Source organism: Microbacterium maritypicum (assembly GCF_008868125.1).
GTDB classification, from domain to species: Bacteria; Actinomycetota; Actinomycetes; order Actinomycetales; family Microbacteriaceae; genus Microbacterium; species Microbacterium maritypicum.
Window position 1 is genome coordinate 1 of the sequence record NZ_WAAQ01000003.1, and the last position, 421,538, is coordinate 421,538.

Annotated in this window: 393 protein-coding genes, 3 tRNA genes and 3 pseudogenes; 208 read left to right on the top strand and 191 right to left on the bottom strand. The window is 68.0% G+C overall.

From position 1 onward, the window contains the following. Nucleotides 1–382: 382 nt before the first annotated feature. On the bottom strand, nucleotides 383–925 hold the full coding sequence (locus tag F6W70_RS15715; protein WP_318278922.1) for a hypothetical protein: 543 nt from the start codon (nucleotides 923–925) through the stop codon (nucleotides 383–385). A gap of 157 nt (nucleotides 926–1,082) precedes the next feature. Here F6W70_RS15715 and F6W70_RS15720 point away from each other — a divergent pair, with 157 nt between their 5' ends. Both F6W70_RS15720 and F6W70_RS15725 read left to right on the top strand, forming a co-directional pair. Then, nucleotides 1,083–2,012, top strand: a complete 930-nt coding sequence (locus F6W70_RS15720) for a G5 domain-containing protein (protein WP_082531426.1) — start codon at nucleotides 1,083–1,085, stop codon at nucleotides 2,010–2,012. Nucleotides 2,013–2,074: 62 nt separating this feature from the next. Then, complete coding sequence (locus F6W70_RS15725) at nucleotides 2,075–3,580, top strand: SulP family inorganic anion transporter (protein ID WP_151487272.1); 1,506 nt, start codon at nucleotides 2,075–2,077, stop codon at nucleotides 3,578–3,580. Between the two features lie 43 nt (nucleotides 3,581–3,623). Here F6W70_RS15725 and F6W70_RS15730 read toward each other — a convergent pair. Next, a pseudogene (locus tag F6W70_RS15730) lies at nucleotides 3,624–5,075 on the bottom strand (DUF6119 family protein); the annotation flags it as partial. 601 nt (nucleotides 5,076–5,676) lie between these two features. Here F6W70_RS15730 and F6W70_RS15735 point away from each other — a divergent pair. The 5 genes from F6W70_RS15735 (at nucleotide 5,677) to F6W70_RS15755 (ending at nucleotide 13,878) form a co-directional block, all read left to right on the top strand. After that, nucleotides 5,677–7,647, top strand: coding sequence for a type I restriction-modification system subunit M (locus tag F6W70_RS15735; RefSeq protein ID WP_151487274.1), 1,971 nt, complete (start codon nucleotides 5,677–5,679; stop codon nucleotides 7,645–7,647). A 410-nt stretch (nucleotides 7,648–8,057) separates the two neighbouring features. Then, the gene (locus tag F6W70_RS15740) at nucleotides 8,058–9,041 is read left to right on the top strand and encodes a restriction endonuclease subunit S (RefSeq protein WP_151487275.1); all 984 of its coding nucleotides are present in this window, start codon (nucleotides 8,058–8,060) and stop codon (nucleotides 9,039–9,041) included. Next, nucleotides 9,025–11,961: a type I restriction endonuclease subunit R gene (locus tag F6W70_RS15745; protein WP_151487276.1), complete on the top strand. Its 2,937-nt coding sequence runs from the start codon at nucleotides 9,025–9,027 to the stop codon at nucleotides 11,959–11,961. The genes F6W70_RS15740 and F6W70_RS15745 overlap by 17 nt, the downstream gene beginning before the upstream one ends. Nucleotides 11,962–12,126: 165 nt before the next feature. Next, complete coding sequence (locus F6W70_RS15750; protein ID WP_151487277.1) at nucleotides 12,127–12,732, top strand: hypothetical protein; 606 nt, start codon at nucleotides 12,127–12,129, stop codon at nucleotides 12,730–12,732. Between the two features lie 72 nt (nucleotides 12,733–12,804). After that, entirely contained in the window at nucleotides 12,805–13,878 is a 1,074-nt protein-coding gene (locus tag F6W70_RS15755; RefSeq protein ID WP_151487278.1) for a reverse transcriptase family protein, read from the top strand. Nucleotides 13,879–14,011: 133 nt separating this feature from the next. On the opposite strand, the gene F6W70_RS15760 is transcribed toward F6W70_RS15755, so the two are convergent. Further along, nucleotides 14,012–14,626 (bottom strand): MerR family transcriptional regulator, encoded by a 615-nt coding sequence (locus F6W70_RS15760; protein ID WP_151487279.1) that lies wholly within the window; start codon nucleotides 14,624–14,626, stop codon nucleotides 14,012–14,014. Between the two features lie 72 nt (nucleotides 14,627–14,698). Here F6W70_RS15760 and F6W70_RS15765 point away from each other — a divergent pair, with 72 nt between their 5' ends. Then, nucleotides 14,699–15,208, top strand: coding sequence for a DUF4188 domain-containing protein (locus tag F6W70_RS15765; RefSeq protein ID WP_151487280.1), 510 nt, complete (start codon nucleotides 14,699–14,701; stop codon nucleotides 15,206–15,208). Here the strand turns inward: F6W70_RS15765 and F6W70_RS15770 are convergent. Next, nucleotides 15,205–15,825, bottom strand: a complete 621-nt coding sequence (locus tag F6W70_RS15770) for a hypothetical protein (RefSeq protein WP_151487281.1) — start codon at nucleotides 15,823–15,825, stop codon at nucleotides 15,205–15,207. The genes F6W70_RS15765 and F6W70_RS15770 overlap by 4 nt on opposite strands. A gap of 161 nt (nucleotides 15,826–15,986) precedes the next feature. Between F6W70_RS15770 and F6W70_RS15775 the strand changes: the two genes are divergently transcribed. The 3 genes from F6W70_RS15775 (at nucleotide 15,987) to F6W70_RS15785 (ending at nucleotide 19,271) form a co-directional block, all read left to right on the top strand. Then, the gene (locus tag F6W70_RS15775; RefSeq protein WP_170287939.1) at nucleotides 15,987–18,107 is read left to right on the top strand and encodes a GmrSD restriction endonuclease domain-containing protein; all 2,121 of its coding nucleotides are present in this window, start codon (nucleotides 15,987–15,989) and stop codon (nucleotides 18,105–18,107) included. A gap of 81 nt (nucleotides 18,108–18,188) precedes the next feature. Further along, entirely contained in the window at nucleotides 18,189–18,617 is a 429-nt protein-coding gene (locus F6W70_RS15780) for a phosphatase domain-containing protein (protein ID WP_127481555.1), read from the top strand. Nucleotides 18,618–18,791: 174 nt separating this feature from the next. Continuing rightward, on the top strand, nucleotides 18,792–19,271 hold the full coding sequence (locus F6W70_RS15785) for a DUF2087 domain-containing protein (protein ID WP_170287940.1): 480 nt from the start codon (nucleotides 18,792–18,794) through the stop codon (nucleotides 19,269–19,271). A gap of 24 nt (nucleotides 19,272–19,295) precedes the next feature. On the opposite strand, the gene F6W70_RS15790 is transcribed toward F6W70_RS15785, so the two are convergent. Then, nucleotides 19,296–19,865, bottom strand: coding sequence for a TetR/AcrR family transcriptional regulator (locus tag F6W70_RS15790; protein WP_318278923.1), 570 nt, complete (start codon nucleotides 19,863–19,865; stop codon nucleotides 19,296–19,298). A gap of 86 nt (nucleotides 19,866–19,951) precedes the next feature. Between F6W70_RS15790 and F6W70_RS15795 the strand changes: the two genes are divergently transcribed. Together F6W70_RS15795 and F6W70_RS15800 are read left to right on the top strand one after the other, a co-directional pair. Next, nucleotides 19,952–20,953 carry an SDR family NAD(P)-dependent oxidoreductase gene (locus F6W70_RS15795; protein ID WP_151487284.1) on the top strand — a complete coding sequence of 334 codons (1,002 nt, stop codon included), beginning with the start codon at nucleotides 19,952–19,954 and terminating at the stop codon, nucleotides 20,951–20,953. Nucleotides 20,954–21,230: 277 nt separating this feature from the next. Beyond that, the gene (locus tag F6W70_RS15800) at nucleotides 21,231–23,609 is read left to right on the top strand and encodes a M1 family metallopeptidase (protein WP_170287941.1); all 2,379 of its coding nucleotides are present in this window, start codon (nucleotides 21,231–21,233) and stop codon (nucleotides 23,607–23,609) included. A 137-nt stretch (nucleotides 23,610–23,746) separates the two neighbouring features. Here the strand turns inward: F6W70_RS15800 and F6W70_RS17870 are convergent, their stop codons facing one another. From F6W70_RS17870 to F6W70_RS15820, 5 genes are all read right to left on the bottom strand, one after another. Further along, nucleotides 23,747–23,905 (bottom strand): hypothetical protein, encoded by a 159-nt coding sequence (locus tag F6W70_RS17870; protein WP_017830110.1) that lies wholly within the window; start codon nucleotides 23,903–23,905, stop codon nucleotides 23,747–23,749. A 35-nt stretch (nucleotides 23,906–23,940) separates the two neighbouring features. Next, nucleotides 23,941–24,711, bottom strand: coding sequence for a 3-keto-5-aminohexanoate cleavage protein (locus F6W70_RS15805; RefSeq protein ID WP_151487286.1), 771 nt, complete (start codon nucleotides 24,709–24,711; stop codon nucleotides 23,941–23,943). Continuing rightward, on the bottom strand, nucleotides 24,708–24,938 hold the full coding sequence (locus F6W70_RS15810; protein ID WP_151487287.1) for a hypothetical protein: 231 nt from the start codon (nucleotides 24,936–24,938) through the stop codon (nucleotides 24,708–24,710). The genes F6W70_RS15805 and F6W70_RS15810 overlap by 4 nt, the downstream gene beginning before the upstream one ends. A 95-nt stretch (nucleotides 24,939–25,033) precedes the next feature. Beyond that, on the bottom strand, nucleotides 25,034–26,230 hold the full coding sequence (locus tag F6W70_RS15815) for a MalY/PatB family protein (RefSeq protein WP_151487288.1): 1,197 nt from the start codon (nucleotides 26,228–26,230) through the stop codon (nucleotides 25,034–25,036). Between the two features lie 274 nt (nucleotides 26,231–26,504). Further along, nucleotides 26,505–27,437, bottom strand: a complete 933-nt coding sequence (locus tag F6W70_RS15820; RefSeq protein WP_151487289.1) for a hypothetical protein — start codon at nucleotides 27,435–27,437, stop codon at nucleotides 26,505–26,507. Between the two features lie 294 nt (nucleotides 27,438–27,731). Between F6W70_RS15820 and purL the strand changes: the two genes are divergently transcribed. The 4 genes from purL (at nucleotide 27,732) to F6W70_RS15835 (ending at nucleotide 32,512) form a co-directional block, all read left to right on the top strand. After that, nucleotides 27,732–30,062: a phosphoribosylformylglycinamidine synthase subunit PurL gene (gene purL / locus F6W70_RS15825; RefSeq protein ID WP_151487290.1), complete on the top strand. Its 2,331-nt coding sequence runs from the start codon at nucleotides 27,732–27,734 to the stop codon at nucleotides 30,060–30,062. Continuing rightward, nucleotides 30,059–30,214: a hypothetical protein gene (locus F6W70_RS17875; RefSeq protein ID WP_170287942.1), complete on the top strand. Its 156-nt coding sequence runs from the start codon at nucleotides 30,059–30,061 to the stop codon at nucleotides 30,212–30,214. The genes purL and F6W70_RS17875 overlap by 4 nt, the downstream gene beginning before the upstream one ends. A gap of 132 nt (nucleotides 30,215–30,346) precedes the next feature. Beyond that, complete coding sequence (locus F6W70_RS15830; RefSeq protein WP_055875838.1) at nucleotides 30,347–30,697, top strand: TraR/DksA family transcriptional regulator; 351 nt, start codon at nucleotides 30,347–30,349, stop codon at nucleotides 30,695–30,697. 363 nt (nucleotides 30,698–31,060) lie between these two features. Beyond that, nucleotides 31,061–32,512, top strand: a complete 1,452-nt coding sequence (locus F6W70_RS15835) for a VaFE repeat-containing surface-anchored protein (protein ID WP_151487291.1) — start codon at nucleotides 31,061–31,063, stop codon at nucleotides 32,510–32,512. A gap of 23 nt (nucleotides 32,513–32,535) precedes the next feature. Here F6W70_RS15835 and F6W70_RS15840 read toward each other — a convergent pair whose 3' ends face one another. Beyond that, nucleotides 32,536–32,868 carry a Dyp-type peroxidase domain-containing protein gene (locus F6W70_RS15840; RefSeq protein ID WP_318278941.1) on the bottom strand — a complete coding sequence of 111 codons (333 nt, stop codon included), beginning with the start codon at nucleotides 32,866–32,868 and terminating at the stop codon, nucleotides 32,536–32,538. A gap of 129 nt (nucleotides 32,869–32,997) precedes the next feature. Between F6W70_RS15840 and F6W70_RS15845 the strand changes: the two genes are divergently transcribed. Next, nucleotides 32,998–33,405, top strand: a complete 408-nt coding sequence (locus F6W70_RS15845; protein WP_151487293.1) for a response regulator — start codon at nucleotides 32,998–33,000, stop codon at nucleotides 33,403–33,405. Nucleotides 33,406–33,419: 14 nt separating this feature from the next. Next, the gene (locus F6W70_RS15850; protein ID WP_151487294.1) at nucleotides 33,420–33,710 is read left to right on the top strand and encodes a helix-turn-helix domain-containing protein; all 291 of its coding nucleotides are present in this window, start codon (nucleotides 33,420–33,422) and stop codon (nucleotides 33,708–33,710) included. A 76-nt stretch (nucleotides 33,711–33,786) separates the two neighbouring features. Here the strand turns inward: F6W70_RS15850 and F6W70_RS15855 are convergent, their stop codons facing one another. Then, on the bottom strand, nucleotides 33,787–35,565 hold the full coding sequence (locus F6W70_RS15855) for an RNA polymerase sigma factor (protein ID WP_151487295.1): 1,779 nt from the start codon (nucleotides 35,563–35,565) through the stop codon (nucleotides 33,787–33,789). Between the two features lie 223 nt (nucleotides 35,566–35,788). Between F6W70_RS15855 and F6W70_RS15860 the strand changes: the two genes are divergently transcribed. The 3 genes from F6W70_RS15860 (at nucleotide 35,789) to F6W70_RS15870 (ending at nucleotide 38,279) form a co-directional block, all read left to right on the top strand. Next, a complete protein-coding gene (locus F6W70_RS15860; protein WP_055867036.1) occupies nucleotides 35,789–36,604 on the top strand; it encodes a hypothetical protein in 816 nt (271 codons plus the stop codon). A gap of 71 nt (nucleotides 36,605–36,675) precedes the next feature. After that, nucleotides 36,676–37,434, top strand: coding sequence for a polyamine aminopropyltransferase (locus tag F6W70_RS15865; RefSeq protein WP_151487296.1), 759 nt, complete (start codon nucleotides 36,676–36,678; stop codon nucleotides 37,432–37,434). Beyond that, complete coding sequence (locus F6W70_RS15870; protein WP_151487297.1) at nucleotides 37,431–38,279, top strand: SMP-30/gluconolactonase/LRE family protein; 849 nt, start codon at nucleotides 37,431–37,433, stop codon at nucleotides 38,277–38,279. The genes F6W70_RS15865 and F6W70_RS15870 overlap by 4 nt, the downstream gene beginning before the upstream one ends. Before the next feature lie 97 nt (nucleotides 38,280–38,376). Here the strand turns inward: F6W70_RS15870 and F6W70_RS15875 are convergent, their stop codons facing one another. Both F6W70_RS15875 and F6W70_RS15880 read right to left on the bottom strand, forming a co-directional pair. After that, complete coding sequence (locus F6W70_RS15875; RefSeq protein WP_151487298.1) at nucleotides 38,377–39,231, bottom strand: fumarylacetoacetate hydrolase family protein; 855 nt, start codon at nucleotides 39,229–39,231, stop codon at nucleotides 38,377–38,379. Between the two features lie 13 nt (nucleotides 39,232–39,244). Next, nucleotides 39,245–40,219 (bottom strand): C-terminal binding protein, encoded by a 975-nt coding sequence (locus F6W70_RS15880; protein ID WP_151487299.1) that lies wholly within the window; start codon nucleotides 40,217–40,219, stop codon nucleotides 39,245–39,247. Nucleotides 40,220–40,307: 88 nt separating this feature from the next. Between F6W70_RS15880 and F6W70_RS15885 the strand changes: the two genes are divergently transcribed. Next, a complete protein-coding gene (locus tag F6W70_RS15885) occupies nucleotides 40,308–41,057 on the top strand; it encodes an SDR family NAD(P)-dependent oxidoreductase (RefSeq protein WP_055867011.1) in 750 nt (249 codons plus the stop codon). Beyond that, nucleotides 41,050–41,394, top strand: coding sequence for a nuclear transport factor 2 family protein (locus F6W70_RS15890; protein WP_151487300.1), 345 nt, complete (start codon nucleotides 41,050–41,052; stop codon nucleotides 41,392–41,394). The genes F6W70_RS15885 and F6W70_RS15890 overlap by 8 nt, the downstream gene beginning before the upstream one ends. Nucleotides 41,395–41,407: 13 nt before the next feature. Here F6W70_RS15890 and dinB read toward each other — a convergent pair whose 3' ends face one another. Continuing rightward, entirely contained in the window at nucleotides 41,408–42,604 is a 1,197-nt protein-coding gene (gene dinB / locus F6W70_RS15895; protein ID WP_151487301.1) for a DNA polymerase IV, read from the bottom strand. A gap of 103 nt (nucleotides 42,605–42,707) precedes the next feature. On the opposite strand from dinB, the gene F6W70_RS15900 reads away from it, so the two are divergent. From F6W70_RS15900 to F6W70_RS15910, 3 genes are all read left to right on the top strand, one after another. Further along, the gene (locus tag F6W70_RS15900; protein ID WP_151487302.1) at nucleotides 42,708–43,538 is read left to right on the top strand and encodes a putative endonuclease domain-containing protein; all 831 of its coding nucleotides are present in this window, start codon (nucleotides 42,708–42,710) and stop codon (nucleotides 43,536–43,538) included. A gap of 156 nt (nucleotides 43,539–43,694) precedes the next feature. After that, nucleotides 43,695–44,204, top strand: a complete 510-nt coding sequence (locus F6W70_RS15905; protein WP_127483316.1) for an excisionase family DNA-binding protein — start codon at nucleotides 43,695–43,697, stop codon at nucleotides 44,202–44,204. Between the two features lie 39 nt (nucleotides 44,205–44,243). Beyond that, entirely contained in the window at nucleotides 44,244–44,816 is a 573-nt protein-coding gene (locus tag F6W70_RS15910; protein WP_151487303.1) for a PIN domain-containing protein, read from the top strand. A 110-nt stretch (nucleotides 44,817–44,926) separates the two neighbouring features. On the opposite strand, the gene F6W70_RS15915 is transcribed toward F6W70_RS15910, so the two are convergent. From F6W70_RS15915 to F6W70_RS15940, 6 genes are read right to left on the bottom strand one after another with little or no spacing between them, the layout of a single operon-like run. After that, complete coding sequence (locus F6W70_RS15915) at nucleotides 44,927–45,724, bottom strand: SDR family NAD(P)-dependent oxidoreductase (RefSeq protein WP_318278924.1); 798 nt, start codon at nucleotides 45,722–45,724, stop codon at nucleotides 44,927–44,929. Nucleotides 45,725–45,764: 40 nt separating this feature from the next. Next, complete coding sequence (locus F6W70_RS15920; protein ID WP_151487305.1) at nucleotides 45,765–46,841, bottom strand: enolase C-terminal domain-like protein; 1,077 nt, start codon at nucleotides 46,839–46,841, stop codon at nucleotides 45,765–45,767. Then, nucleotides 46,838–47,599, bottom strand: a complete 762-nt coding sequence (locus F6W70_RS15925; protein ID WP_151487306.1) for an SDR family NAD(P)-dependent oxidoreductase — start codon at nucleotides 47,597–47,599, stop codon at nucleotides 46,838–46,840. Before F6W70_RS15925 ends, F6W70_RS15920 begins: the two co-directional genes overlap by 4 nt. Nucleotides 47,600–47,652: 53 nt before the next feature. After that, nucleotides 47,653–49,044, bottom strand: coding sequence for a hypothetical protein (locus F6W70_RS15930; protein ID WP_151487307.1), 1,392 nt, complete (start codon nucleotides 49,042–49,044; stop codon nucleotides 47,653–47,655). Between the two features lie 34 nt (nucleotides 49,045–49,078). After that, complete coding sequence (locus F6W70_RS15935) at nucleotides 49,079–51,262, bottom strand: peptidase C14 (protein WP_151487308.1); 2,184 nt, start codon at nucleotides 51,260–51,262, stop codon at nucleotides 49,079–49,081. Further along, a complete protein-coding gene (locus F6W70_RS15940; RefSeq protein ID WP_151487309.1) occupies nucleotides 51,262–52,626 on the bottom strand; it encodes an MFS transporter in 1,365 nt (454 codons plus the stop codon). Before F6W70_RS15940 ends, F6W70_RS15935 begins: the two co-directional genes overlap by 1 nt. 150 nt (nucleotides 52,627–52,776) lie before the next feature. On the opposite strand from F6W70_RS15940, the gene F6W70_RS15945 reads away from it, so the two are divergent. Continuing rightward, nucleotides 52,777–53,427 (top strand): GntR family transcriptional regulator, encoded by a 651-nt coding sequence (locus F6W70_RS15945; protein ID WP_055866975.1) that lies wholly within the window; start codon nucleotides 52,777–52,779, stop codon nucleotides 53,425–53,427. An 8-nt stretch (nucleotides 53,428–53,435) separates the two neighbouring features. Beyond that, nucleotides 53,436–54,278, top strand: coding sequence for an SDR family NAD(P)-dependent oxidoreductase (locus F6W70_RS15950; protein WP_318278925.1), 843 nt, complete (start codon nucleotides 53,436–53,438; stop codon nucleotides 54,276–54,278). Between the two features lie 228 nt (nucleotides 54,279–54,506). On the opposite strand, the gene F6W70_RS15955 is transcribed toward F6W70_RS15950, so the two are convergent. The 9 genes from F6W70_RS15955 to F6W70_RS15995 all read right to left on the bottom strand — a co-directional run bounded on the left by F6W70_RS15955 (nucleotide 54,507) and on the right by F6W70_RS15995 (nucleotide 64,898). Next, nucleotides 54,507–56,672 carry a putative phage tail protein gene (locus F6W70_RS15955; protein WP_151487311.1) on the bottom strand — a complete coding sequence of 722 codons (2,166 nt, stop codon included), beginning with the start codon at nucleotides 56,670–56,672 and terminating at the stop codon, nucleotides 54,507–54,509. Nucleotides 56,673–56,780: 108 nt separating this feature from the next. Continuing rightward, nucleotides 56,781–57,698, bottom strand: coding sequence for a GNAT family N-acetyltransferase (locus tag F6W70_RS15960; protein ID WP_151487312.1), 918 nt, complete (start codon nucleotides 57,696–57,698; stop codon nucleotides 56,781–56,783). Continuing rightward, nucleotides 57,695–58,651 carry a Gfo/Idh/MocA family oxidoreductase gene (locus F6W70_RS15965; protein WP_151487313.1) on the bottom strand — a complete coding sequence of 319 codons (957 nt, stop codon included), beginning with the start codon at nucleotides 58,649–58,651 and terminating at the stop codon, nucleotides 57,695–57,697. The genes F6W70_RS15960 and F6W70_RS15965 overlap by 4 nt, the downstream gene beginning before the upstream one ends. Continuing rightward, complete coding sequence (locus F6W70_RS15970; protein WP_151487314.1) at nucleotides 58,648–59,661, bottom strand: hydroxyacid dehydrogenase; 1,014 nt, start codon at nucleotides 59,659–59,661, stop codon at nucleotides 58,648–58,650. The genes F6W70_RS15965 and F6W70_RS15970 overlap by 4 nt, the downstream gene beginning before the upstream one ends. Then, a complete protein-coding gene (locus F6W70_RS15975) occupies nucleotides 59,658–60,719 on the bottom strand; it encodes a dihydrodipicolinate synthase family protein (RefSeq protein ID WP_055875767.1) in 1,062 nt (353 codons plus the stop codon). Before F6W70_RS15975 ends, F6W70_RS15970 begins: the two co-directional genes overlap by 4 nt. After that, on the bottom strand, nucleotides 60,719–61,753 hold the full coding sequence (locus tag F6W70_RS15980; protein ID WP_055875765.1) for an NAD-dependent epimerase/dehydratase family protein: 1,035 nt from the start codon (nucleotides 61,751–61,753) through the stop codon (nucleotides 60,719–60,721). Before F6W70_RS15980 ends, F6W70_RS15975 begins: the two co-directional genes overlap by 1 nt. 19 nt (nucleotides 61,754–61,772) lie before the next feature. Then, on the bottom strand, nucleotides 61,773–62,678 hold the full coding sequence (locus F6W70_RS15985) for a carbohydrate ABC transporter permease (protein WP_047523747.1): 906 nt from the start codon (nucleotides 62,676–62,678) through the stop codon (nucleotides 61,773–61,775). Beyond that, nucleotides 62,675–63,580 carry a carbohydrate ABC transporter permease gene (locus F6W70_RS15990; RefSeq protein ID WP_047523748.1) on the bottom strand — a complete coding sequence of 302 codons (906 nt, stop codon included), beginning with the start codon at nucleotides 63,578–63,580 and terminating at the stop codon, nucleotides 62,675–62,677. Before F6W70_RS15990 ends, F6W70_RS15985 begins: the two co-directional genes overlap by 4 nt. 76 nt (nucleotides 63,581–63,656) lie before the next feature. Next, a complete protein-coding gene (locus tag F6W70_RS15995; RefSeq protein WP_017830075.1) occupies nucleotides 63,657–64,898 on the bottom strand; it encodes an ABC transporter substrate-binding protein in 1,242 nt (413 codons plus the stop codon). A 189-nt stretch (nucleotides 64,899–65,087) separates the two neighbouring features. On the opposite strand from F6W70_RS15995, the gene F6W70_RS16000 reads away from it, so the two are divergent. The 5 genes from F6W70_RS16000 to F6W70_RS16020 all read left to right on the top strand — a co-directional run bounded on the left by F6W70_RS16000 (nucleotide 65,088) and on the right by F6W70_RS16020 (nucleotide 71,637). After that, nucleotides 65,088–66,272, top strand: coding sequence for an ROK family transcriptional regulator (locus F6W70_RS16000; protein WP_151487315.1), 1,185 nt, complete (start codon nucleotides 65,088–65,090; stop codon nucleotides 66,270–66,272). Next, nucleotides 66,269–67,282 (top strand): Gfo/Idh/MocA family protein, encoded by a 1,014-nt coding sequence (locus tag F6W70_RS16005; protein WP_127481498.1) that lies wholly within the window; start codon nucleotides 66,269–66,271, stop codon nucleotides 67,280–67,282. The genes F6W70_RS16000 and F6W70_RS16005 overlap by 4 nt, the downstream gene beginning before the upstream one ends. Beyond that, a complete protein-coding gene (locus tag F6W70_RS16010; protein ID WP_151487316.1) occupies nucleotides 67,279–68,301 on the top strand; it encodes a Gfo/Idh/MocA family protein in 1,023 nt (340 codons plus the stop codon). Before F6W70_RS16005 ends, F6W70_RS16010 begins: the two co-directional genes overlap by 4 nt. 206 nt (nucleotides 68,302–68,507) lie before the next feature. Further along, nucleotides 68,508–70,160: an AIPR family protein gene (locus F6W70_RS16015; RefSeq protein ID WP_151487317.1), complete on the top strand. Its 1,653-nt coding sequence runs from the start codon at nucleotides 68,508–68,510 to the stop codon at nucleotides 70,158–70,160. Nucleotides 70,161–70,632: 472 nt separating this feature from the next. Further along, on the top strand, nucleotides 70,633–71,637 hold the full coding sequence (locus F6W70_RS16020; RefSeq protein ID WP_031205899.1) for a magnesium and cobalt transport protein CorA: 1,005 nt from the start codon (nucleotides 70,633–70,635) through the stop codon (nucleotides 71,635–71,637). Between the two features lie 54 nt (nucleotides 71,638–71,691). Here the strand turns inward: F6W70_RS16020 and F6W70_RS16025 are convergent, their stop codons facing one another. Both F6W70_RS16025 and cuyB read right to left on the bottom strand, forming a co-directional pair. Continuing rightward, nucleotides 71,692–73,290: an amidase family protein gene (locus F6W70_RS16025; RefSeq protein WP_318278926.1), complete on the bottom strand. Its 1,599-nt coding sequence runs from the start codon at nucleotides 73,288–73,290 to the stop codon at nucleotides 71,692–71,694. A 178-nt stretch (nucleotides 73,291–73,468) separates the two neighbouring features. After that, nucleotides 73,469–74,257: a cysteate racemase gene (gene cuyB / locus F6W70_RS16030; protein ID WP_082531553.1), complete on the bottom strand. Its 789-nt coding sequence runs from the start codon at nucleotides 74,255–74,257 to the stop codon at nucleotides 73,469–73,471. Nucleotides 74,258–74,529: 272 nt separating this feature from the next. Here cuyB and F6W70_RS16035 point away from each other — a divergent pair, with 272 nt between their 5' ends. After that, nucleotides 74,530–75,051 carry a hypothetical protein gene (locus F6W70_RS16035; protein ID WP_151487318.1) on the top strand — a complete coding sequence of 174 codons (522 nt, stop codon included), beginning with the start codon at nucleotides 74,530–74,532 and terminating at the stop codon, nucleotides 75,049–75,051. A gap of 28 nt (nucleotides 75,052–75,079) precedes the next feature. Next, nucleotides 75,080–76,066, top strand: coding sequence for a hypothetical protein (locus tag F6W70_RS16040; RefSeq protein ID WP_151487319.1), 987 nt, complete (start codon nucleotides 75,080–75,082; stop codon nucleotides 76,064–76,066). A 55-nt stretch (nucleotides 76,067–76,121) separates the two neighbouring features. Here the strand turns inward: F6W70_RS16040 and F6W70_RS16045 are convergent, their stop codons facing one another. The 5 genes from F6W70_RS16045 to F6W70_RS16065 all read right to left on the bottom strand — a co-directional run bounded on the left by F6W70_RS16045 (nucleotide 76,122) and on the right by F6W70_RS16065 (nucleotide 81,309). Beyond that, nucleotides 76,122–76,589, bottom strand: coding sequence for a hypothetical protein (locus tag F6W70_RS16045; protein WP_151487320.1), 468 nt, complete (start codon nucleotides 76,587–76,589; stop codon nucleotides 76,122–76,124). After that, complete coding sequence (locus F6W70_RS16050; protein ID WP_151487321.1) at nucleotides 76,586–77,494, bottom strand: LssY C-terminal domain-containing protein; 909 nt, start codon at nucleotides 77,492–77,494, stop codon at nucleotides 76,586–76,588. Before F6W70_RS16050 ends, F6W70_RS16045 begins: the two co-directional genes overlap by 4 nt. A 67-nt stretch (nucleotides 77,495–77,561) precedes the next feature. Continuing rightward, entirely contained in the window at nucleotides 77,562–79,388 is a 1,827-nt protein-coding gene (locus F6W70_RS16055; RefSeq protein ID WP_151487322.1) for a glycoside hydrolase family 15 protein, read from the bottom strand. A gap of 198 nt (nucleotides 79,389–79,586) precedes the next feature. Continuing rightward, on the bottom strand, nucleotides 79,587–80,138 hold the full coding sequence (locus tag F6W70_RS16060; protein ID WP_151487323.1) for a cytochrome C5: 552 nt from the start codon (nucleotides 80,136–80,138) through the stop codon (nucleotides 79,587–79,589). A gap of 37 nt (nucleotides 80,139–80,175) precedes the next feature. Continuing rightward, a complete protein-coding gene (locus tag F6W70_RS16065; RefSeq protein ID WP_151487324.1) occupies nucleotides 80,176–81,309 on the bottom strand; it encodes an MFS transporter in 1,134 nt (377 codons plus the stop codon). A gap of 182 nt (nucleotides 81,310–81,491) precedes the next feature. Here F6W70_RS16065 and F6W70_RS16070 point away from each other — a divergent pair, with 182 nt between their 5' ends. From F6W70_RS16070 to F6W70_RS16085, 4 genes are all read left to right on the top strand, one after another. Beyond that, nucleotides 81,492–82,229, top strand: a complete 738-nt coding sequence (locus F6W70_RS16070; RefSeq protein WP_151487325.1) for an SGNH/GDSL hydrolase family protein — start codon at nucleotides 81,492–81,494, stop codon at nucleotides 82,227–82,229. A gap of 103 nt (nucleotides 82,230–82,332) precedes the next feature. Next, a complete protein-coding gene (locus F6W70_RS16075) occupies nucleotides 82,333–83,073 on the top strand; it encodes a Type 1 glutamine amidotransferase-like domain-containing protein (RefSeq protein ID WP_151487326.1) in 741 nt (246 codons plus the stop codon). Beyond that, on the top strand, nucleotides 83,070–84,425 hold the full coding sequence (locus F6W70_RS16080; RefSeq protein WP_055875729.1) for an anaerobic C4-dicarboxylate transporter family protein: 1,356 nt from the start codon (nucleotides 83,070–83,072) through the stop codon (nucleotides 84,423–84,425). The genes F6W70_RS16075 and F6W70_RS16080 overlap by 4 nt, the downstream gene beginning before the upstream one ends. A 70-nt stretch (nucleotides 84,426–84,495) precedes the next feature. Further along, nucleotides 84,496–87,015: a helix-turn-helix transcriptional regulator gene (locus F6W70_RS16085; RefSeq protein WP_318278927.1), complete on the top strand. Its 2,520-nt coding sequence runs from the start codon at nucleotides 84,496–84,498 to the stop codon at nucleotides 87,013–87,015. An 84-nt stretch (nucleotides 87,016–87,099) separates the two neighbouring features. On the opposite strand, the gene F6W70_RS16090 is transcribed toward F6W70_RS16085, so the two are convergent. The 3 genes from F6W70_RS16090 to F6W70_RS16100 all read right to left on the bottom strand — a co-directional run bounded on the left by F6W70_RS16090 (nucleotide 87,100) and on the right by F6W70_RS16100 (nucleotide 95,827). Continuing rightward, nucleotides 87,100–92,298: a beta strand repeat-containing protein gene (locus F6W70_RS16090; protein ID WP_318278928.1), complete on the bottom strand. Its 5,199-nt coding sequence runs from the start codon at nucleotides 92,296–92,298 to the stop codon at nucleotides 87,100–87,102. A gap of 230 nt (nucleotides 92,299–92,528) precedes the next feature. After that, entirely contained in the window at nucleotides 92,529–95,060 is a 2,532-nt protein-coding gene (locus F6W70_RS16095; RefSeq protein WP_170287943.1) for an ABC transporter permease, read from the bottom strand. Next, a complete protein-coding gene (locus F6W70_RS16100) occupies nucleotides 95,060–95,827 on the bottom strand; it encodes an ABC transporter ATP-binding protein (protein ID WP_151487329.1) in 768 nt (255 codons plus the stop codon). The genes F6W70_RS16095 and F6W70_RS16100 overlap by 1 nt, the downstream gene beginning before the upstream one ends. 108 nt (nucleotides 95,828–95,935) lie before the next feature. Between F6W70_RS16100 and F6W70_RS16105 the strand changes: the two genes are divergently transcribed. From F6W70_RS16105 to F6W70_RS16130, 6 genes are all read left to right on the top strand, one after another. Then, nucleotides 95,936–97,168, top strand: a complete 1,233-nt coding sequence (locus F6W70_RS16105; RefSeq protein WP_318278929.1) for a sensor histidine kinase — start codon at nucleotides 95,936–95,938, stop codon at nucleotides 97,166–97,168. Beyond that, complete coding sequence (locus F6W70_RS16110) at nucleotides 97,156–97,794, top strand: response regulator (RefSeq protein WP_151487330.1); 639 nt, start codon at nucleotides 97,156–97,158, stop codon at nucleotides 97,792–97,794. The genes F6W70_RS16105 and F6W70_RS16110 overlap by 13 nt, the downstream gene beginning before the upstream one ends. Nucleotides 97,795–98,019: 225 nt before the next feature. Next, on the top strand, nucleotides 98,020–98,382 hold the full coding sequence (locus F6W70_RS16115) for a PadR family transcriptional regulator (RefSeq protein ID WP_055871877.1): 363 nt from the start codon (nucleotides 98,020–98,022) through the stop codon (nucleotides 98,380–98,382). A gap of 2 nt (nucleotides 98,383–98,384) precedes the next feature. After that, nucleotides 98,385–98,753 carry a DUF1048 domain-containing protein gene (locus tag F6W70_RS16120; RefSeq protein ID WP_017830056.1) on the top strand — a complete coding sequence of 123 codons (369 nt, stop codon included), beginning with the start codon at nucleotides 98,385–98,387 and terminating at the stop codon, nucleotides 98,751–98,753. Beyond that, complete coding sequence (locus F6W70_RS16125) at nucleotides 98,750–99,523, top strand: ABC transporter ATP-binding protein (RefSeq protein ID WP_151487331.1); 774 nt, start codon at nucleotides 98,750–98,752, stop codon at nucleotides 99,521–99,523. The genes F6W70_RS16120 and F6W70_RS16125 overlap by 4 nt, the downstream gene beginning before the upstream one ends. After that, the gene (locus F6W70_RS16130; RefSeq protein WP_055875710.1) at nucleotides 99,520–100,287 is read left to right on the top strand and encodes an ABC transporter permease; all 768 of its coding nucleotides are present in this window, start codon (nucleotides 99,520–99,522) and stop codon (nucleotides 100,285–100,287) included. Before F6W70_RS16125 ends, F6W70_RS16130 begins: the two co-directional genes overlap by 4 nt. 116 nt (nucleotides 100,288–100,403) lie before the next feature. On the opposite strand, the gene F6W70_RS16135 is transcribed toward F6W70_RS16130, so the two are convergent. The 4 genes from F6W70_RS16135 to F6W70_RS16150 are packed head-to-tail and all read right to left on the bottom strand — an operon-like array spanning nucleotide 100,404 to nucleotide 104,096. After that, nucleotides 100,404–101,591 carry an ABC transporter permease gene (locus F6W70_RS16135; RefSeq protein WP_170287944.1) on the bottom strand — a complete coding sequence of 396 codons (1,188 nt, stop codon included), beginning with the start codon at nucleotides 101,589–101,591 and terminating at the stop codon, nucleotides 100,404–100,406. 17 nt (nucleotides 101,592–101,608) lie between these two features. Then, complete coding sequence (locus tag F6W70_RS16140; protein ID WP_151487333.1) at nucleotides 101,609–102,319, bottom strand: ABC transporter ATP-binding protein; 711 nt, start codon at nucleotides 102,317–102,319, stop codon at nucleotides 101,609–101,611. Further along, the gene (locus F6W70_RS16145) at nucleotides 102,316–103,371 is read right to left on the bottom strand and encodes a peptidoglycan-binding protein (protein WP_151487334.1); all 1,056 of its coding nucleotides are present in this window, start codon (nucleotides 103,369–103,371) and stop codon (nucleotides 102,316–102,318) included. The genes F6W70_RS16140 and F6W70_RS16145 overlap by 4 nt, the downstream gene beginning before the upstream one ends. Beyond that, complete coding sequence (locus F6W70_RS16150) at nucleotides 103,368–104,096, bottom strand: hypothetical protein (RefSeq protein ID WP_127481471.1); 729 nt, start codon at nucleotides 104,094–104,096, stop codon at nucleotides 103,368–103,370. The genes F6W70_RS16145 and F6W70_RS16150 overlap by 4 nt, the downstream gene beginning before the upstream one ends. A 172-nt stretch (nucleotides 104,097–104,268) precedes the next feature. Between F6W70_RS16150 and F6W70_RS16155 the strand changes: the two genes are divergently transcribed. Together F6W70_RS16155 and F6W70_RS16160 are read left to right on the top strand one after the other, a co-directional pair. Further along, nucleotides 104,269–104,934: a response regulator transcription factor gene (locus F6W70_RS16155; protein WP_055871851.1), complete on the top strand. Its 666-nt coding sequence runs from the start codon at nucleotides 104,269–104,271 to the stop codon at nucleotides 104,932–104,934. 5 nt (nucleotides 104,935–104,939) lie between these two features. Continuing rightward, complete coding sequence (locus F6W70_RS16160; RefSeq protein ID WP_170287945.1) at nucleotides 104,940–106,208, top strand: sensor histidine kinase; 1,269 nt, start codon at nucleotides 104,940–104,942, stop codon at nucleotides 106,206–106,208. A 121-nt stretch (nucleotides 106,209–106,329) separates the two neighbouring features. Here F6W70_RS16160 and F6W70_RS16165 read toward each other — a convergent pair whose 3' ends face one another. The 4 genes from F6W70_RS16165 to F6W70_RS16180 all read right to left on the bottom strand — a co-directional run bounded on the left by F6W70_RS16165 (nucleotide 106,330) and on the right by F6W70_RS16180 (nucleotide 111,059). Then, nucleotides 106,330–107,235 carry a glycine betaine ABC transporter substrate-binding protein gene (locus tag F6W70_RS16165; RefSeq protein WP_055871845.1) on the bottom strand — a complete coding sequence of 302 codons (906 nt, stop codon included), beginning with the start codon at nucleotides 107,233–107,235 and terminating at the stop codon, nucleotides 106,330–106,332. A gap of 53 nt (nucleotides 107,236–107,288) precedes the next feature. Continuing rightward, nucleotides 107,289–108,290 carry an ABC transporter permease gene (locus F6W70_RS16170; protein ID WP_127481466.1) on the bottom strand — a complete coding sequence of 334 codons (1,002 nt, stop codon included), beginning with the start codon at nucleotides 108,288–108,290 and terminating at the stop codon, nucleotides 107,289–107,291. Then, entirely contained in the window at nucleotides 108,290–109,591 is a 1,302-nt protein-coding gene (locus F6W70_RS16175) for a quaternary amine ABC transporter ATP-binding protein (protein WP_017830050.1), read from the bottom strand. The genes F6W70_RS16170 and F6W70_RS16175 overlap by 1 nt, the downstream gene beginning before the upstream one ends. Before the next feature lie 337 nt (nucleotides 109,592–109,928). Continuing rightward, nucleotides 109,929–111,059, bottom strand: coding sequence for a class I SAM-dependent methyltransferase (locus F6W70_RS16180; protein ID WP_151487336.1), 1,131 nt, complete (start codon nucleotides 111,057–111,059; stop codon nucleotides 109,929–109,931). Between the two features lie 90 nt (nucleotides 111,060–111,149). On the opposite strand from F6W70_RS16180, the gene F6W70_RS16185 reads away from it, so the two are divergent. The 7 genes from F6W70_RS16185 (at nucleotide 111,150) to F6W70_RS16215 (ending at nucleotide 117,688) form a co-directional block, all read left to right on the top strand. Continuing rightward, the gene (locus F6W70_RS16185; RefSeq protein ID WP_151487337.1) at nucleotides 111,150–112,142 is read left to right on the top strand and encodes an ABC transporter ATP-binding protein; all 993 of its coding nucleotides are present in this window, start codon (nucleotides 111,150–111,152) and stop codon (nucleotides 112,140–112,142) included. After that, the gene (locus F6W70_RS16190; RefSeq protein ID WP_151487492.1) at nucleotides 112,142–113,764 is read left to right on the top strand and encodes an ABC transporter permease; all 1,623 of its coding nucleotides are present in this window, start codon (nucleotides 112,142–112,144) and stop codon (nucleotides 113,762–113,764) included. Before F6W70_RS16185 ends, F6W70_RS16190 begins: the two co-directional genes overlap by 1 nt. Before the next feature lie 11 nt (nucleotides 113,765–113,775). Next, nucleotides 113,776–114,303: a GbsR/MarR family transcriptional regulator gene (locus F6W70_RS16195; RefSeq protein WP_151487338.1), complete on the top strand. Its 528-nt coding sequence runs from the start codon at nucleotides 113,776–113,778 to the stop codon at nucleotides 114,301–114,303. Between the two features lie 123 nt (nucleotides 114,304–114,426). Beyond that, nucleotides 114,427–114,816, top strand: coding sequence for a GntR family transcriptional regulator (locus F6W70_RS16200; RefSeq protein WP_055875682.1), 390 nt, complete (start codon nucleotides 114,427–114,429; stop codon nucleotides 114,814–114,816). Further along, a complete protein-coding gene (locus F6W70_RS16205) occupies nucleotides 114,813–115,727 on the top strand; it encodes an ABC transporter ATP-binding protein (protein WP_151487339.1) in 915 nt (304 codons plus the stop codon). The genes F6W70_RS16200 and F6W70_RS16205 overlap by 4 nt, the downstream gene beginning before the upstream one ends. Beyond that, the gene (locus F6W70_RS16210; RefSeq protein WP_151487340.1) at nucleotides 115,727–116,413 is read left to right on the top strand and encodes a hypothetical protein; all 687 of its coding nucleotides are present in this window, start codon (nucleotides 115,727–115,729) and stop codon (nucleotides 116,411–116,413) included. The genes F6W70_RS16205 and F6W70_RS16210 overlap by 1 nt, the downstream gene beginning before the upstream one ends. A 165-nt stretch (nucleotides 116,414–116,578) precedes the next feature. Continuing rightward, a complete protein-coding gene (locus tag F6W70_RS16215; protein WP_151487341.1) occupies nucleotides 116,579–117,688 on the top strand; it encodes an FUSC family protein in 1,110 nt (369 codons plus the stop codon). Nucleotides 117,689–117,707: 19 nt separating this feature from the next. On the opposite strand, the gene F6W70_RS16220 is transcribed toward F6W70_RS16215, so the two are convergent. After that, a complete protein-coding gene (locus F6W70_RS16220; protein WP_055871813.1) occupies nucleotides 117,708–118,298 on the bottom strand; it encodes a winged helix-turn-helix domain-containing protein in 591 nt (196 codons plus the stop codon). Nucleotides 118,299–118,372: 74 nt separating this feature from the next. Between F6W70_RS16220 and F6W70_RS16225 the strand changes: the two genes are divergently transcribed. Then, complete coding sequence (locus F6W70_RS16225; RefSeq protein WP_151487342.1) at nucleotides 118,373–119,668, top strand: MFS transporter; 1,296 nt, start codon at nucleotides 118,373–118,375, stop codon at nucleotides 119,666–119,668. A gap of 33 nt (nucleotides 119,669–119,701) precedes the next feature. Here the strand turns inward: F6W70_RS16225 and F6W70_RS16230 are convergent, their stop codons facing one another. Continuing rightward, complete coding sequence (locus tag F6W70_RS16230) at nucleotides 119,702–119,920, bottom strand: SCO4848 family membrane protein (protein ID WP_055871807.1); 219 nt, start codon at nucleotides 119,918–119,920, stop codon at nucleotides 119,702–119,704. 123 nt (nucleotides 119,921–120,043) lie between these two features. Here F6W70_RS16230 and F6W70_RS16235 point away from each other — a divergent pair, with 123 nt between their 5' ends. From F6W70_RS16235 to F6W70_RS16250, 4 genes are all read left to right on the top strand, one after another. Further along, nucleotides 120,044–120,670, top strand: coding sequence for an RNA polymerase sigma factor (locus tag F6W70_RS16235; protein WP_318278930.1), 627 nt, complete (start codon nucleotides 120,044–120,046; stop codon nucleotides 120,668–120,670). After that, nucleotides 120,667–121,122, top strand: coding sequence for a hypothetical protein (locus F6W70_RS16240; RefSeq protein ID WP_151487343.1), 456 nt, complete (start codon nucleotides 120,667–120,669; stop codon nucleotides 121,120–121,122). The genes F6W70_RS16235 and F6W70_RS16240 overlap by 4 nt, the downstream gene beginning before the upstream one ends. Nucleotides 121,123–121,179: 57 nt before the next feature. Beyond that, the gene (locus F6W70_RS16245) at nucleotides 121,180–122,751 is read left to right on the top strand and encodes a S8 family peptidase (RefSeq protein ID WP_151487344.1); all 1,572 of its coding nucleotides are present in this window, start codon (nucleotides 121,180–121,182) and stop codon (nucleotides 122,749–122,751) included. Between the two features lie 274 nt (nucleotides 122,752–123,025). Further along, nucleotides 123,026–125,476 (top strand): CHAT domain-containing protein, encoded by a 2,451-nt coding sequence (locus F6W70_RS16250; RefSeq protein WP_151487345.1) that lies wholly within the window; start codon nucleotides 123,026–123,028, stop codon nucleotides 125,474–125,476. A gap of 247 nt (nucleotides 125,477–125,723) precedes the next feature. Here the strand turns inward: F6W70_RS16250 and F6W70_RS16255 are convergent, their stop codons facing one another. From F6W70_RS16255 to F6W70_RS16275, 5 genes are read right to left on the bottom strand one after another with little or no spacing between them, the layout of a single operon-like run. After that, entirely contained in the window at nucleotides 125,724–126,500 is a 777-nt protein-coding gene (locus tag F6W70_RS16255; protein ID WP_151487346.1) for a DeoR/GlpR family DNA-binding transcription regulator, read from the bottom strand. Next, complete coding sequence (locus F6W70_RS16260) at nucleotides 126,500–127,354, bottom strand: class II fructose-bisphosphate aldolase (protein ID WP_055871788.1); 855 nt, start codon at nucleotides 127,352–127,354, stop codon at nucleotides 126,500–126,502. Before F6W70_RS16260 ends, F6W70_RS16255 begins: the two co-directional genes overlap by 1 nt. Then, nucleotides 127,351–128,295 carry a 1-phosphofructokinase family hexose kinase gene (locus F6W70_RS16265; protein ID WP_151487347.1) on the bottom strand — a complete coding sequence of 315 codons (945 nt, stop codon included), beginning with the start codon at nucleotides 128,293–128,295 and terminating at the stop codon, nucleotides 127,351–127,353. The genes F6W70_RS16260 and F6W70_RS16265 overlap by 4 nt, the downstream gene beginning before the upstream one ends. After that, nucleotides 128,292–129,284 carry an ROK family protein gene (locus F6W70_RS16270; RefSeq protein WP_082531548.1) on the bottom strand — a complete coding sequence of 331 codons (993 nt, stop codon included), beginning with the start codon at nucleotides 129,282–129,284 and terminating at the stop codon, nucleotides 128,292–128,294. The genes F6W70_RS16265 and F6W70_RS16270 overlap by 4 nt, the downstream gene beginning before the upstream one ends. A 24-nt stretch (nucleotides 129,285–129,308) precedes the next feature. Next, nucleotides 129,309–130,205, bottom strand: a complete 897-nt coding sequence (locus F6W70_RS16275) for an SIS domain-containing protein (RefSeq protein ID WP_017830030.1) — start codon at nucleotides 130,203–130,205, stop codon at nucleotides 129,309–129,311. 326 nt (nucleotides 130,206–130,531) lie between these two features. On the opposite strand from F6W70_RS16275, the gene F6W70_RS16280 reads away from it, so the two are divergent. The 4 genes from F6W70_RS16280 to F6W70_RS16295 all read left to right on the top strand — a co-directional run bounded on the left by F6W70_RS16280 (nucleotide 130,532) and on the right by F6W70_RS16295 (nucleotide 134,315). Further along, on the top strand, nucleotides 130,532–131,776 hold the full coding sequence (locus F6W70_RS16280) for an extracellular solute-binding protein (RefSeq protein ID WP_055871776.1): 1,245 nt from the start codon (nucleotides 130,532–130,534) through the stop codon (nucleotides 131,774–131,776). Between the two features lie 31 nt (nucleotides 131,777–131,807). Continuing rightward, nucleotides 131,808–132,779, top strand: coding sequence for a carbohydrate ABC transporter permease (locus F6W70_RS16285; RefSeq protein ID WP_055871773.1), 972 nt, complete (start codon nucleotides 131,808–131,810; stop codon nucleotides 132,777–132,779). A gap of 2 nt (nucleotides 132,780–132,781) precedes the next feature. Continuing rightward, complete coding sequence (locus F6W70_RS16290) at nucleotides 132,782–133,708, top strand: carbohydrate ABC transporter permease (protein WP_017830027.1); 927 nt, start codon at nucleotides 132,782–132,784, stop codon at nucleotides 133,706–133,708. A gap of 172 nt (nucleotides 133,709–133,880) precedes the next feature. Next, nucleotides 133,881–134,315 (top strand): DUF3995 domain-containing protein, encoded by a 435-nt coding sequence (locus tag F6W70_RS16295; RefSeq protein ID WP_017830026.1) that lies wholly within the window; start codon nucleotides 133,881–133,883, stop codon nucleotides 134,313–134,315. A 99-nt stretch (nucleotides 134,316–134,414) separates the two neighbouring features. Here the strand turns inward: F6W70_RS16295 and F6W70_RS16300 are convergent, their stop codons facing one another. From F6W70_RS16300 to F6W70_RS16310, 3 genes are all read right to left on the bottom strand, one after another. Then, nucleotides 134,415–137,753: a family 20 glycosylhydrolase gene (locus F6W70_RS16300; RefSeq protein WP_151487348.1), complete on the bottom strand. Its 3,339-nt coding sequence runs from the start codon at nucleotides 137,751–137,753 to the stop codon at nucleotides 134,415–134,417. Between the two features lie 271 nt (nucleotides 137,754–138,024). Continuing rightward, nucleotides 138,025–139,191: an ROK family protein gene (locus F6W70_RS16305; protein WP_151487349.1), complete on the bottom strand. Its 1,167-nt coding sequence runs from the start codon at nucleotides 139,189–139,191 to the stop codon at nucleotides 138,025–138,027. A 164-nt stretch (nucleotides 139,192–139,355) separates the two neighbouring features. Beyond that, nucleotides 139,356–139,655, bottom strand: a complete 300-nt coding sequence (locus F6W70_RS16310; RefSeq protein WP_055871763.1) for a chorismate mutase — start codon at nucleotides 139,653–139,655, stop codon at nucleotides 139,356–139,358. Nucleotides 139,656–139,717: 62 nt separating this feature from the next. Between F6W70_RS16310 and F6W70_RS16315 the strand changes: the two genes are divergently transcribed. Next, nucleotides 139,718–140,935, top strand: a complete 1,218-nt coding sequence (locus tag F6W70_RS16315) for an AI-2E family transporter (RefSeq protein ID WP_017830022.1) — start codon at nucleotides 139,718–139,720, stop codon at nucleotides 140,933–140,935. Between the two features lie 60 nt (nucleotides 140,936–140,995). Here F6W70_RS16315 and F6W70_RS16320 read toward each other — a convergent pair whose 3' ends face one another. The 9 genes from F6W70_RS16320 to F6W70_RS16360 all read right to left on the bottom strand — a co-directional run bounded on the left by F6W70_RS16320 (nucleotide 140,996) and on the right by F6W70_RS16360 (nucleotide 148,759). Beyond that, a complete protein-coding gene (locus tag F6W70_RS16320) occupies nucleotides 140,996–141,910 on the bottom strand; it encodes an ABC transporter substrate-binding protein (protein WP_151487350.1) in 915 nt (304 codons plus the stop codon). Nucleotides 141,911–141,974: 64 nt separating this feature from the next. Then, the gene (locus F6W70_RS16325; protein ID WP_151487351.1) at nucleotides 141,975–142,700 is read right to left on the bottom strand and encodes an ABC transporter permease; all 726 of its coding nucleotides are present in this window, start codon (nucleotides 142,698–142,700) and stop codon (nucleotides 141,975–141,977) included. Then, nucleotides 142,697–143,380, bottom strand: a complete 684-nt coding sequence (locus tag F6W70_RS16330; protein ID WP_017830019.1) for an ABC transporter permease — start codon at nucleotides 143,378–143,380, stop codon at nucleotides 142,697–142,699. Before F6W70_RS16330 ends, F6W70_RS16325 begins: the two co-directional genes overlap by 4 nt. Next, nucleotides 143,377–144,249 carry an ABC transporter ATP-binding protein gene (locus F6W70_RS16335; RefSeq protein WP_151487352.1) on the bottom strand — a complete coding sequence of 291 codons (873 nt, stop codon included), beginning with the start codon at nucleotides 144,247–144,249 and terminating at the stop codon, nucleotides 143,377–143,379. Before F6W70_RS16335 ends, F6W70_RS16330 begins: the two co-directional genes overlap by 4 nt. Nucleotides 144,250–144,309: 60 nt before the next feature. Then, complete coding sequence (locus tag F6W70_RS16340) at nucleotides 144,310–144,612, bottom strand: DUF427 domain-containing protein (RefSeq protein ID WP_151487353.1); 303 nt, start codon at nucleotides 144,610–144,612, stop codon at nucleotides 144,310–144,312. 161 nt (nucleotides 144,613–144,773) lie between these two features. Further along, the gene (locus F6W70_RS16345) at nucleotides 144,774–146,210 is read right to left on the bottom strand and encodes a dihydrolipoyl dehydrogenase family protein (protein WP_151487354.1); all 1,437 of its coding nucleotides are present in this window, start codon (nucleotides 146,208–146,210) and stop codon (nucleotides 144,774–144,776) included. A 115-nt stretch (nucleotides 146,211–146,325) separates the two neighbouring features. Next, nucleotides 146,326–146,613: a hypothetical protein gene (locus F6W70_RS16350; RefSeq protein WP_151487355.1), complete on the bottom strand. Its 288-nt coding sequence runs from the start codon at nucleotides 146,611–146,613 to the stop codon at nucleotides 146,326–146,328. Nucleotides 146,614–146,673: 60 nt separating this feature from the next. Next, the gene (locus F6W70_RS16355; protein WP_144052991.1) at nucleotides 146,674–146,898 is read right to left on the bottom strand and encodes a hypothetical protein; all 225 of its coding nucleotides are present in this window, start codon (nucleotides 146,896–146,898) and stop codon (nucleotides 146,674–146,676) included. Continuing rightward, nucleotides 146,891–148,759 (bottom strand): colicin D domain-containing protein, encoded by a 1,869-nt coding sequence (locus tag F6W70_RS16360; RefSeq protein WP_170287946.1) that lies wholly within the window; start codon nucleotides 148,757–148,759, stop codon nucleotides 146,891–146,893. Before F6W70_RS16360 ends, F6W70_RS16355 begins: the two co-directional genes overlap by 8 nt. A 130-nt stretch (nucleotides 148,760–148,889) precedes the next feature. Here F6W70_RS16360 and F6W70_RS17880 point away from each other — a divergent pair, with 130 nt between their 5' ends. Next, nucleotides 148,890–149,078, top strand: coding sequence for a hypothetical protein (locus F6W70_RS17880; RefSeq protein ID WP_170287947.1), 189 nt, complete (start codon nucleotides 148,890–148,892; stop codon nucleotides 149,076–149,078). Nucleotides 149,079–149,299: 221 nt separating this feature from the next. Here the strand turns inward: F6W70_RS17880 and F6W70_RS16365 are convergent, their stop codons facing one another. After that, nucleotides 149,300–149,890 carry a biotin transporter BioY gene (locus F6W70_RS16365; RefSeq protein ID WP_055875632.1) on the bottom strand — a complete coding sequence of 197 codons (591 nt, stop codon included), beginning with the start codon at nucleotides 149,888–149,890 and terminating at the stop codon, nucleotides 149,300–149,302. Between the two features lie 48 nt (nucleotides 149,891–149,938). Between F6W70_RS16365 and F6W70_RS16370 the strand changes: the two genes are divergently transcribed. Then, nucleotides 149,939–151,474, top strand: a complete 1,536-nt coding sequence (locus F6W70_RS16370) for a class I adenylate-forming enzyme family protein (protein WP_318278931.1) — start codon at nucleotides 149,939–149,941, stop codon at nucleotides 151,472–151,474. Then, complete coding sequence (locus F6W70_RS16375; protein ID WP_151487357.1) at nucleotides 151,471–152,715, top strand: beta-ketoacyl-[acyl-carrier-protein] synthase family protein; 1,245 nt, start codon at nucleotides 151,471–151,473, stop codon at nucleotides 152,713–152,715. Before F6W70_RS16370 ends, F6W70_RS16375 begins: the two co-directional genes overlap by 4 nt. A 143-nt stretch (nucleotides 152,716–152,858) precedes the next feature. On the opposite strand, the gene F6W70_RS16380 is transcribed toward F6W70_RS16375, so the two are convergent. From F6W70_RS16380 to F6W70_RS16405, 6 genes are all read right to left on the bottom strand, one after another. Next, nucleotides 152,859–153,965, bottom strand: coding sequence for a lactonase family protein (locus tag F6W70_RS16380; protein ID WP_151487358.1), 1,107 nt, complete (start codon nucleotides 153,963–153,965; stop codon nucleotides 152,859–152,861). A gap of 8 nt (nucleotides 153,966–153,973) precedes the next feature. Next, on the bottom strand, nucleotides 153,974–155,260 hold the full coding sequence (locus F6W70_RS16385; RefSeq protein ID WP_031205880.1) for an adenylosuccinate synthase: 1,287 nt from the start codon (nucleotides 155,258–155,260) through the stop codon (nucleotides 153,974–153,976). Nucleotides 155,261–155,600: 340 nt separating this feature from the next. Next, nucleotides 155,601–156,083: a hypothetical protein gene (locus F6W70_RS16390; protein ID WP_151487359.1), complete on the bottom strand. Its 483-nt coding sequence runs from the start codon at nucleotides 156,081–156,083 to the stop codon at nucleotides 155,601–155,603. 137 nt (nucleotides 156,084–156,220) lie between these two features. Beyond that, nucleotides 156,221–156,787: a barstar family protein gene (locus F6W70_RS18010; RefSeq protein ID WP_151487360.1), complete on the bottom strand. Its 567-nt coding sequence runs from the start codon at nucleotides 156,785–156,787 to the stop codon at nucleotides 156,221–156,223. Further along, nucleotides 156,784–158,058 carry a hypothetical protein gene (locus F6W70_RS16400; protein WP_151487361.1) on the bottom strand — a complete coding sequence of 425 codons (1,275 nt, stop codon included), beginning with the start codon at nucleotides 158,056–158,058 and terminating at the stop codon, nucleotides 156,784–156,786. Before F6W70_RS16400 ends, F6W70_RS18010 begins: the two co-directional genes overlap by 4 nt. Nucleotides 158,059–158,156: 98 nt before the next feature. Further along, the gene (locus F6W70_RS16405) at nucleotides 158,157–159,293 is read right to left on the bottom strand and encodes a hypothetical protein (RefSeq protein WP_151487362.1); all 1,137 of its coding nucleotides are present in this window, start codon (nucleotides 159,291–159,293) and stop codon (nucleotides 158,157–158,159) included. 145 nt (nucleotides 159,294–159,438) lie between these two features. Between F6W70_RS16405 and F6W70_RS16410 the strand changes: the two genes are divergently transcribed. Together F6W70_RS16410 and F6W70_RS16415 are read left to right on the top strand one after the other, a co-directional pair. Next, entirely contained in the window at nucleotides 159,439–160,371 is a 933-nt protein-coding gene (locus F6W70_RS16410; RefSeq protein ID WP_151487363.1) for a DMT family transporter, read from the top strand. 46 nt (nucleotides 160,372–160,417) lie between these two features. Further along, nucleotides 160,418–161,125, top strand: a complete 708-nt coding sequence (locus F6W70_RS16415) for a Pr6Pr family membrane protein (protein ID WP_151487364.1) — start codon at nucleotides 160,418–160,420, stop codon at nucleotides 161,123–161,125. Between the two features lie 64 nt (nucleotides 161,126–161,189). Here F6W70_RS16415 and F6W70_RS16420 read toward each other — a convergent pair whose 3' ends face one another. From F6W70_RS16420 to F6W70_RS16430, 3 genes are all read right to left on the bottom strand, one after another. Then, a complete protein-coding gene (locus F6W70_RS16420; protein ID WP_318278932.1) occupies nucleotides 161,190–162,614 on the bottom strand; it encodes a trimethylamine monooxygenase in 1,425 nt (474 codons plus the stop codon). Nucleotides 162,615–162,812: 198 nt separating this feature from the next. Then, the gene (locus F6W70_RS16425) at nucleotides 162,813–163,361 is read right to left on the bottom strand and encodes a YbhB/YbcL family Raf kinase inhibitor-like protein (protein WP_151487365.1); all 549 of its coding nucleotides are present in this window, start codon (nucleotides 163,359–163,361) and stop codon (nucleotides 162,813–162,815) included. A 77-nt stretch (nucleotides 163,362–163,438) separates the two neighbouring features. After that, the gene (locus F6W70_RS16430; RefSeq protein WP_017830003.1) at nucleotides 163,439–163,801 is read right to left on the bottom strand and encodes a winged helix-turn-helix transcriptional regulator; all 363 of its coding nucleotides are present in this window, start codon (nucleotides 163,799–163,801) and stop codon (nucleotides 163,439–163,441) included. A 117-nt stretch (nucleotides 163,802–163,918) separates the two neighbouring features. Here F6W70_RS16430 and F6W70_RS16435 point away from each other — a divergent pair, with 117 nt between their 5' ends. From F6W70_RS16435 to F6W70_RS16480, 10 genes are all read left to right on the top strand, one after another. Then, on the top strand, nucleotides 163,919–164,230 hold the full coding sequence (locus tag F6W70_RS16435) for a putative quinol monooxygenase (RefSeq protein ID WP_017830002.1): 312 nt from the start codon (nucleotides 163,919–163,921) through the stop codon (nucleotides 164,228–164,230). Nucleotides 164,231–164,312: 82 nt separating this feature from the next. After that, nucleotides 164,313–164,615 carry a DUF4190 domain-containing protein gene (locus F6W70_RS16440; protein ID WP_127481415.1) on the top strand — a complete coding sequence of 101 codons (303 nt, stop codon included), beginning with the start codon at nucleotides 164,313–164,315 and terminating at the stop codon, nucleotides 164,613–164,615. A gap of 258 nt (nucleotides 164,616–164,873) precedes the next feature. Beyond that, a complete protein-coding gene (locus tag F6W70_RS16445) occupies nucleotides 164,874–165,839 on the top strand; it encodes an AAA family ATPase (RefSeq protein ID WP_055871986.1) in 966 nt (321 codons plus the stop codon). A 5-nt stretch (nucleotides 165,840–165,844) separates the two neighbouring features. Beyond that, nucleotides 165,845–166,732, top strand: a complete 888-nt coding sequence (locus tag F6W70_RS16450) for a DUF58 domain-containing protein (RefSeq protein ID WP_055875611.1) — start codon at nucleotides 165,845–165,847, stop codon at nucleotides 166,730–166,732. Next, entirely contained in the window at nucleotides 166,719–167,210 is a 492-nt protein-coding gene (locus tag F6W70_RS16455; RefSeq protein WP_055875608.1) for a hypothetical protein, read from the top strand. The genes F6W70_RS16450 and F6W70_RS16455 overlap by 14 nt, the downstream gene beginning before the upstream one ends. Continuing rightward, on the top strand, nucleotides 167,201–168,187 hold the full coding sequence (locus F6W70_RS16460; RefSeq protein ID WP_229778768.1) for a VWA domain-containing protein: 987 nt from the start codon (nucleotides 167,201–167,203) through the stop codon (nucleotides 168,185–168,187). The genes F6W70_RS16455 and F6W70_RS16460 overlap by 10 nt, the downstream gene beginning before the upstream one ends. After that, complete coding sequence (locus F6W70_RS16465) at nucleotides 168,184–169,236, top strand: VWA domain-containing protein (protein WP_141385574.1); 1,053 nt, start codon at nucleotides 168,184–168,186, stop codon at nucleotides 169,234–169,236. Before F6W70_RS16460 ends, F6W70_RS16465 begins: the two co-directional genes overlap by 4 nt. Before the next feature lie 2 nt (nucleotides 169,237–169,238). Beyond that, on the top strand, nucleotides 169,239–169,976 hold the full coding sequence (locus tag F6W70_RS16470) for a hypothetical protein (protein ID WP_241244684.1): 738 nt from the start codon (nucleotides 169,239–169,241) through the stop codon (nucleotides 169,974–169,976). Further along, nucleotides 169,973–171,076, top strand: a complete 1,104-nt coding sequence (locus F6W70_RS16475; RefSeq protein ID WP_235562657.1) for a DUF4064 domain-containing protein — start codon at nucleotides 169,973–169,975, stop codon at nucleotides 171,074–171,076. Before F6W70_RS16470 ends, F6W70_RS16475 begins: the two co-directional genes overlap by 4 nt. A 206-nt stretch (nucleotides 171,077–171,282) precedes the next feature. After that, entirely contained in the window at nucleotides 171,283–171,690 is a 408-nt protein-coding gene (locus F6W70_RS16480) for a pyridoxamine 5'-phosphate oxidase family protein (protein WP_055875585.1), read from the top strand. A 33-nt stretch (nucleotides 171,691–171,723) separates the two neighbouring features. Here the strand turns inward: F6W70_RS16480 and F6W70_RS16485 are convergent, their stop codons facing one another. Further along, nucleotides 171,724–172,431, bottom strand: coding sequence for a ZIP family metal transporter (locus tag F6W70_RS16485; protein WP_055871679.1), 708 nt, complete (start codon nucleotides 172,429–172,431; stop codon nucleotides 171,724–171,726). A gap of 136 nt (nucleotides 172,432–172,567) precedes the next feature. Further along, the gene (locus F6W70_RS16490) at nucleotides 172,568–173,053 is read right to left on the bottom strand and encodes a hypothetical protein (RefSeq protein ID WP_055871676.1); all 486 of its coding nucleotides are present in this window, start codon (nucleotides 173,051–173,053) and stop codon (nucleotides 172,568–172,570) included. 84 nt (nucleotides 173,054–173,137) lie between these two features. On the opposite strand from F6W70_RS16490, the gene F6W70_RS16495 reads away from it, so the two are divergent. The 5 genes from F6W70_RS16495 (at nucleotide 173,138) to F6W70_RS16520 (ending at nucleotide 179,094) form a co-directional block, all read left to right on the top strand. After that, nucleotides 173,138–173,368, top strand: coding sequence for an AbrB/MazE/SpoVT family DNA-binding domain-containing protein (locus F6W70_RS16495; protein WP_229778774.1), 231 nt, complete (start codon nucleotides 173,138–173,140; stop codon nucleotides 173,366–173,368). Further along, on the top strand, nucleotides 173,352–173,768 hold the full coding sequence (locus F6W70_RS16500; RefSeq protein WP_055871673.1) for a PIN domain-containing protein: 417 nt from the start codon (nucleotides 173,352–173,354) through the stop codon (nucleotides 173,766–173,768). The genes F6W70_RS16495 and F6W70_RS16500 overlap by 17 nt, the downstream gene beginning before the upstream one ends. A gap of 62 nt (nucleotides 173,769–173,830) precedes the next feature. Then, a complete protein-coding gene (argG, locus tag F6W70_RS16505; RefSeq protein ID WP_017829985.1) occupies nucleotides 173,831–175,276 on the top strand; it encodes an argininosuccinate synthase in 1,446 nt (481 codons plus the stop codon). Nucleotides 175,277–175,605: 329 nt separating this feature from the next. Next, nucleotides 175,606–178,272 (top strand): penicillin acylase family protein, encoded by a 2,667-nt coding sequence (locus F6W70_RS16515; protein WP_151487496.1) that lies wholly within the window; start codon nucleotides 175,606–175,608, stop codon nucleotides 178,270–178,272. 60 nt (nucleotides 178,273–178,332) lie between these two features. After that, nucleotides 178,333–179,094 (top strand): alpha/beta fold hydrolase, encoded by a 762-nt coding sequence (locus F6W70_RS16520; protein ID WP_141385580.1) that lies wholly within the window; start codon nucleotides 178,333–178,335, stop codon nucleotides 179,092–179,094. Between the two features lie 15 nt (nucleotides 179,095–179,109). Here the strand turns inward: F6W70_RS16520 and mnhG are convergent, their stop codons facing one another. The 6 genes from mnhG to F6W70_RS16550 are packed head-to-tail and all read right to left on the bottom strand — an operon-like array spanning nucleotide 179,110 to nucleotide 185,467. Continuing rightward, nucleotides 179,110–179,499, bottom strand: coding sequence for a monovalent cation/H(+) antiporter subunit G (gene mnhG, locus F6W70_RS16525; RefSeq protein WP_046748040.1), 390 nt, complete (start codon nucleotides 179,497–179,499; stop codon nucleotides 179,110–179,112). Then, nucleotides 179,496–179,765, bottom strand: coding sequence for an MrpF/PhaF family protein (locus F6W70_RS16530; RefSeq protein WP_017829980.1), 270 nt, complete (start codon nucleotides 179,763–179,765; stop codon nucleotides 179,496–179,498). Before F6W70_RS16530 ends, mnhG begins: the two co-directional genes overlap by 4 nt. Further along, nucleotides 179,762–180,352, bottom strand: coding sequence for a Na+/H+ antiporter subunit E (locus F6W70_RS16535; RefSeq protein ID WP_017829979.1), 591 nt, complete (start codon nucleotides 180,350–180,352; stop codon nucleotides 179,762–179,764). Before F6W70_RS16535 ends, F6W70_RS16530 begins: the two co-directional genes overlap by 4 nt. Next, entirely contained in the window at nucleotides 180,352–181,902 is a 1,551-nt protein-coding gene (locus tag F6W70_RS16540; RefSeq protein ID WP_017829978.1) for a Na+/H+ antiporter subunit D, read from the bottom strand. The genes F6W70_RS16535 and F6W70_RS16540 overlap by 1 nt, the downstream gene beginning before the upstream one ends. Then, complete coding sequence (locus F6W70_RS16545) at nucleotides 181,899–182,498, bottom strand: Na(+)/H(+) antiporter subunit C (protein ID WP_127481404.1); 600 nt, start codon at nucleotides 182,496–182,498, stop codon at nucleotides 181,899–181,901. The genes F6W70_RS16540 and F6W70_RS16545 overlap by 4 nt, the downstream gene beginning before the upstream one ends. Then, nucleotides 182,498–185,467, bottom strand: a complete 2,970-nt coding sequence (locus F6W70_RS16550) for a Na+/H+ antiporter subunit A (protein ID WP_151487366.1) — start codon at nucleotides 185,465–185,467, stop codon at nucleotides 182,498–182,500. The genes F6W70_RS16545 and F6W70_RS16550 overlap by 1 nt, the downstream gene beginning before the upstream one ends. Nucleotides 185,468–185,586: 119 nt before the next feature. On the opposite strand from F6W70_RS16550, the gene F6W70_RS16555 reads away from it, so the two are divergent. Next, a complete protein-coding gene (locus F6W70_RS16555) occupies nucleotides 185,587–187,086 on the top strand; it encodes a hypothetical protein (RefSeq protein WP_151487367.1) in 1,500 nt (499 codons plus the stop codon). Between the two features lie 21 nt (nucleotides 187,087–187,107). Here the strand turns inward: F6W70_RS16555 and F6W70_RS16560 are convergent, their stop codons facing one another. Beyond that, nucleotides 187,108–188,169 carry a LacI family DNA-binding transcriptional regulator gene (locus F6W70_RS16560; protein WP_055875561.1) on the bottom strand — a complete coding sequence of 354 codons (1,062 nt, stop codon included), beginning with the start codon at nucleotides 188,167–188,169 and terminating at the stop codon, nucleotides 187,108–187,110. A gap of 60 nt (nucleotides 188,170–188,229) precedes the next feature. On the opposite strand from F6W70_RS16560, the gene F6W70_RS16565 reads away from it, so the two are divergent. Further along, nucleotides 188,230–189,468 (top strand): MFS transporter, encoded by a 1,239-nt coding sequence (locus F6W70_RS16565; RefSeq protein ID WP_151487368.1) that lies wholly within the window; start codon nucleotides 188,230–188,232, stop codon nucleotides 189,466–189,468. Between the two features lie 3 nt (nucleotides 189,469–189,471). Here the strand turns inward: F6W70_RS16565 and F6W70_RS16570 are convergent, their stop codons facing one another. After that, entirely contained in the window at nucleotides 189,472–190,119 is a 648-nt protein-coding gene (locus F6W70_RS16570; RefSeq protein WP_055875555.1) for a response regulator, read from the bottom strand. Beyond that, on the bottom strand, nucleotides 190,116–191,312 hold the full coding sequence (locus tag F6W70_RS16575) for a sensor histidine kinase (protein ID WP_151487369.1): 1,197 nt from the start codon (nucleotides 191,310–191,312) through the stop codon (nucleotides 190,116–190,118). Before F6W70_RS16575 ends, F6W70_RS16570 begins: the two co-directional genes overlap by 4 nt. 115 nt (nucleotides 191,313–191,427) lie before the next feature. Here F6W70_RS16575 and F6W70_RS16580 point away from each other — a divergent pair, with 115 nt between their 5' ends. After that, nucleotides 191,428–192,303: a GAP family protein gene (locus F6W70_RS16580; protein ID WP_151487370.1), complete on the top strand. Its 876-nt coding sequence runs from the start codon at nucleotides 191,428–191,430 to the stop codon at nucleotides 192,301–192,303. 57 nt (nucleotides 192,304–192,360) lie between these two features. Further along, nucleotides 192,361–193,056 (top strand): endonuclease NucS, encoded by a 696-nt coding sequence (nucS, locus tag F6W70_RS16585; protein ID WP_055871644.1) that lies wholly within the window; start codon nucleotides 192,361–192,363, stop codon nucleotides 193,054–193,056. Nucleotides 193,057–193,067: 11 nt separating this feature from the next. On the opposite strand, the gene F6W70_RS16590 is transcribed toward nucS, so the two are convergent. Then, nucleotides 193,068–193,427 (bottom strand): response regulator, encoded by a 360-nt coding sequence (locus tag F6W70_RS16590; RefSeq protein WP_151487371.1) that lies wholly within the window; start codon nucleotides 193,425–193,427, stop codon nucleotides 193,068–193,070. 145 nt (nucleotides 193,428–193,572) lie between these two features. On the opposite strand from F6W70_RS16590, the gene F6W70_RS16595 reads away from it, so the two are divergent. Beyond that, nucleotides 193,573–194,238, top strand: a complete 666-nt coding sequence (locus tag F6W70_RS16595) for an HAD hydrolase-like protein (RefSeq protein ID WP_055871637.1) — start codon at nucleotides 193,573–193,575, stop codon at nucleotides 194,236–194,238. 134 nt (nucleotides 194,239–194,372) lie between these two features. On the opposite strand, the gene F6W70_RS16600 is transcribed toward F6W70_RS16595, so the two are convergent. After that, nucleotides 194,373–194,579 (bottom strand): cold-shock protein, encoded by a 207-nt coding sequence (locus F6W70_RS16600; protein ID WP_017203899.1) that lies wholly within the window; start codon nucleotides 194,577–194,579, stop codon nucleotides 194,373–194,375. Between the two features lie 624 nt (nucleotides 194,580–195,203). Here F6W70_RS16600 and F6W70_RS16605 point away from each other — a divergent pair. The 3 genes from F6W70_RS16605 to F6W70_RS16615 all read left to right on the top strand — a co-directional run bounded on the left by F6W70_RS16605 (nucleotide 195,204) and on the right by F6W70_RS16615 (nucleotide 197,342). Then, on the top strand, nucleotides 195,204–196,028 hold the full coding sequence (locus tag F6W70_RS16605; RefSeq protein WP_318278933.1) for a shikimate 5-dehydrogenase: 825 nt from the start codon (nucleotides 195,204–195,206) through the stop codon (nucleotides 196,026–196,028). An 88-nt stretch (nucleotides 196,029–196,116) separates the two neighbouring features. Beyond that, nucleotides 196,117–196,362 (top strand): hypothetical protein, encoded by a 246-nt coding sequence (locus tag F6W70_RS16610; RefSeq protein ID WP_055871634.1) that lies wholly within the window; start codon nucleotides 196,117–196,119, stop codon nucleotides 196,360–196,362. Continuing rightward, a complete protein-coding gene (locus F6W70_RS16615; RefSeq protein ID WP_151487372.1) occupies nucleotides 196,359–197,342 on the top strand; it encodes an SRPBCC family protein in 984 nt (327 codons plus the stop codon). Before F6W70_RS16610 ends, F6W70_RS16615 begins: the two co-directional genes overlap by 4 nt. Nucleotides 197,343–197,399: 57 nt before the next feature. Here the strand turns inward: F6W70_RS16615 and F6W70_RS18015 are convergent, their stop codons facing one another. Further along, nucleotides 197,400–197,534, bottom strand: coding sequence for a hypothetical protein (locus F6W70_RS18015; protein WP_017829963.1), 135 nt, complete (start codon nucleotides 197,532–197,534; stop codon nucleotides 197,400–197,402). Nucleotides 197,535–197,790: 256 nt separating this feature from the next. On the opposite strand from F6W70_RS18015, the gene F6W70_RS16620 reads away from it, so the two are divergent. From F6W70_RS16620 to F6W70_RS16635, 4 genes are all read left to right on the top strand, one after another. Continuing rightward, nucleotides 197,791–198,942 (top strand): calcium:cation antiporter, encoded by a 1,152-nt coding sequence (locus F6W70_RS16620; RefSeq protein ID WP_151487373.1) that lies wholly within the window; start codon nucleotides 197,791–197,793, stop codon nucleotides 198,940–198,942. A 54-nt stretch (nucleotides 198,943–198,996) separates the two neighbouring features. Then, entirely contained in the window at nucleotides 198,997–199,500 is a 504-nt protein-coding gene (locus tag F6W70_RS16625; protein ID WP_151487374.1) for a MarR family winged helix-turn-helix transcriptional regulator, read from the top strand. Beyond that, nucleotides 199,497–200,300, top strand: a complete 804-nt coding sequence (locus F6W70_RS16630) for an SDR family oxidoreductase (RefSeq protein WP_151487375.1) — start codon at nucleotides 199,497–199,499, stop codon at nucleotides 200,298–200,300. The genes F6W70_RS16625 and F6W70_RS16630 overlap by 4 nt, the downstream gene beginning before the upstream one ends. Before the next feature lie 311 nt (nucleotides 200,301–200,611). Continuing rightward, nucleotides 200,612–200,872, top strand: coding sequence for a hypothetical protein (locus tag F6W70_RS16635; RefSeq protein ID WP_151487376.1), 261 nt, complete (start codon nucleotides 200,612–200,614; stop codon nucleotides 200,870–200,872). 30 nt (nucleotides 200,873–200,902) lie between these two features. Here the strand turns inward: F6W70_RS16635 and F6W70_RS17890 are convergent, their stop codons facing one another. Next, nucleotides 200,903–201,055, bottom strand: a complete 153-nt coding sequence (locus tag F6W70_RS17890; RefSeq protein ID WP_170287949.1) for a hypothetical protein — start codon at nucleotides 201,053–201,055, stop codon at nucleotides 200,903–200,905. Between the two features lie 636 nt (nucleotides 201,056–201,691). Here F6W70_RS17890 and F6W70_RS16640 point away from each other — a divergent pair. Beyond that, nucleotides 201,692–202,660, top strand: a complete 969-nt coding sequence (locus F6W70_RS16640) for a GNAT family N-acetyltransferase (protein WP_151487377.1) — start codon at nucleotides 201,692–201,694, stop codon at nucleotides 202,658–202,660. Nucleotides 202,661–202,684: 24 nt separating this feature from the next. Here the strand turns inward: F6W70_RS16640 and F6W70_RS16645 are convergent, their stop codons facing one another. After that, complete coding sequence (locus tag F6W70_RS16645; protein WP_151487378.1) at nucleotides 202,685–203,128, bottom strand: winged helix-turn-helix transcriptional regulator; 444 nt, start codon at nucleotides 203,126–203,128, stop codon at nucleotides 202,685–202,687. Nucleotides 203,129–203,206: 78 nt separating this feature from the next. Here F6W70_RS16645 and F6W70_RS16650 point away from each other — a divergent pair, with 78 nt between their 5' ends. Further along, nucleotides 203,207–204,400 carry an MFS transporter gene (locus tag F6W70_RS16650; RefSeq protein WP_151487379.1) on the top strand — a complete coding sequence of 398 codons (1,194 nt, stop codon included), beginning with the start codon at nucleotides 203,207–203,209 and terminating at the stop codon, nucleotides 204,398–204,400. Between the two features lie 80 nt (nucleotides 204,401–204,480). Here the strand turns inward: F6W70_RS16650 and F6W70_RS16655 are convergent, their stop codons facing one another. From F6W70_RS16655 to F6W70_RS16670, 4 genes are all read right to left on the bottom strand, one after another. Then, nucleotides 204,481–205,272: a DNA alkylation repair protein gene (locus F6W70_RS16655; protein WP_318278934.1), complete on the bottom strand. Its 792-nt coding sequence runs from the start codon at nucleotides 205,270–205,272 to the stop codon at nucleotides 204,481–204,483. After that, nucleotides 205,265–205,741 (bottom strand): MarR family winged helix-turn-helix transcriptional regulator, encoded by a 477-nt coding sequence (locus F6W70_RS16660; protein ID WP_151487380.1) that lies wholly within the window; start codon nucleotides 205,739–205,741, stop codon nucleotides 205,265–205,267. The genes F6W70_RS16655 and F6W70_RS16660 overlap by 8 nt, the downstream gene beginning before the upstream one ends. A gap of 21 nt (nucleotides 205,742–205,762) precedes the next feature. Then, nucleotides 205,763–205,948 carry a hypothetical protein gene (locus F6W70_RS16665; protein WP_151487381.1) on the bottom strand — a complete coding sequence of 62 codons (186 nt, stop codon included), beginning with the start codon at nucleotides 205,946–205,948 and terminating at the stop codon, nucleotides 205,763–205,765. Between the two features lie 128 nt (nucleotides 205,949–206,076). Continuing rightward, on the bottom strand, nucleotides 206,077–208,188 hold the full coding sequence (locus tag F6W70_RS16670) for an MMPL family transporter (protein ID WP_151487382.1): 2,112 nt from the start codon (nucleotides 208,186–208,188) through the stop codon (nucleotides 206,077–206,079). Between the two features lie 79 nt (nucleotides 208,189–208,267). On the opposite strand from F6W70_RS16670, the gene F6W70_RS16675 reads away from it, so the two are divergent. After that, nucleotides 208,268–208,765, top strand: coding sequence for a MarR family winged helix-turn-helix transcriptional regulator (locus F6W70_RS16675; protein WP_127481387.1), 498 nt, complete (start codon nucleotides 208,268–208,270; stop codon nucleotides 208,763–208,765). Nucleotides 208,766–209,152: 387 nt separating this feature from the next. On the opposite strand, the gene F6W70_RS16685 is transcribed toward F6W70_RS16675, so the two are convergent. Both F6W70_RS16685 and F6W70_RS16690 read right to left on the bottom strand, forming a co-directional pair. Further along, entirely contained in the window at nucleotides 209,153–209,884 is a 732-nt protein-coding gene (locus tag F6W70_RS16685) for a hypothetical protein (protein WP_151487384.1), read from the bottom strand. Nucleotides 209,885–210,821: 937 nt separating this feature from the next. Beyond that, nucleotides 210,822–210,904: transfer RNA gene (locus tag F6W70_RS16690), tRNA-Leu, on the bottom strand. A 144-nt stretch (nucleotides 210,905–211,048) separates the two neighbouring features. Between F6W70_RS16690 and F6W70_RS16695 the strand changes: the two genes are divergently transcribed. The 7 genes from F6W70_RS16695 to pknB are packed head-to-tail and all read left to right on the top strand — an operon-like array spanning nucleotide 211,049 to nucleotide 219,903. Next, nucleotides 211,049–211,774 (top strand): FHA domain-containing protein, encoded by a 726-nt coding sequence (locus F6W70_RS16695; RefSeq protein ID WP_031205859.1) that lies wholly within the window; start codon nucleotides 211,049–211,051, stop codon nucleotides 211,772–211,774. Beyond that, a complete protein-coding gene (locus tag F6W70_RS16700; protein ID WP_055875493.1) occupies nucleotides 211,771–212,289 on the top strand; it encodes an FHA domain-containing protein FhaB/FipA in 519 nt (172 codons plus the stop codon). The genes F6W70_RS16695 and F6W70_RS16700 overlap by 4 nt, the downstream gene beginning before the upstream one ends. 7 nt (nucleotides 212,290–212,296) lie before the next feature. Then, nucleotides 212,297–213,598, top strand: a complete 1,302-nt coding sequence (locus F6W70_RS16705; RefSeq protein ID WP_017829948.1) for a PP2C family protein-serine/threonine phosphatase — start codon at nucleotides 212,297–212,299, stop codon at nucleotides 213,596–213,598. Then, the gene (locus F6W70_RS16710) at nucleotides 213,595–214,980 is read left to right on the top strand and encodes an FtsW/RodA/SpoVE family cell cycle protein (RefSeq protein ID WP_151487385.1); all 1,386 of its coding nucleotides are present in this window, start codon (nucleotides 213,595–213,597) and stop codon (nucleotides 214,978–214,980) included. Before F6W70_RS16705 ends, F6W70_RS16710 begins: the two co-directional genes overlap by 4 nt. Nucleotide 214,981: 1 nt before the next feature. Then, nucleotides 214,982–216,436 carry a peptidoglycan D,D-transpeptidase FtsI family protein gene (locus F6W70_RS16715; RefSeq protein ID WP_055871591.1) on the top strand — a complete coding sequence of 485 codons (1,455 nt, stop codon included), beginning with the start codon at nucleotides 214,982–214,984 and terminating at the stop codon, nucleotides 216,434–216,436. Then, nucleotides 216,433–218,169, top strand: a complete 1,737-nt coding sequence (locus tag F6W70_RS16720; protein ID WP_318278935.1) for a protein kinase domain-containing protein — start codon at nucleotides 216,433–216,435, stop codon at nucleotides 218,167–218,169. Before F6W70_RS16715 ends, F6W70_RS16720 begins: the two co-directional genes overlap by 4 nt. Before the next feature lie 45 nt (nucleotides 218,170–218,214). Then, nucleotides 218,215–219,903: a Stk1 family PASTA domain-containing Ser/Thr kinase gene (gene pknB / locus F6W70_RS16725; RefSeq protein WP_151487386.1), complete on the top strand. Its 1,689-nt coding sequence runs from the start codon at nucleotides 218,215–218,217 to the stop codon at nucleotides 219,901–219,903. Between the two features lie 30 nt (nucleotides 219,904–219,933). On the opposite strand, the gene F6W70_RS16730 is transcribed toward pknB, so the two are convergent. The 3 genes from F6W70_RS16730 to F6W70_RS16735 are packed head-to-tail and all read right to left on the bottom strand — an operon-like array spanning nucleotide 219,934 to nucleotide 221,541. Next, nucleotides 219,934–220,566: an anthranilate synthase component II gene (locus F6W70_RS16730; RefSeq protein ID WP_151487387.1), complete on the bottom strand. Its 633-nt coding sequence runs from the start codon at nucleotides 220,564–220,566 to the stop codon at nucleotides 219,934–219,936. Next, nucleotides 220,563–220,718, bottom strand: a complete 156-nt coding sequence (locus F6W70_RS17895; RefSeq protein ID WP_017829942.1) for a hypothetical protein — start codon at nucleotides 220,716–220,718, stop codon at nucleotides 220,563–220,565. Before F6W70_RS17895 ends, F6W70_RS16730 begins: the two co-directional genes overlap by 4 nt. Before the next feature lie 28 nt (nucleotides 220,719–220,746). Then, nucleotides 220,747–221,541 (bottom strand): class E sortase, encoded by a 795-nt coding sequence (locus F6W70_RS16735; protein ID WP_055871585.1) that lies wholly within the window; start codon nucleotides 221,539–221,541, stop codon nucleotides 220,747–220,749. 103 nt (nucleotides 221,542–221,644) lie between these two features. Here F6W70_RS16735 and F6W70_RS16740 point away from each other — a divergent pair, with 103 nt between their 5' ends. Then, nucleotides 221,645–221,884 (top strand): cell division protein CrgA, encoded by a 240-nt coding sequence (locus F6W70_RS16740; protein WP_017829940.1) that lies wholly within the window; start codon nucleotides 221,645–221,647, stop codon nucleotides 221,882–221,884. Nucleotides 221,885–222,036: 152 nt separating this feature from the next. Here F6W70_RS16740 and F6W70_RS16745 read toward each other — a convergent pair whose 3' ends face one another. Together F6W70_RS16745 and F6W70_RS16750 are read right to left on the bottom strand one after the other, a co-directional pair. Beyond that, nucleotides 222,037–222,927, bottom strand: coding sequence for a rhomboid family intramembrane serine protease (locus F6W70_RS16745; RefSeq protein WP_151487388.1), 891 nt, complete (start codon nucleotides 222,925–222,927; stop codon nucleotides 222,037–222,039). A gap of 21 nt (nucleotides 222,928–222,948) precedes the next feature. Next, nucleotides 222,949–223,506, bottom strand: a complete 558-nt coding sequence (locus F6W70_RS16750; RefSeq protein ID WP_021201367.1) for a peptidylprolyl isomerase — start codon at nucleotides 223,504–223,506, stop codon at nucleotides 222,949–222,951. 147 nt (nucleotides 223,507–223,653) lie between these two features. Here F6W70_RS16750 and F6W70_RS16755 point away from each other — a divergent pair, with 147 nt between their 5' ends. Both F6W70_RS16755 and F6W70_RS16760 read left to right on the top strand, forming a co-directional pair. Then, nucleotides 223,654–224,154, top strand: a complete 501-nt coding sequence (locus F6W70_RS16755) for a hypothetical protein (protein ID WP_055871970.1) — start codon at nucleotides 223,654–223,656, stop codon at nucleotides 224,152–224,154. A gap of 56 nt (nucleotides 224,155–224,210) precedes the next feature. Then, nucleotides 224,211–224,666, top strand: a complete 456-nt coding sequence (locus tag F6W70_RS16760) for an aminoacyl-tRNA deacylase (RefSeq protein WP_318278936.1) — start codon at nucleotides 224,211–224,213, stop codon at nucleotides 224,664–224,666. Between the two features lie 51 nt (nucleotides 224,667–224,717). On the opposite strand, the gene F6W70_RS16765 is transcribed toward F6W70_RS16760, so the two are convergent. Beyond that, nucleotides 224,718–225,140, bottom strand: coding sequence for an NUDIX hydrolase (locus tag F6W70_RS16765; RefSeq protein WP_055871579.1), 423 nt, complete (start codon nucleotides 225,138–225,140; stop codon nucleotides 224,718–224,720). A 44-nt stretch (nucleotides 225,141–225,184) separates the two neighbouring features. Then, on the bottom strand, nucleotides 225,185–226,780 hold the full coding sequence (locus F6W70_RS16770) for an amidohydrolase (RefSeq protein ID WP_151487389.1): 1,596 nt from the start codon (nucleotides 226,778–226,780) through the stop codon (nucleotides 225,185–225,187). A 121-nt stretch (nucleotides 226,781–226,901) separates the two neighbouring features. On the opposite strand from F6W70_RS16770, the gene F6W70_RS16775 reads away from it, so the two are divergent. The 4 genes from F6W70_RS16775 to F6W70_RS16790 all read left to right on the top strand — a co-directional run bounded on the left by F6W70_RS16775 (nucleotide 226,902) and on the right by F6W70_RS16790 (nucleotide 229,423). After that, nucleotides 226,902–227,348 (top strand): DUF1801 domain-containing protein, encoded by a 447-nt coding sequence (locus F6W70_RS16775; RefSeq protein WP_055871574.1) that lies wholly within the window; start codon nucleotides 226,902–226,904, stop codon nucleotides 227,346–227,348. A gap of 20 nt (nucleotides 227,349–227,368) precedes the next feature. Beyond that, nucleotides 227,369–228,493 (top strand): M24 family metallopeptidase, encoded by a 1,125-nt coding sequence (locus tag F6W70_RS16780; protein ID WP_151487390.1) that lies wholly within the window; start codon nucleotides 227,369–227,371, stop codon nucleotides 228,491–228,493. A gap of 77 nt (nucleotides 228,494–228,570) precedes the next feature. Next, complete coding sequence (locus tag F6W70_RS16785; protein WP_151487391.1) at nucleotides 228,571–228,945, top strand: HNH endonuclease; 375 nt, start codon at nucleotides 228,571–228,573, stop codon at nucleotides 228,943–228,945. Between the two features lie 31 nt (nucleotides 228,946–228,976). Next, a complete protein-coding gene (locus F6W70_RS16790) occupies nucleotides 228,977–229,423 on the top strand; it encodes a GNAT family N-acetyltransferase (RefSeq protein WP_055871564.1) in 447 nt (148 codons plus the stop codon). Nucleotides 229,424–229,477: 54 nt separating this feature from the next. Here F6W70_RS16790 and F6W70_RS16795 read toward each other — a convergent pair. The 5 genes from F6W70_RS16795 to F6W70_RS16815 form a co-directional block, all read right to left on the bottom strand. After that, nucleotides 229,478–229,550, bottom strand: a tRNA-Ala gene (locus F6W70_RS16795). 26 nt (nucleotides 229,551–229,576) lie between these two features. Continuing rightward, nucleotides 229,577–229,650 (bottom strand) — tRNA-Ile (locus tag F6W70_RS16800). An 85-nt stretch (nucleotides 229,651–229,735) separates the two neighbouring features. After that, nucleotides 229,736–230,659: a hypothetical protein gene (locus tag F6W70_RS16805; protein WP_151487392.1), complete on the bottom strand. Its 924-nt coding sequence runs from the start codon at nucleotides 230,657–230,659 to the stop codon at nucleotides 229,736–229,738. Next, nucleotides 230,656–231,345 carry a LuxR C-terminal-related transcriptional regulator gene (locus F6W70_RS16810; RefSeq protein ID WP_055875456.1) on the bottom strand — a complete coding sequence of 230 codons (690 nt, stop codon included), beginning with the start codon at nucleotides 231,343–231,345 and terminating at the stop codon, nucleotides 230,656–230,658. The genes F6W70_RS16805 and F6W70_RS16810 overlap by 4 nt, the downstream gene beginning before the upstream one ends. Further along, the gene (locus F6W70_RS16815) at nucleotides 231,333–232,601 is read right to left on the bottom strand and encodes a sensor histidine kinase (protein WP_017829927.1); all 1,269 of its coding nucleotides are present in this window, start codon (nucleotides 232,599–232,601) and stop codon (nucleotides 231,333–231,335) included. Before F6W70_RS16815 ends, F6W70_RS16810 begins: the two co-directional genes overlap by 13 nt. Before the next feature lie 125 nt (nucleotides 232,602–232,726). On the opposite strand from F6W70_RS16815, the gene F6W70_RS16820 reads away from it, so the two are divergent. Next, nucleotides 232,727–233,437: a VIT1/CCC1 transporter family protein gene (locus F6W70_RS16820; RefSeq protein ID WP_055871553.1), complete on the top strand. Its 711-nt coding sequence runs from the start codon at nucleotides 232,727–232,729 to the stop codon at nucleotides 233,435–233,437. A 72-nt stretch (nucleotides 233,438–233,509) separates the two neighbouring features. Here the strand turns inward: F6W70_RS16820 and F6W70_RS16825 are convergent, their stop codons facing one another. The 7 genes from F6W70_RS16825 to dnaA form a co-directional block, all read right to left on the bottom strand. Beyond that, the gene (locus F6W70_RS16825; protein ID WP_017829919.1) at nucleotides 233,510–233,914 is read right to left on the bottom strand and encodes a DUF3566 domain-containing protein; all 405 of its coding nucleotides are present in this window, start codon (nucleotides 233,912–233,914) and stop codon (nucleotides 233,510–233,512) included. Continuing rightward, complete coding sequence (gene gyrA / locus F6W70_RS16830) at nucleotides 233,911–236,466, bottom strand: DNA gyrase subunit A (protein WP_055875450.1); 2,556 nt, start codon at nucleotides 236,464–236,466, stop codon at nucleotides 233,911–233,913. The genes F6W70_RS16825 and gyrA overlap by 4 nt, the downstream gene beginning before the upstream one ends. Nucleotides 236,467–236,509: 43 nt before the next feature. After that, complete coding sequence (gene gyrB, locus F6W70_RS16835) at nucleotides 236,510–238,579, bottom strand: DNA topoisomerase (ATP-hydrolyzing) subunit B (RefSeq protein WP_318278937.1); 2,070 nt, start codon at nucleotides 238,577–238,579, stop codon at nucleotides 236,510–236,512. Between the two features lie 118 nt (nucleotides 238,580–238,697). After that, on the bottom strand, nucleotides 238,698–239,201 hold the full coding sequence (locus F6W70_RS16840; protein ID WP_055871548.1) for a DciA family protein: 504 nt from the start codon (nucleotides 239,199–239,201) through the stop codon (nucleotides 238,698–238,700). Beyond that, nucleotides 239,194–240,387 carry a DNA replication/repair protein RecF gene (recF, locus tag F6W70_RS16845; protein ID WP_055875445.1) on the bottom strand — a complete coding sequence of 398 codons (1,194 nt, stop codon included), beginning with the start codon at nucleotides 240,385–240,387 and terminating at the stop codon, nucleotides 239,194–239,196. The genes F6W70_RS16840 and recF overlap by 8 nt, the downstream gene beginning before the upstream one ends. A gap of 220 nt (nucleotides 240,388–240,607) precedes the next feature. Continuing rightward, the gene (gene dnaN, locus F6W70_RS16850) at nucleotides 240,608–241,750 is read right to left on the bottom strand and encodes a DNA polymerase III subunit beta (RefSeq protein WP_055871541.1); all 1,143 of its coding nucleotides are present in this window, start codon (nucleotides 241,748–241,750) and stop codon (nucleotides 240,608–240,610) included. Between the two features lie 496 nt (nucleotides 241,751–242,246). Continuing rightward, the gene (dnaA, locus tag F6W70_RS16855; protein ID WP_017829913.1) at nucleotides 242,247–243,638 is read right to left on the bottom strand and encodes a chromosomal replication initiator protein DnaA; all 1,392 of its coding nucleotides are present in this window, start codon (nucleotides 243,636–243,638) and stop codon (nucleotides 242,247–242,249) included. Nucleotides 243,639–243,954: 316 nt separating this feature from the next. On the opposite strand from dnaA, the gene rpmH reads away from it, so the two are divergent. The 11 genes from rpmH (at nucleotide 243,955) to F6W70_RS16915 (ending at nucleotide 253,098) form a co-directional block, all read left to right on the top strand. Next, a complete protein-coding gene (gene rpmH / locus F6W70_RS16860; RefSeq protein ID WP_013584598.1) occupies nucleotides 243,955–244,092 on the top strand; it encodes a 50S ribosomal protein L34 in 138 nt (45 codons plus the stop codon). Nucleotides 244,093–244,098: 6 nt separating this feature from the next. Further along, nucleotides 244,099–244,455 (top strand): ribonuclease P protein component, encoded by a 357-nt coding sequence (gene rnpA, locus F6W70_RS16865; protein WP_031205843.1) that lies wholly within the window; start codon nucleotides 244,099–244,101, stop codon nucleotides 244,453–244,455. After that, entirely contained in the window at nucleotides 244,452–244,802 is a 351-nt protein-coding gene (gene yidD, locus F6W70_RS16870) for a membrane protein insertion efficiency factor YidD (protein WP_151487393.1), read from the top strand. Before rnpA ends, yidD begins: the two co-directional genes overlap by 4 nt. Before the next feature lie 3 nt (nucleotides 244,803–244,805). Continuing rightward, nucleotides 244,806–245,876: a membrane protein insertase YidC gene (gene yidC / locus F6W70_RS16875; RefSeq protein WP_055871533.1), complete on the top strand. Its 1,071-nt coding sequence runs from the start codon at nucleotides 244,806–244,808 to the stop codon at nucleotides 245,874–245,876. Beyond that, a complete protein-coding gene (locus F6W70_RS16880) occupies nucleotides 245,873–246,364 on the top strand; it encodes a Jag family protein (RefSeq protein ID WP_017829909.1) in 492 nt (163 codons plus the stop codon). Before yidC ends, F6W70_RS16880 begins: the two co-directional genes overlap by 4 nt. 36 nt (nucleotides 246,365–246,400) lie before the next feature. Next, nucleotides 246,401–247,024, top strand: a complete 624-nt coding sequence (gene rsmG / locus F6W70_RS16885) for a 16S rRNA (guanine(527)-N(7))-methyltransferase RsmG (RefSeq protein WP_151487394.1) — start codon at nucleotides 246,401–246,403, stop codon at nucleotides 247,022–247,024. Nucleotides 247,025–248,865: 1,841 nt separating this feature from the next. Next, entirely contained in the window at nucleotides 248,866–249,741 is an 876-nt protein-coding gene (locus F6W70_RS16895) for a ParA family protein (protein ID WP_318278938.1), read from the top strand. Next, on the top strand, nucleotides 249,741–250,712 hold the full coding sequence (locus F6W70_RS16900) for a ParB/RepB/Spo0J family partition protein (protein WP_082524311.1): 972 nt from the start codon (nucleotides 249,741–249,743) through the stop codon (nucleotides 250,710–250,712). Before F6W70_RS16895 ends, F6W70_RS16900 begins: the two co-directional genes overlap by 1 nt. Before the next feature lie 60 nt (nucleotides 250,713–250,772). Further along, nucleotides 250,773–252,221, top strand: coding sequence for a sugar porter family MFS transporter (locus F6W70_RS16905; protein ID WP_200942495.1), 1,449 nt, complete (start codon nucleotides 250,773–250,775; stop codon nucleotides 252,219–252,221). A 9-nt stretch (nucleotides 252,222–252,230) separates the two neighbouring features. After that, nucleotides 252,231–252,566 carry a hypothetical protein gene (locus F6W70_RS16910; protein ID WP_017829903.1) on the top strand — a complete coding sequence of 112 codons (336 nt, stop codon included), beginning with the start codon at nucleotides 252,231–252,233 and terminating at the stop codon, nucleotides 252,564–252,566. 1 nt (nucleotide 252,567) lies between these two features. Further along, nucleotides 252,568–253,098, top strand: a complete 531-nt coding sequence (locus F6W70_RS16915; protein WP_170287950.1) for a GrpB family protein — start codon at nucleotides 252,568–252,570, stop codon at nucleotides 253,096–253,098. Between the two features lie 89 nt (nucleotides 253,099–253,187). Here the strand turns inward: F6W70_RS16915 and trxA are convergent, their stop codons facing one another. The 4 genes from trxA to F6W70_RS16935 all read right to left on the bottom strand — a co-directional run bounded on the left by trxA (nucleotide 253,188) and on the right by F6W70_RS16935 (nucleotide 258,465). Continuing rightward, nucleotides 253,188–253,511 (bottom strand): thioredoxin, encoded by a 324-nt coding sequence (trxA, locus tag F6W70_RS16920; RefSeq protein ID WP_017829901.1) that lies wholly within the window; start codon nucleotides 253,509–253,511, stop codon nucleotides 253,188–253,190. 64 nt (nucleotides 253,512–253,575) lie between these two features. Further along, nucleotides 253,576–254,556, bottom strand: a complete 981-nt coding sequence (gene trxB, locus F6W70_RS16925) for a thioredoxin-disulfide reductase (protein ID WP_055875423.1) — start codon at nucleotides 254,554–254,556, stop codon at nucleotides 253,576–253,578. Between the two features lie 119 nt (nucleotides 254,557–254,675). After that, on the bottom strand, nucleotides 254,676–256,292 hold the full coding sequence (murJ, locus tag F6W70_RS16930) for a murein biosynthesis integral membrane protein MurJ (protein WP_151487397.1): 1,617 nt from the start codon (nucleotides 256,290–256,292) through the stop codon (nucleotides 254,676–254,678). After that, nucleotides 256,285–258,465, bottom strand: a complete 2,181-nt coding sequence (locus F6W70_RS16935; RefSeq protein WP_151487398.1) for a DUF6049 family protein — start codon at nucleotides 258,463–258,465, stop codon at nucleotides 256,285–256,287. Before F6W70_RS16935 ends, murJ begins: the two co-directional genes overlap by 8 nt. A gap of 97 nt (nucleotides 258,466–258,562) precedes the next feature. Here F6W70_RS16935 and F6W70_RS16940 point away from each other — a divergent pair, with 97 nt between their 5' ends. From F6W70_RS16940 to F6W70_RS16965, 6 genes and pseudogenes are all read left to right on the top strand, one after another. Continuing rightward, nucleotides 258,563–260,074, top strand: a complete 1,512-nt coding sequence (locus F6W70_RS16940; protein ID WP_151487399.1) for a DUF7059 domain-containing protein — start codon at nucleotides 258,563–258,565, stop codon at nucleotides 260,072–260,074. Between the two features lie 28 nt (nucleotides 260,075–260,102). After that, nucleotides 260,103–261,159: pseudogene (locus F6W70_RS16945) on the top strand (LLM class flavin-dependent oxidoreductase). A gap of 402 nt (nucleotides 261,160–261,561) precedes the next feature. Further along, nucleotides 261,562–262,572, top strand: coding sequence for a YaaC family protein (locus F6W70_RS16950; RefSeq protein WP_170287951.1), 1,011 nt, complete (start codon nucleotides 261,562–261,564; stop codon nucleotides 262,570–262,572). Between the two features lie 104 nt (nucleotides 262,573–262,676). Then, a pseudogene (locus F6W70_RS18020) lies at nucleotides 262,677–262,799 on the top strand (LLM class flavin-dependent oxidoreductase); the annotation flags it as partial. Between the two features lie 99 nt (nucleotides 262,800–262,898). Next, nucleotides 262,899–263,549 carry a dihydrofolate reductase family protein gene (locus F6W70_RS16960; RefSeq protein ID WP_055875418.1) on the top strand — a complete coding sequence of 217 codons (651 nt, stop codon included), beginning with the start codon at nucleotides 262,899–262,901 and terminating at the stop codon, nucleotides 263,547–263,549. A 36-nt stretch (nucleotides 263,550–263,585) separates the two neighbouring features. Beyond that, complete coding sequence (locus F6W70_RS16965) at nucleotides 263,586–264,014, top strand: GNAT family acetyltransferase (protein WP_151487401.1); 429 nt, start codon at nucleotides 263,586–263,588, stop codon at nucleotides 264,012–264,014. A gap of 1,567 nt (nucleotides 264,015–265,581) precedes the next feature. On the opposite strand, the gene F6W70_RS16970 is transcribed toward F6W70_RS16965, so the two are convergent. The 12 genes from F6W70_RS16970 to F6W70_RS17025 all read right to left on the bottom strand — a co-directional run bounded on the left by F6W70_RS16970 (nucleotide 265,582) and on the right by F6W70_RS17025 (nucleotide 278,976). Further along, nucleotides 265,582–265,899 carry a hypothetical protein gene (locus F6W70_RS16970; RefSeq protein WP_151487402.1) on the bottom strand — a complete coding sequence of 106 codons (318 nt, stop codon included), beginning with the start codon at nucleotides 265,897–265,899 and terminating at the stop codon, nucleotides 265,582–265,584. Nucleotides 265,900–266,092: 193 nt separating this feature from the next. Continuing rightward, nucleotides 266,093–267,859, bottom strand: a complete 1,767-nt coding sequence (locus tag F6W70_RS16975) for an alkaline phosphatase family protein (protein ID WP_151487403.1) — start codon at nucleotides 267,857–267,859, stop codon at nucleotides 266,093–266,095. Nucleotides 267,860–267,925: 66 nt separating this feature from the next. Next, complete coding sequence (locus F6W70_RS16980; RefSeq protein WP_151487404.1) at nucleotides 267,926–268,969, bottom strand: ABC transporter ATP-binding protein; 1,044 nt, start codon at nucleotides 268,967–268,969, stop codon at nucleotides 267,926–267,928. Next, the gene (locus tag F6W70_RS16985) at nucleotides 268,969–269,769 is read right to left on the bottom strand and encodes an ABC transporter permease (protein ID WP_031205837.1); all 801 of its coding nucleotides are present in this window, start codon (nucleotides 269,767–269,769) and stop codon (nucleotides 268,969–268,971) included. Before F6W70_RS16985 ends, F6W70_RS16980 begins: the two co-directional genes overlap by 1 nt. Before the next feature lie 2 nt (nucleotides 269,770–269,771). Beyond that, complete coding sequence (locus F6W70_RS16990) at nucleotides 269,772–270,599, bottom strand: ABC transporter permease (protein ID WP_055875410.1); 828 nt, start codon at nucleotides 270,597–270,599, stop codon at nucleotides 269,772–269,774. Beyond that, nucleotides 270,596–271,675, bottom strand: coding sequence for an extracellular solute-binding protein (locus F6W70_RS16995; RefSeq protein ID WP_055875407.1), 1,080 nt, complete (start codon nucleotides 271,673–271,675; stop codon nucleotides 270,596–270,598). The genes F6W70_RS16990 and F6W70_RS16995 overlap by 4 nt, the downstream gene beginning before the upstream one ends. A 40-nt stretch (nucleotides 271,676–271,715) precedes the next feature. After that, on the bottom strand, nucleotides 271,716–272,186 hold the full coding sequence (locus F6W70_RS17000; protein WP_017829890.1) for a DUF3830 family protein: 471 nt from the start codon (nucleotides 272,184–272,186) through the stop codon (nucleotides 271,716–271,718). Next, nucleotides 272,183–272,941, bottom strand: a complete 759-nt coding sequence (locus F6W70_RS17005; RefSeq protein ID WP_151487405.1) for a gamma-glutamyl-gamma-aminobutyrate hydrolase family protein — start codon at nucleotides 272,939–272,941, stop codon at nucleotides 272,183–272,185. The genes F6W70_RS17000 and F6W70_RS17005 overlap by 4 nt, the downstream gene beginning before the upstream one ends. Beyond that, complete coding sequence (locus tag F6W70_RS17010) at nucleotides 272,938–274,428, bottom strand: aldehyde dehydrogenase family protein (protein ID WP_055871477.1); 1,491 nt, start codon at nucleotides 274,426–274,428, stop codon at nucleotides 272,938–272,940. Before F6W70_RS17010 ends, F6W70_RS17005 begins: the two co-directional genes overlap by 4 nt. Before the next feature lie 115 nt (nucleotides 274,429–274,543). Further along, on the bottom strand, nucleotides 274,544–275,569 hold the full coding sequence (locus F6W70_RS17015; RefSeq protein WP_151487406.1) for an Lrp/AsnC family transcriptional regulator: 1,026 nt from the start codon (nucleotides 275,567–275,569) through the stop codon (nucleotides 274,544–274,546). A gap of 87 nt (nucleotides 275,570–275,656) precedes the next feature. Next, complete coding sequence (locus F6W70_RS17020; RefSeq protein ID WP_151487407.1) at nucleotides 275,657–276,298, bottom strand: hypothetical protein; 642 nt, start codon at nucleotides 276,296–276,298, stop codon at nucleotides 275,657–275,659. A 134-nt stretch (nucleotides 276,299–276,432) separates the two neighbouring features. Further along, nucleotides 276,433–278,976, bottom strand: coding sequence for a purple acid phosphatase family protein (locus tag F6W70_RS17025; protein ID WP_151487408.1), 2,544 nt, complete (start codon nucleotides 278,974–278,976; stop codon nucleotides 276,433–276,435). Nucleotides 278,977–279,127: 151 nt separating this feature from the next. Between F6W70_RS17025 and F6W70_RS17030 the strand changes: the two genes are divergently transcribed. After that, the gene (locus F6W70_RS17030) at nucleotides 279,128–280,555 is read left to right on the top strand and encodes a CCA tRNA nucleotidyltransferase (protein WP_151487409.1); all 1,428 of its coding nucleotides are present in this window, start codon (nucleotides 279,128–279,130) and stop codon (nucleotides 280,553–280,555) included. Nucleotides 280,556–280,561: 6 nt separating this feature from the next. On the opposite strand, the gene F6W70_RS17035 is transcribed toward F6W70_RS17030, so the two are convergent. Next, nucleotides 280,562–281,131 (bottom strand): dihydrofolate reductase family protein, encoded by a 570-nt coding sequence (locus F6W70_RS17035; protein WP_055871466.1) that lies wholly within the window; start codon nucleotides 281,129–281,131, stop codon nucleotides 280,562–280,564. A 70-nt stretch (nucleotides 281,132–281,201) separates the two neighbouring features. On the opposite strand from F6W70_RS17035, the gene F6W70_RS17040 reads away from it, so the two are divergent. The 4 genes from F6W70_RS17040 (at nucleotide 281,202) to F6W70_RS17055 (ending at nucleotide 285,300) form a co-directional block, all read left to right on the top strand. Further along, nucleotides 281,202–281,768, top strand: a complete 567-nt coding sequence (locus F6W70_RS17040) for a TetR/AcrR family transcriptional regulator (protein ID WP_055871463.1) — start codon at nucleotides 281,202–281,204, stop codon at nucleotides 281,766–281,768. A gap of 77 nt (nucleotides 281,769–281,845) precedes the next feature. Further along, nucleotides 281,846–283,174, top strand: a complete 1,329-nt coding sequence (locus F6W70_RS17045; protein ID WP_055871460.1) for a GAF domain-containing protein — start codon at nucleotides 281,846–281,848, stop codon at nucleotides 283,172–283,174. 110 nt (nucleotides 283,175–283,284) lie between these two features. After that, nucleotides 283,285–284,835, top strand: a complete 1,551-nt coding sequence (gene exaC / locus F6W70_RS17050) for an acetaldehyde dehydrogenase ExaC (protein ID WP_151487410.1) — start codon at nucleotides 283,285–283,287, stop codon at nucleotides 284,833–284,835. Nucleotides 284,836–284,901: 66 nt separating this feature from the next. Next, nucleotides 284,902–285,300, top strand: coding sequence for a DUF779 domain-containing protein (locus F6W70_RS17055; RefSeq protein WP_151487411.1), 399 nt, complete (start codon nucleotides 284,902–284,904; stop codon nucleotides 285,298–285,300). Nucleotides 285,301–285,312: 12 nt separating this feature from the next. On the opposite strand, the gene F6W70_RS17060 is transcribed toward F6W70_RS17055, so the two are convergent. From F6W70_RS17060 to F6W70_RS17085, 6 genes are read right to left on the bottom strand one after another with little or no spacing between them, the layout of a single operon-like run. After that, on the bottom strand, nucleotides 285,313–286,068 hold the full coding sequence (locus F6W70_RS17060; RefSeq protein ID WP_151487412.1) for an ABC transporter ATP-binding protein: 756 nt from the start codon (nucleotides 286,066–286,068) through the stop codon (nucleotides 285,313–285,315). Then, the gene (locus F6W70_RS17065) at nucleotides 286,065–286,862 is read right to left on the bottom strand and encodes an ATP-binding cassette domain-containing protein (RefSeq protein WP_151487413.1); all 798 of its coding nucleotides are present in this window, start codon (nucleotides 286,860–286,862) and stop codon (nucleotides 286,065–286,067) included. The genes F6W70_RS17060 and F6W70_RS17065 overlap by 4 nt, the downstream gene beginning before the upstream one ends. Further along, entirely contained in the window at nucleotides 286,859–287,719 is an 861-nt protein-coding gene (locus tag F6W70_RS17070) for an ABC transporter permease (protein ID WP_151487414.1), read from the bottom strand. The genes F6W70_RS17065 and F6W70_RS17070 overlap by 4 nt, the downstream gene beginning before the upstream one ends. Further along, nucleotides 287,716–288,678: an ABC transporter permease gene (locus tag F6W70_RS17075; RefSeq protein ID WP_151487415.1), complete on the bottom strand. Its 963-nt coding sequence runs from the start codon at nucleotides 288,676–288,678 to the stop codon at nucleotides 287,716–287,718. Before F6W70_RS17075 ends, F6W70_RS17070 begins: the two co-directional genes overlap by 4 nt. A gap of 52 nt (nucleotides 288,679–288,730) precedes the next feature. Further along, a complete protein-coding gene (locus F6W70_RS17080; protein WP_151487416.1) occupies nucleotides 288,731–290,227 on the bottom strand; it encodes an ABC transporter substrate-binding protein in 1,497 nt (498 codons plus the stop codon). Nucleotides 290,228–290,255: 28 nt separating this feature from the next. Further along, nucleotides 290,256–290,951: a DUF1684 domain-containing protein gene (locus tag F6W70_RS17085; protein ID WP_151487417.1), complete on the bottom strand. Its 696-nt coding sequence runs from the start codon at nucleotides 290,949–290,951 to the stop codon at nucleotides 290,256–290,258. Between the two features lie 119 nt (nucleotides 290,952–291,070). Between F6W70_RS17085 and F6W70_RS17090 the strand changes: the two genes are divergently transcribed. Together F6W70_RS17090 and F6W70_RS17095 are read left to right on the top strand one after the other, a co-directional pair. After that, a complete protein-coding gene (locus F6W70_RS17090) occupies nucleotides 291,071–291,355 on the top strand; it encodes a type II toxin-antitoxin system TacA family antitoxin (protein ID WP_017829871.1) in 285 nt (94 codons plus the stop codon). After that, the gene (locus F6W70_RS17095) at nucleotides 291,348–291,851 is read left to right on the top strand and encodes a GNAT family N-acetyltransferase (protein ID WP_151487418.1); all 504 of its coding nucleotides are present in this window, start codon (nucleotides 291,348–291,350) and stop codon (nucleotides 291,849–291,851) included. Before F6W70_RS17090 ends, F6W70_RS17095 begins: the two co-directional genes overlap by 8 nt. 39 nt (nucleotides 291,852–291,890) lie before the next feature. Here the strand turns inward: F6W70_RS17095 and F6W70_RS17100 are convergent, their stop codons facing one another. After that, a complete protein-coding gene (locus F6W70_RS17100; protein ID WP_151487419.1) occupies nucleotides 291,891–292,802 on the bottom strand; it encodes a LysR family transcriptional regulator in 912 nt (303 codons plus the stop codon). A 106-nt stretch (nucleotides 292,803–292,908) separates the two neighbouring features. On the opposite strand from F6W70_RS17100, the gene F6W70_RS17105 reads away from it, so the two are divergent. Together F6W70_RS17105 and F6W70_RS17110 are read left to right on the top strand one after the other, a co-directional pair. Next, entirely contained in the window at nucleotides 292,909–294,270 is a 1,362-nt protein-coding gene (locus tag F6W70_RS17105; protein ID WP_031205827.1) for an MFS transporter, read from the top strand. Nucleotides 294,271–294,289: 19 nt separating this feature from the next. Next, nucleotides 294,290–295,036: a 3-hydroxybutyrate dehydrogenase gene (locus F6W70_RS17110; protein WP_151487420.1), complete on the top strand. Its 747-nt coding sequence runs from the start codon at nucleotides 294,290–294,292 to the stop codon at nucleotides 295,034–295,036. 245 nt (nucleotides 295,037–295,281) lie between these two features. Here F6W70_RS17110 and F6W70_RS17115 read toward each other — a convergent pair whose 3' ends face one another. Further along, nucleotides 295,282–296,367: a hypothetical protein gene (locus F6W70_RS17115; RefSeq protein ID WP_170287952.1), complete on the bottom strand. Its 1,086-nt coding sequence runs from the start codon at nucleotides 296,365–296,367 to the stop codon at nucleotides 295,282–295,284. Between the two features lie 11 nt (nucleotides 296,368–296,378). Then, entirely contained in the window at nucleotides 296,379–297,347 is a 969-nt protein-coding gene (locus F6W70_RS17120; protein ID WP_151487422.1) for a hypothetical protein, read from the bottom strand. Nucleotides 297,348–297,427: 80 nt separating this feature from the next. Between F6W70_RS17120 and F6W70_RS17125 the strand changes: the two genes are divergently transcribed. From F6W70_RS17125 to F6W70_RS17140, 4 genes are all read left to right on the top strand, one after another. After that, the gene (locus tag F6W70_RS17125) at nucleotides 297,428–298,093 is read left to right on the top strand and encodes a Pr6Pr family membrane protein (protein ID WP_318278939.1); all 666 of its coding nucleotides are present in this window, start codon (nucleotides 297,428–297,430) and stop codon (nucleotides 298,091–298,093) included. A gap of 82 nt (nucleotides 298,094–298,175) precedes the next feature. Then, the gene (locus tag F6W70_RS17130; protein WP_151487423.1) at nucleotides 298,176–299,189 is read left to right on the top strand and encodes a hypothetical protein; all 1,014 of its coding nucleotides are present in this window, start codon (nucleotides 298,176–298,178) and stop codon (nucleotides 299,187–299,189) included. Further along, complete coding sequence (locus tag F6W70_RS17135) at nucleotides 299,186–299,776, top strand: GNAT family N-acetyltransferase (protein ID WP_151487424.1); 591 nt, start codon at nucleotides 299,186–299,188, stop codon at nucleotides 299,774–299,776. The genes F6W70_RS17130 and F6W70_RS17135 overlap by 4 nt, the downstream gene beginning before the upstream one ends. 23 nt (nucleotides 299,777–299,799) lie before the next feature. After that, nucleotides 299,800–300,156, top strand: a complete 357-nt coding sequence (locus tag F6W70_RS17140) for an avidin-fold protein (RefSeq protein ID WP_229778785.1) — start codon at nucleotides 299,800–299,802, stop codon at nucleotides 300,154–300,156. Nucleotides 300,157–300,166: 10 nt separating this feature from the next. On the opposite strand, the gene F6W70_RS17145 is transcribed toward F6W70_RS17140, so the two are convergent. Then, on the bottom strand, nucleotides 300,167–300,703 hold the full coding sequence (locus tag F6W70_RS17145) for an Lrp/AsnC family transcriptional regulator (RefSeq protein WP_055871410.1): 537 nt from the start codon (nucleotides 300,701–300,703) through the stop codon (nucleotides 300,167–300,169). Nucleotides 300,704–300,907: 204 nt separating this feature from the next. Between F6W70_RS17145 and F6W70_RS17150 the strand changes: the two genes are divergently transcribed. Genes F6W70_RS17150 through F6W70_RS17170 form a run of 5 tightly spaced genes read left to right on the top strand, consistent with a single transcriptional unit; the run spans nucleotide 300,908 to nucleotide 306,131 of the window. Next, on the top strand, nucleotides 300,908–302,491 hold the full coding sequence (locus F6W70_RS17150; protein ID WP_055871407.1) for an ABC transporter substrate-binding protein: 1,584 nt from the start codon (nucleotides 300,908–300,910) through the stop codon (nucleotides 302,489–302,491). Between the two features lie 11 nt (nucleotides 302,492–302,502). Then, nucleotides 302,503–303,564, top strand: a complete 1,062-nt coding sequence (locus tag F6W70_RS17155) for an ABC transporter permease (RefSeq protein ID WP_055871404.1) — start codon at nucleotides 302,503–302,505, stop codon at nucleotides 303,562–303,564. After that, a complete protein-coding gene (locus F6W70_RS17160; RefSeq protein ID WP_055875340.1) occupies nucleotides 303,561–304,469 on the top strand; it encodes an ABC transporter permease in 909 nt (302 codons plus the stop codon). Before F6W70_RS17155 ends, F6W70_RS17160 begins: the two co-directional genes overlap by 4 nt. After that, complete coding sequence (locus F6W70_RS17165) at nucleotides 304,466–305,299, top strand: ABC transporter ATP-binding protein (RefSeq protein ID WP_151487425.1); 834 nt, start codon at nucleotides 304,466–304,468, stop codon at nucleotides 305,297–305,299. The genes F6W70_RS17160 and F6W70_RS17165 overlap by 4 nt, the downstream gene beginning before the upstream one ends. Then, nucleotides 305,292–306,131, top strand: a complete 840-nt coding sequence (locus tag F6W70_RS17170) for an ABC transporter ATP-binding protein (protein ID WP_055871395.1) — start codon at nucleotides 305,292–305,294, stop codon at nucleotides 306,129–306,131. The genes F6W70_RS17165 and F6W70_RS17170 overlap by 8 nt, the downstream gene beginning before the upstream one ends. Before the next feature lie 106 nt (nucleotides 306,132–306,237). On the opposite strand, the gene F6W70_RS17175 is transcribed toward F6W70_RS17170, so the two are convergent. Then, a complete protein-coding gene (locus F6W70_RS17175; protein WP_151487426.1) occupies nucleotides 306,238–307,491 on the bottom strand; it encodes an NAD(P)/FAD-dependent oxidoreductase in 1,254 nt (417 codons plus the stop codon). Then, nucleotides 307,484–309,037 carry a cryptochrome/photolyase family protein gene (locus F6W70_RS17180; RefSeq protein WP_151487427.1) on the bottom strand — a complete coding sequence of 518 codons (1,554 nt, stop codon included), beginning with the start codon at nucleotides 309,035–309,037 and terminating at the stop codon, nucleotides 307,484–307,486. Before F6W70_RS17180 ends, F6W70_RS17175 begins: the two co-directional genes overlap by 8 nt. Nucleotides 309,038–309,275: 238 nt before the next feature. Between F6W70_RS17180 and rpsF the strand changes: the two genes are divergently transcribed. From rpsF to rplI, 4 genes are read left to right on the top strand one after another with little or no spacing between them, the layout of a single operon-like run. Continuing rightward, on the top strand, nucleotides 309,276–309,644 hold the full coding sequence (rpsF, locus tag F6W70_RS17185; RefSeq protein ID WP_151487428.1) for a 30S ribosomal protein S6: 369 nt from the start codon (nucleotides 309,276–309,278) through the stop codon (nucleotides 309,642–309,644). Nucleotides 309,645–309,649: 5 nt separating this feature from the next. Continuing rightward, a complete protein-coding gene (locus F6W70_RS17190) occupies nucleotides 309,650–310,165 on the top strand; it encodes a single-stranded DNA-binding protein (RefSeq protein ID WP_021201451.1) in 516 nt (171 codons plus the stop codon). Nucleotides 310,166–310,221: 56 nt separating this feature from the next. After that, on the top strand, nucleotides 310,222–310,476 hold the full coding sequence (gene rpsR / locus F6W70_RS17195; RefSeq protein ID WP_017829850.1) for a 30S ribosomal protein S18: 255 nt from the start codon (nucleotides 310,222–310,224) through the stop codon (nucleotides 310,474–310,476). 11 nt (nucleotides 310,477–310,487) lie between these two features. Beyond that, on the top strand, nucleotides 310,488–310,940 hold the full coding sequence (rplI, locus tag F6W70_RS17200; protein ID WP_017829849.1) for a 50S ribosomal protein L9: 453 nt from the start codon (nucleotides 310,488–310,490) through the stop codon (nucleotides 310,938–310,940). Between the two features lie 72 nt (nucleotides 310,941–311,012). Here the strand turns inward: rplI and F6W70_RS17205 are convergent, their stop codons facing one another. After that, the gene (locus F6W70_RS17205; protein WP_151487429.1) at nucleotides 311,013–311,711 is read right to left on the bottom strand and encodes a helix-turn-helix transcriptional regulator; all 699 of its coding nucleotides are present in this window, start codon (nucleotides 311,709–311,711) and stop codon (nucleotides 311,013–311,015) included. A 70-nt stretch (nucleotides 311,712–311,781) separates the two neighbouring features. Between F6W70_RS17205 and F6W70_RS17210 the strand changes: the two genes are divergently transcribed. Further along, complete coding sequence (locus F6W70_RS17210; protein ID WP_151487430.1) at nucleotides 311,782–312,522, top strand: alpha/beta fold hydrolase; 741 nt, start codon at nucleotides 311,782–311,784, stop codon at nucleotides 312,520–312,522. A gap of 144 nt (nucleotides 312,523–312,666) precedes the next feature. Here the strand turns inward: F6W70_RS17210 and F6W70_RS17215 are convergent, their stop codons facing one another. Continuing rightward, nucleotides 312,667–316,284, bottom strand: coding sequence for an efflux RND transporter permease subunit (locus tag F6W70_RS17215; protein ID WP_151487431.1), 3,618 nt, complete (start codon nucleotides 316,282–316,284; stop codon nucleotides 312,667–312,669). 337 nt (nucleotides 316,285–316,621) lie between these two features. On the opposite strand from F6W70_RS17215, the gene F6W70_RS17220 reads away from it, so the two are divergent. After that, nucleotides 316,622–317,353: a GntR family transcriptional regulator gene (locus tag F6W70_RS17220; protein ID WP_055875316.1), complete on the top strand. Its 732-nt coding sequence runs from the start codon at nucleotides 316,622–316,624 to the stop codon at nucleotides 317,351–317,353. 120 nt (nucleotides 317,354–317,473) lie between these two features. Here F6W70_RS17220 and kynU read toward each other — a convergent pair whose 3' ends face one another. The 9 genes from kynU to F6W70_RS17265 are packed head-to-tail and all read right to left on the bottom strand — an operon-like array spanning nucleotide 317,474 to nucleotide 325,867. Then, the gene (kynU, locus tag F6W70_RS17225) at nucleotides 317,474–318,748 is read right to left on the bottom strand and encodes a kynureninase (protein WP_151487433.1); all 1,275 of its coding nucleotides are present in this window, start codon (nucleotides 318,746–318,748) and stop codon (nucleotides 317,474–317,476) included. A 27-nt stretch (nucleotides 318,749–318,775) separates the two neighbouring features. After that, on the bottom strand, nucleotides 318,776–319,768 hold the full coding sequence (locus F6W70_RS17230) for an amidohydrolase family protein (RefSeq protein ID WP_151487434.1): 993 nt from the start codon (nucleotides 319,766–319,768) through the stop codon (nucleotides 318,776–318,778). A 6-nt stretch (nucleotides 319,769–319,774) separates the two neighbouring features. Beyond that, the gene (locus F6W70_RS17235; protein WP_055875308.1) at nucleotides 319,775–320,299 is read right to left on the bottom strand and encodes a 3-hydroxyanthranilate 3,4-dioxygenase; all 525 of its coding nucleotides are present in this window, start codon (nucleotides 320,297–320,299) and stop codon (nucleotides 319,775–319,777) included. Further along, complete coding sequence (locus F6W70_RS17240) at nucleotides 320,296–320,775, bottom strand: RidA family protein (protein WP_151487435.1); 480 nt, start codon at nucleotides 320,773–320,775, stop codon at nucleotides 320,296–320,298. Before F6W70_RS17240 ends, F6W70_RS17235 begins: the two co-directional genes overlap by 4 nt. Beyond that, nucleotides 320,772–321,575, bottom strand: coding sequence for a 2-keto-4-pentenoate hydratase (locus F6W70_RS17245; protein WP_151487436.1), 804 nt, complete (start codon nucleotides 321,573–321,575; stop codon nucleotides 320,772–320,774). Before F6W70_RS17245 ends, F6W70_RS17240 begins: the two co-directional genes overlap by 4 nt. Next, nucleotides 321,572–322,606 carry a 4-hydroxy-2-oxovalerate aldolase gene (dmpG, locus tag F6W70_RS17250; RefSeq protein WP_151487437.1) on the bottom strand — a complete coding sequence of 345 codons (1,035 nt, stop codon included), beginning with the start codon at nucleotides 322,604–322,606 and terminating at the stop codon, nucleotides 321,572–321,574. Before dmpG ends, F6W70_RS17245 begins: the two co-directional genes overlap by 4 nt. Next, nucleotides 322,603–323,541 carry an acetaldehyde dehydrogenase (acetylating) gene (locus F6W70_RS17255; protein ID WP_151487438.1) on the bottom strand — a complete coding sequence of 313 codons (939 nt, stop codon included), beginning with the start codon at nucleotides 323,539–323,541 and terminating at the stop codon, nucleotides 322,603–322,605. Before F6W70_RS17255 ends, dmpG begins: the two co-directional genes overlap by 4 nt. Further along, complete coding sequence (locus tag F6W70_RS17260; protein ID WP_318278940.1) at nucleotides 323,538–324,362, bottom strand: 2-keto-4-pentenoate hydratase; 825 nt, start codon at nucleotides 324,360–324,362, stop codon at nucleotides 323,538–323,540. Before F6W70_RS17260 ends, F6W70_RS17255 begins: the two co-directional genes overlap by 4 nt. Continuing rightward, entirely contained in the window at nucleotides 324,359–325,867 is a 1,509-nt protein-coding gene (locus F6W70_RS17265) for a 2-hydroxymuconic semialdehyde dehydrogenase (protein ID WP_235563220.1), read from the bottom strand. Before F6W70_RS17265 ends, F6W70_RS17260 begins: the two co-directional genes overlap by 4 nt. 83 nt (nucleotides 325,868–325,950) lie before the next feature. On the opposite strand from F6W70_RS17265, the gene F6W70_RS17270 reads away from it, so the two are divergent. From F6W70_RS17270 to F6W70_RS17325, 12 genes are all read left to right on the top strand, one after another. Continuing rightward, on the top strand, nucleotides 325,951–326,919 hold the full coding sequence (locus tag F6W70_RS17270; protein ID WP_055875290.1) for a LysR substrate-binding domain-containing protein: 969 nt from the start codon (nucleotides 325,951–325,953) through the stop codon (nucleotides 326,917–326,919). Nucleotides 326,920–327,043: 124 nt separating this feature from the next. Beyond that, nucleotides 327,044–328,657: an LVIVD repeat-containing protein gene (locus F6W70_RS17275; RefSeq protein ID WP_151487440.1), complete on the top strand. Its 1,614-nt coding sequence runs from the start codon at nucleotides 327,044–327,046 to the stop codon at nucleotides 328,655–328,657. Nucleotides 328,658–328,754: 97 nt separating this feature from the next. Then, nucleotides 328,755–330,245 (top strand): DHA2 family efflux MFS transporter permease subunit, encoded by a 1,491-nt coding sequence (locus tag F6W70_RS17280; RefSeq protein WP_055875284.1) that lies wholly within the window; start codon nucleotides 328,755–328,757, stop codon nucleotides 330,243–330,245. A gap of 56 nt (nucleotides 330,246–330,301) precedes the next feature. Continuing rightward, nucleotides 330,302–331,426: an ABC transporter ATP-binding protein gene (locus F6W70_RS17285; protein ID WP_055875280.1), complete on the top strand. Its 1,125-nt coding sequence runs from the start codon at nucleotides 330,302–330,304 to the stop codon at nucleotides 331,424–331,426. 75 nt (nucleotides 331,427–331,501) lie between these two features. Then, entirely contained in the window at nucleotides 331,502–332,662 is a 1,161-nt protein-coding gene (locus F6W70_RS17290; protein WP_151487442.1) for an ABC transporter substrate-binding protein, read from the top strand. Between the two features lie 2 nt (nucleotides 332,663–332,664). Next, nucleotides 332,665–334,527 carry an ABC transporter permease gene (locus F6W70_RS17295; RefSeq protein ID WP_151487443.1) on the top strand — a complete coding sequence of 621 codons (1,863 nt, stop codon included), beginning with the start codon at nucleotides 332,665–332,667 and terminating at the stop codon, nucleotides 334,525–334,527. A gap of 113 nt (nucleotides 334,528–334,640) precedes the next feature. Beyond that, the gene (locus tag F6W70_RS17300) at nucleotides 334,641–335,633 is read left to right on the top strand and encodes a TIGR03557 family F420-dependent LLM class oxidoreductase (RefSeq protein WP_151487444.1); all 993 of its coding nucleotides are present in this window, start codon (nucleotides 334,641–334,643) and stop codon (nucleotides 335,631–335,633) included. After that, nucleotides 335,630–336,445, top strand: coding sequence for a coenzyme F420-0:L-glutamate ligase (gene cofE / locus F6W70_RS17305; protein ID WP_151487445.1), 816 nt, complete (start codon nucleotides 335,630–335,632; stop codon nucleotides 336,443–336,445). Before F6W70_RS17300 ends, cofE begins: the two co-directional genes overlap by 4 nt. Then, nucleotides 336,442–337,476, top strand: a complete 1,035-nt coding sequence (gene fgd / locus F6W70_RS17310) for a glucose-6-phosphate dehydrogenase (coenzyme-F420) (protein ID WP_151487446.1) — start codon at nucleotides 336,442–336,444, stop codon at nucleotides 337,474–337,476. The genes cofE and fgd overlap by 4 nt, the downstream gene beginning before the upstream one ends. A gap of 10 nt (nucleotides 337,477–337,486) precedes the next feature. Continuing rightward, nucleotides 337,487–338,158, top strand: coding sequence for a 2-phospho-L-lactate guanylyltransferase (gene cofC / locus F6W70_RS17315; RefSeq protein WP_151487447.1), 672 nt, complete (start codon nucleotides 337,487–337,489; stop codon nucleotides 338,156–338,158). Then, nucleotides 338,155–339,288 carry a 2-phospho-L-lactate transferase gene (gene cofD, locus F6W70_RS17320; RefSeq protein ID WP_151487448.1) on the top strand — a complete coding sequence of 378 codons (1,134 nt, stop codon included), beginning with the start codon at nucleotides 338,155–338,157 and terminating at the stop codon, nucleotides 339,286–339,288. The genes cofC and cofD overlap by 4 nt, the downstream gene beginning before the upstream one ends. A 149-nt stretch (nucleotides 339,289–339,437) precedes the next feature. Next, the gene (locus F6W70_RS17325; protein ID WP_055875251.1) at nucleotides 339,438–339,908 is read left to right on the top strand and encodes a hypothetical protein; all 471 of its coding nucleotides are present in this window, start codon (nucleotides 339,438–339,440) and stop codon (nucleotides 339,906–339,908) included. A gap of 22 nt (nucleotides 339,909–339,930) precedes the next feature. On the opposite strand, the gene F6W70_RS17330 is transcribed toward F6W70_RS17325, so the two are convergent. From F6W70_RS17330 to F6W70_RS18025, 3 genes are read right to left on the bottom strand one after another with little or no spacing between them, the layout of a single operon-like run. Continuing rightward, nucleotides 339,931–340,740, bottom strand: a complete 810-nt coding sequence (locus tag F6W70_RS17330) for an ABC transporter ATP-binding protein (protein WP_151487449.1) — start codon at nucleotides 340,738–340,740, stop codon at nucleotides 339,931–339,933. Further along, complete coding sequence (locus F6W70_RS17335; protein ID WP_373695320.1) at nucleotides 340,737–341,807, bottom strand: putative F420-0 ABC transporter permease subunit; 1,071 nt, start codon at nucleotides 341,805–341,807, stop codon at nucleotides 340,737–340,739. The genes F6W70_RS17330 and F6W70_RS17335 overlap by 4 nt, the downstream gene beginning before the upstream one ends. Next, the gene (locus F6W70_RS18025; protein ID WP_151487451.1) at nucleotides 341,804–342,784 is read right to left on the bottom strand and encodes a putative F420-0 ABC transporter substrate-binding protein; all 981 of its coding nucleotides are present in this window, start codon (nucleotides 342,782–342,784) and stop codon (nucleotides 341,804–341,806) included. Before F6W70_RS18025 ends, F6W70_RS17335 begins: the two co-directional genes overlap by 4 nt. A gap of 232 nt (nucleotides 342,785–343,016) precedes the next feature. Between F6W70_RS18025 and F6W70_RS17345 the strand changes: the two genes are divergently transcribed. The 7 genes from F6W70_RS17345 to F6W70_RS17375 all read left to right on the top strand — a co-directional run bounded on the left by F6W70_RS17345 (nucleotide 343,017) and on the right by F6W70_RS17375 (nucleotide 349,412). Next, nucleotides 343,017–343,982 carry an alpha/beta hydrolase gene (locus tag F6W70_RS17345; protein WP_151487452.1) on the top strand — a complete coding sequence of 322 codons (966 nt, stop codon included), beginning with the start codon at nucleotides 343,017–343,019 and terminating at the stop codon, nucleotides 343,980–343,982. Next, complete coding sequence (locus F6W70_RS17350) at nucleotides 343,979–345,385, top strand: dihydroorotase (RefSeq protein ID WP_151487453.1); 1,407 nt, start codon at nucleotides 343,979–343,981, stop codon at nucleotides 345,383–345,385. Before F6W70_RS17345 ends, F6W70_RS17350 begins: the two co-directional genes overlap by 4 nt. Before the next feature lies 1 nt (nucleotide 345,386). Continuing rightward, complete coding sequence (locus tag F6W70_RS17355; protein ID WP_055875239.1) at nucleotides 345,387–346,361, top strand: LLM class flavin-dependent oxidoreductase; 975 nt, start codon at nucleotides 345,387–345,389, stop codon at nucleotides 346,359–346,361. Nucleotides 346,362–346,401: 40 nt separating this feature from the next. Next, nucleotides 346,402–347,229, top strand: coding sequence for an ABC transporter ATP-binding protein (locus tag F6W70_RS17360; RefSeq protein ID WP_151487454.1), 828 nt, complete (start codon nucleotides 346,402–346,404; stop codon nucleotides 347,227–347,229). Continuing rightward, complete coding sequence (locus F6W70_RS17365) at nucleotides 347,226–348,059, top strand: ABC transporter permease (protein ID WP_055875232.1); 834 nt, start codon at nucleotides 347,226–347,228, stop codon at nucleotides 348,057–348,059. Before F6W70_RS17360 ends, F6W70_RS17365 begins: the two co-directional genes overlap by 4 nt. After that, entirely contained in the window at nucleotides 348,056–348,889 is an 834-nt protein-coding gene (locus tag F6W70_RS17370) for an ABC transporter permease (RefSeq protein ID WP_151487455.1), read from the top strand. Before F6W70_RS17365 ends, F6W70_RS17370 begins: the two co-directional genes overlap by 4 nt. A 79-nt stretch (nucleotides 348,890–348,968) precedes the next feature. Continuing rightward, nucleotides 348,969–349,412 carry an NUDIX domain-containing protein gene (locus F6W70_RS17375; RefSeq protein ID WP_151487456.1) on the top strand — a complete coding sequence of 148 codons (444 nt, stop codon included), beginning with the start codon at nucleotides 348,969–348,971 and terminating at the stop codon, nucleotides 349,410–349,412. On the opposite strand, the gene F6W70_RS17380 is transcribed toward F6W70_RS17375, so the two are convergent. The 3 genes from F6W70_RS17380 to F6W70_RS17390 all read right to left on the bottom strand — a co-directional run bounded on the left by F6W70_RS17380 (nucleotide 349,403) and on the right by F6W70_RS17390 (nucleotide 351,107). Beyond that, complete coding sequence (locus F6W70_RS17380) at nucleotides 349,403–349,660, bottom strand: type II toxin-antitoxin system RelE family toxin (protein ID WP_028501117.1); 258 nt, start codon at nucleotides 349,658–349,660, stop codon at nucleotides 349,403–349,405. The two genes, F6W70_RS17375 and F6W70_RS17380, sit on opposite strands and share 10 nt — an antisense overlap. Further along, nucleotides 349,657–349,926, bottom strand: coding sequence for a type II toxin-antitoxin system Phd/YefM family antitoxin (locus tag F6W70_RS17385; RefSeq protein WP_055871358.1), 270 nt, complete (start codon nucleotides 349,924–349,926; stop codon nucleotides 349,657–349,659). The genes F6W70_RS17380 and F6W70_RS17385 overlap by 4 nt, the downstream gene beginning before the upstream one ends. A gap of 104 nt (nucleotides 349,927–350,030) precedes the next feature. Beyond that, the gene (locus F6W70_RS17390) at nucleotides 350,031–351,107 is read right to left on the bottom strand and encodes an ABC transporter substrate-binding protein (RefSeq protein WP_151487457.1); all 1,077 of its coding nucleotides are present in this window, start codon (nucleotides 351,105–351,107) and stop codon (nucleotides 350,031–350,033) included. 193 nt (nucleotides 351,108–351,300) lie between these two features. Here F6W70_RS17390 and F6W70_RS17395 point away from each other — a divergent pair, with 193 nt between their 5' ends. From F6W70_RS17395 to F6W70_RS17415, 5 genes are read left to right on the top strand one after another with little or no spacing between them, the layout of a single operon-like run. After that, nucleotides 351,301–352,305: an alcohol dehydrogenase catalytic domain-containing protein gene (locus tag F6W70_RS17395; RefSeq protein WP_288968446.1), complete on the top strand. Its 1,005-nt coding sequence runs from the start codon at nucleotides 351,301–351,303 to the stop codon at nucleotides 352,303–352,305. Between the two features lie 30 nt (nucleotides 352,306–352,335). Beyond that, nucleotides 352,336–353,514 (top strand): CaiB/BaiF CoA transferase family protein, encoded by a 1,179-nt coding sequence (locus tag F6W70_RS17400; RefSeq protein ID WP_055875214.1) that lies wholly within the window; start codon nucleotides 352,336–352,338, stop codon nucleotides 353,512–353,514. Further along, entirely contained in the window at nucleotides 353,514–354,377 is an 864-nt protein-coding gene (locus F6W70_RS17405; protein ID WP_055875211.1) for an amidohydrolase family protein, read from the top strand. Before F6W70_RS17400 ends, F6W70_RS17405 begins: the two co-directional genes overlap by 1 nt. A gap of 21 nt (nucleotides 354,378–354,398) precedes the next feature. Next, the gene (locus F6W70_RS17410; RefSeq protein WP_151487459.1) at nucleotides 354,399–355,241 is read left to right on the top strand and encodes a DODA-type extradiol aromatic ring-opening family dioxygenase; all 843 of its coding nucleotides are present in this window, start codon (nucleotides 354,399–354,401) and stop codon (nucleotides 355,239–355,241) included. Next, the gene (locus tag F6W70_RS17415; RefSeq protein ID WP_151487460.1) at nucleotides 355,238–355,585 is read left to right on the top strand and encodes a hypothetical protein; all 348 of its coding nucleotides are present in this window, start codon (nucleotides 355,238–355,240) and stop codon (nucleotides 355,583–355,585) included. The genes F6W70_RS17410 and F6W70_RS17415 overlap by 4 nt, the downstream gene beginning before the upstream one ends. A gap of 357 nt (nucleotides 355,586–355,942) precedes the next feature. On the opposite strand, the gene F6W70_RS17420 is transcribed toward F6W70_RS17415, so the two are convergent. After that, nucleotides 355,943–357,457: a hypothetical protein gene (locus F6W70_RS17420; protein ID WP_151487461.1), complete on the bottom strand. Its 1,515-nt coding sequence runs from the start codon at nucleotides 357,455–357,457 to the stop codon at nucleotides 355,943–355,945. A 102-nt stretch (nucleotides 357,458–357,559) separates the two neighbouring features. Then, entirely contained in the window at nucleotides 357,560–358,555 is a 996-nt protein-coding gene (locus tag F6W70_RS17425; RefSeq protein ID WP_151487462.1) for a hypothetical protein, read from the bottom strand. A gap of 559 nt (nucleotides 358,556–359,114) precedes the next feature. On the opposite strand from F6W70_RS17425, the gene dnaB reads away from it, so the two are divergent. Both dnaB and F6W70_RS17435 read left to right on the top strand, forming a co-directional pair. Continuing rightward, complete coding sequence (dnaB, locus tag F6W70_RS17430; RefSeq protein WP_082524306.1) at nucleotides 359,115–360,488, top strand: replicative DNA helicase; 1,374 nt, start codon at nucleotides 359,115–359,117, stop codon at nucleotides 360,486–360,488. Between the two features lie 92 nt (nucleotides 360,489–360,580). Continuing rightward, complete coding sequence (locus F6W70_RS17435; RefSeq protein ID WP_151487463.1) at nucleotides 360,581–362,596, top strand: serine/threonine protein kinase; 2,016 nt, start codon at nucleotides 360,581–360,583, stop codon at nucleotides 362,594–362,596. Between the two features lie 776 nt (nucleotides 362,597–363,372). Here the strand turns inward: F6W70_RS17435 and F6W70_RS17440 are convergent. After that, a complete protein-coding gene (locus F6W70_RS17440; RefSeq protein ID WP_061683897.1) occupies nucleotides 363,373–363,690 on the bottom strand; it encodes a hypothetical protein in 318 nt (105 codons plus the stop codon). Between the two features lie 227 nt (nucleotides 363,691–363,917). On the opposite strand from F6W70_RS17440, the gene secA2 reads away from it, so the two are divergent. The 5 genes from secA2 (at nucleotide 363,918) to F6W70_RS17465 (ending at nucleotide 372,612) form a co-directional block, all read left to right on the top strand. After that, nucleotides 363,918–366,239 carry an accessory Sec system translocase SecA2 gene (secA2, locus tag F6W70_RS17445; RefSeq protein WP_170287954.1) on the top strand — a complete coding sequence of 774 codons (2,322 nt, stop codon included), beginning with the start codon at nucleotides 363,918–363,920 and terminating at the stop codon, nucleotides 366,237–366,239. A 295-nt stretch (nucleotides 366,240–366,534) separates the two neighbouring features. After that, nucleotides 366,535–367,263, top strand: a complete 729-nt coding sequence (locus F6W70_RS17450) for a TnsA-like heteromeric transposase endonuclease subunit (RefSeq protein WP_151487465.1) — start codon at nucleotides 366,535–366,537, stop codon at nucleotides 367,261–367,263. A 377-nt stretch (nucleotides 367,264–367,640) separates the two neighbouring features. Further along, a complete protein-coding gene (locus tag F6W70_RS17455; protein ID WP_170287955.1) occupies nucleotides 367,641–369,416 on the top strand; it encodes a TnsB C-terminal domain-containing protein in 1,776 nt (591 codons plus the stop codon). Further along, a complete protein-coding gene (locus tag F6W70_RS17460; RefSeq protein ID WP_151487467.1) occupies nucleotides 369,413–370,504 on the top strand; it encodes an ATP-binding protein in 1,092 nt (363 codons plus the stop codon). Before F6W70_RS17455 ends, F6W70_RS17460 begins: the two co-directional genes overlap by 4 nt. Beyond that, the gene (locus F6W70_RS17465) at nucleotides 370,501–372,612 is read left to right on the top strand and encodes a TniQ family protein (RefSeq protein ID WP_151487468.1); all 2,112 of its coding nucleotides are present in this window, start codon (nucleotides 370,501–370,503) and stop codon (nucleotides 372,610–372,612) included. The genes F6W70_RS17460 and F6W70_RS17465 overlap by 4 nt, the downstream gene beginning before the upstream one ends. A 459-nt stretch (nucleotides 372,613–373,071) precedes the next feature. Here the strand turns inward: F6W70_RS17465 and F6W70_RS17470 are convergent, their stop codons facing one another. The 3 genes from F6W70_RS17470 to F6W70_RS17480 all read right to left on the bottom strand — a co-directional run bounded on the left by F6W70_RS17470 (nucleotide 373,072) and on the right by F6W70_RS17480 (nucleotide 374,841). Then, complete coding sequence (locus F6W70_RS17470) at nucleotides 373,072–373,857, bottom strand: hypothetical protein (RefSeq protein WP_061683262.1); 786 nt, start codon at nucleotides 373,855–373,857, stop codon at nucleotides 373,072–373,074. Nucleotides 373,858–373,890: 33 nt separating this feature from the next. Beyond that, entirely contained in the window at nucleotides 373,891–374,331 is a 441-nt protein-coding gene (locus tag F6W70_RS17475) for a zinc ABC transporter ATPase (RefSeq protein ID WP_151487469.1), read from the bottom strand. A 105-nt stretch (nucleotides 374,332–374,436) separates the two neighbouring features. Further along, the gene (locus F6W70_RS17480) at nucleotides 374,437–374,841 is read right to left on the bottom strand and encodes a response regulator transcription factor (protein WP_051498749.1); all 405 of its coding nucleotides are present in this window, start codon (nucleotides 374,839–374,841) and stop codon (nucleotides 374,437–374,439) included. A gap of 26 nt (nucleotides 374,842–374,867) precedes the next feature. Between F6W70_RS17480 and F6W70_RS17900 the strand changes: the two genes are divergently transcribed. The 3 genes from F6W70_RS17900 to F6W70_RS17490 all read left to right on the top strand — a co-directional run bounded on the left by F6W70_RS17900 (nucleotide 374,868) and on the right by F6W70_RS17490 (nucleotide 377,481). Then, a complete protein-coding gene (locus F6W70_RS17900; protein ID WP_275587390.1) occupies nucleotides 374,868–375,194 on the top strand; it encodes a tyrosine-type recombinase/integrase in 327 nt (108 codons plus the stop codon). Then, nucleotides 375,184–375,519 (top strand): helix-turn-helix domain-containing protein, encoded by a 336-nt coding sequence (locus F6W70_RS17485; protein ID WP_060960789.1) that lies wholly within the window; start codon nucleotides 375,184–375,186, stop codon nucleotides 375,517–375,519. Before F6W70_RS17900 ends, F6W70_RS17485 begins: the two co-directional genes overlap by 11 nt. Nucleotides 375,520–376,251: 732 nt before the next feature. Next, nucleotides 376,252–377,481 (top strand): hypothetical protein, encoded by a 1,230-nt coding sequence (locus F6W70_RS17490; RefSeq protein ID WP_223849007.1) that lies wholly within the window; start codon nucleotides 376,252–376,254, stop codon nucleotides 377,479–377,481. Nucleotides 377,482–377,555: 74 nt separating this feature from the next. Here F6W70_RS17490 and F6W70_RS17495 read toward each other — a convergent pair whose 3' ends face one another. After that, a complete protein-coding gene (locus F6W70_RS17495; RefSeq protein ID WP_017828519.1) occupies nucleotides 377,556–377,945 on the bottom strand; it encodes a heavy metal-responsive transcriptional regulator in 390 nt (129 codons plus the stop codon). 115 nt (nucleotides 377,946–378,060) lie between these two features. On the opposite strand from F6W70_RS17495, the gene merA reads away from it, so the two are divergent. The 3 genes from merA to F6W70_RS18070 are packed head-to-tail and all read left to right on the top strand — an operon-like array spanning nucleotide 378,061 to nucleotide 380,241. Continuing rightward, entirely contained in the window at nucleotides 378,061–379,485 is a 1,425-nt protein-coding gene (merA, locus tag F6W70_RS17500) for a mercury(II) reductase (RefSeq protein WP_151487470.1), read from the top strand. Beyond that, entirely contained in the window at nucleotides 379,395–379,892 is a 498-nt protein-coding gene (merB, locus tag F6W70_RS17505; protein WP_025104814.1) for an organomercurial lyase, read from the top strand. The genes merA and merB overlap by 91 nt, the downstream gene beginning before the upstream one ends. Before the next feature lie 28 nt (nucleotides 379,893–379,920). After that, nucleotides 379,921–380,241 carry a MerC domain-containing protein gene (locus F6W70_RS18070; protein ID WP_081603833.1) on the top strand — a complete coding sequence of 107 codons (321 nt, stop codon included), beginning with the start codon at nucleotides 379,921–379,923 and terminating at the stop codon, nucleotides 380,239–380,241. A gap of 154 nt (nucleotides 380,242–380,395) precedes the next feature. Here the strand turns inward: F6W70_RS18070 and F6W70_RS17515 are convergent, their stop codons facing one another. Genes F6W70_RS17515 through F6W70_RS17535 form a run of 5 tightly spaced genes read right to left on the bottom strand, consistent with a single transcriptional unit; the run spans nucleotide 380,396 to nucleotide 385,516 of the window. Next, nucleotides 380,396–382,309 carry a heavy metal translocating P-type ATPase gene (locus F6W70_RS17515; protein WP_174524677.1) on the bottom strand — a complete coding sequence of 638 codons (1,914 nt, stop codon included), beginning with the start codon at nucleotides 382,307–382,309 and terminating at the stop codon, nucleotides 380,396–380,398. Then, a complete protein-coding gene (cmtR, locus tag F6W70_RS17520; protein ID WP_060960787.1) occupies nucleotides 382,306–382,665 on the bottom strand; it encodes a Cd(II)/Pb(II)-sensing metalloregulatory transcriptional regulator CmtR in 360 nt (119 codons plus the stop codon). Before cmtR ends, F6W70_RS17515 begins: the two co-directional genes overlap by 4 nt. A gap of 26 nt (nucleotides 382,666–382,691) precedes the next feature. Then, nucleotides 382,692–383,234: a type II glyceraldehyde-3-phosphate dehydrogenase gene (locus F6W70_RS17525; RefSeq protein ID WP_081767967.1), complete on the bottom strand. Its 543-nt coding sequence runs from the start codon at nucleotides 383,232–383,234 to the stop codon at nucleotides 382,692–382,694. A gap of 39 nt (nucleotides 383,235–383,273) precedes the next feature. Further along, complete coding sequence (locus F6W70_RS17530) at nucleotides 383,274–384,929, bottom strand: ABC1 kinase family protein (protein ID WP_151487471.1); 1,656 nt, start codon at nucleotides 384,927–384,929, stop codon at nucleotides 383,274–383,276. Further along, complete coding sequence (locus tag F6W70_RS17535) at nucleotides 384,929–385,516, bottom strand: AAA family ATPase (protein ID WP_151487472.1); 588 nt, start codon at nucleotides 385,514–385,516, stop codon at nucleotides 384,929–384,931. The genes F6W70_RS17530 and F6W70_RS17535 overlap by 1 nt, the downstream gene beginning before the upstream one ends. A gap of 60 nt (nucleotides 385,517–385,576) precedes the next feature. On the opposite strand from F6W70_RS17535, the gene F6W70_RS17540 reads away from it, so the two are divergent. From F6W70_RS17540 to F6W70_RS17565, 6 genes are all read left to right on the top strand, one after another. Beyond that, nucleotides 385,577–385,861, top strand: a complete 285-nt coding sequence (locus F6W70_RS17540) for a metal-sensitive transcriptional regulator (protein WP_151487473.1) — start codon at nucleotides 385,577–385,579, stop codon at nucleotides 385,859–385,861. Between the two features lie 46 nt (nucleotides 385,862–385,907). Then, the gene (locus tag F6W70_RS17545; RefSeq protein WP_051498747.1) at nucleotides 385,908–386,267 is read left to right on the top strand and encodes a heavy-metal-associated domain-containing protein; all 360 of its coding nucleotides are present in this window, start codon (nucleotides 385,908–385,910) and stop codon (nucleotides 386,265–386,267) included. After that, the gene (locus F6W70_RS17550) at nucleotides 386,264–388,543 is read left to right on the top strand and encodes a heavy metal translocating P-type ATPase (RefSeq protein ID WP_060960785.1); all 2,280 of its coding nucleotides are present in this window, start codon (nucleotides 386,264–386,266) and stop codon (nucleotides 388,541–388,543) included. Before F6W70_RS17545 ends, F6W70_RS17550 begins: the two co-directional genes overlap by 4 nt. Nucleotides 388,544–388,568: 25 nt before the next feature. After that, entirely contained in the window at nucleotides 388,569–388,847 is a 279-nt protein-coding gene (locus F6W70_RS17555; protein ID WP_005049577.1) for a YHS domain-containing protein, read from the top strand. 30 nt (nucleotides 388,848–388,877) lie between these two features. Further along, complete coding sequence (locus F6W70_RS17560) at nucleotides 388,878–389,495, top strand: hypothetical protein (protein WP_135948657.1); 618 nt, start codon at nucleotides 388,878–388,880, stop codon at nucleotides 389,493–389,495. Between the two features lie 114 nt (nucleotides 389,496–389,609). Next, nucleotides 389,610–390,386, top strand: coding sequence for an alpha/beta fold hydrolase (locus tag F6W70_RS17565; protein ID WP_223849539.1), 777 nt, complete (start codon nucleotides 389,610–389,612; stop codon nucleotides 390,384–390,386). Between the two features lie 28 nt (nucleotides 390,387–390,414). Here the strand turns inward: F6W70_RS17565 and lnt are convergent, their stop codons facing one another. The 3 genes from lnt to F6W70_RS17580 all read right to left on the bottom strand — a co-directional run bounded on the left by lnt (nucleotide 390,415) and on the right by F6W70_RS17580 (nucleotide 393,753). Further along, nucleotides 390,415–392,022 carry an apolipoprotein N-acyltransferase gene (gene lnt / locus F6W70_RS17570; protein ID WP_151487474.1) on the bottom strand — a complete coding sequence of 536 codons (1,608 nt, stop codon included), beginning with the start codon at nucleotides 392,020–392,022 and terminating at the stop codon, nucleotides 390,415–390,417. Further along, nucleotides 392,019–393,038, bottom strand: coding sequence for a flavin-containing monooxygenase (locus tag F6W70_RS17575; protein ID WP_060960843.1), 1,020 nt, complete (start codon nucleotides 393,036–393,038; stop codon nucleotides 392,019–392,021). Before F6W70_RS17575 ends, lnt begins: the two co-directional genes overlap by 4 nt. Before the next feature lie 268 nt (nucleotides 393,039–393,306). Next, nucleotides 393,307–393,753, bottom strand: a complete 447-nt coding sequence (locus F6W70_RS17580; protein WP_036286063.1) for a hypothetical protein — start codon at nucleotides 393,751–393,753, stop codon at nucleotides 393,307–393,309. Nucleotides 393,754–394,177: 424 nt separating this feature from the next. Here F6W70_RS17580 and F6W70_RS17590 point away from each other — a divergent pair, with 424 nt between their 5' ends. Next, nucleotides 394,178–396,091, top strand: a complete 1,914-nt coding sequence (locus F6W70_RS17590; protein ID WP_060960784.1) for a multicopper oxidase domain-containing protein — start codon at nucleotides 394,178–394,180, stop codon at nucleotides 396,089–396,091. 183 nt (nucleotides 396,092–396,274) lie between these two features. On the opposite strand, the gene F6W70_RS17595 is transcribed toward F6W70_RS17590, so the two are convergent. The 9 genes from F6W70_RS17595 to F6W70_RS17635 all read right to left on the bottom strand — a co-directional run bounded on the left by F6W70_RS17595 (nucleotide 396,275) and on the right by F6W70_RS17635 (nucleotide 404,580). Next, nucleotides 396,275–397,786, bottom strand: a complete 1,512-nt coding sequence (locus F6W70_RS17595; protein ID WP_060960783.1) for a hypothetical protein — start codon at nucleotides 397,784–397,786, stop codon at nucleotides 396,275–396,277. A 96-nt stretch (nucleotides 397,787–397,882) separates the two neighbouring features. Next, complete coding sequence (locus F6W70_RS17600; protein ID WP_005049586.1) at nucleotides 397,883–398,611, bottom strand: cytochrome c biogenesis CcdA family protein; 729 nt, start codon at nucleotides 398,609–398,611, stop codon at nucleotides 397,883–397,885. Further along, the gene (locus F6W70_RS17605; protein ID WP_005049587.1) at nucleotides 398,611–399,240 is read right to left on the bottom strand and encodes a TlpA family protein disulfide reductase; all 630 of its coding nucleotides are present in this window, start codon (nucleotides 399,238–399,240) and stop codon (nucleotides 398,611–398,613) included. The genes F6W70_RS17600 and F6W70_RS17605 overlap by 1 nt, the downstream gene beginning before the upstream one ends. A gap of 19 nt (nucleotides 399,241–399,259) precedes the next feature. Then, nucleotides 399,260–399,535, bottom strand: coding sequence for a hypothetical protein (locus F6W70_RS17610; protein WP_005049588.1), 276 nt, complete (start codon nucleotides 399,533–399,535; stop codon nucleotides 399,260–399,262). Nucleotides 399,536–399,562: 27 nt separating this feature from the next. Further along, nucleotides 399,563–400,561 (bottom strand): c-type cytochrome biogenesis protein CcsB, encoded by a 999-nt coding sequence (ccsB, locus tag F6W70_RS17615; RefSeq protein WP_151487475.1) that lies wholly within the window; start codon nucleotides 400,559–400,561, stop codon nucleotides 399,563–399,565. Then, nucleotides 400,545–402,191 carry a cytochrome c biogenesis protein ResB gene (gene resB, locus F6W70_RS17620; protein ID WP_005049591.1) on the bottom strand — a complete coding sequence of 549 codons (1,647 nt, stop codon included), beginning with the start codon at nucleotides 402,189–402,191 and terminating at the stop codon, nucleotides 400,545–400,547. Before resB ends, ccsB begins: the two co-directional genes overlap by 17 nt. Further along, nucleotides 402,169–403,059 carry a prolipoprotein diacylglyceryl transferase gene (gene lgt / locus F6W70_RS17625; RefSeq protein ID WP_005049593.1) on the bottom strand — a complete coding sequence of 297 codons (891 nt, stop codon included), beginning with the start codon at nucleotides 403,057–403,059 and terminating at the stop codon, nucleotides 402,169–402,171. The genes resB and lgt overlap by 23 nt, the downstream gene beginning before the upstream one ends. Beyond that, a complete protein-coding gene (locus tag F6W70_RS17630; protein ID WP_170287956.1) occupies nucleotides 403,059–403,901 on the bottom strand; it encodes a M23 family metallopeptidase in 843 nt (280 codons plus the stop codon). The genes lgt and F6W70_RS17630 overlap by 1 nt, the downstream gene beginning before the upstream one ends. Before the next feature lie 223 nt (nucleotides 403,902–404,124). Continuing rightward, nucleotides 404,125–404,580: a DUF6153 family protein gene (locus tag F6W70_RS17635; protein WP_056207388.1), complete on the bottom strand. Its 456-nt coding sequence runs from the start codon at nucleotides 404,578–404,580 to the stop codon at nucleotides 404,125–404,127. A gap of 164 nt (nucleotides 404,581–404,744) precedes the next feature. On the opposite strand from F6W70_RS17635, the gene F6W70_RS17640 reads away from it, so the two are divergent. The 6 genes from F6W70_RS17640 to F6W70_RS17665 all read left to right on the top strand — a co-directional run bounded on the left by F6W70_RS17640 (nucleotide 404,745) and on the right by F6W70_RS17665 (nucleotide 413,560). After that, on the top strand, nucleotides 404,745–405,215 hold the full coding sequence (locus tag F6W70_RS17640; RefSeq protein ID WP_151487477.1) for a DUF6153 family protein: 471 nt from the start codon (nucleotides 404,745–404,747) through the stop codon (nucleotides 405,213–405,215). A gap of 100 nt (nucleotides 405,216–405,315) precedes the next feature. Further along, on the top strand, nucleotides 405,316–405,930 hold the full coding sequence (locus F6W70_RS17645; RefSeq protein WP_151487478.1) for a DUF305 domain-containing protein: 615 nt from the start codon (nucleotides 405,316–405,318) through the stop codon (nucleotides 405,928–405,930). A gap of 117 nt (nucleotides 405,931–406,047) precedes the next feature. Then, the gene (locus F6W70_RS17650) at nucleotides 406,048–406,908 is read left to right on the top strand and encodes a F510_1955 family glycosylhydrolase (RefSeq protein ID WP_151487479.1); all 861 of its coding nucleotides are present in this window, start codon (nucleotides 406,048–406,050) and stop codon (nucleotides 406,906–406,908) included. 58 nt (nucleotides 406,909–406,966) lie between these two features. Then, nucleotides 406,967–409,420 (top strand): phosphoketolase family protein, encoded by a 2,454-nt coding sequence (locus tag F6W70_RS17655; protein WP_151487480.1) that lies wholly within the window; start codon nucleotides 406,967–406,969, stop codon nucleotides 409,418–409,420. Then, nucleotides 409,417–412,038, top strand: a complete 2,622-nt coding sequence (locus F6W70_RS17660; RefSeq protein WP_151487481.1) for a heavy metal translocating P-type ATPase — start codon at nucleotides 409,417–409,419, stop codon at nucleotides 412,036–412,038. The genes F6W70_RS17655 and F6W70_RS17660 overlap by 4 nt, the downstream gene beginning before the upstream one ends. Beyond that, complete coding sequence (locus F6W70_RS17665) at nucleotides 412,031–413,560, top strand: multicopper oxidase family protein (RefSeq protein WP_151487482.1); 1,530 nt, start codon at nucleotides 412,031–412,033, stop codon at nucleotides 413,558–413,560. Before F6W70_RS17660 ends, F6W70_RS17665 begins: the two co-directional genes overlap by 8 nt. 186 nt (nucleotides 413,561–413,746) lie before the next feature. Here F6W70_RS17665 and F6W70_RS17670 read toward each other — a convergent pair whose 3' ends face one another. After that, on the bottom strand, nucleotides 413,747–414,259 hold the full coding sequence (locus tag F6W70_RS17670) for a hypothetical protein (protein WP_151487483.1): 513 nt from the start codon (nucleotides 414,257–414,259) through the stop codon (nucleotides 413,747–413,749). 521 nt (nucleotides 414,260–414,780) lie between these two features. On the opposite strand from F6W70_RS17670, the gene F6W70_RS17675 reads away from it, so the two are divergent. Further along, nucleotides 414,781–415,173: a hypothetical protein gene (locus tag F6W70_RS17675; RefSeq protein WP_151487484.1), complete on the top strand. Its 393-nt coding sequence runs from the start codon at nucleotides 414,781–414,783 to the stop codon at nucleotides 415,171–415,173. A gap of 20 nt (nucleotides 415,174–415,193) precedes the next feature. On the opposite strand, the gene F6W70_RS17680 is transcribed toward F6W70_RS17675, so the two are convergent. Beyond that, nucleotides 415,194–417,713 (bottom strand): helix-turn-helix transcriptional regulator, encoded by a 2,520-nt coding sequence (locus F6W70_RS17680; protein ID WP_170287957.1) that lies wholly within the window; start codon nucleotides 417,711–417,713, stop codon nucleotides 415,194–415,196. 631 nt (nucleotides 417,714–418,344) lie between these two features. Next, nucleotides 418,345–419,661, bottom strand: coding sequence for an RICIN domain-containing protein (locus F6W70_RS17685; protein WP_151487486.1), 1,317 nt, complete (start codon nucleotides 419,659–419,661; stop codon nucleotides 418,345–418,347). A 416-nt stretch (nucleotides 419,662–420,077) separates the two neighbouring features. On the opposite strand from F6W70_RS17685, the gene F6W70_RS17690 reads away from it, so the two are divergent. After that, nucleotides 420,078–421,538: CLIPPER-2 domain-containing protein (locus F6W70_RS17690; RefSeq protein WP_170287958.1), on the top strand; the 1,461-nt coding region annotated here is incomplete at its 3' end.

The window sequence follows — 421,538 nt, forward strand, 5'->3', positions numbered from 1 at the left end:
CGAGGATAATTTGGCATTTGACAAGTGCACGCTGTTGAGTTCTCAAGGATCGGATGCTCCCACGACCCAGCCATCACAGCCAGGCCCGAAGGGCAACTTCTCTATCTTACCGATCTCGTTTCCGTTGTCAAGTCCGAGTTTTTCTCGGCCTGACCGTGGGAACGGATCAGCACCGTCATCCTGTTCACTCAGTGAGTGTCTGGGATTCGGGAGGTGTTAGCTGCTTGACGGGAGCCGGTCCGAGGACCTCCGCTCAACCGTTTGGGGCGAACAAGTAATAAGTTACGCGGATCCCGGGGATCGGGCAAATCTAGGCCGACCGCCGGGCGTGTCGCGGTCCTGCGCCTGCGTATCCGCGCGACTCTCCTACCCCTGTCGCGCCTCACTCCGTGGTCATGGGTGTGGTCGTGACGTCGATGTTGCCGAAGGGGAACGGGCTGAAGACCGTCCAGGAGCCGGAGGTGAACCCCTCCGTCGGGATCATGAAGAACCAGACGCGTGAGACGACGATCGCGACAATCACGAGGGCCCCGACTCCGATCGCTGCCCGGTTCAGAACCTTGAGGGCACCGTGTTCGTCGCTCGCCTTCATCACGCGGCCGAGAGCGACCAGAACGATCGCAGCAATACCGACGTAGACCAGCGGGGTGGGACCGAGGGTCAGCTGCACGCATAGGGGAGCCTCATCCACCGGCTGCCCCGACGCATCGATGAACCCGCCGCTGCCATCGATGCCACCAGGGCAGGTCGCTCTACTCGCGACCATGAGGGTGGGATACACCAGCGCGGCGATCACGGCGAGGATCAGAAGGCGACGGATCCTCGCGATGACCAGCACTCCGGGGAGTCCAGCGGCAGCAGTGGTCTCCGACGGGGTGTGCGGAAGCGACAAGGCGATCTCGTCTGTGGGGGGGGTCGTCTTCATGATGGCTCAGTGCTCGGCGTGGGGGAAGAGGTGAAGCGGGACCCAGAACTGGAGTCCTCCGTGTTCCTGGCCGCGATCTGGAGCAACACCACTCCGCCCACGGGTCTCCGGAATATCGGTAGTGTTCGGCGAGAGCCCGAGTAGAAGGACGGCAAAGATGCCCGAAGCACCTCAAGGTTGGTACGCCGATCCCGAGCACCCCGCCCAGCAGCAGCGCTGGTGGGATGGCACCCAGTGGACGATTCACACCGCGCCTGTGGGCCATGCGCCGGCAGCGACCGCCGCGGTGGCTCCCTCCCAGACGAAGTCTTCGCGGTTGAAGATGATCCTCATCGTGGGAGCAGTAGTTCTGGCAATCCTGCTGCTCACCCGCAGCCTCGGCATCATCATGATGTTCGCCGGCCTGACCCTCTTCTTCGTCGCGATCTACGCGATCGTCCGCGGGTCGGCGAAGCTCTTTCGCGTACGCTCGCGCGGTGCTGCATGGGCTGCCCTGGGGCTCGCCTTCGTGCTGATGTTCGTGGGGACCGGTGCGAACGCCGCTCTCGGCGGCCCGGGTTCGGACTCGACGAGCTCAGGCTCATCCTCGTCCGACGCCAAGCCGTTCGCGTCCACCCAGACCGAGAAGCCGACCCCCTCTCCGAAGCCCACCACCTTCGAAGAAGTAGAAGAGTCGACGGTCGTTCCGTTCGAGCGCACGACAGCTGACGATCCGCAACTCGATGTCGGGCAGACCGCCATCACGACGGCGGGCGTCGACGGAACCAAGGTCACCACCTACCGCGTGACCTACGTCGACGGAGTAGAAGTGTCGCGCGAGGTCGTCGGCGAGATCGTTACCGTCGTTCCAGTGAACGAAGTCACGTCGAACGGGACGCGACAGCCTCCTCCCGCGCCCGTGCCTTTGGTGCAGCCCGCGGCTGAGTGCCACTCGAGCTATTCGGGAGTCTGTGTGCCCATCGCGTCGGATGTCGACTGCGCGGGTGGCAGCGGTAACGGGCCGGCGTATGTTCGCGGACCACTGCAGGTGGTCGGGCCGGATGTGTACGACCTCGACCGCGACGGTGACGGGATCGCCTGCGACTGAGACGGCTCCGCCCTACGCTGGAGCGTCTGCCTCATTCTCGAGGCGCCTTCCCCTGGAGCTCCATGTCTGCAACGACGGTCGATGATCGTGCCCGCTACCGGGCGAACCCCTCTGTACTGACGGCGCTGAAGAATCCGCGGATGCTGACCCGCGAGGTGCTGGCAGGTCTCGTCGTCGGACTCGCACTCATCCCCGAGGCCATCGCGTTCTCGGTGATCGCGGGCGTGGATCCCAAGGTGGGGCTGTTCTCGTCGTTCATCATGGCCGTGTCGATCGCGTTCCTCGGCGGGCGGCCGGCGATGGTGACCGCGGCGACCGGAGCCGTCGCGCTCGTGATCGCGCCGGTCGCGCCGATGTACGGGCTGGACTACTTCATCGCGACAGTGATCCTCGCCGGCATCTTCCAAGTGATCCTCGGAGTGGTCGGCGTCGCAAAGCTCATGCGCTTCATCCCCCGCAGCGTCATGGTCGGGTTCGTGAACGCGCTGGCGATCTTCGTGTTCAGCTCGCAGTTCCCGCAGCTGATCGACGTGCCGTGGCTGGTGTATCCACTGGTGGCGCTCGGGATCGTCGTGATGCTGGTGATGCCGAAGATCACCAAGATCGTGCCGGCGCCGCTGGTGTCGGTGGTCATCGTGACGGGAGTGGTGCTCGCGTTCGGCATCACCGTGCCGACGGTCGGCGATCAGGGCGAGCTGCCGCGGAGCCTGCCCTCTCTCTTCTTGCCGGATGTGCCGTTCACGTGGGAGACGTTCACGATCATCGCGCCGTTCGCGCTCGGGGTCGCGGTGGTCGGGCTGTTGGAGTCGCTGCTCACCGCGAAGCTCGTCGACGAGATCACCGACACCCACTCGCGCAAGAGTCGTGAGGCGTGGGGGCAGGGCGTGGCGAACGTGCTGTCGGGGATCTTCGGCGGCATGGGCGGCTGCGCCGTGATCGGTCAGACGATGATCAACGTGAAGGCTTCGGGTGCGCGGACCCGCATCTCGACGTTCTGCGCCGGCCTCTTCTTGTTCTTGCTGGTGGTCGTGTTCGGCGACTTCGTCGGGACGATCCCGATGGCAGCGCTCGTGGCCGTGATGATCATGGTCGCGATCGGGGCGTTCGACTGGCACAGCGTGCGTCCGTCGACGTTGAAGCGGATGCCGAAGAGCGAGACCTTCGGGATGGTCGCGACCGTTTTGTTGGTCTTGGTGACGCACAATCTGGCGGTCGGGGTTGTGGGTGGGGTGCTGGTCGCGTCGGTGCTGTTCGTGCGGCGGGTGGCGCACTTCGTTTCCGTTACGCGCGTGCTGTCTGCGGCGGGTGATGTGGTGACGTACGTCGTGGAGGGGGAGTTGTTCTTCGCGTCGAGCAACGACCTGACGACGTTGTTCTCGTACTCAGACGATCCGCCTCGCGTTGTCGTCGATCTGTCGGGGTCGCATGTGTGGGATGCGTCGACCGTGGCCGCGTTGGATGCGATCGAGACGAAGTACCAGGCGTTGGGGAAGACGGTGGAGATCGTCGGGATGAATGAGAGCAGTGAGCGGATGCGGGGGCGGTTGACGGGTGGGTTCGAGTCGTAGGAACTAGATCGAGATCAGAAACCCATTGAGGCAGCGAATGGGGCTACTTCTTCTGCGTAACGTTCGCAATCTCAAGCTTGAACCCCAGGTTGCGGACTTGGCGCCCGTGCTGCATGAGATTCAGTTTGCTAAAGAACGGCAGCCATTTTGAGGCCGTCCCGCTTCCGCTAGCGATCACGACGTAGACGACGGTGTACCGCGCGGGGTCAGGGACAGTTCTCTCGTCGGGGATCAGTTCCAGCCAACGGGCTTCATCCATCAAGCGCATGTCGACGATCTTCTGCCGGAGCTGACGGCGATACTCGCCGTCCTCAACGAACGTCCGACCAGACACAGAGCCTTGAGCGAAAAGGTGACTCAGCGTTGATGATCTCGCCTTCCTCTTCACATGAATTATGTGTCGTTGCGCCGAGAGAACGTCACAGAACTCAACCCCCGAAGGAGAACCCCCTGGTCGAGGAATCTTCGCATCGAGGAGGAGGAGATCCGGCGACCGCCCGGCAAGAGCCGCATTGTAAGCCGCTTCAGTCCGTCCGGGCTTGTTCTTGATCAGTTGGATCGATGCAGTCGCGATTCCGTCCACGAACTGATCTACCTGTTCTTTGATCGACGTCGAGAATTCGAACCAGGCGCCTTCCAAGAGGACATAGTGTCGACCGTTTAGCTCCTGCTCAGAGATGAGACACTTGTGGACCGTCCATTGCTTCGACCAATCATCGGCGGAGCGATTAAAACTCACCATCACCCCCCGCTGTCGGAGTTGGTCCACGGTCAGCGCCCGCCGCTTTTTCTTTCCCATCTTGTCTAGGTACTGATCAAGATCTAGATCGTCGTATGCCGCGTCTCGCGTCGGAGAAATACGGAACGCATCGATCTCGCCCCAGTCGAGTGCATCGGGCATCGCCATGTATGTGCGGCTAGTGTCAGCGCCTTTCAACTGCTGAACCATCTGTTCCTCCAGCGCGCTCACTATCGTGGGATCTCGCATCATGCTGAGGTTGTCAACCCACTCGAAGTCGGCAAGGTAAGCCTGCTCCGCGTGCGCCGATCGCAACTCCTTGAGGATGCCGGTGAGACTGTGCGTCGTCGTATCGATGGTGAGAACCACCGGGTCTGATCCTGAAATGCGAGAACCGAGGCGGTTGTCGCGCGCTTCCCCTGTGACAGCTCTGAGAATATCGCTCGTGACGTCGAGACCGAAGATGGGTAGCGATGCAGACCTGCTCGCTTGCGCCGACGTTGCCACTGCGATGTCCTCGAACTTCTTGGAGTCCATGCTTCTCAATTGCGACGGGTCCACCCGGTTGAGCACCACCCGCAACCCAAATCGAGATACGACTCTTTCCTGATTCAACAAGCTTCGCCCGTACCCGAAAGTGATTGCAAACCAAGTTCGCTCAACTTCCACGACCAATAGCCCTGACGCAGAGGCTGAGCTCAAGTGCGACGGCATCGTCGCAACATATTTGCCGACGAAGTTGGTCCACGCAGGCGGCTTCGGCGGGCGCGAGACTTAGAAAAACTCGCCTTCTAACCCGGACATCAGCGGACTTGACTGGTATGAAGCGGCGGAATCGATCGCATCAGCTGCGATCGAAACACCATGCAGCATGTAAATCGTCAACCGTTGCCTCATGGCTTCTCCTCGTCGAGTCGAACATCGTGACCCAGCGCCGTATCAACGAGACGGGTCAGCTCGGACCGTTCTCATTTATCGGACATTTATCGAGACGATAGCTGAACCTGACGATGATTGCACGGCTTAATCCTCACCATGAGTTAGGCATACTCAACGCCCGCGTGTTGGAGGACTCGCAGCCATCCGGAAGCCAGGGCAAACGAGCGCCGATTTTCTTCACCGCGCCTAGACCGGACGCCGGGCGCAAGGGGGCGCGGCGAATCCGCGTGCGAACCTTCACAACGATCGCAGCGCCCTGGCAGTAGATCCCTCCTCACATCTGCCCAGCCCTCTAATTGGGAACCCGCGGGCGCTCCGCTGGGGATGCACGGAGGCGGCCGCTTCAACGCGTTCGACACAGTTGGCTGAGAGGATGTCAGTGGCGTGGGCTGCCATCGCGCCAACCGAAGGAGCTGCTGTGCCGAACACCTCGATCAACCACGCGCGAATCGTCTCGCTCATCTGGAGTATCGCCGATGACGTGCTGCGAGACCTCTACGTCAGGGGCAAGTATCGGGACGTGATCCTCCCGTTCACCGTGCTACGCCGACTCGACAGCGTGCTGGGCCCGACGCGCGATGCCGTGATGGCGATGAAGAAGATGCTCGACGATGCGGGCATCGCCGATCAAGACGCGCCCCTCAGGGACGCAGCCAAGCAGGACTTCTACAACACGTCCGGGTTCTCGCTGCAGGAACTTCGGCACACATCAAACTCAACGCGGCTGAGGCAGAACTTCGAGGCCTATCTCGACGGGTTTTCGCCCAACGTGCAGGAGATTGTGGACAACTTTGAGTTCCGTAACCAGCTGCCACGCCTGACGAAGGCCGATGCGCTCGGCGCTTTGATCGAAAAGTTCCTCGCTCCCGATCTTGATCTGTCGCCGAGTGGCCTTGACAACCACGGGATGGGCACCGTCTTCGAAGAGCTCGTCCGCCGTTTCAATGAGGAGAACAATGAGGAGGCCGGTGAGCATTGGACTCCTCGCGATGCGGTGCGACTGATGACCCGGTTGATGTTCGAGCCGATCGCTGACGAGATTCCGTCAGGTACGTACCGGCTCTACGACGGGGCGATGGGCACCGGCGGAATGCTCACCGTCGCCGAGGAGACGCTGAAGCACTTGACGGAGGCCTCCGGCAAAAGAGTGTCAACTCATCTGTACGGCCAGGAGATCAATGCTGAGACCTATGCCATTGCGAAGGCCGACCTGATCCTCAAGGGCGACGGTAAGGCAGCTGACAACATCGTCGGCGGCCCGGAGTACTCGACCCTCTCAAACGACGCGTTCGCGGGCCAGGAGTTCGACTTCATGCTCTCGAACCCGCCGTATGGCAAGAGCTGGAAGACCGACCAGGACCGGCTCGGCGGCGCAAAAAAGATCATCGACCCGCGGTTCATCGTCGCGCACGACGGCGACAGTGAGTACTCGCTCGTCACTCGGAGTAGTGATGGTCAGCTGATGTTTCTGGCGAACCTGATCTCAAAGATGAAGCAGGGGACCGAGCTGGGCACTCGGATCGCATCTGTTCACAACGGGTCCTCACTTTTCACGGGTGACGCGGGGCAGGGTGAGAGCAACATCCGGCGATGGATTATCGAGAACGACTGGCTCGAGGCGATCGTCGCGCTGCCCCTCAAGATGTTCTACAACACCGGCATCGCAACCTATGTTTGGGTTCTCAGCAACCGGAAAGAGGCGCGACGTAAAGGCAAGGTGCAGCTCATCGACGCAACGGGATGGTCCACACCGCTGCGAAAGAACTTGGGCGAAAAGGGCGTGGAGGTCAGCGCGGACGATGCCGACAAGATCCTCCAAGCGTTCACGGCATTCGACCAGTACGAAGACGCCGACCGTTCAAAGGTCTTCGCCGGGGCGGACTTCGGCTATCAGAAGATCACCGTAGAGCGACCGCTCCGCATCGTAGGCATCGATCAGGACCGCGTCTACTCTGCGAAGGAAATTCGGCAGCTGAAGGACACGGGCGTGCGGGACGAGAGCGCACCCCCCGTCATCAAGAAGGTGCTCCCATACGGGGCTGTTCCTGATCCGCTGCATGGGCGGTACGAGGCGGTCATTGACGGCCGCGCCCGCGTTGTCGAGTACGAACCAGACACCGACCTCCGCGACACCGAACAGGTGCCACTGACCGAGCCAGCCGGTGACTACGCCGATGGCATCGAGGCGTTCTTTCGTCGCGAGGTCACGCCCTACGCCCCGGATACGTGGATCGATGAGGCGAAGACGAAGATTGGCTATGAAATTTCTTTCGCGCGCCACTTCTACAAGCCGGTTCCGATACGCACTCTCGCCGAGATCCAAGCAGATATCCGCATCCTCGAAGCCGAAACCGAAGACTTGATCACCGAGATCGCGGGTGAAGACTGATGTTCCGGGACCTAGCCGGCTACACGACCTATCAGCAGGCACCGGCCTCGAGCTTGCCGCGACTCCCGGCCGACTGGCAGTGGAATCGATTGGCGGCGGTTGGTCGACAAGTCAGGGAGACTGGTCGACCCGATTTGCCGCTTCTATCAGTTTATCTCGGCAGAGGTGTTATTCCGTACAATGAAGGCGGAGCGCGAGTTCATGCACCTAGCGAACGTCTCGACGCTTACCAGGTAGTCCGCCCCGGCGACCTCGTGCTGAATAATCAGCAGGCTTGGCGAGGTTCTGTTGGCGTATCGCCCCACCATGGGATCATCAGTCCGGCATATATTGTTTGGCGAAATACTGGCGCTATTACCGCCCAATATGCCGAACACCTATTCCCGGCCTCGGTTATGGTGGATCAGTTTGTGACCGCGTCGCGCGGCGTGGGAGATATTCAGAGAGACCTTCACCGACCGTCGTTGCGGAATGTGCTGGTGCCTCTGCCCCCTCTTGACCACCAAGCTGCTATCGCGGCGTACCTCGCCTACGCGAACGCCCGCATCGAAAAGGCTATCGCCGCGAAGCGCCGCCTTGTCAGGCTTCTGGACGAGATGGATCGGTCGATCGACAATAACCTCGCTGGCGCCATTGATACGAGAGCTGATTCCAATTCTGATATCGAATGGCTTGGATCGATTCCCCCCAGCTGGGACGCGGTGCCCGCGAAACGCCTGTTCGTTGAGGTTGATCGAAGAAGCTCTACCGGAAGCGAGGGCCTTCTGTCGTTGCGCATGCGTGAAGGTCTGGTCGACGCAAACGAATTCACGGAGACACCTATCCCCAGCACAGACCTCGTGGGATACAAGATCGTTCGGCCTGGTGAAATCGTTATGAATCGCATGCGTGCCGCGATTGGTCTTTTCGGAGTTGCGAAGAAAGAAGGCCTGGTAAGTCCAGACTACTCGACGTTGAAAGTCACGCGGGGCGTAGACCCCGATTTCTACTTGCATCTTTTCAAGACCGACGCGGCAATGGCCGAGTTCCGCCGAAGATCGAACGGCCTGGGTACAGGATCATCCGGATTTATGCGCCTGTACTATGAAGACTTTGGTCCGATGTCACTCCCCCTTCCGTCGATTGATGAACAACGGATGGTGGTCCGCACCATCCGTAGACAACGCTCGGAGACAATGCCCCTCCGTTCACGTGCGCAACGAGAGGTCGCGCTGCTCCAAGAGTTCCGCAACCGCCTCGTTGCCGACGTTGTAACTGGTCAGATCGACGTCCGCGCGATTGCCGCATCGCTGCCCAGCACCCCTGAGCCGGGTGACGACCTTGGCGCATTGACGGATGATAATCTCCAGGAACTACCGAGAGAAGCGAGGATTGAGCATGCAGCGTCTCAATGAGGAGAGCTTAGAAACGCTCATCGTCGCGCAGATGACTGAGGGGAGCTGGGCTGAGGGTTCACCTGGCGATTATGTAGCTTCTTATGCACTCGATCTCGGTCATTTCACCGCGTTCATCGAGTCGACCCAGCCCGATCTCGCAGAGCCACTCGGGCTAACTATGGAAACTTCAACTCGTCACAAGTTTCTCGCGCGACTTCAGGGAGAGATCACGAGGCGTGGGGTCGTTCATGTGTTACGCAATGGCGTCGACCATCACGGCCTCCACATCGACCTGTACTACCCCTCGCCTGTGGGTGGGAACGCGAAAGCGGCTGATCTGTTCCGCGCGAACCGGTTCGTGATTACGAGGCAGGTACATCACAGCGTCAGCAACTCGGGCGACGCCGTCGACCTTGTCGCGTTCATCAACGGCCTGCCAGTCTTCACGTTCGAACTGAAGAACAACATAACGAACCAAACCGTCGAAGACGCGGTTCAGCAGTACCAGCGCGACCGAGACCCGCGCGAGCCGCTGTTCGCGTTCGGTCGGACGATCGCGCACTTCGCACTCGACGATCAGCGTGCGCGGTTCTGCACCGAGCTCAAGGGCGCTTCGTCGTGGTTCCTACCCTTCGATCAGGGATTCAACGATGGTGCAGGCAACCCGCCGAACCCTGATGGGGTCATGACGGACTACCTGTGGCGGCGGGTGCTCGCGCCGTCGAGCTTGGCGGGAATCATCGAGAACTACGCGCAGGTCGTGATCGAGAAGAGCCCGAAGACTGGCAAGAAGGTGTCAAAAGCGATCTTCCCTCGTTACCACCAACTCGAAGTGGTGCGCCGTCTCCTTGCTGACGTCGAGGTGAACGGGGCTGGCCGTCGCTATCTCATCCAGCACTCGGCGGGCAGTGGCAAGTCGAACTCGATCGCGTGGTTGACCCACCAGCTCACCGAAGCCACACATCAGGGCCGCATCGCGTTCGACTCGATCATCGTCGTGACGGACCGCATCATCCTCGACAACCAGCTCACGCAGACCATCAAGTCGTTCTTGCAGGTGGGGTCGACCCTCGTGCACGCCGACCGGTCTGGAGATCTGCGGCGGGCGATCACAGCGGGCAAGAAGATCATCGTCACCACGGTGCAGAAGTTCCCGTACATTCTGGACGACATCGGAGCCGACCACCGCGACCGTACCTTCGCGATCGTGATCGACGAGGCGCACTCGTCCCAAGGGTCCAAGACCTCAGCGGCGGTCTCGCGGGCACTCGCCGGCGTAGAAGCCGAAGATGACGACACCGTCGAGGACCGGATCAACCGGATCATCGAGGGCAAGAAGTTGCTGACGAACGCGAGCTACTTCGCGTTCACCGCGACGCCGAAGAACAAGACCCTCGAGATGTTCGGTGAGCCGGTTCCCAACGCTGAGGGCGGCACCGGGTTCCGGCCGTTCCATTCGTACACGATGAAGCAGGCGATCCAGGAGGGCTTCATCGTCGACGTGCTCTCCAACTTCACGCCCGTGGGCAGTTACTACAAGCTCATGAAGACCGTCGAGGACGATCCCGAGTTCGACGCGAAGCGCGCCTCGAAGAAGCTTCGTGCGTACGTCGAGGGAAACGAGCACGCGATCGGGCAGAAGGCCGCCATCATGGTCGATCACTTCCTCGCGCAGGTGGTCGCGAAGCGTAAAGTCGGTGGTCAGGCGCGGGCGATGGTCGTGACCTCGTCGATCGCACGATGCATCGAGTACTTCCACGCGATCCGTGATGCACTCGCCGCGCGGAAGAGCCCGTATAAGGTGATCGTCGCGTTCTCCGGTGAGCACGAGTACAAGGGCATGAAGGTCACGGAGGCGAGCTTGAACGGCTTCCCCTCCAACGCGATCGCGGAACAGGTGAAGACCGAACCGCATCGGATCCTCATCGTCGCGAACAAGTTCCAGACTGGCTACGACGAGCCGCTCCTCCACACGATGTACGTCGACAAGACTCTCTCAGGGGTGCTGGCCGTGCAGACGTTGTCTCGACTCAACCGGGCGCACCCGTCCAAGCACGACACGTTTGTGCTCGACTTCGCCAACGATGCCGAGGACATTCAGCGCGCGTTCGAACCGTACTATCGCACCACGGTGCTGGCGGAGGAGACTGACGCCAACAAGCTGCACGACCTGGTGAACGACCTCGATACCTTTGGCATCTATACCCTCGAGCAGGTCGATGAGTTCGTCGCCCGATACCTGGCGGGGGAGAGCCGCGACCGGCTCGACCCGTTACTTGATGTCAGCGTGGCCGAGTACATCGAGCTCGTTGACGAAGACGATCAGGTGATGTTCAAGGGCAATGCAAAGGCGTTTCTGCGCACCTACAACTTCCTCTCCACGGTCCTGCCCTATGGGAGCAGCGAGTGGGAGAAACGTTCGATCTTCCTTGATCACTTGGTGCCGAAGCTTCCTGCCCCCAAGGAGGAAGACCTCTCGGCCGGCATCCTGGAGAACATCGATCTGGAGTCGTATCGGGCTGAGAAACTCAACGCGATGAAAATCGTGCTCGACGACGAGGACGGCACGCTCGACCCAGTCCCGGCCGCGGGCGGAGGCCATCGCGCCGATCCTGAACTCGAGAGGCTCTCGACGATCGTCAGGAGTTTCAATGACCACTTCGGCAACATCGAGTGGAACGATGCCGACCGTGTCGAGCGGTTTATCACCGAGGAGATCCCGCGTCTCGTCTCTGAGGATGAGGCCTACCGGAACGCACAGGTCAACGACGATCCGGTGAATGCCCGCGTGGAGAGTGATCGTGCACTTGGTCAGGTGATGCTGCGTCTCATCGCTGATGACACCCAACTCTTCAAGGAGTTCCAGGACAACAGCAGCTTCAAACAGTGGCTAGCAGAAGCTGTGTTCAGATCCACCTATAGGAAGAGGAGCGATTAGCGGCGCGGCCAATGTCGCACCTCGAACGACCACGCCTGAACTAGAGGACCGATCACATTGTCGTCGCCAAACTCAACGCACCTCAATACGCCCGATGAAAGCCGCGCGCCCATCTATCTGTTCGTCGATGAGTCCGGGACCTCCGCTTCCGACCCACTCACACTCGTGGGAGTAACTGCATTTCGCGACATCGAACGCGCCGAGTCCGAGATCGCATACGCGTACCAACGTGCTCTAGGTGACGTCTCGCTGTGGCCGAACGTCGAGAAGCGCCGGACGTTCGCATCTGTGGGGTTCCACTTCACCGAAGACAGCGAGTCGGTAAGGGCGTCGATGCTTGGCGCGCTCGGTTTGCTCGAGTTTCGAGCATACGTCGCGTACTCGACGAACGACCCCTCGCAGTCGACGAGCGACAAGCTCACCACTATGTACGGCACCCTGTTGTCTAGTGTGCTTGCCCGATATCGCGACTCTGACATCACACTCGTCTTCGAGGAGAACAGCGAGATGGATCCGCTGTACGGAAAGATCTGGCAGTCGCTCCTGGAATCCGTTGAAGGGCTTGATTCGGCCCGAGCATACGTCGGCACCAAGGCCGCCCCCTGTCTAGCGGCTACCGACTACGTTCTGGGAGTGACCCGTGTGTATCTGCGCGGCGCACCTCGCGACTTCGAGGAGAATCGCTATGTGGCCCTCGGTGCCAATCTCGCGTACCTCATAGATTTCGACGACGATGTCCACCTTGGTGGCACCCGGCACCCTATCCTGTAGTCAGGGTCAGGGGTCCGCAGTTTTGGAGACGAGTCGTCTCCGTAACCATGTGATCTAAGAGAATGAGCCACTATGGCACCCCTGACCCGTCAACTTGAGTTCACCTTCCACGAAACAGCCGCATCCCTCGAGTCGGTGCTGGGAAAACCCAGCTCGGCGATAGAGGCTCTTGCTTCGTCATGCGATGCAGGTACCGCGTATGAAGTCGGCGTACTGTCCATCCGTCGTAAGTTGCGAGTCATCCGGGTGCCAGAACGAGAGCTCGATGCCGTTCATCGTCGAATCAACATGTTCTTGTTCCCTGTCGATTTGTCAATGAATCCCCATGCGCACGGCTACGTCGCGCGCCGCTCCACTCTTTCGAACGCCTCACCGCACGTCGGCGCGACGTTTCTTCAGAAGTTCGACGTCAAGGACTTCTTCTCCAGCGTCTCGCGCGAGCAGATTGCGGGAGCCCTGACAAGGATCGGTTTGGGGCAAGACGCCGCACAACTACTGAGTCGTCTCGTCACTTGCCAAGGTGAGCTTCCTTTGGGGGCCCGGACCAGTCCTCGGATCTCCAACCTTGTGCTCGCCGATTTCGACGAGTCGATAGGGGCGGTCGCTTCGGACGCGGGATTGACTTATACCCGGTACGCCGATGATCTCACTTTTAGCTCCCAGAGCGCATTCGATGTCTCACACGAGGTGAGGACTCAGCTGGAGCTGCGCGGGTTCGAACTCAATCTGGCGAAGTCAAAGAGCTTTCGTTACGGACAGCCCATGTTCGTCACGGGGCTCTCAATCTCAGACAAGACGCGAGCGCGAGTGCGGAAACGGTTCAAGTCGCGTCTGCGGAAGGAGTTCTACTTCGTCGAGAAGTTTGGGATCGAGGGCCACGCTGAAGCCATTGACGAAGACGAGCATCACGCCAGCGCCCGGATCATGGGTCAGTTCCACTACGTACGTGCGATTGAGCCAGACTTTGCGGCTAAACTGGCGGCCACTTATCCGACCGCGTTTCAGACGTTGATCCCAGAGCGATACGACGACCGGATCGCCCGCGTGCAGCGCAAGCGGGATGAGTTTCTCACAGACGTTGCTCGACAGCCCGGCCTGCATCTGCCCGTCTACCTGCCAACCACACCCCTCACCGTTGGACGATAGCAACGTGGCTGCTCTGATCTCCCGAGACGCTGACGCAACCATGTGACGCGCCTCGACCGGCCGAGTTTTCCCTCCGATGTACCCCGTTCTGCGCGCACGATGGGCCCCGTCTCAGTCGCTCCCCTAGCAAGAGTCAGCCCTCACGCCCACCAAACCGCTCCCCCGAACTAACCTGCTGAGCCACCCGCCGCAGCGCCAGCAACAACGGCTCCACCAGCACCGACCCCAGCACCACGTACCGCACGGCAGCTTCCGCAGACTCCCCCGGCACCCCGGCGATCTCCGCATCCGCAATCCGCCGCATGCTCGCGAGGTACTCGGCCATCACCGCATCCTGCACACTGAACCCGACGCGCTCCAGCCCCTGCAGCGCTCGCGCCACCGCATGCAGCACGGCCGGGTCGCACATCCCTGGCTTCCACCCGAGCCCTGCGACCAGGCGCTCAGCCTCCGTCAGATCCAGCGACTCATCCACCGGGGGCGTGATCGCCGCATGCGCTGTTCCGAGCAGGTCGTTCGCACTCGCCGGCGGATCATCCAGCGCGCCGAGCACCCGCCGCGTCTCGGCGATGCTCACACCCGCGTCGAGCAGCGCGCGGATCACCCGCAGCCGCTCCACGTGCTTCTCGCCGTAGGCGGCCTGAGTCGCGGAGCTGCGCTCACCCTCGGGCAGCAGCGCCTCACGCAGGTAGTACTTGATCGTCGGCACCGTCACGCCGGTCTGCGCGGACAGTTCGGAAATTCTCATGGCCACCTCTTGACTTCGATAGTAGCGCTATCCATTATGGATAGTGACGCTATCCAATCAAGAGGAGTCCTCATGTCGAAGGTCATCACGGGCCGCATGACCCACCGCCACGAGGGCGAGCTCGTCGTGTTCCACATCGGGATGCAGATCAACCGCTGGTGGCGCCCCGACCTGTGGATGCCGGCCTTCTTCGCCATGCCGCGGATGCTGCGCGAACTCTCCATCGACCCCGACTCGGGCATGCTCGGCTACCACCTGCTCTTCGGCGCGGGCGGCCCCTACGTCGTGCAGTACTGGTCATCCGTCGACAAGCTGTACGCCTACGCGTCCAGCCCGTCGCAGGAGCACCGCCCCGCCTGGACCGCCTTCAACCGCGCCGCCCGCAAGGCTCCGGGAGCGGTGGGCGTGTGGCATGAGACTTTCCGCGTCGACACCGCCGAGAGTGTCTACGTGTCAACGAAGCCGATGGGGCTGCCGAAGGCCACGGAGCTCGTCGAGGTCGGACGCCGTCAGGACCGGGCGCAGGCGCGGTTCGCGGAGGGGCGGACGCAGGCGACGCACTCTGAGGCCATGGAGAGCTAGCCGCTTCCTTCCACCCGGTCGTCGCTCACCGAGCGAGCACCAGCTTGCCGCTCAAGGCCGCGCTCGGGTGTCCAACACCACGCTTGCTTCATCGGATCCTCGAACGTAATGCACGTCACGGCGTATCGCTGGGCCTTGAGGAGCGGCTCGTAGGCGACGTCCGGACGGGTGACCTGCGGATCCCCCCACGGCTGCTCCGAACCCGCAGCGTTGCTCATGAGCACGTACGAACCCGGCGGCAACGATGTGAAGGCGATAGCCCCACTCGCGCTCCTCACGTTCGAGTTGCCACGCGTCTCGATCCGCACGTCCCGGAAGACCGTGGCACCCTCTCCAGCATTCGTCACAAACACACCGAAGCGCTTGTCCTCGCCCTCGGCCCAGACAACCCACCACGCTTGCAGTTGCCGCGCGATACCCGCGTGCTCCCGAGACTGTTCTCGCGCCCGGGTCTCATCGGCAAAACTCTTGGCGTCCCTGCGCGTCTGATCCGCCGTGGCATTGGCAGCAAGCGCTGATCTCAGGGCAAAGACACTCACCAACGCCGCGGCAACAGCACCGATCGCCCCAAGCCCTTCGAACCAGCTACCAAAGGGGAGGCCTGCCAAAACTGTCATGTGCCGACCATAAACCAAGCTACGCGACGGCTTTAGAGGGCACCGATATGAAGCAACGTTCCAGTTCTCCCGGATGGACAGAGCCACAAGCCGCTGAGAAGATCCCAGCGCTCATAGAATGCAATCGACCACGCCTGATTGGTCCAGCAAGGGAGCACTGGGTGAAGACCGACCTCACGACGCCTCAGGGAATCTTCGGCATGCCGCAGCACCTGACCGTTCCCATCTATCAGCGCCCGTATGTGTGGACCCAGGAGGACCAGTGGGCACCCCTCTGGGGCGACATCAGACGCCTGACTGAGCATCGGATGGACAACCCCGGTTCGAACGCGACGCATTTCCTCGGAGCGGTCGTCACACAAGACGCACCGACCGGTCCTGTAGGTATGCAGGAGTTCCAGATCGTCGATGGCCAGCAAAGGCTGACGACGCTGCAGCTCGCTCTCGACGCGACAGCGGCAGCCTTCGCCGCACGCGATCTGCATGCGCTCGCCGCACGCCTCAACTTCCTGACGCACAACGACAGCAACTTCGTCGGAGACGGAGAGACGGCATTGAAGCTGCGCCACACGAACAGAGATCGACCCGCGTTCGACGAGGTGATGGTCGCCGAGCCGCCGGTCGATCATGCGGCACTGAGTCACCGCAGCTCACTCCTCACGCAGGCGCACGAGTACTTCGCCTCGCACGTCGGCGCCTGGCTTGACTCCGATCCCGACACTCTGAGTGCGAGAGCAGACGCACTCGCTATCTCACTCCAGACGGCACTGCAACTCGTAGTCATCCGTCTGACGTCCGACGAGGACTCGCAGGAGATCTTCGAGACGCTGAACGCCCGTGGCACTCCGCTGACTGCAGCCGACCTCATCAAGAACTTCGTCTTCCAGCGGCTGAAAGCAGAAGGCAAGGACACGGCGGAGGCGTACCGGAGTTGGCCGTTCGAGACGAAGTTCTGGGAGGCCGAAGTCAGCGTAGGGCGCTTCCCCACGACCCGCAGCGCGCTCTTCCTCGGGCAGTGGCTGATCTCACGAGTCGGCAAGGAAGTGAGCCCTCGCTCCACATTCGCGCGCTTCAAGTTCTTCACCGAACACGAAACCGACCACACGATGTCGGAGCTCCTCGAACTCATCACGGCCCAAGCCGCCACTTACCAACAACTCACCGAGCGCGCCGCCGAAACGCATGCTGACCTCAACCGCGTGGAGCTCCACGTCTATCGGATGTCGGTGGCCCAGGTGGAGATCACCAAGCCCGTCGTGCTCTGGCTCACCGAACCAGGCAACCCTTATGGACCTGGAACGATCGCTGGTGTGGTCGATGCTGTTGAAAGCTGGATCGTCCGCCGACGCCTGCTGCGGCTGCAGAACGGCGATCTTGGCCGAGTTGCCGCCGAGCTGATCTCGGCCGCACGTGGGGCATCCGACGAGGACGTCGTCGACAAGGTCCAGAGACACCTGACGCGCCAACAGTCCACCAGCACGTACTGGCCCGGCGACGAAGAACTCACTGAGACGTTGCGCTCCGTGCCGTTCTATCGGCGCTTTCCCCAACCGATGCAGCGGATGCTTCTCCAAGCGATCGAAGACTGGTACCGGGGCTACACGCAGATCGGCCCGTCGAAGACAGGCATCAGGATGCACCGAGACAAGAACCAGGTCGAGCATCTACTGCCTCGAGCATGGCAGTCTCACTGGCCTGTTTCGGATGCGGCCGCAGAGGCCGACCGCGACGAGCACGTGCACCGGCTCGGAAACCTCACCCTCATCACTGGTTCGCTCAACGCCTCGGTTTCTAATGGCCCTTGGCTCGGGGACGACGGCAAGCGCGCCGCCATCCATCGCCACGATGTTTTTCTCATGAACCGCGCAATCGTCGATTCGTCTGCCGATGGCTGGGCCGAGCGGCGCATCGATGAGCGCACGGAAGAGATGATTACGGCCGTCGCGGCCACCTGGCCAGTTCCACAAGGCCACGAAGGCAAGACCATCGACCGATCGTCGCGATTGTCGAAGGCGACGGCGTCATACTCGGACGTGATTGCGGCAGGCCTGATAGAGGTCGGCGCCACCCTTCAATGCACCGACGGACGGTGGCCCGACGCGCGGGGAACTCTGCTCGCCGGCGGGAGAATGCTCTACGAGGGCAAGACCTACGAGAGCCCGGCTGGGGCGGCGAGGGAAGTACGCGGCGGCAAGAGCGGCAACGCATGGTACTTCTGGCGCGTCGAGGGAGGACCCGTGATCAACGACCTCCGCGAGGAGCTCCTGCGCTTGCCGTCCTGACATCAGCGAACCGTCGGACCTGCCCGAGGCGTGCTTCAGGAGACCCCGACTTCTCACCGAAGAACCCACTACCCTCGCACCATGCCCACAGATCGCCCCCGCGCCTGGATCTTCGACGTCGACGGCACCCTCGCCCTCATCGGCGACCGCTCGCCGTACGACATGCGCAACGTGGCGGTCGACACTCCGAACCACCCCGTCGTCGTCGCCGCTCAGGCGTTCGCCGCGCATCCAGACGTCGACGCGCTCATCGTCGTCTCGGGCCGCGATGAGACCGCTCGCCGCGCCACCGAAGCCTGGCTGACGTTCAACGAGATCCCGTTCGACCGCCTCCTGCTCCGACGTACGGGCGACCAGCGCGCCGACAACATCGTCAAAGCCGAGATCTACGACGCCCACATCGAACCGCACTTCACCGTGATCGGCGTCGTCGACGACCGCCGCAGCGTGGTCGAGATGTGGCGGTCTCGCGGGCTGACCTGCTTCCAGGTCGCCGAGGGCGACTTCTAGTCCGCGATTCACCGGCCGTGTGACCTCGCCTGTTCGGCATCAACGAAATGCCGGAATGCAACATCACCGTGGGGAATGACGTTCGAGCTCGGGCGCCCCGTATGCGCTCTGCGTGCTCCTCCTCGCAGAACCGATGAGACGATCTCAACGCGAACCTGCGATCCTGGAGGCATCATGAGCGACGTGAGAGCAATGTTGGCGTGTCTGGCAAACGAGGAGGTGGCTCGCGTCTTCGCGAGCATCGTCCTGCACGTCGACCCCGACGATATCCCTCAGGCGAGGAAGGAAAAGGCCGTTGAGGCCTTGTCTCGAAGCGGACTCATCACAGCAGAGACCGAAACCCTTGCGCTCAACTCCGCAGGAATCAGGGCAGAGCTGGCAGGTATTGGTGGCAAGGTGACGTCAGATCCCCTGCAGCGGTGGCTTGACGAAAGCGGTCGGATACGACAGTACCCACGGCGCGCAAACGAGCGAGAAAAGTTGCTGACGACGATTGGCGATCAGGCGATCAACGCGGGTGAACGGCTCACTGAAGCGGAAGTGAACAGCCGCCTAGAACGGTATACCTCCGATGTCCCGACACTGCGTAGGTATCTAGTCGTCCACCGGATTCTCGCCCGCGAGAACGATGGCTCGCGGTACTGGCGACCCTAGCTCGAGACCACGGAGCACCCGCCTTTACGCCGCAATCCCCCGCAGCAACCGCACCACCGTCTCCTCGACCCGCCCCGCGCTCAACGGCTGCCCGATCAACGCGGAGTACGACGCCATCGCGATGAACTGATCCGCGATCACGGCAGCATCCACATCCGCCCGCACATCCCCCGCGGCACGCCCGCGCGACACCCGCTCGGCCACCCACTCACGGATCGGCGCCGCCAACCGCTCGTTCAAGACGAGCCCCAGCTCGGGGTCAGCCGCCGTCACCTCGATCAGCGCCCGCGCGAGCGCCACACCCTCGGGCCGGGCCAACCCGTCGGACATGGCCGAGAACCACGCCCGCAGATCAGCCCCGAGGTCATCCGTCATCGGCACCGACACCTCGGCACCCGGCAGCGATCCTTCGAGCAGTGCCTCGCCGAGGATCGCGGCCTTCGACGGCCACCACCGGTAGATCGTCTGCTTCGACACCTCCGCAGACTCGGCGAGGCCCTCGATCGTCACGGCCTCGTATCCGTCTGCGGCGAGCGCGCGCCGCATCGCCTCCAGCACGGACTGGCGGGCTTTCTCACTGCGAGGACGGGGCACCATTCGAGCGTACCCAGGCGTAGACTCGAACATAAGTAGACGCACCGTTGCGAAACTACAGCGAAACCCGAACAAGGAGAACGAGCATGGCCCTCACCGCACACTCCACCATCGGCGACTGGATGAACGACCCGACCGGAGGGCCCCTCATCCGCGGACTCTTCGCGCAGACGGGCGCCGACCCCGAGCTGCTCACCCCCGTGCTCGGCCTTCCCCTGCAGCAGCTGGTCGCGATGAGCCAGGGCCAGCTTCCCCAGTCGGTGGTCGACGACCTCGTGCGCGCGGCCAACGGCGGCGAGATCCCCGAAGACCACACCTCCGAGGGCTGGACCGAGAAGCCCACCTCCGGCCGTTTCGCCGGCAAGACCGTGATCGTCACGGGTGCCGCCTCCGGCATCGGCAAGGCCACCGCCTCGCGCATCGCCCGCGAAGGCGGACGCGTGATCGCGAGCGACATCGCCGCCGAGAAGCTCGACGCTCTCAAGGCGGAGCTGCCGGATGCCGACATCGTCACGGTCGCGGGCGACCTCACGCAGCAGGAGGCGATCGACGCCGTCCTCGCTGCCGCGGGCGACCGCATCGACGGTTTGGCGAACGTCGCCGGCATCAACGACGACTTCTCTCCCGCGGGCGAGACCCCCGACGCCGTCTGGGACCGCGTCATCGCGATCAACCTGACCGCTCCGTTCAAGCTCATGCGCGCGGTCATCCCGGTGATGGAAGCCGCGGGCCAGGGCTCGATTCTCAACGTCTCGAGCGAGGCCGGCCTGCGCGGCAACGCCTCGGGCAACGCCTACACGGCCAGCAAGCACGGCATCGTCGGCGTGACCAAGTCGGCGGCCTTCATGTACGGGCCGAAGGGCATCCGCGTGAACTCGGTCGCCCCGGGCGGCGTCGCCACCGGCATCCCGATGCCCCCGCACATGTCCGAGTACGGCTCGGGCCGCCTGGCCCCGTTCCAGCAGGCGATCCCGACCGTGGCGACGGCCGAGCACCTGGCCGCATCCATCACGTTCCTGTTGTCGGACGACGCCGTGAACATCAACGGCGCCATCCTCGCCTCCGACGGCGGATGGTCGGTGCAGTAAAACCGCACCCGCGAAGCCGACGCCCCCGCCGACCCGAACGGCGGGGGCGTTTCGCATCTCCGGGCGGATGATGCACGGTGGGCGGCATCCTGGACAGGGTCGAACAATTCCCCCGGTCAGCGAACAGAAAAACTCGCCGCAACCGAACCGTGAACGGCACGATATATTGCAGAAACATACGTTCCATACGTTTCATACGCATCCCCAGGGCCACAAGCCTCCCCCGCACCACGACGACGTGACCGGTCGCCCGCGTTCTGCCTACCTGAAAGCCCCCATGCCTCGACTGACCTCCCCCGCCCGTCGACGATTGATCGCGACTCTTCCGATCACCGCTCTCCTCGCCGGCTCCCTTCTCGCCACCTCTCTTCCCGCGGCAGCGGCCGACGACTCCGTCGCCGGGCCCCGCACCTCGGGCGACCCGATGTTCCCGAACATCGGCAACGGCGGCTACGACGCCCTCGACTACGACGTCTCCCTCAGCTGGAGCCCGACCGGCGTCGCCGACGGACTGGTCACCGGCGACATCACCACTGCCACGACGACGATGACCGCCCGTGCCCTCGCTCCGCTGCACCAGTTCTCCCTCGACTTCGAAGGCATGACGGTCGAGGGGGTGACCGTCAACGGCGTCCCTGCCAGCTGGTCGCGCGACATCGACCCGGCTGCGGAGAAGTTCAAGCTCATCGTCACCGTGCCGACCCCGGTGGAAGGGGAGTTCACGGTCGCCGTCACGTACAGCGGCACACCCGTGCGCCACGTCGACAGCGACGGCGCCTTCGAGGGCTGGAACGGCACGAACGACGGCGCGATCCTCCTCGGACAGCCGATCGGCACCATGGCCGGTTTCCCCCACAACAACACCCCGAGCGACAAGGCCACGTACACGATCTCGGTGGATGCCCCTTCGGTTCTCGCCAACGTCTCCGGCGTGCAGGGCGACGCGGCCGTCGCCAGCAACGGCGAACTGCAGTCGAAGACCGTCTCGGGCGAGCGCACCACCTGGGTGTGGCGACAGGACAAGCAGATGGCCTCTGAACTCGTGGTCATCGCGATCGGGCGCTTCGAGGTGATCGAAGGCTCGGTCACCCTGAGCGACAACCGCGTCATCCCCTCGTGGTCCTTCATGGACGCGGGGCTCAGCGACACGAACAAGACCACCATCCGCAACCGGGTCGCGCAGCTCGAGACCATCACCCGCAACCTCGAGAGCATCTACGGCCCCTACCCCGGCAACAGCACCGGCGTGATCGTCGACACCGTGCCCAGCGGGGTCAACTACGCCCTCGAGACGCAGGACCGGTCGTTCTTCCCGAGCACGAACTCCGTGAACGGCAACACCCTCATCCACGAACTCGTCCACCAGTGGTACGGCAACAACGTCGCACCGACCACCTGGACCGACATCTGGATCGGCGAAGGGATGGCCACCTGGGGCCCGACCTACTACAACAGCGCCGCAGCCTTCGGCTCGGGAACCAGCACCGAGCAGAGCTACTTCAACTCGTGGAACAACAAGGCCTCGTCGAGCGCGGACTGGAACATCCCCCCGGGCGCCCAGACCGCCTCGAACGAGCTCTACGGCTACCAGACCTACACCCGCAGCGCCCAGTTCTGGGAGGCGCTGAAGATCTCGATCGGCGACGACGCCTTCTTCGCCCTGATCAAGGAATGGCAGACGCGCTTCGCCGGCCAGAGCCGCACGAGCGCCGACCTCAAGGCTCTCGCCGAAGAGCTCTCCGGCCGCGACATCACGGCACTATGGAACGACTGGATCCTCGAGCCTGGCAAGCCCGCCTGGCCCGACAAGCTGTCCGTCTCGCTGACAGCGACCCCGGCTGCCGCGGAACCGCTCGACATCGGCGACGCCGCCACCTACACGCTCAGCGCCACCAACACGGGCCGGGTGGCACTCGCCTCCTCCGTGGTGACGGTCGATCTCAGCGACGTGCTCTCGCGCGCGACGCTGGTGGCTGTGCCGACGGGCACTGTCCTCGACGGCACGACCCTCACCTGGAACGTGCCCGCGGGCGTCGCAGCGGGGGCCTCCACCGAGGTGCAGTTCACGGTCGAAGTGGCTGAGGATGCACCGAGCGGTGCCTTCTCGTCGACCGCGCGCGTCGCTACTCTCGGCGGCACCTGCGCCACCTGCGTCGCGGAGCTCTCGATCATGGAGGTGCTCGCGCCGACCAGCGCTCCGATCATCACGGGCACCGCGGCGGTCGGACAGACCCTGACCGCGACCTCGGACGGCTGGCCCGCCGGAACCGCGCTCAGCTACTCCTGGGCGATCGACGGCGCGCCCGTCGTGAGCGATGCACCCGTCCTGCGGATGGCCCGCGCGGCCGCGCCGGGCGCCCAGTTCGTCGTTCCGGCAGACGCCCTCGGCAAGCGGATCACGGTCACAGTGACCGGGACGCTCGACGGATTCCGTGCCGGTTCCGTCACGAGTGCGGCCACCGCAGCCGTCGGTCCCGCCCTCAGCCAGGGCGGCGGAGTTACGACCCCCGGCGGCGGCACCACTCCCGGCGCCGGCCAGCTGGGACAGACGGGTGCGGAACTGCCCATCGGCGGCGCAGCCCTCGGCCTGGTGCTGCTCCTGCTTGGCGCGGCATTCGTCGCTCGACGTCGTCGCCACCGCATCGACGCCGCCTGAGACATCGGCGGCTGCCGCGGCCCGCTCGCGGCATCCGCCGAGTGCCGCTCGCACTCACCATGACGCCCCGCCGGCGATGTCGGCGGGGCGTCGTGGTTCTCACCGCGCGTCGGCCAGCATCCACCGGCACCCGCCGGTCACTCCTGGCCGGGACGCGCCTCCCGCGCCATCGCCTGTCGGTGCGAGGTCAGCGCCGCCCGCACGGCCGAGTAGATCACCAGCCACGCGATGGCGATCCCGATGAAGACGTATACGAGATTCGCGAGAAGGAAGACGAGAAGTGAGTCAGCGAACATCGCCCCAGGATGCCGCAGCGCAGGTCGCAGGGCGGTCAGACTCCCCGTAGCCTCGCCACAGCCGCCCGCACGAGCGCGGCGTTGCCCGGTGCCGTCGCACCGTCGGGGAGCAGCAGGGTGTCTTCCAACCCGATCCGCGACGCCACGCCGAACTCGACCGCGAGGTCGAACACCGGCCACGTCGAACCCTCTTCCCCGTGGAGCAGGATCGGCAGGTCGGGCTCCTCGAGCTCGACGTGGGCGATCATCCCCTCGGCGTGGTCGCGCAGCGTGTCGGTCGGCTCGTCGGGAAGCTCGATGAGCACCCGCAGGCACTCCCCTCTGACGGGCGAGCGTTTCCACACCTCGAAGCCGGCCGCATCCCACAGCCCCGCCTCGACCGCGACACCTCGCTTCAGCAGCAGCGCGGCCACCTCGTCGGCGCCGGCCTCGTGCCAGTTGACCGACGCGTGATCAGGCAGCTCCGTCCACCTCTCGATGGCCGCGAGACGACGCTCGACATCGGGCTCGGCCCACGCCCCCGTAGTCACGCCGACCGGCACGCCAGGGCTCGCGGAGCGCATCGCCCGCACCCACCGTGCGACATCGTCGGCGGCGAGACTGTCGCGTCCCGTGGCATCTTTCGGATGCACATGCACCTCGTGCGCGCCCGCCGCCACAGCTCTGGCGGCGTCGTCGGCCACGACCGAGGCATCCGCGCTCAGCCACGGGTGTCCGACCGCATCGCGGGCGCCGTTGACGCATGCCTGCAACAGCATGCGTCGCTCGGGCCCGGGAACGTGATCGGCATCGAAAGTCGCGCTCATCGGCCGATCAGCTCACGCGGGTGCAAGTCGAAGGAGAAGGAGTCGACCGAAGGGCCCTCGTCGCTGCGCACCGTGTGCTCGACCTGACGCGCGACCGCGGCACTGCGACCCACCTTCACCGCCTCGGCCTCGCTCATGAAACTGCTGCCCAACGTCTGCGATTCGCCCTCGATGCGGTTGAACCAGATGCCGTTGCGGTGGAACGTCTCGATGTCGCCTGCAGCCATGGGGATCCCTTCTCTCGTCTCCCTTTCTACGTCAGGCCACCGACATCGAGGAGACCCTTGACAGCCTCGACAGCATCGCTCGAGAGCGCCGGATGTCAGGCCGCGAGACCGGCCCGACGCACGGCAGCGCCCATCGCCGCGAACGCCTCGTCGAGCACCGGACGAGGCGTCGCGAACACGATCCGCGCATGGTCCTCCGCACCACGCCCGAGCAGGCGTCCCTCGGTCAGCACGACCCCGGCCTGCTCACGGAAGAACGCTGCCGGGGAACCCGTGATCCCGAGCGCGGACATGTCTATCCACCCGATGTATGTCGCCTCGGGCACGCGATACACGGCGCCGGGAAGATGCTCGTCCACCAGCGACGCGAGCTGCCGCCGCGACCCGTCGAGGTACTCGATCACGTCCGTCAGCCACGGCTTTCCCGACCGATACGCCGCCGTCGAGGCGACGACGCCGAGGGTGGCCGCGCCGTGCTGCACCGCGAACCCGAACCGCGTGTAGAGCTGCTGATCCGCATCGTTCGAGGTGATCAGCTGCGCGGTCTTCAACCCCGGGATGTTCCACGCCTTCGATGCGCTCGTCCCCGTGACCGTATGCGCGGCCGTCGCCGGCGACACCGACGCGTAGGGCACGAACGGCGCACCGTCGTACCGCAGCGGGGCGTGGATCTCATCCGCGAACACCCGCCCGCCGTGCCGCTCCACGATCTGAGCGATCGCCTCGAGCTCCTCCCGACCGACGATCGTGCCGGTGGGGTTGTGCGGGTTGCAGAGCACGAGTGTCCGCGCCCCCGCGGCGAAGGCCTCGTCGATGCGCTGCAGGTCGTGCTGCCAGCGCCCGTCGATCTCGACACCTGGCACCTCGATCACCGGATGCCCGATCGCCGGCAGGTATGTCAGGAACGGCATGTACGCAGGAGTCGGCACGATCACGGGCGAACCCGCCGGCGCATACTCCTGCACCGCGACCCCGAGAGCCGCCATCACATCCGATACCGGATGCACCCGCTCCGGGTCGACCACCCAGCCGTACTCGTCGCGCATCCAGTCAGCCGTCGCCTCTCCCAGCTCCGTCGCCTGCGGGGGCGAGAGGTAGCCGAGGTTCTCGCCATCGATCGCCCGGTGCAGCGCCTCCGCGATCTCGGGAGCGACCCCGAAGTCCATCTCCGCCACCCACGCCCCGATGTGGCCGGGATGCAGACTCCACTTACGACTCTGCGGCCGATCGAGGAAGAGACGGGTACGCGCATCGAACGGATGCAACGCGTGCGAGGAACGGTCCGCGGTCATGATCTGGGTTCCCGCCGGTTCAGCCGACGGCGTCGGTACAGGAGGGGCGCAGGGCGCGGATCTCGGACACAGGAAACTCCATTCACAGCGGGGTCCGACCAATCTACGGACGGCCCCGCGCCGTCGCATTTCACGTTTCCGTGCGTGACGGCGATTCCCGGCGGTTCATCCGTCGGGAGATCGGACGGATGCAGGAGCAGAACGCGGCGAGTCTTCCTGCATCCGTCCCCGCTCCCTGCATCCGGCACATCCGTCGTGCGGACCCCACAGGGAATCACTGCGGGGCGGGACGGCCCCGGGTCAGATGCTCGATGGTCGCCTCCGCGACGGACGTGACGGAGGATGCGTCTTCCCCGACGGGAACGGTGAACCGCAGCCAGTCGGCACCGACACGAGCGTCGAGCACCGTCCGGCCGTAGAAGTCGACTCCCGTGAGGGCGGAGTCCGCGCCGGTGAGGGAGACCGGGCTCCCGGCATCGAGCTTCTCGAACGCCCACGCACCGGAGGGAAGGGTGGTGAGTGCGACCAGCGTGGGATCGCCGTACGGGTCCGGCCCCGTCGCGTACATGCAGTACTGCGCTCCTTCACTCGCGAAGTAGATCTCCGCGGCCGTTCCCCACCCCCCGAGCTCGGTGTAGTCCATGATCACGACTTCCCTGCCCAGGATCTCGGACGCCTCCTGCGCGGTGAGCAGCGTCTCGCATCGTGCCCCCGCGATCTTGCTCTGACCGGGCTCGAAGTCGCGAAGGGTTGCGACGGCCGATGCCAGAACTCCCGCCATCGCCTCGCGAACACGGTCGGCATCGCTCTCGACCAATGCGGAGGACCGCAACGAACCGGTCATGAGCACGTCGCCGTCGCGAAGTTCGATGGTGCACGAGCCCGTGTAGCACCGGATGCCGTCTCCGGGGATGTCGCTCGCGCCACGCTCCGCCGCACCGTCGATGATCGCCTGCGCACCAGGCACGACCGCGAGACTCCAGTCCGCGGGGGAGGTCGAGTTGGGGTCCAACTGCACGGGGTCGCCCGCCGAGCACGCTATCCCTCCGGCCTGCTGCATCATGTACTGCGCCGGCCCCGGATACCAGATCGGTGTGGATGTCAGGCCCAGGACGTCTTTCTCCCCGCCGACAGACGCACCCAGAACGCCCGCGACGGCGCTGTTCACGTCGGAGCACGTCACATCGAACGCCGCCTCGGGAGCCACGATGGGTTCCTCTGTGGGTGTCGGCGTCGGATCCGGCGCGGAGGCGGAGGGACTCGGCGATACGTCGGGGACAGGAGTGCATCCGGCCATGACCAAGACGGTCGCGAGGCCGAGAGGAGCAAGGAGACGCAGGCGCATATCGCCACCCTAGGATCACCAGGGCGGAAAGCCTGGGTGTTTCATACAACGATTCGATGAAGGCGGCGGGTTCACGTGCTCCTTCAGCCGAAATCCTGTCGGACGCCGCGCCGGTAGACTGAACCTGCCCCGCCGGCCCCTTCCTTTGGAGTGCGCGTGACCACCGCCCCTGCACCTTCCCACCAGCACGTCCCCGACTCTGTCGAGAACGCGATCGCGACGCCCGAGAAGGAGCAGCCGTACGCGGCTCTCGGACTCAAGCCCGACGAGTACGCGCGCATCAAGGAGATCCTCGGACGCCGCCCCACTTCGGGCGAGCTGGCGATGTACTCCGTCATGTGGTCGGAGCACTGCTCCTATAAGTCGTCCAAGAACTACCTGCGTCGTTTCGGCCAGAAGGTCTCCGACGAGATGAAGGAACGCCTCATGGTGGGCATGGGCCAGAACGCGGGCGTCGTCGACGTCGGCGAGGGCTGGGCCGTCACCTTCAAGGCCGAGTCGCACAACCACCCGTCGTTCATCGAGCCCTTCCAGGGCGCGGCGACCGGTGTCGGCGGCATCGTCCGCGACATCATCTCGATGGGCGCCCGCCCGGTCGCGGTCATGGACGCCCTGCGCTTCGGTGCGATCGACCACCCCGACACCGCCCGCGTCGTGCACGGCGTGACCAGCGGCATCAGCTTCTACGGCAACTGCCTGGGCCTTCCGAACATCGGCGGCGAGACGGTGTTCGATTCCGTCTACCAGGCCAACCCCCTCGTGAACGCGCTCGCGGTGGGCGTGCTGCGTCACGAAGACCTCAAGCTCGCCAACGCGACCGGCGTCGGCAACAAGGTCGTGCTGTTCGGCGCTCGCACGGGTGGCGACGGCATCGGCGGCGCGAGCATCCTGGCCTCCGACTCCTTCGACTCCACCGGTCCGACCAAGCGTCCCGCCGTGCAGGTGGGCGACCCGTTCGCCGAGAAGGTGCTCATCGAGTGCTGCCTGGAGCTGTACCGCGGCGAGCTCGTCGAGGCGATCCAGGACCTGGGCGCGGCCGGCATCTCCTGCGCGACCAGCGAGCTCGCGGCCAACGGCAACAGCGGCATGAAGGTCTCCCTCGACAACGTGCTGCTGCGCGACCCCACGCTCACGGCCGAGGAGATCCTCATGTCGGAGTCGCAGGAGCGCATGATGGCGATCGTCGCCCCCGAGAAGCTCGACGCATTCCTCGAGGTCGTGAACAAGTGGGAGGTCGAGACCTCCGTGCTCGGCGAGGTCACCGGCGACGGACGCCTCATCATCGACTGGCAGGGCGAGCGCATCGTCGACGTCGACCCCTCGACCGTCGCGGTCGACGGCCCCGTCTACGACCGCCCGGTCGCCTACCCGACGTGGATCGACGCACTGCAGTCGGATGCCGCGGAGAACCTTCCCCGCTCGAACGACCCGGAGACGCTGCGCGAGCAGTTCCTGAACCTCGTCGCGTCGCCGAACCTGGCCGACACGAGCTGGATCACCAACCAGTACGACTACTACGTGCTCGGCAACACCGCCCTGAGCTTCCCCGACGACGCCGGCATGATCCGCGTCGACGAGGAGTCGGGTCTCGGCTTCGCCGTCTCGACCGACGCCAACGGCCGCTACTGCCAGCTCGACCCCTACGCGGGTGCGCAGCTGGCCCTCGCCGAGGCGTACCGCAACGTCGCCGTCACCGGCGCCGTTCCCACCGCGATCACCGACTGCCTGAACTTCGGCTCTCCCGAGAACCCCGAGGTCATGTGGCAGTTCGGTCAGACGGTCGACGGCCTGGCCGACGGATGCTACGAGCTGGGCACCCCGGTCACCGGCGGCAACGTCTCGTTCTACAACCAGACGGGCGACGTGCCGATCCACCCGACTCCGCTCGTGGGCGTGCTCGGCATCATCGACGACGTCTCGCGCCGCATCCCCTCCGGATGGCAGGACGAGGGCCAGAACATCTACCTGCTCGGCACCACCTCGACCGAGCTCTCGGGTTCGGCCTGGGCCGATGTGGTGCACCAGCACCTCGGCGGCCTGCCCCCCAAGGTCGACCTCGCTGGTGAGAAGCGTCTCGCCGGTCTGCTGTCGGCGGCTCGCGACGAGTGGTTGATCTCCTCGGCCCACGACCTCTCCGAAGGCGGCCTCGCGCAGGCTCTCGCCGAGGGCGTCATGCGCTTCGGTGTCGGCGCCCGCGTCTGGCTGAACGAGATCATCGAGCGCGACGGTGTGGATGCTGCATCCGCCCTGTTCTCGGAGTCGACCGGCCGCGTGCTGGTGACCGTGCCCCGCGAAGACGACGTGAAGTTCCGCGGTCTGTGCGAAGGACGCGACTACCCGGTGATGCGCATCGGCGTGACCGACAGCGAAGGCGCGAAGCTCGAGGTTCAGGGCGTCTTCACCGTGACGGCCGCCGAACTGCGCGAGCGTTCGCAGGCCACCCTCCCGTCGTACTTCGGCCCGACCGTCACCGAGGTCAGCGCATGAGCGACGTGAGCCGTCAGGACTCGAACGACGAGGACTACGGCGACCTCGGCGAGAAGCGCAACCGACGCATGCGCATCGTGGCGTGGACCGTCATCATCGCGCTCATCCTCGGCGGTGGCGGCGCGACCGTGATCACGCTGCTCCTCGGCTGAGACGCCCGCTGCCTTCGGGAGGACTTTCGCCTTTCGGGCGCATGAACCCCCGCGGTGCCTCCTCCCGGGGCGGAGATCTCCTCCCGAGGTGATGCCTCCTCCCGAAGAGGTGACCGTGCATAGAGTGGGCGGATGACCACCGACCTTCGCGCCCTCCTCACGGGCCTCCGTGCGCGGGCCGAGGCGCGCGTAGCATCCACGTCGCTGATGCTGGCCGAGCTCACGCATGACCGGGCGGGCTCGAACGACGACGACGAGCACGACCCCGAGGGCGTAACACTCTCGTCGGAGTGGTCGCGCCTGACCGGGCTTGCCGAGGCCGCAGCATCCGAACTCCACCAGGTCGACGACGCGCTGGCCCGGATGGATGCCGGCGCCTACGGCAGGTGCGCGAACTGCGGGAAGCCGATTCCCGCGGAGCGCCTGGCCGTGCGCCCATTCGCCGAGCACTGCGTCGCGTGCGCGGAGAAGCTCGGGCACTGAGTCGGGTCGCGGCCGCGCGCGTTCACGTGTGGCGCGCACAAGCTTCGGAGATCGACCTGGACACGCCGAGGCGGGGCGGCATCCGTCAAAGTGTGGGCGCGCAGATCCGGAGCTGTGCACGCGGCGCGCCGATCGAAACCTGCTGACCAGGAAAGAAGGCTGCTGAACGCCGTCACCTTTCGCCGGTCCCGCACTCCTTAAGAAGGAATCGCGGAACACTCCCCCTGTTCTCCGATGACCGTCAATTAGGAATGCCCCTGAACTGACCCGCCCGGGAGAGCTCAGGGGCGCGATCGCAGGGAGTGCAGCGTGAAGGAACATAAGAAGATTCGGGGCCGACTCGGAAGTTGGATCGGTGCGAGCGTGCTCGCCTTGGGCGGGCTGATCGCCCCCCTGGCGGCTTCAGCATCGGTCGACGCAGGGGATTCGGTCTACATCGGCAGCAAGCAGGGATACTCCGGTACGGGGATGTTCCCGATCTGGGCCGAGGTCCCAGCCGTCGGCGACCCCGACTTCTGGGCGTATTGCATCGAGAACCCCGTCTCTTCAAGGACGCAGCTCGAGGGGTACGTCGGCAACGCCGAGGACTACCTCGGCAGCAACTACTTCACCGATCCCGTGATCCAAGGGAAGGTGCTCTGGGTGCTGGCCCACGGTTACCCCGCACTGAGCCTCGAGGAGTTCGGCGCTGCGGCGGGTGCCCCCGGCATCTCCCGCAATGACGCGATCGAGGCCACCCAGTACGCGGTCTGGCGCTACACCGACCTCAACTTCGACGCGGCGTGGGCGTGGGAGACTCCGGATTCGGAAGCCGCCTACTGGCACCTGGTGAACGGTGCGAACGCGAGCACGGGGATGACCCCGGCCGATTTCGCAGTCACTGCCAGCATCGACGCCCCCAGCGCCCCGCAGACCGCCGACTCACTGGTCGGCCCCTTCCTGGTGACCACCGACCAGCCCACCGTCAGTGTGACGGCCGACCCTGCGGTGTCACTCGTGGATGCGAGCGGGAACGCGATCGACGCGAACGCCGTCGTCGACGGTCAGACGCTGTACCTCGACCTTCGCGGGTCGACCGCCGCAGGTTCGGCGACCGTGTCCGTGGTGGCGGAGGGCTTGAGCGGCACCGGGAAGATCGTCTCGGTACCGACGAGCAACTCACCGACGCCCACGGCGGATGACCACGCGCAGACGATCATCCTGGTCGCACCGAGCACGGCGACGACCACCGACGATGCCACCGTCGAGTGGGTCACCACGGCAGTACCGGCCCCCTCCATCGGGACCTCACTGGTCGACTCCGCTGACGGCGACCGGATCCTGCCCTGGAACGGCGGCACCGTCATCGACACCGTCGCCTACCAGAACCTCACCCCCGGCACCGAGTACACCGTGACCGGCGAACTGCAGAACAAGGCCGACGGCACCGCCACCGGCATCACCGGGTCCATCACCTTCACCCCGGAGACCGCGAACGGCTCCATCGACGTCACCTTCACCGTCCCGGTCGGCTACGCCGGCGGCACGCTCGTCGCCTTCGAGCGCCTCTACGAAGGAACCGACACCACGGGCGACCCGATCGCCGTGCACGAAGACATCGACGACGCCGCACAGACCGTCACCATCGAGAAGGCGCCCGTGACGCCGACGACCCCGACGACGCCGACGGCGACCCCGGGCGCGAAGGGACAGCTGGCCACGACCGGTGGCGACCTTCCCGGCATCGCCGTCGGCGCGGCCGGCGTGCTGCTCGCCCTGGGCGCGATGATCCTGCTCGTCGGACGCGCACGGCGGAAGACCATCGACGCCGACTGACGAGCCGTGTCGGCCTCGCCTCTCTACGGAGTGGCGAGGCCGACAATCGGCCCTGAGGCGACCGGGACGCCGCGTCCCTCGAGATCGATCTCGTCCCGCTCGCCTCCCCCGGACAGAGGTGCGCCGGTGTCGCGCCGGCGACCGACAGCGCGCTCCTGCCGACCAGACGGCATCCGCCCGAAGTCTCCCGACACACGCATGCGGCGCAGCACCCAATGCGTGTCGAGATACTGCGAATCGCTCCAGACCCGGGCGTCGAGGTCCTCGGCGGTGCTCGGATTCATGATGCCGTCGATGAATCCGAGCCCGCCGAGGACCTGTCGCCGCGCGAACCCCGTGCGTGGATGGCTGTCGATCCCGAAAGGACGTCAATCTCGGCGTCACTTTTTGCGACTCTCGCACACCTTCTCTGTGTGAGAGTTCTTGATCGGCGCACGACGACAGCCGACTCGACGGTTGCCTCGACGCTGAACGAGCTCGAGAGCATGAGCCATACACGTCGCGCCGCAGTCGTCGACGAGCTCGTCTTGCAGCGCTCCCGCATCGAACAGCTGCTGTCGGGGATCTCAGGCCTCGACGTCGTTGAGGTCTGCCCCACGCTCCGCGGTTTCCTGGGGTGGCTGCGCCACACCGAAAGAACTCGATGGCCTCATCTACTCGTGCTCTCGCTCCCCTTCGATCCGCTCGCGTCGAACGATCTGTCCGCGCTCACGGCTCTGCGCGAGGCCGGCATCCGCGTGCTCGCTCTCACATCGCCGGGTACGCGAACGACTGCCCGGCGTGTCGCGGCCGCAGGCACCGACGGGTTCGTGTCCACCGCCGACTCGGAAGACGACTTCGTCGTCGCCGCCACCATCGTCCTGACGGGAGGCACGATCATGACGTCCCCCTGACGGGAGGCACGATCATGACGTCCCCCGCGCACGACATCGTCGAACCCGGCTCCCCGGGAACGCGTCTGAGCGCCCAGGAGGCGCGAGTGCTCGCGCTCTACGTGAACGGCATGACCATCGGTCAAGCGGCCGATGCCATGGGCATCCGCCACGACACGGCAAGGAAGTACCTCAATCGCGTGCGCGACAAGTTCACATCGGCGGGTCGCCCTGCCCGCTCGAAGCTCCAACTGGCGCAGATCGCCTGGGCTGACGGGTACGCGGATCCTTCGCCACACGAGGGGCCCTGCATGATCACCGAATGAGCCGGGGTCGTGGAGCCGGAGAGGACCCCACGATCCCGCCGAGAAGGAGTGCAGATCCCCGGAATCGTGGCGCGACTCACGGATCGACGAAGTCGAAGGTCATGCTGTCCGGCCCCTCGCCCCAGGGGTCGAAGATGACGTCGGGGTCGTACACATCCACGGCCTTCTCATACGCCGGCCCCCAGTACCCGTCGCTGTCGAGCACCCGCATGGTGAAGTAGTACCACCCCGCTGCATCCATCAGGAGTCGCTTGCGCGTGTATCCGTTCTGATCCAGGTCGATGGTCGCGGAGTGCCCCTCCATCGAGGTGATGAACACTCGCCCGTTCGGCGGCCCCGTGACCGCGATGACCACACCGGTGGTCTGTGCCTCTTCGACCCTCATGTCTTCGAATCCGGTCAGCTCTTCGAAGCCCTGCACCTGAATCGGGAGCACGGTGAAGGTGCCCGATGTGACGGCCGACTGCGAAGTCTCGTCGTATGACCACACCTCGTAGGCGTAGGTTCCTGCGTCGAGTTGCAACGCGCGGGTGTCGAAGCTCCAGGTGCCGTCGTCGGCGACCGTGGGTGTGTAGCGCTGAGAGTCCAGGGAGACGACGATGCTCTCGCCCGGCGTTGTCTGTCCCGCGATGACAGGGGAGAGGTGACCTGAGAAGGTGGTGGGGTTGGCAACCCCCGGAGACAACGGGGACTCTGGATCAGTGCCAGGTCCCGGCGTACGCGGATCGGCGGGCTGCGGCCGGGTCGGAGCCGTGGGGAAGTACTGATCGGGGTCGTCGGAGAGCCCCGCTGAGGGGACGGTCGGGTCGAGGATCCGACGCCCGGTGGTCGGTTCCTCCGGGGCCGAAACCGGCGGAGCAGCGACCAGCAGATCCGGGCCCGAAGCGCGGACAGGGTCTGGCTCGGATGCCGCGGCACTGACGGCGTCCGAGCTCGCCGGCAGCACGTCCGCCTGAGAGGGCGCCGGGCCGGGCCCGGCGATCAGCGCCGCGACGATGATCCCGCCGACTGTGGCCGCACCCAGGGACCCGGCGAGGAGCCATCCGGAGAACCCGGCGAACGCCGCAGCGGCGGCCGTACCGGACGACAGTGAGGCGGCTGTAGGCGCCCCGAGCCCCGCCGCCCCCAGCAGCACGGCGAGGGTCCTGCCCTGCAGCCGTGCCGCGCCACCCCGCGTCGACTGCAGCAGATCTCTGCATTCCCCGCACTCTGAGAGGTGGTCAGCCACTTCCCGCTCCACGGCGACGTTGTTCGGTTCGGTCAGGTACTGAGGGATCAGACGCGCCACATGCGCCGTGTCATCGCGAAGAGCGACGGGAATCTGTCGGCTCAGCCACTGGAATTTCAACCCCGTGCGCGCACGACGCTGCAGCGCCGACACCGCGTTCGGCTTGATCCCCAGCTCTTCGGCGATCTCCGGCCGGTCGACGTCATCGACCTCCGCCAGCCACAGCACGCGCTGCCACCGTTCGGGAAGGGCCTGGAAGGCTGCGAGCACATCTGCCGAACTCGCCTGCTGCTCGAGTACGCTGAGCCCGTCGCGCAGCTCCAACTGATCGACATCATCGCTGGTCAGGACGCGCGCCGCGTCCTTCCGCCAGGCGATGGCGGTGTTGCGGATCACCGTCTTCAGGTAGGAGCGGAAGGCGAACTGCGGACCTCTGTCGGTCGTGGTGACCTGCTGATAGATCGTCAGGAACGATTCCGAGACGAGGTCATCGGCACGGGCCGGAAAGAGCCGATAAGCGTAGCGGTGCGCCGCCTCCGCGTGGCGGCGCCAGAGGGCTTCGTAGCTGCCCCGATCACCGGCCCGTAGCGCGCTCAGCAACTCCGCATCACTGCGGGGATCGATCATGTTCCCTCCCCGGACCACAGGTCTCTCTTCCGACGTCAGAATAGGGCACCGGGGTGCCGAACTTTCGTCGCGTCACTTTCTGGGGGTCGGCGACTCTTCTGGTGTGGCTGTCTTGCGCCTCATTGCCCCGTCGTCCGTGCTCGACTTGGGAGACGCCGCACGACGCACCGACGGATCGGTCGGCCCCGCGGGCGGCTACCTCGAGAAGTAGGCTGAACTCATCATGGACGAGTTCATCCAGGGCTTCTGGAACTTCGCGCAGCACTACTGGTGGCTCATCTTCCCCATCATGGGAATGGCCGGTGGTATCGCGAAGGGCTGGGAACGCAGCTCCAAGCGCCGACACGAGCGCCGTCTGGAGACTCTCCGCATGAAGGCGCAGCTGAAGACCGCCGAGATCGAGGCGCGTGCGCTGACCCAGCAGGCCCGGCGCCGCGGGCCCTCCGTCGTCGACACGACGGCATCCGTCGCCCCGAACGACCTGGTCGCGCGCCTGTTCAGCGAGCACGACGAGATCACCGCACGCTGGCTCGACTACGAACTCGACGTGGCGAAGCTCATCGCCTTCCCTGCCATGAGCGATGGTCGCCAGCCCCTGACCGCCGCGTTCCTGCGCGCCAAGAAGACGGCGGATGCCCTGCGCCCGGCCTCGGCAGACGCCAGAGTGTCGGAGCAGCAGGTCACCGAGTATCTGCAAGCCGTCGGCGACTACGCGGTCGCGTTCGAGATCGCCGAGAAGGACGCCAGACGCCTGCGCGATTCGACCTTCACCGAACCGGAGCGCAAGCGCCTCGACCGCGCGCAGCAGCTGCTGAAGGTCGCCGTCGACGAATCGGCCACACAGGCCGAACGCAACGTCGCCTACAAGCGCGTGCGTGAAGAGCTCGACGGGCTCATCCTGCTCTCCGACGACGCGGTCACCGTGCTCGAGAAGCAGGTGGCCAGAGAGATCTCCGCGCCGGCAGCACCCTCAGTGTCTGAGCCCACCACCCCTGAGCCCGAGCGGATCCGGCTCCCCCGCCGCGACGAACAGTCCTGAAGCACAGGTACATCCGCGGGTTCTGCCCGCACCCCGCCCACCCGGGCGGACGACGACGGAGGCATGCCGCAGTGATCACTCGGTTCGAAGAGCTCGACTGGCAGTCCACCCCGATCGGCGACCTCACTCTGCGCCGGCGCACCGAGCCCGCGGTGGGACAGGAGATCTACGAGGTCAAGCTCGGCGACGAGTACCTGATGTCGAGCCTGTTCACCGTGGCGGAGGAAGAGCTCGCCGACCTGGGGTTGGCAGCGGTCGACGGCGACAACCTCTCGGTGCTGGTCGGCGGGCTCGGGCTCGGCTACACCGCCGTCGCGGCCCTGCGGGATGAGCGGGTGAGCGCCCTCACGGTGATCGACCGGCTGGGCGCCGTGATCGGGTGGCATGAGCGCAAGCTCCTCCCGGTGTCGGCGGAACTCGTCGACGATCCGCGCACGACGCTGCTCGAAGACGACTTCTTCGCGGTGATGCGCTCCTCTCCCGTCGAGGGTCACACCGGGTACTCGGCGATCCTCTTGGACGTCGATCACTCTCCGCGGCACCAGCTGGATCCGACGCACGCCGACCTGTACGACGCCGCCGGTCTGCGCGCGCTCGACCGTCATCTCGCCCCCGACGGCGTCTTCGCCCTGTGGTCGGATGACCCGCCCGACGAGGAGTTCATGGTCGAGTTGACGGCCGTGTTCGATGACGCCGTCGCTCATGTCGTCGACTTCGAGAACGCCGTCACGGGCGGCACGTCGTCGAACACCGTGTACGTGGCGCGCAGTCGCGGAACGGGTGCCGAGGCGCTCGATGCCTCCGCCCCGCACGCGGGCGAGGACGCATGACCCCGGAGAACGTCACCGGTCCGATCGCCCACCACGCCGAAGCACTCGTCTGGTGGGCGGGCTGGGGCGGCTTGCGCTGGGTCGACGGAAGCGCGGGCGACCTGCTCGCGCTGCGTCCCGAGGGTGTGACCCGCCAGCACATCGACGACGAGTACCTGGCCTTCGCTCGCCCCCGATCCGGTGGCGGCCTGGTGGCGGTCGGCGCCCGCACGCTCTACCTCGCGGACGACGTCGACGGCGACACCAGGGCCGTGGCCTCGCTGGGCGACGACCCTCGTGTGCGCATGAACGACGGCTGCTGCGATCCTCGCGGCCGACTGCTGGCCGGTTCGATGGCCTACGACGCCGCGGCCGATGCCGGAAGCCTGCTGCGCCTCGACGCCGACCTGAACATCGCGACCGTGCTGGCGCGGGCGACGATCTCGAACGGCGTCGGCTTCTCGCCCGACGGACGACGCGCGTACTACGTCGACACCGCGACGCACCGCATCGACGTGTTCGACGTGACCGAGGGGGAGCTGCGCGGGCGACGCGCCTTCGTCGTGATCCCCGAGGAACAGGGGTCACCCGACGGCCTCACGGTCGCCGCCGACGGCAGCGTGTGGGTCGCCCTCTGGGGCGGCAGCGCCGTGCACGGCTACGACGCCGCCGGACAGCGCATCGCGACGATCGATCTCCCGGTACCCCAGGTCAGCGCGTGCACGTTCGGTGACGACGACCTCGGCACGCTCTACATCACCACCTCGGCGCAGGACCTCGGTCCCGACCACGGCACCGAGGCGGGTTCGCTCTTCGCCGTGCAACCGGGCGTGCGCGGCCTCCCCGTCATCCCCTTCGCCGGCTGAGACCTCGCGGCAGCACCGACGGCCTCTGCCCGAGGCACGGTGCACTCAGCGAAAGGAACCGTGCCCCGGACACAGGCCGCCGGGTGGATGACGCAGGTCAGCGCAGGTGCACCCGCTCGGTGCGCTGGTGCTGGCGACCGAGGCCCTCGATCTCGATCGTCATCTCATCGCCGTCCTGGAGGTACGGGAACCGGCCGGAGAGCGCGACGCCCTGCGGGGTGCCGGTGTTGATCACGTCGCCGGGCTCGAGCACCAGGTAGTGGCTCAGCTCGTGCACGACCTGCAGCACCGGGAAGATCATGTCGGCGGTCGACGAGTCCTGCCTCGGCTCGCCGTTCACGAACGACCGCAGCCGCAGCGCCTGCGGGTCGACCTCGTCGGCGGGGACGAGCGCCGGCCCGAGCGGGTTGAACGTCTCGGAGCACTTGCCCTTCGACCACTGCCCGCCCGACACGTCGAGCTGATAGGCGCGCTCGGACACATCGTTCGAGATCGTGTAGCCGGCGATGACCTCGCGGGCGGCATCCGGAGACGACAGGTAGCGCGCGGTCTTGCCGATCACGACCGCCAGCTCGACCTCCCAGTCGACCTTTTCCGCACCGGGCGGCAGCAGCACGACATCCTCCGGGCCGACCACCGTGTTGGGGTGCTTGAAGAAGACCACCGGATGCTCGGGCGGCACGGATCCGGACTCGGCCGCGTGGGCGGCGTAGTTCTGGCCGATGCAGATCACCGCGGTCGGGCGGGCGACCGGAGCGCCGATGCGCAGCCCGTCGACAGTGGCGGCGGGAAGCTCGCCGCGACCGAGGGCCTCGCGCACGCGGTCGATGCCGTCGGTGGCGAGGAAGGCACCGTCGATCTCGGCGGTGAGGGGCGACAGGTCGTAGGTGATGCCCGCCTCCCGCGCGTAGGGACGCTCGTGGCCGACGGGGCCGAGTCGCAGGAGTTCCATGGTGTTCCTTCCGTCAGCGCGCAGCGGCGAAGGTCGGGTTGACGATCGGCACGGATTCGCCGGCGAGGTAGCGGATGATGTTCTCGGCCGCGTGCACCGGCAGGTCCGCCAGCGCCTCGGGTGAGTACCAGGCGGCGTGCGGGGTGAGCAGCACGTCGTCGAGGTCGCGCAGCGGCGAGTCGACGGCGAGGGGCTCCCCCGCGAACACGTCGAGTGCCGCGGCGCCCAGGTGCCCGGCACGCAGCGAGGCGGCGAGCGCCTCCTCGTCGATGAGCGGACCGCGGCAGGTGTTCACCACGACAGCGCCCCTCTTCATGGTCGCGAGGGCCGCGGCATCGATCAGATGGCGGGTCTCCGCGGTCAGCGGCACGTGCAGGGTGAGGATGTCGGCCCGGGCCACGGCATCCGGGATCTCGACGAGCTCACATCCGGCGTCGCGCACTGCGTCGGCGGAGGCATACGGGTCGGCGACGAGCACGCGGAACCCGAGCGCACGGCAGCCGCGCGCGACCATCGAGCCGATACGGCCGAAGCCGAGCACCGAGACCGTGGTGGCCGAGGGGCGCACGGCGAGCGGGCGGGGATCGACGGCCTTCCAGGCGCCGGCGCGCACGGCACGGTCGTAGGCGGGGAGGCCGCGGGCCTGCGTCATGATCATCGCGATCGTGTGCGCGGCGACCTCTTCGATGCAGTAGCTCGGGGTGTTCGCGACCGCGATGCCGCGGGCGGTCGCCGCCTCGACGTCGACCATGTCGTAGCCGATGCCGACCCGGCTGATGATGCGCAGGTTCGGCATCCGATCCATCACCTCGCCGGTGATCTGCGCCCACTGCACGACCAGACCCTCGGCGTCGGAGCCGATGGTGGCGAGGTCGTCGATGCTGCCGGAGGCGGCGCGTTCGGCACGCAGCCCGGCCTGTCGGAGGGTGTCTTCGATGACGGTTCCCGGCAGGTCGCAGTCGCTGACGAGGATGAATGGCTCGGTCATGGATGCGATGCTATAGCATCTAGCAGATGGATGCACGACGTCAGATCGATCGCTCGCCCTCACCGGAATTTGCTATAGCATCGATCTCATGACTGCTCGCCGCGCACTGATCACGGGGGCCAGTTCCGGTATCGGAACCGCCGCCGCCCTCGAACTGGCCCGCGAGGGTGCCGCCCTCTGGATCACCTACACGGGGCGGGAAGCCGAAGCCCTCCGCGTCGCCGAGGAGTGCCGCGCCGCGGGGGCGCCCGAAGTGCACGTCTCGCGCCTCGACCTGCGCGAGCGCGCATCGATCGACGCCCTGATCGCCGAGGTCGCGGCCGCATGGGGCTCGCTGCATGTGCTCGTCAACAACGGCGGCGTCTGCCCGTACACCCCCTACGACGACATCGAGTTCGACGAGTGGGACATGGTCCTGGAGACCAACGCTCGCGGCACCTTCTTCCTGACCCGCGGCGCTCTCCCGCTACTCCGTGCCGCCGAGGGCGACCGCTCGGTGATCAACATCGCCTCGATCGCCGGCCAGGTCGGCGCGCTGCAGACCGGCATCCACTACGCGGCCAGCAAGGGGGCGATCCTCGCGATCACCCGCAGCTTCGCGCGGCATCTCGCCCCCGAGGGCATCCGCGTGAACGCCGTCACCCCTGGTCCCGTCGCGAGCGCGATCACCGACCAGCTGCAGGGCGCGGGCCGCGAGAAGCTCGAAGCAGGGATCCCGCTCGGCGCGTTCGGACAGCCGGAAGACGTCGCCTGGATCATCGCATCGCTCGCGTCGGAGCGCGCCCGCTTCATCACCGGCGCCACCTACGACGTCAACGGAGGAGTACGCATTGACTGACCGCACCGCCCGTTCTGCCCTCGATACCGTGCAGGCACAGCTCGACGCCTTCAACGCGCACGACCTCGACGCGTTCGTAGCGACCTACGCCGAGGACGCCGTGATCACCGGTGTCGCGCCCGAGCCCGTGGTCGGCTCCGCCGCGATCCGCGCGTTCTACGAGCCTCGACTGCAGAACCCCGAGCTGTCGTGCGCCATCGAGACCAGCGTGCTGTTCGGTACCCGGTGGGTCGTCGCGCAGGAACAGGTCATCAACGCAGGCGTCGCCACCGAGACCATCGCGACGTTCGACGTGGTCGACGGGCTGATCGCGCGGGCCTCGATGCTCAAGGCCTGACGCCGCAGAGCGCTCACTCGTGCTCCGAGAGGATCGGGGACGACCATCCAGGGTCGCGCCCGAGCTGCGCCGCCCGCGAGACGGAAGTCGCACCGTAGCGATCCCGCAGAGTGTCGAGCACGGTGTCGAGGCGGGCCTCGTCGCCCCAGTCGATCGGCAGTTCGGGCTGCACACGGTCGGTGTGGTCGAGCTGCGACAGCGAGATGCCGATCAGGGTGATGCCGCGGGCGGTGATCTCGGCGTGCGCGGCGGCGAGCAGTGTGCGCGCGAGGGTGAGCAGCACGGCGGTGCGATCGGTCGGCGCGCGGAGCGAGCGGGAGCGGGTCGCCTTCGAGAAGTCGCCGAAGCGCAGGCGCAGCACGACGGTGCGGCAGACGCGATCGCCGTCGCGGAGGCGCCGCCCCAGCCGGTCGACGATCTGCGTGAGGATGAGATCGAGTTCTTCGGCAGATCGGGGGCGGGTGCCCAGAGCGCGCTGCGAGCCGATGGAGCCGCGTCGCCGAGTACTGTCGACCGGCCGCGGATCCCGCAGACGAGCGAGCGCGTGCACGTGCGCGCCCGTGGCCTTGCCCAGCATCCGCTCGGCGGTCGCCGCCTCGAGCTCGGCGAGCTCTCCGACCGTGCGGATGCCGTAGCGGTGGAGCTTCTCGGCCGTCACGGCGCCCACACCCCATAGGCGTTCCACGGGAAGAGGGAGAAGGAACTCCTCCTCCCGGTCGGGCTCCACGACCAGCAGCCCGTCGGGTTTGCTCACGGCGCTGGCGACCTTGGCCAGGAACTTGGTGCGCGCGACCCCGACCGAGATGGCGAGTCCCGCCTCCGCCCGCACGCGTTCACGCAGCCGTGCCGCGATCTGCTCGGGGCTGCCGGCGATGCGTCTGAGACCCCCGACCTCGAGGAACGCCTCGTCGATCGACAGCCCCTCCACGAGAGGGGTGGTGTCACGGAAGATCGCGAACACGTCTTTGCTCGCCGCGGAGTAGGCATCCATGCGCGGCGGGACGACGACGGCATCAGGGCAGAGCTCTCGCGCCTGTCGGCCGCCCATGGCGGTGCGCACCCCGCGTGCCTTCGCCTCGTAGCTCGCCGCCAGCACGACCCCGCCGCCGACGATCACGGGACGGCCACGCAGTTCGGGCGCATCGCGCTGCTCGACCGACGCGTAGAACGCGTCGAGGTCGGCGTGCAGCACCGTCGCTTCCCCACGCATCCCGTTCTCCTGTCGACGTGCGGATCGTCGCACGAACCGGGGACACCGGCAGCGACTTCGAGAGGCGAGACGGGGTGTCTGTGGCGGCCGGTATGGTCGGCGCGTGCCGGAACCGGTGAAGCAGTGGTGGGCGCGACGGCAGTTCTCCCGCGGTCGCGCTGTTCCGTATGACGTGGGCACCTATCGCGCCGGGTGGGCGGCGTATCCGGAACTGGTGCGGCAGTACCACCCCGAGCTGAACCACGGCATCGTCCTGTCGCAGATCCCGCTGGCAGCCGACGTGCTCCTGTGCTGGGAGTGCGCGGTCGGGCACCGGTTCGCCGCGACGCCGACCGAGCAGCGCGAGCGTCCTGGACAAGTGCGGCGCCGCTCCGCGTGGTGCCCCGAGTGCTCTGCCCTCGCCCGTCCGCAGCCGGTCGTGCTCGGCGAAGCACGCGCCCGCCCCCGCGCACCCCGTCGCCCCGCGCCCGCGCTCTGCACGAAGACCCCTGACCTGCGCGCGGGCACCGCGTTCGTGAGCGAGTGCGCCCCGCGGCCCGCTTCGGCAGCAGAGGGCCGCCTGCGAACGGAGCTCGGCGCGGTGATCGACTTCGACCCGACCATGAACGCCGTGAAGGTCTCGCGCCCGTTCTTCCGCCACACCGAGGTCTGGCCCGACATCGTGTTCCCGGAGCTCCGGATCGCGCTCGAATACGACACCGTCGGCCGTCACGGTCTGGAGCACGTGGGCAAACGCCAAAACGCCGACCTGCGCAAAGACCGTGCGCTCCGTGCCGCGGGCTGGGAGGTGATCCGCATCCGCACAGGGAAGCTCGAACCCCTCGGTCCGCACGATCTCGCGCTGTCTTCGGTGAGTGGGAAGAGCATCGCCCGCATCCTCGACGAGCTGCGGGTCATTCGTGGCGCGCTGCTTGTGGATGCCTATCTGCGGTAGCTCGCGCTGGCTCGCGCCTTATCGGTCGTCCACACGACTTCCGATGGCCCAGTCCCAACCAAGTCGCTTCACTACTTTCGTTTCTTTCGTTTCTTTCGTTTTGGCGATACTCTGTAAATGTCAGGTTCATAACAAGAGGCGGCAGAGGAGACGATCATGAGTGCAGTACGTGCCCAGGACACGACTGTTTCTCCCGCACCCGAGCAGGCTGATCAGATCGCCACACTGCTCAGCTTCATGGAAGCACACGAGGCGCACCGCGGCGGAGCGCCGGAGCCGAGCTTCTTCCTCAGCGGCGCGGGCGAACACGACCGTGTCGAGCTCAGCGAACAGCTCTACACCGTCCTCAGGCAAACAGCGGCTGCATTGAGTCAGGGACAATCCGTCAGCATCTCCGCTCGCGATCAAGAGCTCACGACACAGCAAGCTGGCGAGATTCTCGGCATCAGCCGTCCTACTGTCGTGCAACTGATCGAGTCGGGTGAACTTCCGGCACACGTCCCGGGAACGGTAAGACGAAAGCTCTACCTCTCGGACGTCCTGTCTTACCGGGATGAGATCCAGTCCCGTCGCAACGCCTTCATCACGGAGAGCTCCGCACGGTATGGCGACGCGGATGTCGACGACATCTCGGAACTGCTCGCCGAAGCCCGCAAAGTTCGCTGACGCCGAATATGGTCCCGGTGGCTGTGCGACACTCATCAGGTGTATAAGGCCGTCCTCGATACCTGCGCCCTCGTGCCAGGCCTCCAGCGCGACTTCCTGCTCCAACTCGCCGCAGAGAGAGCCTACGCACCCCTATGGGGCACCGGGATTCTGTTCGAGCTCGACTACGTTCTCGCGCGGATCGATAGCCGGCGAGGCATCAATCCGAAGGACAGCGATCACGCCCGCACGCACCTGTTCGAGACGATGCAGAAGGCCTTCCCGGGCGCGACCATCGATGCGCCAAAGGACAGAGAGTACGACTACCAGCTCGATGATCGCGACGACGGGCATGTCGCACACGCCGCGATCATGGGCAAGGCGGACGCCATCGTGACGAACGACGAGGGAGCCGGATTCCGAACTTCTCGAACCCTCAGCGACGCTAGCATCGAGACACTAAACCCGGCAGAGTTCGCGACGAATACGGTCGCGGCGCACCCACAAGCGGGAGCTCGAGCTCTCCAGCAGCTGTCGATGCGACGCGCCACAACAACTAGGGCGGTCCTCGACGAGCTTCACGACCGCTACGCCATGACCGGAGCCCATGCGGTCTTGTTCCCTCTCCTCTGAGCGAGACTCCCGAGGTCACATCCAACGTCACCTCGACCCGTCGCGCAAATTGCGCAGGACCGGGGCCACGGAGCCTCCGCATCACCTCAGCTTGTCGCAGCATCCGTGCATCAGCGCTGGAAGCGCTCGCGCAAACCCGGGTCGATGGCGATGTCGCCGAACGATGCCGTCCACGCGCCGTCGACGGCGATCGACTGCCCCGACAGATACGGGGCCTCGTCCGACAGCAGGAACGCCGTGAGCGCTGCCACCTCTTCGGCTCGGGCGATGCGGCCCATCGGCGGTCCCTCTGCGAGCGCCCGCTCTTCAGCCTCGGGGTCGGCCGCGCGGGCGATCTGCGCCTCCAGGTGCGGGGTGCGCACCCCGCCGGGAGCGACGGTGTTGGCGCGGATGCCGAGGGCGCCGTACGACACGGCCACGCTGCGGGTGAGGGCGTCGATGCCGCCCTTGGTGAACTCGTAGGCGGCATGGTCGGTGAAGCTGGAGCGTCCGTGGATCGAGCCGATGTTCACGATTGCGCCCGGCACGCCCTGGTCGACGAAGGCGGAGACGGCGGTCGAGCAGCCCCAGATGTACCCGAAGCCGTTGATGTCGAGCACCTCGCGCACGGTGTCTTCGTCGAGCTCGTGCAGCGGGGTGCGCTTGGTGATCCCGGCGTTGTTGACCCAACCGGCGAGCGGCGCCCTGACACGAGCGGCAGCGGCGGCACGCTCGTGCGTCGCGCGATCGGCGGCATCTCCGAGCACGACCTCGGCCACGATGCCATCTTCGAGCGTGCCGGAGCCCGGGGAACGCTCGAGCCCGACCACGATCCAGCCGTCGGCGGTGAGACGTTCCGCGATCGCACGGCCGATGCCCTTGCCGCTGCCGGTCACGACGACGCTGCGGTTCACAGAGCTGCGGTTCACAGAGCTGCGGTTCACAGAGCTGCGCGGGGAGTCTGGCATCTCAGTCCCTCTCGAATGGGAAGACGGTGGGATCGAGCGCGAAGCCGAGGCCCGCGGCATCCGTCGGCCGCACCCGGCCCTCGAACGATGGACCGCCGAGGATGAACGACGGCGCAGGATCGTACGGATTGACGCCGCGGGCGAAGGTCTCGACGCCGATGCCCAGGTGCGCGGTGACCTCAGGATAGACGTGCCCCGACACCGGCACACCGCGCTCGGCCGCCCACGCGATCATCTCGCGGGCCGGTGTCACGCCGCCGATCGCGACCACATCGATCCGCAGCACGTCGACACCGCCCACCTCGACGAGCGCCTTCAGCACGGCCGGATCGGTGACCTCATCTCCGACCGAGACCGGGAGCCCTGACTCCCGGCGGATGCGCGCGACGCCCTCGGCGTCTTCGGGAAGCAGCGGGTCTTCGAGCCACGCGAGCCGAGGGTCGCCCCACTGCGCGATCTCGGTCAACGCCGTGTCGGCATCGGGCCAGCCGAAGCCCACGTCGACGACCAGGCCGGTCGTATCGGGCAGCTCGGCGTTCAGCATCGCGAGCAGATCGCGCATATATGCCGGATCCGGAATGCGGGAGATCTTCACGTTGGTCCAGCCGTCCGCCTGCGCGAGAACCTCGTCTCCCACCTCGCGGGGAGTCCGGTCCGTAGAGGGATACGCGGCGACCAGCATCGATTCGCGAGGCCCGTCGCCCGTGCCGAGCAGCGTCCACAGCGGCAGGCCCGCACGCCGCGCGGCGATGTCCCACAGCGCGATGTCGACCAGGCCGATCGCCCGCCGCACCAGGCCCACACGTCCGACGATGGCGCTGCCGCGCAGCATCCGCTCCCAGGTCGCGGCGGGGTCGTCGGCATCCGCCCCCACCGCGTGCACCGCAACGAGACGGTCGACGATCTCGGCCATCGGCGCTTCCCGCGAGAGGCAGTAGGCCACACCGGTCAGGCCGTCGTCAGCGGTCGCCCGCACCGCGCTGTACTCGCGGCGGGTCACGGTCATCGCCCCCAGGTGCAGGGGTGCGGGGAGCGGCAGCACGGCCGTGGCCGTGTCGATGCGAGCAATCGTCGTCATTCGGGCTTCTTCGCCAACGGCACGCCGTAATCGACCATGAACCCGCCGTCGACGTAGAGCGTCTGGCCGTTCATGTACCGCGACTGGTCGGAGACGAGGAAGCTGACCGCGGCGGCGATCTCGCTCGCTTCGGCCAGACGCTTCGCGGGGATGCGCGACAGGATCGTGTCGAGGCTGAGCGTGCCCGCCTCGACACCCTGGCGGAAGACGCCCGTGTCGACGTACCCGGGTGCGACCGCGTTGACCCGCACCCCGCGCGAGGCCCACTCGGCACCCGCGGTCGAGGTCAGACCGATCACCGCGGCCTTCGTCGTGGCGTAGGGGGCACGTCCCGCAGAGCCGCGCGACGAGATGGAGGAGATGTTCACGATGCGGCCCTCGCCACGCTCCAGCATCCGCTTTCCTGCGGCCTGCAGCGCCGAGAACACCCCGTGCAGGTTGACGTCGACCACGGCCGACCACTCGTCCCAGCTGAGGTCTTCGATGCCACGATGGCGCTGGATGCCGGCATTGTTGACGAGCACCTCGATCGGTCCGAGCTCCGCCTCGATCTCGCCGAACACGCGGTCGACACCGGCATGGTCGGTCACATCGAGCTCGCGCCACAGGATGCCGGCCGGGTTGTCGGCGGCGGTGAGCCCGGGAACACGGTCGGCGGCGACCACGAGGTAGCCGTCGGTGGCGAGGCGCTGACCGATCTCCCAGCCGATCCCGGCGGATCCTCCGGTGACGATGGCGACAGGGCGCTGGGCGGTCATTGCTCTCCTCAGAGTGGTCGAGATTTGCTATAGCAAGTGTATCGGGAGTGCCGTCAGCGGTCGAGCAGATCGGCCACGACAGCCACCGCATGCTCCTCGAGCAGGTCGAGCGCCCCGGGCGCGAGAGGCGTCTGCCAGGCCTGATACGCCCCGCGGTCATAGGCGTCGCGCGTCGGCAGATACACGAAACCTGGGCCGTTCGTGAGGTTCATCACCACGATCGGCGTCTCGGGGAATCGGCGGCGCAGCGTGGTCTGCAGCCGCGAGTAGGCCTCGCCCGGATGCCCCACGATCACCGCATCCCCGAGCCGCCAGGCCCAGATCGGATGCTGCACGGTGGGACCTTCGATGTAGCCGTCGCGCAGGTTGCGAGCACGTCCCAGACGTTCCTCGCGGGAGCGCGGATCGATGTCCTTCCACTCCTCGGCGAGCTCGTCGAGCGTCGGGAGGTCACGCAGCGGCAGTTCCACACTCGTCAGCGAAGAGGCAGCCCCCTCCCCTCCAGCGGCTGCCCGCCCGGTCCAGATCGCGAGCGGAGCACCCGACTCCACGACACCGTCGAGCGTCAGCTCCTCCCCCGGGGCGGGCAGCGCATCGAGAGCGGCGAGCACCGCGTGTCCGAGCGAGCGTCCGTGCCGGTCGGCGACCGCGACGTCGCCCGTGTACTGCTCGCGCGGAGCCAGCTCGCCCGATGCGCCCTGCACGAACAGGCACGGAGCGCCAGCGGCGGACTCGACGATCTCGCGCATCGCCCCGACGTAGTCCGGCGACACCTCTCGGCTCTGCCAGGCGAGCGTGGTCGGATGGCAGGCGTAGTTCACGAGAGTGGCGCACACGATGCCGTCGACGCTGAGGCGCCCGATCGTCACGGTGTCGTCGGCCTCGCCCGCGGGGTTGTAGCCCACGAGGGGTCGACCGTCGACGTCGAGCTCGCGATCGGCCGCCAGGGTGCAGCGCCCGGTGGTCCACTCGATGAGTCCGGGGACCGCGCTCTCCAGCGCCTCGCGCCCGGCGGCGATCCCCGCAACGGCGAGCGCTTCAAGATATCCCGGGATCAGCTCGCCGCCCGGAAGATGCGCATCGGCGGCGCACAGCACCGCACCGGCATGGGTGTGCGAGAGCGAGAGCATCAGCTGGTCGGGGTCGAGCCCCAGCCCGTCGAGGATCGCCCCGCGCACGCCCTGCTCATCGGCGACGCGACGCCACCACGTGCCATCCACCGCGAGCAGCACGCGCGGGCGCTCGTCGGCGGAGACCACGGCGAGCGCGGTGAGCTCGAACGGACGGTGCGCCCCCTCGGAGCGCTCCCAGTCGGCGGGGCCCCAGTTCTTCGCCCGGATGCCGGTGGGCGGGGTGATGTCGCGCCGGGCGACGCCGATGCGCGCCCGGGTGCGGGGGATGCGGATGCGATCGCCGAGTTTCGTGGCAGATGCGGTGTCGTTCACGCGTGGTCCTCCCTGTTCTCCATGATGCCGCCGCTCAGGCGGTTTTCAGCACGTCGGCGATCAGGACACGCTCACCGTCTGCGGGGAGATCGGTCTCGACGCCGCGCTCGACCGTGTCGCTGTAGAGCAGCGTCGACGGCTCGGAGAAGCCCGCGGCCAACCGCAGCCGTCCTCCGACGAATTGTGCGCCGGTGACGCGCGCGTGGTTGATGCCCGCGCCGATGTCGACGTGCGCCGCGCCCTTCGGCACCGTGGAGGTCACACCGCTCAGCCGCCAGGTGATCACGCCCGCGCCGCCGGCCCGCGACAGCATGGCGCCCTCGCCGCGCTCCGTGCTCAGCTCGACACCCTCGAGCACGATGGCCTGGTCGCGCACCGCGGTCGCCGTGAGCACGACGTCACGGACCGTGCCGCCCCGGATGGTCACCCTCGACCCGCCGAGCTCGGCGGGGGCGCCGGTCGCCGGACCGCTCAGCCGGCAGTCGACGAACTCGACCGCTCCGGATCCCCGAGCCTTCATCCCGTCGATTCCGGTGATCGTGCAGCGTGCGAAACTCACGGGGACCGTGACGGGGGTCTGGATGAGCACCTGGTCCTTGGGGAGCGCGAAGGTGCAGTCCTCGATGGTCGTCGGCCGCGACGACCTGGTCGATCGCTGGCCGATGGCCAGCAGCCCCGCGGTGCACCCTCGCAACTGGGCGCCGTCGGCGTTGATCGTCATGGTCGCCTGGGGGTCGAAGGTCGATCGCCCGATCACCCGGACGTTCTCGAGCGTCAGGTCGCTGATCTTGGTGCCCGCGACGAACCACGAGCAGACGTGGTCGCGTATCGTGATGCGCTTGGCGGCGGTGCCCCATTGCGCGCCGGAGTTGGCGATGTCCATCAGCCCCGAGCACCCGATGAAGGTGAGGTCGTGCTCGTACTGACCGTGCGTGGTGAACGGGTTCCCGCCCTGGTCGTCACCGTCGCCGTGGCAGTTCTCGACGATGCAGTACGCACTGGCGGTCAGATCGTTGAGATGCCGCGCGTTCGACGATGTGCAGTCGCTCACCCGTCCGTAGAGGCTGTAGATCTGCTGCGTGAGGTAGCCCGCGCCGCCGTAGAAGACCGTGGGCGGGTTCTCGACGGAGCAACGTTCTGTCGTGAAGTGCGTGTTCCACCGCCGCATGATGACCGGCCACCAGGTGCGACTGGCGTGCACGTCGGCGACATCGCAGTGGATCGCGTACTCGAAGGCGATCGGGTGCGATCCGGTGAGCTCGCGAGAGTCCGGGAAGGAGCCGTCCGTCGGTCCGTCGAAGGGACCGGCCCCGAGGAACCGCATGTTCGAGATGCGCACGCCCTCGACCGGATCCATCCGACGCCAGATGAGCTTTCGCCCCGTGTCGAGCGGCCAGCCGTTCAGGTAGTCGATCCGGATGTGCGTTCCGTCGATCTGCTGCGTCACCCGGACGAATCGCTGGATCTCGCGCTCATCGGCTCCGCCTCCGGCGACCGTGTCGCACTGTAGCGCCCACCAGGAGTCCACGGGGAACGCCGCCGCATCAGGCACAGTCACCGCGTCCGTCAGCTCGGGCCAGGCCTCTGCCAGGCGGTGCTCGACCACCACGTCCCGCGACACCCCGGTGAAGAACATCACCGCACCGAAGGGGTTGTCGTGGGTGTTCGCCTCGATCCCGTCCGTCGTGATGACGTGGCCCCCGAAGTCGATCTCGATGTGGGAGCGGGTGAAGCGATGCCGTCGCTGGAACAGCAGGTCGGTGCTCGCCGCGATCCGCTTGACGCGGACGTCGTTCACCATCGCGGCGAGCGCGTCATCGGCCGCCGTCTCGGGCCCGGTGATGCCGAAGACCCGGAAGTCGACGGTGCCGTCGTGCTGCAGCAGCCATCTGCTGCCGCGCTTTCCGGCGATCACCGTGCCGCCGTTGGCCTCGATGTCCGCAGCCTCGACCCCCACGTAAACGAGCAGTCCGGCGTCGCCGGGCGTCCGGTAGCCGGCGACGATCGCCACCTCGCCGTCGCGCGCACGGCGCCGGGACAGCTCGGAGACCGAGTCCGCCCTGGTGATGTCCTTCGCCCCCGCCGCGGTGGGAGCCGCCTGCGCGGGTGACGCAGCGGCCAGGGAGCCGGCCGCACCGAGCGCGACCGCACCGAACCCCGCCACGAGGGCGCGTCGACTCGCCGAACGCACACGCGCATCCGCATCGCTGCGGGACATCACCGCACCCCGGACTTCGCGTCTGCGGCCAGCAGCGCTTCGGCCGGAACCGTGAAGTCCGCCCGTCGGCTGAGCGCGAAGGCGATGGTCGCACCGAGCAGCGTGAGTCCGGCGATCAGGAGCAGACCCCAGATCGCCGACCCCGTGGTCTCGCTGATCCAGCCGATCGCGTACGGACCGGCGAATCCGGCGAGGTTGCCGACCGAGTTGATGAAGGCGAGTCCGGCAGCCGCCGCCGTGCCGGTGAGCACCATGGGCGGCAGACTCCAGAACAGCGGCGTCGTCGAGAACAGCGCCGACATCCCGACGCACAGCGCCGCGAGCGCGAGGACCGGCGTGCCCTGCGCCGCGACCGCCGCGATGAGCGAGAGCGCGGTGATGGTGAGCGTGATGCCGATCTGCAGCGGGATGTTGCCCTGTTTGCGGGCGGCACGCTCCCACGGGAGCATGACGAGCGTGGCGCACAGATTCGGCAGCGCGACGATCCACCCCGTCGTGGAGTTGGAGAAGTCGCCCATGCTCTTCACGATCGTGGGCAACCACATGCCGAGCCCGTACGCACCGAACACCACACCGAAGAACAGCACGATCAGGGTCCACAGGCGTCCGTTGCTGAACACCTCGCGCAGGCGCAGACGCCCGTGCTTCTGCTCGGTCGCCGCTGTCTCGGCCGCCAGGGTGTCGTTGATCCACCGCTGCTCGGTCGGGTCGAGCCAGCGCGCATCCTGCGGACGGTCGGGCAGCCAGAAGAAGACGACGAAGGCGAGGAGCACAGCGGGGAGGCCCTGCAGGAGGAAGACCAGCTGCCAACCGTCCAGACCCCACATGCCGTGGAGCTCGAGCATCCAGCCGGAGAGGGGCGCGGCGACGGCGTTCGCGATCGGGTTCGACAGCACGAACACTGCGAGCACCTGGGTGCGGTACTGCCGCGGGAACCAGAGCGTGAGGTAGAGGAGCACGCCGGGGAAGAAGCCGGCCTCGGCGATGCCGAGCACGAACCGGGCGATCGCGAACTGGGTGGCATCCTGCACGAAGGCGGTGAGGGCGGCGACGAGTCCCCAGGAGACCATGATGCGGGCGATCCACTTACGGGCGCCGAAGCGCTCGAGCAGGAGGTTGCTGGGCACTTCGAACAGCAGGTACCCGATGAAGAAGATGCCGGCGGCGAACCCGAAGGCGGCCTCGGTGATCTGCAGTGCCGCCGTCATCTCCAGCTTGGCGAAGCCCGCGTTGTTGCGGTCCATGTAGGCGACGAGGTACAGCAGCCCGAGGAACGGGCCCAGACGCCAGATCGCCTTCTTCATGGCGGAGGCTCCGACCTCCTCCGGCGTTCGCGTATCGGGTGCGGATGCGTTCCCGGCCATGGACAACTCCTTCGTCATCGTTCGAGTGGGCTTGCTATAGCATCTAGCAAATCCCTGGCCGTGTCCACTCATCCGGAAAATGCCATAGCATCGAGCGAACGAATTCGCGCCTCTCGACGAGACGGAACCGCGGATCGAGAAGGGCACCGAATGCGCAGCGTCTCGGATCAGAACATCGCCGAACAGGTCGCAGACGAACTGCGCGCGGCCATCCACTCCGGAGAGCTCGCTCCCGGCGAGCGCCTGGTCGAGCGCAAGCTCGCCGACCGGCTCGGTGTCAGCCACATCCCGGTGCGCGAGGCCCTGACCCGGCTCGCCGAGGAGCGCCTGATCACCCGCGAGCCCCGCCGCGGCGCTCGTGTCGCCCAGCTGAGCGCGCAGGACCTGGAAGAGATCTCCAGCCTGCGGATCGTGCTGGAGCAGTTCATGGCGATCCGTGTGCAGGAGCGATGGAGCGAGGAATCCGCCGCCCGGCTCGGAGCCATCATCCAGGACATGGCGGATGCGGCCCCCGGCGACATCGACGAGGTGCTGCGCCAGGACCGCCTCTTCCACGAGACGCTCGCCGATCTCGCCGAGCACCGCTTCCTCGACGAGCTGAGCGGACAGTTGCGCGGCCGGATCACCGGATTCCTGCATGCCGCCAACGCGGCCCTCGACCCCGCGGAGCAGGAGGAGCACGTGCGCAGCCACCAGCAGATCGTCGACGCCATCGCGAGCGGCGACCCCGAGCGCGCGCAGGCCGTGATCGCCGAGCATGTGACCAGGGCCGTCGAGCGCATCACCCCCACGGCCGAGTGATCCGCGCCGTGACCCCGCAGACGATCGTCCTCACCGGAGCCTCCGACGGGATCGGCGCAGCGGCCGCCCGCCAGCTCGCCTCCTCCCCGCATCGCCTCATCCTCGTCGGCCGGTCGGTCGAGAAGACCCGCGCCATCGCCGAGGAGACGGGCGCTGCGTGGTTCACCGCCGACTTCGCGCGCCTCGACGACGTGCGAGCACTGGCCGCGAAGATCAGCGATGCCGTCGGCGACAGCGGCATCCACGTGCTGGCGAACAACGCCGGCGGCATCTTCGGGGATCAGACCCCGACGGTCGACGGCTTCGAGAAGACCATGCAGGTCAACCACCTGGCGCCGTTCCTGCTCACGAACCTGCTGCTCCCCCACGTGCTGAAGGCCGAAGGCGCGGTCATCAACACCTCCAGCATCGCCCACCGCCTGTTCGGACATCTCGACGTGGACGACCTCGACAACCGCCGCCGCTTCAGCCCGAACAAGGCCTACGGCGATGCCAAGCTCGCGAACGTGCTGTTCGCCAAGAGCCTGCACACGAAGTTCCACGCCCAGGGGCTGAGCGCGGTCGCCTTCCACCCCGGCACCGTGCAGACGAACTTCGCGTCCGACTCGTCGAGCATCATGCGGCTGCTCTACCGCACCCCGCTCAAGCACCTCATGCTCATCGGTGCAGACAAGGGCGGTGCGACACTGCGCTGGTTCATCGAGGGAACCCCCGGTGCGACCTGGTTCTCCGGCGCCTACTACGACGAGCGCCAGCTGACCACGAAGATCAATCCGCAGGTGAACGACGCCGCCCTCGCCGAGGCCCTCTGGCAGCGCAGCGCCGAGCTCGTCGGCATCCCTGCCACGTAGCCCGAACGCATCGAACGGCCCCGGCTCGCCTGCCCGGTTCGCGTTCCCCGGTTCGTCTCCCCGGAGTGCGCACCTGTCGGGAGATCTCACGGATGTCGGACCGGAACAGGCTTTCCGGTCCGACATCCGGACACCCTCCCGACGGACGCACCTCCCGACGGATGCACCTCCCGACGGATGCACCTCCCGACGGATGCTCCGCCCCGGAGGCCCGCGCCCGGGAGAGCGTCAGACCACGAGATTCGCGGTATCCACCACACGCGGGCCCGCGGCGGGGAAGGCCGTGCGGGTCACACCCGACTCGACGTTGCCGGTGTGCAGCAGCGTGGACGATGCGCCGAACGCGGCATCCGCCAGCTCGATCGCGCCGCCTTCGAAACGGTTGCCGACGGCGCGGTAGTGGGTCGCGCCCTTCGTGACCGCGACATGCGTGGCCGACCCCTCCGCACGGAAAGTGCTGTCGGACAGCGTCAGGTGCAGCTCGCCGTCGCCGGCGCGCGAGACACCGGTGCCGCCCTTGATCGCGACATCCGACCCCGCGATCTCGACCGCCTGCCGCTCCCCTCGTGCCGCGGCGATGCGGGCGTTGCGGAGCGTCGATCCCTCGAACCGCAGCCGCTCCGACGATGTCACGACCGGCGCCGCGTCGTCGGCGGCCGTGAGCGTCGAGCCGCGGAACGTGACTGCTCCGGCCCCCGCGATCTTCATGCCGCCGACCCGGTCGAGCACGGTGTCGACGAACGTGACCGGCGTCTTCACCGTGGCGTTGGTGAGCTCCCCCGGTGCGACGAAGGTGAAGTGCGAATCGGCGATCACGGTCGGTCGCGCGGAGTTGTCCGAGGCCTGCGTGATCACGAGGGTGTCGGATGCCGTGCAGCCGCGCAGCTGCGCGCCGTCGGCGTTGATCCACAGCATGCCCGATCCCGCGAGCGACGGCTTGCCGATCACCTGCACGTCTTCGAGGGTGAGGTCGGTGATGCGCACGCGGGCGACGAACCACGAGCACACGTGCTTGCGCACCGTGATGCGCTTGGCCGCCGATCCCCAGGCCGCCCCCGAGTTCGCGAAGGTCATCAGCCCCGAGTTGCCGGTGTATGTGAGGTCGTGCTCGTACTGTCCGTGCGTGACGAACGGCCCCTGGTCGTCGCCGTCGCCGTGGCAGTTCTCCACCAGGCAGTAGGCACTCGCGGTGAAGTCGTTCAGGTGCCGGGCGTTCGCGGTGTGGCAGTTGGCGACGTATCCGTAGAGGCAGTAGATCTGCTGCGTCAGGTAGCCGGCCCCACCCCAGGTGACCGAGGTCGGGTTCTTCAGCATGCAGCTCACGGTCGAGTAGTACGTGTTCCACCGGCGCTGGATCAGCGGCCAGAAGGTGCCGGTGCCGTCGATGTGGTCGACGTCGCAGCGCACCGCGTACTCGAAAGCCAGCGGGTGCGATCCGGTGTACTCGTCGGTCCCGGTGCCGAGGAACTTCAGGTTCGACACCGTCACGTCATGCACCGGAACGACGCGACGCCAGGTCATCGTGCGGTCCTTGCCGAGCGGCCAGCCGTTCTTGTAGTTGATGCGGATGTGCGTGCCATCGACGATCTGCGTGACCTGCACCATCCGCTGCAGCTCGCGCTCCCAGCGGCCCGACAGCGCGTTCACCTCAGCGGCGTACCAGTCGCCGACCGCGAAGAACGAGGAGTCGGCGACCGGGAAGATGTCACCCAGATCGGGCACCACCTCGCCGAGCTTCGCCTCCTGCACGGCATCCGTCACCTCGCCGCGGAAGAACATGACCGCCGCGAAGGGGTCGTCCTTGCCCGCATTCTCGATGCCGACGGTCGTCATGAGGTGCCCGCCGAAGTCGAACGCGATGTTCGACCGCGAGAACCTGTGGCGACGCACGAAGTTGAGGGGGCTGTGCCCCTCGATGCGGTGGATGCTCGCATCGTTCACCATGGCGTCGAGCGCGTCGTCGGCGTTGACGCTCGCATCCATGATCCCGAACATCCGGAAGTTTACGACCCCCTCGTGCACGAGCACCCATGCCCCGCCCTTCGGAGCGGCGAGCACGGTGCCGCCGTTCGCCGCCGGAGCGTTCTTCTTCACGAAGCGGTACAGCCCGCCGCCCCCGTCACCGGCCGCGGCGTATCCGGTCGTGCGGACCAGATCGCCGTCCTTGCCCTTGCGTGTGACGAGATCGGTCGCCGTGCCGCCGTTCGCCACAGACGAGGAGCCCGAGTTGCCCTGCGCGACGATCGGGCCGGCGGCCTGCGCGGGGGTCTGCGCGCTGACGGCCGCCACGCCGCCGATGGCTGCCGCTCCGAAACCGGCGAGCAGCATGCGTCTGCTGCGCAGAGCGGCGGTGTCGGTCTTCTCCTGCGGGGTCGTGCTCGTCTTCTGGGTCATGCTCATCCTCCTTGCGGCGTCATCGCCGCGGTCAGGCGTCCGGTCGTTCGGCCGGGCCGCATCATCCGATCGATCCCCAGTCCCCAGTGCTTTCTCCGAGCGGGTCGCTCAGAAGTAGTCGCCCGCCGTGAAGTGGCGGATGCCGCGCAGCCGCGCCTCACGCCGCAGCGGACGGATCATCCCGGTGCGGTCGTCCTGCCGCACGGCCGCGGGAGCGAAGGCGCGGAGCGCGCGTTCCTCATCCTCGAGAGCGGGGACAGCGAGATCGCACGACGTCACCCCGGTGGATGCCCAGTCCGCGCCGATGGCGGAGAGCAGGTGATCGCGCGCAGCACCGCGCCCTGGGAGCACGGCGCTCTCCAGGAGCATGCCGACGTCGCCGCGGCGCTCGGCGATCGCGTAGCCGACCGGCGCCGATCCGTCGACCCGGAGGTACAGGGTCGCGCCCCTCATGCGCACCTCGGCCATCGCCCGGTCACGGTCGCCGCGCACCGGGGCCAGGACCACTCGACCTGCGCGCGAACGCTCGTAGACCTCCCGCAGTGGGCGGAGGCTCCCGAGCCCGACGGTCTCGCGCACGACCAGCCCCTCGGTCTCGGCCGACACGGGAGGGCTCCACGGCCCGACCAGGGTGCGCGGCATGGAGAAGATCTCGAACCCGCTCGAGCGATACACCTCCGGGGTGCCGGTGAACAGCAGCGCCCAGTCGGCGTCGCGCCCGGCCTGCAACGTCGCGGTGACGAGCCTGCGGGCGAGGCCCTGTCCCCTGGAGCGCTCGGCGACCGCGACGCTGCCGATCGCCTGCACCTCGGCGATGCCGCCGTCGGATTCGCGCAGCCGCTTGGGCAGACCGTAGATCGACCCGCACAGGCCCTCATCGTCTTCGGCCACGATCGTGTGGGCGAACCGTTCATCGTCGATGAGCCACTGGTCAGGCGTGAGCGCAGGGGCGAACGCGGTCGCCCACAGCGCGGTGAGCGCGGGCTCGTCCTCGACGCGCGCGGCCCGGATGCGCTGGTCGCTCATGCGTCGCCCCGCGCGATCTCGGCGGCACGGATGCTGTTCGCCACGACGCTCCGCGCCTCGTGCCAGGGCGCCACGGTCGCCCCCGCGGGCGCCGCATCGAGCAGCGCGCGGATCAGGCCGCGGAACCCGAGCTCGTCGTTCGCGTCCGCACCTCCCTCCGCACCGACATCGAGCGCGACCGAGCGGATGCCGGTGGTCGTCACCACATCCACCCCGTAGGCGTCCACACCGGGCGCGCCGGTGATCAGCACCTGCACCGGCACCTCGCGCTCCGCACCGGGCATTCGCACCATGCCCTCGACGCCGGCGGCATCCTCGGACGCCGTGGCCGATCCGTGGCGCGAGCGCGTCCAGCCCGATCCCGAGACGAGAGCAGCACCAGGCAGCAGCACGTCGAGCATCTCCCAGGCGTGCACCCCCACCGTCACCGCCGTGCCTCCGCCGCGCTTTGGGTCGTCCTGCCATGCGCGCTCCGGCAGCTGGAAGGCTGCATTGTCGTGCTGGGCGTGCACACGGAGCGCGAGCACATCGTGACCCGCGACCTCCTCGGCGAGAGCTCTGAGCGCAGGCGCGAAGCGGAGGACTGAGCTCGTGCCGACGGGGACGGAGGATGCCACGAGCGCGCGGTCGACCTCGACGAGCTGCGCAGCCGTCGCCGCCATCACCTTGTTCACGAAGACCGGAGCGGCTCCGCTGCCGAGCGCCTGCAGGAAGGGTCTGACCTCGTGCGGACGCGGTGTCGCGATGACGAGGTCGGGTCGGAGCGCCGCGAGCTCGCCGACCGAGGCCGCCGTGACCCCGCCGAAGCGTGCCGCGAACGCGCTCGCCGCTGCCGCGTCCGCATCGTGCACCCCGACGACCTCGGCGCCGAGCGCTCGGACGTTCGCGGCGTCGGTGTGCGGATGAGAGTGCGCGAGCCCGGCGAAGGCCACGCGCAGCGGCGTCCCGGTCATGCCATCGACGACAGCTGGTCGCGGGAGACGGTGTGTGCGAGGGAACGCCCCGCGGCGAAGGCCTCGACCTCGTCGGCGACGATCCGTCCCTGACGCCGTCGTCCCTGACTCGTGCCGGCCGCCCGATGCGGGGTCACCAGCGCGCCGGGCAGCGTCCGGAACGGACTGTCCGCGGCGAACGGCTCCTCGTCGAACACATCGATCGCGGCGCTGAGCCTGCCGCGCTGCAGCTCCTCGATCAGCGCGGCCTCGTCGACCAGCCACGAGCGCGCGGTATTCACGAGCCCCGCGCCGTCACGCATCAGGGCGAGCTCGCGGCGACCGATGAGGTGGTGGGTCTCGGGCAGCGTGGGAGCATGCACGGCGACGATCTGCGCGCGCCGCAGCGCCTCGTCGAGCGGCACGAGCTCGGCTCCGAGAGCCGTCGCCGCGTCGGCATCGATCGTCGGGTCGACCAGCAGCGCTTCGGCCCCGAGCGCACGGATCAGTTCGAGGTAGGCCCGCCCGGTGCGGGAGGCGCCGATCACGGCGATGGATGTGCCGAGGATCTCGCGCTGCACGCCCACGGCATCCGCGTCGTACCAGCCGTCGCCGGAGCGCAGGGCGTTGTGCATCTCGGGCACCCGGTGCAGCAGCGCGAGCGTGAACGTCAGCGACACCTCGGCCACCGGCCGCGCCATCCCCGCACCGGCCTGGGTGACCAGGATGCCGCGGTCGAACAGCTCGTCGGTCGCGAAGGGCTTGATCGTCGCACCGGTGTGCGCGATCAGTGCGAGCGCGGGCAGCGATGCCAGCACCGCGGCGTCGAACGGGCCGACGCCCCAGCTCGTGATGACGATGCGCGCCTCGGCGAGCTCCGCGTCCGCGAGGCGGTCGACACGCAGGAAGGTGCCCCCGAGACGAGCCGCGACCGCACGCAGGCGCTCCGCATCCTCGTCGGAGAAGAACTCCGTGAAGAGCTCTTCCGAGACGACCGCGACCACGGTCGGCACACTCCTCCGCGCGCTCATCTCAACCAGGCCTCGAGGTTCTCGGCGATGAAGGCGTCGTCGTTCAGGTCGGGGTAGGCGTGACGCACCCGCGCGATCTCCTCGGCCTGTCCCGGCGAGAGACCCTCCGCGGGGTCGAGGCACCAGACGCCGTCGAGCAGACCCTGCTGACGCAGCATCTCGTGCACGCCGGCGATCACGCCGTCGAAGTCGTTGCCGGGATCGAACACGGCCTGGTTGACGTCGACCATGTCGGAGGCGACGAGACCGAGTTCGCGGTAGGCCTGCGCATCGCCGGCCATCGCCCGCTGCGCGCGTTCGAGGAGAGCGACGGCGGCGCGTGTGCCGACCGCCCACTGGCCGAGCAGCCCGCCGACGAAGCGCAGCGTGCGCGCACCCGAGGGCGACTCCACGTGGAACTCGGAGAGCAGGTCGGCCACGATCGCATCGTCGTTCCCGGTGTAGAGCGCGATCTCGTCGGCGCGTCCCGAGGCCGCGACGCCGCGCACCAGCTCGAGCGTGCGGTAGCGGTCGAAGGGGGCGGCCTTGACCGCGACCACGGCCGGGATCGAGGCGAACTCGCGCCAGAAGTCGCGGTCGAGCACGGGACCGCCGATCGCGGTCTGCAGGTAGAAGCCGACCACCGGCAGCACGTCGCCCACGGCCCGGGCGCGCTCCAGCAGGGCGCGCTCGTCGGCGCCGGCCACGCGAGGGCTCACCAGTACGGCGTCGTAGCCCAGGTCACGGGCGAGCTCGGCCTCGGCGACCGCCTGAGCCGTGCCGCCGGCGACACCGGCGATGCGTACGACATCGGCGCTCGCCCGCGCGTCGAGCTCTTCCGCGGCGAGCGCGAGCACGGGCTCGAACAGGGCGTGCTCCGGATCGCGGATCTCGAACTGTGTGGTGTGCACTCCCACGGCGATGCCCCCGGCACCGGCGTCGAGGTAGTAGCGGGTGAGGGCGCGCTGGCGGCGTTCGTCGATGCGCCGATCGGCGGTGAGGGCGAGCGGATGCGCCGGGATCACGGCACCGCGGGCGAGGGTCGCCGCAGCCTCCGGTCGCAGGGTGGGAACCGCCATCAGAACTTCCCGTCCCGCACGGCCCACTTGGTCGGCTTGGCGATCATCGGTAGGCCCTTCTCGATCCAGTCCGCCTGCAACCCGATCAGCGTCTCGGCCGAGACGGACGGGTAGCCGAACAGGGCCATGCAGCGCCGGGCATCGCTGAGCAGCGCGGTGGGCTGGGGCTCGTCGACGATCGTGACCTCGCGGTCGAACAGGGTGCCGAATCGACGGGCGATCGACTCCACGCTCAGCAGCTCGGGGCCGGTGAGGTTGATCGCGAACGGAGCGGTCGAGGCGTGCACGAGGCTGCGCAGCACGACCTCGTTCGCATACCCCTGCCAGATCACGTTGACGTTGGCCGTCGCGACCGACACGGGCTGGCCCGCATGCACGGCGCTGCCGATGTCGGCGAGCACCCCGTAGCGCAGGTCGACGGCGTAGTTCAGGCGGATGATCGCGACCTTCGTACCGCGCTCCTGGGCGCCGAACTCGAAGACCCGCTCGCGCCCGAGGCACGACTGCGCGTACTCGCCGATCGGTGCGGGCTGCACCTCTTCTGATGCTCCGCCGGAGGACGCGGGCAGGAACGGGTAGACGTTGCCCGTCGAGAGCACCGAGATGGCACTGTCGCGGTAGCGGCGGGCCACCCGATCGGGCAGGGCGGCGTTGACCTCCCACGCCCACGAGGCGTTGGTCGCGGCTCCGAACTTCGCCCCGACCATGAACACCACGTTGGGGGCGTCCGGCAGCGATGCGAAGTCGTCGTTCTCGATCAGGTCGAACGGGACGACCTTCACCCCCGCGGTCTCCAGACGCTCGCGGATCGCCGCGTCACCGAAGCGGGAGACGGCGTAGACCGCGTCGCCCTGGCGCCCGGCGGCATCCATCCCGCGGCGCGCGAGCATGGCCAGCGTCGGGCCCATCTTGCCCCCGGCGCCGAGGATCACGAGGTCGCCCGCACCCCGTGCGAGGTCGTCGATCAGGCCGGCGCTCGGAGTGGCGAGTGCCTCCTCGAGCTCCGCCTCGGAAGTGAACTGGTGCTGAGTCATGTGGTGCTTTCCCTTCTTCTCAGCCCTTGATGCCCGTACCGGCCACGCCCTCCTGCACGTACCGCTGAGCGATGAGGTACGCGAGGAAGATGGGCAGCAGCGCCACGACGGATCCGGCGAGCATGGTGCTCAGCGGGACGTTCTGCTGCTGCAGCGACGAGATGCCGACGGTGAGTGTGAACATCGCGTTGGACTTCGCGATGATGAGCGGCCACAGGAAGTCGTTCCAGTGCCACAGGAAGACGAAGATGCCCAGCGTCGCCAGGATCGGCTTGCACAGCGGGAGCACGATCCGCAGGAAGATGCGGAACTCCCCCGCGCCGTCGATGCGGGCGGCCTCGAACAGCTCATCCGGCAGTCCCTGGATGAACTGCCGCATCAGGAACACGGCCTGCGCGTTCGCGAGCGACGGCAGGATCAGACCCCAGTACGTGTCGACGCCGCCGAGGTTTGCCATGAGGATGAACGTCGGGATGAGGGTGACGTGGAACGGCACCATGACCATCGCCAGGAACGACCAGAACATCACCTCCTTGCCGCGGAAGCGCTTCTTCGCGAAGGCGTAGCCGGCGAGCGCCGAGAGGAACAGCACGGCGACGACCGAGACGAGGGAGTAGATGAGGGTGTTGCCGAGCCAGCCGAGGATGTTCTGTCCCGCGAGCACCTGCTCGTAGGCCTCGAACGAGATGTCCTGGAAGGGCAGCAGGGAACCCGGGAGCTCGACGACCATGCCGGGCTTCAGGCTCAGCACGACCATCGCGTAGAACGGGAAGAAGCTGAGGATGCCGGCCAGGCTCAGCCAGATCCACCGGCCGACGATTCCCCATCCGGTGGGCTGGAGCGCACGGTAGGCGCGACGCTGCTTCGTCGACATCTTCGGCGGCGTCGCCGGTGCCTGGGTCGGAGGCTGCAACAGAGCGGTCATTTCTGCTTTCCGATCACCAGGCGCTGGATGAGCGCGACGACGAGGGTCATGATGAACAGGGCCACACCGATCGCGGCCGCGTAGCCGTAGTCGAAGTAGCGGAAGCCCTGGTCGTAGAGCATGTACACGAGCGAGTAGCTGGCGTTCGCCGGCCCGCCCTGGGTCATCACGTAGATGACGTCGAACACCTGGAAAGCGGCGGTCGTCTCGATCACCGCGAGGAAGAAGAAGGTCGGACGCAGCACCGGGAGGATGATGTACCGGAAGCGCTGCCAGGCGTTGGCGCCGTCGACCAGCGCCGCCTCCTCGAGCTCGCGGGGAACGTCCTGCAGCGCGGCGATGAGGATCATCATCCCGTAGCCGAAGCGCGACCAGACACCGACGACGACGATCGCGGGGATCACGAGCACGGTGCTGCCGAGCCAGGATCCGCCGAGCCCCAGCGGCGCCATCAGCGCCGACCACGGACCGTTCGCGGAGAAGATCCAGACGAAGATCGACCCGGCCAGCACGAGAGAGGTGATGACGGGGAGGAAGAAGATCGAGCGGAAGAAGCGCGCGCCCCGGAAGGCACGGCGCACACCCAGTGCCATCACGGTGGACAGCACGAGCGCGATCGGCACGGCGCACACCGTGTAGATGAGGGTGGTGCCCATCGCCCGCCAGAACAGCGGATCGGCGATCATGCGCTGGAAATGGTCGAGACCACGCCACGAGATCTCACCCGTGATGTCGTAGTCGAAGAAGCTCAGGGCCACGCCGGCGATGCTCGGGCCGAAGCGGAAGGCGATGAAAAGGAGGAAGGCGGGGAGCACGAACAGGAACGCGATCCGCGCCTCTCGTCGTGCGAGCACCCGGGTGACCCGCCCTGCGGGCCTCTTCGCCGTGGTTGCCGTCGTCATCAGTGATACCTCACGTGGGGGGAGTGAAGGGGTGCGGGGGCATGCGGAGTTCGGGCTCCGCATGCCCCCGATCGTGTTACTTCTTGATCAGCGGTGCCGCGGCTGTCGCGGCATCCTTCAGCGCAGCCTCCGGGGTCTTGTCCCCGAGGAGGGCTGCCTGGATCTCCGGCGCGAGCACGCCCATGAGCGCGCGGGACGAGGCGTTGAGCTCGCCCACCGTGGTGTCGGGGACGTACTTCTCGACCTCGCCGAGCAGCGGGTCGTCCGCGTACAGCGGGGCGGTGGTGCTGAGCGCCGAGAAGTAGCCGGCCGCCTTGAGGTACGGCTCGACGACGTCGGCGCCGGTGGCGTACTCGACGAACTTCGCCGCAGCATCCTGCGCCTTGGAGCCCTTGAGCACCGAGAGCGATCCGACCGTGCCGTAGGCCACGGACTCCTTCTCGGTCAGCGGCGCCATCACCTTGACGTTCTCCTCGCCCCAGAAGGGCACGACCTCGTTGACCGCGTTGTTCCAAGTGCACGCGACCTTGCCCTGGGCGACGGCGGTCTGCTCGAGCGGGACGTTGGTGGTGAGCGCCTCGGGGTCGAGAGCGCCCGCCTCGGCCAGGTCGGTGAGGAAGGTGAGCGCCTGCACGCCCTCCTTGCTGTCGAACCCGACGTCGCCGTCCTTCGTGTAGACCTCGCCACCGGCCTGCCACAGCAGCGGGTAGTACGTGAGGTTGAGGGTGTTCTCCGCGGATGCCGGGTAGTTCAGGGCGTACATGCCCTTCTCCGTGAAGGCGGGGGCCATCGCGGTGACGTCATCCCAGGTCTCGGGGTACTCGGTGACGCCCGCGGCCTCGAACGCGGCGGCGTTGCAGATGAGGGGCTGGGCGCTGGTGAGAATCGGAGCCCCGAGGATGTCTCCGTCGAGCGTGACCGACTTCTTCACGTTCGGCAGCAGATCATCCTGGCGCTCGGTGCTCAACAGATCGTTGAGCGGGGCGATCGACTTCTGGTACGCCGCGAGCTGGTCGGGGATGAGGTAGACGACGTCGGGGCCCTTGCCGGCCGCGATCGCGGTCTGGAGAGCTTCGTCGCGGTTCGCCCACGGGAAGATCTCGTACTTCACGTTGATGTTCTCGTTCTGCTTCTCGAAGTCGGCGATCGTCGAGTCCCAGAAGTCCTTGTGCACCGCCTCGTCGGCGATGACCGGGTAGAGCCAGACCGTGATGTCCTGCTCACCCTCTGCGGTGTTGCCTCCGCCGGCCGAACATCCGGCCAACAGGGTGGCGGCCGCGAATCCCGCGACGACGCCGGTGATCTTGCTGACGCGCATGGTGCTCCTTTGCTTATACCGTGCTGAGTACGGTTCATTATGACACTGCAATGGGATAATTCGTCAAGTACAAGTTCTCAGACCCGTGTTACAGCCGTGTTTCCCGTTCGAGAACATCAAAGCTTGATCTGAGAATTGGGTGTGCTAATTTGATCGCACCCGACGACGGAGAAGAAGGAAGGACCGCACATGGCCGTGACCAGTCCGCTCTCGATCGTTGCGCGATCCGCTCTGCAGCTGCGCGATGTCGGGCCCGCGACCGTGAACGACCTGTCTCGTTCGCTCGAGATCTCGCGCACCTCGGTCGAGAACGCCGTGACCGTCCTGGCCGAGTCCGGGCTGATCGTCGACGCTCCTGCTCAGAACGGCGGCGGCGCCGGACGCCCCGCCCGCCGCTACTCCTTCCACGGCGCCGCTGGCACCGTGGTGGGGGTCGACATCGGGGTCGCGAGCGTGCGCGTGGTGCTCGCCGACCTGTCCGGACTCGTGATCGCGCAGCGCAGCTACTCCGGTGTGGCCGCGCAGCCCGACGGCGCCTCCAAGCTCGCCGCCGTGATCGACGATGTGCGCCGCACCCTCTCCGCCGTCTCCATCCCCGCCTCGAAGGTGCGCGCGGTCGGCGTCTCGCTCCCCGGCATCGTCGACGATGCGGGGCGCGTGACCACCTCCGTCGTCATCCCCGAATGGTCGGGCATCGACATCGGCTCACAGCTGCGGCAGGCCTTCGGCTGTCCGGTCGCCGTCGACAACGGCGTGCGCCTCGCAGCTGTCGCGGAACACCACCTCGGTGTCGCGCAGCTGGTCGACGACGTGATCTACCTCTCGGTCGGCAACCGCATCGCGATGGGACTGATCCTCGGCGGACGCCCGCGGCGCGGCATCCACAACGCCGCCGGCGACATCGGCCGGCTCGCCTTCCGGGGGCTGAACACCGAGACGGGTCAGATCTCGTGGCGCACGGCGCCGACCGCAGCCGAGGTGTTCGCGAAAGCCCGCGGTGGCGATGAGGCCGCCCAGCGGGAGCTCGACGGCTTCATCGACGAACTCGCCCACGGGATCGCCACCCTGACCATGACGGTCGACCCGGCCATGATCGTGATCGGCGGCGGACTGTCCGCAGCGCACGAGCAGCTGCTCGACCCGCTTCGGGCCGCCCTGCCCGGCCACCTCGGCCTGCCGTTCCAGGTGCCGATCGCCGAAGCGCGACTGGGCGCCGAGGCCGCCGCGCACGGAGCGGTCGTGCACGCGTTCCAGCGCCACGCCGCCGAGATCTACGGCATCGAGGACATGCCGGCCCCGCCGATCACCCCGCTGCCGATCGAGGCGGCCGGCACCGACGACACCACCGTCGAGAACACCGAGGAGAAGCAGTGAGCACGTTGAAGGTCGGACTCATCGGCGCCGGGGGAATCTCCCGCGTGCACGCCGACGCCTGGCGGGCGCTCGGCGCCGAGGGGTACGTCACCTCTCTCGTGGGAGCCGAGGCGATCGCCGAGGAGTACGGATTCGAGCTGGTCCCCGATGTCGACACGCTCATCGGTCTGGTCGACATCGTCGACATCGTGACCCCGAGCAGCACCCACGCCGACTTCGCGCAGCGGGCCATCGCTCGCGGACTCGACGTGATCTGCGAGAAGCCGCTCGCGGCGACCGCCGAGGCCGCTGCGACCATCGCCCGCGCCGCAGAAGAGGCCGGTGTGCGGCTCTTCCCTGCCCACGTCGTGCGGTACATGGGTGAGTACGCCCAGATCAAGGCGGGCATCGACGCCGGTCGCATCGGCACGCTCGCCGTGCAGCGGTTCAGCCGCGCCGGCTCCGCCCCGCAGACCCCGTGGTTCTTCTCGGAGAGCGCCGGTGGCGGCGTGATCCGCGACCTGATGATCCACGACATCGACCAGGCGGTCTGGTTCGCCGGTCCCGTCGCGACGGTCTATGCGGTGCAGAACCCGCCGACGGTCGATGACCGCGTGCCCGCCCCCGTGACCTCGCATGTCGTGCTGACGCACCGCAACGGCGTGATCAGCCACATCCACGGCAGTTGGGTCGCGCCGGGCATGCCCTTCCGCACGAGCGTCGAGGTCGCAGGTTCCGAGGGACGCCTGCGCTACGACAGCGCCGAGGACAACGCGCTGCGCACCGACGCCGTGCTCCCCGAGGGTGACACCGACTATCTGCCGCCGATGTCTCCGCAGGAGAGTCCGTACTACGCCGAGATCGCCGACTTCGTCGCCGCTGTGCGCGAGGGCCGTGACGCGAGGGTCAGCCCCGCCGACGGCATCGAGGCCGTGGCCGTGGCCGAGGCCGCGTACGCCTCGATCGCCGGCGGAGCCCCGATCACCCTGCCCGAACGCTCCGCCGCCGACGCCGAGGAGGCCGCCCGATGAACACTCCCGTCCCGCTGCGGATCGCCGTGCTCTCGTTCGCGCACACGCACTCGCTCAGCTACGTGCACGCGCTGAAAGCGATGCCGGGCGTCGAGCTGGTCGCCGCCGATCCCGACGGCGCCGCGGCTGCCGACGACGCGCTCCGGGGCGCGGCCCTGGCCGCCGAGCTCGGCGTCGCGTACGTCGACACCTACGACGAGGCCTTCGCCTGGAAGCCCGACGCCGTGGTGATCGCCGCCGAGAACTCCCGCCACCGCGCCCTCGTCGAGCGCGCGGCCGCTGCCGGGGTGCACGTGCTGTGCGAGAAGCCGCTGGCCACCACGGTCGAGGATGCCGCCGCGATGCAGGAGGCCTGCGAGCGTGCCGGCGTGATCCTCATGGTCGCCTACCCTGTGCGCTTCGCGCCGAGCGTGCGCGACGCGATCACCGAGCTGCGCAGCGGGCGCCTCGGGAAGGTCCTCGGCGTCACCGGCATCAACAACGGGAAGCTCCCGCAGGACCGCGCCTGGTTCACCGATCCGGAACTGGCCGGAGGCGGCGCGCTGGTCGACCACGTCGTGCACTGCGCCGACCTGCTCGACGAGCTCCTGGGCGAGCGGGCCCAGTCGGTGCGCGCCGTGTCGAACAGCATCCTGCACGCCGAGCGCGAGCTCGAGGTCGAGACCGGCGGACTCGTCTCGATCCGGTACCCGAGCGGCGTCATCGCCACGATCGACTGCTCCTGGAGCTGGCCGATGAGCTCGGCCACCTGGGGAGGGCTGACCCTCCAGGTCGTCGCCGAGCGCGGCACCGTCACCGTCAGCCCCTTCGCCAAGGGCGTCGCCGGGCATGATGCGCACGGCGAGACCTGGAGCCCGGTGGGCGCCGACCTCGACGCGCTGCTGCTCGACGAGTTCGTGCACGCCGTGCGCGAGGGCCGGCAGCCGCAGCCCGACGCCGGCGTGGGCATCCGCACGGTCGAGATCGCCACGGCCGCCCAGGCCTCTGCCTCCCGCGGTGGCGAGGTCGTCACGCTCTGATCACCTGGATCGGCCCCTTGAAGTTGCCTTACCGCTCCTCGCGTATGATGGGCGACTCCTTTCCTGATCGGTCATATCACGTCTGAGTCCCGCCTCTCGGCCGTTCGGGAGCTGGCCGATGAGCCGTGGTTGCACTCGCGCATCGGGGCCTAGCGCTCAATTCCTCGCACAGGCACCGATATATATTGATCCCAGGAGGGCAACCAATGAGTAGATTCCACGTCAGCCAGATCGAGACATTTCTGAGGGCGGGGTACGAGGCCGACCACTGGGACGCGGCGCTCGACGATGTCAATAATCTCTCCCGCCTTCTTGCGTTGTGGGCAACAGATTTGGTGATTGGGGATACAGATGCCTCCCTGGTCGAGCTGACGGATGGTGGGGCTGATCGGGGCATCGACGCGGTGGGTCTCAACACGACCACAAAAGAAGTGACGTTTGTGCAGTCGAAGTGGCGCCAAGACGGAAGCGGCTCAATGGGGTTGGGCGATGTCCTGAAGTTCCTCAATGGCGTACGCGCTCTCCTTGGGATGAAGGCAGAAGGCGAGCCAGTGCACGCGAGCGCAGAGATGCGAGAGTCTATTCAGACTCTCCTTCGCACACCCGGCGCTCGGATTCGGCTGGTGACTGCCACGACTGCATCGGAAGCGTTGAGCGACGACGTCACTGCACCGATCGATGAGCTTCTGTCTTCGTTGAACGACTTGCCGGGCACCGAGCCAATGGCGCTGCACAGACATCTAGCTCAGTCCGACCTATTCAACGCAATCGCCGAGAACGATCGACCCTCCGTTGACCTTGACCTCCAGATTCTGGATTGGGGCAAGTCGGCCGATCCGCAGAAGATGTACTACGGGCGAGTGAGCGCAGCTCAGATCGCGAACTGGTTCCAGACCCATGGGGCTGACCTGTTCGCCGAGAATATTAGAGTCGTGATCCCCAGGTCGGACATCAACGATGGGATTCAACAGACGATCCATGCGGAGCCTGACAACTTCGCGTTCTACAACAACGGAATCACAATCCTGGCAAGTTCTATCGAACTCGCACTTGGTGGCGCGCTCGCACGAGACGTCGGCTACCTGAAGTTGAAAAACGCGAGCGTCGTCAACGGCGCCCAGACCGTCTCGACACTCGGAGCGGTTCTTGGCACTGAGTTCGAGGCCAATCTTGGTAACGCGTTCGTTATTGTCCGATGCATCGAAGTGCCGGTTGGAGAGGAAGGGCTCGGTCAGAGCATCACTCGATTCGCGAACACGCAGAACGAGGTTTCCAGTCAAGATTTTGCATTCCTCGATGAACAGCAGCATCGCCTCGTTCGCGAGCTCCAGGTTCTGGGCTTCGAGTACATTGTTCGGTCAGCGGAGCTCCCGCGTTCCACTGACCGAACAAAGGTCATTGAAATTAGGGATGCGGCCGTGGCGCTAGCATGCGCGCACCCGAAGATCAACTACTCAATCATCGCCAAGCGCGAGGTATCCCGCCTATTCGCAGAGCGAGGCGTGTACTCGGCACTTTTCAATCCGAATACTGACCCCCTTGCACTCGCCCGAGCCGTCATGGTCGTCGACGAGGTAGACAGTGCATTCGATGTGCTCGAAGCTGAGGGCATCGAAGCGGGAGTGGCCGTTCACGGCCGTCGCGTCATCTCGCACATCATCATGCGACATATCGGTACTAAAGCGATGACCGACCCCACCGTCGATTTCGATGTGCTCCTCGCCGCGGTCGCCACTGATGCGATGAAGTATCTGGCCGCAATCGTTGCGGTCTTCCCCGAGAATGCATATCCGGGAAATGTATTCAAGAACCAAGCGCGAGTCGTCGAACTTATGCGCGACGCCGGCTTGGACTCATAACACCCGCGCCGCTCTTGACCTTGGGGGGGGTCGATCCCACCCTGGGGGGGGTCGATCCCACCCTGGGGGTCACCGGTACTTTCTCCGCGCCAATCTTGGCGTGGGCATCCGCACGGTCGAGATCGCCACGGCCGCCCAGGCCTCTGCCTCCCGCGGTGGCGAGGTCGTCACGCTCTGAGCCCGCTCCGGGCGGGAAGGCGCGACGGGCCGGACACCTGACTCCCAGCAGACAGGGGTATGCTGACCCGTTGGGTCGTCCGACCCCGAAGAGTCCCGAAAGGCGGTGATGGCGATGTCCGGTGATAGTTACGACGCCGCCTTCGCTGCGTCGAGACTCCCTGCGCTCACGCGTTGACCTTCCGGTCCGCTTTCGCACGTCCTCCCTCGCAGCCGTCGGCGGCGTCATCCGCCCCTGACGAATCCGCGCACGGTGCTCTCTGCCGCCGTGCCCCTGCGAGAACGGAGCCGCATCATGGCGCTCATCGACAACGGCGTGTACGTCCACGGACGTCGCGTGGAGACCCCCAAGAACCTGGACGAGACCTACCGGCTGCTGGATGCAGCCGGCGGCATCGCCTGGATCGGCCTGTACCGACCCAGCCCCGAGGAAGTGGCGTCCGTCGCTCGCGAGTTCGACCTGCATCCGCTCGCCGTCGAGGATGCGCTCTCCGGGCACCAGCGTTCGAAGGTGGAGCGCTACGGCGACACCCTGTTCGCCGTGCTGCGCCCCGCGCGCTACCGCGATGAGCAGGAGTCGATCGAGTTCGGCGAGCTGCACCTGTTCGTCGGCCCCGACTTCGTGGTGACGATCCGGCATGCCGAGTCGCCCAACCTCGCCGCCGTGCGCGCCCGCATGGAGGCGAACCCCGCGCTGCTCGCGATGGGCCCCGAGGCCGTGCTGTACGCGATCCTCGACGAGGTCGTCGACGGGTACGAGCCGATCGTGGCGGGGCTCCTCAACGACATCGACGAGATCGAGGACCAGCTCTTCGGCGACGGCGACGACGACAGCGCTCTCTCCCGCCGCATCTACGAGCTGTCCCGCGAGGTCATCAACTTCCAGCGCGCCGTGCACCCCCTGAACGGGATGCTGGAGTGGCTGCGCCGCGGTTCCGAGAAGTACCGCATCGACGAGGAGCTGCAGCGCTCCCTGCGTGACGTGCTCGACCACACGATCCGCGTGAACGAGAAGATCGACTCCTTCCGCGCGATCCTCGAGAACGCGTTGACCGTGCACTCCGCGCTCGTCGCCCGTCGGCAGACCGAGGCCGGGCTCGCGCAGAACGACGAGATCAAGAAGATCTCCTCCTGGGCCGCGATCATCTTCGCGCCGACGCTGGTCGGCACGGTGTACGGCATGAACTTCGACGTGATGCCCGAGCTGCATTGGGCCTTCGGCTACCCGATGGCCATCGGTGCGATGGTCGCCTTCGCCGTCGGTCTGTTCGGGGTGTTCAAGTACAAGAAGTGGCTCTGATCGCCAGGCGTCAGGGGAGGACCATACGGTCCTCCCCTGACGCCTTCTCTTGGGCTACAGCGCCGGTGCGCGACGCGCGCCCGTCGCCTGCTCGTACGCGTACGCGAAGGAGAGAAGCGACGCATCGCTCAGGCGTGTGCCGATGAAGGTGAGCCCGATCGGCAGACCGGAGTCGGTGAAGGCACTCGGCACAGTGATGTTCGGATACCCGGCAAGCGAGGTGTTGCGCGTGCTGCTCTGGAACGACGGGGGCTTCTGAGCCTGCAGTGAGGCCGCGGGCAGATCGGAGATCGTGACGATCGCGTCGAGGTCATGCTTCCTCAGGACATCGTCCACACTCTCCTGAGCGCGCGTGGCCACCATCTCACGATGTGCGCGATACTCGGGATCCTCGACGTTCCCATCGGTCCTGTCCGCCATGACGAAGTAGTCCTGTTCGAGCGGGATCGGCAGTTCGACATCGGCGTGCTCCTGGTTATAGGCGATGAGTTCGGTCAGACTCCGCGGGTGATCGCCAGGAGTCGTCTCCAGATACCGGTTGAGATCGTGCTTGAACTCGGTGAGCACAGCAGGAAGGAGATCCGTCGGCACCAGCGACTCGATGTCGGGCACGTCGGCGCCTTCGATCACGGTCGCGCCCAGGCCACGCAGCACCTCGACAGACATGTCGAACGCGTCGTCCGCTTCATCATCGACGCCCTCATGACCCTCGCGCCATACCCCAATGCGACTGCCGTGCAGTGCGCCCTGGTCGAGGAGGTCGTCGAGATCCTGGGGAAGACGCCCATCGACGGAGTCAGCGTCTGCATCGTCGTGTCCTGCGATCACCTGCAGCGTGATGGCCGCATCCGTCACGGTGCGGGCGATCGGGCCGGGCGAATCGTGCTTGCTCGTGATGGGAATGACGCCCGAACGACTGACGACTCCGAGGGTGGGCTTCACGCCGACCGTCGATGCGGATGCGGCGGGGCAGGTGATCGAGCCGTCGGTGTCCGTGCCGATCGAGACCGTGGCGAGCGCTGCGGCCGCCGCGACGGCCGCGCCGCTCGACGAGCCACAGGGCGTCCGCTCCCTGTCGTAAGGGTTACGGGTCTGCCCACCCACGGCGCTCCACCCGGCCGGCTGCTTCGACGAGTAGAAGTTGGCCCACTCGGACATGTTGGTCTTACCAAGGATGATCGCCCCCGCCTCACGCAGCCGTTGCACGAGGAAGGCATCCTGCGCCGGCTTCGATCCGGCGAGCGCGGTCGAACCAGCCGTGGTCCTCTGCGCATCGGCGGTGTCCATGTTCTCCTTCAGCAGCACAGGGATGCCCTCCAGCGGCCCGCGGGACTCATCGGACCGGCGGCGCTCATCGCTCTCCTGCGCGAGGTCGAGCGCGTCGGGGTTGGTCTGCACGATGGCGTGGAGGGTCGGGTTCAGCTTCTCGATCCTGTCGAGGTAGGCCTGTGTCAGCGCCTCGGCATCCAGCTCCTCCTCGTCCATGGCGTGCTGCAGCTCCGGGATGGTCATCTCATCGAGGAACGTCGACATGTCCGCGCCGGGTTCGGGCGCTTTCACGCCGACCGTGCAGGCCGTGAGTGGTGCGGCCAGGCACGCGACTGCCATCAGGGCCACGAACCCGCGCCGTCGATGTCGGTTCGAGTTGTGCATCTTTCATCTCCTGTCACAGCGTCGGCATGGCGACACCGGGTGCGAATCGGTTGGTGTGCTGCCCCGCTTCTCAGCGCGGGGAAGAGCGCTTGAGCGGCGCCTCTATCGACGCTAGGTTCGCGGGGCGACGACCACGAGGGAGCCTGTCACCGCATGGGGGTGTAGCAGGCTGCACCGTTCAGAGGATGGCGGATGCGACCTCTTCGTCGTCGCGGTCGCTGTCGCCGCCCGCGACGTATGTCAGGCACGCGCGCACGCACGCGGATGCGAGACACTCCAGGGAGTCCACCACTGTGGTCAGCAGAGAGGCCGGCCCAAGCACGAGCGGGAGTTCCGTGCATGCGGCGACCAGCACGTCGGCGCCGCCCCTGTGCAGGCGCGAAGCCGCGGATGCCACCCGGTCCTCGGCCAGGGAGAGTCGTCGTCCGCTCTTCACGAGCCCGATGGCCTCGTCGATCAACCGGGACTGGTCACAGTCCGAGGGGTACATGACGCGAAGGCCACGACGCGATGCCGCCGCGTCGTACAGTGCCGCCGCCCTGGTGCCGCGTGTACCCAGGACCCCCACCCGCTCCGCTCCGCTGCGAGCAACCAGGTCCAGCGTCTCGCCGACCATGTCGATCCAGACCAGCCGCGTGGAGGCGCGCAGTTCTGGCAGGAAAGCATGCGCGGTGTTGCACGGGATCGCCAGGATCTCCGCCCCCGCTGTTTCGAGCTTTCTGGCGCCATCCACCATCGCGGGCACCGGCGACGGCCCGCCCGCCAGGATCGCGGCCGTACGATCCGGAATCCGCGGATCGCTCCAGATCACCGTCGGAATGTGACCCTGATCGTGGCCCGCCGGTGTCGCTCGAACCACCGCGTCGTAGAAGCGGGCCGTGGCGAGCGGCCCCATCCCGCCGAGCACGCCGAGGACCCGAGGCTCGCCTGGTGCGCGCAGGCGCACGGAAGCGGGCGACGGATTCATGAGTCGATCGTCCCCCTTGGGGGCAGCGGGACGTCGGTGCTGATGGACGAAAGTGCGTCGCCGGTTCGTCCGAGTGCGGTGGACGGCATACGTCACCCGATCCGCGAGGCCGAGAAGATCAGCTGGTCGGCATGAACGCCGAGGCGATGCCCGGGCTACAGTGGCCTTCGGCTACCCGATGGCCATCGGTGCGATGGTCGCCTTCGCCGTCGGTCTGTTCGGGGTGTTCAAGTACAAGAAGTGGCTCTGATCGCCAGGGCGGATCCGGGGGGATGATGCACGTGCGAGGCCGATGGACGGTCGATGCCGCGCGCGAGGGTCGCGCGATTTTCGACTACGTGTGGGGCCTGCGCCCGCTGTTCCTGCGCTGGCCGTTCCTGGCCGCCCTGGCCGTCGTCGCGGCGGTGGCGATCGGGCTCGTCATCGGGACCGGTTCCGTTCTGGGGTGGATCGTCCTGGGCCTGCTCGGGTCGCTGCTCCTGCTCGTGCTCGTTCTTCGTCTGGTGCTGGTGCGCTCCTTGCGGGCGGGTCTGAAGCCGGGCGTTCCCGACGGTTCGACGGTCGAGGTCGCTCTCGACGACACGGCGTGGACCTCGACATCCCCCGGCCAGAGCCACACCTTCCCGTGGGAGGCGTACGACCGTGTCGCGGTCTCGGACGGATACCTGATCCTGACCGCGGCACGGAAGGGCACGTGGATTCCGCACTCGCTCGTCTACGCACCCCTCGCCGCCTTCGACGCCGACCCGGAGTCCGTCGTGGGGTTCGTCACCGCCGCACGGAAACGGCGGTGACCGCCTGCTGCTTCCGGCAGCAGACCTGATGGAGACTGGGTTCACGCAGAAGGATTCCGAGGGGTTGTCAGTGATCACCGCCACGTACAGGCAGCAGTACATGAAGGCCTATGCCGACGACAGCGCGAAAGATCGAGGCCACTACCGGGATGTGACCGCGTATCTGGATGCCTGCCGCAAGATCTTCGACGACTACTGCGACGGCAAGCCGGCAGATCAACAGGTCCACACGTGGCGCGGGCTGCTGCGGGTGCCGTGGAAGCTGGCCGCGCACGACGCGCTTCTGGCTGAGGACATGCCTGCCCTGAACGATGCCCTGTTCCACTTCGCCGTCGCCGAGGGCTGCCGGAACTGGACCGGTTCCACCCCCGACTACGCCTACCCCACGGTCAAACGCGTCTTGGCGGCGGGGATGTTCGATCGCGTGCCGCTTCTGCTGCCCGAGGAGTTCCTGGACCGCGGCACGTGGGCACCCATGGCCTCCGTTGTCATGGTCCTCTGGCACGGGCGTGAAGACCTCGCGCCGTCGGTGCGGGTGCGCGCTCACCGCCACCTGGAGCGAAAGCAGCCGAAGCTGTACGAGGCGGAGTTGAGGTACCTGCTCGCGCTGCTCGACGAAGACCCGGAGGAGGCTTCCATCCAGCTGAACAACTACGTCAACGCGGTCTCGCGTGTCTCCGAATCGGGCGTCGGAGCGTTGGAGAAGCTGTTCTGGCCCTTCGCTCACGGACTGTACAACCTGGCGTGGAAGGTCTGGCCGGAAGACGGGGCCCGTTCGATCCGGCTCCCCGAGCACAAGCGCTTCTGCGACGACCTGGCTCTCTGGCAGAGCGAGAACGGCTTCCCGGCCGGCACCGTGCGCATCAGCTACCCCGAGCCGCTCGGGCTCGTCAACACACTGCTGGCCATCACCCCGCCGCCGCTGCATCTGCTCCCCCACGAGGATGCGTTCGACGAGGCCCGGTATCGCGCCGAGCTGACCACGGCGGTCCTCGCCTCGCACGGCCGGAGCTGAGCGACGCGGGCGCACCGTCGCTCCTCCCCTCACGAAGCGGGCGCGATCGGCAGCATCACTCGAGTGGCTCGCCGGTGCTGGCGAACCGAGGATCGTTCCGTCTGGCGAAGCTCCGGGCGCTCTGCGCCGACAGGGCGAGCAGGACGAGGATGTCGAGGGCGACGCTGGCGAGCGATGTCTGGAACGTGACGGGGATCCCGGCGTTCCACCAGTCCAGGAAGACGACGATGATGCTGAGCGAGGCGAAGCTCATCGCCACGATGCGGGCCCAGTTCGCCCCCGCGAAGACGAGGCCGGCGAGCACGCCGTAGAACACGTACCAGACGCCGAGCGCGCTCAAACCGATGACGAGGAGGAGATCGGCGACGTCTGCGGGCACCAGCAGGCCACCATCGGCGGAGGCGAAGACATCCTCCCTGATCGCGTTCCAGTTCAGCACGTAGATGAGGATCGAGATGAACCCCCAGATCACGCGGAGCGACATCAGCACGGCACCGAGCCCGGTGGCCAGCGGACGCCTCACGACAGCCCCCGCAGCTCAGTGACCGGCGCCTGGTCGTCGGGCTCCGTCATGGCGGCTGTCGGCTGCGCCTTCGTGACGTGGCGGAGATCGATGACCGGCAGGTCGCCGTCGGTGTGGATGCTGTCACCACCCCCGTTTCGGGAGTGATAGCCCGTGGAGAAGTCGCGGATGATGACGATGCGCACCCCGGCGTGGGCGTCCCGCAGCGTGCGGACGATGTGATCGCGTTCGATGTCGATGTCCGCATCGATCTTGTGCGTGACCTGCAGGGTGAACAGCGAGAACCCGACAGCGCGGTCGAAGGTGCCGGCGGCCACCCAGTCCACGCGGTGCCCGCCGGGCAGCATCCACCCCTCGGGACAGCGCCAGAACCTCACGTGGTGCCGCTTGGACGGGTTGCCCTCGACCTCCTGCTGATACGCGAGATCCTGTCGACGACCGAACAGGAAGAGCGGGCTGACGGGCGCCTCGTCGTAGCTGCGCCGCAGCACGGTCGACTGCACGATGCGCCAGGTCGACGCGGCGGTGATCTCGTCGGCGCGCGTCCATCCGGCCTCGGCCATGCATCGGGTGAGCTGCTCCTGCGTGCCGAGGACCGCGAGGTTCACCGGATCGCCGAGCAGGCCGTCGCTGGTTCGGGCGCGCCCGATGAAGTAGCTGGGCACGTAGATGCGCGTGAGGATGGAGTGCAGTCTCGGCAGCACGAGGTACGCGAGGAGCAGCCAGAAAGCGATCGCGAAGGCGATGGCCCACCAGCCCCACGAGAACGCCTCGGTGATGAGGAGGTAGGCGAGCCAGATCGCGGCGACACCGGCGAAGACGAAGAAGGCATCGTCGAGAGCCGCGTTGACGGAGAACCGCCGACGCTGGACCAGAGGATCCCGCCTCTTGACTGGTTCCGCCATGTCCACATCCTAGGAAGTGCCCGCACCGGTGAGAAGACGCTGATCGCGCACCGCTCGACGCGGCTGTTCAGCGCGTCCGGGATTCCGTCATGGCCAGGGCATCGGCGGCGCGCACGAGCGCGAGATGGGAGAACGCCTGCGGGGTGTTGCCGAGCTGCCGCTGCGCCACCGGGTCGTACTCCTCGGAGAGCATCCCCACGTCGTTCGCCAGCCCGCACAACCTCTCCATGAGGTCAGCCGCCTCCCCGCGCCGTCCGGTCAGGGCATACTGCTCGACGAGCCAGAACGAGCAGGCGAGGAACGCCCCCTCGGTTCCGGAGAGTCCATCCACTCCCGTCGCGGTGCGATACCGACGCACCAGCCCGCCCGACATCAGTGTCTGCTCGATGCGCTCGACCGTCGCCAGCATCCGCGGATCGTCGGGTGGGCAGTAGCCCACCTGCGGAAGAAGCAGCAGCGAGGCGTCGACCTCGGTCGTCGCGTAGTGCTGCACGAAGTGGCCGTCGACGACGCCGTCGCGATCGATCTCCTCGCGCATCCGATCGCGCAGCCCACGCCAGCGCTCCACGGGGCCTTCGAGGCCGTACTCCTCGACCGCGAGCACCGCGCGGTCGAACGCCGCCCACATCATCACCCGAGAGTGGGTGAAGAGACGGGGCTCACCACGGATCTCCCACAGCCCCTGATCGGGGCGATCGAGCTGCTCGGAGGCGAACCGCAGCAGCTCGCGCTCCAACGGCCAGGAGAAGCCCGACTCGTTGAGCCCCGCCGCCCGCGCCGCCGACAGCGTCACCAGCACCTCGCCGACGACATCCGCCTGATACTGGTCCGCCGCGCCGTTGCCGATCCGCACCGGCGTCGACCCCTCGTATCCGGGGAGATTCGGCAGAGCCCGCTCCGGAAGGTCTCGCTCGCCCGCCGGGCCGTACATGATCTGGAGATCGGCGGGGTCTCCGGCGACGCCCCGCAGCAACCATTCCCGCCACTGCCCGGCCACGCCGAGGAAGCCGTGGGCGAGCAGCGCCTCGAGCGTGAGGGCGGCATCGCGCAGCCAGACGTAGCGGTAGTCCCAGTTGCGCACACCCCCGATCTCCTCGGGCAGCGCCATCGTCGCTGCGGCGGCGATACCGCCGGTCTCGTGGTTGGTCAGCGCCCGCAGGATCAGCAGCGACCTGACCACCTCGTCGCGGTGCGGACCATCGTGCGAGATCCGATCCGCCCAGTCCTGCCACCAGGCCTTGGTGTGGCCGAGCTCCTTCTCCACCTCGAGCACCGGCGGGACCTCGAGGTGCGAGGGGAACCAGGTCAGCTGCAGGTCGCGCACCTCTCCGGCGGCCACCGTCAGCTCACCCCGGTGCTGATGGTCGATCGGCTTCAGGGGTGCACCGCGCAACGCGACGGCATCGGGTCCGCCCATCGCGACCAGACACGGCTCGCCGGGCGATCCGACCTGACGCACCCACGGCATGACCCTGGCGTAGTCGAAGCGGATGCTCAGCCGCTGCTCGAAGCGCATCGACCCCTGCACGCCGACGACCCTGCGGATCAGGTCGGTGCGCCGGATCGCGGTGTCGGGGTCGAGTCCGATCGGCATGAAGTCGTGCACCTCCGCCACTGCTCCCGCGCTCTCCCAGCGGGTCACGAGAACGAAGGTGTCGTCGTCGTATCGTCGGGTGCTCAGGGCAGCAGGGGCGGTCGGGCGCAACAGCCATCGGCCATGGGACTCGTCTCCGAGCACGGCCGCGAACGTCGACGCCGAGTCGAGCCGCGGCAGGCACAGCCAATCGATGCTCCCCGCGCGGGAGACGAGCGCCGCCGTGCGGCAGTTGCTCAGCAGGGCATAGTCCTCGATGCGTGCGCGCACCTCGAGGTCGGGGGTATCGATCCTGTCCATCGCCTGCTCGTCCTCCTCCGTGTCCGCCTCAGCGTTCCTGCCCGCGGATCGTCGTGCAACGGGCCGACGCTGATCCACCACGTCACCACGACGCCGACCGCGGCGGACCCGAGCACCGACAGCACGGTGCTCGGGTTCGCCGCTCCACGCCGCTTCGGCGGATCGGAACGAGGGCTCGCGGTCTCCACGGGAGCGGGCTTACGCCGGCGCTGCGCTCTCGTCGGGACCGCTGATGTGGTCGAGCAGGTCGTCGAGCGTGTCGAACGCGATGGTCTCCGAGCCGTCGAGCTCTCGCATCTCGACGCCGTCGACCTCGAGATCGTCGTCCAGCTGCACGAGGATCCGCGAGTCCGGGAACTGCTTCGGTGCGAGGAAGGCGAGCAGCACGGCGTCTGCGAACACCACGACCGACGTGGCCTCGAGGTCGTCGCGCAGGTCGATCTGCTCGACCACGGGCTCGTCGTCCACCGCGTCGTCGATGTCGGCGGCCACCTCGTCGATGATCGCGCGCCAGCGCGACTCCCCCACCGAGAGGATGCGCGAGACCGCGGCGATCAACGCATCGTGATCGACGTCGTCGCCCTGTTCGTCATCGTCTTCGAGCTCCGGGTCGACGTTGACGTTGACCACGGTGCCCGCGGCGTCGATGCTCGCGCGCCCGTAGACCAGGCCGTTCTCCGCGAGAGGATCTTCGAGCAGTCCGCTCTCGACGATGCGGGCCAGGAGGGTGTCGAGCGCAGGCGAAGTCATGCCTCCAGTCTTTCGCATCGAGCGCGGTCGTGGGCGGTCATCGCGCACGGAGCAGCGGAGCCAGGAGCACCCCGATGGCCGCCAGGATCGCAGCCACCACCAGCACCCCGGCCGCCCCGTTCTGTGCGTAGGCCATGCCGGCGACCACAGGACCGGCGAAGGCTCCGAGATTCAGTGCCGCGGTGGCGTAGGCGCCCCCGAGCACCGGAGCACCCGACGCCTGCCCGACGATGCGAGCGATCAGCGCCGAGCCGACGGCGAACGACAGCATGCCGCCGGCCGCCGCACCGATGAAGACGCCGGGCACCGCGTCGACGCACGCGGCGAAGACGATCCACACCGCGGTCGTCGCCACGGCACCGACCCGGATCCAGGTTCGTTCGATGCCGGCGGCCCACCGACCGGTCGCGGACACCCCGAGGAAGGCCCCCACACCGAAAGTGGCGAGGAGCAGAGGGATCCAGGAATCACCGACGCCGGCATCGGTGCCGATGACGGCGAGGAATGTGAAGACGCCGAAGGTCGCGGCGTTCACCACGACGGCCATCACCACGGCGACGAGCACCGGACGACGCCGAAGCTCGGCGAGCTCCCCGCGCACAGCGATCCGCGGCGAGTGCGCGACGGCGACGAGGGTGCGATCACGCAGCAGGGCCACCACGGCGGGCAGACACAGCAGCACGACGGCCCAGAAGGTCGAACGCCATCCGTGGGCGTTCGCCAGCACCGCGCCGGCAGGAACTCCGACGATCGTGGCCAGAGTCGTGCCGGCGAGCAGCACCGCGACGGCACGTGTCGTCTGCGCCGGCTCGACGATGACCCGCACGGTCGCCAATGCGATCGCGAGGAACCCGGCATAGGCCAGCGCCGCGAACACCCGGCTGACGAGCAGCACCCAGAAGGACGAGACGAGGGCGCCGACCGCATGCGCGGCGATGAAGGCGAGGAGCAGCAGCACGAGAGTGCGCCGCGGTGCCCAGCGGTTGGCGAACACCGCCATGATCGGGGCGCCGATCACCATGCCGACCGCGAATGCCGACGTCAGCAGCGCAGCGGTGGACGGATCGACGTCGAGGTCGGCCGCAAGGGGAAGGAGAAGGCCGGCGAGCATGAACTCGCTGGTGCCCTGGGCGAAGATCGCCAGGGCCAGGACAGGGACGAGCAAGGGCATGGAGCATCCAGACACGAAGACGCCGCTCGAATCGCTCAGGGCGAGGAACAGCGGGCGAGAGAAGGGTCGACAGGGATGCGGGGAGCGCACGACGTGCACTCGACCCGCGATCTACGGTCTGTCGGACTCAGGGCTCACCCCTCCACGGTAACCCACGCCACGCGGCCGATAGGCTCGGAGCCGTGTCGAACGCCGAATCCCCCGCCTCCGCCTCCGCCGCATCCGACCTCCGCCGCATCGCCGCATCGCTCGCAGCACCCGCACCGCTGAACTGGGTCATCACGGGCGACTCGATCACGCACGGCCTGGTGCACACCCAGGGCGGGCGCAGCTATCCGGAGCACCTGCACGAGCTGATCCGCGGTGAACTGGAGCGCGTGCGCGACGTCGTGCTCAACACCGCGATCAGCGGCAACCGCATCGTCGACCTCCTCGACGACTGGGATCGCCGCGTCGCGTCATGGCAGCCCGACGTCGTCACCCTGATGATCGGCACGAACGACGCCTCCGACGGCGGACCGCGCGAGGTCATCACCGCCGACGACTACGCGGCTTCACTGCGTGACTTCGTCGCGCGGGTGCGCGAGCTCGGCGCCGTTCCCGTCCTGCAGACACCACCGGCCATCGACGTCCGCAACGCCCCGGAGCGTGCCCGCATCGGAGAGTTCGCCGAGGCCGTGCGTCAGGTGGCCGCCGGCGAAGACGTCATCCTCGTCGACCAGTACGCCCGCTTCGCCGAGCTCGGCGCCGGCGGAGTGCCGTGGGGACTCATGAACGACCCGTTCCACCCGAACACCGAAGGCCACGCGGCCCTCGCCCTCGAACTCGCCCACGCCATCGGTATCCGCCCCGAAGGCCCTCGCGCACGCACTTTCGCGCTGCTCGAAGGACTCGTGGCGACCGCTCGACAGAACGCATAGGCGGCCCGGACCCCCTCACCCGTCGTGGACGAAAGACCTCTGGACGCAGCCGCAGGCCCGCAACTAGGTTGAGCGCATTCACACTCGTCGGAGAGGTGGGGGCATGTCTCACGTGGTGGCAACAGGGGCCGGCAAGGCCATGATGGAGCGGCGGAACGATCCGACGCACGACTACATCCTCGGACTCACCGGCAAGGAGCGACCCCGGGTGCTCTTCGTCGGCACCGCCACGGGTGACGACGCCGCGTACATCGTGAGCTTCTACGCCACCTACGACTCCGACAGGTGCGCGCCGCATCACCTGCCCCTCTTCCACCGAGCGGTCGACGACCTCGCCGGTTTCGTGAAGGGATTCGACGTGATCCACGTCGGCGGGGGCAACACCGCGAACATGCTCGACGTGTGGAAGCGCCAGGGTCTCGACGAGATCATGCGCGAGATGTGGGAGGACCCCGACTCCAACGTGGTCTTCACCGGGGGCAGCGCCGGCGGTATCTGCTGGTTCGAAGGCGGGACCACCGACAGCTACGGCCCGACGCTTCAGGTGCTGCCTGAGGGACTCGGGTTCCTGCACGGCAGCTTCTGCCCGCACTACGACGCCGAGGACCAGCGCCGCCCGCTCTTCCACGCCTCCCTGTTGAGCGGTGAGCTCTCCACCGGGTACGCGGTCGGCAACCTCCAGTCGCTGCACTTCGAGAACTCCGCGTTCTTCACCGCGGTCAGCCCGGTCGAGAACCCCCTCGCCCTGCGCGTCGAGGCCGTCGACGGGAAGATCGTCGAGACCGAGCTTCCCACCACGCTGCTCACCGGGAGCGCCCCGATCGTGAGGGGGCCCTCGTCATGAACGACAACGTGTGGATCCTCATCGCCGAGCTGCTCGTCGTCATCGGCGCCATCTACATGGGCACTCGCACGAGCGGGATCGGATTGGGCGTCTGGGGACTGGTCGGCGTGGCCGTGCTCATCTTCTTCTTCGGAGAGGCCCCGGGCAACGCCCCGGTCGATGCGGTCTTCATCGTCATCACGGTGATCACCGCGGCCTCGACCATGCAGGCGGCCGGCGGCATCGACTGGATGGTGTCGGTGGCGGCGAAGGTCATCAGGCGTCGGCCGAGGTCGGTGGTCTTCCTCGCCCCGGCGATGTCGTTCCTGTTCACGGTCGGCGCCGGCACGGGCAACATCTTCTATCCGCTGCTTCCCGTCATCTACGACGTCTCGTATCAGCAGAAGATCCGCCCGGAGCGGGCACTCTCGGTCTCGGCCGTCGCCTCGCAGGTCGGCATCCTCTGCTCTCCTGTCTCGGCCGCGACCGCCTCGATGGTGGTGCTGCTGGCCCCGCAGGGCGTCGATCTCGGCGGGCTGCTGCTCATCATGTGGCCGGCGTCGATCGTCGGGCTGTTCGTCGCGGCGCTCGTCATGATGCGCCACGGCAAGGACCTGGAAGACGACCCCGAGTTCCAGCGGCGTCTCGCCGAGCACCAGATCACGCCGCCCGAGACCGACGCACACGAGAAGAAGCTGCCCCCCACCGCCGTGCTCTCGGCCTCGCTGTTCCTCGCCGGCGTCGGCGTGATCGTGCTCTTCGGCCTGTTCGAGAACCTGCGTCCGGTCATCGGCACCGACGACGCGGGCGATCCGGTGCGCCTGAGCGTCACGGTCATCATCGAGGTCGTGATGGGCATCATCGCCGCCCTCATCTTCGTCTTCTGCAAGGTGAAGGCGGCAGACGTGCCCAAGCAGCCCACCTTCCCCGCCGGTATCGTCGGCGCCATCGCCCTCTTCGGCATCGCCTGGTTGGCCAACACCTTCGTCGCCGCGAACCAGACCCTCATCGTCGATGGGCTCGGAGCCGTGGTCTCCGGATCGTCGGCGTTCCTGGGTGCACTGCTGTTCGCGCTGGCCCTCTTCGCGGTCGCGATGCTCACCACCAGCCAGTCGAGCGCGACGAACGCGATCGTGCCGATCGGCATCACGATCGGCCTGCCCGCCCCGCTCCTGGTGGGCCTGTGGCCGGCCGCGATGGGCATCTACACGCTGCCGGCCAACGGCAGTCAGGTCGCCACGGTGGCCTTCGACCAGACCGGCACGACCAAGATGGGGAAGTTCGTCTTCGACCACTCGTTCCAGCTGCCGAACCTCATCTACGTGGCTGTCGCGATCATCATCGGCGTGCCTCTGTCGTTCCTGTTCGCCTGAGCCGCCCCCGAAGACGTCACCTCGACGAGCCGCCGGGCGATATCGTAGGGACGGGACCTGGGGAGGTGCAGTGTCGTCTTTTGCCGTGCAACGGGACGGGTATCTGCCGCGGGTGTCGGCGCATGCGGTCAGCCGCCCCCGCCTGACGGCCGCGCTCGAGACCGCGTCACCGCTGACGCTGATGCGCTCCGCATCCGGGTCGGGCAAGACGACCGCCCTCGTGGAATGGGCGTCCGCCACCGCGTCCCACGTCGTGTGGATCACCGTCACCCCCGCCATCGCGACCGGAGACGCCCTCGCCGGCGCCCTGCTGCGGGCCCTGCCGGAGGCGGATCCCGCGCGCTCAGCCGCCGGAGAGGAAGGCTGGGCCGCCGTGACGGCACGGCTGCGCGCCGTCGATGCTCCTCTGGCCCTGGTGCTCGATGACGCGGCCGCGGTCGACCGCGAGGGCGTGTTCGCCCTGTGCCGTGCCGTGGCCACCGCCGCGATGACCCGGCTGATCGTCGCCACCAACCGCCCCAGTCCCTTCGACAGCGAGGGCCTCGACCTCGTGATCGACACGACGCTCATCTCCCCGAGAGCGCTCATGTTCGACACCGACGAGATCCGTCGTGCTCTCGACGTCGACGAGCACACGGCCGCCGCAACGCGAGAGGCGACGGGCGGCTTCCCCGCCCTCATCCGGGCTCTCGCGCTGCGCGGCGCCGCGGTGGATGCCTCATCGCTGCGCGCCGCGACCACCGTGATCGAGGACTACCTGCAGGATCGGCTCGCCGAATGCGCCTTCGATCCTCAGGCCCTGCAGGGACTGCTGCGGATCAGCGTCACCGACTCGGTCGACCTTCCCCTCGCGGTGGCGCTCACCGGCGACTCCGCGATCGCGAAGGCCCTCGACCAGGCCGAGATGTTCGGCTTCGGCCGCTGGTCTGCCGACGGACGCAGCAGCTTCGCCCTCACCCCCCTCACCCGAGGCATGCTGCGCCGTGAACTGCGCCGGACCTTTCCGGACGAGGTCGCTCTGCTGCGACGCGTCGCGGCAGAGGGGGCGGTGCGCCGCGACATGCCGCTCGAGGGGCTGCGCCTCGCGATGGAGGACGACGACCTGCGCCTCGCCACGCATGTGACGATGTCGGGGTGGAACCGCCTGCTCCACCGCGACCGGCATGCCGTCGTCGACCTGCTCGGCGACGTGCCGGTGTCACGGCTCAAGGAGGAGCCTCTCGTGGCCATGCTGCTCGGGATGTGTCTCAAGCCCAATCGCCTCCGCCGCCAGCGCGGGCTCCAGCTCCTGCGCATCGCGGTGGCGGCGGCGGACGCCCGTCGGACCACGCTCTCGGCGACGGAGCGGATCTTCATCTGGGCCGCCGAGAGCGCATCGCTGCGCGCCATCGGCCGACCCGAGCGCGCCGCCCAGGTGGCCGCACGCGCACTGGCCCTGTTCACCGAGACACCCGAGTCGCAATGGCAGCAGTACGCCTGCGACATGCCCCTCCTGTGCACCCACCTCGGCATCTCGCTCTATGACGGCGGACGACGAGACGACGCCGTTCACATCTGGGAGCAGGCGACGGCGCTCGCCGCCGCGCACGGCAACAAGAACGCCTTCCACGGCATCTGCCTCCTGGGCGGGGTCCACGCGCTGAACGGAGACCTGCCGGAGGCCAGGCACTATGTCGCCCTCATCCGCGACGGCGACTGGGATCCGGCGCTCCTCGACAGCTATCGGAGCACGTTCTACCATGTGGCCGAGGCGATGCTCGCGGTGGAGGACGGTGATCTCCCCGCGGCCAAGCAGCACATCCGCTTCTTCGAGCCGTACCGGGCGACGAGCGAGCACTGGACGACGATGGCCGCTGTCGAAGCATGGGTCGCTCTGCACGACGGTGAGCCCGCAGCGGGACTGGAGCGTCTGGAATCGTTCGTGCGTCTCCGGGGCAAGGAGGCGGCTACAGCCCACGTGCGCCAAGCGCTGTCTCAGCCGCGCGTTCTGCTGCACCTCGCCCTCGGTGACGTGAGCTCGGCCCGGAGCATCCTGCAGCGGGACGCGGTCGCCGATCGTTTCGGCACGGTCCTCAAGCGGGCGCGCCTGGCTCTCATCGACGGCAAGGCCGCCGACGTATCCCGGCTTCTGGGTCAGACCCGCCTGCGGCCCTCCACCGCCAGAGAACGCGCGGAAGCAGCGGCTGTGCACAGTGCCGCCCTGCACCGCGTCTCCTCCGCGGCCGCGCAACCCTCGAGCGAGGCGCTGAGCGTGCAGCTCATCGACCGGGGACTCACCACCCCGCTCGTGCTCCTGAGCGCCGAGGACTTCGGCGCCGTGCGGGCCGACCTCGACCCGACGGGCCGTGGGGCCTTCCCCCTGCGATCGGCGCTGCCGTCGTTCGCGACGCGGCCACGGCTGTCGTCTCGCGAGCAGATCGTGCTGCGGGCCCTGACCTCGGGCGCGTCTCTGCCGGCGATCGCGGACGAGCTGAACGTCTCGCAGAACACCCTCAAGACCCAGCTCCGCAGCATCTACCGCAAGCTGGGCGCCCACAACCGCGCCGAGGCGATGGAGCAGGCAGCGCGCCACGGTCTGCTCCCCGAGTGAGAGGGCGACCGAGCGAGACACCGCCCGGGAGACACAGAAGGCCTCGTCCGTCGCACGCGACAGACGAGGCCTTTCCTGTGACCGCTAGGACTGCGACCGGCGTCGACGCACGATCAGCAGCACGGCACCGCCGAGCAGCAGAGCGAACGCGAGCGCCAGCACCCACGGCGCCAGCAGTCCGCCGGTGAGGGCGAGCGGCGTCAGCACCGGGTTCTCGGTCGAGCTCTTCGGCGGCGTGATCGTCTCACCGCCGGGAGGTGTGGCCGAGCCCACGGCCGCGTTGCGCAGCGTCGCCCCTGCCGCGTCGGCGTGCACCGTCACGGAGTAGGTGATCGTGACACTCTCGCCCTCGGCGAGGCTGCCGGACCAGCGCAGCTGCGTTCCGTCCACGACGGGTGCGGCCACCGTGCGGTCGCCGATGACGGCGGTCGCACCGGGGCGGAGGTCGGCGTGCCGCAGCACTCCGGAGAGGTCATCCGCGATGGCGACGTCGCCCAGGCCCGTCTCACCGGTGTTGGTGCCGACCAGCGTGTAGGTGACGGTGCTTCCCGTGGCGACGGCCGTGCCCGAACCGGGATCGGCGGTCTTCGCGAACGTGAAGCCCGGGGTGCCGACCGGGTTCTCGGTCGTCACGGGCGGGGGCGTGATCTCCGCGCCACCGGGCGGGGTGGCGATTCCGGCGACCGTGTTCGCGATCGTCGCACCGCCGGCATCGCCGTTCACGGTCACCGAGTAGGTGATCGTGACGCGCTGACCCACGGCGAGCACGCCGGACCAGGTGAGCTCGTCACCCTCCACGACAGGCTCCAGAGCGGGTCCGTCGATCACGGTCGCTGCGGCATCGTCGTTGTAGGCGGCGTGGGCGAGAACACCCGACAGGTCGTCGGTGATGCGCACGGGCGACAACGCCGTCTCACCGGTGTTCACACCGGTCACCGTGTAGGTGATGACGCTGCCGGGGTCGACCCGGGTCCCCGAGGCGGGGTCTGCCGTCTTGCGCAGCTCGAAGCCGGGCTCGTTGACAGGGTTCTCGGTCGTCGCGGGAGGCGTCTCGATCGGAGGCACCCCACCCGGCGGGGTCGCCGAGCCGGAAGCCGAGTTCTCGAGGATCGTCCCGCCGGCATCCGCGTGCACGGTCACCGAGTACGTGACGGTGACGGTCTCGCCGACCTGGAGGACGCCCGTCCACGAGAGGCGATCGCCGGCCACCGCGGGAGCGGTCGTCTCGGCGGCACCGATCGTGGCGGTCGCGTCGCCGTTGTAGTCGGCGTGAGCGAGGACGCCGGAGAGGTCGTCCGTGATCGCGACAGGATCGAGGACCGTCTCGCCGGTGTTCACACCGGTCACCGTGTAGGTGATGACGCTGCCGGGGTCGACTGCCGTACCCGCTGCCGGGTCGGCGCTCTTCGACACCGAGAATCCGGGCACATTGACGGCGTTCGTCGTGGTGCCGGGCGGCGGGGTGATGACCGAGCCTCCGGGCGGGGTCGCGGTCGCACTCGCGCTGTTCTCGATCACGGAGCCCACACCGTCGGCCCCGACCGTCACGGAGTACGTGACGATGACGGTCTGACCGACCGCGAGTGCGCCGGACCAGCCGAGCTTCGCGCCGTCGACAGCCACCGCACCGGCGGGCTGCCCGCCGATCACGGCCGCGGCATCGCCGTTGTACGACGCGTACGGCAGCACCTGGGAGAGGTCGTCCGTGATCTCGACCGGGTCGAGAACGGTCTGGCCGGTGTTGACGGCGGTCAGCGTGAAGGTGAGCACGTCACCGGGATCCACGGCCGTGCCCGCTTCCGGGTCGACCGTCTTCGCGAACGTGAAGCCGGGCTCGTTGACCGGGTGCTCCGTGGTCGACGGCGGCGGCGTGATCGGCGTGCCCGGCGTGGTGGGGCTGTCGGGGTCGCTCGGGTCCGTCGGGATCAGCGGAGTCGCCGAACCGGTCGCGGTGTTGGCGATCGTCTCGCCGCCGGCGGTCGGGTCGACCTTCACCGAGTAGGTGATGACCACGTCCTGGCCGGGAAGCAGCACGCCGCTCCATGCGAGGGCACCGTCTGCCACGCTGACGTCGCCGCGGGTGGCCGTCACGTCGTCGTTGTACGACGCGTGCGCCAGCGCACCGCGCAGGTCATCGGCGATCGAGGCCGGGTCGAGCACGGTGTCACCCGTGTTGCGGCCGGTGACGGTGTAGGTGATCACGCTGCCGGGGTCGACGCGCGTACCCGTCTCGGGGTCGGCCGACTTCGTGACCGTGAAGCCGGGGGTGGCCACCGGGTGCTCCGTGGTCGAAGGCGGCGTCGTCACCGGGGTGCCGGGCGTGGTGGGGCTGTCCGGGTCCGTCGGGTCGGTCGGGATGAGGGGCGTTCCCTCGCCCGTGACGGTGTTGCGCAGCAGCACGCCGGTCGCGTCCTCGTCGACCGTCACCGTGTAGGTGATGTCGACGCGGGCGCTGGGCGCGAGCGCTCCTGTCCAGGTGAGCGTGGTGCCGGCGAGGTCGACCGCACCGGTCGAGGCCGACACATCGCCGCCGTACTGGGCGTGTGCGAGCACCGCCGACAGGTCGTCGACGATCGTCGCCGGGTCGAGTGTCGTGTTACCGGTGTTGACGCCCGAGATCGTGTACGTGATCGTGTCACCCGCGCGCACGGCGGTGCCGGAGGCGGGGTCGGCGGACTTCGTCACCTCGAAGCCGTTGTCGACGACCGGGTGGTTCGTCTCCACGGCCGGCGGGACGATCGGCGTTCCGGGGGTCGTGGGGCTGTCGGGGTCGCTCGGGTCGACCGGGATCCGAGGAGTGGCCGTACCGGTGGCGACGTTGTTCAGCAGCGCCTGCTTCACGCCCGCGTCGACGGTCACCGTGTAGCGGATGGTGACCGACTCGCCCCGGGGCACATCGCCGGTCCAGGTCAGCGTGTTGGCGGTGACGGCGACCGAGCCGCGGTCGGCGGTGACGTCGTCGTTGTAGGCGGCGCTGTCGAGCACGCCGGAGAGGTCGTCCACGATCCGGGCCGGGTCGAGGTCGGTGTCGCCGGTGTTGGTGCCGGTGATCGTGTACGTGACGGTGTCTCCAGCGGAGACGGCCGTGCCCGAGGCGGGATCGGCGGACTTGCTGATCGTGAAGCCCGACCCGATGACCGGGTGCTCGGTGGTCGCGGTCGGCGGGACGATCGGCTCGCCCGGCACCTGCGGCCCGGTGGGGTCGCCCGGGTTCGGTGTCGTCGGAGTGGCCGTGCCGCTGACGGTGTTCTGCAGGACCTCACCCGAAGACGCCGCATCCACGGTCACGGAGTAGGTGATGGTCACGGTCTGCCCGGGCTGGAGCGCGCCGGTCCAGGCGAGGTCGTCGCCGGTGATGGTGGCCGCCCCCGTGGTGACGGGCGTGCCGTCGATCGAGGTGGTGACGTCGGAGTTGTACGCGGCGTGCGCGAGCACACCCGAGAGGTCGTCGGCGATCGAGGCCGGGTTCAGCACGGTGGCGCCGGTGTTGGTCCCGGTCACCGTGTACTCGATGGTCTGTCCCGGCTCCACGACGGTGCCGGCGGCGGGGCTGGAGCTCTTGGCGACGGTGTAGCCCGCGACGGGGTGCTCGGTCGTGACGGCGGGGGGATCGATCGGGGGGAGACCGCCTGGAGGGGTTCCCGAGGCGGTGACGCTGTTGGCGATCCGCTCTCCTTCGACACCGGCGTCGACGATCACCGAGTAGGTGACGGTGAGCACCTGACCGGGCTCGAGTGCGCCGGTCCAGGCGAGGTCGTCGCCCGTGACGGTCGCAGCGCCCGAGGCGACGGGCTGTCCATCGATCTTCGTGGCGACATCACCCTGGTACTCGGCGAACGCGAGCACGCCGGACAGGTCGTCGGTCACGCTGACGGGGTCGAGGCGCGTGTTGCCCGTGTTCTCCGCCTCGACGGTGTAGGTGAGGCGCTGACCGGCGTGCACGGCGACGCCGGCTGCGGGGTCGGACGTCTTGCGCAGCGCCAGGTCGGGCGCGAGGCGCACGTTCGTGAACGTGCAGGTGACATCCGTGCCGAGCGAACCGGCAGGCTGCTTCACCTCACCCGATGCCGTCACGGCCACCGGGATCGTGGAGCCGTTGGAATTGACCTGCACGCAATCCAGGGACTCGGCGTAGCGGGTGCGGTCCGTGGTTCCGGATGCGGCCTCGGAGAGGCGGAAGGTGTCGCCCTGGTTGGTGAACACCGGTCCCGCGTAATCGGGCTGCAGCCCCGTGCGCTCACCGCGCGTGGTGGCGTCGGTCTGCGCGACCTGGTATCCGGCCGGCGACTGCACGCGCAGCGCGAACTGGTCGGTGGCGGCGTGACGCCCCTCGGGAAGGTCCTTCTTCAGGGTGAGGGTGTTCGGGAAGGTGCAGCTCGCCATGTCGGTGGGCGAGAAGCCGGGGGTCGACGTCGAATTGACGGTCAGCCCGCGCGGAAGATCGACCTCGATGATCCTCGGATCGCTACCGGCGACCGACACGAAGATGTGCCCGAGGTTACCGAAGGCGATGCCGTTGCCCTGCACACCGGCACCCATGTTGTGGACCTGCTTGGCCTCGATGGTCGCGTTGCTCGGCACGAGCGAGGTGGGAAGGTCGGACGAGTAGATGACGTTGTCCGCCACGAGCACGAGCTGACCCGAGGCACTGAAGGCCATGTCGCCGTTGGCGCCGAACGCGGTGCTGTCAGCGGTCGGGCGGAGCGTGCCGACCTGCACGTAGGCCTGCGGCGTGACGCTCTCGTTCCAGGCGTACAGGTTGATGGCGCCGTCGACGGAAGTACCGCTGGCGAAGTAGTAGACGCCGGTCACCGGGTGCACAGCACCACGGAGCACAGAAGAGTTGAGCGTGAACGTCGTGCGGCTCGTGGAGTCGGTCACGCGATCGTGCTTGGCGAGCACCTTCGAGCCGGCGGCGTTGGTGACCGTGTACGCGTACCGGCCGCTGGACGAGATACCGAGAGCGTTGTTGGAGTAGTCGAGCCCGATCGTGGAGGAGCCCAGCGTGCCGCCGTCGCCCGGTGCACCCTGCTCCTTCACCGTGAACTCGCGCACCTCGGTGGCGTTCTGCACGTACACCGCGCCCGGTGTGCACAGGAACGGACTAGCCGCGGCCGCAGGCGCGGCCGTCAGCGTCCCGCCGACGAACACCATCGACGACGCGACGAGCGCCGTGCTCACGGCGCCGCCGATCAGTTTCCTTGCACGGCCCCGCCAGCGGCTCTGCCGCTCGGACGGAAGGCCATCGGCTGTGTGGTCCTTGCGGGCAACACGAAACCCCATGACTGTCTCCCCATTCATCGCTTCACCGCTGCGCGTTCGCACGCGGAAGCCCCCGCCCCCTCAGGCGACCGCCGAGCGTCATTCGGGCATGACGAACTCGATCCGGGACAAGTCCAGCCTGCCCGGCCCCCGACACGCGGCCCCGCCGATCCCGGAGAATTCACCCCGCCTTTTCACCCCACGCAGAAGGGGCGCACCGATGACTCGGTACGCCCCCGGCCCCGAGGGGCCTACTGGCGCGAGCCGATCTCGTCTATCGGACGCGTGCGCATGGTCGCCGTGGTCCCGATCCACATCGCCACGAGGGCCAGCGCGCCCATCCCTGCGATGATCGCCAGTGATCCGAGCCCGGGCAGCACGGGCAGCGGCTGCCCTGAGATGCCCATGCTCATGCCGATCAGCGGAGGCAGGGCGACGACCACCCCGAACACCATGGCGATCACCGCGACGAGCACGGCTTCGATCCGCATCATCGAGCGCACCTGCCCTCGCGACGACCCGATCAGCTGCAGCAGTGCCAGTTCGCGCGAGCGCTCGCCCGTCGCCATCACGAGGGTGTTCACCACGGCGATCGCGATGTACCCGAGGATCACCAGCAGCGCGATGAGACCCGTCCACCCGTTCTGGGACTGCGTGGCCGCGCCGGCGGCCTCCTGCACCGAGCGGTCGCTCACCAGCAGGCCGCGCGCGCCCAGCACAGCACGCACCTCGTCCGATGCGCCCTCTTCGACCGTGACGAGTGCGAAGGAATCGAGACCGGTGGTGGTGTGCGCCCTGACCGCGTCGGCGGCCATGGCGAGATCGCCGAATCCGAGACCCCGCTCGTACACCGCGACGACCGTCGCCTCGAAGGGCGAGCCGTCGCCGAGATGCCCGACGACGGTGCCGCCGATGCCGACCCCGAGCACCTGCGCGGCATCCGTGCTCACCGCGACCGTGGTGGTGCCGTCGAGTTCCGCCAGCGACCCCTCCCGCACGCGCAGATCCAGGGCGTGCGCGACGCTTCGGGGATCCAGGCCCTGCAGCACGTGCTCCGTGCGCTCGAGCTTGCCCTCCAGGTCGTGCGAGTCGAGCACCGCCGTGCTCAGCGCGACCCCCGATGCCTCGCCCACCCCCGGGGTCTCGCGGATCGCGTCGACGGCCTCAGGCGAGAGACCCGTGGGTGCCGTCACGCGCAGGTCGGCGATGACACCGGCACTGGCCTGCGTCGCCGCCTCCGCCGCGATGATCGACGGCGCACCGATCTGCACGAGCCCCAGCCCGATTCCGAGGGCGATCGGCAGGATAGCGGAGGCGAGGCGCCTGCTGTTCGCCGCAGCGTTCGCGGAGGCGAGGAATCCCGCGGATGACATCCGGCGCAGCACGGTTCCGATCAGTCGGACGCTCAGCGACACCAGCCACGGTCCGAGCACCGCGAGTGCGATGATCAGCAGCATGACAGCGCCACCGGCAGCACCGGCGGCGATCTGCCCGCGCACCACGAGCGGCACGGTCGACACCGAGATCCCTGCGGCGGCCAGCACGATTCCGGTGATGATGCGCGGCAGGCCGATGGCCGGAGCACCCGTCGTCGACTCCCGCAGAGCCTCGACGGGATCGAGCTTCGCCACCCGAGACGCCGCGATGCGCGCGGCGCCCCAGGCGGAGGCGAGCACGAGCAGCACGGCTCCGACCGCGGGGAGCGGGCCGACGGCCAGCGCGAAATCGCCGGGGATCACGCCGGCTGCCACGAAGGCCGACTGCAGCACGCTCGAGAGCAGGTATCCCGGCGCGAGTCCCAGCAGCACGGCGACCACCGAGACCCACAGCACCTCACGGGCGACGAGCGCATGCACCTGGGACGGACTCGCCCCGACCGCCCGCAGCAGCGCGTAGTCACGACGTCGCGACTGTACCGACAGCGACAGGGTGCCCGCCACGATGAACATCGCCACGAGGATGCACGTGCCGACGAATGCGCTGCCGATGGACACGAGCGTCGACCGAGCGGCACCGGAGTCGAGGAACTCGACGTCTCCTCGACTGTCGCCGGTGCGGGCGCTCAGGCCGGGGAATGCCTCGCGGATCGCGGTCGCCGTCTGCTCGGGATCTGCCCCGGAGACGAAGACGCCGAGCGCCTGTGCAGCGCCCTCGTGCGGGTCGAGCTCGTCGATGCGATTCTCGCTGAGGAACACGTGCGAGGCCCGCTCCGGCGCCTGGGGAGCGACGACCTCGCCGACGACGCGATACTCCGACGGCACGCCACCGTGAGCCAGGACGACCGTGTCGCCCACGGCATGCCCGCTTCCGGCGGTGACGACGACCTCGTCCGCTGCGGCGGGCTCCTGCCCTTCTCGCAGCTCGAAGCCCGTGAGTGCAGTGGCCGGCCAGGGGTGCGCCTCGATCACCGCGGATCCGGCATCCGCGGCATCCGCTCCCGCATCCTGCCGCACGAGCGGGATGGTGACATCGACAACGACGCGGTCGACTCCGGGGAGGGCGGCGATGTCGCGCACCGCGTCAGCGGGCAGCGGCACGCGCTCCCGCAGCGGAACCGGCAGATCCTCCGGCACATCCACCTGCTGCGGTGCACCGACCACCACGTCGACCGCGGCGTAGCGCTCGGGTGCCAGCCCTCCGCGCATGCCGGACTCGACGAGCACCCCGAGCCCCGTCACGAGCGCGCTCGCGACGAACACGGCCACCGCCACCCCGACGAAGCTGCCACGGTGGTGACGAAGGTCAGCACCGACGAGTCGACCCAAGCCCAGAGACGCCGACATCACCATTCCCCCAATGCGCTCATGCGGTCGTTGATCTGGGCCGGGTCGGCGCCGTCGAGGTATCCGGCGAAGGCTCCGTCGGCGAGGAAGATCACCCGATCGGCGTGCGAGGCGACCACCGGGTCGTGCGTCACGACCACGACCGTCTGGTCCAGCTCCCTCGCGGTGTGGGCGAGCAGGTCGAGAACCTGCTTGCCGGAGCGCGAGTCGAGCGCGCCGGTCGGCTCGTCGCCGAACACCACGTGGGGCCGGGTGATGAGCGCGCGTGCGATCGCCACCCGCTGCTGCTGACCGCCGGAGAGCTCGGAAGGACGGCGACGACGGTACTCGGTGAGGCCCACGGCGTCGAGGAGGAAATCGAGCCACCGGGCTTCGAGCCGGCGATTGCCGAGCCGCAACGGCAGGGTGATGTTGTCCTCGACGTCGAGGGCCGGCAGCAGGTTGTACGCCTGGAACACGAAGCCCACGTGATCGCGCCGGAAGGCTGTGAGCTGTCGCGCCTTCAGCCCCGAGATCTCGGTCCCGCCGAGGTGCACGGTGCCGTTGCTCGGCCGGTCGAGTCCGGCGGCACTGTGCAGCAGCGTGCTCTTGCCCGACCCGGAGGGGCCCATGATCGCGGTGAACGTGCCCTTCGCGATGGCGAGGTCGACGCCCCGCAGAGCCGTGACGCGGCTGGCGCCTGAGCCGTAGGTCTTGACGACGGACTGCAGCCGCAGCGCTTCGGAGGGCCGCGCGTCGACGGCGGGGGCGAGTGTTGTGAAGGTCATGATTCGACGCTAGGGACGGCCGATGCCGCACCCCATCCCGCCCGCTGCCGCATCGATGGTGGTGCTGGCTATACCGTGCCGCCACGAGCCCTCGGGCAGACTGTGAGAGTGAAGGACGGATGGATGCGCCGCTGGCTGCGTGCGTGGGGGTATCTGGCCGTCGAGGCCGGAGTCTCGATCGCCTCGGTGGTGTTCCTCTGCCTGGGGATCGTCCTGCTTCCCTTCATGGCCCTCACCGGCGGCGTGCTGGTGATGCCCGAGGCCGTGCAGGGCCTGCACCGATGGACGGATCTGAACCGTCGCCGCGTCGGCGCCTACCGGGGCGTGGAGCTGGCGCCGATCGGCCATGTGCTTCCGCCGGGGTCGACCATCGACGATCGTCTGCGCTTCGCGTTCTCGCGCGCCACCGGCCGCGACGTGCTGTGGCTCGCGGTGCAGGGGCTGCCCGTGCTGTTCGTGTCACTGCTGACGATCTCGCTCCCCATCGCCGCGGTCAACACCCTCGCCATCACCTACTACTGGCAGTTCGCACCCGCCGATGATCCGGTCGGTTCGGTCTATCCGGTCACATCGTGGGAACTCGCGGCGACGCAGCCTCTGCTCGCGCTCGGGTATGCGATCGTCGCGGCGTTCCTGATCCCCGCGGTCGCAGGGCTGGTGTCGTTCGTGTCGGCGAAGCTCCTCGCGACCCCCGAGAAGTCGCGCCTCGCCGCCCGTGTCGATGCCCTGACCCTCAGCCGTGCCGCGGCGCTCGACGCCCACGCGGCCGAGCTGCGCCGCATCGAGCGCGACCTGCACGACGGCGCGCAGAACCGCCTGGTGAACGTGGTGATGATGCTCGGGATCGCCGAGCGCGCCCAGGAGACCGGGGGCGACGTGCTCGAACCGCTGCGGCGAGCGCAGGATGCGGCGACCGATGCGCTCGCCGGGCTCCGCCGCACGGTGCATGACATCTACCCGCCGATCCTCGACGAGCTGGGTCTGGAAGGGGCGCTGACCTCGCTCGCCGGGCGCAGCGTCGTGCCGTGCACGATCGAGGCGGACGAGGTCGGACGCGTGCCCGCGGCCGTCGAATCGGCCAGCTACTTCGTGGTGGCCGAGGCCCTCACGAACGTCAGCAAGTACAGCGAGGCGACGCGCGCCGCGGTGCGGGTCGTGCGCGAGGGCGAGATCCTGCGCATCACGGTCGAGGACGACGGCGTGGGCGGAGCCGTCGAGCGTCCCGGTGGCGGGGTGGCCGGCATCCGTCGCCGCATCGAGGCCTTCGAGGGTGCGCTGGAGCTGACGAGCCCTGTCGGCGGACCCACCATCCTGAGAGCGGAGCTGCCATGCGGATCGTGATCGCCGAAGACGACACCCTGCTGCGCGAAGGGCTGGCCCTGCTGCTGCGCAGCGAGGGGTTCGAGGTGGTGGCGGCCGTCGACAACGCCGAGGCGTTCCTCGCACGGCTCGACGAGGCGGATGCCGCGGTGGTCGATGTGCGCATGCCGCCCACCTTCACGAGCGAGGGGCTCAAGGCTGCCGCCGAAGCCCGTGCCCGCCGCCCCGGCTTCCCCGTGCTGGTGCTGTCGGCGTATGTCGAGGACCGCTACGCCGGTGAGCTGCTGGCGGCCGGAGCCGACGGACTCGGCTACCTGCTCAAGGAGCGCGTGGGCAAGGTCGCCTCCTTCGTCGACGCCCTGCATCGCGTGGCGGCCGGCGGCACGGTGATGGATCCCGAGGTCATCTCGCAGCTGATGAGCAGGCGTCGCGCCGACGACCCGGTGCAGACGCTCACCCCCCGCGAGCGCGAGGTGCTCGGGCTCATGGCCGAAGGCCTCGACAACGGCACCATCGCCGAGCGACTCTTCGTGACCGAGACCGCGGTGAGCAAGCACATCGGCAACATCTTCGCCAAGCTCGGCCTCGCCTCCAGCGACAGCGGCCACCGGCGCGTGCTCGCCGTGCTCGCCTACCTGCGCAGCTGACCGCGTCCCGCGCCCCGCGCCCCCAGCCTCGAGACCCACGCCCATCGCCGATACCCACCGGCGCGGACGCACGCGGGCGTGGGTCTCGACGCGCGCGATGGGTCTCGATGCTTGCTCTCGGAAAAACAAGCCCAGTAATCGGTGTTGCTAAGTACTGGTACTCAGTGTTACTTTGTACCGGTACTCGGCAACACTGAGTACCAACCGACACGAAAGGGGAACCCGATGGGCAAGCAGATGACCGAGATGCTCAAGGGCACTCTGGAGGGCATCGTCCTGGCCCTCCTCGCCGAGCAGCCCGCGTACGGGTACGAGATCACCACACGGCTGCGCGCGCACGGGTTCACCGACACCGCCGAGGGCACCATCTACGCGCTCCTCGTGCGCATCGAGCAGAAGAACCTCGTCGACGTCGAGAAGGTCCCGAGCGAGAAGGGGCCGCCCCGCAAGGTGTACACCCTGAACGCGCAGGGCCGGCAGGAGCTCGAGGAGTTCTGGAAGACCTGGGACTTCCTCGCGCAGCGCATCGCGCAGCTGAAGCAGACCCACACCGACAACAAGAGCAACACCCAGAGCAAGGAGAACTGATCATGGCCGCGAAGTGGATCGAAGCGCTCACCGGATCGCTCGAGGAGAAGAAGCAGTACAAGCAGGCCCAGGCCCGCATCAACGCCCTGCCCGAGCCCTATCGCGAGGTCGCGAAGGCCCAGCAGCGCTACAACATGTACTACGGCGGCGTCACCGACGGCGACATCATCGTGCAGATGTTCCTCGACATCGCCGACCTGTGGGAGCGGGCCGCGATCGATGGCACCCCCGTCAGCGCGATCGTCGGCGACGACCCGGTCGAGTTCGCCGAGAACTACGCGGCGGCCTACGGCGGGCGGCAGTGGATCGACAAGGAGCGCACGCGTCTCATCAAGGCGTTCGACGACGCGAAGAAGAAGGAGCAATCATGACGGATGCAGCCATCTCGGTGCGCGGCATCGAGAAGTCGTACAGAGATCTGCACGTGCTGCGCGGCGTCGACTTCGAGGTGGAGAAGGGCAGTATCTTCGCCCTCCTCGGCTCGAACGGCGCCGGCAAGACCACCGTGGTGCGCATCCTCTCCACCCTGCTGAAGTCGGATGCCGGAACCGCGACCGTGCAGGGCATCGATGTCGCCGCGAACCCGGTGGGCGTGCGTGAGCGCATCAGCCTCACCGGACAGTTCGCCGCGGTCGACGAGATCCTCACCGGACGCGAGAACCTCGTGCTGGTCGCGAAGCTGCGGCACCTGCCAGACGCCGGGAAGGTCGCCGACGACCTGCTGGAGACCTTCCGCCTGACGGATGCCGGCGCCCGCAAGGTCGGCACCTACTCCGGCGGCATGCGTCGCCGCCTCGACATCGCGATGAGCCTGGTCGGACACCCCGAGGTCATCTACCTCGACGAGCCGACCACGGGCCTCGACCCCGAAGCCCGCATCGAAGTGTGGGGCGTGGTCAAGGAACTCGCGAACACGGGCACGACCGTGCTGCTGACCACGCAGTACCTCGACGAGGCCGAACATCTGGCCGACCGCATCGCGATCCTGCACGAGGGCCGCATCATCGCCGGCGGCACGCTCGCCGAGCTGAAAAAGCTGCTCCCGGCCGCGAAGGTCGAGTACGTCGAGAAGCAGCCCACTCTGGAGGAGATCTTCCTCACCCTCGTCGGCACCACGTCCAAGAAGGAGGATGCGGCATGACCATGCACTTCGCCGCCGACACGGCGACACTCACCGGCCGCTCCATGCGGCACATCTTCCGCAGCCCCGACACGATCATCACCACGGCGGTCACCCCGATCGCGCTGATGCTCCTCTTCGTCTACGTCTTCGGCGGTGCGCTCCAGCAGAGCACCGGCACCGACAACTACGTGAACTACCTGCTCCCCGGCATCCTGCTCATCGCGATCGCCTCGGGCATCGCGTACACGGCGTTCCGGCTGTTCACCGACATGCAGAGCGGCATCTTCGAGCGGTTCCACTCCATGCCGATCGCCCGATCGAGCGTGCTGTGGGCGCACGTGCTCACGTCGCTGACGGCGAACGCCATCACGCTGGCGATCATCTTCGGCGTCGGATTCCTGATGGGTTTCCGCACCGGGGCGAGCTTGTGGGCCTGGCTCGGAGTGATCGGCATCCTGATGCTGTTCACCCTGGCACTCACCTGGCTGGCGATCATCGCGGGTCTGAACGCCAAGACGGTCGACGGCGCGAGTGCGTTCTCCTACCCGCTGATCTTCCTGCCGTTCATCAGCTCGGCGTTCGTGCCGACCGACACCATGCCGGCTCCGGTGCAGTGGTTCGCCGACAACCAGCCCGTCACCTCGATCGTCAACACCGTCCAGGCGTTGTTCGCCGAGAAGCCCGTCGGCTCCGACATCTGGGTAGCCCTCGCCTGGTGCGTCGGCATCCTCGTGGTCGCCTACGTGTTCGCGATCATCTCCTACCGGAAGAAGGTCAGCTGATCTTCACCCAGCGAGACGGGACGCTCCGACCGGGTCACTCGACCCGGCCGGGGCGTTTCGCCGCGCTCGGATGCTCCTCCCGACGCCGAGAGCTCCGCTCCGGAGTGCGCTGACGCTCAGACCGTGCGCAACGCCGAGGTGGGCGACAGCCGCGCGGCACTGATCGCCGGATACAGCCCCGCGATCACGCCGACCACCAGCGCCACGAGCGGGCCGCCGACGAGCACCACGAGGGGTATCGTCGCCGCCTGCCCCTGGATGCCGGCGTAGACGAACACACCCGCGGCACCGAGCAGCAGCCCGGCCAGGCCCCCCAGGCCGCCGAGCACGATCGCCTCCGCCACGAACTGACCCGCGATCTGACCCGAGCGCGCGCCGAGCGCCCGTCGGAGTCCGATCTCGCCGCGCCGCTCCAGCACCGCCACCACCATGGTGTTCGCGATGCCGATCCCTCCGACCAGCAGAGCGATCGCCGCAAGTCCGACCGCGAGGCCGGACAGCGAGTCATCCGCGGTGTCCCGCGCCCCGGCGAGGTCGCCGAGTCCGGTCACCTGCACATACGGGGACGACGGATTCGCCGCACGGGCGATCGCATCACGGACCTTCTCGCCCGTGCCCCCGTCGGTCATGCGCACGTAGATCGAGGCGATCGTGTCATCGTCCTTCGCCGACACGTGCTCGGCCGCCCAGTGATCGCCGAGGAACGCGCTCGCGTCGATCGATTCGGCGAGTCCCGCCGAATCGAGGATCCCGATCACGGTGTACCACTGCTCGCCGATCCACACCCGCACACCCGGCTCCGTGATGCCCATGCGCGCAGCCGCAGCCGCCCCCAGCACGGTCACCGGCAGCGAGCGGTCGGTCTCGTCGAACCACGACCCCTTCGCCACCGATCCCTCCACCGACGACAGGAAGTCGGGACTCGCCGCATACGCCGTCAGTCCGTTGCCCTGGCTCTTCGGCATGAGGTCGTTGCGGTACACGCCCGTGCCGTCCGGCACCTTCTCGAGCACCCCGACCTGCTCGACCCCCTTCACCCGTTCGATCATGCCCGCGGCCGTCTCCGGCAGCGCGACCGGCTTGTTGTCCGGCCCGTAGCCCGGCTGCACCACGATCATGTTGGCGCCGAGCGCATCGAGCTTCGCCAGCAGCTCGGCCTGATTCGAGGCGGCGATGCCGGTGATCGCGGTGAGTGCCGCGATGCCCACAGCGACGCCGAGCGCCGACAGTGCCGTACGCATCTTGCGGCTGCGTGGTCCGATGAGCGCCGTGCGGATGCTGTCCGCAGCGCTCAGCCGCGGCATCCGCTCTCCCCTCCGCCTCATGCCGCGACCTCTTCCTTCTCTGGTGAGCCGGTGTCGCTCACGATGCGCCCGTCGTGGATGCTGACCTGCCGCTGCGTGCGCTCGGCGATGTGCGGATCATGCGTGATGATCACGACCGCGGTACCGGCGCCCGCGATCGAGGTGAGCAGCTCGAGGATGTGCTCGCCCGTCGTCGAGTCGAGCGCGCCCGTGGGCTCATCGGCGAAGAGCACCGACGGGTTCCCGACGATCGCCCGGGCGATCGCGACCCGCTGCTGCTCGCCGCCCGAGAGCTGACCCGGCCGGTGCTTCATCCGAGCGCCGAGGCCGACCCGCTCCAGGGCCGCAGCCGCCCGCACCGAGCGCTCCGTCGCGGGGACTCCCGAATAGAGGAGCCCGAGTGCGACGTTGTCGAGCGCACTGAGCGCCGGCAGCAGGAAGAACTGCTGGAACACGAATCCGATGCGGCGAGCGCGCAGGACCGCCCGGTCTCGTTCGGCGAGGACTGCGGCATCCGTCCCATCGATCAGCACGGTGCCACTGGTGGGGTCGTCGAGGGTTCCCATGATCGAGAGCATCGTGCTCTTTCCCGATCCGGATGCTCCGACCACGGCCACCAGCTCGCCGCTCTCGATCGCGAGGCTCATGCCGTGCAGCACGCGCAGCGGCGGGCTGCCCGGGTACTCCTTGATCACGTCGACGAGCTCGACCACGGTGTCCGGCGTCATCGCGCCACCACCACGGCATCGCCGGCGGCGAGGTCGCCGCCCGTGACCTGCACCTTGGTGTCGGCGATCAGTCCGACCTCCACGGCGACGCGCACGATCTTGCCGCCCTTGCGCAGCACGTCGACCGCGTAGCCTCCGTCGGTCGTCGCGACCAGGGCGGTCACCGGCACGACCAGGGCGTCCTTCACCTCGGAGGTGGCGAACACGACCTTGACCGCACGCAGCCCGATCCCCTCCGCCACAGCTGGGTCGTCGAACTCGACGTTCGCGGTGGCCGGCGTGGTCTCCCCCTCCTTCTCGGTCGGCTGACCGCCCGGGTCGACGGCGGTCACCGTCGCCGGCACCTCCGTGCCGTCCGGGAGGACCACGGTCACCCGGGTCGCGGGCAGGATCTCACGCGCTTGCGCATCGGTGAGCTTGGCGACGACCCGCAAAGTGGTGCTGGTGTACTTCAGTGGACTCGTGCCCGCCGGGTCGCCCAGCTGCGCCGTGACCGACTCGACACGCACCGAAGAGGCGGTGATCGCGACGACGTCGCCCAACTTCACGATGCCGTCCTGCGGCACGCCGAGCGACTTCTGCCAGGCCTTGACGTTGGTCTCGGTGACCGCGGTGAACTCGTCGTCCACCGTCAGGTTCCTGCCGAAGCCGAGGTCGGCGAGAGCCTGCTCGAGCTGTCGGACATCGGGACCCTTGTCGACGCCGACGCCGAGGTCGCGCCAGAATGGGCGGTCGCCGCGCATCGCGATCACGGGCCTCCCGTCGACCTCGTAGATCGCCTGGCCGACACCGATCACATCTCCCGCAGTCGGCAGGCGCGTGATCGTTCCACCACGACCCGGCAGGGCGATCGACGCGCCGTAGCTCAGGGTTCCGTTCAGTCGCAGATCGGAGGTGAGCGTCGTGAGCTCGGCCTTCGCGGTGACCGGCTTCTTGCCGTCATCCGGAGACTCGGCGACCGAGCTCCACGGCTGCAGCACCGCCAGCGCCACTGCGGCGGCCACGAGCAGGACCCCGACCGGCACCAGCACCTTCGTCAGTCGGCGGCTCATTCGTCGCCTCCGGAGGGGATGGTGGACGCTGCCGCGAACATGCCGTCGAAGAACTCCCCCATCAGCGCGAACCAGTCGAAGTCAGCCGCCTCGATGCTCTCCTGCGTGAACATGGGCGGCATCTCTCCCGTGGTCTCCGCGCACGCCTCGAGAAGGGTGCGCGCCTCGTCTTCGGTGATGCCCGTGGGCAACGTGAGCATGCCGTCGGCGTCGGGATCGGCGAAGTCGGTGAAGCCGTTCTCCCTGGCGCACGAGGCGAACGCGAGTCCTGCCTCGGTGAGCTCCTCGGGAGAGATCATCTGGGTCTGCGCCCCTTCCTTCATCGAGACGTCGGGCTCCGGCTGGGTGAACTCGGGGACCTCCTGCTCGCAGGTCTCCCAGGCGGCGCGCTGGCCACCCTCCTCCGGATAGCCGGATGCCGCGGTCGAGGCGAGCCACGCGCCGTCGTCGTCGGAGAAGAACATCGTCATGGGCATCTCCTCGCCTTCGCCGACGCTGATCGAAGCGGAGCTGTCGCTGAGCGTGCCCATGGATCCCCCGCCGTCGACATCCGGCATCAGCAGACCCACCTGGCCGCCTTCGAGGATCTTCGCCGTCTGGCCTTCGTCGGTCAGGCAGGTCACGAACCGGGCAGCGGCCGCATCGTTCGCGCCGTCCTTCGCCTTGTCATCTCCGGAGGGGGCGCTGCAGGCCGAGAGCGCGAAGAGCGCGAAGACAGCGGGCATCACCACCATGGAACGGCGTGCTTTCGAGTCGAACATGACTTTCCCTTTCTCGCGGTCGCAGTTCATCCGCGACGTGCAGTCAGTTCTACGGATGCGCTGGTTTGCTGGGGGTATGACGCCGCCTAACCGGAAACTAACCGCGCAGCGCGCACCCTCGGAGACGGGAGGTGCCATGCGACTGCTGCTGGTGGAAGACGAGGTCGATCTGGCCGACACCCTCGCCGATGGCCTGCGCCGCGAGGGCTACCTGGTGGATGTCGCACGCGACGGGGCGAGCGCCCTGACCGCCGCCGCGTCGAACGATGTGGACGTGATCGTGCTCGACCGTGACCTACCGGTGCTGAGCGGCGATGCCGTATGCCGCACACTCGTGGCGCAGGAGTATCCGGCGCGCATCCTCATGCTCACCGCGGCCGGCACTCTCAACGACCGCGTCGAGGGTCTCGATCTCGGCGCCGACGACTACCTCGCCAAGCCGTTCGCGTACGTCGAGCTGCTGGCCCGCCTGCGCGCTCTCGGTCGCCGCGGACAGTCGACGCGGGCGAGTGCGGTCCTGGAGTTCGCGGGCGTGCGCCTCGACGTCGTGCGCCGCATCGTGGAGCGGGACGGCAGCCCGATCCGGCTCACGCTCAAGGAGTTCGGGGTGCTCGAGACGCTGCTCGCCGCGGAGGGCGGCTACGTCAGCGCCGACGATCTGCTCGACGAGGTGTGGGACGAACCTCTCGAGCGCACCCGTGGCGTGGTCAAGATCGTGGTGCACACGCTGCGACGCAAACTCGGCTCACCCGCGGTCATCCACTCCGCGGCGGGGCACGGCTATCGAGTGGGGACGCAATGAGACGCATGAGCTTCCGCACCCGACTGGTGATCATCATCGCCGGAGTCTTCATCGCCGCGGGCGCCGCCCTGCTCACGGTGCAGTATCTGGTGGTGCAGTCGCTGTTCGCCTCCGCGATCAACACGACCGCAGCGACCTGCGTGCCGTCGATGTCGATCACTCAGATCTCGCAGGAGGCAAGCGCGACCGACCCCGAGGGCGTCTCACCCTTCACCGGCAGCAGCACGCTCCTCTACGGGGACAGCAGCACCGGATGCGCGTACTTCGCAGAGACCGCCGATGCCGCCGGGCTCCCGGCGGCCACTCCGATGCAGACGGTGACGATCGACGCCGTCGAGGGCGCGGTGCTGCAACAGTCGACGTTCCTCGCGGATGAGGTCGGCGGCGGGCTGCTGTTGTGGTCGGTCGTGGTGCTCGTGGCCTTCACCGGTGTCGCCGCCGCGATCGCGTTCTGGCTCGCGCGACGCTCCCTCGACCGGATCGGGGAGGTCACCGCCGCGGCGCGGGACATCTCGGAGCGCGACCTCGGGCGCCGCCTCGACCTGCCTGGTCCCGACGACGAGATCAAGGAGCTGGGCGACACGATCGACGGGATGCTGGACCGGCTGCAGTCGGCGTTCACCGCGCAGGATCGCTTCGTGGCGAACGCCTCGCACGAGTTGCGCACCCCGCTCACCACGACCAGGACGGCCCTGGAGATCCCGCTCGAACAGGGCGCGGTGCCGGCAGACCTGCAGGCGAACATGCAGCGCGCCCTCCGCGCCACCGAGCAGAGCGAGCGCCTCATCACAGCCCTGCTCTCCCTCGCCCGAGCCCGCACCGGGCTGGACGAGGTCGAACCCGTCGAGCTGCGCACCCTCATCGAGGACGAGGTCGAAGACCTCGGCGCCGGGGAGATCGCGGTGCACGCGAATCTGCGCGAGCTCACGGTCGATGGCGACACGGTGCTGCTGGCCAGGGCCGTGCGCAACCTGCTCGAGAACGCCATCCGCCACAACGTGCCGGATGGCGAACTGTGGGTGCGGTGCCGACGCGAGCGTGGTCGTGCCATCATCGAGGTCGAGAACACCGGGGCGCCGATCACTCCCGCCACCGTGGAGCTGCTCACCGAGCCGTTCTATCGTGGCGACGCGAGCCGCACCTCCACCGGCCCCGACGGCACCGGGCTGGGGCTCGCGATCGTGCAGAGCATCGCGAAGACCCACGGCGGCGAAGTTCGCCTGCGGGCCCGCAAGGGCGGCGGCCTGATCGCCGCGATCGTCCTCCCGCTCTGAGACCGTCGTACCGGCGCCGGAACGCAGAAGCTCCGGTCGCACTTCCTGCCGCCCGGCGGACCGGGAAGCGGCAGCACGTGCGACCGGAGCGAACCTCTGAGAGGCGTGTGCGTGAGGCCGGTCAGCTGGTGACGGTCCAGTCGAACTGGTCGCCGTACTGCTTCAGCCATGCGTCGACGGCATCCGCTTCCTTGCCCTCGCCGTACTCGTTGACCACGAGGTCCTCGAGCGCGCCATACTGCTCGTCGTCGAGCTTGATCTTCTCGATCAGCTCTGCAGCCTCGGGGAACTCCTCGGCGAAGCCCTTGGTACCCAGGAAGTGCAGGCCCTCGGCCTTGCCCATCGCGCCCTTCGGGTCTTCGAGGTCCTTCACGGGGAAGGCGTCGTTGGCCCAGAACGGACGCCACAGCGTGACGACGATGTCCTCCTGCTTGTCGGTCGCGGTCTTCAGCTCGGTGAGCATGGCCGCGGTCGACGAGGTGACCAGCTCGTACTCGCTGTCGAGTCCGTACTCGGGCATCATCTTCTGGGTCTGCGCGGTGAGTCCCGCACCCGGCTCGATGCCGTAGATCTTGCCGTCGAACTCGGAGCCCTTGCCCACGAGGTCCTCGATCGAGGTGAGCTCGGAGTACTCCGGCACCGCGAGCGTGAGCTTGGCGTTGTCGTAGTACTTGCCCAGGTCCTCGATGTCGTCGCCGTACTTCTCCATGTACGTGGCGTGGGTGAGCTCGGGCCAGGCCGACGGGTACATGTCGACGTCACCCTGCGCGAGGCCGGTGTAGAGCGGGCCCGCCTCGGTGAGCGTCTTCATCTCGACCGTGTAGCCGATCTTCTCGAGCTGGTCCTGCAGCAGGTATGCGGTGCTCAGGCCGTCGGTCCACGAGGGCAGGAAGCCCAGGGTGATCGTGCCCTTGTCGTCGGCGTTGCTGTCGCCGCCCGTGCCACCGGCGCCGTCACCGCTGCATCCCGCGAGGGTGAGGGATGCCGCGATGCCGACTGCTGTGATTGCGAGGATCTTCTTCTTCATGTGATTTCTCTCTCTCGGTTCCGTATGTGTGTTGTTCCGTAGGGGTGAAACTCTCAGTGCACTCCGCCGCCGACGGCGTTGCGGCGAGGCGAGGTCGCAGCGCGCTCCGCCTCGTCCGCGGCATCCTGCTGCGCGGTGACCTCGGGGGCGGGGGCGGATGCTGTTCCGCCACCACCGTCGCGCGGCGTGCGGCGCCGCGCGAGCATGCCCAGCAGCGAGGAGCGGTTCTCGCCCGGTGCGCCCAGCGCTGCGGTGACGCGATCGAGGAAGACGGCGATCAGCACGACGCCGAGACCGGCCTCGACACCCTTGGGGATGTTGATGGTCGAGATCGCCTCGACCACCATCTTCCCGAGGCCGTCCGCACCCGCCATTCCGGCGATGACCGCCATCGACAGGGCGAGCATGATGACCTGGTTGACGCCGGCCATGATGGTCGGCATCGCGAGGGGGAGCTGGATGCCGCGCAGGATCTGACCCGGCTTGGCACCGAACGCGTGTCCGGCCTCGACGGTCTCGGAGTCGACACCGCGGATGCCGAGCTCGGTCAGTCGCACGCCCGGGGGCAGCGCGAAGATCACGGTGGCCACGAGGCCCGGCACCACGCCGATGCCGAAGAACACGATCGCCGGGATCAGGTACACGAACGCCGGCATGGTCTGCATGAAGTCGAGCACGGGCTTGAGCACCGCGCGCACGGTCGCGTTGCGTGCCGACCAGATGCCCAGCGGCACGGCGATCAGCACCGCGATCACGGCGGCGACGAGCACGAGCGCGAGGGTCTGCATGGCGGGGACCCACAGATCCATCGCCACGATCAGGCCGAAGGAGACGACCGTTCCGATCGCGAGCTGCCACGAGCGCACGACCCAGGCGATGAGCGCGGCGATCACGATGATGACCGCGAAGTGCGGGGTCAGCAGCATGCGCGTGAGGCCGTCGACGAGGAAGCTCATCACGAACGAGATCACGTCGAGCAGACCGTCGAGGTTGTCCTTGATCCAGTCGACGCCGGATTCGATCCAGGTTCCGACGGGGATGCGGAAGTCATCCATCAGCGCACCTCCTCCGTGGTCGGGGCATCGGCCGGGTCGGCGGTCCACCCGTCATCGAGCACGGCATCGATCTCGGCCTGCGGCATCGGCATCAGCGGGAGGGTGATCTCCTCGGTCGCTCCGGGGCCGGGGCCGAGGGCGGCGAGCAGGGTCACACGCGGGATCACGCCCACCAGGCGGCCGTCGGCATCGGTCACCGCGAGCGGCAGCGGCGACTCGACGGCGGGGACGAACAGGTTCATCAGCACCTCGTCCTCGCGCACGCTCTGCAGCACGGGCTTGAGGATCGAGTCGAGAGTGGTCGCGCCGTTGCGCACGAGCTTGACCGCATCCCGGTCGGTGACGACACCGACGAGCTGGCGGTCGCGACCGACCACGTAGGTCGCCGACATGTACGCATCGCGCATCTGGCGCAGCGCGGTGCGCGGACCTGCGGTGTGCGGCACGACGGGGCGCGGGCGCTCCATCACGTTCGCGGCGGTGAGCACGCGAGCGCGGTCGACGTCCTGCACGAACTGCTCGACGTAGTCGTTGGCCGGGTCCATCAGGATGTCCTCGGGGGTGCCGATCTGCACGATGCGGCCGTCGCGCATCACGGCGATCCGGTCGCCGAGGAACATGGCCTCGTTCAGGTCGTGCGTGATGAAGACGATCGTCTTCTGCAGCTTCTGCTGCAGTTCGAGCAGCTGCTCCTGCATCTCGCGACGGATCAGCGGGTCGAGCGCACTGAATGCCTCGTCCATCAGCAGGATGTCGCTGTCGGCGGCGAGCGCGCGGGCGATCCCCACGCGCTGCTGCATGCCACCGGAGAGCTCGGACGGGAGCTTCTCGCCCTGGCCCTCGAGACCCACCAGGGAGAGGATCTCCTCGGCCTTGGCCAGGCGCTCGACCTTGCCGACGCCCTTCAGCTCGAGCGGGTAGGCGACGTTCGCGGCGACGGAGCGGTGCGGCAGCAGGGCGAAGTGCTGGAACACCATCGAGATGCGGTCGCGACGGATCTCGCGGAGCTTCGACGACGGAATGCCCGTGATGGGATCGCCGTTCACCGTGACGGTTCCGGAGGTGACATCGTGCAGCCCGTTGAGCATGCGGATGATGGTGGACTTGCCCGATCCGGACAGCCCCATGATGACGAAGATCTCACCGCGGTTGACGGTGAAGCTGGCGTCGATGACCGCTGCGGTACCGGCATCCGCGACGGCGGCGCGGCTCTCACCGGCTTTCAACCGACGGACGGCGGTGCTCGGATTCTTACCGAAAACCTTGTACAGATTGCGCGCTTCGAGAGCGATTTCGGACACGTTTCCCCCGCGGCTCGCCTTCGGGTGGCTGAGCCTGCTTCGGTTACGCCCGGGTGAGCTCTCGGGGCCGTTCGACATGATCGCTGTGGCGGCACAGGCGGCGGATTTCGGATCCGCCGCGATAGAGCATCGACCGTACGTCCACGCCTCTTCGCAGCACAGCTCATCGAAAGAAGGACGTGGTCGCGGACTGGTCTTCGGGCCGTCAGGCCCACGTTCCAACGTAACGAAATGGCCGATCAGGGGCAAATCCCGGGCGCTCGACCTGCACGAGTTTCAGCGGCTGACCGGGGAATTGCACGGGTATTCAACAATCCCCCTGACGAGGGCCCCGGCGTCAGGAATCGGGCGTGTCGGAACGGCGGATGCTGCGCGTCACGGTGAACTTCGCCGTGCGTGTCACCTGCGTGGTCGCACCGATCAGCCGGGTGAGTTCCGGACGATACGCGAGCGAGGAGTTGTAGACCGTGAAGAGCTCTCCGCCGGGTCGGAGCACGCGCGCCGCGGCCTCGAACAGGCGGGTCGCCGCCCCCGTGTGGACGCTCGCCCCGAGGTGGAACGGCGGGTTCAGCAGCACCACGTCGACGCTCGCATCCGGGACGTCCGAGGCAGCATCGTCGAGGGTGACCACGACCCGGTCGGCGACCCCGTTCACGGCCGCCGTCGCCCGCGCGGAGGCCACGGCCGCTGCCGACCGGTCGGTCGCCGTCACGCGCGCCTCGGGATGGGCGAGCGCGTACGAGACCGCGAGCGCCCCGGTGCCGCAGCCGAGGTCGAGCACGTCGACCGCCGCCCCCGTCGCCTGAGCGCCGAGCGCCTCCAGCAGCACCCGGGTGCCGATGTCGAGGCGCGCGCCCGCGAAGGCCCCGCCGTGCGCCACCAGAGTGAGCCCGTCGTGCTGCGCGCTCACGGGGAACGGCGGTGTCGACGGGGCGGGGAGCGGCTCCGACGCCACGATCAGCCGCGACTTGCGCTCCGCGCGCTGGGCCTGCACCTGCGCGAAACGGCGCCCGAGCACCTCGTTCTGGGTGAGGGTCATGTGCTTCACGCGACCTCCCGCGATGAGCACGACGTCGGGCGCCGCCCAGCGGACCACCGCATCCGTGATCTCCTCGAGTTCCGCGAGCGCCTTCGGCAGCTGCAGCAGCACGACCTTCGCCCCGGCGAGCAGCTCGGCGTCGAGCTCGTGTGCGGTGAAGCCGGCGAGCCCGAGCACCTCGGCGTTGCGGCTCAGGGCCCGACGACCGGTCGCGAGGTCCTGATGCACCCGGATGCCGCGTCGTCCGGCAGCCGTCAGCGCCAGGGTGATCGCGCCGTACTCGTCACCGATCACGACGGTCTCGGAACCTGGAGCATCGAGGGCGAGCGCCCGTTCGACGAGCAGCAGATCGGTCGCGTCATACGCCTGGAGGTTGTCCGCCTCGACGTCGGGCCAGCGGCGCAGGCGGCTGTAGGGGAACTCCGGCACCAGCCCACTGTACGCGGGGGCCGTGAGGATTTCGCATGCGTCGTCTTCGCCCGATTCACAACTTCATGAATCGGGCGTACGCTCCCGCGCATGACCACCGTCATCGCCACCCAGGACCTCGCCAAGCACTACGGCACCGTGCATGCGCTCGACGGTCTCGACCTCACCGTCGAGCACGGTCAGGTGCACGGCTTCCTGGGGCCGAACGGGGCAGGCAAGTCGACCGCGATCCGCATCCTGCTCGGCCTCGCCCGGCGCACCTCCGGCCAGGCGACCGTGTTCGGCGAAGACCCCTGGGAGCGTGCCGTCGACCTGCATCGACGCATCGCGTACGTTCCCGGCGACGTCAGCGTGTGGCCGAACCTGTCCGGAGGCGAGGCCGTCGATCTGCTCGCCCGTCTGCGGGGGGCCCGCACGAGCGACCCCGGGTACCAGCGCGAGAAGAAGCGGCTCCTGGACGCCTTCCAGTTCGACCCACGCAAGAAGGGCCGCGCCTACTCGAAGGGCAACCGGCAGAAGGTCGCGTTGATCGCGGCGTTCGCGGTGCCCGCCGACCTCTACATCTTCGACGAGCCCACCAGCGGACTCGATCCGCTGATGGCGGTCATCTTCCAGCACGAAGTCGCCCGCGCCCATGCGAACGGCGCGACCGTGCTGCTGTCGAGCCACATCATGAGCGAAGTCGAGCAGCTGTGCGACCGGGTGTCGATCATCCGCGCCGGCCGTATCGTCGAGACCGGCACGCTCACGCAGCTGCGACACCTCACCCGCAGCGACGTGTCGTTCACCCCCGCCGGGGCCACCCTCGACCAGGTGTCCCGCATCCCCGATGTGCACGACGCCCAGCAGCAGGGCGACCGCATCCGCCTCGCCGTCGACAGCGACCGCACGGCCACCGTGCTCCCCGCCCTCGCCGCGCTCGGCATCGATGACCTCCGGGTCGCCCCGCCCTCGCTCGAGGAGCTGTTCCTGCGCCACTACGGCGACGACCTCGCCACACTCGAAGCCGCAGAAGAGGGCGGCCGCGATGACACGGCACCCACCACCCGTCGCGAGCGTCGCGCCCTGAAGGGTCGCGCGTGATGTCCGCATTCGGCGTGCTGCTCCGACAGCGGCTGCGACGAGACCGGCTGCAGCTGACGCTGTGGATCGTGGGCACCGCGCTCATGGCTTTCGCGGGATACGCCGGCGTCAGCCAGTCGTACGCGACCGTCGCCGATCGGCAGAGCATCCTCGCCGCGGCACTCGCGAACCCCGTGATCCTGATGTTCCGCGGGCTGCCGTCCGGCACGTCCGAAGGAGCCTTCCTCGCCTTCGCGGTCCTCCCGTGGCTGGCACTGCTCGCCGCCCTTATGAGCACGTTCCTGGCGGTGCGGCACACGCGCGGCGATGAGGAGGCGGGACGGGCGGAACTCGTATGGGCCACTCCGGCCGGACGCCGACTGCCAACCATCGCGACCGTCGTGCACGGCCTCCTGGCGAACGTGGTGCTGGCCGCGCTCACCGCGCTCGCGTTGATCGCCACCGGACTTCCGGCCGCAGGCGCGCTCCTCGCGGGGGCGGCGGCCGGCGCGACCGGGATCGCGTTCCTCGGCGTCGGCCTGCTCGCCGCGCAGCTCATGCGCACATCGCGCGGGGCGAACTCCCTGACGATCTGGGTACTCGTGGCGACCTTCCTGATCCGCGGCATCGGCAACGCGGCGGGAACCCCGAGCGACGACCTGACCCGCATCACGAGCGCCTGGCCCGCCTGGCTCTCGCCGTTCGGCTGGGCCGAGCAGACGCGCCCCTACGACACCGATCTGGCCTGGCCGGTGCTGCTGGGCATCGCGTTCGGCCTCGTGCTCGCCGTCGCATCCGTCGCCCTGCAATCCGTGCGCGACGTCGATGCCGGCTTCGTCGCGGAGCGCCCGGGCCGGGTCTCGGCACGACCGGCGCTCGCGTCGCCGCACGCGCTGGTGTGGCGGCTCACCTCGGGTTCGATCGTGGGATGGGCGATCGGCGGGGCGATCACGGGCATCCTCGCCACGACGCTGAGCGGGGTGGTCGACCGGATCTCGGGCGAGAACCCCGCCGTCGCCGACATCCTGAAGAAGATCGGCGGCGCCTCGGGAGGACTCGACGAGGTCGTGGTGACCGTGTTCTTCACGCTGCTGGGCATCCTCGCCGCCTGCGCGGCGGTACAGACCGTGGTGCGCGCCCGCCAGGAAGAGGCGCGTGGCACCGCCGAGGCCGTGCTCGCCACCCCGGTCGGACGCGTGCGCTGGCTCGCCGACTACATGATGGTCGGCGTGGCCGCGGTGCTGATCGTCGTCGCCGCCGCCGTGCTCGCCGGGTGGGTCGGCGCCTGGTCGAACGGCGGCGACGAGTCGCTGTATCGCATCGTGGCGGTGGCCGGATTCGGGCAGGCGGTCGCTGCCTCGATCTTCGCGGTGCTGACCGCCCTGGTGTTCGTGCTGCTCCCGCGGGCGACGACCGCCGTGGCGTGGAGCCTCGTGCTGCTGGCGGCCCTGCTCGGCATGTTCGGGCCGCTGTTCGGACTGCCCGAGTGGAGCGCGAACCTTTCGCCGTTCGCGGTGACCCCGGTGGTCGACGGCGGCGGAGTGGACGTGCGCGGCCTGTGGTGGCTCGTGCTCGCCCTGGCCGCAGGAGGCGCGGCAGCACTGACGTTGATGCGGCGACGCGAGCTCGCCCTCGGCGCGTAGGAGGAGCCGGGATGCCCGACGACAGCGCCGAGAGCCTCGACACCACAGACATCGACACCGCCGACCTCGAGACCGCCGCGGTGCATCGAGGGATCGAACCGGCGGAGAAGGCGGCGGCCATGATGACCGCTGCGGGAATGCCCCGCATGCCGGCGCGGGTGATGATGGCGCTGATCGCCGCGCCCGCGGGCGGGTACACGGCCTCCCAGCTCGGCGAGCGTCTCGGCGTCTCGGCTGCGGCCGTCTCCGGTGCGGTGCGCTACCTGCAGCAGCTGCACTTCGTCCAGCGCCGCTCACGGCCGGGGGAGCGCCGCGACCGCTACGAGTTCGTGCACGACCCGTTCACGATTTCGATCGCGGGGAACATGCCCGTGTACTCCCGCCTGTCCGCGTACATCGACGACATCGCCGCCGCGCACACCGACGACCAGGGCGCCCACGACCGGGCCGTCGAGCTCGCCGAGTTCTTCCGCTTCCTCTCCGCGCGCATGCTGCAGATCGTCGATGACTGGCACGAGCAGCGCCGCGAACGCGACTGACGGGCTCACTCGGTCATCCGTCGGGAGCCGGTGAGCTTCGCCGTCCGCCTCACCTCTTGACACTCGTCCGGGTTATATGGTTACTTAGTCAAGTAAGTAACCCACTAACCACGCGGAGGACTCGTGATCGAAGAAGGCAAGCCGCTCTTCGTCCAGATCGCCGAGCAGATCGAGGACTCGATCGTCGACGGCTCACTCGCCGAAGAGGCCCAGGCCCCCTCCACGAACGAGCTGGCCGCGTTCTACCGGATCAACCCCGCCACCGCAGCGAAGGGAGTCGCCGTGCTCACCGACAAGGGAGTGCTCTACAAGCGCCGAGGCATCGGCATGTTCGTCGCGGAGGGCGCCAGGGATCTCCTCCTCGGCGAGCGCCGCGCCGCGTTCGCCGACCGCTACATCGACCCGCTCCTCGCCGAAGCCCGGACGCTCGGGCTCGGCGCCGAAGACCTCGCGGCCCTGCTCCGGCAGCGTGCCGCACTGACCACTGACGCAGAAGGGAAGACCTCCGCATGACCGCCGTCATCGAGGTGCACAACCTCAGCAAGCGCTACAAGGAGAAGCGAGCGCTCGACAACGTGTCGCTCGCCATCGAGGGAGGCGCGATCTACGGCCTCCTCGGCCGCAACGGTGCGGGGAAGACGACACTCATGTCGATCCTCACCGCTCAGAACTTCGAGTCGTCCGGCACCGTGAAGGTGTTCGGTGAGCACCCGTACGAGAACGCGCACGTGCTCAGCCGGATCTGCTTCGTCCGCGAGAGCCAGAAGTACCCGGACGACGCCCACCCCAAGCACGCGTTCAAGGCCGCGAGCCTGTTCTTCCCGAACTGGGATCAGGCCCTCGCCGACGAGCTCATCGCCCAGTTCCAGCTGCCGATGAAGCAGACCATCAAGAAGCTCTCCCGCGGTCAGCTCTCCGCGGTCGGGGTGATCATCGGACTCGCCTCGCGCGCCGAGATCACCTTCTTCGACGAGCCCTACCTCGGCCTCGACGCCGTCGCCAGGCAGATCTTCTACGACCGCCTGATCGAGGACTACGCCGAGCACCCGCGCACCGTCATCCTCTCGTCGCACCTGATCGACGAGGTCTCGAACCTCATCGAGAAGGTCATCGTGATCGACAACGGCCAGATCCTCCTGAACGAGGACACGGATGCGGTCCGCGACCGCGCCGTGACCGTGGTGGGCGACGCCGCGAAAGTCGACGCCTGGGTCGGCACCCGAGAGGTGCTGCACCGCGAGGCGCTCGGGCGCGTGGCATCCGTCACCGTCCTCGGCGCCGTATCCGCGGAGGAGCGCGCGGAGATCGCGGCAGCAGGGCTCGACCTCGCGCCGGTCTCGCTGCAGCAGCTGATCGTGCGTCTCACCCAGAAGGTCGAGGCCGACGCCACGAGATCCGCCGCCACGAAAGAGGAGGTGCGCTGATGCGACGCACACTCAACGTCATCCGCCTGCAGCTGATCAACCGGCAGACCTTCATCTGGGTGCCGCTGATCATCCTCGGCGCGGCGACGGCGATCTCGATACTGATCTACGGGATGATCCCCGACGACATCGCGATCTACGGCGGCGGAGGACAGGCGCCTCTGTGGTACTTCTTCGCCATCGGCATCTCTGCGATGACGCTCACGTTCCCCTTCTCTCAGGCGATGAGCATCACGCGACGGGAGTTCTTCCTCGGCACCATGCTCACCGCCATCATCGCCAGCACCCTCATGGGGATCCTGTTCCTGATCGGTGGGGGGATCGAAGTCGCCACGAACGGCTACGGCGTGAACGGATGGGTGTTCTACATCCCGTGGCTGTGGGAGGCGGGTCCGCTCGGGGCCTTCGTCGTCTACTTCACCCTCGCGCTGTTCTTCTTCGTGGTCGGGTTCACCGGCGCCACCATCTACAAGAGCTGGGGTCTGATGGTGCTCACGATCGGGTGGGTCGCGCTGGCGCTCGTGCTGGTCGGGCTCTCGTATCTCGTGACGCGGTTCGAGCTGTGGGGGCAGGTCTGGACGGGGATCGGAAGCCTCGGCGCCCTCGGTCTCGCCCTCTGGGGCCTCGTGGTCACGGCGGCCCTCATGGGCGTCTCGTTCCTCGCCTTCCGCAGAGCCATCCCGTAGACCCACCGCAGATCCATCCCTCTCGCCGACGCCGGTCGCCCTCCTGGGCGGCCGGCGTCGCGTGTGCGCGCTACCGGTACGTCGCCGAGCACGCAACCCGCTCGCCTCCTGCGCACCGGAGCGCCTACGCTCGCGGAACCCCCTGCCCCCGACAGAGAGGATGCCGTGACGCAGACCCGCACCCGGCTCCGGGTACGACGAGCGGGCGCCCGACGCGCGCTCCACGACGCCGTCCGTCCTGCCCGGCTGCTGCTCGTGGCCAAGACGACCCTCGCCGTCGGACTGGCCTGGATGATCGCTCCGCACATGCCCGGGGTCACCGACCAGTACCCGTACTACGCGCCCCTCGGGGCCCTGTTGAGCATGTACCCGACGCTGATGGGTTCGGCGAAGTCGAGCCTGCAGACGCTGCTCGGCCTCGCCACGGGAATCGGTCTCGCCACGATCGTGGTGCTGACGGTCGGCCCGACCTGGTGGACGATCCCCCTCGTGGTCGGCGTCGGAGTGCTGCTCTCGGGCACGGGCTGGTTCGGCGTCGGCCGCGAATACGTGCCGATGGCCGCCCTGTTCGTGCTGATCATCGGCGGACAGAACGCCGACGACTATTCGCTCGGCTACCTCACACAGACGGCGGTCGGCGTGGTCGTCGGGCTGGTGGTGAACCTGGTGATCGCACCCGCACCACTCACCGTCGCCGCGGCGGGACGGGTGGCGGCGTTCCGGGAGCAGTTGGCCGCGCACCTGCACGACATCGGATCCGCGGTCTCGGAGGCATGGCCGCCCGAGCACGAGCAATGGGCCGACGATGCGGCCTCTCTCGCCGACACCTCCTCCGAACTACGAGCGGCACTGACGGAGGCGGACGAGAGCCGACGGGGCAACCCGCGCGCCAGGGGGCATCGCACGCGGATCCAGCAGAGCCACGACGAGCTCGCGGCTCTCGATCGCATCGCCCACCTCATCCGCGACATCTCCGACGAGATCGCCGACACGATCTGGGACCGGCCGTCGGCACTGGCGCTCGACCCCGCTCTGCCTGCGCCCCTCTCTGCGGCCTGTCACGCGGTCGCCGATGTGATCGCGCGGGGGGATGCCTCCTCGAGCGACGATCATCGCGCCCGCGGTGAAGCGGCGCGCGCGATCCGGCTGCTTCTCGAGACGGTCGACGACCGCACCATCGATGTGCGGCGTTCGATGGGACCCGGTGTGCTCACCGCGATGCACCTGCGTCGCATCCTGATCCTGAGCGGTACGCGCCCTCCGACCGAGGATTGATCCGACCGGGGCCGCCGCCTCAGATGGTGTCGTCGGCGACGACCAGGTCCATCTGCCAGTAGCGGCCGTCCGGGTCCGCACTGTCGTGCGCGTCGTCGGCCGCACTCAGGATGTCGTTGATCTTCACCATCACGTCGTCGAACTCGGACTCCGTGAGCCGGATCGTGCGCTGGGTGAAGGCGGCGTGCACCTCCCTCGTGCGTCCGGCGACGTACTCCGGGGTCCAGGCCATCACCCGACGGATCAGATCCTGATGGTCTTCGACGAGCGCGGCGACCACCGCGACGCCGAGGGCCTCATCCGGGACGGGGCTCTCCGGACCGCCGACGTTGAGCGCGCCCTTGTGCCCCGTCCACACACGATCGCGTCGGTCACGAGCTTTGTCCGGCGCCTCTTCGATGAGCCCGGCATCGGCGAGAGCGCGCAGATGGAAGCTGGCGCTGTTCGCCGGAACGCCGAGCTCGGCGGCGATGTCGGCGGCGCGGAGGAAGTCCCGCCGTGAGAACAGCCGGATCATCTGGCGTCGCAGGGGGTGCGAGTAGGCCTTGAGCATGGCCGAGGTCATCCAGACGGGATCGGTGCTCGTGCTCTTCGCGCTGTCCTCCGTCATGTGCCGATCCTACTCGCACCCACAATTGCGCAATAAGACTTGCGCAATAGTTCTTGCGCATCTACTCTCTTCCCATGACCACCGTCACCGAGCCCCACCGTCTGTGGCGCAACACCCGCTACCTCACCTGGTTGGTGAGCGACACGAGCAAGGGCCTCGCGGCCTCCCTGTTCGGCTTCGCCATCCCGCTGCTCGCCCTGATCGTGACGAACGACCCCGCCCAGGCCGGCATCATCGGCGGAGCCGGAATGGTCGCGCGACTGCTCATGACCCTGGCCGGCGGCGTGCTGGCCGACCGTCATCGCCGCATCGCGCTGATGCTCCTCGGCTCGCTCATCGGCATCGTGCTCGCCGGCGGCTTCACCCTCCTCGCCCTCGGCGACGCGATGACGTTCGGATCACTGCTCGTGATCGACGTGCTGCTCGCCGCGCGCAGCGGACTCTTCGACGTCGCCGGTGAGAGCGCGATCAAGGAGATCGTGCCCGACGACGCGATGGGCCGAGCGCAGGCGGCGAACCAAGGGCGCGACGCTGCGCTCCAGCTCGCGGGCGGACCGCTCGGCGGTCTGCTGCTGGGCGTCGGCGGATGGCTCGTGGGCGCGGTCATGACGCTGTGCCACGCGATCGCAGCCCTGACCGCGTGGATGCTGGGGCGTCAGACCCGTCGTGCAGGAGTGGTCGATGCGGGCGCGGACGACGACGTCGCTCCGGCCCCGACGACGAAGCCCAACGCCTGGGCGGAGCTGCGCGAGGGATTCGGCTGGCTGCTCTCCCGCCCCGACCTCGGCGGTGTGCTGCTCATCACGACGGTCATCAACCTCGGCTTCAACGCCACGATCACGACCGTCATCTACGCCCTCCAGCAGGACGGGTACTCCGAGCTGTTGATCGGCACCCTGAGCGCATCGATCGGGGCCGTGATGCTCGTGGGCGCCGTGTGCGCTCCGCTGCTCGTCCCGCGGATCAAGACCGGGATCCTGACCATCGCCGGACTCTCGGTCGTCTCGGTCGGCGCGATCGTGCTGTCGATGGTCACCGGGCCCTGGGCCATCGCGGTGGTGCTCGGCGCCTCGGTCCTGCTCGTGCCCGCGCTCAACGCCGGCATGATGGGCTACTTCATGGTCGCCACCCCGAGCCACCTGCTCGGTCGAGCCAACAGCGCCGCCGGAGTGCTCGGCATGGGTGCGATGCCACTCGCTCCCCTGATCGCCGGCTTCGGACTCGCCTGGATCGGCCGCGAAGGCACCATCCTGATCTGCGCCGCGCTGTGCCTGGTCGCGGTCCTCCTCGCCGTGGGCAACAGTGCGCTGCGGGCACTGCCGGTCGAAGCGCGCTGGGCCGCGCACGCGAAGCAGTACGAGACGGCTTGATGCCGCAGAGGTGTGCGCCGGCAGCCGTACGGGCTAGAGCGCGCCGGTCAGTGCCGCGATGCCGGCGAGCAGGGAGACCAGGGCGAGCACGAGAGCGATCGCGATGAGGACGGCGTGCACCTTGAGGAATGCCGTGGCCCTGCCGTTCTCGTCGCGCGCCCGCGGATCCTTGGCGACGCGCGTGTAGAACCGCGGCCAGACGAGGGCGTTGAAGGCGGCGTTGAGCAAGAGCAGGACGGCGAGCGGGATCACCCCTCAACGCTATCGACATCGCCTGTGGCTGCCGACCGCCGCCGGGATGCGGAATTCTTGGATGCGGACTTGTATCAGAAAGCCCTTGCCGCGCTCCTGGTAGGTGTGATCACAATGGGCTTCATGATCGACGGTGCACCCGGCGCCGGTCTCGATCATGCCTCGGATGACGGGCGTGCACGCTGGGAGCGCGCCGCAGATCTGTTCGACGCATGGCGCGAGAGCGACAGCCGCGCGATGGACGAGCTCGTACGGCTGATGACGCCCGTGCTCTGGCACGTCGTGCGCGCCTACGGACTCGAACGCACCCTCGCCGAAGACGTCGTGCAGACCACCTGGCTGCGGCTGGTGCGCGGTCACGGATCGATCAGCGATTCGCGGGCCGTGTCGGCCTGGCTCACCACCACAGCACGCCGCGAAGCCTGGAAGGTCGCGAAGGCACACGGCAAGGTCGACACGACCGATGTCGACGACCTCGACACCCTGCTCCCCGAGCAGGCTTCGGCCGAGGAGCACGCGACCATCGGCGACGAGAACCGTCGGCTGTGGTCGGCCGTCCGCCGCCTGAACGACCGCTGCCAGAGGCTGCTGCGCGTGATCGCCTTCGAGGACCGCCCGGACTATGCGCACATCGCCAGCGACCTCGCGATGCCCATCGGCAGCATCGGCCCCACACGGAACCGGTGCCTCGCGAAGCTCCGCGCCCTGCTGGACGGACCGCCGACAGCGCCGGCGGGGGGACTCGCATGACCGACCACGAAGACGCCAGGATGCTCGCCCGGCTCCGCACGCACTGGAGAGCGGTCGACCCGGTGCCCGCGGGCCTGATCGACCGCATGGTCGCCGCAGTCGCTTCGGACGGCCTGAACAGCGAGTATGCGCTGCTGACCCTGGTCGAGGGACAGCTCGGCGAGGTGCGCGGCGAGGCGGATGCACTCACCCTGCAGTTCAGCGACGGCTCCACCAGCATCCTGCTGCATGTGACGACCACCGCTTCCGGCCGCCGCCGCGTCGACGGCTGGGTCGACACGGCGGCCGCCGAGATCGTCCTGACGCAGGGAGAGAAGGCCAGGTCGGTCTCGCCGGAGGAGACCGGACGCTTCGTGTTCGACGAGGTGCCGTCCGGTCTCACGCGCGTGCGCCTGACGACCGTGGTCGGGGACGAGACGCGCACGCTCGCGACCCCGCAGTTCGAGCTGTGACCACGGGCGCCGCCCGTCGATGAGGACGCGGGGCGACCCGCAGGGAGAGGATGACGCATGGATCAGCCCAAGGGATGGACCTGGCAGGACCGCGCGGAGGGATCGATCCGCCGGGGAACCGCGCTCGATCCGAGCACGGAGCCGGTGGACGGCATCCGCGCGTTTCCGACGGCGTATCTGCCGGAGCGGCTGCTGATCACCCGCACCCTCGGCGACGGGGAGGCCTACGACCGCGAGGTGCGCACTCTGCGTGATGCCGCCGACACCTTCGGATGGCAGCTCGAGATCGAGGACGGCACCCGCTCGGCGGTCGACGGCGAGCTGGTTCCGGGGGTTCCCGGCTTCCTGCGCGCACGGCTGCGGACTCCTGACGAACCGGTCAGGGGCGAGTCACCCGTCGCACCCGACGCCTGGCGAGTGCTCCAGCGCGCACGCCGCATGTCGCGCTCGACGATGCCGCGGACGAGCCTCGACCACGTGCTGTCCATCGATCCGGTCGGGCTCAATCCCTTCACCAGGACGAACCCCTTCACACGCACCAACCCGTTCACCCGCACGAACCCGGTGCGCGGCGCCGGAGGGGGCGCGGGCGGCAGCGACGACTACCTCGAGCCCGGACGCGGCGCACGGCAGCCCGTGAGCTGGTTGGGCCCCGCCCCTGTGCGCGGACCCGCGCCGAAACGCGGACGGCGCCCCGTGGTCGCGGTGCTCGACACCGGTTGCGGCGAGCACGCCTGGCTGCCTGCCGACATCGTCACGCGCACGGTCGACCTCGACGGCGTGCCGGTCGGGCTGACCGACGACGCCGATCCGGAACGCTACCCCGATCTGTACGGGCAGCTCGACGGTGAGATCGACGCGGTCGCCGGACACGGCACGTTCATCGCCGGCATCGTCAGACAGGCGGCTCCGGAGGCGGACATCCTCTCGATCCGGGTGGCGGGAGCCCTCGGGGTGGTCGACGAGAGCACGCTGCTCGAGACCGTGGCCCAGGTCGTGACCCTGCTGGCGCGCCACCGGGAGGATCCGAAGACCGGCTTCCCGATCGATGTGCTGAACCTGTCGCTCAGCTACTACCACGAGACGCCGATCGACGGATTGTTCAGCCTCACGCTGTACCAGCTGCTGGCCAAGGCACGCGAGCTCGGCTGCGTGGTCGTGTGCTCGGCCGGCAACGACGCGATCGACCGCCCCTCGTTCCCGGCGTCGCTCTGGTCCTGGCCCGGCGCCGACAACGGCATCCGTCGGGACAGAGACGCGCCGCTCGTGTCGGTCGGAGCGCTGAACCCCTCGGCGCAGTCGGTCGCCCTCTTCTCGAACATCGGCCCGTGGGTTCAGGCCTACGCGCCGGGGGCCGCCGTGGTGAGCACATCCCCCGCGTTCGTGGGCGGCACCCAGGCGGTCACGAGGGCCGACGTCGAGGGCCTCCGCCGCGAGACGATCGATCCCGACGACTATCGGGGCGGGTTCGCGGTGTGGAGCGGCACCTCGTTCTCGGCCCCGTACGTCGCAGCGCGCATAGCCGCCCAGCTCGGCACCGTCCCCGTCGGCGGCGTCAGCCCCGCCGCTGCGGCGAAAGCCGTCGCCGCCGTCCTGAAGTCGCTGCCGACCCCGGTCGACCTCGACTGACGCACCCCCGGGACGAGCCGTCCGTACCGATGCGGGCGGCTCGTCCTGGTGTCGAGCGCCGCCGCCCTCGTGGTCCGCAGGGACACGCTCGGGGCGGCTCTTCCGGCGCACCTGTCGGGCGGATGTTCGGCTGTCGGATCCGAACGCGGCGTGTCGCCCGACACGTGCTCTTCCTCCCGACAGGTGTCCACTGCCTCACCCGAGCGATCACGCACCGCTCCCGCTCGGAATACGCGCTCTTCCCTGCAGCCCCGACGCAGGGCATTCTGAAGGGATGCCCCTGTCCGCGATCGAGCTGCACCGGCGCGGGGTCGAAGCGGCCAACGCCCGGCGATTCACGCAGGCGCAGCGCGCTCTCGACGCGGCATCCGCCCGCACCGACGATCCTGACCTGCGCGCGCGCATCGACGGCACGACCGCCTACGTCCTCGCCCAGACCGGCCAACCCGCCGCCGCCGAGCAGCTGTGCCGTGAAGCTCTGCGGCGAACGGGTCTGCGCGCCGAGACGATCACACTGCTCAGCGGGCAGCTCGGCACGCTCCTCATGCACGGCGGCAGACTGGCGGAGGCCGAGGCCGAACTCACCCGTGCGATCGAGACGCTCACGGCGGTCGGAGACGAGACGACCGAGCTCGCGAACTGCCTCATGAACCGATCCGTGGTGCGGATGCAGCAGCGCGAGCTCGACTCCTGCATCGCGGATCTGCGGCGCGCGGTGGCCGTGTACGAGGCGAACGACGACGAGGAGCCGCTGGCGGAGGCCCGGCACAATCTCGGGTACGCGGCGCTGCTCGGCGGAGACCTCGTCACCGCGCTCACCCTGATGACCCGCTCCCGACCGAAGCTCGCCGCGATCAGCGACCTCGCGGCGGCGATCAGCGACCTCGACCGGGCGGAGGTGCTGCGCGACGCGGGTCTCACGACCGAGGCCGAAGCGCTGCTGGAGCAGGTCGCCACCCAGTTCGGCGCGCAGCGGATGCGGCAGGCCAGAGGCGAGTCCGAGTTCCACCTCGCCCGCTCGCTCCTGCGCCACGATCCCGCCGCCGCCGAGCGCGCAGCCCGCACCGCAGCGCGACGGTTCACGGCACTCGCGAACCACGGGTGGGCGGCGCGAGCCGAGGCGGTGCGTCTCGAGGCGCAGCAGCGGGCGAGACCGCACCGCCCCATCGACGAAGCGGAGTTCGCCCGCACAGCGAAAGCCCTGGACCGGGGAGGTTTTCGCACCGAGGCGACAGGACTGCGCCTGAGTGCTCGACGCGACGGCACCGGACGCCTCCCGCGACTGGACGACGCCGCCCCCACGCCTCTGCGCCTGCGCGCCCAGGAGGTGCGTGCTGCGCGCGCCGCGGCTGCCGGCCGTGACCGCGACGCGCTGCGTGCGGCCGCTGAAGGCCTCGACCTGCTCACCGCCTGGCAGCAGTCCTTCGGTGCACTCGACCTGCAGGCATCCGTCGCGATGCACGGCAGCGACCTGATGTTCGCCGGCCTCGCCGCTGCTGCCCGGCTGCGCGACCCCGCGATCCTGTTCGAGTGGTCCGAACGCGCGCGCCACCTCAGCCAGCAGGTCGCCCCGGTGCGGCCCCCGCGTGACGAATCCCTGGCGGTGGATCTGGCGGAGTTGCGAATGCTGCGCGCCGAGCTGGCCGGCGCCGATTGGACGACGGATGCCAGGGTGCGCACCCTCCGCGACCGCGTGCGCGAGCGGCAATGGGCGGCCACAGGATCCGGCGGCACCCGCGAACGATGGGGACTCGCCGAGGCGACCTCGATGCTCGACGCCGACGTCGTCGTCCTGTCCTACGTGTTCACCGGTGCGACGCTGCATGCCATCGTGGTCACCTCGTCGGGGGCGACCATCGTCGACCTGTCATGGGAGCGGGTGCAGTCGGCTCTCGACGGCCTCCGCGCCGACCTCGACATGGTCGCACTGACCCGTGGCGGGCTGATGGGGGAGGTCACCGCGCGGGCGCTCGCGTCACGGCTGGCGATCCTCGACGCCGAGCTGCTCACCCCGCTGCTGCTGGCGGCGCCGACCGCGGCGCGTCTCGCGATCACCGTGCCAGGAGCGCTGGGCGGCGTGCCGTGGGCGATGCTCCCCGGCATGTCCGGCATCGCGTTCACCCTAGCGACATCCGTGTCGCGTCTGCTGGCCGCGCCCGCCCGCGACCGGACCCGGCCGGCGACGATCGGATTCGCCGCAGGTCCCCGTGTCCCGCGCGCCGGAGACGAGGTCGCGCGTGCGGCTGCGGCCTGGCGTGAGGCGGGCCGCGCACCGCGGATCCTGGAGTCCTCCGCGGCGACGGTCGCGGCGGTCACCGAGCTCGCCGCCGCCACCGACGTGCTCCACATCGCCGCCCACGGCCGGCACGCGGTGGACAACCCGCTGTTCTCGGGGTTCGAGCTCACCGACGGCATCCTCTTCGGCTACGACGTCGACCTGATACCGCGCGTCCCGACGACCGTGATCCTCTCGGCCTGCGAACTCGGGCGCTCCTCTGTGCGCTGGGGAGAAGAAGCGCTGGGCATGACGCGGGTGTGGTTGCACGCCGGAGCCGACTGCGTCATCGCCGCCCCCGTCGTGGTCCCCGACGATGTGGCCGGGGAGCTGCTCAGCGCCGTGCACACCGGTCTCTCCGAAGGCGCAGCGCCCGCTGTCGCGCTCGCGAGGGCAGGCCTCGACACCGGTCTGAGCGCGCCGTTCCAGTGCCACGGCGACGGATTCTGAACTTTTTCCTCCATTCGGTGTATCAGAACGGATGCCGCACGCTCCTGTTCTTCGGAAGGTGCCAGGCGAAGGGCCTCGAAGGGTGAGGCGCGAGGGAGGCGCTGTCGGATCTGGGGATCATGCGCACTGGGGAGCGCGAACACGACACGGACACCATCTGCTCGGGGGCATCGCGGCGCACAGCCGTGACGCCCTCAGAGGGCCTCGACGTTGTGGGGACGTCGAGGCCCTCGGGGTGTCCGGGGCGTCAGGCGACCAGCACTGCGTATCCGGCCGCCCGCAGCGACGCGAGTGCTTCGGCGTCCGCTCCGGCGTCGGTGATCACGGTCGGGAAGAGGTCGACCCCGCCGACGGCCGTGAACGCCTCGACACCGAGCTTGCTGGCGTCGGTCACCACGACCGCGCGGCGGGCACGCTCGGCCATCATGCGGTTCACCGCAGCCTCGCGCTCGTCCTGCGTGGTCGCACCGGCGAGGGCATCCATCCCGTTCACGCCGATGAAGGCGATGTCGAGCCGCACCCCGCGCAGCAGCTGCTCCACGAACGGACCGACGAGTTCGTAGCTGCGCGAGTGGATGACGCCGCCGGTGACGACGACCTTGATCTCGGGCCGCGTGGCGAGCTGGGCGGCGATGTTGACGGCGTTGGTGACGACGGTGATGCCGCCGTTCGCTGCGAGATCGTCGCGCGCGGCGAGGGCTGCCGCGATGGCCGTGGTGGTCGTGCCACCGGAGAGCCCCACCACCATGCCGGGTGCGACGAGGCCGGCGGCGGTCTGCGCGATGCTCTCCTTCTCGTGCGTGCGCAGGTGGCTCTTGTAGCGGATGGGCAGCTCATAGGCGACGGTCTGCGCCACCGCACCGCCGTGGGTGCGGGTGAGCAGGCGCTGCTCGGCGAGCGTGTCGAGGTCTCGCCGCGTGGTCGCGGACGACGCCTCGAACCGATCGACCAGTTCTTCGACCGTGACCTCGCCCTTCGCGGCCAGCAGGTCGAGGATCGCGTTCAGCCGGGCGGCCCGCTTCATCAGGAGACCGGTTCCGCAGGCTGCAGTGCGAAGAGTCGGAGCATGCGGGCGGCCTCTTCTGCGAGTGCCTCCCGGGCGGGCGCGAGGTACTTGCGGGAGTCGACCAGACGCTCGTCGGCGTCCAGCTTGTCGCGCACCGCCCGCGTGAAGAAACCGTTCAGGTGGGTGGAGACGTTGATCTTCGTCATCCCGGCGCGCACGGCGTCGGCGATCACGGCATCCGCGACGCCGGACGATCCGTGCAGCACCAGCGGAACCGGGAGCGCTTCGTGCAGGCGCCCGATCAGGTCGAGGTCCAGCGACGCCGTGCGATCGGTCATCGCGTGCGAGGAGCCGACCGCGACCGCGAGGGCGTCCACTCCCGTGGCGGCCACGAACGCGCGCGCCTCTTCGGGGTCGGTGCGCACACCCGGAGCGTGCGCCCCGTCCTTGCCGCCCACCTCTCCGAGCTCGCCCTCGACGTAGACCCCGGCCTCGTGTGCACGGGCGGCGACCGCCGCCGTCAGGGCCACGTTGTCGTCGTAGGGCAGTGCGCCCCCGTCGAACATGACCGAGCCGAAGCCCAGCGCGATGGCCTCGTCGACCAGCTCGGGCCGCTCGGCGTGGTCGAGATGCACCGCGACGGGTGTCTGCGCGCGCCGCGCCACCGCGAGCGTGGCCAGGGCGATGGGCTCGAGCCCGCCGTGGTAGTCGGCGCAGTTCTGCGAGATCTGCAGGATGACCGGCAGCTGCGCCAGAGCGGCCGCCCGCACCAGCCCTTCCGCGGTCTCGAGGTGGATCACGTTGAAGGCGCCGATGCCGGTGCCGGCAGCGGATGCGGCGGAGACGAGGTCACGAGCGGAGACGAGGGTCACGAAGGGTCCTTCCGGAACGATTCAGGGTCGGGATGCGAGATGCGCAGCTGCTGCTCGATCTCGGGCCAGCGCGGGGAGATGTCGCCGGCGAGCGGGGTGAGCACGGCGGCGGCGGACCACGCCGTGGCGCGGCGGAGGATCTGCTCGGGGTCGCGCACCCCGTCGGCGTACAGCACGGCACAGGCGGCGACACCGGCATCGCCCGCGCCCGTGGGGTTGCCGGCGAGCGGTTCGTCGAGACGCGCATGCACGAGAGCGGTCGCCGTGACCGCGAGCATGCCCTCGGCTCCGAGGGAGAGCAGCACGAGCTCGGTGCCGCGGGCGATCAGCGAGCGGGCGCCCTCGACCGGGTCGGCCACACCCGTGGCCTCGACCAGCTCGGCGGCGTTCGGCTTGAGCACGGTGGCGCCGGCATCCGCCGCACGCAGCAGGGCGGGACCGGAGGTGTCGACGATCACCGGCACACCGGCATCCTTGCCCACCGCGATGAGCATGGGGAGGAGCGATTCCGGCGCTCCGGGGGGCACGCTGCCGGACACGACCAGCACACGCGCGCCCGAGAGCCGCTCGACGACTTCGGCGAGCACGGCAGCCCATTCGACGTCGGTCGGGTTCACGCCCCGCTCGTTGATGATCGTGGTGTCTCCGAGGGTCTCGTCGACCACCGCGATGCTGCGACGGGTCTCGGCGGCCACCGGGACCAGAGCGTGCGGCACCCCGCTCGCGATGAGCTCTGCGGCGAACTCCTCGCCGACCCGACCGCCCAGAGTGGTCACCGCGAGCACCTCAGTGCCCTCGGCGTGCGCCACGCGCGCGACGTTGAGCCCCTTGCCGCCGGCGCGTGCGGCCCCGGCATCCGCCCGGTGCGTTCCGCCTTCGACGAGCCGTTCGACACGCCAGGTGAGGTCGAGTGCGGGATTGGGGGTGACGGTGAGGATCACGTGAGCTCCCGCGCGCGGAGGGCCGCCCCGAGCAGTCCCGCGTTGCCGGAGAGCTCGGCGGGCACGAGGGCGGGGATGCGGTGGAAGCTGAGCCGTGCGGCCAGGCGGGTGCGCAGCTCGTCGAAGAGTGCGCCTCCGGCGCGCGACAGGCCGCCGCCGATGACCACGGCCTCCGGAGCCACGACGGCGGTGAGCTGAGCCAGCGACATCGTGAGCGCGTCGAGCGCCGAGTTCCAGATATCCGCGGCGATCCGGTCGCCGGCCGCCGCACGGGCGATCACGTCCTTCGCGCCGTCGGGAGCGATCCCGGTCGCCTCGCGGTAGCGCCGGGCGATGGCACCGGCGGATGCGACGGCCTCCAGGCAGCCTCGGGCGCCGCACGCGCAGATCGGCCCGTCCGCGATCGGGGAGTGCCCGATCTCGCCCGCGTATCCCCCGGCGGTGTAGGGCACGCCACCGACGAGCAAGGCGCCGGCGATCCCGGTGCCGATCACGAGCACCACCGAGTCGGCGTAATCCCGCGCGCCGCCCAGGCGACGTTCCGCCCAGCTCGCGGCGCGGACGTCGTGGTCGAACGCCACGGGCAGCCCGAGGCGATCGGCTGCGAGGTCGCGCAGCGGGGAGTCATGCCAGCCGAGGTTGCTCGCGAAGACACCCAGTCCGGCATCCGCATCGACGATCCCCGGTACGACGAGACCCACCGCCTGCGGTACGACCTCGGGGTGAGCGGCACGGAGTTCCTCCGCCAGCACCTCGAGGCGTTCGAGAAGCACCTGTGTGCGGTCGCCCTCGGCGATCGGCGTCGGCGTGCGGCGCAGCCCGAGAGCGGTGCCGTCGGCGTCGAACAGCGCCGACTTGATGTCGGTGCCGCCGACGTCGAAGGCCAGCACGGGCGCGCCGATACCGAGGGTGCGCACGGCGGCGAGCTTCTCCCCGGTGGCGTCACGCTCGACGTCGGGAACGGCGGCCGTCCCGTCAGCTCGGGTCATGGTCAGCTCCGGCGGCGGGTTGCGTCATGCATCCAGGATGACGGATCGCGTGAGGTTGCGGGGCTGATCGGGGTCGAGGCCTCGCGCGACGGCGCGGTCGAGCGCGGTGCGGTGCAGGCGCACGAGGTCGGCGAGCGGGTCGATCGTCCGCTGCTCGAACCGGGCACCGGTGGCCTCGACCTGCGCCGCGAGCCCCTCGGGAGCCTGGCCGAACTGCCAGGTGACGCGCCCCGGTGCGGCGATCGCGATCGGGCCGTGGCGGTAGTCCATCGACGGGTACGCCTCGGTCCACGACTGCGACGACTCCCGCAGCTTCAACGCGGCCTCGTGGGCGAGACCGATCGTCCAGCCGCGACCCAGGAACGTGTACTGCTCGGCGTCACGCAGCTCGTCGTCGCCGTCCTCGGCGAGCACGGCCTCGGCATCGGCGATGGCTCCGGTGAGGTCTTCACCGAGCGAAGCGCGGAAGAGGGCCAGCGCCGTGGTCGCGAATCGCGTCTGCACGACGGACTTCTCGTCGGCGAACGGCAGCAGCACGGCCTCGTCGACGAGCGAGACGAGCGGCGAGTCCGGGTCGCCGATCACGCCGACGGTCGGGATGCGCCCCTTGATGCGGTCGACGAGCTCGAGCACCTCGCTGGTCGTGCCGGAACGGGTGAGGGCGACGACGGCGTCGTATCCGCGGTCGAGGAACGCCTCGGATGCCGCGTACGCGTCGGTCTCACCGTGGCCGGCGGACTCGCGCAGGGCCGCGTACGACTGCGCCATGAACCACGAGGTGCCGCAGCCGACGACGGCGATCCGGGCGCCGGAGGCAGGCAACAGCGCCTGCTCGGCCTTCAGATCTGCGGCCGTGGCCCACGTCTGAGGCTGTGAGTTGAGCTCTTCGCGCATGTGTGCGCCGGGCAGCGATTCGGTCATCGATGTGCCTTTCTGGCGATAAGTTGCAGACTTGTGATTGTTTGAAGCTTGATTCGATCATAGTATGGCGTCAGATCGATGCAACACCAGCTTTACCTTGATTTGTTTGTTCTCCTGACAAATAATCAGACGAGTTCCACCCTCGATGCCGACCCCGGCCGACGTCGAGAGCCCCGAGCCCCGGCTTGAACGATCGCGGTAGCCCTCCCGGCGACGCGATCACCACGCACTGTCGCGTGATGTGCTTGCGACTGTGCACCACACCCCCCTCCCGAAGCGGCCCCGCCGCCGAGGGTTCGGACATCACAGTGAGGAATGCAATACACATGAAGAAGTCACTGCGGTTCGGCGCCGCCGCCATCGCGGCCGTCGCCACGCTCTCGCTCGCTTCGTGCGGGTTCGGCGGTTCTTCCGGCGACAGCGGCGATGCCGATGGAGCGACCACGCTCGATCTCCTCGTCCCCAGCTACTCCGACGGCACCAAGGCCAACTGGGAGACGGTGATCGACGGTTTCGAGAAGGCGAACCCCGACATCAAGGTCAAGCTCGAGGTGCAGTCGTGGGACAACCTCGAGAAGGTCGTCTCCACCAAGATCCAGGCCGGCGAGGCTCCGGACATCTACAACGGCGGACCCTTCGCGGGCTTCGTCGGCGATGAGCTGCTCTACCCGACGAAGGACGTCGTCTCCGAAGACACCTTCTCCGACTTCCAGGACTCGTTCATCAAGAACGCCGAGATCGACGGCACCGCGTACGCTCTCCCGCTGATCGCGTCGGCTCGCGCCCTGTTCGTCAACAACGCCCTGCTCGACCAGGCCGGCGTCGAGGCGCCGACCGACTGGGACTCGCTGCTGGATGCCGCCACCAAGGTGTCCGCGCTCGGCGGCGGCGTCGCCGGTTACGGCATGCCGCTCGGATCCGAAGAGGCTCAGGCCGAAGCGGCCGTGTGGCTGTGGGGCGGCGGCGGATCGTTCGGCGACGCATCCGAGATCACGATCGACACCCCCGAGAACCTGGCGGGTGCCGAGCAGATCAAGAAGATGATCGACGCCGGTGCGACCCAGGCCGACCCGGGTTCGACGCAGCGCTCCCCGCTGATGGACATCTTCATCCAGGGCAAGATCGGCATGCAGGTCGGCCTCCCGCCGACGGTCGGCCAGATCGCAGAGGGCAACCCCGACCTGGACTACTCGATCGTCCCGATCCCGACCAAGGACGGCTCGCCGTTCACGCTCGGCGTCATGGACCAGCTGATGGCGTTCCAGAACGACGACGACAAGAAGGAAGCGATCACCAAGTTCTTCGACTACTACTACTCGGCAGACGTGTACGTGCCGTGGGTGCAGGCCGAGGGCTTCCTGCCCGTCACCAAGTCCGGTGCCGAGCAGCTCTCCGGCGAGGAGGCTCTCAAGCCGTTCCTCGACGTGCTGCCCGACGCGCAGTTCTACCCGTCGACGAACCCGCAGTGGTCTGCCGCAGACGGTGCGTTCAAGTCCCTGTTCGGTCAGATCCAGACGAAGCCGGCTCAGGACGTGCTGACCGAGATCCAGGCGCAGGTCGACGCGGGCTGAGCCCGCTGAACGGAGAGGTTCGGGTACCCGAATGAACCAGAAGACAGAGTCCTCGAACCTCGCGGGGGCGGCCACCGGCCGCCCCCGCACCCGGAAGACCCCGGATGCCCTTCGGGGCAGGCCGGGCGGAAAGGACCTCCTCCAGGCGCTGCCCTGGATCGCCCCCGCACTGCTGCTCATCATCGGCGTGGTGTTCTTCCCCGCCGGGGTGATGTTCTTCAACTCGACACGCGACATCTCGCTGTCGGGCCTCGACAAGGGATCGGTCGGCTTCGACAACTTCGTCACGGTCTTCACGTTCGCCGAGTTCTGGCCGATCTTCTTCCGCACGATCCTCTGGGTCGTGTCGGTCGTGGTCTTCACGGTCGTCATCTCGCTCGGCCTCGCCCAGATCCTGAACAAGGCCTTCCCCGGACGCCAGCTCGTCCGCATGGCCGTCATCGTGCCGTGGGCGGCATCGGTCGTCATGACCACGATGGTGTTCTACTACAGCCTCGAGCCGTACTTCGGAGTCTTCAACAAGTTCCTCTACGACATCGGGCTCTCGGATGACGCGGTCGGATACGGGTGGACGAAGAACCCGACGACGGCCTTCATCTGGTCGATCGTGATCGCGATCTTCGTGTCACTCCCCTTCACGACCTACACGATCCTCGCCGGTCTCCAGTCGGTACCGGCCGATGCGATCGAGGCCGCGAAGATGGACGGGGCCAGCCCCGCCCGCACCTACTGGTCGATCGTGCTGCCGCAGCTGCGCAGCGCTCTCGCCGTGGCCGTCCTCATCAACATCATCAACGTCTTCAACTCGCTGCCGATCCTGAAGGTGATGACCGGATCCATCCCCGGCTACGGCGCCGACACGATCATGACGCTGATCTTCAAGTACATCGAGCTGCAGAAGAAGGTCGATGTCGCGAGCGCCCTCTCGGTCGTCGCATTCCTCATCGTCATCCTGATCGTCGCGGCCTACGTGAAGATCGTCAAGCCCATGAAGGAGGTCTGATCATGACCGTGACCGAGACCGCCCTCGTGACCACCGCCGGTGGCCGCGGCCGTCGCACACCGCCGACTCCCGGCCGCAAGCGCCGCTACACCGAAGACCAGGTGACGCTGCCCCGCGTCATCCTGCGCACCGCCGCCGGGTTCCTGGTGCTCGCGATCTTCGTGCTGCCGTACCTGATCATGTTCTTCGGCTCCGTGAAGACCAAGCCGCAGATCCGGTCGGTCGACCCGACGTACCTGCCGACGGAGTGGCACTGGGAGAACTACATCACGATGTGGTCCACCCCCGAGACGCCGTTGCCGTACAACCTGATCTCGACGATCGTGATCGCGGTGTTCGCGACGCTGCTCGTGCTGCTGGTGTCGCTGCCGGCGGCGTACTACACGGCACGGTTCAAGTTCCCCGGCCGCATGGTGTTCCTCTTCCTCGTGATCGTCACGCAGATGCTGCAGCCGGCGGTGCTGACCTCGGGTCTCTTCCGTCAGTTCACGGTCCTCGGACTCGGTGACACCTGGGTGGCGATGATCTTCATCAACGCCGCGTTCAACCTGTCGTTCGCGGTGTGGATCATGCACTCGTTCTTCGCGGGCATCCCCAAGGAGGTCGACGAGGCCGCCCAGATCGACGGGGCGGGACGCTTCACGGTGCTGTTCAAGATCAACCTGCCGCTCGTGTGGCCGGGCATCGTGACCGCGATCGTGTTCACGTTCGTCGCCTGCTGGAACGAGTTCGCGGCATCCCTCGTGATCCTGTCGACCGACAAGAACCAGCCGCTGTCGGTCGCTCTGACCAAGTTCGTCGGTCAGTACGAGACCAGCTGGCAGTACGTGTTCGGTGTCTCGATCGTCGCGATCCTGCCGGTGGTCATCCTGTTCATGCTCATCGAGAAGCGACTCGTCGGCGGACTGACCGCCGGCAGCGTGAAGTAGCGCTCCTCGCCGCGCTTCGCCATCCGCCCGACAGCACACCTGTCGGGCGGATGTGCGTTTGCAGGACCGACCTGCGGCGTGTCACCCGACATCCGTCCGTTCTCCCGACATCCGCGCCGGGCGCGGCACCGGTGAACTCGGCGGCTGATCCGGCTCAGAGGACAATGGGGGCATGACTCCTCTCGGACGGATCGGTCAGGTCGTCGCGACGACATCGCTCGGCGCCATCGGAGCCATCCATCTGCTGTGGGCCTCCGGCGCCTCCTGGCCGGCACCGAACCGGAAGCGGCTGGCGCGACAGGTCATCGGCAGCGACGAGATGCCTTCGGCCGGCGCATGCCTCGTGGTCGGTGGAGGAATGCTCGCCGGGAGCGCGATCGTCGCGGGCGCAGGGGGCACCCGCACGCTCGCCATCGCCGCCCGCGTGGCGGCGGCACTGGCGTTCCTCCTCCGCGGCGCGATGGACGGGGCTCGAGTGACCGCGCTTCTCGGGCGTCCGGGGCCCCATCGCCGATTCGTCGCGCTCGACAGGCGCATCTACCGTCCGCTGTGCCTCATCACCGGCGCCGCGATCGCCCTCGCGGTGCGTGGCGACCGACGAAGCTGACGTCGCGGGGTCGGCTACCGAGGGGCGGGAACCTGGAGCCCTGCCCGCGGCCGCTCCAGGTTCCCGCGCGCACCGACCACCGGCGGCGGAGCGCCCCACTCAGATCCCGAGGCTCCGTCGCCTGATCGCGACCGCACCACCCGCGAGGAGCAGCGCTGCAAGCAGCAGTCCGCTGGTGATGAGGATCGGGTCCGCTCCGGTTCCGGCGAGCCCGGCGGGGCCCGACGATCCGGCGCCCGAACCCGAACCGGAACCGGATGCCGCACCTCCACCGGCACCTCCCCCCGTGCCGGGATCGCCTCCCGGCACGGCCGCGGCGGTGACGGTCAGCGGCACGGCGATCGTGGTCGTGTCGGCCCTGGTCATCACGACCTCGTGCGCCCCGGCCGGCGTGCCCGTCGGCACCTTCCAGGTGAGCGAGACCGCACCGTCGTCATCGGCGACGGCCGCACCCATGTCGACCGGATCCGAGTGGAGCGCGAAGGACACCCGCTCCCCCGGGGTCAGGCCGGTCGCATCGACCGTGACCGTCGATCCGGCCTGGATGGTGGAGGCGGAGAGCGCGATCACGGGAGGTGCGGCGACCTCGGCCTCGACGATGAACGGTGCCGTGATGTCCAGACCCGCCGGCCCCGTCACCCGCACCGAGCCGGTGCCGGCCGCAGCGGAGGGAGCACTGGTGTGGCTGCCGGTCACGGTGAAGAGCGAGGCCGCATCCGCACCGACCGCATCCTTGCCGTCGATCACCCCTGCCGACGTCTGCCCGTCCGGCCAGGTGATCGTCGCGTTGAGCTGACCCTTCGGCAACCGGGGCGAGGCGATCTGTGCGACGACGCCGGCGACTTCGCCCTCGGAGCCCGCGGCGACTCGCGTGCCGACGAGCTCGCTGACCCAGGCCAGCTCGGGGTCGTTCCAGAAGTTCTGCCCCTGCACCAGCATCCGTGCGCCCTGCGCCCCTGCGCGCTGGGAGAAGTCGGCGAACGAGGTGGTGTCCGCCTTGGTCGACCAGCCCTTGTCGGCGATGCCGAGCGTGCGCGGCCAGAGCATGTACTCCACGTCCTCGCCTCCGCGGAGGAAGGTCTCTCCCCACGCTGCCGCTTCGACGCCCTGCACATCGTCCTCGGTGAGACCGAAGGAGGTGTTGAGGTTCTTCTTCGTCGTGGCGTCGACGACACGGCTGGGGTCCCAGTCGTACTGGTATTTGGTGCTGTAGATCGCCTCCCGGAAGCCGAGCGGCGATCCGGGGAACTTGTAGTCCATGTAGGCGTTGTTCACGGGGGAGAGGATGACGTCGCGTCCCTCGAACCAGCTGGTCGCGAGGTGGTTCTTGCGATCAGCCCAGTACTGATGCACGGCGTCCTTGGAGACTCCGGCCTGCGGCATCGGGGTCCAGCCGATGATCTTCTTCCCGTTCTCGGCTGCGATCTGCTCGACCATGCGGATGAACGATGCGTACTGCTCTGTGCTCACACCCTCCACCTCGTCGGCGCCGATGTGGAGATAGTCGCCGGGGGTGATCGCGGCGAGCTCGCCGATCACGTCGCGCATGAACGTCTCGACGATCGGCTTGCCGATGCACAGCGAGTTGGTGGAGATGCCGCCGGTGGTGCGGATCGGGATGCTGCGCTCGGCGCAATCGAGCACGGGGTAGGAGGACAGTGCCGCGTCGACGTGCCCCGGCACGTCGATCTCGGGGACGACCGTGACCTGGCGAGCGGCCGCATAGGCGACGAGGTCGCGGAACTCGGCCTGCGTGTAGAAGCCGGACTGCCCGTTCTTCATCGACGACGATGCGCCGTGCGCGGTGAGATTCGGCCAGGAGGCGATCTCGAGCCGCCAGCCCTGGTCGTCGGTGAGGTGCATGTGCAGCCTGTTCATCTTCGCCTGCGAGGCCTGGTCGATGATGGCCTTCACCGCGTCGACCGTGATGAAGTTGCGTGCCGGATCGATCATCAGTCCGCGCTGCTCGAGCCGAGGGTGATCGACGACCTCGGTCGCCGGCACCGTCCAGTCGACGACGACGTCGGGGCCGCCGGCGAGCACCCAGGAGGGCAGCAGCTGCAGCAGGGTGCGCGTACCGTTCCACGCTCCGGCCGCGGCCTGCGCAGTGATGGTCACGCGCGAGGCATCGGCGTTCAGCCGGTACCCCTGCTCCTTCTGGTACGCCTTCGCGCCGCCCGTGGCCGGGTCGCCCTCGACGAGCACGATGTCGCCGTCTCGCGGCGGGTTCGCGACGACCGGGAGAGCGTAACCCGTGCCGCTGCGGAGGGTCGCCGCGAGCTGCTCGGCGATGCCGGAGAAGGATGCGGGCGCGACCACGCGCGCATCCGCTCCCAGGGTGAACGCGGCGCCTTCGGCGTCGTTCCGGCTCACGGGCTTCGGGACGATGTCACCGCCCTGCGGGTCGGGCACCTCCACCGGAGGCTTGGCCGCTCCCCAGATCTCGAAGTCGAACAGCGAGTACCCGTAGATTCCGGCCGTCTCCACACCCTGCATGCGCACGAACTTCCAGGCGTCCGCGGTATCGACGACGATCTCCTGCACACCGGCCTTCGTGGCGGCGCCTTCATGGATCGTCGTCCACGCCGCACCGTCGCCGGAGACCTGGAGCAGGTACTTCTTGCCATAGGCCGCTTCCCAGTTCAGGACGATCGTGTGCACGCGAGAGGCTTCTGCGAGCTCGACCTGGATCCAGTCGGACCTGTTGTCGTAGGCGGGAGTGCCGCGCGTGTAGTGCGAGCCCCAGCGCGATGCCGAATCACCGTCCGTGGCGTTCGCGGGAGCGAAGGTCGTGGTGTTGTACGAGGACTTCGCCGTGGTGGTGCCGTCGAGGGCAAGGTCCCTGGCCTCCCCCGGAGGGACGCTGACGGGCTGGTCCCAGACCTGGAACGAGTACAGCGACAGGCCGTACTTCGTCGCGACGCTGTGGGACAGGATGCGCACGTACGACCAGGCGTCGGACGTGTCGACATCGCTCTGCTGCACGAGGCGGCCTCCGACGGCCTGCCCGGTGGGAGTCGTCACCCGGCGCAGGGACGTCCACTCCACCCCGTCCTGGGACACCTGGATCTCGTAGTCGGTGGAGTAGGCGGCCTCCCAGTCGAGCACGACCTTGAGGATGTAGGTGGGCTCGGCCAGGGCGATCTGCACCCATTCACCGGCCGTGTCGTAGGTGTCGTTCGGGTTCGTGCGCGTATACCTCGATCCCCAGCGCGTCGCTGCGTCGCCGTCGTTCACGTGCGCCGCGGCGAAACTGCCGCTCAGCGAGTACGTGGATCGCGCCGTGGCGGTGCCCTCACGGGCGACGTCGCGGCTGTCTGCGGCGCTGGCCGGAGCGGCGGAGAAGGCGAGACCGCCGAGCGTCACGAGCACGGCGAGCGCGCCGGCGAGACTGCGAAGGAGCGATCGGGGACGGTCACGGTGTGCGTCGTTGCGCATCTTGATCTCCAGTTCGAGCTGGTGCGGGGCCGTCTCGACACATTCCGGGAGCGTGCTTGCGACGAGGCGACTCGCGTCTACGGCGTCGTTCCACAGTGAAGCTGACGCCGGGACACTTAATTTGTTAAGTATCCATTCATTATTGGATGGGTAAAGAGTATCCAGAGGATCGGCGAGAGCACAAGGACGCCGGCGAAATCCGTCACGACCGTCTCTCCCTCACCTTGAGGGACTCCACGCCTCGCCTTCCGCGAGAGAAGGCGCGAGGCGCTCAGAGGCTCGACGCGGATGCGGCGCGCAGCTGCTCCGGGTTCCAGCGCACGCCGAGCGCCGCGGTCAGGGCCGCCTGGGCGGCTCCGGCCGCGAGCGATACGCGAGGGTCGGCGTAGCGGACGGGCACCTGCGCCGTGCCGCGGGCGGGGTACTCGGTCTCCCGACGGACACGGTCGAGGAAGCGGGGCCCGAGTTGCGTCGCCGGTCCGCCGATGACGACCTCGATCGGGTCGAGCAGCGCGCCGATGAGCTTGACGGCCCTGGCCAACGCGCGAGCGCCCTCGTCGAGCTGCTCCTCATCGGCCTGGGCGGCGAGCTCACGGATCTCCGGCGCATCCATGGCGTCGGAGAACTCCTCGCCGAGCATCGCCCCGAGCGCGGCGGCCGACTCGAGGCATCCGCGCTGACCGCATCGGCAGGCGCGCGCGGCCTCGCCGAAGACGACCTGCACATGCCCGATCTCGCCCGCCCGATCGCGCGGCCCCGGCGCCAGTTCGCCGTCGAGCGTGACAGCCGCACCGACACCGCCACCGAGGTGGATGAAGAGCCGATAGCCGGACGGCGACTCCTCCATGCCTGCTTCGGCGATGGCCTCGGCGTCGACGTCGTTGATCAGCAGCACGGGCGCACCCAGCACGCGCTCGAACCGTTCGGCGAGAGGCACGTCCTCCCACTTGAGCTGCACGCTCTCGAGCACCGACCGCCCATCCGTCGTGCCCGGCAGCTGCACACCGGCGGCGAGGAGTCGTCCCCCGAATTCCTCGGCCACCGCGGACACCGCCTCATCGAGGGCGAGATCGCGGTTCTCGACGGAGTAGCTCACCCGCCGGATGTCGACTTCGGTGCCGTCGAGGGCGACGAGGGCGATGTCGACGTGCCGGGGCTGGATCACCAGCACCAGGATCAGGTGGTGGCTCGCGTCGACGCTCAGCGTGGTCGCCCGCTTGCCGCCTGTACTCGCCGCCTGCTCCCCCTCGATGATCAGTCGGTTCTCGATGAGTTCGGCCACCAGAGACGATGCAGTGGCGGCCGTCAGACCGGTCGCCCTCGCGATGCCGGCCCGCGTCTGCGTCCCCGGATTCAGGAAGACCAGCTGCAGCGCCCGCCGAAGGTTCGCGCGCCGGACCGACGCCTGGGTGTCGAAGCCATCATCCGTGCTGAGCATGCGTTTCCGTTCCGACGCTCGTCCGTCGCGAGCAGTTGACAGATCGTGACGCGATCCGTAGTCTCTCCCTAAGTTTATTCATTGAACTTAGTTGGTCAACCGACCTCACAAAGCTCCGGACGGGCGAGTGCTGCACACACCGTCGCCCGTCCGGCTCCTCCTCCTCATCGACTCTCGGCCGCTTCGGTGTGATGACGGATGACCTCCGCCACCACGAAGTTGAACCACTTCTCCGCGAACTCCGGATCGAGATGCGCCTCTTCGGCGAGAGCCCGCAGGCGCGCGACCTGCTGCTCTTCCCGACCAGGGTCGGACGCCGGCATCTCGTGCTCGGCCTTCAGATGCCCGACCTGCTGGGTGGCGCGAAAGCGCTCGGCCAGCATGAAGATCAGTGCGGCGTCGATGTTGTCGATGGTGGCGCGAAGCCGGAGCAGTTCGGCCTTCGGATCCTCGGCGGCGGTCATGCCCCTACTCTAGAGCCGCGTGACATCCTGGTTTCGATCCGTGGCACCGCTATCGTGAGCACATGAGCAACGAAGAGTCGCCGGAATCCGCGCCCCACGACGACGACGCATCCGCCGCAGCTCCCGCCGCATCCGCGACCGCCCGACGCACAGCTCGCCGGGCACCCGTGACCGCCACGACAGACGCTCCGCTCCCCGTCGTGATCGAGCCGATGACCCCGAGCCGGTCGTTCTGGACACGCATCGACCGCCCGTTCGTGTTCGGCTTCCTGGTGACGCTGGGAGGACTCGGGGCGATCGTGATCGGCCTCGCGCTGTCGAACCTGTCGACCGTGCTCATCTACATCGCTCTCGCACTGTTCGCTGCGCTCGGCCTCGATCCCGCCGTGCGGTTCCTGGAACGTCGCGGCCTCTCGCGCGTCATCTCGGTGGTCATCACGATCCTCGCGCTCCTCGTGGTGTTCGCCCTCGTGCTGTGGATGATCGTTCCCGTGGTGATCGACCAGATCGTGAGCTTCGTGCAGTCCGTTCCCGGCATGATCAGGGACTTCACCCGCAGCGACCTCTACGCGACCCTCGAAGCCCAGTTCGGCGAGCAGTTCCAGGAGCTCGTCTCCCAGGTGCAGTCGTTCCTCACCGACTTCGGCAACCTGGCCACGATCGGCGGCGGCGCTCTGGCTGTGGGCGCCTCGATCGCCACCAGCATCTCGGGCGCCATCGTGGTGCTCGTGCTCACGCTGTACTTCCTCGCATCTCTCCCTTCCATGAAGCAGGGGATGCTGCGTCTGGCTCCCGCCCGCGACCGCGCTCGCGCCGGAGACATCGTCGAGCAGATCACCGACTCGGTCGGCGGCTACGTGATGGGGATGGTGGTGCTCGCGTTCTGCAACGCGACGCTCGCCTTCCTGCTCTACTTCTTCCTCGGACTGCCGTTCCCCCCGCTGATGGCGGCGATCGCATTCTGCGTCACCCTGATCCCCCTGGTGGGCTCGGTGCTGTTCTGGATTCTGGGCACGTGCCTCGCGTTGTTCTCCAACCCGATCGCGGCGCTGATCTTCGCGGCCATCTACCTCGTCTACATGCAGATCGAGGCCTACGTGATCACGCCGCGCGTCATGAACCGCGCCGTCTCGGTCCCGGGGTCACTCGTCGTGATCGGTGCCCTCGCCGGCGGCACGCTGCTCGGCCTGCTCGGTGCTCTCGTGGCCGTGCCGGTCACCGCCTCGATCCTGATCATCATCAAGCAGGTGCTCGTCCCGAAGCAGGACGCCCGGCTCTAGCGTTCCTGAAATGACGAAGCGCCCGGACCCTCAGGGGCCCGGGCGCTTCTGTCATTCGACTCAGCTGAGGTCGTTGTCGGCCAGCCACTTCTTGGCGATGTCGCCCGCAGACTTCTGGTCGACCGTGCTCTGCACGTTCAGACCGACGAGCTCTTCGGCGGTGAGCTTCTTGCTGACCGCGTTGATGACGTCGGAGATCTTGTCGGCGACGTCGCTCGAGACGATCGGCACGACGTTCGAGGCCAGGATGATGTTCTCCGGGTCTTCGAGCGCGACGATGTCTTCGGTCTGGAACGCGGGGTCGGCCGAGTAGATGTCAGCGACCTGGATCTCGCCGGCGAGCAGCGACTCCAGCGTGGTCGGGCCGGTGGCCGAGAAGCCGAGGTCGACGCCGTAGACCTCCTTGGCCGCAGCCGGGCCGTACGGACGCTGCTCGAACTCCGGCGCGGCACCGATCGTGACCGGGGTGGTCACCTTCGAGAGGTCGCCGATCGAGGTGAGACCGTTCTCCTCGGCGAAGCTCTTCAGCACCGTGTAGGTGTCCTGGTCAGAGGCCTCGGCGTAGTCGAGAGCGGTCAGGCCGTCCGGCAGCGCTTCCTTCAGAGCGGCGTAGACGTCGTCAGAGCTGGTAGCCGTGGCGTCTTTGTCGAGGTACTCGAGCAGGTTGCCGGTGTACTCCGGGAACAGGTCGATCGCGCCGGACTCGACGTCGGGCATATAGGCATCTCGCTGTCCGATGTTGAACTGACGGTCGACCTTGATGTCGGCACCCTCGAGAGCCTGGGCGTAGATCTCGGCGATGATCTCGTTCGAGTAGTAGGCCTGCGAGCCGATGACGATCGTGTCGCCGTCGGAGCTCGAGCCCTCGCTCGGGGCATCGAGCGGGTTGCTGTTCGCGCAGCCGCCGAGGACGAGCACCGCGGCGAGCGCGGCACCACCGGCAAGGGCGAGTCGTGATTTACGTGCTGTGAACATGAGGACTTCCTCTTCTCTGGGACAACAGGGATGGTGCTGTGGAACTCTGTCGGGGCTGTGGATGTCAGGCTGTAGCGGGCGACGGAGACGAGGCTGCGGCTCGCGACCGGCGTGTGGTGGTCGGCGCTCGCACCCCGGCGGGGACGGCGGCGTGCTGGAGGAGGGCGAAGATCAGGTCGACAGCGAGGGCGAGGACGGCGACGAGGATCGCCCCACCGAGCACCTGATCGAACTTGCGCAGCGGAATGCCCTGGATGATCGGCCATCCGAGCCCGCCGAGATTCACATAGGCCGCGATCGTGACCGTGGCGATCACCTGCAGGAGCGCCGCCCGGATGCCGCCGACGAGCAGGGGCAGTCCGAGGGGAACCTCGACCTTCCAGAACACCTGCCACTCGGTCATACCCATCGAACGCGCGGAGTCGAGCACTCGACGGTCGATGGCCTCGAGCCCGGTGTAGGCGCCGGCGAGGAGGGAGGGGATCGCGAGGAGCACGAACGTGATGACGGCGGCCTCGGGAATGCGCAGGACGCCCAGGATCAGCACGAGCAGCACCATGAGACCGAACGACGGGATGGCGCGCGCTGCCCCGGAGACGGCGACCGCGATCTCGCGTCCCTTGCCGGTGTGGCCGATGAGCCAGCCCAGAGGAATCGCGATGACCCCGGCGATCAGCACCGAGATCAGCGTGTAGTACATGTGCTGGCCGAACAGGATGGGCAGCGAGTACGGCCCCTCCCACCGGTCGGGGGAGAAGAGCCAGGCGAAGGCCTCGGTGAACACGTTCATGCGGCGGCTCTCAGGGTGGCGGTCTGCCGTGCGGCGGACGGTGTCTTCGCTGCGCGCGTCCACGGCATCAGCGCCCGCCCGAGAAGCAGGAGCAGCAGGTCGATCACGAGAGCGATCACGACGACGGCGATCACTCCGGCGAAGACCTCGGCGAGGATGCGCCGCTGCAGTCCGTTGGTGAACAGATAGCCGAGGTTGGTCACACCGACGAGGATGCCGACCGTGGCGAGGGAGATCGTGCTGACGGCCGCGACGCGGAGACCGGCGAGCACGACGGGACCTGCGAGCGGAAAGTCGACGGTCCAGAACCGGCGGAAGCCACCGTAGCCCATCGCGGTGGCCGATTGCCGGATGGCGGGATCGACCGAGTCGAGGCCGTCGGACACGGCGCGCACGAGGATCGCGACCGCATAGATGGTGAGGCCGATGATGAGGTTGACCGGGCTGCGGGCCGGATACCCGGCGACGGAGGGGAGAAGAATCAGCAGTGCCAGCGAGGGGATCGTGTAGAGCAGCCCGGTGAGGACGATGACCGGCCCCTTCACGAGCTGATAGCGCCAGGCGACCCAGCCCAGCGGCACCGACAGCACGAAGCCGAGCACGATCGCGATCGCACTCTGCTGAAGGTGGATCCCGGTCAGCTCGAGGATGAGGCCGAGGTTGTCGACGATCCAGTTCACGGAGCGCCCTTCGTGACGCTCTCCTCGCTCAGGAGAGCATCGGTCACGGCATCCGGCACATCGACGATCGAGCCCTGGGTGCGGCCATCGGCGTCGACCACCACAGTGCCGCGCGGTGTCTGCTTGAGGTGCAGGGCGCGGCGACCCCGATCGGCGCCGATGAAGGCTGCGACGAAATCGTCTGCCGGATTCTCGATGATCTCGCTGGGGCTGCCCACCTGCACGATGCGCGCGCCCTTGTCGAGGATCACGACCTGGTCGCCGAGCAGGAACGCCTCGTCGATGTCGTGCGTGACGAACACGACGGTCTTGTCGAGTTCGCGCTGCAGCCGCAGGGTCTCCTGCTGCAGGTCGGCCCGCACGATGGGGTCGACCGCGCCGAACGGCTCGTCCATGAGCAGGATGTTCGGGTCGGCGGCGAGCCCGCGGGCGACACCGACGCGCTGCTGCTGCCCACCGGAGAGCTGGCTGGGGTAGCGGTCGGCGAGCGCCTGGTCGAGGCCCACCGTGTCGAGCAGCTCACGCGCCCGCTTGTGGGCAGCCGTCTTCTTCACGCCCGTCAGCCGCAGCACCGTGGCCACGTTGTCGATCACCGTGAAGTGCGGCATGAGGCCGGAGTTCTGCATGACGTAGCCGATGCGGCGGCGCAGAGCCACCGGATCGCCCTGGAGCACGCTCTCGCCGTCGATCTCGACCTCGCCGGAGGTGGGCTCGACCATGCGGTTGATCATGCGGAGCAGGGTGGTCTTGCCACAGCCGGACGAACCGACGAACACGGTGGTCTTGCGCGACGGCAGCACGAGGCTGAAGTCGTCGACGGCGAGGGCGCCACCGGGGAACCGTTTGGTGACGTTGCGGAACTCGATCATGGGCTGGTCTCCAGTCGGTCGATCGATGTGCGAGCGGACGAGTCTTGGCTCTTCAGATGGCTACGGGCCGACCTCGACGCGGGGATCGAACGCGACGTACCCGGAGAAGTCCTTGCCCACGCGATCGAACGCGGAGGGGTAGGGGTTCGGGTACGACCAGGCGTAGTCGGTGTAGAGCTCTCCGTCGGTCTGCACCGAGAAGTACTGCGCCGCGCCCTTCCACGGACAGGTGTACGGCGTGCGACTCTCGACGAGCGCCCCGGGTGTGATGGATGCGGGCGGGAAGTACCAGTTCCCTTCGATGCGGGCGAGATCGCTCTCGTCGGCCTCGGCGATGACGGTTCCTGCGAGTACAGCCTTCATGGTCCTGCCTCCTCGGATGTGAGTTCGAGCGTATAAGACGGCTGCGACATCGGGGATGAGGGTTGCGTCGCGGCCGTCAATATGAGAAACAATCCCGTTCCTGTTCGGCACGATCACGCGAACGGATTGCTCCCGATGTCGGGATCGACTCCCTCCACGGATCAGGCGGAGTCGCGGCCGTATCCCTCGAGCAGCCGCAGCCAGATCTCGCTGATCGTGGGGTACGACGGCACCGCGTGCCAGAGGCGGGCGATCGGGACCTCGCCGACGATCGCCACGGTGGCCGCATGCACGAGCTCCGCCACCTCGGGACCGACGAAGGTCGCACCGACCACGACGTCGCGCTCGGTGTCGATCACGAGTCGCGCGTGTCCTTCGAAGCCGTCTTCGTAGAGGCTCGCCCCGGCGACCCAGCCCAGGTCGTAGTCGACGGCCTTCACCGCGATACGGGCCTTGACCGCCTGGGCCTCGGTGAGCCCGACGGAGCCGACCTCGGGAATCGAGAACGTGACCTGCGGGACGGCAGCCTGGTCGGCGGTCGCGACGTGACGGCCCCACGGGGCATCGTCGACGTCTTCGCCCTGAGCGCGGGCCACGATCACGTCGCCCGCGGCGCGCGCCTGGTACTTGCCCTGATGGGTGAGGAGCACACGCCCGTTGACGTCGCCGACCGCGTAGAGCCAGTCCGATCCGGGAACGCGGAGCGTGTCATCCGTCTCGATCCAGCGGCCGGGTTCCAGCCCCACGACGTCGAGGCCGATGTCACCGCTGCGCGGCGAGCGACCGGTCGCGGCGAGCACCTCGGTCGCAGTGATCTCCTCGCCACCGTCGAGAGTGATGGTGACGCCGTCCGCGTCGCGGTGCACGGATGTCGTTCCCACACCGGTGCGCACATCCACGCCGAGTTCCTTGAGCCCCGCGGCGACGCGCTCGCCCGCGAAGGGTTCCATCCCGCCGAGCAGGCCGCTGCGGGCGATCACGGTGACCTTCGAGCCGAGTGCGGCGTAGGCGGTCGCCATCTCGACGGCCACGACGCCTCCGCCGATGATGGCCAGGCTCTCGGGCAGCTCTTCGGCGCTGGTGGCCTCGCGGCTGGTCCACGGGGTGGCCTCGCGCAGGCCTTCGATGGGCGGGATGACGGCATCCGATCCGGTGCTGATAGCCACCGCGTGCCGAGCTTTGAGCACACGCTCTGCGCCGTCGGCATCCGTCACCGTCACCTCGCGCTCGCCCGTGATGCGGCCGTGGCCGCGGGCCAGGTCGATGCCGGCCGAATCGAGCCACTTCACCTGGCCGTCATCCGACCAGTTGCTGGTGAACGAGTCCCGGCGGTCGAACACCGCGCGCACATCGAGCTTTCCGGTCACCGCCTGCGAAGACCCGCCCACGTGTTGCGCGGCCCTGAGCGCCTGCGCCGAACGCAGCAGCGCCTTCGACGGCATGCACGCCCAGTAGGAGCATTCGCCTCCGACGAGCTCGCTCTCCACGATGATCGCGGTGAGTCCGCCCTGTACGGCTCGGTCGGCGACGTTCTCGCCCACCGGCCCTCCGCCCAACACGATCAGGTCGTACTCGTCGGTCTTCTCCGCAGCGTTCATGCGTCGCACCTCTCCATGAGCCGGTTACGTGGCCCAGTCTCGCTCATGAGCAACGCCGAGTCACGGGTGAGTTGTTCCCTGCGGCGTGGCGCGGGGGAGGTGTGGAGACGCGGATCTAGGTGAAGTGCTGAACCATTCCTATCGTCGCGCCGGTCAGCATGAGCAGCCCGATGAGCACGCCGAATACGCCGACGACGCCCATCATGAACGGCTTCTGGCGGCCTGCGGATGCCTGAGCGATTCGCTCACCGAACATCGATCTCTGCGTTTTGAAGACGGCCTCATTGAGCGGGCGGCGATAGCGGATGATGAGTATCCCGAGAGCCACGGCGAATAGACCGACAATAAGGTTGGGCAGGACCGTTCCTGCCTGAATATCAGGCAAGCGAATTCCCACCGGCATATCTGCACCAGGCTAAGGAGGAGTCGCTGCCACGTCGCCCAGAAACAAGCGGCTCCTCGCTCATTGACCGCTACTCACCGCCTTCTTGGCAGCCGCTACGCGCTCGGCATAGTGCGAGTCGAAGACCATCGGCAAAAGTGATTCGAGTTTGGCTTCCAGGTCCCACAGCACTCTCCGCTGTGCGGGATCAGCGACAGCCGCTTCTGTCTCGTTTATTGCTCCGAGCCACTCGAATAGGACAAGCGCCTCTTCCTCGCTCAGAACCACGGTGACGTTGTTACCCACCACCCAACCTCCCAGTCGTCAGCAAGTTCTCGACTTGCGTTGAACTCAACTTCCACCCCGATAGGAAGTCATCTCCTTGGAGAATAACGTTGATGCCTGACTGCGGGTTGTAGTAGTGAGTCACGGAAGCACCGCGGTACTCCCCGGTGATGCTAATTGTGTTCGGTGATCGGACGTGCGCGACGATTGCAGATGCGAAGCTCTGCGCGTTGGTGGGGCTGTAGTTCCCAGCAACTCCAAAGTCATTCGCATGCTTGAACTTCTTTTGCGCCTGCACTGTTCTGACGGTCACCGACCGGTGGACAGTCATCGGGTTCTGGGCTTGCACGTTCGCCCGTGGCGCGACGACCGGAGTCATCCGCCGCCATGTGTAGATCCCCATCGGTGTGGTGTACCCGCGCATATTCGAAGGCATCCCCCGCGAAGTCACATAGTTGCCGCCCTGTGAACCGCCAGCCCAAGGGTTCCACCACTTCTTCCCGCTGAGGTCGTGTCCGTTGATGGGCTCGGTGGGCCAGGCGTAGTCGTTCGCTCCGCCCCCTTCGATGGGGTCGACCTGCAGGAACCTCCCGAGGGCGGGGACATACAACCGCACCCCCATCTCCACCACCAACGCCGACCCTGCCGACTCCGCCGGCTTCAACGCCCCCTGATGCCACAGCGTGTTCCCTGCCACCTGACCCGTGTCATCCGACGCCACCGTCCCGACCGCGAATGACACAGGGTCCACGGGCTGACCGAACGGATCCCACAACAACAACGCACTCGCCGTGGTGCCGGTGCGGGTCACCAAGCCGTGTCCACCCAAACCGGGGAACGACCACGTCACCACCCCGGCCTGGTTCGTCCACGACACCCCACCCGGCAACCCGACACTCCGGGTCAGCTCCGCACCCGACTTTTGACCCCACGCGGCATCACCACCCGCCGCATACAGATAGTTGGTGGTGGCCGCGGGGGCATCGCCGGTCGGGTCGATGGTGCGTGTGGCGATGCGTCCCGACGCATCCCGCACGATCCGCACCGCCGTGCCATCGTCATACGTCGTCCCGACATGCCGGTTCGCGGCGTCGTACGAGAACTGCATATCGCCCAGGCGAACCGTGTTCCCCCGCGCGTCATACACGATCTCCGACGCCGCCAGGCCATCGGCGACTGTCGTCGCACCCGGGATCGCTCCCGTCACCGATGACGACAACAACCTGTCCGCCCAGTCATAGCAATACGACGTCGACGTGGTCACCGGAGCCTGCCCCGGAGCCGTCCACACATCCGTCAGACCCGTCCGGTTCCCCGACATCCCCGCCGCCGCATTCGGACCACACCCACCCGACGACCCGAACCCATACGTGAACTCATGCCCCGGAATCACCGCCGACACCAAACGCCCAGCCGTGTCATACCCGTACGTCGACGAATACGACGTCGAGCCCATCGACGACTGCTGCTTCACCACACGACCCGACTGCGAACGCACCACAACATCCGACACGACCTGACCGCCGACCAGCCACTCCTGACCGACCACGCGCTCCGCCGCATCCCGACCCACACTGCTCAGCGCAGAACCATCCGGATACGTGATCTGCTTCAGCCGCTGCAGCGCGTCATACGTCACCGACGCGAGCTGCTGCCCATCGACCGCGACCGTCTTCACCTTGCCGTCCGCGTCATACGTGTACGCGGTCACCGACGCCGCACCACCGGCCGGAGTCGTCGAGATCTGCGTCACCCGACCGGAAGCCGGATCGTACGTGGGCGTAGTCACCGTGCCCCACACGTCCGTGTAGCTCACGGTGCGGCCGAGCAGGTCGCTGACCGTCGTGATCGTCGAGTCGTTCGGCGAACCCGCGACCGACACCCCGCCGGTGACAGACGTGTACCCACCGCCCGTGACCCGGGTCGTCTCGGTCGTCGAGCTGGAGATCGTCGCGACCCCCGACCCTCCGAAAATCTTCGACGACACCACCTTGCCGCGGGCGTCGTAACCCGTGCACGACCAGTCCGTGTCGCCGGTCGACTTCGTCGCGACAGCACGGCCCCACGCGTCATACGCGTACTCGGTCGTGATGGCCCCGCCCGAAGCCGGAGTCGGCCCCGTGGTCGACTTCGCCATGCCGTACTACTTCGTCCCCGAGGGGATGCCACACACCGCCGGCGCGTTCTCGAGGTCGCCGTAGTAGGTGCTCGTGGTCTTCGCCGTCGCCGGAGCACCGGCCACACCACCGGCCGGGAGCGTTCGCGTCAGACGCCGCAACCACCCCGCCGCACCGGGCTGCTCGAACGTCGTCGACGTCGTCAGCGCGAGGCCATCCGGGTCGACTGTTCCGGCCGTCGCCTGACCCAGCCACGGGTGCTGGTACGTCGTCGTGGACGGGCGGTCAGAACTCGAACGTGATACCTACACCGCCGCCACCGCGGCCTCCCGCACCCGCCGGTTGTCGGCGAAAGCACGAGGGTAGGCACGACGGAGCGCGACAACGACCAGCGTCGCTGCTGTCACCTTGATCAGATCCCCCGGGAGGAACGCCAGGCTCGACAGAGCCGTCGGCCCGAGCGGCACTGCCGTCACGAGGGCCTGCACGGGGATGCCGAACGCGTAGACCACGAACACTCCGCCGATGAGCGCGGCGCCAGCGGAACGCCACCACGTGAAGCGCCCGGTGCGCATGAGGAGGCCGATCACCACGACACCGGCGATCCAGCCGAGGAGGTACCCGGCGCTGGGGCCGACGAACACGCCGAGCCCTCCGCGGCCACCCGCGAGCACCGGAAGCCCCACCGCGGCGAGCGCCAGCACGAGCACGACGGCGAGCGGTGCGAGGCGCGGTCCCAGCACGAGACCGGCGAGCATGACCCCCAGAGTCTGCGCGGTGATCGGCACGCCGCTGGGCAGGGGCACGATCACGGTGCCGAGCACGACGATCAGTGCGGCGAAGACCGCGATGCGGCCGAGTGCGGCGCTGGTTTCGGTGGTGCGGGACGTGGTCATGTTTCCTCCTGAACACCGTTCACCTGAACGGTGTTCATTAGAATAGGGATGCCCTCGTCCCCACGCAAACCCGCCCCAGGAGTCCTCACGTCCCTCTCCCCGATGCTGCGTCGCATCGCCACCGAAGACCCCGACCGGCCGGCGATCGTCGGCCGCGACGCCCGCATGACCTATGGCGAGCTCCACGCCGATTCGCGCCGTACCTCCACGGCCCTGGCGCACGCCCTCGCGGATGCCTGCGCGACGGCGACTTCAGGAGCTCACCCACCGCTGCCGCCGGTCATCGCCATCTGCCTGTCCACCGCGTTCGACACCGCGCGCGCCGTCGTCGCGGTGGAGGCGGGCGCGCGCATCCTCACCGTCGTCGACGCGCACTGGCCCGTCGCACTCCAGATGCAGCTGATCGTCACGACCGGAGCGGCCGCCGTCATCACGGATGTTCCGACGATCCGGGCCGCTCTGCATTCGGCCGGATGGTCGGGACTCGTCGTCGGACTCGACGATCTCGCACGAACCCCCTCCCTCGCCTCGACCCACGCAGAAGCATCGGCCGACGATGCGCCGTTCCTGATGCTCACCTCTTCGGGGACGACGGGCCCACCGAAGGCCTTCCTCAAGACGCGCAGGCAGTACGCGGCGAACATCGACGTCTCCCGCGACCACCTGGGCGCGCAAGACGGGGTGGCGACCTTCGCCCCGGGCCCGATGTCGTACAGCCTGACCCTGTACACGCTGTTCGAGGTGCTCGCCACAGGCGGTCGGATGCACGTCGCGGACCGCCTCGACGAGCTCTGGCTCAGCTCGCGGGTGCACGACGAGCGCATCACACGCCTGGTCGCGGTTCCTGCGGCGGTGACGGCTCTCACCGACGCGGCGCGGCGCCACCCGGCGCGGTACGACGGCATCGATCTGATCGTCACCGGGGGTGCGGGGTTCCCGGCATCGGCGCGAGCGGCCGTCGCCGAAGCCCTCCCCCATACCCGGACGATCAGCTACTTCGGCACCGGCGAACTCGGCTTCATCGGTGACGACCGCGCCGGCCACGACAGCATCCGGCTCTACCCGCAGGTGGAGGCGCGGGTGCGCGGCGACGACGGCAGTGAGCTGGCACCGGGCGAGCTCGGCAGCCTCTGGGTGCGCTCCCCCTCATGCTCGGCCGCCTACCTGGCGGGCACGACCTCGACGCCGTTGACAGACGGCGACGGCTGGGCGAGCGTGCACGATCAGGGGCGGCTGCGCGGCCGGGACTTCACGTTCGTCGGCAGAGCAGGAGACGTCGTCACCACCGGCGGGCACACCGTCGCGCTCGACGAGGTGGAGCGCGCCTTCGACGGCATGCCGGGCCTCAGCGCGTGGTGCGCCATCGCCGAGAGCGACGATCGCCTGGGTCTGCGGATCGCGCTGGTGACCGAGGGCGATGCACCGCCGGCCGCAGAGCTGCGCCGATGGGCGCGCGAGCGTCTCGCTCCGGCCGCCCGGCCCCGTCGCTGGCACACGGTGACGGAGCTCCCCCGGACAGCGGGTGGGAAGATCCGCCGCGCCGCGGTCGCGGATCTCGTGGCAGTCGGGCGGGGACGATCGTGAGCGCCGGGCGCTCCGTGGTCGTCACCGGCGTCGGAGCGGTCACCCCCAGCGGCCTCACGGCACCGGAACTGTGGACGTCTGTGCGCGCGGGACGCAGCGGCATCACGCGGATCCCCCGGGAGATCGCCGGGTCAGGGCCGGTGCAGGTCGGCGGAGTGGTGCGTGGATTCACCGGCGCCTCCGACGTGTCGGCATCTCTCGCGCGTCGCCTCACGCCGATGCAGCAGTGGGCGATCGCCGCGGCCGATGAAGCACTCGCCGATGCGGACCTGGGCGCGCCATCGGGGATCGCGGACGTCGCGCAGGTGATCATCGCGACAGGGTCGGGCCCGGTGGATGCGACGGTGCAGGCGGCAGGCGCGCTGCGAGATCGCGGACCCCGCCGGGTACCGCCAGGGCTCACCGTCTACGGAACCGCGGACGCGATCGCGACAGTGCTCAGCAGACGATACGGATTCCTCGGCCAGACCCACGCGATCGCCGCGGCGTGCGCGAGTGGCGCGGTCGCGATCGGAGAAGGTCTCCGGAGGATCCGTCACGGCTACGCCGACGCAGTGCTGGTCGTCGGGATGGAGGATTGCCTCGGCCCGCTGCACCTGGCGTCGCACACCAACCTCCGCTCGCTCGCCACGGGCTTCGGCGACGACCCCTCGGCGGCCTCGCGCCCTTTCGACCGCGCACGTACGGGCTTCGTGATGGCACAGGGCGCATCCGCCGTGCTGCTGGAGGCCGCGGACCTCGCACGGGAGCGCGGCGCTCGACCCCTCGCGACCATCGCCGGGTTCGGTGCGACCAGCGACGCGCATCACGCCACGGCACCGGACCCGGACGCCGCCGGGGCGACCAGGGCGATCGATGCATGCCTCGCCGACGCCGACATCCGCGCCGCGCAGATCGACCATGTGAACACCCACGGCACGGGCACGGTTCTCGGCGACGAAGCCGAGCTCGTCGCGCTCGCACAGGCGCTGGGATCGGGAGCGCCATCCGTTCCACTCACCGCGACGAAGTCGACCACCGGGCATCTGCTCGGCGCAGCGGGCGTCACCGAAGCCGTCATCGCCGCGATGACTCTTCGCGATCAGGTGCTGCCTCCGACCATCAACCTGTCGCATCCGTGCGCGGACGGGTGGGATTTCGTCCGCGACCGGGAGCGACCGCATCCGGTCCGCACGGTGCTGTCGACCTCGTTCGGATTCGGAGGTCACAACGCGGCGCTGCTGCTCACGGCGTGCGAGTGAGCCCGACCGGCGCCCGTACCCGTGCCAGGTGTCGGGAGAGCGGACGGATGTCGGAGCAGGACGCGGCGTGTCGCCCGACATCCGCTCCCACTCCCGACAAGTGTCCCGGGCAGGCAAGGCCGACCCGGCCGCACGAGCCGCGGTCAGCGCACCGGCAGGAAGTGCGTGGGGGTCGGAACCTGCGCCTCGTGACGGATGCCGAGGGGCGCGCCCGTGCGCTCGTCGAGGTCGATCAGCGTGATCGTGTCGGAGCGCTGCCCCGCGACGAGCATCTTGCCCTCGTGGACGAGGTGGTGCCGCGGCCAGTCGACCCCCGCGTCGGCGAGCGCCACGGACTCCAGAGACTCGCCGCCGCCGCGCACCCGCAGCGCCGCGATCGTGTTGCTGCCGCGCAGGGCCGTGTACAGGAACTGTCCGTCGCGCGTGCGGGCGAGCTCGGCGGGGAAGTCCGTGCCCACCTCGGCGATCGGGCTCGTCAGCGTCACCGACACGACGCTCCAGGTGCCATCCGCCACCGGCGCGAGCGTGAACACTTCGCACGAGTACTCGGTGACCACGTGCAGGTGCCCGCTGGGGTGCAGCACCATGTGCCGCGGACCGGTGCCGAGCGGGAGCACCACCTCGTGGTCGAGGGTGAGCCCGCTGCCGCTCTGCCGCCAGAACCGCACGAGGTCGAACCCGAGGTCGGTGGTCGCGACACGGCCGTCGGGGAGGAACGTCGCCGCGTGCGCGTGCGAGACGCGGTCACCGCCGACCCCGTACGGATCGACCGCCGCGACGCCGTCTCCGGGAGGAGTCGCGACCGGAGCATCGGGGTCGGCGTCACCGAACAGGGCCGCGCGAAGCGCCGCCGCGGCATCCGGCTTCGGGGCGACGATGCGACCGTCCGCATCCAGATCGAACCGCACCACGCGGCCATCGCCGTAACAGCTGGCGATCAGGGCCGAACCGTTCGGGGCGACCGCGACATGACAGACGTACTGGCCGACCGCGGCGGGCGGCCCCAGAGGCGTGAGAGCGGCTTCGCCCGCGCGGAAGAACGCCTGCACCGCGGAGTCACCTTCGAGTGCCGCATAGACGACGTCGAGGGTCGGGTGCTGCGCGAGCCACGAGGGCGAGGGCGTCTCGACCACGGCGCCGCGGTAGGCGAGAGTGGAAGCCTCGCGCCCTTCATCCCCCGCGAGCAGGCCGATTCCCTCGGCCGAGCCGTCCATCGCGGCCCCGTAGCCGCCCAGCCAGAAGCGCGTCACGACGCGGGTCAGTCGAGCAGGTCGTGACGGACGACGACCTGATCGCGCTCGGGCCCGACGCCGATCACCGAGATGCGTGTGTTGCTCATCTTCTCGAGCGCCAGCACGTAGTCCTGTGCGTTCTGCGGCAGGTCCTCGAAGGTGCGCGCGACGGAGATGTCTTCACTCCAACCAGGGAAGTACTCCAGGATCGGCTTCGCGTGGTGGAAGTCGGTCTGGTTGACCGGCACCTCGTCGAACCGCTCGCCGTCGACGTCGTAGGCGACGCACACCGGGATCTGCTCGAGGCCCGTGAGGATGTCGAGCTTGGTGAGCACCAGGTCGGTGATGCCGTTGATGCGCGTGGCGTAGCGCGTGATGGGCGCGTCGTACCAGCCCACACGGCGCGGACGACCGGTGGTGGTGCCGAACTCGAAGCCCTGCTTGCGCAGCCACTCGCCCTGCTCGTCGAAGAGCTCGGTCGGGAACGGACCGGAGCCGACGCGGGTCGTGTACGCCTTGACGATGCCGACGATGCGGTCGAGCGCACCGGGGCCCACGCCCGCGCCCGTCGCTGCGCCGCCGGCGGTTGCCGACGAAGAGGTGACGAACGGGTAGGTGCCGTGGTCGATGTCGAGCATCGTGGCCTGGCCGCCCTCGAACACGACGACCTCGCCGCGGTCCAGAGCCTGCGCGATCAGGTAGCCGGTGTCGGCGACCATCGGCCGCAGCCGCTCGGCGTACGAGAGCAGGTCTTCGACGACCTCGTCGGCGGTGATCGCACGACGGTTGAAGATCTTCACCAGCAGGTGGTTCTTCTGATCGAGGGCACCCTCGACCTTCTGGCGCAGGATGTTCTCGTCGAACAGGTCCTGCACGCGGATGCCCACGCGGTTGATCTTGTCGGCGTATGCCGGGCCGATGCCGCGACCGGTCGTGCCGATCATGCGCTTGCCGAGAAAGCGCTCGGTGACCTTGTCGAGCGTGCGGTGGTACTGCGTGATGATGTGCGCGTTGGCACTGACCTTGAGGCGCGAGACGTCGATGCCGCGGGCGGCGAGCGCCTCCAGCTCGAAGAAGAGCACCTCGAGGTCGACCACGACCCCGTTGCCGATCACGGGCGTCACGCCCGGAGACAGGATGCCGGAGGGCAGCAGGTGCAGCGCGTACTTCTCGTCGCCGACGACGACGGTGTGCCCGGCGTTGTTGCCGCCGTTGAACTTCACCACCCAGTCGGTGCGCTCACCGAGAAGATCGGTGGCCTTGCCCTTTCCTTCGTCGCCCCACTGCACGCCGACGATAACGATTCCTGGCATGGGTAACCCCCTGGCTTTCGCCGGGTTTGCACCGGCCGATGAGCTGGCCCTCTTCGGGCGGTCCCATCCTATCGGGAGGGCTTCGGTGCGCCCTTTCGGGGACGCTCAGTGTGGCTGTGCCGGGGTAGATCCAGAACGCCCCGGTCGTCTGGCGCGCGAGGATGTCGGCGATGCCGTCGCCGGTGTAGTCGAGGCCACCGGTGATCACGGTCATGATGTTCCGGCCGTTGCCGACCTGCGTGGGTGTCTCGAGGTTGACACCATGCCGAGGAACCGCCACAGCAGGCGTTGGAGTCACGAGCGACGAGGTCACCCTTTCCGTCGCCGTGAAGCTGAGCCGCTATGTTTGTGGCGACCGGTGCGTGCGCAACACATGAACGAGAGCCTGCCGCATCTGGTCAGCCTCGCTCGGCTCCATCCCGACCAACGATGAGAACTCCCAATCGTCAATGGCCAGGCGCGATTGCACGATGGCGTTCGCGAGGACAGCAATCTCATCTAAGGTAACGACGAATGCCCCAACGGCATCTGGGGAAACTTCGTCGATTCGAAGATCGGGAAGTGTCAAGAACTGCATGTTTCGTCCCATCAGTTGATGTCGTTGAGAAAAGTAGTCGTACTCATCCTCAGGCCGGAACGCCGTACCTGAATCGCCGCACCTCGGATCGATTTCGGATTGCCCGAAATGCGCATACGCCGCATCGTTCAGCTCCACGGTCGCCCCAGAAAGGGCAGTTTGCCAGCCCTCCGGAACATCTTCTCCTTCGATGTCAAACGGTCCGTCGAGGGTGAGGCAGTGGCGCTCCGAGTTGGCGTGGCGCACAGCCACAATGCTCGTTCCCTCTGCATCCCAGTCGGCGACGAGGCCGCGCCCACCGACACGATGACTTCCGCGATCTGATCCGATGAGAGCGAGTGCTCGCCATACACCTCAAGGTCAAACGACACGAAGACCTCCATTCATCGATGGCCGCGCAGGGGAATGTCGGTCCGCGCCTCGGCGGCAGCGCGCGCGAATCGGTCGATGCCTTCCGGGTGCTCATCACTGACGTTCAGCAGCACGTGGAAGGGAATGGGCGGGCGCGCAAACATCTCGGGGCTGTCCACCGCTTCGGACCAGGATTCTCCGGCGGAATGAAGTGTGCGCAAGAACGCTTGGAGATCGAGGGGATCGTCGACGAGCACCTCCTCGGCGCGCTCGACGACGAGCACATAGGTCTTGGCCGGCAGCCACTCGTCCAGAGATCGGAGGCAGTCGCTCAGCGCCGACCAGTTCTCCCCGAACTCTTCGAAGAACTGGAGCGCGGCCCCGAACTCGTTCATCAGTCCTTCGTACGAACGCATCTTCCACCCGCGGAGCGTCCGCACGCACACGTCATCCAGCTCGGCCGTCTTATAGAAGGACGACGGAATCCACTTCTCGCGCCCCTGCTCGCCGTGCCCGACGTACACCCACGGACCTTCCGTCGTCCAGAGGAAGCCCCTCGCGGTCGACGTCGGGCCGGCCTCTCCCCCTTCGAGCGTCATCGACGCCCCTCGGCGGCTCGGTTCCGTGCGTTGGCCTCGATCTCTCGCACCCGCGCGTAGTGCGCCTCGATGCGCAGGGCTTGCGGTGATTCGGGGACGGGATACCTCAGAGACGCCGGCATGACCGCGGCCGCCTGGGCGCACCGCCCGTCGCCCGCGGGATCGAGCACCCCTCGGAAGCCGGCGGGGATCCACGGATCGCCGCTCAGCCGAAGGAGCTCATCCGCCCCGGCCGGGTGCTCCGTCCAGCGGTGCAGTGTCCCCTGGCCGTTCGCCTTCGTGCGGATCGGATCGAGATGCGGAGCGACCATCTCGGCGTACTCCGGCTCGAACCAGGTCAGCCATTGCGGCGCAGTCGGCAATCCGCTCCACGGGTCTTTGAGCTTGACGTCCATGAGCGGGTGAGCCGTTCCGTACCGACTCGTGTTGACCTCGGCGAACGCGAAGAAGGAGCCGGTCCGTTCGGCAAGCGCGACGAAGAACGGTTCGATGGCGTCCAGGGCTTTGACCTTCTCGAGCCGATCGAGCTCGAACTTCAGTCGGATCGATTGAGTTCGGCGCTCCAGGTCGTTCGTCCAGCCGTCGATGGTCCCGTGCTCGATCGGCTTGCCCGCCAGAATGAGATCGCTGAGGTAGCAGTCCTCGCGGTACATCGCGTCGAACTGCGCATCATCGTCGCGGGGGAACCGTCCCTGGAAGGGCTCGTGGGTGCCGAATCGCGGAGGCACCCCGGGCTTGAAGAACTCGCGAGCGGTGCGGAGATAGATCTCGGCGAGGTCCTTGTCGTTCGCGTCGTCGAGCAGGCGGTACCAGCGCAGATGCAGGAAACGCGGTCGCGGGGGTTCCGGATCAGGTGCGGGCTCGGGGTCCGGCTCACGCTCAGGAGGCTCGTAGGTCTGCGGGTCGATCACCGTGCCGCCGATGCGCTCCGCCAACCGTGCCGCGAATGCCGTCGCCACCGACAGCTTCGCCTCATCGACGCTGAACGAGAACCCTCCGGCGCCCGACTGCACGTCGTACGACACGTGGATGCTGTACAGCACCGTCGCATCCGCGACCTCGGTCCACTCCTCCGGAATATCCTCGGACTCCACGAGATCAGGACCGTCGAGCTCGAACGCCATCTCACGCGTGCGCTTGTGCACGATCGACGAGATCGTCTGCGATCTCCGATCGACCGCGGCCTTCAGCCCCCGCACCGACGAGACCACCTTCGCCAGCTCCTTCGTCGTCAGCGCGACCTTTCCGTACACCTCGAGGTCATATGACATCAACCGCTCCCCTCCGAGTCATCTGCTCCCATCCTGTCGGATGGAACGGACACCAGAAGGACACGACTACATCGGGCGCGGCACCGGGGATGCGGCCATCACCGAATGCGAATCAGATCGTTCGTCGACCGGAGGCGTTCCGGCATGATCCTCGCGGTGGCCGTCGCCAATCGGCGATGATCAGGGTCGTCCTGAAGGGGAAGGAAGTCCTCGGGGATCCACGGTTCCCGCTCGGTCGATGCTGAGGCGGGAATCGCGGGCGAAGGGCGGCTGACGTGGAGAAGCCCCCGGTCGGATTCCCGAAGCTCCCCCGTCGTCAAGTGCGGCTGCACGAGGGCGGCGTAGTCGGGGGCGAACCAGCTCAACCAAGGCGCCTGCCGGGGCAGGCCCGTCCATTCTCCCCATCTTGCCATTGCGACAGGAGGGCCGTACCTCGATCGTCGGACGTCCGCGCACGCGAAGAAGCTGTCCGTGCGCCGAGCAAGGTCGACGAAAAAGGCCTCGACCGCACCGGCGAGACGGGGCTTGAGCAAAGTGGACGCGTCGAACACGAGCCCCAGGCGTTGACGCTCGCTGATCTGATCTCGGGACCACTCATCGAGGAATCCGTACAGCAGCGGTTTGCGCCCACTTATCTGCATCCGCTGGGAGGCGCACTCTTCCCGGTACAACCTGTCGACTCCCGTTGCACCTTCCTTCGCGAACGTCGCAAACGGGGACCAGCGCCCGAAGGTCCTCGGCAGAGCACGGGGGAAGAACTCCTCCGCCGATGCGACGTAGTGGGCGGCGAAGGCGTCACTGTCGTCGTCCAGGCTCCGGAACCATTCCAGATGCAGGAAGTACTCGGGTTCCGGAGGGGGCGGAGGCGCGTCCGCCGGCTCCGGTTCGGTCTGCCAGTCGACTACCGTCCCCTTGACACGCTGGGCGAGCCGGTCGGCGAAAGCGAGCGCGAGCGCTGTATTCGACTCCGCCTGGCCGTCGTAGGTCACGTAGATGCTGTACTGCACCCGCTGCCGGGTGAGATCCGGTCTCCCCTCGGGAAGATCCTCGCGTTCCAGCCGAGTCGGGCCGTCGAGGATGAAGCAGTGCTCTCCCGAGTCCGCCCGCACGACGGCCGAGATCCCCCCGGATCCCGGGTCGACCTGAGCATGCAGAGCCCGGTCCTCCACCAGCACGTCGACCAGCTGACGCGCACTGAGCGACAGCGTTCCGAAGACATCGAGGTCGTATGACACCAGACATCACCTCTCCTTCAGGCAGAGCTTGTTCGTCCAACCGTAGAGCTCGAGCGGACACCGGTCGGCACCCTGGCCGAAAAGGTGCGGATCATGGCGCTGCGGCAGCTCGCCCGATGTCGGACGCCACTGCCAGGATCGAAGGATGTCAGCAGCCGCATCCGGCGACCCCGGGATCCGCACCGATACCGGGGCGCCGAAGAAGCAGGGCGCACTCGTGCTCGCCGCCGCGCTGGTCACCGTGGTGCTGTGGGCCTCGGCCTTCATCGGCATCCGCGGCGCGGGCCCGCACTACGACCCTGGCGCTCTGGCACTGCTGCGCATGGCGGTCGGCACCGTCGTGTTGACGTTCATCGCGCTGCGGCACGGCATCCGCATCCCGGACCGTCGCCACTGGCTCCTCATCGCGGTGTGGGGCGTCGGCTGGTTCTGCGTCTACAATCTTGCCCTCAACAGCGCCGAGCTCACACTCGACGCCGGCACCGCCGCGATGGTGGTCAACCTCGCGCCCCTCATGGTGGTCGTCTTCAGCGGACTGTTCCTGCGGGAGGGATTCCCGAAGCCGCTCGTCATCGGGGCGCCCATCGCGTTCGTCGGCGTCGTGCTGATCGGCATGAACTCCTCCACCAGCGCCGGCCCCGACATCACGGGCCTGCTCCTCGCCCTCCTCGCGGCGGTCATGTACGCCGGGTGCACGCTCGTGCAGAAGCGCCTGCTCACCTCGGGGGTCGACCCGACCACCCTGACCTGGCTCGGCGCGGGCGTCGGCACCATCGCGCTGCTGCCGTGGATCGGCAACCTCATCGGCTCACTTCAGACGGCACCGCTGGATGCCACGCTGTGGGTCGTCTACCTCGGCATCTTCCCCACCGCGATCGCCTTCACGACCTGGGCCTACGTGCTGCAGCGCAGCACCGCGGGGCAGACGTCGGCCACCACCTACGTCGTGCCGGCGATCGCGATCCTCATGTCCTGGGCGATCCTCGGCGAAGTGCCGACGCCGCTCATGTTCCTCGGTGGAGCGCTGTGTCTTCTCGGCGTGCTCATCACGCGCCTGCGGTGGCACAGACGCGCCTGACGCTCGCGAGCATCCGGAGGTGACTACAGTTGCGACCGGAGGCGAAATGACGACCTGGTGGCCCTATCTGCGCATCGCCGCAGCCCTGCTCGCGCTCGCGGCTGTCATCGCGCAGCTGAACCGCTCGGTGCAGAACGCCCTTGATGCGACGACCGAGTGGGGCGGGCATCTGCCGACAGTGGCGGCCAACTTCCTCAGCTTCTTCACGATCGAGTCGAACATCCTCGCTGCGATCGTCCTGCTCATCGCTGCGATCTGGGCACTGCGCCACCGCCGCACCACCGACGCCGAACCGCGCTGGCTCGCGGTGCTTCTGGTGTGCGTCAGCACGTACATGATCGTGACCGGCATCGTCTACAACACGCTGCTGCGAAACGTCGAGCTCCCCCAAGGCGTCACCGTCCCCTGGTCGAACGAGGTGCTACACGTCGTCATCCCGTTGTTCCTGCTGGCCGACGTGCTGCTCGCCCCGCGCCGCCGGGCACTGGGCTGGAGCACGATCGCGGTGACGGCGATCTTCCCGCTGGTCTGGGCGGTGTACACGCTGATCCGCGCGAACCTCATCATCGCTCCGGCGACCGGTGAGCCCTACTGGTACCCGTATCCGTTCCTGAACCCGTACGACGTTCCCGGAGGCTACCTCGGCGTCTCGGGGTACATCGTCGGCATCGCGATCGCGATCATCGTCGTGGCGGCCGGCGTCGTCTGGATCGGTCGCCGCCGCGGAGCCGTGCCGCGTCCCGTCCTCTCCTGATCTGCACGGCGACGCCCCTCGCACCCGGGAACGGGCGGAGGGGCGTCGTCGATTCACACGATGCTCAGGCGGTCGCGAGCGCCTCACGGTCGTCGTCATGCGGCCGACCCGCGATCATGCGCGCCGTCTCGGTGGCATCCGGATCCACGTCGAGGTAGCGCTCGAGGGAATCGTCAAGCTCTTCGAGCCACGGCGTGTGGTGAACGACGGCGATGGTCCCGGTCATGACCGACTCGTAGGTGCGGTCGCGATAGCCCATGATGTCGTCCTTCTTGTCGCGCTTCCACGCGAGGAAGATCTCGACGACCCGGTCGATGTCGAACTCCGGATAGTCGGTGAGCTCGAGCAGGTCACGGATGTAGTCGGCCTGGAAGCGAATCTCCGCCGCGGCCGAATCGATCCGGCCGAAGCGGGCGCGCCACTCGGCGATGGATTCCGCGCGCTCCTGTTCGGCGGGCAGCGCGAGGCGACCGAGGATCAGGTCGCGCACGTACCAGGCCTGCGCGTCGAACATGTTGAACGTGAACCACTGGTCCTGCGCGCCGAGGTAGGTCAGGCGCGGATTGCCCTGCCAGACCACACCGCGGTACAGACCGTCGGGGTACACGTTGTTCGGCGAGGAGAGGGCGAGGTCGTCGGGGAGGAACGGGTACTTGTGCAGGTATCCGGTGCACAGGATGACCGCGTCGATGTGCTTCGAGGTGCCGTCGGCGAAGAACGCGGTGCTGCCCTCGAAGCGCTCGACGACCGGGCGCTCCTCGATGCCGTCAGGCCAGTCGTACCCCATCGGTGCCGACCGGAAACTCGCCGTCACCGAGCGGGCGCCCATCTTGAACGCCTGACTGCCGATGTCCTCCGCGGAGTAGCTCGCGCCGATCACGAGCACATCCTTGTCCTCGAAGGCCTCGGCGCCCCGGAAGTCGTGGGCGTGGCTGATGTAGCCCGGGAACGTCTCGATACCGGGGAAGTCCGGCACGTTCGGGAAGGAGAAGTGCCCGCTGGCGATGATGACCCGGTCGAACTCCTCCACGGTCGACTGGCCCGTCGGCAGGTCTTCGCTGGTGAGGGTGAAGACCTCGCGCTCGCTGTCGAACTCGACCCAGCGCACCACGGTCTGGAAGCGGATCAGCTCCCGCACATCGCTCTTCTCCAGGCGGCCGGCGATGTAGTCCCACAGCACGGGGCGCGGCGGGTAGGACGAGATGGGACGCCCGAAGTGCTCGTCGAAGCTGTAGTCCGCGAACTCCAGCGCCTCCTTCGGACCGTTCGACCAGAGGTTGCGGTACATGCTGGAGTGCACCGGCTCACCGAATTCGTCCAGCCCGGTGCGCCAGGTGAAGTTCCACTGTCCGCCCCAGTCCGCCTGCTTCTCGAAGCAGACCAGCTCGGGGATCTCCGCCCCCGCGCGGGCCGCGGACTCGAAGGCCCGCAGTTGCGCCATGCCCGAGGGGCCGGCGCCGATGATCGCTACTCGTTCTCTGCTCGTCACGTATTGTCCTCATACTCTTCAGTCATGTATCGGCACGGCCGCATCCGAGCGAGGAACAGTTCTGTCCCGGTGGGAGCGGAATGCTCGACCTGCCCGGAAAGCGGCTGCTCTTCGACGTTAGCAGGGTCGGCCACCGGGACCGGAGGCGAGGACTCGGAGTGCGGACCCGACCGGGGGTCCGCACTCCGCACCCGGCGTCTACTCCCCCGCATAGGCGACGAGCGTGGCCCGCGCGATCGTGTGCGGGCCGGCGTTGAAGCCCAGGAACGCCGGGGATGCACCCGCATCCAGCTCGAGCCGCGCGACATCCAGCGCACTCACGGTGATGTAGTACCGGTGCACGCCCGATCCGGCGGGCGGCGCGGCACCGATGTAGCGTGCGAGCCCGGCGTCGTTCGGGAACGCGACGGCACCCGCAGGCAGCAGCTCCTGCGTCTCGGATCCGGCGTTCTCGACGAGATGGGTCGTGCTCACGGGGATGTTCCCGACGGCCCAATGCCAGAACCCCGATCCGGTGGGGGCATCCGGGTCGAAGACCGTGACGATGAAGCTCCGGGTCTCATCAGGGAAACCCGACCAGGTGAGTTCGGGAGAGATGTCCTGCCCGCCGGGGACGCCGAACACCCCGGAGTACTGTGCCGGCGCGAAGGGGGTTCTGTCGGTGACGGTGGAGCTGCGCAGCTCGAAGCCCGGCACCTCCGGCAGTGCGTAGTAGGGATCGTTGTTCGCCTGTGTCTGATCTGTCATGCGAGGACGGTACCGACGGGCACGTGGTTTCCCGCAAGGGGTGCAGGTCACCCTCAGGTAACCACCCTGGCGCGCTCTCAGATGTCGGGGAAGCGCTGGATGTTCGACTCGACCCAGTCGCGAAGGCTCTGCAGCGGCTTCGCCGCATCGGCGCCGAGGCCGGTCAGCGAGTACTCGACGCGGGCCGGCACCTCGGCGAAGATCTCGCGGGCGACGAGGTCGCGGTCTTCCAGCCGTCGAAGGCACGAGGTCAGGACCTTCGGGCTGATCCCCTCGAGCTTGCGCTTGAGCTCACCGAACCTCATCGGTCCGTCCTCGAGCGCGCCGAGGATGAGTGCGCTCCACTTGTCGGCGAGCAGATCGAGGATCCCGCGGCACGGGCACTGCGCGTCGTAGACATCGTGGGGCCTGCCGGCGGCGCAGGTGCTGAGGGTGGTCATCCCCTGATGGTATCCGAAAGTTACCAGCACTCCTTGCGGGTAACTGCTCCCTTTCGAGTAGTAATGGGAGCGCGGCGGTCCCGTCGCACTCGACATCCCCGAAAGAAGGACCCCACCATGGCCTCACGCTCGTCAGACCCGCTGTACAGCCTCGCGATCCTGCGCGCGCTTCCCGACCGCCGAGACGAACTGCTCGCGGCCCTGCAGGGGCTGATCGAGCCGACCAGGGCGGAGCCCGGCAACCAGGACTATGTGCTGTTCGAATCGCGCAGCGAGCCCGGGACGTTCTACATGCGCGAGGCGTTCGACGACCAGGCCGCGCTCGACACCCACTTCGCCACACCGCACTTCCAGGCGTTCGCGAAGGGAGTCGATGCGCTGCTCGCCTCACCGCTCGAACTGCTGTTCCTCGACCGACGGTCGGAGTAGTCGCACAATCATCCGCTGGGAGTACGAGCCGGGTACTTCCGACGGATGCCCGTCGACAGGCCCCCGCCATAGCGTGGATGACATGTCAACCACCGTCTCCGCGTCAGCCACAGCCACGCCGTCCGATCCCGCGATGTCGACCGCGAAGGGCACCGCCAGCCTCGTGCTCGGAATCTGCTCCGTGTTCGCCGGCTGGACCTTCTTCGCGCCCGCCGTCGGGCTCATCCTCGGGATCGTGTCGCTGCGAGGAGAGCCCCGTGCACGTACGCAGGCGGTGTGGGGGATCACGCTCAACGCGATCGCTATGAGCATCTGGATCATCCTGACGCTCCTCGCCCTCACCTTCGGCTGGATCGCGGCCACCTCGGCGATGTTCGGCCAGTGACACAACTCTGTTCGCCGGGGGCTGCGCCCGGGTGAACGTGTCGGCTCTCGACGGGGCCGCGTTCGGGGAGGATCCGGATGCGGCGACTACCCTGGCCTGGGGGGAGAAGCACCGTGCTCCCCAGGAGGAGAGAGCATGCACGATCTGAACGCCGCAGCCCCGCAGCCCGCGGCACCGCCGCCTCCGCCCGCCCCTGCGCAGGCCCCAGCGCCGGCAGCCCCGCCCACCGCGACGAACGGCGCACCGACCGACGCCGAGATGGCCAGGGCCTCCGAGGTGCTGCGGATCATCTCCGCCTCGTACTCCGCGAAGATGGTCGGCCAGGACCGGTTGCGCACGAGCCTGCTCGTCTCGCTCATCGCCGGCGGCCACATCCTGCTCGAGAGCGTGCCGGGGCTGGCGAAGACCACCGCCGCCAGCACCCTCGCCGACACGGTGAAGGCGCAGTTCAAGCGCATCCAGTGCACGCCCGACCTGCTGCCCAGCGACATCACGGGCAACCAGATCTATGACGCGGCGACCGGATCCTTCCGCACCGTGCTCGGCCCCGTGCACGCGAACTTCGTGCTGCTCGACGAGATCAACCGCTCCAGCGCCAAGACCCAGAGCGCCATGCTCGAGGCGATGCAGGAGCATCAGACCACGATCGGCGGGGAGATCCACCACCTGCCGAAGCCGTTCCTCGTGATCGCGACGCAGAACCCCATCGAGCAGGAGGGCACATACGAGCTGCCCGAGGCGCAGATGGACCGGTTCCTCCTCAAGGAGATCGTCGAGTATCCGAGCCCCGCCGAAGAACTCGAGGTTCTCAGCCGCATCGACTCGGGAGTGCTCGACCCCGACCGGCACGTGGCCAGCGCGGTCAGCCTCGACGACGTGCGCCTGCTGCAGGATGTGGCCAGCCGCATCTACGTCGACCCCGCGATCCGCAACTACATCGTGTCGATCGCCTACGTCACCCGGAACCCGGCGCCGTACATCGGCGAGGAGCGGGCCCGCTTCATCAAGTACGGCGCGAGCCCGCGTGCGAGCATCGCGTTCCTGCAGGCTTCGCGAGCGCTGGCCCTGCTCAAGGGGCGCTCGCACGTGCTGCCCGAAGACATCCGGGAGCTGCGGCACCTGGTCCTCCGCCACCGCGTGCTGCTGACGTTCGAGGCCGACGCCGAGGGCGTCCGCAGCGAGGAGATCATCGACCAGATCTTCGCGTCGGTCCCCACGCCCTGATCCCCATGCCGAGCCTGATCACGCAGGTGAAGAGCAAGCTCTTCATCCACTCGACGCGAAAGTCGCTGCACGCGCTCGACGGCGCCTACGCGTCGTTGCTGCGCGGGCGGAGCCTCGACTTCGAAGACCTGCGCAAGTACGAGTACGGCGATCAGGTGCGCGACATCGACTGGCGGGCGACCGCGCGACTGGGAACGCCCCTGGTCAAGCGTTCGCGCGCGACGCGCATGCACACCGTGCTGTTCGTGGTCGACACAGGGCGCTCGATGTCGGCCCTCGCCGCCGACGAGCGGTCGAAGAAGGAGCTGGCGATCCTCGCGACCGGGGTGCTCGGGGTGCTGACGCTGCGCCACGGCGACGACTTCACCACGGTCTACGGCGACTCCGCGAAGGTGCGCCGGCTCGCGCCCGGCCGCAGCGAGGGTGCGCTCGAACATGCGCTGCGCACGATCGACAGGGCCATCGACGACAGCAGTGCTCCGAGCGACCGTGACGCACTGCTGTCGTTCGTCACACGCACGATCGCCCGCCGCATGATCGTGGTGGTGATCACCGACGAGGCCCCGGTCACGAGCGAGACGGAGCGGATGCTGCGCCGACTGCGCGTGCAGCACGACGTGCTCTGGCTCACTCTCCGCGACGCCGAGCCCGTGCTGGACCACGCCACCGGACGCATCCGCTCAGATGTCGACAGCCGTTGGCAGGTGCCGGGTTTCGTGCAGGGCGACCGCGAGATCGTGCAGGAGCTGACCGCGCAGCGCGAGGCCGATGCCGCGCACCTCACCGAGCTCCTCACCCGCATGGAGATCAGCCACTCCACGCTGGACGGGCAGGACGACGCCGTCGCCCAGCTGCTGACGCTGCTGAACCGGAGGTCGAATGCCCGGCTCTGACGACCTCTACCCGCCGGCGCAGTACGGCTGGGGCTGGATGCTGCTGGCGATCGGCATCCTTGCTCTGCTGGTGCTGGGCGCCTGGCTGCTGATCGTGCTCACCCGCCCGCGCCGCACGCTGGCGACCGCCGACGCGAATGCCGGCCAGGCTCCGCTGATCATCGACGTGCTCTCGCAATTGCGCACCGAATACCAGGCGCGCATCCAGCAGATCGAGACCGAGTACCTCGAACGCCGCATCTCCGCCCGACAGGCGAACCTCGAGCTGAGCCGGGTCGTCCGTGCCTTCGTGAACGAATACAGCGGCCTGGAGGCTCCGGTGCTCGCGCTCGACGATCTCGTGGCGCGCGGCGTGCATCCCGCCCTGATCGACGCACTGGGCAGGCACTACTACCCGAGCATCTTCCGTCAGGGACCGGTGATCGACCCGGTGGCCGGCGCTGATGCGGCCAGGACGGTGGTGCGCACGTGGCACTAGCCAACATCTGGATGCTGGTGGCCGCCGTCGCTGTCGTGCTGATCGCGCTGACGATCGGCCTCGTCGTCGGACTCCGACGGAGCGGGCGCACCAGCGGTGGGGACGCGGCGCGCATCGCCCGAGCCGAGCGCCTGCGCACGCTGCCCTCCTTCCGCCGGGCACTGGCTCGACGGGCGCTCGCCCTCTCCGGAATCCTCGCCCTCGGCGCGACCACCGCGATCGTCGCGGGCGTTGTGGCCGCACGGCCGATGTCGGCGCAGACCGTGCAGCCCGTCGACACGAGCCGCGACATCATGCTGTGCCTCGACGTCTCCGGCTCCATGACCGAGGTCGACGTCGAGGTGCTGACCGTCTTCGACGAGCTGCTCGACAGCTTCGAGGGCGAGCGGATCGGCCTGACGATCTTCAACAGCTCGCCGGTGCAGATCTTCCCCCTCACCGACGACTACGACTTCGTGCGCGAGCACCTGGCGAGCATGACCCAGAGCTTCGACTACGTCGACCGGGTCCCGGAGCACTGGGTCGGCACCCTCAACGGCGACGGCGCCTCCCTGATCGGCGACGGGCTGGCCGCGTGTGCGATGGGCTTCGACCACCCGGACGACGACCGCTCGCGCTCGGTCATCTTCGCCACCGACAACGAGGTCAACGGCGCCTCGATCGTCACCCTCGAAGAGGCTGCCGCCTACGCGGCCTCGAAGAACGTGCGCGTCTTCGCGCTGAATCCGGTGCAGGGCAAGGATGCCGACGTCAGCGCCGAGCTGAGCGCCGCGGCCGAGGCGACGGGCGGTGCCGCATTCGGCCTGCGCGACACGACGACTGTCTCGGACATCGTCACCCAGGTGCAGGAGCAGGAGGCGACCGAGCTGCGCGGCGAGGCGCAGGTGGTCTGGACCGACACCCCGAACCTGTGGATCGTGCTGCTCTCGATCTGCCTGCTCGGTCTCGTCGTGGTGCTGTGGAGGGTGCGACTGTGATCTTCCAACCCGTGCTCAACCCCCTCCTGATCGCGCTGCTGTGCGCGCCGGTCGCCGTCGTCGCAGCCTGGGCGCTGGTGCGTCCGCCGAAGTCGGCCGGAGTGCCGATCACCGATCGTCGGGCGCTCGCCGGGCATCGTGGCCTGTGGGCCCTGCGCCTGCTGCTCGTGCTCGCCTGCTTCGCGATGCTGCTGCGCCCGGGCATCCCCGGCGGTGCCACCCAGACCCTCGCGACGGACACCGACATCGTGCTCGTCGTCGACACCACGGCGAGCATCGTGGCCGAGGACTGGGGCGACGGCGAACCGCGGCTCGACGGCATCCGCGACGACGTACGCGCGCTCGTCGAGGAGTACCCGGGGGCACGTTTCGCCCTCATAACCTCGGATGCGGCGGCCCAGCTGCGCATGCCGCTGACCACCGACACCACCGCGCTCATGAGCTCGCTCGAAGTGCTGCGCCCCGAGGTCACCAGCCAGTCCCGAGGGAGCTCCATCGGGATCGCGGCTCCGCTGCTGTCGGAGACCCTCGCCTCGGCGGCAGAATCCTCCCCCGACCGCTCGCGCATGGTCTTCTACTTCGGCGACGGCGAGCAGACGGTCGACACACCACCGGAGTCCTTCCGCTCGAGTGAGAAGTACACCGATTCGGGAGCGGTGTTCGGGTACGGCACGGCCGAAGGCGGACCGATGCGCATCACCACGGGCGGCGTCTCGGATCAGGGTGGCGGCTACATCCAGTACCAGGGCACCGACGCGCTCTCGGTGCTCGACGAGGCGAACCTCGAAGCGATCGCCGACGAGCTCGACGTCGAGTACGCACGTCGGACGGCGGATGCCGCGCCCGTGCTTCCCGAGGCGCCGTCGACCACCACCGATTACACCGATTCGGGCGAGGTCGGCAACGTCGCCGAGCTGTACTGGATCGCAGCGCTCGTCATCCTCGGCATCCTCGGCGTGGAGCTCACGCGCGCCACGGTGCTGATCGCACGGCTCCGGCGGTTGCGCGCACCGCGGCGGCCCGACGCACGCCAGGGAGGCATCTCGTGAGCATGCCGAACGAGGCGGCCGCCCTCCTCCGGTCCAACCGCCGTCGCCGACGCATCCGTCGCTGGGTCGCGATCGGCACCATCCCGCTCACCCTGGTGGCGCTCCTCTTCGTGGGCAAGCTGCTGAGCATGTACGCCTTCGCGCATCAGGCCATCACCGCCTACGTGGTGGACGATTTCGCCGGGTCGGAGGCATCCGCACGCGGACAGGGCTTCCTGAACTGGTTCGAGCCGTACAAGGCGCCGTTCAACATCGGCACGGCACTGGGCGCGGCGGAGCAGCTGCCGCACGCACGAGCACAGCTCGAAGAGGCGCTCGACCTCGCGACCGGGCTGGAGGTCTGCGGGGTGCGGATCAACCTCGCCCTCGTCGTCGAGCGCATGGGCGATGCCGCCCGCGCAGACGGCGACGGCGCGGGCGCGGCCGAGCTCTATGGCGAGGCGCTCACGATCACGATCGAGACTCCCGAGGCGTGCCGCAGCAAGGAAGCCCAGCTGCAGTCGTCCGACCCGCAGCGTGACATGGCGGACTCCCTCGACGGCACAGCAGATCGGTTGAAGCAGAAGCAGCAGGAGGAGCAGCAGCAGCAACAGCAGCCCCAGCCTCAGCCCGGAGAGAAGGAGCAGCCCTCCGAGGACAAGCTGAAGGGGCTCCAGGACAAGCTCGAACAGGGCACGCAGGAACGCGATCAGCAACAGGGCGACGACCAGGGCGGTTCGGGAACGGAGAAGCCGTGGTGAGCGATCACGAAAGGCAGCGAGCGCGGTACATCGCGGGCACGGAGGGGGCTCCTCCCGTTCCACCGCCCGGGGGCTACCGCGGCGCGCGGCGCGAGGCGTTCGGATCGACGCCGAGCCCGACCGTCGTGAGCAGTGCGCTGCCGGAGGAACCGAAGAAGCCGGCGAACGCCCTCGGGTGGATCGCCCTCACCGTGTCGATCCTGTTCGCCCTGATCCTGCTCGGCACGCTCATCGCCGGCGGCACCGACATCCTCTACGGCGTCACGATGCTCACACTGCAGCTCGTGGTGGTCGGCACGATCGTCGCTGCGCTGTTCTCGGCACGTGGCCGCACGCTCGGGGCGATCGCCCTGGTCGTGACGGTCCTGTTCAACGTCGCCACCGTCGGCGGCATGAGTGCGCTGCAGACCTCGGCCTCCGGCAACTACGAGGGCACGAAGACGGCCGCGCAGAAGCACGCGGAGGCCTATCCCGCCATCAAGGGCACCGATCCGCAGAAGACGCTCTCGCAGGAGTCGCTCGAGGAGGTGCGCGCGCAGGCGGAGACGATGTTCGCCGACATCCGCACGCGGCTGACCGCGGAGTTCGGCTACACCTGGGTGCAGGTGGGCGACGAAGACCTTCGACCCGAGCGCAACGGCTACGGCGGGGAGTCGATGCTGGTCGAGTTCACCTCTGCGTCGTGGGCGACCGTCGAGCCCATCCAGGACTACGAACGCAAGCTCGAGGTGATGGCCGCGATCAGCGAGGTCGTCACCGATCACGGGCTGTGGGCTCTGTACTCGTTCAACGATCCGACCGCGTCGGGCATCGACCCCGCGATGATCGCCAAGCTCTACGGCAGCGACGACCCGCGCACGCAGACCACGTGGGAGTACTACACCGAGAACTTCCCCGGTCCGCTGCGCTTCTACGCCACCATCAACGACCTCTCCAACGATCCGGACGGCGGATTCCTGGCCGCCCGCGAAGCGCAGAACGCCCGCACCGGCGAGCCTCTCGAAGGCCTGCAGCTGACCGTGATCGCGAGCGCCGTGCTCAGCGAAGCCGATCGCGAGGAGTTCCAGACGAGACTGCAGGACTACCCCGGCTTCGAGTGACCGGCGTCAGCGCCCCGGATCGGGCACGGTTCAGGAGCCGAGCGTCAACAGCATCCGGGCCAGCACGTAGCGGGCATGACCCCGCGACGTGCGCGGGTCGTACCCCAGGGTCTCCACGAGCGCGGTCAAGCGATCCTGCAAGGAGAACCCCTTGAGGGCGTGTGCCGCGCTGGATAGCCTGGCGCCAGAGGGAAGGAGTGCGCGAAATGATTCGAGTGCTCGACGAGCAGCAGTCCTATGAGTTGCTGACCACCACCACCATCGGCCGCGTCGGTTTCGTCCATGAGGGACGAGTGCAGATCCTTCCCGTGAACTTCGCCGTCTCGGGGCACGATCTACTTCTTCGCACCACGCCCGACGGCGTGCTGGGCGCCCTGAGCAGCGAGCCGCTGGAGGTCGCGTTCGAGGTCGACTACCACGACCCCCTCGGCAGCACGGCCTGGAGCGTGCTGATGCACGGCTCGCTCACGCGGGTGCCGGACGACGAGGCCGCGGGCGACGCCGCTCGCGTGCACCCGTGGGCGGGCGACGACCGGAGCCTTCCGCTGAGCCTGCACATCGACACCATCACGGGTCGCAGTGTGAAACGGGACCAGTTCCGCGGCAAGGACTGACCCGGGGCCGGATCTCGGCTCACGGATCTGCTCTCACGACGCGAGAGCCAACCCCGCGGCGAGCGCGAAGCCCAGCACGGTCGCGAGTCCTGTCGACTCCTTGGCCTTGGACTGCGCCTCGGGGACCATCGAGTCGACCAGCATCACCAGCAGCGCCCCGGCAGCGAAGCCGCTCGCCGCCGCACGGAACTCGTCGCCGGTGACACTCGCGAGACCGAATCCCGCAACCGTCGCGACAGCGCAGATCACGGCCACGCCCGCCCAGAGCAGCAGCACCCGCGACTTCGCCATGCCGCCTTCGAGCAGGTCGGCGGCCGAACCGATCGACTCCGGCAGGTTCGAGACCAGGATGGCGACCACGAGCGCGATGCTGACGGGCTCGCCGGATGCGAGCCCGATGCCGAGGACCAGCTGCTCAGGGATGCCGTCGAGCAGTGCCCCCACGGCGAGCTGGCCTCCGCCCGCCTTCTCCTTGGCCTTCGCGGCTCGGGCGTCGAGGATGCGGTCGGCGATGTAGTAGCTGATCGCTCCCGCCGCGACGCCGATCACGAGAGGGATGGGACCGGCGAGGTCGAGTCCCTCCTCCCAGAGTTCGAAGGCGATCGAGGCCATCAGCGCGCCGGCGCCGAAACCCAGCACGATGCCGAGCCAGCGCGGCGGCCAGGTGCGCAGCAGCGCGAGCACCGCACCGACGAACAGCGGCGCCGCCGCGACCAGACCCCACAGGATCGCTCCACCCATGTCCGACCTCCGTGCGCCCTACTCTCCCACTTCTGCGGGACTCCGCCACCCTGGCGTCGCCGAGGACGGCGACGTGTCGCGTGACGGCGACGGGAGTTCCTTCCCCACTGCGCCTGGCGCGCCACGAAGATGTCGTTCAGTCGGAGTAGTCGGCGTTCGGGGTGACGAACGTCGCCGTGTACTCCTCGGTGCAGGGCGTCAGGACATAGACCTTGCCCCAACCCCAGCCCATGAGCATCGGATCGTCCTGGCTCAGACGCGTCTGCCGGTCGCCTGCCTCGATGACGACCCACCCCGCATCGTCCGTCCGCCAGCTGGCCTTCCCGACGACCGGGGTCACGTCGCCGTCGAGGCACACCCGCCCGTCGTCGAGCTCCCGTTCCTCGGTGCCGAGCATCAGCGCCGAGACCTCGGCTGTGCCGTCATCGTTGAGTGTGAAACCGGCGAGTTCCGAGGCCTCTTCGAAGCCGTGATACGTCGCGGGGAACGACAGGTGCGCCGCCATGTCCTGCCGCGCGAGCGTCGACCCGCGGAAGGTCTGAAACGCCGCGACGAGAAGCACGGCGAGGATCACGCCTCCCGCGACGAACCACCACAGTCCACGCAACCGTGCTCTCTGCATGCGGGCACTGTATCGATGCGTCCTGCGCGTATGCCGCCGATATGAAGCACTCCGCATCCGCCTTTCAAATGGTACCGTCATGGCATGAGGGCAACCATGGACAAGGCAGGCCGGATCGTGATTCCGGCCGCGCTTCGCGAGCGGGTCGGATTGATCCCCGGCCCGGTCGATCTCATCCTCGACGGCAACGGCATTCGCATCGAGATCGATGCCCCGGACAACGTCGTCGAGAAGGATGGCCGTCTGGTCATCACAGGAGGACCGACACTCACCGTGGATGAGATCCGGGAGCTCCGACTTGCCGATCAGCGCTGATCTCCTCCTCGACACCAGCGCCGCGATCGCGCTGGTCCACGACCAGAATCCGGCACACGAACGCATACTCCAACTCACCCACGGTCGCGTCATCGGCCTCGCCGGGCACGCCTCCGTCGAGATGTACTCGGTACTGACGCGGATGCCGGGCGCCGCGCGCGTCAGTCCCGGTCGCGCGCAGGAGATCATCGAGCGGTCGTTCCCCGCTTCCGCACCGCTCTCGCCGACGTCGGCGGAGGCCGCGATCGCCACCTTCGCCGACGCGGGAATCGCAGGAGGATCGGTATACGACGGACTCGTCGGCCTCGCCGCACGTGATGCCGCCGTCACGCTTCTCACGTGCGACCGCCGCGCCATGGGCACGTATGCCGCGTTGCGGGTGGAGGTCCTCCTCGCCTGACGGGCTTTCGTCACTGTCATGCGAGACAGGGCGACACGCCGCCCGCGGATAGACTGGGAGCCATGTCCAAGGTCCTCCAGTCCCTGCCCGTCGGCGAGCGCGTCGGCATCGCCTTCTCCGGAGGACTCGACACCTCCGTCGCCGTCGCCTGGATGCGCGAGAAGGGCGCCGTGCCCTTCACCTACACCGGCGACCTCGGTCAGTACGACGAAGACGACATCGCATCGATCCCGGGTCGCGCGCTGGAGTACGGCGCCGAGGCCTCGCGGCTGATCGACTGCAAGACCGCCCTGGTCGAAGAGGGCTTCGTCGCCCTCTCCTGCGGCGCCTTCCACATCCGCTCCGGCGGCAAGACCTACTTCAACACGACGCCCCTCGGGCGCGCAGTCACCGGCACCATGCTGGTGCGCGCCATGAAGGAGGACGGCGTCGACATCTGGGGCGACGGCTCCACCTACAAGGGCAACGACATCGAGCGGTTCTACCGCTACGGTCTGCTCGCCAACCCGCGCCTGCGCATCTACAAGCCGTGGCTCGACGCCGACTTCGTCACCGAGCTCGGCGGCCGCAAGGAGATGAGCGACTGGCTCGTCGCCCGCGACTTCCCCTACCGTGACTCCGCCGAGAAGGCCTACTCGACCGACGCCAACATCTGGGGTGCGACGCACGAGGCCAAGACGCTCGAGCACCTGAACGTGTCGCTCGAGACCGTCGACCCCATCATGGGCGTCAAGTTCTGGGACCCGTCCGTCGCCATCGAGACCGAAGACGTCACCGTCACCTTCGAGGCCGGTCGCCCCGTGGCGATCAACGGCGTCGAGTACAGCGACCCGGTGGCCCTGGTCATGGAGGCCAACACGATCGGCGGACGCCACGGCCTCGGCATGAGCGACCAGATCGAGAACCGCATCATCGAGGCGAAGTCCCGCGGCATCTACGAGGCCCCGGCCATGTCGCTGCTGTTCATCGCCTACGAGCGCCTGGTCAACGGCATCCTGAACGAAGACACCCTCGCGACGTACCACGAGCAGGGTCGCCGCCTCGGTCGCCTCATGTACGAGGGACGCTGGCTCGAGCCGCAGTCGCTCATGCTGCGCGAGTCGATCCAGCGCTGGGTCGGCCTCACGATCTCGGGCACCGTCACGATCCGTCTGCGCCGCGGCGACGACTGGACCATTCTCGACACCGTCTCGCCGAACCTCTCTTACGGGCCCGAGAAGCTGTCGATGGAGCGCGTCGGCGACGCGGCCTTCGGACCGGTCGACCGCATCGGCCAGCTCACGATGCGCAACCTCGACATCGCCGACTCGCGCGCACGCCTCGAGCAGTACGCGGGCCTCGGTCTCGTCGGAGGTGCAACCGGTGAGCTCGTCGGCCGCGTGACGGCGGGCGAGTCGAGTGAGATCACCGACTCGGTCCCCGGTTCGATCTCCGAAGCCGACGAGACTCTGGCCGGCGCCGTCGACTCCGCATCCGAGGGCGCGGCCTTCGACTCCGGCACCGACTGACCCGACGAACGCACGACGGATGCGCCGACGCCCTGAGGGTGTCTGCGCATTCGTGCGTCAGGCCACTCTTCTCGCCTCGGCGATCCGCGTCGCAGAGCGATCGATGATGCCCGGGAGCACATCGTCGAACAGGAACAGGAGCGCGGCACGCCCCCATCGCGCAACGCATGACACCACACGACGCGGACGGAGCCGGCGGGGCACCCGTCGCCGAACGCCTCGCGGCGAGCGCCGGTGCGGATATGATGCGAAGGCGCGACCCTGAAACGCGCACTGGGGCTCGGTGGGACTGAGTTCCACCTGTCTACCCGAAAGAGTTCTCGACGATGATGACCGATTCGCAGGAATCCGCCGTACCTTCTCGCCCCTCGCTGGGCGTTCGCATCGGACGCATCGCGTTCCTCGTGGTCGCCGGAATCATCGTGATCGCCGTGGCTGCGGCGTTCTTCGTCACGTGGACGATCCAGCGCTCGTTCCCGCAGACCGGCGGATCCGTCGAGCTCGACGGACTCACGGCCGAGGTCACGGTGCAGCGCGACGACCGCGGCATCCCGACCATCACCGCCGACTCGACCGACGACCTGTTCTACGCTCAGGGGTTCGTGCACGCACAGGACCGCTTCTTCGAGATGGACTTCCGTCGCCATGTCACCGCCGGCCGCGTCGCCGAGATGTTCGGGGAGTCGCAGGCGGGGACCGACGCGTTCCTGCGCACGCTCGGCTGGCGCAAGGTCGCCGAGGCCGAGGTCGAGGCGATGGACGACACCACCCGTAGCTACTACGAGGCGTACGCGGATGGTGTGAACGCCTATCTGGCCTCGCGGTCGGGCGCCGAACTGTCGCTCGAGTACGCCGTGATCGGCCTGCAGAATCCCGACTACGCGCCCGAGCCCTGGGAGCCCGCGGATTCCGTGGCCTGGCTCAAGGCCATGGCCTGGGACCTCCGCGGCAACATCGAGGACGAGACCGAACGATCGCTCCTGGCAGCCGAGCTGAGCGGCGACACGGATGGCGAGGGCACGGATCCCACGGCGACCGAAGACACTCTCGCCAAGCTCTACCCCGACTACCCGTTCGACGAGAACCCCGTGATCGTCCCGAAGATCTCGACCGTTCCGACGCTCGGCACCGACGCGGAGCCTGCGGCGTTCACCCCCACCGAGACCGAGGGAGAAGTCCAGCAGGCCTCCACGACCATCGAATGGGAGGAGACGTCGAGCGTCATCGAGGCAGCGAGCGTTCTGGTGGGCGACGTCGGCGAGGGCATCGGCTCGAACTCCTGGGTCGTCTCCGGCGCCCTCACCGAGACCGGGATGCCCCTGCTCGCGAACGACCCGCACCTCGGAGCATCCCTCCCCTCGGTCTGGTACCAGGTGCAGTTGAAGTGCTCGACGGTGGACGAGGCGTGCCCGTTCGATGTCGGAGGCTTCTCGTTCTCAGGGCTCCCCGGCATCGTGATCGGCCACAACCAGAAGGTCGCCTGGGGGTTCACGAACCTCACCACCGACGTCACCGACCTCTACATCGAGCGCGTCGAAGGCGACCAGTACTGGCGCGACGGGGCACTGGTACCCCTCGAGGAGAGCACCGAGACGATCAAGGTCGCGGGCGGTGACGACATCGAGCTCACCATCCGCTCGACCGTGCACGGGCCCCTCATCTCGGGCCTCACCGACGACTTCACCGCGATCGCCGGCGACCCCGAACCCGCGCTCGAGGCTGAGGCCGCCGCCCCGACCGCCCCGGTCCCCGGTTCCGAGGACGACGCCGAGTACGCCGTGAGCCTCCGGTGGACGGCCCTGGACCCCGGCACCGCGGCGACCGCGATCTTCGCGCTCTCCACCGCGCAGGACTTCGAGGACTTCCGCTACGCCGCCTCGCTCTTCGATGTGCCGGCCCAAAACCTCATCTACGCCGACACCGAGGGCAACATCGGGTACCAGACGCCCGGTCGCCTCCCGATCCGCGGCGCCGGGGACGGGTGGATGCCTCAGCCCGGGTGGGACAGCAGCTACGACTGGACGGGCTTCATCCCGTTCGAGGAACTGCCGGTGTCGTACAACCCGAACTCCGGGTACATCGTGACCGCGAACAACGCGATCGTGACCGACGACTACGAGTACTTCCTCTCCCGAGACTGGGACTACGGCTACCGAGCGGCACGGATCGCCCACCTCATCGAACGGCGGGCGGCCGTCGCGCCCCTGACCGCGGAAGACATGCGCGAGATCCAGATGGACAACGAGATGTGGATCGGCACGCAGCTGGCGAGCGTCATGGGCGACGTCGACGTGTCCGGCGCCGGTCCGACCGAGGCCGTCGAACTCCTGCAGGGATGGGACGCCCAGAACACGGCATCGTCGCCTGCCGCGGCCTATGCGAACGTGCTGTGGTCGAACCTGGTGCAGAACATCTTCGCCGAGCGCGCCCAGCCCCTCCCCATCGACGGTCAGGCCCGCCTCTTCACGGTCGTCTCCGCGATGCTGGCCGATCCCTCCGACCCGCTCTGGGTCAACGAGCAGATCGACGTCGACGGGATGGAGCAGATGCTGGCGCTGTCGGCGCAAGAGGCCTACGACGAGCTCGCGGCACTGCAGGGAACCACCGTCTCACGCTGGAACTGGGGCGACCTGCACGCGATCACCCTCACCAGCGACACGCTCGGCTCGTCGGGCATCGCGCCGATCGAAGCGCTCTTCAACCGAGGGCCGTTCCCGGTGGGCGGAGGTGCGTCCGTGGTGAATGCGACCGGGTGGGAGCTCGGCGTCTCGTACGCGACCACCACCGTGCCGTCGATGCGCATGGTGATCGATCTGTCGGATCTCGACGCGTCGACGTGGAACCACCTCACCGGTGCCTCCGGCCATGCCTACAACGAGCACTACACGGATCAGACGGCGGACTGGGCAGCAGGCATCCAGAAGCCGTGGGCGTACTCGGCGAAGGCGGTGAAGGCGGCTGCCGTCGACAGTCTGGTGCTGACTCCGGCCGGCTGAGCGAAGGGCGCGCGACGGCGTCCCGAGCGGCGCCTCAGGATGCTCGGCTACCGTTGGTGGGTGCCATCCAGCTATCTCGCCCCCAAGGGCACCTCCGTCACGCTCCTGGAGTTCGAGCACGGAGGTGCGACGCTCATCGCCGAGACGTTCGGCGACGGACCGCACACGTACCTTCTCCTGCACGGCATCGGCATGGGTCGCAGCGTCTACCTCGACGTCGTGCAGCGCCTGGAGGGGCGGGTCATCGCGGTCGATCTGCCCGGCTTCGGCGAAGCGCCCGAGCCCACGCGGACCCTCACGATGGAACGGCACGCCGACCTCGTCGCCGCCTACCTCCGACACGTGGACTCAGGCCCCGTCGTGGTGATCGGTCACTCGATGGGCAGCCAGATCGCGGCCGAGCTCGCCGCGCGGCATCCGTCCCTCGTCGAGGCGGTGGTGCTCGCCGGCCCGACCGTCAACAAGGCGGCACGCAACATCGGCGCGCAGGCGCGGTATCTGCTGACCGACCTCGTCGGAGAACGACCGCTCGTCCTCTGGCGCGGAGCCAGGGAGTACCTCCGCGGCGGCCCCCACCTCTTCCGCAAGATGCGCGCCACCATCGTGCACGAGCCCGAAGACGCCTTCGTGCGCATCGAGTGCCCCGTGCTCGTGCTGCGGGGAGAGAGCGACCCGCTCGCCCCGATGAGCTGGTGCCGCGAGATCATCGACGCCATCCCCGGCGCCGACCTCGAGGTCATCCCCGACCACGGTCACGGCACGCTCATCAGCGACTCCGAGCCGGCGGCGCGCCTGATCCACGAGTTCACCGCCCGCCTCTGAGACGGTGGCCGCGGGTCAGCCTGCGGCGGGCGGGGTCTGCTTCGACTCGGCAAGCTCGTCCACGACGAGGCCCCGCTGTTCGATGGTGCCGTTGCGGTAGGCCTGCCGCCCGACCATGTGCGCCGAGAGCGGGGCGGTCGCGAACTGCATGAGCACGACCGGGGCGACGAGCACGAAGCCGAGCAGGATGCCGCCGATCGAACGTTGCGACAACGCGATCGCGATGCAGATGAGCAGCAGTCCGAGCACCTGGGGCTTGGTCGCCGCGTGCAGACGGGACGGCACATCCCGGAAGTGCAGCAGCCCGACGGCCGCCGACAGGCACAGCACGGCGCCGAGCAGGATGAGCACCAGCACCGCCACGTCGATGACGGCATCGGGGATCATGAGACCGAACACGTTCATGGTGTCGTGTTGTCCCTTCTCGCGACGAACCGGGCGACGGCGATCGACCCGAACACTCCGACGGCCGCGATGATCAGGAGCACGGGGATGTTGCGGGTGTGGCCGTTGATGGCCATCTCGGCACCGATCACGCACATCACCTCGGTGAGGAGCACGTCGGAGGCGACGGCGCGGTCGAGGATCGACGGCCCGCGCACGATGCGGATCAGGGCGAGGACGGCGGCGAGGCCGAACACCACCATGATCAGCAACAGCAGGATGTTCATCGGGCACCGCCCTTCGTCGCTCCGACGCCCGCACGCTCGTCAGCCTTGAGGGCGCGGTACTGAGCGGGGTCGCCGAGGGCTCGCACGACGCGTCGCTCCCAGCGGAGCACCCCGGCGCGCTGCTTCTCGACGTCGTCGAGGTCGCGCACGCCGATTACGTGCAGATAGAGGATCTGCCGATCGCGATCGGTGTCGACGACCAGGGATCCGGGGATCAGCGAAGACACGACAGCGACGTGCGTCATCACCAGGTCGTCGGCGTAGCGCAGCGGCACCGCGATGATGGCCGTGCCCGGCTGACGACGGAAGTCGAACACCTGCACCGTGACCGAGAGGGCGCCCCTCAGCACGGCGAACAGGAACTGCACCACGAACAGCGCGGCGTACCAGAGGTTGATCCGGCCCGAGAGCGCGACGGTCGGCAGGCGGAAGACGCGGGTGACGAAGATCGCGACGACGAGTCCGGTGAGGAACGACAGCACGGTGAACTGCGCCCACAGCAGCATCCAGAGCACGACGAGCCACGCGAGGAACGGCAGCTGCACGCGGATGTCGCGCCAGAGGTGACGTCGGGTGTCACGCGCCATCAGCCCACCTCCTGTTCCAGCTGCACGAGGCTCACGGGCTGCAGCAACGAGGCGCCGATGCGGTCGCACAGTGCGTAGAGAGGGCCGGCGAAGATCGTCAGGGCCAGTGTGACCGCGACCATGCCGCCGGTCGCCAGGGTCATGATCTTCGGTATGCGGCGACGCTCCTGCTGCTCATCGGCGGCCGGTGCGTTGCCGAGGTACGAGATGCGCCCCTCGGTCTCGGTGGAGTCCTCCTCCTCGCGCCAGAAGGCGAGGTTCCAGGCGCGCATCAGGGCGTACAGGGTCAGCAACGACGTGACGATGCCGCCGAAGATCAGCACGATCATGATCGGAGTGCCGACCGACGCCGCCGCCTCGAACAGCGCGAACTTGCCGATGAACCCCGAGAAGGGCGGCAGGCCGCCGAGGTTGATCGCGGGCACGAAGTAGAGGATGGCGATCAGGGGCGCGACCTTCAGCAGTCCCTTGACGCGCAGGATCGACGTGCTTCCCGCTCGGCGTTCCACGAGCCCCACGGCGAGGAAAAGAGTCGTCTGCACCACGATGTGGTGAACGATGTAGTACACCGTGGCGCCGATCGCGGCGGGCGTCGCGATCGCGAGACCGAAGATCATGTAGCCGACGTGGCTCACCAGAGTGAACGACAGGATTCGTTTGAGCTCGGCCTGCGCCACGGCGCCGAGCACACCGACGATCATGGTCGCGAGGGCGATGATCAGCAGCACGGTGTCGATGCTGTTCGAGGCGAACAGCTGCGTCTCCGTGCGGATCAGCGCGTACACGCCGACCTTCGTCAGCAAGCCGGCGAACACCGCCGTGACCGGAGCCGGTGCGGTCGGATACGAGTCCGGCAGCCAGAACGACACCGGGAAGATGGCCGCCTTGATGCCGAACGCCACCACGAGCATGAGGTGCAGCACCAGCTGCGTCTCCTGCGGGAGTTCCGACATCCGCTCGGCGATCTGAGCCATGTTGACCGTGCCGAGAGCCCCGTAGATCATCGCGATCGAGGCGAGGAACAGGATCGACGAGACCAGCGAGACGACGATGTAGACGGCGCCGGTGCGGATGCGGGATTCGGTGCTGCCGAGCGTGATCAGCACATACGAGGCCACGAGCAGGATCTCGAAGCCGACGTAGAGGTTGAAGAGGTCGCCCGCGATGAAGGCGTTGAAGATGCCGGCCGCGAGGATCAGGTACGAGGGGTTGAAGATCGAGATCGGGGTCTCGTCGGTGCCGTCCGCGGCGCCCTGGCCGATGGAGAAGAGCAGCACCGCGAGCAGCACGATGCTGGAGATGAGCACCAGGAGCGCGGCGAGCCTGTCGACGTAGAGCACGATGCCGAAGGGCACGGGCCAGCCGCCGACCGACACCGCCAGCGGCGCACCGGAGTCGACCACGACCAGGAGCACGGCGGCGATCACCGAGACGGCAGCGAGGGTCGCGACCGTGACGACGACCTGCAGGCGCGGGTTCCGACCGAACACGAGCGTGACGGCGGCCCCGAGCAGAGGTAGCGCGACCAGGAGCGGGACGAGGGCGGTCATGGCCTGCCCTCCTCGTTCTCGTCGCGGTCATGGGGTTCGTCGGGGCTCGGTTCACGGCCCTCGTCTGAGGGCGCAGCGGGTTCGCTCCCCCATCCGGTCGGGGCGTCGAAGGGAGCGTCGTCATGGATCGACGGGTGGTCGCGCATGTGCAGAACCGTGATCGGCGCGGTCTGCACGCCGACGAAGTCCGTCGTCGCCTCGTCGTCGTCGGTCTCGGACTCGTCGTCCATGAGGTCTTCGTCGGCGTCGGTGCGCTCGCGGAGCGCGATGTCGGCCTCGTCGTCCTCGACCGTGTCGGCCTGGCCCAGCTGCCAGGAGCGGTAGATCAGGGCGAGGAGGAATGCCGAGACCGCGAACGTGATCACGATGGCGGTGAGGGTGAGCGCCTGCGGGAGCGGATCGCTCATCTCGCCCTCCGTGCCGAAGAACGGGGCATTGCCGGGGACGCCCATCACGATCAGCAGCAGCAGGTTCGTGGCGTTGCCGAGCAGCAGGAAGCCGATCAGCACGCGGGTCAGGCTGCGCTCCAGCATCGCGTACACGCCGCATGCGAAGAGGATGGCCATGATGACGATGAGGGTGAGGGAGACGTCCATCAGCTGCTCCTCCCGCCCCGGGAGAGGAATCCTTCAGGACCCGGCGTGGTGCGAAGTGCCGCCTGACGGTCGACCTCGGCACCGAGGCTGCGCAGCACGTCGAGCACGAGTCCGATCACGACGAGATACACGCCCACGTCGAAGATGGTCGAGGTGACGAACTCCATGTGCCCGATGCCGGGGATCTCCCACTCCCAGAAGGTGCTGGTCAGGGGCGCCAGGCCGAAGAACAGCGGGACGACGGCGGTGCCGACGGCGAGGATGAGGCCGGTGCCGAGTAGCCGACCCGCATCGGTGGGAGCCGCGGCGCCCAGCTCCCAGCGACCGCCGGCGATGTAGCGCATCACCAGGGCCATGCCGGCGACGAGACCGCCGGCGAAGCCGCCGCCGGGCAGGTTGTGACCGGCGAACAGCAGGAAGATCGACACCACGATGATGGTGTGGAACAGGATGCGGACGATCACCTCGAGCAGGATCGACCTGTTCTCGGGCTTCATCTTCTGCCCGCCGACGAGCCAGGCCCGGGGGCTGCTCTCGTTCTCGGAGGTCTGGAAGCGGATGCCCTCGGTGGTCTCGACGAGCGGACGGCTGCGCGCGGCCTTGCGCGTGGCGCGCGGGAGGTTCTTGGTGGCGGCGAGCAGGTCGGCGCGGTGCGTGACGAACACGAGGGAGGCCACACCGGTCGCGGCGAGCACCAGCACCGAGAGCTCGCCCATGGTGTCCCAGCCACGCAGGTCGACCAGCGCCACGTTGACGACGTTCTTGCCGTGGCCGATCTCGTACGCGAGCCTCGGGAAGGCCTCCGAGATCGGGGTGGCCACACGGGACTGGGTGGCGACGACCGCGACGAAGGCCATCGTGACGCCCACCCCGATGGCCAGCAGCGCCCGGGGGATGCGTCCGACCGAGGCGTTGTGCTCACCCATGCGTGCGGGGAGGCGACGGAGCACGAGCGCGAAGGTGACCATCGTCACCGTCTCGACGAGGATCTGCGTGAGCGCGAGGTCAGGGGCGCCGCTCGTCGCGAACAGCACCACCATGCCGAGGCCGGTGACCGAGACCAGCACCACCCCGGTGTACCGCTTCTGCGCGCGGACGGCGAAGACGCCGGCGATCGCCATGATCGGCGCGACCACGATCTGCGCCGGGGTGTGCCAGGCCGACAAGTGGTACCGATCGATGTCGCTCGCGATCAGCGCCGTGACCTCGGCGGCGACGAACACGACGAAGATCGTGCCGACGTAGACCGGCAGCGAACCGCGCTGCGTGAGCGTGGTGCTGAGCACCGAGAGCCGGTCGACCCCGCGCATGACGAGGTAGTACACGTCGGCCGCGGTGAAGCGCAGGAACCGCGCCTTGCGGTCCCAGCCGGTCTTCCGAGTGAGCAGGAAGAGCCCGATGCCGAGGACGATCGACAGGATCGAGATGCCCAGCGCGGGTTCGAATCCGTGCCAGAGCGCGAGGTGGCCGGGGCCCTCGACGGCCTCACCGGCGTGGTCGAGCCCGGGTGTCGCGGTGAGGGCGTAGCCCTGCAGAGCCGTGTCGAGTGCGGGGGCGCCGATACCCGCGGCGAGTGTGACGCCGGCGAGGATGATCGGTGCGGACAGGAAGCCGACCGGCGGGTCAGGCCACGCCGTGTCCGGCAGCTGCCCACCCTGTTCGTCGCGCTTCTTCCAGAACGCCCCCCAGAGGAAGCGCACGCCATATGCCGCAGTGAGCATGGATCCGAGGACGATCCCGATCAGGGCGACGAGGCCCCAGGGAGAACCGCCCTGCGCGTCGTCGAGGAGGGCCGTGAGAGTCGACTCCTTGGCGACGAAGCCGATGGTGGGGGCGATGCCGGCCATCGAGGCGACCGAGATGAATGCCGCTGTCGCCATGACCGGCGCCTGTCGCCCGACACCGGAGAGCTCGTTGATGTCACGCGTCGACAGCTGACGGTCGATGACGCCGACGATGAGGAACAGCGCCGACTTGAACAGCGCGTGCCCGATGACCAGGGCGAGTCCCGCGAGCGCGGTGGCCTGCGTGCCGTAGCCGACCACGATGGCGAAGAAGCCGAGCTGGCTGACCGTGCCGAACGCGAGGATGCGCTTGAGGTCGGTCTCGCGCAGTGCCTGGATGCCGCCGAGCAGCATCGTCACGATGCCGAGGGTGATGACGATCGGGCGCCACGTCGTGCTGAAAGCGAAGATCGGTGCGAAGCGGGCGATGAGGTAGATGCCGGCCTTGACCATCGCGGCCGCGTGCAGATAGGCGCTCACCGGCGTGGGAGCGGCCATGGCGCCGGGAAGCCAGAAGTGGAAGGGGAACAGCGCCGACTTGCTGATCGCTCCGATCAGGAGCATCACGATCGCGGCATCCACGAGGGGCCCGCTGGGCGCGATCGCGAGGATCTCGCGGATGCTCGAGGTTCCGGTGTCGACCACGAGCAGCACGACGCCCACGAACATGACGAGGCCGCCGAGCGTCGTCACGAGCAGGGCCTGCAGCGCCGCACGACGGCTGGCCGCGCGACGGCGGTAGTGACCGATGAGGAGATAGGAGAGGATGCTCGTGACTTCCCAGAACATCACGAGGATCACCAGGTCGTCGGTCAGGACGAGTCCGTACATGGCGCCCGCGAAGCCCAGCAGCACCCCGGCGAACTGCCCGACGCCCGCCGAGTCCTCGTAGAAGTACCAGCGGCAGTAGAGGAGAACCAGTGCGCCGACGCCCGTGACGATCAGGGTGAGCACCCACCCGAGCACGTCCATGTTCATGGAGAGGTTCAGACCCAGTTGGGGGATCCACTCGACCGATTCGAACGGTACCGGCCCGTCGAGCACCTGCGGCGTCATGACCAGCGCGTGCACGAAGGCGGCGGTCGGAACGAGGGCGGCGATCGCGAAGGCCTGAGCCCCGAGCCAGCGCACCAGAACGGGCATCAACAGCGACCCGAGGAGGAACACAGCGAGGAGCATCAGCATATACGCGGCTCCCTCAGGGCTCGTCGGCCGTTTGGCTCAGGCGGGCGGGTGTACATACAGTTTACCGGCGCGAGAGGTTCCTGAGGTCCACCGTTGCACGATCGTGCGAGAGTAGGCCCATGCGGCGGGTCTGGGTTCGAGAGCTCGCGGGCTGGTCGGGGGCGCTGGCCGTCGCGCTGATCACGGCGGCACAGATCGCTTCGTCTGCTCGCTCTGAGCTGCTGTTCCGTGACGGGGATTCCCTGATCGTGGCTCTTTTCGCGAGATCCGTCCTCTCAGGTGCACCCCTCGACTGGGCGATGTCGAGCGTGCTGTTCCTGCCAGAGTCCGCGGTGTTCGCCGGCCTCGACACGCTGCTTCCGCTCGACGTGAACGGATTGCTCGCCGTCAATGCCGTCATCAACATACTCGCGCTCTACGGTGCCCTCCGGCTGGTCGCGGGCCGGCGGCGGAAAGGTACGGCTCCGGTCGCGTGGGCTCTCGTGGGACTGGTGACCTTCGGCGTCCTGGCCATGACCGACGTGTCGGGATCGAGGGACGCTCTGGACCTCGCATCCCTCGTGCTGACGACGACCTACTACTCGGCGACCGTCGTCGCCGTCGTGCTGTCGGTCGGCCTGGTGCGGCGGCTCGTCGACCGGGATCGATTCGGTGGAGCGCTCCTGGTCGTCCTCGGTGCCACGGCCGCGATCGCCACGCTCTCGAACCCGCTCTACGCCGTCTGGGCTACGGTTCCGATCACCCTGGTCCTCGCCCTGATGCTCCCTCGCGCGCCCCACCGCAGCCGCCCGACGATGATCCTCGTCGCTCTCATCACCGGCACCGCCCTCGGCTTCCTGGGTCGCATTCCGCTTCGGGCATGGATCAGCAACACCGGAGCCGACTACATCCAGCCCGAGCAGTGGACGGAGTCGGTGGGGTATTACGGAGCCCTCCTCACCACGCGCGCGGGGACGCCGGCCGGGGTGATCGGCATTCTGATCGTGATCGCGCTCATCGTGCTCGCGGTCGTGGGCACGGCACGGGCGGAAGACTTCGGGTCGCGGTTCGTCTCCACCGTCGCGTGGACCATGCCCGTCCTCGTGATCATCGGCGCGATCGTCCTGGGCACGCACGCCGCCCGCTACCTGCAGCCCCTCGCGTTCGCCCCGGTGCTCGCCCTGGTGGCGGCGCCGCGTTCCTGGCGAGCGCCGTTCCGGGTGCAGTCCGTCGTCGCGGCCACCGTGTCCGCGCTTCTCTTGATCGGCGGCGCGCTCAGCGTTCCCCGGCTGGTCGGCGCGAGCGCGAGCCCCGATCCCGATCTGACGTGCGTGACCGATTGGGTGAACGCCTCGGGTCGCACCGGTGCCGGCCAGTTCTGGACGGTGCGCCTGCCCAAGCTGCATGTGGAGGATCCCGCCCGTCTCGTGCAGGTCGATCATGAGCTCAACGACTATGCATGGCTCGTGAACCGAGAGGACTTCGAGGCCCGCGAGGTGTCGTTCCTCGTGGAGGATGCGCAGACCGTCGAGTGGCGTCTTCCCACATCGGAGATCCCCGACGAGGTGATCGACTGCGGTCGATATCGCATCATCGACTTCGGCGACGCCACTGTGCCGCTCGGCCCGCAGCACAGCTGAGGCGACGGTCGTCGCAGCCGCTCAGCGGGGAACGGGGCCGGTCGTCGTGCCGGCGCGGAACACACACGTGAGGTGCTGCGTCATCCCGGGCTCACCGCCGAGCATGCGGGCGACCTGCTCCCCCGCCGCGCGGCCCTTCTCGACGGCCGGCTGCACGCTGGTGGTGAGGGTGAGACCGCCGAGTCCGTCGACCTCGATGCCGTCGAAACCGGCCACGGAGAGATCTTCGGGCACGCGCAGCCCGAGTTCCTCCGCCGCGCGGATCACCCCCACGGCGAGCAGGTCGCTCTGTGCGAGCACGGCGGTCGGTCGAGTGGCGGGGTCCGTCAGGAGCATCCTGCCGACCAGCACCCCCTCGTCGATGAGGCTGCCGGATGCCGAGATCGCCGGGGCGTCGGGGAACACCTGGCGCATCCCCTCGAGTCGATGCACGGTGACGTCGACGGTGGCGTTCGCGATCCGCTCCGGGCTCACCGCGGCCCGCTCCCGCTCGCTGTCGAGCGGGAGCGTGACCAGGGCGACATCGCGGTGGCCGAGATCGTGAACGTGTCGCGCGACGTCGGCGGAGGCGGCGACGTTGTCCAGGGTGATGCGCGGGATCTCCCCTCCGGCATCGCCTTCGATCACGACGACAGGCAGACCACGACCGACGACCACTTCGAGCGAGGCCTTCGTCCGCCCGGAGCAGCCGATCAGCACGAAGGCATCGACGGGTGCGTGCGTGATCGCGGCACCCTCCTCCCCCGGCTCGTCCCGCATCAGAAGGATGCCCGCGCTGAGGTCGGCGAGCCCGTCGGTGAGCCCGTCCATCATGGCCGTGGTCACCGGGTCGAGGAATGCCGCGCGCAGATGCCCTTCGAGAACGACGGCGACGATGCCGCTGCGTCCGCGGCGCAGGGATGCCGCGCGAGGATCCGGACCGGCGTAACCGAGGTCGGCAGCGGCGGCGAGCACACGCTCTCGTGTGGCAGCCGCCACGTTCGCCTTGCCGCTGAAGACGACCGAGGCGGTGGATGTCGCCACGCCCGCCTCGCGTGCGACGTCGGCGATCGTGGGCCGACGCGGCGTCTCCTGACTGCTCATACTTCGAGGATAGCTCCCTTCGCTTCCCTCGGGTCGAATCGATTCGATAGGCTGTCCGACATGGAAACAGCCCTCTCCCGTTCGCAGTTCGTGCGCTGGCGCGCCGCGATCTTCGCCATCTTCCTCGCGAGCGGCCTCTCGATCGCGACCTGGGCGTCACGCGTCCCCGGGATCAAAGAGGCGCTGGGTCTGGACAACGCGCAAGTCGGTCTCATCCTTCTCGGCATGGGCGTGTCGTCGATCGTCGGCATCTCGACGGGCCCGGCCGTGATGGCGCGCCTGGGTGCTCGACGCGGGATGCTGCTGACGATGCTGACGTTCGCGCTCGGCATCGTGCTCGTCGGGCTGGGCGCCAACGTCTTCGGTTCGGTCCCCGTCGTCCTCATCGGCATGGTGCTCTTCGGCTTCGGCAACGGATCGGTCGACGTCATGATGAACGTCGAGGCGACCGCGATCGAACAGCAGATGGGCCGGACGATCCTCCCGGTCTTCCATGCGTTCTTCAGCTTCGGCACGGTCATCGGCGCGGGGATCGGAGCCCTCGCGGCACAGCTCACGATCGACGTCGCCACCCACGCCGCGATCATGGGCGCACTGATCGCCGTGATCGCCGTCGTCTGCTTCTTCCAGGTGCCCGTGCGCGAGGCCGCCCTCGACCCGGCGCCCCACGAGAAGCCGGCGTTCCGCGCACGCATGCACACCGCGCTCGAAGCCTGGCGCGAACCTCGCACCTACCTGATCGGCGTGGTCATGCTCGGCATGTCGTTCGCCGAGGGCGGCGCCAACGACTGGATCGCCCTGGGCACAGAACAGGGTCACGGCTTCGCCGAGGGCACCGGCGCCGTCTCGCTCGCCGTGTTCTCGGTCGGCATGACCATCGTGCGCCTGTTCGGCGGACCCCTCGTCGACCGGTTCGGACGCGTCCTGGTGCTGCGCGTCCTCGCAGTGGCGGCGGCCTCGGGCATCCTGCTGTTCATCCTCGCTCCCACCTTCCCGCTCGTGCTCGTCGGGGCGGCGCTCTGGGGTATCGGCGCATCGCTCGGCTTCCCGCTGGGCATGTCCGCCGCGGCGGACGATCCCGCGAAGGCGGCCGCCCGGGTGAGCGCTGCGGCCACGATCGGCTACATCGCGTTCCTCGGCGGACCGCCCGTCCTCGGAATCATCAGCGAGCACATCGGCCTGCTGAACACCCTGTTCATCCTGGTCGCTCTGGTCGTGATGTCCGGACTGTTCTCAGGTGCAGCGCGTCCGCTGCGCGAAGACGAGAAGATCCCGGTCACGACGGCGTCACAGGACTGACGTTCAGCCCTCGCGACCCCGCACGAGGGCCGCGGCGTGCGAGCGGCTGCGCGCTCCGAGTTTGGTGAGCACGTTCGAGACATGCGTCTTGACCGTGGGCACCGAGATGCGCAGCCTCGCGGCGAGCTGGGCGTTGGACCACCCCTGCAGTATCCCGTCGAGCACCTCCTGCTCCCGCACCGTCAGGTCGGAGAAATCCCCCCGACGCGAGACGGGCACCGACGGCATCGCACTCTGGGCGACCGCGGCGAGCGCGCGTCGGGTCACCCGCGGATCCAGCGCGCCCTCCCCCGCCGCGACCGCCCGCACGGCCTGTGCGAGAGCGGGAGCGTCGACCGTCTTCAGCAGGAAGCCCACCGCGCCGGCACGGATCGCTCCGAACACGAGGTCGTCCTCGTCGAAGCTCGTCAGGACCAGGACATCGCCCAGACCGCGCTCGACGATCTCCCTGGTCGCCGAGATCCCGTCTCGCCCCGGCATCCGCAGGTCCATGAGGACGACGTCGGGACGCAGCGCCGCGGCATTGCGCACAGCGACGTCGCCGTCGGCGGCCTCCCCGACCACGGTGATCCCCTGCGCCTCGAGCATGATGCGCAGCCCCGCCCTGATCGCGCCGTGATCATCCGCCAGCAGCACAGTCGGAGCCGTCATGCCGTCGCCTCCCTCGGGATCCGGGCGTGGACCGACCATCCGCCGGCGACCGGACCCGCTGCGAAGACACCACCCAGTGCGCCGACGCGTTCCCGCAGCATCTGCAGCCCCCAGCCCTCGTCGCCGTGGGCGGCTGCACGGCTGGCGACGCCACCACGCGAGCGCACCTCCACCCGCACCTCGGCGCTGCTCCCACGGATCCCGACCTCGACGTCGGCACCGCTCGCATGGCGGACGCAGTTGTTCAGCGCCTCCCGCACGATGCGGATGACGGCTTGTTCGCGTGCCGCTCCGAGATCGTCGACGTCATCGACGACCAGGCGCACCACCAGCCCTCCACGTTCCGCCTCCTGCACGATTGCCGCGAGATCCGCCCACCGCGGCGTGGGGGCGAGGGTGCCGTCGCCTCGCCGAAGCACCGAGATCATGGATCGCAGCGCCCCATGGGCATCGAGCCCCGCATCACGCACGGCCTGCAGGGCTTCTCGGTCCGCCGTGCGGTCGGGCACGGTCGACAGTGCGGCCTCGGCCCGGATCGCCATCGCCATCACGTGACCTGCGACCACGTCGTGCAGCTCCCTCGCCATCGTCTCGCGCTCCCGCTGCACCGCCTCGGCGCGGTCACGCTCGGCGACGGCAGCCGCGGCCTCCGCACGCTGGCGGTGCAGCTCGGCGAGCTCGTGCGCCTGGGAGACGGCCACCGCCCACCAGTAGTCGGTACCGAAGATCGCACCGAACTGGACCCCGATGAGAAAGGCCACGGCGAGCGACACATCGGTGAAGAGCCAGGCGACGAGGAACAGCACGGCCGTCGACAGGGCCAGCGCGATGAGCAGCACCCGTCGCCCCTGCGGCCCCGCGAGGAAAGACGCCGTCCACAGCACGTCCAGGAGCACCACCAGGGTGCCGATGCCCCCGACGGTGAGCAGATCGACAACGAACAGGAGCGTGACGAGCACGAGAACCGTCACGGGCAGGCGCCTCTTGACGAGGGCGAGGGCGCAGGCGGGCAGGGCGAGCGCCAGCGACCACCACGGGGAGACGGCTTCCTGGAGGATCGAGAACGGACCCCAGATCCCGCGGAACCCGAACCAGGCCATGACGACCGACAGGAACGCCATCCCCAACGGGTCCGCCCACCAGCGGTGCCGACGGTACCAGGCGCCGAATCCGCCTTCGACCTGCTCGTGCATGCCCTCATGCAATCACGGTGCGCGCCACCGCGCATCCGACGAAGGGATGAGCAGGTCGGAGGGAACGGTACTTTCGCCCGATCCGCCGCGGCCCCGGCTCGGCGAGCGTGGAGACATGGAACTCTTCGGCGGACTGCCGCTCCCCTTCTCTCTCGCTCTCCTGGCGCTGATCGACGGGCTGAGCGTCGGCACACTCCTCATCCCCGTCTTCCTGCTCCTGCATCCGGGGCGGGTGCACGCCCGACGCATCCTGCTGTACCTGGTGACGATCGCCGCGTTCTACCTGCTCGTCGGCCTCCTGTTCCTCTGGGGGTTGGTGAACCTCGTCGACGTCGCGTCCGACTTCCTGGCCTCGCCCGCCGGACTGATCATCCGCCTCCTCGTGGGCGGAGCGCTCCTCATCACCGCCTTCGTGATGCCGACCGGTGACAAGAGTGCCGCAGCGGCCTCCCCGTCCGCCTCGCTGCCCGCCTCCGCGTCGGTCCTGCCGGGAACGGACCTGCCGACCGCACACGAGGCGAGCGGATCGTCGATCACGACCCCGCCTCCTGCGCCAGCCGCAGTGGCGGAGCCTCGGGCGCGCGCCGGTCGCATCACCCGGTGGCGGGAGCGACTGCTCGACCCCCGCACCCGCGGCACCGCGGTGATGGCCGTGGCTGTCGCGGCAGGGCTAGTCGAGGTCGCCACCATGCTTCCCTACATCGTCGCGATGACGATGCTCGCGGATGCCGGAATCGACACCCCGCTGCGCGTGCTCTCGCTCGTCGGCTACTGCGCGCTGATGATCCTGCCCGCTGTCGTGCTGCTCGTCCTCCGCCTGGTCGCCGCCCCGCTGGTGCAAAGGCCGCTCGAACGATTCGCCGCCTGGATGGAGCGCACCGGCGCCGAGAACACCGCATGGATCATCGGCATCATCGGATTCCTCATCGCGCGCTCCGCCGCCACCGAGCTCGGGCTCTTCCAGGCGATCGGATCCTTCCTCGACCGATGACCGCCGCGCCCGCGGAGTGCGACCGCGGCGCACCCCCCGACGAAGTAGGCTCGACGGGTGCGTCTCGTCATCGCCCGCTGCTCGGTCGACTACACCGGTCGGCTCAATGCCCATCTCCCGCTCGCCACGCGTCTGCTCGTGCACAAGGGAGACGGGAGTCTGCTCGTGCACTCCGACGGCGGCAGCTACAAGCCGCTCAACTGGATGAGCCCGCCGTGTTCGCTCTCGAGCGAAGAGCCGGGCGAGGAAGAGGCCAGCGCCGGCGTGGTCGAAGTCTGGCGCGTCACGCACAAGAAGACCGGCGATGCGCTGCGTGTGCAGATCTACGAGATCATCCACGACACCTCGCACGAGTTGGGCATCGATCCCGGGCTCCAGAAAGACGGCGTGGAGGCCGACCTGCAGCGACTTCTCGCCGAGCAGGTCGAGCGCATCTCCGAGGGCGCCACGCTCGTGCGCCGCGAATACCCGACGGCCATCGGCCCCGTCGACCTTCTGGTGCGCGATGCCGACGGCGCCGCGATCGCGGTCGAGATCAAGCGACGCGGCGACATCGACGGCGTGGAGCAGCTGACCCGCTATCTCGAACTTCTGGGTCGCGACCCGCACCTCTCCCCCGTGCAGGGTGTGTTCGCCGCGCAGGAGATCAAGCCGCAGGCACGCGTGCTCGCTGAGGACCGCGGAATCCGCTGCCTGGTGCTCGACTACGACGACATGAAGGGCATCGAGTCGGGCATCCCCCGCCTGTTCTGAGGCGTCGCCCGTCAGCGCGCGGCGATGAGCCGGGGTGTCGGGCCCTCAAGGCGCGCGATCGCGATCTTCACCTCGACGATCTCTTGCTCGATACGGTCGAACCGTGCATCGAGCTTCGCGTCCTGCGCTTCAAACCGCGCATCGAGCTTCGCGTCCTGCGTTTCGAACCGCGAATCGAGCTTCGCGTCCTGCGTTTCAAACCGCGAATCGAACTTCGCGTCCTGCGTTTCGAACCGCGCATTGAACGTCGCCAGCACCTCCGCGAATCGCGCGTCCATCCGGTTGATCATCCAACCGAAACCGCTGATGATCGCCACCAGTAGCGTCACTGCTGTCGCCAGCATCGTGATGACTTCCACCGACACGTACATGCCCCCTATTCTCGCCCGCGAATCCACCGTTGTCACGACCTTATATGTGGACACTAGGCGTTCACATGAGGCGTGCAGAAGTGACTCAGTTGCACACCTGTGCAGGAAGAGCGGCCATCGCCGTCCCGGCCCATAGGCTGGAGAGATGCCTCACTCCCCCTACTCCTGCGTGCTGTGGGACGTCGACGGCACCATCGTCGACGCGTCCGTCGGCATCCTTCGCCGGCTGAATGTCGCGCTCACCCACTTCGGGCGTCCGGCACCGACACGCGAGGAACTGGTGCACTGGATCGGCCCGCCCATGTTCCAGTCCTTCCAGGACCAGGCGGGCATGACGCCGGAGCAGTCCGCCGAGGCGGTCGCCTTCTACCGCACGCTCGGCAAGGCCGACGGCTACACGACCGACGCCGCGACCTACCCCGGCGTGGTGGACCTCATCAACGAACTGCACGCTACGGGAATGCCGCAGGCGACAGCCAGCTCGAAGCCCGAGAACCAGGTCGACGCACTGGTCGACCACTTCGGACTCCGGCCCGCATTCCTGACGACCGTCGGGGCAACGCCCGACGAGTCGACCCTCGCCTCGAAGACCGACATCGTCGCCGAAGCTCTTCGTCGGCTGCGCGAGCACGGCGCCGACACCTCACGCCCCGTCCTCATCGGCGATCGGCACCACGATGTCGAGGGTGGCAACGCCAACGACGTCCCGGTGATCTTCGTCGAGTGGGGCTTCAGCGACGCCCACGAGGGTGACGAAGCCGCGTTCCGGGTGGCCTCCGTGGCCGAACTCCGCTCTCTGCTGCTGACCTGACCGGCGCGCTGGTGCGCGACCTGCAGACCACACGCCACGTGCAGGGAGCCGAATCGGACCCGGAAAGCACAGAACTCCCCGCCGGATGACGCATCGGGACGCGATCCGGTGGGGAGTTCTGTGTCTCGCCCGTCTCAGACGGGGCGAATGTTCTCTGCCTGCAGGCCCTTCGGGCCCTGCGCCACATCGAACTCGACTCGCTGGTTCTCTTCGAGAGACCGGTAGCCGGATGACTGGATGGCGGAGTAGTGCGCGAAGACGTCAGCGCCTCCGTCGTCGGGGGAGATGAAGCCGAAGCCCTTCTCCGAGTTGAACCACTTAACCGTGCCCTGGGTGCTCATGTACTGCCTGTTCTGCTGGTGAAGAAGCCGACGCAGGGATGCCCCGACATCGCTAACGCTAGTGGAGGAGGCCCCGAGCGGAATAGCACCTGCAAGAAGGTAATCCAAATGTTGCACGAGCGGCACGCGGCCGTCATCCGGCGCGTTCGGAGGCGCACGGCCCAGAAGGCGCCCAGAAAATGGTGTGGCCCTCACCGCGGGGGGAGCGATGAGGGCCGAAGACGACCGGAGGGTGCGTCAGAGACAGCTTAGCTCCTTTTCGACGTCCTTGTCCCCCTTTTGGGGGACAAATCTGAACTTCGTCGCGAGGGCGAACGATAGCGGCCCCCTCGAGTAGCCCATTGGGGACTGAACTACTCGAGAGGGCCCAATCGCACGCACAGATCGTCTGCCCCTGGGGTGGGCCGCCGCCTCGTGGGGAGAGACGTAGACGATCAATCCCCTCGTGCATGCACCTTCACCATAGGGGAGGAAGCGCCGTCCCGTCACGGAATTTCCACCCGGGCGAGACCGGCGCGGTCGGGGCCTGACCCTGAGGAGTCCGCGGGTCTCGTCCAGGTGTGTCACGGATGGTCACGTTGGCGACATCGCACGCGACGACCGGCTCGCGAGTAGCCTGATCCGGTGACTCTGCTCAACAAGGACATGACGCTGTGCATCTCGCTTTCGGCACGGCCGAGCAACAACGGCACGCGCTTCCACAACCACCTCTACGAGGCGCTCGGGCTGAACTGGATCTACAAGGCCTTCGCCCCCACTGACCTCTCCCAGGCGATCGCAGGCGTGCGCGGACTCGGCATCCGCGGATGTGCGATCTCGATGCCTTACAAGGAGGACGTCATCGCCCTCGTCGACCGGATGGACCCCTCGGCGAGCGCGATCGACTCCGTCAACACCATCGTCAACGATGACGGCGTGCTCACCGCACACAACACCGACTACTCCGCGATCGCGCAGCTCATCGAACGTGATCGCCTCGATTCCGCGGCCTCGGTGCTGCTGCGTGGGTCGGGAGGGATGGCGAAGGCCACCGCCGCCGCGTTCCGCGACGTCGGATTCACGCGCGTGACGATCGTCGCCAGGAACGAGCGGAACGGCCGTATGCTCGCCGACCTCTACGGCTTCTCCTGGCTGGCCGAGGTCGGAGACGCCACCGCAGACATCCTCGTCAACGTCACCCCGATCGGCATGGCCGGTGGCGCGGAGGAGCACACGCTCGCGTTCTCGGAAGAGGCGATCGCCGCGGCATCCGTGGTGTTCGATGTCGTGGCTCTTCCCGCGGAGACGCCGTTGATCGCCGCCGCGCGCTCCGCAGGCACCCCCGTGATCACGGGGGCCGAGGTCGCGACGTTGCAGGCACTGGAGCAGTTCGTGCTGTACACCGGCATCCGGCCGTCGGCGGAGCAGGTGCGCGAGGCCGAGGAGTTCATGCGCGCCGGGAACGCGTGAACGGAGCGTTCTGATCGCGGAGACCTCGTCTGACGCACTCGTAGCAACGTAAGTTGACAGCGCCTCGTTAGCAACGTAGGTTGACGACATGGAATCCCTCGATGTCGCACAGATCGCCGCGGACACGACCGACCCGCGTGCGGGCCTGCGTGCGGTGGCATCGCTGCGCACGCTCGCGGACGCACTCGAATTGCGCCAGGTCGAAGCCGCACTGCGGTCCGGCATGAGCTGGCAGGCGATCGCCGATGCCCTGGGCGTCACCCGCCAGGCAGTGCACAAGAAGCACGCGAAGCGGATCGATCCGACCATCGCCGTTCCCCGGAGGAGCTCATGAGCAGATTCACCCACGCCGCCGCCACGATGCACACCCTGTCGCTGGCCGCCATGGAGGAGGCCTCACGCTTCGGAGTGCGCGACGCCGACATCGATCATCTGCTCCTCGCCCTGACCATCGATCCCGACACGGGAGGGCAGATCCTGCGCGGCATGGGCGCCGGTCTCGATGCGGCCCGCGCGGCGGTCGCGGCACAGCACGCAGCTCAACTCGAGCTCGTGGGCATCGCCTCAGACACCGACGGTCTCGGTCGCATCGTCTTCCACGAGACCTCGGGATACGAGTGGACGGAACGGGCGCTCGCTGTGTGGACCGAGGCATCGAGCGGAGGCCGTCGCGGTAACTCCGCCGCAGTGCTGCGTGCACTCGTCGACGAACCAAGCGGTCTTATCGATGAGATCCTACGACGACTCGGCCTCGACCCCGACGCACTGAAGTCCCGCCTGGATGATGCACAGAACCTCGGCCTCTCGCGGCCTGCGATGTTCGAGAAGAACAGCTTCTCCGGCAAGCGATCGATCTTCGTTCCCGCCCCCGTTGATGACGTATGGGAGCTGCTGTCGTCCGCGACGCGCATCCCCGAGTGGGACCACGTGGTCGACGAGGTGCATGCAAGCGCCACGGGTGTCGGCCCTTGGGAGGCGGCGACGGCCACCAGTCGCAACGGAAAACCGGTAGCAGTCAGGGATTCCAGCCGTCGTCAGCAGATTTACCTTGATCGGTTCGAAGACAGCGCGTACGTGACCTGGCGCTTCACTTATCCGGACTCTAGCAACGACACAGCAAGGGTCGTCACCTTCGCACTCGAACATGCCGCGGGTGGAATGCAACTTCATATGACTCTTACTTGGGCGGGCACCCGGCGTCGCCGTCGTGTCGTGCGTCAGGTTCTCCGCGCTGTACTGGGCCCGACCCTTCGTCTCCTCGTCTACATCCAGCTCACCCAGATGGAGAGTGGGATCACCCGCGTCTTCCGTTGACCCTGCGACCCCCATGGCGGGCGCACCACGCGGATGCGCCCGCCGGACCGAATCCGATCAGCCCTTCGCGCCCTTGCGGGGCTTGATGAACTCGGCCGGGGCGTTCTTCTCCCGCTTCGCAGCTCGCTTCTCCTTGAGCGAGAGCTGCGGCGCCTTCTTGCTGTCGCGACCCTGGATGGACTTTCCGGACATGGTTACTCGCTTCCCCTTCGGTGGCTGGCGTAACCTCCGACCATAGCCCGGAACCAGGGGAAGTCAAATTTCCGTTTGACCGGGAAAAAACACATAGCTCTTCGCACTCGCGGCTTTCATGCCGTTTTCGGAATGTTCCCGCCGCAACACCACAGCGCCGACGCGGTTTGCTACCGTGGGGCGGGAAACGACGACGGAGGACGACCTCCGACGGTGAGGCAGATCGGGGACGGCCCCACCTCGAAGGAGTCCGGCGATGTCACGCACGGAGCTTAAGCAGTTGATCGGCGTCACCGAGGCCGTCCGCGTCGCATTGGGATGGGGAGCTTTCGCGGCCCTCCTCCTCTTCCACCCGGTTCTGGAGCCCCCTGTGCCCGTGCCGGTACTCGTGATCGCGCTCGGGGCGATCATCGTCGTGATCCTCGTCTGCGCGTTCGGTGTCGTCAAACAGGCCGAGGCTCTCGCCCACAGGCTCGGCGACCCGTACGGCTCGCTCGTGCTGACCCTGTCTATCGTGCTGATCGAGGTCATCCTCATCTCCGCGGTCATGCTCGGTCCTGGTGAGCACGCGACCATCGCCCGCGACTCGGTCATGGCCGTCGCGATGATCATCCTCAATCTCGTCATCGGGCTCGCGCTCCTCCTCGGCGGACTCCGCCACCGCGGCATGGCGCACAACCGCACCGGCACGTCGGCGTATCTGTCGATGCTGGTGGTGCTGGTCGCGCTCGCGTTCGGCCTCCCCGCTCTGATCGGAACGGACGGCTCGTACACGACGGCGCAGGAGATCCCGATCATCGTGCTCACCCTCGTGCTCTACGCCTTCTTCCTCTACCGGCAGATGGGCGCGCAGGCGAGCGACTTCACCGAGGTCGATCCGCGTCTTCTCCAGACCGTGGAGGACCAGGAGAAGGGCGAGGCCAGCGGCGGGATCCGCCAGGTGCTGTCCGCGCACCGCACGGAGGTCGTCGTGCGCCTCGCGCTACTGGTGGTCACCGTGATCCCCATCGTGCTGCTGTCGCACGACATGGCGGCGCTGCTCGACGACGGGCTGGGCCGCCTCGGCGCCCCGGTCGCCCTCGCCGGTGTGCTCATCGCGGGCATCGTGTTCCTTCCGGAGTCGATCACTGCGGTGCGCGCCGCGCTCGGCGGTGAGGCCCAGCGCGTGAGCAACCTCTGCCATGGCGCGCTGGTGTCGACCGTGGGCCTGACCATCCCGGCGGTGCTGATCATCGGCATGTTCACCGGCCAGGCCGTCGTGCTCGCGGAATCGCCGGCGAATCTGCTGATGCTCGGCGTCACGCTGCTGCTGTCGGTGACGACCTTCGCCGCGAAGAGGGTGACCGCGATGCACGGCGCTGCACACCTCGTGACATTCGCGGTCTACCTGGTGGTCCTCTTCAGCTGAGCGCGGCCCATCCGGATAGTTGCCCCACGCAACTGAACTGATATCCTTTGTCTTATGGCGGTCGATGACGAGATCGAAGACATCCGCGAAGCGTTGGTTCGCGTGGTCGCGGAGTGGACGCAGGGCGAGCTGCAGACACAGGTGGCCGCGAGCGTCGGAGGATCCCTCGACGTCGTCGAGGTACGAGCCCTGTACGTGGTCGGCATGCACGGCGGTTCCCTCGGGTTCAGTCGACTGGCCGACCGAGCGGCGATGTCACGCCCGACGACGTCGAAGCTGGTGTCGCGCATGTCGGCGTGGGGGCTCTTCGATCGCGTACGAACGGGGCGGACGGTCGAGGTGCGCTTGACGGATGCGGGCCGAGACGCTTACGCCCGCCTCGTCGCCTCCGGGCAGCAGATGGTCGGCGGCGCGCTCACCGGCTGGTCCGCGCACGAGATCACCCAGTTCCAGGCCCATCTCAGCCGCTTCGTCGCCGCCCTTCCCGAATCGACATCCAGGGCCACCGCATCCCCGTCGTCATCCGACCACGTCTCATCACCCCAGGAGGAAACATGACCCGCACCTACGTCGTCACCGGCGCCGCATCCGGCATCGGTGCCGCGACCGCCGAACTGCTTCGCGCCCAGGGACACACCGTGATCGGGGTCGACCTGGGCGGAGTGGAGGTCACGGGTGATCTTTCGACACCCGCCGGCCGGATCGCTGCGGCGGACGCCGTTCTCGCCGCAGCAGACGGCGGCATCGATGCGATCATCGCCTGCGCCGGAATTGCCGCACCGATCGCCAAGACCATGGCCATCAACTACTTCGGCGTGACAGAGTTCCTCACCGCGCTGCTGCCGAAACTGAGTCTGGCGGACCAGCCGCGCGCCGCCGTGGTCTCATCGATGGCATCGCTGCAGCCGGTGTCTCCAGACCTCGTCGATGCGGCCCTGGACGGCGACGAGAGCCGAGCCCTCGAGATCGGCGATCAGCTCGCCGTCACGGCCGAGGGCGGGTTCCTCAACTACTCCTCCAGCAAGCGCGCCCTGTCACGCTGGGTCCGCCGCGAATCCGTCTCCGAAGCCTGGGCCGGCGCCGGGATCCCCCTCAACGCCGTCGCCCCCGGCACCGTCACCACGCCGATGACCGCCGGATTGCTGGCCAGCCCGGAGGGTCTGGCGCAGGTCGACGCCGCCGTGCCGATGCCGCTGAACTACCACCAGCCGGCATCCTCGATCGCCGAGTTGCTGGTGTGGTTGACGAGCCCGGCCAACACCCACATGGCCGGCCAGACCATCTACTGCGACGGCGGCGCCGACGCAGTGCTGCGCGGTGACGACATCTGGTCCTGGAACGACGTCCCGCGCGACTGACCCGCCACGCCACGCCACGCGACGAAAAGGCCCGATCCCGCTGCGGACCGGGCCTTTTCAGCATCTTCCTCCTGTCCCGTCGTCTCCCTTATTTTTAGCGACTCAAAATAAGGTGTACTCTCGAAGAGAACCGGACGACCACATCCCCTTCTTCCCACCGGCATCCGGCCTCACTGGGGAAGGGCCTGGCCGCCGGACAGCGCGTCGTCCATCGGGGGCAGCATCGCCACCCCGGGTGTGTTCGGCGTGCCCGCGCACAGGACCGAGTGCGCCCGCATTCAGGGGCACCCGAAGACAGGAGAGAATCGCTGATGGAGGAGAACCGAAACGACTGGAAGCCCAACCCGGTGTTCAGCTCGATGCCGCATTCGATGGGCCGCGGCTCCCGCGAAGACATCGTCTGGGAGGCGCTGGACCGGGTGAACGGCAAGCCGGCACCCACGATGGACGCCATGCGGGCCGCGATGGGGAACGAAGCACAGATCCGCATCGTCCACGAGACGATCCGCGCCTACCTCGACGCGCACGGGCTCCGCGACACCAGCGAGCTGGGTGTGCACACCTCGCCCTGAGCGGGTTACGAGCGGGTGCCGTGAGGACGGTCATCCTCCGAACACGGCCACCGAGCCCGCCCGTGCGCGAGCAGCCCTGAGCGCAACGGCACCCAGCGCCCCGGTGGCGAGGATGCACGTCAGGATCAGCACATTGGAGACGAGGATCATCGCGTTCTGGTCGGAGACACTGCCCGACATCATCGCGACCTCCATCAACGACCCCAGCACCACGGCGGCGAGCGCGATCGCAGGGATGAACCGCCACGGCTTCGCCAGCGAACTGGCGGAGCACCCCGGCGACGATCACACCGCACAGCCCCAACTTCACGAGGGCGTTCACGTAGACCGGCACCGCCGAGGTGAAGTCGAACGAAACCATCAGAAGTGGCGGCCCCACAGGGATCCAGCCGGCGAGGAGGAACAAGGCGACGATCCCCCCTCTGGAAAGTCGAAGAGTGCCATCGCGGCGCGCAGCTCCGATACCAGCGGCGACCAGCGCGAGGCAGAAGGCCAAGGTCGATGCGGTCGAGATGATCGCGAGGGCATCGACGTCGAGCGTCCCGGGAAGACTGCGGAACGCGGCCAACAGGGCCGCCGTGATGAACAGCGCTCCGGATGCCAGCCACCACGTCGACCACCGTGATGACGCGCCCTCGACCCCGATCACCGGGAGATCAGGTCCGCTCATCGCTCACCCTTTCGTCACTCAGGGGCACATCCCGCATCCACCATCTCAGATACCCCGCGGCCGCACGAGAGGGGAGAACGACTCGGCGGTATGGCAACCTGGATCGTGCACCTGTCCGTCTGCGAACACCGAGAGCGTCGTGACCTTTGATGAGCATCCGGATCAGGGATGTCGATCCTCGCGACGTCGCAGAGCTTCTGCGGTGGAACGGCATCCTCCGAGACGGCTACTCGGCCGGGCGGCAGAAGGTGTGGTCGCGCAGCGACGAGGCGACGCGCCTGCAGTTCCAGAGCCCGCATCCGACTCGCCGCTCAGTGCTGCTGCTCGCGGAGATCGACGAGGTGCCGGTCGGGGCGGCCGAAGCGCACGTGCATCCTGGCGAACCTGCCGACGTCGAGATCGCGGTTCTCGACGCCTTCCGCCACCGCGGCGTCGCACGTGCGCTGCTCCACGCCATCCGAAACGCGCTGCGCGGCACCGCCACGATGATGCGCACCGAGACGTACTCCGATGCCGGGGTCTCGTTCGCACGCTCCGAAGGGCTCCAGGTGGGCGTCCGCGAGAGTCGCCAGGTGGTCGATCTCCCGGTCTCCACGAAGACACTCGACCGGCTCCCGACTGCACTCGCAGACGTCGACATCGTCTCCTGGGTGGACGCGTGTCCGGATGAGCTGCTCGAGGACTGGGCGAGGCTTCGCGCTCACATGTCGGAGGACGTGCCGATGGGCGACCTGACACGGACCCCCGCGCCCGCCGACGTCGCGGCCGTTCGCCGGAACGAGGAGCGCATGTCCGAACAGGGGTATGCCCTGGTGCGGAGCGTGGCGCGCGCGGACGGGGAGGCCGTGGGGTACACCGAGATCCTGCTGTCACGGCCGGATCCGAAGATCGTCCTTCAGGACGACACCTTCGTCGCGCAACGGGTTCGTGGTCGTGGGATCGGCCGCGCGTTGAAGGTCGCCAACCTCCGTCGTCTCATGAGCCTCCCGGAGAGCTCGGACTCACGGTTTCTGCAGACCTACACGGCCCTGACGAACGCGCCGATGCTCGCCCTCAACAGATCGGTCGGATTCGAAGAGGTCGATGTGCTCACCATCCTCGAGGGTCCGCTGGGCTGACGATCTCCCCGGTTCAGGACGCACTCACCTCACGACGCGGGTGTTCCGGCTCGTCAGCGGGTTGCCGTCTGTACCGACTGGCTCAGTCGCAGCCACGGTCGCACCGGCGGCATCGACCAGGACCGAATGCGCCTCTCCTTCGGCGAAAGCATGCTCCTCTCCCCAGTGTCGCAGGGCGAGGATGACAGGGAAAAGCTCCTCTCCGGCAGCGGTCAGCTCGTAGTGCTTCCGCTTGCCGGCCGGGGCCTCGACGCGAGTCATGATCCCGTACCCGGCGAGTCTGCGGAGGCGATCGGCGAGCATGTTGCGCGCGATACCCGTGCGCTGCTGGAAGTCGGTGAACGTGCGGGCTCCGTCCATCGCATCCCGGATGATCAGCATGCTCCATCGGTCGCCGACCAGGTCGGTCGCCCGAGCGACCGGGCAGTTCGAATCGGTCCACTGCGGAATTCCGGTGGATTCACCCATGACATCTCCAAGAGTTGCGATTTGAAACCATTATGCCCTACGGTTCATTCGGTAGCAATATGCAACCAAAGGACACCTGTGTACCTCAAGACCAAGATTCTGCTGGCCGCGATCTGTGCCGTCGCCGTCGCGACCGTGTACGCCGCGCAGCCCATCCTCACCGAGATCGGGCGCGATCTCGGCGTTGCGCCCGACACGCTGGGCTGGCTCGTCTCCGTCGGACAGCTGGGTTACCTCGTCGGACTCGTCGTGCTCGTCCCACTCGGCGACCGACTCGACCGACGACGACTGATCGCATTCCATCTCGGCCTGGTGGGGATCGGCATGATCGTGGTCGCCGCCGCCCCGATGGCATGGGCGGCCTACGCCGGGCTGGCGTTCTCCGGACTCTTCGCGGTCGTGGTCCAGACGACCGTGGCCTATGCCGCGGCGGTCTCCGATCCCGCGGAACGAGGGCGCAACCTGGGATTCGTGACATCGGGGGTCGTGGTCGGCATTCTCGGCTCGCGACTGATCGCCGGGGCGCTGACCGACATCTGGGGATGGCGCAGCGTCTACCTCTCTCTGGCGCTGCTGGCCGTGATTCTGGGAACCATGGCCCTCCTCGCCCTTCCGAGTGATGCGCGCCGGCCCGCCCGTCCGTACACAGAGCTCGTCAGCGGTCTCGGTCGCCTCCTCAGCGACCCTGTCTTCGTCAGTCGCGGCGCGATCGCGTTCTTCCTCTTCGCATCGTTCGGAACACTGTGGAGCGGGATGGCGCTTCCGTTGACATCTGCGCCCTGGCATCTCACCGAGACCCAGATCGGACTCTTCGGCCTCGCCGGCCTGACGGGCGCCCTGGGTGCCGTGCGCGCGGGCCACTGGGCAGACGCCGGCAAGGCCAACAGGGTCACCGGTCTCGCACTCCTCGCCCTGGTCGCATCCTGGGCGCTGATCGGGCAGCTCCCCTGGTCGTTGACCATGGTGATCGTCGGCATCGTCGTGCTCGATTTCGCCGTGCAGGCCGCCCATGTGAGCAACCAACACATCTTGACCGTGCTGCACCCCGACCGCGTTTCGACGGCCATCGGCGGGTACATGATCTTCTACTCCCTGGGATCAGCCGTCGGCGCGGCCACGACCACCTTGGCCTTCAGCACATCGGGGTGGACGGGTTCCGTGGTTCTCGGCGCGGCCTTCGCTGCCGCAGGCCTCGCGGCCTGGGCTCTCGGCACCCTCTCTGTGCACGGCACTCGACGGGGTGAGTCCGAGTCGGCTCGGGCATCGCGCTGATCGCGTTTCGTGCACGACTCCGGCCACAGCGGGGAGCGGCACGTAACGAATCGGTCGGATTCGAAGAGGGCCCTCGCCGTTCACCCCGCGGAAGAACGAGCGAGAGAGCGCAGCGCGCGCGTGATGATGCGAGCGGTGGCGGCATCGTCGCTCGCGGCGCCCCAGCGGTCGCAGAGTTCGACGGCCCAGTCCGGACGGGTCTTCGCCGCGTCGTTGATCCAGTTGGCGACGGAATCCTGGACGTAGCGGGAAGGATCGTCGCGCAGAGGATGCAGGATCGGCTCTCCGCGCTCCGGCTGCTTCTTGAGCGCAGCGATGTGGGCGGCCCACACGCCTCGCGGACGCAGCGCTTCGCTGGCGAATCGGCGAACGCGCTCGGAAGGGTCGCCGGTCCACGCGGCGAGCATGTCGATGCTGGCGTCGAGGTCGGTGACGAGCACCGGGCGCGCTGCCATCCACACCCACTCGCGGACCGCGAAGTGCTCATCGTCGGCGAACCGTCGGAGTCGATCGAGCACCACGACGGGAGTGGCGGACGGCTGCGCAGCGATGAGGAAGCACGCCCACCCGCGCACGGTGTCGGACGGGTGCACGGCCATGTCTTCGATCTCGCCGGAATCACAGCGGGTCGCGAGGGCGGCACCGATGCGGGTCATCCGCTTGAGGATGCCCAGCTGCTGTGCCTCGGCGACTTCGGCGCGCAGGGCAGCGTCGGAGTCGGGGAAGACGTTGCGGAACAGAATCGTGTGATCGATCGCAAGAGCGTCGGACAGCGTCCTCGACGCTGCCAGGCCCGCGTCGAGTGCGCTCAGGTGCTCCGCGTCGACCCCGGGCGATGTGCGGGCCGCCCGTCCTCCCACCTGTCTACTCATCGCCGAGGTTCCGCTGCATCGCCGCCAAGACGAGGGCAGCGTGGTCGCGATCGGCGGCACTGATCCCGGTCCCGAGCTGACGGAGCCATTCGGCGTAGACCGGGACCAGCTCGGCGATGAGCCGCTCCCCGGCGAGGGTCGTCACGAGCGTGTGCGTGCGCCCGTCTGTCGGGTGCGGGTGTCGCTCGATCAACCCGTCGCGGTCGAGTCGATCCAGAAGTCCCGTGACGGTCGCCGAGGTCACGGCGAGCCGGGTCGCCAGCAGCCGTGGCGTGATCCCCTCCTCAGCGGAGACCGCGAGGAGGGCCGCCATCCGCCCCTCCGACAGATCGTGTCGAGCGAGCAGCTCCGCGCAGGCCGCGTCGATCCGTCGCGCGGTCGTGAGCACCGTCATCACCAAGCGCGCAGCCTCGTCGTCGCCGAGTCGCGACAGCAGGAGCGCCTGCTTGGTCCCCACTGCATCCGTCATCCCCCCAGATTACTAGGCGGCTTACGAAATCTCGGACCGCGCCTCTTCCGGCGAGTTCCCGACCGTCTCGGCATCGAACGATCCGACACCCGCAGGGGAGGTTTCGGCAGGGGTGGGGGAAGCACAGGCGGCGAGCGCGAGCGCCGAGGTGCTGAGACCGACGGCGGCGAGCGCGAGCGAATCGAGGGCTGGGGTGCGTGAGGTCACGGGACGCCTTCTCTAGGGGAGGGGACACTCCCATCGTCGCCGGGCCGACTGTTCGACGCATCGGTCTGAGGGAGGGGCGTCGTCGTGCCGCAGGCGGATGTTCCACCACCGCGCATGGGCGTCCTCCGTCACCGCGAGAGCGCGTGGGGCTGTTCAGGCGCGAGCGCGTCGGCGCCCTGTCGGGCGGCCTCGGCATCGGTCAGAGCGGGCCGGCGGGGCCACCAGAACCTGTCACGAGTGATGAACGCGAGTGCGGGGACGATGACCGTCCGCACGAGGAGTGTGTCGATGAGCACGCCGATGCAGACGATGACGCCGATCTGCGTCAGCGTGATGAGGGGGAGAACACCCAGGACGGCGAACACCGCGGCGAGGAGGATGCCGGCGCTGGTGATCACGGCGCCCGTCGCGGCGAGAGCACGAATCATGCCCTGGCTTGTGCCGAGTCGGGCGGCCTCCTCTTTCGCACGGGTGACGAGGAAGATGCTGTAGTCGACACCGAGCGCGACGAGGAACAGGAAGCTGAACAGCAGCACGTTCGTATCGATGGCGGGGAATCCGAAGAGTGGCGACTGGAACAACCACCAGCTCACCCCGATCGCCGAGAAGAAGCTGGCGACGACGGCGATCAGGAGTAGCAGCGGCGCGACGAAGGCCCGAAGAAGGAGCACGAGCACGACGAAGACCAGCGCGAGGATGAGGGGGATGAGGAGAGCCTGATCCCGCGCCTGGGCTTCGGCGACATCGAGCGCCTGCGAGTCGAGCCCTCCGACGAGCCCTTCGCCCGATCCGACGTCGTCGAGCGCTTCGCGCATGCGTTCGACGGTGGCGAAAGCCGCGTCGGTCTCGGCGCTGGCGTCGAGGGTGACATCGATCCGCGCGAACTCATCCGTCGTCTCTCCCGGCCTCGCCGCGTCGACACCGTCGAGATCCGCGAGAGCGGTGGTCGCCGCCTCGACGTCCTCGAGAGGAACGAGGACGATGGCCGGGGAGGTGGTTCCGGCGGAGAACGCCTCGGCGAGGACCTCCTGGCCCTGCACCGCTTCGGGCTTCTGCAGGAAGCGGTCGTTCTGGGAGAGTCCGGTCTGCACGAACAGCAACCCGCTGGCCATCGCGCCGAGAACGACGAATCCGACCGTCGCCACCACGACCGGACGCTTCGACACTCCGCGACCGAGCTTCCCCCAGACGCTGCGGGAGATCGCGTCGGGCGACTGGAATCGGGGGATGTAGGGCCAGAACAGGCCGCGGCCGAAGAGCACGAGAGCAGCGGGCAGCACGAAGAGCGCGAAGAACATCGCGACGACGATGCCGACGGCGCAGGCCAGCCCCAGCGCACGGTTGCCCGCGATCTCGGCGAGGAGCAAGGTGAGCAGTGCCAGTGCGACCGTCGAGCCGCTGGCGATGATGGCGGGACCGGCTCCGCGAAGGGCCCGCTGCATAGCCTCTCTGCGACTCTCATGCAGACGCAGTTCGTCACGGTAGCGGGCGATCAGGAGGAGCGCATAGTTCGTCCCCGCACCGAAGACGAGCACAGAGAGAATGCCCGTGATCGACGCATCGAGCTGGATGCCGACGGCGCTGGCAACCTGTCGTGCGACGATCCCCGCGAGTGCGTCGGCCAGGCCGATGACGACGAGGGGGACGATCCACAGCCATGGACTGCGGTAGGTGATGAGCAGCAGAACGGCGACGACGATGACGGTGGTGAGGAGAAGGGTGAAGTCCGCCCCGTCGAACACGGCGGCGATGTCGACCTCGAAGCCTTCAGCGCCCGTGAGATAGACGCTAACTCCCTCCAGGTCCGCAGCGGCGATGTCGCGGATCTCCTGCGCGCGCGCAGTCTGCTCCGCAACGTCGGGCTCCGGCTCGAGAGGCACCACCACGAGGGCGACCGTTCCGTCGTCGGAGACCTGAGCGGGCGGTACGGCGCCGTCGAGGGCGAGCGCGGCGAGATCGCCGAATGCCCTCTGATCGATGAGGGAGAGCGTTTTCTCGTCGAGCACGCCGTCTTCGGAGGCGAAGACCAGCAGCGCCGAGGTCGCGTCGGCGCTGGGGAACTCTTCGAGCAACTGATCTACCTTGACGGATTCGGCGGAAGAGGGCAGACCGACCGACGGGGCTGTCTCGGACTCCTCGCTGCCGGCGAGGGCGAACAGCGCGGTTGCGGCGAGCGCCGTGATCACGAGAATGATCCACGATGTCTTCGCCGACGTCAGGAACCGTGTGAGTGCGCCCATGAAAAGTCCCAACCTTGGATAGTAGTTTGATCATCAAACTATATGACTATCGAAAGATAGTAGCGATATCGTGGAGGTCATGCAATCGAGCGGGGTGCCACCTTTCGACGCCGACGGGGCGGACTTCATCCCTGCCCGTCCGGCGACGGCCCTGCTTCGGGACTTCATCGAACTCAGCGAACTCTTCGAGTCCTCCCTCGCGGATGAACTCGGGGTCAACCCCACCGATCTGCAGGTGATGGAGCACCTGCTCATGAGCGGTCCTCTGGCCCCGACCGAGCTCGCGCGGAGAGTGGGGCTCTCTGCGGGCGCGACCACCACGTCCGTCGACCGCCTCGTCGCGCTCGACCACGTCTCCCGAGAACCCCACCCGAACGACCGCCGAGGAATCCTCGTAGCTCCGCGGCGCGCGTCGCGTGACAAGGCGATGGGTCGCCTGATCCCCATGATCATGGGGATCGACGCTGAACTGGACGCCTTCACGCCTGCCGAACAAGACGTGATCACCCGCTACCTGCGGCAGGTCAGCGAGTCTCTGCGGCGGCACGCCCATTCGGGATCATCGGACTCCGAATGAAGGGCACCGAAGCCGCAGGGTGACCCCGCTCGATCGGTTTCGGCAAGGAAGACCCGAACACCAACGCACGCGAGAGCAGCGATCGAACTCCATCCGCATACGAGAAGAGCCGGTCAGATTGACAACCTGACCGGCTCTTTCGATCGCAGCAGCTGTGAAGCGGAGGCCCCTGCGGCGTGCTCAACGGTTCTACTCGTCGGCGTCCTGCCGACCCCGCGGCTTCGTGTACCACCCCCGCGTAAGGAAGGTGAGGATCAATACTGCCACTGCTCCTCCGACGTTCCACCACGTGATCGGGTTGCCAGACAGCAGCGGCACCAGCAAGATGAAGAGCGCTATCAGCAAGTTGACTATCAGTCGGCCACGGAACGATTCCATCAGAATTACCTACCTTGTGCAGTTCACGGTGGTGACGCTAATGCCGACCCACCCGATCTGAGGGGTAGACAATGCCGTCCATGGGTAGTTGATTGCAACACACTTGCCCGCGCTGTTGGCCCTGTTGACCGGATCTACGAACTTGAAGTACGCGAGCGCCACCGCTGCTCCACACCCGAGAGCTGCGGGTCCTGGCAGTGCGCCACAAGCCACTCCCGCCAGTACAGCCGGGCCCTGATTGTTCGCGATGATGTTGGCTGCGGTCCTAGTCTCGCCCCGGGTAAGGCGCACCCAGTGACCCCACCACTCCACGCCCAAGTCAGGATCAGCCACCACGGGGAAAACCGTACTGGCGTTGAACTCCACAACCTGGACGAGCTCCTGGCCCTCTAGCCGGAACGAAGTAGGGACGGCGTTTCCCTCTGCATCGACTGCCCACGGTGCTCGGAAGCCGCTCACCGGTTCACCGTCGGCGTCAAGGATCATGACAGCGCCATCGCTGCTGAGCACCGGTTCCCCGCCCTCTGGAAGATCTAGGGGGAAGCGATACTCGCTCGGAGACGAGGCATCGGGGATCTGGATGAGCGTCTGCACCCCATCCTGGGTTGCGAAGCTCGTCACAGTGGAACCCGCAACGGCGGTCGATAGCAGCGGGTCACCCTCACCCCGGAACAGCCCCGACGGAATGCTCGACGTCTCAACCGGTGCGTCTGTCACTGCACCGGGAAGTTCTTCGTACACGCATTTTGAACTCCCTCCCGTGGATAATCCAGCGATCTCACCCTAAATTGCCCCCGACAGTCCTGTCTGTCGGGCATTTGGAGGACAGACGAAAGTCACCCGTGCCCATCGACGGAGGGCAGCCCTCCCGAATGGACACACGTCTGCGGCATGAACCTCTCCGGGCGCTGCATACAGCCGGCGATCGCGCTCATGAGCCCTGCGCCGCCCGCTCCCTCCGAACCTTCGGGACGCGGCCGAAACTCCCAACCGCACGGCCTCCGGTTGCGTGAGCGACCACCAGATTGCCGGCACATACGCATGACCGTCTGGTTCAGCGAGGTGACCCCGTGCCCAGGCATCGATATGCGCGTCGCCATCGACCGCGGTCTGGTCAGCTCGCGGATCGGCATCGTGCTGGTCACGCTGGCGATGCTGGACAAGCTCCGCACCGACCGCTCGTGGTGGGTTCAGCACCGCCGAGGAGCCGATGGCGGACATCGCGGTAAATGTGGCCGAGCTCGTCGCGATGCTGGACGAGGAAGAGGCCGACGAAATCAGCATGAAGCGGGCGACGGCCTAAGCGGAAGAAAGTGATGGCGGTGCGAGTTCGCTCGCACCGCCATCACTCTGTCCAGTAGGCGGCGGGACAGCAACCCCGGGGCTCTACCGGGTGACTCGATACGGTTCGCGGCAGGTCCCAGTGGATCCCACCAGATTTTCGGCGCACGTGAAAGACGAAACCCGGGAGAGGGCATAGCTAGGTTCCAACTGTCGTCGATGCCCCGGGATTGGCGAACGCGGGGCAGCCTGACCGCTGGCGACGCCGATCCGGCGCTGATGAGCAGATCAAGGCCGCGCATCCGCGGCGAATGAAAAAACCGGCCAGAAACATGTCCTGACCGGCTCTTTCAATTTACGAACAGATTGCCCTGAATAAACGAACAGGGCCTCGCTGTGCGCGAGGGGGGACTTGAACCCCCACGTCCTTACGGACACTGGCACCTGAAGCCAGCGCGTCTACCATTCCGCCACTCGCGCGAGTGTCTCGTTCCGAAGAACTCAACTTCCCAAAGATATCATGCGTTTTCGGCCTCGTTGCACATGCCTGGAGGGCCATCGGCGGCGTTCCCCCAGGACACCTGGCTACGATGTGTCTACCAGTCGGCATGCCAGAGGAGCCCAGTGGGACTACTTGACAGCTTTGAGAAGGGTCTCGAACGCGCAGTTAACAGCGCGTTCGCCAAGACCTTCCGTAGCGGCATCCAGCCTGTGGAGATCGCTTCGGCGCTGCGGCGTGAAGCCGACACGAAGGCCGCGGTCGTGAGCCGCGATCGCATCATCGCGCCCAACAGCTTCGTGGTGCGTCTGAGCGCCGACGATGCGGAGCGGATGCGCGGGCTCGGCGGCGCTCTCACGGACGAGCTGCACGCTCTTCTCACCGCGCACGCCACGTCGCAGGGCTATAGCTTCGCGGGACCGCTCTCGATCAGCCTCGAAGCCGACGAGAAGGTCGCGACCGGCACGGTGCGCGTGAGCTCGGGCACCGTCGAGGGCCGCGTCAGCTGGCAGGCCGTGGTCGACGTCGACGGTCGTCGCCACTCCATCTCCCGCGCCCGCACCGTGATCGGTCGAGGCTCGGATGCCGACATCACGATCGCTGACGCGGGGTCGAGCCGCAAGCACGTCGAGATCCTGTGGGACGGCGAGCGCGCCATGATGCGCGACCTCGGTTCCACCAACGGCACGAAGGTCAACGGGCAGAAGCTGCGCGAAGCCGCCCTCCCGACAGACACGACGATCACGATCGGACGCACCGACCTGGTGTTCCGCATCGTCCCCGTGGCCGCACCCTCGCGTCCCGCGGCCAGGGGCGATGACGCCACCCGAGCGTTCGGAGCCCTCGGTTGAGTGAACTGATCCTTCTTCTCCTGCGCATCGGGTTCCTCCTCCTGATGTGGTTCTTCGTGTTCGGTGTCGTGTACTCGCTGCGCGCCGACCTCTTCGGTGTGCGAGTGCGCAAGCTCCCCGTCGAGGCGACGGCAGGGGCACCTGCGGCCGCGGGTGCACCCGCGGCCCCCGTTTCGAAGCCGGCATCCGCCCGCCCGTCGACCGGACCGGCGACGGTCGCGACCGCCAAGCGTCTCGTGATCACCTCAGGCCCCAAGGCGGGTCTCGAGCTGCCGCTCAGCGCCGACTCCCTCACGATCGGCCGCTCCAGTGAGTCCGCTCTCGTGATCCGTGACGACTACACGTCCAGTCACCACGCGCGCCTGATGCTGCGCGGCGACAGCTGGGCGATCCAGGACCTCGACTCCACCAACGGCACCTTCGTCGCGGGCCAGCGCGTCTCCGGCTCGCCCGTCGCCCTCTCGCTCGGCACGCCCATCAAGGTGGGCGCCACGACCTTCGAGCTGCGAGCCTGACGCCGGCATGGTCTTCGAAGGCTCGAGCGTCGCGATCTCCCACACCGGGAAGGTCCGCTCCAACAACCAGGATTCCGGTTACTCCGGAGCGAACCTCTTCGTCGTCGCCGATGGCATGGGCGGCCACGCCGGTGGTGACGTCGCCTCGAGCATCGCGATCCAGCGTCTGGAGCCCCTCGACCAGCCGTATGCGTCGACGGAAGACGCGCAAGCCTCACTGCAGGCCGCGGCCACCACGGCAGCGGGCGACCTCATCCGTGCCGCGAAGGATCGACCGGAGCTCGCCGGTCTCGGAACCACCGTCAGCGCGATCATCATGGTCGACGAGTACGCGGTCATCGGCCACATCGGCGACTCGCGCATCTACCTCTACCGCGACGACGCCCTGACGCAGATCACCGCCGACCACACCTTCGTGCAGCGCCTGGTCGACTCGGGCCGCATCACCCCGGAAGAGGCGCGCTACCACCCCCGCCGCTCCGTGCTCATGCGCGTGCTCAGCGACATGGACTCCGACCCCGAGCTCGACATGTTCGTCATGCACACGCAACCCGGCGACCGCTGGCTGCTCTGCTCCGACGGACTCTCCGGCGTGGTCGACGAACCCCACATCCTCAAGGCCATGCAGCTCGGCCTCGCTCCGGGACGCACCGCCGACAACCTCCTCAAGCAGGCGCTCGACGGCGGAGCGCCCGACAACGTCACGATCGTCCTGGTCGACGTCGGCGGTCAGCACCCGATCCACTCGGGCACGCCCACGATCGTGGGCTCGGCCTCGAACCCCGACGGCGTGTACGTACCCCCGGTGCGCCCTCCCCGCGGCAACTGGCTGCACCCGGTGCGCCAGGCCGCGAACGAGCCGAGCCACTTCGAGCCGGCCCCCGAGTACCTCGAGGAGCTCATCGAAGAGGATCGTCGTCGTGCCAAGCGCCGTCGACTCGGTTGGATCGCCGGTGCTCTCGTGGTGATCGCGATGCTGGGCGTGACCGCCTTCGCCGCGTACAGCTGGACCCAGACGCGCTACTTCATCGGCGCCGACGAGGACAGCGTGGTGATCTTCCAGGGCGTGCAGCAGAACATCGGACCGATCACGCTGTCGACCCCGATCCAGGACACCGACATCCTCCTTGCGAACCTGCCGCCGTACCAGCGGGCATCGGTCGAGCGCACCATCACCGCGCGCTCCCTCTCCGACGCGATGGCGATCGTGGACCGGCTCAAAGCGGGTGCCGACGCGAACACGATCGAGACCCCGCTGCCCACGCCCATGCCGACACCTGTCGACACCCCCGAAGGCGGTGAGGGATGAGCACCGACGTCGCGGCCGACACCAGTGTCATCAAGGCCCTCAAGCGCATCCGGATGCCGCAGAACCAACGCAACCGCGAGTTCTGGCTGCTGCTGTTCGCGTGCGCGATCAGCGGCGCCGCCCTGACGCTCGTGCAGCTGGGCGCACTCGGCGTGATCGACCCGATGATCCTGGCGATCGGTGGCGGCCTCGCCGCGCTCGCCTTCACCCTGCACATCGTGCTGCGCTTCGTCGCGTCAGACGCCGACCCGTTCGTCGTGCCCATCGCGACCCTGCTCACCGGCCTCGGAATCGCGATGATCTATCGGATCGACATCGCTTTCAAGAACACCGGCTGGAACGCCTACTCGACCAAGCAGCTCGCGTGGACCGCGATCTCGCTCGCGGGTGCGATCGCGGTGGTCATCCTGCTGCGCAACTACCGCATCCTGTTCCGGTACACCTACATCTTCGGCCTCGCCGGAATCCTGCTCCTGCTGCTGCCGTTCGTGCCCGGCCTGCGCATCCCGGACGCGAACGCGGCGGTCTGGGTGTCGCTCGGCGGCGCCTTCGCCTTCCAGCCGGGTGAGCTCGCAAAGATCTGCCTGGCCATCTTCTTCGCCGGCTATCTGGTGCGCACCCGCGAGAGCCTGACCTCCGTCGGCAAGCGCGTGATGGGCATCACCTGGCCCCGCATGCGCGAGCTCGGCCCCGTGCTCGTCGTCTGGCTCATCTCGCTGGGGATCATCGTGTTCCAGCGCGACCTCGGCACGGGAACGCTGATCTTCGGCATGTTCGTCGCGATGCTCTACGTCGCGACGGGCAAGACCAGCTGGGTGCTCATCGGCCTCGCCCTCGTGGTCGCCGGTGTCGCCCTCGCGACGCAGATCCTCAGCTATGTGCAGGGCCGCTTCATCAACTGGCTGTTCCTGTTCGATGCCGATCAGGTCGACCCCGACGGCGCCGGCTACCAGCCCATGCAGGGGCTCTTCGGGCTTGCACGCGGTGGACTCATGGGCACCGGCTGGGGCCAGGGCCGCCCGGAGGTCACGCCTCTGGCCCACAGCGACTACATCATCACCAGCCTCGGCGAAGAGCTCGGACTGATCGGGCTGTTCGCGATCCTCTGCCTGTACATGGTGTTCGTCAGCCGCGGCATGCGCATCGGCCTCGCGGGACAGGACGACTTCGGCAAGCTGCTGGCCACCGGGCTCTCGTTCACGATCGCGCTGCAGGTGTTCATCATGGTCGGTGGTGTCACCCGCCTCATCCCGCTGACCGGTCTGACCACACCGTTCCTCGCGGCGGGCGGCTCCTCCCTCGTGGCCAACTGGCTCATCGTGGCGCTGCTGCTGCGCATCTCCGACGGGGTGCGCCGTCAGCCCCGGGTGGTGATCGGCTGACATGACCAAGGAACTCCGCCGTCTCAGCATCATCATGCTGTTCATGTTCATCGCCCTCTTCGCCGCGACCAGCTGGATCCAGGTCGTCGAGGCGGACGCGCTGGCCCAGAACAGCAACAACAAGCGCACCCGGCTCGACAGCTACGAGATCCAGCGAGGGTCGATCATCGTCGACGGTGTCGCGATCGCCAGCTCGGTGCCCAGCGACGACCGGTACCAGTTCCAGCGCGTCTACACCGATGCCCCGATGTGGGAGCCGGTGACCGGGTACTTCAACCCGGCTCTGGGCTCGAGCACCGGCATCGAGAGGGCCATGAACGCCGAGCTCTCCGGCACCGGCTCGAACGCGTTCCTCGGCGAGGTCGAGCGCATCCTCTCCGGCCAGCCGCAGCGCGGCTACAGCGTGGAGCTCTCCCTGAACACCGCGGCGCAGCGGGCTGCCTACGAGGCCCTCGACGGGCTCAAGGGCGCGGTAGTCGCGATGGACCCGAAGACGGGACGCATCCTGGCGATGGTCTCGACGCCGGGTTTCGACGCCAATCTGATGGCGACGCACGACGCGGATGCGGCGAACGCGACGTACGACCAGCTGGTCGCCGATGCGAACAAGCCGCTGTCCAACCGGGCGATCGCGGGCGATCTGAACCCTCCCGGTTCGACGTTCAAGGTCGTCGTCGCGGCCGCTGCCTACGCGACAGGCAACTGGACTCCCGACTCGACGCTGCCGAACCCGATCTCCTACACCCTGCCCGGTTCGACGAACCGCGTCTCCAACGCCTGGGGCGGCACCTGCGGCCCCGGCGAGACGGTCACCATCGCCGAGGCGATCAGGCTCAGCTGCAACATCCCGATGGCCGAGCTCGCCGTGGAGCTCGGCGACGACACCATCCGCGAGATGGCGGACAAGCTCGGTTTCAACCAGACGTTCGACACGCCGTTGACCTCGACGGCCTCGAGCTACCCGCGCGCCCTCGATGACGCCCAGACCGCGCTGACCGGATTCGGCCAGGGCAAGGTCACCGCGACCCCGCTGCAGATGGCCATGGTCTCTGCCGGACTCGCAAACGACGGCGTCGTGATGAACCCGCGCATGGTCGACGCCGTGATCGGGAACGACCTCTCCGTCATCAAGGCGTTCCAGGACAGCGAGTTCGGACGGGCGATGGAGGCCGACGTGGCGAACAACGTGACCGCGGCCATGGTCGCGAGCGTCGCTACGGGCGCGGCCCAGGGTGCAAGAATAGACGGGATCGACGTGGCCGGTAAGACGGGCACCGCAGAGAACGGAAACAGGCCGCATACGTTGTGGTTCACCGGCTTCGCGCCGGCGAACGACCCCGCGGTCGCAGTAGCGGTCGTCGTCGAAGACGGCGGCGGACAGGGACAATCAGGTAGCGGCGACACCATCGCCGCTCCGATTGCGAAGAAGGTCATAGAGGCGGTGCTGGGCAGATGAGGCCGACGCAGGGTGTGTCGTTCGGTGGTCGTTACGAGCTGCAGTCGCGTATCGCGATCGGTGGCATGGGCGAGGTGTGGGAAGCGACGGATCACGTCATCGGACGTACCGTCGCCATCAAGATCCTCAAGGACGAGTACATGGGGGACCCCGGGTTCCTCGAGCGTTTCCGGGCCGAGGCCCGTCACGCCGCTCTCGTGAACCATGAGGGCATCGCCAGCGTGTTCGACTACGGCGAGGAGAACGGCAGCGCCTACCTCGTGATGGAGCTGGTGCCCGGCGAGGCGCTCTCGACCGTGCTCGAGCGCGACGGCGCGCTGAGCGCCGACAAGACGCTCGACATCGTGGCCCAGACGGCTTCCGCTCTGCAGGCGGCTCACGCCGCCGGCCTCGTGCACCGCGACATCAAGCCGGGCAACCTGCTGATCACGCCCGACGGCCGCGTCAAGATCACCGACTTCGGTATCGCCCGCATCGCCGACCAGGTGCCGCTCACCGCGACCGGTCAGGTCATGGGCACCGTGCAGTACCTCTCGCCCGAACAGGCATCAGGACACCCGGCATCGCCCGCGACCGACACCTACTCGCTGGGCATCGTCGCGTACGAGTGCCTGGCAGGCAAGCGTCCGTTCACCGGCGAGTCGCAGGTGGCGATCGCGATGGCGCAGATCAACGAGCAGCCGCCGCCTCTGCCCCCCACCGTTCCGATCCCGGTGCAGAACCTGGTCATGGCCATGATCGCCAAGAAGCCCAGTGACCGTCCGTCGTCATCGGCGACGGTGGCACGCGCGGCCCAGGCCCTGCGTCGCGGAGATCTGAACTCGGCGGCCATCGCCGTTCCCGCCATCGCGACCGGCGGCATCGCCGGCGGCGACGACGCGACCAGGCTTCTGAACGCTTCCGGCGACGACGGCACCACGCGCATCCTCCCCACCACCGCTCAGCTGCCCACCGAGGACGCTGCGGAAGAGGAGAAGAAGAAGAAGAAGCGCAGCCCGTGGACCTGGCCCCTGATCGCCCTGATCGCGTTGCTGGTCATCGTGCTCGGCGGCACGGTGTGGGCGATGCTGGCGAACCAGGGCAACGGAGACGACGAGCCCTCGGCCTCGCCCACCACCTCGGTTTCTCAGACCCCGACGCCGACTCCCACTCCGACACCCGAGGTGACCCGCGTCGATGTGACCGCGCTGAACCTGAACGGCAAGGACTGCGGGGCGGCCACCGCCACGCTGACCGAGGCCGGCTTCAACAGCGAGATCACCTGCGTCGACGGCGACCCGGCGCCCACCGATGCCGAGGTCGGCACGGTGTACCGCGTCGCGCCCTCCGGCAACGTCGAGACCACCCAGCCGATCACCCTCACGGTCTACGCCGCTCGCGCCGGTCTGCCGACGCCGAGCGATGCCCCGACCATCACCGGCGACCCCGTCGCCGGCTCCACGGTGACGATCTCCTGGGGCACCGGCTTCACCTGCCCCAGCGGCACCACCCTCTCCGGCTACGTCGTCTCGGTACAGAACGGCTCCTTCGTGTCGGGCGGACCGAACTTCCAGCCGACCCAGCGCAACACGCAGGTGAAGATCGCCGACGCCGAGGGCCAGCAGCTCATCGTCACCTACCAGGGCATGTGCTCCGGTGGCGACCAGCGCACCTCGGCCGCATCTCCGCCGCTCTCGGTCACGATCACTGCGGCAGCGAATCCCGGCGATGGGAACACCGGCACCGACGGGTAACCTGTAGTTCAGTTTCAGCAAGAGTAGTTTCCAGGGGGGTCATCCGTGTCCACAGAGCCACGAGTCATCGCGGGCCGGTACCGCGTCGACGAGCTCATCGGGCATGGCGGAATGGCGAAGGTGTACCGCGGGTACGACCTGACGCTCGGGCGCGAGGTCGCGATCAAGGTCCTCGACCCCGAACTGGCGCGTGACACCGCCTTCCGCAACCGATTCCGGCTCGAGGCGCAGGCGGCCTCGCGCATGTCGCATCCGTCGATCGTCCGCGTCTTCGACGCCGGCGACCCGTCGACGAGTGAGATCGGCTCCGATGAGCCGCCGTACATCGTCATGGAGCTCGTCAAAGGCACCCTGCTCAAGGACATCATCTCCGCCGGCCCCGTGCCGGTGGCCGACGCGGTGCGTTACGTCGACGGCATCCTCGAGGCGCTCGACTACTCGCATCGCGCCGGTGTCGTGCACCGCGACATCAAGCCGGGCAACGTGATGGTGACCGACAAGGGTCAGGTCAAGGTGATGGACTTCGGGATCGCCCGAGCCGTCTCCGACTCGTCGTCGACCGTGGCGGAGACCACCCAGATCATCGGGACCGCCGCCTACTTCTCGCCGGAGCAGGCGAAGGGCGAGCCCGTCGACGCTCGAGCCGACCTCTACTCCACCGGTGTCGTCCTGTACGAGTTGCTGACGGGCCGCCAGCCCTTCCGGGGCGAGTCACCGGTGGCCGTCGCCTACCAGCACGTCAGCGAGACCCCCGTTCCTCCGACCGAGGTGAACGAGGAAGCTCCCCGCACCCTCGACCCGATCGTGCTCCGCGCGCTCGCGAAGGACCCGTACCAGCGATACCCGGATGCCGCGCACTTCCGCGCGGCCTTGGATTCCGCCATGACGGGAAACGCTCCGACCCGCAAGGAACTCGGAGCGCTGACCAGCGAGCTCTACGGCGCGAGCCCGCGGCAGGCGCAGGAGACCGCGCGGTCGCTGCGTCAGCTCAGCACCGACACGACCATGACCAGAACCCAGTCCGGTCCGCCGGTCGCGTGGATCTGGGCGGGCGTGGCTCTGCTCGCCGTGCTGCTCGCCTCCGTGCTGTTCTGGGTCGTCACGATCAGCATGCGGCCCCCTGAGGTGTCGAGCAGCTCACGGATCATCCCGAACCTCGTCAACGTCTCGTCGGAACGCGCGCAGGACGACCTCGCAGGGCTCGACCTCTCGTCGAAGATCGTGATCGAGACGAGCTCCGAGGTCGCCGAAGGCAACGTGATCCGCACCGACCCCGAAGCGGGCGTCTCGGTGGAGGAGGGATCCACGGTCACGCTGTACGTCTCCGCGGGCGAAGAGACCGTGGTCATGCCCAAGATCGAGGGCATGGCGCTCAGCGATGCCACGAACGCGCTGAAGGCGGCGGGGCTCGAGCTCGGCACCGTCATCCAACGCAACGACAAGGCCCTGGCGGCGAACACCGTCATCTCCGCCAGCGAGAAGGCCGAGACCGAACTGGATCCGGGAACCGTCATCAACCTGGTCGTGGCCAGCGGCAAGGTGACGCTGACCGACCTCGTCGGCTGGACCGTCGATGCCGCCACGACCAACCTCGGCGATCTCGGTCTGGTCGCCGTGCCGGCCGAGACGGCGGAGTGCCCGGCCACACAGCCGACGACCGTCCACTCGATGTCGGTGGCTCCGGGTGACGTTCCCGTCGGCTCGTCGGTGCAGATCTTCTTCTGCACCGGATAGCGGTCGCAGGTCGGGGAGCCGACCCCGCCGTCACCTCGACAGCGGGTGCAGGTCCTCTGCGCGCGCCACGGCGTTCACGTCACCGCACAGCTCCAGCCAGTTCGCCAGGAGCCGGTAGCCTCCCTCGGTGAGCACGCTCTCCGGATGGAACTGCACGCCCCACAGCGGCAGGTCACGGTGCGCCAGGGCCATCACCGTGCCGTTCTCGCTCCAGGCGGTCACGATGACATCGGGGGGCAGGTCGGACGCTGCGAGTGCCAGCGAGTGATAGCGACCCGCGTCGAACGGAGAGGGGATGCCGTCGAACAGCGGGGAGCCGTCGTGCGTGACCGCCGACACCATGCCGTGCATGAGCTCCGGTGCGGCGATCACCGGTGCCCCGAAGGCCTCACCGATCGTCTGATGCCCGAGGCACACACCGAGGGTCGGTATGCGCAGCCGCGTGGCGATGCGCACCGCGTCGAGCGAGGCACCGGCGTCGGCCGGGGTGCCCGGCCCGGGTGAGAGCATCACCGCGTCGTATGCGGGGAGCATGTGCTCGAGCTGTGCGGCGTCGGTGGCGTCGGACTCGATCATCACGGTCTCGGCGCCGAGCTCGCTCAGGTATCCAACCAGGGTGTGCACGAAGCTGTCGTGGTTGTCGACCACGAGCACTCGCGTCATTCGACGTCGACCTCGCCCGGAGCGATGATCGGGCTCACCCAGGGGAAGACGTACCAGAACAGTCCGTAGAGCACGGCGGCGATGACGACCACGAGGATGAGCACACGCAGCCACCACGGACCGGGCAGCAGGCGCCAGATTGCGGCGTACATCAGTCTTCTCCCTTGTCGACGTCCACGATCACACCGATGGTGCGGCCGGCGGGGGCGGCGGGTCGGTCAGAGCGGTCGGCGGGCCCTCAGCGCGCGGCTGGAAGCTCTCGAAGACCCCGTAGGCGACGATGCGCTCGGCGAGGGAGTAGAGCGGGGAGCAGGCGGTGAGGGTGATGTACTGCTCTCCGGTCTGCTGCTCCGGCATCTGCGGCACATCCGCGAGCACGTCCGTCTGCGTGGGCTTCACGTATTCGAGGGTGCGGAAGCGGTAGGTGTACCAGCCGTCGGGCGTCTCCACGACGATGGCGTCGCCGAGCTGCAGCTTGTCGAGCTGGTTGAACGGCTTGCCCCAGGTGGTGCGGTGTCCGGCGAGAGAGAAGTTGCCGACCTCGCCGGGCATCTTCGAGTTCGTGTAGACCCCGATGCCCTGCTGATCCAGGGTGCGTGCGCGGCTCGTGCCCCCGAAGATCCCGAAGTTGTAGTCCGCGCCGAATCGAGGGATGTGCATCTGTCCGAACCACTGGGCATCGGCCGGAGCTGCGGGCACCGGCGGGACGTATGTGGTGACACCGTCTTCACCCTCGACGACCGGCGGGAGCTCTGGTGCCTCGGCCTGTGCGAGGGCTTGCGAGACAGCGGCCCCCTCATCGTTCTTCTGGGCGCTGATGATGATGTCGCCGATCCACATCTGCCAGGCCACGAAGAGGAGGACCACCACGCCGGCGGTGAGGAGGAGCTCGCCGAGTACACTCGCGAACGTCGCGCGAGAGCGTGGTCGCTGCCGCCGCGGACGTCGCCCCCCAGGCACGACGGATGCAGTCATGCGGTGATCATATCCGGGAACGCTGGGCGGACGCCGAGGCCTCCCCGTCTGTGCGGGCATATGTGCCTCGGCGGAGGACAGCTCTGATGGGTACAATGACGGAATGGCACGTGACCGCAAGACTGAAGAACCCGCCGTCGAGCGCGCCGAAGGCGAGGCCGCTCCCAACGCCGTGTGGTTCAAGCCGGTGATGATCGGCTTCATGCTGCTGGGCCTCGTGTGGATCCTGGTCTTCTACATCTCCGGCATGCAGTACCCGATCCCGGGTCTGTCGAACTGGAACCTGGCCATCGGCCTCGGCATCGCGCTGATCGGCTTCCTCATGACCACCCGCTGGCGCTGACCCTCCCCCCTTCTTCCAGAAAGGCCCTCTCGCATCGCGAGAGGGCCTTTCTCATACCTGGAGCGAAAGTTATCCACAGGTCCATCCACAGCCTGGGGAGAATTACACCGGTGTTATTCACAGGGGTTAACAACCCTGTTAACAACTCGGGATCAGGACAAAAGGATGAGCGGCGGCACGAACGCCACGACGACGATCAACAGGACGACCACCCCGGACAGCAGCACGATCTGCAGGGTGCGCTGTTCTCGGCGCTTCGTCTTGACGTAGATGAAGGCGACGAGGGCCCCGACGATGGCTCCGCCCAAGTGGGCTTGCCATGAGATGCCTCCGGCAAAGAAGCCGAAGGCGAAGTTGATGCCGAGGATGACGAGGATCCCGGTGACGTTCGCGCCGATGTGGCGGCCGATGATCAGCAGAGAAGCCAGGAGTCCGAAGATCGCCCCGGAGGCTCCCACGGTCCACGAACCCGGCGCGAGGATGGCGACCATCACCGATCCCCCGAGACCGCTGATCAGATACAGAGCGAGGTACCGGGTGCGGCCGAGCATGGGCTCAAGGCTCTGACCCAGCATCCACAGGGCGAGCATGTTGAGCGCCAGGTGGATGAAGCTCCCGTGCACGAGCAGCACGGTGAGAAGACGCCAGGGCTCGAAGGGCACGGCGAAGAGATTCGGGTACAGGAACGGGGCGAAGAATCCCAGAGCCTGAATGATCGGTTCCTTGAACCCCGGGATCAACTGAACCAGGCCGATGAACGAGGTGACCGCGAGCAGCGCGTAGGTCACGACCGGCTTGCCGCCGCGGGTCATCGCCATGGTGGCGCCGCCGCCGCGCCAGCGTCGTGCCGCCTTCTTCTGCGCGGGAGTGCGGTTCTTGCGATCGGCGCTCATGCACTCCGGGCAGATGACGCCCACGGGCGCCTGTGTCTGGCACTCGGGGCAGATGGTGCGCATGCACCGCTGGCAGAGCACGAAGCTCTGCCGATCCGGATGCCGGTAGCAGAAGTTGTCGCGATTGCTCGTGAACTCAGGCGTGGTCATCCGGATCGGCCGCAGCTGTCGTCAGGCCGCGACGATGTCGATCGACTGCAGCACGACCGGCTCGACGGGGCGGTCGCCCGCACCGGTCTGCACAGCGCCGATCGCGTCGACGACGGCCTTGGAGGCGTCATCGGCGACCTCGCCGAAGATCGTGTGCTTGCCCTGCAGCCACGGGGTCGGGTCGGTCGTGATGAAGAACTGCGACCCGTTGGTGCCCTCGGGCTTGCCCGTGATGGCGTTGCGACGCAGGCCCGCGTTGGCCATCGCGAGGATGTAGGGCTCGTTGAAGTTGAGCTCCATGTTGATCTCGTCGTCGAAGTTGTAGCCGGGTCCGCCGACGCCCTGTCCGAGCGGGTCGCCGCCCTGGATCATGAAGTTCGGGATGATGCGGTGGAAGATGACGTCCTTGTAGAGAGGTCCCTCGCCGGGCTTGCCGGTGGCGGGATCGGTCCACTCCTGGGTGCCGTCGGCCAGGCCGACGAAGTTCTTGACCGTCTTCGGGGCGTGGTCACCGAAGAGGTTGATGACGATGTCACCGTGGTTGGTGTGCAGGGTTGCGACATGAGAAGCGTGAGCCATGTCAACATTCTCGCAGAGCTTCCGGTGAGTTGGCCGTGGTGACTACCCCTGTTCGGTCGAAGAAGCAAGGGGCGGGCGATTCCCGCCCGGCTTCCAGCCTCTCGTGGCAAGATGGGGAACCCGTACTCCAATGGACAGGAGAGCATCGTGAGCCTCAGCCGCAAGCGGAAGAAGGAACTGCGTCGTCTTCAGAACGACGCGAACCAGCTCTGGGAGAACCAGCAGGTGCTCGTCGGTCACGCCGCCGATGTCGCCCGTGAGGCCGGCCGTCAGCTCGGCAACCTCAATCGTGAGCAGGTCGTGCCGGTCATCCAGGACACGTACAACCGCCGTGTCGCCCCGGTCGTCGACCGCGGCGTGAAGATCGGCAAGCACGTCGTCGACGACAAGTTCGTGCCGATCGTGGGCGGAGTGGTCGGTACTGCTCTCACCGCGTGGGACGTCGCCAACGCCAAGCGCCACGGCGTCGCCGTGAAGGTGCGCAAGGCGACCGCGCCGCAGAAGTCGGGCCCGGGCCTGGGCTCCATCATCGCGATCATCCTCGGTGCTGCCGCGGCGGTCGGTGTGCTCTACGCCGCATGGCAGACGCTGCGCGCGGACGATGAGCTCTGGGTCGCGGACGACCCGCTCGCCGCACCCGACGCGTGAAGCCGTCTGACCCCGCCTCCGTCGCCCCTGGTGACGGAGGCGATCAGCATGCCCGGGTGAAGGAGGCGGCCGCGGCCCGGGGACTCGAGATCGAGATCCGCGAACGACCCGCCGCTGGCAGCCTCTTCGAGGCAGCAGAACTGCTCGGCATCCCGGCGTCGGGCATCGTGAAGACCCTCGTCGTGAAGCGGTCGGATGACACCTTCCTGTTCGCGCTCGTGCCGGGTGGTCGATCGATCTCGTGGCCCAAGCTGCGTGCTCTGGTCGGTGTGAACAAGCTGCGCCTGCCCGAGCCCGAGTTGGCGCTCGCGGCGACCGGCTACGAACGGGGAACCATCGTCCCGATCGGCAGCACCACGGATTGGCCGATCTACGCCGACGAGTCGATCGTCGGTGAGCGGATCGCCCTGGGCGCGGGTGCCCACGGGTACAGCCTGTTCGTCGAGGCGGACGACCTGATCGCCGCGTACGGCGCCATCGTCGCCGACATCTCGGTGCCCGAAGAGCGCTGATCCTCATCGCCGCGTTCGCGGCACGAGCGCCGCACGTCGACAGAGGGCCGGTCAGAGGATGCCGGCCATCCTCAGCGCGATGTCGACCAGTTTGACGCGCTGCAGCTCCGCGACCGTCTTCAGGGGGAACCACTCGGCCATGTCGGTCGAACCGCCGGTCTCGAACCGGAGCTTGCCGCCCGTCACCTCGGCGCGATACACGATGCGCAGGGTATGCAACGGATCCGCGGCCTTCTGCACGCGACGACCGGCGGGGATCACCCGGGAATGGATACCGAGCAGTTCGCCGACCTTGACCGTGTAGCCGGTCTCCTCGCGAAGCTCGCGACGCACCGCGTCCTCCGGCGATTCACCGGCCTCCAGCCCGCCGCCCGGCATCGTCCACGCTACGCGGCGGCCCTCGGTCCAGCGCGCGAGCAGCAACCGCCCGTCGTCATCGGTGACGACCGCGTACGCCGCGACACGCAGGTCCATGGATCACACACTATCCGTCGGCGAAGACGCTCGATGACAGCGCGTCAGACCACTCGCACCCCGGCCACGTACGTGGACTTCACCTGCGTCGCGGCGAGGTCTTCGGAGGACACCGTGACCGGGTCGCGATCCACCACGATGAAGTCCGCGAAGAGGCCGGGGGCGAGGGCACCCACCTCGTGCTCGCTGAAGAGCTGCCAGGCTGCGTTCACCGTGTGCGCGAGGAGCGCCTGATCCCTGGTGACCGGTGTGCCGCCGGGCATGCGATACCCGTTGCGGGTGGTGCGGGTCTCGGCGACTGCCATGTTGCGGAAGGGCTCGTCGGGGGTGACCCACCCGTCGTTGTGGAACGTCACGCGGTGGCCGGCTGCGAACGCGGCGCCGGCATCTGCCCATGCGCCCCCGTGTTCCGGACCGAAGAGGTCATCGACGAGCACCTCGCCCCAGTACGTGATGTGGTCGACGAACAGGCTGACCGTGACTCCCAGAGACGCCGCGCGCTCGAACTGCGCCGGGGTCATGGCGCCGCAGTGCTCCAGCCGGAACCGATGATCGGTGAGTCCGTGCCGCGCGATGATCTGCGCGTAGACGTCGAGGGTCGCATCGATCGCGCGGTCCCCGTGCGCGTGACAGGCCAGCTGCCAGCCCGCGGCGGCATAGGGCTCGGCGATGGCCGAGAGCTCGTCCGAGGTGTAGTTCGCCCGCCCGATGTGGTGGGGCTCGAGTCCGAGCGCACGGGTCGCCGGGGTGTCGAGATAGGGGAAGGACGTGGCGATGTTGCCGACCCACGGAGAGCCGTCCGACCACGTCTTCACGCCCGTCTGGCGGAAGTACGCATCGCCGCCGCCTCGTGCGGAGGGAATCCCACCCGGACGGGACATCTCGTACCACCGCAGGCGCACCGGCATCGCACCCGTCGCGCGCAGGGCGTCGATGAGCGGATCGAGTCCTCGATTCCACGACAGGTCGGACACGGTGGTGATGCCGCGCGCGGCCAGATCGCGCAGGTGCGCAGGAAGGATGCGGGGGAGATGCTCCTGCGCCGTGGCGAGCATCGGGGCGACGACCATCTCGACCGCAGCCGCCTCGAGCGCGACGCCGGTGAGCTCCCCCTCGGCATCACGACCGAACGAGGCGCCGACCGGATCGGGTGTGGTGCGGTCGATGCCTGCAGCGAGCGCGGCGGCGGTGTTGAAGTAGACCGAGTGCCCGGAGTTGTGGATCACGACGAGAGGAACACGGCCGGCGAGGTCGTCGAGGAAGCGGATGTCGGGGTCGGGGAGTCCGCGCTGCAGCAGCGAGTCCCATCCGTTCGCGAAGACGGGTTCCCCGTCGGCCTCCGCGACCGCCGTGCGCAGAGCTGCGAGGACATCCTCGGCCTGGGGCACGACCACGGGCCGGAGGTCGACGACCAGATCGGAGAGCAGGATCGCGGCGAACCCGGGATGCCCGTGCGGCTCGATCAGCCCGGGCATGACCCATCCGTCGAGTGCGACCATCTCGGCGTCGGGGTAGGTGCGGCGAATCTCCTCCGCCGAACCCACGGCCACGATCGTGGCGTCCTCGACCGCCATGGCTTCGACTTCGATATCGGTGCTCGGCGCGAACGGGCGGATGCGGCCGGTGAAGACTGTCGTCATGGCGTCAGTCTGGCACTCGGGTGCGGCGCGGCGGGGGGAGCGATCAGGAATCGAGAAGCGCATCCGTGTCCTTCCTCCGTAGTGTGAGCACCACACCGGCAGCACATCGAGAGGACCGATCATGGCCGAGAACGAGAAGAACTTCAGCGCCGAAGAACGCGAGGCTATGCAGGCTGCCGCGAAGGAGGCCCGCACACGGCGTTCCCGGGCGAAGAAGTCACCGGAAGAGCTGCGGGCAGCGGGGGAGGCCGACCTCAAGGAGGCCATCGAGAAGCTCACTCCCGAAGACCAGGCTCTGTCGAACAAGCTGCACGCTCTCGTCTCCGAGGTCGCCCCCGAGCTCGTCCCTCGCACGTACTACGGGATGCCGGCGTGGGGTCGTGACGGGAAGGTGCTCTGCTTCTTCCAGCCGGCGAGCAAGTTCAAGGTGCGCTACGGCACCTTCGGCTTCGAGCCGATCTCGAACCTCGACGACGGCACCGTCTGGCCGACCGCGTATGCGGTGACCGATCTCACGGAGGCAGACCTCGCTTTCCTGGCCGAGCGCATCCGTGTCGCGATCAGCTGACGCGCAGTAGCGTGGAGCGCGTGAGCACACTGCCCTTCCCCGCCGCCGTCTACGCCGCCCGCCTCGCCCGTGCCGCCTCCCTCGCCGCCGAGGCCGGGCTCGACGCCATCATCGTGGGACCCGGCCCCGATCTGCAGTATCTGGTCGGCGTCGAGGGCGACACGATCGAGCGACTCACCGCTCTGGTGCTCGGACCCGGCGTCACCCCGACGGTCGTGGTGCCGAGGATGGAGCTGGCGAAGGTGCGCACCACCGCGGTGGGCGAGCTCGGACTCGCCATCGCCGACTGGGTCGACGGTGAAGACCCGTATGCACTGGTAACCGCAACCGTGGGCACCGCATCGCGCGTGGGTGTCTCCGACGCCCTTCCCGCCCTGCACGTCATCCCGATCGGCGAACGACTGGGCGTGCGCCTCGAGCTCGCGACTCCGGTGCTGCGGGAGGGGCGGATGATCAAGGACGCCGAAGAGATCACAGAACTGCGTCGAGCAGCCGACGCCATCGACGCGGTGCACCGCCGCGTGCACGAGTGGCTGCGGGCAGGACGCACCGAGCGCGAGGTGGCCGCCGACATCGCCGAGGCCATCGTCGCCGAGGGCCACCGCACGGTCGAGTTCGTGATCGTCGGGTCGGGCCCGAACGGCGCCGACCCGCATCATGAGGTCTCGGACCGGGTGATCGAGAACGGCGATGTGGTCGTCGTCGACATCGGCGGTGCGGTGCCGAGCGGCTACAACTCCGACAGCACCAGGACCTACGCCGTCGGCGCCCCCGACCCCGCAGCGGCTGAGCGCATCGCGGTTCTCGTGCGAGCGCAGCAGGCGGCCGTGGATGCCGTGCGTCCAGGAATCACCGCAGCCGAGGTCGATGCCGCGGCGCGTAGCGTGCTCGCCGAGGCGGGACTGGGTGAGGCCTTCCTGCACCGCACGGGGCACGGCATCGGCGTCTCGGTGCATGAGGAGCCCTACATCGCCCCGGGCAACGATCTGGTGCTGCGCGAGGGCATGGCGTTCAGCATCGAGCCCGGCATCTACTTCGCCGGCGAGTGGGGTGCCCGCATCGAGGACATCGTCGTGGTCACAGCCGACGGGGGAGAGCGGTTGAACCTCGCGCCGCACGAGCTCACCTCGGTCGGCCTCGGCTGACGCCCCGCATGTCCTCCGGGGCGGTGGGGGAGGCGGAACGCGCTGACCGCCGCTCCCTACCGCGATAACATCGGGCCATGCGCCGCCGCCGCAAGGTCTCTTCCGCCAATGTGTCGCCGGCGACCCGTGCACGCTATGCCAAGCGCCGACAGAATCGGCTCGCGCGCGTCGACAACGACCTCACCGACGAGCAGTGGTACGACCTCATGGAGGCCTGGGGCGGATGCGCCTACTGCGGCGGCGAAGGCGCCGCTCTGCAGCGCGACTGCATCCAGCCCGTGTCGCGCGGCGGCCGCTACACGCTCCAGAACGTGGTCCCGGCGTGCGCCTCCTGCAATGCGAGCAAGCACAACGACGAGGTCACCGGCTGGCTGCGTCGCAAGAAGCTCGATGAGCGCACCTTCCTCGTGCGGCACGCCACGATCCTGCAGGCACTGCGTCCTGTCGAATGACGTCTCCGCCCACACTCGCTACTCTCGAATCATGACGACGATCGCGCCGATCACTGCCGACGACCGCGCCGAATGGGACGCCCTGTGGAGGGGATACCTGGCCTTCTACGAGACCGACTTGGATGACGCGACCACCGCGGCGACCTTCCGAAGGCTCGTCGACCCCGGGTCCGGCATCCGCGGAGCGATCGCGCGCGACGACCGCGGCGCCGCGGTCGGTATCGTGCACTGGCTGACACACCAGGGAACGTGGACGATGACGGACTACTGCTACCTCGAGGACCTCTTCGTCGCTCCCGGGGTTCGTGGCGGCGGAGTCGGCCGGGCACTGATCGCCCACGTACGCGCCTGGGCCGAGCAGCACGGCTCGGCGAAGCTCTACTGGCTCACGGCGGAGTCGAACACCACCGCCCGCGGCCTCTACGATCGCGTCGCCTCCCGGTCGGGGATGATCCACTACGAGATCGATCTCGACTGAGAGCTGAGCAAAAAGAAGAAGCCCCCGGCAGGTGCCGGGGGCTTCTCGATCCTGTGGAGCCTAGGAGATTCGAACTCCTGACATCCTGCTTGCAAAGCAGGCGCTCTACCAACTGAGCTAAGGCCCCGTGAGGGATTTTCTTGAGTTAAGGAGTGGGGCTACCAGGACTTGAACCTGGGACCTCTTCATTATCAGTGAAGCGCTCTAACCGCCTGAGCTATAGCCCCGTCAACCTCCAAGACTTTACCGGAGAAACACGGAAAATCCGAATCGAGGGGGAGCACCCGGGAGTGTCTTCCCCCTCGACCGTGTTCAGCGGCCCGGTCTGATGGTCGCGGTACCCGCCGAGAGCGAGACGTCGATGCTCCTGCGCGAGCTCGATGCCTCCTCGATCTCGGCGTTCAACGTGCCGGCACTGATGTCCTGAGTGATCGCGTACTCGACGTCGGGAACCGTCAGATCCAGAGTCCCGGCGCTCACGTCGACTGCCGTCTGCGTCGGAGGGGTCCCCGTCAGCTCCACCGTGAGATCACCCGCGGAGACACCCAGATCGGCCATGGTGACGCCGTCCAGGAGGATGTCGGCGCGACCCGCACTCATCTGCACGTCGAGTTCCTTCGCGGCTCCCTCGACATCGAGCGCACCGGCGCTCACGCTCACATCGAGCACTCCGAAGTCGCCGACCACGTCGAGGCTGCCGGCATCGAGGTTCAGGTCGGCATCGAGTCGCGCGTCACGCAGGCTCTCGGGGAGGGTGAGCACCGCGATCTCCTCGTCGCCGAACCAGCCGCCGATCCACCAGCCGAACACCCCCTGGGGGCTCCGCACCACCAGCTCATCGCCGTCGCGTTCGAACGTCCACGGCGTACCGCGGCCATTCGTGATGGCGAGCGTCGCCTCGTCGACATCGCCGAACTCGACCCGCATGCTGCTGGCGTCGGCAGAGACGTCGACGCTCTCGAGTCCGTCGACCTCCACGCTCTGCACGGAATCAGGACGGCTCGAGGAGACGATGGTCCCGGCCGCCGCGGCTGCTGCCGTTCCCCCGGCCCCGAGCAGGGCGAGCCCGCCGACGACCGCGGTCACGACCATGACCGCGGTGGCCCCCGACGATCGTCCACCCCCCGAAGGAGGAGGCGTCGGAGCGGACGGCGATGCCGGCGCCTGGGGAGGGGATGCGGGCGGAGGGGTGAGCGGGGTGTGCTCGCCCTGGGCGCCGTTGTTGTCGGTGGTCATCGTGCCACTCCTGTCTGGCCGGTCGGCGGCGTCGGGCCACCAGTGTTCTCGATGTGGGCGAGGGCGGCGAGCACGCGGCGGTTTCCCGACTCGTCCTGCTCGAAGCCCAGCTTCTGGAAGATGGAGGTGATGTGCTTTTCGACACTGGCCTCCGAGAGGAACAGGATCCCGGCGATCGCCTGGTTCGACTTCCCCTCCGCGATCAGAGCGAGCACGGTGCGTTCGCGCTCGGTGAGCCGCAGCATCCGGTCGTCCCGGTTGCGACGGGTCAGCAGCTGCGCGACGACCTCGGGGTCGAGCACGGTGGCCCCCTCGGAGATCCGCTGCACGGAGGCGAGGAACTCGGAGACATCGGCGACGCGGTCCTTGAGCAGGTAGCCCAGCGGACCCCCCTGCGCTGCGATCAGATCCGAGGCGTACCGCTCCTCGACGTACTGCGAGAGCACGAGGATCGCGAGCGTCGGATGCGTCGAGCGCAGACCGAGCGCGGCACGGATGCCCTCGTCGGTGAATGTCGGCGGAAGGCGTACGTCCAGGATGCACAGGTCGGGCGTCGTGGTGGCGACGGCCTGGTCGAGACCTTCGATGTCGGGGAGGGCCGAGACCACGTCGTGGCCGGCGTCTTCGAGAAGACGGACCAGACCTTCTCGAAGCAGGACCGAGTCCTCACAGATCAGGATGCGCATGGGACGTTCACCTCCAGGCTGGTCGGTCCGCCCTGCGGACTGTCGAGACGGAAGGTTCCCCCCGCGGCGAGGATGCGGTTGGCGATCCCGTCGAGTCCGCCTCCCGGCTGCACCTGCGCGCCACCGATGCCGTTGTCCTCCACGCGTGCCCAGAGGGTGTTGCCCTCGCGGAGCCGCACGATCACCCGCGCTTCACTGGCCCGCGAGTGCTTCGCCGCATTGGTCAGGGATTCGGCGATGGAGAAGTACACGGCGGCCTCGGCCTCGCGACTGCAGCGACCCTCCATGCGCACATCGAGGTGCACGGGGATGTGCGAGCGTCCGGCGAGTGCCGACAGAGCAGCGTCGAGACCGCGGTCGTCGAGCACCGAAGCGTGGATGCCGCGGGCCAGCTGACGCAGCTCGGTGATGGCTGCCTTGGTGGAGGTGTGGGCCTCGTTGATCAGTTCCTTCGCGGCGTCGGGATCGCTGTCGATCTTCTGCTGCGCGAGTCCGAGGGTCATGCCGACCGAGACCAGTCGGGGCTGAACGCCGTCATGCAGGTCGCGCTCGATGCGGGTGCGCTCCACGTCGGCGGCCCGCACGGCGCCTTCCCGCTGCGCCGTGGAGGTACGCACGCGTTCGGTGAGCTCGGTCTCCTTGCTGCGGATCACGATCGCGAGCGACAGGGTGCGATGCAGCAGGGCCAGCCCGATCATGCCGACGACGCACGCCGCGATGCCGAGGATGCCGACCAGGGGAGCCCAGGCGACGGGGATGCCTCCGCCGCCGAACGGCCCCATGACGGAGTCTGCCGCGGTGAGGGGAGCGAACGAGATGATGATCGACCACACCAGGCCCCAGAACAGACGGAGGACGACCCAGCCGAGCAGTGCGGAGATGGCGAAGTTGGCGATCGCACGCCACATGCGCCCATCGATCGCCTGACGTCCGAGCGCACGCAACCAGCCGACGAACCCGGGGCGGTCGCGCGGCTGCAGGCGCAGCGGAGCGATCGGCGTGCGGTACAGCGTGCCGACGCGCGCGACCTCGAACCAGCCGAGTCCGTACAACGCGTAGACCAGTCCCACCAGCAGGACGAGCCCGATGCCCGCGGCGAAGAGGAGGCCGAGGCCGGTGCCGAGGAGCCCGCCGAGCATGCTGAAGATGGCACCGCCGAGGATGCCGACGCCTGCCAGGTGCAGGATCGTGAGGAAGATGCGCAACGGCGGCTTCACCGCCGTTGCGGGAGCCGGGGTCGCAGTCTGAGTGGTCATGATTCCAAGGTACGGCGGGCCGGGTGAGCACGACACCGAGTCAACCGGACACTCCGATTCGGGTTTTCCGTAAGGCGTCTCGAGTGGTTCCCGCATCGCCCGCTCCGATCTGCTTCACTGGGGGCATGACGACACACGAAGGGGAGCCGCACGGCGCCGGGCTCGGTCAGCGACTGAACTGGTTGCGCGCGGGGGTGCTGGGCGCGAACGACGGCATCGTCTCGGTCGCCTCGCTCGTGGTCGGAGTCGCCGGCGCGACGACCGACAACGCCGCACTCCTCACCGCGGGAATCGCGGGCCTCGTGGGTGGAGCCATCTCGATGGCGCTCGGGGAGTACGTCTCGGTGAGCAGCCAGCGCGACAGTGAGCGTGCCCTCATCGCGAAGGAGAGCGAAGAGCTGCGCACGATGCCCGCAGCGGAGCTCGACGAGCTCACTCAGCTCTACCGCGACCGTGGACTCTCCGACGAGACGGCGCGTCAGGTCGCGGAGGAGCTCACGGCGCACGACGCCCTGGCTGCGCACCTGGAGGTCGAGCTCGGCATCGACCAGGACGACCTGGTGAATCCGTGGCACGCGGCGATGTCGTCGGCGATCGCCTTCACTCTCGGCGCGCTGCTGCCCTTGCTGGCCATCCTGCTTCCGCCCCCGGAGTGGCGGGTCCCGGTCACGTTCGTGGCCGTCCTCCTGGCTCTGGCCGTGACGGGCACGCTGTCCGCGAAGATCGGAGGTTCGGCGCCGGTGCGCGCATCGATCCGACTGGTCATCGGCGGCGGGCTCGCCCTGGCCGCGACCTGGCTCATCGGCACCCTTCTCGGCACCACGGGCGTCGTCTAGCGACCACCGCGACGAGGAACGACGAAGGGCGGATGCCGCAGCATCCGCCCTTCGTCTGATCCGTTCCGAGGATCAGTTCGACATGAAGCCGACGAGCAGTCCGCCCGTCACCTTCACCGCGAGGTTGTAGATTCCGGCAACCACGGCGCCGAGCACCGTGAAGACGATCAGGTTCAGGATGGCGACCACAGCCGCGAAGGCCATCACCTGGGGAAGACCGACGACCTCGGAGAGAACGAAGGTGTTGTCGGTGATGCCGAGCAGGAAGCTCTCCGCCGTCGTCATGATCCCCGTCGCCTGGAACACCAGGAAGATGAGGAAGAACGACACCATCGTGACGACCGCGAGGGCGACCGCTCCGAGGAACGAGAGCTTCACGGCCGACCAGAAGTCCACGTAGACCAGTCGGAGGCGTACCTGCTTGCCACTGGTCTTGCGGGTCGACTTCTTCGCCAGCTTGTCGGCCACTGTGCTCATGCGTCTGTATCCTCGGGGGTCTGTGTCGTCTCGGGGGCCTGGGTCTCGGCATCCTCCGCTTCCGCCTCGTCTTCGGCGAGGCCACGCTCGCCGTTACGGGCGATGGCGAGGATGCGGTCGGCCTCCGTCGTACGGGCGAACACCACTCCCATGGTGTCTCTACCCTTGGCGGGGACCTCGGCCACGGCAGAGCGTACCACCTTGCCGCTGGAGAGAACCACCAAGACCTCGTCGTCCTCGGAGACGATCAGACCACCCGCGAGAGTGCCCCGATCGTCGTTGAGCTTGGCGACCTTGATGCCTGTTCCGCCGCGCCCCTGCACGCGGTATTCCTCCACCGCGGTGCGCTTGGCGTACCCACCGTCGGTGACGACGAAGACGAATTTGCCGGGCGCTGCGACGGAAGCCGAGAGCAGGCAGTCCTCGTCGATCTTGAACTTCATGCCCCGGACACCGGCCGTGGCACGACCCATCGGACGCAGTGCCTCGTCGGTCGCCTCGAAGCGCACCGACATGCCGCGACGGCTGATGAGGAGGATGTCGTCCTCGGCGTTCACCAGGAGCGCGCTGACGAGTTCGTCCTCCTCGTTCAGGCGGATCGCGATGACGCCGCCCTGACGGTTGGTGTCGTACGCCTCGAGTCGCGTCTTCTTGACCAGACCCTCGCGCGTCGCCAGCACCAGGTAGTCCGCCACCTGGTAGTCGCGGATGTCGAGCACCTGCGCGATGTTCTCGTCCGGCTGCAGGGCGAGCAGGTTCGCGACGTGCATGCCCTTCGCATCGCGCCCGGCCTCGGGCACCTCGTAGGTCTTCGCACGGTAGACGCGACCCTTATCGGTGAAGAACAGCAGCCAGTGGTGCGTGGTCGTCACGAAGAAGTGCTCGACGATGTCGTTCGCGCGCAGCTGCGCACCCTTGACGCCCTTGCCGCCGCGGTGCTGCGAACGGTAGTTGTCGCTGCGCGTGCGCTTGATGTAGCCCTCGCGGGTGACGGTGACGACCATCTCCTCCTCGGCGATGAGGTCTTCCATCGAGACATCACCGTCGAAGCCGTGCAGGATGTGCGTGCGACGCTCGTCTCCGAAGCGGTCGACGATACCGGTGAGCTCTTCGCGGATGATCGTGCGCTGACGACCCTCATCGGCCAGGATCGACTTGTAGTCGGTGATCTGGGCCTCGAGCTCGTTGGCCTGGTCGATGATCCGCTGACGCTCGAGAGCGGCGAGGCGGCGCAGCTGCATCTGCAGGATCGCGTCGGCCTGGATGTCGTCGATGTCGAGGAGCTTCTGGAGTCCCTCGTTCGCATCCGCGGTGGTCTGCGAACGACGGATCAGCGCGATGACCTCGTCGAGCGCGTCGAGCGCCTTGAGGTATCCGCGCAGGATATGCATGCGCTTCTCGGCCTCGCGCAGACGGAACTCCGTGCGACGGACGATCACATCGATCTGGTGCGAGATCCAGTGCGTGATGAAGCCGTCGATCGCGAGGGTGCGCGGCACACCGTCGACGATCGCGAGCATGTTCGCGCCGAAGTTCTCCTGCAGCTGGGTGTGCTTGTACAGGTTGTTCAGCACGACCTTCGCGACGGCGTCGCGCTTGAGCACGACGACCAGACGCTGTCCGGTGCGGTCGGAGGACTCGTCGCGGATGTCGGCGATACCGGTGATCTTGCCGTCGCGGGCGAGGTCGCCGATCTTCACGGCCACGTTGTCGGGGTTCACCTGGTAGGGCAGCTCGGTGATGACGAGGCAGGTACGACCCTGGATCTCCTCCACGTTGACGACCGCGCGCATCGTGATCGAGCCGCGACCGGTGCGGTACGCCTCGTGGATGCCCTTGTTTCCGAGAATCTGCGCGCCGGTCGGGAAGTCCGGTCCGGGAACACGCTGGATCAGACCTTCGAGCAGCTCCTCACGGGAGATGCCGGGGTTGTCGAGGGCCCAGAGGGCGGCGTCGGCCACCTCGCGCAGGTTGTGCGGCGGGATGTTGGTGGCCATGCCGACCGCGATGCCGACCGAGCCGTTGACGAGCAGGTTCGGGAACCGGGCCGGCAGGACCGTCGGCTCCTGCGTCTGGCCGTCGTAGTTGTCGGTGAAGTCGACGGTGTCTTCTTCGATGTCGCGCACCATCTCGAGCGCGAGCGGGGCCATCTTGGTCTCGGTGTACCGCGGCGCCGCGGCACCCATGTTGCCGGGCGAGCCGAAGTTGCCCTGGCCGAGGGCGAGCGGATACCGCAGCGACCACGGCTGCACCAGTCGCACGAGGGCGTCGTAGATCGCCGAGTCGCCGTGCGGGTGGTACTGGCCCATGACCTCGCCCACCACACGGGCGCACTTCGAGAACGACTTGTCGGGGCGGAACCCGCCGTCGTACATGCCGTAGATCACACGGCGGTGCACGGGCTTGAGCCCATCGCGCACATCGGGGAGCGCGCGCCCCACGATGACGGCCATCGCGTAGTCGAGGTAGCTGCGCTGCATCTCCGACTGCAGGTCGACCTGATCGATCTTGCCGTGATCGTGTTCCGGTTCGGTGCGTTCTTCGTCAGTCATGAATCAATCTCTCTGTCACACATCTGGTCTGAGCCCGCGGGCATCAGATGTCGAGGAAGCGGACGTCCTTGGCGTTGCGCTGGATGAAGCTGCGTCGGGACTCGACGTCCTCGCCCATCAGCACGCTGAAGATCTCGTCGGCCGCGGCGGCGTCCTCGATGGTGATCTGCTGCAGGGTGCGCGTGGTGTGATCCATCGTCGTCTCCCACAGCTCCTTCGGGTTCATCTCGCCGAGACCCTTGTAGCGCTGGATGCCGGCATCCTTCGGGATGCGCTTTCCGTTCTCGATGCCGTGCTTGAGCAGGGCGTCGCGCTCGGCGTCGCTGAACACGTACTCGTGCGCGGAGTTCGACCACTTCAGGCGGTACAGCGGCGGCATCGCGAGGTACACGAAACCGGCCTCGATGAGTCCGCGCATGTAGCGGAAGAGCAGCGTGAGCAGCAGCGTGGTGATGTGCTGGCCGTCGACGTCGGCATCGGCCATCAGCACGATCTTGTGATACCGCGCCTTCTCGATGTCGAACTCTTCACCGATGCCCGTGCCGAAGGCCTGGATCATCGCCTGGACTTCCTTGTTGCCCAGGGCCTTGTCCAGACGCGCGCGCTCGACATTGAGGATCTTCCCTCGCAGCGCCAGGATCGCCTGCGTGTGCGGGTCGCGACCCTGCACCGCGGAACCACCGGCCGAGTCACCCTCCACCAGGAAGATCTCGCTGATCGACGGGTCCTTGCTCGTGCAGTCCTTGAGCTTGTCGGGCATCGCCGCCGACTCGAACACGCTCTTGCGACGGGCGGTCTCTCGCGCCTTCCGCGCCGCGAGGCGGGCGGTCGCGGCGTCGATCGCCTTGCGGATGACGTTCTTCGCCTGGTTCGGGTTTCGCTCGAACCAGTCGCCGAGCTGATCGCCGACGACCTTCTGCACGAAGGCCTTGGCTTCGGTGTTGCCGAGCTTGGTCTTCGTCTGGCCCTCGAACTGCGGTTCTCCGAGCTTGATCGAGATGACCGCGGTCAGTCCCTCGCGCACGTCGTCGCCGGAGAGGTTGTCGTCCTTCTCCTTGAGGAGGTTGTTCGCGCGGGCGTACTTGTTGACCAGGGTGGTCAGTGCCGCGCGGAAGCCCTCTTCGTGGGTTCCACCCTCGTGGGTGTTGATCGTGTTGGCGTAGGTGAACACGTTCTCGGTATACGACGTGGTCCACTGCATCGCGACCTCGAGCGAGATCTTGCGCTCGGTGTCTTCCGACTCGAAGGCGATGATCTCGTCGTTGACGACTTCGGCGTGACGCACCTTGTTGAGGTACTCGACGTAGTCGACCAGGCCGCGCTCGTAGAAGAACACGTCTCCCGGCTGCTTGGTGACGGTCGAGCCGTCTTCCTCGACCTCGTAGGCGGAGGAATCGCGCTCATCGCGCAGCTCGATGCGGAGGCCCTTGTTGAGGAAGGCCATCTGCTGGAACCGCGTGCGCAGCGTGTCGTAGTCGAACTCGATGGTCTCGGTGAAGATCGAGGAGTCCGGCCAGAACGTGATGCTCGTTCCGGTCTCGTCCGTCGCCTCGCCCTTCTCGAGCTTCTGCTGCGGGATGCCGCCGTCGGCGAAGCTGTGCCGCCAGACGAATCCCTTCTGCTTCACCTCGACGTCGAAGCGCGTCGACAGCGCGTTCACGACGGAGGATCCGACACCGTGCAGACCACCGGAGACGGCGTAGGCGCCGCCACCGAACTTTCCGCCGGCGTGCAGGATCGTGAGCACGACCTCGACCGTCGACTTGTTCGGGTCGGAGGAGTGCGGATCGACCGGGATGCCTCGACCGTTGTCGACGACGCGCACGCCGCCATCGGCGAGCATCGTGACGAAGATCGTGTCGGCGTAGCCTGCCAGAGCCTCATCGACCGAGTTGTCGACGATCTCGTAGACCAGGTGGTGGAGTCCTCGAGGCCCGGTGGACCCGATGTACATACCGGGGCGCTTGCGCACAGCCTCGAGGCCTTCGAGGATCTGGATCGAATCCGCACCGTACTCACCAGGCTGCTTCGCCTTGGGTGCAATGGTGCCCTCGGTTGCGGGGGTTCCCCCGGTGTTCGATTCCGTCTCGTCAGCAGGGGATTCAGGCGTCATCAGAGGGCATTCTCCACATCGATATCACGAACTCCCATTCTAGCGGAGTTTCGTCGGGAAATGCCGCTCAACGGCCGTGTGTGGGCCTGTGAGCGTTTCGACCCCCTTGCGTGGTGCCCTACCCGTAGGTATCGCGCGGGCCCCGTCCTGGAACGGCTCTGGGACCCCATTTCCACGAGGGAACGTCCGGTCCGATGAAGCGAAGATTCTCGACCCCTGCGTCGGGATACCGTCGGCCGATCTCCGTGAGAATCGTGGCCCGCATGAACTGCAGGTTCTTCGCCCACGCGGTCGAGTCGCACTTCACGGTGAGCAGGCCGCGCTCCAGGGAGACGGGTTCGGAGTGCTTCGCTGTGTCGGCGCCGGCGAGATCGGCCCACTGACGGACGAGATCTTCCCGAGCGAGGGTGATCTGCCAGCCGGAGTCACGGCTCAGCTTGTCGAGCACCGCGCCGAGAGCACCAGGATCGCGCCCAGGAGTGAAGGGAGCGTTGTCATCGTCGTTGGCGATGCGCCGCTTGCGCTTCCAGCTTTTGGAGCTCGGCTGCAGGCCCCGAAGGCGCAGGTACGTGCCGATCGTCTCGGGAACTTCGGCCGCGGGAGTCGAAGCCGCGTCAGTCATCCGCCGCCTCCCGTTCGTCGCTGATCGTTCCGGCGCTGATGCGCACCACGTGGGCATGCAGCACCTCAGGGATATCCTCCTCCACCGCCGCCGTCACCACCACCTGCTCGTAGCCGGCCGTGAGGGCCGCGAGTCGCTGACGCCGATCGGCGTCGAGCTCGGCGAAGACGTCGTCGAGGATGAGCACCGGGTCGCCGGCGGGAGATTCGCTGCGCAGCAGCTCGGCCGAGGCCAGCCGGAGAGCGAGGGCAACCGACCAGGACTCGCCGTGAGAGGCATAGCCCTTCACGGGGAGATCGCGAACACGCAGAACCAGGTCGTCCCGGTGCGGCCCGGTGAGGGTCAGCCCGCGATCGAGCTCGTTCGACCGCTTCGCTGCGAGCGACGCGCGGAAGAGATCGGCGATACGGTGCGGATCGCTGAGTCGGTCGATGGCCGATGCGCCGTCGGCTCCTTCGCCACCGTCTTCTCCCTCTTCGGGGTCGCCGCCGCCGACGGAGAGCGCCCACTCCAGTTCCGGACGATGATCGGCACCGGCGATCGCCTCGTAGGCATCAGCGACCGGCTGCTGCAGATCCGCCGCGAGACGCTGACGTGCCGTGATGATCTCCGACCCGAGCGAGACGAGCTTGTCGTCCCACACATCCAGCGTGCTCAACCCTTCGCCGCGGACACCGCGAGCTCGGGCAGACTTCAGCAGCGCATTGCGCTGTTTGAGCACACGGTCGTAGTCGGCGAGGACGGCCGCGAGCCTCGGAGTGCGTTGGATGAGGAGCTGATCGGTGAAGCGGCGGCGAGCCGAGGGGTCGCCGCGCACGATCTGCAGATCTTCCGGAGCGAACAGCACCACATGTGCGTAGCGGGGGAGTTCGTTCGGCTTCGAGGGCGATCCGTTGATGCGAGCCTTGTTCGATCCCTGCCTGTTCACCTGGACCTCGGCGAGCACGCGACGCTCGCCATGCGAGAGTCGCGCGCGGATCACCGCGAACTCCTGCCCGTCACGGACCATCGGCGCATCCGAGGAGACACGGTGCGATCCGAGCGTCGCGAGGAACACGATGGCCTCGGCGAGATTCGTCTTTCCCTGACCGTTGCGACCGACAAGGACGTTCGGTCCGCGATGCAGGGTGAGTTCGGCGGTCGCGTAATTGCGGAAATCGACCAGACTCAGGTGCTCCACAATCACGGAGTCAGCCTACCTTCGGGGTCTGACACAGGTTCTTCTCTGGTTTTCATGTGGGGCGCAGACGATGACGCGCCCTTCGCTCGCAGAGCGGGTTCCCTCCCGCTTCGCGGGCCCCTCCTGATGCTCATTCCGGGAGCACCACATCTCCCAAAGGATCTACGTGAGCGCCAAGGCGCCGGCCGAACCGGGAACGTTTCGGGTAGGGAGGTAGCGGAGAGGATCAGCGCAGGAGCAGGTTGGGCTGAAGCAGGTACTTGAACGAGTCGAGGCCGGCCTGGTCCACGGAGGTCTGACTCGTGATCAGCACCGGGCTGAGCTTGTTGGCGTTGTCGCTCGAGGTGAACGTCACGCGGACGAACTCGCTCTTCACGGCGCCGAGCGCCTCGATGAGGTACTGCGGGTTCAGGCCGAGCGTGACCTCGTCGCCGCCGGAGAGGATCGCATCGACGGACTCGGAGGCGCGTGCGTGGTCTCCCCCCGAGGCATCCATGGTCACGCTGTCGCTGGAGAACGTGAAACGCAGTGGAGCAGCGCGATCGAGAACGAGAGAAACTCGGCGGACGGCCTCGACCAGGTCAGCCGTATTGACGACCGCGTAGTGATCCGTCTGCTCCGGGAAGAGTCGGCGAACAGGCGGGAAATTGCCCTTGATCAGGAGAGAAGTGACGGTCTTGTTTCCCGCGGTGAAGGCGATGATCTCTCGGTCGCCTGCTCCGGAGAAGGCCACCTGGATCGTGCCGGCGTGACCGAAGGTCTTACCCACTTCGAGGAGCGTGCGTGCGGGAACCAGTGCGGTGGCCTCGACGGCTTCGCCGTCCCACGGCACATCCCGAAGCGAGACGCGGTAGCGGTCGGTCGCGACGAGGCTGAGGTTGTGTCCGGAGACTTCGAGCTGCACACCGGTGAGCACGGGGGTCACGTCGTCACGCGACGCGGCGAATCCGACCTGGGAGATGGCGGTGCCGAAGTCGTCGGCGGGAACCACACCGGAAGAACCCGTCACCTCGGGGATCGACGGGTATTCCTCGACCGGCATGGCAGCGAGTGTGAACCGTGCGGAGCCGCAGGTGACGGCGATGCCGCCGTCTTCCTCGACCGCGATCTCGATCGGAGCGTTCGGGAGGCGGCTCGCGATGTCGGAGAGCAGCCGGCCGTGGACCAGAATCGTGCCGGGTGTCTCCACCGTGGCTTCGATGGTCGTCCGCGCGGACGCTTCGTAGTCGAAGGCGGAGAGCGTCAGACCCGAACCATCTGCTTCGATCAGGACTCCGGCCAGGATCGGCTGGGGGTTGCGCTGCGGCAGAAGCTTGACGACGAACGAGACAGCCTCGCTGAAGACATCGCGGTTGACCTGAAACCTCACTGGTGCTCCCTTGTCGTCGAACTGTGACGCGTTGTCGTCTGCCCTGCCTGTGCAGGGCTTCCCATGCTAGCCCCACACTCCGGCGTATCCCTACGCCGAGGTTCTTGTCGTTCGTCCGGCGGTTCTCCCCACCGTCTGGTGATCGGATCGCGCCTTGAATGACTTAACTCCTTAACGGTGTTAACAGCTGTGGATACTGTGGATAAGTCGGTGGATAGCAAGAGCGAGTAGGGAACTACACAGTTGTCAGTTGTGGAAACCCTGAGGAATCCGCGGGCTGGGGGCTTGTGGGCCGAGGAGCGCCCTCCCAGAGTTATCCACAGGTTTGGGCGATCAACCCACATTCGTCCCGACCGAATCCACTTTCATCCACAAGTTATCCACATGTGCATAGAGGCATCTATCCGAGGGTCAGAACCCCTGTCCGTGTCACAAAAATGGGGAGGACGGCACCCGATCAGGTGCGGTCCTCCCCATTTCTCGGAGACGCGGCGTGTCAGCGTCGGCCGAGCTGCGTGGTGATCTCTGTGACCTGGTTGTAGATGGAGCGTCGCTCTTTCATGAGCTCGCTGATCTTCTTGTAGGCGTACATGACCGTCGTGTGATCGCGGTTGCCGAAGAGTTGCCCGATCTTGGGCAGGGAGAGGCTGGTGCGCTCACGGCACAGGTACATCGCGATCTGTCGGGCGGTGGCGATCTGCTGCGAACGGCTGGAGCCGTACAGGTCGTCGACGGTGAGCTTGAAGTACTGCGCGGTGGCCGTGATGATGTCGGTCGGCGAGATGATGTTGTCCTCGGCCGTGTCGATGATGTCTCGGAGCACGGTCTGCGCGAGGGAGATGTCGAGCGCGGAGCGGTTCAGGCTGGCGAATGCCGACACACGGATGAGTGCGCCCTCGAGCTCGCGGATGTTCGACGACACCACGGTCGCGATGTACTCGAGGACCTCGTCGGGGATGTGGAGCGCCTCGCTCTGTGCCTTCTTCCGGAGGATCGCGATACGCGTCTCGAGGTCGGGCGCCTGCACATCGGTGATGAGACCCCACTCGAAGCGGCTGCGCATCCGGTCTTCGAACCCGGTCAGGTGCTTCGGGGCGACATCGCTGGTGATGACGACCTGCTTGTTGTGGTCGTGCAGCGTGTTGAAGGTGTGGAAGAAGGCTTCCTGGGTCTCGGCTCGTCCCTGGAGGAACTGGATGTCGTCGATCAGGAGGATGTCGACGTCGCGGTATCGCGCCTGGAACGCGGCACCGCGGTTGTTCGCGATCGAGTTGATGAAGTCGTTCGTGAACTCCTCGCTCGAGACGTACCGCACCTTCACCCCTGCATAGAGGGACTGTGCGTAGTCGCCGATCGCGTGGAGGAGGTGCGTCTTGCCGAGGCCCGAGTCGCCGTAGATGAACAGAGGGTTGTACGCCTTGGCCGGCGCTTCGGCGACAGCGACCGCCGCGGCATGAGCGAAGCGGTTGGACTGCCCGATGACGAAGTTGTCGAAGGTGTACTTCGGGTTCAGGCGGGACTCATGGCGCAGCTGCGTCGGCTGCTCCATCGGGGACTCGACGCGCACCTGCTCGTGCCGGCCGAAGTCGCCGACGGCGATCGGTGCCGTCTGCTGCTCGGCCAGTTCGTGATTCACGACGACGCGGTAGGAGGTGACCTCTTCACCGATGTGGGAGAGGGCCTCCATGATCGGCAGGCGCAGTCTCTTGTTGATCTGCGCGGCTGTGAGGTCGTTCGGCACCTCGAGGTAGAGGGTGGCCGACATGACACCGGCCGGGACGGCCAGGCTCAGGAAGCCCTGCAGTTGCGGGGTGACTCGATCGTCGTCGACCAGAAGCTCCTGCACCGTGGTCCAGATGGGGACGTCGGGCTGGGCAGGTGATGACATGACGCTCCGGACGAGTGATCGAGGCGGGGTCGACGTGCCGTGCCCCCTGTGGATAACTTAGGATGCCACGGTAGTCATCCCGGCTGTGAACGGCAACCTGCCCTTGAAAATACGCGCGCGTGTTGCACCTGCCGGGCGTGGTCCGGTTGTGGATAATGGCTGTGCGGTTCGTACCGGGAGACCACCACGTGAGCGCGCAGATTTGCTCTGTGCGTCGGTAAGACGTACCCTTACTTGGTTGACTTATGCCATTTTTGGCAGTACCCCATGTCTCCGGTCGCAGTGAACCCGGTGGCAGCATTCCCGGAGTGATTCCATGAGCAAGCGCACCTTCCAGCCCAACAACCGTCGTCGCGCCAAGAAGCACGGCTTCCGTGCCCGCATGCGTACGCGTGCAGGCCGCGGCATCCTCGCTGCCCGCCGCGCGAAGGGCCGCACCGAGCTCTCTGCGTAGTCTGCTGTGCTCGCCCGCCCGTATCGGCTGACCCGCGGGAGCGACTATCGTCTGGTCGTTCGTCGCGGTTCCCGTTGTGGCGGGGCGCGCGTCATCACCTCGATGTTGACGACGGGCGAGAGCAGAGCCGCGAGGTTCGGATTCATCATCAGCAAGCAGGTGGGCACCGCTGTGGTGCGCAACACCGTGCGTCGTCGGCTCAAGGCCGTGTGCGCGGAGGCGCTCCCGCGAGTTCCCGAGGGCACGGATGTCGTCATCCGTGCCCTTCCTGCGTCTGCCACCGCATCGTTCGCCGAGCTTCGTGCCGATGTCGATCGCTGTCTGAGCAGGCTGACGCCGGCGTCCGACGCGGTGTCGGCATGAGCGCCCTTCCGGCTTCGTCGATCGGGACTGCGCATCTTCGCTCGCAGGACCTGGTGCGCAGCATCCCCGTGATCCCCCGCAATCTGGTGCTGGGGTTTCTGACCGCGTATCGCAAGGTGATCTCCCCGATGTATGGAGATGTCTGTGCGTACTACCCCAGCTGTTCCGCCTACGCTGTAGGTGCGGTGCAGCAGCACGGCGCAGTGAAGGGAGCGGCGCTCTCGGCATGGCGCATCCTCCGCTGCAACCCCTGGACCACCGGCGGCGTCGATGACGTCCGTCCGCACGACCACTTCCGCTACGACCTGACCGCACACGGTTTCGTCGTCCCTTCCCGAAAGGACTGAACGGTGGGTCTTGACCTTCTGCTCGCCAGCACCACCCCCAGCGATGCGCCCGCGGCGGGTGGCTTCGACCTGATCGGCACGATCCTGTGGCCGCTCAAGTGGGTCGTCGAGATGATCCTCGTCGCCTGGCACTGGCTTCTCACCGCTGTCGGTCTGCCCGCGGCATCCGGTCTGACCTGGGTACTCTCGATCGTCGGTCTCGTCATAGTCGTCCGTGCCGCTCTGATCCCGCTCTTCGTGAAGCAGATCAAGAGCCAGCGCAAGATGATGGAAATCGCTCCTGAACTGCGGAAAGTCCAGGAGAAGTACCGCGGCAAGAAGGATCAGCTCTCTCGTGAGGCCATGAGCCGCGAGACCATGGGCCTCTACAAGAAGCACGGCACGACGCCGATGTCGAGCTGTCTTCCGCTGCTGGTCCAGATGCCGATCTTCTTCTCACTCTTCAGTGTGCTGAGCGATGTGAAGAAACACGCCGTCGATGGTGTCGGTGGAGTCGGTTTGCTGAGCGCTGAGCTGACAAAGGAGTTTTACGACGCGAAGCTCTTCGGTGTGGCGTCGTTGCACGAGACACTGGGCGACGCGGTCGATGCGCAGAACACCACGGCGATCATCATCCTGGTCACCCTCGTCGTTCTGATGATCGGCTCGCAGTTCTTCACTCAGCTGCAGATCATCTCGAAGAACCTGTCTCCGGAAGCTAAGACCGGCCAGGCGTACCAGATGCAGAAGATCATGCTCTACGTGCTGCCGCTCGGCTTCATCTTCTCGGGCATTTTCTTCCCGCTCGGTGTCGTCGTGTACTGGTTCATCTCGAACCTCTGGACCATGGGCCAGCAGTTCCTCGTCATCCGCGAGATGCCGACTCCCGGTTCGGAAGCCGCCAAGGCTCGTGAAGAGCGTCTGGCACGCAAGGGCAAGGCGCTCGACTCCTCGGGCAAGGTCGTCCCGATGGCCGCCTACGAGGCAGAGCAGCAGCGTCTGCTCGAAGAGGCTGAGAAGGCGAAGGCAGAAGCACCGAAGCGCCAGCAGCCGGTGGGTAAGAAGCGCGCGAAGAAGAAGGGGAGCGGTTCATGAGCGAAACCATGACCGACAACGCCGAGCCCACCGTGGCTCAGCTCGAGAACGAAGGCGACGTCGCCGCGGACTACCTCGAGGAGCTCCTCGACATCGCCGATATCGACGGTGACCTCAACCTGGATGTTCGTCAGGGACGTGCCTATGTCTCGGTCGAGGCCGAAGGCGATGCGCTGTCAGTGCTCTCCGCTCCGGAGACGGTCCAGGCGCTGCAGGAGCTGACGCGCCTCGCCGTGCAGAGCAAGACCGGCTCGTTCTCGCGACTGATCCTCGACATCGCCGGCTCCCGCGACACTCGTCGCCGTCAGCTGGAAACCCTGGTCGACGCCGCTGCCGCGAAGCTCGATGAGGGCTCGTCCCAGGCATCCCTGCCTTCGATGTCCAGCTACGAGCGCAAGCTGGTGCACGATATCGCTGCGGAGCGCGGTCTGGTCTCCGAGTCCTACGGTGAGGGTGCTGACCGTCACACGGTTCTTCGCCGTCGTTGATGTTTCACGTGAAACATCGCTCGATCGGAGCCACGCATGAGTGAGCTGGAGCCTGAACCTTCTGTCGCCGCAGATCTCTTCGGAGACCGCATCGATGTGGCGCGATCGTTCACTGCAGCTCTCGCTCGCGAGGGCGAGGAGCGAGGACTCATCGGGCCGCTCGAGCTGCCACGGCTCTGGACACGACACATCCTCAACAGTGTGATCGCTGCTCCTCTCTTCCACGGCTCTGTCGCTGATATCGGCTCCGGTGCTGGACTTCCTGGGCTGGTGCTCGCGATCGCCCGCCCGGATGTGCAGTGGACGCTGGTCGAACCGATGGAGCGGCGGATCACCTGGCTCAACGAGCAGGTCGATGCCCTGGAACTCGCCAACGTCACTGTTCTTCGCTCTCGTGCGGAGGACGTGCAGCCCGGGGATGGCTTCGATGTCGTGACTGCTCGAGCCGTCAGCGCGCTGCGTACCCTGATCCCGTTGACTGCTCCGCTGGTACGAGACGGCGGCGAGCTCGCGCTCCTCAAGGGGATGAACGCACCGAACGAGATCGATGCGGCTCAGAAGCAGATCAAGAAGTTCCGGCTGTCAGACGTGAGGGTCGAAGTGTTGGGGGAAGGTGTCCTCCCCGAGACCACTCGGGTGGTTCGCGCCCGCGTTCGCTAGCTTCGTTGTGACAGGTAGGCGGGGTGTTTCACGTGAAACACCTCGCTTTCCGTGTCTAGGGGATGGGTGTCAGGGAATCGCACGGCGCTGATGACGAGTTTTCGACCTGATTGTTCGTCGGATGCTGGATCCTTCGTCTAGCTTCGTTCGCCCGGGCCGATGAGACCTCACCCTGCAGAGTTCATCGCCATCGGCGCCGGATCAGGCGCTCTCCTGCGCTGGGCGGGCTTCAATGGTCTCCATGGCAGGTTGGTTCGTCTGCACTGCCCCATTCGCAGGTCGAGGTCGTTTGGCATGTTTCACGTGAAACATGGGCACCATGCTGCTTCCAGCCGTGAGCCTGGGTGTGTGGAGGTGCATCGCCGGTCGATCGAAACGCGCGCGAGGGCGATGCCATCGCCAGGGTGGGATTCCGTCAGGAACGAGTTTAGGAGGGATGCGGGTCTGCGTAACCGCTGCTGGTGCTGGTGCTGGTGCTGGGTTGCTGCCGCTCCAGACGTTGCTGTTGCGGTGGACGTTGCTGGTCGTACGGACAGGGTTCGTCGGATTGATGCGCGTTAGCGGGCTCTGTGAAGGGAGGTCACTGCGAGATCGGACGCGTGTCATGTTCGGTTTCACGTGAAACACTGACGTACCTGACGTACCTGACGTACCTGACGTACCTGACGTACCTGACGTACCTGACGTACCTGACGTACCTGACGTACCTGACGTACCTGACGTACCTGACGTACCTGACGAGCCGGACGTGCCCGACGTGGTCTGCATGGTGTGCGGTGCGATCTGGTGCCATGGGCGTTTCGGAGATTTCTGCGGCTGGAGAACCCCTGTGTACGGGCTACCCCGCTCGCCTCCACTGCTTTCGAGCATCAAGGGATGCATGTTTCACGTGAAACGTACCCATCCGATCGCCGTCTCTTGGTGTGAATGACCCCTCTACGCAAGGCCGCCGCAAATAGGAGCGTGGAGAGTGATGCAGACGTGGCGGGAAGGTGGGGGAGGGGTGGCTGTACCGATTCCATGAGCGGTAGAGGCCAGCGGCTGCGGCGACAGCCGCCTCCTAGGTGCGCCTCTCTTGCGTGCGCTGCTCCTACGTTCAGGCGACTCCTGATCACGGGTCTTGTGCAGCGCGGTCAGCTTGGGGAGGGTGACGCGTCGTCAGCTTGCAACGCCAGAGCGACGGGGCCGGCTCGGATCTCGTGAGAGCTTGTTAAACGGCGCGAGTGGACACCGTCCAGGAGTCATGTCGGTGGCTGTGGGGATCCCCTCGGGCGTGTACGGCCACCCAACACATGTTTCACGTGAAACGGCGTCGATGGTGCCATGGGTGTTCCTACGTGTTCTCACTGCGGCCAGTATCCCTTCGGTTGTCAGCCGGCATGAAACGCGCACTTCGGTACGAGTGTGTGGCGGCCCGATCGGCAGAGGTGTGTGGCGAGCCGTGTGTGCAGTCCGCAAAGGGTGATGTGGGGGAGGAGGGATCAGGACCAGAGGAGCACAAGCGCTCGGGTCACGCCGCGGGCCCAGCGTCATGGGAGGTCCGACGTGAACGGGCGTCTCACGCACCGCTTGTCGCATGGACGCGGCGTACCTACGGGGGTAGACACCCCCAGAACGCGACCGTTTCACGTGAAACATCGACGTTCCTGCTCCAAGCAACCGCCATCCGGACGCAATTTCCAGTGGTGCTCCGCGCCCCGGCTGTCCGGGGATGGAGCGCACCGTGCGCCCCTCCGTCATCGGACGTCACTCCCAGCGATTAGAGTGGAACGCGGCCCCGAAAGGAGTGGATGTTTCACGTGAAACAATCCGAGAAGACGTCATCGAACGGATCGTTCGGGATGGATACACCGCTTGCGCGGGAACTCGCTGACCTCTCCGCCCGTAGGCGTGCACTCGAGGCCGCCACCGTCGAGTTCACCGGGGAAACCCGTGTGCTGACCGTGTCGAATCAGAAGGGCGGTGTGGGGAAGACCACCACCGCCGTGAACATCGCCTCGGCCCTGGCGGGAATGGGCGCGAAGGTCCTGGTCATCGATCTGGATCCGCAGGGCAACGCCTCCACAGCATTGGGTGTGCCGCATAGCGCCGAGGTCCCCAGCGTCTACGACGTGTTGATCGATGAGTTCCCGCTCGCGGACATCGTCCAGGAGAGCCCGGAGGACTCGAACCTCTTCTGTGCGCCGAGCACCATCCACCTCGCGGGTGCAGAGATCGAGCTGGTTGCACAGGTTGCTCGAGAGCATCGCCTGCGTCGTGCCCTCGAGGTGTATCTCGCCGACCACCCGATGGACTTCGTCATCATCGACTGCCCTCCATCACTGGGGCTGCTCACGATCAACGCCTTCACGGCGGCGACGGAGGTCTTCATCCCCATCCAGTGCGAGTACTACGCACTCGAGGGACTGAGTCAGCTGCTCGGGAGCATCCAGATGATCCAGAAGCACCTGAATCCCGTCCTTCATCTCTCCACGATCCTGCTGACGATGTTCGACGGGCGCACACGCCTCGCGCAGCAGGTTTCGGAAGAGGTCCGCACACACTTCCCGGAACAGGTGCTGGAGACGGTCATCCCGCGTTCGGTCCGGGTATCGGAGGCCCCGAGCTTCGGGCAGACCGTGATCGCGTACGACGGTCAATCCGCTGGCGCGATCGCCTACCGTGAGGCTGCCGTTGAGATCGCATCGCGCACAGCGACGCAGAGCAAGGAGAAATGATGGCGAAGCGCACTGGGCTGGGCCGGGGTATCGGCGCCCTCATCCCCACGACTGATCAGTCGGAGCGTCCTGTCGACGTGTTCTTCCCTGGCGCGAGCCTGCGACAGGCGAATGCGGAGGCAGTACCCGAGGTCGAAGCCGACGCCGCCGAACTCGAGGTCGTCCCCGGCATCCACCTGATCCAGGTCGATCCGAACACGATCGTCGCCAACCCCCGTCAGCCGCGAACGCACTTCAACCCCGAAGATCTCGCTGAGCTCGTCCACAGCGTTCGTGAGTTCGGTGTGCTCCAGCCCGTCGTCGTCCGCAAGAACAGCGAGGGCCAGTACGAGCTCATCATGGGGGAGCGACGTACCCGTGCTGCTCGTGAGGCCGGGCTCGAAGTGATCCCCGCGATCGTTCGCGAGACCGCCGACGAGGATCTCCTCCGTGACGCCCTGCTGGAGAACCTCCACCGTTCCGAGCTGAACCCGTTGGAAGAGGCCTCGGCTTACCAGCAGCTCCTCGAGGACTTCGGAATCACTCAGGAGGAGCTGGCCACACGCATCGGTCGCTCACGTCCGCAGATCAGCAACACGATCCGGCTCCTGAAGCTCCCTGTACCCGTGCAGCAGCGGGTTGCGGCCGGGGTGCTGACCGCGGGGCACGCGCGAGCCATCCTCAGTCTCGAGACTCCGGAGTCGATGCAGCGTCTCGCGGACAAGGTCGTGAACGAGGACCTCTCCGTGCGCGCCACCGAGGAGGCCGCCAAGTCGCAGCCCAGCGCCGGCAAGTCCGTGAAGCCGACCCCCGGTGCGCGCCGCGCATACCTTGACGAGGTGGCCGGCAAGCTCGGTGACCGACTCAACACCCGCGTGAAGATCGCTCTCGGCGCACGGAAAGGCCAGGTCACGATCGATTTCGCTTCCATCCAGGATCTCAATCGCATCCTGGAGGAGATCGGAGAGAGCGGTTACGGCTCGTCGAAGTGAGGCCCCGGCCACGGCAGCGCTAGCCTAGACTCGCGTCATCGTGACGACGAGGGGGATGTCATGTCGAGTACAGCCGGTCCAGTAGCCATCAAGCGCCGTGTGATCGCGGTGAGCATCGCGGCCGCGTTGGGTGGTTTCCTCTTCGGATTCGACACGGCCGTGATCAACGGCGCCGTGGATGCCCTGGCCGGTGACGTCTCCGGGTTCGATCTCGGCACGGCCCTGAAGGGCTTTGCCGTCTCCTCCGCTCTCATCGGTTGCGCGGTGGGTGCCTGGTTCGCAGGACCGGTCTCCAACAAGTACGGACGCATTCCCGTGATGGTCGTCGCAGCGGCGATGTTCTTCATCTCCGCTATCGGCTCTGGTCTCGCCTTCAGCGTCGTCGACCTCATCATCTGGCGAGTGATCGGTGGACTCGGTGTCGGCGCGGCCTCGGTCATCGCGCCGGCATACATCGCTGAAGTGTCACCGGCAGCCGTGCGGGGTCGCCTCGGATCCCTGCAGCAGCTCGCCATCGTGACCGGTATCTTCGCTGCGCTGCTCTCAGACGCGCTGCTCGCCGGTCTCGCCGGTGCCGCAGATCAGCCACTGTGGGGTCTCACGGCCTGGCGGTGGATGTTCATGGTCGCGGCTATCCCCGCGTTGGTCTACGGGCTCATGTCCCTTCGGCTCCCGGAGTCTCCGCGGTACCTGGTGCGCAAGGGGGAGCTGAAAAGGGCGGCTGAGGTTCTCGAAACCGTCACCGGTACCGTCGACGTCCAGGGGAAGATCGACGAGATCACCGGAACCATCGACACCGAACGCTCCGAGTCTCTGCGCGACCTGCGCGGCAACCGTCTGGGACTGAAGCCGATCGTCTGGATCGGCATCCTGCTGTCGGTCTTCCAGCAGTTCGTGGGCATCAACGTCATCTTCTACTACTCGACCACGCTCTGGCAGTCGGTGGGTTTCGACGAGTCCAGCGCATTGCTCACCTCTGTCATCACCTCTGTCACGAACATCGTCGTGACGATCGTGGCGATCCTGCTGGTCGACAAGATCGGTCGACGGATCATGCTGCTGGTGGGCTCGGTGGGGATGACCGTGACCCTCGGCCTCATGGCTGTGGCTTTCTCGTTCGGCACGCTGGACGCGCAGGGGACCGCGACACTCCCCGACCCCTGGGCCACCATCGCGCTGGTCTGCGCGAACGGATTCGTCGTGTTCTTCGGCGCGAGCTGGGGCCCGCTCGTGTGGGTTCTGCTCGGCGAGATCTTCCCGAACTCGATCAGAGCCGGCGCCCTCGCGGTGGCCGCTGCGGCGCAGTGGGTCGCGAACTTCTTCATCTCCACGACGTTCCCGGCCTTCGCGGAGATCGGACTCACCTTCGCCTACGGCTTCTACGCGTTCTTCGCGCTTCTGTCGTTCTTCTTCGTCTTCTTCAAGGTGCCGGAGACCAAGGGGAAAGAGCTCGAGGAGATGACAGAGAACATGAAGGTGCAGCGCCGGAGGGGTCCCCAGCCGACGTAGGCTTGAAGCATGACCGAGTCCGTACAGCGTCGCGCCAGCCTGGAAGTGCTGCGGGCCGAAGCGGCCGACGAACTCGCGGTCCTCATCCAGGAGCGCCTGCTCGGAGGCGAGGATCCGTGGGAGTTCATGGAGGAGCTCCCGAGCGTCGACGAGCTCGTCGTCTACCTTCTTCGCGCCGACAACATCAATGCGAATGACGGCGTGCGTCCCAACGCGGCCCGCCACTATCGTGTGCTGCGACAGATCGCACTGGAGTACCCGGAGCTGACCTCGGCCGTCTGGGGCCTGTTGGACGAGAAGCAGCGCCACCGCCGCTGGGATCCGTCCGTCGCCGACGCCTCCTGACGTGGAGGCCGTCCTCGATCCGTACGATCCGGCCTGGCCGGACGCCTTCCGGAGGGTCGCGGCAGAACTGCGGACGCAGGGGAACCCGAGCTGGATCGTCGAGCACATCGGCTCGACCAGCATCCCGGGGATGAGTGCCAAGCCGATCATCGATGTCGCGGTGCGGATCGCCGACGAGGAGGACCTCGACCGGCATCTGCCCGCCCTCGAGACCGTCGGGTGGCGGCTCGGGAGCGGAGTGCGAAGCCACCAGGTCATGGTCTTCGAGGAGGACGGCGTGCGCACCCGAATCGCCCACTTCTTCGAGGCGTCCAGGTGGGATGAGGTGAACCAGAGGATCCTTCGGGACTGGCTGCTGCAGAACCCGGAAGATGCCGAGCTCTACGAACGCGCGAAGCACGCTGCTGTCGATGCCTCGCGAATGGGCGAGGAGTCATACAACGCGGGCAAGACCGCAGTGATCCAGCTCCTCGTCGATCGAGCCCGTGCTGCCCGTGGACTATTACCCGTCTCGGTGTACGACAAAGACTGACGGAGAGGCGCATCGCGCACGACACGGGGCACGGAGACGAAGAAAGGGCCGTACCTCCCCGGGAGGTACGGCCCTTTCGAATCGCAGGATCAGCCGATGAAAGCGGCGAGGTCCTTCTCGAGAGCGAACTTGGGCTTGGCGCCGATGATGGTCGTCTTGACCTCACCACCGTGGAACACCTTCATCGCCGGGATCGACGTGATCTGGTACTTCATCGCCAGCTCGGGGTTCTCGTCGACGTTGAGCTTGAGGATCGTGATCTTGTCGGGGTTGTCGGCCTGGATCTCGTCCAGAACCGGCGCGACCATGCGACACGGACCGCACCACTCGGCCCAGAAGTCCACCAGCACGGGACCTTCGGCCTGCAGAACGTCCTGCTCCCAGGTCGCCTGGCTCGTAGCCTTTGCACTCATCAGAGTTCTCCTTGATTCGAGGTTCGTCTGCTACAACAGCCGACGAGGGAAAAGTGTTCCCGGCCTATGCCCTGGCGGTGAGGACCTCGGCGGCCTCGGCGGCCGGGACCTCCACGGACGCGTCCTCCAGGTCTGCGAGGAAGTGCTCCGCATCGAGCGCGGCGACCGTGCCGCTGCCGGCAGCCGTGATGGCCTGACGGTAGGTGGGGTCGATGACGTCACCCGCAGCGAAGACACCCGGAACCGAGGTCTTCGACGAGCGTCCGTCGACCCAGATGGTGCCCTCGGGCGTCAGCTCGAGCTTGTCGTGCACGAGGTGCGTGCGCGGGTCGTTGCCGATCGCGATGAAGAGCCCGTCGAGCGGGAGGTCACGGAGCGTGCCGTCGACCGTGGAGCGCAGCTGCACACCCGTCACGGAGTCGCCACCGAGGACCTCGGCGACCTCGCTGTTCCACACGAACTCGATCTTCTCGTTCGCGAAGGCGCGCTCCTGCATGATCTTCGAGGCCCGCAGGGTGTCCTTGCGGTGGATGACGTAGACCTTGTCGGCGAAGCGCGTGAGGAACGTGGCCTCTTCCATCGCGGAGTCGCCGCCGCCGACGACGGCGATCGTCTTCTCGCGGAAGAAGAAGCCGTCGCACGTGGCGCACCAGGACACGCCGTAGCCGGAGAGGCGCTCCTCACCGTCGATGTTGAGCTTGCGGTAGGCCGAGCCCGTCGCGTAGATCAGCGACTGAGTCTCGTGCTCCGCACCGCTGCCGAGGATGACTTTCTTGACGGGGCCGTCGAGCTGCAGCTCGGTGACGTCGTCGTAGACGACCTCGGTGCCGAACTTCTCCGCCTGCTCCTGGAACTTGGCCATGAGCTCCGGTCCCTGGATGCCCTCGGGGAAGCCCGGGTAGTTCTCCACCTCGGTGGTGTTCATCAGCTCGCCGCCGACCTCGACCGAGCTCGCGATGAGCAGCGGCTTGAGGTTCGCCCTGGCGGCGTAGATGGCAGCCGTGAATCCGGCGGGGCCGGAGCCGATGATGATGACCTGACGCATGTGCTCTCCGTCTTTGAAACTGCAGTCGAATGACCTTCGAGTGCTTCAACCCATGGTAACCGCGAGGCATTCCCAGCACACTGTGTGCCGCCGGACTGGGAGAAGGCTCTGTGCGCCGATCAGCGACCGGGGAGGAAGCGACGGACCAGCGCGCGGCCGGCCGTGAGCTCGGGGGCACGCATGATGGCGAGGATCGCGATGTAGACGATCACGACGGCGAGGCCGACCATCGCGGTCGCGAGGGTGGCGGGGATGACGCCGGAGGTGGCCCAACCCGTGGTGCCGCCGAGAAGCTGGAACGTTCCCCATCCGGCGGATCCTGCCGGGATCGCGGCGATCGTGAAGCGACCGATGGCCGTGATCCACGAACGAATCCTCAGACCGCCGATCTTCTTGTGCAGCAGCCAGGTGGCGACGATCGTCTGCAGGATGCTCGCGATCGACTGGCCGAGGGCGATCGCCGCGGCGAGAGAGGTGAGAGGGATGATCCCGGCTTCGCGCAGACCGAGCGCGGCCAGGGCGGTGACCACGATGAGGACGCACTGGAAGATCGTGAACCAGAACGGGGTCTTCGTGTCGTCGTAGGCGTAGAAGGTGCGCTGCACGATGAAGAGGATCGTGAGAGGAATGAGCCCGACGAGGTAGGCGAGCAGCACCATTGCGGCGGCTTGGGCGTCTTCGGCGGACTCGGTGAACACCCGAGATGCCGGGATGGCCGCGGCGGCGACGGCCGCGGTGGCCGCGACGATGAAGAAGAGCAGCGTGCGGATGCTCTGCGCGATGTCGGCGCGGACGTCGTCGTCGCGACCGGCAGCCGCGTGCGCGCTGATCTGGGTGAAGTAGGGGGTTCCGATCGAGAGCACGATGACGGAATACGGGAGCATGAAGATCAGCCACGCGTTCGCGGTCACGGTGGCGGAGGCACCGAGACCGGCGACCTCACTGACGATGTAGCCCTGGAGAACTCCGGCAGACAGGCTCGCGAAAGCCATGAGGAAGGTCCAGCCGGCTAGGCGGCCGACGTTGCCGAGACCGACACCGCGCCAACGGAAGTCGGGCTTGAGAGCGAGGCCCGTGCGACGCCAGAAGATGAGCAGGACGACGGCCTGCAGCGCGATGCCCAGCGTGGCCGTGCCGCCGAGCAGGGTGATCATCTCCGGCGTCCAGTCGGTGGCCTTCGTGGAGACGGGACCGAACAGCGCGCCGAGCGCGAGGAAGCCGACGATCGAGACGATGTTGTTGACGACAGGCGCCCAGGTGAAGGGACCGAAGATCTTCCGCGCGTTGAGGGCTTCGCCCAGCATCGCGTAGAGACCGTAGAGGAGGATCTGAGGCAGGCACCAGTAGGCGAGTGCCGTGGCGAGGGCGAGGGTGGCCTCGGTCGCTCTACCGGCGACCAGGTGCACCAGCCACGGTGCCGCCGCCGTTGCGATTCCCGTCACCACGACCAGGACGACAGTGCCCAGGGTGAACAGCTTCGAGATGAAGGCATTGCCGCCGTCGGCATCCGCGGTCGCCTTGACGATCTGGGGGACGATGACCGCCGTGAGGATTCCGACGGAGATCAGGGAGAAGACGCTGTTGGGCAGCTGGTTCGCGTAGGTGAACGCATCAGCCGCCTGCGACCCGAGAGAGCCGATGACTCCGACGAGCACGATGCTGCGCAGCAGACCGGTCAGGCGGGAGACGAGGGTGCCCGCGCCGATGACGGCGCTGGCACGGCCGAGGCTACTCATTCTTGTCTTCGGTCGCGGTGGCATCCGGTCGTGTGTGCACGGCACCCTCTTCGAGCGTCTCGATCTCGGCTTCGACGGCGGCCTCTTCGGCTGCTTCGTGGCGCTTGCGGCGCACGGTGCGGATCACGCCGAGCGCGATCAGGACGACGGCGAGCCCTCCGAAGACGATCAGGCCGATGGTCTCCCACTCGGCACGGACGGCGACCCGGATCTCCTCCTGGCCTTGGATCTGCACGCCGGTGGGGCTGTACAGGCTGAGTCGCAGATCGACCTCGCCACTGCCGACGCGTGCCGACACAGGGACCTTGACCCGCTTGGTGGAGTTGGCCTCGACCACCGTCTCCGTCATCGGTGTGACCTCGAGACGAGGGTCGGTCGGCGAGACGAAGAGCTGCACCGTCACCGGCCACGGAAGGTCGTTGCGCACGGCGATGGGCAGGTCGGCATTGGCGGTCAGCAGCTGGATGGTGCTGGACGGCGGTGTGCTCACAGCGCTCAGCGTCTGCGTGGTGCGCTTCTGGTGCTTCTCGACGTTCTTGGCGAAGGCGCTCGCCGGTGTCCCGACGGCCAACGTGCGCAGGATGCGGATGCGCTCGGGGCTCAGCAGGACCTGCGGATCACTGAGCATCGATGAGAAGGCGGTGAGTGCTGCTTCGTCGGCGAGGAGATCCGTCACCGCCGTTGCCCGTGCCGGGTCGGCTTGGGCTGTGACGGAGGCGGGGATCGCCGGAGTCGCACGCAGCGCCGAGACCTCGAAACCGATCGAGTCGGCGGAGGAGATCGCATCGCGCAGCGCATCGGCGTCACGGTTCTCATCACGGTCGAGACCGATCAGCAGCGGAGCACCGGCCACGCGATCCGCTGCCAGCATGAGCAGGGCGGATGCCTCGGCGAGCAGACGCTGGCGATCCACCTGATCGGACTCGGCCGCAACCTCCGACAGGGACTCGGACAGAGCGGTGTCCGTGACCAGCAGGTCGTTTCCGCCGGCAGTGGCGTGCGCCGCGCTCTGTCCGCCTACGGCGGTGGAGGAGACGATCGTGGTCGTGCCCACACCGAGATACCTCGTGAAAGCGGCCAGGTCATCCTCGCTGAGCTCGTCGTCCGGCCACAGGATCTGAGCGAGCGCGCCGTCGATCGCGGTGAGCTCCTTATCGTCGGGCAGCTGTGGTGTCCCGGTCGGGCCGGGCGTCGGCTCGGGTGTCGTGGCCGGGGTGCCGGTCGGCGCAGGCGTGGCCGGGGTCTGCGAGAAGTTCGCCGCATTGAGGAACGGGGCCAGCGTCGTCGGCTGCAGGAGTTCGGGCAGACCCGCCTGCGCCTGGGCCGCGGCATCAGCATCGCCGAACTGCAACGCGAACCGCGCATTGGGCAGGGCATCGAGGCGACGCAGCCAGTCCTGGGCGCTCTCGGGCGCCGCGGAACCGAGAGCGCGGATGGCGGCGACGATGGCGGGATCGATCGCAAGGACCGCGGTGGTGCCCGCCACACCGTCGAGCTGAGCGGTGAGAGCGCCCTCGGGGCCGGTGAGGGCAGCGAGCTCGTCCGAACTGAGCAGAGCACCGCCCTCGGGCGTCGCCGTGATGGGGACGAGCACCCCGACCTGAGTGGTCTGAGAATCGGCGACGACCAGCACACTGGTGGCGGTGGTCGCCGCTGCGTCATCGTCGTCGGTGTTCTGCGTCTTCGCGCCGGTGAGCTCCGCCCGTAGCGGGTAGACGCCCGGAGCGAGGGCCCCGAGGGTCTCGGCCGGCACGAAGACCGTGGTCATGGCCGACTCTCCGGCATCGAGGGCTGCCGTCGTGTCGGAGCCGATGGCGTCGAACTCGCCCGGGGCCGTGCCGTCGTCGAGCCAGCTCGCGACAGAGGCCTCATCCGTCAGCGGCGTCCTGCTGAGCTCCACTTGCACCTGACCGCCGGAGAGCTTCGACTCGGTGTCGTTCTGCACCGTGAGCATCGCCGTGGTCGCGGAGCCGGGGGCGACGAGGCCGCGCAGGCCCGCGGAGATGTGGAAGCCCACGCGTGCATCGTCGTCCGCACCCGATGTCCCGGCTGCACTGGCCGCGCTCGGTACGACGACCGCGCAGGCGCCCAGCGCGATCGCGAGAACAGCGGTCCTGCTTGCGAGCCTTCGAAGGCGCGCACGGAGGCCGTGCTCGGGGGTGATCGCGGTCATGGAGGTCTTCCTCGAACGCCCGGAGACGGGCTGATCGTGAGTACTGACCTCCCGATTCTAGGAGGCGCTGGGAAAGAGAACCCTGAAGACGCGTAGAGTGACGGCCGTGTCCGACACCCCCGCACCGCTCCCAGACCCCCTTCGCTGCGCCGCGCTCGCCGCCGATCTCGACGCCGCCGACCTCCGTTCCGAGCCGCTTCGTCGTCTATGGGGGGAGGAAGCGGACGACGCTCTCGCGCGCGGCATGCACGAGCCGATCCTGCGCGCCATCGCCGGTGACTCCGGCGTGCTGGCGACGCTCGGGCGACTGCTCGTGCTCGGGAAGCCGCAGCCGCGGGGGGCCGTCGCCGCCGCGTTGCCGCACCTCGGAGTGGACGGGCTAGTGGCTCTCGGACTGGGCACGTCCGACGCCGAAACGGTGACCCCGACCGCGCTGCTGCGCCCGCAGTCTTTCGTCGATGCGGATGGTGTCGGGGAGTGGTGGATCGCCAGCGACCTGGACGAGGTGGCGCTCGATGGCCCTCTTCCTGCCGACCATGTGCTCGGGGTCGGGGGAGCGTCGCGCACGCTCGCCGAGACGATCGTTCCCATCCAGGTCGATCGGGCTCTCGATCTGGGCACCGGCTGCGGTATCCAGGCGCTCCTCGTCGCCCGTCGCGCCGGCACGGTGATCGCGACCGACATCTCGCAGCGCGCCCTGGCCTTCGCGGAACTCAACGCCCGCCTCAACGGGGTGGTCAACATCGAGTTCCGGCACGGCAGCATGTTCGAGCCCGTCGCGGGAGAGGCCTTCGACCTGATCGTCTCCAACCCGCCGTTCGTCATCACGCCGCGGGTGGAGGGGGTCCCGGCCTACGAGTACCGAGACGGCGGACTGGTGGGCGATGCGCTGGTCGAGCAGTTCGTGCGGAGCGCGCCCGCGTATCTGACGCAGAACGGCATCGCGCAGCTGCTCGGCAACTGGGAGTCCAGGTCCGGCATCACCGGCCTCGCCCGTCTCGAGGCCTGGGTGCCGAGCGAGCTCGACCTCTGGGTGATCGAACGCGAGGAGCTGACCCCGCTCGGCTATGCCGAGCTGTGGATCCGTGACGGGGGGACGACGCCGCGCGACCCGGCCTTCACGCCGCTGCTGACCGCCTGGCTCGACGACTTCGCCGCCCGAGGCGTGACGTCGATCGGCTTCGGCTACGTGCTGATGCGCCGCGGGGCGCCGGAGCATCCGCTTCGGCGCACGGAGAGGATCGCCCAGCAGGTCTCGAACGTCGGGACCGCTCTGGGCACGGGCCTTGCCGCCCACGACGTGCTCGCCGAGGGTATTCCCTCGACGCTGGTGACGGCTCCGGACGTGACCGAGGCGCGGCACCTGCTGCCGGGCAACGACGATCCCAGCGTCATCGAGCTGCGACAGGGCGGTGGTTTCGCCCGCACGGTGAACGTCGATCCCGCGCTCGCCGGGTTCGTCGGCGCCTGCGACGGCGAACTCACCGTCGTGCAGATCGCCTCGGCGCTGGCCGACCTCTTCGAGGTGCCGTTGCCGGATCTGTGGGCCGAGCTCGAGCCCCGCATCCGCTCCCTGGTGCTCGACGGCATTCTGGTGCCGGGGGAATAGTCCCCAGATCTATGCGTTGGAATGGATCATGAAGGCTTTCGGATTCCTCTCCTTCGGGCACTACGCGGATGTGCCCGGCTCAGCGACCCGCACGGCGGGCGACATGCTGAAGCAGACCATCGAGATCGCCGAGGGCGCCGACGAGATCGGTGTGAACGGCGCCTACGTGCGCGTGCACCACTGGGCGCGTCAGGCCGCCTCGCCGATGCCGCTGCTCGCGGCCATGGCGGCGCGCACGAAGCGCATCGAGGTCGGCACGGGCGTGATCGACATGCGCTACGAGAACCCGTTCCAGTTCGCGGAGGAGGCGGCCGCTCTCGACCTGATCTCCGACGGTCGCATCGCGCTCGGCGTGAGCCGTGGTTCACCCGAGACGGCTCTGCGCGGATACGAGACGTTCGGCTACGTCGATGAGGAGGACACCGAGCGCGGAAGCGTCATCGCCCGGGAGAAGTTCGACCTGTTCCTGCGTGCGATCGACGGGGGAGGGAATCGCCCCCGGCGACCCGCGCGTGGTGGGGGCTGGGCGCTATCTCGCGATCGAGCCGCAGTCGCCGACACTCCGCGATCACATCTGGTGGGGATCGGGTTCGCGCCCGACCGCGATCGAGACGGGTCGCAAGGGTCTCAACATGATGAGCTCGACCCTCGTCACCGAGGCCACGGGGCAGCCGTTCCACGAACTGCAGCGTGAGCAGATCGACCTCTTCCGGTCCGCATACAAGGAGGCCGGACACACCGGCACCCCGCGCGTCTCGGTCAGCCGCAGTGTGTTCCCGCTGGTCTCCGACATGGACCGCGCCTACTTCGGCCTTCAGAGCGAGGAGAACGCCGATCAGATCGGCATCATCGACGGGTTCCGCTCCACGTTCGGCAAGACCTATGCGGCCGAGCCCGACGTGCTGATCGAGCAGCTTCGACAGGACGAGGCGGTGATGGCCGCGGACACCCTGATGCTGACGATCCCGAACCAGCTCGGACCGGAGTACAACCTGCACGTGCTGGAGTCGTTCGCGAAGCACGTGGCCCCGGCGCTGGGCTGGAAGCCGAACACCGAAGGGCCGGTCCAGGGCGATCCGGTCTGATCACGACCCGTGTGCTTGACAAGGCACGTCTGGTTCGCTCTGCAACAAAGATGCGATCGTCAATTAGGTGCGAGGGCGACGTAACGCAGCATTGAGGAGTGGCATGGCCGCCTCTCAGTGCGTGCTGTTATGTCTTGTGAGTCGAGCGCGGCACGAGCAAACCACTGCTTTCGTCTCGGGTGCGCCTTCCGTGCGACCCGCCTAGTAGCGCTACTGTCAACGAAGCAGTGTGTTAGAAGACGACACTTCGGGGGCGGAAAAATGTCGAGCGTCACACCTACCGCGGTCGCGCGAGCAGGCCGGCCTCCCGCTGCGCGTCCAGGTGAGCCCACCGCATACAACGGACGCCCGATAGCGGCTGGTGTTGGGTCGTTTCGTCACCCCGTCTCGCCTCGAGCATCGGTGGCCGACCTTTGGTCAACGATGGAGATAGCGGCTGCTGCTGGCGAAACTGCCTTGCAGAAGACAGGAGCGCTTTCGCTCGACGCTCCAGCCAAGCTTCGGTTGAGCGCGTATGTACAGCAGGCCCGTCAGTACTATGAGGCCGCCATTCGCGCCGAGCCGATTGCCAAACCCCTCTTGGGGTACTATTTCGTACTCAATACCACTAAGGCGTATCTCACCCTTCGAGACCATCCGAGCACCGTTACACCTGGCATCAAGCACGGCATCGGCCAGGAGAACGGGCGCCTCGTTGGGCAGTACGACTTCTCTCAAGAGCACCTGCAAATCCAACAGGATGGTGTCTTTCACCTACTCGCTCGAAGTTCGGGCCGCGGCCACGTGTGGAGCCCGGGGATAATGCAGATCTCGCGACTCATCCCCTACCTGAACGAGAGCGTCGATCTATACGCCAGCGCCTTCAACAAGCGCCCCTCACTGATACCCATTGAGAACACGTACATTCGAGCCAGCGGCAAGAGACCGAATCGCCTTGCGTGGCTGGTCGTGGAAGTATCGCGCCTAGCTCTACGCGAGGCTGACCTCTCACCGAGAAAGTTGCTCGATGAAGCTGCGGCGTTTGCGAAATCCTTCGATCACGTAGAAAGTGATCGCGACGACGTGGTCAAGTATGAGTCGAAGCCCGCGGTGCCATACTCGGCCATGCCTCTCGCGTTGCCGGGGCTTCGTGAAGCTTTCGATCGTTCCTTGATCTCTCGTAACCGGACGCTCGCACACCCTCGCGACAACATCGTTTTATCTCCCCACCTCGGGCTGCTGTCAGCGGAGGCTCTGACATTCGCGGTCATGCTCCACCTGAGCAATATGGTGCGATATCGTCCCCACCACGTTGAGCAACTTCGGGGAAGCAGCCAGTGGTGGCTCTTCACGAGTTGGGTAGATCGCGCGTGCGAGAACTTTCTGCTCGCGATGTCGTCGCGAATATCGCTAGAGGAGCACCTCATCGAATGACGCATAGCCGATGCAGGCGGCATCCGCAGCACGCGAGGGTGCGCTGTGTGCGGCGCTCTGCTGTTCACGGCGAGTCTCAAAGCCTGGTTGCTCACTATTGCCATATCCCGAACCAGCTCGGACCGGAGTACAACGTGCACGTGCTGGAGTCGTTCGCGAAGCACGTGGCCCCGGCGCTGGGCTGGAAGCCGAACACTGAAGGGCCTGTCCAGGGCGATCCGGTCTGATCACGACCCACATCCTTGACACGGCGTCGTGGAACCCTGACGCTGGGTGACGGCGCGTCGATGGACGCACCGTCACCCCGCGCAGCTCCGGAGGCAGCGATGACCCGTGTTCGCGTCGATCTCAACATCTCGCTCGATGGCTTCGCCACGACGACCGATCAGACCCCGGAGAACCCCTTCGGTGAGGACTGGGGAAGACTGACCGCTGCGTACACGGCCACCCGCACCTTCCACGAACGCGTCTTCCTCGACACCAGTGGCGCCGGCACCACCGGTGTCGATGAGAAGTACGCCGCGCACTACTTCGAGAACATCGGCGCCGAGATCATGGGCGCCGGGATGTTCGGGCTCCACGCGAACCCCGACGACCCCGACTGGCGTGGGTGGTGGGGAGAGGAGCCGCCGTTCCACGCTCCGGTGTTCGTGCTGACCCACACACCGCGACCGTCGATCGAGTTCGCCAACGGCACGAGCTTCCACTTCCTCTCGGCCGCGCCGGACGAGGCGCTGCGCACGGCGGTGGCTGCTGCGGATGGACGCGACGTGCGCGTCGGAGGCGGGCCGACCACGGTGCGCGAGTATCTGCGTGCCGGTCTCGTCGACGAGCTGCACGTCGGCATCACCCCCATCCTCATCGGGAGCGGGATCCGTCTGTGGGACGACCTGCGCGGGTTCGAGTCCGGCTATCGCGTCACCTCGGAGGTCGCCGAGTCCGGCGTCACGCACATCACGTTCTCCCGCGAGGGCTGACTCTCGCGGGAGAATCGGATCTGGGAGGCTGGACCTGTGCGCATCCGACCGTTCCAGCCTGAAGACACCGACGCCGTCGTCGCCCTGTGGGCGGACGCAGGGCTCACACGACCGTGGAACGATTCTCGGAAGGACATCGCGCGGAAGCTGACGGTGCAGCCCGAGCTCTTCCTCGTGGCGGAGGACGAGACCGGGCGCATCCTCGGCGCGGTCATGGCGGGCTACGACGGGCATCGCGGGTGGATGAACTACCTCGCCACGCAGCTCGACTCCCGTGGGCTCGGGGTGGGCAGGGAGCTCGTGACCCACGTCGAGACCCGTCTGCGCGACCTGGGCTGCCCGAAGGTGAATCTGCAGGTGCGTGCGGGCAACGCGCAGGTGGTCGACTTCTACCGGCGGCTCGGCTACGAGATCGATGACACGGTCGATCTGGGCAAGAGGCTCATCCCCGACCTGAAGTCGTGAGGCCGCCGCGCAAGAGATCGACCGATACCTGGCTGAGGTCGCGCGGGAGATCGACCCTCGGTGCCGAGTACAACACCATGCACCTGGTCGCCGGCGACGCCGATGAAGCCCGACCCATCTTCACGGATGGCCTGCGGCGTGAGTCTGGAAACCGCGGAGTCGAAGCTTGGGCGAGTGTCGGGCACTCGGTTGGAGCTAACCACCGGGAGACCTAGAACGCCGAGGACCCGTGAGGACCCTCGGCGTTCTGCACGCTACGTCCGGCGACGGCGACCGGATCGTAGCAATCGTGCGATGCCGTGGCTGGCGGCAGCCGGAGCGTTCACCGAGCGCGACCCGGCATACCGTTCACTCCCCCCGCATGCTCGCGGCTTCAGTGCGCCGGTTCGCGGGGAACTTTGGGAGTGAGGGTGGCATTCGGCTCTTTGCAGCGATTGCTCAGCGCATCCTGAGGTCGAGTAGTCCTCTAACCACACTGGAGCTTGTAGTCACCTGGGCTATGCGGAGCCTCCGCAGCGATGACATCCTTCGCCCCGGAGGCTTTGAAGTACGACACAACGCGGAACGTGTGCTGCCCAGTCCCATTGCATTTGTAAAGGACACTCTTCTGCTCCATATTCCCGGTGCCAAAACTCTCGAAGGCCGCGGTTACAGCAACCTAAATCCACCCATTGGGCATGAAGACGATTGACCTGATGAACGTCTTTGTTACCGCTCCCCAACAACTAGAAATAGCTGGCTTCGCGCCAACCCCGCCGTGGGGAAGCCCTTTTGCGGAGGATCGTTTCCACATATTTCCCACGGCAAAATGGCGTCAGCCGGAAGTGGCGTTCCTTTCTGGGTAGACGAGATATTCGTCCGGGACATTCTCCGAACTTGTCGCTGTGAGCGGCGGGAGATCGAGTTCATCGCTCCCCGAAGAGGCTGCGTAGGCCGGGCCACCGGCTGCCATCATCCCGAGGATCAGCGATCCCGTGATAAGAAGACCGACCCTACGGTCGTGGAGTTGAAATTGCTTCAAGATAGTCGCCGAATGAAGCGCGTTGCGCACTTATGGCGTCTATTGTGAGTAGAGAGACGCATTTTTTCCTGTGGCCCGGTAGGGCACAGTAACAGGGGTAAGCAGAACGGAGAGGCCGCTGTCAGCTGCGTATCTCTCCTGGAATTCGTACGCGTCATCTTCGGCGTCGAACACGCCGATGAAACCAGGAGTATTTTCCAAGTACACGATCCACACCACCATAGATGGAACGTAGCACTTGCGGCTCGATCATCGGGAGATCTGGTTTTCAATGCTCCTGATGATCACCCTGGCCTATCACCGTTGTGGCCCCGCCTGACAATGCCGTCAAGAACTTCCTCGTCATGACCTCCTCTCATTGAAGAACCGGAAGCCTCAGTGTCTCCGACCCGTTAGCTCCGTGTCTGTAGGGTGTCTGGCCGACAGACAAAGCCCTGGCGACCGACTGAGATTTCCGCCGCTCCGTCCAGCGATCGAGCTCGTCACCGCGAAGACCGTCAACATAACGCGTGCGGTGCGCGAGCCGGCGGAAGGGAGCGGTTCCCGTTATCGAATACGGTTCGGCAGCTGCGACTGGTCTGCCAGGTCGCCGCCCTCATTGATCGAAGCGGGGGTGACGGTGTCGCTGCCACCTGGTTCCAGGGAATGAAACCTCAGCTCAGAGAACTCTCCCCGGTCCGAGTGCTGAATGAAGAGCGCACAGACGATGCCCGGCTTCGGGTGCTCCGCGTCGCCCTGGGTTTCGTCGCGCGTGCTGGGATCCTTGGAGCTGGTCGACGCGGTCTGCATGCCCGTATGGCGGGTCGGCTGCGCCCCAGAGATCCGTGGGCATGGATCGATTGCGCCCCAGAGATCCGTGGGCATGGATCGATCGAGACTACGCCTGCAACCCACGCTGGGATGATCCCTTCGTGTCGTTCCGCACACCTACACGGCCGATTCGCTGTGGGCTCGCGATTTGAAACGTCGAGACCGTTTTCGGTCGCCGATGAGGTCGGACATGTTGCGGTAGAGCGATGCGGATGAGTTTCCGCCCGGTGCACCCTTGGAGCGCGGGTCAGCTGCCCGTCGGCGGGCCGAACAGCTCCTCGCCGTGCTCGTGCAGGAGCTTGTAGGCGTCGGCGAAGGTCTCCGGCTCCGGTTCGCCGGGCTTGCCGTATCGCGCCAGGAGCAGACCCAGCAGGCCACGCGCGGGCGGCGTGAGCGGCTTCAGCTGGTCCTTCTCCCCGGGCTGCGGTGCGGAGTCCTCCGGATTCGGCGGTGTGTAGGCCGGGGTGGTGACCGGCCAGTCGGACGGATGCCGCGGCTTGTCGAGGTTCACGACGTTCAGCAGCGTGTTCGCGGACTGATCGCGGTCGTTGAGCGGCTCGAGACCGTGCAGGCGCGACAGGGTGGCGGTGACCGAACCGTGGTGCATCTCGTCGTGGATGATGCTGCCGCGCTTGGTGTAGGCCGACACGGCGATCGCCGGCACCCGGCACCCGAGTCGATCGAACGTGAAACCCATCTCGCCCGGTCCGGTCTCGGGTGTGGGCTTGGTCACGGCAGGGGGCGGCACATGGTCGTAGCAGCCACCGTGCTCGTCGAACGTGATCAGCAGCAAGGTGTTGACGGCGTTGGAACCCTTCGGGGAGGAGCTCGTGCGCACCGCCTCGTAGATGTCGTGGATGAGGCGGTCGCCTGCCCGCACATCTGAGATGGCGCTGTCGAACACAGCCTCGCCGTCGACCTCGCTCTCTCGGGGCGATCCGAACGGGGGATGGAAGTCGTTGTGGTCGTAGACCATCCGCGGCTCGATGAAGGCATACGCGGGGAGCTTCCCGGCCTTCGCCTCGGCGTAGAAGTCCTCCATCGTGCCGAAGTGCTCGGTGCGCCAGTACTTCTCCAGCACCGCCGCATGCAGCATCCCGGTGAACGAGACGAGCTGGAGCTTGTCGATGTAGATCTTCCAGCTCACCTTCTTGTCTTCGAGCCGGTTGAACACCGTGGGCGCTGCCGGCGCATCCAGCCACTTGCGGTAGCCGCCGCCCGCCTGATTGGTCACGAACCCGTGAGATGTGGAGGCGTGGAAGAACGAGCGGTTGCAGAAGGTCTGGGAGGGGACGCCGGCGTACCAGTGGTCGAACACCGCGAACTCCGCAGCGAGCGTCGACAGCACCGGCAGCATCTCGGGGGAGAAGGAGCCCATGATGTGCGCGGCCTCTTCGGGCTTCGGGGCGACGCCTTTGCGCAGCCGACGGAAGTTGATGATGTAGTCCTCGAGGAACCCCGACATCGTGGCCTTCTCGCCGTGCGTCGGGGCATTGAAGGGCGCGGTCATCTCGTCGACGAAGAGGTCGGCGTTCGTCGGAGGGTCGACCGTGCCGAAGATCTGTGTGTTGACGTGCGGATACTCCTCGCCCGGATCCGGATCGGGGAGGCTCATGATGCGGTCGGTGTCGCCCTCGTACACATGGGTGTCGACGACCGTGCCGTCGGATGCGGTGTTGCTGTAGGAGCCGAAGGCGAGGCCCTCGAACTTCTCCCCCTGCGGCAGGCTCTCCTTCGAGTACAGATATCCGAGGAGGTTGTCGAACGAGCGGTTCTCGCCCATCACGACGACGAGGTGGTCGAAGCCCGGTTCGCTGCGCGGGGTGAGGGCGGCGAACTGATCGGGTTCGGCCGCGAATCCGTCACGCGTGTTGCCGGCGATCGATGCTCCGATGGCCGCACCCCCGGCTCCACCGATCACGGCGCCGGCGAGGGCGGCCCCGCCCACCTTGAAGAAGCCTCGGCGGGAGGAATCGCGGGGAGCGTCGGGGGAGGAGGATACTTCTTCGGCCATGCCGCGATCCTATGACCGACTGCTCCTCGTCGGAGGACGACCTCCGACGAGGAGCGGATCCTGCCCTCAGGCGGCGGCGATCCAGAGCACGGCACCCTCACGCCAGCCGAGACCGGCCGTGCCCTCGGGGATCGGCTCCTCGTGCCGCGGACGCACGACGCGCATCCGCTTGCCCGCGAGCTCGACGATGTAGACGATGTCCGCTCCGCGGTAGACGTGCGTGACGACCTCGACGCTCACCGGGGCGTCGGGGCCGACGACGGGGGAGAGGCGCAGGTCTTCCTGACGGAGCACCACTTCTCCTGCGCCATCGGGTCCTGCGCCGGTCATCGGCACTGAGATCGCGGTGCCGTCGAGCGTGGCGACCGCACCGGAGCGGGTGGCCGGGAGCAGGTTGGCGGCACCGATGAAGTCGGCGGCGAACGGGGTGCGCGGCGCGCCGTAGAGCTCGGCCGGTGCGCCCTCCTGCTCGATCACACCGCCGTTCATCAGGACGATGCGGTCGGAGAGGCTCATCGCCTCCTCCTGGTCGTGGGTGACGAACACGGTGGTCAGGCCGAGCGTGCGGTGCAGCTCCTTCAGCTCGACCTGCATGTCCTCCCGCAGGCGGGCGTCGAGGTTCGACAGCGGTTCGTCGAGCAGGAGCACGCGGGGCTCGAACGCGATCGCACGGGCCAGCGCGACGCGCTGCTGCTGCCCGCCCGACAGCTGTGCCGGCATCCGATCGGCCAGGTGGCCCATCTGCACCCGCTCGAGCGCGCGGACGGCGAGTTCCTTCTGCTCGGACTTGGACTTCTCGCCCGACATGCGCAGACCGAAGCGCACGTTCTCGACCACGCTCATGTGCGGGAAGAGTGCGTAGCTCTGGAACATCATGCCGAGATGGCGCTTCTCGGGCGGAAGGTCGGTGACATCCTGTCCCGCGATCTCGATGGTGCCGCCGCTGGGCGATTCGAGGCCGGCGATGCAGCGCAGGAGCGTGGTCTTGCCGCAGCCCGAGGGGCCGAGCAGCGAGACGAACTCCCCGGACTGCATCGAGAGGTCGATGCCCTTGAGCACCGAGGTCCCCTTGAAGTCCTTGGTGAGAGCAGTGATGGTGAGTGTTGTCATCAGACGAACAACCTTCCCAGGCCGATGATGCGTTCGAGGACGATCATGAGGACGACGGTGAGCAGGACCATGAGAGTCGAGACCGCCGCCACGGTGGGCGACGTGCTGAACTCCAGCTGGCCGTAGATGGCGATGGGGAGCGTCTCGAGCTGCGGGGTGCGCAGGAAGAGGGCGATGACCGCATCGTCGAACGAGATGTTGAAGGCGAAGAACGCTCCGGCCGCGATGCCGGGGCGGGCGATCGGGAGCACCACCAGGCGGTAGCGGTTCCAGGCGCTGGCGCCGAGGGTGCGCGCGGCCTCCTCGGTGAAGTGGTCGGCCCTGGTCATCACGCCCGTGACGGTGCGCATGACGTACGGGATCGCGATCACCACGTGGATCGCGATCAGGACGCCGACGTTCGGCGCCCCGATCGTGAGGGACGAGATCGACAGCGCACCGATGGCGAGGATGATCGTGGGGATCGTCAGCGGCGACATCAGCAGCCCCTGGATGGCGGCACCACCCGGAACCTTGAACCGGGTGAGCGCGAGTGCGGCCGCGGTGCCGATGGATGCGGCGACGATCGCGACCGTGATGCCCACCAGCAGGCTCAGACGGAACGGCTCGAGGTAGGTGTCGGAGGTGAGCGCCTCGACATACCAGTCGAGAGTGAAGCCCTGACCCGGGAAGGTCAGGAAGCGGTTCTCGCCCACCGATGCACCGGCGACGACCATGAGCGGCACGAGCATGTAGAGCGTCACCACGACGCCGAGGACGATGGCGAGGACCCTGCCGAGGATCGGAACGGAACGGACCATGGTCACACCTTCTGCTTCCCGAGTCGGGACGTGGCTGCGAGCACGAGCATGACGCCGGCGAACAGCAGCACGGCCTGTGCGGCCGCGAACGACCAGTCGAGGTTGGTGGTCGCGTCGATGTAGATGGTCTGGGCGAACACCGGGATCTGCGCCCCGCCGATGAAGCGCGGCGTAATGAACGAGCTGACCGACAGGACGAAGACGAGCGAGGCTCCGGCGACGATGCCGGGGATCGCGAGGGGGAGGACGACGTGCCACAGCGTGCGCCAGAATCCGGCGCCGAGCGTGCGTGCGGCCTCTTCGAGCTGCGGCCGGATGCCCGACACGACGCCGAGGATGCTCAGCACCGCGAATGGCAGGAGCACCTGCACCATCGCGATCACGACACCGGTCTCGGTGCCGAGGAAGCCCTGTGTGCCGCCGACGAGGAACTCGGCTCCGGGGATCTTCATCAGCAGACCCGACGGGCCCATCAGCACCACCCAGCCGAAGGTGCGGACCACGACGCTGGTCATGAGGGGGAGGATCACGACGATCAGCAGGAAGGAGCGCACCTTCGAGCCGGCGCGGGCCATGACGTAGGACAGCGGGATCGCGATGATCAGCGTGATCACCGTCTGGATCACCCCCAGGCGGAGCGAGCGCAGCGCCGCCTGGAGGTGATATTCACTCGTGAACAACCGGGTGAAGTTGTCGAGGGTGAACCCGCCTGCCGACGATTGCACGCTCATGAGGAGCATGCCAGCCACCGGGGTGATGAAGGCGAGCGCGAGCAGCACGATCGCCGGCAGGAGCAGGAGCCAGGGCTCCCTACGGGTTCGCACACTCATTTGGTGATCAGCGCATTCCACTCATCGGTCCAGGCCGGTCGCGAGGCCGCGACATCGCCCGGAGCGTAGACGACGACCGTCTCGAGCTCGTCACCGGTCAGCACGGCGTCCGCAGCCTCGTCGGAGAGCTCGGTCTTGGTGTTGACCGGCGAGTACCGCATGCTCTCCGCGAAGACGGCCTGCGCTTCGGGGCGCAGTTCGAAATCGATGAAGAGCTTCGCGAGGTCGGGGTTGTCCCGGCCCTCGACCACGTTCGCCGTGATGAGAGAGGCGGTGACGCCTTCTTCCGGGACGATGAACTCTACCGGAAGGCCCGCGTCCTGCAGCGTGCCGGCGTAGTCCATCGCGTACGGTGCGAGCCAGGTGTCGCGCTGGGCGAAGGCGGTCTGCAGATCGGGCGAGGTGGGGACGACGATCGCGTCACCCGAGGAGGCGAGGGCACCGAGGTCGGTGATCGCCTGCGACGGGTCGTCGATGCCCCCGCCGAGCGCGTCGGCGACACGGAGCATCGAGAGCACGCCGTACGTGTTCGAGAAGTCCGTGAGCGCGACGTGGCCCGCGTAGGCCTCGTCGAACAGGTCGAGCCACGAGGTGGGCGCCGGAGCGTCCGCCTCGGTGTTGTAGACCAGCCCGATCGGGGCGAGCTGGATGACCGGACCTTCACCGCGCTCGAGCCCGGCGGTCGCCAGGTCGATCAGGTTGCCGGACTCGGACAGCTCGTCGGCCGCGATCGGCGCGATGAGACCATCCGCGGCGGCGGTGAACTCCTGCCCTCCGGAGAAGTGCACGACATCGATCTGCGGGCTCGCCTTCTGAGCGGTGACCTGCGCGAGGGCATCGGCGCTGTAGAGCGTGATCAGCTCCACCTTGGCGCCGGTCTCCTCCTCGAAGGGATCGACGACGGCCTCGATGAAGGCCTTCTCCCAGTCGCCGCCGAACGAGGTGACGACGATGGTCTCGCCGGCGAACTCCTTGTCGCCGGACGAAGCGCTGTCGTCACCGGCAGCACAGCCGGCGAGGACGAGGGCGCCGGTGGCGACGAGCGCACCGGTGGTGAGGATTCTTCGGGTATTCATGCACTGCTCCTTCGGGATGGGTCCAGCACTGAGTAGACGCCTAGACCAGGCGTCCGATGGTGAGCTGCTTCGCTCCGTCGATGCGGATCGCCGCGCTCTCCTTGGCGAACTCCGCGAGTCCTTCGGTGATGCCGCCCCAGATGTTGACGGGTGTCCATCCGAGCGGGCCGAGAGTACGGGCACCACGATCGTAGAAGACCCCGATCTCGTACCACTCGAACGGCAGGCCGCCCATCTGCATAGGGCGCTGCCAGTACCACTGCAGATCACCCGGCGCCGGCACGACCTGCTGGTTCTCGAACGGCACCTTCTCGGGGTCGAAGTTCTGCGCCTCTTCGGGGAGGCCGACCATGACCTCGGGGCCGGCGTACATCGCGTGCATCGCCTGCATGGTGACCGGCTTCTCCAGCGCACCCCACATGGCCTCGCAGGTGCGAGGGGCGAGGTCCTCGAACAGGGTGGCGACGGCGCGGACGCCGTTCTCGTACTCGAGGAAGACCTGCTTGGTCATCGTGTTCCTTTCTCCGCAGCGGGGTGTTCCGCTGCTCGTTCACGGGCGGCCGAGACGAACGCCGCGAACAGCGGCATCTCCTCTGCGGCCTCATCGGGGGCGATCATCTTCTCGGGGTGCCACTGCACCGCCCAGAAGGGCCAGTCGTCGTCGGCCTCGACGGCTTCGACGATGCCGTCCGGTGCCCACGCGACCGGGTGGAGGCCGGGGGCGGGGACGTCGATCGACTGGTGGTGGATGGTGTTCACGATCCGCTGCCTGGTGCCGTAGAGCGCGGCGAGACGGCTGCCCTCGCTGAGGACGATCGGATGCCGAGCCGAGAGCTGCTGGTCGGCACCGCGGACGGGTTCGTGGTGCTCGGTGGACGGGATGTCGACGACGAGGGATCCACCGAAGGCGATGTTGCTCACCTGGAGTCCGCGGCAGATCGCGAGCACGGGGATCCCCCGGCGGCGCGCACCGAGGGCGAGCGCGATCTCGAACCCGTCGCGGGAGGGGTCGTAGCTCTTCCCCTCCTGCGCCTGGGCGCCGTAGCGCGACGGGTGCACGTCTTCTCCGCCGGAGAGGACCAGCCCGTCGAGACGGTCGAGCACGTCGTCGACCCCTGCCGTCGGGGGCAGCAGCACGACCGCGCCGCCGGCTGCCTCGATGGGGGCGACATACTCCGTGCCCAGGCTGTGCGCCGGGCGGCCGCTGCCCAGGTCGGTGTCGATGAAACGGCGCCAGGTGGTGATGCCGATGAGCGGTCGGGTCATGAGAGCTCGATCCAGGTGGTCTTCAGATCGGTGAACTTCTCGAGCGCGTGCAGGCTCTTGTCCCGGCCGAAGCCCGAGCCCTTGACCCCGCCGAAGGGGATCGTCATATCGCCCTCTTCGAAGCAGTTGACCCACACGACACCGGCGCGCAGGCGGCGTGAGAGGGTGTGCACGGCGTTGAGGTCGGTGCTCCACAGGGCAGCAGCGAGGCCGAACTCCGTGCCGTTGGCGATCGCGAGTGCGTCCTCGACATCGTCGTAGGCGATGACCGAGAGCACGGGGCCGAAGACCTCGCGCTGCGCGACCTCGTGCTGGGGCGTGACGCCGAGCACGACGGGCGCGAAGTAGCTGCCGCCGTCGACGGCGTGGAATCGCTCGGCGCTGCCGGCCGCGAGTTCGCCGCCCTCGGCCTGGGCGCGCTCGACGAAGCCGGTGATGCCCGCGAGCTGTCTCTCACTGACGATCGCGCCCATCGAGGTGGAGACCTCGAACGGGTCTGCAGGCAGGCTGGTGCGTGCGACGTCGGCGGCGATCTCCAGCGCGCGGTCGCGCTGGGCGCGCGGGACGAGAAGGCGGGAGGATGCCGTGCACATCTGGCCCTGGTTATAGAAGCAGCCGTCGGCGGTGGCCCGCACGGCGCGCTCCAGGTCGGCATCCGGCAGCACCAGACTCGCGGTCTTGCCGCCGAGCTCCGGCCAGACGCGCTTGCCGTTGGAGGCGGCCGAGTAGCCCAGGAACTTGCGGCCCACTTCGGGCGAACCCGTGAAGGTGACGACGTCGACGTCGTGGTGCTCGCCCAGAGCGCGGCCGGCGACCTGTCCGGTGCCCGGCGTGACGTTGAGGACGCCGGCGGGGATTCCGGCCTCGTGTGCGAGCTCGGCCAGACGGAGCGCGGAGAAGGTGGTGTGCTCGGCGGGCTTGAGCACGACGCTGTTGCCGACGGCGAGGGCGGGGGCGAGCTTCCAGGCGGTCATGGTCAGCGGGAAGTTCCACGGCACGACGGCCGCGACCACGCCTGCCGGCTCTCGCGTGACGAGGGCCAGGCTGCCCGGGGCGGTGACCGGGATCTCGTCGAGGACCTTGTCTGCGGCCTCGCCGTACCAGCGGAAGCAGTTCACGACGGCGCGGAGTTCTGTCTGGAGCGCCTCGCGGACGGGCTTGCCCATCTCGAGCGAGATGGTGAGCGCGAGTTCTTCGGCGTTGTCGTGGATCCTCTGGGCGAAGGCGATCAGCAGCTGGCCGCGTTCACGAGGGGCGATTCGCGACCACACGCCGGAGTCGAAGGCTGCGCGGGCGGAGCGGACGGCGCGATCGACATCGCCCACCGAGGCGGCGCTGATCTTCGGGAGCGCACGTCCGTCTCGCGGAGCCACCGGAGTCAGGGGCTCGGCCGAGCCCTCCTCCCACGCGCCGCCGATGAACATGCGCGTGTGCAGGGGCAGGGTCGCCGCGCGATCCGCCCAGTCGTCTCCAGTAGCCGTGAACACGTTCGTCCTCTCCAGGGGTGATGGCCCTGGAGAGGATACTTGCTCTATTTCGCCACTAGGTCAAGCTGTTAAGAACGATCTCGCCATTTCGTTACATGCCAGTAACAGAATCAGACTACAAACGGATGGCTCCGGTGGGCATGTCATTCGCCAGCGCCTCGGGGGCCTCGTCCACGATCAGAGATCCGCGCAGCACCGGTGTGATGACCACCAGCGACTCCACGACCTCCAGGCCCTCGTGGCCTGCCACGGCCGGCCCGGTGAGGAATTCGTAGAACTCGTCGGCGTCCTTCACGAGCACGTTGGCGAGCAGTTGCGAGGTGCCGGTGGTCGCGGCGATGAACTTCACCTCGGGCGCCGCCGCCAGAGCGGTACCCACCTTCTCGAGGCGCGCCATCGGCACGCGGAGCCAGACGAGCGCCTCCAGTCCCAGGCCGAACAGGCTCGGTACGACCTCGGTGCGCGGATGCATCAGGCCGCGGCGATTCAGGGACTCCATCCGCCGCCGGGTGGTCGTGACGTTCAGGCCGAGCGAACGCGCCAGCTGGGCGACCGGCATGCGCCCGTCCTTCAGCAGCAGCCGGATGAGTGCCTCTTCGTCTTCGCTCAGCGAATCGGCCGGGTCGACCTCGGAGCCGGACGACTCGTCGAGCAGACGCGCCTGTTCGTCGGTGAGCACTCCCGCGCGCCAGTCATGCCCCGAGCGGAAGAACTTCAGCACCGTCGTGACGTTGATCGAGTCGATGCCCTCGAGCTCGGGGAAATCGGTGAAGAGCAGCTCTCGGATCGAGGCGTCGTCGTGGGGGAGCAGCATCCCGGCGATGTCGCTGCTGCCTTCGAGCACCGATACCGACGAGGCATCGGCTCGCCGTGCCAGGGTGCGCGCCACGTGCCACAGGGCGTGCGGCTCGGTGGTGATGCGGAAGAGCACGGCTCTGGCATGGAGAACGCGCGAAGGATCGACGTACGTGGAGACACGCACCAGGCCTCGGTCGAGCAGCCGCTGGCCGCGACGGGCGACCGTGCGCTCCGGCAGATCGACCACGCGGCCGATCTCCCCCCAGGACGCACGGCCGTTCACCTGCAGGGCCGCGGCGACGATCCGATCGGTCTCGTCGGCCATCACATCGTTCGCGGGCACTTGCTCTCCTTCACCGGGGACGGACTCGGTGGAAGGTTATCCCAGTACGGGGTGCCGTCGAGGCGTCGGTGAATCTGCCGATGTGCCTCAGATGTCGCTGAAGTCGTTGCCACCGGTGCTGAGGCGGCTCACGACGTCGCCGGTGACCTTGAGGTCGATGTACTCCACACCGACCTCACCGGGATTCACGAGAGACGAGGTGCCGGGAACTTCTCGCACGCCGATGCTGAGGTAGTCGGCGACGCCATCTCCGTCCTCATCCCACCCGTCCACTGCCCCTGCGGCCATCGCCTCGGCGCGCGTCGAACCGATGCCGATGCCCTCCGGGGTACGGACGATCACCCCCGGCGCATCCGCCGACACGACCAAGTCGATACGGGTCTCACGGACCGTCGCCTTCGTTCCCTGCCAGTCGTATCCGGCGTACACCGAACCGTACGGGCCCTCGACGGGCGCTTCCGTCGGCGCGGCCCCGAAGGCGGCGGTGAGGGCCGCGACAGCGCCGTCCGGGTCGTCGTACGCGAGCACAGGGCCGTCGTCGATCGAAAGACCGTCGACCGAGATCTCCACCACACGGTCCGCGGGCGTCGCCGACGGAGAGGCGACGGGCGACGATGACGGCGACGGTGTCGCTGTGCTGTCCGTGCTCGCGGGTGCGCAGGCGGTGAGCGAGAAACCCAGGAGGGCGGCTGCAGCGGAAGCGAGGGCGAGGCGAGAGCGATTGCGCATGTCCCGAGCCTAGGGTGTGCGCCGGGAGGGGGCCGCCCCGCCGCTCGGCGGAATCTACATCGTTTCGATGAGATGTCCGGGCCAGTGAAGTGGGCGTCGTCCGGGCCGAAACCCGCACGACGCCCACTGGCGGCCTACTCCGCCTCGGTCGTCTCCATCGAGGCGTGCTGGCGACGGCGGCGCATCGCGAACAGACCGAGGCCCGCCGCGAGCAGGACCACCGCGGCGATCACGTAGGGCGCGCTGTCGGCGCCGGTCGTGGCGAGGTCGCCGCCGGTCGACCCTCCGGTGCTCGTACCCGGGGTTGTGTTGCCCCCACCGGCTGCCGCGATGACGGTGAGCGAGGTGGTGATCTCGGTGCCGTCGGCGCGGATCACAGCGAGCGTGTGCGCGCCGGCCGGGGTGTTCGCGGGGATCGTCAGCGTGCGCTGGAACGAGCCGTCCGTGCCGGCGGTCGCCGTGCCCAGCTGCACCGGGTCGGACCGCAGCTCGAACCGCAGCTGAGCGCCCTCCGCGAAGCCGCTTCCGGACACCGTGACGGTGCCGCCGGCCTTCACGGAGGCCGCGCCGAGCTCGACCTTCGCCGGGACCTCGGGCTCCGGAGGCGTGACGCCGTCTTCGGTGACCCACTTCTCACCGGCATCCGACTTGGTCACGGTGAACGTGTCGTAGACGGCGCCGAGGGGAAGGTCGGTCGTGGCGCCCGGCTGCTTCTCGGCGAGGTACGAGCGGTAGACCAGCTGGTTCTTCGACACGTCGATCACCTGATAGGTCGTGACGCCCTGGCCGCGCAGCACCTGGGTGGCGCCGTTGTTGGTCCAGACGTTCTTCTCGGGCGTCTCCAGGTCGTAGTGCTTCGCACCCGAGTTCGACACGACGTAGACCGGGCCGGTGGTGAGTCCCGGGGTCTCGGTCGCATCGGTGTTCACATAGCCGCGGGCGTACGTGTGGTCGTGACCCATGAGCACCAGGTCGATGTCGTTGCGCTGGAAGACCGGCAGCCACTCGGCGCGCAGCACCGGCTCGTCACGACCCTCGGAAGCCGAGAACACCGGCTGGTGGAACGTGACGACATTCCACTTCGACGGGCTGTTCTGCAGCAGCAGGTCGAGCCAGGCGCCCTGGAAGCGGGTCCAGAGCACGCCGATCTGCGAGGAGGGGCACTCCGCGCCGGTGCAAGAGGGGAGGCCGGCGGGGGTGAGGAAGGTGGTGTCGCGGGTCGCGTTCAGCGTGATGAACCGCACGCCCTGGTAGTCGGTGTAGTACGCGGTCTCCGCGGCGAACGAGCTCCAGTGGTCGAAGAACGCGCGGTACTGCTGTGCGACCGCGGAGTCGCCCTTCGCGAGCTCGGCCAGCTCGCCCACCGAGCTCGTCGACGGGTTGTTGTGCGGGTACTCGAACGCGGCCTTCCATGCCGTCAGCAGCTTGTCGCCCGAGTACTCGTGGTTGCCGGGGGCGGCCATCACGTTGGTGCGGACGGCCGAGTCCTTCATGCCCTTGAACCAGTTGACCCATTCGTTCTCGTTGCTCGACGAGTTGATCAGGTCGCCTGCGTGCACCGAGCCGATGGAGCGAGGCGCCTTGGCCTCGGCCTGCTTCACGACGCTCGGCCACGTGGTGTCGAGGCCGATCTGCGCGTCGCCGTAGTAGATGAACTGGAAGTCCGTGGCCGCAGGATCGGCGGTGCGGAAGGTGAACCAGTCGCTCCAGCTGCCGGGGAGGCCGACACGGTAGCGGTACTCGGTCGCGGCGGTGAGTCCGGTCACGGTGGCCGAGAAGTGCTTGTTCGGGTTGCCGTTCACCACACCCGCGTCGTAGGCGTCGACCGTGCGGGAATCGCCGCCGGCGGACGGAGCGATCTCGACCTGTCCGACCGTGTGCGAGGCGTCGCCGGCGAGCCAGGAGAACGACTGTGAGACGGCGGGCTGCTCGGTCGGTGTGAGGATCACCCGGGTCGGCGGCGCGACGACGGGGGTGCCGGGAGCGGATGCTTCGACGAGGGTCAGCGACGACATGTCGAAGAAGATGTCCGAGCTGGTCTCGCGGTCCTGGAACAGCGACACGGCGATGGTGTTCGTGCCGTCGTGCAGCAGGTCGCCTTCCGCGCTGAACGTGCTGGTGAGCGGGCTGCCGTTGCCGTCGCCGGCATACTCGACGTTCACCGTGTCGGTGATGCGTCCGTCGACGTAGCGGGCGACCTCGGTGCCGTTGATCCAGACGATGATCGCGTCGTCGTACGTGATGGTGCTCTGCAGAGCCGCGACCTGCTCGGCGACGCCGGCTTCGAGCTCGAACGTCGTGCGGAAGAAGTAGGTGGGAACGGTGGGGGCGGCCGCACCGTCGAGGTAGTGGTTCAGAAGCGTCTTCGGCGTCTGCGAGCCCACAGGCGCGAGCTTTCCGCCCTTGGCTCCGAACGAGCCCGCTGCCGACTTCCATGCACTGTCGTCATAGGCGGGCAGGGTCCAATCGCGCAGAGCCGCCGGAGCGGGAGACGGGTCGGAGCCGTCGTCGAGGTAATGCCAGGCCGTGTCGCCGGTGATCAGCGATCCCGTCGGCACCTCGGGGTCGGGAGCGGCGAGGGCCGCGGGGGCGACGACAGCGCCGGCGAGCAGGGCGAGCAGCGCGACGGAGGTCAGTCCGCGACGTCGCCACCGCACCGCAGGGGTGGGGGAGGTCATGTCAGTCCTTCAGGGTGGGGGTTTCCGTGCGCAGTCGCACGATGCCCCTCCACCCCATCGAAGACGGATGACCGGGGGTTGGCCTTCGGGCGACCGGGAGGTGAACGGGCGTCGCGGGATCGGGCGCATCCGCCCCGGTACGCTGGAACCCATGCTCAACATGGCTGACGGCCTCGCCCGTCTCGGTGCGCTCGCCGAGAATCCGGTCGTCCGCACCCTCGCGACGGCGTTCGAGGATGCCGGGTTCGATCTGGCCGTCGTCGGTGGCCCGGTGCGCGACGCGTTGCTGGGACGCACGACGCACGACCTCGATTTCACGACGAACGCCTCGCCGGACGAGATCCTGTCCATCGTCACGCCGATCTCGACCGCGCAGTGGGACATCGGCCGTGCGTTCGGCACGATCGGCGCACGCGTGCAGCGTGAGCAGGTCGAGATCACGACCTATCGAGCCGACAGCTATGACGGCGTGACCCGCAAACCCACCGTGGAGTTCGGCGACACGATCGACGGCGACCTCGTGCGCCGTGACTTCACCGTCAACTCCATGGCACTGCAGGTGCCGGCCGTGAAGCTCGTCGACCCGACCGGCGGCGTCGAAGACCTCATCGCGGGAGTGTTGCGCACGCCCACCGATCCTCGGGTCTCGTTCGGCGACGATCCGCTCCGGATGCTGCGGGCGGCTCGCTTCAGCGCGCAGCTCGGCTTCCGTGTCGAGGACGCCACCGCCGAGGCGATCACCGAGTTGCGCGAGACGCTGAAGATCGTGAGCCCCGAGCGCATCCAGTCCGAACTCGTGCGCCTCATGCAGACCGACGACCCGGTGCGCGGCATCCGCGTGCTGGTCGACACCGGACTGATCGACGAGTTCCTCCCCGAGGTCACCGACCTGCGCCTCGAAGTCGATGAGCACCACCACCACAAGGACGTCTACGAGCACTCGCTCACGGTGCTCGCCCAGGCGATCCAGCTCGAGCACTCCCGGCACCCCGGCGCCGCCCCCGACGTGCCGCTGCGCATCGCTGCTCTGCTGCATGACATCGGCAAGCCGCGCACCCGCAAGCTCGAGGCCGGGGGAGTGGTCACCTTCCACCACCACGACGTGGTCGGCTCGCGCATGGCCCGCAAGCGACTGCAGGCGCTGCGCTTCGACACCGACACCACCGACGCCGTCGCGACGCTCATCGAGCTGCACCTGCGCTTCTTCGGTTACGCCGAGGGGGCGTGGACGGATGCGGCCGTGCGCCGCTACGTGCGCGATGCCGGCGACCTGCTGGAGCGTCTGCACATCCTCACCCGCGCCGACGTGACCACCCGGAACAAGCGCAAGGCCGGTCGCCTGGCCAGCGCGTACGACGACATCGAGGCGCGCATCGCCGCACTGCGCGAGCAGGAGGAGCTCGACTCCATCCGTCCGGAGATCGACGGCAACCGCATCCAGCAGGTGCTCGGCATCAGCCCGGGGCGCGAGGTCGGCGAGGCGTACCGGTTCCTGCTCGATCTGCGTCTGGACGAGGGCGTGCTCGGAACCGAGGTCGCCGAGCAGCGGCTCCGGGAGTGGTGGGCCGCACGCGGCTGACCCGGCTCACCCCTCTCGTCGGCGTTCGAGCTCGGTGAACACCACGCCGCTGTCGTAGGTGACGGTCTCGACCGCGTCGAACTGTTCGGGGCGATAGGGGCGCTCGCCGAACAGGGGGATGCCCGAGCCGAACAGCAGGGGCTGCCGCTTGAGGACGAGGCGGTCGATCTCGTCGGCGAGTGTGGCGGCCAGAGCGCCGCCGCCGCAGAGCCAGATGGCGGCGCCTTCCTCGAGTTTCAGCCGGCGCACCACAGCGATCGGGTCTTCGGACGTGACCTCGAGGTTCTCTCCCTCTGCGGTGCGCGAGCGGCTGAAGACGATCTGGCGCAGGTGCGCGTAGGGGCTGGGCACACCGCCCACCTGATACGTGTTCCACCCCATCAGCACGGTGTCGAAGAGCGCGCGCTTCTGGGGGATGCCGAGCGCTGCGGCCGCGACGGTGGGGAGGGTGTCGGCGAACCGGGCGTTGATGCCCTCCATGTGGTCGCCCTCGATGAGGAATGCGTCGAACTCGCCGTTCGGGCCGGCGATGTAGCCGTCGAGGGTGACGGCGGCGTAGTACACGAGCTCTCGCATGATTCTCCAATCACTACATCTGTCGCAGTTACGGTACAACAGGCGTAGTGATTGCGCTAGTGTTCCGTGCATGGTGAAGAACGACTCCCGGCGACGGCTCATCGCGGATGCAGGACTCACGGTGCTCGCACGAGAGGGATCGCGAGGTCTCACGCACCGCGCGGTCGATACCGCCGCGCAGGTTCCGACGGGCACCACCTCGAACTACTTCCGCAGCAGGGACGCCCTGATCGAGGGTCTGGTCGAGCGGATCGGAGAGCGTCTCGCCCCCACCTCCGAAGACCTGGAGCGTCGTGCGACGGCGGAGCCCGGGCCCGCCCTGTTCGCCGACTACATCCGCGACATCGTGCGGCGACTGACCGAGGACCGCGACGTGACGCTCGCGCTGTTCGAGCTGCGACTCGAAGGCGGTCGGCGTCCCGAGGTCGCCGCCGTGCTCGCTGCCTGGCAGCGCGCCGGCTTCGACGGCGATGTGGCGTTCAACACCGCGGCCGGGCTCCCGGGCGGACGCCGCGAGATCGCGCTGTTCCACTACGCGATCGACGGGTTGCTGCTCGACAGGCTCACGACGCCGATCGATCCGGACACCTCCACCGACGAGGTGATCGACGACCTGGTCGCCGGGCTCCTGCGCTGACACGGTGAGGTGTTCCCTCCGGGGCAGTGCTCCTCGTACACTGAGGCAACGCACGCTCTCGACGATCGGAGACCGCTGTGTCTGCGCCGTGGCAGGTATCCCGCGAGTCCCTTCCCCCGACATCGCGACTTCTCATCGAGCGTGCGCACGAGGAACTGCTCGCCGGAAACCTCGACGATCGGCGTCTGCAAGAGGTGCGACCCCTCGTCCGTGAGTCGTGGGAGAGGTCCTGGCGCGGGCGGGTCGGGCCTGAGGGCGCTCCGCCGCTCGACCTGGTCAGCGACGAGCTCGACGCCTACCGTCTCGCACATCCGCTCGCCTCGGTGATGGACATGATCCGTGCGCTGCTGCTGCCTGGTGAGGCGGAGGACACGGGAGTGATCATCGCGGTCGGCGACCAGGCGGGTCGCCTGTTGTGGATCGAGGGCGACAGCCAGCTGCGCTCGCTCACCGACGGCATGGGTTTCGTGGCCGGGGCGAACTGGTCGGAGGACGCCGTCGGCACGAGCGCGCCGGGAACCGCCCTCGCGCTCGGGCAGTCGGTGCAGATCCGCGGCGCGGAGCACTACAACCGGCTCGTGCATCCGTGGTCGTGCACCGCGGCCCCCGTGCGCGACCCGGAGACGCAGCGCGTGCTCGGCGTTATCGACATCACGGGCGGCCCCGAGGTCGTCTCGCTGCAGGCACGACTGCTGGTCGATGCGACGGCCCGCGCCGTCGAGTCGGAGCTGATGGTCGCCCGGCTCCGGCAGCGGAGCGAGGGATCCCGACCCCGATCCGCCGCGACGAAGGGACGCACCCCGGCGACCGCCAGGGCGACGCTGCACGTGCTGGGCCGCGACAGGGCGCGGCTGGAGACCGAGTCCGCGCACGACGAGTCGATGATCGAGCTCAGTGCGCGCCACGCTGCGATACTGCTCATGCTCGCCGTGCATCGCCAAGGCCTCTCGGCCGAGCGCCTGTGTGAGCTCGTCTATGGCCCCGGTGTCTCGCCCGACACGCTCCGCCCGGAGATGGTGCGCCTGCGCAAGGTGCTCGAGCGCACCGCCCCCGACCTCGTGCCGGAGTCGCGTCCGTATCGCCTTCCCGTCGCCCTCGACACCGACGCGCACGACGTGCTGTCCCTGCTCGATCGCGGCGCGCACCGGGTGGCGCTCACGGCCTATCGGGGTCCGGTGCTGCCCGAGTCGACGTCGCCCGGTGTCGAGGAGTTCCGCGAGTCGGTGAGGGCAGCGCTGCGTGAGGCGATGCTGTCCGAGGCAAGTCTCGACGTGCTGCTCTCCTACGCCGAGATCCCCGAGGGTCAGGGCGACGCCGAAACCCTCCGACTGGCGCTGGAGATGCTCCCCGCCCGGTCGCCGAAGCGCGCGGGACTGGTCGCCCGTATCGAGCGTCTCGAGGCCTGACCGAGCCTTGCAACCCGGCGCAACGTTGCGCACCGGGGTGCAACCTCGTGCGACCTACCTTCGAAGGACAGCCGCTGCACCGATGCGCGGCCCCGTCGAAGGAGACTCCCATGAGCATCGTCGAAGAAGACGTGTCCCTCGCCTACGCGGCCCCGGGCCGGCCGGGCGCCCTCGCGAACTACCGGCCGCGCTACGGCCACTACATCGGCGGCGAGTTCGTCGAACCCGTCAAGGGCCAGTACTTCGAGAACGTCAGCCCCGTCAACGGCAAGGCGTTCACCGAGGTCGGCCGCGGCACCAGCGAAGACATCGATCGGGCCGTCGAGGTCGCGTGGCAGGCGTTCGCGGGCTGGGGCAAGACGAGCCCGGCCGAGCGCTCGGTGATCCTCAACAGGATCGCGGACCGGATCGAGCAGCACCTCGAGGAGATCGCCGTCGCCGAGACGTGGGAGAACGGCAAGCCGGTGCGCGAGACGCTGGCCGCCGACATCCCCCTCGCCGTCGACCACTTCCGCTACTTCGCTGGTGTGCTGCGGGCGCAGGAGGGCGGCATCAGCCAGCTCGACGAGAACACGGTCGCGTACCACTTCCACGAACCGCTCGGTGTGGTCGGGCAGATCATCCCCTGGAACTTCCCGATCCTGATGGCGGTCTGGAAGCTGGCGCCCGCGCTCGCCGCAGGCAACTGCGTCGTCATCAAGCCGGCCGAGCAGACCCCGGCATCCCTCCTGTTCCTGTTCGACATCATCGGCGACCTGCTGCCGGCGGGTGTCGTCAACATCGTGAACGGGTTCGGGATCGAGGCGGGCGCCCCGCTCGCGCAGCACAAGCGCATCCGCAAGGTCGCCTTCACGGGTGAGACCACGACCGGTCGTCTGATCATGCAGTACGCCTCGCAGAACCTGATCCCAGTCACGCTGGAGCTCGGAGGCAAGAGCCCGAACGTGTTCTTCGAAGACGTCGCCCGCTCGACCAGCGACCCGTTCTACGACAAGGCGCTCGAGGGCTTCACGATGTTCGCGCTGAATCAGGGCGAGGTGTGCACCTGCCCCTCGCGGGCGCTCATCCAGCGCTCGATCTACGACGGGTTCCTCGCGGACGGACTCGAGCGCGTCGGCAAGGTCGTGCAGGGCAACCCGCTCGACCCCGCGACGATGATCGGCGCGCAGGCGTCGAACGACCAGCTGGAGAAGATCCTCAGCTACATCGACATCGGCAAGCAAGGCGGCGCGCGCCTGCTGACCGGTGGTGAGCGGGTCGACCTCGGCGGAGATCTGAGCGGGGGCTTCTACGTCGCCCCGACCGTGTTCGAGGGCACGAACGACATGCGCATCTTCCAGGAGGAGATCTTCGGGCCCGTGCTCTCTGTCACCTCGTTCGACGGATTCGACGACGCGATCTCGATCGCCAACGACACGCTCTACGGTCTCGGCGCCGGCGTCTGGAGCCGCAGCGGTGACACCGCCTACCGGGCGGGCCGGGCGATCGAGGCCGGACGCGTGTGGACCAACACGTATCACCAGTACCCGGCGCATGCCGCGTTCGGCGGGTACAAGCAGTCGGGCGTCGGTCGCGAGAACCACAAGATGATGCTCGACCACTACCAGCAGACGAAGAACCTCCTCGTCTCGTATGCAGAGGGCCCGATGGGCTTCTTCTGAGTTCGATCCCCGGGCGGGCGCTGCTCCCTCAGCGTCCGCCCGGCTCCTCCCCGGAAGGCGGCAGTCATGGTCAGCATCGGCACCTACCAGCGCGTGGACGTGACGGAGGCTGCGGCCTCACTCATACGCGAGCTGACCGCACAGCACGGGCCGCTCATGTTCCACCAGTCCGGCGGCTGCTGCGACGGCTCATCGCCCATGTGCTATCCGATCGGAATGTTCATCACGGGGCCGGGCGACGTGCTGCTCGGGGCGCTCGACGTGGGCCTGGCGCAGTCCGTCGAGGTCTTCATGTCGCAGTCGCAGTTCGAGTACTGGAAGTACACGCACCTCACGATCGACGTCGTGCCGGGGCGCGGTGCGGGATTCAGCGTCGAGGGGCCGACAGGCATGCGGTTTTTGATCCGGTCGCGGATGCTGAACGACGCGGAGCTTGCGTACTTCGGGCTGGCGTCGCCCGCGTGACTCGAGCCGTACTCAGCGCGGCAGTCGCGGAACAGCGTCGACGAGTGCCCGCGTGTAGGGGTCCTGCGGGGCGTGCAGCACGGCGGATGTCGCGCCCTGCTCGACGACGCGGCCGTTCTTCAGTACGAGCGTGCGGTCGCAGGCCGAGGCGATCGCGGTCAGGTCGTGCGACACCATCACGAGCGACAGGCCGTTCTCGCGGCGCAGCCGGTCGAGCAGCTCGAGCACCTGCACGCGCGTCGTCACGTCGAGTGCGCTGACCGGCTCGTCGGCCAGCAGCACCCGGGGGCGCGAGACCACAGCGCGCGCGATCGCGATGCGCTGACGCTGTCCTCCGGAGAACTCGTGCGGGTAGCGACGTGCGGTATCGGCGGGGAGTCCGACCGAGTCGAGGGCTTCCGCGATGCGGCGCTGCGCATCGGCGCCGGATGCCAGACCCAGCGAACGGAGCGGTTCGCCGACGATCCGGTCGATGCGTTGGCGAGGGTCGAGAGACGAATACGGATCCTGGAACACCGGCTGCACGCTCGCGCGGAACCGACGCATCTGTGCGCGGTCGCGCAGAGCAAGCGGGGCGCCCTCGAACAGCACCTGTCCGTCGCGCGGGGCGGTGAGCCCGAGCATCAGCCGCAGGATCGTGGACTTGCCCGCCCCCGATTCACCGACGAGGCCCAACGAGTCGCCCTCATCGATGCGCAGCGACACGTCGTCGAGAACGCGGCGCGATCCATAGGCGAAACCGGCCCCGCGCAGTTCGAGCAGCGTCATCGTCCGACCTCTCCGGCGTCGAGGAACGCATCGAGCGCACGGGCGCTGTCGACCAGCATCCGCGTGTACGGCTCGGCCGGCTTCTGCAGAACCTGCTCCACCGACCCCGCCTCGACGACGAGCCCGTCGCGCAGCACGACGATGCGATCCACCATGCGCGAGACCACGGCCAGGTCATGGCTGATGAACAGCAGCGCCATGCCGCGTTCGCCGACAAGGCGTTCCAGCAGTGCGAGCACGCCGTCCTGCACGGTCACGTCGAGCGCGGTCGTCGGCTCGTCGGCGATGAGCAGCTGCGGGCGGGCCGCGAGGGCGATGGCGATCGCCACGCGCTGACGCTGACCACCCGAGAGCTCATGCGGGTAGGCCCGCGCGATGCGGGTGTCGGACAGGGAGACCTCGTCGAGGGCCGTGGCGACGGCGCTCTTCAGCTCCACCCCGCGCAGCCCGAGGTGGCGTCGCAGCGGCTCAGCGACCTGACGCCCCACCCGCATCAGCGGATCGAGCGCGGTGAGCGGTTCCTGGAACACGATCTGCGCGACGGGTCCGCGCAGTGGGCGCAGATCGGCATCCCGCGCTCCGATCACCTGGTGGTCGTCGAGCAGCACCGAGCCCGAGGCGCTGAGCGCATCAGGCAGCAGGCCCGTGACCGCGAGCGAGGTCAGCGACTTGCCCGAGCCGGACTCGCCGATCAGGCCCAGGCGCTCACCGGGCGCGAGGGAGAACGAGACATCGCGCACGAGCGCGCCCGCGCCGGAGCGGACCGTGAGGCCGGAGACGTCGAGGATGCTCATCGGCTCCTCCTGCGGGTCGGGTCGGCGAGGTCGCGCAGACCGTCGGCGAGGAAGTTCACACCGAGCACCAGCGCGATGATCGCGACGCCGGGAGTGATGGCGCCCACAGGGGCTGTGAGGACCGTGCCCTGCGCCTCCTGCAGCATGCGTCCCCACGACGCGTTGGGCGGCGGTGCTCCCAACCCGAGGTACGACAGGCTCGCCTCGGCCAGCACGGCGGCGCCGAACTGCAGCGCCAGGCTCACGGCGAGGGTGGGCGCGATGTTCGGCAGCACGTGCTGGAACACGACGCCGAGCACGCCGGTGCCGCTGGTGCGCGCCGCGGTGATGTACTGCTCCTGCAGGACGCGCCGCGCGAGGATGCGGGTGAGACGGGCGACGACGGCCGACATCGCCAGGCCGATCGCGAGCACAGCCGACCACAGCGACGCGCCCTGCACGGCGACGACCAGCATCGCCAACAGCAGCACGGGGAACGCGATCACCACGTCGAGTCCTGCCGAGAGCGTGTCGTCGACCCACGGCCGGGCGAACGCCGCCAGGAGTCCGACGATCGTGCCGAGGACAGCGGCGATCGCGACCGCGCAGGTACCGACCACGAGCGCGATCCGCGCGCCCCACATCAGCTGTGAGAGCAGGTCGCGTCCGAGCCGATCGGTGCCGAGCAGGTGCAGGGCGCTCGGCCCCTCGAGACGGCCCCCGCTGGTGTCGGCGAGCGGGTAGGGCAGCCAGAACAGGGAGACCAGGGCCATCAGCACGATGAGACCCGTGAGCACGATTCCGATCAGCAGCGTCGCCTTCGGACGTCGGCGCACGGGCGCGGATCCGGTGACCAGCTGTTCGGCGACGCGGCTCATCGGTTCCCCGAGACACTCGTGCGCAGTCGCGGATCGATCAGCCGCTGCGCGATGTCGGCGGCGAATCCGACCAGCAGCACGAAGAGCGTGCTGACGACGAGGACGCCCTGGATGACCTGGAAGTCATGCTGCTCGATGGCGGACAGCAGGAGGCTGCCGAGACCGGGAAGCGTGAAGACGCTCTCGACGACCACTGCGCCGAGGAGGGTGGTCGACAGTTCGATGCCGAGGACCGCGACGACGGGGATGGCGCCGTTGCGCACCCCGTGACGCAGGAGCGCCTCCGGCATGCTCGATCCGCCGGCGCGGGCGGTGCGCAGATAGTCGCTGCCCAGCACGTCGAGCGTCGCCGAGCGGACGTAGCGGCTCAGGGAGGCGCTCATGACGATCACGATCGTGATCACCGGCAGCGCGAGCGAGCGCAGTGCGTCCGCCGGATCCTCCCAGTCCTTCCGGGGGAAGCCGCCGGAGGGCAGCACGCCCCACCCGAGCGCGAACACCCAGACCAGCACCACACCCACCCAGAACACGGGCACGGCCACCCCGAGCTGCGCGAAGCCCGAGAGCGCGATGCCGTACCAGCGGTCGGCCTTCACGGCGGCGGTGATGCCGATCACGAGCGAGACGAGCAGCGCGATGGCGAAGGCGATGAGGGTGAGCGGGAGCGTCACGGCGAGGCGATCGGCGATGTCGGGTCCGACGGGACGGGAGCTCAGGAACGACTCGCCGAGATCGAGACGGAGCAGCTGCGTCGCCCACGTCGTGAACTGCTGCAGCAGGGGCTGATCGGAGCCGACCTGGGCGCGCGCGGCGGCGATCTGCTCCGGGGTGGCGTTCACGGAGAGCAGCGCGTTGGCCGGGTCGCCGGGGAGAAGGCGCAGCAGCACGAAGATCGCGACCATCGCGACGACGAGCGATACCGCGAGGAACGCGAGGCGGCGCAGGAGGTAGGCGAGCATGGCTTCTCAGGATGGCATGGGGGATGCCGACGCGCGGCATCCCCCACGCACGTCAGGACTTGACGATGTCGTAGGCGAAGAACTGCGAGTTCAGGCCGTTGACCGGGTATCCGCTGAGGTCACTGGAGGCGACCACGATCTGCGGGTACAGGTACAACCATACGCTCGCGGCATCCGCGGCGATCTTCTCGTTGACCTGCTTCAGCAGCGCCGTCTGCTCGTCGGTCGTGGCGGCCTGCTCGGCCTGGGCGACCCACTGCTGCACGTCGGCGTCGTTGTAGCCCCAGTAGAAGTCGGGGTTGCCGTACCAGACCACGTCGCGGTCGTTCACGTGCTCCTGCAGAGTGGCCTCGAAGTCCTGCTCCTTGAACACCTTCGTGTACCACTCGTCGGCGCTGATCGTGTTGATCTCTACCGTGATGCCGACCTCGGCGAGCTGCGACTGCAGGAACTCCGCCACGGCGGGGTGCGGGTCGTAGCTCGGGGTGTCGAGCGTGAACGTGAAGCCGTCGGCGTAGCCGGCCTGCGCGAGCAGGTCCTTCGAGAGCTCGACGTCGTACGGGTTCACGGAGGTGAGGTCCTCGTACCAGGGGTCGGTCGGCGGCACCATCGACCCGATCAGCGTGCCGTAGTCGCCCCAGATCGACTCGAGGAGCTTCTTCGTGTCGATCGCGGAGTAGACCGCCTTGCGCACGAGCGTGTTGTCGAAGGGGGCGACGCGGTCGTTGAAGGCGAGCAGCTCCTTCGTGGTCGAGGTGCCCTCGCTCACGACGTAGTCGTCGGAGTCGAACTGCGTCAGCGAGTCCGGGTTCTGCACGCTGGTGATGACGTCGATCTCACCCGTGAGGAGGGCGTTGTTCTCCGCCGTCGCGTCGGTGAAGTACGTGTAGACGACCTCGCCGTTCTTGGCGGGCTCGCCCCAGTAGTCGTCCCAGCGCTGCAGGGTGAGCGTCGAGCCCTTCTTCCACTCGTCGAGCGTGTAGGGGCCGGTGCCGTCTTCCGTGCTGGTGATGTCGCCGGCCTCGTCGTTCACGATCCACACGTAGCTGAGGTTGTACAGGAACGAGATCGACCGCTGCGACAGCGTGAACACGACCGTCTTGTCGTCGGGGGTGGCGATGTCGGCGATCGTCTTGAAGCTCGACTTGCGGGCCGAGACCGAGTCCTCGGCGGTGACGTCTTCGACGCTCGACTTCACGTCGGCGGAGGTGAGCGGGTCGCCCGAGTGGAAGGTCACGTCGTCGCGCAGAGTGATCGTGTAAGTGAGGCCGTCGTCGGACACCTGGGCGTCTTCGGCGAGGAGAGGTTCGACCTCGCCGTCATCCGTGAGCCGGTAGAGGCCTTCGTAGACGTTGCCGGTCAGAGCCTCGGTCACGCCCTGCCCGCCGCCCTGGGTGTTGCTCAGGTTGGTCGGCTCGTACAGCGAGCCGATGAAGATCGTGGCGTCTTCGCTCGCGGTGGCGTCGTCGCTCGTACCGGACGCGCAGCCGGCCACGAGGGCGAGCGTGGCGACGGCACCGAGCGCGCCGAGGATGCGGGTTCTTCTCATGAGTGCTCCAGGGTGAGGGTGTGCGGCGTCACGCCGCGTAGATGTCGAAGCCGTCGTGGAACACGACGTTCTTCTCGCCTGCTCGGATAGGCAGGGGGAAGCGGTTGGAGGCCGGCGGCAGCGGGCAGTTGTACTGGGCGCTGAAACCGCACGGCGGCACGAACGCACGGTTGAAGTCGAGGACCACGGAGCCCTCGTCGTCGCGCAGCTGTACGAACAGGAAGCGACCGGATCCGTAGGTCTCCGATCCGTTGGTCTCATCGCCGAAGACGAGCAGCAGCGTGCCGCCGTCGTCGAAGGCGGCGAGGGTGTACTCCTGGCCTTCGAGCTCGAGGCGGATGTCGCCGGGGACGACCAGATCGCGCGTGCCGCCGTTGTCGCGGATGTGCTCGAAGGACACGCGACGGTCGCTGGAGACCGGGGTGAAGTGTCCTTCGAGAACCCACGCAGGGTCGTAGTCGTAGGTGTCGATGCGGTCGAAGGCGCGGATGGCGGGCGCCTCGGCGTCCCAGGCACGCAGGCCGTGCTCGGCCTGACCGGTCTCGATGTTCGTGCGCTCGATCGGGGTCACGGTCACCGTGGGCGACGCGTCGCGCTGCGCAGCGTCCAGGTCAGGGCGCTCGCCGGTCCAGCGGGTCTCGATCAGGGCGAGGTTGCCGGTCGCCGACGTGACGGCGGCGCGGCGCTCGGCCTGCCAATAGGTGTGATCTTCGCGTTCAGACATCACTTTCAATTCTCTTGCATGGAGAACGCGGTCGGGTCGCGCACGTCACTCGGAGTAACGCATGGCGGTGCATCGCCTCGGCCCTTCCGGCGTACGGGTATCTGCCGTACACTCCGAGGATGAGCACTTCGACTTCTCCGCTGAAGAGCGCCCGCCTGGAGTTCCGCGTCACCGCGGACCAGAAGGAGGTGATCGAGGAGGCAGCCGCGATCGAGGGTCGCACTGTGACGGACTTCTCGGCGTCTGTGCTGGTGGAGAGGGCGCAGGAGGTCATCGAGCGCGAGCGTCGGTTGCGCGTCGATGCCGTCCGGTTCGACGCCTTCATCGAGGTCATGGAGCGTCCGCCCCGCACCGTCGAGGGTCTGCGAGAGCTGATGAGACGCGATTCGGTCTTCGTTGACTGAGTTCCTGACCCCGCGACCTCTCGCGTCCGGCGACAAGCTCTCGGACTTCCGCTGCGGGGACGAGAGCCTCGATACCTGGTTGCGGGGACGAGCCCGCTCGAATGAGAAGAGCGGCGCTTCGCGCACGATGGTCTCGGTCACGCGGGAGGGGAGGGTCGCGGGGTACTACTGCCTGGCTTCCAGTGCCATCGACCGCGGCGACGGGCCGCCGCAGCTGGCGGGCGGCATGCCCGTGTCTGTTCCCATCGTGCTGCTCGGGCGTCTGGCTGTGGACCGGGAGTACGCCGGTCGGGGTCTCGGGTTCTCCCTCCTGCAGCACGCGACGATGCGAGCGCTCGAAGCCGCAGACGCCATCGGCGTCCGTGCCATCCTTGTGCACGCGATCAACGACGAGATCGTCCCGTTCTACGAGCGATTCGGCTTCACCGCCTTCCCCGAGGCGCGTCGTACCCTCTTCCTTCTCGTGCAGGATGCACGCGCGACCCTCGCGCGGTGATCCGGCTGCCCCGCTCCTCGGAGTAACGCATGGCGGCGCTCAGCCGCTCGCGCCGTCGAGCATCGCCTTCGACGCACGCGTCTGCGCGCGCAGGGCTGCGGCGAGAGCGGAGACGGCCGGCAGGCGCAACGACTCGGGCCGTGCGACCAGGTAGTACGGCAGCTTCTCGGCGAAGACCGTGGGCAGCAGGCGCACGAGATCGGGATGGCGGTCGGCCGCGAAGCAGGGGAGGAGCCCGATGCCGGCGCCTGCTCTGGTCGCCTCCACGTGCACGAAGACATTGGTGGAGGTGAGTCCGTCCTGCATGCGCGGGACGAGACGGCGGGGGAGATCGAGGGCGTCGACCTGCAGCATCGAGTCGACGAAGTAGACCAGCTGGTGCTGCTCCAACTCGGCGGCAGTGTTCGGCGTTCCGACCCGGGCGAGGTAGTCGCGCGACGCGTACATGCCCAGCGTGTAGGTGCCGAGCTTCACCGCATGAGCGCGACGCGTCTGCGGAGCCCCCACCACCACTTCGAGATCGAGGCCGGCGCGGTGCTCGGCGGCGCGTCGGGTCGCCGCGACGATCTCGACCGTGAGCCTCGGATGCGCGATGCGCAGAGCGGCGACGGCGGGGGCTGCGATGTAGGCGCTGAAGCCGTCGGTCGCCGACATGCGGACGACTCCCGAGACCGGATCGGGCGTCTCGGCGCCGCCGTCGAGCTGAGACAGCGCCGCTTCGATACGGCCCCCCGTCTCCGCAGCGGATCGGCCGAGGTCGGTCAGCTCCCATCCCGTCGCCGACTGTGCGACCACGCGACCGCCGAGCACGTCTTCGAGGGCGGCGATGCGCCGGGCGACCGTCGTGTGGTCGAGGCCCAGATGGGTGGCGGCGCTCGTGTAGCGCCCGGTGCGCGCGACCGCGAGGAGCACGAGCAGGTCGTCGGCTCGAGGGCGCTTAGCGGCATCCATTCTGCAATTATGCACATGCCATGTGCAGCACTGGGCGTTGTTGCAAAGCGGCGGGTGCCTGACACTGGGACGCGGGTGTCACCGGCGACATCCGAAGGAGACAGACATGACATCCTCAGTGAGCGCGGCCCCCACCGCCCCCTCCGTCCCGACCTCGAAGCTCAAGCGGGTCGTCGCGGCCTCCATGGCCGGCACGGTCGTGGAGTGGTACGAGTTCTTCCTCTACGCCACCGCGGCCAGCCTGGTGTTCGGCACCTACTTCTTCCCGGCGACCGGTTCGCCCCTCGACGGCATCATCGCGGCCTTCGTCACCTACGCGATCGGCTTCATCGCCCGGCCCCTCGGTGGCATCGTCTTCGGCCAGATCGGCGACAGGTTCGGCCGCAAGCCCACCCTCCAGGCCACGATCATCATCGTCGGCGCGGCGACCTTCCTGATGGGGTGCCTCCCCGGCTTCCAGAGCATCGGCTACTGGGCACCCGCGCTGCTGGTGGCGCTCCGCTTCCTCCAGGGCTTCGCCGTGGGTGGGGAGTGGGGCGGTGCGGTGCTGCTGGTCGCCGAGCAGAGCCCCGACCGTTCGCGCTCCTTCTGGTCGAGCTGGCCTCAGGCCGCTGTTCCGGTAGGCAACCTCCTCGCCACCCTCGTGCTGCTCGTGAGCTCGTGGGTGATGAGCTCGGCCGCCTTCCTCGAATGGGGATGGCGCATCGCCTTCTGGCTGTCGGCCGTGATCGTGCTGGTCGGGTTCTACATCCGCCGCCACGTCGAGGAGGCGCCGATCTTCCTCGAGGCCAAGGCGCAGGTCGAGGCCGAGAAGGCCACGTCGTACGGCGTCGTCGAGGTGCTGCGCCGGTACCCGAAGGGCATCCTGCAGGCCATGGGCATCCGCTTCGCCGAGAACATCGTCTACTACATCGTGGTCAGCTTCACGATCGTGTACCTGAAGACCGTGCACGAGTACGACACCAGTCAGCTGCTGCTCGCTCTGCTCATCGCGCACGTCGTGCACTTCGCGATCATCCCGCAGCTGGGGCGACTCGCGGATCGGTGGGGGCGCAAGCCCGTCTACCTCACCGGGGCCATCCTCAGTGCGACGTGGGCGTTCTTCGCGTTCCCGATGTTCGACACCCTCAACCCGGTGCTGATCGTGCTGGCCGTCACCATCGGGCTCTGCTTCCACGCGTTCATGTACGCCCCGCAGCCGGCGGTGATGGCAGAGCTCTTCCCCACCCGCATGCGCTACTCGGGAGTCTCGCTCGGCTCCCAGGTCACGGCCATCCTCGCCGGGTCGCTCGCGCCGATCCTCGCGATCCAGTGGCTGCGCGACTTCGGCTCCTGGCTGCCGATCGCGATCTACATCGTCATCGCCTGCGTCGTGACGGCCGTCGCCGTGGTCTCGCTGCGCGAGACGAAGGGCATCTCGCTGCAGGCGATCGACGACGCCGATGCCGCCCGCACGGCCGCGGCCTGACACACCGAAGGAGCACGACATGACCGATCTGCGAGGACGCACGGCGCTCGTCACGGGTGGTGCGAGCGGGATCGGCGCCGCGTGTGCCCGGGAATTCGCTTCGGCGGGCGCCCGGGTCACGGTTGCCGATGTCGACCGTGAGGCCGCGGAGGCTCTCGCCACGGAGATCGGCGGGCAGGCGTGGTGCGTCGACCTATCCGACCTCGGTGCGCTCGCCGATGCCCGCATCGACGTCGACATCCTCGTCAACAACGCCGGAGTGCAGCACGTGAGTCCGATCGAGGACTTCGCACCGGAGCGGTTCTCGTTCATCCTGCGCCTCATGCTCGAAGCGCCGTTCCTGCTCATCCGCGCCGCACTCCCGGGAATGTACGACCGGGGCTTCGGGCGGGTGATCAACATCTCGAGCGTGCACGGCCTGCGCGCCTCGGCCTACAAGTCGGCGTACGTCGCGGCGAAGCACGGTCTGGAGGGGCTGTCGAAGGTGACGGCGCTGGAGGGTGGACCGCGCGGGGTGACGAGCAACTGCATCGATCCCGGGTACGTGCGCACGCCGCTCGTCGAGAAGCAGATCGCCGATCAGGCCCGGGTGCACGGCATCCCCGAGGAGGAGGTCCTCGCGAACGTGATGCTGACCGAGTCGGCCATCAAGCGGCTCGTCGAGCCGAGCGAGGTCGCCTCCCTGGCGCTGTGGCTCGCAGGCGACACTGCGGGGATGGTGACAGGGGCGAGCTACACGATCGACGGCGGATGGTCGGCGCGCTGACCGGTCGGCAGAAGCGCATTCGTGCGAATGGATGCAACGGGTTGCAACCTCGTCCGGTATACCATTTCGCCATACGCCCAGCAGTGTCAGTCCCCAGCTGACCGTGGGCGGGGCGGCTCAGCCGTCATGCGGAGGGAGAGTGGATCTCTTTTCGATCCCGAGGGGGGATGGGGTGGGAGTTCGGTCCCCAGCCGGCACCCACCCCCACACTCGGCCCCTCCGCCACTCCGCGCGGTCGCATCGGCTCAGTTGAATCTGCTCACGATCCAGAACCCGGCGATCATGAGCGCGATGACGATGGGTATCCATGTGCCGCCGCGTTTGAGTCGCCGCCCTTGAGGGGCGACTCCGGGCGGCGGGGTGAGCAGGCCTGCAGGCGGCGCGAACGGCAGCGACGGACTTGACGTCGGGGCCGATGCCCCCGCTCTCGTCTCGGCGAAGAGCCGCTCATCGCGCCACCGCGCCCACTGCTCGAACTTCGTCAGCAGGGCGCCGACGGTACCGAACAGCCACGCCCAGGTGTCGGGATCGAGGGTCGACACCTTCCGCTGCGTGTAGAGGAAGAGCCAGTCGTCGACGATCTCCACGTCGAGCTCGGCGGCGTTGTCGATGAACCGCGCCATGATGTCGGGCGTGAAGAGATAGAGCGCGTCGCGTTCGTATCCCTCGGGGCAGTAGAGCGTGAAGTGCTGGTCGAAGTCGCCCTCGAGCGACAGCCGCTGGCTTCGCTGGAACGATGCCGGCAGGTTCGAGCCGAACCCGTTGTTGCCCTTGGCGTCGAGGACGATGTTCGGCAGCGGTGCATCGAGCTTCACGGCCACGTAGCCCCAGCGGTAGGTCGTGGAGTTCTTTCCCGACTGCACCGTGTACTGGTAGTTGCCGAATTCGACGAAGCGTGGCCTGGTACCGCGGATCAGATCGGTGGACTGCCGTCCGCGCCCGAGGTGGAAGATCATGCCGGGCAGCGGCGGGTCGACGACCTTGGGCTCGTAGGTCATGCCGTTCGTCTGCGCGAACCGATGCAGGCGGAACCGCGTCGTCTGGGCATTGCGCACGCCCAGCCAGATCATGACGCCCGCGGCGGCCAGCAGAAGCGCGATCAGCACGAGGGGGATCGCTGCGGACGCGGGGGAGCCGCCGAAGGATGCCAGGCTCAGGACCACGCTGATGAGGACAGGCAGCATCACCACGGCGACGATCGCGACCGCCACGATGCCGATGATCGTGGATGCCCCGATGCCACCCGTCGGCCGGGAACGGAGCTCCGCGGCGAAGGCGCGCACCGCGCTCGCGTCGACCGGATCGGTGAGGGGTCGGGCGTCGAAGGTCATCCGCGGGGACGTCACCTGTTCACCGCATCGGCGTCCCACGTGAGGTCGGCGCCCTCCGGGAGCGGGAGGGCTTCCAGGTGCTCGTCCGCGCACAGCGCCTCGATCAGTGCGGGCGAGCCGGCCACGATCGTGGAGTCGAAGTCGACCTCGCTCACCAGCACCCAGGCGTGATCCTCCGGCCAGAGGAGGCTCGGGCTCTGTGCCGCCGGCGGGAATCCGCGCTCCTCGGCGGGGAGATCGCGCCAAGGGACGTGCAGCACCCACTCCGGATCGGCGAACGCACGCGGGGCAGCGGAGAACAGCACGTGTCCCCGTCCTGGCAGCTCGAACCTCGGCCCCTCCGAGATCTCCTTCGAGAGGATGCCCTCCTGCCAGGTGGGCTTGCGGAAGACGTTGTTGAACGGATCGCGCGCGCTGCGGTCGAGCATCGCCTGATGGTTCGGATCGTCCGAGAATGTCGGGAACGAGCGCGATGGGGTGATGCCGACAAAGCCCAGCAGATCGCCTCGCCCCTCCCAGAGCGCGGCGAAACCGGCGTCCGGCGTATGCGTGTGCTCGACGAGGTGGGTGACGATGTTCGCCAGGTGGGCAGGTTCCAGCTCGCCCTCCATCGGCGCGGTGAACTCGCGACCGTCGGGGGCGATCCGCGTGCGCCAGTCGCCGTCGGACGGGGTGCGCACGAGCCGGTTCCACTGCGCGAGCGGGTGGAGGACGGTGCCGAACGCCGCCGCCGTCTGCGCCCACGACACCGGCTCGTCGACGAATCGGGCCATGAGCGCGTGCTGCGCGGACTCGGGCATCCGCACCCACTCGTCCGCCGTCGGAATCGCCCGATCCGGCGATGAGCGAACGATGGCCGGATGGAAGATGCGCGCATACGCGGGAAAGCCGCGGGGCACCACCTCATGCATGGTCTCGTTGCCGGCGTCGAGCCGCTCACGCAGCCATGCCCCCGCCGAGGGATCGGGCGTCCACTCCATGCGACCACGCTACCGGGCACTGCGCTGTTCGTGCGGTCGGCGGACACCGGGTGCGCACAGAGCCGCCCTAGGCTGACGTCGTGGAGACCGAGATCGAGACCGAGACCGTCGCGCCGCAGACCCGCCGCGCGTGGGGAATCGCCCGCATCGTGGTCGGCGCCTCGGTCATCGTCGTCCTCCTCTACGCCTACGCTCTGCGCATCGCCGTGGGGGACGCGAGCCCGTTCGACTACTTCGGGTACTTCACGAACCAGACCAGTCTCATCGCGGCGCTCGTCCTGATCGGCAGCGGTGCACTCGGGGCCACCGGCCGATCGGTTCCCTCGTGGTTCGCGTTGCTGCGCGGCATCGTGACCGCCTACTTGCTCGTGGTCGGCGTGATCTACAACGTGCTCGTCCCCGGCACGGGCTCGGCGCCGCCCTGGGTGAGCGTGCTGCTGCACGTCGTCTTCCCCCTGCTCGTGGCGCTCGACTGGCTGCTCGTCGGCGATCGCCCCCGGCTGCCGTGGTCCCGCCTCTGGATGCTCGTGCCCTACCCCCTGATCTGGCTGGTCGTGGTCCTGTGGCGCGGAGTCACCGACGGCTGGGTGCCCTACGGCTTCCTGCTCCCCGAACGCGGGCTCGGTTCGCTGATGCTCCACGTGCTCGGGCTGCTCGTCGCCGTGCTGCTCGCCGGCGTCCTGGTCTGGACGGCCAGCCGATTCCGCGGCGTGTCGTTGAGGGAGAACGCATCCCCCCTCGACTGAGCCGATTTTCCTTGGTGCTCCCGGGCGGGCACTACGGTGGGAACCGCGTCACGCGAGCCGACTGTCATGGGGGAGAGTTCGAATGCTGAATCAGGCCGAAGCCGTGTCCGGCGAGCGGGTCTTCCGCAGGAACCCGCTCCGCTCGGCCGTCGGCGCGATCGTGCTCTCCGCGGTGCTGTCGGCGGTGACGCTCTTCGTGCTCCCGAAGTTCCTGCCGCGCACCATGAACATCTCGACCCGCGGCGTGTTGGTGCTCGTCGTCGCGATCGCGCTGACCGTGGCGGTGTTCGCCGGCTTCTTCTGGTTCCGTAACATCCGGATCGTCATACGCCCCGATGCGGTCGAGATCGGCAAGGCCGGCAACCGCGAGACGTTCCCGCGCGCCACGACTGCCTTCCGCTCGAAGATCACCGAGCACCGCACGAACGGACTCCCGAGCGGCACCACGCGCGCCCTGATCGTGCACACCGGCGACCGCGAGATCACGATCGAGCTGCCCGGGTACTCGCGACCCCTGTTCAACGAGCTCATGGCGACGCTGAACCCGATCGCGCTGCCGGTGTTCGACGACCCTGTCGCCGCCGCGCGCGCCGGAGCCCAGCTGCCGACGCAGTTCACGATCGACGCCACGGGGGAGCGGCGCCTGGCCACGCGGATCACGGTCGCCGCCGTCGTGTTCCTCGTCATCGCGATCGGCGTCGGGCTGCTCGTGGCGGTGCCCGGTTTCGTCGACAGCGAGCTCTCGGCACTCATTCTGCTCGCGCCGTTCGCCGCGGTCGCCGCCATCGGCTTCGGGATCGGCGCCGTGCAGCGTCGGCGCCTGGTGCGATCGATCCCCGCTCAGGTGTCGGTCGACTCCCAGGGCATCCGCATCGACGGTGTCGACACGCCCTACGCGCAGCTGGCTCGCATCTGGTTGACCCCGCCCGCGTACCCGGTCAAGCGACTCCGCTTCGACCGTGCTGCCGGCAAGACCACGACGCACCTGCTCGCCTCCTCCCGCGTCGGCATCACGCCCGACTACGGCGATCTCCTCCTGGCTGTGCGCGCCCGTACGGCGCATCTGCCCGGCCTGCTCTCCCTGGACCTCGAGTGACGGGGGAGTCGGGGCACGACCCCGAGTACCCGATCCGCACGGAGCGCCTGCTCCTACGCCCGATCGCGCCCGCCGATGCCGCACCGATGCACGTCTACAAGTCCGACCCTGATGCCGTACGGTACGTGCCCTACGCGCCACTGGAGCTCGCGGAGGTCGAACAGCGCATCGCCACCACCTGGTCGAACACGCGCTTCGCGAAGGAGGGCGACGCGGTCTCCCTCGCCGTCGAGGAGCGTTCATCCGGCGCACTCCTCGGCGACGTGGTGCTGTTCTGGCGCAGCGAGAGCGACCGATCCGGCGAGGTCGGGTACATCTTCGACCCGCGCGCCGGCGGCCGTGGCTATGCGACCGAGGCGGTCGACGCGCTCCTCGCGCTGGGCTTCGACGGCGTGGGCCTGCACCGCATCGTGGCGCGCATCGACGAGCGCAACACGGCATCGGCCGGGGTCGTGGAAAGGCTCGGCTTCCGCCGCGAGGCCCGTCTGGTGGAGAGCGAATGGTTCAAGGGCGAATGGACGACGTTGCTCGTCTACGCCCTCCTCGAAGACGAATGGCGGGGGCGCGACGGCGCGGACGGCTCGTGACGGGATCCCCCATAATCGAGGATGTGACTGCGACTGCAACCCTTCCCTCCCTCGACGGCCGCCGATTCCGCATGGTGTCGTCCACGACCTCTGCGGTCGACCCGGAATCCCCGAGCATCTTCGAGTACTTCGAGCGCGACGGCGCGATCTGGGGCGGGTACGAGGGTGACACGGTCACCTTCGGCAAGTTCGTCGGCACCCGCACGGGTGACACGATCTGGGTGTCTTTCGTGCACGTGCTCAAGGCTGACGGCACGGTCGTGACCGGCGACGGCGAGAGCGAGCTGGAGCTGACCGACGAGGGCGGCATCCGCCTGGTCGAGCACTACGAGATGCACGGACTCCCGCAGCTGAGCGTGTGCGAGGAGATCACCGCCTGAGGCCTGCGCCTCAGCGCGGCGGCAGCGCGTCGCGACCGGGCGAGGCCGGCGTCCACCGTGTCATCCCGAGCGGTGCGGTGACGCTGCTTCGTTCCGGCAGGTCCCCCGGCAGCAGGTAGGGGCGGCGGATCACCTCGTCGAGCACCACCACGCTGACCACCGTGCGCACCTCGGGAAGCTGAGCGATCACTCCGGTGGAGAACTCGTGCACGCCGCTGACATCGACGGCGCGGATCAGCAGCATCGCGTCGTGCTCGCCTGTGGTGATCGCGCACCACTCCACATCGGGCATCTCCAGCACCCGCTCCCGGAACGACGCCCAGGCCTGCGGCATCACGGTGACGAAGACGAGGGCGCCGATGGAGAGCCCCGCCTTCGCCTGATCCACGCGGGCGCTGAAGCCCGTGATGACGCCGTCGTGCACGAGCGACTCGACGCGCGTGTAGGCGTTCGCGCGTGAGATCCCCACCTTGTCGGCGAGAGCCGCGATCGAGACACGACCGTTATCACGCAGGACTTCGAGGATTCTGTACGCCGTCTCGTCCAATGGGGCGGCACTTCGTCCAGAATGCTTCGAATCTTCCGCATTCTTGCTGGACATATTGTTCCTCACATCCGAGGTTCTGGACAGAGCGTGTCGAGGTGACCCACTCTTGCTGGACACATCGTCGCATATGATGCGAATCTGATCCACGGTCGTCCACATCGGTGGCGACTCACCCGAATGTACTCCTCGCCTCTGGAGGCCCTCATGTCGTCACGCCGTATCACGCCGGTCATCGCGCTCGGAGCCACAGCGCTCCTCGCGCTCGCAGGTTGCTCTGGAGGGAACTCGGCGACCGGCGGCGGGCAGTCCGGATCCGACTCCCTCGTCATCGACACCGCGTTCTCGATCGAGACCACCGACCCGGGGCACACCTACGACCCGACCGGCAACATGATCGCGAAGGCCCTGTACGAGACCCTCGTCGACTTCGAGGGCTCCGACGTCTCCACCCCCGTCCCCGGCCTCGCATCGTGGGAGCAGAACGACGAGGCGACCGAGTTCACCTTCACGCTCGACGGCGACCGCGTCTTCTCCGACGGCTCGCCGATCGAGGCGAAGGACGTCGTGTTCTCGCTGCAGCGCATCCAGGGCATGGAAGACGCCAAGCCCAACTTCCTGCTCGGCGGGCTCACCATCACCGAGGTCGACGACAAGACGATCGAGTTCACGTCCGAGACCCCGCTGCTGCAGCTGCCCGCGATCCTCGCGAACCCGGCGCTCGGCATCGTCAACTCCGACGTCGTCATCGAGAACGGCGGCGCGACCGACGGCACCGACTCGGCGCAGAAGTTCCTCGACGGCGCCTCCGCGGGCTCCGGCCCCTTCGTGCTCGACACGCTCGACCTCAGCTCGCAGGTCGTGCTGACCAAGAACGACGAGTACAACGGCGACGAGGCATCCGACTACAAGCGCGTGGTCGTGCGCAACGTCTCGGAGAGCGCCACCCAGCTCGCCAACCTCAAGGGCGGCGACTCCATGGTCGCGATGGACCTGAACGGCGACCAGGTCGCCGGCCTCGGCGACGGCATCACGGTCGACTCCGTCCCCTCCGGCCAGACCATCTTCCTGCTGCTCAACCAGTCCGAGGCCGTCGCCGGTGACCTGGCGAACGTCAAGATCGCCGAGGCGATCCGCTACGCCCTCGACTACGACGCACTGCTGGAGCTGGCCGGTGCCGGTTCCGTGCAGGCGACCGGCGTGATCCCGCCCGGATTCGAGGGCGCCCTCGACGGCGGCGTGGAGCAGGACCTCGACAAGGCGAAGGCCGCGCTCGCCGAGGCCGGCTACACGGGCCAGACCCTCAAGCTGCAGTTCCCGAACGACTACCCGGTCGGCGGCGTGGAGTTCACCCCGCTCGCCGAGCGCGTGCAGGCACAGCTCGAAGACGCCGGCATCACGGTCGACCTCGCCCCCGCGCCCTTCGCGACCGAGCTCGACGCCTACGTCAACGGCACCGAGGGCTTCGGCCTGTGGTTCTGGGGCCCGGACTACGCCGACTCCGCGAACTTCCTGCCCTTCGCCCCCGGTCTGAAGGTCGGCCTCCGCGCCGGCTGGGCAGCCGAGGCCAACCCGGAGATCGCCGGTATCGCCGCCGGTGCCGCCGCCGCGACCGACCCCGACCAGCGCACGGCCGCCTTCACCGAATTCGCCGAGGCGATGCAGGCCGAGGGCCCGTTCGTGCCGCTGATCGTCCCCGGTCGCAACATCTCCTCCGCGGACAGCGTGAAGGGTGCGGTGTACAACTCCGTCTGGGAGATGGACATCGCCGAGATCACGCCGGCCGGCTGAACGGACATCTCATGACGACAGTGGCGGTGCAGAGGCAGGCGCAGCGGCGCCGATCGCCTCTGCTCGGATACCTGCTGCGGCGGGCCGGCACCTCCCTGCTCCTGTTGGTGGGCGTGACGATCGTCACGTTCGCGCTCACCAACCTGGTGCCGGGAGACCCGGTCTCGGCCGCGCTCGGTGAGGGTGCGTCGCAGAACCCCGCGACGCGTGACGCGTTCATCAAGGAGCACGGTCTCGACCAGCCACTGTTCGTGCAGTACTTCATCTATATGGGGAACCTGCTGCGCGGGGACCTCGGCACGTCGCTGGTGACCGGACGCCCGGTCACCAGCGACCTCGCCACCGCGGTGCCGGCGACCATCGAGATCGCGATCGGGGCGATCATCGTCAGCCTCGCGGTCAGCATCGTGCTCGGTACGCTCGCCGCCTACCGCCGCGGACTCGTCACCGACCAGGTCATCCGCGTCGTGACGCTGGTCGGGCTCAGCGTGCCGACCTTCTGGCTGGCACTCGTCAGCTTCTACGTCTTCTTCCTCGAGCTGCGCATCGCACCGGGATCCGGCCGCATCTCCCCGTCGATCACGCCGCCGCCGCGCGTGACGGGGCTCTACACGGTCGACTACCTCCTGGGCGGCGACGCCGTCGGCTTCTTCGACGCCCTCGCGCACCTCGCGCTTCCCGTCATGGTGCTCTCGCTCGTGACCATCGGTCTGCTCACCCGTTTCATCCGCACCTCGGTGCTCGAGGTCCTCGGGAGCGATTACGTGCGCGCCGCCAGAGCCAAGGGGCTCCCGGCCATGCGGGTGATCCTCGACTACGTGCTGCGGGGAGCGTCGCTGCCGATCCTCACGGTGGTGGGTGTCGCGTTCGGCGCTCTGCTGTCGGGCACGGTGCTTGTCGAGTCGGTGTTCGCCTGGCCGGGCCTGGGCACCTACGCCTACAACTCCGCCGCGAACCTCGACCTGCCGGGCATCATGGGCGTCGGTCTCGTGGTCGGCGTCATCTACCTCCTCATCAACTTCATCGTCGACCTGCTGTACGGCGTGCTCGACCCGAGAGTGAGGATCGCATGAGCCGCATCGCCGCCGCCTCCCCGGCCGGGCGCTTCCGCTTCCGCTGGCCCCGCGCCTGGCGCACGCCGCTGGGGATCATCGGCACCGTCATCGCCGGAGCCTGGATCATCGTGGCCTTCACCGCCCAGTGGTGGGTCCCGTACCCGCCGAACGCGCAGGTGCTGCCGCGCCTGCAGCCTCCGGGGATCGACACGCTCCTCGGGACCGACGGCAACGGACGCGACATCTTCTCCCGCCTGATGACCGGCGCCACCGTGAGCCTGCCGCTCGCCCTCATGCTCGTGATCGCGGCCATGATCATCGGCACGCTCATCGGAGCGCTCGCCGGGTACTTCGGCGGCTGGGTCGACGAGACGCTCATGCGCATCACCGACCTGTTCATGGCCTTCCCGACCGTGATCCTCGCGATGGTGGTCACGGCTTCGCTCGGCCCGTCGCTGTTCAACGCGGTGATCGCGGCGATCGTGGTGTCGTGGCCGCAGTACTCCCGTGTCACGCGCAGCATCGTGCTGGGGCTCCGCGGCCAGAACTACGTGATCGCGGGACGACTGCTCGGGCACTCGCCGGCACGCACGCTGTTCGTCGACATCCTCCCGAACATCGCCGGCCCCGTCCTGGTGCTGGCGACGCTCGACATCGGCGCGGCGATCCTCCTGCTCTCCGGACTCTCCTTCCTCGGTCTCGGTGCGCAACCGCCGACGGCCGAGTGGGGGTCGATGATCTCGGGTGCGATGCAGAACTTCGACGCCTGGTGGCTCGGGGTCTTCCCGGGTCTCGCGATCCTGACCGTGGTGCTGGCGTTCAACTTCCTCGGAGATGCGATGCGCGACGTGCTCGACCCGACGGCCGAGATCACGCACGAGAAGGCTGCGGAGCACAAGGCGTCGGCGGGGGTGGCCGCATGAGTGCCCACAGCGCTGTCGCGCAGCAGGACGCGACGCTCAGCATCCGCGATCTGACGGTCGACATCGGGCGTCCGCTCGTCAAGGGTGTCTCCCTCGAACTCGAGGCGGGTCGCATCCACGGTCTGGCCGGAGAATCCGGGTCCGGCAAGACCCTCACCTCGCTCGCCGTTCTGGGACTGCTGCCGCGTCAGGCCCGTACCGGGGGATCGATCCTGCTCGGCGGCGAAGAGCTCCTGGGACTCAACCGGCGCGCGCTCAACAGGGTGCGCGGCAAGCGGATCGCGATGGTGTTCCAGGATCCGTCGGCCTCGCTGCACCCGCAGCTGCCCGTCGGCCGCCAGCTCACCGACCACATGCGGGTGCACCTCGGTCTCAAGGGCGCCGCCGCCCGAGCGCGGGCTGTCGAGCTGCTCGAGACCGTGCAGGTGCCGAACCCGGCCGCGGCCCTGGGGCGCTACCCGCACCAGTTCTCGGGCGGGCAGCGTCAGCGCATCGCGATCGCGTGCGCTCTGGCCTGCGACCCCGAGGTGCTGCTGGCGGATGAGCCCACCACCGCTCTCGACGTCACGGTGCAGGCGGGCATCCTGAAGCTGCTGCGCGACCTCGCGATCGAACGCAACCTCGCCGTGCTCCTCGTGACCCACGACCTCGGTGTCATGAGTGCGATCGCCGACCGTGTGGCGGTCATGAAGGACGGCCGCATCGTGGAACTCGCCGACCGCGAGACGCTGTTCCGCGATCCTCAGCACGAATACACGCGCATGCTGCTCGCGGCCCTCCCGGGTTCGCGCATCGACGAGGCACCGGAAGGGCAGGCCGCAGATGAGTGAGGTCGCAGTCCTCGACGCGCGCGACGTGGTCGTGCGCTACCCGGGCAACCCGCCGGTGATCGCCGTGAACGGAGTGTCGATCAGCGTCGCCGCGGGGGAGACCGTCGCGCTGGTCGGTGAGTCCGGCAGCGGCAAGTCGAGCCTCGCCCGTGCCGTGGTCGGCATCGAGAAGATCGCCGCGGGGACCGTGCTCTTCCGTGACGCCCCGGTGTCGCCGCTCGGCATCCGCCGTCGCTCGATCGCCCTCACCGGCATCCAGATGGTGTTCCAGGACCCGGCGACGTCGCTCAACCCGCGGCGCCGCGTCGGCGACCAGATCGCGGATGGCATCGCCACCGCCCGTGCGCGCGGCGCCGAGGGATCGACCGTGGACGAATGGCTCGAACGCGTCGGATTGCCGACGAACGTGAGCACGCGCTTCCCGCACCAGTTCTCGGGCGGGCAGAAGCAGCGCATCGCGATCGCCAGGGCCCTGGCCGCGCGGCCGTCGCTCCTCGTCGCCGATGAACCGATCTCGGCGCTCGACGCATCGACCCAGACGAGTGTCGCCGGACTCATGCGCGACCTCGTGGCGGAGTCGGGTGCGGGAATGCTGTTCATCTCCCACGACCTGGCCGTGGTGCGGCGCATCGCCGACCGCACGTTCGTGATGTTCGGCGGGCGCGTGCTCGAGTCGGGTCCGACGGATCAGCTCTGGGCGGCACCCGGGCATCCCTACACGCAGGCGCTCCTGGCCGCGATCCCTGAGCCGGACGGATCCGGGCGCATCCCGGTCGCGCCGACGACGGAGGAGCGGATCGTCTGGTCGGAAGTGCCGCCGGTCCTGAACTGAGGTCGCTCGCAACCGATCCGCCCCGACCGGGACGATTCGTCAGCGCACGAGCCTCAACACCGCGTCGCTGCGCGCAGCGACGTTCACCGGACCCGGAGAGAGTCGATCACTCTCGAAGCCCCGCGTCGACCAGCACCGCTCGGGCCGCGCGTTCTCCCGACGCCAGGGCTCCCTGGATCGATGCGGTGTCACGGTGATCGCCGGCGATGTACATCCGCGCGGCGAAGCGCGGCGAGCGGGCCGGCTCCAGGGGCGCCGGTTGGGTCGGGAGTGCGTCGGCGATGTCATCGCGACGAAGCAGCTCCCACGCGCTCACGTCGGTGCCCCAGATCCCGCTCAGATGGCGGCGCACCTCGCTCTCGGTGGAGGGATCGCCGCCGTGCGGAAGCAGACATGTCGCGGCGATGAGATGGCGTCCGGCCGGGGCATACGACGGGACCGTGTTCGTCATCACCACCGTGTTCACGATCGGACCTCGGCGCCGGCCGTCGACGGTGAGCAGTGCGGAGGAGGTCGGCGCTTCGGTGGCGGCGAACCACCAGGTCTGCAGGCCGTTCGTCGCCGGCGTGGAGAGTCCGGTGAGTTCTTCGACCGCCTCCGGCCCGACCGCGACGACGACCCGGGCCGCGTGGAGGGAGTCGCCGCCGGCCACCTCCACCTGCACGCCCTCACCGCGTGAGCGCACGTGTGCGACGGGGGAGCCGAGACGGAGTTCGGCTCCGGCTCTCCGTGCCTGTGCGGCAAGCTGCTCCGGCACCGCAGCGATCCCCTGAGCCGGCAGGCCGGGGCGCCCGAGCGCGAAGTACCGCACCAGCAGCCGCGCGAAGGCGTTCGATGTCACGCCGCGGTCCTCTGCCAGCACCCCGGCGAGGAACGGCTCGAGCACGGCGGTGCGGAGAGGGCCGCGCAGACCCGCGGCATCCCACCCCTCACGTACCGTGACATCGTCCTGCGCGAGACGGGAGAGCGGACGCACCAGAGCCGGCGCCGCCCAGCGCGCGAGCGCGACGGCATCTGCTCCGTTCACCAATCCGCTGCGCAGCGTGGGGATGATCGAGAGTGGATGCCGCAGTGGATGCCGTAGCTCAGCCGTGCCGTGAGCGGTGCGTACCCGCACGCCGACCGGGAAGCTGCGCAGAGCGAGGGCATCCAGATCGATGCTGCGGCGCAGTGCCGGGTAGGCCGGATTCAGCACCTGGAAGCCACGATCCAGCCGGAACCCGTCGACGATGTCGGTGCGCTGGCGGCCTCCGACGGCATCCGAAGCCTCGAGCACCACGACCTCGAGTCCCCGTGACGCGAGAATCCCGCCGCAGCGGAGTCCTGCCAGCCCTGCCCCGATCACGATCACGTCAGGCATTCGCTCCGACCTCTCCTCTGCGGATCGCCGCCGCGCGTCCGCTGATCGCGGCCCGTTCCTCTTCGTCGAGCAGACGTGCATTGCGCACCTGCAGGGCCATCCGCGGATTCGCGGCGAGTGTCGTCTCGTTGCGCATCAGGAAATCCCAGTACAGCGTGGTGATCGGGCAGGCATCCGCTCCGATCCGCTTCTGGGGATCGAACGGGCACGCGCGACAGTGCGGACTCATTCTCGAGATGTAGGCACCGGAAGCGGCGTAGGGCTTGCTCCCCATCAGCCCGCCATCGGCGAACTGGCTCATTCCCATGGTGTTGGGCAGCTCCACCCACTCGACCGCGTCGACATAGACGGCCAGGTACCAGGCGTGCAGGTCGGTCGGCTCGACACCGAGGAGCAGGGCGTAGAGACCGGTCACCATCAGTCGTTGGATGTGGTGGGCGTAGCCGTTGTCCAGTGTGGTGCCGATCGCGTCGGCCAGGCACGCCATCGAGGTGTCACCCGTCCAGTACCACTCCGGCAGCGGTTCGTGTGCGTCGAGCGCATTGTGACGCGCATACTCCGGCATCTGGGTCCAGTAGATTCCGCGCACGTACTCGCGCCATCCGAGGATCTGACGGATGAACCCCTCCGTCGATGCCAGGGGGGCGTGTCCGGCGCGGTAAGCGGCCTCGGCTGCGGCGACCACTTCGCGCGGATGCAGGAGCTTCAGGTTCATGGCGGCGGACAGGTGGGCGTGCCACAACCAAGGTTCCCCCGGCCACATGGCGTCCTGTGCGTCACCGAACCACGGCAGGCGTTCGTCGATGAAGAGCGTCAGGGATTCGAGAGCCTGCGCGCGGCTGACCGGCCATGCGAACGTGTCGAGGCGACCGGGATGATCGGCGAAGCGTGCCGCGACGAGCGTGAGGACGTCGCGGGTGATCTCGTCCGGGGCGAACACGGCTCTCGGTGGCACCATCCCCGGTCCCTGCGCAGGGAAGGCTTTTCGATTCTCGGCGTCGTAGTTCCACGCGCCGCCCTCGGGCTTCCCCTCCGGTGTCATGAGGATCCCGAAGCGTCGGCGCTGTTCGCGATAGAAGTACTCCATGCGGAGCGTGCTGCGCTCACCCACATGCGCCGCGAACTCGCGCACCGTGCAGAAGAAGTGGCGGTCTTCGCGGATCTCCAGAGGGATATCGGCCTGCGCGGCCACCCGTCGCAGCGACTCCAGCACCCGCCAGTCGCCGGGCGCCGTCATCACGAGGGACGCCGGTTCCAGCCGCACGACATCGACGGTCAGCTGATCGGCGAGCGTGCCACGACCTTCCGGGTCGTCGAGCGCGGTGTAGTGGACCACACGCCCGGCGGCGCGCATCTCGGCCGCACTGTGGCGCATGGCGGACAGGAAAAGGGCGGTGCGCTGCTTGCTGCTCCAGACGTGTGTGGATTCCTCGGCGACCTCAGCCATCCACACCGCATCGAGGAGCGGATCGAACCCGTCGAATCCGCTCGCCTCGAGGTCGAGTTGGTCGCCGAGCACGACCACCAGATTGCGGACGGGCTGCATGGCACCAGCGTACGACCGTCACGCATGAGGGGCCGATCGGGGAAGCGCGGCCCACCCCCATGTGTTGACGCGCATCGCGTCCCGGGGTTCCGTTCGCGGCCTCACTGCTCTTCCGCTAGACTGTCAAGGTTGTCTGTCTCGCGGCGTCCATTCGGGATTCCAGAGATCGGCACGTGCACACACCCTCCTGCTCCCGGGAAAGTCCCGAGAGCCGTTCTAGTCCGAAGGAGGTGGGTAAGTGACGCACCAGTACGAACTCATGGTCATTCTGACCCCCGAGATCGACGAGCGCACGGTCGCCCCGACGCTCGACAAGTTCCTGAAGGTCATCACCAACGGTGGTGGCTCGATTGACAAGGTCGACATCTGGGGCAAGCGCCGTCTGGCTTACGAGATCCAGAAGAAGACCGAGGGCATCTACGCCGTCGTCAACTTCACCGCTACCAGCGAGGCCACGCAGGAGCTCGACCGTCAGCTGAAGCTGAACGAGCAGATCATGCGTACCAAGGTCCTCCGCTCGGAAGAGGCTCAGGCGATGGTCGCTTCGGAGGCTAAGCGCTCCGAAGAGAAGGCTGCTCGCAAGGCCGCCAAGGCTGCGAAGGCCTAAGTCCCATGGCCGGCGAAACCGTCATCACCGTGGTGGGAAACCTCACGGCCGACCCCGAGCTGCGCTACACGCAGAACGGGCTGCCGGTGGCGAACTTCACCATCGCATCGACGCCTCGGAACTTCGACCGTGCCGCGAATGAGTGGAAGGACGGCGACGCGCTGTTCCTCCGCGCATCCGTCTGGCGCGAGTTCGCCGAGCACGTGGCGGGTTCGCTGACGAAGGGCATGCGCGTCATCGCGCAGGGCCGTCTGCGTCAGCGCTCCTACCAGGACCGCGAGGGCAACCAGCGCACCGCGATCGAGCTGGAGGTCGACGAGATCGGCCCCTCGCTCCGGTACGCGACCGCGCAGGTCACCCGTGCGGCCTCGACCGGCGGTGCCGGCGGTGCCGGTGGCGGTGGACAGTCCCGTCCCGCGCAGCAGCAGGTGTCGGAGGAGCCGTGGTCCACGCCCGGTTCGTCGACCAGCGCGGATGCCTGGAGCACTCCCGGCAGCTTCGGCGACGACACCCCGTTCTGAACAACTTCTGGATCCGGCCTTCACGGCCGGCATCCGCTCATCACTAAGGAAAAACAATGGCTGGAAAGTCGAGCGGCGACCGCCGCAAGCCGCGGAAGGGTGGCAAGCCCACCGCTCCCGCGAAGTCCATCCGGGTCGGTGTCATCGATTACAAGGATGTCGCCACCCTTCGCAAGTTCGTCTCGGAGCGCGGCAAGATCCGTGCCCGTCGTATCACCGGTGTCTCGGTGCAGGAGCAGCGTCTGATCGCCACGGCGATCAAGAACGCGCGCGAAATGGCGCTCCTGCCCTACGCTGGCGCCGGCCGGTAAGGGGTATCGAGATGGCAAAGCTGATTCTCACGAACGAGGTCGCCGGGCTGGGTAGTGCCGGTGACGTTGTCGAGGTCAAGAACGGGTACGCCCGTAACTTCCTCATCCCGCAGGGCTTCGCTACGGCGTGGACCCGCGGTGGCGAAAAGCAGGTCGCATCGATCCAGGCCGCGCGTCAGGCACGCGCGATCCACGATCGTGACGACGCTGTCGCGCTGAAGAACGCTCTCGAGGGCACCAAGGTGCGCCTCACGGTCAAGGCCGGCAAGGAGGGTCGTCTCTTCGGCTCCGTCAAGACGGACCACGTCGCGGATGCTGTCGCAGCCGCCGGCCTGGGCTCGATCGACAAGCGCAAGGTGCACATCACGTCGCCCATCAAGGTGACCGGTGAGCACGAGGCGACCGTGCGTCTGCACGACGACGTCACCGCAGTGATCACGCTGCAGGTCGTCGCCGCCAAGTAAGGCACGTCGAGAACGCCCCTGTCCTCCGGGACAGGGGCGTTCTGCATTCCCCGGCCCGGTCACTCGTGCGCCTCACCCGTCTCGACCGTGCACCGGCCGTGCACCGGCCGGCGGCTCTCCGACCTCATCGACGGTGTGACCGCTGCAGGCCGCCTTCGTGACGCTGGCCCTCTCGACGCGCGACACGGCGAACCACCGCATGGCGTCACGCAGACGGCACCACCCGACCAGGTACCACTGGCCGTTCGTGGAGGCGAACAGCACGGGCTCGACATCACGCGTTGTCGTGTTCCCGTCTCTGGCCGTGTACCGGAGGCGGACCACCCGCTGGTCCGACATCGCCTCCTCCAGCGCCGACCGGATCGCGCGGGAGGAAGTGGGGGGTGCATCGATCCACACGCGGGGGGCGAGCGCGTCGGCTCGGGCGCGCGTGTGAGGGTCGAGGACATCCAGGATCTTCCGCACACCCGCCGCGGCCAGGTCGGCGTAGGGGGCGTCGGGCGCTGCGGACACGGCAGCCATGAGCGCCACGGCCTGCGCGGGAGACAGGCTCACCGGCGGCAGCGATGCTCCCACGGCCAGGCCGTAGCCGCCTCCGGGACCCGGGCGCGACCACAGCGGTGCGCCGCTGCGCTCCAACGCCGCCAGGTCGCGCTTGACGGTGCGCACGGAGACGTCGAACTCCCGCGCCAGACGCTCGGCCGAGCAGCCCCGCGATCCGCTGCGTCGCAGCATCTCGGACAGGGCATGCAGGCGCTCTGCGCGCTTCACGATTCTGCCTGGAAATTCATGACATAAATAGTGACACACACCTGCCCGCAGTGCGGAACAAGCTGGGGGTATGACACAGACGACGAGCAGCCCGACCATCCTCTTCATCGCCGGCCACTGGTTGGGTGCGTGGGCGTGGGATGAGGTCCTCGAACACCTGAACGCCGCGGGCCCTCGTGCGGTCGCGATGACGCTGCCGGGTCTCGACGCGAACGATCCCGAGCGTGCGACGAAGACGCTCGATGATCAAGCCGCCGGGATCCTGGGGGAGCTCGCCCGGCTCGGTGTCTCAGAGCAGCATCCCGCGATCATCGTCGCGCACAGCGGCGCGAACGCGCCCGTCAGCCTCGTGCTCGATCGGCACCCGGAGCTGTTCGCCCGGGTGGTGTGGGTCGACTCCGGCCCGGTGGCGACGGGGAGCGTGTTCGCGCCCGATCTCCCGGAGCAGGTGGACGAGCTTCCCCTGCCGCCGTTCGAGGTGCTGGGGCAGCAGGCGAGCCTGGAGGGACTGAGCACGGAGGTGCTCGAGCGCTTTCGCGAGCGGGCAGTGCCGCAGCCCGGCCCCGCGCTGCGGCAGCCCGTCGAGCTCGTGGACGATGCGCGTCGCAGGATCCCGACCACGCTCGTGTGCTGCTCGATCTCGGGCACGCAGGTGCGGGAACTGGCGCAGGCGGGTCATCCCATGTTCGCCGAAGTCGCGGAGCTCGACCACCTCGACGTCGTCGACCTGCCGACGGGGCACTGGCCGATGTGGAGTCGTCCCGGCGACCTCGCGGAGCTGATCCAGGCGGTCGCCTCCTCCAGCGACTGAACCCTGCGCCGTGCGGGCCTCAAGCCCGCACGGATGTCGGGAGAATGCACGGAAGTCGGGAGGATCCGGCAGATCCGTACGGGATCCGCGGGAACCTCCCGACATCCGTGCGGCGATCACCGCACCTCAGGGGCGCGCGAGGGGTTACTCCCTGTCGGCCGCCACCTCGAAGACGTCCATCGTCTCCTCGGCAGAGGCGGCACGGCGTTCCTCACGGCGGGCCCGTCGCTCGGCACGCTTGGCGATCCGGCGATCCCGGCTGCGCTCCACGAGCGTGTACAGGACCGGCACCAGCACCAGGGTGAGCAGCGTCGATGACACCAGTCCGCCGATCACCACGATCGCCAACGGCTTCGAGATGAACACGCCACCACCGGTCAGGCCGAGCGACATCGGGACCAGCGCGAACACGGTCGCGGCCGCCGTCATCAGGATCGGACGCAGACGCAGACGCGTTCCGTGCTCCACGGCCTCGTCCAGGCTCGCCCCGGCCACCCGGAGGCGGTTCACGAGGTCCATCAGCACGATGGCGTTCGTCACGACGATGCCGATGAGCATCAGCAGTCCGATCAGCGCCGGAAGCCCCATCGGCGTACCGGTGAGGAGGAGCCCGAGGATCGCACCGGTCGCCGCGAACGGGATCGAGATGAGCAGCACGAGCGGGCCGCGGAAGTTGCGGAACGTCGCCACCATCACCAGCAGCACGAGAACGATGGCCCCCAGCATCGCCAGACCGAGCTGACTGAACGCCTCGTCCTGCTGGGCGGACGCGCCGCCCTGCTCGAACGTGACGCCCGCCGGCAGGTCGGTCTCGGCGATCGCTTCGTCGATCGCCCGGCTGGCCGCCGACAGACCGCCCTTCTCCGGCGTGACCGTCAGGGTGACCTGCCGCTCGCCTTCCGCGCGGGTGATGGTCGGAGCGGTGAGCTCTTCCTCGACCGTGGCGATCGCGGCCAGAGGGATCGCGGTGCCCGTGACCTCGGTGGCCGCCTTCTGCTCCGCCTCGGCGGCTTCGGCCTCGACCTGCTGGGCGGCGGCGTCGGTGCGGCTCTGACGCAGGGCCTTGATCTGCTCGTCCGCCGCCTTGATGCCGGACTGCGCGCCTTCGATCGCGCTCTGCAGTGCCGAGAGCTGCTCGGCGCGCTCCGCCTGCGCCTGGAGCACCGCCTCGTCCTCAGGACTCAGCGGGTCTGCGGGGACGATCGGCGCCGCCGACAGCTCCGCGAGCTGCTTGTTCAGGGCACCGATCTGACCCGCGAGCTCGGCCCGCTGCTTCGTGGCCGTGTTGATCTGCGAGTCGAGTTCTTTCTCGGCCTTTGTCTTGGCCTCGTCGGCCTTGGCCTTGGCTTTGGCCTCGAGTGCGTCGGCGGCGGCCTTCTGCGCCTCGGCCGTCTGCTGGGCCGTGACGGGCAGCATGATCTCGCCGAGCTTGTCGGCGGTTCGTGCCGAGCCCGGCGTGCGCACGACGATGTCGCGCTCCCGACCCTCGTACATGAGGGTGCCGACGGTGGTGCCCGAGAGCGCCTCCTGCACGGCCTTCGCGATCGTGGCCCGGTCGAAGCCGAGGCGCGCGGCCAGCGGCTCGTCGACCTTCACGCGCAGCACCGGCTGCTCGCCCGCGAGCTCGCTCTTCACGGAGCGCACCCCGTCGGCGTCGGCAAGCTGCGTCTCCAGCAGATCGCTCGCGGTCCGCAGCGCGGCCGGGTCGTTGCCCTGGATGGCCAGGGCGATGCCGTCACCGGCACCCGCAAGGGAGGCATCCTGCGAAGCGAGCTCGATCGTGCCGCTGTCGGCAAGACCGTCCAGCGCCTTCTGCACCTTCGACTCGACCGCGGCGACGTCGGCTCCGTCCTTCACCCGCAGGTCGTAGGTGATCGACGTCGGGGTGCCGGGTGTGGGGACCGGGATCGAGGTGGTGATGTCATCGATCTCCGCGATCTTCCCGAGCGTCTTCTCGACCGGCTCCGCGGCGGCGACCAGGTCGGCCGTGGCCTCCTTCGGGGGCGTCTGCACGACCTGCAGGCTCGCCTGACCCGATGAGCCCAGGAAGTCGGTCTGGATGAACGGCGTCATACCCAGCGTCGCGACGAGCAGCAGGGCCGAGGCGACCAGGGTGATGACCGGGTGTCGACGGGTCGCGTTCAGGGCCGGCATGAACGTGCGCTGCAGGCGGTCGGGAGCCGTGTGGATCTCGTCGAGCTCGGACGGCACCTCGTTCTCGTGGGCGAGCGGTGCGTCGTCCGCCGATCCCTCGGACACTGGCTGAGCCGCTTCGGCAGCTGCGGCACGGTGCTTCGGAGCCCTGTTGAGGAACCAGGAGGCGAGCACCGGCACGATCGTGAGCGAGACGACGAGAGAGGCGAGAAGCGCGATCGAGACCGTCACCGCGAACGGCCGGAACAGCTGCCCGGCGATCCCGGAGACGAAGGCGATGGGCAGGAAGACCGCGACGGTCGTGAGCGTCGAGGCGGTGATGGCACCGGCGACCTGACGTACCGAGGCGACGATGCCGTCGATGGTGAGCGGCCCGTCGCCACGTCGTCTCGAGATGTTCTCGATCACCACGATGGAGTCGTCGACGACACGTCCGATGGCGATCGTGAGCGCGCCGAGGGTCAGGATGTTGAGGGTGTTGCCGCTCCACCACAGGCCCACGAGCGTGATCAGCAGCGACAGCGGGATCGACACGGCAGCGATGACCGTCGAGCGCCACGAGCGCAGGAACGCGAGGATCACGAGCACGGCGAAGAGCAGGCCCAGCCCGCCCTCGACGGAGAGGTCGTGGATCGACTGCTCGATGTAGGGCGCCTGGTCGAAGATCGTCACGAACTCGGCCTTGACGATCGGGGCGAGCCGGTCGAGCTCGGCGTTCACGCCGTGCGAGATGTCGACCACGTTGGCTCCCTGCGACGGGATGATCTGGAGCGTGAGCGACGGGTTGCCGTTGACCCGCGAGATGGTCTGCGCCGGCACCGTCTCGATCGAGACGTCGGCGAATTCGGCGACCGTGACGGCTCCCTCGGGCGTGGGCACAGGAAGGGCCTGGATGTCTTCGAGAGTGGCGAGTCGCGACCCCACGGTGATCGACAGAGGCCCCTCGGCGGAATCCGCCTGCCCTGCCGGGAGCGCGGCGCCGTGCGCCTCGAGGATCGGGCCGAGCGTCGAGGGCTCGACCTTCAGCCGTGTGACATCCGCGGGGCGGAGATCGATCGTGATGCGCTGCGTCTCCTGGCCCGCGAGCTCGACGCCGCGCACACCCGGTACGCCCTTGAGCGCCGGGACGACGGTCTGCTGCAGAGCGTCGCCGAACGTCTCCTGGTCGCCGCTGGTACCCGCGCTGAGGACCATCGCGGGCAGATCCCCGGCACCGCCCGACGCCACCTGGACCTCTGTGCCCGAGGGGAAGCTCGGCTTCAACGACTCGGTCGCACTGCGGATCGTGCGCAGGGTCTCCTCGTCGTTCTCCCCGAACGACCACTCGACGAGGATCTGCGCACCCCCGCTGGATGTGGTGGACGTGACGCTCGTCACGCCGGGCACGGCGCGGACGGCCTGCTCGACGGGCTCGGTCACGCTGCTCGCCATCTCTTCGGGCGCGAGACCCTGCGACTGCGCCGAGATGAACGCCATGGGCGCCTGCAGCGACGGCATCAGCTCCTGCTTGAGCGAGCCCATCGAGATCAGGCCGAGAGCGACGATCGCCAGTGTCGCGAGCGACAGGATCAGGCGGTTCTTGAGACTGCTGCGTGTGAGGAACGACATGGAGCGGTGAGGTGCTTTCGGCTGGGTCGCAGCGGCGGGCGAAGTGGCACGCGCGCGACGCGGAAGCCGCCTGTGATCACTCGACCCACGTCGCCCCGTGCCGAATCCTGTGGGTCCGGCTCAGCGCGACGAGAGGCGACTGAGCTCCGGCGACACGATCGACGATTCGAGCCTGCCGGGTCGCGCGCGCCGGGGCATCCTCCCGCAGGGTGATCCTCGTCCCCCCGCGGGAGGACTCGGGCGCCCTGGGCGCGGGATGGCGGCAGGGGCGGCGGCGCGATCCGATTCTGGATCCAGAATGCAGAGTTCGACAGGAGGATCCGATACTCTCGCTCCCATGGTGCAATCAGGGAACGCCGCGTCGCCCAAGGAACGGGCCGAGGCTCTGCAGAAGCTCGCTCAGCGACACGGGGCCGGGTACCGGTCGGTCGGAGCGATGGCCTACGACATCATCCGCGACGCGATCCTCGACGGCACTCTGCCCCCCGGCATGAAGCTGCGCCAGGAGACGCTGGCCGAGTCCATCGGCATCTCGCGGCTCCCGATCCGCTCGGCCCTGATCCAGCTCGAGGCCGACGGGCTCGTGGTCTTCCATGCCCGTCGCGGGGCGATGGTGCGCGCGCTCTCGGTCGATGAGGCGACCGAGGTCTACCACCTGCGGACGCTTCTCGAGAAGGATGCGCTGCGCCTGGCGATGGCGGAGATCACGCCGGAGCGGGTCGCCCGCCTGCGCGAGCTCGCGAAGACGGCCGACGACATCTCCGAGGGCGGGGAGTTCGTCGAGGCCCGCACCGAGTTCTACGCGACGCTCTACGACGCCCAGGCCCGCCCCGTGATGTGGGAGATGATCGAGCAGCTGCGGCTCAAGCTGGGGCGCTACGTGCTCGGCTGGCGGCTGGTGTCTCCCGGCGCGCACGACCACTCGCACGGCGAGCTCATCGACGTCGTGGCGGCGGGCGATGCCGACGAGGCGCTGCGCGTGCTCGAATCGCACCTGAACCACGTGCGCGACGGGGTCATCGCGCTGCTCGACGCCGCGGCGACGGAGGCCGCCGCCGAAGGGGTCTGACACCTGGCGCGAATGCATGACTCCTGCACGGGTGCATGACCGGGTACGCCAGTCCGTTCATGCGAGTGCGCCGGAGTCATGCAGGTGTGACTGGATGACGGCCCGCGCGGGATACCCGCTTCAGGTCACGGTGCCGCGGCGCGCGAATCGCGGTTCACGCCAGATCTCGCTGTGCAGCACGTCCTCCAGCGCATCGACCGCGTCCCACACGTCGGTGTACGAGGTGTAGAGCGGGGTGAACCCGAAGCGGATGAGGTCGGGAGCGCGGAAGTCGCCGATCACTCCTCGCTCAATCAGCGCCTGCATCACCGCGTAGCCGTCTTCGTGGCGGAGCGACACCTGGCTGCCGCGGCGGGCGGACTCCCGAGGGGTGACCGGCTCGATGCCCCAGCGCGGTGTGAGACGGGTGTCGACGAGGGACATGAACAGCTCGGTCAGCCGCAGGCTCTTCTCGCGCAGCAGCTCCATGTCGACGTCGTCCCAGATGTCGAGACTCGCCTCGAGGCCCGCGACCGACAGCAGCTGCGGTGTGCCGACCCGGAAGCGCTCGATCCCCGGTGCGGGGGCGTACTCCACCGTGAAGTCGAACGGCCGGGCGTGGCCGTGCCAGCCGGTCAGGGCAGGGCGGGCCGCATCGTGGTGCCGGGTGGCGGCCCAGATGAACGAGGGCGAGCCGGGCCCGCCGTTGAGGTATTTGTAGGTGCAGCCGACCGCGAAGTCGGCATCCGCGGCGTTCAGGTCGATCGGCACGGCGCCGGCGCTGTGGCACAGATCCCAGACGACCAGGGCTCCCGCCGCGTGTACCTTGCGGGTCACCTCGGCGATGTCGTGCATCCGTCCGGTGCGGTAGTCGACCTGCGTGAGCACCACGACCGCGACGTGATCGTCGAGCACGTCGTCGAGGGTGGGGCCGTCGTCCGAGATCAGTCGGCGCTCCAGGGGCGTCCCGCCGCCGAGCATCTCCTGCACGGCTTCGAGCATGTAGAGATCGGTGGGGAAGTTGCTGCGCTCCGCGATGATCACGCGTCGTCCCGGACGGAGCCTGATCGCCGCAACCACCGCCTGGAACAGGCTCGCCGACGTCGAGTCGCCGAGCACGACCTCGCCGGCGTGCGCCCCGATGAGCGGCGCGATCCGGTCGCCGATCGTGCGCGGCTTGGCGAACCATCCGGCGTCGTTCCAGCTGCGGATGAGGCCGGTGCCCCACTCCTCGGCGATCACCCGCTGCAGGTGCGCCGCGGTGTGCCGCGGCAGCGCACCGAGCGAGTTGCCGTCGAGGTAGATCACGTCGTCGGGCAGCACGAAGCGTTCGCGCATCGGCGCCAGCGGGTCGTTCTCGTCGAGGGCTGCGCAGGTGGCGCGGTCGATCGTGGGGCGGGTGGAGGTCGTGCTCATGGGGGGTCCGTTCGAGGTCGTGCGGGGTCAGCGCCCCAGGAATCGCAGGGCGTTGTCGCGACGGATGGCGCTCTTGTGCGCCTCGTCGAGGAAGTCGGCACGGTCGATGACGCTGCCGACGGGTCGCTCGCCCAGGGGGTAGGGGTAGTCGCTGCCGACCATCACCTGCGAGGCGCCGAGGGTCTCCACCAGCACGCGCAGGGCGACCGGGTCGAACACCACGCTGTCGACGCTGAAGCGATCGAGGTAGGCCGACGGCGGGCGTTCACTGACCCCGATGAGGTCGGGCCGCTGCAGCCAGGCGTTCTCGAACCGGCCCAGCCAGAAGGCGAAGGAGCCGCCGCCGTGCGCGAACGCCAGGCGGAGGGTCGGCGGTACCCGGTCGAACACTCCGCCCAGGATCATCGCGATGATCGACAGGTGCGTCTCGGCGGGCATGCCGGTGAGCCAGCGCGCCATCCAGCGGTCGAGGCGCGGCGAGCCCGGCATGTCCCACGGATGCACGAACACCGGGATGCCGCTGTCGGCGCAGTGCTGCAGGAACATCACCATGCCCTCGTCGTCGAGGTCGCGGTCGCCCACGTGGTTCCCGATCTCGACGCCGGCGTGACCGGAGGCGATCGCGCGATCGGCCTCGGCGCACGCGGCATCCGGATCCTGCAGCGGCACCTGGGCGAAGGGGATCAGCCGATCAGGGGCCGGGGCGCAGATCTCCAGGGCGAGGTCGTTGAAGATGCGGGCGACCTTGACCGCCTCGGCGCCCGACTTGTCGTACGAGAAGAACAGCGGCGTGGGGGAGACCACCTGCATCTCGACGCCGTCGGCATCCATGTCGGCCAGGCGCACGGACGCATCCCAGCAGTCGTCGCCGACGCGCCGGAACTCGGTCTCGCCGAGCATGATCATCGCCTCGCGCTCGGAGTCCACGCGCAGGGTCGGCCAGAGCCCCGGCCCGACCTGTGTCGACAGGTCGGGCCAGGAGCTCGGCACGAAGTGCGTGTGGACGTCGATCGTGCCCAAGGGGCTTCAGCCCTTGCCGGGGTGGACGGTGCCGCACTCCGGGCAGGTACGCCCCTCTTCGCTCTCGTAGAAGTCTCGGAAGACCGGCGGCAGATCCTCGACGATGTCGCGCACCTGCAGCTCGACCTCGTGCACCTTGGCGTTGCAGTTCGGGCAGAACCAGGCGAACTTCTCGAGCGTGCCCTCTTCGCGGATGCGCTCGATCACGATGCCGATGGAGCCCTCTTCCGGGCGCTGCGGGGAGTGGAACACGTTGCCGGGCAGCAGCCACATCTCGCCCTCGCGGATGTCGATGCGCTGCGGGCCGTCGGGCGTCTGGATGTTCACGTGCATGTTGCCGCGGTACTGGTAGAACCACTCCTCGTAGGGGTCGAAGTGGAAGTCGGTGCGCTTGTTGGGGCCGCCGACGACCTGCACGATGAAGTCGCCCATGGGCGTCCACGCGGCCTTGTTGTTGACCGGCGGCTTCAGGAGGTGCTCGTTCTCCTTGATCCATGCGGCGAAATCGATGACGGGTGGGATGGTGCTCATTTCTCCTCCTCGAGAGTGGCAACGGTGGTGCGGTCGACAGCGGTGTCGTCGGTGGGGGTTTCGGGGCGCCGTGCGATCGCCTGGATCTCGATGCGCAGGTGCGGATGAGGCAGCGCATGAACGGCCACCGTCGTGCGGGCGGGGCCCTGCTCGTCGAAGTACTCGGCCCAGACGGCGTTGTAGGCGGCGAAGTCGTTCATGTCGACGAGGAAGCTCGTCGCCTGCACCAGATCGTCGAGGCCGCACCCGGCGGCGGCGAGCACGGCCCGGATGTTCTCGATGACCGCGCGGGTCTGCACCGCGACGTCGAGACGCGTCGCGCCGAACTCGTCGACCTCCGCTCCGGCGATCGTGTTGTCGGGCCGCCTGCTCGATGTGCCGGAGACGAAGACGAGGTCGCCGGAGACCTTGGCGTGCGGGAAGCGGCCGCGGGGGGTCGCTTTGCCCTCGACGAGGATGCCGCCTGATCCGGTCATCGTGATCCCTCCGTGAGGCTGTCTGATCCCTCGTGCGTGCGGATGCCGACCCGCCCGAGCCCGGTGATCGTCGCCTCGACGACGCCGTGGTCCGGCAGGGGGACGGCGGCGGTCGCGGCTCCGGCGAGCAGCACCATGCCGGCGCGGAGCGCGAACCCGTGGGCCGCGGCGAGCCGGGCTGCGGCGGCGATGGCACGGCCGGGATCGCCCAGGATCGCCGCGGTCGATCCGGTCGCCGCCACCCTGCCGTCGACCTCGAGCCGCACGGCGTGGTTGTCGAGAGTGCCGGCCTGCTCGAACGGCGTCCACGGACCGATCACGTAGCCGGCCGCCGAGGTGTTGTCGGCCACGACGTCGGACAGGCTGAAGCGGAAGTCGCGGTAGCGGGAGTCGATGATCTCCAGCGCGGGAGCGACCGCGGCGACGATCTCCGCCAGCGGAAGAGCGGTGTCGACGCCGTCGATGTCGGCGGCGAGAAGGTAGGCCACTTCGGGCTCGATGCGCGGGTGGATGGCGGACCGGCGGTCGAACACCGCGTCATCGTCGAGGCGCATCGCATCGGTGAGGGTGCCCATGATCACATCGTGCACGCCCATCTGCTGCGCCTTCGCCTGGCTCGTGAAGCCGAGCTTGAGGCCGGTGACGCGCTCGCCGCGGGCGAGTCGGCGGGCGATCAGCGCGTGCTGTGTGGCGTACGCGGTGTCGAGCCCGACCTCCTCGGTCGAGGAGAGCTGGCTGATGGCGGTCGCGGTGCGCTGGGCGGTGTCGAGAGCGGCGGCGAACACGGCGTCGGCGGTCATGCGGTCACCCCCGAGCGTGCGGCGACGAGGTCGAGAGCGACGTCGACGATCATGTCCTCCTGGCCGCCGACCATGCGGCGGCGTCCCAACTCCACGAGGATGTCACGGGCATCGAGGCCGTGCTTCTCCGCTGCGCGCTCGGCGTGCAGCAGGAAGCTCGAGTACACCCCCGCGTAGCCCAGAGTGAGGGTCTCCCGGTCGACGCGAACGGGGCGGCCCTGCAGCGGACGCACCAGCTCCTCCGCCGCATCCTGCAGCGCGAACAGGTCGCAGCCGTGCTCCCAGCCGAGCAGGTCGGCCACCGCGATGAAGGCCTCGATCGGGCAGTTGCCCGCCCCGGCGCCCTGCCCTGCGAGCGAGGCATCGACCCGATACACGCCGTGCTCGACGGCCGTGACGCTGTTGGCCACGCTCAGCGACAGGTTCTCGTGCGCGTGGATGCCTATCTGCGTGCCGGGGTCGAGCACCTCGCGGTAGGCATCGACGCGCTCGGCCACGTCGCGCATCGTGAGGCGTCCGCCCGAGTCGGTGACGTACACGCAGTGCGCTCCCGCCGCCTCCATGATCTTCGCCTGCTCGGCGAGGCCGTGCGGGTCGTTGAGATGGCTCATCATCAGGAAGCCCGAGACATCCATGCCGTGCTCGCGCGCCCAGGTGATGTGCTGGATCGCGACGTCGGCCTCGGTGCAGTGCGTCGCGACCCGCACGCTCGCGACACCCAGGTCGCGGGCGCGGGCGAGGTCGTCGATCGTGCCGATGCCGGGCAGGATCAGGGTGGTCAGCACGGCACGGTCGAGCACCTCTGCCGCCGCCTCGATCCACTGCCAGTCGGTGTGCGCGCCCTGTCCGTAGGCCACGCTCGATCCGCCGAGGCCGTCGCCGTGAGCGACCTCGATGGCATCGACGCCCGCGGCTTCGAGAGCACGGGCGATGCCCTGCACCTGGTCGGTGGTGTAGCCGTGGCCGATGGCGTGCATGCCGTCGCGGAGGGTGACGTCCTGCACGTACACGCGGGGAGGAGCGGTGGTCATGCGGAAACCCCTGTCCGTTGGGCGACGAGTCGCTCGGCCGTGCGAAGGGCTGCCGAGGTCATGATGTCGAGATTGCCCGCGTACTCCGGAAGATAGTGGCCGGCGCCGGCGACTTCCAGCAGGACGCTCACGCGCGTGCCGCGGAACGGCCGGTCGAGTGCGGGCACGTAGGCCTCGTCGACCGCATCGAACTGCACCTGCTGCTTGAGCCGATATCCGCCGACGTAGGCCTGAACGTCGGCGACCATGTCGGCGATCGAGGCGCTCACGGCATCGCGATCCAGAGAGGTGGGGTCGCCCTCGACCAGGCAGAAGACCGTGTCGCGCATGATGAGCGGTGGGTCGGCGGGGTTGAGCACGATGATGGCCTTGCCGTGGTCGGCGCCGCCGATCACCTCCAGTGCACGGGCGGTCGTCTCGGTGAACTCGTCGATGTTCGCCCTGGTTCCGGGGCCGGCCGACTTCGAGGCGATGGAGGCGACGATCTCGGCGTAGGCCACCGGGGCGACGCGCGACACCGCTGCCACCATCGGCACCGTGGCCTGGCCACCGCAGGTGACCATGTTCACGTTGGTCGCACCGAGATGCGCTTCGAGGTTGACGACCGGCACGACATAGGGGCCGATCGCCGCCGGGGTCAGATCGACCATGAGGCGTCCGGCGTTGCGCACGAGCGCGTCGTTGCGGGCGTGGGCTCCGGCCGAGGTCGCGTCGAACACGAGCTCGACATCGGCGAACTCGGGCATCGCGATCAGCCCGTCCACGCCCTCGTGGGTGGTGGCGACACCGAGCCGTCGCGCGCGGGCGAGGCCGTCGGACTGCTCGTCGATCCCGGCCATAGCGACCACGTGCAGCGTGGTCGAGAGCCGCTTGACCTTGATGAGCAGGTCGGTGCCGATGTTGCCCGAGCCGATGATGGCGATGCCGACGGTCATGCCGCAGCCCCTTCCGTTGTCGTTCCGGATGCCGCGCCGACGAAGTCGGCACAGACCTCGCCGAGACCGTCGAGCCGCGCGCGGAACACCCCCGCGGTCGCGTCGACCATAGGGCCGAGGGCCCCGGAGAGGATCACCTCGCCCGCGCGCAGCGGCTGTCCGCGGCGGGCGACTTCACGCGCCAACCACGCCACGGCGATCACGGGGCTGCCGAGGCACGCGGCACCCGACCCCGTCGAGACCGGTCGCCCCTCGCGGTCGAGCGACATGCCGAGCGCGGTCAGGTCGAAGCCGTCGAGGCGTCGCGGCGTGGTGCCGAGCACGACCGCCCCGCTGGAGGCGTTGTCGGCGATGGTGTCGGTGATGCGGATGTCCCACCCGGCCACGCGGGAGTCGACGACCTCGATCGCGGGCAGCACGAACTCCGTGGCACGGATCACCTCGGCGACGTGCGTGGTGGGGGAGTCGAGGTCGCTGCCCAGCACGAAGGCGACCTCGGCCTCGGCGCGCGGTTGCAGGAAGCGTGCGAGGTCGATCGGCTCGCGGTCGGTGAACATCATGTCATCCAGCAGCACGCCGTAGTCGGGGCTGTCCACCCCGAGCTGCGCTTGCACGGCGGGGGAGGTGAGGCCGATCTTGCGCCCGACGATGCGGCGGCCATCGTCGAGACGGCGCGCGATGCCGAGCGACTGCACCGCGTACGCGGCATCCTGATCAGTCTCGCCGAGAAGGTCGCGCACCGGTGCGCACGGGCGTGCGGACTCGGCCGCGAGCCGCAGCCGTTCGTCCGCCAGGTGCACGGCGTCGGGGAGGCCGGTCACAGCTGCACGCACACGTTCGTCGGCTCGGTGTAGAACTCCAGCGAGTGGTGCCCGCCCTCGCGGCCAATGCCGGAGAGCCCGACACCGCCGAACGGGCTGCGCAGGTCTCGCAGGTACCAGGTGTTGACCCACGACATGCCGGTGCGCATCTGCTGGGCCACGCGGTGTCCGCGGGTGAGATCGGTGGTCCAGGTGACGGCGGCGAGCCCGTAGTCGGTGTCGTTCGCGAGCGCGACCGCCTCCTCCTCGGTGTCGAAGGGGATGAGGGCGGCGACGGGACCGAACACCTCTTCGCGCACGGTGCGGTGGCTGTTGTCGAGGCCTGTCCACAGAGTGGGCTCGATCCAGGACCCGCCGTCGAGTCCGTCGCCCAGGGTCGGGATGCCACCGCCAGCGAGCACGGTCGCGCCCTCGGCGACGGCGAGGTCGAAGTAGGAGCGCACCTTGTCGCGGTGGGCCTGGGAGATGAGCGGACCGGTGGTCGTCGCCGGATCCTCCGGGCGCCCCAGACGCAGGCGGGCGGCGTGCTCGGCGAGACCGGCCGCCACGTCGTCGAAGACCGCGCGCTGCACGTAGATGCGCTCGGTGCACAGGCAGACCTGGCCGGTGTTGAGGTAGGTCGAGCGGGCGAGGCCGGCGACCGCGGCGTCGAGGTCGGCGTCGGCGAAGACCAGCGCGGCGTTCTTGCCGCCCAGCTCGAACGACACGGGACGCACCCTCGGTGCGACCGCCCGCATGATCGCGGAACCGGTGGACGACTCGCCGGTGAAGGTGACCCCGTCGATGCCGGGGTGCGACGTGAGCGCTTCGCCCGCGGAGCCTGCGCCGAAGCCGTGCACGACGTTGACCACCCCGGCGGGGACACCCGCTTCGGCGAGGATCTCGGCCAGCAGGGTGGCCGACGACGGCGTCTCCTCCGAGGGCTTGATGACGACGGTGTTGCCGGTGGCGAGGGCCGGAGCCAGCTTCCACGTGAGCAGCAGCAGGGGCAGGTTCCACGGCACGATCACGGCGACGACCCCGAGTGGCTTGCGCACCGCGTAGTTGAGTGCGCGGCGGCCGTCGGGCAGCTCGGTCAGGAACGAGTCGAGTCCGGCGGTCGAGACCGTGTCGGCGAAGGAGCGGAAGTTCGCAGCGGCGCGCGCCACATCGAGGTCGCGGGCCAGGGCCTCGGGCTTGCCCGTGTCGCCCACCTCGGCCGCGACGAGCTCGTCGGCCCGACGGTCGATCGCGTCGGCCACCCCGCGCAGCAGACGGGCGCGCTCGGCGACGGTCATCCGCCCCCACGGTCCGTCGAACGCCGCGCGGGCAGCCGCCACGGCGCGGTCCACCTGCTCGGTGCCCGCCTCGTGCACCTCGGCGATGATCGATCCGTCGACCGGGCTGATCTTCGTGAAGGTGCCGATGCCCTCCACGCGCTCGCCGGCGATCATGTTGTGGATCGCGCGGGGCGCCCGCTCCTGCTCGGCGGCACGGAGGGGAGGCGTCATCGTCTCGGAAGGCATGGGCTCAGGCTAGGAAGGTTCGAGGGATGCCGACAAATACTCTCTTGATGCATTGCCATGCCCGTACGGCTATAGTCCGGATCATGGTCACCGATCGACTGCTCGACGGACGGGTCAAGATCCGTCACCTCGTCCTCGTCACCGCCATCGCCGACGAGGGCACCCTGGTGCGCGCCGCCGAATCGCTGCACATCACCCAGCCCGTCGTCACCCGCGGACTCCGCGAGGTCGAGGAGGTGCTGGGCGTGCCGCTGTTCGAACGGCTGCCGCGCGGAGTCAGGCCCACGCAGTACGGGCACTCCTTCATCGAGCGTGCGCGCTCCGTGCTCGCCGAGCTGCGCGCCGCGGGGGAGGAGGTGCGGCTGCTGCAGTCGGGGCAGCTGGGCACGGTCACGGTCGGCACGCACCTCGCGGGGTCGAACCTGCTGCTGCCGCGCGCCATCGCCGCGTTGAAGGCCGAGCACCCGCGGCTGACCGTCGTGGTGCGCGAGGGCACACCGGATACCCTGCAGCAGCTGCTGCTCGCGGGCGACCTCGACCTCACGGTCGGACGGCTCTCGCCCACGGTGCCGGTGCGGCTCGAGCAGGAGCGACTGCATCAGGAGCCGATCCGCCTGGTCGCCCGGGCCGGGCATCCGGTCCTCGGCGGCGTCAAGGCGAACTCCCTCGCGGAGCTGATCGCGTATCCGTGGATCTTCCCGGTCGCCCAGACGGCGCTGCGGGCCGAGCTCGAAGCCGTCTTCTTCCACGAGGGGCTCCCGTTGCCGCCCGACCGCGTCGAGTGCACGTCCATGCTGACCCTGCGCACCCTGCTGATCTCGACCGACGTGATCGCTGCGCTGCCGATGTTCATCGCCGTCGACGACCGCGAGCTGCGGATCCTGCCCACGCCGCTGAGCTCCATCCGCCGTTCGGTCGGCGTGACGGTGCCGAAGGACCGGGCCCCCTCGCCCGCGGCATCCGCCCTGCTGGCGCATCTGCGCGAAGAGGGCGCACGCCTGGCGGAGCTCGAGCGCGAGTACGCGCAGACGGAGCCGCGCTTCGCCGGCTGATATGCCCGAACGGTCATAGCTCTGACCCGTATGGATATTGGACAGCATCGCTCCCACAGGGTGAACCTGATGAGAACGACACCACGTCGTGACGATCTCACCCGATTCAGCCAATGGAGGCGACATGGCCGGCTCTCCCTACGTGCCCGATGCGAAGAAGTACCGTCCGGAGGATTTCCAGCGCGTCGAGGGTGAACCGGCCGATCCCGATCCCTCCAGCTGGGGCATGCAGCCCGACGGCACCTTCCTGCCGCCGGCGCACACGCCCTCCGTCCCGCGCGACGTCTTCATCGACTGGCCGGGGCAGCTCGACTACCGCGACCCCGAGACCTACGCGCTCAACGCGACCGCCGAGGCGTTCTATCCGATCGTGGTGAACACCAGCCACTCGTGGCAGTGCATCTACGACTGGGACGGCCGGCGCCTCATGCTGCACTACGGCGGCGGCAACCACTGGAAGCTCTACGACATCACCGACCCGCGCGACCTGACGATCGTCGACGAGGAGCAGTGGGGCTGGGACGACCCCCGCCCGCAGTTCGGCGCCACCACGGTGCAGTGGAATCAGAAGCTCGGAAAGCACATCGCGATCCAGGCGAGCGAGACCCCGCGGTACTTCCTCAAGGGGCGCGTCGCCAACAAGTGGATCGACGACACCGTCGAGGGCCAGCTGAAGGAGTGGGAGGGCCTGCGCGGCTTCCGCACCTGGGAGATGAACGGCCCGAGCCCGCGCGACTGGACCCTCCTCACCGAGGTCTCGACCGATCCGAACCACGGGCCGGACGAGATCCAGGAGGGCAACGGCGTGCTCGACCTGCCGGTCTACTACGGCGACAAGTACCTCTTCGTGGCGACCGCGCCCGACAACACCTTCACCAACCAGCCGTACAAGACCACGCTGTGGACGGCGGGGCACGCGGCCTACGACGTCTCCGACCCGGCGAAGCCCGAGCTGCTCTCGAACTGGTGGGTACCCGGTTCCCGTGCCGGCGAGGAGGCGGACTCCGAGTACCTCGCCGACAACGAGCGCTGGAACAACAAGACCTCGTGGTTCGGCTCGCGCATGGGCATCTTCCTGCCGCGCTCGGTCGAGTCGGGGTGGAAGTACGGCTACGCCGCCCAGGGCGGTCAGGGCTTCTTCGTGCTCGACGTGTCCGATCCCGCGAACATCCACCACGTCGGCTGGTGCCATCTTCCGGTCAGTGTCGCCGGCACCGAGGGTGACAACGTCGACACGACCCAGGTGGAGGAGACGGGCTACGTCTACGTCTCGGGCTACCCGATGAACACGGACTGCTACGAGCCGGCCAAGGAGATCTACCAGATCGACGTGAGCGACCCGGCGAACCCGCGGGTGGTGCGCACGCTCCCTCGTCCGACGCCGCCGGCCGAGGCCGCGTTCACCGACTGGGCGCAGCGCCGTGGATCGTTCGGTCCCAAGCGCTCGGGCTACTTCACGAACACGGGCACGCCGCACGGCGGAGTCATCCCCTACGCGTTCTACGCCGCGGGGCTGCAGATCTTCGACGTGCGCGACCCGGAGAACCCCAAGGTCGGTGCGTACTTCGTGCCGCCGATCGGCCTCAAGGACGACGACGACCTCGCCGCCCCCGTGCACGGCATCTTCGTCGAGTGGGATCGCAACCTGATCTGGCTCTTCGCCAACCACGGCATCTACGCGGTCTCGACCCCGCTGCTGGGTGAACCCGTCGTCGGCATCCCCGCCGCCGAGAGCTGACCGCTTCCCGGAAACTCCGGTGTCCGTCCTCCACATAAGGGGCTGAGCGGACGGACACCGGCTCCCGACCCCTGACGATCCCTCCCGAAAGCGATCCATGACTCAGACAGTTAGGCCCTGGCCGGCCCTGTGGGCGCTGTGCATCGGCTTCTTCATGATCCTCGTCGACACGACGATCGTGGCGATCGCCAACCCGGTCATCCTCGCGGCGTTCGACGCCGACCTGACCACGGTGATCTGGGTCACCAGCGCCTACCTGCTCGCCTACGCGGTCCCCCTGCTGGTGACCGGCAGGCTCGGCGACCGGTTCGGCCCCAAGCGGGTCTATCTCGTCGGGCTCGTGCTGTTCACCCTCGCCTCGCTCGCGTGCGGCCTGGCCGGCAGCATCGAGATGCTCATCACGGCCCGAGCCGTGCAGGGATTCGGCGCCGCCCTGATGACGCCGCAGACCATGGCGATCATCGCGCGGGTCTTCCCCCCGCGTGGTCGCGGTCAGGCCATGGGGGCGTGGGGCGCGGTCGGAGGACTGGCGACGCTCGTCGGGCCGATCCTCGGCGGCGTGCTCACCGACACGGTGGGCTGGGAGTGGATCTTCTTCGTGAACGTGCCCGTCGGGATCGTCGCCTTCGTCGTCGCCTGGCGTCTGGTGCCGGATCTCGAGGGGCATCCGCACCGCTTCGACTGGATCGGCGTCGCGCTGTCCGGACTCGGCCTGTTCCTGCTGGTGTTCGGCATCCAGGAGGGCGAGGTCTACGACTGGGGGGTGATGTTCGGTCCGGTCACGGTGTGGGGCGTCATCGTCACAGGCGCCGTGCTCCTGGTGCTCTTCGTCGTGTGGCAGCGCTTCAATCGCGCAGAGCCCCTGATGCCCCTGAGTCTCTTCCGCGACCGCAACTTCTCGGTCGCGAACGCCACGATCTTCCTCGTCGGTGTCGGCATCACGGCGATGCCGGTTCCGCTCGCCTTCTACTTCCAGGTCGCCCGCGGCCTCGACCCGACACTCGCGGCGCTGATGCTCGCGCCGATGGCGGTCGTCTCGGGTGTGCTCGGGCCGTTCGTCGGCAAGCTGAGCGACCGGATCGGTCCGCGCTGGGTGACCTTCGCGGCCTTCGTCGTCTCGGCTGCGGCCATGGCCTGGTATGCGGCGACGATGACGCTCGATGCTCCCTTCTGGCTCCTGCTGCTCCCCTCCGCTCTGCTCGGGGTCGGCGTGTCCGGCATGTTCGGCCCGCTCGCCTCCACGGCCACGCGCAACCTCCCGCACACGCAGGCGGGTGCGGGATCCGGCGTCTACTCCACGACCAGGCAGATGGGGTCCGTGATCGGCTCGGCGCTGCTGGCCGTGCTGATGAACGTGACGCTCGCCGCGCACATCACCGGTTTCGTGCCGGGGGCGATCCACCCCGGGAGCGCGCTGTCGGCGAAGGACGGCAGCGGACTGGCCACGGCCATGTCGCAGTCGCTCCTGCTCTCGGCCATCGCCTTCGCGGTGTGCGCGATCGTCGTGGTGTTCTTCGAGAAGCCGCGACCTTGGGGCGCACCCGCCACCCCGCAACCGGTGGGCTCTGTTGTGAGAGAGGGACGATGATGGCGGCGATCGCAGTGGATCCAACATCCAGAACGAAGAAGGACGAGAGGACTCCGATGAGGGCGAGCTCTGGAGGCGGACGACTCGTCGTCGACGCCCTGAAGAAGGACTATGAGCTCGACGGCGCGACGGTTCCTGTCGTCAAGGACGTCACGTTCACGATCGAGCCCGGGATGTTCTACTCGCTCCTGGGCCCGTCGGGCTGCGGCAAGACCACCACGCTGCGCTGCGTCGCCGGCCTCGAGCGGAGCAACGGCGGTGTGATCTCGCTCGACGGCGGCGTGCTGTCGACCGGTACCGAGCACGTGTCACCCGACAAGCGCGACATCGGCATGGTGTTCCAGAACTACGCGATCTGGCCGCACATGACCGTCTTCGCCAACGCGATCTTCCCGCTGCAGGTCGCAGGCTCCCGCCTTCCGAAGCAGGAGGCGCGCAAGCGGGCGATGGAGGCGCTGGAGCTGGTGCAGCTCGACCACCTCGCGCAGCGGCCGGCCACCGCGCTGTCGGGTGGTCAGCAGCAGCGCCTCGCCCTCGCCCGTGCACTCGCTCATCGCCCGAGGCTGCTGCTGCTCGACGAGCCGCTGTCGAACCTCGACGCCAAGCTGCGCGACACCATGCGTAACGAGCTGCGGAGCCTGCAGCGGACCCTCGGCATCAGTGCCCTGTACGTCACGCACGACCAGTCCGAGGCGCTGTCGATGTCGGACCGGGTGGCGGTCATGAACGGCGGACGCATCGTGCAGGAGGCGTCGCCCCGAGAGCTCTACGACCAGCCGGCCGACCGGTTCGTGGCCGACTTCGTGGGTCGCGCGAACATGATCCCCGCCGTGGTGATCGACCGCGACGGCGCGGGCGACGCGGTGGTCGAGGCGCTCGGCACGCGGTTGCACACGCCTGTACCCGACGACGTCTCGGCGGGCGACCAGGTCACGCTCACCTTCCGCCCGGAGACCGTGCGCTGGCATGAGACCGACGTCGAACGCCCGAACGTCATTCCCGTACGCATCGTGCGGGTGGAGTTCCTCGGCGAGATCGTCGAGTACGAGGCCGAGGTGCTCACCGACGGCGAGCCCGTCGCCACGATCGTCGGTCGGGGCGCACCGCTTCAGACACCCCCCGAGGGCGGCAGGGTCTTCCTCGAACTGGTCCCGCACGCCTGCCGCGTGCTGGGCGCCTGACGCAACCCGCACCACACCCGCTACCCGCACGACACCCGCAATCACACACCTGATGTCAGAGAGGACATTCAGATCATGAAGAGAACACTGGGAGCAGTCGCCGTCACGGCGGTCTTCGCGCTCGCCCTGACCGGATGCGGCACACAGAGCGAGGCCGCCGGAGGTGACAGCGCACTCGAGGGCGACGCCGCCTCGGCCGCCTGCGACGCGGTCGAGATCGGGGCGATCACCCGCTGCGAGAACTTCTACGACGACTACTGGCCCGAGATCGACAAGCAGCTCGACGCCCTCTACGAAGAGGCGAAGAAGGCCGACGGCGGCACCCTGGTCATCTGGGACTGGTACGAGCTGTCGCCCGACGTGATCGAGCAGTTCAACAAGCGCTTCCCCGACATCAAGGTCGAGACCAGGGGTCTGACCTACAACCTGTCGTCGGCGATCATCTCGGCCAAAGCCACGGGCTCGCGCAATACCGACGTGGTGTCCGGCTCGATCACCTCGATGGCGGCGATGTACGACGAGGGCTTCTGGGAGAAGGTCGACTGGGCGAGCTTCGGCGTGCCGGAGGAGTACCTCACCGTCGGCGCCCCCGAGCTCATGCCCGACAGCATCAACGGCACCCTGATCCAGTACAACACCGACAAGGTGACCACCGTCCCCGAGACTCTCGACGGGCTGCTCGCCCCCGAGTACAAGGACAAGGTGTCGGTCGCCGGCTACAACGCGGTGGTCTTCGCCGGGTACGGCATGGCCGAGGGCGAAGACAAGATGGTCTCGTTGATCGGTGACCTCATGTCGTCGGGCAACCTGAAGCTGCTGGAGGACCAGGGGGCTCCGCTGTCGAGTGGGGACGTGCCGATCGCGCTGAACCAGACGCTGTTCAACCCGAACCCCGCGCTGCAGGTCTCGCCGTTCGAGCACGCGGGGGTCTGGGCGCAGTTCTCCGGCGTCAACTCCGACGCGAAGAACAAGCCGGGTGCGGCGCTGTGGACCCTGTGGAACGCGTTCGACCCCGACTGGATCACGCTCCGTATGACGGACGAGCGCTTCGCCAGCACCCAGGTGCCGTTCGCCGGTCTCCCCGCCGCGACGTTCGCCGAGTCCACCGGGCTCATGAAGACGAACTCCGACGCACTGCTGCTCGGCCTCGAGAACGGCGCCGAGACCGAGACGCAGGCCACTCGTGACGACTGGCAGGCCATGATCAACGCCGCCGACAAGGCGCTGAACGGATAACGATGTTCAAGGCAGGACGGACCACGGGGCGAAAGCGCCCCACCACGATGACGATCGCGATGATCGTCTCGGGCGCGGTCATCTTCATCCTTCTCGCGGTACCGCTGATCGTTCAGGTGATCACCGCGTTCCGTGGTCCGTTCCTGCCCTTCGGCGTCTCGTCGGCGAAATGGGGTGTCGAGAACTTCGTCACCCTGTGGCAGTTGCGCGAGGACTTCTGGGGCGTGCTCGGCGCAACCGGTGCCTTCGTGGGCGGCTCCACGCTGCTCACGCTCCTGATGGCGTTCGGCCTCGCCTGGATCACGGTGCGCACGGATGCCCCGTGGCGTCGCCTCATCTCTGTGCTGGTGATCGTGCCCTACATCATCCCGCCGATCGTGAAGGCGCAGGCCTACCTGCTGATGCTGTCGCCCGAGTCGGGCGTGCTCAACCAGATGCTGCGACTGCTGCCCTTCGCGAGCGACGTGCCGATCGATCCCTACGCGTTCCCGACCATGATCTTCATCCAGGCGCTCACGAACGTCACGTTCCCGTACCTGATGATCGTTCCCATCCTGACGAACATGGACGGCTCGCTCGAGGAGTCGGCGCGGGTGTCCGGGGCCTCCTGGCCGCAGACCCTGCGTCGGGTGACGCTGCCGATGCTCTGGCCGGGCCTTCTCGGCGTCACCGTGCTCACCTTCATCCTGGGCCTCGGCAGCCTCGAGGTGCCATTGCTGTTCGGCCAGGAGTCGGGGCGCGACATCTTCGCCCTCAAACTCTGGACGCTCATCAGCTCCAACGCGGGCGAACTGCCCCAGTACGGTCTGGCCGCCGCGTGGGGACTGGTGTTCCTCGTGATCACGACCATCGCCTTCGCGATCTATCTGCGGGCCACGCGCAACGCCGAGCGAAGGGCGTCGGTGTCGGGCAAGGGCTTCCGGCCGTCGACCATGCGCATGGGGCCGTGGAAGATCCCGGTCATGCTGCTGGTCGCCGTGTTCGTGCTGCTCACCGGCATCCTCCCGCTGCTGGCCCTGCTGTGGGCGGCGATCACCCCGTACCCTGTGGCATTCTCGATCGATGCGATGCTGGGCAGCACCGACTTCGGCGCCTTCGGCATGGTGCTCGCCGACCCGGAGTTCTGGGTGTCGCTCGGACGCACGGTCATCATCGCGGGCGGCAGTGCCACGATCGCGGTGGTGTTCGCCACCGTGCTCGCCTATGGCATCGCCCGCAGCAAGAAGACCGGGTGGGTGAAGGCCATGGACCTGTTCGCCTCGTCGTCGGTCGCGATCCCCGCGACCATCGCCGGCTTCGCGATGTTCCTCACCTTCATGGTGATCAACCCCTACATCCCGATCGCGGGCACGCTGCTCGCTCTCGTGATCGCCTACTCCTACCGGGTGTCGATCGCGTACCGCTCGTCGTACAGTGCGACGCTGCAGATCCGGCCCGAGCTGGAAGAGGCCGCCCTCACCAGTGGAGCGAGCCGCTTCGAGGGGTTCCGCCGCATCATCGCGCCGCTGCTGATGCCCACCGTGATGGCCGTGTGGATCCAGATGTTCATCCTGGGCACCAACGAGTTCACCCTCCCGGCGTTCCTGGCGACCCCGTCGTCGCGGCCGCTGTCGATGTACATCTACGCCATGATCAACCCGCGCTCCGCGCAGCTCTATGCGCCGGATCAGGGAGCGGCGATGGCGCTGATCTTCACGCTGATGGTGTTCGCGATCGGCTACGGCCTGCAGTGGGCGCTCTCTCGCCGAGCGATCGGTCGGGCCCGCAAGCCCGTCGCCGCGGGGCTCCCTGACCTCGCCGCGCCTCCGGTCCCGGCAGGAGAATCGGCGACGGTGACCCTGGCGGTGCAGCGGCAGAAGCGCTGAGCGGCGTCGCGCCCTCGCGCCCCGTACCGGGCGCGAAGGCACGTCTCCGCGACGCTCTTGACTTTTGGATCCAGTATCCATTCAATAGGAACAGCAGAGGTGAGGAGGCCGACATGCACATCGGGTACGCCGCGATGCTCGAGCAGATCGAGCCGACCGCCGTGATCGAGAACTGCGTCCTCGCCGAGGCCCACGGGTTCCGCGGGATCATGGCCACCGACCACTTCCAGCCCTGGCTTCCCCGCCACCGCAACGCCGCGCACGTGTGGACCATGCTCGGCGCGATCGGCGCGCACACCACCGGCGACCTCGGCCCCGGAGTCACGACGCCGGGATTCCGCACGCATCCGGCCGTCGTCGCGCAGGCCGCGGCGACCCTGGCGACGCTCTACCCGGGGCGGGCCTGGCTCGGCGTCGGATCGGGAGAGGCACTGAACGAGCACATCGTCGGCGACTACTGGCCCGAACCCGCCGAGCGCATCGACCGCATGTTCGAAGCCGTCGACCTGATCCGCAAGCTCTTCACCGCCTCGCTCGCCGGTCGCGACACCCGGCACCGCGGCGAGCACTTCCGGATGGAGTCGACCCGGCTCTGGACGATGCCGCCCACCGCGCCGCCGGTCTACGTCGCCACCGCGGGCCCAGCCACCGCACGTCGCGCCGGCCGGAACGCCGACGGCCTGATCACGACGTCGGCCGAGGTGGAGCGCCTGGACCCGCTGCTCGCCCGGTTCGCCGAAGGAGCACGGGAGGCGGGCCATGACCCCGACGCTCTCCCGAAGGTGCTCCAGCTGCGCCTCTCCTGGGCGCCGACCGAGGAGCAGGCCCTCGCGAACGCGCTCACCGAATGGCCGATCGCCGGACTCCGGATGCGCCGCGGCGACGTGCGCTCGCCCTACGACTTCGAGCAGCTCGTGCGCGGAGTGACGGCCGACGACATGCGCGCGTCGATGCTCGTCTCCGCCGACCCCGACGTGCACCGCGCGCAGATCCAGCGCTACGCCGACCTCGGCTTCACCCGCATCTACCTGCACAACGTCGGGCCCGACCAGCGGGAGTTCGTCGAGGTCTTCGGCCGCGACGTGCTGCCGAAGGTGCACGCATGAGCGCCCCCGCGATCACCGTCTTCGCTCTCGCCGGCATGGGCGAGGTGCAGCCGGGCGACGACCTCGTGGCCCTGATCCTCGCGACCGGCGTCGAGCTCGCCCACGGCGACATCCTCGTCGTCACCTCGAAGATCGTCTCCAAGGCCGAGGGTCGCTACGTGCAGGCCACCGACCGCGAGGAGGCGATCACCGCCGAGACCGTGCGCCTCGTCGCCTCCCGCACGTTCGACGGGCACACCATGCGCATCGTCGAGAACCGCCTCGGCATGGTCGCCGCGGCTGCGGGCGTCGACGCCAGCAACACCCCCGACGGCTGGGTGCTGCTGCTGCCCGAAGACCCCGACGGTTCGGCCCGTGCGCTCGCCGCGGGGCTGCGCGCGGCGACGGGTGCCGAGGTGGGTGTGATCCTCAGCGACACCCTCGGCCGTCCCTGGCGCGAAGGACAGACCGATGTGGCGATCGGCGGTGGGGGAGTGCGCATGATCGCCGACCTCCGCGGCACCACCGACCAGGCGGGCAAGGTGCTCAGCGTCACGACCCCCTGCGTCGCCGACGAGCTCGCCGCCGCCGCAGACCTCGTCAAGGGCAAGGCCAGCGGCAATCCGGTCGCCGTGGTGCGCGGGCGCGCCGATCTCGTCGGACCCCTCACCCTCCCCGGTGCGTCGAGCATCGTGCGCGGCTCGGAGCGGGACCTCTTCTGGCTGGGCACCGCCGAAGCGCTCGATCAGGGATACCGCGACGGACACGCCGCAGCACTGGCGGACCTCCGCGCACACGAACAGCAGGAACCCGAACAGAAGGATGCGACATGACACTGACCCTCGGATACAAGGCCAGCGCGGAGCAGTTCGACCCGCGGGAGCTCGTCGAGATCTCGGTCGCGGCAGAGGCGCACGGCATGCAGTCCGTGTTCGCGAGCGACCACTTCCAGCCCTGGCGGCACACCGGCGGGCATGCGCCGTTCTCGCTCACCTGGATGGCGGCGGTCGGAGAGCGCACGTCGAGCATCCGCATCGGTACCTCGGTGCTCACCCCGACCTTCCGCTACAACCCGGCCGTTCTCGCGCAGGCGTTCGCGAGCCTGGGCTGCCTGTACCAGGACCGCATCATCCTCGGCGTCGGCTCGGGTGAGGCGCTGAACGAGATCGCCACCGGATTCCAGGGCGCGGGGGAGCAGGAATGGCCGGAGTTCAAGGAGCGCTATGCGCGGCTGCGCGAATCGGTGCGGCTGATGCGGGCGCTGTGGTCGGGCGACCGGGTGAACTTCGACGGCGAGTACTATTCGACGCACGACGCTTCGATCTACGACCGGCCCGAGGGCGGCATCCCCATCTACATCGCCGCGGGCGGACCGATGGTGGCGCGCTACGCCGGCCGTGCGGGCGACGGTTTCATCTGCACGTCGGGGAAGGGCCAGGAGCTCTACGTCGACCAGCTGCTGCCCGCGGTGAAGGAGGGGCTTGAGCAATCCGAGCGCTCGTTCGACACCTACGACCGGATGATCGAGATCAAGCTGTCGTACGAGGAGACCCGCGAGGCGGCGCTGGAGAACACCCGCTTCTGGTCTCCGCTGTCGCTGTCGAAGGAGCAGAAGCACGACATCACCGACCCGGTCGAGATGGAGAAGGCCGCCGACGCGCTGCCGCTGGAGACGATCGCGAAGCGCTGGATCGTCGGGAACGACCCGGATGCCGTGGCCGCCGAGATTCAGCAGTACATCGACTGGGGCTTCAACCACCTCGTCTTCCATGCGCCGGGCCACGACCAGCGCCGGTTCCTGCAGCTCTTCGAGCGCGACATCGCGCCGCGGCTGCGCGACACCGCCGCCGGGCTTCGCGGCTGACGAGGGTGACATGATCCGCGGTTCGGGAATCGGGGTGCCGCTACCGGGAGCGCCCGCGCGCGAGTGGGTCGTGGTGATCCCGGTCAAGCGCGCCGAGATCGGCAAGTCGCGGCTGCGGATCCCCGGCGTCGATCGCGAACCGCTCGCCCGGGCGATCGCGCTCGACACGGTCGAAGCCGCCGCGGCGTGCGAGCGCGTCGCCGAGGTCATCGTCGTCACGAGCGACGAGGTCACGGCTACCTCTCTGCGCCTCCTGCCGCGGGTGCGCCTGGTGCGCGACCGCGGCGAAGGGCTGACCGCGGCGATCGGGCTCGGCGTGAACGCGGCACCCGACATGCGCCCGCGTGCCGTGATGCTCGGCGACCTGCCGGCGCTGCGTCCGGACGAACTGGCCAGGGCGCTCGCATTCGCCTCGTCCCACTCTCGCGCGTTCGTCCCCGATGCCGAAGGAACCGGCACCGTGCTCGCCACGGCGCGGGCGGGCTTCGACCTCACTCCCTGCTTCGGTGCCGATTCGGCCTCCGCGCATCGTGCGGCCGGGTTCACCGAAGTCGGGTTCCCCGTGTTGAGCGGCCTCCGACGCGACCTCGATCACGCCGAGCATCTCCGAGCCGCCCGCCGTGCCGGCCTGGGCCCGCGCACGGCGGCGCTCGTGGACCGACCGCTGGTGCTCGCCTCATGACCGGCGTCTCCGCCGACACCGCCCGCGCCCCGCGCATCGTCGTGCTCGCCGGCGGCGTCGGCGGGTCGAAGTTCGTGGTCGGGGTGCGCGAGACCGCACGGCGACGGTGGGCCGACACGGCGGGAGGGACGTGCGCCGAGATCACCGTGATAGTCAACACCGGCGACGACCTGTGGCTCAGCGGCCTGCGGCTGCAACCCGACGTCGACTCGATGATCTACGCGCTCGCCGGCATCAACGACACCGAACGTGGCTGGGGCAGGGCGGGGGAGAGCGAACGCGTCGCCGTCGAGCTGCACGCGTGGGGCGCCGGCTGGCCGTGGTTCACGCTCGGCGACCTCGACCTCGGTGCGCACATCGCCCGCACGGGCTGGCTTCGCGATGGCGCCACGGTGACCGAGGTGGTCGACCGCCTCGCGTCCCGGTGGTCGCTCGGGGTGCGGCTGCTGCCCATGACGGATGCGGAGGTCGACACCCACGTCACCACCGACCAGGGGCGGATGCACTTCCAGGAGTGGTGGACCCGGCATCGGGCTGCCCTTCCCGCGCACGGGTTCGACTGGCCGGGCATCGCGCATGCCGAACCGGCACCCGGTGTGCGCGAGGCGCTGGCCGCGGCGGACGTCATCCTGTTCGCCCCCTCGAATCCGGTGGTCTCGCTCGGGCCGATCCTCGCCGTTCCCGGCATCGCCGATGCCGTCCGCACCGCTTCCGCCGCCGTGGTCGGGGTATCGCCGATCATCGCCGGTGCTCCGGTGCGCGGCATGGCCGATGCCTGCCTCGCGGCCGTCGGTCTTGCCGCGACCGCGGATGCGGTGGGACGCCACTACGGTGCGCGCGCGGGGGGCGGACTGCTCGACACCTGGCTCCTCGCCGAGGAGGACGCATCTCTCGCCGACGGTGTCGAGTCGACCGGGCTGCGTGCGCCGGTGCATCCCCTGTGGATGCGCGACCTCGACGGTGCCGTCGCTCTCGCCGCCGCAGCGTTCGACTCGGCAATGCTCGACTCGGCAACGCTCGACTCCGCAGCGTACGACTCGGCAGCGCTCGACTCGGCCACGACTGCCCCGTTCGCGGTCGATTCGGCCTCGAACGGCCTCGCTGTGCACGATCTGACCCAAAAGTCGTAGTCCGAGGCGCGAAAAGACTGGCCGAAAGTTCTCAGAGTTTCGGCGTAATGACTGGGCCCTCACCTTCGTCTCTTCACTGTGAGGGTTGTCCGGCCGAAAGGGGGCCGGGCTTTGCGAGGGGTGAGGGAATCGTGAGTGGTCGAAGTCGAGTGGATCGACTCTTCGAAGAGCTGGAGGTCGAGTGCGGCACGAGTGTGCAGTGCATCCTGGAACGAGCGTCCGCCCTGCTGAGGCTGGACATCGAGGTCGAGGTGCTGAACGAGGAGGAATGGCACGCGGTCCCGCGCTTCGTTCTCCTCGACGGTGACCGGGCGAGGATCCCGGTCCGCCGGGCCGATCCTCAGTGGTTCCGCCTGCACGTGGTGATCCACGAGCTCGCGCATCTGCTGTGCGGACATGCGCGTTGCGAGAGCCTGCCCATGACTTTCGACCAGCTTCGAAAGCCCGCGCAGGCCTGTGTTCTGGCGGGAGTGGGCGGGGGTGCCGGATCCGCCGCGTTCGCCGATTCTCCGCAGGAGGCGGATCAGCAGGCGGATCAGGAGGCCGAGGCGGAAGCACTCGCGCACCGACTGGGCTCATTCGTCGTGGTCCCGCAGTTCGCCTCCGCCGAGGCCGGCTGAGGCTGCGGCCATACGGTTCCGATCAGCGTGCGAGTGCGTGCTCCGCGTCGAACACGATCAGCGGGCGGTCGCTGCCAGGGCGTGACAGCACCTCGGCGTCGACGCGCCAGACGCGGGCGATGAGCTCGCGCGTCAGCACGCTCTGCGGGGAACCTGCGGCCTGCACGTGGCCGTCGGCGATCACCACGACCCGGTCGGCAAAGGCCGCGGCGTGGTTGAGGTCGTGGAGCGCGGCCAGCACCGTCATGCCGTCGCGCGCGAGGAGGTCGAGAAGCGCGAGGGCGTCCAGCTGCGCCCGGATGTCGAGGTGGTTCGTCGGTTCGTCGCACAGCAGCAAGGTCGGCCTCTGGGCCAGGGCCCGCGCGAGGTTCACCCTCTGGCGCTCACCGCCGGACAGGGTCGCCGCATCACGATCCGCGAACTCGAGTGCACCGGCGCGGAGCATCGCCGCCTCGGTGGCCGCGGCGTCCGCCTCCGCGCCGTCGAACGACAGCCACCCGCGGTGCGGGAGCAGGCCGAGCCCCACGATGTCGCGTCCGGTCATGCCCTCGGCGGCCGACCACTCCTGCTCCACGAGGGCCACGCGCTGAGCGCGCTCACGGCGACGCATCACCGTCAGGGAGTCGCCGTCGAGCGCGAGGGTCTCGACCTCGCCGCGCAGGGTGCCGGCGATCAGGCGGAGCATCGTGCTCTTGCCCGAGCCGTTGGGACCGAGCAGGGCTGTCACCGAACCGCCGGGAGCGGTGATGTGCATGTCGTCGAACAGGATCCGACCGCCATGTCCGAAACGGATGCGGCGGGCGTCGAGTCCGTCCTCGCGCACGGCGGTCATGGGCGGCTCTTCCGCATGCGCAGCATCAGCACGGCGAACACCGGCCCGCCGATCAGAGCGGTGACGATCCCGACCGGAAGCTCACGCGGCTCGAACACCGTGCGCGCGATGGTGTCGGCCCAGATGAGGAACACGGCACCGGCGAGGAGCGACACCGGCAGCAGCGCGCGATGCCGGGCCCCGACCGCCGCGTGCACGGCGTGGGGGAGGATCAGCCCGACGAAGCCGATCGACCCGCTCACCGCGACGAGCGCTCCGGTCAGCAGTGCGGTGCACACGAACAGCAGCACCCGCACCCGGGTGACGGGAACGCCCAGTGCCTCGGCCGCGGTGTCGCCGAGCACGAGACTGTCCAGGGGGCGCGCCGAAGCCAGCAGCGGGATGGCGCACACGGCCACGGCAACGCCGGCGAGAGCAGCTTCCGCCCAGCCCGCACCGCCGAGCGAGCCCAGCAGCCAGCTGAGGATCTCGCGGTAGCTGTCGTTCGTCGCGCTCCAGAAGATCACCAGGCTCGTCAGGGCGGCCAGCACGGCCGACACGGCGAGGCCCGCGAGCACCACCGCGGTCGAGCCCGCGGAGCCGGCGGCGCGGGCGAGACCGAGCGTCAACGCGAGGGCCAGCAGCGCACCGGCGAAGGCCGCGAACGGCAACGCCACCGCGGCCCCCAGCACGATGACGATCACGGCGCCCGTCGACGCACCCGACGACAGGCCGAGCAGGTAGGGGTCGGCGAGAGGGTTGCGGGTGAGAGCCTGCATCACGGCGCCGCACAGGGCCAGGCCGCCTCCGACGGCGGCAGCCGTGAGCACGCGGGGCACCCGTCCCTCCCAGATGATCGCGTCGCGGATGGGGGTGAGCCCGCTGGCGGACCCGGTCAGGTGCGACCACACGCTCGCCACGAGCTCGGTCGGGGTGATGTCGGCCGGCCCGATCGCGACCGCCGCGACCACGCTGCCGACCAGGGCGAACAGCAGCACCGCGATCGCGGAGACCGTGCGGCGGCGCGGGCGAGGGGCGGATGCCGGGGTGGCCGGGATCGCCGTGCGCAGCGAAACCGCGACGCTCACTGCTCTCCGAGCTGCGCCACGATCGCCCGCACGGCGTCGACGTTGCGGATGCCGGCCTCGGTCGCGGGGAAGTCGACGATCACGAACCGCTCGCTGCGCACCGCGTCGAGCTGCGCGGTCACGGGGTTCGAGGTGAGCAGCGCGATCTTGGAGGCGGCGGTGTTCCATGCGGCGTCCACCAGGACGATCACGTCGGGGTCAGCCTCGGCGATCAGCTCCCAGGAGCTCGATGTCCAGGTGTCGTGCACGTCGGCGAACACGTTCTCGAGCCCGGCCGCAGACATGATCATCTCGGGCGCACCGATGCCTGCGCCCACGAAGGGCTGGTCGGTGCCGGACGAGTACCACAACGCCGTGAGGCCGCGGTCGTCGGGAGTGATCGCGGCGAGCTCCGTGCGCTGCTGCGCGATCAGGGAGGCCGCCGCCTCTTCCTCGCCGAGCAGCTCGCCCGCTTCTGCGAAGCCATCGAAGACGGTGTCGAACGTGAGCGGGTCCGGCATGTATCCGGCGGCTTTGCAGGCGGCGGGGGCGACGTAGGTGGTGATGCCGAGCTTGTGCAGGTCGGCGCGCTCGCCGGCGCCGTCGACCGAGAAGTTCGACTCCCACCCGGCGAACACCAGATCGGGTTCGAGCTCGAGCACGGCCTCTTTCGACGGCACCTTGTCGGAGACGACGGGGATGTCTTCGGCGCTCGCTGCGAGGTCGTCCGGCACGGGGCCGTCGGAGAAGGCGGAGCCGATGATCCGATCTCCCGCCCCGAGGGCCAGCGCGAGCTCGAGGGTCGATGACTTGACGGTGAGGATTCGTTGCGGCGTGGAATCGAGCGAGACCTCGGTCCCGCAGTTGTCGACCACGACGGGTTTCGGATCGCCGGCAGCGGCGGGAGCTGCCGGCGCACCGGCGCATCCGCTCAATCCGGCGGCGAGGAGGAGCGCGAGGACGGGGGCGGCGCCGAGGGCGCGGGCGGTGGCAGGCATGGTTCTCCCGGAAGACGAGGAAGGGGAAGGGCGCAAGAGAGAGCGCGTTCGCAGTCCAGGTCGGGACCACCGGCGTCGGCCAATCGGGCCGACGTGATGCGGTCATGGTATCGCGGATACTGGATCCAAATCAATACTGGATTCTGGATCCAAAATGGGTGAAGATGGGGAAAGCCCCACCGCAGCGGCGCACATCGCCGATCGCGACGCCGCGTTCAGCCGAGAGGAACCCATGCAGACCACACCCGTCTCGTACTTCAGCGAGGGTCAGCGCATCTCCGCCGTGTGGCGCACCCCCGATCACGAGGGTCCGTACCGCGCGATCGTGCAGGGTCCCGGTTGGCTCGGGCTCAAGGACGCCAAGCTCTACGTCCGCTATCACGAAGCCCTCGTCGAGGCCGGATTCGCCGTGCTCGTGATCGACTACCGCGGCTTCGGCGACTCGGAGGGTGACCGCGGCTACCTGTCGCCGGCCTGGCAGCTGCAGGATCTGGTGAACGCCGTGACCTACCTCACCACGCGTGACGACGTGATCGCCGACGCGATCGGGGTCTTCGGCACCGGCGGCACCGGAGGCGGGAACGCAGTGCTCCTCGCCGACGCCGATCCGCGCATCAAGGCCGCCGTCAGCCAGGTGCCCGTCGCCGACGGCGAGGACTGGTTGCACCGCATGCGCAGCGAGTACGAGTGGCTCGACTTCCAGAAGTCGCTCGAGGAGGATCGCCGCCAGCGCGTCGCCACGGGGGAGGGGCGCATCGTTCATCCGCGCGAGGAGATCATGATCCCCACCGCCGAGCGTCGAGCGACGACCATCAAGGCCGACGTCGATGACCGCATCCCCACCGCTGTCCCGCTCGCCTGCGCCGAGGGCATCATCGCTTACCGGCCCATCGAGGCGGCGGCTCGTCTGACAACGCCGCTGCTCGTGATCGGCGTCGAGGGCGATGCGACCACGCCCACCGATCACGCCGAGGCGCTGTACGAGGCCGCGCGAGGTCCGAAGCAGCTGATCATGCAGCGGCACACCACCCACTACGCCGCCTACGACGCGTACTGGGAGCAGACCACCCCGGTGATCGTGGGCTGGTTCGACCGGTACGTGCGCCCCGCGCATCTCGTCCACCGTTCGTCGCCGTCGCCCGCGATCGGCGAGTCCCTCACCACCGAATCCGTTCAGAAGCAGGAGGTCGCGCGATGAGCGTGGAACTGAAGATCACCGGCGGCACCGTCGTCACCCCCGCAGGTCCGGTCGTCGCCGACCTGCTCGTCGCCGACGGCAAGGTCGCCGGTATCGTGGCCGCGGGCACCGAGATCACCGCCGCGCGCACGATCGACGCCGCGGGCAAGCTCGTGCTCCCCGGCATGGTCGACGTGCACGTGCACACCCGCGAACCGGGCTACGAGCACAAGGACGACATCTACACGACGAGCGTGCAGGCCGCGGCCGGCGGCGTCACCACGATGTTCGGGATGCCGAACCTCAAGCCGCCGACCACCGACGTCGCGACCCTGACCGACGTGTTCCAGCGGTACGAGGAATCGTCGATCGTCGACTGGAACCACAACCCGGCGCCGACGAAGTTCGACCAGATCGCCGGCATGAGCGAGATGGGCATCCGGGCGTACAAGATCTACATGGTCGTCGACACGGGCCGTGACTACCCGCACCCCTCCGGCACGGGCATCCACAACCACGGGCACCTGCTCGAGATCATGGATCACATCGCCCAGACCGGCAAGCGCTTCATCGTGCACCCGCACGACCAGGCGCTCATGGACTACATCGAGGGTGCCTACCTCGCCCGGGGCGAGAACACCCCCGAGGGCTACGCCTCCGCCTACGCCGCCCGAGAGGGAGTGATCTGGGACACGGCGATCGATGTCGTGCTGCGCCTCGCCGAGGCCTCCGGATGCCCGGTGCACATCGCGCACATCCAGACCCGGCGCTCGATCGAAGCCGTGCGTCGCGCGAAGCAGAACGGCATCGACGTGACCTGCGAGGTCAACCACTGGGCGCCGTTCCTGTCGACCTGGCACGACGTCGAGACGCTGGGCCCGTACGCGCTCAGCTACTGGGTGCCCGACGACAACCGCGCCGCCGTCTGGGAGGGCATGCGCGACGGCACGATCGACATCGCCGCCAGCGACCACGCCCCGCACACGCGCGAGGAGAAGGAGGTCGGGTGGACGCAGATGTGGAGCTCACACACCGGCACCCCCGGCATCCAGTACTACTACGAGCTCATGCTCGACGCCGTGAACAAGGGCGAGCTCGACCTGCAGCGCGCGATCGACATGGTCGCTCACATCCCCGCCGCCAAGTTCGGCCTGGAGGGGGTCAAGGGCTCCCTCACGGTCGGGGCGGATGCCGACATCGTCATCGCAGACCTCGCCGACGAGTGGACCATCACGAACGACGGCGTGCTGTCGAAGATCGGCTGGACCCCGTACGACGGGCGCACGATCAGCGCCCGCATCCAGCGCACCCTCGTGCGCGGCGTCGACGTCTACGTCGGCGACGAGGTCGTCGGTGACCGCACATTCGGAAAGCTCGCCGCATCGGCGGAAGACAGGGCGGCATTCGCCGCAGAGAGGAACTGACATGAAATTCGGACTGCTGCTGCCGCACTTCGGCGAGGAGGCGAGCAAGGAGAAGCTCCTGGAGGGGTCGAAGCTCGCAGAGAGCTTCGGATTCGACTCCGTCTGGGTGCGCGATCACCTGGTGTTCGAACCGCACGGCGAGATGGAGAAGCCGAACCGCACGTTCTACGACGCGCTGACGACCCTCACCGCCATCGGTGCCGTCACCGACAAGATCGAACTCGGCACCGGATCGCTCATCCCGTTCCGCCACCCGCTCGTCACCGCCCTCATGGCCGGCACGATGACCCAGCTGCTCGGCCCGCGCCTGATCCTCGGCTTCGGTGCCGGCACCTTCGACCACGAGTTCGACGCGATCGGCTGGGGCGACCTCGATCGGGTGGAGATGGTCCGCTCGAACGCCGAGATCCTGCGTCGGGTGTTCACCGAGAACGACGTCACCTACGACGACGGCATCTTCAAATTCGACAACGTCACGATCGAGCCGAAGCCCGTGGGTGGACGCATCCCGTTCTGGTACTGCGGCGCGACCCCGCGCTCGGCCCGTCTCGCGGCGGAGTTCGCCGACGGATGGATGCCCGGACGCACGGGCCTGCTCACCATGGAGAAGCGCATCAAGACCATGCGTGAGATGACGGATGAGAACGGCCGCCCGATGCCGACCATCGCCGTGATCCCGCCCACGTCGATCGAGGACACCCGCGAAGAGGCGCTCAAGCACGTGAACATCCCGGGCCTTCTCGCCTGGGCGAACAAGGCCAAGTTCGCGGTGAAGCCGCCGTCCGGCAGCTTCGAGACCGTCGAAGACCTCGAGGGCCAGCTCATCGTGGGCAGCCCCGACGAGGCGGTCGAGCAGATCAAGCGGTTCGAGGAGGTCGGCACCGAGCACCTGGTGTTCGACTTCCGGTTCAAGTTCGATCGGTTCTTCGAGCAGATCGAACTCCTCGGTACCGAGGTGCTTCCGAAGCTGCGATAAGCCGCGCACCGACGCGCGGCGATGAGACGAGAGGTCGACGATGACTGACGTGAACGACACCGCACGGGACTCGGCGGATCCGCTGATCTCGGTCACCGGACTCTCGGTGAGCTACGACGTCGCGCGGACGGGAAAGAAGCTGATAGCCGTCGAGAACGTCGACCTCGACGTGTTCGAAGGCGAGTTCATTACGGTGCTCGGCCCGTCGGGGTGCGGAAAGACGACGTTCATGAACGTCATCGCCGGCCTCGTCGCGCCGAGCACCGGGGCGGTCCTCGTCGATGGGAAGCAGGTCCACGGCCCTGGGCCCGACCGGGCCGTGGTCTTCCAGGATTACGCCCTGCTGCCGTGGCGGACCGTGTTCGACAACGTGAAGTTCGGGCTGGAGATGCAGAAGGGCCTGCGCACCGCCGACTGGCGCGCGAAGGTGCAGGAAGCCATCGAGATGGTGGGGCTCAAGGGCTTCGAGTCGTCGTACCCCCGAGAGCTCTCCGGCGGCATGCAGCAGCGCGTCGGACTCGCCCGTGCGTTCGTGGCGGAGCCGCGCATCCTGCTGATGGACGAGCCACTCGGCGCCGTCGACGCCCTCACCCGCGAGGTGATGCGCGACGAGATCGAGAAGCTCATCGAGGCGACGGGCAAGACCGTCCTCTTCATCACGCACTCGATCGAGGAGGCCATCCTCCTGGGCGACCGCATCGTCGTCTTCAAGAGTCACCCCGGCGCGATCAAGGAGATCATCACCACCGGCATCCCGCGTCCGCGCTCGGAGCGCGCGGTGCAGCACGACCCGCGCTTCCTCGAACTCCGCGACCACCTCTGGGAGGCGCTGGAAGGTGAGGCCACGGCGGCAGCGGTGTCGAAATGACCGCGCTCCTCGCCACCGGGCCTAACCTCGGCAGGGGTGGTGCCGCCGCCTGGCTCGCGGGCCTGAGTCCTCGGGGCAAGGCGGCCGTCATCGCGGTCGAAGTCGTCATCCTCCTCGTGCTCTGGCAGGTGGTGGTGGGCGTTCTCGGATGGATCAGTCCGGTCTTCCTCCCTCCGCCACTCGCCATCGCGCAGGGCTTCGGCGAGATCGTGTCGAACGGATCCCTCGCCGCCAACGCCGGTGTCTCGGTGCAGGCGTGGCTGACCGGCTTCGCGCTCGCCGTGGTCGTCGGCATCCCGGTCGGGCTGCTGATGGGGTCCTCGCTTCCGGTCGACCGCGTCATCGGACCGATCGCCTGGACGATCTACGCGACGCCGTCGATCGCCTATCAGCCGCTCGCGAAGGCGTGGTTCGGCTTCGGGATCGGCCCGGTGATCTTCCTCGTGACGATCAGCGCCATCTTCCCGATCCTGCTCAACGTCGCCGCCGGCATGCGCACCACGAACCCCTCGATCATCCGCGCCGCCCGCGTCTACGGCGCCGGACGGATGCGGCTGTACCGCTCGGTGTACCTGCCGTCGACGATCCCGTTCCTGTTCGCGGGCCTGCGGCAGGCGGTCGTGCTCGCCACGATCGGCATGGTCGTGGCCGAGCTCGCCGGCTCATCCAGCGGCATGGGAGCGCTCATCATCCGTGCATCGAACACCTATCAGACCGACCAGGCGTTCGCCGCGATCGCGGTGGTCGTGCTGTGGAGCGTCGGCATGACCCAGGTGGTCACGGCCATCGAACGCGGGGTCGCGCCGTGGACGAGGAAGGGCAAGCGATGAGCGTCGTCTCGGCAACCGGAACCGTGCGCATCGTGCGGCCGCGGCGCGTGGTGCGCTCGGGTGAGGGCAAGTGGACCCTGCTCCTGATCGGTGTGGTCGCCGCCGTGCTGCTGCTGTGGGAGGCGGTGGTCAGCTGGTTCGGTTGGGTGCCCGCCGTGTTCCTGCCGCCTCCCAGCGCGGTGGCGGTGGCGTTCGGGCAGCTCATGGTCGATCCCGAGTTCTGGAGCGCCTTCGCGTTCAGCGTCACCAACCTGCTGATCGGTCTCGCGATCGCGATCGTCGTCGGCGTCGTGGTCGGTCTCGCCGTCGGCTGGTCGCCGGTGCTGCGCTTCATGGTCGCGCCGTTCCTGTGGGTGCTGTACTCGACGCCCAAGGTCGCGCTCGCGCCGCTGTTCATCCTCGGGCTCGGACTCGGCAGCGAGTCGAAGATCGCACTCGTGATCCTGCTGGCCGTCTTCCCGATCCTGCTCAACACGATGGAGGGCGCGGTCACCGTCAACCCCTCGCTCGTCAACGCCGCCAGGGTCTACGGCGCGAAGGGGATCGGCCTCGGATGGAAGGTGATCTTCCCCGCCACGCTGCCCTACAGCCTCTCCGGCATCCAACGAGGTGCGGCCCTCGGCTTCACGGGCGAGGTGCTCGGCGAGTTCCTCGGCGGCACCGGCGGCCTCGGCCACCTGCTCGAGTTCGCCGCGTACCAGTTCCGCATGGACGAGGCCATCGCGATGGTCGTGGTGATGGTGATCATCGCCAACCTCACGCTGCTGCTCATCTCGATCCTCCGGCGACGGCTCGCGCCCTGGTACGACGAGCGCAAGATCGTCGGCTGATCCGCCCCACGACTCCCGACCCCCGTCTCATGCGCGACGGGGGTCGGGTCCGGTCTACGGGCAGGGATAGCGTTGCGGGGTGCCGATCGATCGAAGTCATATCCGCGTCAAGGCGATGCTTGTCGTGCCGAACGTGAAAGGGACCGCGCATGCGGTCAGCGTCAATGCCGCGACCGCGGAGAATCCGGGCGGATATCACCGCCTCGTCGGCGGCAGCGTCGAGGTCGGCGAGACCCACATCGATGCGGTCCGGCGCGAGGTGCGCGAGGAGCTGTCGGCGACGATCCAGGATCTGAGCTACCTCGGGGTGGTGGAGAACATCTTCCACCTGGACGGGGACGTCGGACACGAGATCGTCTTCGTGCACACCGGACGCCTCGATCCGGAACCCGCAGCGGAGGGCGCGACGCTCACGGAGAGCGACGGGGCGGTGGTTCCCGTCGTCTGGCGCAGCTTCGACGACGCCGCCGAGGTGCTGCCCCTCTATCCCGCCGGGGTCATGGGGCTCTTCGCTCAGCGGTAGATCTCGCGGCGATGCCCTGCGGCGAGAACGAGCACGACCAGACGATCGTCCTCGATGTCGTAGATCACCCGATAGTCGCCCACGCGGACGCGCCACGCACCATCGCTGTTGACGAGCATCTTCGCCGCGGGCGGTCGCGGTTCTTCGGCCAGGAGTTCGATCGCCGCCTGCACGCGACGTCGGGCCTGCGGATCCAGCTTTCGCAACTGCCGCTGTGCCGGCGCAGCGATGTCGATCCGATAGCTCACACGAGCCCCAGTTCCGCCTTCACTTCCTCCCACGGCACGGGGAGCGATTCGGTTTCCGCAGCTTCGCGGCGTGCTGCCACGGCGGCGGCCGCGTCCTCGGCGTCCTCGGCGATCTCGCGAAGTCGATCGAATTCATCCGCGTCGACGATGGCCACGACGCGACGCCCACGGCGGGACAGGAACACGGGCTCGTGTGTGAGGTGGGCACGATCGACGAGCGCGCCGAGCTGACGCTTGGCATCGGAGACGGGCAGCACATCAGTCATGGTCTTATGGTACCAAACGATCAAACTGATCGTTTGGTACATCCGCACACGAAGAGGCCCCACCGCCATGCGCAACGGTGGGGCCTCTCGTGTGGCTCAGCGGGTCACGGGTAGGGCAGCGTCGCCGGTCCCTCGTTGTCGAGGCCCAGGAGCTCCTGCGCCTTGCGGAGGTAGACGAGCTGCTCTGCGTCGAACTCGAGCGGTTCGAGCTTCTGCGTCTCGATGGTGGTGTCCCATGCCTCGTCGTCGAAGTACAGGTTCGGGCAGGCGAGGTGACCGTCGAGGATCCAGACGCTGTCCGAACCCCGCAGTTCCGCGACGTCGAAGTCGTTGGCCTCGTAGATGTCCAGCGCCTCCTCCGCGTTCTCGGGGAACTCGCCGGGCGCGGGTGCGGTCATGAAGTCGGTGCCCTTGAGCGTGGCCCGCAGGAACCGGACCAGACTGTTCGGGTTCTCCTGCGCCCACTTCGTGCCGGCGATCTGCACGTCGTTGGCCCAGTTGCGCAGCGACTCCACGACGATGTTCGCGCCGTGCTCCTCGAGGGCGGCCCTGTCGTCGGCGTAGAACGGCTGCAGGGTGATCTTGTCGTTGACGAAGAACTCCGTCCACGACTCCGATCCCGGGCCCGGGTAGACGATCTCGGCGTTGATCGACGAGACGTCCCAGCCCTCTTCCTTCAGCACCTGCGCCCGCTGGAACTCGGCCGGGTCGCCGGGGGTGCCGGCCAGCACGATCGAGGTGCCGTCGAGGTCGTCGACGCTCTTGATGTCGGACTGCACCGCGAAGTCGAAGTTCTGCCGGCAGTAGTGACCGGAGACCAGGTCGATCTCGACGCCGCCGCGGATGGCGTCGATCACGGTACCGGTCGACTCCACGCCGATGTCGGCGCTGCCGCTGGCGACCGCAGCCGTGACGTTGTCGGCGGTGATGACCTCGACGGTGAGGCCCTCGTCTTCGTAGTAGCCGAGGTCGGTCGCGAGGGCGAACATCGAGTACATCGTGATGTCGGGGAAGGGGATGGCCACCGTGATGCTGGTGTCCTCCGCTGCTCCGGGTTCGCCGTCTCCGAGGTCGACGGGTCCTTCCGGTGTCGGTGTCGACGAGGCGCAGGCGGCGAGCAGCGTCAGTGCTGCAGCACCCCCGACCACGGCGATGCCGAGTCTGTTTCTTGTCGTGCGCATGACTCTCCATTCGGGCAAGTGCGTGCGACTCCTCCGTGGAGTGGGGCGCCTCACGCGGATTTTGGGATACGGTATCCAATTTGGAATCACGTGTCCATGCTTTGCGGGATATCGTGCTCGAACAGGGTCTAGACGGGCCCGGTGTAAATTGGATACAGTATCCCAAACAGATTCCCGCGATGAAGAGGTGAAGATGCGTGCCGCCGTGCTGAGCAGCCACGACCTGGACGGGTTGACCGTCGCAGAAGTGGATGTTCCGGCGCCGGGAGCCGACGAGGTGCTCGTGCGCGTCGACACCGTGGGCGTGAATCAGCTCGACCTCAATGTCATCGCCGGCATCGGCCCTGGAGCGCAGGCGCAGCTGCCCCGCATCCTCGGCATCGACCCGGCGGGGGAGATCATCGCGGTCGGGGCCGGCGTCGACCAGCGACGTATCGGGCAGACCGTCGTCGTGAAGCCCAACATCGCCTGCGGGGCGTGCGCCCGCTGCCAGGCTGGAGACGAAGCCGACTGCCCGAAGCAGACCGTCGTCGGCGTGCACCGCGACGGTGGTGCAGCGGAGTTCGTCGCCGTCCCCACACGCAACGCGATCGATCGCCATGGCCTCGATGCCGCGCAGGCGACCGCCGTGGTGCACAGCGCCTCGATCGTCATCAACGCCGTCCGCACCGTCGCGCTCTCCGCGGGGGACCGGGTTCTCGTCACCGGCGCGGGTGGCACGCTCGGCCGCGCGGCCGTGGCCATCGCGCTCGCTCGCGGGGCCGAGGTCGTCGCGGCTTCCCGTCGTCACCTCGCACCGCTCGGGGACGAGCAGGTCGTGCAGGCTTCGGGTGCCGAGGCCCTCTCGGCAGCCCTCGGCGCGGGAGAGGGTTTCGACGTCGTGCTCGACGTCTCCGGCCACGGTCCGACCTTGAGCGCGGGAATCGCCGCGTTGCGATGGGGCGGCAGGGCCGTGTTCTGCGCCGCATCGGTCGACAGCGACCTGCGCATCGACGCCCGCGACTTCTATCTGCGTCGCAAGCGACTGTTCGGGGTGGCCAGTGCCCGCTATGAGGACGTGGCCGAAGCGCTCGCGCTCGCCGCCGCCGGTGCGCTGCCCTCGCTCGTCGGCCGACGCTACGCGTTCGACGACATCGCGACGGCGTATCGCGACTTCCCCCGCAAGGGCGACGGGAAGGTCGTCGTCGATGTGCGCTGACCGCCGTCGGTATCGAAGAGGAGACCAGAAGTGACGAGTACTGCATCCCCGGGCGCCGGAGCGCTGGCCGGGATCCGCGTGGTCGAGTTGGGTCAGTACATCTCGGGCCCGTTCGCCGCCAAGCTGCTCGCCGACCTCGGTGCCGACGTCGTCAAGGTCGAGTCGCCCGAGGGCGACCCGATGCGCCGGTGGGAGGGGCGGGCGAGCATGAGCCCGCAGTTCGCCGCCTACAACCGGGGCAAGCGCGGCGTGGTGCTCGACCTCAAGAGTGCCGAGGGACTCGCCGCCCTGTTCGCCCTGGTCGATGATGCCGACATCGTGCTCGACAACTTCCGCCCCGGCGTCGCCGAACGGCTCGGCTTCGGTCCGGACGCGCTGCATTCCCATAACCCGCGGGTGATCACGTGTTCGATCACCGGCTTCGGCCCCACCGGCCCCGCCGCGAAGCGCCCCGCCTACGACACCGTCATCTCGGCCACCGGAGGCATGTACAGCCAGGTGGTCCCGGCCTCAACGATCCGTCCGCTGGGACCGGCGTTCTCCGATCTGCTGTCGGGGATGTCGGCCGTGCAGGCCGTGCTCGCCGCCCTCCATGCCCGCGATGTGAGCGGGGTGGGCGAGCATGTCGAGGTCACGATGGTCGGAGCCCTGCTCGACTTCCTCACCGAATCCGCCTCGGCATTCCTCGAGACGGGCCAGGTCTCCTCTCCCGACTCGCGCCCGCGTCGTGCGCAGGCCTACGCCTGCCGGGGCTCGGACGACAGGGCGTTCGTGATCCACATGTCGGTGCCCGAGAAGTTCTGGACCGGGCTTCTCGACGTGCTCGAGCGGCCCGACCTCGCCGCCGACCCGCGCTTCTCGACCCGCGAGGCGCGTGTGCGCAACTACGACGAACTCGACGGGGTGCTCAAGCAGATCACCGCCACCCGGCCCCGCCAGTACTGGCTCGACCGTCTCGCCGCGCACGACATCCCGCACGGCCCCCTGAACACCATGGGCGACCTGTTCGACGATCCGCAGATCGCGAGCATGGGGCTGGTCGAGGAGATCGAGGGGCCGGACGGTGCGCTGCGCGTGCCGGTGCCCAGCATCCGATTCCACCGCTCCGGTCGGCCAGAGCTGCGCTACGCGCCCGCGCTCGGCGCCGACACCGAGGAGATCACCGGGCTGCCCACCGCATCCCTCACCCCCACGGAAGGGACAGCCTGATGCCCGGCATCGACGACCTCGTCGCGATCGACGTCCACACCCACCCGCAGACCGAGGAGTTCATCGCGGCGATGGGTCAGCGGCACTCCCAGATGTCGGCGCACTTCGGGCGCGAGCGGCCGGTCGTGTCGTTCGCCGAGCAGGCCGATCAGTACCGCGACCGCAAGATGATGGCAGTGATCGTGAACTCCGACTCGGAGACCACGAGCGGCATCAAGGGCGCGCCCAACGACCTGCTCGGCAAAGCCCAGCAGGACCACCCCGATGTGTTCCTCGCCTTCGCCGGCATCGATCCGTGGAAGGGCGAGGCTGCGGTCGCCGAGATCCGTCGGATGCACGACGAGTACGGCATCAAGGGCGTCGGCGAGCTCAACCCGTCGCGGCAGAAGTTCCTCGCGAACGACCGGCGCTTCTTCCCGATCTGGGAGACCTGCGCCGAACTCGGACTCGTGGTGATGTTCCACTCCGGATTCCCCGGAGCCGGCGCGGGCACCCCCGGCGGTGGTGGCTACCGCCTCGAGAACGCCCGCCCCGTGCCGTACATCGACGACGTGGCGGCCGAGTTCCCCGAGCTGAACATCATCAGCGCGCACCCGGCATGGCCGTGGCACCTCGAGAACCTGGCGATGGTCTGGCACAAGTCGAACGTGTATCTCGACCTGTCGGGCTGGGCGCCGAAGTACCTGCCGCCCGAGGTGGTCCGCTACGCGGACTCGCTCATCTCCGACCGCGTGCTGTTCGGGTCGGACTGGCCGGTGATGACCGCGGACCGCTGGATGACCGAGTTCGACGAGCTCGGGCTCAAAGAGGAGTCGCGCCGGAAGATCCTGCTCGACAACGCACGCAAGCTGTTCCGACTGTGAGCGCGAAGGAAGGAGCCGATCGTGGCTGAACTGGTGATGGCCGCGGCGACCCCGCACAACCCGTTGCTGTGGCGGGCGATGCGCGAGCCCTATCCCTCCGACCTCGTCGCCGTCGAGGCGAACTTCCGTCGCATCCGCGAAGCGATCACGGACGCCGGCGTCGATACGCTCATCGTGCTCGGCACCGACCATGTGCGGCAGTTCTTCTCGGACAACTCGCCCGCGTTCATCGTCGGCAAGGCCGCCTCTTACCACGGCACCTATGAGAACGAGGTGCGCACCTTCGGCATGGAGTACGCCGAGCTCACCGGCAACCAGGAGCTCGCGACACAGATCACCGGCCGCGAGGTGCTGCCCGAGGCGATCGACTTCTCGGTCTCGCACGAGTGGCGCCTCGATCACAGCTTCGTGCTCCCGCTGCAGTACGTGCGGCCCGAACTCGACCTGCCGATCGTGCCGATCCACGCGAACGCGATCCTGCCGCCACTGCCCACCGCCGCACGATTCGCCGCGCTCGGACAGCACCTGCGCACCGCGGTCGAGTCCTGGGACAGCGACGCCAGGGTGGGACTTCTCACCTCGGGCCATATGGCCACCGACGTCGGCGGCCCGCGCACGTTCAACGGCTCGCCCGACCCGGAGTTCGATGCCGAGGCGGTGGCCTGGATGCGTGACGGCGACCTCGACGGTGCGATCGCCGGGTGCCGGTTCGACCGCATCATGGCCGCGGGCAACGTCACCTATCAGTATGTGAACATCGTGGCGGCGCTCGCCGCGATGCAGGGCCGCCCCGCCGACCTCGCCGAGGCGACGACCTCGCGCTTCGCATCCAGTCCGTTCTTCCTGTGGAGGGCCGCATCGTGAGCCGGTACATGATGAACAAGTTCATCCGCGCCGTCGAGATGAGCACCGCGAACGTGAACGCCTACGTCGCCGACACCGAGGGTTTCGTCGATGGCTGGCTCGCCGGGGGAGCAGGCCCCGATGCGGTCGCCGACGACCGGGTGCTGACCCCTGAGGAGCGCACCGCTTTCGTGGAACGCGACTACGGGACGCTGTACGGTCTCGGTGCGCACCCCTATCTGCTCTGGCACTTCACCGAAGCGGTCTACGAGCACGAGTACACCGAGGGTTCCGGATGGCGGGAACTCGTGGAGCGCTACCGCGCCGCGATCATCCCGCACGGCGAGGTCGACGACATCCCCTGATCCTGCCTTACCGCGTGCACCGGGTGCCCCCGATTCCCGGCGCGGGTTCGCGGGACCAGCTGCGCACCGGTTTCGCGGGACGTCTGTCGGGAGGATCCGGCCGCGCGCGGTCCGGGCGGGCTCTTGCTCCCTGCATCCGTCCGAACTCCCGACAGGCGGACCGCCGGGTGCTTCCGCGCGGGCGCGACGGATGCCCCGTGGGTGGGGTTTCCACGGGGCATCCGCCCGATCTGCGCCGGCGTCGCACGACGGGGTGAGCGGGGGGCTACGACCTCGTCGATGTGTGGGGTGGACGCAGCGGCGCACCGGCGGTGCGGGTCTCCTCCCCCGAGGACGGCCGCACCACCGGCGTCATCGCTACGCCATCAGGCGACGTCGCAGGAGTCCCGCACCTCCGAGGAGGAGCAGGACGGCGGCGAGTGCGACCAGTCCGACCGACGACGTGCCGCCGGTCATCGCGAGTCCTGAAGCCTGACCGGTCGTCGCCGCGCCAGAGGCGAAGGCGGCTGCGGTCGTGCGGACAGGGGTCGTGCCGGGGTCGGTCCCCGGGTTCGTGCCCGGGTTCGTGCCGGGGTCGGTGCCGGGGCCGGTCCCCGGGTTCGTCCCGGTGCCGGGGTCGGTCACCGTCGCCTCGCCGACCACGGAGATGGCGTTGCCGCCCAGCGTGATCGGAAGGCTGATCGGCAGCGCCAGCTGGGTGCCGCCGAGGATGCTGTCAGCTCCCGTGGTGGTGCTGCCTCCGGTCGCGGGTGCGGCCGGAGCGGCGGAGGCACCGGTACCGGTGCGGGTGACGGTGGCGTCGTCGAGCAGCGAGATCGCGTTGCCGGTCACGCCGATGGGGGCGGTGACGGGCGCGGTGATCTGGGTGCCGCCGAGGACGCTGTCGGTGCCGGTGGTGGTGTTGCCTCCGGTGGCCGGGGTGACCGCTGCGGGGGTGGTGCCTCCGGTGCGGGTGACGGTGGCGTCGTCGATCAGCGAGATCGCGTTGCCCGACACCGTGATCGGTGCCGTGATGGGCGCCGTGACCTGCGTGCCGCCGAGGATCGCGTCGTCACCCGAGGTTGCCGCCGAGGTGGCGGGAGCGGTGGAGCCGCTCGGACCGGCAGCGCCGGTACCCGTCGACCGGGCGTCGTCCAGAAGCGAGATCGCGTTACCCGACACCGTGATCGGTGCCGTGATGGGCGCCGTGACCTGCGTGCCACTGCCGATGCCGTCGTCGCCGGACGTCGTGACGTCCACCGGAGCGGAGGATGCCGGTGCTGCGGCGCCCTGCCCGGTCGGCGCGGTGCTCTCGCTGTCACCGAGCAGCGACACGGCGTTGCCGGTGACGGTGATCGGTGCGTTGACCGCGAGGAGCGCCTGGGTGCCCGAGAGCACTCCGTCCAGGCCGTTCGTGGTCACCAGAGGCGCCTCGGCCGGGGTCCCGGCCTGGGGAGCCGGGCTCTGGGGCGTCGCGGCCGGGGCGGCGGTCGTCGACGTGTCGAGTACGCTCACCGCGTTGTTCGCCACGGTGACCGGGAGGTTGACGGTGACAGCCGCCTGGGTGCCGGATGCCGTACCCGAAGCGCCGCTGGTCTCGACGGCGACAGGCGCCGGGGCCGGAGCGGGGGCGGGAGCCGGTGCTGCGGCGGGCGCCGGAGCCGGAGCCGGTGCCGGAGCTGCGGCGGGAGCCGTGGACACGGCGTCGCCCAGCACTGAGATCGCGTTGTTCACGACCGAGATCGGTGCGGTGATCGCCGTCTCCACCTGTGTGCCGGAGAGCAGTCCGTCGTCCCCGGTCGTCTCGGCCGCGTTCGCGGCCGTCGCGCCGAGAAGCGTGACGCCTCCGGCGATGAGCGCGCCCCAGAGGGCCCGCTTGATGAATGTACGCATGGTCTTTCTCCTGACTGGATGGTTCGTCTGAAGGGTGCGCGCGATCAGAGTGCGCGCGCAGCACTGCTTCTGTCGTTCCCGGGGGAACGACGTGACGAACCGTCAGTCAGGAGAGACGTCGGTGTCGGCGACCGGCGACGAAGGAAGCTCGTCGTCGGAGGCCCCGGATGTCCGCTCACCAGCACGGAGCGGAGAAGAGTTCGCGTCGCTGAGGCGCGCGGGAGAGGCGCCGCTTCCGCCGCCGGGACCGGCGGAGGACGACGCGGGAACCGTGCTGCCCGGCGGGCTCGACGGCGGCGGGTCGGTGGGCACACGAGTGGTGTCGTCGCCGGCGCCGGTGGCGCCGTCCGCGGCGGAGAGCACGCTCGGATGCGGGGATCCGCCCGGGGGCAGAGCTGTCGACGTGACCGGGGGCATCGTCGCGATGTCCTCCGCGATGATCACGGTCGGGGTCGTCGTCACCGCAGGCTCGGTGATGCTCTCCGGCCCCTCGCCGGGTTCGGGCGAGGTCGGGTCGAGGGCCTCGAGCACGGGAGGAATGGTCTCATTCGTGACGTTCCCGAGAAGTGCGGTGGCGTCATCGACCACGCCGACGACGTCGCCCACCGCGGAGATCAGGCCGAGGTCGGAGGCGAGCCCGCCGACCACCGGGATGCCGGAGACCGTGTCGAGAATCGGATCGGTGATCTGGGAGACCGGTGCGCCGGTCAGCACGTCGGTGACCGGCGCGACGACCGCCGTCGTGGTCTCCGTCACGGCATGGACCACGGGAGTGACCGCCGGCCCGACGACCGGAGCGTCCACGACCGGCGCGGTCACGGTGGCGACGACGGCCGGGACGGCCTGCTGCACGGGGGCGACCACCTGTGTGACCACGGGAGCGACGACCTCTGTGACGATGGGTGCCACGGGGGCCGTGACGGCCGACACCGTGTTGCTGACCAGCGAGGTGAGCCCGTCGAGCGGCCCGTCTTCCTGGTCGTCCGCGTGCGCGGATCCGCCCGAGAGGAGGACGGTGAGCGTCGCCCAGGCGAGCACGCCGATGCCACCCCAGAAGACGACGGCAGGTGTGCCGCGTCGGGTGGCCCGAACGTCCACGTCAACCTCCCCCTCAGAAGGTGATCTCGTGTGCCTCCCCCTCAGAAAGCCACGAATCTCGACGGAGCTGCGTCGATTGGAGGCGACGATACTCGCGGCCGCACGATCTGTCTAGGGGGTTCTCCGCGCGTTTCCGGGGATGTCGGGGTGTGACGCGCCCGGAGAAATCTCGGCTTGACTTTCCCCAGGTTCTACACATCCCATCCCCGGAGAGGGCAACCTTCAACGCCCGATTTAAACTGATTTTCATCCACAGGCTGGGGAAAGGGTAAATACCAGATCAGGGCAGATAAAAAAGTTTGCTTTCCCGCTCCTCCACGGGGTTATCCACACCCGTTGTGCACAGACACTCCGACTTTGTCCGCACGCTTTCCACATGGTTATCCACAGGCCGTGTTGCATGTGGAAAGAGTCGCTCGTAGCGTGGGCGAGCGACCGAATGTCGGAGGCACCTGTTTTGCTGTTCAGGGTGGCGTGAGGGCCGAGATCCATACAGGCCCCGCCGTCGAGGCGTCTCCTCGGAACATCGCATCGGAAACGTCGCATCGAAGGGAAGACTGTGTCGATCGCTGACATCTCAGAGGAGCGCATGGGCGCGAAGCGCGCGCCCGAGCGCACGCCTCCCCACGACCTCCTCGCCGAGCAGAGCGCGCTGGGCGGAATGCTCCTGTCGAAGGATGCGGTCGCCGATGTGATCGAGACGCTCAAGGGCGCCGACTTCTACATCCCCAAGCACGAGCTGATCTTCGAGGCCATCCTCTCGCTGTACTCGCACGGCGAGCCCACCGACGTCGTCGCCGTCACCGATGAGCTCATCAAGACGGGCGAGCTCGGCCGCGCCGGCGGCGCCGACTACCTGCACACCCTGACCTCGATCGTGCCCACGGCCGCGAACGCCGGCTACTACGCCGGCATCGTCTCGGAGCGCGCGATCCTGCGCCGGCTCGTCGACGCCGGCACCCGCATCGTGCAGCTCGGCTATGCCGGTGAGGGCGACGCGACCGACATCGTCAACAACGCACAGGCCGAGATCTACTCGATCACCGGATCCGAGACCGCCGAAGACTACGTCCCCCTGCAGATCGCCGTCGATGCCGCCCTCGAGGAGATCGAAGCCGCCAGCGGTCGCGACGGATCCATGACCGGGGTTCCGACCGGCTTCAAGGAGCTCGACGAGCTCACGAACGGCCTGCACGGCGGTCAGATGATCGTCGTCGCCGCCCGACCCGCCATGGGTAAGTCCACGCTCGCGCTCGACTTCGCCCGCTCGGCATCCATCGGCCACAACCTCCCCTCCGTGTTCTTCTCGCTCGAGATGGGCAAGAGCGAGATCGCGATGCGTCTGCTCAGCGCCGAGGGTGCGATCCCTCTGCAGAACATGCGAAAGGGAAACCTCGACCCGCGCGACTGGACCACGGTCGCCGCGACCCGAGGCCGCATCAACGACGCCCCGCTCTACATCGACGACAGCCCGAACATGACACTCGTCGAGATCCGTGCCAAGTGCCGTCGACTCAAGCAGCGCGAGGGCCTGCGCATGGTCATCATCGACTACCTGCAGCTCATGACATCGGGCAAGCGCGTCGAGTCGCGTCAGCAGGAGGTCTCGGAGTTCTCGCGAAGCCTCAAGCTCATCGCCAAGGAGCTGCAGGTTCCGGTCATCGCCCTCTCGCAACTGAACCGTGGTCCCGAGCAGCGCACCGACAAGAAGCCCGCGATCAGCGACCTGCGAGAGTCCGGCTCGATCGAGCAGGACGCCGACATGGTCATCCTGCTGCACCGCGACTCGGTCTACGACAAGGACGTGCGTCCGGGCGAGGCCGACCTCATCGTCGCCAAGCACCGTAACGGACCGACCGCGACGATCACTGTCGCGTTCCAGGGACACTACTCGCGCTTCATGGACATGGCCCCCGGCGGCGACTTCAACTGAAGGTTCTCGGTGAGAGTTGCGAATTCCACGACGGTTTTCAAACGACTTGCAAATTTGAAAACTCATCCCCTCGGACGATGTAAGGAAAGAACTTGCCAGCCGATCGCACGCTGCTCGAACGAGTCGCCATTTCCCTCTTTCCCCTCGCGGATGAGGTAGCCCACCTCGGCACGGGCGGATTCGCCTGCACCTTCAGAATCCGAGAGGGTGACCGGCAAACAGCCCTCAAGATCATCGATCCGGGGCTCTCCGAGCGTGAGCGTGTCGACAGAGAACTCAATGCTCTGCAACGAGTTACGAACGACGGAGTCGTGCAATTCCTCGCTCATGGCGTTCACAAGTTCGAGGGAGTCGACTACTGCTGGATTCGGATGGAGTTCATCGAGGGTAGGTCTCTTGGGGCCGAGCTCGGGGCCGGAGTGGTCTTCACTCCGCTCGAAGCGCTCGACTTGATAAGCCGGCTAACCGATGCGGCCGCGTCGATCTGGGCCCAAGGCACAGCGCATCGAGACCTGAGCCCGAACAACATCATCCTCGACGCTGACGGCAGGCCGGTCATCGTCGACTTGGGGTTGGCTCGTCACGTAGACGATGAGTCTTACACCGCGTTGCCGACCCCCGGAACGCCGGGATGGATGAGCCCTGAGCAGGTTGGCTCGTCCCCCGTCCACGGCGACTGGCGTAGTGATCAGTTCGTCATCGGCGCGCTTGCCTACCGACTCCTGACCAACGTGCAGCCCTTCTACGCACTCAGCCTCATCGATCGATGGCGCGCGCCCGCAGTGCAGACACCTCAACCAATACGAGCCATCGACCCGGAGATTCCCTCGGCCGTCGCGGATGTCGTCGAGAGGATGCTGCACAAGCAGCCGCACAGGCGATATCTCAAAGTCAGCGAGCTTCTGACAGACCTCACACTCGCGATTTCGTCGATGCAGTCGGCGTCGACCATCGAGACCAGCCCCCAGCGCTTTCTGCTGAACATCGGGCAGGTCAAGAACTACGCCGAAAACGGCTTTCTCTCCGCGCTCCGACCGCACGGAGTGGTCATCGATATCCGCGCAGGTTCACGAGTCCGTGAGTTCGTTGACGCTGCACATGACGTCGGAGCTGAGGCGATCGTGGATCCGGTCACTCACTACGTCCGGAGTCCCCTCGCCGTTCGACCGGCAGGCTTCCGAAAGCTCCCGTACGGTTCGGCGCCCGTACTAACCGGGTTCTCAGATGAGACCTCGCGTCGAGAGTTTTGCACCAACGTGCTCGACTCCGTGACGGCCGACGAACCTGACGCGATCGTCTCGCCATATTTCTACGCGGCCGAGAACGAGCAGAGCTGGCTCACCGAATCCGTGGCCTGCGCAGGACTGACGGAGGCGCTCCTTACTCAGCGCGGGCAGGTGACCTCGATGTGGCTTGGTGTCGCCGTGCACTCCAGCTGGCTCGCCAATGAGAGGCAGCGCGATCTCCTACTGACGGCCCTCACGGCTCGGCAGTGGCGAGGCGTCCACCTGTTGCTGAGTACTACACAGGCGCCGTTCGGACCGCTCGGCGATGTCGACACGCTGCGTGGCCTTCGCGATCTCATCGCCGTACTCCGGGAAGCCGGAACGCCGGTGATCGTCGGACGACGAGCGAGTAGCGGACTGTTGCTCCTTGCTCTCGGAGCGGAAGGATGGTCCACCGGCGTCTCGGGGAACCTGATGAACATGACACCGCATCCCGAGGATGAGACGTCGGGTGGGCGATCTCTTGACCGCATCTACATACCGGGGCTCGTGAATCTGGTGTCAATCGAGGCGTACCTGCTCATGCGTGCTCGTCGGCCCGAATACGTGGAGCTGGGGACGCCGCAGGCTGCGGCACTCCTCGACGGCAATCCCAGCTTGGATGACCTCAGTACCGAGGAACGCATCCTCCTCCTGCAGCACAACCTCATCGCACAGTCGCGCCAGGTTTCCGAACTGGCGACCCTCCCCGCCGGACAGAGGATCGCTCGCCTTCGAACCTGGGTCGACGTTGCCACGGAGCGATATCGCGAACTGCCTCCGACTCGGCTCCCGAGTGAAGGCCCGGCCTTCCTCGAAGGCTGGGCGGAAGTCCTGGCTTAGTTAGACGGCGAGGCTAGGAGCCTGCGACCCGCCCAGCCGGGAGCTATCCATACTCGCCTCGAGCACACGCTCACTCGCGATGCGGCGTCTCGCCGGCGTCGATGTCGACTGGGTGGGTGCGTCGACGAGAATCTCGACCGTGTTCGACCCCACGGCGAGTAGCCCGACGCCAGCCTGACGAGCGGCGCCGAGGGCTTCTGTCCGCACACGTTCGCGCGGAAGCGCGAGGTAGCTGCGATCCGCAAACGTTCGATACGCGGTCGCTTGAGCAATGCCGCGGCGCGCGTCTCGGAGCTTCAACTCGACGGCAATGAGCTCGTCAAACGGGTCCTTCGGTCGCACCCTCGTACGGTATCGAGACCCGGCGAGAACGAGCAGACCCTGATCGATAAGCGGATCTATTGCTTCTCGCCTCAGAGACGACAGACCGCGGGGTGCCCACTCTCGCAAGTCATCGAGCGTCCTGAAAGAGGTGCAGAAGTCCAGCACCGCGAGCTGGATGGACTTCGCGACTGGGCGCGCTTGGCGACGTCGGTTTCTTAGCCGAGCCTCGTCTCCGAGGCCCGCGACGAGGTCCGCGACACCGTAGCCCACCGTCACCTCGTGACCAACGCAGCTTCCGCCAACCCTCTCCAGCCAACGCGCAACGGGAGCAGCCATGTCGACTTCGCGAACGAACAATGTGAACTCCCTCCTGGGCTAGCGGCCACTCTAGCGGGCGTAAGGTATCGCCTTCAGCAGGCCGACACTACTCGCGCCCTCCGACGCGCCCGGCCTCAAGCAGCCGGCGAGGAGGCAGTAGGCCCTTCGGCCGCAACACGCCGAGCGAGGTCCCAGTACGGACTCTCGATCCGGCGAAAAAGCAGCGTGCGTTCACCGGGGACGCGGCCAATCTGCTCGATCACCTGCCCCTTCTTGAGGCGACCGAGCAGTGGATGCACGAGCGTCGGGTCCACGCCGGTCGCCGAAACGATCTGGGGCGCGGAGAACACGTCGTCATCGTGGTTCGCAATGAACAGCATGACGGAGAGCATGTGGCTGTTGCCGAACATCGCTTTCGAGTGTTCGGGTGCAAGATCAGTCAGCAGCACCACGTTTCGAGTCTCCCACGTCGCAGCGATCGGCGACCCTGCAACTGCTTGGCGTGAATGTGACCTTCACAAATATAAGGCCTCGCCGCCTTCGATATATGAGACACATGTAGGTTCCGGTTGGACTTGTCCGTTTCGCAGACGAAATGTCCACGCGGTGTCCATCTGGACATTTCGGGCCGGCAAACTCACTCCGCTGGCGCGCAGAGCCGTCGTGTTTGGATGGGGGCATGAGGCGGTGGATTGAGCGAGTGACCGGGGCGCCCGGTTCCACGTCCTTTCGGCGCTTCCGTCGCATCGTGTCTGCAGCGAACGAGCGCGGGCAGTGGGCCGGCGATCTCGATGACGCCGACTTGTCACGCGCCGCCCGCGCAGCACTGATCTCGCCAGGTCGCAGTGCGGTAGTCGAGCCGACCGCCGACCTGTTGGCTGTGCTGCGCACGGCCGCGCGGCGCACGCTCGGGGAAGAGCCGTTCGATGAGCAACTGCTGGCGGCTTGCGCGCTGGCAGCGGGGAACGCGGTAGAGATGGACACCGGTGAGGGGAAGACTCTTGCCGGTGCTCTCGCTGCGGCCGCTTTCGCGGTCGCCGGTCGGCGCGTACATGTGCTGTCGGTGAACGACTATCTCGCGGAGCGGGATGCCGCGTGGATGCGTCCCCTCTTCGATTCGCTCGACATCCGTGTCGGCTGGGTCGGTCAACACACGCCGCTGATGACGCGGGCTGAGATGTATAGGTTGGACGTCGTCTACGCGCCGGTCAGCGAGGTCGGATACGACGTGCTCCGCGACCGGTTCGCGACAACCGAAGCAGACCGCGTGAGCCCGGTGCTCGATGTCGCGATCGTCGACGAGGCCGACGCGGTACTGATCGACGAAGCGGTGTCGCCCCTCGTCCTCGCCGGAACGTCCACAGACAGCCCGGAAGACTTCACGCTGGCGGACGCCCTCGTGCAAGAGCTTGACCCCGGACTGCACTACGCGATCGACGCCGACCATGCCACCGTCTCGCTCACCGACGCCGGCCTCGACCTCCTCGAGAACCGACTCGGCGGTGTGAACCTCTACGACACCGCACACACAGCGACGCTCACACGCCTCAACCTCGCCCTCCACGCTCACGTTCTCGTGCACCGAGACGTCGACTACCTGGTCGTCGACGACGCGATCAAGCTCATCAACACCGCAAGAGGCCGTGTCGCGCACCAGCAACGGTGGCCAGACGGGCTGCACGCGGCAGTCGAGGCCAAAGAGCAGCTCACTGTCTCGTCGCCCGGGATCGTCCTCGACACCCTCACGGTGCAGGATCTGCTGCGTCGCTATATGACCCTGTCGGGCATGAGCGGAACCATGGTCGCAGTGGCCGAGGAACTGGCCGAGTTCTACTCGCTCCGCTCTGGTCGGATCGAACGACGGCTACCGAACCAGCGGACAGATCTGCCGCAGCGTGTCTTCCTCGACGAGGACTCCCGCGTGGATGCCGTGTTGGTGGAGGCTCGAGAGCGTCATCGGGCAGGGCAACCGGTGCTCGTGGGAACACAGAGCGTCGCGGAGTCCGAACACTACGCAAAGGTGCTCGCCGAGGCGGGAATCGAAGCCCACGTGCTCAACGCCCGCAACGACGCGCGGGAGGCCGCAGTCATTGCAGAGGCCGGCGAGTATGGGGCGGTCACGATATCCACCCAGATGTCGGGGCGCGGCACAGACATCCGCCTCGGAGGCATCGACGAGCACGACCATCGTCGCGTCGCGAGAAGCGGGGGACTAGCGGTGCTGCAGATCGGCAGGTATCCGTCCGGCCGCCTTGACGCGCAGTTGCGCGGCCGCTCAGGCAGGCAGGGCGACCCCGGCACTACCGCCACCTTCGTGAGCACCACCGACGAACTGGTGCAGGCCAACGCTCCTGACCACCTGCTCGAGAAGATCCGACGACGAGGATCGCAACTCGACCAGACCACGCTCGGTTCCATCATCGACCAGGCGCAGCGGATCGCCGAGGGCATCCAACACGACCGCCACCGCGACACCTGGGACTTCAGCCGCGCGATCGCCCGCCAGCGCGACACCGTTCTCGGCGACCGAGAGGCGGTCATGAACGGTGACCGCGCCGCCCTAGAGGTCACTCGACGAATACCAGAGGCATTCGATCGCCTTGCCTCGGCATCCTCCCCGTCAGTAGTTGCTCGTCTCGCCCGCGACGTCGCATTGTGGTGTCTCGACGAACAGTGGTGCGACCATCTGGCACATCTGACGGAGATCCGCGACGGCATCCACCTGCAGGCCCTCGCCGGCGTCAACCCGCGCGATGAGTTTCACCGCATCGCACTGCGCGAATTCCGCGGATTCTTCGCGTCGGCTTATGACCGCGCCGCCGACATCATCCGTGACGTGACACCCGACCAGCTCGGGCAGGACATCACTGTGCTCGGGTTGCGCCGACCGTCGGCAACGTGGACCTACATGACCAGCGACAATCCCCTGGGTAGTCCGATGGACCGCGCCGCGCGCGCGGCTGGCAAATGGATTCGGACACGCGTCTATCGGATCGAGTAATCTCGCCGAAACGGATAACTCTCGCTACAAAGACTCGCGTTCTTGCTGGACAAGTCGGCATCTGAACGCGCCAAAGTCTTACTGCGTGGGGGACATCTCAAAGCGGTTCCTACAACACACTTGCGCGTCGATGACGTTCTTCACAAGTGATTGAGCTGCGGTCAGCGGGCTCGGGTGTGACGACGCGAGCTGATCTCGTTGACATTAATAGGCGATAGCCCTATAACCAATTTATGCGACGTTGCGCTCCCGTCACGGCGGTACGACGAGAAGGTGGCCTCGGCCGGTGCAGCCGATGAGCCTGATGGGTGCGGCGGCAGTGCAGATTCGGGGCCGCGACGACAGCGTCAGCGTTACGGAGCTCTCGTTGCTCACTCTGCCGGCGTTTGACGCCGCGACCCCGTGGCGACGCTTTCGCGCCTATCGCGGTCAGCGTCATTACTCCGGTAGCTACTGGTCGGCGACGATGGAATCGCTGGTGGGGTATGAGTCGAGGCTCGAGCTCGCCAACCTCCTGGGGGAAGACTTCGACCCGTCGACGGTGTGGATCCTCTCGCAGCCGTTCCTTGTCGAAGGGAGGGACGGGAGCCGCAAGCGGCGGCATGTGCCGGACTACCTCGTGGAGCGTACCGGCGGCCGGGCTTGTGTGATCGATGTGAAGCCCGCCGCTCTTCTTAGTGATCCGAAGATCGCGGCCGCGTTGACGTGGTCGGGGCAGTTAGTCGAGTCGATCGGGTGGGACTACGTCGTGCTCAGCGAACCGGAGCCAGTCCGCCTGAGCAACCTCAAGTTTCTCGCGGGCTATCGGCGGGCATTCCAGTTTGCGCCCGTCGAAGTCGAGGCGGTCCGCCTGTCTGTTCAAGAGCCGATGACGTTCGGGCAGGCTTGCCGAGTCGGTGCAGCGCAGCTCGCCGAGCCCGAGTATGCGCGGGGAATCGTCCTTCACCTTCTTTGGGCAGGACGGCTCACGACTGATCTCTCAGCGCCGCTCGCTTCGACAGCGATTGTGGAGCCAGCGTGGTGATGCTGTCCGACGAGCCGACCTTCGATATCCGCGTGGGTGCGAGCTTCAGCTGGGACGGCTCCCTCTGCACGGTCGTCGAGATAGCCGGAAACGCGATTGTCATTCAGGACATCAACCGTCGCCTGCGGCGCCTTCACTATGCGGAACTGCTTCGGCCGCCAAGCGATGGGGGCCGCGCCCGGTTCCCCCGGGATCCTGGTGGCGCTGCGATCGACCCGCTCGCTCTCATTTGGACGCAGCTATCGGCAGCCGAGCAGGAGGATGTGCATCAGCGAGCCGATCACGTACGCGAAGTTCTCACCGGGTACAAGTCCGGCAGTGCCGCACATGCACGCCCAGGCGAGCCGCGGGACGAGTACTCACCCGACAGCGGAAAGATGTCCCGCTACCGTGCCAAAGCGGCCGAGGTGGGCGTTTCAGAGCGCACGATCAGCAACTGGGTGGCTCGATACCTTGAGGCGGACGAACTGGGTCTGATGGACAACCGCCGCGTGAAGCCGACGCGCGGGCTCGGGAACCTCGACCCGCGGTGGGTCGACATGGTGCGCACTATCCAGGCAGAGCAGATTACGGAACCCCGCGTCGCGCGGAAGGTGATCATGCGACGCGTGGCAGCGCGGCTCGAGCGCGAGTACGGGGTCGGCGTGGTGAAGATCCCCTCGAAGTCTGTCCGGTACCGAGCGTTCCGCGACCTCGACTGGGGTCGGAACACGTTCGACGGAAGCACGAAGGCGAAGCGATCGAACGCGAACAAGCCGCAGAGTGCGTTTGGTCGCTTCGCTCCCACTCGGCCAGGTGAGTACGTCCTCATGGATACGACACCGCTGGACGTGTTCGGATTCGATCCCGTGAGCGGCGACTGGGTGAACAGCGAACTCACCGTCGCGATGGATCTCTACGATCGAGCGATCGTCGGTATGAGGCTCACCCCGACCGCTCGCGCTATGGACGTCGCCGGTGTGCTCCTCGAGGCGATGCGTCCGTTCGAGATCCCCGAAAGCTGGGGTAGGACGGCATCATGGCCCTACTCGGGGGTTCCCGACACGCTCATCGTCCGCGAGGACCACATCCAGGTCGCAAGGTTCATCCGAGCCAACCTGCCCGAGACGATCGTCGTCGACCACGGCAAGATCTACCTCTCCGAGCATGTGCTGAGCGTCTGTTCGCGGCTGGGGATCTCGGTACAGCCAGCCCGACTGTACATGCCCACGGACAAGGCCGCGGTGGAGAGGTTCTTCCGCACCGTCAAGGAGCTGCTGAGTCAGCTGCCTGGCTTCAAGGGAGAAGACCTGTTGGCCCGTGGTCTCGACGCTGAATCTGATGCGGTGTACACCATCTCGCAGCTCGAGGAGATCATCCGCGAGTGGATCGCGACCGTTTACCACGTGCGCCCGCACAGCGAACTGGCTGACCCGCTGCTGCCTGGACTGGAGATGAGCCCGCAACAGCGATACGAGCAGGGCGTGGCGACGGCAGGCCACCTCCGACTGCCCCAAGATCGAAACATCGTGCTGGAGATGCTCCCTGTTGTGCACCGAACGATCCAGCGGTACGGAATCGAGAACTGGACGCTGCGCTACAAGGACGACGATGGGGTGCTCCGCAAGTACCGTAACCGGTCGCAATCCCTCTACAACCAGGGGCGAGACTGGCCCTTCTTCGTCAACCCCGACGATGTCCGATACATCTACTTCCACGACCCCGAAGACAGCACATGGCACACCCTGTCCTGGGAGCGAGTCAAAGAGGTCAACACCCCGTTCGGAATCGACGCGCTCGAGTACGCGAAGAAGCTGGCCGCCTCGAACCCGCAGATCCCGGACACCGAAGCAGCTCTGACCGCACTGCTCGCGCGGTGGGGATCCGGCCAACACCTCACCCCGCAGGAGCGCCGTGCCTCCGCACGGCAGGTCGCCGCGCACCGACACGAGACCGAAGCGGCAGCCATGACATCGATCCGCCTGACGCAGGAGCTCATCGCACGAAGCAGCCCCGGCGTGACTCTCCCGAGTGAGGAGCTGGCCGGTCCCCGTGCCGTCTCCCTGTCCTCTCCGGCGCCGTTGGGTGGCGACGACGACGTGGACGACGAACTCGACCCCACCGAGTACGACCCAGACCCGGAGTTCTACGCGACCGCCCTGGAGGATTTGTGATCAAGCCTGACACTGGCCCGTCTACCTACGAGTGGTGGAAGTACCTCGCCGAAAGGCCGAGCCCGGTCCGGCCGGAGCGACTCTCTATGGCGCAGATTCGCGCCCTCGACACCGTCGCGCGCAGGGACTACGGGCGGCAACGCCGGCGATGGCACGAGAGCATCCTGCTGCGCACACCGCAGGTTGTCCGTGCCAATGAGCAACTCGACGATCTGCTTGAAGCCAACGAGGACGCGGTGACCCGCGTTCGGGCCGCTGCGGCCATCGACGCTCCGCCGTCTCTGGGCAAGTCGACCACCGTCGACGCGTACGGACTCAGATACCACCGGGAACAGATCGACCAGCTCGGCGAGTACGTGGATGATAACGACGACATCCTGAGGATCCCCGTGTGCCGAATCACGCTCACCGGCGATGTGACGATCAAGGGGCTTCACCAGCAACTATTCGAGTTCTACGCACACCCGGCGCGGCGGGCGACCACGGGCAGGGTGCTCGCCCGCGATCTTGCCACCATGGCGGGCGACGCAGTCCGACGCCACGAGACGCGGCTGATCATTATCGACGACGTCCACTTCCTCCGCCCGGGCACCGAGAAGGGCGAGCAGGTCGCGAACGAGCTCAAATGGCTCGCTAACGAGTACCCCGCGACCTTTCTGTTCGCCGGTGTCGCTCTGAAGCAGCGAGGGTTGTTCTCCGAAGGCCGCAACGGTGAGTTCGCCGCCTTGGCGCAGACCGGCCGGCGATGGACACTGCTGCAGCTCCACGCGTTTGATCCGCTCACGGCGATCGGCGCACCCGTGTGGCGCGACACGCTGCTCGGGATCGAGCAGCGACTGATGCTTGCGCGGATGCGTCCGGGCACCCTCGCCGACACGCTCAGCGACTACCTCTACATTCGCTCGACAGGCGTCATCGGATCGTTGATGCAACTGATCCGCCTGGGAGCGATACGCGCCATCCGCACCGGGAAGGAGACCCTCGACACGGATCTCCTGGAACAGGTCTCGATCGATGAAGCTGCGGAGATCGCACGTGGCGCTACAGCAATTCTCGTGAACAAAGCACGGCGAGTCGCCCGATCATGACCGAGCTTCGTCGTCTGCCGTTCCGGGTTCGCCCCATGCCAGACGAACCTCTTGACTCCTGGCTGGAAACGATGGCAGCCGCGCACGGCGTCACTTTCGGACAGATGATCGTCGCACTGGGACTATCCGGCCCAGCGGCCGTCGAGCAGGATCAGCACTACTCCGTCGGGCGTCTGAACCGGTGGTCGTTCCACCTCGACGAGGGACCACTCGAGCGCCTCATCCACACGACAGGGTTGTCGGCCGACTGCCTGCAAGCCATGACCAGGTCGGCGTTCGCTTCGACGGTGACCAAGTACACGCTCAAGGGGCGGCTGAGCATCCAATGTCCGACCGCGGGGACGCAAGGGCGCTTCTGCCCGGAATGCCTCCTCGACTCTGGTGGCCGGTGGAGGCTCTCGTGGACGTACGCGTTCGTGTCGATGTGCCCTCGTCACCGGCGCGTGCTCAGCGACATCTGTCCTAGTTGCGGTGAGGCACCGCGCGCACGCCCGCAACCGATGTATCTCGTCCCACGACCGGGATGCTGCCACAACAGGCCACACCGCGCGGCAGATCCGCGTCAACGCTGCGGCGCCGATCTGCGCGACGAGACCGGACGCGTCGAGGCAAGCACGGGGATGCTTGCTGCGCAGCGAGCCCAGTTCGCGACGATCTCTCAAGGCGTCGGTCGATTCGGCATGTACCGCGACAACCCGCAAGCTGCACCGCTCGTTATGGAGGATCTCCGAACCATCGCTCGCATCGCGGTCCGTGCTCTCGTCAATGGCGAGGACATCGATGCTGGAGATATCCCGTCGGCAACCCTCGGTAAGGCACTCGACGAAGACGGCATCCTCCGCAAGGAACGCCCCCGAACCTCGGCGCTGGCAGCGCTCGGAGCCAGTCTCGCCTTCCAGGCGGTGCAGGACCCCGACCGCCTCTTCAAGCTCCTCCACGGCCGTATCCCACCATCAGCGGTGTTCGATCAACACAGCCTCCAGCTGAAGGTCTCGGTTGCCCGATCGCGCGGCCTCAACATGCGCCACCTCACACACATCCAGCACCTTGTTCCCCCTCCACCGTCCGGAGCGAAAGAACGAGCGCGCAAACTTCCCGCACAGATCTGGCCCGAGTGGGCGGCGCAACTTCGGATTCCCAAGACCGATCCCGAGCTCGCAGCCGCCGCCGTCTCCACAGCAGTGATGATCGCAGGCACCCGCCTCAGCCACGTCGAGGCCCTCGAAATGCTTGGATCGCCACTGCCCCGGCACCGCGTCCGGGATACCACCCGGTTGCTGCGCGACACCGACCCCGCCAAGAACCTCTTGCTCCCCATCGCCCGCCTCGCCATCTACCTCGATGCCGAGAACCCCCCAATCGACTACGCGCGCCGACGCGCGCTCGACTACGCATCACTCCTCCCGGCCGTCGACTGGAACGCGATCGCAGCCCGGGTCAACACTCGTCGCGGCGGCGCCCCACGACTGCGACAGATTCGGCTGCTGCTCTACAGCTGGCTCAGCGGGAACCATCCAGACCAGGCCCCGCAGCTCTTCCGGCCGCACTCCGCCGCGGAGGTCACGAACGCCCGAGAGCTGGCAGCCTCCCTCTCGCACGAGTTGGAGCTCGAGCTCCTCAACGTGGCCCGACGCTTCCTCGAGGCGCATCGCATCAACGAACCCGTGCGCTGGAGTCCTCCCCTCGACGTCGCTGACTGGAACCCCACGGTCGACGACGCCGAACGCACAGCAAGGTGGCCCGTCAACCAGCCCGCTCGCGAACACCTCCGCACGACATTCACGTTCAGCGAACTCGTGGACGAATACCGCAGCGGCCGGGCTCTGAAAGACCTCGCCAGCGATTCGGGCGTCGGTCGCTCGGTTATCAGCCGTGTCCTGAAAGAGGCGGGAATCGAACTCCGACCCGCGCACGCCCCACGCCAGGTCGTCGTCGACGACGACCGAATCCGAGTCGACTATCAGAACGGCCGCACGCTCGAGGCGATTGCACGCGAACTTGGATGCAGCGAATCCACCGTTGCCCGGAGACTCCGGCTACTCGACGTGCAACTCCGGGCGCGCGGAGGCCGAACCAAAGACCTCGCCGAAGTGGTGATCTCCGAATGAGTGACAGACCGCGGGACCCGGAATACCGACTCGGTGAAGGAGAAGCCGCGCCGATCGCCCCAGGCGACAAACACGGAGTAGTCGCTGTCGCTCCGAACACAACTGGGGATCATCGTTCGAGTAAGACCGCACCTGTGGTCAAGCCGTGGTCGGCACCCCACCTGGCGCCGCTCTTCATGGAACTCACGTCAGCGAAGACCGCGCCGAGCTGGGCGCGCCGTGCGGTGAAGATCATCCATCGCTACACCCGTGAGCACAGCGAACCGCCGACGTTCCGCGAACTGTTCAGCGAACTCGCCACCCAAGATCCCGACTACGCCGACCATGAGGAGGCGTGGTCGTCACGGGCAGTCCGGAACCTCGTGATGGTGCATTGGCGCAGGCAAGGATGGGTGCGATACCGGACCGAGACCCGCACCCTCCGATCCGGCCCCAACGCGAACCGCGACCTGTTCCCGGCTACCCGTTCGGCTCTTCGGGAGGGAGCGCGTCGAGAAGCTCCTCAAGAACGATGACGAGCTCGTTGTAACCCTGCATGTAGAACAGCGCGTCTGAGCCCGGTGTTTCACCGTCGATGACGCCGGCGAGGACCGTGCGCGCTTCCCGGGTCGCGGCCTGCAGGCGCGTCTCGATGCCCGGGAGGCTGCGGATCCATTCGTCGACGAGGGTGAAGCGGATGGGCGTGAAGTCGTGCGCGTCGACGCCGACGTGGAACTCGTGCCCGTGCGGGCCGTGATCGCGGGCATGCGTGTGACCGTGCAGCAGCGGGACGCCACCGTCGCTGCGTGGGCGGTGGGTCGTGTGCCGGTCGGTGCCGTGCGAGTCGCCGCTGTAGGGGTAGTGGGATGCCAGAATCCGGTACCCGTGGCGTGTGCCCTCAATGACCTCGGGGAGGATGCTCCACCCGGCCGCCTCGTACACCGGCGTGAACCGTTCGATCGCGCGCCTTGACTGTGTCGCCGGCGAGACCCGATCATGGTTGCCGGGCACGAGGAACCGTCGCCCGTTCAGGTGCGCGGTCAGCCCGACGGATTCCTCGATCGGCCCGAGCGCGAGATCACCGAGATGAAGCACAACGTCGTCCGGGCCCACCACATCGTTCCATCGTCGCGCAAGCTCCGCATTCATCTCTTCCACGGTCGCGAACGGACGCTCGGCGAGTTCGCTGATGCGTGCGTGACCGAAATGCTGGTCCGAGGTGACGAAGTCGACCTGGTCGAAGTCGAACCACGGATACTCGCTCACAGCTGCTCTCCACGCTCGCAGTCGAGGCTGCTTCTACAGCTCATCGACGTCGACGCCGAAGCGCGCCGCCACATCCTCGAGCGGTTCACCGCTCATGCCATCCCGCTCACGCACCACCCGCTCGACCTCGCGGTCGTCGATTGCTTCGACCAGCTCCTCGAGTACTCGGTCGATGTCGCCGCCGTTCGCGGCGGCGACTCGCGCCACTTCCCTTGCCGCGTCAGCGAGCGTGTAGAGACGCTCCCAGGGGTGGTCTCCGTGACGGGCGATCGCGACGGTCTCACGAGTGTAGGAGCGGTCGTCCCCGGCGACGAGCCAGCGTTCCTCGCCCTCAGCGGTGATGAAGAAATCGACCACACACTCACCGCACGGCATCTTGTAGACGCCCGGTTCGGTGGGCGCCGCCTCGGTCGCACGCGTGATCATCTCGCGGATGACGCCTTCCCAATCGACCGCCGGTTCATCGTCGCCCATGGTGACCTCCCGAAGTAGAACAGAGAAGTGTCTCACTTCGGCACCGCGGCGTCTAGGGCTCAGCCCCGTCGCGTTCGCGCATCAGTTCGCTTGACCACCGATGGTCTACCCGAGCTGGTGGGCAAGAATCACAGCCTGCACGCGGTCGCGGACGCCGAGCTTGGCGAAGATTCGGTTGATATGCGTCTTCACCGTTGCGGGTGAGAGATGCAGTGCCTGGCTGATCTCGCCGTTGGAGAGGCCGAGCGCGATCGCGTTGAAAACGTCGCGTTCTCGGGGGGACAGAACCGAGAGGCCCTGTCCGCCCGGGACGGGCTGGTCGCGGCCGGTGTAGGCGTCGATGAGCTGCCGTGTGATGCGGGGCGTCACGATGGCATCGCCTCGAGCGACGACGCGTACGGCGTCCACGAGTTCTTGGTGTGTCGCAGTTTTGACGAGGAACGCACTCGCCCCCGCGCGGAGTGCCCCGAAGGCGTACTCGTCCAAGTCGAACGTCGTGAGTACGATCACGCGGCTCCGCAGCCCGCCGTCGACAATTGCGCGGGTGGCGTGGATACCGTCTTGACGCGCTGTGGGTGACGGAACGCCGCACCCGACTGTCGGCCGGCTATCTCGACCGGCGGTTCGCGGAGCTGCGGGACGAGGCCGGCTTGTCAAAGGCCCTGACTCTGCACAGCCTCCGGCATTCGTACGTGACGCACCTGCTCGAGTTCGGCTACGCCGACCGATTCGTCCAGGAGCAGGTCGGGCACATGCATGCTTCGACGACCTCGATCTACGCCTCCGTCAGCTCGGACTTCAAGAACCGGGTACTCGCGGACGCATTGAAGGCCCTCATCGAAGGAGAAGCAGATGACCGTTGAGCTCGAGACCGCATGGAGCCTCCGCAGCGTGATGGCCTCGCGCGGGATCTTCCAGACCTCCAAGCTGAAGCCGTTGCTCGAGGAGCGGGGCGTCGACCTGTCCCGGGAACAGGTGTACCGACTGGTGACGCAAGCACCGCAGCGGGTTCGCATCGACGTGCTCGCCGCGCTGTGCGACGCGTTGGAGTGCTCGCTCGACGACCTCGTGCAGGTCACCCGCCGGGAGGCTGCGGCCCCGGTCGCGGTGGGTGAAGAGGCGACGCGGGGTGCGATCGGCGATCTGCGGCCCGTGCGGGCCACGATCCGTCGCCCGCGCTCGAAGTAGGCCGCGGTGGCGAAGCCTCCGCAGGAGCCCAGGGTTGCTGAGGTCGCCGGGCTCGTCCACGCGATCGCGCCGGAGATCCCGGTGGAGCGCCTTGTTGAGATCGTGGCTGAAGTCGCACCCGTGCCGCTCACCCAACGGCGTCTCGAACTCGCACTCCTCAAACAACCTGGAGTCCTCGAAGGGCGACACCGGAACGTACCGGTGACGGTGCAGGATCTGGCCCACGCTCTCGTGAACGAGGGTGCCGGGCGGGTCGTCTTGCCTACATGCGATTCCTGTGGACGTGCCGTTCGGATGCCTCACAAGACGCAGACCGGCGGTCGCCACTGCTCGCGCTGTGAACGGAATGCCCGATCGGTCGCGTGTGCCAGATGCGGACGAGTTCAGCCCGTGCAGCGCACCGTCGATGGGCAACGGTTCTGCCGGGACTGCTGGCGAGCCGATCCGCGGTCGTTCGGCGACTGCTCGCGATGCGGGCAGAACGCCACGATTATCGTCCGTCGCCCCGCGCTCGTCTGTCTCGCGTGCTACACCGCGCCGGTCAAGATGTGCGAGCTCTGCGGGGAGCCGGGCCGCGTAGCGACGCACCTGGACGGCCGACGGGTCTGCGCCCGCTGCTACTACGCGATGCGACGCCCCCAGCCGTGCCCGGAGTGCGGGCGGAAGGTGTTCCTCACTGGCTTCATGAATGGGCACAAGGTCTGCGCCGAGTGCGCAGGAGCTCCCGTGACGATGGCATGCCCGGGATGCGGGACGATCGAAGAGGTGCGCAAGCACCGGCTATGCGTAGAGTGCCGGCGACCTATCGCCATCCAGCAACTGCTTGCTGACGACAGCGGAGAGATCCGCCCCGAGCTGCACCCGCTCGCGGAGTATCTGGTGACGCACCACGGCAGTGCGATCTCCCTCGAGCGGTGGCTGTACAAGAGCCGCTGTGCGGTCGTCCTCCGTGAGCTCGCCGATGGCACGCTGCCCCTCACCGCGGACGCGATCATGACCAGAGCGCACGCCGGCCAGTCCGTGGCATTCCTGCTCTCGCTCCTCATCCGCTCAGGCGTGCTGCCCGATTTCGACATCCAAGCGGCGAGGTTCGAGCACTGGTTCCAACGGTGGCTTCCGACCGTCCCCCATCCCGAGGACCGGCTCCTCCTACGGCGGTACTGCACCTGGGAGCTGCTGCCGTCGGGCAGATCACTCAGGGGCAGACCAGCTACGGCCGTCCGATCCGGCTCCACCTATCAGAAGGTGCGTGCGGCGCTGAAGCGGTGCGCGGCCCTCCTGCAGCAGATCCGCGCGAGCGGCGAAACGCTGACGACATACCCGCAGCGATCTCTCGACGGCTTCCTCACCGGTTCGCCCTCACAACGGGATGCCCTCGCGCCGTTCACCCGGTGGCTGCGACGGCACCGCCTGAGCCGCCTCCGGGTCGAGTTCCGCAGCCATCGCCTCGAAGGGCGCGACTACGCCGCCGACCATCGGTGGACGATGGCACGCGCGTTCATCACGCGAGACGACATGGATCCCGTGACGCGAGTCAGCGGATTGCTCGTCCTGTTCTACGGGCTCCACCTGACCCGCATCGCAGCGATCACCCGCGCACAAGTCGATACGACCGCGCGCCCCATGACGCTGACGGTCGGAACTGAACCGATCGAGCTGCCCGAAGTCCTCGCCGAAGCAATGGTCCAGCTGCTCGACGGCAACCGCTCCGACACTTGGCTCTTCCCGGGCAGGAACCCGGGCCGACCGATCACCCCCGGGCCGCTCAGCCGTCGACTCCGTCAAGAAGGACTCCTCGCCGGCAGCGCTCGTGTCACCGCGCTGATGGACCTCACCCGACAACTGCATCCTCGAATCGTGTCCGACCTGCTCGGCATCACGGCGTCATCAGCTGCCGCCTGGGCACGCCTCTCCGGGGGCGAATGGTCCGACTATCCCGCGCTGCGCTCAACCTCGACCTGAGCACCAATGGCCTCCCGCTACGCTTGCGCCTCCAGTGGGACTGCCTGAATTATCGGACAGACCCCCGGGCTTGGCTACAGATAGCGGCAGACCTGATCCGAGCTGCACGTGTCGGGCTCGACGTGCTCGGCCTGGTCGCGGAGCCCGGCGAGGGTGTCGCGCAGGTCGTGGAGCTGCCTGAGCTGCTGGTCGATATCGGTGAGGCGTGCGTCGAGGAGGTCGCGGACGTGGCTGCAGGGCGCTTGGCCGTGGTCGCGGATGTGGAGGATCTGCTGGATCTGGGCGAGGGTGAGTCCAGCGGCTTGGCCGCGGTGGATGAAGTCGATTCGGGCGATGGTCTCGGCGGTGTAGTTGCGGTAGCCGCTGGGCGTGCGCCCGGCCGGCGGCAGGAGCCCCTGGTCCTCGTAGAACCGCAACGTCTTCGCCGTGGTGCCGGCCGCGTCGGCGAGCTCTCCGATCCGCATTCCCCGCCCCCCCTTTTCGCTGGTCGCAAATTTCGTGCTTGACCTTCCCCTGTGGTGGAAGGTTCATGATGAGTGTATCAGCGGGATGTTCCAAGATGTCCAGGGAGGAATAAGGATGCCATCGAGGTTTGATCTGGCCGTGATTGGGTCGGGTGGCGCGGCATTCGCCGCGGCGATCCGCGCCACCACACTGGGAAAGTCGGTGGTGATGATCGAGCGCGGCACGTTGGGCGGCACGTGCGTGAACACGGGGTGCGTTCCGTCCAAGGCGCTGCTCGCGGCCGCCGAGGCCCGCCACGTGGCCGCGGATGCGGGCTCCCGGTTCCCGGGGATCGCCGCCACCGCTGGCCCGGTAGACATGCACGGGCTGGTGGGTGGCAAGCAGGACCTGGTCGAGGCGATGCGGAGTGAGAAGTACATCGACGTGGCAGAAGCCTACGGCTGGCCGGTCCGCCAGGGCGAGGCGGCGTTCGCCGGCACGCCGGATGCGTCGGTCCTCGAGGTCACCGCCGCGGACGGCACCGTCGAAACCATCGAGGCCGCCCACTACCTCATCGCCACAGGCTCCCGCCCGTGGGCTCCTGCCATCGAGGGGCTGGACGGCGTCGACTTTCTCACCTCGACGTCGGCGATGGAGCTGTCCGAGGTGCCTGACTCGCTGCTGGTGCTCGGCGGGGGCTATGTGGCGCTGGAGATGGCACAGTTGTTCGCCCGGCTCGGCTCGAAGGTGACTCTGCTGGTGAGGTCCCGGCTGGCGTCGAAGGAGGAGACGGAAGTCTCCAAGGCGTTGCAGGAAATCTTCGCCGACGAGGGCATCCGAGTGGTCCGCCGCGCCATCCCCACCCGCGTCACCCGCGACCCGGGCACCGGCCAGATCGTCGCCGCGGCCGAGGTCTCGGGCGGCGTGCAGGAGTTCCGTGCCGACGAGATCCTCGTCGCGCTCGGCCGCGCCCCGGTCACCGACGGGCTCAACCTCGAGACCGTGCAAGTGAAGACCGGCGCGGCCGGAGAGGTCGTGGTCACCGACCAGTTGCAGTCCTCCAACCCTCGCGTCTGGGCGGCTGGGGATGTCACCGGGCACCCCGAGTTCGTCTACGTCGCAGCCCGGCACGGCACGTTGGTCGCCGAGAACGCCTTCACTGACGCCAGCACGTCGGTCGACTACACGCGGATGCCGCGGGTCACATTCACGAGCCCTGCCGTCGGCGCGGTCGGGATGACCGAGAAGGAGGTCATCGCGGCCGGGATCCGCTGCGACTGCCGTGTCCTGCCACTGGAGTACGTGCCCCGCGCGCTGGTGAACCGGGACACCCGCGGGTTCATCAAGATGGTCGCCAACGCGGACACCGGCGAGATCCTCGGCCTGACCGCGGTCGCCAAGGACGCCGGCGAACTCGCCGCCGCAGGTGTCCACATCCTCGGCAAGACCATCACCGAGGTCGCCGACGCGTGGGCCCCGTACCTGACCACGGCCGAAGGCATCCGGATCGTAGCCAAGGCCTTCACCACCGATGTGTCGATGCTGTCCTGCTGCGCCTGACCGCGCGCCAGACAGCGGATCCACCCCATCAGAAACTGGAGCCTCGCCCGCTCCTCGATCGGCCCGCCCGGGTCGAATCGATCTCCCCGGCCAGCGGCGACACGATCCGCGTCACCGTCGACTCGACCGCCGGTGTCACTAGCGTGGAACCGGCGACCGCGGTGGTGTCCTTGGTCAGCCCCGAGGCCATGCACTCGATTCGCTCCTCGTTCTGCAACCAGGTCCACTACTTCGCTTCCCGCGAGGACGCCGCCGGATGGCTCACGGAACACCCGATGGCCCAAATCCTCACGGTCGCCGATGCCTTCGAGGTTGGCAGCACCCTGATCACCGAGATGCTCGAGCGCCCCCGGACCGGTGCCGACGAACTGTCTGGAAGCTGCTGCGGTCCCGAGACCTGCTGCTGAGACGGCACCACGAGAGGACAGAACACCAATGCCTCCCAACCAGGACGACCAGCGAGGCGGCCGTGGCCTGCTCCTTGGGGCCGTCGCCGCACTGCTCGTGGTCGGCTGCTGCGCCCTCCTTCCACTTCTCGTCGTCGGAGGCACGATCACAGGGATCGGCACCCTCCTCCGCAACCCGTGGGTGATCACGGGCGGTGCCGCACTCCTGATCCTCGCGGTGGTTGCAAGCATCGTGATGACAGCGCGTGCCAGGCGACACCGCCGCGAAAACGACCCCGACTGCTGCCCGCCCCTTCGCCCGACCATAACGAAGACAGACCCGAGGCGAAGGGAAACCGGAACCAAATGATCATGGCCATTAGACCCCGGCATACGGCCCGCCCGATAGGCCCCTAGCCAGCAGGCAAGTCGCCGATCAACGCGCGCGAACTCTGATGTGAAATCTAAAGGTCATCCGCATGGTCCCGGATCAAGCCGTCACGCGGCGGCGACGTCCTGCGCGGTCACGTGCTTGCCTTGCGCGTCGACGCGGCGCGCAGGCCGTTGAGGATCACGATCACCTCGGCGATCTCGTGCACCAGCACCACCGCCGCAAGCCCCAGGACGCCAAAGAGGGCGAGCGGGAGCAGGGCGGTGATGATCAGCAGCGACAGGATGATGTTCTGGTTGATGATGTGCCGCCCCCGACGGGCATGGGCGAACGCGCGCGGGAGAAGCCGCAGATCGTGACCGGTGAAGGCCACGTCGGCCGACTCGATCGCGGCGTCGGAGCCCGTCGCGCCCATCGCGATCCCGATGTCCGCGGCGGCCAGCGCAGGGGCGTCGTTGATGCCGTCGCCGATCATCGCGACCGGCCCCTTCGCACCGAGCTCTGCGATCGCGGCGGCCTTGTCTTCGGGGCGCAGCTCGGCGCGGACGTCATCGATCCCTGCATGCGCAGCGAGGGCGCGGGCGGTGCGGGCGTTGTCGCCGGTGAGCATGGTCACCCCGATGCCCTGGGTCGCGAGGGTGCGGACCACTTCAGGGACCTCGGGGCGCAGCTCGTCGCGGACGCCGATCGCGGCGACCGGGACGCCGCCGCGGTGGACGATCACGACTGTCATGCCCTGCTCCTCCAGCCCCGCGACCCGGTCGCCGAGGGTCCCGGCGTCGAGCCAGCGCGGGCTGCCGACGGTGATCCGCGCGCCGGCGAGCTCGCCCTCGATGCCGTGCCCGGCCTGCTCGGTCACGCCCTCCGCCGCAGGGGCATCCGGCGCTGCGGCGGTGATCGCGGCGGCGAGGGGGTGGGTGCTGTGCTGCTCCAGAGCGGCCGCCCACGCCAGCGCCTCCGCCTCGCTCACACCGTCCACGGTGAGGACGGCGGTGACGGCGGGCTCGTTGCGGGTGAGGGTGCCGGTCTTGTCGACGGCGACGTGGCGGATCACGCCGAACCGCTCGAACGCGGCACCGGACTTGATGATCACGCCGAACTTGCTCGCCGAGCCGATCGCCGCGACCACGGTCAGCGGCACGGAGATCGCCAGTGCGCAGGGCGATGCCGCGACCAGCACGACCAGGGCGCGGGTGATCCACAGCTCCGGGTCGCCGAGCAGCGAGCCGATGATCGCGACCAGGGCGGCGAGGATCAGCACGCCCGGGACGAGAGGGCGGGCGATGCGGTCGGCGAGGCGGGCGCGGTCGCCCTTCTCCGCCTGAGCCTTCTCCACGAGGTCGACGATCGTGGTCAGTGAGTTGTCGGTGCCTGCCGCGGTCGTTTCGACCTCCAGTGCCCCGGCGGTGTTGATTGCGCCGGCGGAGACGGCATCGCCGGGTTCGACCTCGACCGGGATCGACTCCCCGGTGATCGCGGACGTGTCCAGGCTGGAACGTCCCGTGCGGACGACGCCGTCGGTCGCGATCCGCTCACCCGGCCGCACCAACATCAGCTGCCCGACAGCCAGATCCTTCGCGGCGACCTCGACCGAGACGCCGTCGCGGCGGATGGTGGCGGTCTCCGGGACGAGCTTGAGCAGTGCCCGCAGCCCGCCGCGGGCACGGTCCATCGCCTTGTCCTCCAGCGCCTCGGCGATCGAGTACAGGAATGCCAGCGCTGCGGCCTCCTCGACGTAGCCGAGGATCACCGCGCCGACCGCGCTGATGGTCATCAGCAGCCCGATGCCGAGCTTGCCCTTGAAGAGGTTCCGGATCGCGCCCGGCGTGAACGTCGACGCGCCCAGCAGCAGGCCGATCCAGAACAGCACCAGCGCAGGGATCTCCATCCCGGACCACTCCAGCGCCAGACCGGTGAGGAACGCCACACCGGAGAAGACCGGGACCATGATCCCGCGGTCCCGCCACCAGGGGCGCTCCGCCTCCTCGGCCTCTTCGCCGACTGCGGTCTCAGGCTCGTCGTGCTCGCAGCCGCACGCCGCGCTCACGCGCCCGCTCCCGTCCCGCAGCAGCCCGGCACCGTGCACGAAGCGTCCATGCAGGGCGCGTGCTCGTCCACCGCGAGCGTCACGTCCACCAGCGCGGTCAGCGCCGCCGCGAGGTGCGGGTCCGCGATCTCGTAGCGCGTCTGCCGCCCTTCCGGCTCGGCGACCACGATGCCGCAGTCGCGCAGGCAGGTCAGGTGGTTCGAGACGTTCGAGCGGGTCAGCTCCAGCTCACGCGAGAGCACCGCCGGGTAGCTGGGGCCGTCGAGCAGGGTCATCAGTATCCGGGAGCGCGTCGGGTCCGCCATGGCCCGGCCGAGCCGGTTCATGACGTCGAGACGTGGAGCAATGGTCAGCATGCACTGATCATACAGTGTTGACTGAACTAATCCCAGGATGAATAGTGCACCCTGCGACATTCGGCCCTACCAGTAACCCCGCGGGCGCGCAGCAGCAGCCCGGCGTTTTCGAGCGCGCCGAGGACGCGGACGATGCTGGTGGTGTTGCAGGACACCACCCGGGTCAGGTCCCGGCCGAGCGCGGTGGCGTAGTTGGCCTGGGCGACGAAGGAGTGCCCGGTGGTCGAGTGCGCTTCCCCGCCCTGCACGATCACCTTTACTCCCGCCGCCTGGTAGCGGGGCAGGTTTCCGGCGGCGACGTGCTTGGGGGTCGTATCGACGATCACGTCGCTCTGCGCGAGGAGATCGTCGAGGGTTCCCTCGGGGCGGATGCCGGTGTCCACCATGCCGCTGTGCGCGTCGGGGGTGGCGGCGAATACGGGCAGCCGCGGGACGGCGGATTGTATTCGCCAGTCGGTGACGATGTCCGCGACGCCCACCAGGTGCATGTCGGGTTGGGCGTGGACGGCGTCGGCGACCCTCTTGCCGATCACTCCGTACCCGTTGACGCCGACTCTGATCCTGTCCATCTTCGTCTCCTTTCGTGGTGTTCTTGAGCCGTGCGCGGGTCAGGGGCGGGGTCGGCGGCGCCGCAGCGTCCACAGCAGATAGCTGCCGAGGGCGCCGATCGTGCCGGTCCCGGCGCCGATCAGGACGCCTTCCCGGGAGCGCCATTTCGTGTTCCCGCCGACGAGGGTGCCGATCCCGCTGATCAGCGCGGCGGCGATCATTCCCGCGACGACACGGTTGCCGACGCGTTCGGCGCGCCCGACGAGAGGTTCCAGCTCCGTCGCGCGCAGGTGCACCTCGAACCCGCCGTCTTCGAGGAGATGCCGGAGCCGGCTCAGGGTGGCGGGCAGCTCGGTGAGCAGTGCCCCGGTGTCGGCTCCCGCGCGCGCCCATCGCCGGGCCAGAGCCGGCAGGGACAGCTGGGCGCGGGTGAGCTGCTCAGCGTAGGGCTGCAGGGCGTCGAGCATCTGGAAGTCCGGATCCAGCCGCGCCGCGGTCCCTTCGGCCATCATCAGCACTTTGAACAGCAGCGCCGTCTCCTGCGGAAGGTGCAGCTGGTGCTGCTGCAGGAGGCCGAGCAGCTGCTGGAGCATGATTGCGAGGCTGATCTCCGACAGCGAACGGCCCCGGTAGCGGGCCGTGAACGCGGTGATCGCCTGCCGCAGCCCTGCCCGGTCGACGACGTCGGCGGTCCGGGAGATTTCTATCAGGGCGGTGGTGAGGGTGTCCGGGTCGTCGCGGGTGAAGGCGAGCACGATGCCGGCGAGGCCGTCCGTGGTCTGTTCGGTGAGCTCCCCGACCATCCCGAAGTCGATCAGCGCGAGCGCGCCGTCGGGCTGCACGAACATGTTCCCGGGATGGGGGTCGGCATGGAAGAACCGGTTGTCGAACACCATCGTGAGCACGATGTCGGCACCCAGCCGCGCGAGTGCGACCCGGTCGATGCCGGCGGCGTCCAGGCCCTCCAGGTCGTCGATCCGCACCCCGCTCATCCGCTCCAGGGTCAGCACGCGCGAGGTCGTGGTCTCCCCGTGCACGCGGGGAATCCGCACCCGCGCCGCGTGGGCGAACTCCTGCGCGAACCGTTCGGCGTTGCGGGCCTCCTGCAGGTAGTCCAGCTCGGCACGCAGCGTGCGGGAGAACTCCTCCACCAGCCCGGGCAGGTCGTACTGCCGGATGGCATCCCAGCGCCGGTCGGCGCGGTCGGCGAGGTTGCGGAGAATGTCCAGGTCTTCATGCACCTGCGCGACCACGCCGGGCCGGCGCACCTTCACGACGACCTCGGTGCCGTCGTGAAGAGTTGCCGCGTACGCCTGCCCGATGGACGCCGCCGCCAGCGGCACCGGGTCGAACTGGGCGAACACGTGCTCTGGGTCGGCGCCGAGCTCTTCACGGAGCACGTCCCGAATGCCCTCCCACGGTGCCGCGGCGACGTCGTCCTGCAGTTTGGCGAACTCGGCGACCCATGCCGCGGGGAGCAGATCGTGCCGGGTGGAGAGGATCTGGCCCAGTTTCACGAACGTCGGCCCGAGCTCCTCCAACGCGACCCGCACATGCTCGGGGTTCGTGTAGGGGTCCTCCTGCCGGGCGTGTCCGAGGGCGCCGCGGTGGAACGGCACCAAGCCGCCCAGGCCCAGCACGCCGGCCAGGACGCCGAGTCCGTGCCGGCGCAGCACGGCCCCGATCTGCCGGTACCGGCTACTCCCCGCGCCCATCAGCTCACGCCCCTCTCGGCTGGAGTGCCGGCCGATGCTCGTTCGAGGATGAAGTCGACGCGCGCGTCGGGGGCGAGTGCGGGGACGGTGACGACGGGAAAGCCCAGCTCCTGGTACACCAGCCCGAGCAGGTCGTGGATGCGCCGCTGCGCGGCGGGGTCCTCGGTGCGCGCGTAGTCGGACGCCAGCGGGAGCAGGTCAAGCAGGAACACCGTCGCGTACCGGGCGCCGGCCAGCGCGCCCAGCAGGGCGGTGCCGGGGGCGAGGCCGAGGAAGCGGTAGTAGGCGAGCGAGTCCGGCAGAGCACGGTCCAGGAACACGGTCTGTTGCGGCTCGAGGGAGCGTTCCTGCTCGATCTGCATGTCGACGACGGCGCGCTGGAACTCGCTCTGCCGTGCCCGCACCTCCGCGGTGCTGCGCCCGGTGATCCGTTGCAGGTCGATGTAGTGGCGGGCGTGCTCGATTGTGGTCGTGTACCCGCGGCCCCGCAGCAGGTTGACCGTGGTGGTCTTGCCCGAGCTGGGACCGCCCGTCACGACGTGCCAACGGGTGGTCTGTGCGGGCCGCGGCTCCTGGATGCCGGTCATGACCTCACCCTACACCCTGTACCCCTACAGGGTATGGTAGATTGTGGGTGGAGGTGCGAGATGGCACACGGGTATGTGGACAACAAGCCGGCGCTGCTGGCGCGGCTGAGCCGCGCGGAGGGTCAGGTGCGCGGGATCGCGCGGATGATCGACGAGAACGTGTACTGCATCGACGTGCTGACCCAGGTGTCGGCGGCGACGAAGGCGCTGGAGTCCGTCGCGCTGTCGCTGCTGGAAGACCACCTCGCGCATTGCGTCGCGCAGGCGACCGCCGAAGGCGGCCCGCTCGCGGAGGAGAAGCTCCGCGAGGCGAACGCCGCGATCGCGCGCCTCGTGCGCTCCTAACGTTGTCCCCACTCACATCGTTCAACGCTCTTGAAGGGAGCACATCATGACCGGACAGGGATTCCAGGACCTCGGCCTGCAGGCGACCAGCACCGGCGGTGGCTGCGCCTGTTGCAGCCCCACCTCCCACGCCACGGCAGCCACCGACACCGGCGCGCCGGCGCAGCAGACGGCGGCGGGTGAGACCGTGTCGGCGCAGTTCCTGGTGGAGGGGATGACCTGCGCGCACTGCGTGCGTAGCGTCACCGAGGAGGTCTCCGCGATCGACGGTGTCTCCGACGTCGCGGTCGATCTGCACGCCGGTGGCGTGTCCACGGTGACGGTGTCCAGCGCGACGCCGGTGGATGCGGAGCGGGTGCGGGCGGCGGTGGAGGAGGCCGGGTACAGCCTCGCCGCAGCCTCATGAGCACGCTGGACGTCGATCTCGACATCACCGGGATGACCTGCGCGTCGTGCGCGACGCGGGTCGAGCGGAAGCTGAACAAGCTGCCCGGGGTGGAGGCGACGGTCAACTTCGCCACCGAGAAGGCCCGCGTGCACTCGGAGGCCCCGGTGCCGGTGGAGGAGCTGATCGCGGCGGTCGAGCAGGCGGGGTACGGAGCGAGCCTCCCAGCCCCGCCTGTGCCCGACACGGCTGAGCAGACCATCCCGCGGGACGATGAGCTGGCGTCGCTGCGGCAGCGGCTGATCGTCTCGGCGGTGCTGGCGGTGCCGGTCGCGGTGCTGTCGATGATCCCCGCCCTGCAGTTCACCTACTGGCAGTGGCTCACGCTCACCCTGGCCGCGCCGGTGGTGGTGTGGGGGGCGTGGCCGTTCCACCGCGCCGCGGCGATCAATGCCCGGCACGGGGCGGCGACGATGGACACTCTGATCAGCGTCGGGGTGCTGGCCGCGTTCGGCTGGTCGCTGTACGCGCTGTTCTTCGGCGGTGCGGGGATGCCGGGAATGCGGATGAGCGTCACCTTCGTCGGCACCCCGCAGGCCGGTGGCCACGAGGTGTACCTGGAGGTCGCCGCGCTGGTGACCGTGTTCATCCTCCTCGGCCGCTACCTCGAGGTTCGTGCCAAGCGGCAGTCCGGCGAGGCCCTGCGCGCCCTGCTGGAGCTCGGCGCCAAGGACGCAGTGATCCTCCGCGAAGGCACTGAGCAGCGCGTCCCCGTCGCACAGCTCGTTCCGGGTGATGTCGTGGTGGTGCGGCCGGGTGAGAAGATCCCCGCCGACGGCCTCGTCACCGAGGGAATGTCCGCGGTGGACGAGTCGATGCTGACCGGCGAGTCCGTGCCGGTCGAAGTCGCCCCCGGCTCCCGCGTGGTCGGCGCGACTGTGAACACCGGCGGGCGCCTGCTCGTGCAGATCACCCGCGTCGGCGCCGACACCGAGCTGGCCCGGATGGCGCGGCTGGTCGAGGAGGCGCAGACCGGCAAGGCCCAGGTGCAGCGCCTCGCCGACCGGGTGTCGGCCGTCTTCGTCCCCATCGTCATCGTCCTCGCCCTGGCCGCGTTCGCCGGGTGGCTGATCGCGGGGGCGCCCTTGGAGGTCGCCTTCACCGCCGCGGTGACCACCCTGATCATCGCCTGCCCGTGCGCGCTGGGGCTGGCGACGCCGACCGCTCTGCTGGTCGGCACCGGCCGCGGCGCCCAGCTGGGCATCCTCATCCGCGGACCCCAGGTGCTCGAGCAGACCCGCCGCATCGACACCGTCGTGCTCGACAAGACCGGCACCATCACCGCCGGCACCATGACCGTCACCGGCATCCACCCCGCTCCCGGCACCGATGAGGCGGAGCTGATCCGGTTCGCCGCGGCGCTCGAGCACGGCTCCGAGCACCCCATCGGCCGCGCCATCACCGCCGCAGCCGACGGCCCGACGGATGCCGTGGAGTCATTCGCCGCCGAGGCCGGTCAAGGCGTGCAGGGCATCGTCGACGGCCGCCTGGTCGCCGCCGGCCGCGCCTCCTGGATCACCACCCAATGGGCGCTCCCCATCCCCGCCGAGCTCGCCGCGACCATCGCGGCGGACGAGGCGGCGGGGGCGACGGTGACGGTGGTGGCGTGGGACGGGCAGGTGCGCGGGGCGATCAGCGTCGCCGACACCATCAAACCCACCAGCCGTGAGGCGGTCGCACGGCTCCGGGAGCTCGGGTTGACCCCGATCCTGCTCACCGGCGACAACCCCGGCGCCGCCCGCGCGATCGCCAACCAGGCCGGGATCGAGGACGTCCGCGCCGGGGTCACCCCGCAGGGCAAGCTCGACACCATCCGCGACCTGCAGGCCGCGGGCCGGGTGGTCGCGATGGTCGGCGACGGCGTCAACGACGCCGCAGCCCTCGCCGCCGCCGACCTCGGGATCGCGATGGGCACCGGCACCGACGCGGCCATCACCGCCGCGGACCTGACCATCGTCTCCGGCGACCTGATGCTGGTCCCGGACGCGATCCGGCTGGCCCGCCGCACCCTGGGCACGATCAAGGGGAACCTGTTCTGGGCGTTCGCGTACAACGTCGCCGCGATCCCGGTCGCGATGCTCGCCCTGCTCAACCCCATCCTCGCCGCCGCGGCAATGGCGTTCAGCAGCGTGTTCGTCGTCACCAACAGCCTCCGCCTGCGCCGCTTCCGCCCCCTGCCCACCCCGACCCGTGCCGGCGCCCCCGCCACCCGAGAGCCCGCGCCCGTCCAGGCCTAACCATCGCTCGAGAAGGAGACACACCATGTCCCACGACCACGACCACTCCGGGCACGACCACACGCACGGGCACGACCATGGAGGACACGAGCATGGTGCGCACGAGCATCACCATCACGAGCCGCCGGCGGGGGCGACGAACCTGGTGACCTGTCCGGTGATGCCCGGCAACCAGGTCGACCCGGCCTGGGCCGAGCAGCGCGGCCTGTTCCGCGACTACCAGGGCAGCCGGTACTGGTTCTGCTGCGCCGAGTGCGGGCCGCTGTTCGACGCCGACCCGGCCCGCTACGCGCACGCCGCCTGACCGGCCAGATAACCCGGTCGGAGATAGAGGGTGGACACGGCGGTCGGGCTGGTGCAGGCGTACCTGCGGGTCAACGGCTACTTCACCGTCGCCGAATACCCCGTGCTGGACGCCACCGGTCCCGGCGGTCCCCGCACCATCACCGACCTGGACATCCTCGCCGTACGGCTGCACCGCGCACCGGGAGCGTCCGGGACCGTCGACGCACCGCTGGACCCGGCCCTGGGTGCCGGGGGCGGAGCGGACATGATCGTCGGCGAGGTCAAGGAAGGCCGCCCGCACCCCAACCCGGCGATGCGGGACCCGGCCGTGCTGGAAGCCGCGTTCACCCGGTTCGGGTGCTGCGCCCCGACCGATGCCGCCCGGCTGGTCGCCGAACTGCTGGAAACGGGACGGACGGTGGCGCCGGAAGGGCGCACGATCCGCACGGTCGTGTTCGGCAACCCCACCTCCCCGCCCGGGGCGGGGGCGCCGTGGCACACCGTCCCGTTCGCCCGGGTGCTGCGCTACCTCGAAGACCACCTGAGCGCGCACTGGGGCATCCTCGGCCGCACCCAGATCAAGGACGACACCCTCGCCCTGCTGGCCCTGCGGGAGAAGGCCCACCGCGCCGCGACCGGCGCCTCCCGCCAGGGCACGGACCGGTAGGGCGGGTCATGGCGGGGGAGCGTGTGCACACGCAGGGGGAGCCGGTGTGGGTGCGCACCCGTGGCGGGCGCGCCCCTTATGCGATGGTGCTGCCGGGCCCCGCCGGGGCCCCGGGTGCCGACGGTGGTGTTCGAGGCGGGATCGGCGGCGACCCGCTCCACCTGGGCGTCGGTGCAGACCCGGGTCGCCGCGTTCACGCGGGCCGTGGTGTATGACCGGGCGGGGCTGGGTCGGTCCGTCCCGGATAGTGCAGGGCGCACCCTGGACCGGATGGCCGACGACCTGAACGATCTGCTGGACGGCCTCGAGCCGAGCAGCGGGTTCGTGCAGGTGGGGCATTCCGCGGGCGGCCCGATGGTGCGGCTGGCCGCGTCCCGCCGCCCGGACCGGGTGGCCGGGCTGGTGCTGGTGGATCCGACCGATGAGGCAGCGGACCTCCTGTTCGGTATGCGGTTCCGGGTCGGGGAGAAGATCGTGATCGCCGTGGAGTGGGTGCTGGCCCGGGTGGGGATGCTGGAGCGGTTCTTCCGGTTCCTCGGGGAGGGGATGCCCGAGGATGTGCGGGCCGATCTTCACCGGGAGGCGTTCCGGCCCGCGGTGGTGGTCACCCAGGGTCGGCAAGCGCGCACCTTCCTCACCGAGCTGCACGCCTGGCAGGGCGACCCGCCGGCGCTGCCCGATGTCCCGGTCACCGTCATCTCCGGCAGTCTCGCGGACGGGATGCCGCGACGGGTCCGGGATGCCGCGACCGCCGCCGGGCGGTATCGGGCCGCACAGTCCCGGCAGGGCCGGCACGTGGTCGCTGCCCGCTCCGGCCACTACATCCCCGCCACAGAACCAGATCTGATCGCTGCGGAGATCCGCCGCCTCGTCCTCCCACCCGCAGGATAACCCCGGGTTGTCTGGCGGGCATGCCTAGTCAGGCCACAGCAGGGGTGCGCCGCCGCCAGGCGATCGCGCCGGTGAGGGCGAGACCACCCAGCCCACCCCACAAGGTGACAGCGGAGACGCCTTGCCCGATGAGGACGGCGGGGGTGATGCCGGTGCGCAGGTCGGTGTCGGCGATCAGCGCCCCGGCCTGTCCGGCGGGCAGACCGGTGAGGGTGCTGCCGTCGGGGCGGATGATCTGGCTGGTGCCGACGGTGGAGACGTTCACCACGGTACGGCCGGTCTCTACCGCGCGGATCCGGGCGACCGCGAGCTGCTGCAGGTTCTCGTCCGTGCCGCGGAAGTCGGCGTTGTTGGTCTGGAACACCAGCAGCTCCGCACCGGCGGTGATGCTCTCGGCGATGACCTCGTCGTAGATCACGTCGAAGCAGATCGCCAACCCCACCGGCACACCGCCGACGGTGACCAGCGGCACGTCCGTGCCGTGCGCGTAGTCGCGTTGCAGCAGCCCGACCAGGTCGGGGGCGAGCAGGGTGTAGAACGCCCGGTCGGGCACGTACTCGCCGAACGGCACCGGGTGGCGTTTCGCGTGCGTCTGCACCTGCTCCCGCTGCGGCGTGGCACCGGTGGTGGCCGGGTCCCACAGGAACGACGTGTTGTAGATGTTGCCGCCCGCCGTGGTGGCCGCGTTCGCCAGCAGCGGGGCACCTGCCCGGGTGCTGATGCCGGTGAGATACTCGGCCAGCCACGGGGTCTGGAACGGGTCAGCATCCAGCCCTTCCGGCCACACCACCAGATCCACATCCGCGTCGAGCACCGGGCCGGTCGCGTCCCCCTGCGCCCGGGCGATCGCCCCCACGGTGCGCTGGTCGAAGTACCCGGACGGGCCGTTGCCTTGCACCGCCCCGACCCGCATCGTCCCGGCCGGTGTGGTGGGAAACGCCGGGACCAGGACCAACACCAGGGCGGTCACGGCGGGTACGGCAGCGGGGAGCGGGCGACGCCACAAGCCGGTCCGGATGGCTTCGATCGCGGCGGCGACGGTGAAAACCATCAGGAAGGTGAGCCCGCTCACCCCGACCCAGGACACCGTCTGAACGAGGGGGCTGTCGGCTTGGGTGATCCCGAGCCGCGCCCACGGCAGCCCCCCGTACGGCCAGGCGCCCAGCAGCACCTCCCGGCCCGTCCACAACGCGGCCACCAGGCCCGGCAGCAGCAGCAGGCGTCCGACCGGGCCGGGGACGGCGCGCGGCACCCACCGGTAGGCGAGTGCCAGCGGGATGATCCCGACCGCGGTCAGGGTCCCTTCCACCACGGTCAGTGCCGCCCACGGCACCGGCCCGAGATACCGGGTCGTCCAGGACACCAGCAGCCCGAAGAACAGCAACCCGAACGCCGCCCCGACCGCCACCGCCCCCCACACGCTCCGGCCGATCAGGGCGAGAAGCAGCAGCCCGGTTGCGGCGAACGCGGCCGGCCAGAACCCCACCTCCGGGTAGGCGAGATCCATCAGCACCGCCGCGGCCGCCGCGACCGGCAACGCCACCGCCAACGGCATCACCGCCCGGGCACGGCGGTTCGGCGGGGTGGGTTGGGGGTGCCCGTGCGGGTCCTGGAGGGTCGTCGGGGTGGCGGTCATGGCCGGTCCGCGATGGTGCGGGCGATTACGGCGGCGTCCCGGGACACCCCGGCGAGGGTGTCCGCTCCGGGGCGGCTGTGGGCGGGGATCCCGGCGACGAACAAGCCCGGCAGCCCGGTCATCGCCGGGCGGGACCGGGCTGCGGTCGCCTCGGCGGGGAGCCAGTCCTCGCCGGGGTCGTACCCGGTGGCGAGGATTACCGAGTCCGGGGCGAGGGTGCTGCCATCGGCGAACGTGACCTGCCCGCCGTCCGCGCCGGTCACCGCCGGGGCGACCGCCACACCCGCGTGACGCAGCGCATGGTAGCTGTCGCCGAACACCGGCTGCACGGCGGGTGGGCGACCCAGCCAGGACGAGCCTGCCCGGGCGTGGACGGGGAAGGTACGGGCGGGTCGGTGCGGGCGCCGGGTGCGGACCGCGAGGGTGACCTCGTGGGAGGTGGATAGCTCTCGCGCCAGCTGCACGCCGCTGTTTCCGCCGCCGACGATCAGCACCCGCCCGGTGGGCACCTGCCGGGGGAATTGGTAGTGGGCGCTGTGCAGCACCACCCCGGGCACCCGCAGCTGCTGCGCCCACGCAGGGATGCGGGGGTGGGTGGCGGCGCCGGTCGCGCACACCACGTTGCGGGTCTGCACGTCGCCCTCTGCGGTCTGCAGCTGCAGCACCGACCCGTGACCGACGCGTTCCACCCCGACCACACGCAACCCCCAGAACGGGTCCACCCCCAGGGTGTGCTGCACCTGGTCCAGGTAGTTCGCGATCTCATCCGCCCGCGGGTGCTCGTGCGGGTCCACCGGTAGAGGCCGGACTGGCAGCGTGCTGTGGCGGGCGTCGGATAGCAGCCGCATCGAATGCCACCGGGACGCCCAACTGCGTTGCCGGTCCGTGGCGGCGTCGACGACCACGAACTCCTGCTGCGGCCGGAACCCCAACCCGATCAGCGCGGCGGCCACCGCGAGCCCGGCCTGCCCGGCCCCGACGATGATCGCCCGCCGATGCGTCAACCCCGACCGCATCACCACCCCCTCCCCGCAGAAGAGGGCCGGGGCGGGAATGGACGGAGGATGATCGCGCCGGCGCCGCGGCGGGACGGGGCCGGACGGGGCCGAGCGGGGCCGGGTGGGCGGCGGTGACCGGCCGCAGCCGTCGGCACCGGACCGGCGAAGGGGGCCGCCGTGATACGGGTCGTCAAGACATTCTCCAAACCTAGAAATCGGCATCACACAGCGCCCGCACACGGGCGGGCGGGAAGACGCCGCCCATGGGTGGGCGGCATGCCGGATCTCAGGTTCGGGAAATCGACAACAGCAGCAGTGAGGGCGCGGCCGGACGCCGCGACACGGGCACCGGCACCAGCAGCGGCGCGCGCACCGGACGGGATACCCGCAGTATCCGCAGCCGGCCCTGGAGCCGGGAAGCCGTCACGGCCGCCAGTACCAGCAGCGTGCACACCACCCCGATCAGGCACCCCCACGCCCCGGACGCATCGACGGACACCCCCGCAGAGGACGACGCCGTCCGGCCCTCCACCGGTGCCCCCGAGTCTGGGGTAGAGCCGGTCGCGACGGGGGAGCCCGCACTGGTGTCGGCGTGCGCGTCAGCCGTGGTGTGGGAGGTGGTCCAGCCGCCGATGATGAGCACAAGTGCCAGGCCCAGGATGGTCAGCAGCCGCCCCGACCACCACCCCGCCGCGATGACCCGGTCGGGCCGGGATCGGGGGTCGCGGGGCATAGTCCCTCACTGTACCAATCCGACCTTTGCGTCTCCCGGATCTCGCCCGGCCGCAGGCCTTCCACGCCTTCGCCGACAGAGCAGCCACATCGCGTCCACCGGCACGTCGTTCTCGATTATCGGCGAACGACGTCCGTCTCCTGAGCGGAAGGATCAGTGCCCTCGGGGTGCCGTGGTGTCGGTCAAGGCGGGCAGCAGGATCGCCGTGACGCCGTCGGGGTCGAGTCTGCCGGTGCGGACTTCTTCGGCGGCGCCGTTGAGGACGGCACGGGTCGCTGAACTCCGCCGCGATCGTCTCGGCTGCGTCAGGTTCGCCCCACCGGGCACGTGCACCCGTCGGCACCCGAGGCGGCGCCGATTGAAAGAATACCTATAGGGGGTATAAGGTGTGGGGGAGTCGTGTGCGAGGGAGAGGCGGGCGAGGTTGATTCAACCGATCGACTATTTCCTGGTCGCCTGGTTCGTGCTGGTCGCGATCAGCACGATCTGGGTCGGGGTGGACCAGTTCCGTCACAACCCGGAGCCGGCGGTGATGAAGTGGGGCTTCATCCTGGTCACCCTCTACCTGGGGCCGATCGGGGCGCTGCTGTATGTGCTCGCGGACAAGGAGCCACGGCCGGGAGAGCATGAGGAGTTCACCCGGCCGCTGTGGAAGCAGGGCATCGGCTCGACCATCCACTGCGTCGCGGGCGATGCCACCGGCATCATCGTCGCCGCCGTCGTCGTCGCGTCGCTGGGCCTGCCGATGTGGCTGGATCTGATCATCGAGTACGCCGCCGGGTTCGCGTTCGGGTTGTTCGTGTTCCAGGCCCTGTTCATGAAGAACATGATGGGCGGCAGCTACTGGCAGAACGTGCGCCGCTCGTTCCTGCCCGAGTTCATCAGCATGAACTTGATGATGGCGGGCATGGCGCCGGTGATGTCGCTGCTGATGATGGGCCGCGACATGCGGGCCATGCTGCCCACCGAGTTGCTGTTCTGGGCGGTGATGAGTTTCGGGATCGCGGTCGGGTTCGTGCTCGCTTACCCCGTGAACGTGTGGATGGTGAAGAAGGGCCTCAAGCACGGTCTGATGACCGTCCGCCCCCAGCCCGCCACCCACCCCCAGGAGCATGACGCGCACGCGCAGCACAGCCCGCGGCCGGAGGCGCACGCCGGCCACGACCAGGCGGCGGGCGGTGCGTCGTCGCCGGGGTCGGGGCATGAGGCGCACCAGCCTTCTGGCGCCGGAGCGGTGACCGTGCCGCAGCTGACCGTGGTCGGCGCGTTCTCCGCGATCGCGCTCGTGGTCGGGATGGTCGCCCCCGCTAACGCCGTCAACATGACTCTCAGCGCGCACGACGTCGGTGGGCTGATCATGCCGCCCGGGATGATCATGACCCGTGACACCCCCGCCGAGGCGATGCGGGACATGGCCGCCGTCGACCCGCGGGCCGCGACCGCCGCGTACGACGTGGACACCCGCGGTGATGAGGTGCTGGAACCTGCCCGCGTCGAGGACGGGGTGAGGGTGTTCGAGCTGACCGTGTCGCAGATCCGCTGGGAGATCCTCCCCGGCGTCACCGTCGACGCGTACGCGTACAACGGGCAGATCCCGGGGCCTCGGCTGCAGGTCACCCAGGGCGACCGGATCCGCATCGACGTGACCAACGAGCTCGACGAGTCCACGACCGTGCACTGGCACGGCCTGGACGTGCCCAACGAGATGGACGGGCCCGCCGGGATCACCCAGGATCCCATCCAACCCGGCGACACCTACCGGTACGAGTACACGGTGAAGCAGTGGGGCACGTTCTTCTACCACTCCCACGATCACGCCGACCGGCAGCAGGCCCTCGGCCTGTACGGGGCGCTGATCATCGACCCCGCCGACCCTGGCCTGCAGCCGCCTGCCGATCGCGAGTACACGATCCAGCTGCAGGAGTGGCTGTCCCGGGAGGGGCTGACCTATCCGGCGATGCCGATGGAAGGGGGCATGCCGAACTACTTCACCATCAACGGGAAGGCGTACCCGGCCACCGAGACCATCGACATGAAGGTGGGGGAGACCCTCCGGGTGCGGTTCATCGGCTCGAACACCAACGACATCCACCCGATGCACATCCACGGCGGCCCGTTCACCGTCGTCGCCCGCGACGGGGCGGCCCTCACCACGGCGCAGCAGTTCCAGGCCGACACGATCAACGTCGGGCCGGGACAACGCTACGACGTGCTCTGGAACGCGCTCGAGCCCGGCCAGTGGCTCATCCACTGCCACATCAACCACCACACCACCAACAACAACGTCGAAACCGACGGCGCTGGCGGCCTGACCATGATCATCAACGTCACCGAATAACCCCACGAACCGAAGAACCGCCGCCGTTGTGGTCGCCGTTGCCGCGTCGAGTCACGTCCGCGCCCTCCGGCAGCACAGCAGGCGGATGCCAGGGGTGCCCAGCTCATCGTGCCCGACCGTTTCGGTTGCCGGAGGCCGAGATCGCCCGCCCGCCCGCAACGGGGCGCGGTGACCTCGCCGTGGTCAGGTGGTCGCGGGAGGGAGGACGCGTCGGCGGCGGGCGACGGTGACGGCCGCGGCGACCGTGAGTGCCGTCGAGACGGCGAGGAGCACGGCGCCGAGGATGATCTGCCCCGGTGACGGGGTGAGGGCGGTGACGGGCTGGTAGAGGTTGCGCTGCTGGCTCTGCGGGCCGGTGAGTTGCTGATCGACGGGCACCCACACCTCGAGGGTGCGTTCGCCGGTGGCGAACTGGGCGTACACGAACCACAGCCCCGGTGACGGCAGTGCCAGTTCCCCGGTGAAGGTACCGGGAGGCGGGGTGCCGGGTTGTGCGCGCAGCGGCGCGGTGAGGTCCTCTCCGGTGCGGCGGGCGACCAGACGGGACGGGGTGAGGTCGGTGTCGTCGGTGAGGCGGATGCCGGTGATGGTGACGGTCAGCTGCCCGGTGCCGTCGCCGGTGACGGTCATCTGTGCGGTGCCGTAGGCGGTGCCCTGGCCGGGGTCGTGCGCCTGCGCGGGTGGGGGCGGGGCGAGGGCGACCAGCAGAAGGGTGAGGGCCGCGGCCGCGCCGCCGGATCGGAGGCGAGTCCCCGGCCGCACGGTGAGGGCGATCATGCTGACGATGATCACCGTGGTGGTGCCGACGGCGGACCAGGCGACGGGGGTGGGTGGGACGCTGCTGATCCCGGTCCCGGAGGCCAGCAGTTGCAGGGTGGTCACGGCGAGGGCGGCCACCGGCCACCGCCACCGGGGGACGGGCAGGGCCAGCAGGAAGAGCCCGGCCACCGCGACCGGCAGGTCGGGGGCGAGCCACCCAGAGGTGGTGAGCAGCACCCACAGCACCACCCGGAACACCAGGTACACGGCGACGACGAGGACAAGGCGGGTGCGGCCGGGGACCAGGGTGGTGATCACCCATGCCGCGCCGAGCGTGGTCGCCAGCAGCAGCGGCAGGTACAGGGTCTCGGTGAACTGGGGCACGTCGGTGTCGTATTCCATCACGATGATCAGCGCCGCCCCCAGCACGCCTGCGGCCAGGGCGATCCGCGGCGGGGCGGGCACGTGCCGGTCGGTGCCGGTGAGCAGGCCGATCAGCACGCACAGGGTGCCGATCACCGACAGCAGGTGCGGGGGCGACCAGAGCACCGCGTCACGCCCGAACGCGGTGTGCCAGAACGCGTCGGCGGGCGCGGCCGCCGCGGTCGCGACCGCCGCAGCGACCGCGAGGGCGAACCCGGGAGTGCGGAACACGGCGGCCACGGATCGTGTCGCGGCCAGCCGCCGCCACCCCCAGCCGGCGATCACGACCCCGACGGTGAGGATCGACGCATACAGCAGCAGGTGCGGAGGGATGAAGGTGCTGTCCCGGCCGAGGGTGGTGTGCCAGGAGTCGTCCCAATACGCCGACCCAACCCCGGCGGCCGCGGCCGCTGCGGCGACCCAGACGCCCCCTGCCCCCAGCGCCGGGGAACCGCGGGCCGGGTCCGGCTCGGACGGGATGGGGGCGCGGTCACGGCTGCCGTGTGGTCGCATGGTCTGTCCTTTCTGTGATGCGGCAGGGAGCCGGTCCGGCCCTGGCGGCTAACGCCATGGCCCCGCTCCCGGCGGCAGCGGGGTGTTAGAGGTGTGTTAGAGGGGGAGCACGGTGGCTCCGATGAGGTTCTGGATGCTGGAGGTGAGGAGTGTCCAGGCTCCGCTGATCATCGCGATGCCGGTGGCGATCATGAGGACCCCGCCGGTGATGTTGATGGTGCGGATGTGGCGGCGCAGGAACGTGATGCTTCCGGTGGCCCAGTTCAGGCCGGCGGCGGCGGCGATGAAGGGCAACCCCAGGCCCAGGCAGTAGGTGACGGCGAGGAGGGCGCCGCGGGCGGGGTTGCCGGTGGTGAGGCTGAGGGCGGAGATCGCGGCGAGGGTGGGGCCCAGGCACGGGGTCCAGCCGAGCCCGAACGCGATGCCGAGCAGGGGAGCTCCGGCCAGCCCGCTGGGTGGGTGGATGGCGGGTTTCGCGGTGCGTTGGAAGAGCCGGAACACGCCGAGGAACACGAGCCCCATCAGCAGGACCACGATCCCGAGGATGCGGGTGAGGAGATCTTGCCAGCGGATGAGCCAGGCCCCCAGGGCGCCGAACGCGGCCCCGTAGCCGATGAACAGGACGGAGAAGCCGAGGGTGAACAGTCCGGTCCCGGCCAGCGCCCGCCACCGGGAGACCCCCGCGGTGGTGGTGGTGCCGGTGAGGTAGCCGAGGTAGCCGGGCACGAGGGGGAGCACGCAGGGGGAGGCGAAGGACACCAGCCCGGCGAGGAGGGCTAGGGGGAGGGCGGCCCAGATGCTGCCGGCGGTGATGATCTCCCCCATCAGGGGCTCGTCTCGGCGAGGACGGTGTCGATGAGGGCGGCGAGGGTGGTGCGGGTAGGCAGTTGCCCGATGATGCGGGCGGCCATCCGGCCGGTGCGGTCCAGGACGATTGTGGTGGGCACGGCGCCGGGGGCGGCTTTCCCGGCGAACGCGGCTTGCACCGTGCCGGTGGTGGCGTCCAGGATCGACGGGTAGGTGATGCCGAACTGGTTCTCGAACGCGGCGGCGGTGTCGGCGCTGTCGCGCACGTTGACGCCGATGAACACGACACCGTCGGGCTGGTAGGTCTGGGCGAGGGCTTCCAGGTCGGGCGCTTCGGCACGGCAGGGCGGGCAGGCGGCGTACCAGAAGTTCACCACAACGACCGAACCCGCCCACGCGGTGGAATCCGCCTGCTCCCCGGTGTCGGTGGTGCCGGTGAAGGTGACCGGGTCGTCGCGCTGGTCGGCGGGGATCTCCCGCACGGTCTCGTCCGCGGACAGATACCCCGGGGACGGGGAGGAGGACAACAGGCCGGGCGTCTGGGCGGTGCACCCGGCCAGAAGCAGGACGAGCGCGCCGAACACGGCGACCGCGGCGGCGGTGACGGCGCGGCGGGGTGGGCGTGTCAGGGTGGTGGGGGTGCGCATGCGGGATCACTCCGGTCGGTCAGGTGTTCGTGCTCTTGCTGGTGGGGCGGCGGCGGCCGGCGAGGATGGCGCCGGTGATCAGCAGCAGCGCCCCGGTCGGGTACCCGGCGACCAGGTCGAGCCAGCCGGAGGGCTGGCCAGGGCCGAACACTTCCAGGTGCGCGAGCCAGTGGATGATCGCGACGATCGCGCCGGCGGCCATCAGGGCCTGGCCGACCCGGACGAGCAGGCGGTGTCGCCGCCAGGCGCGTTGCGGGTCCTCAGCTGGGGCGGGGCGGGGGGTGGTGCGGGTCATGAGCGGGGTCCTTTCGCAGGGGGCGGGTCACAGTCCGGAGTAGGAGTGCAGGCCGGTGAAGAAGACGTTGACGACGCCGAAGTTGAACAGCACGGCGGCGAAGCCGACGATGCACAGCCAGGCGGCGCGGGTGCCGGCCCAGCCGCGGGTGGCGGTGGCGTGCAGGTATCCGGCGTAGAGCACCCAGATGATGAACGTCCACACCTCTTTCACGTCCCACCCCCAGAACCTGCCCCAGGCGCGGCCGGCCCAGATCGCCCCGGCGATCAGGGTGAAGGTCCACAGGATGAACCCGACGATCGTCAGCCGGTATGCGAGTCGGTCCAGATCCTCCGGCCCGGGCAGACTGTCCCGCAGCCGGGTGAGCCGGGAGGGGAGGCTGCGGCGGCGGGTGGTGAGCAGGTAGGTGAGGGAGACGAGGAACGCGAGCCCGAAGAACGCGGTCGCCAGCAGCGCGACCAGCACGTGGATGACCAGCCACCCGGATTGCAGGGCGGGCATCAGGGGGACGACGGGGACGTAGAAGCTGACCGTCGCGACGCCGAGCAGCAGCACGGTCAGCCCGAGCACGGCGCTGCCCAGGTACGCCAGCCGCACCCGCAGCGACACGGCCAGGAAGGTGGCGATGATCAGGGCGGTGCCGGTGAGGGAGAACTCGAACATGTTCGCCCACGGCACCCGGTCCGCGGCGACCCCGCGCAGCACCACCCCGGCAAGATGGAACACCCAGCCCAGCACGGTCAACACGAACCCGACCCGCGCCGCCTTCCCCGCCCCCCGTCCGCCCCCCGGGGCAGCGGCGGCACCGGGTGCGGTGTCGGGGGCGGGGGCGGTGGGTGTGCCTGCCAGGTCCGGGTCGGTGGTGCTGGTGGCGCCGGCGGTGACCGGCACCCGGACGGTGACCGGGACGGCAGGGGTGCTGGCGCGGCGGGCGAGGTGAAGGGTGTAGGCGACGAATGCGGCGGCGTAGATCGCGATCGCCGAGTACACCAGCAGCAGGGACAGGGCGTCAAGGAACGGGGTCATCAGAGCCTCCTCGAAGGGGTGCGGGGGAAGGGGTGAGGCGGGTGGCGAGGGTGTCGACGGTGGGTTGCAGGCGGGGGTCGTCGCCGCGGGCGAGCCCGGCGACCTCAAGCACCGTGCCGCCGTCCCGGCCGGTGGTTGCGCGGACCCAAAGGCGGCGGCGGGGCACGAACAGGGACAGGGCCAACCCGGCCATCGCGACGACCGCGGCGATCAGAGTGGGGGTTTGGGTGGGGTCGGCGGCGATCTCCAGCGACGCGAATCGGGGGATCGGGCCGAGCTCGATCGTGCCCAGCTCGTCCGGCAGCGGAACCGGGGTGCCGGGGACCAACTGCAGGGCGGGGGTGGGGGTGCCCCGCCCGGCGATCTGGGTGAGGGTGCTGGTGTCCAGTGCGTACACCGACACCGGGACCCCGGTGTTCAGGCCCAGGTCGCCGACGTACACGTTGAAGGTGACGACCGGGTCCAGCAGGTCCGGGTAGCTGGACGCGAACGCCCCAGAGGCGGTGGTCGCGCGGGTGGGGTACAGCATCCCGACCAGGCCGACCTGCTCGGCCAGCCCGTCGGGAACCTTCACGATGCCCAAGCTGGTCAAATTCGCGTCCTGCGGCAGGAACGGGACCGTGTCACGGAACACGATCTTCCCGGCCGGGTTTCGGACGGTGAGGGTGGGGGCGTACCCGTTGCCGAGCAGATAGATGTCGGTGCCAGCCACCGGCAGCGGCTCGTTGACCCGGATGCTGGAGGCCTGCCGGGTGCCGCCAGTGGTGGTCGTGACCTGCGCGTCGAACGTCTTCGGCATGCCGAGCGCGTTGACGTTGTCCAGGACGTAGTCGACGCGGAACCGGTCCAGGGTGAGGGAGAACGCCGGGATCTGCGTGTCAGTGATGAACCGGCCGGCGGTGAACGAGTCGTACGCGATCCGGGTGGACGCGAACGTCTGCCCCTCCACCAGCACCCGCTGCCCGGTGAACCGGAACCCGCCGCCGACGCCGACCACGACCAGCACCGCCAGCAGCGCCACGTGGAACAGCAGGTTCCCGGTCTCCCGCAGGTAGCCGCGCTCGGCTGCGACCGAGTCCCGTCCGTCGTCGCCGCGGACCCGGCGGGTGCGGTACCGCTGCCGACGCAGCGCCTTCTCGGCCGCGTCCAAGACCGCACCGGGGGGCGTGTCGGGGAGGACGCGGCGGGTGTGGGCGGGCAGGCGGGACAGGTTGCGGGGGGTGGCCGGGGGCGGGGCGAGCAGCGCGGTCAGGTGGTGGCGGATGCGGGGGATGACGCAGCCGATCAGCGACGCGAACAACAGCAGGTAGATCGCGGAGAACCACACCGACCCGAACACGTCGTGCAGCTGCAGCAGGTCCACCGCCCACATCCAGCCCGGGTTGGTCTTGTCGAACTGGATCACCCCGTTCGGGTCGGAGGAGCGTTGCGGGATCAACGACCCGGGGATCGCGGCCACCGCGAGCAGCAGCAACAACACCAGGGCGGTGCGCATGCTGGTCAGCTGCCGCCACGCCCACCGCGCCCACCCCGACACGCTCAGGCGCGGATTCGTGCGCTCCTCCACCGGCCGGTCGACGTGATCGGCGGGCAGCTGCGGGGCCTGCTCACTGCGGATCGACACGCGCATCCCCCCTCCCCCGGACGGGTGCGCGGCGGCGGGCGCGCCAGGAGGCGTGGGCGAGCAGCCCGACCCCCAGTACGGCGGCCACCAGGGCGGTGAGCACGTTCGCTTTCAGCCCGCCGGCGAGCAGCTCGGTGGGATCCAGCCGGATGGACTCCAGCACCGCCCGCCCCGCCCCGTACCACAGCAGGTACACGCCCAGACTCCGCCCGGCGCCCAGCGTGATCCGGCCGTGCCGGCGGCGGTGCTGCTCGAGCAGCACGATCACGGCGGCGCCGGCCAGGTTCCACAGCAGCTCGTACAGGAACAGCGGATGAAACAGGGTCCCCGCCGGGGTCCCCGGCGGGATCGCGGGGGCTGAGGGGTCGATCTGCAGCCCCCACGGTAAGGTGGTGGGCGGGCCGAACAGCTCCTGGTTGAAGTAGTTCCCCAGCCGTCCCACCGCCTGGGCGACCAGCATCCCCGGCGCGAGCGCGTCCAGGAACAGCAGCACCGGGATCCCGGCGCGACGGGTGCCGATCACAATCCCGACCAGCCCGCCCAGGATCGCACCGAAGATTGCGATCCCGCCTTCCCAGATGTAGAGCACCCGCCACAGGTCCGCGCCAGGGAAGAAGTAGTCGCCGGGATGGGTGAGCACATGGTAGATCCGGGCGCCGAGGATCCCGAACGGCACCGCCCACATCGCCACATCCACCACGACCCCGGCCGGGTGCCCGACCGCCCGCAGCCGACGGCCGGTGATCAGCACCGCCAGCACGATCCCGGCCAGGATCGCCAGCGCGTAGAACCGGATCTGGAACGGACCGACCTGAACGAAGCTGATCCCCGGGCTCGGGATCAGCGCCGGAGCCACAATGAGGAGTGCGTCCATCAGGGCCTCACCCTCGCCGGAAGCCACGCCAGCGGGTCCACCGCTTCGCCTCCGGTGCGGATCTCGAAGTGCAGGTGTGCGCCGAAGCTGCGTCCACTGTCCCCGACCCGGCCGACCATCTGCCCCACCCGCACGGTCTGTCCCGGGGTCAGGGCGAGGGACCCTTCCCGTATGTGCGCGTACGCGCTTTCCACGACCTGCCCGTCGATCTCGTGCCGGATCACCACGTACACCCCGTACGCGCCGCCCTGCTCCGTCGCGGTGGTGACCACCCCGTCGGCGATCGCCTGGATCGGGGTGCCGATCCCGGGGGTCATGTCCAGTCCGGCATGGAAATTTGAGCAGGACGGGCATGGCGGGGTGCGGTACCCGAACGTGCTGCTGATCGGCACTCCCACGGTGAACGGCCACTGCACCGCCGATGCCGGGTCGTTGGTGAACGTGTCCGCGGTGTGCGCGTACGACTCGGTCCCGACGGGGGCGGTCACCGCCACCGTGTAGTCCCCGCGCACCATCACCGTCCCGGTGACGGTGTCGGGGGTGGTGAACGACTGGGCGCGCACCGGGGTGCGGGTCGCCTCGACGGCGAACACCGGCTCCGGCGTCAACGGGATCAGCAACGGCAGTCCGGCGATCGACGCGACCGGGAGCATCACCGCGCCGGCGAGCATCCGGGATCGGGTGAGCGTGCGGCGCGGCGCGTGTCGAGGTGTCCGGGCGGCACGGGTGGGCCGACGGCGTCGATCGCGTCGCGTCTGGACGGGTGGGGAAGACAGGGCGGCTCTCGCCGCACGGCGCGTTCCGGTACCGGGAGTCGGGGTGGAGGGGGCGGGTTCGGGCATACAAGACTTTCCTGGATGAGGGGGACGATGAAGGTGCGCACGGTCGCCGTCACACGGTCCAACCGGGAGCCGCGGCCCGGAGTGCACGGCGAGAATCCGGGATCGGATCACCCATGGCGCTGCCGCAGACGGGTCGCGCTCGCCTGCGGGCCGCACATCGTGGACCGTCGGCGACATCACGCGCCGGCGGCGGCTCAGGCGGCGGGCGCGGGCGGGGTGCTGATCAGGTGCGGCTGATCGACAGCACGATCAGGGAGGGCCGCAGAAGAGGCGACCCGGACGTGAACGAGCTCGACCTGCCGGGGAGGGATCGCAGCCACGCCAGCAGCGACATCCACCCGTCCCGGGCCGGGAGCACCAGGATGAGCAGGGTCAGCAACGCGAGCAGACACGTCACGGCAGCGAAAGCATGAGACGTCCCGCAGACCGTCTCATCGCACGAGGGCGTCACCACCCCGCTGACCAGGACATCAGCGGCGGCATCGGGGGCCGCAACGACTGCGGAGGCGGACACGACAGTGCCCGCCTGGTCCTCTTCCAGACTCAGCGAATGCATCGCAAGCAGCCCCGCGATGATCGCGGTCACCGCGGCCAGGTAGAACCACAGGGCACGCCGGGACCCGAGTGCCCGCCGTCGCGCCACCACCTGGTTCACCGTCGACGCCCCTTCCTCGATCACGCCCAGCATACCCCGGGCGGGTAGCCATCCCCGAAGCGATACCCATCCTGGATACCCCGGATGGGTATATGCTGAGTGGTAGGGGGCACCCGCTCCCGTGCGTGGTGTTCTGACCGTGTCGCGGAGGCAAGGCACCGCTACCCTGGACGGGAAGGAGGTCGGTCGTGAACGTGATTCGCTCGCACGCGCGTCTGACCCCCGGGGTGCGACGGCTCCTGCTGGCCGCTCCGATCGCCCTGGCGATCATCACCGGGCTGCTGTCCATGCACATCCTGACCGGTTCCCACCAGCCCGCCCTGGCATCAGAGACCAGCGCGATGAGCACGCACAGCCAGGTCGGCTCCGCACCAGCCGCCGCCGACGATACGCCGATGACCGCAGCTGCGGCGGAGGGCGCTGGAGGGCATTGCCAGGACGGGTGCGGCAGCCCTGCGGGGATGCCGGATCACTCGATGCTGATGATGGTGTGCGTGCTGGCGCTGCTGGCCGCGGTGATCGTCCTGCTCGCCCCGACGTCCCGTGCCCTTCTCACATACGCCGTAGCCCGCTCGCGCTCCCATACCCGGACTCTGCTGGTCGGATTGCCGCATCCCCGCCCGCCTTCACTGCTTGTCCTGTCCATCAGTCGCACCTGATTCCGCCTGAACCCCGGCGACCCTTGCCGGGGATGCTGCACCCTGCCCTCCCGGGCACTGAATCAGACCCTCACCGACTGAATAGACAAGGACACCCCTGATGCGTTTTCGTACTCTCACGCTGACCGCCGGCGCCCTGGCCACCGTGCTCGTGCTCGCCGGCTGCGCCCCCACCGACGGCACCATGCCCGGCATGGACCACGGACCCGGGGGGATGACCAGCACCGCCCCCTCCCAGTCCGCCGCCGCGTTCAACGCCGCGGACGAGATGTTCGTGACCATGATGATCCCGCACCACCAGCAGGCCATCGAGATGGCCGATCAGATCCTCGCGAAAGACGGCATCGACGAGCGAGTCGTCTCCCTCGCCGAGCAGATCAAGGCCGCACAGGACCCGGAGATCCAGACCATGAAGGGCTGGCTTCAGGAGTGGGGCGTCCCGTACGACGACTCCATGTCCGGGATGGACGGCATGGACATGGGCGGCGGGATGATGTCGGAGGACGACATGGCCGCTCTGGATGCCGCGACCGGGGTCGAGGCGACCCGCCTGTTCCTGAACGGCATGATCGCTCACCACCAGGGCGCCGTGACGATGGCGCAGTCGGTGCTCACCGACGGACAGAACCCGGACGTGGCCGCCCTCGCGCAGCAGATCATCGACGGGCAGACCGCCGAGATCACCACGATGCAGGACATCCTCGCCACCCTCTGACCCGGTACCCCTCGGACGGGACCCGCGCTCCCGATGCCGGTCCCGTCCGAGGCCCCACCCTCGACCCCTGTGCGGTCACCGGTATCCGGCGTACCCGCACGGAAAGGACCTCCGTTCATGATCTCTCCCACCACCCGCAGACTGGCGATCACGGCCACCGTCACCGTCGCGCTGCTGCTCACGGGCTGCAGCACCACCCCTGCGGAGCCCGATGCCCCCGCGAGCACCGCGGCCGGGTTCGGGCATGTGCACGGCATCGTCGACGCCGGTGACAGCACCGTGCTGCTGGGCACCCACACCGGCCTGTACACGCTGGGCGAGGACGGCACCGTCACCGGCCCGGTCGGTGGCATCGACCTGGACGCGATGGGACTGACCGCTACCGGTGACACCCTCTACGCGTCCGGGCACCCCGGCCCGTCCACCCCGGCGGAGCTCGGCGCCCCCAACCTCGGCATCATCCGCAGCCTCGACGCCGGCGCCTCGTGGGAACCGGTCGCGTTCACCGGGGAAGAGGACTTCCACGTCCTCACCGTCACCGGCGACGGCACCCTGTACGGGATCGGATCCTCCCGCCCGCTGCTGCGCACCAGCAGCGACGGCGGGCAGAGTTGGGCGGACGGTGCCGAGCTGCCCGCCGTCGACCTGGCCGCCGCGACCGACGGCACCCTGTACGCCGCCACCCAGGACGGGCTGCAGCACAGCACCGACGGTGGCGCCACCTTCACCCCGGCGCCGGACGCGCCAGTGCTGTACCTGGTGGAGACCGACCCAACCGGTGGGGTGGTCGGAGTGGACACCGACGGGACGTTGCGACGCCTAGTCGGCACCGGCTGGGAGAACGTCGGCACCACCACGGGAACCGTCCAAGCCCTCGGGGTCACCGGGGACGGTGCGATCGTCCTGGTCGATGACCGCGGCGTGGTCTGGATCCGCGACACCACCGCCACCGTTCTCATCCCGGCGGCAACACCATGACCACCGTCATTCGCACCTGGCGCGACCCGAGCGACCGCGGATCGGAAGGAGACCGACCATGACCCCCACACCGGCACCCCCCGCGTGGGCGCACCGCACCACTGATGCCACCGCCGAGCAGTTGGCGGCGGTGGATGCGTGGTGGCGGGCGGCGAACTATCTGAGCATCGGCCAGATCTACCTGCAGGGTAACCCGCTGCTGCGCCACCGCCTCAGCCGGGACGACATCAAGCCGCGGCTGCTGGGCCATTGGGGCACCACCCCGGGCCTGAACTTCCTCTACGCCCACCTGAACCGCGCCATCCGCGACCGCGACCTGAACACCCTGTACGTGACCGGGCCCGGGCACGGCGGACCCGGCATGGTCGCCAACGCCTACCTCGACGGCACCTACACCGAACGCTACCCGGGCATCGACCGCACCGAAGAGGGGCTGCGGGCGCTGTTCCGGCAGTTCTCCTTCCCGGGCGGGATCCCCTCGCACGCGTCCCCGGAAACGCCCGGGTCGATCAACGAGGGCGGGGAGCTGGGCTACTCCCTCGTGCACGCCTACGGGGCCGCGTTCGACAACCCCGACCTGCTGGTCGCCTGCGTGATCGGTGACGGGGAGGCGGAGACCGGGCCGCTGGCGACCGCGTGGCACGGCAACAAGTTCCTCAACCCCGCCCATGACGGGGTGGTGCTGCCGATCCTGCATCTGAACGGGTACAAGATCGCCAACCCGACCGTGCTGTCCCGCATCCCCGAGGAAGAGCTGGTCGCGCTGCTGCGCGGCTACGGCCATCACCCCCACGTCGTCACGGTCGGCTTCGATGGCGAGACCCCGCAGGAGTCCCACGCGACGTTCGCGGCGGTCCTGGATGCGGTGCTGGATGAGATCGCGGACATCAAGGCCGCCGCGGCGGCCGGGACGCTGGAGGGGCGGCCGGCGTGGCCGGCGATCGTGCTGCGCAGCCCGAAGGGGTGGACCTGCCCGAAGATCATCGACGGTCTGCCGGTGGAGGGCACCTGGCGGGCACACCAGGTGCCGCTCGCCGAGGTCCGCGACAATCCCGAGCACCTGCGGATCCTCGAGGACTGGCTGGCGTCCTACCGCCCGCACGAGCTGTTCGACGTGACCGGCGCCCCCCGCCCGGCCACGGTCGCGATCGCCCCGGACGGGGATCGGCGGATGAGCGCGAACCCGGCCGGCAACGGCGGACAACTCACCGTCCCGCTGCGGCTCCCGGACTTCCACAAGCCCGCGCAGCCGGTCGACCCGGCCGAGCGGGGTGCGGGAACCGGGGAAGCGACCCGCGTGCTGGGCGAGTGGCTGGCGGGGGTGATCCGGGACAACCCGGACAACTTCCGCATCTTCGGCCCGGACGAGACCGCCTCCAACCGGCTCGCCCCACCCGTCTACCAGGCCACCGGCAAGCAGTGGAACGCGGCCGTGGAGCCCGTCGACGAGCACCTGGCCCCGACTGGGCGGGTGATGGAGGTGCTCAGCGAGCACCAGTGCCAGGGCTGGCTCGAGGGCTACGTCCTTACCGGCCGGCATGGGCTGTTCAACTGCTACGAGGCGTTCACCCACATCGTCGACTCGATGTTCAACCAGCACGCCAAATGGCTCGAAGCGGCCCGGGAGGTGTCGTGGCGGGACCCGATCCCGAGCTTCAACTACCTGCTCTCCAGCCACGTCTGGCGGCAGGACCACAACGGGTTCTCTCACCAGGACCCCGGGTTCATCGACCTCGCCCTGAACAAGAGCCCCGACATCGTCCGCGTCTACCTGCCGTTCGACGCGAACACGCTGCTGTCCACCTACGACCACTGCCTGCGCTCGGCCGGGTACATCAACGTCGTCGTCGCCGGGAAGCAGCCCGCCCCGCAGTGGCTGACGATGGACGAGGCGATCGAGCACTGCACCCGCGGGCTCGGGATCCTGCCGTGGGCGGGCACCGAAACCGAAGGCACCGAGCCGGATGTGGTGCTCGCCGCCGCCGGCGACGTCCCCACCCTCGAGACCCTCGCCGCGGCGGCGCTGCTGCGCGAGCACATCCCCGACCTGAGAGTGCGGGTGGTGAACGTGGTCGACCTGACCCGGCTGCAATCCGAGGACCAGCACCCGCACGGTCTCCCGGACCGGGAGTTCGATGCGATCTTCACTCCCGACAAGCCGGTGATCTTCGCCTACCACGGCTACCCGTGGCTGATCCACCGACTCACCTACAAGCGCGCCGGGCACCAGAACCTGCACGTGCACGGCTTCCAGGAGCGCGGCACCACCACGACCCCGTTCGACATGGTCATGCTCAACGACCTCGACCGGTACCGGCTCGCGATCGACGTCCTCGACCACGTCCCGGGCCTCGCCGCCCGCCACGCCGGCCTGCGGCAGGAGCTGCAGGACGCCCGCCTGCACGCCCGCGCCCACACCCGCGAGCACGGCACCGACATCCCCGCCGTCGCCGACTGGCAATGGCCCCACCCCGACACCACCGACCCCACCCTCGGGAAGGAACCGAAATGAGCGACACCAGAACCGTGACCCTGCAGGTCAGCGGCATGATCCGCGCGACCTCCAAGAACGTCACCGAAGCCCACCTGAGCCGACAACCCGGAGTGATCGCCGTGGACGCGAACCCGGTCTCACAGACCGCGACCGTCACCTACGACCCCGAGACCACCTCGGTCGCCCACCTCCAGCAATGGGTCATCGACTGCGGGTATCACTGCGCCGGCCAGTCCGTCCCCGACCATATCTGCGACCCCGTGCACGACCCGCACGACGAGGGTGCGCACGACCACAGCGCCCACCACGGCCCCGCAGCTGAGGGCGCACAAGAACCGCACGCGAGTCACGACGCGCACGAGGGCCACACGGATGCCACGGGTCACGCCAGCCACGCGGGCCATAAGGGTCCTGCGGGCTATCACGACGACCCCGTCCACGACCACGCCGCTGGCCACGACCACACGCACGCCCCGTCGGCGACGGCGGATGACGGTGAGCATGCCGGTCACCACGTCGAGCACGCCGGTCACACCGCGGCCGCGGGTGGGCACGATCATGGTGCAGCGTCGGGTCACAGTGCGCAGGAGATGATGGGCCACGGTGGGCATCACGGCGGGATGTCGATGGACGCGATGATCCGCGACATGCGCAACCGGTTCCTGGTCGCGCTGATCCTGTCGATCCCGATCACCCTGTGGTCTCCGATCGGGCGGGAGGTGATCGGATTCGAGGTGCCGGCACCGTTCGGGCTGCGCGATGACGTGTTCATGCTGATCCTGTCGCTGCCGGTGATCTTCTACTCGGCGTGGATCTTCTTCGACGGCGCCTACCGGGCGCTGCGCGCGAAGACCCTCGACATGATGGTGCTCGTCGCAGTCGGTGTCGGCGCCGGCTGGCTGTACTCCCTCGCGGTCACCCTCACCGGCGGCGGTGAAGTGTTCTACGAAGCCGCCACGGTGCTTGCCACCTTCGTGCTGCTGGGGCATTGGGTGGAGATGCGCGCCCGCGGCGGCGCGAACGACGCCATCCGCACCCTCCTGGAGCTCGCACCCTCGCAGGCGGTCGTGATCCGTGACGGGCAGGAGGTCGAGATCCCCACCAGCGAGGTCGTCCCGGGGGATCTGATGCTGGTGCGGCCGGGGGCGAAGATCCCCACCGACGGTGTCGTGGAATCCGGAGAGTCCGAGGTGGACGAGTCGATGGTCACCGGCGAGTCCATGCCGGTGGACAAAGCGCCCGGGTCGGAGGTGATCGGAGCGACCGTGAACACCGTCGGCACCCTCCGCGTCACAGCCACCAAAGTCGGCTCGGACACGGCGTTGGCGCAGATCGTGAAGCTCGTGCAGGAGGCGCAGAACTCCAAAGCCCCCGGGCAGCGCCTCGCCGACCGGGCAGCGTTCTGGCTCGTCCTGGTCGCCCTGATCGGCGGCACCCTCACCTTCCTGGTGTGGCTGCTCGCCGGCGCTGCAATCCCGATGGCGATCCTGTTCGCTATCACCGTCGTCGTCATCACCTGCCCCGACGCGCTCGGCCTCGCCACCCCGACGGCGATCATGGTCGGCACCGGGCTCGGCGCGAAACGGGGCGTGTTGTTCAAGAACGCCTCCGGGATCGAAACCGCCGCCCACATCGACACGGTCGTGTTCGACAAGACCGGCACCCTCACCAAGGGGGAGCCGGAGGTCACCGACTACATCCCCGTCGGCGGCGACGAGCTCGAGACTCTCTCCCTCGCGGTCGCGTTGGAGCGGGAATCCGAGCATCCTCTGGCGAAAGCGATCGTGAATTACGCCGACGCCCGCGACATCCCCCGTCGCACCGCGACCGCGTTCCGAAACGTCACCGGGCAGGGCGCGATCGCCACCGTCGACGGTCGACAGGTCGTCCTCGGCAACCCGCGCCTTCTCACCGGGGAGGGGATCGACATCAGCGGGGTGCAGGCCGCTCAGCAGGACCTGGCTGGGTCCGGCCGCACCGCGATCCTGTTCGCCGTGGACGGGCAAGTCGCCGGGATCATCGGTCTCGCCGACGCACCCCGGGACACCGCAAAGACCGCGATCGACGCTCTCCACGAGCAGGGCGTCGAGGTCGCAATGCTCACCGGGGACAACAAGCCCACCGCCGACCGGATCGCCGCTCTCCTCGGCATCGACACCGTGATCGCGGATGTGCTCCCCGAGGACAAGTCCGCGAAGGTCGCCGAGCTGCAGAAGACGGGCAAGAAGGTCGCGATGGTCGGCGACGGCGTCAACGACGCCCCCGCCCTCGCCCAGGCCGACCTCGGCATCGCGATCGGCGCCGGCACCGACGTCGCCATCGAGACCGCCGACGTGGTCCTGATGCGCTCGGACCCGCTCGATGTTGCGATCGCACTCAAGATCGGCAAGGGCACACTGCGAAAGATGCGGCAGAACCTGGGCTGGGCCATCGGATACAACGCCGCCGCCCTCCCCATCGCCGCTGGCGTGTTCTATCCGGCGTTCGGGATCATGCTGTCCCCGGAGATCGCCGCCCTGTCGATGTCCGGTTCCTCCGTGATCGTCGCCGTCAACGCCCTCCTCCTCAAGCGGCTCCGCCTGCCCGCCCAGGCGCCCGCTGCGACGACCATGCAGAAGGAGCCCGAACATGCCTGACCGTCCGCTCTCTCCCACACCGTCCTCCCCGATGCTGCTGACCCGACGAGGTGTGCTCGGACTCGGACTGGGCGCCGTCGCGGCAGCCGTGCTCGCCTCCTGCACCCCCGCGCCGCAATGGGTGACACCCACCGGCGCAGCGGTGTCCGGCACGGAGAAGAACCGCGGCGGCACCGGCCGAGTCACCACCGTCGACCTCACCGCCGCCCCCACCACGCTCGACCTGGCCGGTACCGCCGCCGCCACCTGGGCGTTCGGAGGTATCCCGGCCCCGGTAATCCGGCTCACCGCAGGCGACACGCTGAAAGCGACCGTCCGCAACCAGCTCGACGCGGACACCTCCGTGCACTGGCACGGACTCGCCCTCCGCAACGACATGGATGGGGTCCCTCCGGTCACCCAAGCCCCCATCGCCCCGGGCGGACAGTTCGCATACGAGTTCGTCACCCCGCATCCGGGCACCTACTGGTTCCACCCCCACGTCGGCCCGCAACTGGACCACGGCCTCTACGGTGCGCTCATCATCGACGACCCGGACGAGAAGGTGACGTGGGACGACGAATGGGTGCTGATCCTCGACGACTGGCTCGACGGCGTCACCGCCACCCCGGACCAGGTCCTCACCGACCTCTCGAAGGGCATGGGAGACATGGGCGGGATGGGCGACATGTTCATGCGGATGGGGAACCTGCTGATGGGTGCCACCTCCGACCTGCTCGGCGGCGACGCCGGCGACGTCTACTACCCGCACTACCTCATCAACGGCAAACCCAAAGCCGACCCCGCCCAATTCACCGGCACTCCTGGTGCCCGGGTGCGGATCCGTGTCATCAACGCCGGTAGCGACACCGCGTTCCGGTTCGCGATCGGCGGCCACACCCTGACGATCACCCACACCGACGGGTTCCCGGTGGATCCTGTCGAGGTCGACAGTGTCCTGATCGGGATGGGCGAACGCTACGACCTGCAGGTCACCCTGGACGATGGGGTGTTCCCTGTCGTCGCCGACGCGGAAGGCAAGCAGGATCGCGCGTTCGCGCTCGTTCGCACCGCCGCTGGCACGGCTCCGGCCAGCGACGTCCCCGTCGCCGAGCTCGGCACCGGCAGGGTTGGCACCGCTGCCGGGCTGAGCGCGACCGCCTCCGTCACCCTGCACCAGGCATCCCCCGACCGGGTCGTGCACCTCGCGCTGACCGGGGGGATGGAGGCGTACGACTGGGGGATCAATGGGCGCCGGTTCGACATGAACGACCCGTTGCGGGACGCGCACGCGATCAGTAGGGGGGAGCGGGTGCAGTTGCGGATCCGCAATGACACCGAGATGTGGCATCCGTTCCACCTGCACGGCCACACCTACCAGCACGCGAACGGCGGCCCCCGGAAGGACACCTCCATCATCCTCCCGGGCCAGACCCTGACAGTCGACTTCGACGCCGACAACCCCGGCCAGTGGGTCGCGCACTGCCACAACATCTACCACGCCGAGACCGGCATGACCACGGTGCTCGGATACCAGTCATGAACCGCGCGTTCACCCCCAGCACGGGAGGATGATCGCGCGGGCGATCGGACGGCGGCGGCGGACGTCAAGTCTAAGTGGACTTCCTACTCTTATGTAGGGATCTGCCATTTCGCGCGGAATCCTGCTGACGAAACTGCTGCCAATTAGCGTGGAATCCCCGAGTTCTCCGCCACCTTGACCGGGAACCTACATCAACTGAGTGTAGGTCCCAGCTTCGGAGCGGTCGTGTTTGTCGCGAGCTTCCTCGTCGGAGCCGGAGTCGGAGCCGGAGCCGGAGCCGGAGCTCAAGAGGTCGGTTGGAGTACTGAAGTCGCCGGGTAGCTGTAACCGGACTCGACGGGCAGACCGTGCCGGCTTCGAGAGCAGGCCGAAGTGGAATAGCCCAGCGCGGATCAACATCACAGAGCGCAGTGAAACACCGGTCAGGTCTGCAATCTGAGCAGAAGAGAGCGCGGAGACGCCAGACCTGTTTGCTCCCCTTGCTTCAACCGTGAGCACGGTCTGCAGGGTGTCGGCGGTGACGCCGTGTCGGTCGAGCACGGCGATGCAGCCGGGGCGGCGGGCGAGCACGTCAGCGACTTCGAGCCACTCGGAATGCAAGGTGTGTGCGGGGCGTGACGCGCCTGAACGAGGTGTTCGGAGCGAAGCTGTCGTGGCTGAGGCTGGATGGATAGGTGTCTTCTTCAGCCGCGTATCCATGTTTCCCTCACATTCGGTGACATCACACACGCCGATTCGGCAGTAGGGAGGTGGCGCTTTCTGGCCGGGCGTCTTCCCCGGGACCGGGGAGGCAGCAGGGAAGACGCCCGCTGCAGCAGGACGGGAGTCCGCTGCCGGAGGGGTTTTCTGCGCGAAGACGCGGAGATCCCCTCGCACGAGAGAATCCCATGTCCAGTTCGGGGCGTGTAGAGGGCGACCGAGAATTCAGTACGCCAGCGAGATCGACTTACGTAGCGACATGCCCGGCCCGTGGCGGAGGAGCGCAGGAACCTGATCGCGATACCACGAGCCCCGGCGCACGAAGGTGCCGCGGGAGCGGCCAAGTCCCACACGCGCTCCCGCTCCTGATCCACCGCATCCTGCTGCGGTTTCTCAGCTCGTCTGCTGAAACGGTACTGCTCCGAGTTGCGCGCATACGTAGATCTCGCGTTCTGGGTGCGAGTATCCCGCTCGATCGGGAAGGGTCCGGCGTGGGGCTACTCGTCACCCATGAAGGAGGCATGATGCGGTACGACAATCCAGATGCCTTGACCTTTGCAAGCCACGATCAGATGTCCGTCGCGCGGAAAGGCGACCGATTGATCCGAGGCAAACACCCTGTCACCCAGCCGGTGAACGCATTCCTCGACGCCATGCGGATCGACTGGGCCGATCACTCTGTCACGGAGCGCGCCGACTACGTTCGCCGGGAGCTCGCCATCTTGCGGGATCCACTGGGTTTGCTCGATGAGGATGATCACGTCACCTTCGCCGAGCTCACTCTTGGCGAGCTCTATCACGCTCGAATCGTCCTCACACGGCTTCTTCCGTTCATGGTCGAAGCCGCCTCTGCGGTGAGCGCGGGCGGGCCTGCGCCCGACGAGGAGCGCAGTGATGCGGATCAGCCGCCGTAGGCATCCTCGGTCCCCGTGACTCAGGACAGTACTTCAATGTGCTGCGCGAGCGCCTTTCGGTTTGAGACATCGAGCTTGCGCATGATGCGATGCATGTGGCTCTCCACCGTGCGCACACTGAGCACCAGGCGGGTGGCGATCTCTTGGTTCGAGAGGCCCATTGCAGCAAAGCGCCCGACCTCGCGTTCTCTCTCCGTGAGGCTGACTGCTGCAGCTCCGAATCTGGCCGTGTCGAAGGCGCGGTCTCCATGGGCGGCGCGAATGGCCTGTGCGGCGATGTCCGCCGCTCGGCGCGTGGCCTCGTCGCCGCGCTCCAGCGCCCCGGTGCGTGCGAGCTGGCACGCGGAGAGAGCGAGCCCGGTGAGTCCTGTCTGCTCGAGCCCTTCAACGCAGGCGAGCATCGCGACCGGATCGCCCGCGACGAGCGCCGAGACGTAGTCGCCGTGAGCGGAGAGCAGCCGAGCATCCGGGAGTTCGCTGAGTGCATCACGCGCGATGTCGAGGCGCTCCCGATCGGGATCGAGCTCGAGGGAGGACAGCATCGCGAGTGTGGCGGCGAATCGTGCGCCACGTTCCCAGAGCGACCGGGACGACGCCCACATGTCGTCTGCGGCCGCCTGCACTTTCCCATCGAATGCCAGTAGCTGCGCGCGGGGCCAGACGCGGGTCTGCCCGGGTAGGGGGCCGTCGAGGATGGACGAGCCATTGATCTCCCCGGCGATTCTCTCGCCGAGGCTCAGCTGTCCGCGCCGGATCGCCACGACAGAGGCGATGGTCAGAAGGGAAAGCTGCACACCAGGAGGCAGAGGCGAGGGCTCGCCGGCCGCGAACACGGTTTCCATGATCTCGTCTACCGCGGCGTAGTCACCAGCGAGGAGCTGTGCGAGGATCACTGCGGCGCCGAACGCCCGGAGTGCATCGATATCGAGGTACCCGTGGGCCTCGTCGAACCCCTGCTGGAGGGTCTCCAGCGCGGCTTGGTGTGAACCCATGCCCAGGAGCGCGAGACCGTTGAGAACCCGGATCATGTATGCGTCTCGGCGGCGCTCCAGTGCCTCTGTCGCGGCGAACACTCGGCGCGCGTCGCTGAATCTCCCGGAGGAGACGAGCACGAGCATCTGCGTCTCCCACAGCTGCAGCTTCACGTCGTCGGGCAGGTCATCGGCGACCTCGAGCCGTGCCCCGAAATCATCCGGGATGCGGGTGAGGTTGGTCTGGAGGCGGACGTCGACCGCATCCAGTGCTCGGGCATGGGCGCCCAACGAGGCCGCGGCCTCTCGCAGACTCTCTTGGGCGCCAGCCAGATCCTGGTCGACGTAGGCCATCCATTCCGCCCTCAGACTCTCAAGATCGGCGCGGCTGGCAGGGTCTCCGTTGCTCGCATCCGTCGTCTGGAGAACGTGGCGGACTGTCTCGGTGACGGTCGGGGTATGGGTGTGCATCAAGGCGCGCAGGTAGCGCACCGCGCTACTCGCCGAAGGGTCAGCCTCCCATTCGGAGGCGGTGACGATCCGCCGCGCCCTGGCGCGTTCCTGGAGCAGTCGGACGAACAGGGCCTCCTGCTCCCCATACGACGGTTGCCGATTCTCTCGTTCGGCGAGAATCGCCGAGGCGGATCCTGCCGTGCCGAGACGCTCGACGATCAGAGCGGTGAGTCGGGTGCGACGCGCGGTCAACGGCTCATGACGGAAGAACTCCACGATAAGCGGCGGGACGACGGTCACGAGCTGTCGCGCGCCGCTGGGGATGAACGTGATCATTCGGCGCTCTTCGAGCAGCTCCAGCGTGCCCCAGTCGATCAGCTTGCGTACGGTCTCGATGTCGGCGACTCCGACGATCGCGATGATCTCAATCGCGTCTCGAGCGGAATCATCCAGATTCTCGAGATGTGCCTCGAGAACGGCGCGGAGGCCGGAGCTCCACAGGTCGCGAGTGGCGACCCATTCGCTTCCGCCGCGAAGGGTGATCCTCTGCTCACGGATGCAGGCATCGACAAGACTCAAAGCCAGTCCGATGTTCCCACCGGACTTCGCGAAGATGCGACTCATGGTCGTAGCTTCGATGGCGCCCTTCAGGTAGTGCTCCAGCGCCTTCTCCATCTCCTCGAAGCGCAGCGGAGACATGTCGATCACGTACGACGGTTCGAGCGTCGATGCGGCGAGGCCCGTCGGGGTGTGGCGCGCGCGCAACCCCTGGAGGCGGGAGAGGACGATGGGGATGCCGCTGGATCGGCGTACGGCTTCGGCGACTCCCCAGGAGGATTCGTCCAGGTCGTCCCAGTCATCCAGGAAAAGCACGGAACGAGGCAGGCGCACAGAGTGTCGCAGCGCCTCCGCCGTCTCGTGCAGTCCGCTGGTCGAGCGCTGCGACCCATTGGCGGGAATGCCGGCGAGGTGAAGCGCTGCGAGCGGATGCTGCCGCAGTGAAGCGACTCCCCGCACCTGGATTACGGTCCACTCGCCCTCCTCCAGTCGGGCACGGAGTGCTTTGAGGAATGCGCTCCGACCACTGCCGCGTCCTCCGACCACGTCCACACTCACGCCTGCATGCACTAGATCCACTGCAGCTGCCAGGCTCTGCTCTCGACCGACGACCATGCGACCCCGCTTCCTCACGCGGACACTCCTTACCGAAAACTAGACCTGATACGCGCGCGGCGGAAGTACGGGTTTCACTCCGGCTCGACCGGGCAGCCGTCAGCGACACGCGCGGATCAGGATGAGATGACACCGGTGCTACCGAGTCGGATTCTGTTTCCATGCGAGTGGCGACCGTCGATGAGCGGTCACGCACGGGGGGAGCTGGCCCACGGACACATTTCAGTACGCGCGGGCTCGGTCGCGCCGCGCACCCCGACCGTGCGCGTTGGAGTGCGACGTTTTGCGTAGCCATCCGACGGCCTAGGTGCGCTTTTCTTGCTCACTCGGTACTGGGGCTCGACCACGCGAGAGAGAACTTCCGAAAGACGTTTCTCGAGTGACTACGGTCTCCTCGTCGTCGCCTACGCAACCTGCAGACGTGGCTACGGCACTGTTGCCGTGGGGTCTGGTGACGGTCGAGACGGGTGCGTACGCTGGACACGCCCAACGCGGTTGGATCGCCGAGGTGATGTGACACGGGCGGTCTTCCGCGGACATCCCTGACGGTTCCCCGCCCGTGTCATGCTCTTCCTCACACGAAACCCGCCCCGCACGTCGTTGCTCCGGGTGCGACGACGATCGTCATCCCCCGGTAGAGAACGTTTCCGGCGGAGTCGATGATGCGGGCATCCAGGGTTCCGAGGGCGCCGAAAGTGGACGCGGGAAACGTGGAGCTGTTGACGCCCCAGGACTGCTCTCTGTAGGCATCGGTCCAGTCGCCGTCGCCGAGCCTGTACTGGATCGTGTAATAGCGGTTGGTTGATGGTGCCTTGTAGTCGATCGTCATCTGGCTACCGTTCACAGAACAGCCCAACGGCTCGCGACTGAATGTGAACTGCTGGGAGGTTGTTCCGTTGCACGCGCGCAGCTGGTTCTGGGAGTTGGAGCCGGCCTGGAGGCAGAGTCCGCTGTCGCTGTGGACGAGCTGGTACGTGGTCGGCGTGATCCGCTCGACTCGCCAGTCGGTCACCGATGTGCTCGTCGAAGCCTGGACCGTCAGTCCATTGCTCTGGCCGACATACTGCTCCGCAGCGGTCTTCGGACGCAGGGCGGACTTGCCATCCTGTGTGGGGAGGATCTCGAACCGCTGGTTCGACGCACTTCCGCAGGTCCACACGCCGATAGTGTTGCCGACGTTCGTCCCGCGATTGAAGCTGTCGAGGCACTGCGTGGGGTCGGACACCGGCTTGATGACGTACCAATTGTTGATGCCGCTCGTGGAGTAGCCGGTGGCGAGGGGATAGAAGAACTCGGTCCCCACGGTTGCGGTCGCAGGTGCGGAAGGAGCCTTCCAACCCTCGACGATCAACGTGGCGGAGGCGTCCGCTGTGAACGTCTGGGTTCCGGAGGGCGCGGCTACGAGGTCGGGATCGGCAACCCAGGAGCGGACGCAGACAGCGGTGGAGGCACCCTTGGCCAAGGTCCCCAGATCGATGGGAGGAAATGTCGCCCAGGTCCCCTGCGATGCCGTCTCCGGCATCGCATCCTGGCACGCCTCGACCGAATCCGCCTGCCACACGAACGCGTGGGTCTGTTCCGCCAGGGGTCCTGTGGCGGTGATGCGAAGCGTCGGCATGCCGGGCGCGTCGCCGGTGTTCGTGATGGTGAATCCGCCACGCTGATCGGTCGTGTTGTGGAGGAATGTCGTCCCGAGCGTCTCGAAGCCTGAATGGCTGAGCGAGACGGCAGGGGTCGTCGCCGTCGAGGATGCGGTGGCGTGAGCCGTCCATGCCGCCACGGCCGGCGCACCGCCGAATGCGACGATGAAAGCGACGACCGCGGCCACGACTGCGGTGATCTTCGTGCCGCGGCCGATGCGGACGGCGTGGGTCGAGAGGGGGGCGCTCACGGGCGGGTGCTCCTTCTGTCGTGAAATCTATGAGGCGTTCGAAGAAGGGACGCGCGAGGAGCTTGTTCATAACGGTCTTCCGGAAAAGACCGAAGTGACGATCCGAAGAACTGCGCTCGGGTGCCCGACCAGCACCAGGTCGCGCAGCCAGCGCGCGGCTACCTATCGAGTGGCCAGCGACACCTAATCCTTGACAGAACATGCTGAAAGGAGAAGAGTTCGCGATACCGAACATCGCTCCGTCCTTACGCTTTGAATCGACTGCGCCCTGTCCGTCGAAGCCTCACCTCCCGATGAGGCTCCGGTCGCGTCGCGGTTGAACAGTCTGCTTTTGGCAACAGCCAGCTCAATCAACGAAAGGCGCTCGGATGACGAGACACACTTCCCGGCAGAGGGCGCGACGCTTCGGCGCCGCATTGGTCGTCAGCTCTCTGGCCCTCTTCGGACTCAGCGCAGCATTGGTTCCCTCGGCTGCCAACGCGGCAGGCGGAACCCTGCTGCTCAACGAGACCTTCACGGGTGCAGATGTGCCCGACTCGCGCGCCATCGGACTCAACGACGCATGCCTGACGGGTGCTGCGCTCGGTTCCACTCCGCCTGCAGGGGCCTCGAACCTGAGCGACTGCGAGGGGCATACAGACGGCGGTCCTCCCCCTGGCGTCGTACCCGGGTGGCTGCAGCTGACAGATTCGGCGTTCAACCGCACTGGTGGCATGGTCTTCAACCGCGCACTGCCATCGAGCGCGGGCCTGCAGGTTGAGTTCGATCAGGCTCAGTACGGTGGATCCAGCGCGGACGGCATCGGGTTTTTCCTCACCGACGGCTCCCGAGAACTCACCCAGACCGGCGCAATCGGTGGATCGCTCGGCTACGGCCAAGGAGAGAACGGAACGATTCCAGGCGTCAGCGGTGGCTATATCGGGGTCGGTCTGGACTCGTTCGGCAACTTCATCGGCGACTTCGGTGGCCTGGGTAACGGGTGTGCCGTGCCATCGCCCTTCACGACCCGTGTCCCCAACACGGTGACTCTTCGCGGCCCCGGGGATGGAGCTGAGGGTTACTGCTTCCTGACCACGACTGCCACCGCGCCGACCGGGCCCTCGACGCTTCCGGGTTCACTGCGAGTCGGATCCCCCGTCAACGCGGATGCTGCTGTCCGCAACGTGCGCGTCACGGTCAGCCCCGGTGATTTCCCGCTGGTCACCGTGGAGATCGACTTCACTGGCACGAAGGCGAATTATCAGACGGTGTTGTCCTATGTGATGACCGACCAGGCGCCGGCCACTTACAAGTTCGGCTTCTCCGGCTCGACTGGCCAGCTGCGCGACGTGCACGTGGTTCGTAACGTGGTTGTCTACAGTGTGGATTCGCTGGGGGAGATCTCTCTCATCAAGCAGGTCGACAACACCACGCCTCAGCCTGAGGCCTATGGCGTCGGAGACACCGTCCCGTATCAGTTCGTGGTGACGAACACCGGAGACGAAGCGATCACTGACGTTGAGGTCACAGACCCGCTCATCTCCGACATCATCTGCCCCGAGACCACTCTCGGCGCGGCCGGAGGGCCGGATGCGTCGATGGTCTGCAGCGGGTCACTGGTCGTGACCGGTCTGCAGGCGCAGAACGACACTCTCCTGAATACCGCAACCGTCACTGCCCTGGACTCGACAGGATCGGCGCTCACCGACAGCTCTGAGGTCACTGTCCCGCTGGTTGCCCCTGCCCCTGGCCTGAGCATCGACAAGGTCGCGTCGTTGAATGACACGAACAGCAACGGTCTGGCGGATGCGGGGGAGACGATCGATTATTCGTTCGTCGTTCTCAACACCGGGAATGTGACGCTCACGGGTGTGTCTGTCGATGACCCGAAGGCGGGG

Coding starts and splice junctions, on each gene's coding strand:
- F6W70_RS15715 (WP_318278922.1), bottom strand. CDS start 925: ATGAAGACGACCCCCCCCACAGACGAGATCGCCTTGTCGCTTCCGCAC.
- F6W70_RS15720 (WP_082531426.1), top strand. CDS start 1,083: ATGCCCGAAGCACCTCAAGGTTGGTACGCCGATCCCGAGCACCCCGCC.
- F6W70_RS15725 (WP_151487272.1), top strand. CDS start 2,075: ATGTCTGCAACGACGGTCGATGATCGTGCCCGCTACCGGGCGAACCCC.
- F6W70_RS15745 (WP_151487276.1), top strand. CDS start 9,025: ATGCAGCGTCTCAATGAGGAGAGCTTAGAAACGCTCATCGTCGCGCAG.
- F6W70_RS15755 (WP_151487278.1), top strand. CDS start 12,805: ATGGCACCCCTGACCCGTCAACTTGAGTTCACCTTCCACGAAACAGCC.
- F6W70_RS15760 (WP_151487279.1), bottom strand. CDS start 14,626: ATGAGAATTTCCGAACTGTCCGCGCAGACCGGCGTGACGGTGCCGACG.
- F6W70_RS15765 (WP_151487280.1), top strand. CDS start 14,699: ATGTCGAAGGTCATCACGGGCCGCATGACCCACCGCCACGAGGGCGAG.
- F6W70_RS15770 (WP_151487281.1), bottom strand. CDS start 15,825: ATGACAGTTTTGGCAGGCCTCCCCTTTGGTAGCTGGTTCGAAGGGCTT.
- F6W70_RS15780 (WP_127481555.1), top strand. CDS start 18,189: ATGCCCACAGATCGCCCCCGCGCCTGGATCTTCGACGTCGACGGCACC.
- F6W70_RS15785 (WP_170287940.1), top strand. CDS start 18,792: ATGAGCGACGTGAGAGCAATGTTGGCGTGTCTGGCAAACGAGGAGGTG.
- F6W70_RS15795 (WP_151487284.1), top strand. CDS start 19,952: ATGGCCCTCACCGCACACTCCACCATCGGCGACTGGATGAACGACCCG.
- F6W70_RS15800 (WP_170287941.1), top strand. CDS start 21,231: ATGCCTCGACTGACCTCCCCCGCCCGTCGACGATTGATCGCGACTCTT.
- F6W70_RS17870 (WP_017830110.1), bottom strand. CDS start 23,905: ATGTTCGCTGACTCACTTCTCGTCTTCCTTCTCGCGAATCTCGTATAC.
- F6W70_RS15805 (WP_151487286.1), bottom strand. CDS start 24,711: ATGAGCGCGACTTTCGATGCCGATCACGTTCCCGGGCCCGAGCGACGC.
- F6W70_RS15810 (WP_151487287.1), bottom strand. CDS start 24,938: ATGGCTGCAGGCGACATCGAGACGTTCCACCGCAACGGCATCTGGTTC.
- F6W70_RS15815 (WP_151487288.1), bottom strand. CDS start 26,230: ATGACCGCGGACCGTTCCTCGCACGCGTTGCATCCGTTCGATGCGCGT.
- F6W70_RS17875 (WP_170287942.1), top strand. CDS start 30,059: ATGAGCGACGTGAGCCGTCAGGACTCGAACGACGAGGACTACGGCGAC.
- F6W70_RS15830 (WP_055875838.1), top strand. CDS start 30,347: ATGACCACCGACCTTCGCGCCCTCCTCACGGGCCTCCGTGCGCGGGCC.
- F6W70_RS15845 (WP_151487293.1), top strand. CDS start 32,998: ATGAGCCATACACGTCGCGCCGCAGTCGTCGACGAGCTCGTCTTGCAG.
- F6W70_RS15850 (WP_151487294.1), top strand. CDS start 33,420: ATGACGTCCCCCGCGCACGACATCGTCGAACCCGGCTCCCCGGGAACG.
- F6W70_RS15855 (WP_151487295.1), bottom strand. CDS start 35,565: ATGATCGATCCCCGCAGTGATGCGGAGTTGCTGAGCGCGCTACGGGCC.
- F6W70_RS15860 (WP_055867036.1), top strand. CDS start 35,789: ATGGACGAGTTCATCCAGGGCTTCTGGAACTTCGCGCAGCACTACTGG.
- F6W70_RS15870 (WP_151487297.1), top strand. CDS start 37,431: ATGACCCCGGAGAACGTCACCGGTCCGATCGCCCACCACGCCGAAGCA.
- F6W70_RS15875 (WP_151487298.1), bottom strand. CDS start 39,231: ATGGAACTCCTGCGACTCGGCCCCGTCGGCCACGAGCGTCCCTACGCG.
- F6W70_RS15880 (WP_151487299.1), bottom strand. CDS start 40,219: ATGACCGAGCCATTCATCCTCGTCAGCGACTGCGACCTGCCGGGAACC.
- F6W70_RS15885 (WP_055867011.1), top strand. CDS start 40,308: ATGACTGCTCGCCGCGCACTGATCACGGGGGCCAGTTCCGGTATCGGA.
- dinB (WP_151487301.1), bottom strand. CDS start 42,604: ATGCGTGGGGAAGCGACGGTGCTGCACGCCGACCTCGACGCGTTCTAC.
- F6W70_RS15905 (WP_127483316.1), top strand. CDS start 43,695: ATGAGTGCAGTACGTGCCCAGGACACGACTGTTTCTCCCGCACCCGAG.
- F6W70_RS15920 (WP_151487305.1), bottom strand. CDS start 46,841: ATGACGACGATTGCTCGCATCGACACGGCCACGGCCGTGCTGCCGCTC.
- F6W70_RS15925 (WP_151487306.1), bottom strand. CDS start 47,599: ATGACCGCCCAGCGCCCTGTCGCCATCGTCACCGGAGGATCCGCCGGG.
- F6W70_RS15935 (WP_151487308.1), bottom strand. CDS start 51,262: ATGTCCCGCAGCGATGCGGATGCGCGTGTGCGTTCGGCGAGTCGACGC.
- F6W70_RS15940 (WP_151487309.1), bottom strand. CDS start 52,626: ATGGCCGGGAACGCATCCGCACCCGATACGCGAACGCCGGAGGAGGTC.
- F6W70_RS15945 (WP_055866975.1), top strand. CDS start 52,777: ATGCGCAGCGTCTCGGATCAGAACATCGCCGAACAGGTCGCAGACGAA.
- F6W70_RS15955 (WP_151487311.1), bottom strand. CDS start 56,672: ATGACCCAGAAGACGAGCACGACCCCGCAGGAGAAGACCGACACCGCC.
- F6W70_RS15960 (WP_151487312.1), bottom strand. CDS start 57,698: ATGAGCGACCAGCGCATCCGGGCCGCGCGCGTCGAGGACGAGCCCGCG.
- F6W70_RS15965 (WP_151487313.1), bottom strand. CDS start 58,651: ATGACCGGGACGCCGCTGCGCGTGGCCTTCGCCGGGCTCGCGCACTCT.
- F6W70_RS15970 (WP_151487314.1), bottom strand. CDS start 59,661: ATGAGCGCGCGGAGGAGTGTGCCGACCGTGGTCGCGGTCGTCTCGGAA.
- F6W70_RS15975 (WP_055875767.1), bottom strand. CDS start 60,719: ATGGCGGTTCCCACCCTGCGACCGGAGGCTGCGGCGACCCTCGCCCGC.
- F6W70_RS15980 (WP_055875765.1), bottom strand. CDS start 61,753: ATGACTCAGCACCAGTTCACTTCCGAGGCGGAGCTCGAGGAGGCACTC.
- F6W70_RS15985 (WP_047523747.1), bottom strand. CDS start 62,678: ATGACCGCTCTGTTGCAGCCTCCGACCCAGGCACCGGCGACGCCGCCG.
- F6W70_RS15990 (WP_047523748.1), bottom strand. CDS start 63,580: ATGACGACGGCAACCACGGCGAAGAGGCCCGCAGGGCGGGTCACCCGG.
- F6W70_RS15995 (WP_017830075.1), bottom strand. CDS start 64,898: ATGCGCGTCAGCAAGATCACCGGCGTCGTCGCGGGATTCGCGGCCGCC.
- F6W70_RS16000 (WP_151487315.1), top strand. CDS start 65,088: ATGGCCGTGACCAGTCCGCTCTCGATCGTTGCGCGATCCGCTCTGCAG.
- F6W70_RS16010 (WP_151487316.1), top strand. CDS start 67,279: ATGAACACTCCCGTCCCGCTGCGGATCGCCGTGCTCTCGTTCGCGCAC.
- F6W70_RS16015 (WP_151487317.1), top strand. CDS start 68,508: ATGAGTAGATTCCACGTCAGCCAGATCGAGACATTTCTGAGGGCGGGG.
- F6W70_RS16020 (WP_031205899.1), top strand. CDS start 70,633: ATGGCGCTCATCGACAACGGCGTGTACGTCCACGGACGTCGCGTGGAG.
- F6W70_RS16025 (WP_318278926.1), bottom strand. CDS start 73,290: ATGCACAACTCGAACCGACATCGACGGCGCGGGTTCGTGGCCCTGATG.
- cuyB (WP_082531553.1), bottom strand. CDS start 74,257: ATGAATCCGTCGCCCGCTTCCGTGCGCCTGCGCGCACCAGGCGAGCCT.
- F6W70_RS16035 (WP_151487318.1), top strand. CDS start 74,530: ATGATGCACGTGCGAGGCCGATGGACGGTCGATGCCGCGCGCGAGGGT.
- F6W70_RS16040 (WP_151487319.1), top strand. CDS start 75,080: ATGGAGACTGGGTTCACGCAGAAGGATTCCGAGGGGTTGTCAGTGATC.
- F6W70_RS16050 (WP_151487321.1), bottom strand. CDS start 77,494: ATGGCGGAACCAGTCAAGAGGCGGGATCCTCTGGTCCAGCGTCGGCGG.
- F6W70_RS16055 (WP_151487322.1), bottom strand. CDS start 79,388: ATGGACAGGATCGATACCCCCGACCTCGAGGTGCGCGCACGCATCGAG.
- F6W70_RS16060 (WP_151487323.1), bottom strand. CDS start 80,138: ATGACTTCGCCTGCGCTCGACACCCTCCTGGCCCGCATCGTCGAGAGC.
- F6W70_RS16065 (WP_151487324.1), bottom strand. CDS start 81,309: ATGCCCTTGCTCGTCCCTGTCCTGGCCCTGGCGATCTTCGCCCAGGGC.
- F6W70_RS16075 (WP_151487326.1), top strand. CDS start 82,333: ATGTCTCACGTGGTGGCAACAGGGGCCGGCAAGGCCATGATGGAGCGG.
- F6W70_RS16080 (WP_055875729.1), top strand. CDS start 83,070: ATGAACGACAACGTGTGGATCCTCATCGCCGAGCTGCTCGTCGTCATC.
- F6W70_RS16090 (WP_318278928.1), bottom strand. CDS start 92,298: ATGGGGTTTCGTGTTGCCCGCAAGGACCACACAGCCGATGGCCTTCCG.
- F6W70_RS16095 (WP_170287943.1), bottom strand. CDS start 95,060: ATGTCGGCGTCTCTGGGCTTGGGTCGACTCGTCGGTGCTGACCTTCGT.
- F6W70_RS16100 (WP_151487329.1), bottom strand. CDS start 95,827: ATGACCTTCACAACACTCGCCCCCGCCGTCGACGCGCGGCCCTCCGAA.
- F6W70_RS16110 (WP_151487330.1), top strand. CDS start 97,156: ATGCGGATCGTGATCGCCGAAGACGACACCCTGCTGCGCGAAGGGCTG.
- F6W70_RS16115 (WP_055871877.1), top strand. CDS start 98,020: ATGGGCAAGCAGATGACCGAGATGCTCAAGGGCACTCTGGAGGGCATC.
- F6W70_RS16120 (WP_017830056.1), top strand. CDS start 98,385: ATGGCCGCGAAGTGGATCGAAGCGCTCACCGGATCGCTCGAGGAGAAG.
- F6W70_RS16125 (WP_151487331.1), top strand. CDS start 98,750: ATGACGGATGCAGCCATCTCGGTGCGCGGCATCGAGAAGTCGTACAGA.
- F6W70_RS16130 (WP_055875710.1), top strand. CDS start 99,520: ATGACCATGCACTTCGCCGCCGACACGGCGACACTCACCGGCCGCTCC.
- F6W70_RS16135 (WP_170287944.1), bottom strand. CDS start 101,591: ATGCCGCGGCTGAGCGCTGCGGACAGCATCCGCACGGCGCTCATCGGA.
- F6W70_RS16140 (WP_151487333.1), bottom strand. CDS start 102,319: ATGACGCCGGACACCGTGGTCGAGCTCGTCGACGTGATCAAGGAGTAC.
- F6W70_RS16145 (WP_151487334.1), bottom strand. CDS start 103,371: ATGAGCCGCCGACTGACGAAGGTGCTGGTGCCGGTCGGGGTCCTGCTC.
- F6W70_RS16150 (WP_127481471.1), bottom strand. CDS start 104,096: ATGCCCGCTGTCTTCGCGCTCTTCGCGCTCTCGGCCTGCAGCGCCCCC.
- F6W70_RS16155 (WP_055871851.1), top strand. CDS start 104,269: ATGCGACTGCTGCTGGTGGAAGACGAGGTCGATCTGGCCGACACCCTC.
- F6W70_RS16160 (WP_170287945.1), top strand. CDS start 104,940: ATGAGCTTCCGCACCCGACTGGTGATCATCATCGCCGGAGTCTTCATC.
- F6W70_RS16165 (WP_055871845.1), bottom strand. CDS start 107,235: ATGAAGAAGAAGATCCTCGCAATCACAGCAGTCGGCATCGCGGCATCC.
- F6W70_RS16170 (WP_127481466.1), bottom strand. CDS start 108,290: ATGGATGACTTCCGCATCCCCGTCGGAACCTGGATCGAATCCGGCGTC.
- F6W70_RS16185 (WP_151487337.1), top strand. CDS start 111,150: ATGACCACCGTCATCGCCACCCAGGACCTCGCCAAGCACTACGGCACC.
- F6W70_RS16190 (WP_151487492.1), top strand. CDS start 112,142: ATGTCCGCATTCGGCGTGCTGCTCCGACAGCGGCTGCGACGAGACCGG.
- F6W70_RS16195 (WP_151487338.1), top strand. CDS start 113,776: ATGCCCGACGACAGCGCCGAGAGCCTCGACACCACAGACATCGACACC.
- F6W70_RS16205 (WP_151487339.1), top strand. CDS start 114,813: ATGACCGCCGTCATCGAGGTGCACAACCTCAGCAAGCGCTACAAGGAG.
- F6W70_RS16210 (WP_151487340.1), top strand. CDS start 115,727: ATGCGACGCACACTCAACGTCATCCGCCTGCAGCTGATCAACCGGCAG.
- F6W70_RS16220 (WP_055871813.1), bottom strand. CDS start 118,298: ATGACGGAGGACAGCGCGAAGAGCACGAGCACCGATCCCGTCTGGATG.
- F6W70_RS16225 (WP_151487342.1), top strand. CDS start 118,373: ATGACCACCGTCACCGAGCCCCACCGTCTGTGGCGCAACACCCGCTAC.
- F6W70_RS16235 (WP_318278930.1), top strand. CDS start 120,044: ATGATCGACGGTGCACCCGGCGCCGGTCTCGATCATGCCTCGGATGAC.
- F6W70_RS16240 (WP_151487343.1), top strand. CDS start 120,667: ATGACCGACCACGAAGACGCCAGGATGCTCGCCCGGCTCCGCACGCAC.
- F6W70_RS16245 (WP_151487344.1), top strand. CDS start 121,180: ATGGATCAGCCCAAGGGATGGACCTGGCAGGACCGCGCGGAGGGATCG.
- F6W70_RS16250 (WP_151487345.1), top strand. CDS start 123,026: ATGCCCCTGTCCGCGATCGAGCTGCACCGGCGCGGGGTCGAAGCGGCC.
- F6W70_RS16255 (WP_151487346.1), bottom strand. CDS start 126,500: ATGAAGCGGGCCGCCCGGCTGAACGCGATCCTCGACCTGCTGGCCGCG.
- F6W70_RS16270 (WP_082531548.1), bottom strand. CDS start 129,284: ATGACCCGAGCTGACGGGACGGCCGCCGTTCCCGACGTCGAGCGTGAC.
- F6W70_RS16275 (WP_017830030.1), bottom strand. CDS start 130,205: ATGACCGAATCGCTGCCCGGCGCACACATGCGCGAAGAGCTCAACTCA.
- F6W70_RS16280 (WP_055871776.1), top strand. CDS start 130,532: ATGAAGAAGTCACTGCGGTTCGGCGCCGCCGCCATCGCGGCCGTCGCC.
- F6W70_RS16285 (WP_055871773.1), top strand. CDS start 131,808: ATGAACCAGAAGACAGAGTCCTCGAACCTCGCGGGGGCGGCCACCGGC.
- F6W70_RS16290 (WP_017830027.1), top strand. CDS start 132,782: ATGACCGTGACCGAGACCGCCCTCGTGACCACCGCCGGTGGCCGCGGC.
- F6W70_RS16295 (WP_017830026.1), top strand. CDS start 133,881: ATGACTCCTCTCGGACGGATCGGTCAGGTCGTCGCGACGACATCGCTC.
- F6W70_RS16300 (WP_151487348.1), bottom strand. CDS start 137,753: ATGCGCAACGACGCACACCGTGACCGTCCCCGATCGCTCCTTCGCAGT.
- F6W70_RS16305 (WP_151487349.1), bottom strand. CDS start 139,191: ATGCTCAGCACGGATGATGGCTTCGACACCCAGGCGTCGGTCCGGCGC.
- F6W70_RS16310 (WP_055871763.1), bottom strand. CDS start 139,655: ATGACCGCCGCCGAGGATCCGAAGGCCGAACTGCTCCGGCTTCGCGCC.
- F6W70_RS16315 (WP_017830022.1), top strand. CDS start 139,718: ATGAGCAACGAAGAGTCGCCGGAATCCGCGCCCCACGACGACGACGCA.
- F6W70_RS16320 (WP_151487350.1), bottom strand. CDS start 141,910: ATGTTCACAGCACGTAAATCACGACTCGCCCTTGCCGGTGGTGCCGCG.
- F6W70_RS16325 (WP_151487351.1), bottom strand. CDS start 142,700: ATGAACGTGTTCACCGAGGCCTTCGCCTGGCTCTTCTCCCCCGACCGG.
- F6W70_RS16335 (WP_151487352.1), bottom strand. CDS start 144,249: ATGATCGAGTTCCGCAACGTCACCAAACGGTTCCCCGGTGGCGCCCTC.
- F6W70_RS16340 (WP_151487353.1), bottom strand. CDS start 144,612: ATGAAGGCTGTACTCGCAGGAACCGTCATCGCCGAGGCCGACGAGAGC.
- F6W70_RS16345 (WP_151487354.1), bottom strand. CDS start 146,210: ATGAACGCTGCGGAGAAGACCGACGAGTACGACCTGATCGTGTTGGGC.
- F6W70_RS16350 (WP_151487355.1), bottom strand. CDS start 146,613: ATGCCGGTGGGAATTCGCTTGCCTGATATTCAGGCAGGAACGGTCCTG.
- F6W70_RS16365 (WP_055875632.1), bottom strand. CDS start 149,890: ATGACCACGTCCCGCACCACCGAAACCAGCGCCGCACTCGGCCGCATC.
- F6W70_RS16370 (WP_318278931.1), top strand. CDS start 149,939: ATGCCCTCGTCCCCACGCAAACCCGCCCCAGGAGTCCTCACGTCCCTC.
- F6W70_RS16385 (WP_031205880.1), bottom strand. CDS start 155,260: ATGCCAGGAATCGTTATCGTCGGCGTGCAGTGGGGCGACGAAGGAAAG.
- F6W70_RS18010 (WP_151487360.1), bottom strand. CDS start 156,787: ATGACGCTCGAAGGGGGAGAGGCCGGCCCGACGTCGACCGCGAGGGGC.
- F6W70_RS16400 (WP_151487361.1), bottom strand. CDS start 158,058: ATGTCATATGACCTCGAGGTGTACGGAAAGGTCGCGCTGACGACGAAG.
- F6W70_RS16410 (WP_151487363.1), top strand. CDS start 159,439: ATGTCAGCAGCCGCATCCGGCGACCCCGGGATCCGCACCGATACCGGG.
- F6W70_RS16415 (WP_151487364.1), top strand. CDS start 160,418: ATGACGACCTGGTGGCCCTATCTGCGCATCGCCGCAGCCCTGCTCGCG.
- F6W70_RS16425 (WP_151487365.1), bottom strand. CDS start 163,361: ATGACAGATCAGACACAGGCGAACAACGATCCCTACTACGCACTGCCG.
- F6W70_RS16430 (WP_017830003.1), bottom strand. CDS start 163,801: ATGACCACCCTCAGCACCTGCGCCGCCGGCAGGCCCCACGATGTCTAC.
- F6W70_RS16435 (WP_017830002.1), top strand. CDS start 163,919: ATGGCCTCACGCTCGTCAGACCCGCTGTACAGCCTCGCGATCCTGCGC.
- F6W70_RS16440 (WP_127481415.1), top strand. CDS start 164,313: ATGTCAACCACCGTCTCCGCGTCAGCCACAGCCACGCCGTCCGATCCC.
- F6W70_RS16445 (WP_055871986.1), top strand. CDS start 164,874: ATGGCCAGGGCCTCCGAGGTGCTGCGGATCATCTCCGCCTCGTACTCC.
- F6W70_RS16450 (WP_055875611.1), top strand. CDS start 165,845: ATGCCGAGCCTGATCACGCAGGTGAAGAGCAAGCTCTTCATCCACTCG.
- F6W70_RS16455 (WP_055875608.1), top strand. CDS start 166,719: ATGCCCGGCTCTGACGACCTCTACCCGCCGGCGCAGTACGGCTGGGGC.
- F6W70_RS16470 (WP_241244684.1), top strand. CDS start 169,239: ATGCCGAACGAGGCGGCCGCCCTCCTCCGGTCCAACCGCCGTCGCCGA.
- F6W70_RS16480 (WP_055875585.1), top strand. CDS start 171,283: ATGATTCGAGTGCTCGACGAGCAGCAGTCCTATGAGTTGCTGACCACC.
- F6W70_RS16485 (WP_055871679.1), bottom strand. CDS start 172,431: ATGGGTGGAGCGATCCTGTGGGGTCTGGTCGCGGCGGCGCCGCTGTTC.
- F6W70_RS16490 (WP_055871676.1), bottom strand. CDS start 173,053: ATGCAGAGAGCACGGTTGCGTGGACTGTGGTGGTTCGTCGCGGGAGGC.
- F6W70_RS16495 (WP_229778774.1), top strand. CDS start 173,138: ATGAGGGCAACCATGGACAAGGCAGGCCGGATCGTGATTCCGGCCGCG.
- argG (WP_017829985.1), top strand. CDS start 173,831: ATGTCCAAGGTCCTCCAGTCCCTGCCCGTCGGCGAGCGCGTCGGCATC.
- F6W70_RS16515 (WP_151487496.1), top strand. CDS start 175,606: ATGACCGATTCGCAGGAATCCGCCGTACCTTCTCGCCCCTCGCTGGGC.
- mnhG (WP_046748040.1), bottom strand. CDS start 179,499: ATGAACGTGTTCGGTCTCATGATCCCCGATGCCGTCATCGACGTGGCG.
- F6W70_RS16530 (WP_017829980.1), bottom strand. CDS start 179,765: ATGAACATCCTGCTGTTGCTGATCATGGTGGTGTTCGGCCTCGCCGCC.
- F6W70_RS16535 (WP_017829979.1), bottom strand. CDS start 180,352: ATGGCGCGTGACACCCGACGTCACCTCTGGCGCGACATCCGCGTGCAG.
- F6W70_RS16540 (WP_017829978.1), bottom strand. CDS start 181,902: ATGACCGCCCTCGTCCCGCTCCTGGTCGCGCTACCTCTGCTCGGGGCC.
- F6W70_RS16545 (WP_127481404.1), bottom strand. CDS start 182,498: ATGGACGTCTCCCTCACCCTCATCGTCATCATGGCCATCCTCTTCGCA.
- F6W70_RS16550 (WP_151487366.1), bottom strand. CDS start 185,467: ATGCTGATGCTCCTCGCTGTGTTCCTCCTCGGGTCGCTGTTGATGCCC.
- F6W70_RS16555 (WP_151487367.1), top strand. CDS start 185,587: ATGCGGCGGGTCTGGGTTCGAGAGCTCGCGGGCTGGTCGGGGGCGCTG.
- F6W70_RS16560 (WP_055875561.1), bottom strand. CDS start 188,169: ATGAGCAGTCAGGAGACGCCGCGTCGGCCCACGATCGCCGACGTCGCA.
- F6W70_RS16565 (WP_151487368.1), top strand. CDS start 188,230: ATGGAAACAGCCCTCTCCCGTTCGCAGTTCGTGCGCTGGCGCGCCGCG.
- F6W70_RS16570 (WP_055875555.1), bottom strand. CDS start 190,119: ATGACGGCTCCGACTGTGCTGCTGGCGGATGATCACGGCGCGATCAGG.
- F6W70_RS16575 (WP_151487369.1), bottom strand. CDS start 191,312: ATGCACGAGCAGGTCGAAGGCGGATTCGGCGCCTGGTACCGTCGGCAC.
- F6W70_RS16580 (WP_151487370.1), top strand. CDS start 191,428: ATGGAACTCTTCGGCGGACTGCCGCTCCCCTTCTCTCTCGCTCTCCTG.
- F6W70_RS16590 (WP_151487371.1), bottom strand. CDS start 193,427: ATGTACGTGTCGGTGGAAGTCATCACGATGCTGGCGACAGCAGTGACG.
- F6W70_RS16595 (WP_055871637.1), top strand. CDS start 193,573: ATGCCTCACTCCCCCTACTCCTGCGTGCTGTGGGACGTCGACGGCACC.
- F6W70_RS16600 (WP_017203899.1), bottom strand. CDS start 194,579: ATGAGCACCCAGGGCACGGTTAAGTGGTTCAACTCGGAGAAGGGCTTC.
- F6W70_RS16610 (WP_055871634.1), top strand. CDS start 196,117: ATGGAATCCCTCGATGTCGCACAGATCGCCGCGGACACGACCGACCCG.
- F6W70_RS16615 (WP_151487372.1), top strand. CDS start 196,359: ATGAGCAGATTCACCCACGCCGCCGCCACGATGCACACCCTGTCGCTG.
- F6W70_RS18015 (WP_017829963.1), bottom strand. CDS start 197,534: ATGTCCGGAAAGTCCATCCAGGGTCGCGACAGCAAGAAGGCGCCGCAG.
- F6W70_RS16620 (WP_151487373.1), top strand. CDS start 197,791: ATGTCACGCACGGAGCTTAAGCAGTTGATCGGCGTCACCGAGGCCGTC.
- F6W70_RS16625 (WP_151487374.1), top strand. CDS start 198,997: ATGGCGGTCGATGACGAGATCGAAGACATCCGCGAAGCGTTGGTTCGC.
- F6W70_RS16630 (WP_151487375.1), top strand. CDS start 199,497: ATGACCCGCACCTACGTCGTCACCGGCGCCGCATCCGGCATCGGTGCC.
- F6W70_RS16635 (WP_151487376.1), top strand. CDS start 200,612: ATGGAGGAGAACCGAAACGACTGGAAGCCCAACCCGGTGTTCAGCTCG.
- F6W70_RS17890 (WP_170287949.1), bottom strand. CDS start 201,055: ATGATGTCGGGCAGTGTCTCCGACCAGAACGCGATGATCCTCGTCTCC.
- F6W70_RS16640 (WP_151487377.1), top strand. CDS start 201,692: ATGAGCATCCGGATCAGGGATGTCGATCCTCGCGACGTCGCAGAGCTT.
- F6W70_RS16645 (WP_151487378.1), bottom strand. CDS start 203,128: ATGGGTGAATCCACCGGAATTCCGCAGTGGACCGATTCGAACTGCCCG.
- F6W70_RS16655 (WP_318278934.1), bottom strand. CDS start 205,272: ATGAGTAGACAGGTGGGAGGACGGGCGGCCCGCACATCGCCCGGGGTC.
- F6W70_RS16660 (WP_151487380.1), bottom strand. CDS start 205,741: ATGACGGATGCAGTGGGGACCAAGCAGGCGCTCCTGCTGTCGCGACTC.
- F6W70_RS16670 (WP_151487382.1), bottom strand. CDS start 208,188: ATGGGCGCACTCACACGGTTCCTGACGTCGGCGAAGACATCGTGGATC.
- F6W70_RS16675 (WP_127481387.1), top strand. CDS start 208,268: ATGCAATCGAGCGGGGTGCCACCTTTCGACGCCGACGGGGCGGACTTC.
- F6W70_RS16705 (WP_017829948.1), top strand. CDS start 212,297: ATGGTCTTCGAAGGCTCGAGCGTCGCGATCTCCCACACCGGGAAGGTC.
- F6W70_RS16710 (WP_151487385.1), top strand. CDS start 213,595: ATGAGCACCGACGTCGCGGCCGACACCAGTGTCATCAAGGCCCTCAAG.
- F6W70_RS16715 (WP_055871591.1), top strand. CDS start 214,982: ATGACCAAGGAACTCCGCCGTCTCAGCATCATCATGCTGTTCATGTTC.
- F6W70_RS16720 (WP_318278935.1), top strand. CDS start 216,433: ATGAGGCCGACGCAGGGTGTGTCGTTCGGTGGTCGTTACGAGCTGCAG.
- F6W70_RS16730 (WP_151487387.1), bottom strand. CDS start 220,566: ATGACGCGAGTGCTCGTGGTCGACAACCACGACAGCTTCGTGCACACC.
- F6W70_RS17895 (WP_017829942.1), bottom strand. CDS start 220,718: ATGTACGCCGCAATCTGGCGCCTGCTGCCCGGTCCGTGGTGGCTGCGT.
- F6W70_RS16735 (WP_055871585.1), bottom strand. CDS start 221,541: ATGACTGCATCCGTCGTGCCTGGGGGGCGACGTCCGCGGCGGCAGCGA.
- F6W70_RS16740 (WP_017829940.1), top strand. CDS start 221,645: ATGGCACGTGACCGCAAGACTGAAGAACCCGCCGTCGAGCGCGCCGAA.
- F6W70_RS16745 (WP_151487388.1), bottom strand. CDS start 222,927: ATGACCACGCCTGAGTTCACGAGCAATCGCGACAACTTCTGCTACCGG.
- F6W70_RS16750 (WP_021201367.1), bottom strand. CDS start 223,506: ATGGCTCACGCTTCTCATGTCGCAACCCTGCACACCAACCACGGTGAC.
- F6W70_RS16765 (WP_055871579.1), bottom strand. CDS start 225,140: ATGGACCTGCGTGTCGCGGCGTACGCGGTCGTCACCGATGACGACGGG.
- F6W70_RS16770 (WP_151487389.1), bottom strand. CDS start 226,780: ATGACGACAGTCTTCACCGGCCGCATCCGCCCGTTCGCGCCGAGCACC.
- F6W70_RS16775 (WP_055871574.1), top strand. CDS start 226,902: ATGGCCGAGAACGAGAAGAACTTCAGCGCCGAAGAACGCGAGGCTATG.
- F6W70_RS16785 (WP_151487391.1), top strand. CDS start 228,571: ATGCGCCGCCGCCGCAAGGTCTCTTCCGCCAATGTGTCGCCGGCGACC.
- F6W70_RS16790 (WP_055871564.1), top strand. CDS start 228,977: ATGACGACGATCGCGCCGATCACTGCCGACGACCGCGCCGAATGGGAC.
- F6W70_RS16805 (WP_151487392.1), bottom strand. CDS start 230,659: ATGACCACCGACAACAACGGCGCCCAGGGCGAGCACACCCCGCTCACC.
- F6W70_RS16810 (WP_055875456.1), bottom strand. CDS start 231,345: ATGCGCATCCTGATCTGTGAGGACTCGGTCCTGCTTCGAGAAGGTCTG.
- F6W70_RS16815 (WP_017829927.1), bottom strand. CDS start 232,601: ATGACCACTCAGACTGCGACCCCGGCTCCCGCAACGGCGGTGAAGCCG.
- F6W70_RS16820 (WP_055871553.1), top strand. CDS start 232,727: ATGACGACACACGAAGGGGAGCCGCACGGCGCCGGGCTCGGTCAGCGA.
- F6W70_RS16825 (WP_017829919.1), bottom strand. CDS start 233,914: ATGAGCACAGTGGCCGACAAGCTGGCGAAGAAGTCGACCCGCAAGACC.
- gyrA (WP_055875450.1), bottom strand. CDS start 236,466: ATGACTGACGAAGAACGCACCGAACCGGAACACGATCACGGCAAGATC.
- gyrB (WP_318278937.1), bottom strand. CDS start 238,579: ATGACGCCTGAATCCCCTGCTGACGAGACGGAATCGAACACCGGGGGA.
- F6W70_RS16840 (WP_055871548.1), bottom strand. CDS start 239,201: ATGACTGACGCGGCTTCGACTCCCGCGGCCGAAGTTCCCGAGACGATC.
- dnaA (WP_017829913.1), bottom strand. CDS start 243,638: ATGTCATCACCTGCCCAGCCCGACGTCCCCATCTGGACCACGGTGCAG.
- rpmH (WP_013584598.1), top strand. CDS start 243,955: ATGAGCAAGCGCACCTTCCAGCCCAACAACCGTCGTCGCGCCAAGAAG.
- yidD (WP_151487393.1), top strand. CDS start 244,452: ATGAGCGCCCTTCCGGCTTCGTCGATCGGGACTGCGCATCTTCGCTCG.
- F6W70_RS16880 (WP_017829909.1), top strand. CDS start 245,873: ATGAGCGAAACCATGACCGACAACGCCGAGCCCACCGTGGCTCAGCTC.
- rsmG (WP_151487394.1), top strand. CDS start 246,401: ATGAGTGAGCTGGAGCCTGAACCTTCTGTCGCCGCAGATCTCTTCGGA.
- F6W70_RS16895 (WP_318278938.1), top strand. CDS start 248,866: ATGGATACACCGCTTGCGCGGGAACTCGCTGACCTCTCCGCCCGTAGG.
- F6W70_RS16900 (WP_082524311.1), top strand. CDS start 249,741: ATGGCGAAGCGCACTGGGCTGGGCCGGGGTATCGGCGCCCTCATCCCC.
- F6W70_RS16905 (WP_200942495.1), top strand. CDS start 250,773: ATGTCGAGTACAGCCGGTCCAGTAGCCATCAAGCGCCGTGTGATCGCG.
- F6W70_RS16910 (WP_017829903.1), top strand. CDS start 252,231: ATGACCGAGTCCGTACAGCGTCGCGCCAGCCTGGAAGTGCTGCGGGCC.
- trxA (WP_017829901.1), bottom strand. CDS start 253,511: ATGAGTGCAAAGGCTACGAGCCAGGCGACCTGGGAGCAGGACGTTCTG.
- trxB (WP_055875423.1), bottom strand. CDS start 254,556: ATGCGTCAGGTCATCATCATCGGCTCCGGCCCCGCCGGATTCACGGCT.
- murJ (WP_151487397.1), bottom strand. CDS start 256,292: ATGAGTAGCCTCGGCCGTGCCAGCGCCGTCATCGGCGCGGGCACCCTC.
- F6W70_RS16935 (WP_151487398.1), bottom strand. CDS start 258,465: ATGACCGCGATCACCCCCGAGCACGGCCTCCGTGCGCGCCTTCGAAGG.
- F6W70_RS16960 (WP_055875418.1), top strand. CDS start 262,899: ATGACCCGTGTTCGCGTCGATCTCAACATCTCGCTCGATGGCTTCGCC.
- F6W70_RS16970 (WP_151487402.1), bottom strand. CDS start 265,899: ATGCCCACGGATCTCTGGGGCGCAATCGATCCATGCCCACGGATCTCT.
- F6W70_RS16975 (WP_151487403.1), bottom strand. CDS start 267,859: ATGGCCGAAGAAGTATCCTCCTCCCCCGACGCTCCCCGCGATTCCTCC.
- F6W70_RS16980 (WP_151487404.1), bottom strand. CDS start 268,969: ATGACAACACTCACCATCACTGCTCTCACCAAGGACTTCAAGGGGACC.
- F6W70_RS16985 (WP_031205837.1), bottom strand. CDS start 269,769: ATGGTCCGTTCCGTTCCGATCCTCGGCAGGGTCCTCGCCATCGTCCTC.
- F6W70_RS16990 (WP_055875410.1), bottom strand. CDS start 270,599: ATGAGTGTGCGAACCCGTAGGGAGCCCTGGCTCCTGCTCCTGCCGGCG.
- F6W70_RS16995 (WP_055875407.1), bottom strand. CDS start 271,675: ATGAATACCCGAAGAATCCTCACCACCGGTGCGCTCGTCGCCACCGGC.
- F6W70_RS17000 (WP_017829890.1), bottom strand. CDS start 272,186: ATGACCAAGCAGGTCTTCCTCGAGTACGAGAACGGCGTCCGCGCCGTC.
- F6W70_RS17005 (WP_151487405.1), bottom strand. CDS start 272,941: ATGACCCGACCGCTCATCGGCATCACCACCTGGCGCCGTTTCATCGAC.
- F6W70_RS17020 (WP_151487407.1), bottom strand. CDS start 276,298: ATGCGCAATCGCTCTCGCCTCGCCCTCGCTTCCGCTGCAGCCGCCCTC.
- F6W70_RS17025 (WP_151487408.1), bottom strand. CDS start 278,976: ATGACCTCCCCCACCCCTGCGGTGCGGTGGCGACGTCGCGGACTGACC.
- F6W70_RS17030 (WP_151487409.1), top strand. CDS start 279,128: ATGCTCAACATGGCTGACGGCCTCGCCCGTCTCGGTGCGCTCGCCGAG.
- F6W70_RS17035 (WP_055871466.1), bottom strand. CDS start 281,131: ATGCGAGAGCTCGTGTACTACGCCGCCGTCACCCTCGACGGCTACATC.
- F6W70_RS17040 (WP_055871463.1), top strand. CDS start 281,202: ATGGTGAAGAACGACTCCCGGCGACGGCTCATCGCGGATGCAGGACTC.
- exaC (WP_151487410.1), top strand. CDS start 283,285: ATGAGCATCGTCGAAGAAGACGTGTCCCTCGCCTACGCGGCCCCGGGC.
- F6W70_RS17055 (WP_151487411.1), top strand. CDS start 284,902: ATGGTCAGCATCGGCACCTACCAGCGCGTGGACGTGACGGAGGCTGCG.
- F6W70_RS17060 (WP_151487412.1), bottom strand. CDS start 286,068: ATGACGCTGCTCGAACTGCGCGGGGCCGGTTTCGCCTATGGATCGCGC.
- F6W70_RS17065 (WP_151487413.1), bottom strand. CDS start 286,862: ATGAGCATCCTCGACGTCTCCGGCCTCACGGTCCGCTCCGGCGCGGGC.
- F6W70_RS17070 (WP_151487414.1), bottom strand. CDS start 287,719: ATGAGCCGCGTCGCCGAACAGCTGGTCACCGGATCCGCGCCCGTGCGC.
- F6W70_RS17075 (WP_151487415.1), bottom strand. CDS start 288,678: ATGCTCGCCTACCTCCTGCGCCGCCTCGCGTTCCTCGCGGTATCGCTC.
- F6W70_RS17080 (WP_151487416.1), bottom strand. CDS start 290,227: ATGAGAAGAACCCGCATCCTCGGCGCGCTCGGTGCCGTCGCCACGCTC.
- F6W70_RS17085 (WP_151487417.1), bottom strand. CDS start 290,951: ATGTCTGAACGCGAAGATCACACCTATTGGCAGGCCGAGCGCCGCGCC.
- F6W70_RS17090 (WP_017829871.1), top strand. CDS start 291,071: ATGAGCACTTCGACTTCTCCGCTGAAGAGCGCCCGCCTGGAGTTCCGC.
- F6W70_RS17100 (WP_151487419.1), bottom strand. CDS start 292,802: ATGGATGCCGCTAAGCGCCCTCGAGCCGACGACCTGCTCGTGCTCCTC.
- F6W70_RS17105 (WP_031205827.1), top strand. CDS start 292,909: ATGACATCCTCAGTGAGCGCGGCCCCCACCGCCCCCTCCGTCCCGACC.
- F6W70_RS17110 (WP_151487420.1), top strand. CDS start 294,290: ATGACCGATCTGCGAGGACGCACGGCGCTCGTCACGGGTGGTGCGAGC.
- F6W70_RS17115 (WP_170287952.1), bottom strand. CDS start 296,367: ATGACCTTCGACGCCCGACCCCTCACCGATCCGGTCGACGCGAGCGCG.
- F6W70_RS17120 (WP_151487422.1), bottom strand. CDS start 297,347: ATGGAGTGGACGCCCGATCCCTCGGCGGGGGCATGGCTGCGTGAGCGG.
- F6W70_RS17130 (WP_151487423.1), top strand. CDS start 298,176: ATGCTGAATCAGGCCGAAGCCGTGTCCGGCGAGCGGGTCTTCCGCAGG.
- F6W70_RS17150 (WP_055871407.1), top strand. CDS start 300,908: ATGTCGTCACGCCGTATCACGCCGGTCATCGCGCTCGGAGCCACAGCG.
- F6W70_RS17155 (WP_055871404.1), top strand. CDS start 302,503: ATGACGACAGTGGCGGTGCAGAGGCAGGCGCAGCGGCGCCGATCGCCT.
- F6W70_RS17160 (WP_055875340.1), top strand. CDS start 303,561: ATGAGCCGCATCGCCGCCGCCTCCCCGGCCGGGCGCTTCCGCTTCCGC.
- F6W70_RS17165 (WP_151487425.1), top strand. CDS start 304,466: ATGAGTGCCCACAGCGCTGTCGCGCAGCAGGACGCGACGCTCAGCATC.
- F6W70_RS17170 (WP_055871395.1), top strand. CDS start 305,292: ATGAGTGAGGTCGCAGTCCTCGACGCGCGCGACGTGGTCGTGCGCTAC.
- F6W70_RS17175 (WP_151487426.1), bottom strand. CDS start 307,491: ATGCCTGACGTGATCGTGATCGGGGCAGGGCTGGCAGGACTCCGCTGC.
- F6W70_RS17180 (WP_151487427.1), bottom strand. CDS start 309,037: ATGCAGCCCGTCCGCAATCTGGTGGTCGTGCTCGGCGACCAACTCGAC.
- F6W70_RS17190 (WP_021201451.1), top strand. CDS start 309,650: ATGGCCGGCGAAACCGTCATCACCGTGGTGGGAAACCTCACGGCCGAC.
- rpsR (WP_017829850.1), top strand. CDS start 310,222: ATGGCTGGAAAGTCGAGCGGCGACCGCCGCAAGCCGCGGAAGGGTGGC.
- rplI (WP_017829849.1), top strand. CDS start 310,488: ATGGCAAAGCTGATTCTCACGAACGAGGTCGCCGGGCTGGGTAGTGCC.
- F6W70_RS17210 (WP_151487430.1), top strand. CDS start 311,782: ATGACACAGACGACGAGCAGCCCGACCATCCTCTTCATCGCCGGCCAC.
- F6W70_RS17215 (WP_151487431.1), bottom strand. CDS start 316,284: ATGTCGTTCCTCACACGCAGCAGTCTCAAGAACCGCCTGATCCTGTCG.
- F6W70_RS17220 (WP_055875316.1), top strand. CDS start 316,622: ATGGTGCAATCAGGGAACGCCGCGTCGCCCAAGGAACGGGCCGAGGCT.
- kynU (WP_151487433.1), bottom strand. CDS start 318,748: ATGAGCACGACCTCCACCCGCCCCACGATCGACCGCGCCACCTGCGCA.
- F6W70_RS17235 (WP_055875308.1), bottom strand. CDS start 320,299: ATGAGCACCATCCCACCCGTCATCGATTTCGCCGCATGGATCAAGGAG.
- F6W70_RS17240 (WP_151487435.1), bottom strand. CDS start 320,775: ATGACCGGATCAGGCGGCATCCTCGTCGAGGGCAAAGCGACCCCCCGC.
- F6W70_RS17245 (WP_151487436.1), bottom strand. CDS start 321,575: ATGACCGCCGACGCCGTGTTCGCCGCCGCTCTCGACACCGCCCAGCGC.
- dmpG (WP_151487437.1), bottom strand. CDS start 322,606: ATGACCACCGCTCCTCCCCGCGTGTACGTGCAGGACGTCACCCTCCGC.
- F6W70_RS17255 (WP_151487438.1), bottom strand. CDS start 323,541: ATGACCGTCGGCATCGCCATCATCGGCTCGGGCAACATCGGCACCGAC.
- F6W70_RS17265 (WP_235563220.1), bottom strand. CDS start 325,867: ATGCCTTCCGAGACGATGACGCCTCCCCTCCGTGCCGCCGAGCAGGAG.
- F6W70_RS17270 (WP_055875290.1), top strand. CDS start 325,951: ATGGTCACCGATCGACTGCTCGACGGACGGGTCAAGATCCGTCACCTC.
- F6W70_RS17275 (WP_151487440.1), top strand. CDS start 327,044: ATGGCCGGCTCTCCCTACGTGCCCGATGCGAAGAAGTACCGTCCGGAG.
- F6W70_RS17280 (WP_055875284.1), top strand. CDS start 328,755: ATGACTCAGACAGTTAGGCCCTGGCCGGCCCTGTGGGCGCTGTGCATC.
- F6W70_RS17285 (WP_055875280.1), top strand. CDS start 330,302: ATGAGGGCGAGCTCTGGAGGCGGACGACTCGTCGTCGACGCCCTGAAG.
- F6W70_RS17290 (WP_151487442.1), top strand. CDS start 331,502: ATGAAGAGAACACTGGGAGCAGTCGCCGTCACGGCGGTCTTCGCGCTC.
- F6W70_RS17295 (WP_151487443.1), top strand. CDS start 332,665: ATGTTCAAGGCAGGACGGACCACGGGGCGAAAGCGCCCCACCACGATG.
- F6W70_RS17300 (WP_151487444.1), top strand. CDS start 334,641: ATGCACATCGGGTACGCCGCGATGCTCGAGCAGATCGAGCCGACCGCC.
- cofE (WP_151487445.1), top strand. CDS start 335,630: ATGAGCGCCCCCGCGATCACCGTCTTCGCTCTCGCCGGCATGGGCGAG.
- fgd (WP_151487446.1), top strand. CDS start 336,442: ATGACACTGACCCTCGGATACAAGGCCAGCGCGGAGCAGTTCGACCCG.
- cofC (WP_151487447.1), top strand. CDS start 337,487: ATGATCCGCGGTTCGGGAATCGGGGTGCCGCTACCGGGAGCGCCCGCG.
- cofD (WP_151487448.1), top strand. CDS start 338,155: ATGACCGGCGTCTCCGCCGACACCGCCCGCGCCCCGCGCATCGTCGTG.
- F6W70_RS17330 (WP_151487449.1), bottom strand. CDS start 340,740: ATGACCGCCGTGCGCGAGGACGGACTCGACGCCCGCCGCATCCGTTTC.
- F6W70_RS18025 (WP_151487451.1), bottom strand. CDS start 342,784: ATGCCTGCCACCGCCCGCGCCCTCGGCGCCGCCCCCGTCCTCGCGCTC.
- F6W70_RS17345 (WP_151487452.1), top strand. CDS start 343,017: ATGCAGACCACACCCGTCTCGTACTTCAGCGAGGGTCAGCGCATCTCC.
- F6W70_RS17350 (WP_151487453.1), top strand. CDS start 343,979: ATGAGCGTGGAACTGAAGATCACCGGCGGCACCGTCGTCACCCCCGCA.
- F6W70_RS17355 (WP_055875239.1), top strand. CDS start 345,387: ATGAAATTCGGACTGCTGCTGCCGCACTTCGGCGAGGAGGCGAGCAAG.
- F6W70_RS17360 (WP_151487454.1), top strand. CDS start 346,402: ATGACTGACGTGAACGACACCGCACGGGACTCGGCGGATCCGCTGATC.
- F6W70_RS17365 (WP_055875232.1), top strand. CDS start 347,226: ATGACCGCGCTCCTCGCCACCGGGCCTAACCTCGGCAGGGGTGGTGCC.
- F6W70_RS17370 (WP_151487455.1), top strand. CDS start 348,056: ATGAGCGTCGTCTCGGCAACCGGAACCGTGCGCATCGTGCGGCCGCGG.
- F6W70_RS17385 (WP_055871358.1), bottom strand. CDS start 349,926: ATGACTGATGTGCTGCCCGTCTCCGATGCCAAGCGTCAGCTCGGCGCG.
- F6W70_RS17390 (WP_151487457.1), bottom strand. CDS start 351,107: ATGCGCACGACAAGAAACAGACTCGGCATCGCCGTGGTCGGGGGTGCT.
- F6W70_RS17395 (WP_288968446.1), top strand. CDS start 351,301: ATGCGTGCCGCCGTGCTGAGCAGCCACGACCTGGACGGGTTGACCGTC.
- F6W70_RS17405 (WP_055875211.1), top strand. CDS start 353,514: ATGCCCGGCATCGACGACCTCGTCGCGATCGACGTCCACACCCACCCG.
- F6W70_RS17420 (WP_151487461.1), bottom strand. CDS start 357,457: ATGCGTACATTCATCAAGCGGGCCCTCTGGGGCGCGCTCATCGCCGGA.
- secA2 (WP_170287954.1), top strand. CDS start 363,918: ATGAGGCGGTGGATTGAGCGAGTGACCGGGGCGCCCGGTTCCACGTCC.
- F6W70_RS17450 (WP_151487465.1), top strand. CDS start 366,535: ATGAGCCTGATGGGTGCGGCGGCAGTGCAGATTCGGGGCCGCGACGAC.
- F6W70_RS17455 (WP_170287955.1), top strand. CDS start 367,641: ATGTCCCGCTACCGTGCCAAAGCGGCCGAGGTGGGCGTTTCAGAGCGC.
- F6W70_RS17465 (WP_151487468.1), top strand. CDS start 370,501: ATGACCGAGCTTCGTCGTCTGCCGTTCCGGGTTCGCCCCATGCCAGAC.
- F6W70_RS17475 (WP_151487469.1), bottom strand. CDS start 374,331: ATGGGCGACGATGAACCGGCGGTCGATTGGGAAGGCGTCATCCGCGAG.
- F6W70_RS17485 (WP_060960789.1), top strand. CDS start 375,184: ATGACCGTTGAGCTCGAGACCGCATGGAGCCTCCGCAGCGTGATGGCC.
- F6W70_RS17490 (WP_223849007.1), top strand. CDS start 376,252: ATGGCATGCCCGGGATGCGGGACGATCGAAGAGGTGCGCAAGCACCGG.
- F6W70_RS17495 (WP_017828519.1), bottom strand. CDS start 377,945: ATGCGGATCGGAGAGCTCGCCGACGCGGCCGGCACCACGGCGAAGACG.
- merA (WP_151487470.1), top strand. CDS start 378,061: ATGCCATCGAGGTTTGATCTGGCCGTGATTGGGTCGGGTGGCGCGGCA.
- F6W70_RS18070 (WP_081603833.1), top strand. CDS start 379,921: ATGCCTCCCAACCAGGACGACCAGCGAGGCGGCCGTGGCCTGCTCCTT.
- cmtR (WP_060960787.1), bottom strand. CDS start 382,665: ATGCTGACCATTGCTCCACGTCTCGACGTCATGAACCGGCTCGGCCGG.
- F6W70_RS17525 (WP_081767967.1), bottom strand. CDS start 383,234: ATGGACAGGATCAGAGTCGGCGTCAACGGGTACGGAGTGATCGGCAAG.
- F6W70_RS17530 (WP_151487471.1), bottom strand. CDS start 384,929: ATGGGCGCGGGGAGTAGCCGGTACCGGCAGATCGGGGCCGTGCTGCGC.
- F6W70_RS17535 (WP_151487472.1), bottom strand. CDS start 385,516: ATGACCGGCATCCAGGAGCCGCGGCCCGCACAGACCACCCGTTGGCAC.
- F6W70_RS17540 (WP_151487473.1), top strand. CDS start 385,577: ATGGCACACGGGTATGTGGACAACAAGCCGGCGCTGCTGGCGCGGCTG.
- F6W70_RS17545 (WP_051498747.1), top strand. CDS start 385,908: ATGACCGGACAGGGATTCCAGGACCTCGGCCTGCAGGCGACCAGCACC.
- F6W70_RS17550 (WP_060960785.1), top strand. CDS start 386,264: ATGAGCACGCTGGACGTCGATCTCGACATCACCGGGATGACCTGCGCG.
- F6W70_RS17555 (WP_005049577.1), top strand. CDS start 388,569: ATGTCCCACGACCACGACCACTCCGGGCACGACCACACGCACGGGCAC.
- lnt (WP_151487474.1), bottom strand. CDS start 392,022: ATGACCGCCACCCCGACGACCCTCCAGGACCCGCACGGGCACCCCCAA.
- F6W70_RS17575 (WP_060960843.1), bottom strand. CDS start 393,038: ATGCGGTCGGGGTTGACGCATCGGCGGGCGATCATCGTCGGGGCCGGG.
- F6W70_RS17580 (WP_036286063.1), bottom strand. CDS start 393,753: ATGCCCCGCGACCCCCGATCCCGGCCCGACCGGGTCATCGCGGCGGGG.
- F6W70_RS17595 (WP_060960783.1), bottom strand. CDS start 397,786: ATGCGACCACACGGCAGCCGTGACCGCGCCCCCATCCCGTCCGAGCCG.
- F6W70_RS17600 (WP_005049586.1), bottom strand. CDS start 398,611: ATGGGGGAGATCATCACCGCCGGCAGCATCTGGGCCGCCCTCCCCCTA.
- F6W70_RS17605 (WP_005049587.1), bottom strand. CDS start 399,240: ATGCGCACCCCCACCACCCTGACACGCCCACCCCGCCGCGCCGTCACC.
- F6W70_RS17610 (WP_005049588.1), bottom strand. CDS start 399,535: ATGACCCGCACCACCCCCCGCCCCGCCCCAGCTGAGGACCCGCAACGC.
- ccsB (WP_151487475.1), bottom strand. CDS start 400,561: ATGACCCCGTTCCTTGACGCCCTGTCCCTGCTGCTGGTGTACTCGGCG.
- resB (WP_005049591.1), bottom strand. CDS start 402,191: ATGCGCGTGTCGATCCGCAGTGAGCAGGCCCCGCAGCTGCCCGCCGAT.
- lgt (WP_005049593.1), bottom strand. CDS start 403,059: ATGGACGCACTCCTCATTGTGGCTCCGGCGCTGATCCCGAGCCCGGGG.
- F6W70_RS17630 (WP_170287956.1), bottom strand. CDS start 403,901: ATGCCCGAACCCGCCCCCTCCACCCCGACTCCCGGTACCGGAACGCGC.
- F6W70_RS17645 (WP_151487478.1), top strand. CDS start 405,316: ATGCGTTTTCGTACTCTCACGCTGACCGCCGGCGCCCTGGCCACCGTG.
- F6W70_RS17650 (WP_151487479.1), top strand. CDS start 406,048: ATGATCTCTCCCACCACCCGCAGACTGGCGATCACGGCCACCGTCACC.
- F6W70_RS17655 (WP_151487480.1), top strand. CDS start 406,967: ATGACCCCCACACCGGCACCCCCCGCGTGGGCGCACCGCACCACTGAT.
- F6W70_RS17660 (WP_151487481.1), top strand. CDS start 409,417: ATGAGCGACACCAGAACCGTGACCCTGCAGGTCAGCGGCATGATCCGC.
- F6W70_RS17665 (WP_151487482.1), top strand. CDS start 412,031: ATGCCTGACCGTCCGCTCTCTCCCACACCGTCCTCCCCGATGCTGCTG.
- F6W70_RS17670 (WP_151487483.1), bottom strand. CDS start 414,259: ATGGATACGCGGCTGAAGAAGACACCTATCCATCCAGCCTCAGCCACG.
- F6W70_RS17675 (WP_151487484.1), top strand. CDS start 414,781: ATGATGCGGTACGACAATCCAGATGCCTTGACCTTTGCAAGCCACGAT.